Source organism: Avibacterium sp. 20-129 (assembly GCF_026226845.1).
Taxonomy (GTDB): Bacteria; Pseudomonadota; Gammaproteobacteria; order Enterobacterales; family Pasteurellaceae; genus Avibacterium.
The window spans coordinates 461,374-922,746 of the sequence record NZ_JAKKOE010000001.1; the positions used below are offsets into that span (position 1 = coordinate 461,374).

Here is a 461,373-nt window from a genome sequence, read left to right on the forward strand (position 1 = left end):
AAATTTCTGAGGCAAATAAAGAGCAAGCGAAAATCGCTGCACGCCAAAATATGAAATGGTATGAACAATTTATCTCACATTTTGCGGAGATCTTTATTCCTCTTTTACCTGCCTTAATTAGCGGAGGGTTGATTTTAGGTTTCCGCAATGTAATTGGGGATATTCCAATGTTTGACGGCAAAACCTTGGTGCAAACACACCCAATGTGGGCAACTATCCATTCTTTCCTATGGTTAATTGGTGAGGCGATTTTCTTCTATTTACCAGTGGGAATTTGTTGGTCCACCGTAAAAAAAATGGGAGGCTCACCCATTTTGGGGATCGTGCTTGGGGTAACCTTGGTTTCACCACAATTAATGAATTCTTACGAACTTGGCTCAAAAATTCCTGAAATGTGGGATTTCGGTTGGTTCGCTATTGATAAAGTGGGTTACCAAGCGCAAGTTATTCCATCAATTATGGCGGGGTTAGCCTTAGGCTGGATCGAAACGCGCTTACGTCGCATTGTGCCAGCTTCATTGAATTTAGTGATTGTGCCTGTTACCTCGTTAATTATCACCGTATTCCTTGCGCATTCTATTATCGGCCCTATTGGTCGTGAAATCGGTAATGGCGTGGCTTATGTCGTCCGCGCAGGATTAACAGGCAGTTTCGCGCCAATCGGTGCAACGTTATTTGGCTTTCTTTATGCTCCATTAGTTATCACGGGGGTTCATCAAACTACCCTCGCCATTGATATGCAAATGATTCAAAATATTGGAGGCACGCCCGTATGGCCAATGATTGCCCTTTCAAATATCGCACAAGCGTCTGCGGTGTTAGCCATTGTAATTGTAAGCAAAAAAGCCAATGAACGTGAAATTTCTGTGCCAGCAACCATTTCTGCTTACCTAGGTGTTACCGAGCCTGCAATGTATGGGATCAACTTGAAATACCGTTTCCCTATGCTTTGTGCAATGATCGGCTCAGCTTGTGCAGGTCTAATTTGTGGCTTAAATGGCGTGCTGGCAAACAGTATTGGTGTGGGTGGTTTACCCGGCATTCTTTCCATTCAATTACCATTCTGGGGTGTGTTTGCCTTTGCGATGGTGGTTGCCGTGGTTGTGCCACTCATTTTAACAATGATCGTGTATAAACGTCGTGCTGCCAATGGCACACTTCCACAATAACAGCGAGGCAAAAATGATAGAAAAAAATACCGCACTTTCTCACCCTCAATGGTGGAAAAACGGCGTAATTTATCAAATTTATCCAAAAAGTTTCCAAGATACCACCGGCAATGGCATTGGTGATTTACAAGGCATTATTCAGCGCTTAGATTATTTACAAAAACTGGGCATAGATGCCATTTGGATCACGCCAATTTATGTGTCGCCTCAAGTAGATAATGGCTATGATGTGGCAGATTATTGTGCCATCGATCCCATTTACGGCACAATGCAAGATTTTGAGCAACTGGTTTTTCAAGCGCATCAACGTCATATCCGTATTATTATGGATATGGTGTTTAATCACACTTCAACGGAACATCAATGGTTCAAAGCGGCACAAGATCCACAAAGCCCTTATCACCAATTTTATATTTGGCGAGGGGATGATGCCACTACCCCACCAAATAACTGGCGTTCTAAATTTGGTGGCAACGCATGGAAATGGAATGAACGCGTGGGCAAACATTATTTACACCTTTTCGCCACAGAGCAAGCAGATCTGAATTGGGAAAATCCACAAGTGCGGTCAGAATTACAAAAAATTTGTCATTTTTGGGCAGACAAAGGCGTAGATGGGTTACGTTTAGATGTCATTAATCTGGTTTCCAAGCAACAAGATTTTCCTGATGATAATCAAGGTGATGGACGTCGTTTCTATACCGATGGCCCACGCATCCACGAATTTATGCAAGAATTAAGTCGCGAAGTGTTCCAACCTCGTAACTTAATGACAGTGGGTGAAATGTCCTCCACCCGCCTTGAGCATTGTCAGCAATATGCCAATCAGCAAGGTTCAGAATTATCAATGACCTTTAATTTCCATCATTTGAAAGTGGATTATCCAAATGGTGAAAAATGGACACTCGCCAAACCTGATTTTGTGGAATTAAAACAAATTTTTAATTATTGGCAACAAGGAATGCACGGCAAAGCGTGGAATGCACTATTTTGGTGTAACCACGATCAACCACGCATTGTTTCGCGTTTTGGTGATGAAGGCAAATGGCATCAACAATCAGCCAAAATGCTAGCAATGGTATTACACGGAATGGAAGGCACGCCTTATATTTATCAAGGTGAAGAAATTGGAATGATTAATCCAAACTTCTCGAAAATTGAGCAATATTGTGATGTAGAAAGCCTGAATATGTTCGCTGAACTGCGTGAACAAGGAATGGATGAAAACCTATTAATAAAAATTCTGGCACAAAAATCTCGCGATAATAGCCGCACACCAATGCAATGGAATAATGGCACTTACTGCGGGTTCAGCCAAGTTGAACCTTGGATTGGTGTTGGACAAACAGAGATTAACGTAGAACAGGCTTTGGCTGATGAACAATCGGTATTTTATACTTATCAACGCTTAATCGCCTTACGCAAACAATATCCAATTTTCATTGAAGGAAACTACCAAGATCTCAATCCAACTTCACCAAACCTATGGACTTATTTGCGTGAAAGTGCGGATGAAAAATTGTTAGTTTTAGCCAATTTAAGTAACGAGCCACAACACATTAAACTGCCGGAAAACTTGGCAAACCAGCAATGGATATTACTTGAAAATAGCCATATTCAGGTAACTGAACCTCAAGTAACAAGCCAGTTCACACTTGAACCGTTCCAAGGACTGTATTTCTATCAAAAATAAAAATTTGTAGAAAAACTACCGCTCTTTGCTCTGTGCTTGATACCTCAAGTGCAGAGCATTTTTAGAACATTTATTTTGTATTTAAATCCACTTTCTCGCATTGTCGTTTCTTCGTCACTTACTTCATTTTTTGCTACTTAACTGAGATATTCATTACAAATGGTATGCACAGATATTCAAACTTTCTTCGTTATCACTCAGTTATAAGTCTAATTTCCTAAAAAGTCCTCATTCATCCAATGAAGACAAACATAACGAGAAAGAGAAAGGAGAAAAGAAGTGTTGACGTTCAGCACAGATTTAAGTGCAAAGAATAAATAAAAAGGTAAAGAGAGTAGCAAACCCATTTTAAAACCGTTTTAAATCGCTTTAATTTGTTTTAAAAATTTTGGAATGATAAATTGTACCCATAAAAGAAAAAATCGCACAATGTGCGATTTAGGGGCTAAATAGCATTATTTTATCAAACGCTGAAAATAGGCTTGTACGTCCTCTAAAATATCCGCTTCATCTTGTGGGGTTAAAACCAGAAATGGACGAGCTGGGATATTGCTCCCCGGGTGATTAACGGATTTTCGCACAATGCCCCCAAAGCTCAAGGCTTTTTTGGTTACTGCCTTAATCTTATGGGGCTTGGTTTTTCCGCCAAATTGATGAATAGCGGCATAAGCAAAATTCGTGCCAACAATAGCTTCATCATTATCCCAACTGGCGCGAATACTATTACGTAACGCCCCACTATCAATCAAAGGCGAACCATTCGGGCGAGATTTTACCCCCAACCATTTGGGGCGCCCACCTGCCTGAAAGTTTTGATCTACCGCCGATTGCATTGTCCCCGCAATGACACGCATTAAAGGGGCGTTATAACGCACACCTTGGCTTAAGCGTTCCAATAGCTCAAACACTTCTTTTTCGTTGTTGATTTTTATTTCGATCATAATACCCCGTGTGTATTTCGTTTATATCGCCTTATTCTGTTTTTAACGGATAGTCTTCAATAATGCGTAAGCATCTTAAGTATTCACATAGCGCAGTAAAACTGTCAGGGGTTTGCGCTATGTTTTTCAGCAATGCGGCTTTAATCTCATCTTTTTCCTGTAGGCTCAAAGCTAAGGGTAAGTAAGCCTGCCAATTTTTGTCGTTAAGTAATGTTTCCATTGCATCTCCTATTGTCATTAAAAATAAAAAGGGGTATAGTCATCATAGCCACTAGAAAAGCGATGAATCTCCCGATCGCAGCCTGTTTGAATAGCCTCAAAGCTACTTAAATGTGCGAGAGCGTGTGTAGGTGTAGGGAGCCCTACCTAGTGGCTAATTTATAATTTTCCTCGTCTAAATGACTGCACAAAGATTTCCTTTTCTAGCACTTTAATTACGGCTATATAGCTTTTACCATCAATGGTTTTATATAATTCAAAATGCTTCTTCTGTTTTCCTTCCTTAATAAGATCTGGCTGATAGATTAATTCAGGCAATACGGCATATTCTTCCGCCTCAAAGTTTTGCCCCTCTCGACTACTAAACTGCTTAATCAAAGTATCATCAGACAGCCACACGGTTGCCGTTTGGCTAGCGAGTTTGGCTTTATCTTCTGCATTTAGCACCCCAGCAGTAAATTTATATTCACGGCATAGCTGGTTACGGATGGCAGTCAGTTGCGTGCTATTCGGTTTATCACCTAATTTTAATGCCTGTTTAGCGGTATTAAACTCTTTTTCAAATTGCTTAAAATCCCATTTAAAGCCAGTACCACTCATTTCCCGTTTAGTAAATTGGTGAGCGAGTTTTTCGGGGTACAGGTCTAAATTGGGTTTATAACTTGTGCGCCCTACATTGTAATCAAAGCCACGGTCAGTAATCACCCAACGATCTTCATTGACCTTAAACGCCGTGGTTTTCTCGGTTTCTCGTTGGTTAATTTTACGCTCATATTCCACCAATCGCCCTTCACTTTGGCTCACGGTTAAATTACGCCGCTTAATATCCCGCTCGGCAAGGGCAATCACCGTACAACGGCAATTAAAGCCATTAGGCGGGTAAAAGGTGTGCCAGAATGGAGCATCATAGGCATATACTAAACCATTCATTGCGCTATAACTTGGGCGGGTGCGATCATCATTGACGGCACTATATTGCCAATAAGGGCGGTTATCTACATTATCGCGCATTTGTTGATACCACTGAGCAAAATATTCATCCTCAAAAGAGCAATGATTTTGGCGAGTAAATAATTAACAAAAAAGCACCGCACTTAAAATAGCACTCAAATATGACTTATTTGAGTGAATTTTGGGTATTACGCGTAAAAAAGACAGCCCGCTATAAAGGAGAGCAAAAACCAGAGCAAGTAGCCGCTTATCAACATACATTGGAACAATACGATGAATATCAAGCCATTTTATTGATGAAACAGAATTGGATACCTTTTATTACCGCTCTTTTATGCCTAATAAGTGCTAAACGATACCTGCGCACATCATCTGTTGCAGCTCAAATCAAAGAGCAAAATAGCTTAATTACATTCACGATTTATTCAGCTACGATGGATAGGCGTTTATTTGAAGCAGGGTTTGAATGAGTATTGCGACTAATCCGTCAATTACATGATCGACAAATTTGCCACACCAACCTCAACACCCATACTATTTTAGTACAACATTTCGCCACGCCAGAACAAAAATATTGGCTCTTAGAAATGCACAGAAAAATCAGGTAATAGTTGGAAAGCCCAAAATCTAACTAAATTACACCGCTCTTTTAATAAAAAGGGAAATAAACTGGCAATTCAATTTACTCAGCCAGATTGGAATGAAATTTTAGTTGGATATCCTAAATAATTTAGCAGCTATATAAATCCTTTTCTCTTATTTTGAATAAAAATAGAAATTTTTATTTGACCTTGCAAAAAGTGAATTTCAAAAATTTAATAGCCTACTTAGATTTCAAGCCTCTTTTATCTTTTGAGCCATAGAGTGAAAATATCCCTCCTCCCTCCCAAAATAGAAAAACGCCACTGAGTTCCCTCAATGGCGTTCTTCTCTTATTCAAAACCTGGCGGTGCCCTACTCTCACATGGGAAGCTCCCACACTACCATCGGCGTTACAGCGTTTCACTTCTAAGTTCGGCATGGATTTAGGTGGACCCACTGCACTAACGCCGCCAAGATAATTCTTTCGCTTATCTAAAGCTTATCTCTCTTATCTACAGACTTCAAAGCCTTACGCTCTAAAATCCCTACTCTCTCAATCAAAAACAAGCCAAAACCCTTGAGTGTTGTATAGTTAAGCCTCTCGGGCAATTAGTACTGGTTAGCTCAACGGCTCACACCGCTTACACACCCAGCCTATCTACGTCGTAGTCTCCAACAACCCTTACAGCCTTATAGACTGGGAGAACTCATCTTAAGGCAAGTTTCGTGCTTAGATGCTTTCAGCACTTATCTCTTCCGCATTTAGCTACCCAGCAGTGCCTCTGGCGAGACAACTGGTACACCAGTGATGCGTCCACTCCGGTCCTCTCGTACTAGGAGCAGCCCCTCTCAATTCTCCAACGCCCACGGCAGATAGGGACCGAACTGTCTCACGACGTTCTAAACCCAGCTCGCGTACCACTTTAAATGGCGAACAGCCATACCCTTGGGACCTACTTCAGCCCCAGGATGTGATGAGCCGACATCGAGGTGCCAAACACCGCCGTCGATATGAACTCTTGGGCGGTATCAGCCTGTTATCCCCGGAGTACCTTTTATCCGTTGAGCGATGGCCCTTCCATTCAGAACCACCGGATCACTATGACCTGCTTTCGCACCTGCTCGACTTGTCTGTCTCGCAGTTAAGCTTGCTTATACCATTGCACTAACCTGACGATGTCCGACCGTCATTAGCAAACCTTCGTGCTCCTCCGTTACGCTTTGGGAGGAGACCGCCCCAGTCAAACTACCCACCAGACACTGTCCGAACACCCGTTTCAGGCGCTTCGTTAGAACATCAAACGTTAAAGGGTGGTATTTCAACAACGACTCCACGATAACTGGCGTTACCGCTTCATAGTCTCCCACCTATCCTACACATCAAAATTCAAGGTTCAGTGTCAAGCTATAGTAAAGGTTCACGGGGTCTTTCCGTCTAGCCGCGGGTACACCGCATCTTCACGGCGATTTCAATTTCACTGAGTCTCGGGTGGAGACAGCCTGGCCATCATTATGCCATTCGTGCAGGTCGGAACTTACCCGACAAGGAATTTCGCTACCTTAGGACCGTTATAGTTACGGCCGCCGTTTACTGGGGCTTCGATCAGGAGCTTCTCTTTCGATTACACCATCAATTAACCTTCCAGCACCGGGCAGGCATCACACCCTATACGTCCACTTTCGTGTTTGCAGAGTGCTGTGTTTTTAATAAACAGTTGCAGCCAGCTGGTATCTTCGACTGGTTCATGCTCCATTCGCAAAGAACTTCACACTACGCCAGCGCACCTTCTCCCGAAGTTACGGTGCTATTTTGCCTAGTTCCTTCACCCGAGTTCTCTCAAGCGCCTGAGTATTCTCTACCTGACCACCTGTGTCGGTTTTCAGTACGGTTTAGTAAAGCCTGAAGCTTAGTGGCTTTTCCTGGAAGTGTGGTATCAGTTACTTCAGCTCCTTAGAGCCTCGTCATCATCTCTCTGTGTTGACAGTAGACCGGATTTGCCTAGTCTACCCACCTACCAACTTAAACGTACATCTCCAACAGTACGCTAACCTAACCTTCTCCGTCCCCACATCGCAGCTTTACCAAGTACGGGAATATTAACCCGTTTCCCATCGACTACGCTTTTCAGCCTCGCCTTAGGGGCCGACTCACCCTGCCCCGATTAACGTTGGACAGGAACCCTTGGTCTTCCGGCGAACGGGTTTTTCACCCGTTTTATCGTTACTTATGTCAGCATTCGCACTTGTGATACGTCCAGCAAACCTCTCGATTCACCTTCTTCCGCTTACACAACGCTCCCCTACCCAACAATCTTTCGATTGATGCCGCAGCTTCGGTACTATATTTTAGCCCCGTTACATCTTCCGCGCAGGCCGACTCGACTAGTGAGCTATTACGCTTTCTTTAAATGGTGGCTGCTTCTAAGCCAACATCCTAGCTGTCTAAGCCTTCCCACTTCGTTTCCCACTTAATATAGATTTTGGGACCTTAGCTGGCGGTCTGGGTTGTTTCCCTCTCCACGACGGACGTTAGCACCCGCCGTGTGTCTCCTGTGCAGTACTCTTTGGTATTCGGAGTTTGCATCGGTTTGGTAACCCGGGATGGGCCCCTAGCCGAAACAGTGCTCTACCCCCAAAGGTATTCACACAAGGCTCTACCTAAATAGATTTCGGGGAGAACCAGCTATCTCCCGGTTTGATTGGCCTTTCACCCCCAGCCACAGGTCATCCGCTAATTTTTCAACATTAGTCGGTTCGGTCCTCCAGTTAGTGTTACCCAACCTTCAACCTGCCCATGGCTAGATCACCGGGTTTCGGGTCTATACCTTGCAACTAGCCGCCCAGTTAAGACTCGGTTTCCCTTCGGCTCCCTTATTCAGTTAACCTCGCTACAAAATATAAGTCGCTGACCCATTATACAAAAGGTACGCAGTCACCCCAAAGGGCTCCCACTGCTTGTACGTACAGGGTTTCAGGTTCTATTTCACTCCCCTCACCGGGGTTCTTTTCGCCTTTCCTTCACAGTACTGGTTCACTATCGGTCAATCAGGAGTATTTAGCCTTGGAGGATGGTCCCCCCATCTTCAAACAGGATTCCTCGTGTCCCGCCCTACTTCTCGTAAGCTTAGTACCACACGCGATTTTTCAGATACGGGGCTATCACCCTGTTTCGCTTGACTTCCCAGTCAATTCTCCTAAATCACTCGCTATCACTTACTGGCTCCTCCGCTTTCGCTCGCCGCTACTCACAGAATCTCGGTTGATTTCTTTTCCTCGGGGTACTTAGATGTTTCAGTTCTCCCGGTTCGCCTTGTTTACCTAGTTTATTCAGTAAACAATGATAGGTTCTTCACCTATCGGGTTTCCCCATTCGGACATCGTGGGTTAAACGCTTCTTATCAACTCACCCACGCTTTTCGCAGATTAGCACGTCCTTCTTCGCCTCTGATTGCCAAGGCATCCGCCCTGTACGCTTTCTCACTTAACTATACAACCTCAAGGATTTTTTTCCTTAAAGCTATCATCGTCATTCGTTGAGAATCGCTTACTTGCTTTTGTTCAAGTAAGTCTTCTTCTACTCAGACTTCTTCAATTCAGTGATAAACTTTATTATCACCGGCTTGAAAGTCTCTTCAGTTTTCAGCTTGTTTTTACATTGTTAAAGAGCAAATACAATAATACTGATTTTGTGTACTATCATTACTAAATTCTCTGACTAAAATCTATCTTAAGTACACTTACTTAAGACAATCTAAAAGAACTTACTAATGATTTACATCTCATTAAATGATTTGGTGGAGATAAGCGGGATCGAACCGCTGACCTCCTGCGTGCAAGGCAGGCGCTCTCCCAGCTGAGCTATATCCCCAATCATTTCTTCTTCATCACTTGAGTGGTGGGTCTGAGTGGACTTGAACCACCGACCTCACCCTTATCAGGGGTGCGCTCTAACCACCTGAGCTACAGACCCTCAAGGATTCGGGTATTCCTTTGCTTCTCATTGTCTAACATCAATCAACCAATCTGTGTGAACATTCGTCTTCTCTTCGGTAAGGAGGTGATCCAACCGCAGGTTCCCCTACGGTTACCTTGTTACGACTTCACCCCAGTCATGAATCATACCGTGGTAAACGCCCTCCTCTCGGTTAAGCTATCTACTTCTGGTACAACCCACTCCCATGGTGTGACGGGCGGTGTGTACAAGGCCCGGGAACGTATTCACCGCGACATTCTGATTCGCGATTACTAGCGATTCCGACTTCATGGAGTCGAGTTGCAGACTCCAATCCGGACTTAGATGCACTTTCTGAGATTCGCTCACCCTCGCAGGCTCGCTTCCCTCTGTATGCACCATTGTAGCACGTGTGTAGCCCTACTCGTAAGGGCCATGATGACTTGACGTCATCCCCACCTTCCTCCAGTTTATCACTGGCAGTCTCCTTTGAGTTCCCATCTCTACATGCTGGCAACAAAGGATAAGGGTTGCGCTCGTTGCGGGACTTAACCCAACATTTCACAACACGAGCTGACGACAGCCATGCAGCACCTGTCTCAAAGCTCCCGAAGGCACAGTCTTATCTCTAAGACCTTCTTTGGATGTCAAGAGTAGGTAAGGTTCTTCGCGTTGCATCGAATTAAACCACATGCTCCACCGCTTGTGCGGGCCCCCGTCAATTCATTTGAGTTTTAACCTTGCGGCCGTACTCCCCAGGCGGTCGATTTATCACGTTAGCTACGGGCGCCAAGCTCAAAGCCCAACCCCCAAATCGACAGCGTTTACAGCGTGGACTACCAGGGTATCTAATCCTGTTTGCTCCCCACGCTTTCGCACATGAGCGTCAGTATCTCCCCAAGGGGCTGCCTTCGCCTTCGGTATTCCTCCACATCTCTACGCATTTCACCGCTACACGTGGAATTCTACCCCTCCCTAGAGTACTCTAGTAAACCAGTCTGAAATGCAATTCCCAAGTTAAGCTCGGGGATTTCACATCTCACTTAATTTACCGCCTGCGTGCCCTTTACGCCCAGTTATTCCGATTAACGCTCGCACCCTCCGTATTACCGCGGCTGCTGGCACGGAGTTAGCCGGTGCTTCTTCTGTGACTAACGTCAAATCAACGTGCTATTAACACGTCCACCTTCCTCATCACCGAAAGAACTTTACAACCCGAAGGCCTTCTTCATTCACGCGGCATGGCTGCGTCAGGGTTCCCCCCATTGCGCAATATTCCCCACTGCTGCCTCCCGTAGGAGTCTGGGCCGTGTCTCAGTCCCAGTGTGGCTGGTCATCCTCTCAGACCAGCTAGAGATCGCAGGCTTGGTAGGCCTTTACCCCACCAACTACCTAATCCCACTTGGGCTCACCTTATGGCTAGTGGCCTTGCGGTCCCACTACTTTAATCCTCAGATATTACGCGGTGTTAGCCATCGTTTCCAATGGTTATCCCCCTCCATAAAACAGATTCCCAAGCATTACTCACCCGTCCGCCACTCGTCAGCATCGAAAGCAAGCTTTCAACCCGTTACCGTTCGACTTGCATGTGTTAAGCCTGCCGCCAGCGTTCAATCTGAGCCATGATCAAACTCTTCAGTTTAATCTCGCTCAATGAATACATAACGTTATATTCTTTTCGAATTTCAAGTTAAGCATCATTGATTTCTAAATTTTAAATCTTTTTGAAAATCAACGAATGCCCACACAGATTGTCTGATTGATTGTTAAAGAGCAAAAAAGAACGACGCGATTTGTATCATCTTCAGTTCTACAACGTCGCGTCGTTGTGTGCGGCGTATTATAGACATCTCGAAAATCTTTGCAAGTGTTTTTTTGTAAAAATAGTAAAAAAATACAAATTTTTACTAGAATGCCTTAACTAGAACAACTTAAGTAAATAAAAAACTTATCAAAAATGCGGCTTTTACCACTTATCTAACGCCTGCTGATCACTCTCTCGATGTTCAATCCAGCGTTCGCCCTTATCTGTCTGCTCTTTTTTCCAAAAAGGCGCTTTGCTTTTCAGAAAATCCATAATAAATTCATTTGCTTGGTAGGCTTCACCACGGTGAGGGGAACTGACTGCAACAAGCACGATTTCATCACCCGTATGCAATAAACCAACACGATGAATGACAGCCACGCGCAATAACTGCCAACGGGAACAGGCTTCTTCCACGATTTCACGTAACGCTTTTTCGGTCATTGCAGGATAATGCTCTAGAAACAAACTGGATACATTATCTCCTAAATTCATTTCTCGCACTTTTCCTACGAAAATCACGGCAGCCCCAACATTATTCGGCGCAGACACCCAACGATAAACTGCATTTTGATCAAAATGTGCAGTTTGTACAGCTATTTGGATTTCTGCCATCTTATCCTCCTGTAACTGGTGGGAAAAAGGCAATTTCATCACCATTTTGTACTGCACTTTCAAGATTAGACAATGTTTGGTTAATCGCAACTAAAAGTTTTTCTTTATCTAATGCTAATGCCCATTTATCCCCTTTGGCACTTAAATGTTGGCGTAATGCTTCTGCATTGGCAAATTTTCCTGTTACTTCGATCTCATCAACACCAATTAACTCTCGTGTTTGGGCGAAAAATAATACTTTAATCATTCTGTTTTTCCTGCTAAAAAATGGCCAGATTTTCCACCGCACTTTTCTAAAAGGCGAATATGTTCAATCACGATATCTTTTTGCACCGCTTTACACATATCATAAATGGTTAAGGCTGCCACGCTTGCTGCGGTAAGTGCTTCCATTTCCACGCCTGTTTTGCCCGTTAATTTGCATAGGCTTTCAATACGCACTTGGTTGCACTCAGGTAAGGCAGTTAAAGAGACTTCCACTTTTGAAAGTAATAAAGGATGACATAATGGAATTAAATCCCAAGTCCGTTTTGCCGCTTGTATCCCAGCAATACGCGCAGTGGCAAAAACATCACCTTTGTGGTGTTGGCCTGACAAAATCATTTGCAAAGTAGAGGGTGACATTGTCACTAAAGCTTCTGCTCTTGCTTCACGAACCGTTTCTTGTTTGCCCGAAACGTCCACCATATTGGCTTCGCCATTGTTATTAATATGAGTAAATGTGGTCATCGTTATTCCTTTATTAACCGCCAATGCTGGCAAGATGATTACGCACTCCGCTATCACCATTATGTAAAAAATGATGTTCCCGTTTTCCTTGTAAGGCTGAAAATATACGTGCTTCTAATTGTGGCTGTTGCTCGTCATACTGCAATAAATCACGTAATTCAATGCCTTCCTCACCAAATAAACATAAATGCAATTTACCTTTTGCGGACACTCGTAATCGGTTGCAACTTGTACAGAAATTCTTTTCATAAGGCATAATTAAACCGATTTCCCCTTGATAGTCGGGGTGTTTGAACACTTTAGCAGGGCCATCTAAATAACCACGCGGTTGTAATTGCCAACCGGACTCAAGTAATTGATCAGCTAAAATTTGCCCAGATAGATGATAGCGTTGAAAAAATTGATCCATTTCTCCCGTCTGCATTAATTCAATAAATCGCATTTGAATGGGGCGATCTTTAATCCAATTGAGAAACGCCCCAAATTCTTGGGTATTCAGATTTTTCATTAATACAGCATTTACCTTTACCTTACGGTATCCCACCTCAAAAGCACGATCAATGCCTTGCATAATTTCAGCAAATTTATCTACCCCGGTAATACGTTGAAACATTTTAGCATCAAGGCTATCGACACTCACATTTATGGACGTAATTCCTGCTTGTTTCCAAGCTGATACCTCTTTTGCCATACGATAACCATTTGTTGTGAGCGCAATTTGCTTAATATGTTCAACTTGCTGAATGTGTTCTACAATTGAGAGGAAATCTCTGCGTAAGGTCGGCTCACCGCCCGTGATACGAATTTTTTCCGTACCAAGATGAGCAAAAGCACGCACCAAGCGAACAATTTCACTTTGAGTAAGAAAGCTCGGTTTATTTGGCTCTGGCTGATAACCATTGGGTAAACAATAGTTACAACGAAAATTGCACATATCTGTAATAGATAAGCGCAGATAATAATATTGGCGAGCAAACCCATCTATAAGACGCGTTTCTCCCACCTGCTTTATGGGAATTGTTTGCATTAGACACCTTTCTAAAATGAGAGAGGATAAGCCGTTTCCAACGTATCCCTGAGTAATACAACATTGTATTACTGGCATTGCTACCTTATTTCATCGTTAAATAAAACGTAGGCAAACAAGCTCGGAGTTATGCGAAAATTTTCTTTATTCTAAAGGTTTAAGCGAATTTAAGCTATACCTAGAATGAGATCTATATCAAAAAAGGGGATATTTTTTTACTTATAAATCAATTATATAATATTTTATATAACGAAAATTTATAAAATTTACACCGCACTTTTGTTTAAATTTGTTTATACTTAACATCCGTCTCACCCTCACCTATTTAAGGAAAAATAATGAGTGATTTAACACCACATAGCCGTCATGAAAACTTAGATAAAATAAATAAAATTGTGGCTATTGGCGGAGGACACGGACTTGGACGCGTAATGTCGGCCTTGAGTTTTATGAAAGAACGCCTTACTGGTATCGTTACCACCACAGATAATGGCAGTTCGACAGGAAGAATTCGGCGGCAGCAAGGCGGGATTGCTTGGGGTGATCTGCGTAATTGTTTAAATCAAATTATCACAGAACCTAGCACTGCTTCTGCATTATTTGAATATCGCTTTTCAGGAAGTGGGGAATTAGCAGGTCATAATCTCGGCAATTTAATGCTTAAAGCGTTAGAAAATATGCATATTCGCCCAACTGAAGGGGTGAATTTAATCCGCGATCTCTTACATGTAAAATCATTCATTATCCCTATGTCTGAAACCCCTGTACACCTCGCTGCGTCACTTCCCTCTGGCTCAAGCGTGGTTGGTGAAGTCGAAATTGATGATTTAACTGAAATCCCCAATTCTATTTTTCTTGTTCCCCTTGTCAGTGCAACGCCCGAAGCGATACAAGCCATTCAACAGGCTGAAATTATTTTATTTGGACCGGGGAGTTTTCTCACTAGCATAATGCCACCGATTTTATTACCTGAAATCATCGATGCATTGAGAGACAGTCAAGCTAAGAAAATTTTCATTGATAATCTTGGAGTTGAGCATAGTCCTTCTGCGGCATTGTCGTTACAAGATCGGATAAATTGGATTAACGAAACGGTAGGAAAAAATATTATTGATGGTGCAATTGTTCAAAATGGCTTAGAACCAGCACAGAAAAATGAAGGTTTAACCCTTATTGCAAGACGATTACGTGCAGACGATGTCACCTACCGCCACGATCGCACATTATTATGCAAAGCGATTGATGATTTGATTGAAGAATTAATAAGATAAGTCATTGTACTTAAAAATAGGACGAAATCCTTTCGCCCTATTTTTTCCCTAAAATTATTTATTAATTAAACTCAAAAACTCTTTCCTTGTTTCTCGATCATCAAGGAATACGCCACCAAATGCAGAGGTAACAGTATAACTATTGGTATCTTTAATACCTCGACATTTCACGCAAAAGTGGGTTGCTTTAACATACACTGCCACATCTTCTGTTTCTAAAATGGTTTGGAAAGCCAGTAAGATTTGTTCAGTTAAACGTTCTTGTACTTGTGGGCGTTGGGCAAAAAATGCCACAACACGATTAATTTTTGATAACCCAATTACCCATTTTTTCGGATAGTACGCAACGGACACCATTCCATCAATGGTGACAAAATGATGTTCACAAGTGCTAGTTAGCGTAACGTCATTCACCAACACCATTTCGCTCACTTTCATTCGATTTTCAATATTAGTGATTTTTGGGAAATTGGCGTAATCCAAGCCACTAAAAATTTCATCAATGAACATTTTGGCTAAACGAACGGGGGTTTCCTCAAGGCTATCATCACGCAAATCCAGACCGATCAATTTCATTACCTCACGCATATGTTGCTCAATGCCTTCTCGACGTTGAGATTTTGTAAGTTGTGTGGTAATCATCGGGGTTTCTATCCCTTTGCTCACTAATGCCTGACGAACTTTTTCTGCCTCAGGTGAAATTTTATTCATTGACTACTCTCCAAATTTTAAATTAGGCTATTCTATCAAAGTCTAAAACAATAATAAAATGAGAATAATAGTTAATTTATATGAAAAAAATGAGTAGAATGAGAAAATATTTAAGCAGACAAAAGGACAATTTATGCTTAGCCTTGAACAAGCGCTAACACAGATGTTAGATCAACTTCCTTTACCACAACAATGTGAAACGCTCCCCTTATCGCAAGCGAGCCAACGTATTTGTGCGGACGATATTATCTCTCCAATTAACGTGCCTTCTTTTGATAACTCTGCAATGGACGGTTATGCGGTGCGTCTTGCGGATCTTGCACAATCACATACGTTAAACGTTGCGGGCAAAGCCTTTGCGGGTAACCCTTTTAATGGTGAGTGGTTGCCACAAAGTGCAATACGAATTATGACAGGCGCAATGATCCCAGCGGGTACCGATGCCGTGGTCATGCAAGAAAATGTGCAACTTAATGAAGACGGCACGGTAACCTTCAATGAAATCCCCAAATTAGGGCAAAATATTCGCCGTGCTGGTGAAGATGTGAAAAAAGGCGATGTGGTACTAAAAACAGGCGAAAAACTCACCGCACTTTCCTTACCCTTACTTGCATCTTTAGGTATTGCTGAAGTGACTGTATTTGCGCGTTTAAAAGTCGCTATTCTTTCTACGGGTGATGAATTAGTGCCAGTAGGCGAACCATTAGATGAAGGTAAAATTTACGATACTAATCGCTTTACGGTGAAATTATTGCTCGAAAAATTGCCTTGTGAAATTTTAGATTTCGGCATTTTGCCTGATGATGAAGCGTTATTTGAAAAAGCCTTTTTACAAGCACAAGAGCAAGCAGATTTAGTCATTACCAGCGGTGGGGTTTCTGTCGGTGAAGCAGATTTCACAAAAAATATTTTAGAAAAACTTGGCAAGGTTAATTTCTGGAAAATCGCAATGAAACCCGGCAAACCTTTTGCATTCGGTAAACTCGAAAAAGCGTGGTTTTGTGGCTTACCGGGAAATCCCGTTTCGGCATTCGTTACGTTTTATCAGTTAGTACAGCCTGCTATCGCAAAACTCAGTGGATATAGCCAATGGCAAGCGCCACAACAACTCAAGGCGATAGCCAGTGAAAATCTGAAAAAGGGCATCGGTCGCAAAGATTTTCAACGCGGTTTTTATTGGCTCAATGAACAAGGACAACTTGAAGTCAAAGCCGTTGGTTTTCAAGGTTCTCATCTCTTTAGTGCGTTTATTGAAAGCAACTGTTTTATTGTATTAGAAGCAGAACGAGGCAATGTTCAAGCCGGTGAAATGGTTACCATTGAACCCTTTAATGAATTGTTGGGCTAATTATGATCGAACTCACTGCGGAAGAAGAACTGCGTTACAATCGCCAAATTGTACTGAAATCCATTGATTTTGATGGCCAAGAAACATTGAAAGATAGCACAATGCTTGTTATGGGCTTGGGAGGCTTGGGCTGTGCTGCAAGCCAATATTTAACTGTAGCGGGCGTTGGCAAATTAATTTTAGTGGATTTTGATCGCGTCTCTTTGTCTAACTTACAACGCCAAGTGCTACACGATGATAGCCGTCTTGCAATGCCCAAAGTGGAATCCGCTAAGCTCAGTTTACAACGCTTAAATCCACACGTGCATCTTGACGCAATCAATCAACAATTAACGGATGACGCGCTCCTTGCGTTATTACAAAATGTCGATGTGGTGCTAGATTGTACCGATAACGTAGAAACACGGAATCAGCTAGATCGTTGTTGTGAGCAAAGCAAAACGCCACTTATTTCGGGGGCAGCAATCCGTATGGAAGGACAAATTTCCGTTTTCACCTATGAAGAAAACACGCCGACTTATCGCCAACTCAGCCAACTTTTTGGCAATGCGCCGCTAAGTTGTGTGGAAACCGGCGTGCTTGCTCCGATGGTGGGGATTATTGGCTCAATGCAAGCTCTTGAAGCAATCAAAGTGCGGTTGAAAATTGGCGAGAATTTATGTGGACGATTATTGCTGATTGATGGCTTTACGATGAAAGTGAGGGAAATTAAGCTTCCCGTTTCGCATAAATAAGTGAAATATCGCGGCATTCATTGCCGTGTATTTTTTCTCTCTTTTTTCTCCCCGTTTTCTCTCTACTTTTCTTTCTCCACTTAACTTATTTGCTTGCCATTTTTTACCTATTCCTCAAGATGAACGTGCTAAAATTAATACACGTGTGAAAAGCTGTTTAAACAAACGAGGAATGGATTCCACACCACGTTGCTTAATCTCATCAGATAACGCCACGGCAAGATCGGGCTTTGATGTGCGTTGTATGGCACGTTGAATGATACGATGAACCAAATATTTCTGTGAACTTTCCTGCCAATGCGCTAATCGAATAAACACTCGCTCAAACCCGGCATAATAGAAAAAATGTTCAATATCTTTTTTCGGTAAATAGGTGAGTCGCATTGCGGGTGATTCATTCTCATTCAAGAGACTTTTCGTAGTTGCTGAATATTTTTTACCTGCCTCATCGCCATCGGTTAGCACATACCATTCAATTCCCATCGCTTTGGCATAATGAATTAAAGCACGCAATCCACACTGCGCAAATTCTACGATCCTGATGCCTTCCATCGCAAGATCAATACCAAGTAGATCAGCCAATTCTGTTAAAATCCAAACTTCCGTTTCTCCCTCCACCAACAGCCACATTCGCGAAAATAATGCAAGACTACGGTTATGACGAATATGGAAGCTTAAACGGCGTAATTCCTCTTTATTTAATTGATGTGAAAGCTGAAAAGCTTGTGTGCGTTCACTGCCCCTCACTAAACGGCAAATCGCCTGCAAAGGGATTTGTGAGAGCAATTCCACAGAATTTGTAGTGGTAATACGTTGAATGGGTAAATAACTGACTAATTCCCATATAATCGCCACCATTCTAGGATGCAAACGGGCGTCTGGATCTTCAAATAAAATAATCGGCCGTAAGCGATGAAGATCACGTAATTCATTGGCAGAAACAAATAATTGGCTTAATTGTTGAAATAAAATATGGCGTAATGAATGATGCTGTTTTTCGCGCAATTTCAGGCAAAGCGATTTCACATCATTCCAAAGTGCGGTGGTATCTTGCATTAATTCTGCTGACATAATGCGATTGAGAAAATAATGTTGCAGTAAGCACAACGTGGATTGAATTTCGCGATTAAGCTTAGGGTCACCCAACCAAGGTGATGCCGAGAGAGGTTGAGCATCAGAGGGGGAATTACGTCTTGCATCACGAAAACGATAAACAGGATGTTGTGCAATTAATGCCATTGCCATTTGTTCTGGGTCTTCTACGCTAAGTATTTTCCCTTCCCCATCTAAAAAATGGTAGGTGGTGATAATCTCGGAGCCTCGCATTTCCCCCATAATCTGAAAATAAATTTTAGCATAAGGTTCATCATCAAAAACGGCAAGTTGAGGATAAGGAAAATGCGCTAAGGATTTTGCTTCACGGTGAAGGCTAAAGGTAAATAATAGGGTAATTTCTTTCACCGTAGAGGCATTTTTTTCGTCTTGATAAAAATCCGTTGATTGGAATTGATAAAGGCGTTGCTCGTTATTAAAAATGACACTTAACGCTGCCAATAAACTGGATTTCCCCCAAGCATTTTCACCAATCAACACCATATTCGGTTGTAAAGTAAGCGAAAGGCGGTTTATGCCACGAAATCCCACCAAATCTAATTGACGCAAATACATTATCGCTCCTTTGTATTTTTATCTCACTTGCGTAAAATAGCATAATAATTTCATCATTTTAAGGAAAAAACTGTGTTTGAAGGATTACTTATCGTCCTCGCACCCATGTGTTTAGGCTATTTTTTTAAGACAAAAAACACCGCACTTTTACAGCGTATAAACCAAATAGTAATGCTTCTGCTTTATGTCATTTTGTTCATTATGGGCGTATCTTTAGGGCATTTAGACGATCTTGCCAACACGTTACCGTTAATTGGCATTTCTGCCTTTAGCTTTGCTTTAATCATTCAAAGTTGCAATATTATTGGCTTAATGCTCTATGACAAACTTTACCCATTGCCACTTAAACGTTTGGGCAAAGATTTACCTTCCCGTGGGCGATTATTATTGGATAGTGCCAAACTTTGCTCAATGGTATTGATTGGTTTTATGGTGGGGATTTTGACCAAAGAATGGCTCGCCTTTCCTTTTAGTACAAGTACTTATGCTTTGGTTCTGTTGATCTTTTTTGTCGGCATTCAACTGCGTAATAATGGTATTGCGTTACGTGAGGTGATCTTCAATAAGCGTGGCATTTATACGGGGATTGTTTTTATTATTACTTCCTTGCTAGGCGGTATCATTTCCGCTTATGTCCTTGATTTACCAATGACGCAAGGTTTAGCCATTGCATCTGGGTTTGGCTGGTATTCCCTTTCTAGCGTTGTGATCAATGATGCTTGGGGGCCGGTATTTGGCAGTATCGCATTTTTTAATGATCTCTCACGGGAAATTCTGAGTTTATTTATTATTCCCTTCTTTATGTTTAAGTATCGCTCTACCGCAGTCGGAATGGCTGGTGCAACCGCATTAGATTGCACCTTGCCCATTATTCAACGTTCTGGCGGCATTGAAGTTGTCCCACTGGCGATTAGCTTCGGCTTTGTAACGAATATAGTACCGCCAATTTTGTTAGTATTTTTTTCCAGCATTCCACTTGCTTAATTATTCACTTTCAGCCTGTATCTTCTATATAGGCTGAAAAATCCATTCAATTTCTACCGCACTTTTCTTTTTAATATTTAGCAATAAGAATGATTCTCTCAAATAGAATAATTATTATTAAAATTTCCTTTTAAAATTAATAACTTATAAATATTTTTAGTTGCAAAAAAGAAAAAACTGGTTAAACTATGCCCAGTCTAGTTAATCATTAAGGAAAGGAGTGGCTATGTTACAAGACGCGATTATTAAGAAATTAAACGAACAAATTAATTTGGAATTTTATTCTTCCAATGTGTATTTACAAATGAGCGCTTGGTGCTCAGCAAATGGCTATGAAGGCGCAGCAGCCTTTTTGCTACGCCACGCAGATGAAGAAATGATGCATATGCAAAAATTATTCACCTATGTAAATGAAACAACCGGTATGCCATTATTAGGCAAAATTGAAGCACCAAAAAATGATTACAAATCGTTAAAAGAAGTCTTTGAGATCACGCTTGAACACGAAAAATTTGTTACCGCAAAAATCAATGAACTGGTGGAAGTTACCTTTGAGCATAAAGACTACTCTACTTTCAATTTCTTGCAATGGTACGTGGCAGAACAACACGAAGAAGAAAAATTATTCAGTAGCATTATTGATAAATTTAATTTGGTTGGTGAAGACGGACGCTCGCTTTACTACATCGACCGCGATTTAGCTACATTAGAATAATCAGAATAAAAGGAGAAAAAAATGTTATCAAACAACGTGATTAAATTATTAAACGATCAAATGAATTTGGAATTTTATTCCTCAAACTTATATTTACAAATGAGCGCTTGGTGCGAACAACAAGGTTTTGACGGTGCAGCACAATTTTTGTCTGCTCACGCAGCGGAAGAAATGCAACATATGCGTAAGTTATTCACTTATTTAACTGAAACAGGGGCATTGCCAATCATCAGTGAAATTGATGCACCACCGCACGAATTTAGTTCATTAAAACAAGTGATTGAAACCACTTACCAACATGAAAAATTAATTACCAGTAAAATCAATGAATTAGTTGGAAAAACCTTTGAAGAAAAAGACTTCTCTGCATTCAATTTCTTACAATGGTATGTGGCAGAACAACACGAAGAAGAAAAATTATTCAGTGGTATTTTAGATAAACTGAATCTTCTCGGCGATGACGGCAAAGGCCTGTTCCTTGTGGATAAAGACCTTGCCAAACTTGCAGTTAATCACGCTTAGTTATCAGTATAAAGCCAGTTATTCGCTGGCTTTTTCTTTGTCCAAAATTTGCTGATTTTCCACCGCACTTTGGATTTGTTGATAATGACAAGTGCGGTAGAAAAAGGCGGAAAGAAGTATGCAAAGCATTAAAATAATTTGAATTAAACGTTTTTTTGTTAGCTTTTCAGTGGCCATTAGGATTTCCTTAACAATTATTTAACTATTTAAAACTTCTTAATTTTACCATTTAGTGGTATTATTTCTTGCGTTAGATCAATTTTATATGATTTTTTCTGCTTTACCGAGTTATTTGAGGATTAAATGAAAATTTTAGCTAATGACAGTAAAATTGGGCGTCGTGTTCAATCCGGCGGCTGTGCCATTCACTGCCAAGATTGTAGTATCAGCCAACTCTGTATTCCTTTCACATTAAATGAACACGAACTAGACCAGCTTGATAACATTATCGAACGCAAAAAACCGATCCAAAAATCTCAAGTCTTATTTAAAGCAGGCGACTCCCTTCATTCTCTCTATGCAATTCGTTCTGGCACGATTAAATCTTATACGATTAGTGAAACAGGTGAGGAACAAATTACCTCTTTCCATTTGCCCGGTGATCTCGTCGGCTTTGACGCAATTATGAATATGCAACATCCAAGTTTTGCACAGGCTTTAGAAACCGCAATGGTCTGCGAGATCCCTTTTGATATTTTAGATGACTTATCAGGCAAAATGCCCAAATTACGCCAACAAATTATGCGTTTAATGAGTAATGAAATTAAAAGTGATCAAGAAATGATTCTCTTACTGTCTAAAATGAATGCCGAAGAACGCTTGGCGGCGTTTATTCATAACCTTTCTCGTCGTTACTCGGCTCGTGGTTTCTCTGCACGAGAGTTCCGTTTAACGATGACGCGTGGCGATATTGGCAATTATTTAGGTTTAACCGTTGAAACCATTAGCCGTTTGCTAGGACGTTTCCAAAAGTCAGGAATGCTCTCGGTTCAAGGAAAATATATAACCATAAATAATATGGCAGAGTTATCCCAATTAGCAGGAGTAACCAAAACGCGTATTCAAATGGTCAGCTAATTGGCTTTCACGCAACTAGTGCAACAATATGTTGCACTAGATCACGTTTTTTTCCACACTAACTTGTTATTCTTGCCAATCTTTTCTATGCTATAAGCCAATTAGCCAACATTTGGAGGTTGTTATGAAATTTAAAAATATCTTGGTTGTGTTAAATCCTGAAAATGAAAAGCAATATGCCCTTGCTCGTGCGGTGCGTTTAGTCAAAGAACAAAAAAGTGAAAATAAAGTAAACATTACCACGTTTATGACGGTTTATGATTTATCTTACGAAATGTCCGCGCTGCTTTCTTCAGAAGAACGTGAAAATATGCACCAAGGTGTTATTGAACAACGCCAAAAAGTCATTAAGCCTTATTTAGAAAAATACGCCGATCCAAATATTGAATTTTATTCAAAGGTTGTTTGGCATAGTAATGAAGCGGAAGCCATCGCGGAAGAAGTGGAAAAAAATCACTACGATCTTGTCGTGAAATATACACAGGAAGAAGAAAGCATTACATCACTTATTTTTACCCCGATGGATTGGCAATTATTACGTAAATGCCCCGCTCCAATAATGATCGTAAAGGACGGAGATTGGAAACATCAACGCCGTATTTTAGTTGCGGTCAATGTGTCTGATGACGAAGAGCATCATAGCTTACTGAATAATGAATTAGTGACACTAGGTATTGATTTAGCCGATAGCTTAGAACGCGGAAATGTACACCTTGTTACCGCTTATCCACCAACACCAATCAATATGGCAATCGACTTACCTGAATTTAGCGCGGCTGATTACAGTAATAGTATTCGCGGACAATACTTGCTCAATATGAAAGCCCTACGCCAACATTTCAATATTGATGAAGATCACACCCACGTTAGAGAAGGTTTCCCAGAAGATATTATCCCTGAAGTGGCGAAAGAATTAGGGGCGGAAATGGTGGTGCTAGGCACAATCGGTAGAACCGGTCTTTCTGCAGCTTTTCTTGGAAACACCGCAGAACACGTTATCAGCAAATTAAATTGTAATTTATTGGCAATTAAACCGAATGACAAATAGCCCCAAATGAGCATATAAAAAAGCTGACCTCAATATTGAGCTCAGCTTTTTTCATTTCAACAGCTAAAACAGTAGATTATTTTGCATAAAGCGGTGCTGGACCAATAGGCCCACCCTGCGTTGAATTTTCTTGCTGTTTTACTAATTTTCCTGACGAAGAAATTTCTACACGACGATTTTCTCGTAAGCAGTCTTTTAATGCTTGACCCGTTACGTTATCACAAGATTTAACTTGATATTCCTTACCATAACCGATAGCTTCAATATTAGCCTGAACGCCTTGTTCAATTAAACGTGCCTTAACACGCTCTGCACGACGTTTAGAAAGCTGCAAATTATATTCTGCCGAGCCTAAACGATCGGTATGTCCTGAAACTTTGACTTCTTTTGCTCCAGCGGATTTAAGCTGTGCAGCCACATTATCAATCACTTCTAATCCTTTTGATGAAAGCTGATCTTTATCAAAATTAAATAGGACATCACCTTTTAAACTGAAAGATAAACTGCCATTACAACCATTCGGATACCAGAAGAAACTTTGTGCATTCATATCTTTGTCAAATAAAATTTTGTATTGACAGATTTTATGCTCGCCATTTTCACGGTAATTAAACACATAATCCCACTCACGAACACCAAATAACCCTTCTGCAAAATGTGGACGATCGATTAAATTATAAATTTGATCTTTATTCATACCACGCTCAATCATTCTCACATTATCCCAATTTGGCCAAGAACCATACTGGCTACCATTATGATTAAATGTAGAATCCTCAATTTTTGGCCACACAAGGTTATCTGATGTACCGTCATCATTAACTTTACTTAAGTTTCCACAAGCCGCTAAGGTTGTCGCAGCAATTGCAGAAAACAAAATATGTGATAGTTTCATTTTATGTACCTTAATATCTGATTTTATTGATTAATTTCTATAAAACTAAACGCTTAGAATATATCTGAAAGATTTCCTATATCTAACATCCAATATACTAATGGCAATCTGCCGTAAAGTAAATTAATAAAGTCTATAAACGGCAGTGATGTTCTAAAATTTTTGTCATCTTTTGTAAAGAACATTCAAGTTCTTAAAATAATGTTCGCTCATTACGTTTTAACCACCCCAATAGCACATTATCTGCACTTTCTTCCGCTTGTTTCCCTAATTTCTGTACAAGGGATTTTTTCATTGCGTATTTCACCGAAACGACAAATTTATCTTTAATCGCTCGTAGGATCACATCATCGCTGGTGGCAATTTCATCAACTAAGTTTAATCCTAACGCGTGCTGCCCAAACCAATGCTCTCCAGTGGCTACCTGCTCAATATCAACCTGTGGACGATGCTGTGCAACAAATTGTTTAAATAATTGATGGGTTTCTTCTAATTCTTGCTGGAATTTTTCTTTCCCTTTTTCCGTATTTTCACCAAGTAAAGTGACTGTACGTTTATATTCTCCCGCGGTCATCACGTCCACATCCACATCGTGTTTTTTCAGTAAACGATGAATATTCGGCACTTGTGCCACCACCCCTACTGAACCAATAATAGCGAAAGGTGCGGCAATAATGTTATCCGCCACGCACGCCATCATATAGCCTCCACTGGCTGCTACTTTATCCACTGCCACGGTTAATTTAATCTGATGCTGTTTTAAGCGTGCTAACTGGGAAGCCGCAAGCCCATAACCGTGAACCACACCACCGGGGCTTTCTAAACGCAGCAGCACTTCATCTTCTGGTTTGGCTACGGCGATAATAGCACTCACTTCCTCGCGAAGTGCGGTGGTTTCTGAAGCAGAAATATCCCCTTTAAAGTTCAACACAAATAAATGGGGCTTGCGTTCATTTTCTGGACTTTCACCTTTTTTACGTTTTTCTTTTTCTGCTTTTGCTTTTTGTTTATCCTCTTTTTTGCGTGCTTTTTCTACTTGTTTTAACGCTTCTTCAGAAAGATGAAACTCCGCCAAACGCTTGGCATTTTCTTCATATTCTTGCGATAAATCGGTGATGACCAACTCCCCTGCTTGATGAGATTTTTTCTGTTTAAACGCCATAATCATCGCGACAATGCCAGTAATAACCAATAACACTGTAAGAATTTCTAAAATAAATAAGCCATAGCCCATTGCTAATTCTGACCACATAATCTGTCCTTGTTGTTAAATAAAAATCAAAATGCGATCATAAAGCATTTCTGACAAAGTGCAATTTCTCGCTGATTATTTACGATTAAGAAAAAATCTTTTTCCTTTTATTCCATTGTTCTAGAAAAAATTCCCTCTATAATGACCGCACTTTATAATAAGCACAATTTAAGGATTTCTTATGTCGAAAGTTCTTGTTTTAAAATCAAGTATTCTTGGCGATTACTCACAAACAAATCAGCTTGCTGACTACCTTGTATCAAAATTACCTACTGGCACCGAAGTGGTTGAGCGTGATTTAGGCGCGAACCCATTGCCACATTTTGATGGTATTGCTGCCAATGCCTTGCGTGGCGAACCAAAAACCGAACAAGATAAAGCATTACTGGCACTTTCAGATGAATTGGTCGCAGAATTAAAAAATGCTGATACCCTTATTATCAATGCACCAATGTACAACTTTAATATTCCAACCCAATTAAAAAGCTACATTGATTTCATTGCTCGCCCACGTGTCACTTTCCAATATACCGAAAATGGCCCTGAAGGCTTAGTAAAAGGGAAAAAAGCCATTGTATTAGCCTCTTTCGGCGGCGTACACCAAGGGCAAGTCACGGATGTTATCACCCCCTATTTGAAAACATTCCTTGGTTTTATCGGCATTAATGATGTGGAATTTGTTTATGTAGAAGGCGTAGGATCGGGGGCAGAAGTCGCCGCTAAATCGCAAGAACAAGCAAAAGCAAAAGTGGATACATTAATTTAATGTCTTTTAAAGAAAAAAGAGCAGGCTTTCCTAGCTCTTTTTCTTTTAGCACCAATCCAATCAAGGCTAATATTGATTGAATACATTAATAACAAGCGATAACTGCATTATGCATTCTCGGATTACCTCTCTCATCTAATAGCTCGTATTATTAATCAGCTGTGATACAGAAATCACCAAAAATTTACACCGCACTTTATCTTTTATAAAAAGATAAAAAAATAGTATAAATGAGGGCTAAGTTAAAAATATCTACTCATTTACCTCTTTTTTTGTAATTTCTCAAAAATCATACAATTTTTACGAACAATTTTTTATTTTCTTTGTCTTAAGCAACACAATAAACATACTTTCAGCAATGAAAGAAAATAGCGTGAACTCCTTTAAAAATGGAGATCTGTTCTTATTTTAAAATGACACTTAGTAACGAAATGGAGAAATAAAGTGAAAAGAAAACATTTTTTATTAACCAGTATCGCTCTTGGCTTAACCGTGCTTGGTACCTCTGTAAACTCAATGGCAACATTGCCCCCTCCAAGCACGCTTTCTAGCACCCCTACTTTAGCCCCAATGCTAGAGCAAGTGCTACCTAGCGTCGTTTCCATTGCAGTGGAAGGAAAACAAAAAACCCGTTTCCAAAATGACGATATTCCTGAAGAGTTCAAGTTTTTCTTCGGGCCAGAAATTTTTAATAATAACTCACCGCGCAGTTTCAAAGGTCTTGGTTCTGGTGTGATTATCAATGCCGAAAAAGGTTATGTACTCACGAACAATCACGTGATTGATCAAGCAGATAAAATCACGGTGAAATTACAAGACGGACGTGAATTTAACGCAAAATTAGTGGGGGCTGATGAGCTTTCAGATATTGCTTTAATTCAACTAGAAGATCCGAAAAACCTTACTGAGATCAAAATGGCTGACTCTGATAAACTACGTGTTGGCGATTACACTGTGGCTGTTGGAAATCCCTTTGGTCTAGGACAGACGGTGACTTCAGGCATTGTCTCTGCTCTTGGGCGTTCAACAGGTTCAGAAAAAGGTAGCTATGAAAATTACATTCAAACTGATGCTGCAGTAAACCAAGGCAATTCAGGAGGGCCATTACTCAATCTTAATGGTGAATTAATTGGTATCAATACAGCAATTATCTCACCAAGTGGAGGAAATGCCGGAATCGCTTTCGCCATTCCAAGTAATATGGCAAACAGCCTTGTGAAACAAATCCTTGAATTTGGTGAAGTTCGCCGTGGATTATTAGGTATAAAAGGCGCTGAACTCAATGCTGAGCTAGCTAAAGCACTCAAAATAAATGCACAACAAGGGGCATTTATAAGTGAAGTGTTACCTGATTCTGCTGCTGAAAAAGCAGGCTTACAAGCTGGCGACGTAATCACCGCCATTAACGGGCAAAAACTGTCTAGCTTCGCCGAATTGCGTGCAAAAATCGCCACGACAGGGGCAGGTAAAAGCGTTGAATTAACCTATTTACGCGATGGCAAATCCCATACAACTTCCGTCACACTACAACCAGATGAAGAAGTAAAAGCCAGTGCAACAAACCTTCTTCCTGCATTAGAAGGTGCCGAGTTAAGTAACTACAATGCAAAAGGACAAAAAGGCGTTGAAATTAGCAAAATTAAAGATAAATCACTTGCTCAACGCTTAGGCTTAAAAGACGGAGATGTGATTATTGGTATAAACCGCACACCAGTTGAAAACTTGGATCAACTACGTAAATCACTTAAAGATAAACCTTCTACTATCGCATTAAATATTTTGCGTGGTAAAACAAATTTCTACTTGCTAGTGCAATAAAGAAAACTTTTTTCCTCTTTGCCAAGGTTGATGGGTAATGGAAAGTAAAATTCAACCTGAAGTCGTTCCGTTACCTGCTGATGTTTTGCAAATTCCTTCCCTCTATCGGGGGAAATGCTTTCTAAAGGTTAGATTGTGCAAGGCTTCAGCCATTACCTTGGCAACACTTTCTGCCCGCTTTGCGGGCAATTTTCTGACGATGGGAAAACGGCTTTTTCTATCCGTCAAGGTCAATAAATAGGCTTTGCCTGCTACGCCCAACACCATATCAGCTTCCCAATCGCCTAAACGGCTTCGCTTGGTCGTTCGATTAAATGATGACTAATAGGGATTTTTCCGCGTTTTTCTACATAGTCATTGGTATGCCGCCTTTTTCCACGATGACGGAATTTCCGAATTGCCCCTCTTGCCCCGTGCAATAACCCTTTCTCATCAAACCACCCAGCATAAATCCCTCGGTAAATACTGATAAAGCTAATAGAAAGCACGCTTTGTTCGTATTTCAAACGAGAGGCAATCTGCTCTGGCGACCAATTCTCTTCTAAGAACTTTTGCTTGACGAAATCAAACAATCTCGGGTCGGCTAACTTTCGCTTGGTTTTACATTCTACCCGTTGTTGATAGTGTTCTTGAGCTGATAATGCCGCATATTCGCCCTGACAGCGCTTCAATTCTCGTGAAATGGTCGATTTATGTCGCTGTAATCGCTGAGCAATCTGGGTTATTGTTTTGCCTAATGCGTGAAAAACCATTATCTTTTCGCGTTCATAAAGGGTAAGATGTTTGTAGGTATTCATAAGTTCTCATCAGTGATTTTGTTTTGTGCTAAACAAATTATCGTCGATTTCCTTATGCACACTTTTTTATTTGTTGCAGTTAGATTGTAAATTCAAGCCATAAAAAAAACCTTGCTATAAGAGAAAGGTTTTTCTTCTTAAAATAGATATATTATTGATTACGCAATATTTTAACGGTGTTAATTATTGCGCCCAAACAAAATCCACCCAACAAGCCTACAATTAAAACGCCCACCAAGGAATGCTAATATCAAAATAAACCATTCCTACGATAAATAAACCTATTGGTATTAAAAAAAGCAGAGGCAAGATAATCAACGACCAAAAAAAGCCTAGTAATCCTCGAATGAAAAACATTAAATCTGACATATCCCCTCTTAAATGTTATTTTCCAATCTACCAAATCCCCACGGGCAGTCAAGTTATTTCATTCATCACCATTACAACCGCACTTAAACTAAAGTGCGGTCAGTTTTTATTGAATTTTTAACGTAAGTAATTTACCGTTTTTGTGGATCTTTGCTCTGTTCTTGGGCTGTTAAAAATCAAGTTTTCGATTTCTTCTCGTATGCTTGCATTTTTTAGAAATAGCGTGTGCTTGGCGAAGAGGGTTACTGAAAGATTTTCTCAATACGCCAACGCCAATGTGTCAATTTCATATGGTAGCGATGGTGATGAGAAAGTTAAGGAAAAATCATCAATCCGAGGCAGGAAAGGCATTAAAAGTGATAGTGAAAACCTTAAAGAGTAGTCACAAAGCGGAATTTTATCGGCAATTACATTATTGGTATTTAGCACGTCAAGCATTTTTAAATGAGCGTTCAGAAAAGGCAAATGAACGAGTTTATTTTCCTTATAAACATCAACATATTCGAGGAGCTTATGCGAGTTTAAAACGTTATGAAAAGTATTTATTTCCTTATGAGAAATATCTGGAATTAAATATAGAAAAAACAACAAATAGGATAGAAGGATTATTTAGTGAACTGAAGCGGAAATTAAATAATCACAACAGATTAACGAAAAAAAACGTAGCATTATATTTATACAGGTTCTTTTTAAATAAAAAGATTAGAAAATAATTATTAGCAACCATTTCATCTACTACGCCGTGTTTTATTATCCGCCCTCTCGGCATAGAGTAATATGTGCGTTCAATTTGTTATGAGAAATAGGAGAAACATAAATTTTACGCATAAAAAAACTGCTATGCTGTCGGGTGCGGATTACCGCCTTTGGTTGTAGGTTTCGACGCCTATGGAGTAAATATAAAAGAAAACCCGTTGAGGTCAACAGGGTTTATATTCAGATTAGTTTTTAATATTGCCTCTTTGCCCAGCAAAGGCTTCATAAATATCGTATTCTTCTGAACCAACAGCTCCTACAACCTCTTCTGCATTCGGTCCCATAAATGCACCAGTATAAATGCCGTTTACTCCTTTATATGTTGCTACGCCACCAAATACTGTAACATCTTTTTTATCAATGTTTTCAGCATCTTGAATTATAACTCCTTTAGTCAGGATAATATCTGGTAAATTCTGACCATTATCAAATTTACGCTCGTATAATTTACCATCAACAGTTTTATTTCCAAAATCAACATTTAATTGCAATTTACCTGATGTGATTGCACCTAGTGAATATCCATTATACTGAGCTACTCCGCTAACTGGAATTTGATCTTTCGTCGTAGGTAAACCAAATATATCAAAATCCTCTTCATCTACTCGAGGATCAATTACGACACCTTCTTTATCCACTTTAACATTATCTGGCAACCACGCTCCAACAACAGAATAAGGTAAGTTGATCCCTTTAACTTTTCCATCAGCTACATCTTTTTGAACCACACCAACCGGATAATCAATAAGCTCTAATTCTGTTCCATCTGCTAACTGAATTCGTTTCGCTTCTTTAACTTGCTCTTTATATTGTTCAGCGACTAGATCAATAGATTTTGTATCAGTTTTAACCGACACATCCGTAGTAGGATTCCCATTTACACTGCTATTATTGCCCGCAGGTACACTGCTATCACCACTTCCACCACCAGAACCACAAGCTGCTAATAGTCCAATACTAAGTGTTAATAAGCCAAGTTTAAATAATTTCATTAGATTACCTCTTTACTTTAAATAAAAACAGACGTTAATCATACCAAAATCAGGCGAGTTTTAAAGTGATCTGGATCACATCGCAATGTACCAGCACTTAAGATTTAGCGAGCAATAAAAAGCCCAACATTTGTTGTTGGGCTAATATTAATCGTCTTGATTTTCTTTCTGCTGTCGCTCCAATACGACAGCTTTACCTCGTCCAAATCCAGCAAAGTAACCCGTCAATAACACCCCGCCTATCTTAAGAATTTCCAAGGCAAAGCCTGTATTATTAGAATACATTGCATAAATAACAATAATCAATACAAACGAGGCAATCAATGCAGTAAGCCATAATTTCCCTTTTTGCAAAAGGGTAAAAATATCACCGTGTTTTAAATCGGTTTGTTGTTTTGCTTCAATGGAGGCTTTGCGAATCTTTCATTCGCTTGAATTTCTTCTCTACGAACACTAAGTTCTTCTTTCTTCAGAATGAGTTCCTGCTGTTGAAGCTTAATAATGTCCCACTTCGCCTTGGTAAGAACAATATTTTTTCCGCTTAGTTTTTCCTTTCAGCCCCAAGCGTTGCATTATCGCTTGTACGCTTTTGTGGTTGATAATTAAATAGGATCTGCCCTAGATAACTAGGCTAGATCCCCTTTAACTAATTGTTTTAAAAATAGAAATTTGAGATTTTAAGTTACTGTTATTAAAACGCCATTCGCATTCCTTCAAATAAAGCTCAAAATGCGCTTTAGGAATACCGTTAAATTTGCGTAAATGGCGTTTCGCTTGATTCCAGAAATTCTCAATTCCGTTAATGTGATTTTGTTTTTCTGCAAAGTGTGTACTGTGATTGATGCGAAAACGGTTAGATTCATTCACGTCAAGTACATCATAACTTCGGTAGAAATCAGTGTAAACAAGACTATCAGGCTTTACTTGCTCACGAATGATTGGCAACAATGTCGCAGATTGAGTATTTGGCACCGCGACGGTGTAAACCTTACCATTGCGCTTTAAAAGCCCAAATACAGCCGTTTTACCTGCTGCGCCTCACCCCCGCTTGCCTTTGCGAATGCCACAGAAATCGCTTTCATCAGCTTCAATTTCACCATCGAACATTTCCAAATGGGGGCTGTTTTGATAAATAAGTAATCGTAAGCGATGAAAGTAATACGCTGCCGTCGTTTTGTTTACATTTACTCGCTCAGCTGCTGTTCTTGCAGTAACGCCTGCGACAAACAGCTCAATGAGTTTATTTTGTTTATGCTGACTTAAGCGACTTTTTCTCATTTGGTCATTTTAACCTAAATAGAGTTTTTAGTCGTTACCTGGGACAGCCCCTAATTTAAATTCAACAGAATAACAGCGTTTTTACCTAACAGGGCTAATCCATTGATTCCATTATGATTAAATGTTGCAATCCGGCGTGCTAACGTCCTTTGGGTAGGTTGAAAATACTGGCGGGTAAGCGAACGATTTTTTCCATTTTGAAGATAAAAGTCGAGCAATTGTTGTTTGAAATCTTGAGTATATTTCATCATAAAAAATCTGCACCTTAATCAGTTGGTTGTTTAGTCCAACTTTTGGGGGGCAGATCAACTCAAGTTAGCCTTTTTGATAAGCGAGAAAAAAGTTCTAAAAAAGTACCGCACTTCTCTTTTTATAAAATTAAGCTTTACGCAAAATTCTGCTTGAAACCACGCCTGCAGTCATTGCCCCGTTTACGTTTAACGCTGTGCGCCCCATATCAATGAGAGGTTCAATGGAAATGAGTAAACCAACTAATGCTAAGGGTAAGCCCATCGTAGAAAGCACGATAATTGCTGCAAACGTTGCGCCTCCACCAACGCCAGCAATGCCGAATGAAGAAAGGGTTACCACTAATACAAGGGTAAGCAAAAATTCTAACGACATTGGATCAATCCCCACGGTTGGCGCAACCATTACGGCGAGCATTGCTGGGTAAATGCCGGCACAGCCGTTTTGCCCGATTGTTGCACCAAAAGATGCGGCAAAATTCGCAATGGCTGACGGCACATTCAATTTTGATACTTGGGTTTCAATATTCATTGGAATTGTTGCAGCACTGGAACGGGAAGTGAAAGCAAAAAGTAACGTTGGGAAAGCCTGTTGATAGTAACGAACTGGATTTACTTTCACCAAAGCAAGTAAAATACCGTGTACCACGAACATTAAGAAAATCGCCAAATAAGATGCAACAATAAAGCCAAGCAAGTTAAGAATATCAGCAAGATTTGAGTTGGCAACCACTTTTGTCATCAAGGCCAAAACGCCATAAGGGGTAAGGCGAATCACCACACGAACAAGGCTCATCACTAATTTATTTAAACTTTCAACACCTTGTGATAATCGTGCCGCTAATTCCTCATCCTCTCGACGAATACGCAGAATCGCCACGCCTAGAAATGCGGCAAAAATCACCACACTGATAATTGAAGTTGGGTTGGCCCCAGTAAGTTCTGCAAAAGGATTTTTCGGAATAAAAGAAAGCAACATTGTCGGCACATTTAAACCTGCCACCTTTTCTGCGCGTCCTAGAACGCGATCTTGTGCAGCAAGCTCACGCTCACCTGCCACCAACCCTTCGGCTGAGAGATCAAATAAATTTGCCATAGTAATCCCTATCACTGCTGCAATTGCGGTGGTGAACAGTAATACAGAAAGAACACTGACACTAATCTTGCCTAAAGAGCTTGCTCCTTGTAAACGTGCAACCGCAGAGAGAATGGAAACAAAGACCAGTGGCATTACGATCATTTGCAATAATCGCACATAACCGCTGCCCACAATGCCAATCCAATTCAGGGTTTCTTTCATCACTGGCACATTACCGTCATAAAATAAATGCAATGCGCCGCCAAATAATCCCCCTAATACTAACCCTAAAAACACGCTACGTGATAAGGTATGATTTTGATTAAAATACCATTTTATGCCGATCAACAAGCCGATAAAAATTGCTAAATTGAGTGCAAGATAGCTCCACATTATTGTAACTCCTTAATTTATATCATCATTAGTATAATATATAAGATAATCTGTGTAGCTCAATGACGTTTTTGGCATATCTTATGCCATTTTGATCTATCAAATTAGCTTACGTAATCAGGATTATTCGTTATAGGCAGGGGCAACCTATTACACGCCGTAAGAAAAGGAATAAAAACAAAAAGTGCGGTATTTTTTACCGCACTTTTTCTCACGCAATAGGCTATCTAGGATAATTGACGCTTTCCACTTTTCCTATTGTGTCTTCACAATGGATGCCCACTTCAACAAGCGTGGCTGGGTAAAAATTGGCAGGATTTCTGCCGCACAATTCACGTACGATATCCCCTACCAAAGGTAAATGAGAAATAATCAGCAAGGTTTTCACACCGTCTTCCGACAGCACATTCAAATAATCTCGCACTAGGCCTGCATCGCCATAGGGTGTGATCCCCTCCCAGGTTTCGCACTTAGTTTGCAGCTGATTTTGATACGCCAAATTCACTTGCTCAAAGGTTTGTTGCGCACGCAGATAAGGGCTAACGAGGACTTTATCCAGCTGAATATTCATAGAATGTAACCATTGCCCTTGTTGATATGCTTGCTGTTTGCCCTTTTCTGTGAGAGGTCTTGCGCTGTCTGAAGGGGCGATGGTCTGCGCCTCGCCGTGTCGCATTACAAAAATTTTCATACTACTACTCTATTTAATTAGAAGAAAAGAAGCGAAAAACTCGCTTCTTTTACACCACACTGTTAATTGGCGCGCACCGCTTCTGCAATTTCTTCAGCACATTGTTGGGCAAGTGTGCCATCCTCACATTCAACCATTACACGAATTAACGGCTCTGTGCCTGATTTTCTTAATAAAATACGTCCCTTACCTGCTAAGCGTTTTTCCACTTCAACGGCAACGGCTTTCACTTGTTCGCTTTCTAATGGATTACTACCACCTGAGAAACGCACATTAATTAATACTTGTGGGAATAATTGCACCGCACTTGCCAATTCATTGAGTGATAAACGATGTTCTACCATGGCGGCTAATACCGCCAGTGAGGCGATTATGCCATCTCCCGTGGTATTTTTATCTGCAATAATGATATGACCTGAGTTTTCACCGCCAAGTAACCAGCCATTTTCTTGCATTTTTTCTAACACATAACGGTCGCCCACATTGGCGCGCACAAATGGGATCGCTAATTCTTTTAAGGCGAGTTCAAGGCGCATATTACTCATTAATGTTCCTACCACACCGCCTTTTAATTTGCCCGCGCGTAAGGCTTCGCGTGCAATAATAAATAGGGCTTGGTCGCCGTCCACTTTATTACCAAGATGATCCACTAAGATTAAGCGGTCGCCATCACCATCATAGGCTAAACCAATATCGGCTTTGGTTTCTAACACTTTGTCCTGCAAGGCTTTAATATCGGTCGCACCACATTTTTCATTGATGTTCATTCCATTTGGTTGCGTCCCCATTTCGATCACCTCCGCCCCCAATTCACGCATTACATTAGGCGCAATGTGGTAAGTTGCGCCATTGGCACAGTCCACCACAATTTTGTAATTTTCTAGGCTTAAATGCGCAGGAAAGGTGCTTTTACAAAATTCAATGTAACGCCCTGCTGCGTCGTTAATACGGCTTGCGCGCCCGAGTTGAGCGGATTCAACGCAATCCATTGGCTGTTCTAGCATTGCCTCAATCGCTTCTTCCACATCATCGGGTAATTTTGTGCCTTGAGTAGAGAAAAATTTGATCCCGTTATCATAATAAGGATTATGAGAAGCTGAAATCACGATGCCCGCTTCAGCTCGGAAAGTGCGCGTTAAATAAGCAATGGCAGGGGTTGGCATTGGACCGGTAAAAGCGGCGGAAAGCCCTGCTGCCGCCAAACCTGCCTCAAGGGCGGATTCCAACATATAGCCTGAAATGCGGGTGTCTTTCCCAATTAATACGGTACCGTAACCCTGCGTTGCTAGCACTTTTCCTGCTGCCCAACCAAGTTTAAGGACAAAATCAGGGGTAATCGGTGAAGTCCCAACTTTTCCACGCACGCCATCAGTACCAAAATATTTGCGTTCTGCCATTTGTATTCCTTTTTATTTTTTATGGTTAAAAATCCGTACATTCATTGTACACTATTATGATTATGCCATTTGCGTCGCTTGCCAAATTTTTAATGCCTCTGAAGTGGGTGCAACATCGTGGACACGCACAATTTTTGCCCCATTTATGACGGCAATTAAGACGGCGGCAACGCTACCCACAATACGCTCATCAACAGGTTTATCTAATACCGAGCCAATCATTGATTTACGCGAAACGCCGGCTAAGACAGGATAATCTTGGGTAAATTTCGCTAACTGTTGCAACAATTGATAATTATGTTGTACGGTTTTCCCAAACCCAAAGCCCAGATCCCAAATAATGTTTTCTTTTTTCATTCCGGCGGCTAAACAAAGTGCGGTGCGATTTTCCAGAAAATTTAATACTTCTTGCACCACATTTTCATAATACGGATTTTGTTGCATTGTTCGAGGCTGCCCTTGCATATGCATTATGCAGGTGGGTAACCCTAATTGTACGGCAGTTTGCAATGCATTGGGTTCAGTTAATGCACGAATATCATTAATTAAATCCATTCCGACTTTCGCACTTTCTGCCATTACTTGCGCCTTCGATGTATCCACAGAAATCCAACAATCAAAGCGTTTTCTCACTGCTTCCACCATAGGTACAACGCGATCTAATTCTTGCTCAAGACTCACTTCTTCTGCCATTGGGCGGGTGGATTCTCCCCCAATATCAATAATGGTCGCCCCTTCATTAAGCATTTTTTCCACTTGAAATAAGGCTTTGTCGCGGTCAAAAAACAGGCCGCTATCTGAAAAAGAATCTGGTGTGAAATTTAAAATCCCCATAATTTGGGGCTGTGATAAGGAAAGGGTTTTATTATTAGCTTGTAACTTCATAATTTTTTATATTGCATCGAAATTCGGTCAATTATAACGAAATATTTATGCAAACAAAATATAAACATTTTGTCGCGTAAAACGCATTATTCACTTATACTGACGACAAAACAATCAAGAGGAAACCCCAAATGAACAAAACCATTTTTGCGTTAAGTTTTTGTACGATTTTTTTACTCTCTGCTTGTGATGATAAACAAGTGGCTGAATTACAGCAAAAATTGCAACAAGCGGAAACAGCCCAACAAATCCAGCAGCAAGAAATCACCCAACTAAAAAATGAACTCAATGCACAAAAATCCTTATTTCCGGCATTGCAGGTAGAAATTTCACCGCTCTTCCAAAAAGAGGAAACATTCAATCTCAAAAACACTGAAAGTGAAGCAAATATCAATGTTTCAGTTACGATGCCTGAAACCCATATTGAATGGCTTGATGCTTTGCTTCGCCAACAATGGGCGCAATATATCGCAAATGAAGAAAATGAAAATTCGCCACCACTGACTACAATCGACAAAGATCAACTCCGTCAAAAATTTGCACAAATTTATCAAGAATATCGTAAAGAAATGTTAGCCGAAGGCTCAATAGGAAAAGAATTCTCTCTTTCCTCCTACTACCTAGGACAACGCCAAAATTGGCTAGGATTTAGAATAGATAGCTATACTTATGAGGGCGGTGCGCACGGGTTTGGTATGACTCATTATCTCAATTTTGATGCTCAGCAAAAAGCCTTGATCACCCTTGAAAAATTAATTTCTCCAGAAAATCAGCCCAAATTACTCGATGCGCTATGGAAAATTTACATACAGGGGCTTGAGCCGGGGGAAGTCCCTTTTACTCCTTTAGAGGGTTTCTATATTTCACCTGAATTTTATTTCGATCAAGAAGGAATTCATTTCGTTTATCCGCCTTATGCACTTAATTCTTATGCGGAAGGGGAAAGGACGTTAGATTTATACTGGAAACAAAGTGAAATTAACTTACTCAATAGTGAATATGTGAAACCTTGGCTTAAGTAAAATAAGAAATAAAAAAAGTGCCTCATTAGAGGCACACTCGGAAAGCAAAATATGACCATTACAGGCTATTAAAATAGCACTTATTATGGTGCAAATAATATGCAAATCATTTCCAATAAGCAAAGAGTAATATTTAAATTTGTGAAGTAATTCACGGTTTTAATAATAAAAAATTGAGATAAAAAAACCGCACTTGTATAAGTGCGGTATAAATTTTATTAATTTTCTTCTTTATGACGCTCAGCCACTTCAGATAATAAGGTTTGTAATTCACCTTGTTGGTACATTTCCAGAATAATATCACAGCCCCCAATTAATTCACCCTCTACCCATAATTGTGGGAAAGTTGGCCAATTCGCATAAGCAGGAAGTTCTGCACGAATATCTTGGTTTTGTAAAATATCCACATAACCAAAAGGCACTTTGCAATTCATTAAGGCTTCTACTGCTCTTGCCGAAAATCCGCAAGATGGGAATTTTGGTGAACCTTTCATATAAATCAGAATTGGGTTCTCGCTAATTTGTTTTTTAATACGTTCTAAGGTTTCCATAATTGTCCTCGTTTTTAATTAAGTGGGCAGATTGTAGCATAAGGGGCTTGAGATACCAATAACCCGAGCAGAATAATCAAGTATTACCAACTTCCGCCAGCACCACCGCCACCAAAACCGCCACCGCCAAAGCCTCCGCCAGAACCGCCACCAAAGCCGCCTCCTGAGCCAAAACCGCCTCCAACACCACCGCTACGGCGTCTGCCAATAGGTGGTTGGCGGAAAATTTGTCCATTGTGATTATTGGTGGGGCTGATATAAGGCGTTCTACGCCAACTTAGTTCGCCAAACAGTACAAATAAGACAAAAATACTGATCATTATGATTGGAATATATTGTGTCCAATCATCCTCTTCCGTCTCAGCAGCATCATATTCCCCTTTACTTGCGGCAATGATGTAATCCAATCCACGATCAATCCCGAGCATATAATGCCCCTGTTTAAAGGCGGGAGTAATGACATTACGTATGACGCGAGAAAGGAAAGCATCAGGCAACGCTCCTTCTAGTCCTTGTCCTGTGGCAATAAAAATCTTACGATCGTTGATGGCAATCAACATTAATACGCCATTATTTAGCTGTTTACGACCAATGCCCCATTTATCGCCCAATTCAAAGCTATATTGTGCAATATCATAATTCCCCGTACTTGGAATTAACACCACTGCAATTTGTGAACTGGTTTCTTTAGAATAAGCAACTAGCTTATTTTCCAAACGTTGTTTTTCTGATGGAGTAAGGGTTTTAGTATAGTCATTGACATAATGAAAAGGATTAGGCGATGGTGGGAAATTGACCGCATTCGCGGTTAAACTCCAAAAAACAAGCAAAAAAACGACCGCACTTTTCATAAGCTTAATCATTAATAATCACCTCATTATCCAGCTCATTACGATCATTTGGCTGAATAGGAAAATGCTGTGCCAACACTTGAGCAATGTTATTAATCGCATTAACAACGCCTTGAGTATAAACCTTTTGCTTAAAATGCGTTGTCATTTCAGCACATTGTGCTTGCCAAAAGTTTTCACCTACATACTGATGAATGCCTTCATCACCAATAATGGCACATTGATGATCCTTATAAGCAATATAAATCAACACGCCATTACGCGCTTGTGTGGCTGTCATTTCTAATTTTTGAAAAACAGATAAGGCGTGTTCCATCACCGAGCTTGATGATTTTGCAATGTGGCGTTCAATATAAACACGCAACTCTGCGGAAGTTTGTTGTTCGAGGCGAACAATTGCCGCCTCAATTTGCTTTTTGTTAAAAGGGATTCTTGAAAATAGCGCCATAATAGATCGATCTTAGTTAAAACTGACAACCGGTGCGTTTTCAGATCCCACGGCAGATTTGAAGTAAGGTTTTTCTTTAAAACCAAAAATCATTGCCGCTAATTTCGTTGGGAACTGGCGAATTTTTTGGTTATATTCACGCGCTGCCTCATTAAATTTATCACGAGCAACATTAATGCGGTTTTCTGTCCCTTCTAATTGGGCTTGTAAATTCATAAAGCCTTCGTGAGCTTTAAGATCTGGATATTTCTCTACTGTGACTAATAAACGTGATAATGCCGATCCCACAGAGTTTTGTTGCTGTTGGAATTGCGCTAATTGCTCTTCTGTCATATTACTTGGATCAATTTTAGTTTGGCTCGCTTTTGCACGCGCTTCCATTACCCCCGTTAAGGTTTCTTTCTCAAAGTTAGCCTGACCTTTTACTGTATTCACGATATTGGGAATTAAATCTGCACGGCGTTGATATTGCGATTCAACATTCGCCCATACGGAATCAATTTTTTCTTCTGCTTGCACTAAACCATTGTAGCTGGTCATTAATGTAAAACCGGCGATCACAGCGACAATTAGCACAATAATCCACTTTTTCATTTTCTTTTCCTTAACGATAAAATGATGAGATAACAAAAGACCTAAACTTTCGTTTAGGCCTTTTTTATAAACGTATTAAAGTATTAACGAAAAATTATTCGTTACCTTTAACCGCGATTTCTACACGACGGTCATCAGCTAAACAAGCGATTAATGCTTTACGACCTTTAACTGAATCACATTTAGCACCAGTTACAGGGTTTGCTTCGCCGTAACCAGTTGCAGAAATAGCTTGTTGAGAAACACCTTTAGATACTAAGTAGTTTGCAACAGTTTCTGCACGACGTTGTGATAATTTTAAGTTCGCAGCTTCTGAACCGATACGGTCAGTGTAACCCGCTACTGCAACGTTTGCAGATTTTAATTGTGCGATTTCACCGTAGATGCCATCTAATGTGCTTTGTGCTTCTGGACGTAAATTAGATTTACCGAATGCAAACGTTACATCAGAGCTTAATGCGAAAGTTTTAGAAACCACTTTAGGTGCTACAACTGGCGCACCTTGACCGAAACGGTAAGATAAACCTGCGTTTACAGAACCGATGTTTGGTGTGTAATCTACACGTTTGCCATTTTGTTCTAAGCGGCCAACACCTTGTACCCATTGATATTCAACACGTAATGCTAACTCTGGTAATGATGGAAGGTTATATTCTAAACCACCAGCGAATACAGGAGATACTTTTAAGCTGTGTGCATTTTCATCAATAAGGGTTGTTGTACCTTTTTTGTTTTTATAGTCAGAACGGATTAATGCCGCACCTACACGACCATAAACATCTAAACCTTCTAATACTGGGTAGCTCGCTTTTAAGCTTAAGTGCGCACCGTGGTTAGTATGTTTAGCAACTGTTTTACCAGCTTGACGAAGTTTAGCACGACCAAAATCATCGTAACCTAACTCAACAGCGAAGTTATCAGTGATTTGATAACCACCGAATACACCGTAAGTTACAGAGTTACGTAAATAACCGTAACCAGTACCTTCAATTTGACCATAACCATCGTGGAAAGATGCCCAACCAGCTTTAGCACCAGCATAGAAAGTATTTGCTTGTGGTGCAGCTTGTGCTACTGATGCAGCAGTTAAACCAGCGATAGCTAATGCGATTGCAGTTTTTTTCATTTGGATGATCCTCTATTTAGTCATCAATAAATTTAAAATGAAAGTTTCATTTAGTATCAGTTGCCAAATGAAACCTAAACACATAATGTGTGTACGTTGATCTTAAACTTTTTTTACAAAAAAACAAACTTTTTTATAAAATAGCCCCATAGTTTATGGCTAAGTTTAATCTTATAAGTATTTAGAGAACGATAGCTTCTCTATTTCTACTTCGCTTATGCGTTCAATCTAATTAAGATCGAACCTATTCAAAGCGAATATATTATCAGCTTGAAAAAATAGAAAATCAAACGATTTTTCTCTTTTTAGCTCAAAATTCATACAACCACTTACTATTCAAGATGATTTTTTGAGCAAAAATAAGGCAGTTTTATCGCTTTACCTTTCAGAAAAAACAAAATTGATCCCTTTCTTTCGATGAAAGGATCATAACAATATGCTAAACTTCATTCATTATGTTAATCATTGTATGAGTAATAAAATGCTACCACGTTTATCTGATGTCCCACAGCTTTCCCCTTTAGTTTCTGATTATTTGGAGGAACTCAAACGCCAACATTTTACTGGCGATATTGCTTCAAACTATGCAGATCGCTTAAGCCTTGCAACGGATAACAGTGTGTATCAGCAACTGCCACAAGCCATTTTGTTTCCTAAAGATACCGCTGATGTGGTTCGCCTAACCAAATTAGCACAAAAAGAAAAATACCTTTCACTCACTTTTACGCCACGTGGTGGTGGCACTGGCACGAATGGGCAATCCCTAAATAACAATATTATTGTGGATCTTTCACGCTATATGAGCAAAATTCTTGAACTCAATGTGCAAGAACGCTGGGTAAAAGTACAAGCCGGCGTGGTAAAAGATCAACTCAATCAATTTTTGAAACCTTATGGCTTATTTTTCTCGCCAGAATTGTCCACCAGCAACCGTGCTACGTTAGGCGGAATGATCAACACTGATGCCTCAGGACAGGGGTCATTGCGTTATGGCAAGACCTCTGATCACGTTTTAGGCTTGCGTGCAGTATTAATAGACGGCGAAGTGATTGATACTCATGCACTCAACACTGCTGATTTTGAGCAATCATTACAGCAACAACCTATTTCTCAGCGTAGTCGCCATCTGCATCAAGAAATTTTTCAGCGCTGTCAGCAAAAGCGTAACGAAATCCTGCGTGATTTACCACAGCTTAATCGCTTTTTAACAGGCTATGATCTCAAGAATGTCTTCAATAATGATGAAACTGAATTTAATTTATCCCGCATTTTAACGGGGTCAGAAGGTTCACTTGCGTTTATTTGTGAAGCCACCTTAGATCTCACCCCTATTCCACAATATCGCACATTAATTAATATTAAGTATCGCTCTTTTGATGCAGCGTTACGTAATGCCCCCTTTATGCTAAAAGCCAACGCACTTTCGGTAGAAACCATAGATAGCAAAGTGCTAAACCTTGCCAAGCAAGACATTATTTGGCATTCAGTGAGCGATCTACTTATCGAAGATCAAGAAAATCCCATTCTTGGTTTGAATATCGTAGAATATGCTGGCAATAGTAAATCATTGATAGAAAAACAAGTAGCACAACTTTGCCTACAACTTGATGAAAAAATCTCGCAAAATCAAGATGATATTATCGGTTATCAAGTTTGTAATGATTTACCCTCTATTGAACGTATCTATGCAATGCGCAAAAAAGCCGTCGGTTTATTAGGCAATGCAAAAGGTCAAGCAAAACCGATTCCGTTCGTTGAAGATACCTGCGTTCCGCCAGAACATTTAGCGGATTACATTTGTGAATTTCGTGCGTTATTAGATCGCCACCAGCTTGAATATGGAATGTTCGGCCACGTTGATGCGGGCGTTTTGCACGTTCGCCCAGCTCTTGATTTATGCGATAAAGAACAAGTGAAACTGTTCAAACAAATTTCCGATCAAGTGGCAGAGCTGACACATAAATATGGTGGATTAATTTGGGGCGAACACGGCAAAGGAATGCGTTCACAATATGGTGAAACCTTCTTCACGCCTGAATTATGGCAAGAATTACGTTATATCAAAACGCTGTTTGATCCGCACAATCGGCTAAATCCGGGCAAAATTTGCACCGCACTTGATAGTACTCAAACACTCTACGCTATCCTATCGCCAATGCGTGCGGATCAAGATCGTCAAATTCCAATACAGATGAAAACGGAATTTGCTGGGGCAATGAATTGCAACGGTAACGGATTATGTTTTAATTTTGATGTACATAGTGCAATGTGTCCTTCAATGAAAGTAACTAAAAATCGCTTATTTTCGCCGAAAGGACGTGCGGCAATGGTGCGTGAATGGCTACGTTTACTGGCGAACCAAAGCGTTTCCCCTGAGCAATTAGATTTTCGCAAAAACCAAATAACACTCACCGATTTTGTAGCCAAAATTCGTCATAGCCTTGGAAAATTACGCGGTGAATATGATTTTTCTCACGAAGTGAAAGCGGCGATGGATACCTGTCTTTCGTGCAAAGCCTGTGCTAGCCAATGTCCGATAAAAATTGACGTGCCAAGTTTCCGTGCGAAATTCTTACATTTTTATCATCAACGTTACACTCGCCCAATTAAAGACTATGTGGTGTCTAATGTGGAGTTAATCGCCCCTTATATGGCAAAAGCACCGACATTTTTTAACTTTTTCACGGCAGCCAAAATCACTCAGCCACTAGCCAAAAAAGCCTTAGGAATGGTGGATTTACCCTTATTAAGCCAACCGAATTTGCAACAGCAACTGGTCGCCCTTAATTATCAAGGGTTAAGTTTAGAACAATTAGAACACTTAAGTGAAATCGAAAAGCAAAATATGTTGCTTATCGTACAAGATCCTTTCACTTCTTATTATGATGCCAAAGTTGTGGCAGATTTTGTGGCACTCACCCAAAAATTGGGCTATCGCCCCATTTTGTTGCCTTTCAAGCCTAATGGCAAAGCCCAGCATATCAAAGGTTTTCTCGCTCGCTTTGCTAAAACAGCCAAAAATCAGGCGGCATTTTTAAATCGAATGGCGCAGTTAAATCTGCCCCTCGTCGGCGTAGATCCCGCCATTGTGCTGTCTTATCGTGATGAATATCGTGAAATTTTAGGTGATGAACGTGGTGATTTCCAAGTGCTTACCGCACATCAATGGCTGAAAAATCAGTTACATTCTGAGCAATTAGCGCAAGGAATAAAAAATTCACAAAAAAACCACCGCACTTTACCTGAAGGACAACAGTGGCATTTATTCCCCCACTGTACAGAATCCACCGCCTTACCGAATAGCCCGAAAGAATGGCAAGAAATCTTTGCAGCCTTTGGGCAAGCCTTGCAAGTGGAAACGGTTGGCTGCTGCGGAATGGCGGGAACATTTGGGCACGAAACGCAACATTTTGCTATGTCTAAAGCAATTTATGCCAGTTCTTGGAAAGAAAAACTTGCTGATAAAAATCCTGATTATTGCCTTGCCACGGGCTACTCTTGCCGTAGCCAAGTTAAACGTTTTGAAAAATGGCAGCCGAAACACCCTGTACAAGCCTTATTAACCTTACTCAGTTAGAAAACACAATGAAAATTTGGAAAAAATCATTTACTTTAGCGCAACTTAATCAATTTAATGCCCATTGTGCCGTGGCACATTTAGGCATTCAATTTCATGCCCAAGGGGACGATTGGTTGGAAGCCACGATGCCTGTCGATCAACGTACCATCCAGCCAATGGGCTTTTTACACGGTGGGATTTCTGCCGCCTTAGCCGAAACCGTAGGTTCAATGGCTGGATTTTGCTGTGTCGAAACAAACCAAGCCGTTGTTGGATTAGAAATTAACGCAAGCCACCTTCGCCCAGTTCGAGAAGGCGTGGTAACCGCCAGAGCAACCCCTATCCGCTTAGGAAAAACCACCCAATTTTGGCAAATTGACATTAAAGATCAAGCCGATAAACTATGCTGCTTTGCAAAACTGACATTAAGCGTGGTCAATCAATGAAAAAACCAAAAATCGGCATTATTCTTGCCAATTTAGGCACTCCAGATGCCCCTCAACCCAAGGCTATTTCAAGTTATTTATGGCAATTTCTGACCGATCCTCGCGTCGTCGATTTGCCCCGTTGGAAATGGTATCCTTTGCTTCGTGGCATCATCTTACCAATACGTGCTAGACGAGTGGCTGAAACTTACCGTCGTGTATGGACGGAGCAAGGCTCTCCCTTATTGGTCATTGCTAAACAGCAGCAGCAAAAGTTACAGCAATATTTTACGCAACAAGGAATCAATACCATTGTTGAAATAGGAATGACTTATGGCAATCCCTCTATGCAAAGTGCGGTAGAAAATTTACTCAAAAATCAAGTTGATAAAATTATTGTACTACCGCTTTACCCACAATATAGTAGCACCACAACGGCGGCAGTCTTGGATTGTTTTGCTCACGCATTAAAGTCCATTCGAGGGCTTGTCCCATTTGAATTTATCCATTCTTATCATCTTGATGCGCATTATATTGATGCCTTAGCGCAAGCTATTAAAGCAAAAATGAAATCGGATGAATTTTTACTGTTTTCCTATCACGGTATTCCATTGCGTTATGAACAAGAGGGCGACTATTATCGTGAACACTGTAAACAAACCACCCTCGCTGTGGTCGATCGTCTAGGTTTAACAGAAAATCAATGGCAACTCTGCTTTCAGTCTCGTTTTGGACGTGAAGAATGGTTACAGCCTTATACGGATCATTTCTTACAAAATGCAACTCGCCAGCAAGGTATCGAAAAAGTTGCGGTTATTTGCCCCGGTTTTTCTGCAGATTGTTTAGAAACATTGGAAGAAATTGAAGTAGAAAATCGCGAAATTTTTCTTCAGAATGGGGGAAAATCCTTCCAATATATCCCAGCCCTTAACGCAGAACCTGCCCATATCGAAATGATGGCGAAATTAATTAAAGAGAAAATATAGAAAAAATGCCTAGATGAACGTCTAGGCATTTTACTGAATTTTTCTAAAAATTAGACCGCACTTTAGTTCTGCGACTAAACATAAATTATGCCCAGTTTTTCTTTTTAGAGGTTTTACCAATCCCCGGATTGAAGCTGTTGGTTGGATCTAATTTTTGGTAAAAGGCTTTTAATTCAGGTTTCGCTTCATATAAATGCCCGACATTATGTTCCGCTGGATATTGCGCCCCACGCTGATCAAGCAATGCCAACATTTCGTGTTCGATTTGTTCCCAATCATAGCCTTTTTTCACCAAATAATCTTGATGGAATACATAGCACATAAAATGTCCGTAATACAGTTTATGGATTAATTTATTTTCCAACTCTACTGGGAGTTTCTCGAACCAATCTTGATCATTACGACGCAAGGCAATATCCAATGCCACGATTTCTTCCACCTCTTGCTCGTGAATCGCACGATAACGAATTGCCGCTGATGCCACAGCAAAACGATGTAACATCGCTGCTTGTGTTTCTTCTGCACTGCATTCAAAATATGCCCCTTTGGACTTATCAGCAAAGCGTGTCTGCAAATATTCTCTGGCTTCTTGCACGCCATTCCCGCCCATTTTTAGGATTAAATGATGTTCATATTGATCGCGATAATCTCTCAAGCGTTGTGGCAAATGCTGTGGCAACAATTTAGAAACAAATTGCAACATTTTGTCGCTGATATGATTTGGTAAAAAAGTCAATTTTTTCATTAGGCGATCAGCTTTGGCTTTGAGCGCAAATAATTTTGGCAAACGGTGCGTGCCAAAACGTTTAATCACCCAGAACGTATCTTTTCCATACTCTGCCGCAATATCAAAAGCATCACGATGAATATATTCGCCCGATACAGGTAAGGTGCTAAATTCTGCCAAAATATGACGGCGAATATCCGTTAAAACTTGCGTGTCATTTGTGCCAATATAAAACACCGCACTTTCTTTATCTTGTGGGAACGTATCCAAACGTACAGCAAACACCCCTAATTTTCCCGCACTGCCAGAAGCTTCATAATGACGATTAGGATCGGCATTAAAACGTGCTGGTGTGTCGGCATCAATTTGGCGAACGTGATTGCAATAATCGTGATCGTGTCCTTTCCCACAGTCAAGATGAATATCTTTTCGCTGATAACTTCCTGCTTGTAAGTTGGTAAGAATTTCTTCTGGCGTCTCGCCTAAATCAATACCAAGATTATTGATCAGATGTAATTCACCATTCTCATCTAACTGTGCATACAACGCCATTTCCGTATAAGCTGGACCACGTTGAACCAATGCACCACCAGAATTATTACAAATTCCACCAATCACCGAAGCACCAATACAAGATGAACCAATAACAGAATGCGGTTCACGTTTATATTCTTTCAGCAACATCTCCAGATCATTTAAACGCGAACCTGCAAAGCACACCACTTGCTCGGCATTATTAATGGGTTGAATGCCTGTCATTCGCATAGTATTTATCAAAACAATATCACGCTCGTAATCATTTCCTGCCGGCGTTGAACCACCGGTAAGCCCCGTATTTGCTGCTTGTGAAATCACGATCACATCGGCTGCCACACAGGCTTTTAACACCTTCCAATATTCCAATAATGAACCAGGACGAACAACCGCAAGCACCTTGCCTTGCCCAAAACGATAACCCGTGCTGTACTCTTCAGCTTTTAATGGATCGGTAATCAGATATTTAGGTGTAACAATTTGCGCTAATGTATCAATTAAATGCGTTGCAGACATACAATACCTCTTTAATAGAATGTAACAAGAATTTAACATTTACTATAAAGAGGTGAAGTGAAAATTTCAACTCTCTCTAATAAAAAAATGGAAAGCCAAACACTTTCCATTTTAATTAAATTAATATGAAGTTAAAAGATTATTCTTCACTTCAATTCCATAAAGTAAATTGTTCAGCATTGATACGACAAAATTCAACGTATGTTTGCCCATATCCGTGTGTCCCTTAATATTAGGGTTATTAAATACATAAGAACACACCCTTAATTCTGGAATAAGTATCATATCCGAAACATATTGGAATTGTTCTGAATTAGGAGAAGTAACAAGATTTATATTAAATAAATCTTTTTCTCTATATTTCTCGAACAACTTAGAAAACACTTCTTGCTTAGAATATGGGAAAACATTTCTTACAAAATGGAGATCATTAAATTTATTTATATAAAATTCATCTGAAATAATCGGATCTACAACTAAGGATTTTAATCCCATCGTTATACCGTGATATAATGCCCCTGTTGCACCTTTAGAAGTACCATAAAGCACGGTAAAATCATCTATAATTGAATAGTCCAACTGAATTTTTCTAATTAAATTTTGTACTTTTTCTTCAAACTGCATATCTGCGTTGCTATTTAGATAAAAGCTACCTAAAACGCCACCAATATCTGCAATACGCAAAATATAAGTATTTTTAGGTATATATTTCGCGACAGAATCAAAATTAGTAAAAAACATTCTACGCTTTATAGAAGCATTAAATGGCAAATCTGCAATAGATGAGAAAACAACCAATAATCGATTTCCTGATATATCTTTTTCCTCAGGTTCTTCTAGGGTATAAAAGGTATCATTCCACACTTTAACATTTTTATCTTTAAAATTTGCTAAAAATGAATTCGGTTCAACAAATTTTTTAAATAAAGAAATACCATTTTTATGACCCACAAGGTAAAATCTATGGTTTGATAGTTGGCTAATTAACTTTTTTGCCTCATTATTTTTTCTTCCAACAGCTAAAAAATTATAATTCAGCTTTTCATTATCATTATTTCCAATTGTTGATTTATCAATGTAAATTTCACCTACTTCAAAATCTAATTTAAGATTTTTATATTTAGTCTTCTCAGTAAATTCAATATTTATAAAATCAATCATAAACAATTCCTTCTATATTATTTAAGTAATGAATAAAATTTATTAATTGCCTCATCTTGATATTGATAAGGATCAAAATTGTCCTTTCTACCTCCAACAGAAAGGTATTTGAGCATTCCTTCAACTAGCCCTTCTTTACTATTATTAACAAGATAGCCATACTTATCACCTAATATACTACGGTTACCTACAATATCAGTTGCAATAATAGGGGTTCCCAGTGTTAGTGCTTCAAGTAATACCATTGGTTGCCCTTCGTGATTTGATGATAAAACAAATACATCTGCTTGCTTCAAGTATGGAAAAGGATTTTTTTTCTGCCCCAATAAAAAGACATCATTTTCCAAAGATAATAATTTAATACGATTTACTAAATCTTGTTTAAGAACACCATCCCCTAAGATAAACAATCTTACGTTCTCTTTCTGCTTTTTAACTTCAGCAAAAGCATTTATTAGTTTAAGTTGATCTTTTTCATGAGACATTCTTCCTATATTAATAAATTTTATGCCTTGAAAATCAGAAAATTCTTTCTCAAAATCTAATAGTTCAGCAGAACCATTAATTATCTTAGAGATATTTATAGGGTTATTACAATATTTAAACTTATCCTCACTAATCTTAAAGAGAGCTGATAAATTACCCTTATTATTTATCATCGTTTTTTCAGATACTGATATAATATTATCATACAAATTATATGCTCTGAACACTCCTTCTAAGTAAGGATATTTTTCTTTCCACTCTTTAAATTTATCATTATGCTGATATATTATATGATTTTTGGATTTCACTTGAGATAAGAGTAAAGTCCAAAATAAAGAATATCCTTCAAAATGGATAACATTCTCAAATTGAAAATCACCAAATAAACGTTTAGCTTCCCTAGAAAATGCTCTTAATAATACGTTTTTAAATGAGTTAGAGTAAAACTTAAAATTATCTTCAAATTTATTCCTTACCCAAATCTCTTCTAATGTCATAGGCATGCGGCCAGCTCTAGAAAATACTGCTAGCTCTTTAGGCAATCTATAAAATTCATCTAAACGTTTCTGATCTTGATGAATATCGTAACCATTAATCACTATAAGAGAATTTGTATTTTCATTTATAGAATGAATTAAATTATTAAAAGAACTAGATATACCATTCGGTATAAATGGACCATTAAAGAATAGATTTGTTGGTTTTCTAGAATAAGCATAAATATACTCATCCCCTCTATCAAACATAAAATCTACAACGCGTTTCGTAGCATTTCCATCATCAAGGTAAGAATATTTTTTAATATCCTGTACTGATACATTGGTTGCCTTTTTATCTATATTTAGCAAAATGGTGCTTTTTACATCTGAAATAGAAACGCAAATGTCCCCTGACATTTCACTTTCTTTTAAGTATAGCCCTCTTTCTTGATGATATTCATCATAATCATAGATATAACTAATCGCTGGTTTATTTAGAGCTAAGAAATCATAAATAATACTAGAATAGTCAGTAATAAGAAGATCACAGAAACCTAATAATTCATTACTATCTATGTCTTTAGGTGCAACGATAACATCAAGGTTTACTTTCTCTAGCAAACTTTCTACTAAATGATGCCCTCTAAAGACTAAATAATATTTATTTGATTTTAGTTTTTTGAGATCACTTTGTAGCTTCGTTATATCAAAGTCTTTTGACTGTGATGTTCCTCTCCAAGTTGGGGCATAGAACACAACTGGTTTATCTAAATTAATACCTAATTGATTCGCAATTTGTATTTTTCTTTGTTCAGCTAAGTTAATACTTAAATCAATCCGTGGGTAACCTGTTTCTGCAATTTTCCCTGAAAATAAATCCTTAATATCATACTTATCCAAAATTATATCTGTTGTATGACGGTTTGGAGAGATAATATGGGTTGCTTGTAAGAAATTTCTGCTTACATTGGCGTGATCTTGGAATGGACTCTTTATATCTTTTCCTAACGTTTTCATTGGAGTACCGTGCCAAGTATTTAAATAAATTTGTCCTTCCTTTCTAATAAAATAATAAGGAAAACTTACATTATTAATTAAATACTTAGCCTGACATAAATAACGTAAATAGGCATCACTTCCCCGTTTAATGAAAATAATATTTTTTCTGTATTTAAGGTTATGTGGAATAACTGTTCCATCTTTAATTACGACGATATAGGTAAAATCATAGTTATGCTCTAACATATAGGACAAGATAGCATAAGGATTACAGCTAATATTTCCACCAAAAAAACTCTCTAATAAAACAAGCTTTTCATCTAGCTCTAAGGTTTCATAATATTCAGCATAATATGACAGATAATCCTCTTCTTTATTCTTAATTACATCTTTTGGATTCACTGCGTGTGGAAATTGACGACGACGGGATTGTTGAAAATAGTAAGAAGACTCCTTATATTTTCCGATTTTATCTAATGCAGTTGCCAAACGATAAAACCAATAATCTTTATAATTATCGCTTCTTTTTACTGCTTGTTCATAAAAATTCGCAGCACTCTTATATTCCCCCGCCCTTTCATAAGCTTGACCACATTTATAGCACCAACCCGCATTAATAATTTCGGATAGCTCTATTGCTTTTTCAAATGACTTCGCTGAATTTTTCCATTGATATAATCTTTCATAGGCAATACCCAACTTATAATAAAAGTGCGGGTTATTTATTTGTGTATTTTTTAGGTGTTTTAAATATGCGGAAAGAGCAGCATCCCATAATCCACGTCTTGCATGTAAAGCCCCTATTCCAAATAACATAACCTCATCATCAGGCTCGCTCATCTTAATAACTAATTCGTAACAAGCATTGGCAAGCTCTTTTTCCCCCATAAGCTCTAAATTATAGCCCATTCGGTATTTATAATTTCGATTCAATGGAGCTAATTTTGCTGCCTGTTGAAAAAATGAAATCGCCTCCTCATTATTCGAGAGTTTTTCAGCAATTTTTCCTAATTCAAAAAATGCTTTTTCAGACATAGGTTTAAGCTGAATATATTTCTCTAACTGAAATTTAGCTAGCCAATATTGTTTATCTGAAATAAGAGAAATCGCGTATTCCCATATATAATCCGGATTATTTGGATCTTCCATAAAATTTTTCTTAGCATCAAATACTCTAACTTTTACTTCATTATCCTTATGTCTTTCAGTGGTAGCTAATTGAACTTTCCAAGACGTTTTTTCAGGAGCAAGATCTACCGCTTTCTGGATATATAAGTTAGCCTCATTCCATTTTTTATCTTTATATAAAGACATTCCATACTTAAAGTTTAAATAAGCATTATTTGGCTGCCTTTCTAAGAGGTTAGCAAAAACATTTTGCGCATCTCGATATTTTTTATGTTTGTATAAATATAATGCTTTCATTAAGCTAGGTATAGCAGATAATTTAATTTTCTTTTTCATTTATGATCCCTTTGTTTAATATAAATTTGCATTTCAATTAAATTAAAAACTTCCATATTAGGAGTATCAAACGCACTGTCAAAATCTTTTTTAGGTGTTCTCCAATCACCATAATTCTCAGTTAAGTATTTATCATAATCCTTTGGAATTAAATAGTGTTCTCCTAAAAAACATACAGATTCTAATGTAAATGGAGAATTATGCCATTTAATTTTTACTCCTGCGTGCCAATAATCATTTTTCTCACGATAATGAATAAAAACATCAATCATAATTCCATTTATATGTCGGATAACTAGAAGCGTTTTTGTACGATTAGGTACAATATAAAAGAAGCCTGATCTTCCTAATATATTTGCGAGTTCATCATAAGAATGAGTATCCCAAACACCAACATCAATATCTTTATCATGACCAAGTAAATCATTTTCCCTAATACATCCAAGTAACGTGCCACTAATTAAAAAGAAAGGAATGTTATTTTTATCTAACACTCTTTTCAAATCTTTTAATGCAATTGATGCATCTTTTTTACTAAAACTGACTTTTTTAGATTTAGATTGCGTTTCGGTCGTATAGGATGAAGTGTTACTCTCATTCCAATATTCTAATGCTTCGCTATTCAAGCCAGCTCTTAATGCGGCGTTAGTTAATATTTTTCTTAATGATTTATCTTTAGATTTCTCCCATCTATTATCAACAAGCTCCAGAAGCCTATAATAATCTTGAGGGGATTCTACTAAATTTGAAAAATAAACCCATACTTTTTCTCTTTTGGTATTCACTAATAATTTTTCTAAGAATAACCAAGCTTCTCGTTTCTGTTCTAATGCAGACAATATATCAGAATATAAATATCCCACTTCAGAAAGGCTATCGTAATCAGGAATTTTCTCTATTTCACCTTTAGCTGAAAGATAATCCCCGACTAGAAAATAACTCTGTGCAGTATAAAACCTAGCAATATAAACACCCTTATTTACTAAGGCATCAGAGATTTTTCTTACTGTACTATGATCTCCTTTATAAAGATAACGAGTAATAAGGCAGCTATATAGATACACAAATAAATTATTCTTAAAATTAGTTTCCCTTAACAATCTTCTTATAGGTAAGAATTTTTTTAAAAATACATTAATTATTTTACTTTTCATGAATTTGCTTTTGAGATTTGGCTAAATCCTTTTCTGCTAACATTTTTTTTACTTTTGTAGTTGAAATATCTGGTGTTCTTGGTAAATAAACAACTTCACAATATTCTTTTAGAAAATCAAATTTACCTTCCCAATCATCTCCCATAACAAAGACATCTATATCGTATTTTTTGACATCTTCTATTTTTTGTTCCCAACTTGTTTCTGGAATAACACGATCCACATATTTAATGGCTTCTAATATATGAACTCGTTCCTCATAAGTATATGCGCATACCTTACCTTTCCCAAGATTGAATTGATCAGTTGATACTGCTATGGTTAGGTGATCACCTAATGCTTTAGCTCTCTCTAGTAAGCGAATATGTCCATGATGTAAAAGATCGAATGTTCCATATGTTAATACCTTTTTCATAAATTCTCCTATATTTAAACGTACTTATTTTTTATTAAAGAAACTTACTATTTTTTCAAATAGTGTTTTTCTTCTCTTCAAGGCATTTATTTCAGACAATGCTTTTTTTATGAAGTTCCTGATATATAATTGATGTTGTGATAGTTGATACTTTCCTGAAATTAAATTTTCTATTGAGCTTAGAAAGGCCTTATTAGAATCAATATAAAAAAATAAATCATTATATAAATAATTTGAACTATTCGATACCAAATGATGTTTTATCTGAGTAGATAGCTCGCTAGGAGAATTAACGATATACCCCAACATATCTCTCTGTGATATTTCTATGCTAAATGTATCTAATTTCTCACTATGTTTTTCAATAGAAAGTAAAAAAACGGGCTTATTACAGTAAATAGCATCAAAAATCGCCCCACTAAAATCAGATAAAACAATATCAGATACAGCTAGTAATTCTAAAATATCATCATTCTGGAAGAAAAACTTAATTTTATCATATCCCTCTATATCTTTTTCATATTCTGAGTTCAATAGCACTGTATTATGGTGTAATTTAACCAACACAGTATATTCATCTTGTAAATCTACTATACTTTTTATATAGCAGTCAAAGCTAGATAATTCTCCCCAACTAGGTGCATATAAAATAGTTTTTTTATCAGAATCTAGATATTTCTTATATTTATTTCTAGCATTTTCTCTAAAACTAGGATCATTCCAATCTATACTTCTAGGATATCCGATAATTTCTACTGGAGAGAAATACGAAATTTTGTCTGCAGCATATTTTCCATACACCAAATTCAGATCAGCTAACGCTCTCCAAGCACCATAGTTATGCGGTTCTTTTGCATAACCGTATTGTAACATTACAATTTTTGTTTTTTCTAAAAGAAAAATCTTTTCAAATACAGTCTGTATAATAAGAATATCAAAAAAATCTTCAACTTTATGATGAACATCTTGAGAATCAACATATAATATAGAATTAGATACTTCAGATAAGATTGATGAAGGAATTGGTTGGCTTTTTTTTCTTTTTTCAATAATTAATACCGCACTAGGTATTTGTTTTAAAAGTGATTTTATGTGAATAAGCTGAAAAGAGTTCCACACTAAAAACGCTATTCTTATATTCATACTTAATATTGCTACTATAAAACTCTACAATCCCCCACTTGTTATAATTATAAACTTATTCCATATCATTGTCTATTCGGTTATAATTAAAAAATGCACTTTAACGTATTACTTAAATGAGTAAATTATGAACATTAAAAAGAAATTGAAATTATTAAGTATCCCAATGCTCACTGTTATTATTGGAACCTCTTGCTCTTCCTTACCCACATCAGGACCAAGCAAAAGTAAAGTTTTAGGCATTGAGGATAATCAAAAAACACCAAAAGTTAATCTTGTTCAGCTAGATATTCAAAATGTAATGCCTCTATACCAAAATTTTATTAAGCAGAACTTTTCTGAATTTTCAAATAGTCAGCAAGGTTATAATGGTATGGTTGATATTGGTGATATCCTAGATATATCTATCTGGGAAGCTCCTCCAGCTGTACTATTTGGTAGCACATTGACGGATACATCTGATGGTAGTGCAAAACTTACAAAGCTACCTGAACAGATGGTGAATAAACGGGGGCGAATTACAATCCCATTCATTGGTTCAATTACAGTGAAAGGAAAAACCCCTGAAGTTATCCAAACAGAAATCGTTAGACGCCTTAGTTCAATGGCAAATCACCCTCAAGCGATTGTTCGAGTTGTTCAAAACAACTCTGCTAATGTATCAGTAATCCGTCAAGGTAATAGCATTCGTATGCCTCTCACCTCTCATGGAGAACGTGTTTTAGATGCAATTGCTGCAGTAGGTGGTGTGCAAGCAGACATTCAAGATGTGAGCATCCAATTAACTAGGGGTACGCAGGTCAAATCTATTTCTTTTGAATCTCTTGTTTCTGACCCTAGCCAAAATATTCCTCTACGTTCGGGTGATGTGCTTACTCTATTAAATAGCCCATTAAGTTTTACTGGGTTAGGCGCGGTCGGTACCAATCGTCAAATTAAATTTTCAACTAAAGGATTAAGTTTAGCTGAAGCCATTGGTCAAATGGGAGGGTTAATTGATACGCGCTCAGATCCTAGTGGTGTGTTTGTCTTCCGCTATACTCCTTTTAATAAACTTAGCCTAGTTGATCAGGATATTTGGCGTTCTAGAGGATATGATAATGGTATGGATGTTCCAACGGTCTATCAAATTGACTTACTTAAGCCTAAATCATTATTTGTCTTGCAACGTTTTCCGATCCAAGATAAAGATGTTATCTACGTCTCTAATGCACCACTGGCTGAATTCCAAAAATTCTTAAGAATGATTTTTTCAATTACATCGCCAGTTACAAGCACAATAAATAGCGTAAATAATCTTTAAATTTCAAGTAAAAGGGTTTAAATTGTGAGCCAAACAAAAAAGAATTTATCAAAAAAAATATGGAAAAAATTTAATCCATTATTTTGGATTACTGTTATTTTTCCAACTATATTTTCTACTGTTTATTTCGGTATCATTGCATCGGATGTATATGTTTCTGAATCAAGTTTTGTTGTTCGTTCTCCACGAAATCAAGCGTCTTTAAGCGGAGTTGGAGCATTATTACAAGGTATTGGATTTTCGCGTTCACAAGATGATACCTATACGGTATTAGAATATATTAAATCGCGTAATGCTTTAGAACAACTAGAAAAGACTTTGCCTGTTCGTCAATATTATGAAGATAAAGGCGATCTATTTAGTCGCTTTAATGTCTTAGGCTTCAATAATGAGCAAGAGGCTTTTTATCAATATTTTGAAAAACATCTAAATGTCAGCCTAGATTCAGTTTCCGGCATTGCTAGTTTGTATATTCGAACTTTTAATCCTGAAGAAGGACAAAAAATTAATATTGAGCTACTAAAACAAGGTGAATCTTTAATTAATCGCCTAAATGAGCGAGCGCGGAAGGATACTATTCGCTTTGCTGAACAAGCTGTGAAAGATGCTGAAAATCGCGTAAATCAAACCGCACTTGAACTAAGCCAATACCGAATTAACAATAATATTTTCGATTTATCAGCACAATCTGAAGTACAATTAACGTTAATATCTAAATTAAAAGCTGAGCTAATTAGTGTTCAATCCCAGCTTGCACAGTTAAAATCAATTTCACCAAATAACCCACAAGTGAAAGTCTTAATAAATCGAGAAAATAGTCTAATTAATGAAATTAATGAACAATCGAATGATTTGACCGGCGGTAATAATTCTATTGCGACTCAAACGGCAGAATATCAACGCTTAATGCTAGACAATACTCTCGCGCAGCAACAATTAACTACCGCGATATCTTCTTTACAAAATGCTAAATCAGAAGCAGATCGCCAACAGCTTTACTTAGAAGTCATTCATCAACCAAGTAAACCTGATTTAGCCTTAGAACCGTATAGAATTTATAATATTCTTGCCACATTTATTATTGGCTTTATTTTATACGGAATTTTCAGTTTACTTATTGCAAGCATCAGAGAGCATAAAAATTAAAATGCAATACGGAGATAATACAACCTTTCGTCAATCACTCGCTATACAATCGCGAGTGATTGGCGCGTTACTGTTGCGTGAAATTATCACTCGATATGGCCGCAAAAATATTGGATTCCTATGGCTATTTGTTGAACCTTTACTATTAACTCTCTGCATAACATTAATGTGGAAATACTTTAGGATTGATAAGGTTTCAACTTTAAATATTATTGCATTCATTATTACTGGCTATCCTATCGCAATGATGTGGCGCAATGTATCTAACCGTTCAATTGGATCAATATCTGCAAACTTAAGCTTACTCTATCATCGCAATGTAAGAGTATTAGATACCATATTTGCTCGAATGCTATTAGAAATTTCAGGTGCGACCATTGCTCAAATTCTATTAATGGCATTGCTTATTATGTTAGGCTGGATTGATTATCCAAATGATATTTTCTATATGCTATTAGCTTGGGTATTAATGGCACTATTTGCTATTTCATTAGGGCTAATCATCTGCTCTATTGCCTACTATTTTGATGCGTTTGGAAAAATATGGAGTACATTAAGTTTTGTAATGCTCCCCTTATCTGGTGCATTTTTCTTTGTTCATAATCTTCCCAGCCAAATACAAAATTATGCTAAATGGGTGCCTATGATTAATGGTACAGAAATGTTTAGATATGGCTATTTTGGTAATAGCGTCATAACTCACGAAAATATTGGGCTTCTTATTCTAAGCGATATTATTATGTTATTTATTGGATTATTATTAGTTAGAAATTTCAGTAAAGGAATTGAACCAAGATGATCAGTGTAAAAAATGTCAGTAAACATTATTACACACGCAGTGGTAAAAAGAATGTTCTCACAAATATCAACTTTGATCTAAAAAAAGGAGAAAAAGTTGGCATATTAGGCAGAAATGGGGCAGGAAAATCAACATTAATTCGATTAATGAGCGGCGTTGAATTCCCATCTTCTGGAATTATAGAAAGAAGAATGAGTATATCTTGGCCACTTGCATTTAGTGGTGCTTTCCAAGGTAGCTTAACCGGAATGGATAATTTACGTTTTATCTGTCGTGTTTATAACGCAGATATTGACTATGTAAAACACTTTACCGAGGAATTTTCAGAATTAGGCGAATATCTTTACGAGCCTGTAAAAAAATATTCATCGGGAATGAAAGCCCGTTTGGCTTTTGCTTTATCTTTATCTGTTGAATTTGATTGCTATCTTATTGATGAAGTTATTGCGGTTGGTGATTCTAGATTTGCTGCTAAATGTAAGCACGAATTATTTGAGAAAAGAAAGGATCGTTCAATTATTCTCGTTTCACACAGTCCCTCCGCAATAAAGGAGTATTGTGATAATGCAATGGTTTTAGAAAAAGGTTATATGCATCATTTTGAAAATATAGATGAAGCTTATAAATATTATAATCAAACGCAAAAATAATCATTTAAAAGAGAGCTTATATGCTCTCTTCTAATAAGAATCGCATAAAAAAATACCGCACTTCTATTTGTTATAGTCTTTACGTAAAATTACCTTATTATAGAAATTACCATTTAAGTGTGTTTTGTATAGATGATACTTTCTATACGTAGAAAATAATGCAGGATCTGGTTTGTAGTCAGACGTCCAGAAATCATTTAACTCCCCTTGATAAGTTAATCCCGCAAAATCATAGTTTGCCCTACCTAAAGTTTTTACTGGCATATTATGCAATAATGCAGATAAACCACTTGTACTATTTAATGTAATCATTCCTTTTCCTGCACGTAAGAAAACAGGCATAGGAACATCGTGAATATACCAAATCCTTCCTTTTAATACTGGATAATCCTTTATATATCTTTTTATTACATCACCATAGTCAATAAACCCTCTATCCATTGGATGATGTTTAATAATTAAATTTGTTTTTTGAGGTGAATATTTAGCAAATGAAACTAATACTTCCTCTAAAAAACTTTTTACACTATTATAATCACTATGAACAACAACTTGGCTATCATCATAAACTTGCAAAGGAACAATAAAAAATTCGCCAAATGTTCCTTTTTCTACCTTCTTAGCAAAAAAGTAATCATTTAAATAATAATATAATCTTTTAAAACCCGATATTACCCATAATTTAATATAATAATCCAGTGTAAAAATTCTATGATGTAAATTATCTGGATATTTCTTATATGCTAAATTAGCACTAACATAATACTTGACGGCTCTCAACGCGATTGACCAAAATCCCTTAGACACTTTCACTGGAGTTGATTTTTCAGGTAGGTCAGAAAAAGGTATAAAAAAATCAGGTCTCTTTGGTATTTTAGAAAAAGCATTAACACCATATTCTTCTAAGGTAATATAATCAGGTCTAAAATAACCTTCTTCAAATACCCAAAATTTCATATTAAGCTCTTGTGAAATTTTCTTTGCTATCTTATGGCACGGTCGATTATCCCCAAAGCAAACCATCGTATCTATGTTATTTTCTCGACAAAATTTTCTTAGGTAAGAAGATAAAAAAGTAAAATGATATGAAAAATCAAATGTATTAGGTATAGAAGACGGATAATACGCTTCATCACCACCATTAAAATTAATTTTGAATACCATTTTATTCTGAGAAGATAGCCATAAAGATAACTGGTAAAAGAAATCTCCAATAGGCCCTTGTAGCAATAAAATATTTTTTGATGTTCTAAGTAAAATATCTAAGTTATGTTCAATCATTATTGCTTTAGTACTTTATATAATTGTTGCAACTTACCAAATTGCTTAGCCCCCCAACTACGGTTTAAACCATCATTGTCTAAGCATTTGCGTTGATATTGTAATATATTGATAGCTTGCTCAACATTAATAATTCGTTGAGATTCTTGATCCCTATATTGAGGGTAATAAATTAACACTCCAGCAATTAACTCTAACAATGTTAATTTTCTCTTTCGACGCTCTAAATTAACAAAATCTTTCGTTAATCCCCAATTTGAATAGAAAGGTAAGCCATAACAATAAACTTTTTTCCCTCTTAATAATGCTTCAAATCCAGCTAAGGATGTCATTGTATGTATCTCATCAACTTGATTAATACAGTTTAGTATATTAGCTTTCTCTATAATCTCATCTGCATATTTCAAAGCATCTTTTTTTAAGATTTTCCCCTGCCTATTACCACTCTCTACATCAGGATGTGGTTTGTAAAAGATATAAGCATCAGGATTTAATTCTCTTACCTGCTTTAGCAGATCTAAATTTTTTTTCAGTACTGGAGAACCATAACGAATTGACGCATCATCCTCAACTTGTCCCGGAACTAAAATTGTTCTTTTAGACGTTTGTAATAAACTAATCTCTGAATTACCTACATTATATTTCCCTATATTCTGATTTATCAATTTTGATTGTAGCGACTTAGCTAAAATTAAATCCTCTTCAGTAAAATTTTTATTTTGCAGAATATTTTCTAATCTCGATGGCATTTCTGCATTAAAATAAATGCCGATATCATCTATCACTAGAGATAAAGGCGATACTAGATTTGATCCTAATCCAACAGAGCGAATAAAGCCATCTTCCATTCTTAATACAGGTAAACCTTTTTGATTAGCATATTCTAGAACAGCTTGCTTCCCATTCCCCCAAACGAGTAATTTAGTATTTTTATTTAACGACTGCTTTTTTAATTTATCAATTGAAGGAATAAAATGTAAATGGCACTGTGGATAATCAAAAAATGGTTTAATCACATTTCTCTTCCATAAAGACATACCAACACAATAAAGATGTCCACTTAGCATTTTATTTTTTTCTTTTTCTAACACTAAATAATTAATTACATCAAAAATGGTGCCACTTTCTCCTGTATATGGGTTAATATAGCGGCTGTATTGCAGATATGCTGCTGCAAATACTTGTAATAATGTACGATCAATGCGTCTTTTGTCTTTTTTTAACACTGGGATTTGGTTATGGCGATCATCTGTTAACCCCCAACCAGCATACCACGGCAGCCCGAATGTAACGACTGTTTTTCCTAATAATAAGGCTTCAAATCCCATTTGAGAGGTAACGCAATATACTTTATCGGCAATCTTGAGTAATGATATAGGATTAACATCATCAGAAAATAATCTAATCCGAGCATCATATTTATCGAGTGAAGTCAGATACCCTTTCTTTTTCCCACTAATGACATCAGGATGGACTTTTACCCAAATTTGACTATGCGGATTTTCATTAATTGCACAATCTAGCATTCTCTGAAAATCAATATGCTTAGCTTGACCATATTTAACCGCCATATCACCATAAGTTTGATCAATGACTAAAACTATAGGACGCGCCTTATCATATTCCTGAGCAAAATCTAACGAATGATTATATTTAGAAAGCTGATGTTCTTTAATAAGCATTAATGCACGTTCAGCTTGTTGTAATGTATCTACATTAATTTGGTTATTTAAAATAAGTTTTTCTAAACGAGAAACTTTAGTTGTATCGTAATAGATCCCTAGATCATCAAATACAATAGAATAAGGGGGATAACCATTCACTCCCAATCCTAATGAACGTAAAAAACCATCTTCCAAAGCAATATAGTCGACTCCTTTTTTATCCGCATAAGCGCGAGCTTTAATTGTTGAAGGTCGTAGCCCCCAGCCAATTACCCCTTGTACAATTGGCGGATTAAATGTAAATCTTTTATAGGGAACTAAATGATATTCGGGCAAAAAACTTTGCAAGAATGGAATAGATAAAATTCCGCGAGAAAAAACGAGTAGATTACTATTCATAATCAATTACATTGAAAAATTTTCGATAATTCTACCAAAAATAAAATCTGATTTGTGTAAAGAATTGTAAATGAGAGAAGCCTGCCCCAACACAGGCTTAAGATAGAAAAATCAATAAATTAAAAGCGATACCCCAACCCCATAAAGAACACAAACGGATTAAGTTTTACATCCACTTCGTGCGCTGCCCCTAATGCGTTGAATCTTGCCGTTGTTTTGATTCGTGTGTACCACATTGCTGTATTTAAATAAAGATTATCAGCTACTTTAATATCAATCCCTAAGTTAAAGACAGGGGCAAAAGAATGTTTTTTCACTTGTAAGTTCGTCACTGCGGTATGAGTTGATTTCGCATTAAAAAATCTGGTGTAATTCAGCCCTGCCCCTACATAAGGACGAGCCCCCGCATTTTTATCTAGGAAGTAATATTGAACATACAAACTCGGAGGAAGTTGTTTTAATTTAACCACATTGCCTAAATTGAGATTTAATGCAGGGACATTTGCTTTGATCTTATGTGAAAATGGTGTTGCACCTAATAATTCCACACCAATATTATCGGTAATCATATAAGTTGCTGTTAGCCCTAATTGTGCATTATCACTTACTTTTAAATTTACCTCTATTGGCGTTTTGGTGTGAGAATCAGAATTTGCACTCACAAATACCCCACCCGCTCTAAGCATAATCTCTCCAGCTTGATGTGCATTTGCAGAACTGGCTATAAAAAGACTCGCTAAACCCGATACAATCAGTGTTTTTTTCATAAAAAGTACCTCTATGGTTAATACCTTTAAACTAATATCCTTACAAATACTGTGTATTTAACACATCACAAACATACCACAAAATAGTTACATATTTTGTGATACAGTTCAAAGTTTTTAAAATTTTGTTAAAAAATTTAAAAATTTTATTTACCGCACTTTTCATTTTGTTTAACAATAGAGAAGATTTGATCTAACCCAAAATCAAATATGACAACGCAAAAAATCCTTATTCACAACAAGACGAGGTTTCTACTAAAGGAAAAGCAATGGTTAGCAAGTTATTGTATAATGTCGCAATGATTTTTTACTGGAAATAAAGAATGAACATTAATTTTACTCAAATTTTTCAAGATTGTTGGAATTTTATGCGTAATCAAAGGACGATTACCCAGCAATTTATCTTTTTCTTTTTTATTAACGCACTAATTTTCTATTTTCTTTTAACGACGGTCGTACCGATGCCCGAAATAAGTCAGGCAAATGGACAAAGTTTACCCTTACCGAATAATATCAGTGCTGAATTTTTACTGTTAGGCATCGCACAACAATTAGTCAGCCTATTTCTTTCTTCTTGGGGTATTCTCACTTTTCACCGCATTAGTATTCAACAACAAAATCCATTAAATCAAAGTGCGGTGCTAACTTTACAACGTTTTGTTGGTGTGGTGATGATTAGCTTAATTGGATTTATTCCGCTGATGATTGGCGTAGTAGAAAGCCTGTTCGCCATTTTACAAGGGCAATCGCCTTCAATGCTTTCTTTGGTCGCGATTTTGCTTGGCTTTTTTATTTTTGTACGCTTAAGCCTTGCTTCTACGGAATATCTCATTAACCCTGTAAGCATTATGCAAGCATTGAAAAATAGCTGGTTAAGCGGCGTAAAACGCACTGCGCCGTTATTGATTTATTGTTTGTTAATTTATGTCGTACTGCCTTTTGTACTGAGACGTATCACTGCATTAAGCGACAATCTTATTTTCGATGTCCTAATGCTCTTTTTAACTGCCGTAGTGAGCGTATTTTCTTTACTTTTCACCTACCGCTTTTACAGCTTATTTATGCGCAAGGATCAACAATAATGAAACAGATTTTAGAATTTATTCCCCTACTCGTCTTTTTTATTGTGTATAAACTAGTGGGGATTCGTGAAGCCGCAATTGCCCTAATTATTGCCACCGTCATTCAGCTTGTGGTGCTAAAAGTCAAATACGGTAAAATTGAAAAACAGCAGCTCATTATGGGAAGTGCGGTGGTTTTTTTTGGTGCATTATCCGCCTATTTCAACGAATTAGCATTTTTAAAATGGAAAGTGACGGTGATTTATGCCTTGTTCGCTTTGGCATTAATCATTAGCCAAGTGATGTTTAACAAACCGCTCATTCAGCAATTATTAGGTAAAGAAATTCAGCTACCTGATGCGGTTTGGTATAAATTAAATATGGGCTGGGCGTGCTTCTTTCTGCTTTGTATGGTGATTAATATTATCATTAGTCAATATTTCTCTGACGATATTTGGGTCGATTTCAAAACGTTTGGAATTATTGGGCTTAGCCTTATTGCAACAGTAGCAACGGGCGTTTATATTTATCGTTATCTTCCACAAACGGATAATAAAGAACAACAATAGGAAAAATTATGTCTGTTTTTATTGAAACCAAAACGGGGCGACAATCCCAAGGTAGTTTATTACTTCGTACATTAGCGATGCCTTCTGATACCAACGCCAACGGCGATATTTTCGGCGGTTGGATTATGTCGCAAATGGATATGGGTGGCGCTATTTTAGCGAAAGAAATCGCACACGGGCGTGTCGTTACCGTTGCCGTTGATAGTATGACCTTTATCCGCCCAATCTCCGTTGGCGATGTGGTATGCTGTTATGGGCAATGTGTTAAAGTCGGCCGTTCTTCTATTCAAATAAAAATTGAAGTATGGGCCAAAAAAGTGTCCAGTGAACCCATTGGTGAACGTTATTGTGTGACGGAAGCGATCTTTACCTTCGTTGCAGTAGATAATAAAGGAAAATCTCGTGCCATTCCGCGAGAAAACAACCCAGAATTAGAAAAAGCATTAGCATTAATGACACAACCTTAATCAAGGAGGACAACAAAATGTATTATGTTATTTTCGCACAAGATAAACCCAACACACTCGCTCAGCGTCTTGCTGTGCGTGAGCAACACCTCGCTCGTTTAAAACAATTACAAGCAGAAAATCGTCTATTAACCGCGGGGCCAAATCCAGCCATTGATGATGAAAACCCCGGCGAGGCAGGCTTTACCGGTTCAACGGTTATTGCTCAATTTGACAGTCTTGAAGCCGCCCAACAATGGGCAAGCCAAGATCCTTATGTGGAAGCAGGGGTTTATGGCGAAGTCATCATCAAACCATTTAAGAAAGTTTTCTAAATAAAAACACTCAAAAAAAGCACCGCACTTTTCTTTTAGTTAACTCAAGTGAGAAAAAAGAAAAGTGCTATCCCTAACGATAAAAACAATAAGAGGAAACACAATGTCAAACTTTCTACACGATTACCAAAAACATATTGATGAACGTGCCGCACAGGGTGTTGTGCCAAAACCATTAGATGCCGAACAAACCGCACAGCTTATTGAATTATTAAAACATCCCCCAGCAGAGCAAACGGAATATCTTCTTGAGCTTTTTAAAACCCGCGTACCTGCTGGAGTGGATGAAGCCGCTTATGTGAAAGCCTCTTTTCTTGCCGCCATTGTCAATGGTAGCGCCCACTCCCCCTTAATTAGTCCTGAAAGTGCGGTACAAATTTTAGGTACAATGCAAGGTGGTTATAATATTGAACCACTGCTCCAAGCCCTTGATAATGACACCCTTGCCCCTTATGCCGTCCCCGCCCTTTCTTCCACGTTATTAATGTTCGATAATTTCTACGATGTAGAACAACGAGCCAAACAAGGCAATGCTTACGCACAACAAATTCTCCAATCTTGGGCAAAGGCAGAATGGTTTTTATCACGTCCAAAATTAGACGAAAAACTCACTGTTACCGTATTTAAAGTATCGGGTGAAACCAACACAGATGATCTTTCTCCTGCTCAAGATGCGTGGTCACGTCCAGATATTCCTTTGCACGCTCTAGCAATGCTAAAAAATGAACGAGAAGGCATTCAACCAGATGAAGCCGGCAATATTGGGCCAATTCAACAAATTAATGCCTTAAAAGAAAAAGGCTATCCACTGGCTTATGTGGGCGACGTTGTAGGCACAGGTTCATCTCGCAAATCTGCGACAAATTCGGTGCTATGGTTTATGGGCGAGGATATTCCTTATATTCCGAATAAACGCGCAGGTGGCGTGGTATTAGGCGGAAAAATTGCCCCTATTTTCTTTAATACGTTAGAAGATGCGGGAGCATTGCCGATTGAGGTCGATGTAAGCAAACTCAATATGGGTGATGTGATTGATATTTACCCTTATCAAGGCAAAATTTGCCAGCATAATAGCGATCAAGTATTAGCCGAATTTCAGTTAAAAACCAATGTACTATTAGATGAAGTACGCGCTGGCGGACGTATTCCATTAATTATCGGACGAGGCTTAACACATAAAGCACGCCAAAGTTTAGGTTTAGCTGAAAATGATATTTTTGCCAAACCACAAGCAATAGCAGATAACCATAAAGGGTTTACCCTCGCACAAAAAATGGTCGGGCGCGCCTGCGGTGTAGAAGGTATTCGTCCGGGACAATATTGCGAACCAAGAATGACCTCTGTCGGCTCACAAGATACCACCGGCCCAATGACCCGTGATGAACTAAAAGATCTCGCCTGTTTAGGGTTTTCCTCAGATCTTGTGATGCAATCTTTCTGCCATACCGCCGCCTACCCTAAACCGGTAGATGTGGTCACCCATCACACGTTGCCTGATTTTATTATGAACCGAGGCGGTATATCGCTTCGTCCCGGAGATGGCGTTATCCACTCTTGGCTAAATCGTATGTTATTGCCTGATACCGTAGGAACAGGCGGAGATTCACACACTCGCTTCCCGATTGGCATTTCTTTCCCTGCTGGTTCAGGCTTGGTGGCGTTTGCTGCTGCCACAGGTGTAATGCCACTGGATATGCCGGAAAGTGTGCTTGTTCGCTTCAAAGGTGAAATGCAGCCGGGCATCACCTTGCGTGATTTAGTCCACGCCATTCCTTATTATGCCATTCAACAAGGCCTGCTCACGGTAGAAAAACAAGGCAAGAAAAATATTTTCTCTGGTCGCATTTTAGAAATTGAAGGATTAGAGCATCTTAAAGTGGAGCAAGCCTTTGAGCTTTCCGATGCCTCAGCAGAACGCTCTGCCGCCGCTTGTACCATAAAATTAGACAAAGCACCAATCATTGAATACCTGAATTCCAACATTGTATTACTCAAATGGATGATTGCAGAAGGTTATGGCGACGCTCGTACGCTAGAACGCCGTATCAACGCAATGGAAAAATGGTTAGAAAATCCTCAATTACTCAGCGCAGATCCTGATGCAGAATATGCTGCCGTGATTGAAATCGATCTCAATGAAATCAAAGAACCGATTTTATGTGCGCCAAATGATCCTGATGACGCTCGCCTTCTTTCTAAGGTGCAAGGGGATAAAATTGACGAAGTGTTTATCGGCTCTTGTATGACGAATATTGGCCATTTCCGTGCTGCTGGAAAATTATTAGCCAAGTTTAAAGAGGTCATTCCAACTCGCTTATGGCTCGCTCCACCAACTAAAATGGATGCCAGCCTACTGACAGAAGAAGGCTATTACAGCATTTATGGTAAAAGTGGCGCACGGATTGAAATCCCCGGTTGTTCACTTTGTATGGGCAATCAAGCGCGTGTCGCCAATAATGCCACGGTGGTTTCCACTTCAACCCGCAATTTCCCAAACCGCTTAGGGCAAGGGGCAAATGTGTATTTGGCATCAGCAGAACTCGCCGCTGTGGCTGCATTGCTCGGCAAACTGCCAACGCCAGAAGAATATCAAGTCTATGTGGCGGATTTACAGCAAGACAAGGAAGACACCTATCGCTATATGAATTTTGATCAACTTAATCAATATACGCAAAAAGCACAGGAAGTGATCTTCCAAGCCCCTGCTTAGTAAAACCTCAATCACAAAAGTGCGGTGAAAAAATCAGGAAAATTTCACTGCACTTTTCTTTCTATGAAAACCCAAACGCCTTTATTTTGTTATTTCTTTGCGGATAAGAAGTGCGGTTATTTTTTTGCTTATTTTTATTTCCTTTTTTCATCATTAATTATAGCCATTTAACCTTTTCTATTTGACAGCAATATCCTGCCCTTTCTATACTAAACGGGAATTAGTCGGGGTGCTTTTTAAGCTGAGATGATACCCGTGAACCTGATTCAGTTAATGCTGACGTAGGAAACTAATTAGATCATATTCTTGTAAATAGCTATGTTGCAGAATATTCTTTTTTACCTTTCTAATTTCTTCCTTGCTCGTCAATATGACTTTTTAATCATTTAATTAATAAGGAAATGACAATGCAATTTAAACCTTTTTTCTCATCATTTTTATCAAAATGTGGCTTAATTTTTATTGTGCTAGGTGGATTCTTTTTATTTAGCTACAATGCTAACGCGGAAGGGCGACTCAATATTTATTGCAGCGTGCAACATTCTGTGTGCGAAAAAATGGCTCAAATTTTTGCTAAAAAATATCACGTGGACACCAAATTTGTGCGTAATAGCACAGGAGCAACCTTAGCTAAAATCAAAGCAGAACAAGCCTTGCCACAAGCGGATATTTGGTATGGCGGTACCATTGAGCCTCATTTTCAAGCTGCGCAATTAGGATTACTCGAACCTTATCGTTCGCCCCTACAAGCGGAAACAATGCCACAATTTAAAGCATTGCTCGACAAGCACGGTGATGTAACCGCAATTGGCTATATTATTGTGTTAGGCATTGGTGTAAACACGGAAAAGTTCAAACAATTAGGCATTAAGGATTACCCAAAATGTTGGAAAGATTTAACCGATCCCAAATTTAAAGATCAAATTCAAATGCCTGATCCGCGCAATACAGGTACCGGCTACACCTTTATCGCAACACTCGTGCAATTATTCGGTGAGGAAGAAGCCTTTCGTTATCTTAAAGCTTTAGATAAAAACATTTCCCAATATGCAAAAAGTGGCACAGAGAAATCCAATCTCTCGCGTGGGGATGCAGCGGTAACCATCGGTTTTATTAATGGTTATCAAACAGAAAAAGAAAATGGCGCGCCAGTAGAGGCAATTTTACCTTGTGAGGGGGATAGCTATTCGCTTGGTGGTATCAGTATTTTGAAAGGGGCGAGAAATTTAGACAATGCAAAATTATTTATGGATTGGGCATTAACCCCAGAAGCACAAGAAATTGCGTGGCGTGAAGAAAAAATGTATCAAATTCCAACCAATATTCACGCCAAAGCCTCGCCAAATTCAACCGATCCAAAAACCTTAAAACTCATTGACTTTGATTTTGATCGCTTTGGCTCAGACGAAGAAGGGAAACGATTAATAAAACGTTGGATAGAAGAAGTGAAACTAAAGTAAGTTTACATTGACAAAGGATAAAGTGCGGTTAAAAATAACCGCACTTTATGATTTTTTACGTTAGGAAAGCTGTTCATAATGCGATACCAGATTATTTTCGCAATTTGTATTATTTTCTTACAATGTTTTATTTATATTTTTAACCGCACCCTTTCTTGGCTTTATTTGCAAAATGCCAGTCCTGTTTGTCGTAAAATTTTCACCCTGAGTACTTATCTCGCTGCAAACAGTATTATTTTGCTCACTGTCTCGCGTATTTACCCGATGTTTCGCACTAGTGCTTTTATTTTGGCATTTTTGCTTTTTGCCAGCTTTGTCAGCTTAGCCTGTGTAGCTATTTACTTTATCTTTAGAAAACAAAAATTTAAGCCAAAATTGCACCGCACCTTAGCTTGGCTTTATCCTGTTGGTTTAATCAGTTTGATTGGATTGAGCGTCTATAATGCTTACACGCCACAAGTCATTCATTATCAAATTACCTTGGATAAACCTTTCAAACCCTTGCGTATTGGAATGGCGAGTGATTTTCACCTTGGACGATTATTTGGTGGCAAACAATTGGATAAGCTGGCTGAAATAATGAACGAGCAAAAAGTCGATATTATTTTACTCCCGGGCGATATTATGGATGATAATATTCGCGCTTATGTCGCAGAAAAAATGCGACCGCATCTTGCTCAATTACACGCCCCGCTTGGCGTTTATGCCACCTTAGGTAACCACGATTTCTTTGGACAACAGCAGGCGATTGCCAACGAAATTCGTCAAGCTGGTATTACGGTTCTGATGGATCAAGCAGTGCAAGTAGATAATCGTTTTGTGCTGATTGGGCGTAATGATGATTTATTTAAAGCGCGTCCAAAAACCAAAGATATAATTAATCGCTTAAATACCCATTTACCTATTTTTCTATTGGATCACCGTCCAACAGAAATTATGGCACATTCAACCTTACCTATTGATATTCAGGTTTCAGGCCACGCACATAAAGGACAAATCTTTCCAGCAAATTTAATCACAAAGGTGTTATATCGTTTAGATTACGGTTATGAGAAAATTGGCAACGGGCATTTTTTCGTTACTTCAGGTTATGGATTTTGGGGAATTCCAATGCGATTGGGATCGCAATCGGAAGTGTTTATTATTGATGTAAAAGGAAAAGAATAGGGCGTGAGAATGAACTTTCTAAATAAAAATTTAAGTAAAATTTACACCGCACTTTGTTTAGGCTCGGCAACGCTGTTTTCCAATGCCGTTCAGGCCGAAGGCAAGCTCACCGTCTATTGTAGTGTGCAAAGTACGACTTGTGAGAAAATCACGCAGGCTTTTAGTAAGAAGTATCATGTGCAAACTCAATTTGTACGTAATAGTACAGGGGCGACCTTATCCAAGTTAAAAGCAGAACAACACAATCCGCAAGCGGATGTTTGGTACGGCGGTACGATTGAATTACATTATCAAGCTGGCGATCTGGGTTTACTCAGCCCTTATCGTTCACCAATGCAAGCTGAAACAATGCCACAATTTAAAGCATTGTTAGATAAAAAAGGCGATCTGACGTCTATTTTATATATGCTCGTACTTGGTTTTGGTGTAAATACTGAAAAATTTGCTGAGCTAGGCATTAAAGACTATCCAAAATGTTGGAAAGATTTGCTTGATCCCCGCTTAAAAGGACGAATTCAAGTACCAGATCCTCAACTTTCCGGCACGACTTATACAGCGATTGTTACGCTGATTGAATTACTCGGTGAAGAAAAAGCCTTTGCCTATCTAAAACAGTTAGATAAAAATGTTTCTCAATATATGAAGAGCAATCAAGTTACCAGTAATTTAGCACGCGGTGAAAGTGCGGTCAGTGTTGGGTTCGTGCATAGTTATGCCACCGAGAAAGAAAATGGCGCACCAGTGGAAGCCATTTTGCCTTGTGAGGGTGATAGTTATTCCCTTGGTGGATTAAGCATTATTAAAGGCGCAAGAAACTTGGATAACGCAAAATTATTTGTAGATTGGGCATTATCTAAAGAGGCACAAGAAATTCCTTGGCGTGAGGCTGGGGTTTATCAAATTCCAACTAATGTGAATGCGCAAGCTTCACCCAAATCAGTTGATCCTAAAACCTTGAAGCTGATCAATATTGATTTTGACCGTTTTGGTTCGGCAGAAGAAGGCAAACGCTTAGTCAATAAATGGGTGCAAGAAATTAAATTGAAAAAAGAAAATTAACTTTTCGCAAAAAAATGACCCCACTTTTAATGTGGGGTCAGGCATTTTAACCTTTCAAACGTTCAAAGCCCGCTTTCAAATCAGCGATTAAATCTTCAACTTCTTCAAAACCAATATGCACACGGATTAATGTGCCAGTCAGTTTTCTATCAATATTAGGGCGAATTTTAGCAATCTCTTCTGGTTGATTATATAAAATTAATGACTCAAATCCTCCCCAAGAATACGCCATTGAAAACAGTTCAAAATGATCCATAAAGCGTTCTAATTGTTCTTGTGTTAATTTCTCTTTTAGTTCAAAAGAAAATAACCCGCTGGCACCCGTGAAATCACGCTTAAAGTTTTCGTGTCCCGGACAGCTTGCTAAAGCTGGGTGATAGACCGCTTTTACTTCAGGCTGTTGAGCTAACCATTGCGCAACTTTTATGCTGTTTTCTTGATGTTGTTTTAGGCGAACCGCTAAGGTACGAATACCCCGTGCGGTAACATAGGCGGTATCTGCATCCACCATTTGCCCCATTAAATAAGAATGTTCACGCAATTTATCCCAACAACGGGCGTTAGATACCGCAGTGCCGATCATTGCATCAGAATGCCCTACTAAATATTTCGTCCCCGCTTGGATAGAAATATCAATATCGTGTTCCAGCGCCTTAAATAACACGCCCGCCGCCCAAGTATTATCAATCATAATCACGACATCAGGATTAACCGCACGCACAGCTTTTACAATCGCAGGAATATCAGGCACTTCCATTGTCAGTGAGCTTGGCGATTCTAAGAACACCACTTTAGTATTTGGCTGCATTAAGTTGGCAATTTCAGCCCCCATCAGCGGATCATAATAGGTGGTACTTACCCCCATTTTTTGCAAAATTACGTTGCAGAACACTTGAGTTGGCTCATAAGCCGCACCTGTCATCAAAATATGATCACCAGTTGCCACAAAAGAAAGAATGGTATTGGTTACCGCAGCAGCCCCACAAGGGTAAAGATAACAGCCTGCCCCACCTTCTAATTCACACATTAAATCTTGCAAGGCAAAATGAGTGAGCGTACCGCGACGTCCATAATATAATGCGCCTTTAGTGAGGTTTTTGCCGGCTTCTTTTTTATCCGCTAAGCAATCAAAAACTAAAGAAGAGGCACGCTGAATCACAGGATTCACACTGCCTTGCGTCATTCTCTTTTTGCGTCCAGCGTGGACAAAGGTGGTGTTCGATGTAGTATTTGCTTTCATACATTTTCCTTACTTTTATTAAATTTAGGTAAAAATAATCAATTTAATAGATAAAAACAGTTATTCAAGTGCGGTGCTTTTCTTTAGAATATTTCCTGATTTACGCTTATTGTTGTTTAAGCATATCTATCATTAATTTTTATAGGAGATTTTTACTATGGTATTAGTAACTCGTCAAGCACCAGATTTTACTGCATCCGCTGTATTAGGCAACGGTGAAATTGTTGATAATTTTAACTTAAAAAAACACATCGAAGGTAAACCAGCAGTTATCTTCTTCTGGCCTTTAGATTTCACTTTTGTATGTCCATCTGAAATCATCGCATTCGATCACCGTTATCAAGAATTCAAAAACCGTGGTGTTGAAGTGGTTGGTGTTTCTATTGACTCTCAATTCACTCACAATGCGTGGCGTAAAACCTCTGTTGATGCAGGCGGTATCGGTGAAGTTCAATTTGCAATGGTTGCTGACGTTAAACACGAGATTGCTCAAGCATACGGTATTGAACACCCTGAAGCAGGCGTTGCACTTCGTGCTTCATTCTTAATTGACAAAGATGGCGTTGTTCGTCACCAAGTTGTAAACGATCTTCCACTTGGTCGTAACATTGACGAAATGATCCGTATGGTTGATGCGTTACAATTCCACGAAGAACACGGTGAAGTTTGCCCAGCACAATGGGAAAAAGGCAAAGAAGGAATGACCGGCAGCCCTGAAGGCGTTGCAAAATACTTAAAACAAAACGCAGATAAACTTTAATCTATTACTTGTTTAGCTTTATTTTCAATTTAATTTAGGAACTGGAAACTCACTAAGGTGAGTTCTCTTTACCTAAGGAACTTTTATAAAAACAATGCGTTATAAAAAAAGCTAAGTTTTCTAAACTTAGCTTTTTCTTTTAAATCAACTCATTAAAAAATTGATGAGGCAAGCGTTAGGATCACGCCTAAAGATAGCACAACCATCATCATTGCATAACCAAATGTACCCATAATTTACTCCTAAAAGTTGATAAAACTTGTCGGGATTATAGCAAAATTGTGAAAAAAAGAAACTTTCTTAAGTAAACAGGAAAAAGCTGTGATGAAGTGCAAATTTTTTCGCAATAACCCTTAACAATTCGATTTCGCCCTTTATAATAGCCAAAATTTTTTCGGAGGAATTATGGCAACAATTAAAGATGTGGCAAAAATGGCGGGCGTGTCCACCACGACGGTATCCCACGTAATTAATAAAACGCGCTTTGTTGCACCTGAAACAGAAAAGCAAGTACGTGAGGCGATTCAAGCACTCAATTATTCACCCAGTGCGGTAGCGAGAAGTTTGAAAGTCAATACCACAAAATCAATTGGTATGATCGTAACCACCAGTGAAGCCCCTTATTTTGCTGAAATTATTCACGCCGTTGAAGAGCATTGCTATCGCCAAGGCTATTCATTATTTTTATGCAATACCCAAAATGAGCCAGAAAAAATTAAAAATCACCTTGAAATGCTTGCTAAAAAACGCGTAGATGGGGTGTTAGTGATGTGTGCAGAATACACGCAAGATTCCCTCGATCTGCTGGCAAATTTCACCGATATTCCAATGGTAGTAATGGATTGGGGACCAAATAATCAAAATACAGATATTATTCAAGACAACAGCTTTGAAGGTGGCTATATGGCAACCAAATATCTGATTGATAATGGGCATAAAGCCATTGGTATCATTGCAGGTGAATTAATTAAAACCACGGCTAAAACACGTTATGAAGGTTTTGTTAAAGCAATGACAGAGGCTAATTTGCCAATTAATCCCGATTGGGTAATGGAAGGTTTTTTTGAGCCAGAAGATGGCTATGAATGTATGAATAAAATCTTAAAGCAAGCACACTTACCTAGCGCGGTATTCTGTTGCAATGATGTAATGGCATTAGGTGCAATCTCCGCCATTGGAGAAAAAGGACTGAAAGTGCCTGATGATATTTCTATTATTGGCTATGACAATATTCACGCCTCGCGTTTTTATTCACCGCCACTTACCACAATACACCAGTCTAAATCTCGTTTAGGCGCACAAGCGGTGAATTTATTATTCCAACGCATTAGTGATAAATCCGGTCAGCACCAAATTATCGAAATGCACCCTGAATTAGTCGTTCGCAGTTCAGTTAAACAATTATAATTCATCTCCTGCCCGTTACTATAACGGGCAATTTTTTAGACTAAATTTTAACAAATTACTAACATTATTAAATTTTATATAAAAAAAGATAAAAAATTCATAAAAAAACCACCGCACTTTTGATTTATATTATTTTTTATCTTTTAAATAATTGACCTTTCTCCCTATTTTTGATTATATCTATCACAGAAAACGAATTTATTTTTTTGTGAGGTGCTTATGATCCAACAATACACAACACTGCGTAACAACATCAATATGCTTGGGCATTTCTTGGGCGAAACCATTAGTGATGCACAAGGTAGTGATATTCTTGACTTAATTGAAAATATTCGTGTGTTATCACGCAATTCCCGTGCGGGTGATGAAAAAGCACGCCAGCAGCTACTTGATACCCTTGCGACAATTTCTGATGAAAACATTATTCCTGTCGCGAGAGCCTTCAGCCATTTTTTGAACTTAACCAATATTGCTGAACAATACCAAACAATTTCTCGTCAGCATATTGACCAAGAATCTTCCGATCGCACGTTAGAAGCCTTATTTCAACGTTTAAAAGCACAAAATGTTCCCGTTGAGAAAGTACTTGATGCGGTACAAAAACTGATTATTGAATTGGTGCTTACCGCTCACCCAACCGAGGTAACACGCCGTTCACTCGGGCATAAACACGTCGAAATCAACCGCTGCTTAAGCCGTTTAGAACACGATGATTTAACTGAAGCCGAAACCACCAAACTTAAACGCCGTTTAATGCAGCTGATTGCCCTCGCTTGGCATACGAATGAAATTCGTACCCAACGCCCAACCCCTGTTGATGAAGCCAAAGCAGGAATGGCGGTGATTGAAAATAGCCTATGGAAAGCGGTGCCAGAATTTTGTCGCCTATTTAATTTTCATTTAGAAAAAAACTTTACGGTGCAATTGCCGGTGGATCTTGCTCCAGTGCGTTTTTCTTCTTGGATGGGGGGAGATCGTGATGGTAACCCATTTGTGACTGCCCAAACGACTCGCCAAGTGTTACTAATGAATCGCTGGAAAGCAGCTGAGTTATTTTTAGAAGATATCAAAGCCTTAGCCGATGAACTTTCTGTAATTCAATGTACGCCTGAATTTCGCGCTAAATATGGCGATCACTTAGAGCCTTATCGATTTGTCATCAAACAATTGCGTAGCAAATTGATCAAAACGGTGGCCTATTATGGCGATCAACTAGAAGGCAAAATCCCTGCTGTTGCGTCAGAAGAATGTTTAACTGATGATGAACAGCTTTGGGAACCACTTTATGACTGCTATCAATCTCTCCACCAATGCGGTATGCGAATTATTGCAAATGGGGCATTACTTGATTGCTTACGCCGTATTCGTTGCTTTGGCTTATCGCTTTCTCGCCTTGATATTCGCCAAGAAAGCACAAGACATAGCGATGCCATTGCGGAAATCACCCGTTATATTGGTTTAGGTGATTATTCACAATGGACAGAAGATGACAAACAAGCTTTCTTAATTCGTGAACTCAGTTCACGCCGTCCACTCTTACCGCGCGATTGGAAACCTTCTGCAGAAACGCAAGAAGTGCTAGATACCTGTAAAGTGATTGCAGAACAATCCGAAGGCGTGATTTCTTGCTATATTATTTCAATGGCGCGTACTGCTTCCGATGTACTTGCCGTGCATTTATTGCTAAAAGAAGCTGGTGTACCTTACCACTTACCTGTTGTACCGTTATTTGAAACATTAGATGATTTAGACGCCTCCGAAGAGGTGATGCGTCAATTATTCAATATCGGCTGGTATCGTGGGGTCATCAATAATAAACAAATGGTGATGATTGGCTATTCCGACAGTGCAAAAGATGCGGGAATGATGGCCGCTTCTTGGGCGCAATATCGTGCGCAAGAACAACTCGTCAATTTATGTGAAGAATTAGGCATCGAACTTACCCTATTCCACGGGCGTGGCGGTACCATTGGACGAGGGGGCGCACCTGCACACGCGGCGCTTCTTTCTCAACCGCCGCGTTCCTTAAAAAATGGTTTACGTGTAACCGAACAAGGAGAAATGATCCGCTTTAAACTTGGTCTCTCTGCGGTGGCAGTAGGCAGTTTAGATCTTTACGCAAGTGCTATCTTAGAAGCCAATTTATTACCCCCACCAGAACCTAAAAGAGCTTGGCGTGAAGTAATGGATGAGCTTTCTCGCACATCTTGCGATATTTATCGTCGCGTGGTGCGTGGCGATAAAGATTTTGTGCCATATTTCCGCTCTGCGACACCAGAACAAGAACTATCAAAATTACCATTGGGTTCACGCCCGGCGAAACGCAATCCTAATGGTGGCGTAGAAAGTCTGCGTGCGATTCCTTGGATTTTCGCTTGGATGCAAAACCGCTTAATGCTACCAGCTTGGCTTGGTGCAGGGGCTTCAGTGCGGCTTGCTATTGAGCAAGGTAAAGGCAATATTATTGAAGAAATGTGTAAACAATGGCCATTTTTCTCAACACGGATTGGTATGTTAGAAATGGTGTTCAGTAAAACCGATACTTGGCTTTCTGAACACTATGATCAACACCTTGTGAAACCTGAATTATGGTATTTAGGGCAATCTTTACGCGAACAATTAAAGGCTGATATTCAAACAATTCTCTCTTTATCGCACGAAGATCAATTAATGTCGGATCTCCCTTGGATTGCAGAATCTATCGCTTTGCGTAATATTTACACTGATCCACTCAACTTATTACAAGTGGAATTATTACGCCGTTTGCGTGAAAACCCTGAAAACCCAAATCCTGATGTTGAGCAAGCCTTGATGATCACCATTACAGGTATTGCCGCTGGAATGCGTAATACTGGTTAAACGCGAGTATCGCCCAAAAGATAAAAGGCAAAGTGCGGTAAAAAATTACCGCACTTTTTCTTTCCTGATTATTCTTATGCTATGATACGCACTCTTTTCAAACAAATAAAAAAACCAATGACAGAACAAATAAAAAAACTCGATCCTGATACGGCTATTGATATTGCCTATGACATCTTCCTTGAAATGGCCGGAGAGAACCTTGATCCTGCGGATATTGTTCTCTTCAATTTACAATTTGAAGAACGCGGTGCGGTTGAATTTGTCGAAACGGCAGAAAATTGGGAAGAAGAAATCGGCGTATTGATTGATCCTGATGAATATGCTGAAGTTTGGATCGGCTTAGTTAATGCACAAGATGAAATGGATGATATTTTTGCCAAGTTCCTCATTTCCCACCAAGAAGAAGATCGTCAATATCATATTATTTGGAAAAAATAATCCCGATAAAAAGTGCGGTGAAAAATCACCGCACTTTTACTATTTAACCACACTCTGATCTGTACTCGAAAACTGGATACCTAATTTGAGGTGCAGATCAGCCATTATTGCCCCATATATTCAAAGACAATAATTGAACCAGGATTTGCCATTTTTGAGGTTGGTGTGTCATCTAATTGACGGCCATTTCCCATATTATCTGTTACCACATAAATTTTACGGGTATCTGGGCTAACTAAAGCATTGCGATAACGGTTTGCACTGGTGAAATATTTTGCCGTATCCCCTTGCACATTACTCGCATCTTCATTCATTTTTACTTGATAGATTGCCCCACTCTTATAGGTTGCTAATAATAATGAATTACGGAACTCTGGAATAACGCCATCTTTCGGATAATATACCGCATTACCCGGTGCAATTGTTGGCCAGCAAATATAAGCCAGTTTTCCACAAGTGGCGTTAGTGTAATTGTAGTCATTATTCACCGTGAAGAACGTTTTGACAGGATCAATCACAGGTTCTTTGTAATCCGTTTCTTTTTGTGTTGGCACGCCTTCAGGAATCACATTGGGATCATATTTCACGCTCGGGCAATTTACCGCGGCAGAATAATTCGCATAAACATAAGCTAAATCATCTTTAAATCCCGCAATGTGTGGCCAGCCATAATTTCCACCCGCTTCAAGTTTGTTCAATTCATCATCGCTTGAAGGGCCTTGCTCTGTGCTATAAAGGTGATTTCCTACCCATACTAAACCTTGTGGATTACGGTGTCCGTAGGTATAAACGTGGCTTTTCACCCCTTTAATGATAGGATTATCATCAGGAATTGAGCCGTCTTTGTTAAGGCGCAAGGTTTTTCCGTTATAAGCTTGGTAGTCGTGGTTTTTTACCTGTTCTGCTGTCGGCAATTTTTGTGAAGTAATTTCATCGCAAACGTGTTTACCTTGGTTATAGCCTAAATCACCTGTGGTGTAATAAAGTTTGCCATCTGGACCAAATTTAATACGTCCAGCATTGTGATCGACACCTGCAATAATATGGTCAATAACAATTTTCTCATCACCTAATTTGTTGGCTTTCTCATCATAGGTTAAACGGACAATACGGGCGAATTTTTTCTCACCATCAACATAAGTATAGACCGCATAAGCATAAGGTTCACCTGCATCAAAATTTGGATCTAAGGCTAACCCTAACACGCCTTGATGTGGGAATTTCTCATAGGCATTGGCAAAATGGTACAACACGCTTTTCTCGCCCGTTTTGGGATCAATGCTCACGATATTTCTGCCTGCACGTTCTGTTAGCCAAAGTTGCTCTTTCGGCCCCCAGATCATCTCCCAACCGCCATCAACCTTATCGGTTAATACTGTTGCTTCAAAATGTGAACCAAAATCCACCTTCCCATCTTTACTCACCACATCAATGGCATTTGCGCTAGTTGTCGCAAATACAAATAATGCACCAGCAAATGCTAGTTTTTTCATTCTATTCTCCTATTGTTCTTCTTGATGTTAAAAAGCGAGCGGATTATATAAAACGAGGAAAAATAGCGATACCTATTATTAGAAAAGGTGTTTTTACTTTTGAGAAAGATTTTGTTGAAATAAAAAAGTGCGGTGAAAAATTACCGCACTTTTATTTACCCTTTAGGAAAAAGTTAACGCCACGCTTTATATTGGTTGATTAAACCATTGGTTGAGCTGTCGTGGCTGGTGATTTCGTTGTTGTTTTCAAGCTCTGGTAAAATGCGGTTAGCGAGCTGTTTGCCAAGTTCTACCCCCCATTGGTCAAAGCTGAAAATGTTGAAGATCACGCCTTGAGTGAAGATTTTGTGTTCATACATTGCAATTAATGCCCCCAAGCTAAATGGCGTGATTTTTTGCAATAAAATTGAGTTGGTTGGTTTGTTACCAGTAAACACTTTAAATGGCACAATCTCTTTCACTTCATCAAGGGATTTACCCGCTTTCACAAATTCTGCTTCGACCTCTTCTTTTGTTTTACCAAACGCCAGTGCTTCCGTTTGTGCAAAGAAATTAGACAATAATTTCAGATGATGATCTGAAAGTGGATTATGAGTTTGTGCAGGGGCAATAAAATCACAAGGAATTAAAATTTTACCTTGGTGAATTAATTGATAGAACGCGTGTTGTCCGTTTGTACCCGGTTCACCCCAGATAATTGGACCTGTTTGGTAATCGACCACTTTACCATCACGCCCTACATATTTTCCGTTTGATTCCATATTACCTTGTTGGAAATAGGCGGCAAAGCGGTGTAAATATTGGTCATAAGGCAAAATAGCTTCTGTTTGCGCGCCAAGGAAATTGGTGTTCCATAAGCCCACTAAGGCTAATGTTGCAGGAATATTTTCTGCAAGTGGCGCATTGCGGAAATGTTTATCCATTTCGTGCGCCCCCGATAACAAGGCTTCAAAGTTTTCAAAGCCGATAGAAAGGGCGATAGATAAGCCAATCGCTGACCATAAGGAATAGCGTCCGCCAACCCAATCCCAAAATTCAAACATATTTGCCGTATCAATGCCGAACTTTTCTACTTCTTTTGCGTTAGTTGAAAGTGCGGCGAAATGTTTTGCAATATGCGCTTCATCTTTCGCACTGGCTAAGAACCAATCACGCGCAGAATTTGCGTTGGTCATTGTTTCTTGCGTAGTGAAGGTTTTTGATGCGACTAGCACCAGCGTGGTTTCTGGATTCACTTTTTTCAATGTTTCAGCGATATGTGTGCCATCTACATTGGAGACAAAGTGCATTGTCAGGTGATTTTTGTAAGGGCGTAAGGCTTCGGTAACCATATAAGGTCCTAAATCTGAACCGCCGATACCAATATTAATCACATCAGTAATGGCTTTGCCTGTATAGCCTTTCCATTCCCCTGAAATAACACGATCGCAGAACGATTTCATTTTAGCAAGTACCGCATTCACTTCTGGCATCACATCTTTACCATCCACCAAAACAGGGGTATTTGAGCGATTACGCAATGCGGTGTGTAGCACAGCACGGTTTTCAGTGCGGTTAATTTTTTCCCCGCTGAACATCGCTTCCGTTGCGGCTTGCAAGCCACATTCCTCCGCTAATTGACGCAATAGCCCTAAGGTTTCTTGAGTAAGATTATTTTTTGAATAATCCACTAAAATATCCTGATTAAAGGTTAAAGAATAATCTTTAAAACGGTTAGGCTCTTGCGCAAATAATTGTTGAATAGTGGTTTCGCCCAGATTGTTTTTATGTTGTTCTAAGGCTTTCCACGCTTGCGTGCTAGTTGGGTTGATGTTTTTCATTTGAGTTTCCTTTTATTAAGTTTAATTAAAAAATTAATCAATATATTCCGTCAAAACTCGTGGGGTGAGTTTTGTTATTAATTCATAACTTAAAATGCCACTTATTGCTGCGATTTCTTCAATAGGTAATTCCTTACCCCATAAGATTACTTCGTCCCCCACTTGATCTTGGCTGTCTTGACCAAGATCCACAGTGAGCATATCCATTGATACTCTGCCCACAATTGGCACACGACGTCCATTAAGATAAACCGGAGTCCCTTGTGGCATATCTCTTGGATAGCCATCTCCATAGCCAATGGCAACAACACCAATTTTGGTATCTTGTTCGCTCACCCATTTTCCACCATATCCTACGGGTTCGCCTTTTTTATGATTACGCACGGCAATCAGTGATGAAGTGAGTGTCATCACGGGCATTAAGCCGTATTTTTGACTTGGTACGTTATTCGGTGAAATGCCATATAAAATAATGCCGGGGCGAATCCAATCCAAATGCGCTTCAGGCCAAAATAAAATGCCCCCAGAAGCGGCAATACTACGCTCCCCTACTCTATTTTTCGTCGCTTTAAGAAATGCGTTAAGTTGCTTTTGGGTGTAATCTGATTTTACTTCATCGGCACGGCTAAAATGACTCACAAAACCAAAGTGCGGTTCAATATTTGGACATTTTTCAAGCGCTTGGCAAAATGTCTCTACTTCATCTAAAGCGACACCAAGGCGGTGCATTCCCGTGTCTATTTTGAGCCAAACGTTAATTGGGTTGGGTAAATTGGCTTGCTGTAAGGCATTTAACTGCTCTTCGTTATGCACGATAGTTTGGATATTATTGACGGCAATAATCGGTAGATCTTTCGCGCGGAAAAAGCCTTCTAATAATAAAATGGGCTTTGTAATCCCATTTGAACGTAATGTGAGTGCTTCTTCTAAGCGCGCAACGCCAAAACAATCGACAAATTCTTCCAACACAGAGGCGACAAACGCCACACCGTGTCCATAGGCATTAGCTTTTACGACGGCAATCACTTTGCTATGTGGTGCTTTTTGTTTGATCACCCCAATATTATGTTTTAATGCCTGTGAGCTAATTTTTGCCGTAGCGGGTTTTACATCAATCATAATGCCTACTCGTAAGAATAATCAGGTTGATCTTTAAGGTTGTCAAAACGAGAAAATTGTCCGTTAAATTTTAACCGCACTTTACCAATCGGGCCATTACGTTGCTTACCGATAATAATTTCTGCAATGCCTTTTTCTTCCGAATTATCGTTATACACTTCATCGCGGTAAATAAACATAATCAAATCCGCATCCTGCTCAATAGATCCTGACTCACGCAAATCTGAGTTTACAGGGCGTTTATCCGCACGGTTTTCCAAGGTACGGTTAAGCTGCGAAAGGGCAATAACGGGGACTTCCAACTCTTTTGCTAAGGCTTTCAAAGAACGCGAAATTTCTGCAATTTCCAAGGTACGGTTATCGGAAAACGCGGGCGCACGCATTAACTGCAAATAATCCACCATAATCAGGCTCAGCCCGCCGTGTTCGCGATACACGCGTCTCGCACGCGAACGCAATTCAGTTGGCGTTAGCCCTGAAGAATCATCAATATACAAATTGGGGTTTTTCCTAAATATCCCTAAGGTGCTGGCAATTTTCGCCCAATCCCCTTCATCTAGACCTTGTCCAGTCCGAATTTTCGTTTGATCCACCCGGGAAAGAGAAGCCAAAGAACGCATCATAATTTGCTCTGAAGGCATCTCTAAACTAAAGACCAACACAGGTTTATCACTGGCTAATGCAGCATTTTCACATAAATTCATCGCAAAGGTGGTTTTCCCCATAGAAGGGCGTGCGGCAACAATAATTAAATCCGAAGGCTGTAAGCCTGCGGTTTTGCGGTCTAAATCAATAAAGCCCGTCGTTACCCCTGTTACCCCATTATGGGTTTCGCTCATACTTAGCACTTCAATTTTATCAATGGTTTTATCCAAAATATCAATGATATTTTGCGGCCCTTCACTCGCCGTGGTACGCTTTTCTGCAATGCTGAACACTTCACGTTCGGCATCATCAAGAATTTCTTTTACATCTCGCCCTTTGGTTTGATAGCTCATTTCAGCAATTTTATTACTGGACGCGATAAGTTCACGCAAAATCGCTTTTTCTCGTACAATCTCGGCATAAGTCAGCACGTTCGCGGCACTTGGTGTATTTTTTGACAGTTCTGCTAAATAGGCAAAACCGCCCACTTCTTCGCTCACCCCTGCCGCTTTTAATGTTTCATCTAAGGTAAGAAGATCCACGGGTTTATTATTGCGGATCAAATTCATAATATGTTGAAAAATCAAACGATGCTCAAAGGTATAAAAATCCTCAGCAATAATGCGTTCAGAAACCGCATCCCAATGGGCATCTGTCAGCAACATACTGCCGATCACGGCTTGTTCTGCTTCAATGGAATGAGGGGGGATATTAATCTGCTCAACTTTTTTATCTTTTGAGTTTGAAGGGTATTGTTTCGCCATAAATCCGTTTTTGATTATGATAAAAATTTATGCCTATCATATACCAAATTGAGGTGAGAATTAAGAAAAAGAACAGTGAAATAGCGAAAATCCCCCAATAAAAATAAAAGGGAGAAATACATACGCTTAGGCGCAATAACAAAAAAGTGCGGTAAAAATTACCGCACTTTTTATGACAATCAAATTAGATGACCGACACATTAAGCTTTGAATCACCTACGATTTGAACTTTTGCTCCCGGAACAAATTTTTCATTGTATTTTTGTACAACCACAATTTGTTTACCATCATTTTTTCTGATCACCAATTCTTGCGCATTCACTTGGCTTGCTTTTTCTTCTACTTTGCTACCAATCACGGCACCCGCAATTGCGCCAACTGCCGTTGCAATCGCTTGACCTGTACCGCCACCAATGCCAGAACCCGCAATACCGCCAAGTACACCGCCACCAACAGTACCGATTACACCTTCATTTTCTGCTTGAATTTTCACCGCTCTTACAGAAACAATCGTACCATAGCTGATTGAGCGCGCTTCTTTTGCTTGTCCACCAGAATACACATCACCGCTGTAAATATCCTGATTTGCACAACCTACTAAGCCAATGCTCATTAAAATTGCTAATGCTAAACTCATTTTTTTCATAAGAAATACACCTTTATTTAACTTGTTATCTTTATTCCCTTATCAAGACGCCACAATCGTCTTAATATGATAAGGATGCACCTTAATGCAAGTGGAATGATCACAACTCACTGCAATTGAAGGGTTGGGGAGCCTTTCACCCTCTACCTTAGGTTCACTCACTTTGACGCTCACATCTGTCATTTTGTTCCATAAAAAATGCGAATTTATACGCTCAACCCACGCATTTGTCGTTTCTTTAGGCAAAAAAGGAATGACCGCTTCAATATGTTCCCACCCTTCTTGTGGATAATGTTTATTTTTCGGGAAAGGTAATTCAATGATCTGTACTTGCTGATTAGCAAAGGTTAATGGCGTATCTAATTGAATAAGATAGATTTTTCGCCCATTGACGATATTATCACTTAAAATTTCACCGCACGTTAATAACGCACTGAGCCAACGTTGTGCTGATTGCTCGCTGTTCACGCGCACCGCAAGGTGATCAATCACATAATCTTGCAACGGCAATGCCATTTTTTCCGCCAATCGTAAAATCTGCTGCTCAAATTTGGCAAATTCATCGTAGGAAAAGAAAGGGTTGTCAAAAAATGAAAAATTTTGTTCGCGACTTATCATTTTTTCCTGCTTTATCTTTGTCTTAATCCAGAAAGAACGGTATCATAGCGGATTATTTTATTTTCACAATTTAAAATTAAGGATAAACCGTGAATATTCAATCCATTTTATCTGACAAAATTAAGCACGCAATGATCCAAGCTGGGGCAGATGAACAATGCGAAGCCCTTGTGCGCCAATCCAACAAACCACAATTTGGCGATTATCAAGCAAACGGCATTATGGCTGCCGCAAAAAAATTGGGGCAAAATCCCCGTGAATTTGCACAAAACGTGCTAGAACATCTTAACCTCGAGCCTATTGCAAACAACATTGAAATTGCAGGCCCCGGCTTTATTAACATTTTTCTTTCCCCAACTTGGCTTGCGGATAATGTGCAAGTTGCCTTGAAAGACGATCATCTAGGCATTCACACCGATAAGAAAGAAACGATTGTTGCCGACTATTCTTCACCAAATGTAGCAAAAGAAATGCACGTCGGGCATTTGCGTTCGACCATTATTGGCGATTCGGTAGTGCGCACCCTTGAATTTTTAGGGCATAAGGTGATTCGTGCTAATCACGTTGGCGACTGGGGAACGCAGTTCGGTATGCTTATCGCCTATTTAGAAAAAATGGAAAATGAACACGCCAGCGAAATGGAATTGAGCGATTTAGAGGCCTTTTACCGTGCGGCGAAAGAACATTACGACAACGATGAAGCCTTTGCTGAAAAAGCGCGTAATTATGTAGTGAAATTACAAAGTGGCGATGAATACTGCCGCACAATGTGGAAAAAGTTGGTTGATATTACCATGCAACAAAACCAACGCAATTACGATCGCCTAAACGTTACCCTCACAGAAAAAGATGTGATGGGCGAAAGCCTATATAACCCAATGCTACCTGCTATTGTAGAAGATCTGAAAGCACAAGGACTTGCGGTGGAAGATGACGGCGCATTAGTAGTTTATCTTGATGAATTTAAAAACAAAGATGGCGATCCAATGGGTGTGATCGTGCAGAAAAAAGATGGCGGATTTTTATACACTACCACAGACATTGCCGCCGCCAAATATCGCTATGAAACCTTAAAAGCGGATCGTGCACTTGTATTTTCAGATACACGCCAAAGCCAACATATGCAACAAGCGTGGCTGATTACACGCAAGGCAGGTTATGTACCAGATAGCTTCCAATTAGAACATAAAAATTTCGGTATGATGCTAGGTAAAGATGGCAAGCCATTTAAAACACGTACTGGCGGAACCGTAAAATTAGCTGACCTCCTAGATGAAGCCATTGAGCGTGCCGATAAATTAATTAGCGAAAAAAGCACCGCACTTTCTGCAGAAGAAAAAGCGGCCGTGGTTGAAGCGGTGGGAATTGGTTCAGTGAAATATGCCGATCTGTCCAAAAACCGCACAACAGATTACGTATTTGATTGGGATAATATGCTCAGCTTTGAAGGCAACACCGCCCCTTATATGCAATATGCTTACACACGTATCCGTTCTATTTTCAATAAAGCAGGCATTAGCAGCGAACAACTTGCCGATGCGCCAATTAACATCATTGATGAAAAAGAACGTACCTTAGCCCTCAAATTACTTCAATTTGAAGAAGCAATCCAACAAGTGGCAAAAGAAGGTTCACCACATATTCTTTGTGCCTATCTTTATGAATTAGCCGGTGTCTTCTCAAGTTTCTACGAACATTGCCCAATTCTTAATAATGAAGATGAAGGAATAAAACTCAGCCGTTTGAAACTGGCATTACTCACAGAGAAAACCTTAAAGCAAGGATTAGATTTGCTGGGAATTAAAACTGTTGAGAAGATGTGATTTTACACGTCAAAAAATAAGCAGTCTTTATTGACTGCTTTTTTTGTTTCTACAAGAAAAAATATAAGTGCGGTATTTTTTCTCAAATTTTACTCAAATAATGTCTAATTAGCACCTCTATTCCCCCCTCATCGCCTCAAAGATTTTCTCTGCTAAGGATTTTGAGATCCCCGGTACGGAGGCGATTTCGTCAAGGGTGGCTTTTTTCACCCCTTGCATTCCTCCAAGGTATTTAAGCAAGGCTTGGCGGCGTTTTGCCCCAACCCCTTCAATGGTTTCTAAGCCACTTTGAGTAAAGGCTTTTTGACGTTTTTTTCTGTGTCCGCTAATCGCGTGATTATGGCTTTCATCACGAATATGTTGAATTAAATGTAAGGCAAGGCTATCTGGGGGTAAATTGATTTCGCGATCTTGCTTGCTGATGATGAGGGTTTCCAAGCCAGCACGGCGATCCACACCTTTTGCCACGCCAATCAAGTGCGGTCGTTTTTTATCCCATTTTACCTTGAGTTGTGCAAACACTTGCAAGGCACGGTTCAGCTGCCCTTTTCCGCCATCAATAAAGATCACATCAGGAATTTTTTCACTTTCCAGATCTTTATCGTAACGTTTTAATAAGGCTTGTTCCATCGCGGCATAATCATCACCGCCAGTAATGCCCGTGATATTAAAACGGCGGTAATCGGATTTCAGCGGTCCATCTTGATTAAACACCACACAAGACGCAATGGTTTGTTCTCCCATCGTATGACTAATATCAAAACATTCCATTCGCTGAATTTTTTCTATGCCAAGTAAATCTTGTAAGGCTTGGTAGCGTTCTTGAATAAGCGTGGATTGCTTCAGTTGCGTAACCAATGCAGCTTTCGCATTCATTTGTGCAAGCTGTAAATATTTACTTTTATCCCCTTTGGCACTGTCTTGAATTTGCACTTTACGCCCAGCTTGTTCAGCGAGCAAGGTTTCTAATTGAGCTTTTTCTACCAATTTATGATCCACAATAATGGTGTTTGGCACGGTTCGTCCTTGGTGTGCTTGCAAATAGAATTGCCCTACGAAAGTGGCGGTGAGTTCGGATAAATCCGTATTGGCTGGCACTTTCGGGAAATAACTGCGGTTGCCCAAAATTTTGCCTTGTCGAATAAACAACACTTGTACGCAAGCAATACCAAGTTGGTAAGCAATGGCGATAATATCAATATCATCAAGGCGATCATTACTGACAAATTGTTTTTCAATGACGGCACGCACAGCTTGAATTTGATCTCGTATGCGTGCTGCATCTTCAAAATTTAGGGCTTGGCTTGCCTGCTCCATTTTGCCGACAAGGTGATCTAGCACTTGTTGATCTTTGCCTTGTAAGAAAAGACGAGCAAAATCCACTTGTTGGTTATAATCTTCATCAGAAATATAGCCTGCAACACAGGGCGCAGAACAACGCCCAATTTGATATTGCAAGCAAGGACGTGAGCGGTTGCGATAAACCGAATTTTCACATTGCCGCACAGGAAACAACTTTTGCAATAAGGAAAGGGTTTCACGCACGGCGCCCGCATTAGGATAAGGCCCAAAATATTCACCTTGAATTTTTTTACTCCCCCGATACGCCGTGATCCTTGGGTGGCGTTCTTTGGTAAGCAAAATATAAGGATAAGATTTGTCATCACGCAATAGCACGTTATAGCGTGGCTGATAGGTTTTAATATAATTATGTTCTAACAGCAACGCTTCTGTTTCGCTTGAAGTGATGGTCGTTTCAATACGATGAATGGCTGCAACGAGGGCTTCCGTCTTTTTACTCGATAAATTGGTACGAAAATAACTAGATAAGCGTTTTTTTAAATCTTTGGCTTTGCCCACATAAATCACCTGATCTTTATCGTCATACATACGATAAACACCGGGATCGTGGGTTACGTTAGCGAGAAACTTTTTGGCATCAAAGGTCATTTTGGTTATGAATGATTAAGCAGGGCGGAATGAATCCGCCCTAAAAATTATTTAAAGAAATTATTTAGGATCGCATTGATGTCTTTCGCTAACTCATCATTTGAGCTTTCTTCTTGTGTTTGGCTTGTTTGTGTTGGTGTGTTTAAAATTTGCTTAAACAAATCACCTAAAACTGAGCCATTTGTTTCACCTTGGGTTGATGAACCACCAAAAATGCCACCTAGCACAGAACCTAGCACATCTTGCGGATTATCGTTGTGAGCCTGCATTGATTGAGTTAAATTATCTGCCGACACTCCGCCTTGACGCCCATTCGGTGTTAGCATATCAATTAAACTCGGTAGTACCTGAGAAATAATATCTTCTGTTTGATTAGTGCTAATACCTGTTTGTTGAGCAATATCTTCAATAGTATTCTGCCCGAAAGTTTGGCTGACTTCATTTCTTGTCATCGTTTGGTTTGAACCCGTGCCGATCCAGCTATCTAGCAATCCACCTAAGCCATCTTGTTGTAACTTAGCAAAAATACCTTGTACACCACCTTGTGAACGTAATAACTGTTGCAACACGTCACTCACCACATTACCTTGCCCTTGTGGCGCTGAATTGTTCCCTAATACCGAACCTAAAACTGAACCTAACATTTTGTCTAACATCTTTTTTCCTTAGTTTGAATAAATAGTGAAAGAGGAATTAATAATGTCCTAAAATCGCCCGCACTTTTTCTAAATCTTCCGGCGTATCTACACCGACAGCAGGGGCTTCTTTCGCAAGATCAATATGAATTTTTTCACCATACCACAACACCCGTAACTGCTCTAAAGATTCAATACCTTCTAACGCAGAAGGTTGCCATTGCACATATTGCTTAATAAATCCTGCACGATAAGCATAAATACCAATGTGGCGTAAATACGGGGTTTGTAGCACAAGCTGTGTTTTTTGTTCATCGGATAACCCAGCAAATTGATCGCGATTCCAAGGAATTGGCGCACGGGAAAAATACAAGACATTGCCTGATTTATCTGCTACAGCTTTCACCACATTTGGGTTAAATAATTCTTCAGCATCATTCAATGGGACAGCAAGGGTTGCCATATTCACGGCATTATTGGCTAAGTTATCCGCGACTTGTTGCACGATCACCGGGGGAATTAACGGCTCATCACCTTGAATATTGACCACAATTTCATCATCTGCTAGGGCTAATTTTTCCACCACTTCCGCCAAGCGTTCCGTGCCTGAATTATGATTCGTTGAGGTCATACACACTTCGCCACCAAAGGCTTGCACCGCAGTTGCAACATCTTGATTATCCGTTGCCACCACGACTCGGCTTGCACCTGATTGTTGTGCTTGCTGCCAAACGTGAGCAATCATTGGTTTACCAGCAATATCCGCTAAGGGCTTGCCGGGTAAGCGACTTGAGGCAAAACGTGCAGGAATAATTACGGTAAATGTTGTCATTATTCTTCCCCTTGTTGTTGGGCTTTTTCTTGTTGTTGGGCTTTTTCTTGTTGTTGAGCTTTTTCTTGTTGTAACGGTATTGCTCGTTCCGCAAGTAACACGGGAATACCCTGTTCTATCGGGTATGCCAATTGCTCAAAAGGGCAAATGAGCTGTTCGCTTTCTTTTTGATATTTCAAGCGCCCTTGACAAAGGGGGCAAGCGAGAATGTCGAGTAGTTTTTCGTTCATTAAAATTTCTCCACTGCTTTTCAGAAGGTTATGTTTAACCCTGTCATCAAACGCAGGTAAATAAAGCTAAAGTGCGGTCTTTTTTTCTCTTGTTTTTATCTCTTGAATTAATTCGCTTATAAATTGCTTACTTTGTGGTGAAGTAATCTCCGCTTCAACAGGCACATACCACCAATTTGGCTGCGCAAAATTTTGACATTTGACCGCATCTTTTTCTGTCATAAAGAGCGGTTGGTTTTGATCAAATTTTTCAAATAAGGCTAAATGATAAGCTTGATGATCTTGAAAGGCTTGGCTTGTTACCACGTTCATCGACAGGGTTTGCAACATTGTGAAAAAACGCTGAGGGTTACCAATGCCTGCAATGGCGGTAATAGGTTGTTCTGCAAAATCGCGCAATGGACGCTTTTCCCCCGTTTGCAAATGAATCGCAAAGTGCGGTATTAAAGTCATTACAGTTTGACTAAAAGGCGTTGGCGCCCCGTTATTGATAATCCAATCAACGTTTTTTAAACGACTGATTGGCTCTCGTAACGCACCTGCTGGCAAAACAAAACTATTACCAAATTGACGCTGAGCATCTAGCACCACGATTTCTTTATCTCGTTGTAATTTATAATGCTGTAAGCCGTCATCGCTAATAATCACTTGGCAAGGAAAATGCGCAAGTAAATGCGCTATCGCCTGCTGACGATTTGGTGAAATACACACAGGGGCATTAGTGCGTTTCGCAATCAATAATGGCTCATCACCTGTTTCCACAGGATCATCTTGACTGGTTACTAAACGGGGATAACCTTTTGCTTTACTCCCATAACCGCGTGAAATCACCCCCACTTGAATGCCTTGTTGCTGTAATTGTTGCACGAGCCAAATCACCACAGGGGTTTTGCCATTCCCTCCAACAGATAAATTCCCCACAATCACTACGGGAACGGGGGCTTTGTAAGAAGACAAAATCCCACGCTGGTATAACCAAGATCGTAATCTGATAATGAGCAAAAATAACAAGGCGAAAGGTGATAATAACCACTTTAGTGCTTTTGCGAAAAGATCCGATTGATACCAAAAATTCATTATCACCTCATTAAAATGGGGAAATTGATGTACGCTGAAAATTCGTCCATCAATACAAAATTAATGATTAAACTGCATTTGATGTAACTGCTTATAAGCCCCATTCAACGCAAGCAACGCTTGATGCGTGCCTCGTTCTTTAATTTCACCGTGTTCAATCACCAAAATTTCATCAGCTTTTTCAATGGTTGATAAACGGTGCGCAATAACTAAAACGGTACGCTCTTTTTGTAATTCTTCAAGGGCTGCTTGAATCGCTCGTTCAGATTCCGTATCAAGGGCTGATGTTGCTTCATCTAAAATTAACACGGGAGAATTGCGCAACAAGGCACGAGCAATCGCCAAACGCTGACGTTGCCCGCCCGATAAACTAGCCCCATTTTCGCCAATGACGGTATCTAAACCATTTTCTAACTTTTCAATAAATTCCATCGCGTGTGCTGCTTTGGCGGCTTTAATAATATCTTCACGACTGTATTTATCTGCTGCGGCATAAGCAATGTTATTGGCAATAGTGTCATTAAATAAATGTACTTGTTGTGAGACCACCGCACAATTTTCACGCAAATTACTCAGGGTGTAATCTTGAATATTAACGCCATCAAGGGTGATTTCCCCTTGTTCAATCTCATAAAAACGGGTAACTAAATTAGCAATTGTAGATTTCCCGGAGCCTGAACGCCCAACTAATGCCACGGTTTTACCTTGTGGAATGTCAAAAGAAATATGATTTAATGCGGGATGCTCTTTGCCTGAATAGCTAAACGTAACATCTTTAAATGCAATATTTCCTTTCGCTTTTTCTACTTGGTAAGTACCGTTATCTTTCTCAGTTGCCATATCCAAAATAGCGAACAAGGTTTGACAAGCCGCCATACCACGTTGGAACTGGGCGTTTACGTTAGTTAAAGATTTCAACGGTCGCATCATTGCAAGCATTGAAGAAAACACCACCGTAAAAGACCCCGCCGTGAGGTTTTGGCTCATAATTTCTGGTACGGTTGCCAAATAAAGCACCGCTGACAAGGCAAAAGAGGCGATAATTTGTACCACAGGATCAGAAATGGCATCTGCCACCATCACTTTCATTCCCTTACGGCGCATATCATTACTTACTTTATTAAAGCGTTCTTCTTCAATTTTTTGTCCACCGAAAGAAAGTACTACTCGATGTCCTTTTAGCATTTGTTCTGCCGAAGAAGTCAGCTCTCCCATTGAGTTTTGCATATTTTTACCTAACTCGCGGAATTTTTTCGATACCATACGAATTAGCACCGCAATAATCGGTCCTATCACAAAAAGCACTAAGGAAAGCTGCCAACTGGTATAAATCATTACGCAAAGCAAAGAGATAATATACGCTCCTTCACGCACAATAGTTACTAAAGAACCTGATGATGAATTGGCGACTTGTTCGCTATCGTAAGTAATACGAGAAAGTAATTTTCCTGCTGAATTTTGATCAAAAAAGGGAACGGGCATATACATTAAATGCTTAAATAAACGGCGGCGAATTGTCATCACCACTTTCCCTGAAACCCAAGCTAAACAATAAGTAGAAATAAAACTTGTTACCCCCCTTACGATGATCACTAAAACGACGACCACTGCCATTAAACGCAAAAAGCCAACATCCGCTTTACCGAATCCATCATCTAATAAAGGTTTAAGCATTTGAATTAAAGTTGCATCAGCCAATGCGTTAAATACGAGTGTTATTGCAGCGGCAATTAACCCTGCTTTAAAAGGCGCAATAATTGGCCATAAGCGTTTGAACGTTTGCAGCGTAGTTAAGTCTTTATCTTGCATAATTTATTCATTTCCGTTAAAAAACTTCGCCATTTTACCTTTATTTTGCCAACAAGCCAATTAATCCCCGATACCAAGGGGAAAATTCCGATCTTGCGGTATGAATTTTTATCTGCTCAGGGAAGAACAATAGACTAATCTGACCAAAATCAGCGGTATTATACACCGCACTTTGTTGTGCCTTTAAACGTGCTAAAACCACTGAGTGAGGAAAATGCCACGGATTGCCACGGCTACTAGAAATCAACGCAATTTTCGGTTGTACTGTTTTGATAAAATATTCACTGCTAGAGGTTTTGCTGCCGTGATGTCCCACTTGCAATATCTCTATTTTTCCAGCTAAATCAGCAAATTGGCTCTCTGTTTGACTGTCCGCATCCCCTGTTAAAAGCACCTTATATTGCCCATCATCAATCAACAGTACGCAAGAGTCTGGATTTTCTGCACGATCTCGGATCTGTTGCGGTGAAAGCGCAGTAATAGTTAATCCTTGCCATTGCCATTGTTTTCCTTGAAGACAAAAAGTGCGGTGTTTTTTTGACGCATTTTTTCGAGAAGACGCCATCAATTCAACCTCTGGAAATGCCTGTAAAATCGCTTCTGCCCCCCCTGAATGATCATTATCATCGTGGCTCAAAATCAATTTGTCTAGCACAATGCCTTGTCGTTGCAAATAAGGCAAAATTTCTAACTCAGCCATACTGCCATTACGCCAAGCCGCTCCAGTGTCATATAAAATGCCACGCTGATTTTTCACCAATAAGGTAGCCAAGCCCTGCCCGACATCAAGGGTTTCTAACCGCCATTTAGGTGTATTTATCCCTTGCCACCCTAAATTTATCAGCATTATGCTAAGCAAGCCTATAAAAATAAACTTCATTTTTTGCAGAAATCGCGGATTAGGCAATTTTTCTGCATTAAGTGAAATGCTCTTTTTTACCGCTAAGATCGGTTTTTTCATTACTTTTAGCTGTGAATTTTGCTGAAAATACTGCAAAAAGTGAACATAAAGTAATCCTAAACCAAGTAATAGAATCACAATCCATTGCCCTTGCTTATGAGATATATTCAACCAATATCCTTGCCATTGTGCCAGATACTCGGTGAGGTATTCTGCAAGCCAATTTGCCCCTTGCCACGAACCCAATGCCCCTTGGCTCAATGCGGCAAACAGCACCATTGGGACAAGACAGAAACTGAACAACGGCACAGCGAAAAGATTTGCTATCATTCCCGATAAAGCCATTCCGTGAAAAAAATAAAGCTGAATAGGGGTAAATAAACATAGCAACCCCAATTGCAGATGAAATAAGGAAAAAATCCAGCGCACTAGTTTCTTCACCCACGTATTTTTAATCGGATAAATTTGCCACTTAATACAATCTAAAGGAACAAGCTGATACCATAAAATCAAGCTCGCTACCGCGCCCGCAGAAAGCCAAAAGCTGACGGAAAGTAACATCATTGGATCCCATAGCATAAGCAATGCCACCACCCATTGAAAATACTGCCAAGCGGTATAATAACAGCGTAGCATTCGGATCACACAAACCAAGCATAAGGCAAGCAATGCTCTTAAGGTGGGAATAGAGAATCCAGCTAGCTGAGCATAAATTAACGCAATGAAAATCCCACATAATAATGGCCAAATCACCCCTATTCGGTGAGTGGGTAAAAAGAACTGCATTACTCTTGCGAGAGCAAAACCGAGTAACATTGCCAAGCCAATATGCAAACCAGAAATTGCGATGAGATGTGCCGTATTTGTTTTCTGATAAATTTGCCAATGTTCAGGGTTAAGCCACGCTCGTTCGCCAAAACCCAATGCCAGTAACAGTCCTTGCATAGATAAACCTTGGGTCTGCTGAAAACTGACTTGCAATAATCGCTCGCGCCAAGAAAAATTCTCCGCAATTTTTACCGCACTTTTTACTCTGCCATAGGCGCTAATGCCTTGTGAAAAATACCATTTTTGCCGTTCAAAACCGCCTTGATTTAAACGGCTTGCTAAAGGTTTAAGCAATAATTCTGCCTGCCAAATTTGCCCTACTTTAACCGCTTCAATTTTCCTATCTGAAACGGTGTTATTCTTGCTTTGCCATTGTAAATAAATACGCTGTTCGGGCAACTTTTCTGCTAATTTCGCTGTGGCAATAATCGTTTGATAATCTTGCTGATGTAAAATTTTCTCGATCTTGATTGGCGTGCTGATGTGGTTATTTACACGGGCAAGCTGTTCTGCTTGGCTCAAAAGCTGATTCGCTTGGAAATGAAAATACCCTAAACTCAACACAAAAATCACCCCATAAATGAGGCATTTTGCCGTGTTGTAATAAGTAAAAGCATAGGCAATCAAGACTGCCAATGCTCCACTTCCCACAAGCCAAAACATTAAATGTAAGTTCATTAATAGGCCTTTCGGAACATAAAGTAAACTCAAGCCAGCACCAATAATCAGCCATAAAATCACATCTAATTTGAGCGCAAATTTCATTCCAACATAAGGTTCACATTTACGATGACAAATAAAAATACTATGAAAAAAGCACCGCCCTTTCGCAATGCCCTTAAATCATTTTTGCGATCTCGCTCGCAAAATTAAAAATATTTCTTAAAGAACAAAAAAATTATGACGATTAATATTGTCTTTCTCCTCATTTCTTTGTAGAGTGAAAAGCATTAATAGTCGGGGTGCTACGTTAAGTAGCTGAGATGATACCCGTTGAACCTGATCCAGTTAGCACTGACGTAGGAAACTTATTATGAAAACTTGTCTAATTTTATACCGCACCCTATTTCTGTTTTATTCCCTAATTTCTTACTTTTTATTTCCTATCAATGAATAAAAATCTACTTTTATCATTGGTATTTTATTTTTTACTCCCTTCTTATGCATAATAGGAGAATATGATGCAATTCAATTTGTTAGAACAAATCCGTCAAAAAAACCCGTTAATTCATAGCATTACGAATATTGTGGTAGCAAATTATGTGGCTAATGGGCTACTCGCTTTAGGTGCATCGCCGATTATGGCGGATGCGGAAGAAGAAATGGCCGATCTTGCTCAATTCAGTGCTGCCTTGTCTATTAATATTGGTACACTCGATCCCTTTAAAGTGAAAGCGATGTTGGCGGCAGGACAAGCTGCAAATCAAGCTGGTATTCCCGTTGTGCTTGATCCTGTCGGGGTCGGCGCAACGCAATATCGCAAGGACGTAATCGCTGAATTACTTAAAAAGGTAAAATTCACTGCTATTCGTGGCAATGCTGGCGAAATTGCTCAATTAGCTGGCGTAAATTGGTCGGCGAAAGGCGTAGATGCGGGACAAGGTGATGGCAATATTGGCGAAATTGCAATGCTTGCTGCGCAACGTTATCAATGTATTGTCGCAGTAAGTGGTGAGGTGGATTATATTAGTGATGGAACGCAATTAACCACCATTCATAATGGAACGGCAATGTTTCCTAAAATCACAGGATCGGGCTGTTTACTCGGCGCAGTGTTAGGCGCATTTTTGGCGGTTAAACCGCATTCTCCTTTTGAGGCCGTCGTACAAGCTTGTACAGCTTATGCCGTAGCAGGAGAATTAGCGGCACAACATCTTGCGCCAACAAAATATGGGCAATTTTACACCGCACTTTTAGATTCACTTGGCGAATTGAATGACCAGCAAGTGGCAAAATTTGCACGAGTTAGCATAGAGAAATCAGCATAAATAAGGAGAAAAAATGGCTCATATTGCACAAGCCCTTACAATTGCCGGCTCAGATAGTGGCGGTGGTGCGGGTATTCAAGCAGATCTAAAAACCTTTCAAATGCAGAATGTATTTGGTATGAGTGTGATTACTGCGGTTACCGCACAAAATACCTTAGGGGTAACCGATATTCATTTAATTCCGCCTAAAACTATTGAAGCGCAACTGAATGCGATTATCGCAGACTTCACGCCCAATGCGGTGAAACTCGGTATGTTAGGCACTGCGGAAATTATTCACACCGTAGCCACATTTTTAAAGGTACACCCGATTCCTAATATTGTGATAGATCCTGTTATGATCGCTAAAGGAGGCGCTAGTTTATTGGAACAATCGGCAATCAATGCAATGCGTGAGCAATTATTGCCCTTAGCCGATGTGCTAACCCCCAACCTACCCGAAGCAGAAGCATTAACTGGATTGAAAGCAGAAGATCAGCACAGTATCCAGAAAATTGCTGAACATTTACAACAAATGGGCGCAAAAACAGTGATCATAAAAGGTGGTCATCAACAAGATTCAAAAAGCACAGTATGCCAAGATTTTATTTTCACGCCAACGCAATCTTTTATTTTGGAAAGTCCGCGTTTTAATACGCCACACACGCACGGCACAGGCTGCACGTTTTCCGCTTGTTTAACCGCTGAACTCGCAAAAGGACAATCTTTAGAGCAAGCCTGCAAAACGGCCAAAGCGTTTATCACAAGTGCCATAACGCACCCTTTAAATATCGGACACGGACACGGTCCAACGAATCACTGGGCTTATTCACAGGAGCAAAAAAATTATGAATAAACACATTTTACGCTGTTATTTGGTGGCTGGCACACAAGATTGCCGTCATCTACCACAATATGCCAACAATCCACAACAAACCTTGTTAGATCGTTTAGAACAGGCGTTAAAAGCTGGTATTACTTGTTATCAATTTCGTGAAAAAGGGCAATTTTCATTGCAAGATCCAACGGAAATTGAACAGCTTGCTCGCCAATGTCAGGCATTATGTCAACAATATAATGTGCCTTTTATTATGAATAATGATGTTGCACTCGCAGAAAAATTGAAGGCTGACGGCATTCACGTTGGGCAAAAAGATTTTGCGGTAGATAAGCTTGCTCAACAAATTCAAGGCAAAATGCTGATCGGTTTATCGGTCAATACCTTGCAACAAGCACAACAACATAATGATTTCAATGGCGTTGATTATTATGGGTGCGGTCCTATTTTTCCAACTTTTTCAAAATCTGACGCGGCTCCAGATGTCGGCATTAATTTTGTTCAATATTTGCGTGAGCAAGGAATTACTAAGCCATTAGTCGCCATTGGTGGCATAAAAACCCCTCACGTGAAACCACTTCTACAAAACGGTGCAGATGGCGTTGCCGTGATCTCCACCATTATGCAAGCGGAAGATGTCGCATTAACAGTAAAAGCAATTCTAGGTGAATAAATGACAATAAACCTTTCTCTATTACGTAATTTAGGTCCGGGTGTGATTATGGCTTGCTCCTGTGTTGGTGGCTCTCATATTATAGCCTCTACACAGGCTGGCGCATATTATGGCTATCAATTAGCTGGATTAATTATTTTAGTAAATTTACTTAAATACCCCTTTTTCCGCTTTGCATTTGATTATAGTGCAACGCAAAATAAAAGCGTATTGCAAGGCTATGCAGAAAAAGGTAAAGGGTACTTATGGTTATTTCTATTATTCAATCTCTTTGCAACAGTGGTGAATATTGCAGGTGGAACCTTACTTTCTGCCGTACTATTGGCTATGTTGCTTCCTTTTTCTATTGATCTCAATAGTCTTAACATTATTGTATTAGTGAGTTTTTTAGTGATCTTATTTTATCGCCAATATCAGCGATTAGATAAAGTATCAAAAAGCATTATGCTACTTCTCTCCGTAATCACCCTCATTGCGTTGGTGCTTGCTTTTACTAAACAAACATCGCCACCAGTGGCTGATTTTGTTCCACCTGATGCGTGGAGTCTCGCTGCCGTACCGTTCTTAATTGCATTAATGGGCTGGATGCCTGCCCCAATGGAACTCAGTATTGCCAGTTCATTATGGGTGGTACAAAAAAGACGATTAACGCCAAATTATCAAAAACATCATCAATTAGATTTTAATATCGGCTATCTCACAACCATTGTGTTAGCTTTAATGTTTATGGCACTTGGCGCATTAATTCAATATGGTAATACCATTCCCCCCCTTAGCGGTGGCAAATTTATTCATTTATTTGTAGAAATGTATGCACTAAGCATTGGGGAATGGAGCCGTTGGTTTATTGCGCTCATCGCATTTGTGTGTATTTATGGCACCACAATTGTTGCTGTTGATGGCTATTCTCGTTGCAATCAACAAACAATTCAGCTACTCAAATTTGGCGCACAAACAGATGTTAATAATGAAAAAGGATTACGTTATTTTATGTTAGCGGCTTGTTTTGCGAGTTTCATTATTATTCAATTTTTTAGTGGCGCTATCGGTAAAATGATCCCTTTTGCAATGACGGCTTCTTTCCTATCAGCCCCTATTTTTGCGTGGCTAAACCTCAGCCTAGCAAAACAGCTCTCACCTAATCCAATACTAATAAGGTTAGCTTGGTTGGGATTGAGCTATTTAGTCATTATGATTATTATCTATTTCGTTCAACTATAAAGATTAGGCTAAAAATAATAATGCCCCAAAAGGGGCATTGTTTAATCTATCTAGAATTTATAAGTCACCTTCAAATCAACTAATCTATTATTTGCCGCCTCTTGGCTTTTTTCATAGGTAAATGTCATTCCCATTGAGAATACCCCAACACCGAAATCAAGCCCTGTCTGATATTGCCAACCACGATTAAATTGTTGCACCAACTGATTGTTGTTCACCATTATTGCGTGATCGAATGTTTTACGGCTCGCATCAAAATAATATAGTGCCAATTTTGGCGTAATCGAAATACTTTCCCAAGACCAAGTTTTTGACAATTCCGCTCCAGCATAATAGTTCACTAAATCTAATGATGGCGAATCAATGCTTGCATCCTCTAATGTGTAATGTGCTTTTGTAAAATGGTGATACCTTAAGCCTAACAAGGTATTAAGATCCATATATCCTAAATCCCATTTTTTGCCTAAACTCATCCCCGCAGCAAATATATTACGCTTAAATTTAATTGAATGGCTGTCTAGCGTAATCTTGTTATTAGAACGTCCATACCCCAAATCAATAGCGGCGAATAAGCCTTTACTATTTTGAATTTTGCCATAGAGCGTTGCTTGAGAGTATCTAAGCTTACCGCTTGCTTGATCATAATTCATATTAGCTCGTGTATGGGATACCATAGCGCCGACACTTATACCTTGTTCATTCAACGGACTTTCTGCACCTAATTCAGTATAGGAACTATATTGTTCGTAATGACGATAATTATCGGACTGATAATCACCTCTTTGAACACCAACATTTGTCCATAGTTGAGCTTGCTGGCTGCCAGCTTGGAAAAGGCGCTGATTTAAATGCTGATCTTTTTCAAGCACCACATTCACTTGAGCCGAAAGCTCTGATAATCCAGTATTTGATACACGGCTCACTAACTCAGCTTGCTTTAACCGTTTTGCTTCGGTTTCACGGCGAGCTTGCTCTTCCGCTGCGGCTTTACGTTCTTCCTCTAAACGTTTTGCTTCTGCTTCACGACGAGCTTGCTCTTCCGCTGCAGCTTTACGTTCTTCTTCTAAACGTTTTGCTTCTGCTTCACGGCGAGCTTGTTCTTCCGCTGCGGCTTTACGTTCTTCTTCTAAACGTTTGGCTTCTGCTTCACGGAGAGCCTGTTCTTCTGCCGCGGCTTTACGTTCTTCTTCTAAACGTTTTGCTTCTGCTTCACGACGCGCTTGCTCTTCCGCTGCGGCTTTACGTTCTTCTTCTAAACGTTTGGCTTCTGCTTCACGGCGAGCTTGCTCTTCCGCTTCGGCTTTACGTTCTTCTTCCAAACGTTTTGCTTCGGCTTCACGGCGGGCTTGCTCTTCCGCTTCGGCTTTACGTTCTTCTTCCAAACGTTTTGCTTCGGCTTCACGACGCGCTTGCTCTTCCGCTTCAGCTTTACGTTCTTCCTCTAAACGTTTTGCTTCTGCTTCACGACGCGCTTGCTCTTCCGCTTCAGCTTTACGTTCTTCCTCTAAACGTTTTACTTCTGCTTCACGGCGAGCTTGCTCTTCCGCTTCAGCTTTACGTTCTTCCTCTAAACGTTTTGCTTCTGCTTCACGACGCGCTTGCTCTTCCGCTACGGCTTTACGTGCTTCTTCTAAACGTTTGGCTTCTGCTTCACGACGTGCCTGTTCTTCTGCTGCTTTACGCTCTTCTTCTAAACGTTTTGCTTCTGCTTCACGACGCGCTTGTTCTTCCGCTTCGGCTTTACGTTCTTCCTCTAAACGTTTGGCTTCTGCTTCACGACGCGCTTGCTCTTCCGCTTCAGCTTTACGTTCTTCTTCTAAACGTTTGGCTTCTGCTTCACGGCGAGCTTGCTCTTCCGCAGCTTTACTTTCTTCTTCTAAACGTTTTGCTTCTGCTTCACGGCGAGCCTGTTCTTCTGCGGCGGCTTTACGTGCTTCCTCTAAACGTTTTGCTTCTGCTTCACGACGCGCTTGCTCTTCCGCAGCTTGGCGTTCTTCTTGCTCAATTTGTTTTTCTACAATTGGGTTATATAGGCGGAAAGCATTGCCTTCTTTAATTAGGTTATAACGATAAGTACCTATATCAGCATAGTTATTTTGCAAGGTGACAGATAAATTATCTGATAAACCATTCGCTGTCAGCAATGTAAGGCGGGCTTTGCTACGTTCTGGTTCACTGCCCGTATCATTGACAACTAAGGTATGCTCTCCCGATGCTTCTCCATTAACAACAACCTGATCGCTTTCTCGCGTTGAAAACTTAGTGCGGTAATAAAATTTCCCTTTTCCACTTAAATCACCATTAATCGTTAAGGTATTAAATGGTTTATTTTCTTGGCTCAATGTAATTTGAGCGCCTTCATCTAACGTTAAGTTTCCTAGCGTGCTATTTTTTGTCAATTTCCAATGAGCCTCTTTTGATAATACTGTTTGGCTTGTATTTTCGCTTTGAATCGCCCCAATGAAATCTGTTTTTCCTAAATTTAAGGCACTTTGCTCAGACAGCGTAACATTACCGGTAAATTGAGTTCTTGGAATGGTATGTAATACGTTCTCATTATAGGTTGGCGTATCACAGCTTACCTCTCCTGTATAATCAGAACGCAGACACACTTTTTGCGTTGGCTGGTAGCCTAGATTTAATACAGCATTATTTGTTGCGTTAATATCAGCTGAAAGAGAAGAAACATTACGTCCTACCGTTAATGTTGCTCGATCAACATTAATATGATTAGCTTGATAGCGACGATCAATCCAATCATCATCCAAAATAACTTCACGATTATTTAAAACATCACGCGCGTGTGGCGTAGGCATACCAGATAAAATGACCTCCCCTTTTTGAATAGAAAGATCGCCATTTAAATTCATTCCACCAGACAATAATAAAACGGCTTTCTCACTTACTGGTTGATAACTTACGTTTAATCCACCATTCGTTTTGTCTGATGCTTTCTCCCCTAAATAACCGGTAAATGCAGTAAATAGAAACTGCGCATTTTTACGATCTATGATCTTTTTGACTGCCTCATTCCGATCGCTACTCAAATACTCCCAATCCGTTGAACTAGTTTGATTAGTCGGATAATAACTATAAGGACTGTTTTTTAACGCAAAATAATCTGTACGCCCATTTGCATGCTGATTAATATATTCATAAATATCATAACCTGCTTTCATCCAACTTCCCCAAGTTAAATCTTGTTCAGAAAAGGTAACACCTGTCAGGTTAAGGCTAGCTGATTTATCGGTACGATGATTCACTATCATCGCGCCTTCATCTGAATGCTGAATACGTTGGAAAGTCAGAGCATTTCCATTTAAATCTAAACGCCCACCACGAAATCCAAAATACAATTTATCAGGGTTAATTTGATCTGAACTCTGCAAAACGACAGTCGGACGACCACTGGTAATCCCCACTTGGTTAAACGCCTGTTTTTTGTCTTTATCGTCCGCCTCCTGAGCTAAAATAACCGTACCATCTCCTACACTGATATCGCCTAAATTTTCACCTCTACCATTAACAAATAAAGTTCCTTCACCAATTTTAGATAGGCGATCTCCCTGTGGGTTTGCAACTTGCCAAGTCACAGTTTTATCTTTAGCAACAGAAACGCCTGCACCAAGCCAAGTTTGATTTGTTTCAGATTTAACGGTGAAATTGCTATTGAAAAAAAGCGCTCCTGCCCCTTGATCTATATTATTTTCTAAAAGTAAAGTACCACCATCAACACCAGAAAAATTTACCGTTTTTCCCGCATTATTGGCAGATTGAACATTCGTATCATTTTGATTTCTTAAAGGAACAGACAAGGAATTTGTCGCATCACTTATTGTACTATTATTAGTATCATTTTCCTTACGCCAGTGCCAAATCTCCCCCGCACGTTGATTTACAATATTTCCTGCAATATCTTCATTTTCTTTTTCTTTAATAAAAGGCAAGCGAGGCAATGTCCAAATGTTTTTATTATTATCATCGGTAGAATCAAAGTTAAGCACCCCAACCAGTACCCATTTATTTTTCGACGTATCAAAGGCATATAAGCCTGAACCACTATCTCCAGCTCTTCCATAAGTCGCCATTGGTCCATACTTATCATTAAAAATACTAGCAAAACTAACTGTATCGGTATTCCCACCTTTTACGTCATTGATTGGCATAGATGCCCCACCAGTTAAATAGGAATAAGCGCCAGAAATTCTTTCCAAATCACCTTTTTCATCAGAATGTCGGAGATACTGCGTTCCAGAACCCACACGAACATAAACAGGAAAACGGGACATATCCGTATTAACCGCTTTTGTTTGCTCCGCATCACTGACTTCAGCAGGTGCCACCTCAGTCACTAACTTACTTAAACGCGGAACATGATAATCTTTATGGAGAGCCTCACCAGAGGGATAATTATTTCTATCAACAAGACTATAAGTATAATGATGAGAATCTGGATTAACATCTTCTCCACCAAATTGAACACTTTGGTAGCCCCCATTATGCGCAACACTTGTTATATATTGCGGCGCAATTAATGTCGCAACACCCAAATTTCTAGTTGCAGTACGCAAATCAGGCATTGGGATATCTTTCATCATTACCCCAATTTCCTGCCCTTCTTTATTGAAAATCGCAATATTACTCGCACCCACAATAAATTTGCCTTTATTTTCAGCAAAATCACGAAAATATTGGTAATCAATATCGCTACGGACAACAGACGCTTGTGCAAAAGGTGTTGCACAAGAAGCAATTAAAAGTGCAATTCGGGAATAACGGAAAGGGATAGGAAAACAGAAAGTAGGAGTTAATTTCATCATAATAGTTTATTCAACAATAACAGGTTTTATAAATAGCTAAAATCAGGGTGGCGAAGTATAGCAAGATTATTTATTAAACAACATCATTATTAGCCATTTAATCTGTAAAAAATGCCCTCAATCGCCTCTTCCCACTGATTTCATCGTCATTCAATCAAAGTCATCTAGAATCGCCAAGGCGTCACTCAGTTTTTTTACGGTAAAAACTTGCATATTTTTCACCGCACTTTTAGGTTTATTAGCAAAGGGAACGATAGCGCGGCTAAATCCGTGCTTAGCTGCCTCAGAAATCCGTTCTTGCCCACTTGGTACAGGGCGAATTTCTCCTGCTAATCCCACTTCACCGAAAACCACTAAATCGCGTGGTAATGGCTGATTGCGGAAGCTGGAAATAAGCGCAAGAAGTAAGGCTAAATCGACGCTGGTTTCCGTTACTTTTACCCCACCAACCACATTAACAAAAACATCTTGATCAGACATTTGCAAACCGCCGTGGCGATGCAATACAGCCAGTAATAATGCCAAGCGATTTTGTTCTAACCCCACGGCAACACGGCGAGGATTGGCGAGCATTGAATGATCCACCAAGGCTTGAATTTCAACCAATAAAGGGCGAGTTCCTTCCCATAGCACCATCACTGAACTGCCTGCGGTTTGTTCTTCGCCACGACTTAAGAAAATGGCTGAGGGGTTTTTCACCTCACGCAAGCCTTGTTCTGTCATTGCAAAAACCCCGAGTTCATTCACCGCGCCAAAACGATTTTTATGGCTACGTAAGGTACGAAAACGACTATCTGCCTCCCCCTCTAATAAAAGTGAACAGTCAATGGCGTGTTCCAAGACTTTTGGTCCTGCAAGCGTGCCGTCTTTCGTAACGTGTCCCACCATAATAATGGCAACTTGGCGAGTTTTGGCATAACGCGTAAGAAAAGCGGCACATTCTCGTACTTGAGAAACACTTCCCGGTGAGGATTGAATATCCGCTAGATGCATCACTTGAATAGAATCCACCACAATGATTTGCGGTTTAAGTTGATCGGCAAGATGACAAATTTGTTCTACCGAGGTTTCGGATAACATCTTTAAGCGATCTGTCGGTAGCCCAAGACGATTGGCTCGCATTGCAACTTGTTGTAAAGATTCTTCCCCTGTCACATAAAGTGCGGTCATATTTTGTGCTAAACCACACATCACTTGTAATAAGAGTGTACTTTTCCCCGCCCCTGGGTGTCCGCCAATTAAGATCGCACTTCCCGGCACAATTCCTCCGCCTAATACACGATCAAGCTCATAAAAACCACTATGAAAACGAGGGACTTCTTGTAAACTGATTTCCGATAAAGTTTGAATTTTGGCTTGTGTTTCTCCCGCATAACCGCTAAAGCGATCGGCTCTGCTCGATTTTGCAGGCGCAAGGCGTATTTCTGTAATGGTATTCCAAGATTTGCACGCATTACATTGTCCTTGCCAACGTGCATATTCCGCACCGCAATCATTACATACAAAAGCCGTTTTAGCTTTAGCCATTCTTTTCCTCCAAATTTTCCGCAAAATGCGTTTCAAGATAAGTCAGCGAAATAAGATTTAACATTCGTTGTAAATAAAATGCTGATTGTAAGAAATCAAATAATTGTGCGATGACTTCAGCATTATTTTTCCTTTCACTATGCTGTGTAATAAGCTGTTTGCATTCTGCTAAACATTGCTGACTGCTTTCCACCAACGCTAGCCAGTCAGTTTTAAGGGTGTCGTTTAACCCTTGTTGATTAAAGGCATTTTCCAATAACTTACCATTTTCTGTATAAAAATGATAAAGGTTAAAAAATGCACCAATTCGTTCCACCGTACGCAAGAAATCTTCTGAAAAATAAGCTTGCCCTAAGGCAAAAGTTTCTTCAATTAAATTTTGTTCAAGTTGAAAAAGTGCGGTTAATTTTTGTGAAAAATTGCCCGCACCTTGGGAGAAGTTTAAAAAATCACGCCACTTATCTAGCCAATTTTGTGCTTTAGGCTGATAATTTTCCGCCAATGCATAACCCCGTTGTGCTTTGCTAATGGCACTTAATCGCATACCGTTTTCTAATCCTAAGGTACGCACATAATTAAGCAAATCCGCGATATTACCTTGCTTTAACTCAAACTCCACTTCGCAAATTTCTGCCTGCTTATCACCTGCAATAATTTTGCCTTGATCGATTGCCACTTCAATTTCTATGACAATGCCTGCAGAAAGTGCGGTGCGAATTAAAAAAGTTTCTCGCTCAAAATCTGTCGCAAAAATCGGCTGTAATGCAAGGTTTTTCCAACCTGGTTCAAGATCATAATCTTCCACTAATTGAGCGAAGTTTGGGCTTTCATTTTGCTGTGGCAAATTATATTCAGGGCGAATATGTAAACCACCAATAGTATTACCTTTTGTTTTCAAGGTTAAGGTAACCTGTTGATTTTCTTTGCGAACACGCAAGCCCATTTGGTGTTGAGCAAAAAATTTATCTGCGGTGTCGTAATAGGTATTCCCTAAAAAAGCGTGCTGATGAGCGCACGGTTCACTTTTCATCAAATTCTGCTTAAATGAATTTAACCGAAACGGCGGAATTAGTAGTTTTAATTCAATTTCTGTACTCATTTTGTCTATTCCTTCCAATCTTAATCAAGTTTTTTCATATTATCTAATAAATTCCTTGTTTTTTCGATGAAATATAGTGTATTTTACGCGCGCATAGGCTTAAACAAGAGAGCAATGCATAAAAATTTTTCAACCTAACCCCTAGAAGGAGTTATCTTATGGCTGTAAATAATATTTTAGGATTATTTGCCCATTCCCCATTAAAGCCCTTAGCGCGTCATTCTGCTAAGGTAACTGATTGTTGTAAATATCTCATTCCCTTTTTTGACTACACTTTCCAAGGTGATTGGGAAAATGCAGAGAAATTGCGCCAAAAAATTTCGGAGACAGAACGCCAAGCTGATAGTTTGAAACGCGAAATTCGCTTAAAGCTGCCACGCGGTTTGTTTATGCCAATTGAACGCACTGATTTATTAGAACTGGTTACACAACAAGATAAATTAGCTAATTATGCCAAAGATATTGCCGGCAGAATGGTAGGGCGTCAATGCGCTTTTCCACCTGAAATGCAAGAAGATTTTATGAAATATGTGGCACGCAGTATTGATGCGGCGGAGCAAGCTCATCTGGTTATTGATGAAATGGACGGCTTGCTTGAAACGGGTTTCAAAGGGCGTGAAGTGCAATTTGTTAATAAAATGATCCAAACTCTTGATGAGATTGAAGATGATACGGATCAAATGCAAATTAAATTACGCTTAATTTTGCGTGCGATGGAAGATCAATTCAACCCAATTGACGCAATGTTTTTATACAAAATCCTGGAATGGATTGGCGTGCTTGCTGATCAAGCCCAGCGCGTAGGTTCACGAATTGAGTTAATGTTAGCTCGTTCATAATTGTTTAAGCAACATAGGAATAATACTATGGAAGTTATTCAACATTATGGCACTTTATTAGTGATCATCACCGCTGCTTTCGGCTTTTTCATGGCATTTGGTGTGGGGGCAAATGATGTTTCTAATGCAATGGGAACATCCGTAGGTTCAGGCACCATTACCGCCAAGCAAGCCATTATTATTGCAATGATTTTTGAATGTGCTGGTGCCTATTTAGCAGGTGGCGAAGTGACTGAAACCATTAAAAGTGGGGTACTCAATGCAATGGAATATACCGCAACGCCAGAAATTTTAGCGTTAGGTATGATGGCCGCCCTCTTTTCTTCAGGAATATGGCTGCTTATTGCCTCACGAATGGGCTGGCCGGTTTCCACCACGCACACCATTATCGGTGCGATTATCGGTTTCGGTTTAATTACTGTTGGCCCAAATTCTATTGACTGGTCAGCTATCCGCAATATTGTTGGCAGTTGGTTTATCACCCCTGTGATTGCTGGTGTGGTGGCGTATGGTATTTTCTTCAGCACTCAAAAACTGATTTTCGATACAGAAAAACCGTTACGCAATGCACAAAAATATGGTCCATATTATATGGGGCTAACTATCTTTATCTTGTCCGTCGTCACAATGATAAAAGGCTTAAAGCACGTTGGTTTACATTTAACAGGTGGCGAAACCTTCTTTATTTCATTAGCTATTAGTGCGATTTCTGTGGTGGCAAGCTATTTCTATTTCCGCAGCAAAAAATTCCATCAAACCGTAAAATCTGGCACCTTTGGTGCAGTAGAAAAAGTGTTCAGCATTTTAATGCTACTCACCGCCTGTGCAATGGCGTTCGCGCACGGTTCAAACGATGTGGCAAATGCCATTGGACCTTTGTCTGCCGTGGTGTCGATTGTAGATAATGGCGGTCAAATTATGGCGAAAAGTCCGCTTGCTTGGTGGATTCTTCCCTTAGGAGCTGCGGGGATCGCACTAGGTTTAATCATTATGGGCTACAAAGTAATGGCAACCATTGGAACAGGGATCACCGATCTCACACCAAGCCGCGGTTTCTCTGCCCAATTTGCCACGGCAACCACGGTAGTGCTTGCCTCAGGAACAGGGTTACCCATTTCTACCACGCAAACCCTTGTTGGTGCAATTCTTGGTATCGGTTTTGCACGAGGTATCGCTGCGTTGAATTTAACGGTAATTCGCAATATTATCGCCTCTTGGGTGATCACCTTGCCAGCGGGGGCATTCTTTGCCATTTTGATTTACTATGTGTTACACGCCATTTTTATCTAACTGACGTAAAGTCGCGTAAACCCACATAAAATAAGACAAAGATTTTGTGAATGAAAGCAAAGTGCGGTACAATTTCCCGCACTTTTTTATTGTCTTGTTTTTAAGGTGCTGTAATGCGAAAAATGACTAAAATCTTATTTTTATTCTTTCTTTCTGTGCCATTTGCACAGGCAGAAACACGTTATGTAACGGAAAACCTTTCGACTTTTTTACGCAAAGGGGCTGGCGATCAATTTAAAATTGCCGGAGCAATCCGCTCTGGCGAGCCAGTCACCGTGCTAAACCAAAAAGATCGCTACACGCTCATTCGTGATAGTAAAAATCGTGAAGCGTGGATCTTAACATCTGAGCTTTCTAGCACACCAAGTAGCAAAGATGAAAACCCCAAATTAAAAGCCAAAATTGAAGAATTAACCTTAAAACTCAATCAATTAGATGGAGACTGGCAACAACGCACGAGTGAAATGCAACGCCGAACCAAACAAGCTGAGCAACAAAGTAACCAACTCTTGGAACAAAACTCCCAGCTCAACCGTGAACTTGAAATCACCAAAAATAAAAACCGTGATTTAGAAGCAATGCTTGATGCAGGTAAGCGAGAAATTGCCATTCAATGGTTTATCTACGGCGGTTCAGTGCTAGGCGTAGGTTTGCTACTTGGCTTAATTCTTCCTTTCATTATGCCGAAACGTCGCCGCCGCGATGGCTGGTCATAACCTTATTCCTCAGCAAAATGGAAATTTATTTAGTCGGCGGTGCTGTACGCGATCAACTGCTCAATCTCCCTGTTAAAGACAAAGATTGGGTAGTGATTGGTGCAACCCCCGAAGAGCTACTGCAACAAGGCTATATTCAAGTCGGGAAAGATTTCCCCGTCTTCCTTGATCCGAAAAAGAAAGAAGAATATGCGCTAGCACGCACAGAAAAAAAAACAGGTGTAGGATACACGGGATTTATTTGCGATTTCAGCCCAGAAATAACTCTCGAGCAAGATTTAATCCGCCGAGATCTGACGATTAATGCCATTGCCCAAGACAGCCAAGGCAATTTGCACGATCCTTATGGTGGTGTCAATGATTTGAATCATCGCCTACTCCGTCATATTTCCCCAGCGTTTGCAGAAGACCCTTTACGGGTGTTAAGAGTAGCGCGTTTTGCCGCACGTTACCATTATTTAGGCTTTCAAATTGCGCCTGAAACCATTCAATTAATGAAAGAAATCACGCTCTCAGGTGAACTTTCTCATCTCACCACAGAGCGCGTATGGCTAGAAACAGAAAAAGCCTTACAAACCCCAAATCCTGAAATTTATTTTGAGATTTTGAGAAAAATCAATGCATTAGTGGTGCTTTTCCCTGAGCTAAATGCCCTTTACGGTGTGCCAAACCCAGTGCAACATCACCCCGAAGTGGATAGTTTTATCCATACAATGATGGTATTACACCAAGCAAGCTTACTGACGACAAAGAGCAACAAGCAACAAAAAAGTGCGGTACGTTTTGCCGCAATTTGCCACGATCTAGGCAAAGCCCTCACCCCCAAAGATATGCTTCCCCGTCATATTGGACACGAACACAACGGAATAATACCAACCCGAAACCTATGTAATCGCTTAAAAGTCCCCAGCTACATCAAAGAACTAGCTTGTCTTGTGTGCGAAACCCATACCAATATTCACCGTGCGTTTGACTTACGCCCAGCCACTATTCTTGGATTATTCAATAAGTTAGACGTATGGCGTAAAGCAGAACGTTTTGAACACCTGTTACTTGTTTGTAAAGCAGATGCAAAAGGTCGCAAGGGCTTTGAACAGGTGGATTACCCACAAGCGGATTTCCTACTTAAACTGTATCAAGCCGCACTTCAGGTTGATGTACAACAGGTGATTAGAGATGGATTTGAAAAAGAAAAAATCCGTGAAGAATTAAACAAACGCCGCCAAAAAGCCATTGAGCAAGCCAAAAAAGGTTATCATTCCAGCCTTTAAACAATCATACTTTTCTTTCTTACTACTTTTTCCGTTGTAGTGAAAAAATCCTTATTGCCGCTCTATAACTCTCTTATTTTCTTTATAAAATTTTTTCTAAAATTTTCACGCAATCGCTTGCATTTTTTTTTTTTTTTTTAGAATACGGAAGATTTATTCAAAATTTACTGAAAACTCACCATCATTGCTATTGCGATAAAGCATTATTCTAGGATGTTTTTTAGCTTACTTTTGAATAAAGCATAGCTCACCTCTATGAGGTTGATTTTTTACTTTATGTATATTTCCTATTTCACGCGTAAGCGTCTATTCATTCTTATAGTAGTGAGTTTGGCTGTACGAGGCTCGTACAGGTTTAATTTATAACAATTAAGGATCAGTTATGAGAAAATCAATCAAATTTTCTTTCATTGCATTATGTATCAGTAATGCCATTGCAGTAAATGGTGCTTTTGCTACCGAAAGCAATACCGCGACCGCCCCCCTTTCTAAACAGCAATTTCTCACGGAAATCAATAAATTAAATAACGAAATTGTAGCTAAAGAAAAAGCAACGGAGGGGTTAAGCCAACAAATCAACACATTGCAAAGTCAAATCACGCAAGCGAAACAAGATTTAGCGAGACAACGCAGTGAGCGTGATACATTAAATAATAGTTTGCAAGCAAGCAATAGCGAAAAAGCAAAACTAGAAGCAAAAATTCAGTCATTGAATACACAACTTGCGGATTTAAAAAAGAATACCGATCCGAATATCGCGAATTTAATTAAACAAAAAGACAGTGCTGAAGCGCGGTTACAACAGGTCAAGGCGGAAGTACAAAATAAAACAGCACAATTAAATAAGCTGAATGAACAAATTAAGCAATCGACCGCAACCGTAGCGCAATTCAAAACGAAAATCAAACCATTAGAAACGCAATTAAGCGGTCTTAACACCCAACTTCAGCAACAACAAAATAAACTGAATCAAATTACCGCAGAACGTAAAACCGTTGCGGATAAAATTGCCCAATATAATAAAGACAGAGAATGGGTGAAAAAATATGAACTAGATAGCGACGGGGTTAGATGGCGTGATATTCATTTTGAATACTCTACTCCAGTTTCTACTGCGGGAAAACATAGTGCAAGAACATCAGGTAATAGTATGCATAGACACTTAGAATCAGCATCAGATGGACTAGGTAATCCTCAAGTAATCTCTAGACCAGTACCAACTTTACCACTATCACAATATAAACCTGATCCAACCAAAATTAATGAAGTTCTAATTAGTTCTGAAATTCCTGAAAATAAAGGTAAAGCCGTAGGTAAAGTTTTCTTTGTGAATCAACATTATTCCTCTTATGTTGCTTGGCAACCAATAAATGCTATTGTAGACGATTACATTGGTTCTGATGATATGCATGAAGTTCTTTCTCTTTTAGAATATGATAGTGATAAGTTTACTACCGCTATTGTGCGTACAGATTATCAGAAAGAAACGAGTATTCGAGAGCAAGCTCAGCAGCGTTATGATGCGGTAAAAGCAAAAACCCCTGTGATTACCTATCGTGGACAAATGATTAATGTAGGTGGAAAATCTGGTGATATTACCCTCACGGCTGATTTAAATAACAATGCCATCAATGGCAAAATCACGAATCGCACGGTTAATCCTGTGCAAGATTCCCGAGATTTATTCTTAAAAAATGGTGTCATTTCCATAGATAGAAATGGAATCAGTTTTTCTGGTAAATCAGGAAGATCAATAGTTCCCGCCACGAATAACCCTAACAATTTACCACTTTCTGGCGCAAATTTTTATGGGACCTTTGCAGGTAAAAATATGGAAGAAGTTGTAGGTAGAATAGAAGGCTTACCAAATGAATCTGATTCTGTATTTGGTGGAACACAGGTAACAAAATAATTAAGGAATTCATATATGAAACAAAAACGATTTTTTCAATTAAGCAGCATTGCATTAGCTTGTGCTACGTTAATGGCTTGTGGCTCTTCTCATTCTGATGATACTTCAAGTAATACAGGCACATCTCATAATGATTCAGACAATACCATTCAATTGCAACAACAATTAGCCAATGCTAAAGCTAAATTACAACAAGCACAAAGCGAGCTTGCGAATAAACAACAATCTCTAGCGAGCTATCAACAATCCTTGCAAAAAACCACGAATGAATTAAACAGTGCAAAACAGCAATTAGCTACGGTAAACACAACGCTTACCACCGCTATCACACAAGTGAATAAACAAAAAGCAGAGGTAAGCCGTTTAACCTCTCAAGTGAATGAACTCACGCAATTGCAAAAATTAGGCAACAGCGCGGAAGTGCAACAAAAGCTTGCTCAAGCTAAACAAAATTTAGCAAACGCCAATGCCACATTACAAACCACACAAAGCCAATATACACTTGCCCAAAAACAGGCTGAGAGTTTAACTAAAAATGTGTCTGCCTTAGAAAAAGCCCAACAGGCGTTAACCACTCAAGTTAAACAAAAACAAACTGAGTTAGAACAGCTAAGAGCTAGCATAAGTAGTAGTGAAATTGCTCTTAAAAAAGAAAAAGCACAGCTAGATAACCTGAGTAAAGATGAGACCAAAATAGTTGAAGCCAAACGGGAAGAAAACTATATGGGAGATAACTACAAATGGAGAAGTATTATACTGAGCGGTTCCCCCTCCTCCTTAAAAAGAACGTCAATATCTAATAATCTGAGATATTATGGTTCGAATACATTTGAAATTCTGGTGCCACATCCAGATGGTGCAGGAGTCAAAGAAAGTCGGTTCGCAGAAGACAATGCAAGAAAGATTGATTTTTCAAAATATGAAATTAACCCACAAAAAATTCAATCAGAATTGCTAACGGCACAAACTTGTGCTTCAGCAGAGGCATGTAACCCAACGGTTGAACGAACTGTGGGTCAAGCTCGTTTTGTCAATCAATCCTATTCTACTTATTTTAGTATATCTACAAAGAGCTATAATAGTAGTACTGATAAATATGATCTACAGTCTCTTCCGTTAGCAGGGTATGTTTATAAGGAACTGCCGCAAGACAACCGCGTATGGCAACGTCCATCTGGGCAAGAGGAAGTAACCTACCGTGGCAAAGTACTAGGCTATTGGCGAGAAAATCTAGTGTCTGAATATAAAGCTCATCTAGCACAAGGGGATCTCACTTTAACCGCGAACTTTGCGGATAAAACGGTTTCAGGGAAAGTGACGAACCGGACTAATTATAAAAATAATCAAGATATTGTGCTAATTAAAACACCTATCATCAGTACTAATGATACTCAGGTAGGCTTTTCAGGAAAAATCCAATATGGCCATTATGATATGAATCGTCAATCTGATGGTGAGTATGAAGGGATCTTTGTTGGCCCTAATGCCGAAGAAGTGGTTGGTGAAATTATCGGTTCTGCTGATACTAATGTACAAATTTTTGGTGGCACATCCAAATAGCCTTTTTCCCCTGCTAAGTTCGCCTTAGCAGGGCTTTCTTTTAGCTTTATTGAGAAGACATTATGCCTAATCGATTAAAAATACTTACTCAATTTCCCCTTTCTTCTTTATGTTTAGGGCTATTTTCTTTTAGCATTGCACAAAATAGCCTGGCAGCCCCAGCAGCAATTCCAACAAATACGGCACTGGAAATAAAAAATGAACCGAAAGAGACGCTTAATGTAGCACAACCTGATTTTAATACAGTGCCAAAAGCGCCTCAATCAGCGTCTGAAACAACGCCAGATAACAGCACTGAACTTTCAGATGAAGACTTACAACAACATCCTGAATTGGCTCGTAAATTATTAAACTATGTGATCGATACTCATCGCTGGGATTTATTGCCTGATTTGCTCACGATTTATAAAAAAACGGTCGATCCCGATCCTATTCTCATTGATTATGCTCAAGCAATGCTGTACCGAATAGAAGGCAATTTAACTGATGCTATTCGTTTATACCGTCATATTATTGCGGAAAATCCTAGCTTCTCCCCCGTTCGTTTTGCACTCGCTCAAACATTATTTGAGGATTACCAAAGCGAAGCGGCTGAAGATCAATTTAACAAATTGCGTGCAAGTCCTGATCTCCCACCTGAAATAATGCTTATTTCTGATCAGTATTTAGCGGCAATTAAACGCCAATCAGCTTGGTCATTTAGTGCTTCGTTATCTTATTTACAAGATAACAACGTTAATAATGCAGCGAAAGACAAAGTCGTCTATATCGGTAATACCCCTTTCCAAAAAAGTGAAGATTCATTGCCTCAATCCGCTCACGGATTACAATATGGGGTAAATTTCAGTAAAAAAATGAATTTAATTGGTCGCCATTCACTTTATTTAGAAAATAATCTATATGGTAAAAGCTATTGGGATAATCACGACTATGATGATATTTTGAATCGCACAACCGTGGGGTATCAATATCAAGATATCAATAATCGATTTGCTATTTTACCTTTCTACACTTATCGTTGGTTCGGTGGTAAAAAATATAGCCGTAATTATGGGCTGCGTTTTGAGTATGAGCGTTGGTTATCGCCAAAATGGCAAACAAGTTCTGCAATAGAACTGAGCAAAACAAGGTATAAAACCAATGATGGTGCTAACAGTAATAATCAACTTTATTCCACTACTTTGTTGCATTTATTTAATGCCAAAACCTATTTCTATGGTGGTTTAGATTATCAACGTGAAAAAGCACAAAATAAAATGTTCTCCTCTGATCGCTTAGGTTTTCGTTTAGGCTGGGGGCAAGAATGGAAATGGGGCATTTCAACCCGTTTGCAATTTGGGATAGAACAACGTACTTTCAAAGAAAAGAATTTATTCTTTAATAAAATTCGTAAAGATAAAGAATACAATGGTGTCATTACTTTATGGAATCGTGAATGGCATCTATGGGGTATTACACCAAAACTTAATTTTAGTTGGACAAAAGTGAATAGTAATCTCCCCGCACTTTATAGTTACCATAAAAACCGTGTATTCTTAAATTTTGAAAAAACATTCTAAAAGGTCTTTTTCCCTTTGTTTCGATGATGGCATACCTGCCATCATCTTTTCTCCACAAATATTCGTTGCCAAGATCCTATTTCATTTATTGTTTAAAATAGAATGAGGTAATGTAACGTGATATGATTTCAATCATAGAACATAATATCTCAATCGATTTTTATTTTATGCGATTCTCTTTACTCAAAAACAAATACAATGCCCTGTTACGCAAACTGTTCATTCATCCCAAAATGCGTAATGAATTGAAAAATAAAGGAATGACGGTAATAGCCAGTAATTGTAACGGTGCATTTATTTTGCACGATTTAGCACAACCGTTTAATTCGCCTTTTGTAAATTTATATCTTGAACCCAAAGATTTTATTCGCTATTTACAGCGTATTGAACATTATCAGCAACAAACCTTGCAATTTGTAACGCAATCACCTTACCCGATTGCTTATTTAGATGATATAAAAATTCACTTTATGCATTATGCCAATACACAGCAAGCCCAAGAAAAATGGCAACAGCGCTCACAACGGATTGATCTTGAAAATCTTTTTATTATTATGACCGATCGTGATGGCTGCACAGAACAAGATCTCAACGCCTTTGATGCTCTGCCTTATCCAAACAAAGTGGTATTTACACATAAACCTTACCCAGCAATTCCTTCCGCTTTTTACATTCAAGGCTTTGAACAACAAGATTGTGTGGGTGATCTTTTTGCTTATTCAGGTTGGAGCGGTAAACGCTATTATGATCAGTTTGATTATCTCGCTTGGTTTAACCAACACAAAAACGAGAAACGTTCATCACATTAGGATAAAAATAAAGTGCGGTGAAATTTTGTTAAATTTTTTACCGCACCTTTGACTGAACTCTTACAACGCAATTTCGTCAAGGCTACGCCCAAAACTTGGGATAAACACTTGAATAAAATATGTCATTTCTTCACTGTGCCATTCCGCCATTAATGCTTCTAACCGTACTTTCGCGGAAGAGAATTCTTGATTACCTTGTTCCAATTCAAACTTCGCTTTGATGTAAGCACAAAGTAAATCGGCTTGTTTTACAATGTGTTTTTCTTCAGCAGAAAATTGTTCACTATGTAAATAAGGCGCAAAATCAGGTTGCAATTCTTCGGGGAGTAAACTCAATAAATGAAATTCTGCGGCACTTTCAATTTGTTTATAGGCTTGGGTAATGCTGTCATTAAAATATTTAATTGGCGTGGGTAAATCGCCAGTAAAAATTTCTGCACTGTCGTGATACATTGCCAATACGGCAATACGTTCAGGATTTAGCTGACCTGCATAAAATTTATTTTTGATGATAGCCAACATATGTGCCACGAACGCCACTTGTAGGCTATGTTCCGCTAAATTCTCTTTTTCAATATTACGCATTAAAGACCAACGCTGAATGAGCTTTAAGCGATCCAAACAGGCAAAGAAGTGGCTCGGTTGTAAGCGTTCAAAGGACATTTAGTTCTCCGTATATTCTTCAATGGTAACTGGCAAAGTCATCACTTTGCCAAGACGAGAAATCACCATATTCACGGTGGTGTTTGGCCTGGTATTACTAATCACATTCATCATTTGTGCCGGTGATTCTGCTTTTATATCGCCAAATTGCAGCATAATATCCCCCGCTTGTAAGCCTGCTTTGGCAGCAGGGCTGTTTTCTTTCACATTCGTGATTTCAATACCTTTACTGCTCGTTTCATCACTAAGCAAGACGTCAGTTTGAATACCAAGAAAACCGCGGATCACACGTCCATCACGGATAATTTTTTTCATTACGTCGTTGGCAAGATCAATGGGAATGGCAAAATTCAACCCTTCCGCAATTTCATTAGCATTTTTACCAATGCTTAATGTGCTAATGCCCACCAATTCACCAAGGGAATTAATCAATGCACCACCTGAATTACCACGATTAATGGATGCATCAGTTTGGATAAAATTTTGTCGCCCAATGTAATCACCTACCGCATTGCGCCCCAACGCACTGATAATGCCTTGCGATACGCTTTGCCCTAAGTTATAAGGGTTACCAATGGCAAGTACCACATCGCCTACGTGCAATTTACGCTTGGTATTAGGAATAGTGGGTAAATTATCTGCGCGGATTTTTAGTACCGCTAAATCGGTAAGATTGTCTGAGCCGATCAAACTAGCTTCAAAAATTCGCCCATTTTGCATTGCCACCACGATTTGATCGGCATTTTGAATAACGTGTTTATTGGTGAGAATATGCCCGTCTTTCACCATTATCACGCCCGAGCCAAGATTGGTAATCTGTGGCTGTCCACTCATCGAAGTAAAAGATTGACTGTACACATTCACGACCGCAGGCGAGGCAACCCTAACCGCATCTTTAAAAGAAAGGATCGCTTTTTGAAACAAAGGCTGATCTTGCTTTAGGAAAGGGCTGATTAACAAAATTGCGCCTGCGGCAAGTAAACCGATGATAATCGATTGGATAAGCTTTCTTAACATTCTTATTCTCTTCGTATTCGTTGTATGATTTGCTGGTTTCTTTACTTTCACTTAATTTTTTGGATGATAAATTAATTTTAAATCTTCACCAATCGGTGTTGCCGATTGTAATTGCCATTGTGGTGCATCAGCTAATTTTTGGAGATGCGGTAATTGACAAAGTCCTTTCCCTTTATCGCCCAATAATTTAGGTGCAAGATAAATAATCAGCTCATCCACCAATTTTGCTTCAATCAAGGCACCGGCTAATTGTGCGCCCGCTTCAACCCATAAGGTATTAATTTGTTGTTCTGCTAACTGAGTTAAAAGTGCGGTGAAAAAATCTGCCTTTTTTTCAATATGTATTGCCTGACAGAAATCGGGCATACCTTGCATATCTCTTGCCGTTGAACTGACTAACCAAACAGGCGTAGGTTGTTGAAATAACTGATATTCTGGCGTAACTCGATGCTGGCTATCTAAAATAACCCGCACGGGCTGGCGAAGTTCGCTATCAGGATATTGTTGTTGAATCGCTAAAGGAAGTTGCTCCCAACGTACATTTAACATCGGATTATCCATTAATACCGTTTGACTTGTGGAAAGAATGGCACTTGCTGCTGCCCGATATTGCTGCACATCTTGGCGTGCCAGTGCACCGGTGATCCATTTACTTTCGCCACTTGCCATTGCGGTCCGTCCATCAATGCTCATCGCCATTTTCAGTTGTACGAAAGGACGATTGCGACACATTCTTGTGAGAAAACCTTGATTGAGCAACGCTGCTTGCTCTGCCAACAATCCGACCTCCGTTTGCACGCCGGCTTGTTCAAGCATTTTCAAGCCACGTCCAGCAACTTGCGGATTGGGATCGGTCATTGCGGCAATCACTTTTATTACCCCAGCCTCAATTAATCCTTTGGCGCAAGGTGGCGTGCGACCAAAATGAGAACAAGGCTCAAGGGTAACATAAGCCGTTGTACCACGCGCATTTTCTCCAGCTTCACGCAATGCCATTACTTCGGCGTGTGGTTGCCCTGCTTTAAGGTGGAAGCCTTTACCGATCACCTTGCCTTCTTTAACCAAAACACAACCCACTGAAGGATTTGGCGTGGTAGTAAAACGTCCTTGCTTGGCGAGATCCAACGCCATTTGCATAAATTGCTGATCTTGCTGAGAAAATGGTTGCATATTAATCCTTCAGGCTTTCGATTTCTTTGGTAAATTGATCGATGTCATCAAAACTTAAATAAACGGAGGCAAAACGGATATAGGCGACTTTATCCAATTTTTTTAACTCATTCATTGCCAGCTGCCCGACAAAATGGCTTGGCACTTCTCGCTCCCCTGTGGCACGCAGTTGATGAATAATGCGATTAATGGATTTTTCCACATCATCAGAACTTACTGGACGTTTCTCTAAGGCGTGCAGAATACCACGACGAAGTTTTTCTTCATCGAAAGGTTCACGCGATTGATCACTTTTAATAATTTTTGGGATCACGAGTTCAATAATTTCAAAGGTGGTAAAACGTTCGTGACAATGCCCACATTCACGGCGGCGGCGAACCTGAAAGCCATCGGAGACCAACCGACTATCGATCACTTTCGTTTCTTCTGTTGAACAAAAAGGACAACGCATAAATTCTTTCAATCCCCTTTTTAAATGGTATTTCCCATTTTAATGGCTAAAACAGCATAAAATTTTTGTTATAAAGGCTCAAATTGTAGCAAAATTTACCTTTTTTTACGATCTTTATGTGGCAAAAAATGATCTTACGCAGGTATTTTATAACTTTTTTTGTTGTCTTATTGCCTTATATATATTAATTCCCTACTATATTACTCAACTATTTTATCTTTGGAGAAAGACAATGAAAAATGAATTAATTTGCTACAAAAAAATGCCTGTGTGGAACAAAGAAAGTCTGCCAAAAATGTTCCAAGAAAAACATAACACGAAAATTGGCACTTGGGGCAAAATTACCGTGCTACAAGGCAAACTAAAATTTTATGTTTTAACCGAACAAGGCGACGTAGTGAGTGAGCATATTTTCACTGCGCAAGATGACACGCCTTTTGTTGAACCGCAACTATGGCACCGCGTGGAAGCCGCTTCAGATGATCTGGAATGTTATTTAGCATTTTATTGTAAAAAAGAAGATTATTTCAGCAAAAAATATAATATGACCCCAACGCATTCTGAGGTAAAAAGTGCGGTGGAAATCATTCCGCCTTGCAAAGTCTTAGATCTTGGTTGCGGACAAGGACGCAACTCGCTCTTTTTAAGTCTGCTTGGCTATGATGTGACTTCTTGGGATCACAACGAAAATAGCCTTGCTTTTCTGACCAGTACGGCGGAAAAAGAAAATCTCAATATTCAGACCGCACTTTATAATATCAATGACGCCAATATTCAGGAAAATTACGATTTTATTCTGTCTACGGTGGTATTTATGTTCCTTGATCGCAATGCCATTCCTGCGATTATTGAGAATATGCAAAAGCACACAAATGCTGGCGGTTATAATCTCATTGTTGCTGCAATGAGTACTGATGATGTCCCTTGCCCAATGCCATTCTCTTTCACCTTCAAAGAAGGTGAACTGAAAAATTATTATCAAAATTGGGAATTGATTAAATATCAAGAAGAAATGGGCGAACTTCACAAAACAGATGAAAATGGCAACCGCATTAAAATGAAATTTGTCACAATGTTGGCAAAGAAAAAATAAACCAACCATAAAAAGAAAAAGCCATAACACCAGAAGTGCGGTGGAAATTTTTGAATTTTTTCACCGCACTTGTTTTCTACCTCATTTTATTTATCCCCATTCTTTTTACTCTCCTTTTATTTTTCTCTTTCTCGCCAAAGGGCAAACAATGCGCTATCTCGCAAATTTTTCCATTGATCATAGGCGATTACCTTACCTTGATCTAACAGCACCACTTGTTGAGCTAAACGTGCTAATTCTTCAAGGCTATGAGTAACATATAAAATAGGAATCGCAATTTCTTGTGCAAGTTTATCTAGATAATCCAATAACTCTAATTTACGTGGCAGATCAAGGGCGGAAAGGGGTTCGTCCATCAGCAAAATTTCAGGTTGGCAGAGCAATGCGCGCCCAATCGCAACACGCTGTTTTTCACCGCCTGATAAGGTGATCGGATAGCGTTTGAGTAAATGTTCAATGCCCAAAAGTTGCACAATACGATCAAACTCTGCGGTATTTTTCTGTTTCATTCCATAACGTAAATTGCCTGTTACCGAATAATGAGGAAATAATCTGCCTTCCTGAAAAACATACCCCACATTACGATGATTAGGTGGAAGATTAAGCTGTGTTTCTGTATTAACTAAATCTCGCCCATTCAAACGAATATAGCCTTCATCAGGTTGTAACAAACCACTCACTAAATTAATCAGTGTGGTTTTCCCTGAACCAGACAAGCCAAATAATGCGGTAACCCCTTGCGTGGGCAACTGTAAATCTACCGCAAAAGTCATTTTGCCTAATTGTTTGCGTACATTAATTTCTAACATCAGATTGTCCCAAGCGTTTTTGTGTATATTTTGCTAACCATTCCGAAATTAGTAAAGAAATCAAGGCAATTACAATAGCAATCAAACATAAGCGTGCTGCTGCACTTTCTGCACCCGGTGTTTCAATAAAAGAAAACATTGCAAGAGGAATGGTTTGGGTTACTTTTGGAATATTTGAAACAAAGGTGATGGTTGCCCCAAATTCGCCTAATGAGCGAGCAAAACCAAGCACAATCCCTGCCAATATCCCCGGCAGAGCAAGTGGTAGGGTGATCGTGAAAAATGTTTTCAAGGCTGATGATCCCAAAGTGCGTGCTGCTTGCTCAAGTTTGAAATCCACATTTTCAATAGCTAGACGAATCGAGCGTACCACTAGTGGGAAAGAGACAATGGCAGAAGCTAATGCGGCACCATACCAACTAAAGCCAAAGCTAAAATCAAACCATTGCAATAAGTATCGCCCGATAATGCCATTTCGCCCCATTGCGATTAATAATAAATAACCAACCACCACAGGAGGTAAAACTAAAGGCAAATGGATAATGCCATTGAGCAAGGATTTTCCCCAGAAATCTTTGCGCGCCAGCAACCAAGCCACAAAAATTGCGCAAGGCAATCCAGCCAACACTGACACCAATGCCACTTTGACACTTAATGCAATGGCATTCAACTCAGCTGAGGAAAAATGAAAAAAGGCCTGCCAATCCATTTGCATCGTACCCTTTTATTTGACCACGAATCCAGCTTTCAGGAAGATCTTTTTCGCCTCTTCTGATTGCAAATAGGCAAGAAAATCAACACGTTCCTGATTGCTATGCCCAACCACAATTGCCGCAGGATATTCAATCGCCGCGTGAGAATTTTCAGGGAAAACCGCCACCACTTTCACTTTTTGGCTTGCCTCTGCATCTGTGCCATATACAATCCCAAGAGGGGCTTCACCTTGTTCAACTAAGGCTAATGCAGCACGCACATTATTGGCTCTGGCAAGTTTATTTTCAACCGCCTGCCATTGATTTAAGCTTGTTAAGGCTTCTTGTGCATATTTCCCAGCAGGAACGTGCGCAGGATCCCCCACTGCCAAATAGCTACCTTTTAATTCACCTTGCCACTGAGCATTTTGCACATCAATCTGCGCTAATCGGCTGTTTTTCGGGGCAATCATAACCAAACTATTCTGCACTAAATTCACGCGACTTTTTGGTTCAATCACATTTTTTTCCGCTAAAAAATCCATCCATTTTTGGTTAGCAGAAATAAAAATATCCGCTGGCGCTCCCTGTGAAATTTGTCTCGCCAATACAGAAGAAGAGGCAAAAGAAAAATCAATTTCTTCTTTAGGGTGAGTTGCTAAATACTGCGTTTTCACCTCTTCTAATACATTTGTCATAGAAGCAGCGGCAAAAATAGTCAGCTTCGCTTGCGCAGGAATAGAGAATAATGAACAAGCCAATAAAGTTGAACAAAGAAATGTTTTAAGTTTTAGCATTGGGATACTCCTTAGTTATCAATATAAAATAAATTATATAACGATTTAAAAAATAAAAGCTACATAAAAAAGAGAACTTCTCGTAAAATAGTTTTACTTGATTTCAACGGTGTCAAAATAAACAGGGCTAGCACAAACTCTATTGGGGATTTGAGGGGAATAATGTTAAATAGTGAAGTATTGCTCAGTATAAAATTACAACAGCAGCTTTTTGTTGATCCAAAACGAATGCGTTTATTACGTAAAATTGCCGAATCTGGTTCTATCAGCCAAGCAGCAAAAAACGCCAACGTGAGTTATAAAAGTGCTTGGGATCATCTTGAAGCAATGAATAGCCTCAGCCCGATGCCTTTGCTAGAACGTAATACAGGTGGAAAAAATGGTGGCGGTACAACACTGACAAATTATGCCAAGCGATTATTAAAACTCTACGATCTATTGCAAGAAACACAACAAAAAGCCTTTCAAATTCTACAAGATGAACAAATTCCCCTTGATAGTTTACTGACTGCTACGGCGCGTTTTTCTTTGCAAAGTAGTGCCAGAAATCAGTTTTTTGGTACAGTGAAAAGCCTAACACAAGAAAACAATCATTGCGCTGTGGAAATCCAACTTCCCCATTTCGATCAGCCTATTATTGCCTTTATCACCGCACAAAGTGCAGTACGTTTACAGCTTCATTTAGGTAAAGAAGTAATGCTAATGATCAAAGCGCCTTGGGTAAAATTATTCGCTAAAAAACCGCAAAAAACCTGTAATATTTTCACCGCACTTTTATCCTATATCAACCATCAAAATCACACTAATGAAGCAATTCTCACCCTAAATGAGCAATTAGAATGCTGTGCTAGCCTTGACGAACATTCCTCTTTCCAACAAGGTGATAAACTCTTTTGCTATATTGATCCTGAACAAATCGTTTTACTCACACTCTACTAGCATTGTGTTAGCTAAATAGCCTATTTAGCAAACTGCCCTGCCTCATTTTGATTTTGCGATTTTCGGTATATTTTTTCAAATTTTGAAATAAGATGGCACGTTATAGGCTTGCTTTATTGCATTGCCTGTAACGTGCCATCTCGTTTCATTCCAAATTTAAACGGCGATAAAATAGGTTTATCAAAGAATAAGTTAAAATTTAACGCTGATACTATTTCAATTCAATCGTTAACTCATAGCTAGAAGTCCTATCTTTATAGGAGGCTGCTCTAGGCTGACCTACTCGTAATTCATATTGTCCTGTTTCTGGTAGCGTATAAGCTTCACCATAAGAATAATCATCATATCCATATAAGAAAGCATCTACATTCCCTTGGGTAACCAGTTTAACAATTAATGTTTGCCCTTTTTTTCCTTCAAAAGGATAACTTTGGAAATCATAGCCAGTAACTTTTCCTTCATAATGTTGAACAAACGCCTGAGTATTTTCAGTCTCTTGTTTAGCTTGAGCTTGTTCAACAACATCTGTTTTTGTTGCAGCGGTATCAGTCTTTGTGGCTTGTTCGCAACCTGATAAACCGATAAGACCTACAGCTAAAAATGCACAGTAAATTTTGTTTAATGTTTTCATCATTTCCTCTCTCGTTAGATAAAAATAGCACACCATAAAAATGGATGGTGTGTCTATTATGTTATCACTTATTTTGTAAAAATAATAAAGTTTCTTTATCTCCATTTACTTTTAGCCATTTTATGTTAGCATTCCCACTTATTTTTCATTAAAAAATAAGGTGTATAAATGCAATCTTTTGAATTTCATAAAATTTCATTATTTTTAATCGCAGCAGCGAGTACAATGCCATCAAATGCGGAGCAAAATGGAGAAAATAGCCAACAATTAGCGCCGATTTTAGTTGAAACCACCATTTCTCCAACCGCGGTACCCGATCATTATTTGCATACGCAACATAAAATCACCGAACAGCAATTAAAACAGAACTATTCGACAACCATTGGTTCAGTCGTAGATAAAACCTCAGGTGTACAAAGCAGTTCTTTTGGACCAAATGCAAGTCGTCCTATTATTCGAGGATTATCAGGTCAGCGTGTTACTGTTTTACAAAATAATATGCCGATCAATGACTTAGCTATAGTAAGTGGTAATCTTGCAACTTCTGTCGATCCATTAAATGCAAAAGAAATTGAAATCAACAAAGGAAGTGCCAGTATTCTATACGGTGGACGTAGCCTTGGTGGTGCAGTGAATGTATTAGATAATTCAATCCCTAATAAAATTTCGCATCAAAAAATAAGCGGACAAGTAACCCTAAATAAAGGAATTAATGCGCCAAACCAAGGGCTATTTCAGCTCAATCTGAGTAATGATGAACATTGGGCAGGGCATATCAGTGGAAGTATCAGTAAGATTTCTTCTGTAAAAATACCTCATCGAACCAAATCTTCTGTTTGCTATGATAAAAGCTATCTACAATCTCGGACAGATTTACAGCGTCAATGTCAGGTAAGTATTCCTGTATTAACAACAATTAATCCAGCCTATTTCAAATATATTAGTCAATATTATTTAGATAATTATCAAGATACGAGCTTAGGTCTTACTGAAGAAGATAAATATACGAATAACCGTGGTAATGTTTTTGTGCAAAACCCACCAAATCCTTTATATGTACCAAATAGCCCTTACTATGCAGAGAAATTTGGTGAAATGAAAGAATATCGTTCTTATCCGTACGGAAAAATACCGAATAGCCACTCGCAAACACGTACCTTTACGCTTGGTACGAGTTACATTAGTGATTTTGGTTACTCAGGCATTGCTTGGCATTATTATGATGCGGATTATGGCGTACCGGGGTTTGCTTATTTAAATACCCAAACCATAGATGGTTATGCGCCAGTCAATGTGAAAAATAAAACTCATCGCTTAGACTGGCGAACACATTGGAAAACACCATTTACTGGTATCGATGCCATTGATTTACAAGTAAATTATCAACAAGCTAAAGATAATGAATACCTTGGTGATGTACTTTCTAATGGATTTCAGTCAAAAAATTACAGTTATCGCCTCTATGCAAGCCATCAACCTTTATTTGGACGCCTGATCGGCACAATTGGTACTGATTTTTCTCATCAACACGTACAACCAAATGGAGAAGATGCTTATTTGCCTCATTTAACAAGAAAATCTTATAGTGTATATGGTATTGAAACCCTTGATCTTTCTCCATTTATGCTAGAAGCAGGACATCGTATTGAAAAAGTGCGGTATAAATTAGGTGAGAATGTTGCTGGCACGGCAAGAGGGATAGGTGGCTATTATGCGAAAGATCGTCAATTTTATTTGCAAAATAGTCATCTTGCTCTGCAATTTAATCCAACTGACAATAGCTACCTCAGAATTCAACGCACCTTTGCTGAACGCGCCTTAGAAATGAATGAATTATATGCGAATAATAACCACTATGCGTTATTAATCGAAGAAAATGGTGATGCTCGGCTTGCGAAAGAAAAGAGTAAAACGTGGGAATTTTCTCTCGGATATAGCCCTGATCCTTTCGATATTAGCCTAAACTGGTATCAAACAAAATTCGATCATTTTACTTATTTAGGTTATACCGGTGTCGCACGAAATGGTTTAATGGTAAAAGAATGGCGTCAGACCCCATTTACCTTAACTGGATGGGAATTAGATTTAACTTATACGATGGAAACTGCTCATTTCGGTACTTGGTATTGGCATACTTTTTATGATCAAGTCAAACAGAAACTCCCTCATCGTCTAACTGGGCTAGGAAACTATTTACCTAATTTACCATCATCTCGATTTGGCGCCGATCTGAATATTGAATATGATCGATGGAAAGGATTTATTTCTGCTATTCATTACAAAACACAAAAAAATGTCAGCAATGAAATTGATGAAAAACTTTCCGTTCCTTCTTTCACACTTGTTGATTTAGGCATCAGCTATACCTATCCTTGGAAACAAACAGAAATTGAGCTTTATCTCAATGTAAATAATATGACGAACAGAGAAGCGCGCTCTAATACGTCATCATTAAAATTTCTCGCTCCATTAGCGGGAAGAAATGCCAGTTTAGGTTTAAATATCAAATTTTAATACTCGCAGAAACCACGTCTAATCAGCGTGGTTTCTTTATTTAAACACCATCTGTACTAAAAACATATAAATCACTGTTCCTGCAATGATGGAAAGAAACATATTCTTTTTCCAAAAATGTAACGCTAATACAATTCCCCCTGCAATAAAATCAGGTGCGCCAAAATAGGCAGTATTCATATCAATATTTTTATAACAATATACGACAAGCATACCGAACATTGCTGGCGGTAATACTTTACCTAAATAACGAATATATTCAGGAATAGGACGCTCAGCAGGAAAGATCCAAAAAGGTAACCATCTTGTTAATTGAACGGCTAACACAGCAAGAGAAATCGTAATAATTTGTTGGATTAATGTCATTTTTCCACCTGTTCTAAGGTTACATTCAATTTTGCTCGCCATAAGGTTAAAAGTAACCAAATAATCGCTAATGTAGGAAGAAGAAAATAATTTTTACCGACAACAAGCAAGCACAACGATGCCACACCAATACCTAATAACGAACTCTTATGCGATTTTTCCTTAAGCCAATTTTCTGCAAAAATCACTAAAAATAGTGCGGTCATTGCAAACTCAATGCCTTTGAGATCAAAAGGAATAATATTGCCGAATACATTTCCTAACAGTGCGCCTAACACCCAATAAATATGAAGATAAAGGCTGACAAAAAACATATACCATCCTTTATCTAAATGCGAAGGAATAGTCGCAACATAATTCAGTGAAAAACTCTCATCAACCAGTGAACTAATCAGATACCAACGTTTTTTACCTACACCACTGCCATATTTCTCCAACATAGAAATACTATAAAAAATTTGACGTAAACTCACCATCAAGGTTAATAAAAAAACATAAACGGGCGTGAATACCCCCATCAATGCCCCAGCAACAATAAACTCCACAGAGCCTGCATAAATCAGTAATGCCATTAAAAAAGGATACCAAGCATTAAAACCTAGTCCTTTCATATAAAGCCCGTATGCAAACCCTAAAAATAAAAAACCAACCAACATAGGTAAAGAATAAGGAAATGCCGCTTTTGCGCTTTTCCAAATCTTATTTTGCGTTGCAATCATACTTATCTCGCTACTCTTCTAAAATGGATAATCCGGGCAAGGTTGAAAAACTTTGGGCTTTCACTGTCTCATAAAAATCCTCAACAAAGGCAACCTCTGTATCAGCTTCACGAAATGCTCCATAAAGATTACTATATAACCCTTGTGAAGTGATCTTTCTCGCGACAATATAGCCTCGATCTAAATAAGGTTTTGCTGCCCAAAAAGGTAATGCTGCCACCCCTCTTTTACTCGCTACAAGCTGAATAATCGCAATGGTCAATTCACTTGTTCTACGAGTAGGATTGATCCCCGCAGGCTGCAACACTTTTTTCAGTAAATCTAACATATCATCAGGAACAGGATAGGTAATTAATGTTTGATCAAGAAAATCCTCCGCCTGCCAAACCGCTTTATTGGCAAGAGAATGATCCTTCGCACATAATCCCACCATCTCATAAGAAAATAACGGTTTATAGGTAATACCGACAGTCTCTTCAACCTCCGAAACCACCGCCCAATCTGCACGATGGGTTAATAATAGCCCAACAGGATCAGTATGAAAGCCAGAAACAATATCTAACTCCACTAAAGGCCAATGTTGGCGAAAACTATCCATTGCGGGCATTAACCAGTCAAAGCAAGTATGACATTCTACCGCAATGCGCAGCTCCCCCGCTTCCCCTTGCTTCACTCGTGAAAGATCTCGCTCGGCCTCAATAATTTGTGGTAACACTTCATTTGCTAATTTAATCAAACGCTCGCCAGCCGCCGTAAAGCGTAAAGGCTGACTTTTTCGCTCAAATAGCGCAAGACCATATTGATCTTCCAATAACTTTATCTGATGAGAAAGGGCTGATTGCGTTAAATAAATACGCTTCGCCGCTAAAGAAACACTCCCCGTTTCTTTTAATGCAATCAGTGTTTTAAGATGTCGAATTTCTAAAAATGTGGGTTTCATTAAATGGATTCATAGATATAAAACAAGATAATGAAAATTATACAACAAAAAAGCACCGCACTTTAATGATTAATATAAAGTGCGGTGGTTTTTATTTAAAAATTTATTAATTCTTATCTTTCATCATTGTTGGCATAACGAAATTTGTATATGGAGGAGAAATCTTTAAATATCCTTGATCCCCAGTTAGATCATTATTATTCACATACCCTAACTTACACGAACTGATCTCCTGCTTATAGCCAAAAAGATTGAGTAATAAAGTTGAAATTTGTTGATGAAATAAGCGATCACATTGTGAAAAATCTTGATGTAATTGCTGTTGCAACACTCTGTCAGGGGTATATAACACTGTCGGCACAAGATAATTATCTTCGTCCATTGTTGCCTGAATATGACGCTCGGGGGTAACAAACTGCCCGTGATCAGAAGTATAAACAAACAGCCAATCTTGCGCTGATTGCTGTTCTAAATAATGAATAATGGCTTTCATTAGCTGATCGGTGGCATAAATAGTATTGTCATATTCATCATTTGCTGTTTTATCGCCAAATACTTTTTGCTCCGCAGTTAAAATCTTGCCATAAGGCATATGTGAACCGCGCTGATGTAAAATAATAAAATGATTACCTTCCTGTAAATTAATCTTTTTCAATAAGGGTAATAATTCCCTATCGGACATATGTTGTTTAAATCCAAAACCAAGATCTGTAGGATATTTCAGCTCATCAATCCACGTTTTACCTAATAAATTAAGCAGATCCATATCCTCTTGAGATTGTGCAGTATAAAAATAAGTTTGATAGCCTTGCTGTTTAGCTAAACGAAATAAATTCGTTGTACCTTTAGAAATTTGGGATAATCCATTTGGGTATTCAATAGCATTGAATAAAGAAGGAAGTGCAATTGCAGTAAGTAATCCTGCTGAATAGGTTTCTTTGACAATAGGTTGAGCATCAGATTGAGCAAACCGCGTTAAAAATGGCGTTGTCTCTCTCTGTCTGTCTCTCTGTCTGTCTGTCTGTCTGTCTGCAAAATTATAGCCAAAGTAACTGACGTGTTTAGCGCTTTCACTCTCACCAAGTAAGAAAATAATATTACGAACTTTAGGTTTACTTGCGACTTGTGGCTCTGCCATTTGATAATCAGGCACCACACTTAAATGCAAAAATTTATAGGGTAAAGTATGCCCTACAAATGAACTTAAACTAAGATAGTTTGTTTTAATTCGGCTATAAGAAAGTTTTGGAGAAATGATACTTCTACTTTCATCTAAAGCAACACGCGCAAGACCGAATATGATTAAGAGAAAAAATGCCCCATCTGCAATCCAAGAACGCTTACGTTGGAAACATAAAATAGAGCTTATCAAAATCACTTCTAGCAATCCCCATAATGCGGGAAATAACGTCTTTTCAATTAATGAGCTACTCGCCCCTACCACTTCATGCCATTCTTTAAAAAGCAAATATAAATTCATTGGTGTAATCCAGCCCTGGTAAGCAGCATAATGGATATTATTACCAATGAAACTCATTGCAAAGAAAGCAAGCAGTAAGTACTGCACTATTCTTGATTTAACAAAATATAATAATGCAACAAAGACTAAAATAAACGCATAATTCTCAGCTAATTTGCCAACTGGCAAGACTGGAACAGAAAATACAATACGATAGAGTAATTCACTTACAAGTAATATCACACTGTATAACACAATGAGAAATAAGGCTTTTTTCATTTTGATGATCCTAGCAGATTAAAATGAACGAAATTGTAGCACAACATAATGCGTGATATAAATAAAGCCTGCTAACCAAAGTGCGGTGTTTTTTTAAGTAAATTTTCCAACATAAACACCTACATTAATTTAATTCATACAAACTGTGAAAATTATGATATTGCATAATATAGAGCCTTTCGGCATTATTAGACGCAAGAAAGACGTTTAGACGTCTATTTGGTTAATAATAAAAACAGGAGTTCGATTATGACAACATTTCATCTTTTAGGTTTTCCTCGTGTTGGGGCAAAACGTGAGCTTAAATTTGCCCAAGAGCGTTATTGGCGTGGCGAGATTGCGGAGCAAGATTTATTGGATATCGCCAAAGCGCTACGCGAAATTAACTGGAAGCACCAAGCGGCAGCAAAGGCAGATTATGTGGCAGTGGCAGATTTCACCTTTTACGATCATATTTTGGATCTACAGGTGGCAACAGGGGCAATTCCTGCGCGTTTCGGTTTTGATAGCCAACAATTAACGCTTGATCAATATTTCCAACTAGCACGCGGTAACAAAGAGCAATTCGCCATTGAGATGACAAAATGGTTCGACACTAACTACCACTATTTAGTGCCAGAATTCCACAAAAACACCGAATTTAAAGCCAATCCAGCTCATTATGTACAACAAATTCGTGAAGCAAAAGCGCTTGGCTTAACGGTGAAACCAACCATTGTTGGTCCATTAACCTTCTTACATTTAGGTAAAGAAAAAGGCGACGCATTTGATCGCTTTACACTCTTAAATAAACTCGTGCCTATTTATGTAGAAATCCTAAATGCCTTAGCCGCAGAAGGCGTGGAATGGATTCAAATTGATGAACCTGCACTTGCGGTAGATTTACCAGCACAATGGGTAGCCGCTTATCAGGCTGTTTATGCTGAATTAAGCGAAAAAGTAAACGTAAAATTACTTTTAGCCACCTATTTTGGTTCGGTGGCTGAACACGCGAACTTATTGAAATCACTCCCTGTAGACGGTTTACATATTGATTTAGTGCGTGCGCCTGAGCAGCTTGCCGTCTTTAGCGATTATGATAAGGTACTATCCGCTGGCGTAATCGACGGACGCAATGTGTGGCGTGCTAATTTAAATCAAGTATTAGATGTGCTTGAGCCATTAAAAGCACAATTAGGCGAACGTTTATGGATTGCCCCGAGCTGCTCTTTATTGCATAGCCCTTATGATTTATCTGTGGAAGTGCAACTAAAAGAAAACAAACCTGCGCTTTATAGCTGGCTTGCTTTCACGTTACAAAAAGTACAAGAATTATCGGTCATTAAAACCGCACTTGAACAAGGTCGTGCAGCCGTTCAAGCAGAATTAGATGCCAGTCAAGCTGCTGCTGATACGCGAGCCAACAGCACAGAAATTCATCGCCCAGAAGTCGCTGAACGTTTAGCCAATTTGCCAGAAGGAGCGGATCAACGTAAATCGCCATTTGCTGAGCGTATTGCCAAACAAAATGCGTGGTTAAATTTACCTTTATTGCCAACCACTAATATCGGTTCATTCCCACAGACCAGTGAGATTCGTCAAGTCCGTGCGCAATTTAAGAAAGGCACATTAAGCCTTGAAGACTACGAAGCCGCAATGAAAAAAGAAATTGAGCTAGTCGTGCGTGAGCAAGAGCGTCTGGACTTAGATGTGTTGGTACACGGTGAAGCAGAGCGTAACGATATGGTGGAATATTTTGGTGAATTATTAGACGGCTTCGCGTTTACCAAATTTGGTTGGGTGCAAAGCTACGGTTCACGTTGCGTTAAGCCACCAATTATTTATGGTGATGTAGTTCGCCCTGTGCCAATGACGGTTCGCTGGTCGCAATATGCCCAAAGTCTCACCAACAAAGTGATGAAAGGAATGCTCACCGGCCCCGTTACCATTTTACAATGGTCTTTCGTACGTAACGATATTCCACGCGCAACAGTGTGTAAACAGATTGGTGTTGCCCTGTCTGACGAAGTGTTAGATTTAGAAAAAGCAGGCATTAAAGTGATCCAAATTGACGAGCCGGCTATCCGTGAAGGTTTACCGCTTAAACGTGCGGATTGGGACGCCTATCTTCAATGGGCAGGCGAGGCATTCCGTTTAAGCTCAATGGGCGTGCAAGATGATACGCAAATTCACACACATATGTGTTATTCCGAATTTAACGATATTTTACCGGCTATCGCCGCACTTGATGCCGACGTGATTACCATTGAAACCTCACGTTCAGATATGGAATTGCTAAACGCTTTCGCCGATTTCAAATATCCAAATGATATTGGCCCGGGTGTGTACGATATTCACAGTCCACGCGTACCAAAAGCAGAAGAAATTGAGCATCTGCTACGTAAAGCGTTGAATGTTGTACCAAAAGAGCGTTTATGGGTGAATCCAGATTGTGGTTTAAAAACCCGTGGTTGGACAGAAACCTTACAACAATTAGAAGTGATGGTTGATGTGACGAAGAAATTACGCGCTGAACTCGCTCAATAAAAAATAGATAAAAAACCACCGCACTTTAAAAGTGCGGTGGTTTTTTATTGTGGTTTTTCGCACGAAAAAGCATAACGATCTTAGCGTTGCCTTTCTCTAAACCAAATGAACTGTTGCCAATAACATTATCCACACAATTGTCAGTGCAGGCCCCAGTAAACCAATGATTACCCCGCCTAAACGAAATTCAGATTGTTTGATCAATCCCGTACTAAATGCAATGGCATTTGGCGGTGTGGAAACGGGTAAAAACAAAGCGCAAGACGCACTTAACCCGATCACTAAAGGCAAAATCGTTGGGTTCGCACCTTCACCCCCTACCATTGCAAGTAATGATACCCCCATCGGGATAAGAATCGTTGTTGCGGCGGTATTACTCATAAAATTCGACAATAACACCGTGATAAAACCAAATAAAATCAGCAATAAGACAAAACTCACTTGAATATGGCTAATTTTATCAACAAAATGTGTGGCGATTTGCTGTTCTTCAATCGCAAGCCCTAACGCCAATCCACCTGCAACGAGCATTAAGGTATCCCAAGGTAAACGGCGAATATCTTTTGCCTCTAGCACGCCTGTCATTGTTAAGCCAACGATGGGAATGCCGGAAGCTGCGGCAACAGGAATGCCTATCCATTTAGAAGTCAGCCAACAAAATAGCGTGATCGCTAAAATAATTAGTACGATCGTTTTATGTAATCTTTCTTGGTTGGTTGTGTCTTCTTCATCTTGGGTTAAAAAATCAAAACGCAAAGGTGCCTGATGTTTTAATTTGTATTTATAAATTAATACCCGCCAGAAAATAAAGAGCAATAAAAATGCTAAAGGCGCGCCGACCATCATCCACTCTAAAAAGGAAATAGGATAACCCAATTTTTCTAATGCTCCCACGGCAATAGCATTCGGTGCAGAGCCAATAATTGTCCCCATTCCCCCCACCGAAGCTGCCGCAGGAATGCCTAATAGTAACGCTTTAGATAAATGCCCCTGTTCAGATAAACGCGAGAATAATGGGCTGATTGTGGCGATCATCATTGCCGTGGTTGCGGTGTTACTCATCACCATTGACATCACCGCGGTAACGAGCATTAGCCCCCACAGCACATAAAGGGGATTTGTGCCAAATTTTGGTAGCACAGCTTTTAACAACATTACATCAAGTTTGGTTTTCTTCATTGCTTCCGCAAGGAAAAATCCACCTAAAAATAGCCAAATCACACTATCTGACCACGTCTGCAAATATTTCATTGCATCATAGGCCTCACTTTTTCCCATTATCAGTACAAGAAACCCTACAATCAAAATACTGACGGAAAAAGGCGGAATGGCCTCTGTTACCCATAAACTAATGGAAAAAAAGAGTAGAAATAGCACATAATTTTGAATTTTTGTAAAACTTGCATCAGAAGCAAGCAAGGTAAGCAATAAGGCAAAAATAATAGAAAAAAGAAAGCAAAAAAATTTTTTATTATTAAAGGTTTGCATTCCTTGCCAATATTGTTTAATTCCCATATAAAACCTCAAACTGTTTGATTTCCGCTTGTTTAATATAAAGAATTTACTTAGAATTTGCTGTGATCCCATTCAAATAAATGACTTCTTTGATTTATTTTTTCCGCTAAATTATTAATGAAAAGTTAAAATTACGACTAACTTTTTTAACTATTTTTAATTTTTTGTTATCGACAATTTAACGCACACTTCCATACAAAAAATGAAAGCCAAATTATGTACAAGGGGCAAACAGTTGGGCAAGTGTGTTAGGCAAATTTGACATCGCAGAAGATTTTTTATTCTACCTTAAATGTCTTTTTTCTTTGGGATTAATCACGAATTTCGCTCGTTGAACGACCTACTTTCTTTTGCTTGCTCAAAAGAAAGTAGGCAAAGAAAAAAGCCCCCGACTAAATTGCTTGTCCTCATTCCAATAAAATTTTCTTAACGAAAAGTAAGCCTGATGTTCGCTTCGCTCTCGCTCGGCGTGACTTTTCTAAAAATTTTCTTTCCATTCGGGCAATTTACACGGGAGATTAATTCTTTATTTCTTCTACATTTTATTTAAAATTCATACAAATATAGAAAGTAAGTTTTATTTTTCCATTTTTTAACTAAAATGCGGTGATTTTTCAATAAATTTTAAAAAATCCAAAATTTCCACCGCACTTTAAATTTAAGCCAACCACATTCCCCGTCCAAACCGCCCGAATGGCAATAAAATTTTTAGAAAAGTCACGCCGAGCGAGAGCGAAGCGAACATCAGGCTTACTTTTCGTTAAGAAAATTTTATTGGAATGAGGAAAAAGCGGTTTGAGCGGGGTTCCCTTTTCTTTGTTAACTTTCTTTTGGGTAAGCAAAAGAAAGTTAGTTGCTCAAAGAGCAAAAAGAGATAGAAAAAAGTCATTATTTCTATTCTAGCAATTTACTGTTACCCCAATGTATTAATCACACTCAAAATCCGCTTATCTGAAATAGGATATTTCGTCCCTAATTGTTGAGCAAATAAACTTACTCTTAATTCTTCTATCATATAAGGAATTTCCGCCACTTCTGCTGGGATTGGCTTCGATTTTGGCAGTTTGAGTAATAACTGCTGATACGCGTTTTGTACGTTTTCTACTCTTAGCATTGCGGCGCGATCACGATTAGGATCTTGCAGTAATTTATCCATACGTTTATCAATAGCTTGCAAATAACGCAATAAATCGGGTAAACGTTGATAGCCTGTTTTCTGTACAAAATTTGGATAAATCAGATGATTAATTTGCGCTTTAATATCTGAAAGTGCAAAAGCTAAGGTGAAATCCATTTTGCCTTTTAAACGTTTATTGATTTCAAAGACCCGTGTCAATATTTCTTCAACTTGTTTGGCAATTTCCACCGTGGTTTCATTTAAATTTGCACGAATATGCTCTTTTAAGCGCTCGAAATCCTGCTCATTCCATACAAAACCGCCAAAATCTTGCACTAATTTATCCACTGCACAAGCAATACAATCGTCAATTAATTCCAGTACCTTACCAAAGGGCGTGAAATAGAGTCCCAATTTTGATTTATTCGGCAGTTTTTCGTGTAAATATTTTATTGGTGATGGAACATTGAGTAATAATAAACGGCGTAGCCCCTGTTCCATTGCCACTGCTTGTTCAAATTCTGTTTCAAACAATTTAATTCCCACAGACTCTTTTTCATCCACAATGGCAGGATAGGCTTTGATGGTAAAGCCTTGTTTTTTCTGTTCATAATATTGCGGTAACTGATCGAAATTCCATAAATGAATACCAGTTTGTTCAATACCTTCATCTGCAACTGCTGACAACGTTTCTTGCACTTGCTCTTTTAAATGGACTTTTAATTCATCTAAATTTTTACTTTCAGTAATTTTTTTCCCTTTCTCATTGACGACACGAAACGTCATTGTTAAGTGCGGTGAAATTTGGCTTGAATTCCATTCATCAGGGGCAACATAAACGCCTGTTATTTTACGCAATTCCGCAGAAAGGGTTTCTAACAACGGTTTATCTAAATCATTCACCCGCCCAAGAAAGGCTTCCGCATAATTCGGCGCAGGCACAAAATGGCGGCGTAAGGTTTTTGGCAGGGATTTAATCAGCGCAATAATCAGCTCTTTGCGTAGCCCCGGAATTTGCCAGTCAAAACCTTGCATTTCTACTTGATTCAGCAATGGCAAGGGAATATGCACGGTTACCCCATCGGCTTCCATACCCGGCTCAAATTGGTAGCTCAGTTTTAATTTTACGTTACCCTGATGCCAGAAATTCGGAAAATCTAACTCACTGACATTCGCATTGTCATTGGTAAGAAAGGCTTTTTCAAAATTAAGCAATTCTGGATCTTGTTGGCGAGCTTTTTTCCACCAAGTATCAAAATGCTTTTGCGACACCACTTCCGTGCCAATGCGTTGATCATAAAAGTCAAATAATGTGCGTTCATCAACTAAAATATCTCGACGACGGCTTTTATGTTCCAATTCTTCCACTTCGCGGATAAGCTTTTGATTTTGTAAGAAAAAGGCGTGTTTAGTGTGCCAATTTCCTTCAACTAATGCTGATTGAATAAAGATTTCTCGGCTGACAATCGGATCTATTCGTCCATAATTGACTGGACGACTTGCCACAATTGGCACACCATAAAGGGTTACTTTTTCATTGGCAATCACTGCCCCTTTAGCTTTTGACCAACGTGGTTCAGCATAAGATTTTTTCACTAAATGTTGAGCTAAAGGCTCAATCCATTCAGGATCAATCTCTGCCACCATTCTCCCCCATAGTTTTGAGGTTTCCACTAATTCTGCGGCAATACACCATTTGGGCTGTTTTTTAAATAGCACAGAATTCGGAAAAATAGCAAAATGGGCATTTCTTGCGCCTAAATATTGTTGCTTCTCCGCTTCTTTCATACCAATATGAGAAAGTAAGCCAGCCAAAAGTGCGGTGTGAATTTGGGTATATTCTGCTGTTTGCGAATTAATCGGCAAACCTATTTCACGCACGGTTAAACGAATTTGATGATAAATATCCTGCCATTCACGTACACGGATATAGTTCAAATAATCTTTCTGACATAAACGGCGGAATTGATTTTTACTCAGTGCCTTTTGCTGTTCTTGCAAATAATTCCACAAATTTAAAAAAGCCAGAAAATCAGATTTTTTATCCGCAAAACGGCGATGTTTTTCATCTGCTGCTTGTTGTTTTTCTTGTGGGCGCTCTCTAGGATCTTGAATAGAGAGTGCGGCTACAATGATCATTACCTCGTGTAAGGCATTACTATTTACTGCACTGAGCAACATTTTTCCCAAGCGTGGATCAACAGGTAGCTGAGCAAGCTGGCGTCCAATTTGTGTAAGCTGGCGTTTTTCGCCGTGCTTGGTTTTCACGATTTGGAAAGCTTGTAATTCTTCCAATAATTTAATGCCATCTTGGATATGGCGTTTATCGGGGGCATCTACAAAAGGAAATGCGCTAATATCATCTAGCCCGAGTGCCGTCATTTGCAAAATCACCGAGGCTAAATTTGTGCGTAAAATTTCAGGATCAGTAAATTCTGGACGTTGGTTAAAATCCTCCTCTGAATAAAGGCGGATACAAATCCCTTCTGATACACGTCCACAACGTCCTTTACGTTGATTAGCCGAGGCTTGTGAAATAGGTTCTATCGGAAGACGTTGTACCTTTGTACGATAGCTATAACGAGAAATGCGTGCAGTTCCTGGATCAATCACATATTTAATACCTGGCACGGTCAGTGAAGTTTCAGCGACATTCGTTGCCAATACAATACGATTTAAGCCACTTGGGTGAAAAATTTTATTTTGTTCTTGTGCCGACAAACGTGCAAAGAGCGGTAAGATTTCAGTATGTTTTAGTTGCTGCTTTTCTAATGCTTCAGCAGTATCGCGAATTTCACGTTCACCGTTCAAGAAAATCAAAATATCGCCCCGCCCTTCTGCTTGCAGTTCATCAACCGCATTGAGAATAGCTTGAATTTGATCTTGTTCTTCCGTTTCAATCACAGGACGATAACGCACTTCAACAGGGTAAGTTCGCCCTGAAACTTCAATAATGGGGGCATTATTAAAATGGCGAGAAAAACGTTCTACATCAATGGTTGCTGAGGTGATAATAACTTTTAAATCAGGGCGTTTTGGTAATAGCTGTTTCAGATAGCCAAGAATAAAATCATTGTTCAAACTGCGTTCGTGCGCTTCATCAATAATCAAGGTATCATATTGATTTAAAAAAGGATCACTTTGGATTTCGGCTAATAAGATCCCATCAGTCATCAATTTAATTTGAGTCTCATCGCTAATTTGATCATTAAAGCGCACTTTATATCCCACCAATGAGCCTAATTCACAGTGTAATTCTTCTGCAATACGCGTTGCAACACTGCGAGCAGCAATACGACGGGGCTGGGTATGCCCAATTAGCCCTTTTTTGCCCAAACCTAAGTCAAGACACATTTTAGGTAATTGTGTGGTTTTTCCTGATCCCGTTTCCCCCGCAATAATCACCACTTGATTTTGCTTAATAGCATTTAAAATTTCATCTTTGCGCTGACTGACTGGTAAATTTTGAGGAAATTCTATTTTCCCAACCGCTTCTTGACGTTGCTGTAAACGTGCCTGTGCTTGCTGAATTTGTAGTTGGATTTCTGCCGCCACTTTTTCTTGCGTTTGGGCATTTTTGATTTGATGTAACCCTTTAATTCGCCCTTTCAAACGGCGATAATCCACGTTCATTATCGCGCTTAATTGAGTGAATAAGGCTTTTTGTACTGGGTTAAATGGTTGTTTGTGTTTTGTATTTTTCATTAGTTTTATATCTGAGATCACGCTAGCTTTTATCAAGCGTAAAATAATCAATAGCGTGAATGATTTTCAAGGTTTTCTTGTTATGTATTTGTGGGCAAGTTTACTAAAAACAATCAAAAAATAAATAAAATTTGCACCGCACTTTGGTCTTGGCTTAAGGCATCGTAGAACGCCTGTTCCGCCGTGTTAAGGCCTAATTCTTGCTCTTTGCTGAGCTGATCTTGCAATTCTTTTGTAAGCTTCAATAATTCTTTAAGCGCCTCGATCATCGTTAAATTATGCGCATTATATTAATTCAGTGCTTATTTGTATTTTATCTGAAGCTCTTCTCGTCGTCATCAAGTATTGTTTGCGCTTCTTCCACCACTTGCCCAAAGTTATCACTTTCATTTAAGCGGATTTCACACAGTTCATAGAAAATCGGTACAGTCGCCCTATCATCCAGTACACATTGAATGTCATAAATAGAAATATATTTGCCGAACACATCTTACGTATCGCGATCTTCCACTTGAATTGGCGTTTGACAGGAGTATTATTAAATAAATAATTAGTTCTATTTAAAATTAAAGTATCTGATACATACAGGAGCTACTATATGTCTAGTAATGAAATGAGAATATATACGCCAAACTTTAATAACGATAATATTGATTTTTTAATTCGCTATGTAAAATCAAAGAACTGTTGTAAAGAGACTATTCAAATAAATTTGGATAACTGTACCATTCAACGCATGGAGCGTTTAACCGAGCAATCCACATTAGATGATGTAAAAGATGTTGGTTTATATCCGTTGTACAGATTGCTTAATGAATGCCCCAAGATAACTATGGCTGCATTAGGTGTACAGGAAATGCCTACCTGTTATGTATCTAATGCTCAAAAAGCATATAATTTATTTTGTGAAAAATTTTGGAGAGGATATCAAGATGATCCATTAGCAACAGATAAGAGTATTATTGAAAATGAAGGAAAATTTATCTTTTCGAATCTTAGCTTAAATGAAAAGAAAGCATTAGGATCTTTTTATCTACCTTATTTACTTATCCAGCAAATTTACAAATCAGATTTTGTTATGCCCGGGATTAAAAAATTTGAGAAATATTTATGGGGTATTTCTTACTATTTAGATATGATTTCTGGGTTTGAAATGGAAGTTGCTAAATATGCCTTTTGGGATATAGAAGAAAAAGAAATTCATCAATTACCAGAAGAAATACGTAATCGCAGAAAACTAATTAAGAATAATTTTTGCAAAGAAAAAAATACTTTGGAATCGATACAAGCATCAGCTATGAATGCAGCAATGGATACATATTGGATTCGATGTATAGGTTTTGGTACGGTTCAAAAAGAAAAATTACCTGATGGATATACTATTTCAGAGCATTGGTTAGCAACAAATGATAACAAGCTTTATGCTATTGCAAATGACATAAAGCCTATGAAAACATCACAAGGTTTTGGTCATTCTCTTGAAACAGTTAGGGAACCAGAGCTATTAAAATTCGACTATTGGAATGAAGTCGATAAGTTCGCTAACAATTTATTAGAAACGAGAAAATTTCAACAAAATCAATTTAACTCGAAAATAGAAAATATTGAAAAATATGTTTCGGAAATAGAAGCTGAAATAAAAAAACATCTTAGTAATTAAAATTAAATTGATGCCGTCTAAAAAATTTTTTCGACGGCATTTTTTTAGTCTGATTTATAACTCAGATTCAGCAACGTTAAGAATTTCGTATTGTGTTTGTCCACCTTATTATCAAAAATTGCTATGTTATAGTTTTCCTTAGAAAAAATGTAGTGATATAGCATTTTCTCATTTAAAAAAGGAAAAACTCAAAAGAATTGAAAAAAACAAAACTATCTATTACTATCAAATACTAATGTTCGATACTAACGAATACTTTGCTTTTCTCTCTATTTTTAGCATAAAATAGTTTCCATTGATATCAAATACTTTTGTTTGTTAGTAACAAACAGATTGATAAGGAGTTAGTTTATGTTGTTAAAATCAGAAATTACCCAAGCGATTACAAGCCAGCAACAGCAGTTATTATCGCAGCAGAGCTATCCACGCAAGATACTGGAAAAAATCAAAATTCTGCCTAATTTTGCTTTGGTCGTGTCGGGTATCCGTCGTAGTGGAAAAAGCACATTGCTCACTCAACTTATTAAGAAACAAGCAGAAAATAATTATCTTTTTCTCAACTTCGATACCCCACAACTTTTTAATTTTGAGTTTAGCGATTTTGCCTTACTCGATGAAATCATTGCAGAAAACCCACAGATTCAAACACTCTATTTTGATGAAATCCAAGTGATTGGCGGCTGGGAAGTGTATGTGCGTGGCAAGCTCGATCAGGGCTATCAAGTGATAGTAACGGGATCTAATGCCTCTTTGCTTAGCCGTGAGCTAGGCACAAAACTGACAGGGAGGCACATCAGCAAAGAGCTTTTTCCTTTCTCTTTTGTGGAATTTTGCGAATTTTTCGGCAAGGCAAAAAATGCCGAGGTGGTCTCAGAGTATTTGACTCTCGGCGGTTTTCCGCAATATCTACAATTCAATGAAGATGAGATTTTAAACGCCTTGATTAACGATATTTTATACCGTGATATTATCGTCCGTTTCGGCATTCGCGATGAACGTGCGATGAAGCGTCTGTTGCTTTTTTTAGCCGGTAACGTGGGCAATTTAATCAGTGCAAACAAACTCAAACAAAGCCTTGAAGTAAAAAGCACTTCCACCGTACAGGAATATCTTTCGCATTTAGAGCAAGCCTATGTGATCCATTTGTTGCCAAAATTTGCCTATTCCTACAAAACCCAGCTCGCTAACCCACGAAAAGTCTATTTTATCGACAATGGCTTACAGCGTGTAATTAGCCCATCTTTCAGCCAAGATCGTGGCAGAAAACTGGAAAATGCCGTATTTTGGGAACTTAGACGACAATATTCAGAGCTGTATTACTACAATGAAAACAACAAAGAATGCGATTTTGTGATCTGCCAAAACAGCACCCCAACACAGCTTATCCAAGTCTGCTGGCAGCTAAACGCCGAAAATATCGCCCGAGAACGGGACGGCTTAGTTGATGCGATGAATTTCTTTAAATTGGAGCAAGGCGTTATCGTTACCTTTGATCAGGAAGATAAAATGATTGCTGATGGCAAAGTGATTGAGATTGTGCCGTTTTGGAAGGTATTTGGGGAACAAAATTATGGCTAAAATACATTTATTGAATGAATACAATATCTTGCAAAAGCTAGCCGTAAAAGGATGGAGAACCTGAAATAAAAAATGTGCGGAAAAACCACCGCACTTTTAATATTTACAATAACAATCCGCACGTGAAACGTGCGGTTTTGAGGCTATCCTATAAGGGCCTTTACTTCACACATCCCTCAAGGGATGTGTGAAAAGACCGACAACTGTGTTTAGAGATTACTTTGGTTACCCCTTAAAGAGGTCCACATATTCTTTTGTACTTAAATTATCTTGTACCATATCTTCTTTTTCTTGATTACGTATATATTTCTCTACCACCTTGGCATTTAAGCCTACCGTACTTACATACTAGCCTTTTACCCAAAAGTGTCTATTGCCATATTTATATTTTAGATTTGTATACTTTTCAAAAATCATCAATGATGATTTTCCTTTCAAATATCCCATAAAACTTGAAACTGTTAATTTCGGTAGTATTTTTACAGGTATATGGATATGATCTTTCATTGCCTGAGCTTCTACAATTTCTACGCCTCTATAATCACATAAACGCCTTAAAGTAAGCCCTACGGTCTGCCCTTTAGCAAGATAAAAATAGCTGAAATTTCACCGTACTTTAATCGGATAAAAAATCTTGATAAATCATTCTTATGCTTATTTTGGCAAAATGAGCTTATAGAAAAAGGACGCTATATAGCGTCCCTTAACAATCAGTCTTTAAAAATTAAAGCGCAGATTTTGCTTTTTCAACTAATGCTGCAAATGCAACTTTGTCGAATACTGCAATATCAGCAAGGATCTTACGATCGATTTCAACAGAAGCTTTTTTCAAGCCGTTGATAAATTTGCTGTAAGATAAGCCATTTTGACGAGCCGCAGCATTAATACGTGCAATCCATAATTGACGGAATTGACGTTTACGCTGGCGACGGTCGCGATAAGCATATTGACCTGCTTTAATTACAGCTTGGAACGCAACGCGATAAACACGTGAACGCGCACCATAATAACCTTTAGCTGCCTTAAGAATTTTCTTATGGCGAGCTCTTGCAATAACACCACGTTTTACACGAGCCATTATTTAATCTCCTATACAATATTATTAACTAAAATTCACTTGACGTACGCTTTACTTGTTTACACTTATGCGTATGGCAAGCAGGCTACAACTAAAACTTGGTCTGCTTTCGCAACCATTGATTTATGACGTAGATGACGTTTACGTTTAGTGGTTTTCTTAGTCAAAATATGACGTAAGTGAGATTGTTTACGTTTGAAACCGCCAGAAGCTGTTTTTTTGAAACGCTTCGCAGCACCACGTACTGTTTTAATTTTAGGCATTGTTTAAATAACTCCGCATTGTTTAAGTTAAATTTAATGATCAGGCGAATAAAAATTTTATTACTTGTAAAGCACTGATCATTTCGATTTAGTTAGCCGAGGGCTATCCTACATAAGGAAATCAGGTTGCGTAGTTTACCTGATTATCACTTTGTTTTTCCGCAAAGAAAAACGGATGAATTCTATAAGATCCATCCGTTTTAGGCAAGAAATAAAATTATTTTTTCTTCGGTGCAATTACCATTACAGCTTGGCGACCTTCTAGTTTCCCCGGGGCTGACTCAATCATTGCAATTTCTGAGGTATCTTGCTTAACACGCTCTAGCACATTTAATCCAATATCTTGGTGAGCCATTTCACGACCGCGGAAACGAACTGTAATTTTTACTTTATCACCATCTTCTAAGAAACGTAAGATACTGCGTAATTTAACTTGGTAATCCCCTTCATCAGTACCCGGACGGAATTTAATTTCCTTCACTTGTACAACTTTTTGCTTTTTCTTCTGCTCTTTCGCTGCTTTACCTTTTTCATAAAGGAATTTACCGTAATTCATAATACGGCAAACGGGTGGCTCAGCATTTGGGCTGATTTCCACGAGATCGAGATTTACTTCTTCCGCTTTATTTAAAGCCTCTTGCAGACTGACAATTCCTGCTTGCTCACCATCTTGGTCAATCAAGCGAACTTCCTTCGCCCGAATTTCTTCATTAATGCGATTAGGGCGATTTGTTGTTGGTGCTTTTTTTACGGTTTTAATAATCTTATTCCTCTATATAATTAAAACAATTTTCTGCAATGCAGAAGAACGAAATTTCACTTGCTTTATCTAAAGCAAAAACGGGCAAATTCTATAGTATTTACAGTTATTATGCAATAGTTCATTTCAAACACAATCGTGATCGTTATCACAAAAAATACAAAAAAACGACCGCACTTGATAAAATGCGATCGTTTTTAATTTAAAGGCTGGTTTAGTTCAAATAATCCTGTTTTAATTCACTATCTCAGCGAATTTAACAAGCTATTTACCTAAATTATCAAAGAATTTTTTTACACCATCTAAGAAACTAGATGATTTTGGGCGGTGTTTTTTTCCACCTTCCAGACTTGCTTCTAATTTTCTTAATAGTTCTTTTTGTTCTTCATTCAATTTAACGGGGGTTTCTACAATAACTTTGCAAATTAAATCGCCCGTATAACCATTGCGTGGCGAAGCAATTCCCTTACCACGTAAGCGTAATAATTTGCCTGTTTGTGTCTCAGCAGGAATTTTTACTTTTAAGCGTCCATCTAATGTTGGTACGTCAATTTCTCCACCTAAGGCCGCCATTGTAAAACTGATTGGTACTTCACAGTATAAATTATTACCATCACGTTCAAAAATATGATGCGGTTTAACGTGGATAACAACATATAAATCCCCCGCAGGTGCGCCAAATTCGCCTGCAGCGCCTTCACCGGCTAAACGTAATTGATTTCCTGTATCTACGCCTGCTGGAATATTCACTGACAGGTTCTTCTGTTTCTGAACACGTCCTTCACCGTGGCATTTTTTACAAGGTTTTTCAATTTTCTTCCCTGTACCATGACAGGTTGGGCATACTTGTTCCGTTACGAAAAATCCTTGTTGGCGTCTTACGCGTCCAGCACCGTGGCAAGTTGGACAGGTTTCCACTTTAGAATCTTTTTCTGCCCCTGTACCGTGACAGTGATCACATTCTGCAAGTGTGTTGATACGAATATCTTTTTTCGTTCCTTTTACTGCTTCTTCTAGGCTAATTTCAATGTCATAGCGTAAATCTTCACCACGTACAACACGCTGCTGACGACCACGTCCGCCACCGAAAATATCGCCGAACATATCGCCAAAAATATCACTGAAATCAGCACCGCTAAAGCCTCCGAAACCACCGCCAGCACCGCCAAATCCACCTTGTTCAAAGGCTTGATGTCCGTATTGATCATAAGCGGCACGTTTTTCTTGATCACCTAAAATTTCATAGGCTTCTTGCACTTCTTTAAATTTTTCTGCAGCGTCTTTATCCCCTTGATTACGATCAGGGTGTAATTTCATTGCAAGGCGTTTGTAGGCTTTTTTAATCGCTTTTTCATCAGCACCACGCTCAACGCCAAGTACTTCATAATAATCTCGTTTTGCCATTTTTATCCTATTTTTTATACGCTAAAAGGGCATATCGCTATGCCCTTTGGATTATTGTTGAATGTGAATTATTTATTATCTTTCACTTCTTCAAATTCAGCATCTACCACATCATCATTGCTGTTTTGCTGTGGCTGTTCACCAGCTTGTGCTTGTTGTGCTGTCGCTTGCATTAATTTTTGTGAAGCTTGTACAAGTGCTTGAATTTTCGCTTCAATGTCAGCTTTGTCTTCACCTTTCGCTGCCATTTCAAGTTCGTTCACGGCGTTTTCAATTTGGGCTTTGTCATCGGCAGATAATTGATCGCCAACTTCGCCTAATTGTTTGCGTGTGCTATGAACTAGGTGATCAGCTTGGTTACGGGCTTGCACTAACTCTTCAAATTTACGGTCAGCATCTGCATTTGCTTCGGCATCACGAACCATTTGTTGAATTTCATCTTCACTTAAACCAGATGAAGCCTTAATGGTAATTTGCTGTTCTTTACCTGTACCTTTATCTTTTGCTGAAACGTGGATAATACCATCCGCATCAATATCAAAGGTTACTTCAATTTGTGGCATACCACGTGGTGCTGGGTTAATGCCTTCAAGGTTAAATTGACCTAATGATTTGTTTGCAGAAGCTTGTTTACGTTCACCTTGTAACACGTGAATGGTTACTGCACTTTGGTTATCTTCTGCGGTTGAGAACACTTGGGATTTCTTCGTTGGAATCGTTGTGTTTTTCTCAATTAGGGTCGTCATTACCCCCCCCATTGTTTCGATACCGAGTGAAAGAGGGGTTACGTCTAATAACAAGACGTCTTTCACATCACCGGCTAATACACCACCTTGCACAGCCGCACCAATAGCTACTGCTTCATCAGGATTGACATCTTTACGAGGTTCTTTGCCAAAGAACTCTGCCACTTTTTGTTGTACTAATGGCATACGTGTTTGACCACCTACTAAGATGACATCATCAACCTCTGATACGCTTAATCCCGCATCTTTAAGCGCCACTTTTACTGGTTCTAACGAACGCGCCACTAAATCTTCAACTAATGCTTCTAATTTTGCACGCGTCAATTTAATGTTTAAATGTTTAGGACCAGTTGCATCTGCTGTGATGTAAGGTAAGTTCACATCAGTTTGTTGTGCAGAAGAAAGCTCAATTTTTGCTTTTTCAGCCGCTTCTTTCAAACGTTGCATTGCAAGTGGGTCGTTGCGTAAATCAACACCTTGCTCTTTCTTAAATTCATCCACTAAGTAATTAATGACACGATTATCGAAGTCTTCACCACCTAAGTGAGTATCACCATTGGTTGCTAATACTTCAAAGGTTTTTTCTCCATCGACTTCATCAATTTCGATAATAGATAAGTCGAATGTACCGCCCCCTAAGTCATACACTGCAATCGTGTGGTTACCTTTACCTTTGTCTAAACCGTAAGCTAATGCGGCTGCTGTTGGTTCATTAATAATACGTTTTACATCTAAACCTGCAATACGACCCGCATCTTTGGTTGCTTGGCGTTGTGCATCGTTAAAGTAAGCAGGTACAGTAATTACCGCTTCTGTTACTGGCTCACCTAAGAAATCCTCTGCGGTTTTCTTCATTTTTTTCAATACTTCGGCAGAAATTTGCGGTGGTGCCATTTTTTCATCTTTTACTTCCACCCACGCATCACCATTATCCGCTTTCACAATGCTAAATGGCATAATGCTTACATCACGTTGTACTTCTTGATCTTCAAAACGACGACCAATTAAACGTTTAATTGCAAATAATGTATTTTTTGGATTTGTTACTGCTTGACGTTTTGCTGGTTGACCTACTAATGTTTCACCATCATTTGTATACGCAATAATTGACGGGGTTGTGCGATCACCTTCTGCATTTTCAATGACACGAGGTTTATCCCCTTCCATTACTGCCACACAAGAGTTTGTCGTACCTAAGTCAATACCAATAATTTTTCCCATAATATGTTTTCTCCTAATAAAATTCGATTAAATTCGTTTACGCTTGATTAAATTGGGCTTACTTTGATGATTTCAAGTGGCACATTTTAATTTTTTTGCATTTTTCTCTTCACAACCAAATTAAAGTGCGGTGAAAATTTTTGATCTTTTCAGTCCAATGTTCTGATGGCTAATAAATTTTGGCAAGAAAATAAATTTCAAGGGGGGGAGGTGGAAATTTTTTTGCTCTATTGACCTGTTAGCTTTGCAAGGAACAAATAAACGTGATTTTGACCACACTTCCGTTTTAGCAATACAAAAGTGCGGTCTGTTTTTTAACCATTTTCTCTCTTAAATAAAGAAAGCAAGAATAAAAAAGTGGCACTAATGACCACTGAAGGACCAGCGGCGGTGTTGTAGAAAGCGGAGAGCATTAAGCCCAAAGATACAGCGAGAATGCTAATAAGCACGCCGATAGCCACCATCGCTTCTGGGGTGCGAGCAAAACGGCGTGCGGTAGCGGCTGGAATAATCAAAAGTGAAGTAATAATTAAAGCACCAACAAATTTCATACTTAACGCAATAGTTAAGGCGGTGAGAATCATCAAGACAAAACGCATTTTACGAATGTTAATACCTTCGACTTGGGCAAGTTCTGGGCTAACAGTGGTGGAAAGTAACGGTTTCCAGTAATAGCATAAACAGCCAACGACCACGAGTACCCCAATGGCGATAAGGTAAAGATCTTCATAGCTAATGGCGAGGAGATCTCCGAATAGGTAATTCATTAAATCCACTCTAACATTTTGTAGCAGCCCCACTGTGACGACGCCTAGAGAAAGGCAACTATGCGCAATGATCCCAAGCAAGGTATCGACCGAGAATTGAGTTCGGCTTTCTAACCATACCATTCCGATGGCTAAAATTAACGTGATAATTAAAATGGCTAAATAAGGGTCAAGATGTAAAAAGATACCAATTGCCACACCAAGCAAGGCAGAATGAGAAAGCGTATCGCCAAAATAAGCCATTCTGCGCCATACAACAAATGCCCCTAATGGTGCGGTAATAAAAGATAACAAAATACCTGTTAGCCAAGCTGGAAGTAAAATTTCAAGCATTGATGTTCCTTAATTCTGCGTTTTATGCGTGCATTGCGCTAACTGAAAATTTTTACCACAACACACCTCACCGTGTAGGTTATGTTTATGGTTATGGTGGTGTGTATAAAGCGCAATATTTTGTGAAAATTGGTTGCCAAAATAATGCCTAAATGTTGGATCGTTTGAAACAATTTCAGGTGTTCCTGCACAGCAAATATGCTGATTAATACACAACACTTCATTGGTATCTGCCATCACAATATGCAGATCGTGCGATACCATTAAAATCGCACAATTTAATTTTTGCCGCATTTTATGGATTAATTGATACAATTCGGCTTGACCTGAAATGTCCACACCTTGCGTTGGTTCATCAAGCACTAAGAGATTAGGCTTAGTCAGAATAGCCCTTGCCAACAAAACACGTTGCATTTCGCCACCAGATAATTTCTGCATCGCGTTCTGTCGTAAATGAGAAATAGAAAGTAAATCAAGCGTTTCTTGAATACTTTGCTTGGTTGTTCCCTGTTTAAGAGAAAGAAATTTTTCTACTGTTATGGGCAAACTATGATCAAGATGAATTTTCTGAGGCACATAACCGATACGCACATTGTTGTGATAAATCACTTTTCCTGAACTTGGCTTAATTAATTTAAGCAACACTTTCAGCAAGGTGGATTTACCTCCCCCGTTCGGACCTACAATAGTAAGAACAGAATCAGCATAAAGAGATAAGTTAATGTTTTGTAAAACATTTCGTTGTTCAAATTGCACATTAATGTGTTTTAACTCAATTAATGGCTGTTTAATGGCGTGAATCTGCATTTTATCTCTATACATTATGAAAAATTTGCTTAAAATAGCCCATTTTATTCGATTTAACAAGTTTCTCGTTGAGATGCTTAGAATTTATTCAGTTAAATCCTTTTCAACACGTGCTAAGGAATTTTTTGGCACTTTATGGGTCATACTAGAATGCAAGTTTTAATCAACATATGAAAGGAAATAGATAGTGCAACACGTTAAACTAGCAAGGGATAGACGAAAAAGAAAGTCGCGAATTAAAGCGGCAGTCTTCCTTTTGGCGATATTATCTATTTTCATTGGCATTGTATTAAGCGTCAAAGACAATGCAAAAACCGATCCCCTTGCAGTATCTTCTGATGAAGTACAATACAAGCCGCTCAATGAAACTCAAGATACTCAAATGAATAGCGAATTCAAGGATATTCAAGCTAATGAAAATCTCACCGAAAATTCGCAAAGTGCTGAACCAGATACTGCAAACACAGAAAAATCAAATAGCGATGAAGCCACCTCTTATGACGATGATCTGCAAGGTAAAGATGACGAAGTAGAACAAGTCAATCTTGATGAAAAAGATGAATTTGCCGATTTACCGGAAGATGCTAAAAATGCGGTCAATGATTTGCTTGATATTGCTGATCAAGCTATTCGTATCAAAGATCAATTTAGCTATACCGTCGTAAAAGGTGATACCTTGAAAGATGTATTAGAACAATCAGGGTTAGAAGATGAAACGAGCAAAACTCTTATTACGGCTTATCCAGAGCTAAAAAATCTTAAAGCAGGGCAACAATTCTATTGGATTTTAGATAAAGACGGTGAATTAGAATACCTCAACTGGCTGGTTTCAGAAAAAGAAGAACGTATTTATGAACGTACTGCTGAAGGCAAATTTAAACGCCAAATCTTGCAGAAAAAAAGTGTATGGAAAAAAGAGGTACTAAAAGGTCAAATTAAAGGCTCATTTTCTAGCAGCTTAAAAGCTCAAGGACTGAATTCAAAACAAATTGCTCAATTAGGTAGCGCGTTGCAATGGCAAATTAGTATGAAAAAACTCAAACAAGGGGATAAATTTGCCGTATTGGTTTCCCGTGAATATTTGGATAACAAACTCACTGGGCAAGGCAATGTGGAAGCAATCCATATCAGCTCTGGCGGAAAAAGCTATTATGCCATTCAGTCTAGCAATGGACGTTATTATAACCGTCAAGGGGAAACGCTGGGTAAAGGGTTTGCGCGTTATCCAATGCAACGCCAAGCACGCGTCTCCTCGCCATTTAATCCAGCTAGACGTCACCCTGTTACAGGACGAATTCGTCCACATAACGGTGTGGATTTCTCAATGGCTATCGGTACCCCGGTTATCGCACCTGCTGACGGCGTTGTGGAAAAAGTCGCCTACCAAGCCAATGGTGCGGGTCGGTATATTATGATTCGCCACGGACGTGAATACCAAACCGTTTATATGCACCTAAGCCGTCCATTAGTCAGAGCGGGACAAAGTGTGAAACGGGGTGAGCGTATTGCATTATCGGGCAATACAGGGCGTTCTACTGGGCCTCATTTACATTATGAATTTCACATTAATGGTCGCCCCGTTAATCCCCTCACCGTGAAACTACCTGGCACAAGTAGCCAAATGTCCACGGCGGAACGCAAGCAATTCTTGATAAAAGCCAAAGAAGCAGAGCGGAAATTAAAAATCTAACAAAGAAAAATAAGTGCGGTGCTTTTTGACAAAATTTTTCAAAAAAGCACCGCACTTTTGTTTTATTAAAAATTAATAAGCCTTAATCAATCACTAATCGAAAATACCTAGGCTTTGCCAAATTTCGTCCACTCGCTTGACCACTTCAGGATCTTTTTTAATTGGTACTCCCCACTCGCGATCCGTTTCACCTGCCCATTTATTTGTGGCATCAATCCCCATTTTAGAGCCTAGTCCGGCAATCGGCGAAGCAAAATCTAAATAATCGATTGGGGTATTTTCCACAATGGTGCAATCTCGTGCTGGATCGCTGCGAGTGGTAATCGCCCAGATCACATCTTTCCAATCTCTTGCATTAATATCATCATCACACACGATGACAAACTTGGTGTACATAAATTGACGTAAGAAAGACCAAACCCCCATCATTACGCGCTTGGCGTGTCCTGCGTATTGCTTTTTCATTGTCACCACGGCAAGACGGTAGGAGCAGCCTTCGGGAGGTAAATAAAAATCCACAATTTCAGGAAATTGCTTTTGCAAAATAGGGATAAACACTTCATTTAATGCCTCGCCTAAAATCGCTGGTTCATCAGGTGGTCGTCCTGTATAAGTGGAGTGATAAATCGGGTTTTGCCGCATTGTAATGTGAGTAACAGTAAACACAGGGAAATATTCTTGCTCGTTATAGTATCCCGTGTGATCGCCGTATGGCCCCTCTAACGCGGTTTCATTCGGTTCGATATAACCTTCCAAGACAATTTCCGCACTGGCTGGCACATCAAGATCATTACTCACTGATTTCACCACTTCGGTTTTATTACCACGCAATAATCCTGCAAAGGCATATTCAGACAGGCTATCTGGAACAGGGGTTACCGCGGCTAAAATTGTCGCAGGATCAGCCCCCAATGCCACAGACACTGGAAAAGGCTTATCAGGATGTTGTTCTTTCCATTCTTGGAAATCTAATGCGCCACCACGATGCGAAAGCCAGCGCATAATCAATTTATTCTTGCCGATAAGCTGTTGGCGGTAAATTCCCAAATTCTGTCGTTTTTTGTTGGGACCTTTGGTGATAGTCAATCCCCAAGTGATAAGAGGGGCAACGTCTTCCTTCCAACATTGCATAATTGGTAAACGATATAAATCGACTTCATCACCACGGAGGACAATATCCTGACAAGGGGCTTTATTTAGCACTTTTGCGGGCATATTTAGCACTTGTTTGTATTGTGGCAACGTTGCCCATAAATCTTTAAACCCTTTCGGCGGTTCTGGTTCTTTAAGGAAAGCAAGTAATTTGCCCACCTCACGCAACGCTGACACATCATTCTGCCCCATTCCAAGCGCCACACGCTTTGCCGTACCGAATAAGTTACACAATACGGGCATCGCAAACCCTTTTGGATTTTCAAATAATAAGGCAGGCCCTCCTGCACGCAAAGTGCGGTCGGAAATTTCGGTCATTTCCAAATAAGGATCGATTTCTTGCGAAATGCGTTTTAATTCACCTTGTTCTTCTAACAGCTGCAAAAAATCGCGTAAATTCTTATATTTCATCAATGCTTACTCAATGCAAAAATTGTGGCATCATTGTTATAAAGATTGCTTTGCAACGCAAGTGCTTTTGCGATTTTTCCCTAGATTGGGTAGAATGGGCGACAATTTTATCAGAATAAATGTATAAAAATGACAAAGAAAAAAACAAAACAAACATCAAATACCATTGCCCTAAATAAACGTGCAAGACACGAGTATTTTATTGAAGATGAAATCGAAGCGGGGCTTTCCTTGCAAGGCTGGGAAGTGAAATCAATGCGTGCAGGCAAAGCCAATATTAGCGATAGCTATATTATTTTCAAAGACGGTGAAGCCTATCTATTCGGGGCAACGATTCAGCCCTTAAGTGTGGCATCAACGCATATTGTGTGCGATCCAACGCGTACTCGTAAATTATTGCTAAAAGAACGAGAATTAGCGTCATTATTCGGCAAAGCAAATCGTGATGGGTTTACCATTGTTGCCCTTTCTCTTTATTGGAAAGGCCCTTGGGCGAAAATTAAAATCGGCGTGGCGAAAGGGAAAAAACAGGTGGATAAACGTAACGATATTAAAGATCGCGAATGGCAAGTGGCGAAAGATCGTATTATGAAAAATGCGATGCGAAATTAATGTCACTTCGATAATATAAGTGCGGTGAGAAATTAGCGAATTTTTGAATTAGCCCTTGTCAAAACAGGGGCTAATTTTTTTATTTAAGAAGTTATCTTCACCCCGTTTTCCCTAAAAGCAACGACAAAATCCCCGCTGCGATCAATGGCCCCACTGGAATACCGCCAACAAAGGCAACCCCTAAAATCGTGCCAACTAATAAGCCTGTGAGCAAGGTGGGTTGTGCGCCCATTAGATTTACCCCTCGACCACCAAACCACGCAACCAGCACCCCCACCGCAATGGCTAAAAACATTTTCCAGTTCAACAGTTCAGTAAAACTTGGTAAGGGAATTTTGCCTGAAATAATTGGGCTAAGCACGCCAATAGTAAGAATAATAATGCCGATATTTAGACCATATTTTTCCATAAAGGGGATATATTTGGCTAAAAAGGTTTGCTGCATTAATAGCAAAATCGTTGCCGAAATGGTGATTGAGCTGTTGTTACCTAACACACCAAGTAAAATCAAAATCACCAATAGCAAGGCGATTGCGTTAAATTGTAATGTCATCATTGCCTCAAAAATTCAAAAAAAGCACCGCACTTTTAGTGTGCCTAAGATGGCAGAATTATACGCTTTTTCTTTGTCTAATTCACAAAAATAAAGTTCATTATGTGCCGTTTTTATTCTACCTTAAAGGTAAGTAAACGGTTGGCATTACTCACCACAGTAATAGAAGATAACGCCATAGCAAGCCCACCGATCATTGGGTTAAGCAGAATACCAAACAAGGGATACAACAAACCAGCCGCAATGGGTATGCCTAAGAGGTTGTAAATAAATGCACCAAACAGATTTTGCTTCATATTGCGTAAAATGCCTTTAGAAAGACAAAGTGCATCTGCCACCGCAGAAATATGATGTCGCATTAAGGTTAATTCTGCGGTTTCAATGGCAATATCTGAGCCGCTTCCCATTGCAATACTCACATCTGCCTGTGCAAGGGCGGGGGCATCATTAATGCCGTCCCCGACCATTACAACCTTACGCCCTTCTTGTTGTAATGCTTTGATGATATGGGCTTTTTGAGCAGGCAAAACGCCAGCGATTACCTTATCAATCGCTGTACCTTGTGCCAAAGAACGGGCTGTTTTCTCTTGATCCCCCGTAAGCATCACCAAATAATAACCTTGTTTATGCAAACGTTGTAACGCTTGAACTGAATCTTCTCTTAGCGGATCGCTTATTACAAACACCCCAGCTAATTGCTGATTTATCGCGAAAAACACCACCGTTGCTCCGCTTGCTATTTGCTGTTGCCATATCGCCATTGCAGGTTGAATATCCACCCCTTGCTGTATCATTAAGGCTTGATTACCAAGTAATAATTCAAATGTTTCCACTTTCCCACGCACACCTAAACCTTGCAACGTAGTAAAGGCGTTGAGTGGTTTGATCTCACCTTGTTTTTCTTCATTAAACTGCACAATGCCTTTTGCTAACGGGTGATTTGATCCTTGCTCTAAACTTGCTGCAAGGTGGCTAACTTGTTTTTCTGAATAATCATTAAAACAATAAAGTGCGGTGATTTTTGGCGAACCTTTTGTCAGCGTGCCTGTTTTATCAAACACAATCGTATCGGCGCAGGCGGCTTTTTGTAAGGCATCGGCATCACGCACTAAAATCCCTAATTCTGCCGCACGCCCAATCCCTGAAATAACCGACATTGGCGTAGCTAACCCTAAAGCACAAGGGCAAGCAATGATAAGTACAGTAGTAAAGATCACCAAACTATAAGAAAATTGTGGGGCAGGTCCGAAAACATACCAAATCAAGCCTGCCAGTAACGCAATGCCCATCACAATCGGGACAAAAATACCGGCAATCTTATCGGCAAGTTGCCCTATTTTCGGTTTGCTACTCTGTGCTTGACGCACTAATTTGATGATATTTGCCAGCGTCGTTTGCTCACCAATTTGTTCTGCGCGATAAATCACCGTGCCATCTGAAATCAGCGTGCCAGCACTAATTTTATCCCCAACGTGCTTTTGCACTGAGAGAGGTTCGCCGGTCAGCATACTTTCATCAAACCAGCCTTCCCCTTCGGTAACTGTTCCATCCACGGCAACACGTTCGCCTGTTTGCAAGCGTAATAACATTCCTTCTTTCACCGCCGCAAGGGGAATGTCTTGCGTGCCTTGTGATGTCATCAAATGCACCGTTTTAGGCGTCAGATCAAGCAAGCGTGCCAATGCCTGCGAAGAATGTTGTTTCGCTTTTGCTTCAAACATTTTACCTAAATTGATAAAACCGATAATCATCGCCGCCGCTTCAAAATATAAATGGCGTGCATTCTCCGGGAAAAAATCGGGCTTAACACAAACAACCATTGAATAAAGCCAAGCCGTCCCCGTTCCCAATGCTACAAGGGTATCCATTGTAGCGGTACGATGAAAGAGATTTTGCCAAGCCTTTTGATAGAAATGTTTGCCTGTAACAATCATTATCAGCAAAACCAGCACTCCCACAACCAACCAATAGGCACGATTGTTTTGGCTAACGCTCATTGTGCCGCCAAGTAACCCCCAAAGCATTAATATCGCCCCTAAGCCAAGGGCGATAATGCCTTGCCATTTACGCCGGTTCACTTCTTGCGTAGTTTTACATTGCTGTTTTTCCGCTCGCACCGCATCATCATTCACCACTTCCGCGCCATAACCTGCTTGTTGTACGGCAGTAACGAGAGACTGTGGCGTGGCATTACCACTGACTAAGGCGGTTTGTTCCGCTAAATTGACTTGCACTTGCACAACCTGTGGCACAGCTTGTAAGGCGTTTTGTACTTTCATCACACAAGCGGCACAACTTAAGCCATCAAGTAAAAGCGTAACCTGATCCTGATGCTCGCCCACTACCACAGGATCAGGGGGGGAAATGTCTGTGGAAGATTCGGGTAGTGAACTTACTTTGCTGGCGTATCGGCAAGGCGTGCTTGATAACCTGCTTCAACAATGGCATCAATCAACACTTGTGGATCAACCTCACCCTCTACAACGGCGCTATCCAAACTCACCTCTGCACGTTGCACACCTGCAATATTATCTAACGTTTTTTGTACAGATTTCACGCAATGCTGGCAGGATAAATCACTTAATGCTAAAACAGTTTTTTTCATCATTTTGTCCTTCTGGTAAAAATTTGGTTGTAGCATAAACCTTAACATAGGGTTAGAGTCAAGGCTCTGTCATTCCCTTTAAAAGTCAATTCTCTGCAAAATCCACCCGCTCTTTACCAGTGTAAACGGTCGCCCTGCCCTCTCGGGCAAAACCAATTAAAGTCAGGTGGCTTTGTTGAGCTTGTTGTACAGCAAGTGCTGTTGCGGCTGAGATAGCAACTAAGCATTCAATGCCTGCACTCACAACTTTCTGCACCATTTCATAGCTAGCTCGGCTAGAAATTAAGACAAAACCTTGTTGCTTTGGCTGTTTCGAGTGCCAACCTAGCAATTTGTCTAAAGCCACGTGACGACCAACATCTTCCCGAATAGCAAGCAAGTTACCTTGTAAATCAAAAAAAGCAGCCGCGTGCGTTGAGCCTGTTTGTTGCCCAAGCTGTTGGGCTGAATGTAATTTTTTCAGACAATCATCAAGGCGATAAATATCCAAAACATAAGTGCGGTGTAAAATAGGGAAATTTTTATGAATTTGATCAAGCTGTTCTGTGCCACAAATGCCACAGCCCGTTCTCCCGGCTAAGGTGCGGCGACGCGCTTTGAGTGCGACAAAACAACGTGTGGCAATTTCTATCTGTACTTCAATGCCATTGCAGGTTTCTTCAACATCAATTCCATAAATATCCGCGGGCTTTTCGATAATGCCTTCGGTTAAGGAAAACCCAAGGGCAAAATCCACTAAATCTTGCGGGGAACACATCATTACTGTGTGGCTAATGCCGTTATAAACCAAGGCGACAGGGGTTTCTATTGCAAGTATTTCTTCTTTTTCTTGCCAAATTGGTATGTGTTGAGAATGTTTATTATTTGTTAATTTTTTGAAAAAATTAACTGTTAATTTTGTGATCCAGCTCAAGAATTTTTCCTTTCTAATCAAGATTACTTATAGATTTTAGGTGTGAAAAGGCGTATCCTAGCCACAGTATTATGTTGTGCTAATTGTAATACAATTTGACAACAAACTATACTGTAACTGAATTATTTCATCGGTGAAAATGTGCGACTTACCGTTGTTTATTTGGTAAATAAAAAATGTGAACAATTCAGTTAGCCCAAACGAATATCTATAAAAACAAATCTACTACACAATAACACAACAATTTTGTTGGTTAAGGAGCATCTCTATGCAGGTCACAAGAAGAAAGTTCTTTAAGATCTGTGCAGGTGGTATGGCAGGGACGTCTGCGGCGATGTTGGGCTTTGCCCCAGCAACCGCTTTAGCAGCACCTCGCGAATACAAGTTATTACGCGGTAAAGAAACCCGTAATACCTGCACCTATTGTGCCGTAGGCTGTGGTATGTTGTTATACAGCTTAGGTGATGGCGCAAAAAATAGCGTGGGTAAACTTTATCATATTGAAGGTGACCCCGATCATCCAGTGAGCCGTGGCGCGCTTTGTCCTAAAGGGGCTGGCGCATTAGATTATGTAAACAGCCCTCGTCGTGTGAAATACCCTGAAGTGCGTGAAGCAGGCTCAACGGAGTGGAAACGTATATCTTGGGAAGAAGCCATTGAACGTATCGCTAAACATATGAAAGCAGACCGCGATGCTAACTTTGTGTTAAACAATGAAAATGGTACCCCTGTTAATCGTTGGATGACCGCGGGTTTCTTAGCCGGATCGGCTTGTAGCAATGAAACAGGTATCTTAACGCAAAAATTTGTTCGTTCACTCGGGATGATTTATACCGACAACCAAGCGAGTATCTGACACGGACCAACGGTAGCAAGTCTTGCTCCATCATTTGGTCGCGGTGCGATGACCAACCACTGGGTTGATATTAAAAATTCCGATTTAGTCATTGTAATGGGCGGTAACGCAGCGGAAGCTCACCCTGTTGGGTTCCGTTGGGCGATTGAAGCAAAAAAACAAAATGGTGCGAAGTTAATGGTGGTTGATCCACGCTTTAACCGTACAGCTTCAGTTGCCGATATTTATATGCCACTCCGTTCTGGTACAGATATTGCATTTTTATCTGGCGTTATTCGTTATTTATTAGAAAAAGATCAAATTCAGCACGAATACGTTAGACATTATACGAATGCAGCCTTCCTTGTTGATGAAAACTTCACCTTTGAAGACGGTTTATTCTCAGGTTATGATCCTGAAACGCGTAAATATGATCGTTCAACTTGGCGTTATCAATTTGATGCGGAAGGTCAGCCAATTCGTGATCTCACCTTACAACACCCGCGTTGCGTAATTAATCTGTTAAAAGATCACGTTTCTCGCTATACGCCTGAGATGGTAGAACGCATCACCGGCACACCACAAAAAAGTTTCTTACAATTCTGTGAAGAAATTGCGAAAACCTCTGCGCCTGACAAAGCGGCAACCTTTATGTACGCATTAGGTTGGACACAACATACGGTGGGTTCACAAAATATTCGTACTATGGCGATGATCCAGCTATTACTCGGTAACATCGGCGTTTCAGGTGGAGGCGTGAATGCATTGCGTGGTCACTCAAATGTACAAGGCATCACCGATTTAGGTTTATTCCCACATATGTTGCCCGGCTATATTCCATTGCCAACCGAAGCGGATACCAGTTTAGAAAGTTTCCTAAACCGTATTACGCCGAAAACAATGATGAAAGATCAGGTCAATTACTGGCAAAATACGCCGAAATTTATGGTAAGTATGCTCAAAACCTTCTTTGGTGAAAAAGCAACCAAAGAAAATGAATTTGGCTATCATTATTTACCAAAATTACCGAAAGGCGGTATGGATCAGTTCCGTTACATTGAAGAAATGTATCAAGGGCGCGTAAATGGTTATTTCTGCCAAGGGATGAACCCTGTTGCCTCTTATCCAAATTCAGGCAAAATCATTAAAGCCTTAAGTAAGTTAAAATACTTAGTGATTATGGATCCGTTAATCACGGATACCTCTGAATTCTGGAAAAACTACGGTGAATTTAATGACGTGAAAACAGAAGAAATTCAAACCGAAGTATTCCGCTTACCAACAACTTGTTTCGTGGAAGAACACGGTTCAATCGCTAACTCTGGGCGTTGGTTACAGTGGCACTGGAAAGCTGTTGAACCACCATTTGAAGCAAAAAGTGATGGCGAGATTCTTTCTGAATTAAGAGCGGCATTAATCGAGCTTTACCACAAAGAAGGTGGCGTATCCCTTGATAGCCTTGAGGCAATGAGCTGGCAGTATGACAACCCACTTGAGCCAAAAGCAGAAGAAGTGGCAAAAGAAATGAACGGCTACGCCTTACAAGATCTGCTTGATGCCAACGGTAATGTCATCTTGAAAAAAGGCGATCTACTATCAAGTTTCGCGCAAATGCGTGATGACGGTAGCACCTCTGGTGCGTGCTGGATTTATACGGGTCAATGGACACAAAAAGGGAACCAAATGGCGAATCGCGATAACGCAGATCCATCTAACTTAGGTAATACCCTAGGTTGGGGCTTTGCGTGGCCGATGAACCGTCGAATTATCTATAACCGTGCAAGTGCGGATTTATCCGGTAAACCTTGGAATCCAAAACGCCAGCTAATTAAATGGAATGGCAAAAACTGGAACTATGTGGACGTGGCTGACTTTGGCACAGCTCCACCGAACAGTCCTACCCTACCATTTATTATGCAACCAGAAGGGGTGAGTGGTTTATTCGTCCGTGAACGTATGGCTGATGGCCCGTTCCCAGAGCATTATGAACCGATTGAAACACCAATTGGCACAAACCCATTGCATCCAAATGTGGTCTCCAACCCTGTGGCGCGCATCTTAGAAAGTGATAAAGCAGACATTGGTACTTCTGCGGAATTCCCTTATGTCGGCACCACTTATCGCCTCACCGAGCATTTCCACTTCTGGACAAAAAATGTGCTACTTAATGTGATTGCACAGCCAGAGCAATTTGTTGAAATTGGTGAAGCACTCGCAAAAGAGAAAGGCATTAATAACGGGGATTACGTTAAAGTTAGCTCAAAACGTGGCTATATTAAAGCTGTCGCCGTAGTTACAAAACGTATCCGTCCATTAATGGCCGATGGAAAACCGGTGCATACCGTAGGTATTCCAATTCACTGGGGATTCTCAGGGGTAAGCAAAAAAGGCTTCTTTGCCAACAACCTAACGATTCGTGCAGGTGATGCAAATACACAAACCCCAGAATCAAAATGTATGTTGGTAAATATTGAGAAAGTGGGGGCATAATATGGGAAATGTTCAATCACAAGATATTATTAAAGCCTCTGCAACATCGGGATTAACACCACCACCTCACGCACGCGATCATCAGCTTGAAGTGGCAAAACTGATTGATGTTACCACTTGTATTGGCTGTAAAGCCTGTCAAGTGGCCTGTTCCGAATGGAATGATCTTCGTGCTGAGCCAGAAAAATGTATCGGCTCATACGATAACCCAATCGATCTCAATGCCAAAGCGTGGACGGTGATGAAATTCAACGAAGTTGAAGAAAATGATCGTTTAGAATGGCTAATTCGTAAAGATGGCTGTATGCACTGTAGTGAACCGGGCTGTTTAAAATCCTGCCCTTCACCGGGTGCAATAATTCAATACGCAAACGGAATTGTAGATTTCCAATCAGATAAATGTATCGGTTGTGGCTACTGTATCGCTGGCTGTCCATTCAATATTCCAAGAATGAACCCTGAAGATAACCGCGTGTACAAATGTACACTTTGCGTAGATCGCGTAACCGTGGGTCAAGAACCGGCTTGTGTTAAAACCTGCCCAACAGGGGCAATTCATTTCGGTACAAAAGAAGAAATGAAACACTATGCAGAAACCCGTATTGCCGATCTCAAATCCCGTGGTTACGAAAATGCTGGGCTTTATGATCCTGAAGGTGTTGGTGGCACACACGTGATGTATGTTTTACATCACGCCGATAAGCCAGAACTTTACTCAGGTTTACCAAAAGATCCACACATTGACGTTAGCGTGAAATTATGGAAAGACGTCTTGAAACCAGTTGCAGCGGTAGCAATGGGCGGCTTAGTGCTTTCTGAAATTGCGCACTACCTTGCAGTAGGGCCAAATACGGAAGAGCTTGAAGAACACGACGAAGTCAGACCAGAAGACAATCAAACCCAGAAAGGAGGCGAAAATGAGTAAATTTAAGATCAGCAACGATCAACGAGTTGTTCGCCATAAATTTCCTGCGCGTTTAAGCCATTGGCTACTTGTAATTTGTTTCTTCACCACTGGCTTATCAGGGCTTGCCTTTTTCTTCCCTGATTTTGCTTGGCTAACGGAAATTTTAGGTAATCCAAGAATTGCCCGTTTTATCCACCCATTCACAGGCTTAGTGATGTTTGTGGCGTTTATTAATCTTTGCTTGATTTATTGGCGTCATAACATTCCGGAGAAAAATGACTGGGTATGGCTCAAAAATATTAAAGAAGTCTTAAAAGGCAACGAACACGCCGTTTCAGACAACGGAAAATATAATTTAGGGCAAAAAATGCTGTTTTGGACGCTTATTCTAGCAATGTTCACATTACTGGCAACAGGGATTATTATGTGGCGACAATATTTCTCCCATAATTTCCCAATTCCGGTAATTCGCATTGCAATTTTACTCCACTCTGCCAGTGCCTTTATGCTCTTTACCGGCATTATGGTGCATATGTATATGGCATTTTGGGTGAAAGGTTCTATTCGAGGAATGGTTGAAGGTTGGGTAACGGTACGCTGGGCGAAAAAACATCACCCACGCTGGTTCCGTGAAGACATTCTGCCTGAACTTGAAAAAGAAGCCGCAGAAAAAGCGAAAGAAAAGCACACTAACTAATTAACGATGGCAAAGTGCGGTGATTTTTTGCAAAATTTTGCAAATTTACACCGCACTTTCTTTATTGACAAAAGCTGATGAAAAATTATGAGTATCAAAATCCTACCAAAAGATGAAATTGTACAAGCTGCTAGCTCTTTTCATCACCCTGTTCTCTTATTTTCCAACCCCAAAAATCTTTACCAACGCCGAGCTGAACGCTTACGTTCTCTGGCGAAAAATCACCCAATGGCGGATTACCTTAACTTCGCGGCAAATATTGTAGATTGCCAACTCGCTCTACTAAACGAACAGCCTGTTACGCAAAAAATTGAAATTAATGCGGAAACAAGCGTTCCACTTAATCTCACCCAATGGCAGCGCGCTCCACAATGGCGAACCTTATTTCACGCATTGCTCAATAAAATGAAAAATAATGGAACCGAAAACGTTCAAGCTACCATTGAGAATTTAGAAAAAACCTCCGACAACGAGCTTGAACAGCTTGCTGACAAATTACTCGCGCAACAATTTTCAGAAGTCAGTAGCGACAAAGCCCTCTTTATTTGGGCGGCACTTTCCCTTTATTGGATTCAGCTTGCTCAGCAGTTGCCACAAAATAGCAAAATGGAAAGCGGTGAACACCTTCATCTTTGCCCAGTATGTAATGCCTCACCGACCGCCAGCGTGGTGCATTTTGGCTCAGAGCAAGGTTTACGTTATGTACATTGCTCCCTATGTGAAAGTGAATGGAATGTCGTGCGTAGCAAATGCACCAATTGTAATCACACGGGAAAACTAGATTATTGGTCAATTGACAGCGAATCAGCCCCCGTTAAAGCCGAAAGCTGCGGCGATTGCCATAGCTATCTGAAAATGATGTATCAAGAGAAAGACCCTTATGTCGAAGCCATCGCTGATGATTTGGCAAGTATCTATCTTGATATTGAAATGGAAGAAAAAGGTCTTTCGCGTAGTGGATTAAATCCTTTTATGTTTCCAAATGAAGCAGGGTAAAAACCACCATTGGCTCGCTAGTAAACTATCAACGCGATAGCAATAGAAAACCTTTCTTATTTATAAAGTGCGGTAGAAAATTTTACTATTTTTTACCGCACTTCACTTTTTTAAGGGGGAAAGTAAATACAATCGCCCATTTTAAAAACAAAAAAAAGTGGTTAAGTCGCCTTAACCACAAAGATGAATAAAATATTTCGTTTAGCTTTATCTCAATAAAATCAAGATAAATCCTCCCTATTGTAAAAAAAAAAACGAAATGCAACTAAAATCGTGAAAAATTTTAAAATTTTTATTTTTTTCCCTAAAGTGAGGGAAATTCTTTTATGTTTGCAAATAAAGCAAGATAACAATACACCATTGGCTCGCCAGTAAGGCATCAAGGCGATAGCGATAGAAAACCTTCCTTATTTATAAAGTGCGGTAGAGAATTTTACTATTTTTTACCGCACTTCACTTTTTTAAGGGGGAAAGTAAATGCAGTCGCCCATTTTAAAAACAAAAAAAGTGGTTAAGTCGCCTTAACCACAAAGATGAATAAAATATTTCGTTTAGCTTTATCTCAATAAAATCAAGATAAATCCTCCCTATTGTAAAAAAAAAAAACGAAATGCAACTAAAATCGTGAAAAATCTTAAAATTTTTATTTTTTTCATCTATCTTAAAAAAAAGAAGGCGTTTTCTTCAAAAAGAAAAATTATTGTTATCTTTTTTAGATATCAGGAATTATCTCTGTTTAAAGTTGGAATAAGGCAATACGGTTCAACATAACTCGTACAAAAATAAGGCGAACCAACGCTATCTTATTTTCAAAATTAAGTGACTATTTTTCTATTTGTTCAACACGGCTATAAATTATGCCATTCATTAACTGTGTTTTCACACGCTCACCCACTTTCACTTGGCGACTTTGGGTAATTGCAATGCCTTGTTCGTTTTCAGAGATGGAATAACCACGGGAAAGAATTTTCAATGGGCTTAATCCGTCTAATTGTTGGCACAACGTCGCAAAATGCCCTTGTTTGTTTGCCAGTTGTTTTTCCGTGGAAAAAGCTAACCGCACATTTAATTGTTGCAAATGTTGAGCCTGCTTTTGCAAGCGATAAGGTAATGGATTATTGTGCAACCGTTCATTAAGTGCGGTGAAATTTTGTTGTTTTTTCGTGAAATAACCTTGTATTGCAAGTTTTAAGCCATAACCTAGCTGTTGAATGTGTGCTTTTCGCTGATTGAGCTGTGTTTGTGGATGACAATGTTGCAAACGTTGGCGAAGTTCTTGTGAATATTCTTTTTTTGTAGCAAGGTTTCGCGCTATGGCTAAATGCAAACGTTGATGTTGCACGGCAATCTGTTGTTGCGATTTTTCCACTTCACGTTGCATTGCAAACTGTAAACGGTAAGCAAGCTGTTCTAGCTGTGCCTTTTGTTGATTAAACTGAATTTGCGGATGGCGATTTTGCAAACGCCACACGAGCTGATTTAATGCTTGGCGTTTTTCATTAAAACATCGATCTAACGCCATTTCTAAATGCTGGCGTTTATAGCCAAGCTGTTGCAATAATTCTTGCTGATCACGGCTTACCAATTCTGCCGCCGCCGATGGGGTAGGCGCACGCACATCTGCAACAAAATCAGCAATGGTTATGTCGGTTTCGTGTCCTACCGCACTGATCACAGGAATGACGGAATTAAAAATTGCTCGCACTACGGCTTCTTCATTAAAACACCATAAATCTTCTAATGAACCACCGCCACGCCCAACAATCAATACATCCACTTCTTGGCGACGGTTGGCAAGCTCGATCATTTGCACAATTTCAGCCGTGGCTTCTTTACCTTGAACGGCAGTAGGATAAATCACCACCGCTAGACTAGGATCTCTACGTTGTAAAATATGCAAAATATCTTGTAATGCTGCCCCTGTCGGCGAAGTAACCACGCCCACTTTGCGACTAAAGTGCGGTAGGTTTTTTTTCAGATTTTGGGCAAACAATCCTTCCGCCGCCAATTTCATTTTTAAGGCTTCAAATTGCTGTTGCAGTAATCCCTCACCTGCTGGCTGCATTGTGTCAATAATAAGCTGATAATCCCCTCGTGGCTCATATAGGCTGACACTTGCCCTAACGAGGACTTGCATACCATTTTGTGGGCGAAATGAGACACGCAGATTTTTCATTCGGAACATTGCACAACGCACTTGAGCATTTTCATCTTTCAGAGTGAGATACCAATGCCCCGAAACCGGTTGAGTGAAATTAGAAATTTCGCCTGTGAGCCACACAAGACCAAGCTGCCCTTCCAATAATTGGCGAGCCTGCTGATTGAGTTGCGAAACAGAATAAATTGCACTATTTTCCATAGTTAATCCAATAACACCCAACCATCATCAAGCCAGTTGCATAGGCTGTCTAACAAGAGTTCCATTACACTTTCTTTGTCTTGCATATCACGCATTAACTCGCATAAATCCGCTAAATTCAGGCTTTCTCCATCAGATAACCGTTTTAAAATTTGGGCTTCTAACGGGTTGAGTTCATCTAGCCATTCACCGTTGGCATAAAGACGCAATGGCTGTTCGGTATAAAGCAATTTGCAATTATTATCTTGTGAAAGCAAGCCCCCTTCTTCCAAAAGCGATCGCACTTCTTCAGGATCGTACTCCCCTTCCGTTGGTAATAATTCGTAGCGTCTGCTACTCACTGTACTTGCTAAGGCTTGTTTGAATAATGCATCAAATTGTGGGCTTTGTGCAAGGCTAGCAAGGAACTGTTGCTTTATTGTGGTGATATTTTGCTGTGCCAATAACCCTGTTGGTTGCTGATCAGGGTGAAGACGGAGAGGAATTAAAAATTCACTGAGATCTAATTCTAAGCTAGGTTGATTAAAGGCTTTTGCCACATTTTCAAAAATATCCGCTAAATTAGGATAACGTAAGCCGAAAGAAAACGTCAGGCAATCATCTTGCGCCACACCATAATGGGATAAACGGGAAGGCACATAAAGCACATCACCGGGGGCAAGCACTTCATCAAGTAACAATTCGCCCATATCATCAAAAATACGGATCGGCTGGTTAGGCTTAAATTCTGTGCTAGGATCGCACCATTTACCGAGTTGCCAACGACGATGCCCATACCCTTGCACAAGGAACACGTCATATTCATCATAATGTCGCCCTACCGAACCACCTTGTGGTGCATAAGACACCATAATATCATCTCGTTGCCACTGTGGAATAAAACCAAACGCATTCCATAATTGTCCCAATTCAGGCGACCACTGCTCCATATTTTGTACGAGTACCGTCCATTGTGCGGGTACATCAGCAAAATCTTGCTCAGATAAAGGGCTGGTTTTCAGCGCCCAATTTTCATCGCTATGTTGCTTGATTAGGCGCGCGGTAACCTCTTCGCCTTGCGAAAGTTCAATAATATCTTGTGGCTCAAACTGTCCCACAATTTGTGGAAGACCGTTGCGAATTAATAACGGTTTCTTTTGCCAATATTCTTGTAAAAATTGTTCTGGGCTAATGTGTTCAGGTAAACAAAATTTAATCATCGCCTTGTTCCTCTTGCTCGTTTGCAGATCGTTGATCTTGGGCTAACTGTTTTGCACGTTTTTTTGCTTCTTTTTCTGCTTGCTTTTGTGCTTGCTGCTCTTGTAACTGTTGTGCCGCTCGCTTACGGCGGATTTCTTTGGGATCTGCAAGTAAAGGGCGGTAAATTTCGATGCGATCCCCGTCTTCTACAAGATCAGTTAATTTTGCTGGACGGCTGAAAATTCCAATTTTATTTTCACGCAAATCAATTTCGCTAAACTGATGTAAAATACCTGATTGCAAAATTGCGGTTTGCACGGTTGTGCCTTGTTCCATATGCAAGGTTTTCAAAAAATAACGATCAGGCAAAGCATAAGCAATTTCAATTTTTAATTTAGACATTAGGCGTAAACCTCCTTGGCACGCTGCTTAAACGCATCGATCATTTTGCTGGTTAAATGAGTAAAAATCTGCCCAAACGCCATTGCAATAATCGGATTGGAAAATTCAAATTCCAGTGTTAAGGCAATTTTGCAACACTGCTCATCAATTTCCACAAACTGCCATTCCCCTTGCAAAAATTTAAACGGGCCTTCCACCAACTGCATTTGAATATGCTGATTTTCCAGCATTGTATTTTGTGTGGTAAAACGCTGACGAATGCCCGCTTTGCTGATGACTAATTCTGCGGTAAGCTGATTTTGCTCACGACTTAACGTTCGGCTTTCCACACAGCCCGGCACAAATTCCGGATAACGTTCATAATTATTCACCAAATCATACATTTGTTTGGCACTGTAAGGCACTAAGGCACTTTGATTAACTCTTGGCATTTTTATTTCTATTTTTCTCTAAAAAAACTTTGCTATTATAGCGAATATCAAACAAAAGTGCGGTGATAAACGCACGAAAAAATAAGGAAAAACGATGAATTGGGTCATTTTCGCCATTGGATCAGCATTTTTCGCCGGACTCACCGCCATTTTGGGCAAACTTGGCGTGGAGGGGATAAATAGCAATCTTGCTACGTTCATTCGCACCCTTGTGGTATTGGTTGTGGCTGGTGGTATTATTACGCTGCGTAACGAATGGCAACTCCCCCAACATATCGCCGCAAAGCCCTTTATTTTCCTACTTTTATCAGGCGTTGCTACGGGGCTTTCTTGGCTTTGCTATTATCGTGCATTACAGCTTGCTCCCGCCTCTTGGGTCGCCCCCATTGATAAACTTAGCGTGGTTATCGCCATTGTGTTAGGGGTGGTAATATTAGGCGAAGCCATCAGCTTAAAACTCATTATCGGTTCAATTTTAATTTTAGCGGGTGTATTGGTCTTGGCGTTATAACTGTTTTTCGCTACAATAACCCACTATTTTTGTCCAGTTAAAGAAAGTATGTCAGAAATTAAACTCATTGTTGGGCTGGCTAACCCGGGGGATAAATATGCCGAAACTCGCCATAATGCGGGGGAATGGTTAATTAACCGCCTTGCCCGTCAATTTAATTTTCAACTGAAAGAAGAAAGTAAATTTTTCGGTAAAACCGCAAGAGCGGTGATTTTTGGCGAAGAAATTCGTTTTCTCGTCCCCACTACTTTTATGAACTTAAGCGGTAAAGCGGTGAGTGCATTAGCCAATTTTTACCGCATTAAACCAGAAGAAATGCTGATTATTCACGATGAGCTTGATCTTCCTCCCGGTGTTGCCAAAATTAAGCAAGGGGGCGGACACGGTGGACATAACGGTTTGCGTGATAGCATTGCTCAGCTAGGTAATAATAAAAATTTCTATCGTCTGCGTGTGGGGATTGGACACCCGGGTGATAAAAATCTGGTTTCCGCCTATGTGCTAGGTAAACCCTCACCAACAGATTGGCAACTGATTGATAAAGCCTTAGATGAAGCCACTGTGTGCGTGGAAATTCTCATCAAAGAAGGCATTAACAAAGCAACAAATCGACTCAATAGCTTTAAAGCATCAAATTAAACATTAAGGAAATATTATGGGATTTAAATGTGGTATTGTAGGTTTACCAAACGTGGGCAAATCCACCCTTTTTAACGCATTAACAAAAGCAGGTATTGAAGCGGCAAATTACCCGTTCTGTACCATTGAACCAAACACTGGCGTTGTGCCAATGCCAGATCCACGTCTAGACGCGTTAGCGGAAATCGTTAAACCTGAACGCGTCTTACCAACTACAATGGAATTTGTGGATATCGCCGGTCTTGTTGCTGGCGCAAGCAAAGGGGAAGGATTAGGTAACAAATTCCTTGCTAATATTCGTGAAACCGATGCGATTGGCCACGTTGTACGTTGTTTTGAAAATGATGACATTGTTCACGTTGCCGGAAAAATTGATCCCGCTGAAGACATCGACACCATTAACACAGAACTTGCCCTCGCTGATTTAGACAGTTGTGAGCGCGCCATTCAACGTTTAACTAAACGTGCCAAAGGTGGCGATAAAGAGGCAAAATTTGAATTATCCATTATGGAAAAAATCCTCCCTGTGTTAGAAAATGCCGGAATGATTCGTTCTGTCGGATTAGATAAAGACGAATTACACGCCATTAAGAGCTATAACTTCCTTACATTAAAACCAACAATGTATATTGCCAATGTGAATGAAGATGGCTTTGAAAATAATCCTTATTTAGATCGTGTACGTGAAATTGCGGAAAAAGAAGGGGCGGTGGTTGTGCCTGTTTGTGCGGCAATTGAATCTGAAATTGCGGAACTGGATGATGAAGAAAAAGTGGAATTTCTGCAAGATCTAGGCATTGATGAACCGGGTTTAAACCGTGTTATTCGTGCAGGTTATGCCCTATTAAATTTACAAACTTATTTCACTGCTGGCGTTAAAGAAGTTCGTGCGTGGACAGTTTCCGTCGGCGCCACAGCACCAAAAGCCGCTGCGGTCATCCACACTGATTTTGAAAAAGGTTTTATTCGCGCCGAAGTCATTTCTTATACTGATTTCATTCAGTACAAAGGCGAAAACGGAGCAAAAGAAGCAGGAAAATGGCGTTTAGAAGGGAAAGATTATATTGTTCAAGATGGCGATGTAATGCATTTCCGTTTTAATGTCTAATTCATTCTAGCTTATGCTATTTTGATCTAAAAAATAGATAAAAATATTACCGCACTTTAGAAAAAGTGCGGTATTTTTTTAATTACTGTTGTTCCAGCTTAAAATAATACAGCGTTACTACCTCTTTATGATAGAAAGGTCAGTTCACTGTTTTATTTTTAATGTAAACGGACGTGTTCTTTTCATTAAATGAGTGTAGATTAAAATACCCTCATCAAATGACAGATTAATATCATCTTATTTTTTACTTTATAGGAAGCAAAAATGACAATCACAATTCTTGACGGTGGAATGAGCCGTGAATTAATGCGTTTAAACGCACCATTTCGCCAACCAGAATGGTCGGCACTTTCACTTTATGAAAAACCGCAAGCTATTGAACAGGTTCATCAGAACTTTATTACCCATGGTGCAGAAGTGATTACCACGAATAGTTATGCGGTTGTGCCTTTTCACATTGGTGAACAACGTTTTGTTGCTGATGGCAAAATGCTTGCCGATCTCGCTGGTCGTCTGGCTAAAAATGCGGTGAAAAATAGCGGAAAAGCCATTAAAATTGCGGGTTCTCTGCCTCCCTTATTTGGCTCTTATCGACCTGATTTATTTCAAGCTGAGCGTGTTAAAGAGATTGCTCTGCCACTCATCAATGGGCTTGCCCCTTACGTTGATCTTTGGTTATGCGAAACCCAAAGCGCCATTATTGAGCCTGTCTCAATCAAACCTTTATTACCCGATGATCGTCCTCTGTGGGTTTCCTTTACCTTGCAAGATGAAAACCCGCATCTTCCAGCGAGCCTACGTTCAGGGGAATCAGTACAAAGTGCGGTAGAAAAAATGATTGAATTAGGCGTGAGTGCCATTTTATTTAACTGCTGTCAGCCAGAAGTGATTGAACAAGCCTTACAAGTAACCCAACAGGTACTACAAAAACATCAGGCTGAACACATTGCCACAGGGGCTTATGCCAACGCCTTTGCACCACAAACCAAAGAAGCCACCGCCAATGAAGGATTAGACGAAGTACGTAAAGATCTTGATCCCCAAGCCTATTTAGTTTGGGCGAAAAAATGGCAACGTGCTGGCGCAAGCATTATTGGCGGTTGCTGTGGTATTGGCTTAGAGCATATTCAAGCACTTTCAGATTATTTCAAAAAATAGGGAAATACAGGATGTCAAATAAAAAAATTGGTTTAATTTCTCTTACCGCCCTCGTGCTGAGTTCGATGATTGGCTCAGGAATTTTCAGCTTACCGCAAAATATGGCTGCTGTTGCGGGATCAGAAGCCCTACTGATTGGCTGGCTGATTACTGGCATTGGGATTATTTTTCTTGGATTATCTTTCTTTTTTATTTCACGCCTTAAACCTGAATTAGACGGTGGGATTTATACTTACGCACGCGAAGGTTTTGGTGAATTAATGGGATTTTTATCCGCTTGGGGTTACTGGCTCTGTGCAACCATCGGGATTGTGGGCTACTTAGTTGTCGCTTTTGAAGGTATTGGTACCTTTACAGATAGCGAAAATGTCGTTATTTTTGGGCAAGGCAATACCCTCGCCTCTTTTATCGGTTCTTCACTGGTGGTGTGGCTTGTTCATCTTTTGATTGCAAGAGGGGTCAAAGAAGCCGCTTCTGTTAATTTAATCGCCACCCTCGTTAAAGTCTTTCCGCTTATTTTATTTATTGCGCTCGCCTTTTGCTTTTTCTCTCCAGAAACCTTTAATAGCGATATAAAAGGAATCGCATTAAATAATACAGTGAGTGATCAGGTGAAAAATACAATGCTCATCACTTTGTGGGTTTTTACTGGGGTTGAAGGGGCAGCCGTACTCTCCGCTCATTCCAAAAAACGCAGCGATGTGGGCATTGCAACCGTATTAGGCATCATTATTGCGTTATTACTCTATATTGCAATTACGGTGCTTTCTTTAGGTCTTTTACCAAGAGAAACTATTGCCCAAATGGCAAATCCTTCTATGGCTGGACTATTAGAATTAATGATCGGCAAAAGTGGCAAAGTTCTCATTACCGTCTGCTTAATTATTTCTGTACTCGCTTCTTACATTAGCTGGACGATGTATTCGGCAGAAGTCCCTTATCGAGGTGCTAAAAATGGGGCATTTCCACAAATTCTGAATAAACTCAATGACAATGATGTGCCGATTAACTCCTTATGGTTTACCGGCTTTGTGGTACAGCTATGCCTTATTTTGGTTTTACTCACAGGCAAGACCTATGAAGCATTACTACTGATTTCAACTTCAATGATCTTAGTGCCTTACTTACTGATTGGCGCTTACTTGCTAAAATTAGCCTTTCAGCAACATTGTGCTTGGTATATTAAACTCACGGGATTTATTGCCACACTTTATGGGCTATGGATTTTATATGCCGCAGGACTTGATTATCTGCTGATTTCTGTGGCGTTATATGTACCCGGTATTGCGCTATTCCTATATTCTCGCCACCAATCGCAAGGCAAATTCAATTTAAACCACGCTGAAAAAGCCCTGATTGTCCTTTTTGCATTACTCTTTATTTGGGCAATTAACGTACTGATAAATTTTGAATTCTAAGTTATCTAAAAAGCAGATCATATCGATCTGCTTTTTTTCATCACAATAAAAAATAGGACAAAATAAAGTTGCGGTGTCATTTTACAATGTTTTCACCGCCAAAAAGCAAACGATTGCTTAAAATAAAATATACAGTATAATTCGCCCTATTTTTTATCGACTAGGAAAGCCTTATGAACAACAATCTACTCTATTCCGTTGAAGACAAACCACCTTTTGGGTTAAGTCTATTATTAGCCGCTCAACATTTACTTGCCGCATTAGGTGGTATTATCGCTGTGCCATTGGTGATTGGTAATGTACTCAAGCTACCTACCGCGGATACCATCACCTTAGTCAATGCCGCTTTACTTATCTCCGGTGTGGTTACCATTATCCAATGCCGTGGCTTAGGCCCAATTGGCATTCGTTTACCAAGCGTAATGGGAACAAGTTTCACCTTTGTTGCTGCCGCACTTGCCATTGGCTTTAGTGAAGATGGCGTTGCAGGGATTTTAGGCGCTTCCCTCGTGGGATCGCTGGTGATGATCATCGGCAGTTTCTTTATGCCCTATATCCGTAAATTATTTCCACCAGTGGTAACCGGAACGGTAGTGATGATGATTGGTCTTAGCCTGATTCCTGTTGCCGTAGATTGGTTTGCCGGTGGACAACGCACTGATCCCAACTATGCCACACCAGAAAATCTGCTGATGGCGAGCTTTGTGTTGGTCATTGTGGTCATTTTAGTTCAATGGGGCAAAGGCATTTTTTCCGCTGCCGCCATTGTTATTGGAATGATGACAGGCTATATAGTGGCGCTTGCTCTAGGTTGGGTGAATTTTGATGGGGTTAAACACGCACAAATTTTTGCCGTACCGCAACCGTTACATTTTGGTTTAGCCTTCCCACTCTCCGGCATTATTGGGATGTCTATCGCCTATTTGGTAACCATTGTGGAATCAAGTGGTAACTTCTTAGCTTTAGGTAACGCCACTAAAACGGAAATCACGGGTAAACATTTACGCGGTGGCGTGTTATGTGATGGCTTAGGTTCAGCCCTTGCTGCGATAATGTCCACCACGCCGTTTTCCTCTTTCTCACAAAATATTGGGGTGATTTCTCTCACGGGCGTAGCGAGCCGTTATGTGGTCGCCATAACAGGAGCATTATTAGTGCTAGCAGGATTATTCCCTGTATTCGGTGCATTAATTGTTTCCATTCCACTTCCAGTGCTTGGTGGCGCGGGTTTGATGATGTTTGCAATGATTATTGCAGCGGGAATTCAAATGTTAGATCGCATTGAACGCAGCAAACGCAACGGATTAATCATCGCGATTTCCATTGGTTGCGGCTTAGCCGTTACTACTCGTCCAGAATTGCTCGAAAAACTCCCACACTTTTTTAAAGAAGTCCTTGGCTCTGGCATTACCGTGGGATCATTATTAGCTTTGATTTTAAACTTGGTGCTACCACAAGATAAAAATTCAAAAGAAAATGGCTAAGCAGCGATTCTATTAGCGGATCGCTATTGGGATAATGTGGTTAAAACTAGACCACCTTGTCCACAAAATAAGGCAAATTGTGGGAGAATGGAGAGAATTTTTTCAAGCCATTTCACTGAGTTTTGCTAGATTTTGGGATTTTCAGACCATTAAGCCATTGGCAATAATCAACATTGCCCTCGCACATTAATGCTTAGGGCAATGTTTTTATCAATGATTAAGCTTTTTTACTTGGCAAGAGTAGCGCTTTTAAATGCGCTAATACGTCTTTTTGAATATGTTTTAAACGTGGACGTTCCTCCTGTTTAAAAGCAAGCGGGCGACAAAATTCCATCGCTTTAATACCAAGCCTTGCGGTAAGCAGCCCAACCCCAACACCTTGTGCGATACGGGCGGAAAATTTTGCCGTCACATCTTGCGAAAGCCAGTCCATTCCAATTTCTTTGACCACTTCCGTTGCCCCCGCAAAAGCCATATTCAACAAGACCATTCGCAATAAACGCAAACGGCTAAAATACCCCAGTTCAATATGATAAAGTTTAGCTAATTGGTTGATTAAACGAATATTTCGCCACGCAACAAAAAACATATCCACCACCGCTAAAGGACTCACTGCAACAACTACCGCCGCTTCAATGGCATTTTTACTAATCAGTTTTTGTGCTTGTTTATCAATCGGTTTTAATACGGTTTGACTGAACAGATCGGCACGTTCGCTAGCAGAATGTCCTTCATTAGATTGCTTTTGCCATTGGATAACTTCTGGTGATTGCGGTGAAATATCCATCGCTTTGATAATGTCTTGACAGAGCTGCTGCACTTTTTCGCTTTCTTGTACAGAAAAATCTTGCTGAAAATCCCCCGCACTTTTGTTTAATAAAAATTGGCTTTTCTCTTGCAATGCCATTCGTTTTTTTAAGTGTACGAGCTTACGCCATTCGTTCACCATTGCACCAATTCCCAACACCACAAAAAAGCAACTTGCCAGCGCAAAAGAAAAATAAATCCATTGGTGATGTTGCCACGTATCAATCAACCACTGTATCGACTGTGCAATCAGCGCGCCAGTAAAAAAGATCGCTGAACTTGCCAGCCATTTTTTCCACCAACGGGGTTTAGGTTGGAGTGCTTGCTCAAATTGTGGTGCGAGATCGCCCGATTCATCTTCTACATCCGTTTCTATGATTAAATTCTCTTGTGAAAAGGTTTGTTTCGGTGCAAAAGCTTGTTGTTCTCGATCTTCAAGTGCGGTGTGAAAAATTTGTTTTTCCATTGTTATCTTTCTCTCTTGCGATCAATCCAGTTTATCCGCTAACAAAAATTGCAATACAGCGTCCATTCTTAAATGAGGAATTGCACTGCCCGGTTCAAGGGGCTGCGGTTCAAATTGATCAAATTCAAATCCTTGTGTTTGCCAAAATTGTGCGTTTGGCAAACGGCTTGGCACATCCCCGGGATAAAGGGTGATTTTTTGCTGATCTTTTTGCCGAATGCCTTGTATCGCGGCGTAAAATTTTCCATTTTGATTCACCTTAACTTGTTGTGTCGCACGAATCGCAGCAATCGCATCGTATGTGGTTTTAATGCCTTCATACGCCACATAACGCCCCCCTTCTTGTACTAACTGGCGTAGTAAGCTAATTAAATTATGGTGTTGCTCTCTGGTGATGTGATCCGCTTTGGTCGCAAGAAACATCAATTTGTCAATTTTTGGTGAAAACAAGCGGTTGAGAAAGGTGCGTTTGCCATAATGAAAACTTTTAAACAGGGCTTGTAAACCTTCTTGCATATCTAAAAAAGCGCGTTGGCTATGATTAAGGGGGGTAAGGCAATCCGCCAAGATCACTTGACGATCAAAGGTAGAAAAATAATCACGATAAAAACCTTTGACGATATGTTGGCAATAATAATCGTAACGATCTGTCAAAACAGCAAAATAGCTGTCGTTATCCGCTTTTTTTAGGGCTTGCCATTGCGCCTTATTAATATGAACCAAAGGGAAAAATTGCATCGCAGGCGCACCTTCCAATTCCCCCGCTAAGACAAAACGCCCCGGCTGAATAAAATGCAAGCCCTGTGCTTTACAAGCTAATAAGTATTCTGTGTAATCCTTTGCCAGTTGCACCAAAACAGCGGCATCGGCTTTGGCGAATAAATCGATTTTCGCTACGTTTTCTTGCCATTTTTGCGCTAATTCAAGGCGTTTCCCTTGCATAAGTTCGCGCTGTTGCTCGCTCCATTGTTGGAAATCTAATTCAAGCAACGGCAAATCTAATAGCCATTCCCCCGGATAATCAAAAATATCAAGATAAAGTGTGCCGGTTTCTTTTAAATGACGCCACAAGCCACGCTGTTGATAACGAATTGCCAAGCGTGTTTCGCTCACTCCGCGGGTAGAATCAGGCCAGCGTGCGGGGGTGTCTGTCAAACATTCCAAGTTCTTTTCATATTCAAAACGAGGAATGTGCATCGTGCGTTGTTCAATGGGTTTTACCGCTAAAATCCGTTTCTCTCGCGCCGCATAAAATAAGGATAAATGGGGGTTATCCAGCGTATTAATATGTAAAAGTTGGTTCACAAGACTGGTAATAAATGCCGTTTTTCCGCTACGGCTTAGTCCAGTTACGGCTAAACGCAAAGTGCGGTCAAATCCACGGTCAATGAGGTTATCCAGCTCTTTTTGAATATAATCAAACATTTTATTTCTAAATTTCGCTAATATACTTTAAAATTTCGCCATAATTTATCACAAATATGCCTGTTATGTTTATAAGAAAAATCGTTGTTTCTGCTATTTTGCTGAGTGCCAGCCTAATCAGCTTGCCGAGTTACGCAGCGCCTAAAGTGCCAAAAAGCCTTACGCAAAATGGACTTATTTATTGCACCCAAGCAAACGGTTTATCCTTTAATCCGCAAACCAGTGATGCGGGAACCAGTATGAACGTGGTTACCGAGCAAATTTATAATAAATTATTTGAAATCAAAAATAACAGTGCCACGGTTGAACCAGTACTGGCACAAAGTTATAGCCTGTCTGCTGACGGCAAAACCATTACCATTAATTTACGCAAAGGGATTAAATTTCATCAAACGGATTGGTTTACTCCAACACGCAATTTCAATGCAGAAGATGTGGTGTTTTCACTTAATCGTGTGCTAGGGCATAATACGGATTTACCTACCTTAGAAATCTTAGTGGATTACAAAAATCCGCAATATCGAATTTTTCACGAACAAGCACGCAAAGTACGTTTTCCCTATTTTGAAAGCATTAAATTACGCGAAAAAATTGAGTCTGTGGTCGCCACCTCGCCTTATCAAGTGCAAATCCAACTCTTTCAGCCTGATGCGTCGATTCTTTCCCATCTTGCCAGTCAATATGCCATTATTTTCTCGCAAGAATACGCCTTACAACTCAACGCTGACGATAACCTTTCTCAGCTAGACACCTTGCCTGTCGGAACTGGCCCTTATAAAGTGCAAAATTTCGTGCGTAATCAATATGTTCGTTTAGTGAGAAATGAAGATTATTGGCGTAAAAAAGGGGAAATTGAACATATTATTATCGACCTTTCAACAGACAAAACGGGGCGTTTGATTAAATTCTTAAATGGCGAATGTCAGATTACCTCTAGCCCTGACGTGAGCCAACTGGGAATTTTGAAACAATTTAATGAGCGATATTATTTAAAATCCACCGAAGGAATGAATTTGTCGTATTTGGCATTTAATTTTCTTAAACCGGCAATGAAAGATTTAGATCTACGCCGTGCAATCTCGCAAGGCATTGATCGAGAACGTATTATTCATCGTATATATCATAATACAGCAAGTGTCGCGAATAATATTATTCCAAATATTTCTTGGGCAGCAACGGTAAATACCCCTGACTTTGCCTATGATTACAACCCCAACGCGGCGAAAGCCTTTTTACAAGATAAGCAGCTCAAATTAACAATGTGGGTGCTAAATGAAGAACAAGTTTATAACCCTTCACCAATCAAAATGGCTGAATTAATAAAATGGGATTTAGCACAGGTAGGGGTGGAATTAGTGATTCGCCCTGTTACGCGAACTTATTTAATTGAGCAGCTCCGAAATGGCTCAGAAGATTATGATTTAATTCTCACTGGCTGGCTCGCGGGAAATTTAGATCCTGATAGCTTTATGCGCCCTATTTTAAGTTGTGGTACAGTCAATGACATTACCAATTTATCCAACTGGTGCTATGCCCCTTTTGAAGATGCGATGAACCGTGCTTTAAACACCACGCAGTTACGTTCACGTGCTAATTATTATAATATCGCGCAAGAAATTATTTTATCCGAGTTACCCATTATTCCTGTGGCTAATGTCAAACGAATGTTAATTGCAAATTCCCGCGTGAAAGGCTTGGAGTTAGCCCCCTTTGGTAGCATTAACTTCACAACGCTATCCTATCAGCAAGGAGAAGGAAAATGATCCTATCTTTTTTTCGGCATCTGATCCTATTGGTGATCACCTTAGTCATTCTGTCTATAATTAGCTATGCCGTGTTAATGCGTGATCCCCTAAATGAAGTCTTGGCAACACCACATTTTTATTCAGGCTATTTTTTCTATGTGCAAAATTTGCTCAATGGGGATTTGGGGATTAGCTACAATGGCGGTGATTCCTTAAGTGATTTAGTTCTCACGGTACTCCCCCCAACCCTTGAACTTTGCTTTACCGCCATTTTACTGGCGTTGCTCTTTGGTATTCCTTTAGGACTTATCGGAGCGGTTTACCGTAAAAAATTATTAGGAAAAATCATCCGCACTTTATCTGTGATAGGACTTTCTTTACCCGTATTTTGGCTTGCGCCCCTATTGCTTTATGCCGCCGCCATTTATGGTTGGGAAATTGCGGCAATTGGGCAATATAATTTACTCTATGAAATTCAGCCAATCACGGGCTTTCCTATTATTGATGTATGGTTTATTGACGCCCCTTATCGCATTAAGGTGATCCAAAATGTGCTACAACACCTGATTTTGCCTACATTGGTGCTAATGATTTGGCCTACAATGGAGATTATCCGCATCGTGCAAGAACGAGCAGCCTATTTGTTTGAACAACCTTATATCAAAATTTCAATGACAAGAGGCTGGTCTATGTACAAAATTTTATATACCCATATTTTACGCAACACCTTGCCTCTTCTTGTGCCACAAATGACACGCTTATTCACGCTCGTTATCGCACAATGTATGTTAGTTGAAGGCACATTTGGTTGGTCTGGCATTGGGCGTTGGTTGATTAATGCCGTTGCCCAACAAGATTACAACAGTATTTCCGCAGGCATTATCGTGATTGGGTTATGCATTATCGTAGTAAATTTATTGGTAGAAACACTCACCTTCGTGTTAGATCCGTTAAATAAGAAAGGTTGGTATGCAAGATAAAGATCTGGCGGAATTTCGCCATACAGAAACATTAACCACCATTTGGAAATTATTCCGCCAAGATAAAGTGGCACTTGCCAGTTTTTATCTGTTTTTGCTGTTTATTTTGACCGCACTTTTTAGCACGTTCATTGCCCCTTATCCCGCTGAAACGCAGTTTATCGGTTTTGAACTAATGCCCCCCTCTTGGGTAAATGGCGGAAAAATTGCCTATTTTTTTGGTACAGATGATATTGGGCGCGATGTTCTAAGTCGCTTAATCACAGGAACAACTTACACCCTAGGTTCAGCCTTAATTGTGGTGGTTTTTACCGCAATATTAGGTGGAATTCTCGGCGTTTGGGCGGGAATGTCGCAAGGGATCAAATCTCGTGTACTCGGGCATTTTCTGGATGCCTTCCTTTCCACCCCAATTTTGCTGATTGCCATTATTATAGCGACCTTAATGCAGCCTAGCCTGATTAACGCAATGCTTGCCATTACATTGGCATTATTACCACACTTTATTCACGAAATTTACCAAGCTATTCAAAAAGAACTGAAAAAGGAATACATTTTAATGCTTCGTCTTGAAGGCGCATCAAATTGGCTTTTACTCAAAGAAGCCATTTTCCCTAATATTTCGGTGAAATATATCCAAGAAATTACTCGCGCGTTTACCATCGCAATTTTGGATATTAGTGCATTAAGTTTTATTTCCCTTGGGGCGCAAAGCCCAATGCCTGAGTGGGGTGTAATGATTAAAGATTCTCTAGAGCTAATTTATCTCGCGCCTTGGACTGTCATCTTACCGGGACTTGCAATTATGGCGGTCATTCTCGTTGCCTTATTACTCGGCAATGGCATTAACAAAGCGATTGAAAAATATTATGAATAAGGATTCCAATGGCACTACTTGATATTCGTAATCTTTGCATAGAAATAAAAACGCCAAATGGTCGAGTAAAAATTGTCGATAACGTCAATCTCACCTTAAATGAAGGGGAAATTTGCGGTTTAGTCGGGGAATCGGGTTCAGGCAAAAGCCTCATTGCAAAAGTCATTTGTAACACCATTAAAGATTCGTGGATTGTTAGCGCTGACCGCTTTCGTTTTAATGAGGTAGAGTTACTTAAACTTAGCCCACATAAAAGACGGAAATTAGTCGGCAAAGAAATCTCAATGATCTTCCAAGAACCGCTTACAAATTTAGATCCTAGCACCAAAATTGGCAAACAGCTTATTCAAAATATCCCTTCGTGGACATTCAAAGGACGCTGGTGGCAATGGTTTGGCTGGAAAAAACGCCGTGCCATTGAACTATTACACCGTGTAGGCATTAAAGATCATAAAGATATAATGAACAGCTATCCCGACGAAATCACCGAAGGGGAAGGACAAAAAGTGATGATTGCTGCCGCGGTTGCCAATCAACCCCGCTTATTAATTGCCGATGAACCGACGAATTCCTTGGAATCTATCACTAAGGTGCAAATTTTCCGCCTGTTATTGAGTATGAACCAAAACCAAGGTACCTCTATCTTACTGGCAAGCAATGATATAAATAGCATCAGTGAATGGTGTGATAGTTTCAGCGTACTTTATTGCGGACAAAATGCAGAATCAGGGCCAAAAGAAAGCGTGCTGAACACGCCACATCACCCTTACACCAATGCCTTACTGCATTCCATTCCTGATTTTAAACAGCCTTTGCCATTCAAAAGCCGTCTAGGCACATTGCGTGGTACCGTTCCACTGTTGGATCAACTGCCTATTGGCTGTCGTCTGGGACCACGTTGCCCGTTTGCCCAAAAGAAATGTATCAATAAGCCACCGACAAGACGAATTAAACATCACGAATTTGCTTGCCATTTTCCACTTAATTTACGCGAAAATCAGCGAAAAGAAAAAGAAGAAATGGCAACCCCACTTATCATTAATACGGATGAAAATAACACAGAATAGGAAAATCGAATGAGTGCCTTATTAAAAATTGAACATTTATCCAAATCCTTTGATGATAATGTCGGTATTTTCTCATCTAGCCAATTCGTTGCTGTGGAAAATGTCAGTTTCCAATTAGAACGCAAAAAAACCTTAGCGATTATTGGTAAAAATGGCTCAGGCAAATCAACCTTGGTAAAAATGATCGTAGGAATTCTCGCGCCAAGTTCGGGGGAAATTTTATTTAATAATACGCCACTTCAATTTGGCGATTATCACTCTCGTTCGCAACATATTCGAATGGTTTTCCAAGATCCCAATAGCGCCTTCAACCCCAAACTCAACGTTGGGCAGATTTTAGATACCCCACTGCGTCTTGCTACACATTTAAGTGAAACCGAACGTGATGAAAAAATCTTTTCGACGCTCAAACTGGTAGGGCTTTACCCTGATCACGCCAACATTAAAATCAACACAATGTCAATGAGCCAGAAACAGCGTGTCGCTCTTGCCCGTGCCTTGATCCTTGAACCTGAAATCATCATCACCGATGATGCCCTTGGCTCACTTGACGCCACCGTAAAAACACAACTGATGAATTTAATGCTTGAAATCCAAGAAAAACTCGGTATTGCTTATATTTACGTGGGACAACACTTAGGAATTATTAAACATATTTCTGATGATGTATTGGTGATGGATGAAGGCAAAATGATTGAATATGGCACCACTCACGATGTCTTCACCGCCCCACAAAATGAGATTACCAAACGCCTTGTAGAAAGCCATTTTGGACAATTGCTGACCGATGAATCTTGGGCATTCAGATAACTGTCATAAAATAAAGTGCGGTGTTTTTTTACAAAATTTTTGTAATAAAGCCCCTTGCACTCACCTAATTTTATAGCATTTATGAGCATAAAAAACAGGCTGGATAGCATATCCAGCCTGCTTAATGTAATACTAAAACATTACGCAGGATAAACCGGCAAACGCTTACAAATAGCTAGCACTTTTTCTTTTGTTGCAGCAATCACTTCTGCTTCGCTTTCTTTACCCACAGCATCAAGCACATCGCACATCCAACCAGCTAACTCTTTCACTTCCGCTTCTTTGAAACCACGACGAGTCACAGAAGGGGTTCCTACACGGATACCCGAGGTGATAAATGGTTTTTGTGGATCATTTGGCACAGCATTTTTATTTACTGTAATATTCGCCTTGCCTAATGCCGCATCGGCCGCTTTCCCTGTTAAACCGTGGCTAACTAAATCAACTAAGAATAAATGGTTTTCCGTGCCATTAGAAACCACGTTATAACCACGTTGTTTAAACACGTCCACCATTGCTTTCGCGTTTTTCACCACTTGTTGCTGATAAGCTTTAAACTCAGGCTCAAGCGCTTCTTTAAAACATACCGCTTTCGCTGCAATCACGTGAACCAATGGACCACCTTGACCTGCGGGGAATACGGCACTGTTTAATTTTTTATAAAGCTCTTCATCGCCACCTTTTGCTAAAATCAAGCCACCACGTGGACCACCTAAAGTTTTGTGTGTTGTGGTTGTCACAACGTGAGCGTGCGGTAATGGATTTGGGTAAACCCCAGCGGCAATCAAGCCGGCAACGTGTGCCATATCTACGAATAAATAGGCACCAACTTCATCAGCAATTTCACGCATTTTCGCCCAATCGACCACTTGAGAATAGGCAGAAAAACCACCCACGATCATTTTTGGCTTAACGCGTAACGCTTGTTCACGCAATGCGTTATAATCAATTACGCCTTCATCGGTGATGCCATATTGTTCTGCGTGATAAATTTTGCCTGAAAAGCTCACTGATGCACCGTGAGTTAAATGGCCACCGTGTGCCAAGCTCATACCTAAAATGGTATCACCCGGGTTTAGCAGTGCCATATAAACCGCTGCATTAGCTTGCGAACCAGAATGTGGTTGCACATTCGCATAATCTGCACCAAATAATTCTTTCGCACGGTCAATGGCAAGTTGCTCAACAATATCGGCATACTCACAACCACCATAATAGCGTTTACCTGGGTAACCTTCTGCATATTTATTGGTGAATTGAGAACCCTGTGCTTCCATCACACGTGGGCTAGCATAGTTTTCTGATGCAATTAATTCAATATGTTCTTCTTGACGACGATTTTCATCTTGAATCGCCTGCCATAATACGGGATCGTAATCAGCGATGTTCATACTTCTTTTTAACATTGTGTTTGTCCTCTTATAAATATGATTATTTAAGATTTAACTAGTTTAGCTTTTTTTTCACTATCTTGTAATGAAAAATTAGGTTCAAAATTTTCATTGCGATTATGAATATTATTCATATCCTATGGTTATCGCAATCCCTTTTTACAATTATTAATATAAAGCGAGATATCCTCTTCTTGGTAACCAAGCAATTTACCAATTTCTCGTTCTACCATAGAATCAAAGTGTCCTATACTTTTCTTCAATAGTTGCTCTAGCTGTTCTGCATATTTTTGATGAACAGGTCTAAATAGAATAAAGGCTCCCAACTCTATTGGAGTCTGCTTATTTTGAGGAACTAAAACAAGATAATTACAACGAAAAACACCCCGTTCTATATAAGGTAAAAACGCACCTGGAACGCCCATATCATTAAAGAAAAGTGCTAACATTTTCTTTTCCGATAACATTAACTCAAGCTCTATTCCTTCGTGAGGGCCAATTTTTCCTTTGCATATCATAAACTATGGCACCGCTAAAATACGGCAGTTACATAAATCATCGCTTTCAAATTCGGTCATTTCTCCTGCAGATTTATTTGGAATTGGGAATAATCTGACGGTAAGGGGTTTATTTAAACGAAATGCCATTGTGCCAGTATCACTCATTAATCCTGCGATTTGTTCAATGGTTGCCTCACCTGAAATTGGCACAGTATCTAAACCAATGCCACATACAGCACTATAAGTGAGTAAAGCACGAATATCAAATTGAGATGTTTTGGTGCCTTCCGCTAAACCCAAATCTTCAGTTACTGCTAACATCAAACCAGAAAAACCGACTAAATCGACATTTTTCACTGATTTGAACACACGAGTGAGTAATTCGGAAACTTCTACTGTACCCGCTGCACCGAAATAAGGTACACCGAGTAATTCATAAACCTTTGTCATTGAATGGCAGTTTTTAGATGGGGCTGCTGAGCTATCAAAACCAGCTAATCTGAAATTACCTGATAATGCAGATTTTATCGCGTTTTGTATTTCATCAATGTGATATTGCAATGCTTGGGACATTGCCACACTGGCTTGATGAAAGAACCGCTGGCGATTTTCATTAATAGGCAAATTTTCTAGCACATCAACCAATAAATCTGGCGTTTCTAAACCGATTACCACCGCATTATCTAGCTCACTGCGATGATAACCTGCTGGGAAATAAGGAATAAACGGTTTACAGTTAAAATTCACGGTGAAATTAAAATTACCTTCACCACGAGGAGTTAATTCTGCAATTTTTTGCACCGCACTTGCACAATTTAACAACAACGCATAATCTAGAAAACCATTTTCATCACGTTCCACATTTACGCAAGCATTACATAAATCCCCATAGTCTGCGATTAATTCAGGCAATAACGCGATCTCTTGTGTCGTTTTTGCTTCCCCAATTGCAAAACGAATACGCAACCCGCTCTCATTCAATTTACTCAGCAAGGTTTTAAGCAAGGCTAAATCACGTTTTGCCGTGTCAATGCTACTCAAATCCAAATATTCACCAAAAGGATTAGTGATAATACGGATAGACTGAATTTCATACCCTTTTTGCTGAATAGCGGGAATAAGCAAATCAAATTCCGCTTTCGCCATTTGTAGCTGCTGTTGCCATTGTGTTTTATCTTTAGTTAGAGATAAAAATAGGCTTATGGCTCTCACGCGACAACGTGATTTATCTTGATACATATTGCTCCTTTTTATGATTAATCCTCTATTATGATTTCTCGCGCGCAATAGCTCTCCAGCCAATATCACGGCGGAAGAAACGACCGTTCCACTGAATTTGTTCTGCGAGTTTTAATGCTTTCTGTTGAGCATCAAGCACGCTGTCGCCCAATGCGGTGGCACAGAGAACGCGACCACCATTGGTGACTAACTTGCCATTTTCTTCGTTCACACCAGCAAGGAAAACTTTTTCATCACGTTGCTCAGATGTTGGTAAGCCTTGGATTTCATCACCTTTACGATAATCCGCAGGATAGCCTTCTGCGGCAAGCACAATGCCTAGCGCGGCTTGTTTTTTCCATTGCGATTGAACTTGATCCAATTTCCCTTCACAGGCTTTTAGGCAAAGTGCTACCAGATCAGAATCCATCCGCATCATAATCGGTTGTGTTTCAGGATCGCCAAAACGGCAGTTAAATTCAATGACTTTTGGCTGACCATTTTTATCGATCATCAGACCAGCATATAAAAAACCTTTATAAACATTCCCTTCAGCCGCCATTCCTTGCACAGTTGGATAAATAATTTGCTGCATCACACGTTGGTGAATTTCAGGGGTAACAACTGGCGCTGGCGAATAAGCGCCCATTCCGCCCGTATTTAAGCCTTTATCCCCTTCCCCCACGCGTTTGTGATCTTGGCTAGTTGCCATTGGTTCGACATTTTTACCGTCCACCATCACGATGAAACTGGCTTCTTCACCTTCTAAAAACTCTTCAATCACGACGCGAGAACCTGCATCACCAAAAGCATTGCCTGAAAGCATATCCTTAATGGCATCTTCCGCTTCCGCTAATGTCATTGCCACAATCACGCCTTTTCCAGCCGCCAAGCCATCGGCTTTAATCACTATCGGCGCACCTTTTTGTCGAACATAAGCAAGGGCTTGCTCAATATCGGTAAAGTTTTGATATTCTGCCGTTGGAATTTGATGACGAGCTAAGAAATCTTTAGTGAATGCTTTTGATCCCTCCAACTGTGCTGCCGATTGGCTTGGGCCGAAAATCGTTAAATCTGCTTGTTCAAAAGCATCGACTACCCCTACCACCAAAGGAGCTTCCGGGCCAACAATGGTTAAGCCAACTTGATTTTCTTGTGCGAATTTGACTAATGCTGGAATATCCGTCGCAGAAATTGCCACATTTTCCACCGCACTTCTGCCCACGCCACTTTCCCGTGCAGTGCCAGCATTTCCCGGTGCAACAAACACTTTACTGGCTAAAGGGGATTGTGCAGCTTTCCACGCAAGGGCGTGTTCACGCCCACCGTTTCCGATAATTAAAATATTCATTTTTTTCTACCCCACTTTGAATTAATGACGGAAATGACGCATTCCTGTTAGCACCATCACCATATTATGTTCATCTGCGGCATCAATCACTTCTTGATCACGCATAGAACCACCGGGGTGAATCACGCACTCAATGCCAACTTTAGCGGCGGCATCAATGCCATCACGGAATGGGAAGAAGGCATCAGATGCCATTACGCAACCTTTTACTTCTAACCCCTCGTCCTGTGCTTTAATACCAGCGATCTTAGCAGAATAAACACGGCTCATTTGTCCTGCACCAATGCCGATAGTTTGATTATTTTTCGCATAGACAATGGCGTTAGATTTAACAAATTTCGCCACTTTCCAGCAAAATAGCAAATCTTGTAGTTCTTTTTCCGTTGGCTTACGTTTGCTCACGACTTGCAAATCGGCAAGATCTACCATACCTAAATCGCTGTCTTGTACTAATAAACCGCCATTAACACGTTTGAAATCCAAGCGTTGCGGTGCTTCGCTATGCCATTCGCCACATTCTAACACACGCACATTTTTCTTGACTTTTAGCACCACTTTCGCCTCTTCTTGAACCACTGGTGCGATAATCACTTCGACAAATTGACGATCAATAATCGCCTGTGCGGTTGCCGCATCTAATGGACGGTTGAAAGCAATAATGCCACCGAAAGCCGAGGTTGGATCCGTTTGATAGGCTCGGTTATAGGCGTCTAAAATATCAGCGCCTAACGCTACGCCACAAGGATTTGCGTGTTTCACAATCACGCAAGCGGGTTCATTAAAACTTTTCACGCATTCCAAGGCAGCATCAGTATCCGCAATATTGTTATAAGAGAGGGCTTTACCTTGTAGTTGTTTTGCCGTGGACACACTTGCGTCTTTTTGTTCTTTTTCCACATAAAATGCGGCATTTTGATGACCATTTTCACCATAACGCATCGTTTGTTTGCGGATAAAATTCAAATTTAAGGTGCGTGGGAATTGTCCGCACAAGGCATTCTGTTCTTCTTCCTCAGCGGCAAAGTAAGGTTTCACCAATTTACCAAAATAATTGGCAATCATCGCATCATATTGTGCGGTATGCTCAAAAGCTTTAATCGCTAAATCAAAACGTGTTTCTAAAGTTAAACTATTTTGATTTTGATCCATTTCAGCCAAAACAGCAGAAAAATCTTGATTATTTACCACAATTGCAACATCTTTATGATTTTTCGCTGCAGAGCGCACCATTGTTGGCCCACCAATATCAATATTTTCTACGGCATCTTCAAGGGTACAATCCGCTTTTGCCACAGTTTGCGCAAAAGGATAAAGGTTCACCACCACCATATCAATCGGCTCAATGTGGTGCTTAACCATCACTTCATCATCCACGCCGCGGCGTCCTAAAATACCGCCGTGCACTTTTGGGTGTAAGGTTTTCACTCGTCCGTCCATCATTTCTGGAAAACCGGTGTAATCAGAGACTTCGATAACGGGTAATCCCTTTTCCATTAACAATTTCGCAGTACCACCTGTGGAAAGCAATTTCACTCCGCGTTGCACTAAGCCTTGAGCAAATTCCACAATACCTGCTTTGTCTGAAACACTGAGTAAAGCCTGACGAATAGGGCGATTTGGTTGCATTAAGATTTCCTTTAATTTAATGAAATGAAAAAACCTCCGCATTATAACGCAATCGTTTGCTTTTATATAGCACGAAATCAAATTTCTTAACAAAAAACCAACAATGCATAATACCTAGATCCTAAAGTGCGGTGCGTTTTTTAATTATTTTTCTGAAACAATAAAAAAACCCGCTTAATGCGGGTTTAATTCAATAACGCTGAAAGAAAAAGACAAATTAACTTTTCTTACTGGCTCTGTTGTCTAATGCAAAAGCGCCTGCACCTAAGAAAACAAAGTTTAAGAAAACTAAAGAATATAATGCTGCAAGCTCACCTTTATTGACGATCGGCAATAACACGTTATCTAAAGAAGCGTGAATTTGAAAATACGCGACTGCCATCATACCAGAAAGAATGAATGCTACGGGACGGGTAAACAGCCCTAAAATTAATAATGCGCCACCCACGATTTCTAATACACCGCCAATGCCCATCATTGAAAAAAGTTCCACTGCACCATTTCCACCCGTCATTGAAACTGGGTATTCAAAGAATTTTGATGTGCCGTGTAATAAAAACATATAGCCTGCAATAATGCGTAATAATCCGAGTGCATAAGGGCTAATTTTATTTAATGAATTCATAATGTTTCCTTTAAAAAATAATCTTACTCCAACAGGAGTGAAAGAGCGCGTATCATAACGGAATTGCATTGCCTACACAATTCATAATAATGAAAATCACTTTTTCTTATTCGTTAAAAATAACACAATGATTTGCTGATAATCCAATCAACGCATTCTTTAAACCAGCCCCGCCATTTCAAAAAACTGACGATATGCAGCAACCTTTTTCTCAAAGGCAAGTGGATAAGCCCTTGAAGTTGAAGGCAGGCGATATAAATTGAGTGCAAAATCAGGATAGGGATAAGGAATAAAACTGTTAGTTTTTGGGGCATTGACTTTTTCTGGCAATAAGGAAAGCAGAATCTCTGTGGCTTTGCCTCCAGTTGTAAAAATCCAGTGGCATTGGGGGACTTGAGGCAATACTTCAGCCAGATTGACTGTTTCTACCACCCTCAGAAATTTATCCGATGCGTTATCTTGTTCACGAATGGCTTTACGCACAGTTGGGCATAATGCAATGCCTTTATCCCATAAAAAATGTTTAATTCGTTCAGCATCAAAGCGTTTTTCATTCGGTACTTGGAAATAATCGGCTTGGCCAAAAAATACTGCGCCATACACTCGCCACATATCATTTTGGAAATTGGGATAATGAAATTCCATACAACGCTTTTCCGCTTTGGGTGGAAAACTTCCCATCATCATAACGGTGGCGTGTGGTGGCAATATCGCAGCAAATGGGTGTGTTTCAATCTGTTGGCTCATTGTTCGCCCTTATTTTGCAACCTTTAATTGTTGATATAAGTAATTTTGATAACCACGAAGCAATGCCTGATCTTGGCAATCTTGCAATTTACCCTGACTTAATTTACGCATTGCAATATTCGCTTGCATAAATTCATCGGCTGGCAATCCTGCTATTTCTAAAATCAAACCGCCCGCCTGTGCCAAATCAAGGAAATTCTGTTGTTGTTTAAACGTATTTTGCATATTACTCCGCACAACAAACTGAGTAATATAGTTGGGGTGCGGGTAATCAAAGTGATAAGCAGGTTGCGCCCCACTAATGGAAATTTGATGATCGCCAAAATAAGCTAATACATAAGGCTTCTGACGATTTTGCATATAGCGGTTGAAATCTTCGATGACATCATTGAGCTTTACAATTCTCTGAATATAATCATTCAATTCGCCCGTGCCTTTCGGAGTGAACCCTTGATTTTGCAATTCAAACAGATTCCCCACATCGTGATAAGGACCGTGTTCACGCATTGTAAGCACATAAACAAATAAAGGTTGGCTGACTTTTTCAAGCGCAGGAATACCTTGTTTTTGCAAAATTTTCTGCACATACTGGCTCATTTCATCACTACCAATCGTCCATAAATTCTTACTTAACGGCGCAGGATAACCAAGTTCTTGCGGTTGTAACATCAGATCAAAACCAAAGTGATCATAAGCGGGTTTGGCATTGTAATTCCCTTTGGTGAAAGGCGATAATGCAACGCAATAATATCCTTGCGCTTTTAAATTCTGCACAAAACTGTATTGTAAATGAGGTACAACAGAATAAAACACGGCATTCGCCATCGCGCCGAAATCCGTTGAGGGCAAACCAGATAGGAAAGCAAACTCCGATTTCCACGTTGCTCCGCCTAAAGTATGCACACGCAAATGACTGTTAAATTTGGTATCCGCTTGATTTTCATACATTGTTATTGGCGGAATATTCGCTTTCTCAAACACAAAACTGTGAGGATTTAGGGTAGATTCCTGAAGCCATACAACAATATCTGGCTTTTCTGCTTCGACCGTTAGCGGATAATCTTCAACCTGTTGTTTTTGTTTAAGAAAATAATCTGCATCGCCATCAAAAACAGGTGGTTTGAAAAAGACACCTCGGCAAGACATCGGTAAATTTAAAAACACATCTCGTCCGTCATCAGGTAAGGAATCAAGCCACTGTTTGATAGCTGATTTATTTTTACTGTAATGACAGATAGCAAAAATGGTGAAAAAAAGCACCGCACTTGCAAAAATTCGCCATTCAACACTTGCCACTGTGGCTGAAGACCAGCCCATTACGGCATAAACCATTAACCCGATCAAGCCACCAATCGCAAAGATTGCTGAGCGATAATGCAACAAGGTTTCCCAATTTCGCCAATCGAAAACTAAAAAGAAATCAGATACTAACAAAGGCTGTTTATAAAAATGAATCTTTAAGCGATGAAAAAGCATTAACACCACGAACAACACGGCAGCAAAATTCAGCCCACGCTGCCATTGCCCTGTAATACTAAACATCAAGCTAAAAAATAACACAAACTGTGCAATGGCAAAGAAATAGGTCCAACGGTAATGAGAATTGACAATAAAAATTACCGAAGCAAGGGTGAAAAGAGAGAGTAAGAGGTATTCCATCATAAGTACGCCAAAAAATGCATTTAAAAGTTAAAGTGCGGTTGATTTTTTATCTATTTTATAAAGAAAGAGGATTATAACAAAGATCTTCTATATTCAATAATATTGATTGTTAGGCTAATTGCTTAGAGGTGGTATCAGCGATCAGGATATTGTCTTTCTTTTCCTCATATGACTTAACGCTTACCAATTGATTCTCGTACGACTAATTTAGGCTCAAGTAACAACGATTGATAAGGTTTTTCTGGGGTTTTTATCCGTTTTAATAAGGTTTCTACCGCAAGCTTACCTAATTCAGCCTTAGGTTGATGAATCGTGCTTAATGGCGGTGAGAGATATTGCGCCAACATAATATCATCATAGCCAATTACCGAAAGATCTTGTGGTATATTTAACCCTTGCTGCCACGCAACTTGATAAACACCGACAGCAATGGTATCACTACAAGCAAACACGGCGCTCGGACGTTTTTTTGCTTGTAGCAACTTTTTCATTCCAATTACGCCCCCCTCAAAATCAAAATGGCTTTCAATAATCCATTCAGGATTAAGGGGCAATTGTGCTTCTTGTAATGCTTTTTTATACCCTTGCAAACGATTTTGGGCTAATGATTTTTGCAAATTTCCGGTAATAATGGCAATCTCTCGATGCCCCTGTTGAATGAGATATTGCGTGGCAAGATAAGCACCAAGTTCTGAATTTTCATAAATTTTATCGGCATTAAGTGCGGTTGGCCACCAGTCCATTACAACCACGGGTAATGAAATATTCAACTGTTTCAGATCCGCATATTGGCTATCCGAATACATTAATAACAACCCATCTACTTGTTTCTGAATAAGTGTTTGAATATTTTGTTCTAAACGATTTTCAGCGCCATCAATGCTAGAAATAATGAGATTGTACTGATGTTGATTACAATACTGCTCAACCCCACTCACAACTTCAGCAAAAAAGGGGTTATTCGTCGCACTGACTAACATACCTAAGGTATTCGTTTGTTTAACCTTTAAACTTCTTGCTAGGGCTGAAGGACGATAATTGAGTGATTCCACGACATTCATTACTCTTGCTCGCATCGCCTCACTCACATATCCCGTATTATTAATCACGTGGGAAACCGTTGAGGTTGATACCTGCGCAATCCGTGCAATATCTTTCATCGTTGCCATAAATTATTCTCACTTCAGTCAATCACTACCCGCCATTCTATTTCCTTTCGGCTAAAAAATCATCTGTCTCTTGTCGCGTAGGAATTGAGGTTTGCGCGCCTAAACGGGTTACACTAATCGCCGCCGCTGCTTGGGCAAAATGAATAGCCTCATTGAGTGTTTTCCCCTCTAATAACGCAGTGATTAATGCCCCATTGAACGTGTCGCCTGCTGCCGTCGTATCTTTTGCTTGAACGCTAAAACCTTGAATTATTTCCTGTTGCTGTTGATGACTGACAAAAACGCCCCTTGCCCCTAAGGTAATCAATACAATTTCAACCCCTTTTTGATGAAAAATTTGCGCCGCTTTGACCGCACTTTGATAATCCACCACTTTAATCCCCGTCAAAATTTCCGCCTCTGTCTCATTTGGGGTAATCATCGTGAGCTGAGAGAGTAACTCATCAGAAAGAGGTTGTGCTGGCGCGGGATTAAGAATAACTTGTTTTCCTTGTGTTTTGGCTAATTTGGCCGCATAACATATCCCCTCTAAGGGCGTTTCTAATTGCATAAGCAATGCATCGCTTTGTTGAATAATATGCGTAAAGGATTCCACACGTTGTGCGGTTAAGTGTGCATTCGCACCAGCAGAAATGACAATGCTATTTTCACCACTTTCTGCTACTTGGATCATTGCAATGCCTGTTGATTCACCATCAATGCTCGAAATGGCTTCGGTATTCATTCCTTGCTGAATAAAAGCCTGCTTTATTTGCTGACCAACATCATCATTCCCGATACAAGCAATAAAATTCACCTTAGCCCCAAGCCTTGTGGCGGCTACCGCTTGATTTGCCCCCTTTCCGCCATAAACCAGCTGATAATGATGCCCTAATAAGGTTTCCCCCGGTTGTGGGAAATGCGCAACTTGGATCAAATGATCCACATTCACACTACCAAGCACCGTTAATGTTTTATTATGCATAACCATTCCTCAATCAAAATCAATAAAAAAAAACCACCGCACTTTGCTTTTATCGTCGTTTAGTTTAAACAGAATACAACGTCGTATCACCGACAGTATGGTTTATTACGGTATTTGCTCATTGCCTATTTTAAACATAAACGACGATTAATAAGATTAAATTTAGCGAAAAGAAATTATCAAGGCAGTATGTTCTGTCTTGGATTTTCTTTATTACTGACTGATTACTTTTAATGGAACGGGAATCTGTATTTCAACCGTTTCTCCTTTAATCACTTTATCCGCTGTCTGTACACCTAATGCCCCGATTAAGTCAGGCTGTTGTGCGATAGTTGCGGCTAATTTGCCACTTTTTACTGCTTTAATGCCATCATCTGTGCCATCAAATCCAACAATGACTAGAGGCTTATTCGCGGCTTGAGTTGCACGAATTGCCCCTAACGCCATTTCATCATTTTGGGCAAAGACAGCTTGGACATTGGGTTGAGCGGTTAATAAATTTTCCATCACATTCAAGCCTTTAGTGCGATCAAAATCTGCGGGTTGGCTTGCTAATAAAGCAAAGTGATGTGCCTCAACGGCTTGCTTAAATCCTTCCCCACGTTCGCGTGCTGCCGAAGTGCCGGCAATACCTTCTAATTGGATAACCTTCGCATTATCACCTAATTTTTGGGCAATAAAATCACCTGCCATTTTTCCGCCTGCAATATTATCAGAGGCAATATGACTTACCACTTTCCCTTGTGCTGCTCCACGGTCTAAAGTAATGACAGGAATATTTTTTTGATTTGCCATACGTACCGCACTCGCAACAGCAGTGGAATCAGTTGGGTTAATCAGTAATACTTTTGCACCACGAACTGTAACGTCTTCAACATTCGCTAATTCTTTGGCTGGATCATTTTGTGAATCAAGTACAACCAAATTATAGCCTAGTTTATCCGCCTCTTTTTGCGCGCCCTCTTTTAAGGTAACAAAGAACGGATTATCCAGCGTAGAAATGGCTAATGCGATCGTTTCTTTTGCCATAGCACTTTGACTCACCACTGAGCCAAGAAGCATTGCGGAAGCGAGTAAAGTCAATTTTTTCATATACATCTCCTTAAGTTAGATGGATTAAGATTACCCATTTTTTCGACTGAAAAAATGATCGGTGAGTACAGCTGCAAGAATAACAATAGATTTCGCAATCATTTGGTAATACGAGGATATATCAAGTAGATTCAACGCATTATTTAAAAAACCAATAATCAATGCCCCAATTAATGTGCCTAAAATACGCCCTTTTCCTCCCATTAAACTTGTTCCGCCCACCACGACTGCAGCGATTGCATCAAGTTCATAAGAAACACCCGCGGTTGGTTGTGCCGAAGAAAGCCTTGAGGTAACAATTAATCCTGCCACGGTTGCAAGAAAACCACTTACCGCATAAACAAAAATTTTGACTTTATCCACGTTTATACCCGATAAGCGGGTTGCAGCTTCATTACCACCAAGCGCATAAATATATCGCCCCATAGGGGTATGTTTTAAGATATACCACGCCACAAGAAAAATAGTTGCCATTAACCAAATAGGGAAAGGGATACCAAATAAATAGCCTGTGCCAAGAAAAGAAAAATGATCGGCGACATCAGAAAAACCTAAACTAATCGGCCTCCCATCGGTATAAACCATTGTAACGCCACGTAATAATGTCATTGTTACAAGGGTAGCAATAAAAGCTTGCACTTTGCCTTTTGCAATAATCACGCCACTGATTCCCCCAAGTACCGTACCGCATAATAAAACCAGCGGAATAACAATAAACATAGATAAATCTAGATTGACTAAAGAAGCCGCAATTGCACCTGTTAATGCAAGTACTGAGCCAACAGAAAGATCGATCCCAGCGGTTAAAATCACAAACGTCATTCCTACCGCAATAATCGCATTGACTGAAGTTTGGCGTAAAATATTGAGTAAATTATCCATTGTAAAAAAATGAGGATTAATACTAGAAACAATGGCAATTAAGACAAGTAAAGCTAAAATCGAACGTTGTTCAATAAGAAAATTTTTTAATTTTGTTGCTGTCATAATTTGTCCTTCTAATGCTGTTGAGTAATTGCGGCAGTTAATAATTTTTCTTGGCTAACATCTCGGCGTAAAAACTCACCGCGAATTTCACCATTATTCATTACCAATATACGATCACTCATTCCGATAATTTCTGGCATATCTGATGAGACTAAAATAATGCTCATACCTTCTTCTTTAAACTTATTAATGAGCTGATAAATTTCTTTTTTCGCCCCCACATCAATGCCTCTAGTAGGTTCATCAAGAATCAAAATATCAGGACGTGTCATTAAGCCTTTTGCAATGGCAACCTTTTGTTGATTCCCTCCAGAAAGCAAGCCTATTGTTTGATCCATTGAAGGGGTTTTTACATTAAACATCAGGATAAAATCATTTACCGTCATTTTTTCTGCTTGGTGATCAATCGCACCTTTTGGTGAAAGTTGATCCAGTGCAGTTAAGGTCATATTCTCCTTAATCGACATACTGAGGACTAACCCATCACCTTTGCGATCTTCAGAAATATAAACGATACCGTTTTTCAACCCATCTTGCGGTGTTTCAATAGATACAGGTCGATTTCGTACGAAAATTTCACCGCTCTCTTTAACTAATGCGCCATAAATGAGTTTCATTAATTCGGTTCGTCCTGCGCCCATTAATCCTGAAACACCAAGAATTTCCCCACGATTGAGATGAAAAGAAACCTTATTTACGCCCTGACCGGTTAAATTTTCAACCTTTAATACAGGTTCTCCAATAGGAACATCAATATGTGGGTACTGTTCTTCTAATTTTCTTCCCACCATTAATTCAATGAGCTGTGCTTCATCTATCTCAGAAATTGTACTTTCCGCAATAAATTCACCATCACGTAAAATCGTCACATCATCACAAATCGTAAAAATATCTTGCATTCGGTGGGAAATAAATACGATCCCGCAACCTTCTGTTTTCAGCTCTCTAATTACGTCAAACAAGGCTTTCGTTTCGGCGTCAGTCAAGGCATCGGTAGGCTCATCCATAATAATCACTTTCGCTTTAAAACTCAGTGCCTTCGCGATCTCAATCATTTGCAATTCACCAAGCGATAATTGTTCAACAGGGGTCGAAGGATGGTGTTTAATTTTTAAACGTTGCAATAATTTTTTCGATTCTTCAATCATTTTCGTCCAGTCAATCCCACCCAATTTATGGGTAAACTCTCGCCCTAAGAAAATATTTTCTGCAATCGTTAAATTAGGGATAATATTAAGTTCTTGATGAATAATACTGATACCAGCTAACTGAGAAAATTTGGGATTTTTATACCGCACTTTTTCGCCATTAAAATAAATATCCCCACTATCTTGCTGATAAATTCCGGTAAGAATTTTCATCAGCGTCGATTTCCCTGCGCCATTTTCCCCCATTAATGCCATGACTCGTCCAGCGTAAACAGATAAATTTGCATTATGTAACGCACGCACACCCGGAAAAGACTTACAAATGTTGTTTAATTTTAAAATGGGTTCCATGGTTTCCCCCTAAAACGGTACACCTGATACAAGGATAATATTGGCATAAGGCGAACATTCCCCTGAACGGACAATGGCTTTACTTTCTTGGCTCAATGCCTTAAATTCCTCGTGACAGACGTAATCTACAACGATGTCATTATGTTGTTGCTGAGCTAACTGCGCGATGCGTTGTAATAAGGTTTGATGAAGTTGTGCATTATGCAGCTCAATCTCTTGCGCTAAAATCACTCTCTCCACAAAGCACTCTGTTGTTACAGCCTCAAAAACAGATAAAAAACTTGGCACGCCCTCTGATAAAGCTAAATCGACACAATCTATCGATGAAGGAATAGGCAATCCTGCATCACAAATTGTCAAAAAATCTGTATGCCCAAGACGGGCAATTTGATATGAAAGTGGCGCATTAAGAATACCTGTTTTTTTCATATTTCCCTCTCAAAAAAATATCGAAACGTTTCGATAAGACTAAACAATTCTTATAAGTTTTAAAATGACTATTTTTAAAATTTGTGAAGTTGATCAAAAAATAAAAGAATTTTCGTTTTAATCTCTATAAAAAAGGGTAATGTAAGAAAGAAAAGGAGATAATTATGCGTAAAAAAATTATTTTAGACTGTGATCCCGGCCATGATGATGCCATTGCCATATTACTCGCCCATGGTAATCCCAATATCGAATTGCTCGCCATTACGACCGTTGTTGGCAACCAAACCCTTGAAAAAGTCTCGCATAATGCGTTAGCTGTTGCTGAAATTGCGAAAATTAAAAATATTCCCATTGCCAAAGGGGCTGAACGCCCGTTGGTTAGAGAAATTGAAACGGCCCCCGCTATCCACGGTGATTCAGGGTTAGATGGCCCCATTTTACCAACACCAACGCAAACCTTTCATCCTTCACACGCTGTTCAGTTAATCATTGACTTAATTATGTCTTACCCACCTAATACGATCACCTTAGTACCAACGGGTGGGCTAACCAATATTGCCCTTGCCGCAAGATTAGAACCTAAAATTATCAATCGAGTAAAAGAAGTCGTATTGATGGGAGGCGGTTATCACACGGGGAATTGGAGTGCGGTGGCTGAATTTAATATAAAAATAGATCCTGAAGCTGCCCATATTGTATTTAGTGCCGGTTGGAAAGTAACAATGGTAGGTTTAGATCTGACTCACCAAGCCTTAGCCACGCCGGACGTGATACAGCGTATTGCGGAAATAGGAACAAAACCAGCTCAATTTGTCGTCGAATTGCTGGAATTCTTTGGCAAAATGTATAAAAAATCTCAAGGTTTTGATGCGCCACCAGTGCACGATCCTTGTGCTGTTGCTTATGTCATCGATCCCTCTTTAATAAAAACGCAACAAGTTCCTATTCATATTGAATTAACGGGAACCCATACGTTAGGAATGACCGTTGCAGATTTTCGTTATCCTCCAAAACCTTGCAACACCCAAGTTGCAACAACCCTTAACAGAGAAAAATTTTGGCATTTAGTCATTGAGGCAATTAAAAGTTTAGGAGATGATCAATAAGGTGAAATAAAATAACGTGGGTTGTTCTATTTTAAAATTAAGGAATGAGATCAGGTAGCCTATTCCTAGACGGTTTGTAGAGCGCATTCTCTACTTCAAACTTAAACATTTCTATAACTGTAAAAAAAACCGCACTTTCTTTCAAAAGTGCGGTGCTTTTTTTCAGCAAAATTTATCTTATAATGCTTTTAATATGTCATCCACGCGCTCTTTTGCATCACCGAAGAGCATTTGTGTGTTTTCTTTGAAGAATAATGGGTTTTGTACGCCGGCGTAGCCTACTGCCATTGAGCGTTTGAATACCACCACATTAGCGGCTTTCCACACTTCTAGCACAGGCATTCCTGCGATTGGGCTGTTTGGATCATCCATTGCCGCAGGGTTTACGGTGTCATTTGCGCCAATAACTAAGACGACATCGGTATCAGCAAAATCATCGTTGATTTCGTCCATTTCTAATACCACGTCATAAGGCACTTTGGCTTCAGCGAGTAACACGTTCATATGACCCGGTAAACGCCCTGCTACTGGGTGAATACCAAAACGTACATTCACACCACGATCACGTAATTTTTGTGTAATTTCAGCCACGGGATACTGAGCTTGTGCCACCGCCATTCCATAGCCCGGTGTAATGATCACAGAGCTTGCATTTTTCAGCATTTCCGCCACTTCTTCCGCGCTTGTTTCACGGTGTTCGCCTTGTTCTTGATCACCACTTGCAACCACATCATTACCAAAACCGCCAGCGATAACGCTGATAAATGAACGGTTCATTGCTTTACACATAATGTAAGAAAGAATCGCCCCTGAAGAGCCTACTAATGCCCCAGTTACGATCAAGAGATCATTATTAAGCATAAAGCCTGCTGCTGCCGCTGCCCAACCTGAATAAGAGTTCAGCATTGATACCACCACAGGCATATCTGCACCACCAATTGATGCCACTAAATGCCAACCAAAGGCAAGAGCAATGATAGTCATTAATAGCACTGGGAAGATATTTTCTGGCGAGCTTAAAAATGCGATCATTAATAACGCCGAAACCACTAACGCCGCTAAATTTAATTTATGGCGATGCGGTAACATTAAGGCTTTAGAATTAATAATACCGCGTAGTTTACCGAATGCGACCACAGACCCTGTGAAAGTTACTGCCCCGATGAAGATGCCTAAGAACACTTCAACATTATGGATAGTTGCTAAAGTCGCTTGTTCCGCATTAAATGCTGCTTTCGCATTTTCTAATGCCGCTTCACTGATAAATGCTGTACCTTCTGGTGCAACAAATTCAGGGGTAACGTGTAAGCCAAAGCTGTTAAAGCCGACCAACACAGCAGCAAGACCAACAAAGCTATGTAAAATAGCTACAAGCTCTGGCATTTCGGTCATTTCCACTTTCAATGCACGTTGGATACCTATCACCGCGCCAATTGCCATTGCAATTAAAATCCAAATTTGTCCTGACGTTTGTGGCCCGAAAATGGTTGCGATAAGGGCAATAGTCATCCCCACGATACCATACCAACAACCTGCTTTAGCAGTTTCGTGTTTAGAAAGCCCTGCTAAGCTCATAATGAAAAGTAATGCCGCTACAATATATGCAGCCTGTACTAAACCTTCTGACATTGCTTTTTCTCCTTAACCTTTTCTAAACATTGCAAGCATACGTTGGGTCACTTTAAAGCCACCAAAGATATTGATACTTGCGACTAAAATTGCAATAAATGCGAGTAGGCTGATAAAGAAACTGCCTTGGGCAATTTGCAATAACGCACCCACAATGATAATGCCTGAAATGGCATTAGTTACTGCCATTAATGGGGTATGTAAGGCGTGGCTCACATTCCAAACCACATAGTATCCCACCACACAAGCAAGTACGAACACGGTGAAATGTGATAAGAATGCCGCAGGCATTACTGAACCTAGCCATAAGAACAGCACGCCAATTGCTCCCATAATACCGTATTTGATACGCGGATCTTGTGGTTTTTGTTCTTTCTTCTCAACCACAACCTCAGTTTTTTGTTGTGGTTGGGCAGAAACTTGAATTGGTGGTGCAGGCCAAGTGATTTCACCATCACGAATGACTGTTACACCACGTAACACAACATCATCAAAATCAATATTGATCGTACCGTCTTTCTCTTTACATAATAACTTCAGCAAATTCACTAAGTTTGTGCCATAAAGCTGAGAAGATTGCGTTGGCAAACGTGCTGGGAAATCCGTATAACCAATGATTTTCACTTGATTATCTGTCACGAAAATTTCACCCGGTTTGGTGTATTCACAGTTTCCTCCCGTTAATGCGGCTAAATCCACAATAACAGAACCCGGTTTCATTGAATCCACCATTTCTTTGGTAATTAAACGTGGTGCAGGTTTACCCGGAATAGCAGCGGTCGTGATGATAATATCCACTTCTTTGGCTTGTGCGGCATAAAGTTCCATCGCTCGGCGATTAAACTCTTCCGACATCACTTTTGCATAACCATCACCTGAGCCACCTTCTTCTTCAAAATCAATTTCTAAGAAGTCTGCACCCATTGATTGCACTTGCTCTTTTACTTCAGGGCGAGAATCAAAAGCACGCACTATCGCACCAAGGCTATTTGCTGTACCAATCGCAGCCAAACCGGCCACACCTGCCCCAATCACTAACACTTTCGCTGGCGGTACTTTACCTGCCGCAGTGATTTGCCCAGTGAAAAAACTACCGAATGCATTTGCCGCTTCCACCACAGCACGATAACCAGAAATATTTGCCATTGATGAAAGTGCGTCTAAAGACTGCGCACGTGAAATACGTGGCACAGCATCCATCGCTAAGACATTAATTTTTTTCGCAGATAATTTTTCCATTAATGCTTCATTTTGCGCAGGCCAAATAAAGCTAATTAAGGTTGCCCCTTCTTTAATTAAGGCAATTTCCTCATCATTAGGAGGGTTTACTTTCATAATTACATCAGCATTCCACACTTCTTGTGTTGTGCCAATTTTTGCGCCAGCTTGCACAAATGCTTGATCTTCAAAACTTGCTTTAAATCCTGCATCGTGTTCAACAATCACCTCAAAACCCAGCTTTAAAATTTGCTGTATTGTTTTTGGCGTTGCTGCTACACGTGTTTCATTATCAAGCCGTTCTCTAGGTACACCAATTAACATAATGTTTCCTTCAAATTGGTTGATGATACAATCTGGAAATCACTTCCCAGCCCATAAATGACAAAAGTCGAATCGTCCTAACTGTATCATTTATTACAAAAGAGGTACAAAAAGATTTTACAAATTTCATTGAAAAAATTTACCTATGAATAAATAGATTAAAAATTATCTAAAAATTTAGCTGATGAAATAATGATAAAAAAATCAATAAAAAGCACCGCACTTTTCTTTTTACCCACAACACAAAATGATACACTGCCGTTTTTAGTTATATAGGAATAAATAATGCAGTTACCCGCTCTTCAATCTGCCACCCTACTCCGCCGTTATAAACGCTTTCTTGCTGATGTCGAACTTGCCAATGGTGAAATACTCACGATTCACTGCGCAAATACGGGGGCGATGACAGGTTGTGGTGAAAAAGGGGATACCATTTGGTATTCAACCTCTGACAGTAAAACCCGAAAATACCCTCATTCTTGGGAACTTACCCAACTTCAAAATGGGCAAATGGTATGTATTAACACACACCGTTCCAATCAACTCACCTTTGAAGCACTGCAAAATAAGCAAATCAAAGAATTAGCGGCATACAGCGAAATTCTGCCTGAAATGAAATATGGTGAAGAAAATAGCCGAATTGATTTCCTGCTTAAAGAGAAAGGCTTACCGGATTGCTATGTGGAAGTAAAATCCGTTACCTTAGTAAAAGGCAATCTGGGAATGTTTCCTGATGCGGTAACCACCAGAGGACAAAAACATTTGCGAGAGCTAATGGCGATGAAAAAACTTGGCCATAGAGCGGTCATTTTTTTCGCTGGATTACACAACGGTTTTGATTGTTTCAAAGTCGCGGAATATATTGATCCTGAATACGCGAAACTACTTCGTCAAGCTATAAAAGAAGGGGTTGAGGTGTATGCCTATGCGGGAGAATTCGAATTTTCTCATCACATTCCTACCGCACTTTCACTTACACATTTAGTGCCTTATATTGAATAAACAATTTATTGAGAATTATTTGCATTTATGTATTGACTTTACATTTGAGAACAATTATCATTTAATCCATTCAAACAATAATAGATAATCACTCCAACATTTTAGTGCCTCTCCCCCCACAGAAAGAGGCACTTTTTTTATCCCACGCCTTAGTCGTAAATCTCCCCCCTATCTTAGCAATCATTTAATGAACGTAATTGCTTTCCTTCATCATCAAAATTATCCGCTGCAAGCCAACGTTCAAATTTCGGTTTCATTCTCTGCCATTCTTCTTTTAGCATTGAAAACCACGCGGTATCACGATTACGCTCTTTATAAACTGCAGCACGTCTAAAAATCCCTTCAAACTGAAAACCAAGGCGTTTTGCCGCATTAAACGAGGCTTGATTTAAACTATCACATTTCCATTCATAACGACGATATTTGAGTTTATCAAACACATATTGCATTGCGAGATATTGTGCTTCCGTTGCCATGCGAGAATGTTTTAACAAGTTAGAATAAATCACCCAGCCCATTTCGATAGTGCGATTTTGTGGGTCAATGCGCATTAAAGAAAATATTCCCACTACCTTTTGGCTCGCCTTATCAATAATCGCTAAATAATAAGGATCAGCACTGTTCGCCCATTCTTGCAGAAGCTGTTGTGCGGCTTGCTCATTAGGTTGTGCGGAAATAGGCAGATAAGTCCATTGGCTTTCTGGGCTATCTGGCCCAATAAACTTATAAATATCCTTAAAATGACGATCGACACAAAGGCGTTGCAAACAACAATATTGCCCTTCTATTAGCTGAATATTTGGCAATTCCCCCCGCGTAAAATCGACAATAGGCTCTCCAATAGGCTGATTGAGATGATTAAGCGGCATTATTTTCTCCCTATAAAATTGCATATATCTTGCATAAAAAATAACATAAAATACAAGTGCGGTCAGATTTTTCACCATTTTTACAAGGACATTTAATGATAACGCCAAGCCAGATTATCCAATACATTGCCAAACATTATCAGGTTAATCCCGCCTATTTGTGGGCAAAATTTCCTGAGTATGCGGTTTTTCGCCACCTAAATAGCGGTAAATGGTTTGCCATTTTAATGAATATCCCCGGCAATAAAATTGGCTTGTCTCATACAGAAACCATTTGGATTATAAATGTTAAAGCCCAGCCTGAAATGATTGGTGCGTTACGTATGATAAAAGGGGTTTATCCCGCCTATCATATGAATAAAGAACATTGGATGAGTCTCCATTTAGCGGAAATTTCCCCTTCATTATTATGGGAATGTATTCAAGACAGTTTTTCTTTAACTCAACAGAAAAAACGATAAACCAGCGCGTTATTCCGTTGAAAAAAACATCATAAAAAATGACCGCACTTTAAATATCGCGAAAATTTGCCATCGTATTCTTTTTTCTTCAAAATTTCTCACCAATATTGCCTTTTCATTTGGCTAATATTATCTATAATAACCCACACATTACAGGATTATTTATTATAGGATACATCAATGACAGATCTCACAACTCAACTGGCTGAGCTGAAACGCGGCACGGATCAAATTTTTTCAGAACAAGATTTAATTGAAAAACTTAAAGAAAATCGTCCTTTACGCGTAAAATTGGGGGCAGATCCTACTGCACCAGATATTCACTTGGGGCATACCGTGGTGCTAAATAAATTACGCCAATTCCAGAACTTTGGCCATCACGTGATGTTTTTAATCGGCGATTTCACCGCCACAGTGGGCGATCCATCAGGTAAAAACGCAACGCGTCCACCGCTTTCTCGTGAAGATGTACTACGCAATGCGGAAACCTATAAAGAACAAATTTTCAAAATTTTAGATCCAGAAAAAACTGAAATTGTGTTCAATTCTGATTGGTTAGGTGAATTAGGTACGGTTGGAATGATCCGTTTAGCCTCAAATTATACGGTAGCTCGAATGTTAGAACGTGATGATTTCAAAAAACGTTTTAGTAATAACCAACCTATTGCCATTCACGAATTTATCTACCCATTATTGCAAGGTTATGACTCGGTCCATTTGAAAGCCGATGTGGAATTAGGCGGGACAGACCAAACCTTTAACTTGCTAATTGGGCGTGAATTGCAAAAATCAGATGGGCAAAAACCACAAGTGGCGATCACACTTCCGTTACTCGTGGGCTTAGACGGTGAGAAAAAAATGTCAAAATCACTCGGCAACTACATTGGAGTAAACGAAGCACCAAATGAAATGTTCGGTAAAGTGATGTCTATTTCCGATGAATTAATGTGGGATTGGTATGATTTGCTTTCTTTCCGCCCATTAAGCGAAATTGCACAATTTAAGCAAGATGTGGCTGACGGACGTAATCCACGTGATATTAAAGTATTACTGGCAAAAGAAATTACCGCGCGTTTCCATTCTGAAGCCGACGCCGACCTCGCAGAACAAGCATTTATTAACCGTTTCCAAAAGGGGGCAATACCTGATGAAATGCCTGAATTTACCTTTGAGGGCGAAATTGGTTTAGCCAATTTATTAAAAGAGGCAGGGCTTGTAAGTTCCACCTCTGAAGCGATGCGTATGGTGCAACAAGGTGGGGTAAAAATTGATGGTGAAAAGGTAGAAAATGCTAAAGCCATTATTTATGCCTCCAGCGCTGTATATCAAGTGGGTAAACGCAAATTTGCACGCATTACGGTAAAATAATAATAGGGCAAGATGTTAGGCGTATGAAAATACGCCTTCTTTTTTATCAATCCGCTAAATGGATTTTGCTATCAGTAAATAGCGATCTTTCATTTTAAAATTGAACACCGACAAATAACATTTCGCCTCATAGCAAAACATTATGCTAGTAATATGTGCTACATATTGGGCAAGGTTATTTATGGATGAAATTAACAAGATTTTATAAGACAAGAAAGGTGAAAAAATGTCAGAAAAAGTTTGGGTATTAGGTGATGCCGTTGTGGATTTAATCCCTGATGGCGAACAACATTATTTACGTTGTGCTGGTGGTGCGCCAGCCAATGTTGCTGTCGGTATCGCCCGTTTAGGCGGTGAAAGTGGTTTTATTGGTAAGGTAGGAAAAGATCCCCTTGGTGAATTTATGCAACAGACCTTGCAACAAGAAAAGGTGGACACCACGTTTATGAACTTAGATCCCACACAACGCACTTCAACAGTTGTGGTTGGTTTAGATCAAGGTGAACGTAGTTTTACCTTTATGGTAAACCCAAGTGCGGATCAATTTTTGCACGTTTCTGAACTTCCCACTTTCACTCAAGGACAATGGCTACACTGCTGTTCCATTGCGTTAATTAACGATCCTTCCCGCACGGCGACCTTCACCGCAATGAAAAATATTCATCAGGCGAAAGGCTATGTCTCTTTCGATCCCAATTTGCGTGAAAGCCTATGGCAAAGCCTTGATGAAATGCGTGAAGTGGTAATGCAAGCAGTCGCTTTAGCTGATGTGCTGAAATTTTCGGAAGAAGAACTCACCTTTCTAACAGAAACAGACAGCCTTGAAAAAGCCTTTGAAAAAATCACCGCACTTTATCCACAAAAGCTGATTATTGTTACGCTAGGCAAAGAAGGCGCACTTTATCATTTCAATGGCAAAAAAGAAATTATTGCAGGTAAAGCCTTACAGCCTGTTGATACTACGGGGGCAGGCGATGCCTTTGTTGGCGGATTACTGGCTGGGCTTTCGCAAAAACCAAATTGGGACACAGATAATGCAACATTAGTAGAAATTTTACGTCAAGCCAATGCTTGTGGTGCTTTAGCAACCACCGCAAAAGGCGCAATGTCTGCCCTTCCAAATCAAGTGCAATTAATCCATTTTTTAAATCAATAAGGAGAATGCTGATGATAATTTTCAACGAAGGAAAATACAAAAGCCTCTATGCTGCCGAACAAGGTGAGTTAGCAAAAATTGCTCAAACGGTCGCACAAGATAAGGATTTTCGCCCAGTTTATCATCTTGCTCCGCCAACAGGATTACTTAATGATCCAAATGGCTTGATTTTTGACGGAGAAAAATATCATCTTTTTTATCAATGGTATCCTTTTGATGCCCTTCACGGAATGAAGCATTGGCAACATTTTACCACACAAGATTTTCAACAATTCACCCAATCCGATCTCCTTATACCTTGTGAATTGTATGAAAGCCACGGCTGTTATTCTGGTGGTGCGCTATTAATTGACGGCAACATTGCCGTGTTCTACACGGGCAATACCAGACGCCCAAATGATAATCAGCGTGTGCCTTACCAAAATCTTGCAATTTTCAGCAAAGCAGGAAAATTGTTGAGTAAACGCCCCCTAATTGACCACGCACCAAAAGGTTATACCGAACACGTACGCGATCCAAAACCATTCCTAACCAAAGAGGGCAAAATCCGCTTTATTTGTGGCGCTCAACGGGAAAATCTGACGGGTACTGCACTGGTATTTGAAATGGATAATTTAGCCGATACCCCACGTTTATTAGGTGAACTTGCCCTGCCTGACTTTGATAATCAAGGCGTATTTATGTGGGAATGCCCTGACTTATCGCAAATTGGCGATCAATCCCTGTTTATCTGGTCGCCCCAAGGCAAAGCCCGTGAAAGCGAGCAATATCAAAATAATTATCACGCCGTCTATGCACTGGGCAATATTAACGATCGCCAATTCCACGCCGAACACATTGCTGAATTGGATCAAGGCTTTGATTTCTATGCACCACAAACCTTTTCTGGCACGCAAACGATGCTGTTCGGCTGGGTTGGATTACCTGATTTAAGCTACCCTACGGATTGCTACAAATGGCATTCAATGCTTTCATTGCCACGCCAATTACGTTTACAAAACGGTAAAATCTATCAGCAACCCATTGAAAATATTTATAAAAATATTACCGCACTTCAATCTACTCACGTTCAAAAAGAGACTGTTATTGCAAATTTAGATCGTGCTTATATCAAATTTGATGCTGAAGCTCAGCCATTCACATTAAACTTTTTTACTAATGCACAAAATCAGCATTTAACCCTAAGTTATGATGGCAAAGTGCTATGTCTAGATCGTCGCCAAACTGAACAAACCGATTCGATGAAATCCTTTGGCGACACGCGTTATTGCCGTATAGAAGGCTTGCATCAAGTGGAAATATTCTTTGATCGCTCGGTGATTGAAATTTTTCTTAATCAAGGTGAAAAAACAATGACTTCACGCTTCTTTATTTGTGCTAGAGAAAACCTAATCCGTACAAATAGACCGCTTGCACTACAAGTGGGCTATCCAAAGAAAATTGACGTAAATTATACAAAATAGAAAATAGATCTGTTTTTTTAGATTTATGTAACTATAATTAGTACCAAAAGAGCAAAACAATGGGAAAATCGAAAAAGCTATTAGAAAAATTAACTAATGCTAAAAATACCTTTATTTGGAGCGACTTGCTTACCTTGTTAGCGCAATTAGGCTATGAAAAACGTGAAATGGCAGGCTCTCGTGTCAGATTTTACCACGCAGAGCTTAATCACTTAATCTTGTTACATAAACCTCACCCAGAAAATTATATCAAAGGTGGGGCGTTAAAATCAGTGAAAGACGGATTAAAAGGAGTAGGATTACTATGACATTACTCAAATATAAAGGCTATGTAGGTACGATAGAAGCAGATTTAGAAAATAATGTGCTATTTGGAAAATTAGCATATATTCGAGATGTGGTTACCTACGAGGCAGAAACATTACCGCAGTTAGAGAAAGAATTTCAAACATCTGTAGATCTATATTTGCAAGACTGCCAAGAACTTGGGCGAACACCAGATAAACCGTTCAAAGGGGTATTTAATGTGAGAGTTAGTGAGGAACTGCATCGCAATGCTGTGCTCGCAGCAGGAGCTCTCAGCCTTAATGCGTTTGTTGCCGAAGCCATTAAAGAAAAAATCGAACGCACTGGGATAACAAATTAATACTATCTCGCATCATTCCCCTACAAAACAAAACAAAAGTGCGGTACAATTCCGCACTTATTTTTATCTAAAATTAACCAATCGCCGAGAAAATAATGGAAGCATTTAATCAATATATTCCTGATGAAATCACGATGTGTCGTTTTGGGGCAAAATTAATGCAAATTGCAAGCAATATCCCGACAGATAACGGCATTATTATTTATTTAAACGGCGATCTTGGGGCAGGCAAAACCACGTTAAGCCGTGGGATGATTCAAGGACTAGGTTATTCAGGCAAGGTAAAAAGCCCCACTTATACGTTAGTTGAGGAATATCATTTAACGGAAAAATCAATTTATCATTTTGATTTATATCGTTTAAGTGATCCCGAAGAATTGGAGTTTATGGGCATTCGTGATTATTTTAATGCGCAAAGTATTTGCTTGATCGAATGGTCGGAAAAAGGGCGAGGTCTATTACCGCCAGCCGATCTCATTATCAATATTGACTATGTTGATGATGCACGTAATGTTGCACTCCTTCCCAACTCCAGAGAAGGTAAACAAATTTTACAATTAATGAAACAAACTATTTCGTCACCCAGTTAAATAAAAATGATGAAAAAATATTATTTATTTCTTACCGCACTTTGTTCCTGTGTATTGCTCACTACACCGGCATTTGCTGCTGCGTGGACTATTGCTATCGATCCCGGCCACGGTGGAAAAGATCCGGGAGCAATCAGCCGTACACAGAAAATCTATGAGAAAAATGTTACGCTTTCTATTGCCAGAGAGCTAAAAGCCTTATTGGATAAAGATCCCAATTTCCGTGCGGTTCTCACTCGCAAAGGCGACTATTATATTTCTGTTCCTGAACGTTCTGAAATTGCACGTAAATACAAAGCAAACTATTTGGTTTCTATTCACGCAGATTCCTCCGTTTCACCAGATTTACGCGGTGCTTCCGTGTGGGTGCTGTCTAATCGTCGTGCAAACAGTGAAATGGGGCAATGGTTGGAAGATCACGAAAAGCGTTCCGAGCTATTAGGTGGCGCAGGCTCAGTGCTTGCTTCACATAAAGAGAAATATTTAGATCAAACGGTGCTTGATTTACAATTTGGTCATAGCCAACGTGTGGGCTATGAATTGGGTTCGATTGTGTTACGCCGTTTTGCTCAAATCACGACGTTAAGCCGTAGCACGCCACAACACGCGAGCCTTGGGGTATTGCGTTCGCCAGATATTCCTTCGATCTTAGTGGAAACGGGGTTTTTGTCTAACCCTGATGAAGAAAAAAAGCTTAATTCTCTTGCATATCGCAAAAAATTAGCCCGTGTTATTTATGATAGTCTGGTTGATTTTCGTCGCCGTAATGTCAAAACCGAAATCAATGTGGCTAAAACACCTAGTACAGAAAGTGCGGTCAAAAATACGCGTGAAACCACTAGCGACTTACCAAAAGATAGCGGTATTCGCCATAAAGTGAAAAATGGTGAAAGTCTTGGGGGATTAGCAAACAAATATAATGTCAAAATGAATGACATTATTGCATTAAATCAGCTTAAACGCCGTGAGCTTTGGATTGGTGAAACCATTAAAATCCCTGATAATGGTAAAAATAGCAAAACAGAAAACAGCAAGTCGAACAGTACAAATACAGATAGCAGAAAAACAGATAAAACGGCGAATAAAAATACAAAAACTGAGAATAAAGGAAAAGATAAAACAACACCGAAATTCCATACAGTGAAAAAAGACCAAACCCTGTATGCGATTTCTCGTGAGTATAATATTCCTGTGCCTACCTTATTGAAATTGAACCCAAAACTCAAAGATGGGAAAGTAAAAACAGGACAAAAAATTCAGCTAAGGAATTAGGAAAAACAATGCCAATAAAAATTCTGCCACCTCAGCTTGCTAATCAAATCGCCGCTGGTGAAGTTGTTGAACGTCCCGCCTCAGTCGTCAAAGAACTGGTAGAAAACAGCCTTGATGCTGGCGCAACGAAAATTCAGGTAGATATTGAAAATGGCGGTGCCAATTTAATTCGTATTCGAGACGATGGTATCGGTATCGCAAAAGATGAACTCGCCTTAGCCCTTGCTCGTCACGCCACGAGCAAAATCGCCAGTCTTGAGGATTTAGAGGCCATTTTAAGTTTAGGCTTCCGCGGTGAGGCGTTAGCAAGTATTAGTTCCGTTTCTCGCCTGACCCTGACTTCTCGTACCGAACAACAAAAAGAAGCGTGGCAGGTTTATGCGCAAGGGCGAGATATGGAAACCACCATCAAACCAGCTTCACACCCAGTGGGAACAACGGTTGAAGTGGCTAATTTATTTTTTAATACGCCAGCAAGACGCAAATTTTTACGCACTGATAAAACTGAATTTGCTCATATTGATGAAGTGATCCGTCGTATCGCCTTAGCAAAACCACATATTGCCTTTACGCTTACCCATAATGGGAAAACAGTGCGTCAATACAAAAGTGCGGGGGATTTTTCGCAAAAATTAAAACGAATTGCAGCGATTTGTGGGGAAGAATTTGTTCAACACGCCTTACATATTGATTGGAAACACGATGATCTCCATCTTTCAGGCTGGGTTGCCGATCCTTTCTTTAAGCATACCCAAAATGATTTAAACTATTGTTATGTAAATGGCAGAATGGTACGCGATAAAGTGATCACTCACGCCATACGCCAAGCCTATGCTGAACATTTAGAGAGCAATGAATATCCTGCTTATATTCTTTTTATTGATATTAATCCCAATGATGTAGATGTTAATGTTCACCCAACAAAGCACGAAGTACGCTTCCAGCAAGCTCGCCTTGTTCACGATTTTATCTACCAAGGCATACAAAATGCCCTGCTTACAAGCCTAGAACTCGGCGGAAAAATGCTTAATGCTGAACATAAACTAACGCAACAACCGCTCTCGTCTGAACTCAGCGAACAAGCCACATCACAAGTGCAAGAACCTGACGGGGTATGGCAGCCTAATGTTGGAAAACTTAATCGTAGTGCAGCAGGAAGAAATATTTTTCAACCAACGGACTATTCTGTTTCCCCCTCGCTAAATAAAGAAAAAGCGACAAATCATCCCGCTATTCCACCAGCAGGTTATAGCAAGCCAAAAAGCGAAATCACTAAAACAGAAAGTCAGGCTTATGGCGAATTACTTCGCCCAGCCTCACCGACACAGGGAGAAAACCCAGTTTTAATCGTTCAAGCGACGCAAGAAAGTTCACTGCCAACTAGCCGAATGTTACGCGCATTAGCCTTAGTACAAAATCAAGCGCTACTTTTACAGCAAGAGCAGGAATTTTATTTATTACCAATCAAAAAATTACAACAAATGCAAACGATGTTGTCTTTGCAGGAAAAAGATATTGCCCAGCAAGCATTATTAATTCCTATACTCTTCCGTTTAGATGAAAAACAGCAATCGGCTTGGGAAAAACAACACACCTTTTTCGCTCAAATCGGTTTTCACTTTAATGAAAATCTTACTCAACATCGAATTAGCCTGATTAAGGTGCCTGCCTGCTTACGCCAGCATAATTTACAGCAATGTGTAGGGAACTTACTCAATCAACAAAACGAAAATATGCACCAATTTTTGACCGCACTTTGTCAACAGCTTGATTATAAAACGATAGACGTATTTGGAGATGCGGTAAATTTACTCAATGAAACCGAACAATTATTACATCGACAGCCAAATCAATCGCTTTCTCAGCTATTTATTCCTATTGATTGGCAAATCTATTTAGGGAAGGAAAATAGCTAATGCACACAAAGCCACGAGCCATTTTCTTAATGGGACCAACTGCTTCAGGAAAAACAGACTTAGCGATCAAATTACGCCAACATTTCCCAGTTGAAGTCATCAGCGTCGATTCTGCCTTAATTTATCGGGGAATGGATATTGGCACTGCAAAACCGAATGCGGCTGAACTTGCTCTTGCTCCGCATCGTTTAATTGATATAAAAGATCCCAGTGAAAGCTATTCGGCGGCAAATTTTCGCCACGATGCCTTACTGGAAATGGAAAACATCAGTAAACAGGGTAAAATCCCCTTGTTAGTCGGTGGCACAATGCTCTATTACAAAGCCTTGCTGGAAGGGCTTTCACCATTACCTTCGGCAGATGAACGTTTACGCCAAGAAATTGAGCAAAAAGCAGTGCAAATCGGTTGGAATGGCTTACATCAAGAGTTAGCAAAAATCGATCCTATTTCTGCGCAACGTATTAACCCGAATGACAGCCAACGGATCAACCGTGCGTTAGAAGTGTTTTATCTCACGGGAAAATCGCTCACTGAACTGACTGAGCAAAAAGGTGAGGCACTGCCTTATGACATCACACAATTTGCCATCGCCCCACAAGAACGCCAAGTATTACACCAACGTATTGAACTGCGTTTTCATAAAATGATTGAACAAGGTTTTCAACAAGAAGTCGAAAAACTTTATCAACGTGGTGATTTACACACTGATTTACCTTCTATTCGCTGTGTTGGCTACCGCCAAATGTGGGATTATTTGCAGGGTGATTATGATCATCAAGAAATGGTATTTCGTGGAATCTGTGCAACTCGCCAGCTGGCTAAGCGCCAGCTTACTTGGTTACGTGGCTGGAAATCACCGATAACTTGGTTAGACAGTCTCAGCCCTGACAAATCCTTTATGCAAATCGCGCAAACGTTAAAATAATTAAGGCATAGTGATGACATCTGTCAAGATTATTGCTATATTGGCTCACGGAGACGATTTTTGTTCCCCATAAAAAACCCTATAACTAATATAAGAAGGAAAATAACAATGGCAAAAGGACAATCATTACAAGATCCTTACTTAAACGCATTACGTCGCGAACGTATTCCTGTATCCATTTATTTAGTCAATGGCATTAAATTACAAGGACAAATTGAGTCTTTCGATCAATTCGTCATTTTATTAAAAAACACTGTAAATCAAATGGTTTACAAACACGCAATTTCAACTGTTGTGCCTGCTCGTGCAGTTTCTCATCATAATAATCAAGCTCACCAGCAACAACATAACGCAACGCAAGAAATGGCGACAGAAACCTCAGCAGAATCACAGACTGAATAATTTTGGATCATTTAGCTTTTCCAAGTGCGGTGAAAAATTCAGATGAAATTTCTACCGCACTTTTTTCATCATCACAAAACCACTCGCAACAGGCTATTTCGCAAGATCGAGGCATTATTGTACAAGCCTTTTTTTCTGCCGATAAAAATCTTGATGACTTAACTGAATTCCAGTTGCTTGCTGAATCTGCGCAAGTAGATATTGCCACCATTATCACCACAAGCCGTGCCACGCCACAAGCAAAGTATTTCATTGGACAAGGCAAAGCAGAAGAAATTGCCCAAGCAGTAAAAGATCACAACGCCAATGTGATTTTAATCAATCATTGTTTGACACCCGCACAAACGCGTAATTTAGAAAGCCTATGTGAATGTCGTGTCGTAGATCGCACAGGGTTAATTTTAGATATTTTCGCCCAGCGCGCACGCTCTCACGAAGGGAAATTACAAGTCGAATTAGCCCAATTAAAACATCTTGCCACTCGTTTAATTCGGCGCAAAACAGGCTTGGATCAACAAAAAGGCGCGGTAGGCTTACGAGGGCCGGGAGAAACCCAATTAGAAAGCGATCGACGATTGATTAAAGTTCGTATTGCACAATTGCAACATCGCTTAAATAAAGTGGAAAAGCAACGTCATCAAAATCGTCAGACAAGAAAGAAAGCAGATATTGCCACGATTTCATTGGTTGGCTATACCAATGCGGGTAAATCCACCTTGTTTAATTTGCTCACCAAGGCAGAGGTTTATGCGGCGGATCAACTTTTTGCTACCCTTGATCCAACCCTACGCCGTTTAAACATTCCAGATATTGGCAGCACAATTTTAGCAGACACGGTAGGCTTTATTCGTGATCTGCCACACGATTTGGTTTCCGCGTTCAAATCCACCTTACAAGAAACCAGCGAGGCAAGCCTGTTATTACACGTTGTGGATTGCGCTGATGTACGAAAACGAGAAAATATCAATGCGGTGAATGAGGTTTTGCAACAAATCCAAGCCAATCAAGTCCCGACATTACTGGTTTATAACAAAATTGATCAAGTGGAAAACCTTGTTCCACATATTGAATATGATGATCAAAATCGTCCAGTGGGCGTGTATATTTCTGCCCATTTACAACAAGGTATTCCCTTATTATTTGGAGCCATTCGACAAAAATTAAGCAAAAGGATTGTGCAATTACAACTTTGTTTGCCACCACAAGCAGGCAAAATCCGTCATTGGCTATATGAAATGGATTGTATTCGTGAAGAAAAAATCAGTGAACAAGGGGAATTTTTACTCAAAGTAAATATTGAGCAAAGCGAATGGCAAAAATTATTAAAAAAACAACCGCACTTAGCAAACTACCAAGATGAATAAAAGTTGCTTTTGCGGTATTTCCCCCTTATTTTCCTATGCCATATTGTTTTAATTTATTGGCGATGGCAGTATGCGAAACGCCTAATCTTGAAGCCAGTTTTCTGGTGCTAGGATATTCCTCATAAAATTTCTGCAACACCATTGCCTCAAAATTATTCATAATTTCATCAAGGGTTTGATTAGCAAATTGCTCAATACTTGGTAATGCAATTTCCTGTTCCACTAAGTGCAAATCCGCAATAGCAAGCTGATTATTCTCAGCCAAAGAACAAGCTCGATATAACGCATTGTGCAATTCTCGTACATTCCCCGCCCAAGTATAATGGGCAAGATAATTTAAAAATGCGCCATCAAAATGGGGGACGGAAATCCCTAGCTGTTGGCTAATTTGTTGGACAAATAATGTGGTAAGTTGTGGAATATCTTCTTTGCGTTCACGTAGCGCTGGAATATTAAGACTTAATACATTTAGGCGATGAAATAAATCTTCACGCATTTTGCCTTTTTCTACATAATGACTGAGGGGAACTTGTGAGGTACAAATCACACGAACATTAGCATAATGCTCTTTTTCCTCGCCCACACGGCGAAAAGTACCATCATTTAAAAAACGTAATAATTTTGCTTGTAAACTAAGTGGCAACTCTGCCACGCTATCTAATAATACACTACCCCCATTCGCATATTCAAAAAAGCCTTGATTTACCGTTTCCCCATAAGCTCGCCCGAACATTTCACTTTCTGCATCTTCACTCGGTAAACCGGCACAATTGACCGCAATAAACTTATTTTCTCTTCTTTGACTAGAAAAATGGCAAGCTTTAGCGATGAGATCTTTCCCCGTACCGGTTTCACCTTGAATAAGCAAAGGCGCATCAAGCAGAGCAAATTTTTTGGCTTTTTCCACCACCTCTTGCATTTTGCGACTTTGTGTAACCACTTGTGAAAAAAGATTTTTTTCTGCTGACATTACTGGCTTTCCATCCCATTTTTCTGATAAAACTGGCAAACATTGTAAACTTTTCCGTAAAAATGGAAAGAAAAATTTACAATCTTAATCGTCTTTTAAGGTAGCTGTTTATTTTTAAGAATAGACCTATTGAAATGATAACGGTTATCAATTAAAATCTCTCCCCTTTATTTATTCGCTCATAGGAAATATCGTGTTTGAATTAAACGCAGTGTCGTTCGCCTTGCCTGAAAAAGTGTTGTTGCACCCTATATCACTGCAATTTAACACGGGAAAAATCTATGGCATTATTGGACCAAACGGATCGGGAAAATCAACCTTAATCAAACTTCTCGCTCGCCAACAAATGCCGACAAGTGGGCAGCTCAAATTTAATCAACGTGTCATTCAGCAATGGAAACATAGAGCCTTTGCGCGCGAAGTTGCCTATCTGCCACAATATTTGCCACAGGCAAATAACCTAACCACCAGAGGGCTGCTACAAATGGGGCGTTATGCGTGGAATGGACTATTAGGGCGTAACCTCAAACAAGACGAACAAGCCATTCAAAATGCGCTTGAATGGACAAATATGCAAAACTACGCCGATCAATTTGTCGATACCCTTTCAGGGGGAGAACGTTCTCGTGTATGGCTTGCAATGTTACTGGCTCAACAAAGCCGTTTTTTATTATTAGATGAACCGTTAGCAGCATTGGATATTGCACATCAAGTGGAAGTGATGCAACTCATTCAAAAACTGGTGAAAAACTTAAATCTAGGGGTGATTATTGTGATCCACGACATTAATCTTGCCGCACGTTTTTGTGATGAGCTAATCGCCTTGCAGTCGGGCAAATTATTAATGCAAGGCTCCCCACAAAACATAATGACACCACAAGCCTTAGCACAGATTTATCATATTCATTTACAAGTGCAAGCTCATCCCATTGATCACATTCCTGTTGCATTTTTTTAAGGGGAAATAGTGAAAATACTGGCTTATTTCTTACACATTTTTCTACTTATTTTTACAACACCTGTGCTTGCTAGTGCGAAAGTAGCAACCTTAGACTGGACCATTGCCGAAACCCTATTAGGACTAGGTGTTTCCCCGACTGCGGTTGGTGATAAACAAAGTTACCAAAATTGGGTGAATGAACCCAGCTTGCCTGCTACAACGATTGATTTAGGAACAAGATTGCAACCGAATAAAGAATTGCTTGCACAACTTGATATTAATGCCTTTCCTAATAGCGATATGTATCTTGCGACGGCACAGGCTAATTTACCTTATTTACGCAATATCAATAACATCCCCTTAGTCAATTTCTATAAAACAGGAGATTTTTGGCAAAACCAACTACAAGCAACACGCCAACTTGCACAAGTAATCAATGTTGATCCCACCGCCCTGATTACGCAAACATTAACTACGTTTGCAAGCCAGAAAGCCGCACTTCAAGAAGTGCGAGATCGTCCTTTATTAATCGTACAATTTATTGATGGTCGTCATCTGCGGGTGTATGGCAAACAAAGCCTACCGGGTGTCGTTCTAACACAACTCGGTCTCCAAAATGCGTGGCAAGGGCAGGTAAACTTATGGGGATTTAGCCTAATTAGCCTCAATCAACTGGCTCAATTTGCGCAAGCTAAACTGGTGATCATCAAGCCTTATCCCCAAAATGTTCCGAAAGAGTTAGCGAATAATAGCCTATGGCAAACGCTTCCTTTAGCGAAAGATCCACTCATTCTTCCTGCCATTTGGACATTCGGTGCATTACCATCTGCACAGCGTTTAGCCATTGCATTAAGCCAAGGGTTACGCCAACCACAAGGGGAACAAGCAAAATGGTAACACGCCGTTTAATGCCAAGCCTTGCTGTCATCGTAGTGATTTTATTTATTCTCGTGCTTTTTCAACAACTCGGGCAAAGCGACACAAGTCAGCTACTCGTCTTTAATTTTACCTTGCCAAGAGTGTTAATGGCGGTTTTATCTGGAGTGAGTTTAGGGATTGCTTCGTTGCTCTTACAACAAATAATGAATAATTCACTTGCTTCAGACAGCACACTTGCCGTCAGTGCGGGGGCGCAATTTAGCCTTTTTGTGGTAACACTATTTTTCCCTAGTCTATTACAATGGGGTTCAACCCCCATTGCCTTTATCGGCGCATTATTTGCACTCAGCTTAGTCTTACTCCTCGCTTGGCGAAAAATGGTTTCCCCTTTGTTGATTGTCCTTGCTGGACTTGTCGTGAACTTTTATCTCGGCGCATTTTCCTCTTTACTCATTCTTTTTTATCCTGAGGAAAGTCGTGGTTTACTCCTGTGGGGAAGTGGCTCATTAGTTCAAGAAAGCTGGTATGATAGCCTCACTCTATTGCCATTACTGGCGCCAGCTATTTTGGCTGTCATCTTACTTAGCCCCGCTTTACAAGCATTACAACTCGAAGAAAGCAATGCACAAAGTTTAGGCGTGAATGTAAAAAAAATTCGCATTATTGGCATTTTACTCGCGGCTTATTTGGTCGCCATCGTGGTCAGCCGTGTTGGTATGCTTGCCTTTATTGGCTTAGCCGCAACTACGCTTGCTCGCCAATTCCCAGATTACCGCATTAAAACCTTATTATGGCGAAGTGCCTATTTTGCCAGCAGTTTATTACTTATCGCCGATCTCAGCCTGCAATTACTCGAAAAATGGCAAACGATGACCTTACCAACAGGATCAATTACCGCCCTGCTCGGCACACCGTTATTATTATGGCTCGTCTTTAAACATCGCCAACAATATGGACGCGTACAAGAAAATGCCATAACGTGGAAAAATACGCCGCAAAAAAGCACCGCACTTTATTTACCTTTACTTTTACTGGCTGCACTATCCTGTTCCTTATGGCTAGCGCAAGGAATAGATGGCTGGCAAATCTATTTGGACAATAACCTGTTTACCTTGCGTTTTCCTCGCATTGCCTATGCATTTTGTACGGGAATAATGCTTGCCGTAGCTGGAACCCTATTACAACGACTAAGCCACAACCCAATGGCAAGCCCTGAATTGCTTGGCATTACCTCTGGGGTAAGCTTTGGTGTATTGCTTGCCATTTTTATCACCGGCACCACCTTACTCAGCCAATATGCACTATGGGGAGGATTGGGAGCGTGTTTTATTGTCTGGCTGATTTGGATAATCAATCGCCGTAATGGTTTACAGCCCGATCAAGTATTACTCACAGGAATAAGCATTTCAGCCTTATTTGAAGCGGTACAACGAATACTGGTTGCAAGCGGCGATCCACGAGCTTGGCAATTATTAAATTGGGGATCGGGTTCAACCTATTACGCAACAAATGATGTGGCGATCCCAATGCTGTTTATCGCGATTATCCTCTTTTTATTCAGCTTTATTTTCGTCCGTTGGCTAGATTTATTTGCACTAAATAGCGTCATTGCCCAATCTCTTGGGGTAAATATACTCAAGGCGCGCGGTATTTTATTTGCTTTTGCGATTTTACTCACGCTATTTGCTACCTTGCTCATTGGTGCATTAAGTTTTATCGGCTTGCTTGCGCCCCATTTAGCCTATCACCTAGGCTTTCGTCATAGTAAAAACCAACTCCTCGCCGCAGGATTATTAGGCGGAACCATTATGGTTATTGCCGATTGGCTAGGACGCCAGCTGCTATTTCCCTATGAAATTCCAGCAGGCTTGATTGCTACCTTACTCGGTGGCAGCTATTTTTTATGGCTAATGAGAAAAATATAACGAATTTTACGGAAAATTCATAAGATGTTGTTACGGAGTTTTCCTCCCTTAAGTAAGTACATTACTTAAGTAATCCCTCGCCAAGTGCGAATTTGGAGGAATTTTATACCGCACTAAAAATAAGCCGTTATAAAGTGCGGTCAAAAAATTCCAATTTTTTGATAATAAAGATAGGAGAAATCCAATGAAAAAACTCACACAACTTACCTTAATTTGCGGACTTGCTTTGCCTTTTGCCAGCCAAGCACACGATTTATGGGCTTATGCCCAACAAGCCGAAGCGGGCAAAGATTTGCTTGCAGTGCTTGGCTATGGCGATCACTTTCCTGAAGGAGAAAAAATTGCCGAGGGACGTTTAAATATCTTAAATCCGTTGGTGTTACACCGTGCGGACGGCACAAGCACAACCCTAACCCAAAAGGGCGAAAATTACCATTATGTTACCACCAGCCCATTGGCGAAAGCAGAATACAAAATTTCAGGTAGCTACAAACCAACCTTCTGGTCAAAAAATGACAATGGTTGGAAACGTGAAAACCTCAGTCAAATGAAAGATGCCAATTACTGTGAAGAATCCAGTATGTTTTCATCTACCTATGTGAATACAGGGGTTGAAGTTAGCGACTTTGCCATCAAACCTGTTGGGTTAGATTTAGAAATTGTTCCCTTAGTTGATCCAACCACCTTAAGTCCGATGGAAGTTTTCCCTGTACAGGTGCTATATAAAGGGCAACCAGCCAAAGGCATTACGGTGATTGGAACGACAAACGAATTTACCAAACTTGATGAAAAAGCGGTTTATGATCACCGTGAACCACAAGCATTTTCAGGTAAAACGGATTCACAAGGAAAAGTGAATTTTATTCCAGCCCTAAAAGGCACTTGGAAAATCAAGGCAATTTATGAAATGGATTACCCAGATCAAAAAATCTGCCAAAAACGTAAATTGTATAGCACTTATACATTTAGTATTAAATAATAAACGATCAGGCTAGCTCATCTTGCTAGCCTTTTACTCGGAGCTTTTATGACAAAAAAATTTTTTAAATTATCACTAATTTCCACCGCACTTTTCGCTACAAGTCAAATGGCTTTCGCGGACGACGTGGAACAGTTGGAAGAAATTCAAGTTAATGGCGGTTCAATGTACCGTATGGGTGAAGTGCCTATTTATCAAGCAAAATCGGCAGTGGCACTGAATGCGGAACAACTAGCTCAACAAAATATTACCAAAGCTGATGAAATTGGTCGCTACCAAGCGGGGTTTTCTACCCAAGTTTTTGGTGAAGATACAAATACAAACTGGTTTCGAGTAAGAGGTGCTGAAGTCACTCAAGCGCTGAATGGTTTACCATTGACGTCTTACGGATTTTTTACCCCTTATGTCAATACATTTGCATTAGAAGCCGTGGAAATCACCAAAGGCGCTGATGCAATGACATTTGGTGCCGCCAATTCAGGTGGTTTACTCAACTATGTCACAAAACGTCCACATAAAGATCAAATTGGCAAAGGTGAATTTAAGCTTAACGCGGGAAATCATCATCAATATGGTATTGGAATTGATTATACTGATCGCATTGGAAATAATGATGATCTCCGTTACCGTTTAGTCAGCGCATTTTCTTCTAAAAATGGGCAATGGGATGCCACAAAAAATAAAACCGTTTATTTCGCCCCTACTTTAGAATGGGATATTTCTGACCGTACTCGTTTAACCCTTTTAACCAGCTATCAATTTGATAAAGGTGTACCAAGTTCTAATTTCTTGCCACAAGAAGGTTCACTTGTACCTTTCCCTGATGGCAGTTATATTAGCCGTTCCACCAACCTTGGCGATCCAGTCAATGATCGGGAATACAACCGTCAATACAATATTGGCTATGAATTTAGCCATCAATTTGATGATAATTTAAGTTTTGATAGTAGCTATCGTTATACCTATGCCAATAATTATCACCGAGGTTCTTATGCCTACCCTTCTGCTTATAATGCAGATTGGTCACCTAAAGCACCAAGTGCGGCAAATTATGACCTAGCTCGTGGCGTCGTATTTAATGATGGGACATCCATTTCTCATACGCTTGATAATCATTTCAGTTGGAAATATGGCAATGATTGGTTGAAAAATACCTTAGTGCTAGGAACAGATTATCGCCACCAAAAAGTGAAAGCCTACTATACCTTATTTGGTAGCACTTCTACGGTGAATTTAAGACAGCTTCGTTCAGGCTATAATCAAGCACAAAAGATTAATGCACCTTATACCTATATCACCGCACGCCAACTTGGGCTTTATTTACAAAATCAAAGCCGTTTTATGGATAGTCTTGTACTAAACCTTGGTGTACGACACGATCGTGCGAAACAAGATGAATACACTTCTTCACAAAAAATCAGCAATACGTCCTATTCAGCCTCATTAATGTATGAAGCCCCGTTCGGTTTAAATCCATACATTAGTTACAGCGAATCCTTTAACTTACCAGTGGGATTAAGTGGCGATCAAAAACTTTATGATCCAAATATCACTCATCAATATGAAGTGGGGATCAAATATTTGCCCGATTGGTTAAATGGGTCAATCACTGTTGCGGCTTTCAAAGCCAAAGATAAAGGGGCATTAGTGTCAAATGGATTGGGCAAAACAGTAAGTAATGCCGATCCTATTTATCGTAAAGGTGTCGAAGTACAAGCTGATGTCAATATTATAAATAACTGGAATATGGGCTTAGCTTACACTTACTTAAAATCTATTACTCGTACAGATAATGGCGATGTGCGTAACCCGTTAATTGCAAAACATACTTTCGCTATGAAAACCGATTACACCTTTGCTAACGGTGCATTAAATGGGTTAACGCTGGGCGCGGGTATTCGCTATATTGGTAAAAGTGTTACCTCTCAAGGTTCACTTTATTCAGGCAAGGAAGTTCCATCTGCTACCGTGGTAGATTTAATGGCACGTTACACGTTTGACTCCAACTGGATCGCGCAATTAAATGTTGAGAATGTAGGCAACCGCCGTTATATCGCAGGCTGTGATTACTACTGCTACTATGGCGCAGAGCGTAATATCAATGCATCGGTGTCTTATAAGTTCTAACTAGTTATCTCCAAGAGGGGGGGAATTCTCCCCCTATTTTATAAAACACTTATTAAATGAAATTTAATCTTGTCGTATCCAATATACTGATATAAGATAAATGAAGCAAAATACTTGCTATTCTAACTTTTGTTTATCCAACTAATTGAAGGATCACAATTATGAACCAGACAGTAAAAATTACATTGGCAACATTAATGTTATCTGCATTAACAGCTTGTAGCAGTGGCGGTAGCGGTTCTTCTGATGAGCCTGCGGCTAATAATACGTCACCTAATACAACGCCTTCTACATCTCAACCAAATACATCAACTAATAATAACGCGACATCCCAACCAGATACTTCTACTAACAATAATACAGCTCCGCAACCAGAGACTTCTACCAGCAATAATACAGCTCCCCAACCTGAGACTTCTACTAGTAATAATACAACTCCGCAACCAGAAACTTCTACCAGCAATAATACAACGTCTAAATTTTCTGGTTATGCTTTCTCTTCCAATTCTAAACTTGGAGAACCTGCGAATCCTAGTAGCACAACAATAATTAATTCAGATTCTATTGATACTCTTGTGGTTAATGGGAAATCATATTCCCTTATTCCTAACTTAACAGGGATTTCTGGCAACACAGTAAATATTAAATACTTATGGGTAAATGATGGAAAAAGTTACGTTTGTTGTGGCGCTCTAGGAAATGTTAAAGATGTAAAAATAGGAGCGGTATTAGATCAGAAAACGCTATATACCTTTATACAAGGAAAACCGACACCTGAAGATCAAATTCCTACAAATGGTCAAGTTGTATATAAAGGAGAGGATACTGCAATATTTCAACCTCTAGGTGACATAAATAATAAAGGACTAACAAATGAATTAAGCGTTCATATTAATGCTGATTTTGATAATAAAGCCGTATCAGGAACTTTATATAATCAAGATGGTAATGTTTTTGATATTCAAAATGGGAAAATTGTTGGAAATACCATCATAAATGGTGAAGTCAGTGTTTCCCGCCAAGATGAACACAATAAACAAGTACTTAACATTGATAACAATGCCCAATTCTCAGCACCATTAAATGCAAAATTCTATGGAGAAAATGCTAAAGAGGTAGCAGGTACCGCGCATAATGAAAAATGGGGTGTTATTTTTGCGGCAAGCAAATAAAATAATATGGTAGATTTTCTTACTAAAGGCCATTCGCTTGAATGGCTTTTTTCATAATGAGGTTTTATGTTGAAGCATTATCTAACTCTTCCTTTTACAATATTAACATTAACGCTAGCAATCTCGGCAAATGGAAATCAGCAAGTTTTACCGATAAATGATCGATTAGATCAACGTGAACAACAAAATACCCCCGAGGTAAAAATTGATCCCGTTAAACCATTAATTGCACATTCCAAGGATTTACAGCAAAAGAATACGTTATCTATTTCAAAGGAAGAATTATCTAAACACCCTGATTTAATTATACGCGCGCTCATCCCTGCCGTTAGTCAAAATAATAGTGATGCGGTTGCGTTACTTTTTCCTCTTTATCAACAGCAAACTAATACTGATCCCACACTAATTTTATGGTCTAAAGCAATTCTTGCTGCAAAAGAAGAAAACTATCGTCAATCTATTGATTTTTACCGTGAAATCATCAGTCATTATCCACAAATTACTCCTGTCAGATTTCAATTAGCACAAATATTGTATTTAAACTATGATAATGAAGCCGCACTCGATCAGTTTACTAAATTACGTTCCGAACCGTTATCTTCCAAAAGCTATCAAGTAGTGGATAACTATATTACTGCCCTGAAAAAAAGACAAAGCTGGCGTTTCTATGGTGGCATTAGCTACGTTAAAGATAACAATATTAATAATGCTCCTAAATCAGATACTTACATAGGCAACTGGAAAGCTTGGGATTCCGAAAGTGCGGAAGGATTTTCCTATAATTTAGGCGCATCTAAGCTATGGGAAATAAAAAATGGCTATTTTACCCAGCTTGATTTAGATCTCATCGGTCGCTATTACTGGGATAATAAAAAGTATAATGAAGTAGAATTTCGCACAGGTCTTGGTATCGGCTATCATAGTGCTTATTTTGAAACCCTTTTAATGCCATTTACAAGTAAACGTTGGTACGGTGGTGGCGCCTCAGGTAGCGATAGCTTAAAACAATTTTCACAAAATAGTGGTGTAAGATTGAACTCAAGTTATTGGCTAAATAATCAGTGGAAATTAAGCAACACTTTAGAATATTCCGAGATACGTTATAAAACTCGCAAACATCTAAATGGTAACCGCTATTTTACTGATATAAGTTTATTATATATTCCTAAAAGCACTCAATTTTGGTTTGTTGGTACCAATTATTATCGTAGCAATGCTCGCGATAAAGATGACGCATTTAATCGCATTGGCATTCGTATAGGTTGGGTACAAGAATGGAATTTTGGGCTATCTACTCGTCTCGTGCTTAGCTATGCTCAAAGAAGATATTTAGCTTCTGGAAGAATGTTAGCGAAAAAACAAGTTGATCACGAATATTCTCCACAGCTAACACTTTGGCATCGAAATCTCAACTTTTTTGGTATTACACCACAAATTACGTGGGAATATAACAAGGTGAACAGTAATAATCCTTTTTATAGCTATAATAAACACAATATTTATTTTAATTTTAGTAAAAGCTTCTAATCAATATAGGGCTAATAGAAATTCGCTTTTAAATATATAAGGTTATCAATGCTAGGCTATTTTAAAGAAAAAATTTTCACTTTCATTTTGTGGTTAAAAAAACCAAGTAATGGGCTATGGATCACACCAGTCTTAGGCGCGCTTTTTGCGACATTCCTCACGCTCATTTCAACATTAATTAAAAATAAATCATTGCCATTGGCAATGATGCCTACAATCAGCGAAGAATTACTCAATGACATTCTCAGCATTATGGCATCGAGTATGTTAGCGGTGAGTACCTTTTCCCTTTCTATTATGGTTTCGGCTTTTTCTTCTGCTTCTAACGGGGCAACGCCAAGAGCGACCGAATTAGTAATGGGAGATAACACCACGCGTCTTGCAATTTCCAGTTTTATTTCAGCCTTTGTTTATGCGGTGATTGCCAAAATAACCTTAGGAATGGGTTATTACAACGAGGCGGGGCGATTTGTGCTATTTATTGGGACGATTTGTGTACTCATTTATTTACCACCTTGATTACGTGGGTGAGTGCGTTATCACAGCTTGGGTTATTAAATAATACCTTAGAAAAGATTGAAACTGCCTCACAGCAAGCCTTAAACAATTATTGGCAACAGCCAAATATGGGGGCAAAATCCCTTGAGAAAATTCAATTTTCCTACTCAATTCACGCGCATAAAACTGGCTATTTGAGCCATATAAATATGCAAAATTTGCAAGATTTTGCTGATAATAATGACTGCGAAATTGAAATTGCCATTCAACCCGGAAAATTGGTTTATACGAATATGCCAATCGCCTATGTCAATAAGCCCATTGAACACATCGCTCAACTGCAAGAAAATTTTATCATCGAAAACAACCGCTCTTATGCGCAAGATCCTAAATTTGGTCTGATTGTATTAAGCGAAGTGGCGCAACGTGCCTTATCGCAAGCGGTGAACGATCCCGGCACGGCAATTAAAGTGATTAGCGTTTTATTACGCTTACTACTTGATAGCAAAGCAGAAAAGCAAGCAGTGAAATATGATCGTCTGGCAATGTTAAATCTCAACGAACAAGAACTTGTTTTACAATCCTTCACTCCTATTTGTCGTGATGGAAGTGCAATGTTAGAAATTCACATCAAAGTACAAAAAGCACTCGCCATACTGTGGAGGCAATCAGATAATCAAACCATTTGTAACGCTGCATTCAAACAAGCAAAAATAGATTTAGATTATGCCCTAAACGGACTTTCACTGGAAAGCGAAAAGGCACAAATCGACGCCTTACATCAAGCGCTTTTCCATTAAAAAAGTGCCGATTATTCGGCACTTCCCTTATCACTCGGTTGGAATATTTCGCATTCTGTTATTCAGACGATACGTTTTATAGCAAATCCTTAACTAAGGCTAAAATTTCATTGATTTGTGCAGAAGAAAGTTTCCCTTCGTGAACAAACTTCACTTTTGCCTCTTTATCCAACACCACAATCAGACTTTCTTTCTCTTTTAATTTCCACGCATTTTTCACCGCACTTTGATTATCCAGCACAATCTGGCTGTGGGCATTTTCTTTTTTCGCCTTTTCCGCACTACTGCGCACAAAAGCCCCCGTGCCAAAAATCGCATCATCTGCATTAATAATATTTGTGGTTTGATATTGTGCGCCATTAAAATGCTGTGCTTTGATAGCTTCCATTAAAGGATAATTTTTCTCCTTTACCGAGCTACGTCCTGCAATATGCTGCAATACACGAACCTTACCTTTAAGCTGGGTAGATTGCCAAGGCTTTGCACTAATCTCTTGATTTTTAACGATAAGCTCACCTTTATCTGCGACGGTTACCACTGGTAGGGTTGCATTAAGTTGCAAGTTATGGGCTTGGCTGTAAGCACTGCTTAGTAATGCACTAACCCCAAGTAATAAAACTGTTTTTTTCATCTTGTTTCCCTCTAAAAGCCGCTAGTTTAGCGGAAATTCTCTTTTATGGCATCTTTAAAAATCATTACAGTGAAAGAGATTTGTTTGCTATACTTCGCTCGCATTACTACTATTCAATCAAAAAAATGTAACTGATTGTTTATATTGAAATTTAGATAAGAGGAAAAAATGGAACAAACAACTTGTCCAAAATGCCAAGGTGAATATGTTTATCACGATGGTTTAAATTTTGTTTGCCCTGACTGCGCTTATGAATGGTCTGGCGATGAAGAAAATGAGACCGAACAAAAAGTGGTGAAAGACAGCAACGGCAATCCACTACAAGATGGCGATAGTGTCATTTTAATTAAAGATTTGAAAGTGAAAGGCTCATCTATTGTATTGAAAAAAGGCACAAAAGCGAAAAACATTCGCTTAGTTGATGGCGATCACGATGTAGATTGCAAAATTGACGGCCAAAGTTTCTCATTAAAATCAGCGTTTTTGAAAAAAGCTTAACCCACAATGGGCTGCCAATACGTAGCCTATTGTTTTCCCTCCAAAATAAAGTGCGGTCAGATTTTTTAATTTTTATAAAAATGTGATCTATCTCACAAAAATCTTCAAAACAGCGTAAAACTAAGAAATTTTCCTAACTCATCTAAGCGCTCATCTCAAGGCAGAAAAGCAAAATCTTATTAAAATTTAACCGCACTTTTTTACTTTATATTGAGGAAATTATGTTCAAATTTTTACAACAGGTACGAAAACCTGTACTCGCTCTTCCCGTGGAAGAACGCCGCAAAATGTGGTTTAAACCCTTTATGCAATCTTATTTGGTTGTCTTTATTGGCTATATGGCAATGTATTTGATTCGTAAGAATTTTAACGTTGCACAAAATGATATGATCGAAACCTACGGACTAACTAAAACTGAACTCGGTATGATTGGGTTAGGTTTTTCTGTGGCATACGGGATTGGGAAAACCCTTGTTTCTTATTATGCGGACGGCAAAAATACAAAACAATTTGTTCCTTTTATGCTCATTCTTTCTGCGCTTTGTATGATCGGCTTTAGTGCGAGTATGGGCGGGGGTAGTGTCGCATTATTTTTAATGGTTGCATTTTATGCACTCAGTGGCTTCTTCCAAAGTACAGGCGGCTCTTCAAGTTATTCCACCATTACCAAATGGACTCCGCGTAAAAAACGTGGCTCTTTCCTTGGTTTTTGGAATTTATCGCACAACGTAGGGGGCGCTGCTGCCGCTGGGGTGGCATTATTTGGGGCGAACGTGTTATTTGATGGACACGTTATCGGAATGTTTATTTTCCCTTCTATGATTGCGTTGATCGTCGGATTTGTAGGGTTACGCTATGGTTCAGATTCTCCTGAAGCTTATGGACTAGGTACAGCAGAAGAATTATTTGGCGAAGAAATCAGTGAAGAAGATCGTGATGCCGAAGCGCAACAGCTCACTAAATGGCAAATTTTCGTGCGCTATATCTTAAAAAATAAGGTGATTTGGTTACTTTGCTTTGCCAATATTTTCCTTTATATCGTACGCATTGGTATCGATCAATGGTCGCCTGTTTATGCCTACCAAGAATTAGGGTTCTCAAAAGATGCCGCCATTTCTGGTTTTGCCCTATTTGAAGTGGGGGCATTAGTCGGCACATTTTTATGGGGATATTTATCTGATTTAGCTAATGGAAGACGTGGATTAACTGCTTGTATTGCGTTGATTTTAATTGTCTTTACCCTTGAGTTTTATCAATTTGCAAGCAACGAATATATGTACTTAATCTCATTATTCGTACTTGGTTTCTTGGTATTTGGACCGCAATTATTGATCGGCGTTGCAGCGGTCGGCTTTGTGCCGAAAAAAGCGATTGCGGTTGCGGATGGAGTTAAAGGTACCTTTGCTTATCTGATTGGCGATAGCTTTGCAAAACTTGGTTTGGGCATGATCGCAGATGGTACCCCTATCTTTGGTTTAACCGGTTGGGCAGGAACCTTTGCCGCGTTAAATACCTCTGCGATTGTATGTATGGTATTGCTTGCTTTTGTGGCAATTGCAGAAGAGAAGAAAATTCGTCGCTTAAAAAAATAGCATAATTTTTCACCGCACTTTCTCTTTTCACAACAATATTAATTATGCAGTGTAATTTTCACTGCATAATTTTTTTATTGGAGTACAATGCTCTCCCGCTTTGCTTAATACCTTATGGCTAGGATACAAAATGATTAATATCGTGTTAGTTGATGATCATCTCGTGGTGCGTTCAGGCTTCTCGCAACTGCTTTCTTTAGAACCAGATATGCGTATTGTCGGTGAATTTGGTTCAGCAAAAGAAACCCGTCAAAATTTACCACGCCTCAAACCTGATGTGTGCATTATGGATATTTCGATGCCTGATGAAGGCGGGTTAGAATTATTAGCTGATATTCCACAAGGCATTCACTGCATTATGCTCAGCGTCAATGATTCAGAATTGATTGTTAAAAAAGCCCTTGAATTAGGTGCAAAAGGCTATTTAAGCAAGCGTTGTAGCCCAGACGAATTAATCCAAGCGGTACGCACCGTTTATGCTGGAGGGGTATATTTAATGCCAGAATTAACCTTGAAACTGGTCTCCACGCCAACTCAGCATCCTCTGGCACACTTGACCAAACGGGAACAACAAGTCTGTGAATTACTTGCCGAGGGGCGTAATGTAAAAGATATTGCGATCTATTTATCCCTGAGTATAAAAACAGTTCACGTTCATCGTGCCAATGCGATGAGTAAATTAAATGTTAAAAATAATGTTGAATTAGCCAATTTATTCCGTAGTAAAGGATAAAATGAATACCCTTTTCTCTTTTATATATAGCTGGTTTTTTGTTGCCCCAGCCTATTTTTGCTTATGGATTATTTCTAATTATTTATTAGATGATCCACTGCTGTCTTTTTTATTTTTTCCTTTTGCGTTACGCATTGGTATTCTCATTCACATACAACTAAAATATTGGATTGCTATTTATCTTGCTGAATATAGCATTTTACTCTTACTCTCTATTGCTTTTCCTGCCAATAATTATATTTCTATTGTCTTACTAGGGTTATTGAATATACCTATCTTGTTCATATTTAAGAAATACTATTTTGGAAGTCAATTACGCTGTTTATTATTACAAGGTTTATTAATTACCTTACTCAGCCTAATCAACGCACTCTACTTTATAAGTACAGCGCATTTTTATTTCACCTTTCTTGTCAGTTTCTCAAGTGCGGTGCTAATTATTCCAATTTGTTATTTAATTTATTATTTTCTTTTTGAAATAAAATGGTTACCTTTAACCTCAAGCCTTATCCGAAAACCCATCAGTTTAAGATCGAAACCTATTATTATTTATTTGTTATTATTCCTCTTAAATATTTATATCCAGACTGATTTACCTGAATCTTTTAATCGTTTTTCACTCTTTTTCTTAGCCATACCCATTATTTTGCTGGCTTTTCGTTACGGCTGGCAAGGCGCTTTGCTAGGGATCTTATTAAATAGTTTGGCGCTGATTAGTACAACTCACCATTTTTCTAATGTAGAATTAACGGATTTATTGCTCACCCTTTCTGCCCAAACCATTACAGGCATTTTCCTTGGCTTAGGTATTCAACATCAACGAGATTTAAATCAGCATTTAAGCCAAGAATTGCTGAGAAACCAATATTTAACCCAGCAATTAATTCATCGTGAAGAAGAAATTAGGAAGGAAATCTCACGAGAATTACACGATGAAATTGGACAAAATATCACGGCTATTAGAACACAAGCCAGTATTTTAAAACGGATAGGAAAAACACCAGAATACGAAAAACTCTCACAGATTATTGAGCAATTATCCTTAAATATTTACGATAGTATTAAAGGGCTTATTAATAAAATCCGTCCACGTATTTTAGATGACCTCAACTTACAAGAAGCCTTACAAAATCTTTTTATTGAATTAGATTTTGCAAGCCAAAATACACATATTTATTTGCATTGTCATAATCCGAAAAATCGCGTGCTTTCTCATTTACTTGAAATTACGTTATATCGTTTATGCCAAGAAGCATTAAATAATATAAAAAAATATGCGGGTGCAACAAAAATCACTATTAATGTGAACATTGATGAAAAAATCACATTACATATTCAAGACAACGGCATTGGTTTTGATTTATCTAAAATCAACCACAGTGGATTAGGTATAAAAGGAATGAAAGAACGTGTTGCAATGTTAGGCGGAAAATTTGAGATTCATTCTGTAAAATGGACAAAACACCAGCAAAGTGGCACAGGTATTTTTGTAGAATTACCTTGGATTAACTAATGAATAAAGAAACACCGCAACAAATCAATCAACGTTACCAATATTGGCGCATTCATTTAATGTTTGTGATGTATATTGGCTATGCCGGTTTTTATTTTACTCGAAAAAGTTTTAACTATGCTGTTCCCGCATTAATTTCTGATTTAGGCATTGATAAAAATGATATTGGAATGATGACCACCGCCTTTTATATTACTTATGGCATTTCTAAATTTTTATCTGGTATGTTTTCTGATCGCACTAATCCACGCTATTTTATGGCAATCGGTCTCTTTTTTAGTGGCGTTATAAATATCTTTTTTGGATTATCAAGTTCACTCTTCGTTTTTATGAGCTTATGGATTCTCAATGCATGGTTTCAAGGCTGGGGGTGGCCTGCTTGTTCTAAATTGCTCACCACTTGGTATTCTCGTACAGAACGGGGCGCTTGGTGGTCGGTATGGAACACTGCACACAATGTGGGTGGCGCATTAATCCCTTTAATTATTGGCTATGTTACTTTGCATTATAGTTGGCGTTATGGATTCATTATTGCTGGGATCATCACGCTTTTTATTGCCCTATTCCTTGCCCTGCGGTTACGAGGTAGCCCTGAATCTCTTGGATTACCTAGCATTGGGCAATGGCGAAAGGATCAATTAGAATTAATTCAAGAACAAGAAGGAAAAGATCTTTGCTGGCAACAAATATTATATCGCTACGTTTTGTTAAATAAATATATTTGGCTTTTGGCACTCAGTTATACCCTCGTCTATATTGTCAGAACAGCCATTAACGACTGGGGAAATATTTATTTAACTGAAAAATATCATTATGATTTGGTGTCTGCCAACAGTGTTATTTCGCTATTTGAAATTGGCGGTATTTTGGGTTCGTTAGTTGCTGGTTGGGGATCTGATAAATTATTTTCTAGCAATCGTGGCCCTATGGCACTGTTATTTGCGATTGGTATTTTCTTTTCTATTTTAGCATTGTGGTTAATGGTGCAAGAAAAGTTTATTTTGCAAAGTGCGGTGTTTTTTTCTATCGGATTTTTTGTATTTGGTCCACAAATGCTGATTGGAATGGCAGCAGCGGAATGCTCCCATAAGAAACTGGCTGGCACCGCTACGGGATTTATCGGTTTATTTGCTTATTTAGGGGCGGCATTATCAGGCTATCCTTTAGCCATTATTATGCAACATTTTCATTGGAACGGTTTTTTTGTGGTGATTTCCTGCTGCGCCTTTCTTATTGCCTTATTACTCTTGCCATTTTTAAAAGCACAGAATTAAAAAAGCCTTAACATATAAAAATACTAAGGCTTCTTACTGTCGTCTTTCTGTTATGGCTTAAATGATGACAACTCATCAATCATCGCCACAACCATTGCGGAAGATTGCTTAGCGGCGAGGGGAAGGAATTCTTCAAAGGACATACTCGCTTCCCCATCGCCACTATCAGAAATTGCACGAACCACCACAAAAGGCACGTTGAAAGCGTGACACACTTGGGCAATGGCGGCGGCTTCCATTTCTACCGCTGTTACATCAGCAAAATGTTGTTTAATTTGTGCGAGAGGCTCTCCGCCGTGGATAAAACTATCACCTGAACAAATTAAGCCTTTATGCACTTTTTGCCCTTGCGCAAGTGCCACTTTTTCCGCAAGTGCGGTGAGATTTTCGTCAGAATTAAAACGTGCGGGGCAATTAGGTAGCTGACCTTTGACATAGCCAAATGCGGTAACGTCCGCATCGTGATGAGCTGTTTGGGTAGAAATCACTACATCGCCTACCTTTAATCCCGCTGCAACCCCACCTGCCGAGCCTGTGTTGATAATCACATCGGGGTTAGCAAGTTGCAACAGCGCAGTGGTTCCCATTGCAGCTGCCACTTTTCCTATACCTGATTGCAATAAGGCAATGTTTTTGCCATTAATTGTACCTTGATAAATGGTTGCGCCACCAATTTGCGTTGTCGTTTGGTTTTCCATTAGGGCAGATAAATACGCCACTTCTTGTGCCATTGCACCGACAATTCCAATTTTCATCATTGTTTCTCTTGTAATAATTTGTTAATTAAAAAATCTAACACGGCAAAGCTATAATCATCGTTATAAAGGGTGCTTGCGGTCAGCACATAACGGCCATTAATGATGGCATAAGGATAAGTAAATACCCCATATTCTTCCGTCAGTTGAATGGCATCTTTTACTTGTAAACGGACATTAACCGAATGATACAATTTAGTAAATTCTTCTGTATCAATATGTTGTTGTGCAAGCCATTTTAAGAAAGTAGGAAAATGAGCTAATTCGGTATAACGTTTTTTTTCAGAACTTTCAAACAACAATAAATCAGAAACATTCTCTGCGTTCATTTGCTGTAAGGTGTAAAAAATATTTGCCGTTAAGTTCGCTTTTGTTGTGGCAACGGGAATCTCCGTGAGTACAATATGATCACGATTGATTTGGCTATATAAATTAAGAATATCCTGCGCCACAGAACAAACACGGCAATCATAATCAAAGAAAAATTGAATTAAAATCTTATGATCAGCACGAGCAGGAATCACTAATGGCTCCTGATAAGAAAAATAATCACGCCCTTCTTCAAATTGGCTGATATGTAACTTAGGCTGTTCAAGGGGTTCAGCCCAACTTATTTGGCTCACACCAAGCATCATAAAGAAAAAAAGTAGCCGCCACATTTTATACACCATCAATCTGCCAATGGCTCAATATAATCCACCAAGAGCTGAATATTACGCTGCCCACGGTATTCATTAACATCTAATTTATAGGCGAGTTTCACTTTTTTTAATGAAAGATCAGGGTAATAACGAGTATCTACGTTAAATGCAATGGCATCAAATAAAGCTCCACCATTGATTGGCTCAACCATCATTTTTAAATGCTTTTCGCCCACTAAACGCTGTTGTAAGAGTTTAAATTCACCATCAAAGACAGGCTCAGGGAAAGCTTGCCCCCAAGGCCCTGATTGCTTGAGTAGCTCTGCCGTATCTAAATTCATAAATTGTGGCTCAAGTTCGCCGTCCGTCCACACGACACCTTGCAGATCTTTCTCATCTAAACATTCCGTTACGACTTCATTAAATAGTCGTTGGAAATCACTAAATTTTTCTTCTTGAATGCTCAGCCCTGCGGCCATTGCGTGTCCGCCAAATTTGATAATCATATCTGGATGGCGAGAATGTAAGCGCTCCAATAAATCGCGAATATGTAATCCTTCAATAGAACGCGCTGAGCCTTTAAGAATGCCTTCCTGATCTTGAGCAAAAGCAATCACGGGGCGATGAAACTGATCTTTTAGTCTTGACGCTAAAATGCCCAGCACACCTTGATGCCAATCCGCTTGATAAAGCACGATACCTGTTGGCAATGGCGGAGTAAGTGCGGTCAATTTTCGGCAAATTTCTAGCGCCTCTAATTTCATTCCTTGTTCAATTTCTTTACGTGTTTGGTTAAGCCCGTCTAACTCTAATGCCAATGCCCGTGCAGAAGGCATATCTTGTGCTAAAAGTAATTCTACCCCGACTGACATATTATCTAACCGACCCGCTGCATTTAAACGAGGCGCGATAGCAAAGCCTAAATCTGACGCACTAAATCGGCTCATATCACGATTAGCCACTTCTGCTAAGGCTTGGATACCGTAGCGACAACGTCCTGCACGAATACGTTGCAAGCCTTGATAAGCGAGAATACGATTATTTTGATCTAATGGCACCACATCGGCAATGGTGCCAAGTGCCACCAAATCAAGCAACTCAGTAAAATTGGGTTGGCTTTTGTTATCAAATATGCCTTGTTCACGTAACTTGGCGCGCAACGCCAACATCACATAAAAAGCAACTCCAACGCCTGCTAAAGATTTAGACGGAAAATCACATTGTGATAAATTGGGATTTACAATGGCATCAGCTTCCGGCAAGGTTTCGCTAGGTAAATGGTGATCGGTTACCACCACTTGTACGCCCTGTGCTTTTAAAAAGGCAACGCCTTCAAAGGAAGAAATGCCATTATCTACGGTGATAAGCACCTCTACCTGTTTTTCCAAAGCTAATTTCGCCACCTCAACACTTAAGCCATAACCTTGTTCAAAACGGTTCGGCACAAGATAATCCACTTGCTGAAAGCCAAGCTGACGTAACGCCACAACGGTTAATGCTGTACTGGTTGCACCATCCGCATCAAAATCCCCAACGATGACCACCTTTTTTTGCGCTTCACGTGCCTGTGCCAACACATTTACCGCATGTTGCATACCAAATAACCTATGAGGAGAAAGCATTGAATTTAAAGTGCGGTCTAATTGTTGCGAATTTTTTATTTGACGCGCACGATAAAGGCGATCAAGCAAAGGATGATCGCTAATAGGCTGTTCTGAGCTAATAGGACGGCGTTGGATTGTTTTGTTCATATCAAATTAATGGATTTCACTCTCGCTATTTTGGGGGAATACATAGCCCCCAACAAAAAATTTTACCGCGCTTATTCTTGTTGCAACGCGTTTAATAATTCTTTTGGTGGTAAATAGCCCCCAATCAGCTCGCCTGTCGGCGTAACAATGCTAGGCGTACCGCGCACACCAAATTGTACACCAAGCTCATAGTGTTTTTTTACTCTATCGGCATTCTTCAAGGTTTTCGGCAAATTGCCTTTTTCTGCTTCATTTAAGGCATACACAGGATCTTTTGCCTGCCAAATGGCTTCCATTTGTTTTGCCGTGTTATTATTCAATCCACCACGAGGAAACGCGAGGTAACGCACGGTAATGCCTAAATCATTATATTGCTGAATTTGCTGATGCAATAAATGACAATAATGGCAAGTGATATCCATAAATACGGTTACCGCATATTTTTCATTTTTTGCTGGATAAACAATCATTTCATCTTTATAACTGTTTAATTTATCAAGTAAAAATTTTCCTGTTAAATCTACTGGACCTTTATCAGTGAGTTGGTATAGTTGCCCTTGTAGCACATATTTGCCATCTTCAGAGGTATAAAAAATGCCTTCATTACTGATGACTGTTTTAATTCCTGCAAGCGGAGAAGATTTGATCTCCATTTGCGAAATCCCCAATTTTTTTAATTGGCTTTCAATTTGAGCATCGTTAGCCAGCGCATAAGCAGACAAAGTCGCTAACGAAAGTGCGGTAATTATTTTCTTCATTTTTTATTTCCTGATATTCATTCCTTGCGAACGGCAGATTTTATCACAAGCCCTATTAACAAGCTAATAGGAAAAGGCTTTCAACATAATTGACCTACCAAATTGGGCTAAAATAGCATATAATTCGGCTCTTATATTAAAAATCATATAGAACTGAATTTATGTTTGAAATTAACCCAATCAAAAATAAAATTGCCGATCTTGCTGAACGTACGGCAACCCTTAGGGGGTATCTTTGACGTTGATAGCAAAATCGAACGTTTAGAAGAAGTCAATGCGGAGCTAGAACAGCCCGATGTATGGAATGAGCCAGAAAAAGCCCAAGCGCTAGGCAAAGAACGTGCGAGCTTAGAGGCGGTGGTTGATACCATTAAACATTTAACACAAGGCTTGGAAGATGTAGAGGGCTTGTTAGAACTTGCTATTGAAGCTGAAGATGAAGACACCTTCAATGAGGCGGTGGCAGAACTCGATGAATTAGAACAAAAATTAGCCGCACTTGAGTTTCGCCGTATGTTTAGTGGCGCAAATGATGCGGCAGATTGCTATGTCGATCTTCAAGCAGGCTCTGGCGGAACAGAAGCACAAGACTGGACAGAAATGTTATTGCGTATGTATTTACGTTGGGCTGAAAGTAAAGGCTTTAAAACCGAATTGATGGAGGTTTCTGACGGTGATGTCGCGGGGATAAAATCTGCAACGATCCGTGTTTCTGGCGAATATGCTTTCGGCTGGCTTAGAACAGAAACGGGCATTCATCGTCTCGTACGTAAAAGTCCATTTGATTCGAATAATCGTCGTCACACTTCTTTTAGTGCCGCTTTTGTTTATCCTGAAATTGATGACAACATTGATATTGATATCAATCCTGCGGATTTACGCATTGATGTCTATCGCGCCTCTGGTGCTGGCGGACAACACGTGAACAAAACAGAAAGTGCGGTGCGAATTACCCATATTCCAAGTGGTATTGTGGTGCAATGTCAAAATGATCGTTCACAACATAAGAATAAAGATCAAGCAATGAAACAGCTTAAAGCCAAATTGTACGAACTTGAATTGCAAAAACAAAATGCCGAAAAACAGGCTATGGAGGATAATAAATCCGACATTGGTTGGGGCAGCCAAATTCGTTCTTATGTGCTTGATGATGCACGAATTAAAGATTTACGTACAGGGGTTGAAAACCGCAACACGCAAGCCGTGTTAGATGGTGATTTAGATAAATTTATTGAGGCAAGCTTAAAAGCTGGTTTGTAATCGTTAGATAAAAAATCAAGATCTTTTCTGACATCACTAATGCTCAGGTTTTTCTTATAAAAAAGAAAGAAACATCTGATTATTCGCAAACCATAGATTGACTAAACGATTTTAACCTTGCCTCATAAACGGTTGTGTAGATAACAATAAAATTTAAAGGTAAAACAAAATGACAGAACAAACTCAAGAATTAGATTTAAATGGTGAAATGCGAGTTCGCCGTGAAAAATTAGCCACATTGCGTAAAAAAGGCAATGCGTTTCCCAATACCTTCCGCCGTGATGCGCTTGCACAGGATTTGCATCAACAATATGATGAAGTAGAAGGCGAAGCACTGAAAGCCCAAAATGTGGAAGTGAAAGTGGCAGGGCGCATTATGACACGTCGCATTATGGGTAAAGCGACCTTTGTTACCTTGCAAGATATGAGCGGACGCATTCAACTTTATATCGCTCGTGATAATTTGCCAGAAGGCGTCTATGCTGATGATGTCGGTAACTGGGATTTAGGCGATATTGTTGGGGTTAAAGGCACATTATTTAAAACCAAAACCAATGAACTGACCGTTCGCGCCTCAGAAGTGCAACTTTTAACCAAAGCACTACGCCCATTACCCGATAAATTCCACGGTTTAGCCGATCAAGAAATGCGTTATCGCCAACGCTACTTAGATCTCATTTCTAATGAAGAATCACGCCGCACTTTCATTATTCGCTCAAAAGTGATTGCTGGAATGCGTGAGTATTTCATCAGCAAAGGGTTTATTGAAGTAGAAACGCCTATGCTACAAGTGATCCCTGGTGGTGCTGCTGCCCGTCCATTTGTTACCCATCACAATGCATTAGATATTGATATGTATCTACGTATTGCCCCAGAACTTTATTTAAAACGCCTTGTTGTAGGTGGGTTTGAACGTGTATTTGAATTAAATCGTAACTTCCGTAATGAAGGGGTTTCTGTACGTCATAATCCAGAATTTACGATGATCGAATATTATCAAGCCTATGCGGATTACCACGATTTAATGGATAACACCGAAGAATTATTACGCAAACTCGCCCTAGACATTCTCGGCACCACAATTGTGCCTTATGGCGACTATGAATTTGATTTCGGTAAGCCATTCGAGCGTATCACTATGCACGAAGCAATTTTAAAATACGGTGCGGATAAAGGCATTGAGAAAGAAGATCTTTATGATTTCGATCGTGCTAAGGCATTGGCAACTAAACTTGGCATTGAAGTACAAAAATCTTGGGGCTTAGGTTCTATCGTAAACGCAATTTTTGAAGAAGTGGCAGAACATCACTTAATTCAACCGACTTTCTTAATGGCTCATCCAGCGGAAATTTCACCATTAGCACGTCGTAATGATGAAAACCCAGAGGTTACCGATCGTTTTGAATTATTTATTGGCGGACGTGAAATTGGTAACGGTTTCTCAGAATTAAATGATGCCGAAGATCAAGCTGAACGCTTTGATGCACAGGTTGCCGCAAAAGAAGCTGGTGATGACGAAGCGATGTTTAAAGATGACGATTTCGTTACCGCACTTGAACACGGCTTGCCACCAACGGCTGGAGAGGGTCTTGGCATTGACCGTTTAGCAATGCTCTTCGCCAATGCGCCATCAATCCGTGATGTAATTCTCTTCCCCGCAATGAAACATAAAGGGTAAAGATAAATTAATAAAGGAAAGATAGCTTAAGGCTGTCTTTTCTTTTTCATAGTGAATAATAAATAATGAACAATTTAACATTAGAACAATTAATCAATCAAAAACTAGATTCTACTAGCATCACCGACTATGCACCGAATGGTTTACAAATACAAGGTAAAGATGAAGTTAAAAAGATCATCACTGGCGTAACAGCAAGCCAAGCGTTAATTGATTATGCGATTAAACAAAATGCCGATGCCATTTTGGTTCATCACGGCTATTTTTGGAAAAGCGAAAATCCTTGTATTCGAGGAATGAAAGGTAAGCGAATTAAGGCATTATTGCAAAATGATATTAATCTTTATGCCTATCATTTACCCCTTGATGTTCACCCTGAGCTTGGCAATAACGCACAACTTGCCGCCTTGCTTGGTATTGAGGATCTCCAACCATTGGAACAAGGGAGATTCAGCATTCCCGTTTACGGGACGTTAAAAACACCAATCAGTGGTGAAGAATTGGCACAACGTATTGAACAGCAATTACAACGCAAACCACTTTTTTGTTTGGAAAATGCACCGCACTTCATTCACACGGTGGGCATTTGTACGGGGGGCGGTCAAGGCTATATTGATCTTGCCGCTCAACAAGGCATTGATGCGTTTATTACGGGTGAAGTTTCGGAGCAAACAATCCATTCAGCGCGAGAACAAGGGATTAATTTCTTCGCCGCTGGGCATCATTGTACTGAGCGTTATGGTGTCAAAGCCTTAGGAGAATGGCTGGCGAAAAACTACGATGTTGATGTGGCGTTCAAAGATATTTACAATCCAGCGTAGTTAATCTCAAGGGAATAGTATTCAGTAAGGCAACATTAACGCTAAATCAACGCCAGTAAAAAAGCAAAGTGCGGTGTAAATTTTGCCAAAATTCAGGTCAGCTTTGTATAAGCGCAACTTTTCCCTTATACTAAGCACAATTTTTCACAATACCTAATTCATTAGGTTCATAAAAAGGAATAAAAAATGGGTTTCTTAACAGGTAAACGTATTTTAATTACAGGTTTGGCGAGCAATCGTTCTATCGCTTATGGTATTGCTGCAGCAATGAAACGTGAAGGTGCAGAGCTTGCATTCACGTATTTGAATGACAAATTAAAACCTCGCGTGGAAGAATTTGCCAAAGAATTTGGTTCAGACATTATTCTTCCTCTTGATGTTGCCAGCGATGAAAATATCACCAACTGTTTTACGGAATTAAGTAAACACTGGGAAAAATTTGATGGTTTTGTCCACGCAATCGCGTTCGCACCGGGCGATCAATTAGATGGTGATTATGTTAATGCGGCGACACGTGAAGGCTTTCGCATTGCACACGATATCAGCGCATACAGCTTTGTCGCAATGGCACAAGCAGCACGCCCTATGCTTAATCCAAATTCAGGCTTGGTTACCCTCACCTACTTAGGCGCTGAGCGCGCTATTCCAAACTATAATGTGATGTGTTTAGCAAAAGCCTCTCTTGAAGCAAGTACCCGAGTTATGGCAGCCGATCTAGGTAAAGACGGCATCCGTGTCAATGCGATTTCCGCCGGTCCAATTCGCACATTAGCAGCATCCGGCATTAAAAACTTCAAGAAAATGTTGGCAACCTTTGAAAACACTGCGCCATTACGTCGTACAGTAACCATCGAAGATGTAGGTAATTCCGCCGCTTTCTTATGCTCTGATTTAGCTTCTGGAGTAACTGGCGAAGTATTGCACGTTGATGCAGGCTTTAGCATTACTGCAATGAGCGAATTAGGTGCAGAATAAATTTAACCTCGAACAAAATAAGGCAGACCTATAACGTCTGCCTTTTGTCGTTTATTAAGAAGAAATGATATGTTTCAAAATAATCCCCTATTATCTCAATTAAAACAACAAATTCGTGATAGCAAACCTGTCGTTGAAGGTGTGGTACGCGGTTCAGACAAAGCATTTGGCTTTTTAGAAACGGATAAAAAAAGCTACTTCATTCCTCCTGCGGCAATGAAAAAAGTGATGCACGGCGATAAAATCAAAGCACGCATTGAAACGATCGGCGATAAAGAACAAGCCGAGCCAGAAGAACTGATCGAGCCAATGCTCACTCGTTTTATCGCTAAAGTGCGGTTCAATAAAGACAAAAAATTGCAAGTCTTGGTGGATCATCCACAAATCAATCAACCTATTGGTGCGAATAAAATTAAAGCGGTTACCGAAGACTTACAAGAAGGCGATTGGGTGGTGGCTGAATTGAAAACCCACCCATTACGCGATGACCGTTTTTTATTTGCTCAAATCACTCAATTTATTTGCTCACAACGTGATGAATTTGCCCCTTGGTGGGTAACCTTAGCGCGCCATCAACAGTCTCGCTACCCTGTTCAGGGACAAGATCATTATGAAATGCTTGATAAACAACTACGTGAGGATTTGACCGCACTTCATTTTGTTACGATTGATAGCGAAAGCACCCAAGATATGGATGATGCGCTTTATATTGAACAGCTTGATGAAAACGGACAACAAGTCGGCTGGAAATTAGTGGTTGCCATTGCCGATCCTACTGCTTATATTGATGAAAATTCAATCATTGAACAAGAAGCCAAGCAACGCTGTTTCACCAATTACCTTCCGGGTTTTAACATTCCAATGTTGCCGAGAGAGCTTTCAGATGAACTCTGTTCACTGATGGAAAATGAAGTGCGTCCTGCATTAGTTTGTCATATTGAAATTGATTTACAAGGCAATCTCCGTAGCAAACCTCTTTTCCAATTCGCTCAGATCCAGTCAAAAGCGAAATTAGCCTATAATAATGTGTCGGATTACTTAGAACAGCAAAACAATGCTTGGCAACCAAATGACGAAGCCACCAAAAATCAAATCGATCTGCTTCATCAATTTACCTTAGCACGAATCCAATGGCGTAAAACCAATGCTTTGCTATTTAAAGAAAAGCCTGATTACAGCTTTAAATTGGCTGAAAATGGAAAAGTTGAGGCAATCGTTGCCGAATATCGCCGTATTGCCAATCAAATTGTCGAAGAAGCAATGATCCTCGCGAATATCTGTGCGGCGCATTATCTTAATGAAACAGCACAATGTGGTATTTTTAATACCCATTCAGGCTTTGATAACAAAAACCTGACTTCCGCACAACAGTTTCTCCTTTCTCAGTTAGCAAATGAAGAGAGTGAAGCCGAACTAAAAACACGTTATTCCACTGAAAACCTCGCAACACTTGAGGGGTATTGTCGTATGCGACACGATATTGAACCGATTGAGGGAGATTATCTAGAGCTACGCTTACGCCGCTACCTCACCTTTGCGGAATTTAAAGCAGAATTAGCACCGCACTTTGGTTTAGGGCTAGAAGGCTATGCGACTTGGACATCTCCAATTCGTAAATACTGTGATATGGTGAATCACCGCCTCATCAAAGCAAGCCTAACAACGCAGCAATATCAAAAACCGACTGATGCAGTACTACAACGCTTACAAGAGGCACGCCGGCAAAATCGTTTGATCGAGCGTGATATTGCGGATTGGCTATACTGCCGTTATTTAGCCGACAAAGTAGAAAGCAAACCGCAATTTGACGCTGAAATTCAAGATGTAATGCGTAGCGGATTGCGTGTATTATTGTTAGAAAATGGCGCGTCAATGTTTATCCCCGCTTCCACCATTCACAATAATAAGGAAGAAATACAAGTTAACCCTGACGAAATCGCCCTTTATATCAAAGGTGAAAAAGCTTATAAAATTGGCGACAAAATACAAGTGATACTCACCGAAGTGAAAGAAGAAACTCGGAGTATTATTGGGCAGGTCGTGAATTAAGCTTTTGCCGAAAACAAATAGGCCACCTAAATTTAGACAATACACTAATTTAAGGGTGGCCCATTATTTATCGTAGGAATTTAAATCAAACTATTAATATTAGAATAAGAAACGCGCACCCAATGCTACACGATGGTTTGCTTTTCCTTTTGTGTTCAACACTTTACCATCTTGTGTAACTTTACCTTTACCACCCTCAAGATACACAACAAGGTTTTTATTAAAGCGATGATCTACACCTAACATCCAACCGCGCATTTTTAACGCTTTCGCTGCTGGATCTGCTTTTTTACCTGTTGCAAAATAGTATTCTCCATAAACAGCATTTTGCGGCGTTGCCATTACTTTTAAGCCCACTAAGAAACGGTTATTTTTATGCAACCTTGCTTTATAACCTGCGACTTTTTGGAAACCAATATTACTACTTTCAACACCTGTTTTAGACACTTTACCAAATGCCCAGTCAAAGCCTAGTGTAACAAGTTTGTTATAGGTAAGATCAAAACCAACACCACCACGTTTAAGTTTGAATTCTTTGGCTTTGGTATTGTCTTCAGATTGAGTTACCGCAGAATAACCCGAACCAAAACGAACATCAAAATCACCAAAGCTATTATCATAGAATACACCTACACCATAACCTTGACCTTCATCCCAGCCAGTTGTACCGCTTGAAGTTTGGTTCGCTTTATTCGCTTGTCCAAAGTAATAATCTGCGGCAAAACGGAAACCAGCAAATTTGTTAGACATAAATGTTGCGGCTTTTTTATGCCCATCGAAGAAAATATTACCGCCACCATCATAAGTATAATTTGCTTTAGGGATGTTATCACCTAAGTTTAATTGACGACCAAAGGTTAAAGTACCCACATCATTTTGTTTCACACCAACAAATAAACGATGTGTTCTTAAATTATTTCCAATGGCATCCGCTGCCCCACTACCGCTAGAAAAACGAAGCTCTGCGCCACCAAATACTTGAAAACCCGCCCCGACATCTTGATATGCTCTTACACGCACACGTGAACCAATATCACGTAAATCATTGCGTCGCTCTGAATCATTACGCAATTCAAAGTGCATACGACCATCTAAATCAATTTTTGTTCCTTCTTTTTCATAGATTACAGTGGCATTTGCGGTGGCTGAAACCATTGCTGTTACAGCTAATGCGATAAGTGTCTTTTTCATAATGAACTTCCTTTGTTTAAGGTCTTTTATACCCGACAGAATAAAACCCCAATTTCTATCAATCCGATATTAATTAACCAAAAATAATTTCGGTTGGAAATAATATAGGTAGGTTATTTTTTTCTGTCAAAAACAGGGAACTTTTAAACAAATGAAAAATATGAAATAAAAACATATAGTTAAAACAAATAAGAAAAATATACCAAATGAAAAAATGTGATCTCCGCCTCACTTTTATTAACCGAAATCCGTTTTCTTCTCTGCATATATAAACCTAACATATTGATAAACAAGCAATTAAAGCCACTCCAATTATATTTATAAAACAACATTTCATAAAAAATAAAATAAATAGGTGTTTTATTTAATAATGTGCAACAGATCACAATTTATCATCTAATTCAGAAACACAATGCACTATGTTTTGCGACATTCTTCGCCACTCCCCAAAGTACTGAGTTGCTTTCTTTTTACTTTGAAAAACTTCAATAAAAATGACCGCACTTTGATCTTCAAACCAAAGTGCGGTCATTTTTTATGATTTTTCTTAATTAAGCATTTTCTATACTAAATGCAACCACTTCACTGATATTTTTTGCACCAAGTGCAATCATAATTAAACGATCTATGCCTAAGGCTACGCCAGCACAATTTGGCACACCAGCTTGGAGTGCAGCGAGAAAACGCTCATCAAGTTGGCGGATTGGTAAACCTAATTGTTCACGTTGGCGGTTATCTTGTTCAAAGCGATGGCGTTGTTCGTTTGCATCAGTAAGTTCATTAAAGCCGTTAGCCAATTCAATGCCTTTATAGTAGAACTCGAAACGCTCTGCCACACGGTGATCTTCTGAGCTAATTTGTGCTAATGCTGCTTGTGTTGCGGGGAAATGATAAATGGCAACGGGGCGTTCTTGTCCAATATTTGGTTCAACCACAGCGCTGAATAAAAATTGTAGTAAGGTATCTCTCTCTTCATTTTCTGCTTGTTCCAGATGATATTCTTTCGCTTTGGCAATTAATTCTTCACGAGAGGCAGAAAGCGGATCTAGCCCGACATATTCTTGAAAGGCAAATTGATATGTCATACTTTCTGCGGGAGCGCAATCTAAAATTTGCTGTAATAAATCATCCACTTCATTGATAAGACGGTACATATCAAAATGCGGACGATACCATTCCAACATCGTGAACTCCGGGTTATGTTTTGTGCCAGTTTCTTCATTGCGGAACACTTTACAAAGCTGAAAAATCGCCCCACTTCCCGCAGCCAGTAGGCGTTTCATTGGGTATTCTGGGCTAGTTGAGAGCCATAAGGTTTTTGATTGATGTTTAAACGGTGAGGTGAATTCTGTGCTAAAGGTGGCAAGATGCACATCCGTTACACCGAATTCACTTAAAATTGGTGTTTCGACTTCTAGCAATCCTCTGTCAGTAAAAAAGCGACGAATTTCAGCCATAATTTTGGCGCGAGCTAATAAGTTTTGAATACTGGCTGTTGGTCGCCATTGTTCATTTTCAGTCATAAAGTGCCTCAGTCAATTCCTTTGTGAGAAAAGTGCGGTTATTTTACCTGAAATTTTTCAACAAGATGAGTTATTTTTACGCAATGTATTCATTCTAAAAGAGAAAAATTCTCATTAAGCTAGAGAATTCTCTCTAACTTTTTTGAGTTAGATCACACTTTGAAGCTTTGCTCACATTTTTTGATAAAAAAGTCTGATTTATTTTATAAAAGCGTGGCAAAATAAACTCACCCTAATAAATTTCATCTACTTTATATTGGAGGAAATCGTGCAAACTGTTAATGTCGATATTGCAATTGTTGGCGCTGGTGGCGGTGGTTTACGAGCAGCAATTGCAGCAGCACAGGCAAATCCAAATCTTAAAATTGCCTTAGTTTCAAAAGTTTACCCTATGCGTAGCCATACTGTCGCTGCCGAAGGAGGCGCGGCTGCCGTGATCAAGGAAGAAGATTCTTATGAAAAACATTTCCACGATACCGTAGCCGGGGGCGATTGGTTATGTGAACAAGATGTGGTGGAATACTTTGTAGAACATTCCCCTGTTGAGATGACGCAGTTAGAACGCTGGGGCTGCCCTTGGAGTCGTAAACAAGACGGTGATGTGAATGTGCGCCGTTTCGGTGGAATGAAAATTGAACGTACTTGGTTTGCTGCCGACAAAACAGGCTTCCACTTGTTACATACCCTCTTCCAAACTTCAATGCAATTCCCACAAATTCAACGCTTTGACGAACATTTTGTGTTAGATATTCTGGTTGATGACGGCCATGCTCGTGGTATGGTGGCAATGAATATGATGGAAGGCACATTGGTACAAATCAATGCAAATGCTGTGATTATCGCCACTGGTGGTGGTTGCCGTGCGTTCCGCTTTAATACAAATGGCGGTATTGTAACGGGTGATGGATTATCAATGGCATATCGTCACGGTGTGCCATTGCGTGATATGGAGTTTGTGCAATATCACCCAACAGGTTTACCAAATACGGGGATTTTGATGACTGAAGGATGCCGTGGTGAAGGGGGCATTTTAGTCAATAAAGATGGCTATCGCTATTTGCAAGATTATGGTTTAGGCCCTGAAACGCCAATTGGTAAACCTGAAAATAAATATATGGAATTAGGTCCGCGTGATAAAGTGTCGCAAGCATTCTGGCAAGAATGGCGTAAAGGCAATACCTTAAAAACGGAAAAAGGGGTGGATGTAGTTCACCTTGATTTACGCCATTTAGGTGAAAAATATTTGCACGAACGTTTACCATTTATTTGTGAACTCGCGAATGCTTATGAAGGCGTTGATCCTGCTAAAGCCCCTATTCCCGTGCGTCCTGTTGTGCATTATACAATGGGGGGGATTGAAGTGGATTTCAACAGTGAAACTCGCATTAAAGGTTTATTTGCTGTGGGTGAATGTGCTTCTTCAGGCTTGCATGGGGCGAACCGTTTAGGTTCAAATTCATTAGCGGAACTTGTTGTGCTAGGACGTGTTGCTGGGGAATATGCTGCTCAACGCGCAAGTGAAGCAAGCCCTGCAAACCAAAATACAGTCAATGCACAAGCACAAGATGTGGTACAACGTTTAGAAGATCTTTATAACCAAGAAGGCACAGAATCTTGGTCACAAATTCGTGATGAGATGGGCGATTCAATGGAAGAAGGTTGCGGTATTTATCGTACTCAAGAAAGTATGCAACAAACGGTTGATAAAATTGCAGAGCTAAAAGAACGTTATAAACGGATTCGTATTGCCGATCGTTCAAGTGTCTTCAACACCAATGTGCTTTATACTGTTGAACTTGGCTATATTTTAGATGTTGCACAATCTATCGCTAATTCGGCGATTGAACGTAAAGAATCTCGTGGTGCTCACCAACGTTTAGACTATACAGAACGTGATGATGTGAATTATTTAAAACACACCTTAGCTTTCTATAATGCAGAAGGTGCGCCTCGCATTGAATATAGCCCAGTAAAAATCACAAAATCTCAACCTGCAAAACGTGTTTATGGTGCGGAAGCAGAAGCTCAAGAAGCAGCTGCAAAAGCTAAGGAGCAAGCAAATGGCTAATCAAGCGATTATGAATGTTGAAGTTCTGCGTTATAACCCAGAGCAAGATAAAGAACCTTATTTAAGAACCTATCAAGTGCCTTATGATAGCCAAACTTCATTGCTTGATGCGCTTGGCTATATTAAAGACAAACTTGAGCCTGAACTGTCTTATCGTTGGTCTTGCCGTATGGCAATTTGTGGTTCTTGCGGAATGATGGTCAATAATAAACCTAAACTTGCTTGTAAAACATTTTTACGCGATTACAGTGGACATATGCGTATTGAACCATTGGCTAATTTCCCAATTGAGCGGGATCTTGTTGTTGATCTAAGCCACTTTATTGAAAGTCTAGAAAGTATTAAACCTTATATTATTGGTAATGAAGCGCCACCACTAGATGGTAATCCACATCCATCTGCTGAATTGGCAAAAAGTCGAACTAAACAAACACCCGCACAATTAGAGAAATATCGCCAGTTCTCAATGTGTATTAATTGCGGGCTATGTTATGCAGCTTGCCCACAATTTGGCTTAAATCCTGAATTTGTAGGTCCAGCTGCGATTACACTTGCTCATCGTTATAACCTTGATAACCGTGATCACGGCAAAGCAGAACGGATGAAAATTCTGAATGGGGATAATGGGGTATGGAGCTGTACATTCGTGGGTTACTGCTCAGAAGTTTGTCCAAAACACGTTAATCCAGCCTCCGCTGTTAACCAAGGCAAAATCGAAAGTGCAAAAGATTATGTTTTGGCAATGTTAAAACCACAAAACTAAGGAGGAGTAAAATGACAGCAACCGCAAGCAAACGCAAAAAATATGTGCGTGAAATCACACCAACTTGGTGGAAAAAGTTAGATTTTTACAAATTTTATGTATTACGCGAAAGCACTGCAGTTCCTACTCTTTGGTTTTGTTTAGAACTATTCTATGGGTTAATCTCCTTAGGAAATGGAACCTTTGCTACAAACTTTATTCATTTTTTACAAAATCCCGTTGTTGTGATATTGAACATCATCACGCTTGGTGCCGTGTTATTAAATAGCTTTACATTTTTTAATATGGCTCCTCAGATGGTAAATATCATTGTAAAAAATGAGCGTATCAATGCGACATTACTTTCTCGCATTTTCTGGGCGATCACTGCATTGGTGAGTATTATTGTCTTAATCTTAGTATAGGAATGAGCATATGAACAAACAAAATCCAAAACGTTCGAATGAACCTGCTGTATGGCTATTATTTGGTGCAGGTGGCGCAATCAGTGCTGTATTCTTTCCCGTTCTTGTACTGATTTTCGGCTTTTTACTCCCTTTTGGGTTAGTTTCGCCAGAAAATATTATTGCATTTGCTGGAACTTGGATCGGAAAATTAATTATTCTTGCCTTATTAATTTTCCCAGCGTGGTGTGGTATTCATCGTGTCCATCTAGGCTTACACGATTTTAAAGTACATATTCCTGCAGCTGGATTTATTTTTTATGGGCTTGCTGGATTATTTTCATTACTGACGCTTTTCGCTGTATGGCATATTTAAATTCATTGTGATAGAGAAACAAAAGACCTTTTCGATTGAAAAGGTCTTTTATTATTGCTTGATTTTTTGCTATGTAAGTTTGAAATAAAGCAAGGCAAGTCCATACAGTACTACGCCAATATTCAATAACTTTATTTTGTCAATGTAACTAACCAACAATTGTGAATGTGTTTATTGCGTTCAAAATCCAGTGGTAAAGTTTTGGCAGAAATTTCTACCGCACTTAATCCGAGTGCAGCCATACCGTCAAAATCCATCTTGAATTTTTGCTTATTGTTAGAAAATACAATTGTGCCATTGGAACGTAAAATCCGTTTTAAATGGGTGAATAATTGAAGATGATCGCGTTGCACGTCCCAGCTGTTTTCCATTCGTTTAGAATTGGAAAAAGTGGGTGGATCAACAAAGATCAGATCAAATTGACGATCGCATTTTTCTAACCATTGTAAACAATCACTTTGAATTAATTTATGCTGTTTACCTTCAATATCATTAAGCATTAAATTTTGTTCTGCCCAGTTCAGATAAGTGTTAGACATATCTACGGTAGTGGTGGATTTCGCCCCCGCTAAGGCAGCGTGAACCGTCGCGGAGCCTGTGTAAGCAAACAAATTTAGAAAGTCTTTGCCCTTTGCCATTTCACCTACCATTTTGCGTGTTAAGCGGTGATCTAAAAACAGTCCCGTATCTAAATAATCCGTTAAATTGACCCACAATTTTGCGCCGTATTCTTCAACATAGAAGTAATCCCCTTTGTTCGCCAATTTCTCATATTGATTTGTCCCTTTTTGTTTTTGGCGAACTTTTAACACGAGTTTATTGGTTTCCACACCTGTTACAGCAAGGGTGGCGGTTACGGCATCAAGCAAACGCTGACGCGCTTTATTCTCATCAATATTTTTCGGTGCTGCGTATTCTTGCACCACAATATGATCGACATAACGATCTACGGCAATATTATATTCTGGCAGATCCGCATCATATAAGCGATAAGCGTTAATGCCTTGCTGTTTTGCCCATTTTTCAATTTTCTTGATATTTTTTTGTAAGCGATTGGCGAAGTCTTGTGCAACGCCTTGATGTTGAGGGCAAAATTCTTGCAGATTTTGTACCGCACTTTCTTGTTGGGCAGTTTCAGCAATTTGATAATTTTTCTGTACGCAATCTAATGGGCCATTTTTTGCTTTAAACTGACGGTGAGAACGTAAGCGTAGGCAATCAAGTAATGCGGGTTCACCACTAAAAACGGAGGCATTCCAACCGCCAAATTGCTGTTTTAAACGTTGCCCAAACACGGAGTAAAGCGCAATTAATGCTGGTGTTGTCCCTAAACGCTCACCATAAGGTGGGTTGCAAATAAGCGTGCCTTTTTCTTCCGTTGGATTTTTTAGTGTGGCAATATCCCCTTGTTTCCATTGAATTAAATGAGCAACACCTGCATTTTGGGCATTGCGTTGTGCTTTTTGTAATACACGGTGATCTAAATCAAAACCATAGAAATGGGGCTGAGCTTGTTGTGAACCTTGTTGGGCAAGGGTGATGGCTTCCTCTTTCACTTTTTCCCAAGCTTGCGGATTATGCCCTTTCCAGAAATCAAACCCCCAATGTAAGCGGTGTAACTGCGGTGCAATTTTGGCTTCCATTTGGGCGGCTTCAATGAGCAATGTACCTGAACCACACATTGGATCAATCAAAGGCGTGCCTTGTTGCCAACCTGAACGTAATACAATGGCGGCGGCTAAGGTTTCACGTAGTGGCGCAGCCCCTGTATCTTCACGATAGCCACGCAAATGTAAGGCATTGCCACTGAGATCAAGAGAAAGAATAAAATCGTCACGATTTAAATAGGCGTGAATGCGAATATCAGGGTTGTCTTTATCCACACTTGGGCGCGCTCTGCCTTGTCGTTCAAAATAATCGACAATGCCATCTTTCACGCGCATTGCACCAAATTGCGTATGACGAATTTCACGGTTAGTGCCATTAAAATCCACAACAAATTGGCAACGCTCATCAAAAATATCTAACCAATTTTGCCCAATTACCGTAGAGTAAAGATCTAAATCGCTATAAATTTTACTTTGTACCAAAGGCAGTAAAATACGTGAGCTGAGCCTTGACCATAAGAGCGTGCGGTAAAGGGTTTCCTCGTCAGCTAAATAATGCACGCCTCCCTGTGCGATTTGACATTCTTGTGCGCCAAGTTCGAGGAGTTCGGTTTTTAATAATTCTTCAAAGCCACGCGCAGTGGTGGCAAATAATTTTTTCATCATAAATTCATTGATACTTTCAAAGCGTAATGGGGCAGATTATAGCAAAGCCAGTAAGTGCGGTCGATTTTAATTCTGTTTTTTATCTAAAAGAAAGAGCGAACAAGACGTTCGCTCTGAGTAGGAAGGTAATTTATTTCAAACAGCGATAATAACTATCAGCGGTATATTGTAAGAAATTCGCATAAGAATCTTTACCTAATGATACCGCATCGCCCATCGGATCTAAACGCCCCACATTAACGCCCGTCGATTTATGTAATGTTTCAATCACTTTTGGCGTAAATTGTGGCTCTGCAAATAAGCAACCGACTTTATGTTCTTCAATTTCTTCTTTGATATGAGCCAATTTTTTCGCCCCCGGAGCAACTAATGGATTAATCGTAAATGCCCCCACCTGATTTAACCCGTAAGCCTTATTAAAATAGGTGTAAGCATCATGGAAAACATAAAATCCTTTTTTCTGTACGGGGGCAAGTTGTTGTTTAATTTTTTCATTTTGCGCCGTTAAAGTGCGGTCGAATTGTGCAAGATTTTGCTCAATAAGTGCTTTTTTATCAGGATATTGTTGAATTAATTTTGCCGCAAAATCTTTTGCCACAACTTGGCTAATTTGTGGCGAATACCAAATATGCCAGTTTGTTTCTAAATGGGCATTTTCATCGTTATCATGATGATGTTCATGTTCATGTTCATGCACATCGTTATGTTTGTGATGATCACTGTCGGCGGTATGTTCGTGATCGTGTTCATGCTCATGTTCGTGTTCGTGTTCTTCGCCGTCATGATGGTGGTGATGGTGATGATGTTCACCTTTTTCTAGCATATCCGCCGTAATTTCAGGTAATGTTGCGATAGTAACCACTTTCTCTGGATCAATATATTTTTTCAAGGAAGAAGCTAGAAAGGCATCCGCATCTTCGCCAACCCATAAAACAAGATTAGCCGCTTTTAATTTCTGCACATCTGATGGCTTCAAATTATAGTCGTGGGGAGAGGCCCCTGCTGGAACTAATACTTGCGTATCTGTTACCCCCTCGGCAATAGAAGAGGCAATAAATCCTAATGGTTTAATGGAAGTAACCACACTTGCAGAAGCTAGTGTAGAGAAAGAAAGCAATGCGGCTGCAATGGCAGTTTGTTTAAAAAACGGGTTTAACTTCGTCATATATACTCCTATTATCAAGAATGATTATCATAATTCGATGACTTAGCTTAGATCGTTTTGTTAAAAATAGCTATCTTTTTTTTTATTAAAAAATAAGATGGCTATTTTATAGATGCCAATAATTTTTCAATCACACGGGATACCGCAAAAAAGCCAAAGGTGGCAGTAATCATTGTTGCCGCGCCAAAGCCATTGGCGCAGTTCATTGTGGCAGAAACCGCACAATTTCCATCTTGTTGTGGGAAAATCAATGGTTGCGTGGAAAACACGCAATCTACGCCAAATTTCCGTTTAGGATTTTGACTAAAATGAAAATCTTTACGTAAAATTGACCGCACTTTTGCTGCGAGAGGATCTTGAATTGTTCGACTTAAATCGGCAATTTGAATCTGGCTTGGATCGGTCTGTCCGCCCGCACCACCAACAGTGATAATTTTAATTTTCTGCCGTTTACAATAAGCAATAAGTGCAGCCTTGGTTTTGACGCTATCAATGGCATCAATCACATAATCGTAATCCGCGGTGATATAATCCGCTAAATTCTCGCTAGAAAGAAAGTCATCAATAATATGTACTTGGCAATCTGGGTTAATTAAAGCAACACGTTCTGCCATCACTTCTGTTTTTAGCTTGCCGATATTGCCTGAAATAGCGTGAATTTGGCGATTAATATTGGTAACACAAATATCGTCCATATCAATCATTGTAATCTTGCCAATGCCGGAGCGAGCAAGCGCCTCAACAGCCCAAGAACCGACCCCGCCAATGCCGATCACGCAAATATGTGCTTGGCGTAAACGTTGTAAGGCAGCTGGGCGATAAAGTCGCCCAATGCCACCGAAACGCTGTTCATAATTATCTATGCGTTCACTCATTATTGTAATAACCACACACGTCCGTAATGTTTGGATAAGCCTGCGATATGCCCAGCGTCATCACCGATGCCACGATATAAATCGAAATGTTGCCCTTTTACCGCTCCTCCGACATCTAACGCAATCATCAAATGCAGTTTATGCTCTCCCGTCCATCTACCTTGTTTATCTATTTGTGGGACTTCGACTAAAACGATAGAACCAGAAGGAATAACAGAGCGATCAGAGGCAATCGACGCCATTGGCACAAGTGGCACGCCCGCCGAGCCCTTTACTTTGCCAGTTGGATCATTTTTAAAATACACGTAAGAAGGATTACGTTCTAGCAAGGCTTGTAAGCGAGAAGGATTGGATTTCGCCCAGTCCTTAATAGCTTGAATAGACATTTTTTCTTTGGCGATTTCACCGTCTTCTACCAACAAACGGCCAACTGCCACATAATCTAAGCCATTTTGCCCAGCATAAGCGAAATAATTTAACTCACCGTGGCCAAAATCCACATAACCACTACCTTGAACACCAAGTAGGAAGTTGTCGATCATCGAATCGCTATAAGCTAATTCTAAGCCTTTCCCCTTTAGTGCGCCTGCATAAATTTGCGCACGGCTTACACGTTTTTGTGAAGGGCTTGGCATTGCATAAATTGGTTGATTATATTTGCCTTGCGGTGTGCGACGCGCGTGGATTACTGGGGAATAATATCCTGTCATTAAGACATTTTGATAACCATCTTGCCCCTTCATTATCATTGGGTGAATACCAAAATTTGCTAATTCATTCACATTAGCGCCAGATAACACCCAATTCGTTACTTTACCGTAACTCACCGCAAATTTATTGGTTAAGCGAGAAGAATATTGACGTACATTAGAAAGTTGAGTTAAAAAATCCCCTTGATTTATTACCGCACTTTGATTTTCTACTGCGGAAACAGGCATTAAGAATTGTTGCTGATAAGTGCGTCCATCATATTTCGCCCCAAAGATTTTCGGATCTGCCAAGTGATTACTTGAATTTGCCATTTTGTTGGAATGATTAGAACTTGAACAAGCCGAAAGCACCGTAATAGCTAAAAGTGCGGTGCATTTTTTGAAAATTTTTGCTGACATTCGCAATGGATTCCTTAATAAAATAATTCGCAATGAAACGGCGTAAAATAACAAAAAATCACTTAAAGTGATAGCAATTTTTATATTCTTTCTTCTTTTGATAAAAAACGTGCGGCAGAAATTTTGTACATTTTGCGTTGAAAGACAGCAAATTGCCGATTTTTATATCAGTTAACACATTTTTTTAGGATTAAGGCTTGCATTACAAATAAAATCGCGTATAGTACGCTCCCACAGACGCGGGGTGGAGCAGCTTGGTAGCTCGTCGGGCTCATAACCCGAAGGTCGTTGGTTCAAATCCAGCCCCCGCAACCAAATGCTTAACCGTCGATTTTATCGGCGGTTTTTTTATTTCGCTTTTCCTTAATTTTTTTCAACCAGATGATTTAGAAATAATTTTCATAAAAAAACACCGCACTTTTTGTTGCGGTGTTTCTGTTAAAAAGCATTACGCAATGATACTGACGTTTTCGGCTTTTTTTCCTCTTTTATCATCAACAATATCAAACGCGACGGCTTGACCTTCTTTTAAGGTGCGAAATCCATTTGATTGAATTGCTGAGAAATGCACAAACACTTCTTCGCCACCTTCTGATTGTAAAAAACCAAACCCTTTTGCTTCATTGAACCATTTTACGGTTCCGTTATTTCTAGACATTTTAAATCCTAAGTTAAATCTAATCTTAGATAACGTAATAATATTATGATGATAAAATAAAAAACTTTAAATATAGCCACAGATTATTAATTGTTATCTCTACTGCTTAAAAAAGCAGTTGCCATACTAACAGCATCGCGATGAAATAGCACCTTTTATTTGCAATAAATCCAATTTATTTTTTAATTGGCTAATTTATCGAGTAATTTTTGATGAATGCCTCCAAAGCTGCCATTTGACATTACTAAAATATGATCGCTTGGTTTTGCCTCTGCCACAATCATATCAACCAATTTGTCTAAATTGCCAGTCCAGCTAGCTGGTTGGACGCATTGGTTTGCGATTTCTACCACATCCCATGGAATGTTATCTGGCTGCAATAAAAAAATATGATCGGCACGAACCAGTGCTGGCGCGAGTTCATCTTTATGTACGCCCATTTTCATTGTATTAGAGCGCGGTTCTAATACCGCCAAAATCCGCACTCCACCGCCAACTTTATCGCGAAGTGCGGTTAGCGTAGCAAGAATTTCTGCGGGGTGATGGGCGAAATCGTCATAAACACTAATGCCATTAACTTCCCCTTTTAGTTCTAAGCGGCGTTTTGCATTAATGAAACTTGCTAAAGCGTTACAAGCATTTTCAATAGATACGCCTGCGTGATAAGCAGCGGCAATCGCCATTAATGCATTATGCATATTATGCTGACCAACAATATTCCATTTCACTTCTGCGACTTTTTCACCAAAATGATACACCGAAAATTCGGTGCAATCATTGGTAATACGTTCCGCATACCATTCTTGGTTTTCTCCTAAAAATTGTTGTTCAGACCAACAGCCCATTTCCAGTGTTTCTTTTACGCTTTGTTCGTTGGCAAAAGAGAGAATACGACCGCTTGCCGGAATGGTGCGAATCATATGATGAAATTGGCGCTGGATCGCTTTTAGATCATCAAAAATATCGGCGTGGTCAAAGCCGATATTATTAATAATTAATGTTTTTGGTGCGTAATGAATAAATTTAGAACGTTTATCAAAAAATGCCGTATCATATTCATCGGCTTCAATCACAAAATAAGGGCTTTGTCCTAGACGCGCTGAAGTGCCAAAATTGCCCGCAATACCACCGATTAAAAAGCCTGGGTTTAACCCGTTTTTCTCTAAAATCCAAGTGAGCATACCAGTTGTTGTCGTTTTGCCGTGCGTACCTGAAACAGCAAGCACCCAGCGATCACGTAATAAATTATCATGTAACCATTGTGGGCCTGAGGTATAAGGCAAACCATTCTCAAGCACATATTCTACGCAAGGATTGCCCCGTTTCATTGCATTTCCAATTAAAACTAAATCTGGCGCTGGCTCAAGCTGAGCGGGATCGTAATTGGGAATAATGTCAATCTGATTTTCCTGCAAAAAGGTACTCATTGGTGGATACACATTAACATCCGATCCCGTTACTTTATATCCCATTTGTTTGGCAATAATTGCCACGCCGCCCATAAAAGTACCGCAAATTCCAAGAATATGAATATGTTTTTGTGTCATTTTTTTTATCTCTTATATACAAAAAACGAAAATAAAATGTGCCTGAGATCACAAACTCAATAAGAGATTATTTCTCTTGCTCAAAGGGTAGTTATAATAAATCAACTTTTTTAGACTGTACAACTTATTCATTAAAAAATAGGAATAAATTATGAAAACGTTAGGGCAATTTATTGTTGAGAAACAAGCGGAATATCCTAATGCGAAAGGAGAGCTTTCAGGTATTCTTTCTTCAATTCGTTTGGTTGCGAAGGTTATTCATCGCGACATTAATAAAGCAGGATTAACCAATAATATTATTGGTAATTCAGGAGTTGAAAATGTGCAAGGTGAAGTGCAAATGAAATTAGATTTATTTGCCCATAACACAATGAAACAAGCTCTCATTGCACGAGAAGAAGTAGCGGGCTTTGCTTCTGAGGAAGAAGAAAATTTTGTTGCTTTTGATACGGAACGAGGGCGGAATGCAAAATATGTTATTTTAACCGATCCTTTAGATGGCTCATCAAATATTGATGTGAATGTTGCCGTTGGGACGATTTTTTCTATCTATAAGCGCGTCTCTCCCATTGGCTCACCGGTTACCTTAGCAGATTTTTTACAGCCCGGACATCGCCAAGTGGCGGCAGGCTATATTGTTTATGGTTCATCAACAATGCTAGTTTATACCACTGGTAATGGCGTTAATGGCTTTACTTACGATCCTTCATTAGGGGTATTTTGCCTTTCACATGAGAATATTCAAATGCCACCAACAGGAAAAATTTATTCAATCAATGAAGGGCAATACCTTAAATTTCCATTAGGTGTGAAAAAGTATATTAAATACTGCCAAGAAGAAGATAAAGCCACTCAACGTCCTTATGCTTCACGTTATATTGGTTCTTTAGTTTCTGATTTCCACCGTAATTTATTAAAAGGCGGTATTTATATTTATCCAAGTGCCACAAATTATCCAAATGGTAAACTTCGTTTACTTTATGAAGGCAATCCAATGGCATTTTTAGCGGAACAAGCAGGCGGTTTGGCAACGAATGGAGAAAGTCGGATTTTAGATATTCAGCCAACTGAATTACACCAACGCTCACCACTTTTTATTGGCTCAAAAGAGATGGTAGAAAAAGCACAAGATTTTATGGGCGAATTTAATTAGCTCTTTCATATCTAATAAGGGCAAGACTTATCTAGAAAGTGATTGCCCTTTTATAAGCGAAAAATAACAAAAAATAATACCGCACTTAAGATTTTTATCTTTTATATTTATAAATAAATGATCTTTTTTCTATAACTTCCGCTAAAATATGTTAGCTAATGAATCAACAATGGAGAATGACAATGAAATTAGCCTCATTATTTAAATGTTCTGCTTTAACCTCCCTATTTACGCTATCTTCTTTTGCTTATGCTTATCAGCCTAATCAAACTTACCATTTTACTGTATTGCATACGAACGACTTACATGGTCATTATTGGCAAAATAAGAATGGTGAATATGGTCTCGCAGCACAGAAAACGTTGATTGATCGTATTCGTGCAGAAGTAGAGAAAAAAGGTGGCTCAGTAATTTTATTGAATGCTGGAGATTTTAATACAGGCGTACCTGAATCCGATTTGCAAAATGCAAAACCCGATATTGAAGCATTAAATTTAATGGGCTATGAGGCATTAACGTTGGGTAATCACGAATTTGATAACCCGTTGCAATTACTTGAGATGCAAGAAAAATGGGCAAAATTTCCATTTTTAGCTGCAAATGTCTTTTATCAAAAAACGGGAGATCCGCTTGTTCATCCTTACACGATGTTAGACAAACAAGGCTTAAAAGTAGCGGTTGTTGGTTTAACGACTGAAGATACTGCGAAATTAGGAAATCCAGAGTTTATTTCAGCCGTGAAATTTGAACGCCCTGCTGAAAGTGCTAAAAAAGTGTTAGCACAATTAGACAAAAATGAACAACCCGATCTTAAAATTGCGCTGACTCATATGGGATTTTATCCTAATGCGAAATATGGTTCTAATGCCCCGGGCGATGTTTCAATGGTGCGTGAATTACCTGCTGGCGCATTTGATATTGTTATTGGCGGACATACCCACGACACTCTTTGTATGAATGAAGATGGCTCATTTAATGATAAATTTAAACCGGGCGATAGCTGTAAACCTTTACTTGAGAAAAATACTTGGATTATGCAAGCAGGTGAATGGGGCAAATATTTAGGGCGAGCGGATTTTACCTTTAAAGATGGCAAACTCACTTTAGAAAACTATCAATTAATACCAATTAACTTGAAAAAGAAAGTGAAAAAAGAAGACGGTACTAGTGAATATGTGTTATATCAAGAAGAAATTCCAGCCGATCCTGCCTTGCTGGCACATCTTAAAACTTACCAAGATCAAGGTGATAAATTGCTTGGTCAAGTGGTGGGAAAAGTAGATGATCGCTTAGTGGGAGATCGCGATATTGTACGCTTCCATCAAACAAATTTAGGGCAACTTATTGCTCGCTCGCAAGCGGAACGTGTAAAAGCGGATGTTGGTATTATGAATTCTGGTGGAATTCGTGCCTCTATTGATAGTGGTGATGTAACTTATAAAGATATTCTGACTGTACAGCCTTTTGGTAATATCATCAGTTATTTTGAAATGAAAGGCACAGATTTGCTCAATTACCTTGATGTCGTGGCATTGAAAGAAGTTGATTCTGGTGCTTACCCTCAGTTTTACGGTATTACAATGACGGTAGATCGCCAAGCCAAAAAAGTCTCCGATGTAAAAATTCAAGGAAAACCAATCGATCTCAATAAAGTGTATCGTGTTTCTTTACCAAGTTATTGTGCTGCTGGAGGAGATGGCTATCCTGTCGTTACTGATAATCCAACCTATGTTAATACAGGATTTGTTGATGCAGATAGCTTAAAAGAATACTTCCAAGAACATTCACCAATTAAAGCCGCTGATTTTGAGGCAAATAAAGGAATTATTTATAAAGAATAGTTTTTATCGAGGAAAAAAATAGCCAACGCATTGTTGGCTATTTTATTAATTTGATAATGGAAAGAAGTCATCCTTACAGGATATTTACTTCTTTTTTATTCTGAAATATCCTTTTCTGTAAAACGCTCAATTTTTGCGCCTAACCCACGTAATTTCTCTTCAATATGCTCGTAACCGCGATCGATATGATAAATACGATCTACAATGGTCTCGCCACTGGCAATACAGCCGGCAAGCACTAAACTGATTGAAGCGCGTAAATCCGTTGCCATTACTTCCGCACCTGAAAGGCTTTCTACACCGTGGCAAATAGCCGTATGGCCTTCAATCTCAGCCTTGCCGCCCATACGGATAAGCTCTGGAATGTGCATAAAACGGTTTTCAAAAATAGTTTCCGTAATTTTACTTGTCCCTTCTGCCACCATATTTAAGAGAGTGAATTGCGCTTGCATATCCGTTGGGAAACCGGGATGTGGCATCGTGCGAATATTAACCGCTTTTGGGCGTTTACCTTTCATATCTAACGTGATGGTATCTTCAGTAATTTCAATTTCTGCACCTGCTTCACGTAATTTATCGATCACCGCATCTAAAGTATCTGCTTTCGTGTTATGGCATACAATACGCCCACCCGAAATAGCTCCAGCAACAAGGAAAGTACCTGTTTCAATGCGATCGGCAACCACGGCGTGTTCACATCCTGTAAGACGTTCAACTCCTTCAATGGTAATCGTATCCGAGCCTGCCCCACTAATTTTTGCCCCCATTTTATTTAAAAATACGGCAGTATCTACAATCTCAGGTTCACGAGCGGCATTTTCAATAATTGTTGTCCCAGTTGCCAATGTTGCCGCGGTCATAATAGAAAGGGTTGCCCCTACGCTAACCTTTTCCATCACAATGCGTGTTCCACTCAAACGCCCATTAGTATGTGCTTTTACATAACCGTCTTCCAGTTTAATCTCTGCCCCTAAGCGTTCTAAACCGCTGATATGTAAATCCACCGGGCGAGCGCCAATGGCACAACCACCGGGAAGTGAAACCTGTCCTTGATGGAAACGTGCAACAAGCGGTGCTAATGCCCAAATAGAGGCACGCATTGTTTTCACCAATTCATAAGGTGCAATAAAATGATTAATTTTTGAACCGTCTAAATGTACTACACCACCGTCTTTTTGTTCTACTTGCATACCAAGCTGACGCAAGATCTTTAGTGTGGTTTCAATATCTTTTAATTCAGGTACATTGGTTAAGGTAACGGGTTCTTCCGCTAAAATAGCGGCAAATAAAATAGGTAATGCGGCATTTTTTGCCCCTGAGATTTTGACATCTCCGTTTAAACGAGATTGCCCATAAACACGAAATTTTTGCATAACAACGTCCTAAAAATTAATTAATGGGATTAAGTAAACGCTCACGCTTCCACTTTTCTTGGGTAAAGGTTTTGATAGTTAATGCGTGAATTTCACCTGAGGAAAAGTATTGCATTAGCGGCGCATAAATGGTTTGTTGCTGCTTCAATCTTGATAATCCTGCAATTTCATCATCAATCACAATCACCCCAAAATGGGCATTCTCGCCTTGTACATAAATTTCTTCAAGCCCTAAAGCCTCTTTTAAAATTTGTTCAATTTCTTGCGTTTCCATTAATTTTTTCCATTCTGTTGTAAAAACGGGTCAATCCATTTTGATAACCCCAAAAGATCAGCCAACGTGAGAAATTGCTCAGGTGCATTTTGAATGATTTGCATCTGTGCTTGCGTTTGGCAATGATGAAGAAAATCACATAATAATGCAAAACCTGCGCTGTCAATTCGCGTTAAATCGGCAAGTTCCCAAATAACTTGCTGGCGCGCGATTTTATCTGCTGGTAAAAAAGAATAACGTTGTTCCCATAACGGCAACAACGTTTTTCTGGATAACGCCCCAGTCAAGCGGAGCGTTATCTTATCATCATTTTGTTCAAATGCCCAAGTTAAACTTGAGGTTAAACCTGATGTGTTGTGCATTGATTATTTACCCAATGTAACAGGCACATTCGCCGCTTTTTGCACTTGTTGGGTTAGTGCTTCGATCCCATCTTTGCGTAAAGTCGCACTCCATTCTTGTTTTTTAGTATTAACCATACTCACGCCTTCAGCTGCCATATCATAGACTTGCCATTGACCTGTTTTGCTATTTTTACGCCAAAAGAAGTTTAAATTAATCGGCTGCGCATTACCATTTTGTACCACTTTCACCCGAATGCTCATTTGGTTATCAGAAACATTTTTCGGTTTTTCAATGTCAATTTTTTGGTTTTTATACAGCGTTAAAACTTGTGCATAAGATTGCTCAATAAATTGATCAAACGCAGCGAAAAATTTTGTACGCTGTTCTGGTGTAGTCGTTTTAAAATACTGCCCTAACACCAATGAACCTGCATAATTCACGTGTACATAAGGCATTAAATCTTGACGCACAATAGTTCTTAAATAATTTGGATTTTGCTTAATCTGACTTTGGCTGTTAGCAATATCGCTAAACAATTTGTCCGATGCTTTTTGCATTAAGTCATATGGGGTATCATCCGCCATTGCGTGCAGTGCAAAAAGTGCGGTGAAAATAACTAATGTTTTTCTTAACCAGTTTGTCATTGTTTGTTTTAACATCGATTCCTCCGTAAAACGAAAAAAGAAATTATTGTTGCGTTTCAGGTTTGCTGTCATCAGATTTATTCTTGTCTCCATATAGGAATTGTCCGACTAAATCTTCTAACACCATTGCCGATTTGGTATCCACAATTTTGCTCCCTTCTTTGAGCATTTTTGTTGTTTCCCCATCGTCAAATCCAATACTTAACGCAATATACTGTTCGCCTAATAAACCTGAGGTTTTAATTGATAATGAACTATTATCAGGAATTTCATTATATTCTTGATTAATTGCTATCTTTACCACAGGCAAATAAGTTTGTGGATCAAGCTCAATATCGGTCACTCGCCCAATTACCACGCCGCCCACTTTTAATGGCGCACGCACTTTTAGTCCACCGATATTGTCAAAAGTTGCACTAACTTGATAAGATTTTGTTTGGCTAAATCCTTGCACATTCGCTACCTTTAAACCTAAAAAGACCAAGGCACCAATGGCAAGCAATAAAAATAACCCTACCCAAAATTCATACTTTGCTGTTTGTCGCATAAAAACTACCTTAATTTTACACCGCACTTTAATATTGTACGGATTTTCTGAATGAAACGAAATCGTTCGGTGAGTCAAATAATTAACTTCCACCGAACATCATTGCAGTTAAAATAAAATCTAACCCTAGCACAACCAAAGACGCATTCACCACGGTTTTGGTAGTCGCTTTGCTAATACCTTCAGACGTTGGCAAACTGTCATAACCATTAAATAAAGCAATCCACACCACGGCAATAGCGAAACAAATACTCTTAATTAAACCATTGAGAATATCCGTTTTCCAAGTTACGGCGTTTTGCATTACCGACCAAAAACTCCCCGCATCAACGCCTTTCCAATCCACACCAACCAATGAACCGCCCCAAATACCAACAGCGATAAAAATGATTGATAAAATTGGCATTGCAATCACTCCCGCCCAAAAACGTGGTGAAATCACACGGCGAAGAGGATCAACTGCCATCATTTCAAGGCTTGAAAGTTGCTCCGTTGCTTTCATCAACCCTATTTCAGCCGTTAGCGCTGAGCCAGCTCGTCCCGCAAACAATAATGCAGTAACCACAGGCCCTAATTCACGCAATAAGGAAAGCGCTACCAATTGCCCAAGGCTCGTTTCAGCAGAAAAATCCACTAACACCACATAGCCTTGTAGTCCAAGCACCATACCAATAAACAAGCCTGAAAGCATAATAATAAGTAAAGACTGTACACCTAAAACATATAGCTGTTTGATAAGTAACGGAAAATGTTTTCTCAATTGCGGTGTACCAATCAGCGCGCCCCACAGCATAAACCCTGAACGCCCAGTCCCTTTACAGAAATTAATTGCACTACGACCGAGTGCGCGAATCATCTCACTTATCATTAAATAACTCCTGAATATAATCTCCAGCAGGATAATGAAAACGTACTGGACCGTCCGCCTCTCCGCGGATAAATTGCTGTACCTGTGGATCTTGACTTGCTAATAAGGCTTCAGGTTTTCCTTCTGCAATCACCCGTTTATCCGCAATAATATAAGCATAATCAGCAATACTTAATACTTCTTGTACATCGTGAGAAACCACAATAGAAGTAAGTTGTAACGCTTCATTTAATCGTTTAATTAAGCTGACAATTACCCCCATACTTATAGGATCTTGCCCAGTAAAAGGTTCATCATACATAATTAATTCAGGATCAAGGGCAATGGTTCTCGCTAACGCGGCACGTCTTGCCATACCGCCAGATAACTCAGAGGGCATTAACTCTGCCGCCCCTCGCAATCCAACTGCTTCAAGTTTCATTAATACCATTTCTCGAATTAATTGCTCTGGCAGAGTTGTATGTTCACGAATCGGAAAAGCGACATTATCAAAAGTAGACATATCGGTAAATAATGCCCCAGACTGAAATAACATACCAATACGCTGACGTAATTTATACAGCTCTGCACGGGACATTCGACAAATATCTTTGCCATCAACGAGAATTTCACCGCTATCAGGCGAAAGCTGTCCACCAATAAGGCGCAATAATGTCGTCTTGCCAATCCCTGATGGCCCCATTATGGCGGTAATTTTCCCTTGTTCAACGCGTAAATTTAGGCGTTCATAAATGATACGCTCACCGCGTTTAAAAGTGAGATTTTTTACTTCTACAAAAGAACGAGCCATAGCACGTTTATTCACCTGTATTATTCAAAATGTGGCAATGATATGCGATGCAAGCAGAATGTCAAAGTCTGTTTTCCTATTTTCTTTATTCATTTTGCGGTGAATTAAGCTTAAAATACAATAAAAGTATGCAAACTTAGTCCTTTTTAGCTGAATTTCGCTGAAAATAAACTTTGTAAAAAATTGTAAAAATTTATACCGCACTTTGATTTACGCGGAATTATTCTTGCTTTTGGCAAAATTATGCTATCATTTCGCACTTACATTAATCTTGAAGAAATGAGCCATTCAAACTATGAATATTCGCTTGAATATTGTTTTGTCGGTGATTGCCCTTGCATTACTTGCTTGGTTTTATAACCTTCAACAGACGGATACAGAAAAACTTGCCGGCTTGATTAAATCGCAAGATAGCCCTGAGTATATCGGTGAGAAAATGCAAACTACGGTTTATTCTCCGACCGGAGAAAAGCAATATGTTGCGCTCGCTGACAAAGTGGAACACTATGCCTCTAATGGAAACACCGATTTTCAGAATCCTGTGGTTTATCTCTATAATGTACAAGATGAAACCTTAGGCTCACAAAGTTGGAAGATCAGTGCTAAAAATGCCAAATTAACCAAAGATAATCTTTTATATTTAGACGGTGATGTATTGGTACAAAGTCTATTGCGCGATTCCCGTTTACAGCGTGTTAGCACAGAACGCGCGACAATAAACCTAAAGACGCAAGATATTCACTCTGATACAATGGCAACCATTACTGGCTTAAATTTTACTTCCAGTGGTTCGCAACTCACTGGGAATTTACAGCAACAAATTGCAACCTTAAAGGAACAGGTGAAAACTCACTATGAAATTAACAAGTAAATCGCTTTTATTTTTTGCCACACTGATGACGTCAATGTCAGCTTTTGCTTTAAAAGATGATACAAATCAACCGATTAATATTGAATCAAACAACCAAGCACTCGATATGGAAAATAAAACCGTTACCTTTACAGATAACGTTGTGATCACCCAAGGGTCAATTTTAATTAAAGCCGATAAAGTCGTCATTACTCGTCCAGATGAGAATAGTAACAAAAAAGAAACCGTCGATGCTTATGGACGCCCAGTAACGTTCCATCAACAATTAGACGATGGTAAGCCAGTAGATGGCAAAGCGAATAAAGTCCATTACGATCTTGGTACTGAATTTTTAACCCTCACAGGAAATGCAGAATTAAAACAACTAGACAGTAAAATTACGGGACAACGCATTACTTACGATGTAAAAAAACAACAACTAAAAGCCACCGGTTCCAGTAAGTCTCGCGTGAAAACCGTATTAATTCCGGCACAATTAAATAATAAAAACAAATAGGATCCCCTTATGCCAACGCTTTATGCAGAACATTTAGCCAAAAGCTACAAAAGCCGAAACGTGGTTTCTGATGTGAGTTTAAACGTGAAATCCAACGAAATTGTGGGATTACTTGGGCCTAATGGTGCAGGCAAAACCACGACATTCTATATGGTTGTCGGCTTGGTGCAACAAGATGAAGGCAACATTCGTATTGATGATGAAGACATTAGCTTATTACCAATGCACGATCGAGCAAGAAAAGGCGTGGGCTATTTACCCCAAGAGGCGTCGATTTTCCGTCGCCTAAGTGTATATGATAACTTAATGGCTGTGCTTGAAATTCGTAAAGACTTAAATAAACAGCAACGGCAACAACGTGCGGAAGAATTGATTGAAGAATTTAACATTGGTCATATCCGCGATAATCTAGGTCAATCGCTTTCGGGTGGGGAACGTCGCCGTGTGGAAATTGCTCGTGCTTTAGCCGCCAATCCCAAGTTCATTTTACTTGATGAACCCTTTGCAGGGGTTGATCCCATTTCCGTCATTGATATTAAAAAAATTATTATGGATTTACGTGATCGCGGATTAGGTGTATTAATAACCGATCATAACGTACGTGAGACCCTTGATGTGTGCGAGCGTGCTTACATTGTAAGCGCAGGAAAAATGATCGCCACTGGTACACCTGAAGAAGTGATGAATAACGAACAGGTGAAACGGGTTTATCTGGGTGAAGAATTTAAACTATAACTTATGACTAAATTTACACAATTACTGAGTCTTGAAAATATTCGCCAAGGACTGGTTTGTTCTAGCAAGAAACGTGTGTTTGAAACAATCAGCCGTATTGTGGCAGATCAAATTCAAGGCGATGAAGATCCCGAGCATAGCAGTTTTGATTGCTTATTTAACCGAGAAAAATTAGGTAACTCTGGTTTGGGAAATGGTGTTGCAATGCCAAAAGGGCGTTTACATACAGGCGATAAACCTATCGCCGTATTTTTGCAGCTCGCCACACCTATTGATTATGAGGCGGCAGATCACCGTGATGTGGACTTAATTTTTGCCTTGCTTATTCCTTCCGAGGTGTGTGGCGAATTTTCCCAATCTGTTCTACCTGAATTAGCCGAAAAATTGTTGGATAAATCGCTTTGTAAGCAATTAAGAGCAGCACAAAGTGCGGAAGAAATTTGGCAAATTTTTGAATATATCGATAACCATTCTGATGACGAACAAGAAAATCAGAATAATGAACAAGCGATAGAAACAAAAACTGAACAGTAATCATCATTCAGGGGAGAAATCAGATGGAAATCATCATTATTAGCGGACGCTCTGGTGCAGGTAAATCTGTTGCATTACGGGCTTTAGAAGATATTGGTTACTATTGCGTTGATAATCTCCCTGTTACACTTCTTCCTGAACTGGCTACTATTTTGGCAAAGCAACAATCTTCTGTTGCCATTAGTATTGATATTCGCAATCTTCCTTCCTCACAAACAGAGCTAGAACAAAGCCTTGAGCAACTGCAACAGACCTATCAAGTAAAAATTATTTTCCTTGATAGTGAACGAAACGCCTTGATTAAGCGTTATAGTGATTCACGTCGTTTGCACCCACTTTCATCTGATTCACTTTCTCTTGAAGCCGCGATTGATGCAGAACAACACTATCTTACCCCACTCATTGATGCCGCCAATTTAATTATTGATACCACCCATCTTTCCACCCACGAACTGGCAGAACGCCTCCGTGAGTTTTTACTCGGGCATAAACAAAAAGAATTAAAAATTATTGTAGAATCCTTTGGCTTTAAATACGGCATACCACTTGATGCCGATTACGTTTTTGATGTGCGCTTTCTCCCTAATCCCCATTGGAATCCAGAGCTTCGACCAATGACAGGATTAGACCAGCCAGTAATAGATTTTCTCAATAAACACAATGAGGTAAATCATTTCATCTATCTTACCCGAAACTATATTGAAACCTGGCTTCCAATGCTTGAACAAAATAACCGTAGCTACCTCACCATTGCGATCGGCTGTACAGGTGGGAAACATCGTTCAGTCTATATAGCACAACAACTTGGCGAATATTTTCAAGCAAAAGGGAAAAATGTTAGCATCCAACATAAATCTCTTGAGCAACATAAATAGAAAACTGCTTACGATAATATCCTAAGCAGTTTCAGCTATTTTAGCTCGCAATCTTCCCAAACTCCTCAAAAAAAGTGGGGAATGTTTTTGCTGTACATTTCGGATCAAGGATAGTAACTGGTGTATTTGAAAGAGCGATAAGTGCAAAGCACATTGCCATTCGGTGATCATTATAAGTTTCAATTTCTGCGTGCTTAAAATCTGTTAAAGAGAGCGGTTGGATACGGATATAATCCTCGCCTTCTTCAACTTCAGCGCCAACTTTACGCAGTTCGGTTGCCATTGCACTTAAGCGATCTGTTTCTTTGACGCGCCAATTATAAATATTGCGGATAACCGTTTCACCTTCGGCAAATAATGCTGTCGTTGCAATAGTCATTGCGGCATCAGGGATATGATTCATATCCATATCAGTGCCTTTTAATTGCCCTTTTTCGGCTTGAATAAAATCCTCTCCCCAGGTAATTTTTGCGCCCATTTTTTCTAACACATCGGCAAATAAACGATCGCCTTGAATGGAGTGTTTACCAATGCCTGTTACTTTCACCTTGCCTTTAATTGCGCCTGCAGCAAGAAAATAAGAAGCCGAAGAGGCATCGCCCTCCACCAAATAGCGTTTAGGTGAGATATAGCACTGGTTACCTTGCACAAAAAAGGTATGGTAGTTATCGTTGCGTACAGTTACCCCAAAATCTTTCATCATTGCTAGCGTGATGTCAATATAAGGTTTGGAAACCAGCTCTCCGATAATCTCTATCTCCATATCCCCTTCTGCCAATGGGGCAGCCATTAAAAGTGCGGTCAAAAATTGCGATGAAATTGAACCATCAATTCGTACTTTTCCGCCTTTTAACCCTGTATTTTGAATGGCAACAGGGGGATAGCCTTCATTTTCTAAATAGCGAATATTCGCCCCGACTTGGCGTAATGCGTCCACCAAATGTTTGATTGGACGCTCTTTCATTCGAGGCTCGCCAGTAAGAACCACTTCGGCAGGCTGTTCGCCTTTTAAACATAATGCTGCAGCCAAAGGGCGCATTGCTGTACCTGCGTTGCCTAAATAAAGAGATAAGCCACTTTGCCATTGAAACGCACCGCCAATGCCTTCAATTTCGCACACGGATTTATCTTCAGAAAGCTGAAATTTCACCCCAAGGGTTTGCAAGGCATTGAGCATATGGCGAATGTCATCACTATCAAGTAAGTTGGTTACTTTTGTTGTGCCTTTCGCAAGCGCCGCAAGTAACAAAGCACGATTTGATAAACTTTTTGACCCCGGGAGGTTAATTTCTCCCTCTACCAAAGAAATAGGTTGTAGTGTTAATTTTTCCATCTTCTCTTTAGCCCTTATTTAATACATTTAAAAGTGCGGTGAAAAATTTATCATTTTCTTCCGGTAAACCAATACTCACACGCAAGTGATTAGGCATTCCGTAACCTGCGATAGGGCGAACGATCACCCCCTCACGCAATAATTCTTCATAAATAGGCTGAGCAGGACGTTTAAAATCAATGGTAATGAAATTGCCTTTAGACGGAATATATTCCAATTGATGTTGCTGGCAAAATTGCTCATAGCGTTGCATTTCAGTGCGATTATTTGCTGCCACTTTTTCTACGAAAGCATCGTCTTTCAACACAGCACTCGCGGCAGAAAGTGCCAGTACATTACAGTTAAACGGCTGGCGCACGCGGTTTAATAAATCGGCAATTTCAGGGTGAGACACCGCATAGCCAATACGTAATCCTGCTAATCCATAGGCTTTAGAAAGAGAGCGAGAAATAATTAAATTTGGATATTTTTTTGCTAATGCAAAAGAATCAATACGTTCTTCTGGACGGGTAAATTCGGTATAAGCTTCATCTAGCACAACAATAATATGGGCTGGTACTTGAGCCAAAAATTGCTCAAGCTCTTGCTGTGTAAGAAAATTTCCTGTTGGATTATTTGGGTTAGCAATAAAGATAAGTTTTGTTTTGTCATTAATGGCTTGCAAAAAGCCGTCTAAATCGTGTCCCCAATTTTTTGCCGGAATTTCTCTTGCCACTGCATTAATGGCTTTGGTAACTAAAGGATAAACAATAAAAGCATATTGCGAATAAATAATTTCATCTTTTTCGCTGGCAAATGTGTGGGCGAATAATTCCAATAAATCGTTTGATCCATTACCAAGGGTAATTTGTTCTGCTTTAACGCCAAATTTTTCAGCAATGACGGTTTTTAATTCAAAACCGTTGGCATCGGGGTAACGAGTGAGATGTGGCAACTGTGCTTGAATGGCATCAATGGCACTTTGTGGAAAGCCAAAAGGATTTTCATTAGAGGCTAATTTCACAATATTTTGCACGCCAAGTTCACGTTCTAATTCTTCAATTGGTTTACCTGCTTGATAAGGGGAAAGGGATTTCACCCCTTCATTCGCAACATCAATAAATTGCATTTTTGTTCCTTGTGTTTAATGTTGATACAGCGAAGGCTTGCCCATATCAATTAGCAAGCCTTTGATAATTAATAAAATTAACGATTTTCAGTAGCAAATTTTTCCATAAACGCAATTAAGGCTTTTACCCCTTCAATCGGCATTGCGTTATAAATGGACGCCCGCATTCCACCAATCACTTTATGCCCTTTTAATGCTTGTAAGCCAACTTCTGTGGCTTCAGTAACAAACTTCATATTGAGTTCATCATTGCCTGTGCTGAAAGTAACATTCATTAAAGAGCGGTTGTTTTTTGCCACAGAATTGTGATAGAAATCGCTTTGATCTAAATAATCATAAAGCAACTGGGCTTTTTCTTGATTGCGTTTTTCAGCCGCTTTCACGCCCCCTTTTGCTAATAAATACTTAAAGACTAAAGAACAGAGATACCAAGCAAACGTAGGTGGCGTGTTAATCATTGAATCACTGTTGGCTTGCACGGCATAATTCCAAATAGATGGTGTGGCTTCGCGTGCCTTACCAATTAAATCTTCACGCACAATGACAATAGTAATGCCCGCAGGCCCTAGGTTTTTCTGCGCTCCTGCATAAATAATCCCAAATTGGTTAATATCCACTTCACGAGAAAGAATATTTGAAGACATATCCGCCACTAATACCGCCTTCCCCACTTTTGGCACATCAAAAATTTCTACCCCACTAATGGTTTCATTCGGGCAATAATGTACATAATCATACTGTTCCGCAATATCACTGAAATCAAGCTGTTCTACGCTTAATTCATTACCTTGCGATAAAATATTAACTTCATCCACTTCACAAAACAAACGTGCCTCTTTTGCGGCAGTCGAAGACCAATGCCCACTGGTTAAATATAAAGCTTTGCCTTTTTCACCAATTAAATTCATCGGTATGGCGGCAAATTGCCCACGGGCACCTCCTTGCAAAAAGAGGATTTTATAATTATCAGGAATGTGATACAGCTCACGGAAATCTTTTTCAGCTTGAGTGATTAATTCCATAAATAATTTACCGCGATGGCTTACTTCCATAACAGAAGTATGCTGACCTTGCCAATTTAATAATTCTGCTTGTGCTTGCTCTAACACCTCACGAGGCATCATTGCTGGCCCCGCACTAAAATTAAATACCTGTGTCATTTTCCATTCCTAATGATGATTGTTGTGTAAAAATAATCTGCTAGTTTTATCACCTCAAAGAAAGCGAATCAATGACTTTTATTTAATTCAGAAAAATTTTTGATCTTATCCACAAAAAAGCACGGAAGTCTTTGACGAAAAAAGTAAAAAAGACTACATTAATTAACGCAATGCAATCGATAAATCTTATTGAATTTATTATTAATCTATTAGAGAGTTGAAACTTATGGAAACAGTCAATAAACAGTCTTTCCAAGATGTCTTGGAGTATGTGCGTATGTATCGTTTAAAAAACAAACTATTGCGTGATATTGATGACAATAACCGCAAAATCCGTGACAACCAAAAACGTGTTCTATTATTAGACAATCTTAATCAATATATCCGTGATGATATGAGTGTGGAAGATATTCGTGTGATTATCGAAAATATGCGTGAAGACTATGATGGTCGTGTTGATGACTACCGCATTCGTAATGCAGAACTTGCTACACAACGCCGTGAAATTAGCGCAAAAATGAAAGAACAGAAAAAAGCACACGCTGAGCGTGTAAAAAAATAATGAGATTAAACAAAAAGGGAATGGCTCAGCATTCCCTTTTTACTTGTACTGTTAATTAATCATTAGTGTAATACAACTTACCAATTTCGATCTTCTGCCTTCCGTTTGCTTCACGCCATTTATTGGTATCACGTAAGGAATACACGCATCCACAATATTCTTGTTGGTAGAAGCGTTCACGTTTGCTGATTTCAATCATTCGTTGTGATCCGCCCCCTTTACGCCAGTTGTAGTCCCAATATTCCACATCATCATATTTCGTTGCGGCACGGTGTCCGCAGCCGTTAATTTGGTTCATATCTTTCCAACGAGAAATACCTAAACAGCTAGTAAATACCGGAAAACCGTTTTCGTGCGCATATTGTGCTGCTTTTTCAAAACGCATATCAAAACACATTGTGCAACGAATACCTCGCTCTGGCTCATTTTCCATACCTTTAGCTCGGTCGAACCAGTTTTGTCGATCATAATCGGCATCAATAAATGGAATTCCCCATTTTTCTGCAAAACGGATATTTTCTTCTTTGCGGATTAAATATTCTTTCAATGGGTGAATATTCGGGTTGTAGAAATAAATGGTAAATTCAATGCCTGAGGCGTGAATAGCTTCCATCACCTCGCCTGAACAAGGGGCGCAACAAGAATGTAATAAAAGTTTGTTATGCCCATTTGGTAAACTCAATTTTTCACGCACAAAAGGGGCATTAGGATCTTTTTTGGCTTTACGTGAAGAGCGGTTAGATTTTTGCGAAAATTGCACCGCACTTTGGTCTGTTTCGTGATTAGTTTGTTGTTCCATAATAAATAATAGCAAAAAATAAAATTAGGTTGTTCTATCAACAGATAAATAAGCAAGGGAAATTAACGCTTGTTTATAATCACTTTGTGGCAAAATGGCAATCGCATCCACCGCTTTTTGTGCCTCTTGACGGGCGCGTTCAATGGTGTATTCAATAGAACCATATTGTGCCATTATCGCTAAGACGTCATTTAAAATTTCACGTTGCCCACCTTGTTCAATGGCATTGCGAATTAATTGACGTTGCGTTTCATCACCGCTGTGCATCGCGTGTAATAATGGTAAGGTTGGCTTGCCTTCCGCCAGATCATCACCAATATTTTTGCCAAGCGTTTGCGCATCGGCTTGATAATCTAACACATCATCTATTAATTGAAATGCGGTGCCAAGATAACGCCCGTATTGTTGTAAGGCAAGCTCTTGCGCTTGATTAGCACCAGCAATAATCGCAGCACATTGGGTTGCGGCTTCAAATAAACGGGCTGTTTTGCTGTAAATCACCTGCATATAACTTTCTTCGCTGGTATCGGGATCGTTCATATTCATTAATTGTTGAACTTCCCCTTCGGCAATCACATTGGTGGCATCTGACATTATTTTAAGAATTTGTAGCGAATCGGTTTGTGTCATTAATTGGAAAGAACGTGTGTAAATATAATCCCCAACCAATACGCTCGCCGCATTGCCAAATTCACTATTTGCCGTTGGCTTACCGCGACGCATAGCAGATTCATCAACAACATCATCATGTAATAATGTTGCTGTGTGAGTAAACTCAATAAAGGTTGCACAGTTAATATGCCCCTCTCCTTGATACCCCAAAGCATTCGCGGCCAATACAGCAAGCATTGGGCGAATGCGCTTGCCACCACTTTGAATTAAGTAATAACCAAGCTGATTAATCAATGAAACCTCAGAATTAAGCTGTGCCAAAATTTTGGCATTCACTTTCTGCATATCTTCATTAATTAACATTTGGATTGCATTTATATCCATAAGATTGCGTTTATCTGTCATCGTGAATATCTACCATTGCCTAAAGTGCGGTTGATTTTACCTGATTTTCTTGGCTTTCTGAAATCAAACCAGCAAAAATCTAACTTTTTTTATTTTATTGTAAATAAGTTCTTGCTATCAGATTTGTTTTTCCGTAGAATTTGCGACCTATTTATATGAATTTTAATGTGCGAAATGAAATTAACATTAAAGCACAATATATAGCGGAGTATTTATGTACGCAGTTTTCCAAAGTGGCGGTAAACAACACCGAGTAAGCGAAGGTCAAGTTGTTCGTTTAGAAAAACTTGAAGTTTCAACTGGCGAAAGCGTTGAATTCGACTCAGTGTTAATGGTCGTTAATGGTGAAGATGTTAAAATCGGTGCACCAGTTATTGCTGGCGCAAAAGTAGTGGCTGAAGTTGTAACTCACGGTCGTGGCGATAAAGTAAAAATCGTTAAATTCCGTCGTCGTAAACACAGTCGTAAACAACAAGGTCATCGTCAGTGGTTCACAGAAGTGAAAATCACTGGGATTCAAGCATAATTTCAGAGGAGATCAAGTAGATGGCAACTAAAAAAGCTGGTGGTTCAACTCGTAACGGTCGTGATTCTGAAGCTAAACGCCTTGGTGTGAAACGCTTCGGTGGCGAATCTGTATTAGCAGGTAGCATTATCGTTCGTCAACGTGGTACTAAATTCCACGCTGGTGCTAATGTAGGAATGGGTAGAGATCACACTTTATTCGCAACTGCTGATGGTAAAGTAAAATTTGAAGTTAAAGGCGAGAAAAATCGTAAATACGTGAGTATCGTAGCTGAATAATCTTACAAATAAACAGAATAAAATGCCTCACAGTTTTGTGGGGCTTTTTTATTATTTATAAATAAAACATTCCACCTCAAAACATTACCGAGTAAGATAGCTATGACAAACATAGCTTCACATAGCAATTTCAAGCGTTAAGGCTGATTTCGATTAAGGAGGCAGCGTAATGAAACAACAACAACCCCTATTAGGCTTTATCTTCGCCCTAATTACAGCAATGGCTTGGGGATCATTACCCATTGCATTAAAGCAAGTATTAAATGTGATGAACCCACAAACTATTGTTTGGTATCGTTTTGTTACCGCCAGTGTTGTCCTCTTGTTATTATTAGGTATCAGTAAAAAGCTACCCAAATTAGCAAACTTTAATCGCTATTATATTGGGCTATTTATTTTTGGGGTGATTGGGCTTTCTGGCAATTTTTCTTTACTTAATACATCATTAAAGTTTGTTGAACCCTCAGTGGCACAGATTTTTATCCACCTTTCATCATTTGCAATGCTGATTTGCGGTGTCATTATTTTCAAAGAGCGGTTAGGTTTGCACCAAAAAATTGGGCTAGCGGTATTAATTATCGGGCTAGGTTTATTCTTTAATAACAAATTGGGCGAGTTAGCACAATTAAATAGCTATTTTATTGGTGTATCATTAAGTATTTGTGCCGCATTAGTGTGGGTTGCTTATGGGCTTGCTCAGAAATTACTCCTCCGTCAATTTACTGCCCAGCAAGTTTTATTAATGTTTTATTTTGGTTGTGCGATGGTATTTACCCCTTTTGCACAGGTTTCACAAGTGCAAGGATTAAGTGGTTTAACCCTCGCTTGTTTCCTTTACTGCTGTTTAAATACCTTGATTGGCTATGGCGCTTATGCCGAAGCCTTAAATCGCTGGGAAGTGGCCAAAGTAAGCGTTGTGGTTACCCTTGTTCCTTTGTTTACTATTGTATTTTCCCATCTTTTACATCACCTTAGCCCCACTCACTTTGCTGAGCCAGAGTTAAATCAGCTTAGTTATATTGGTGCATTTGTAGTGGTGATTGGTGCAATGTTCTCAGCGATTGGACACAAGTTTATAAAGAATAAGAAATAGGAGAAAAAATGAAATTTATTGATGAAGCCTTGATTCGTGTCGAGGCAGGTGATGGCGGAAATGGTTGCGTGAGCTTTCGCCGTGAAAAATTTATCCCGAAAGGTGGCCCTGATGGCGGTGATGGTGGCGATGGTGGCGATGTTTATTTAATTGCCGATGAAAACCTTAACACCCTGATTGACTACCGTTTTGAAAAACGTTTTGCGGCACAACGGGGCGAAAATGGTCGTAGCTCAGATTGTACAGGTCGTCGTGGTAAAGATATTACCTTAAGAGTGCCGGTAGGAACACGAGCCATAGACAATGATACCAAAGAGATTCTGGGCGATTTAACCCAACACGGGGCAAAAATGCTCATTGCCAAAGGGGGCTATCACGGCTTAGGTAACACCCGTTTTAAATCTTCAGTAAACCGTGCGCCACGCCAAAAAACGAATGGCACACCGGGGGAAAAACGGGATCTTTTATTAGAGCTAATGTTACTTGCCGATGTGGGAATGCTCGGCTTACCCAATGCGGGCAAATCCACCTTTATCCGAGCCGTTTCTGCGGCAAAACCGAAAGTGGCGGACTACCCTTTCACCACACTTGTACCAAGTTTAGGGGTAGCACGTATTGATGCGCATCGTAGCTTCGTGGTGGCTGATATTCCGGGCTTAATTGAAGGGGCTTCAGAGGGGGCGGGCTTAGGGATCCGTTTCTTAAAACATTTGGAGCGTTGTCGCGTGCTGATTCACCTCGTAGATATCAATCCAATTGACGGTAGCGATCCTGCGGATAACATTGCGATTATTGAAAGTGAGCTTTTCCAATATAGCGAAAAACTAGCAGAAAAAACACGCTGGTTAGTGTTTAACAAAATCGACACAATGTCTGATGAAGAAGCGCACGAGCGTGCTAAAGAGATTCTGCAACGCTTAGATTGGGACGGTGATTATTATCTAATTTCCGCCGCCACTGGTAAAAATGTTGAGCCACTTTGTCGTGATATTATGGATTATCTCGATGCCCATCCAAGGGAAGAAGAGAAAGAACCTGAAAATCCAGAAGAAGTAAAATTCAAATGGGACGATTATCACCAAGAACAACTGTCTGAACATCAAGTTGATGATGAAGATGAGGATTGGGACGATTGGTCAGAAGAAGATGATGAAGGCGTAGAAATCATCTATAAACCATAAATAATTAGGGCAGAACATTCTGCCCTATTTTTCTATCCTGCAATCAAACTAAAATTCGCCCAAATAGGCAAACTCAAGGCGATAAAAAAGAGCAACAACAGCGTTTGATAACTGAACTTGGTTTTCGTCAAAATCGGCAATGCAATCATTGCTACTAAAACCAAATGCAAGAAAAAATAAAGCGCTAAGGCAAATTTATTCGGAAAAATCACCGCACTTTGATGTGCAAAGTAGATCAATAACGTGGACAACACACCATTTAATAATAAGAAAATCATCATCGCAAGTGGCAATAAGGCAATAAAACTTTGTAAGCGATTTTTAGCAATCACTAAAAAAAGATTTGCCAGAATGATCCCAATAAAGCATTGCCCAAAGAAATTGTAAGGCAACAAAGCAAGCCAAGGTAGTTGCAAAAAGATCAAGCCATAAACCACCACACCAAGCACGCCAAACAAGCTAGCAAACACTAAAATAGCTTTGCGTAATTGCATATCCGCCGGTTGAAACCAGATTGCCAGTGAAAGACCAATACCGCATAAACTCACCATATCAGTCAGCACATAATGATGATTTGAGCATACACTCAGCAGTAGCCAATATCCCCAATAAACGAACAAATAGCCATTCACTGCAACTAATCGACTTCGTTGCCCATTACAAATTTGCCCTTTATAAAACACCAGTAAACAGACTAATTGTGCCGTAAGCACCGCTAAGCTCAAATGAGAAATGGCTTTCGGCTGTCCCTGTAAATATAAGGCAAAGTTATCCAGTAAAAGTAACAAACAAAGTGGGATTGCACTCAGTATAAAGGTCAAAGATTGAGAGCGACTTTCTGACATAATTTTTCCTTTCTATCGTAATAAGTGGCACATTATGCAGAAATTTAAAAGTGCGGTCAAAAATCTCTGTATTTTTATCCTTGTTACACCGCCTATTCCCCTCTAAAATAACAGAAATTTTCACCGCACTTTAATGAAGGCGATTATGCTACTGAGCATTTTATATATTATCGGCATTACTGCCGAAGCAATCACAGGGGCTTTAGCCGCAGGACGCGAAAAAATGGATATTTTTGGCGTAATTATCATCGCTTCAATGACCGCCATTGGCGGTGGCTCGGTGCGAGATGTGTTGCTTGGGCATTATCCACTTGGCTGGGTGAAAAACCCTCATTATTTTTTAATTGTTGCCAGTGCGGCGGTATTAACTGTATTTATTGCCCCGTTTATTCGCCATTTTATGCGTTATTTTCGCACCATTTTCTTGGTATTAGATGCCTTAGGGCTTATCGTGTTTTCCATTATTGGCACGCAAATTGCATTAGATATGGGGCATAGCTTTACCATTGCCATTATCGCCGCCATTATTACGGGCGCATTTGGGGGCGTACTACGTGATCTGTTATGCAACCGAATCCCCCTTGTGTTCCAAAAAGAGCTCTACGCCAGCGTTGCATTATTTGCCGCAAGTATTTATATTGGTTTAAGCCAATTAATGCTTAATCATAGCCTTGTTGTAATTGTTACCCTCATCAGTGGCTTTACAATTCGGCTATTGGCAATTCGTTTTGAATGGCATTTACCCGTCTTTGATTATCAAGAACAAGAAATCGCAGAAAAGCATAGCAATGACAAATTACCGAAAAAAATAAAATAATGAAGGATAATACAATGAATTTAGAACAAATGGGAAAACAAGCCAAACAAGCGGCTTTTGCACTGGCACAATGTAGCGAAAAAGAAAAAAATCACGCCTTACAGTGCATTGCGGATCAGTTAGAACAGCAAGCCGATCGCATTCTGGCTGAAAATGCTAAAGACATTCAAATTGCCAAGCAAAATGGCTTATCTGACGCATTAATCGACCGCCTATTGCTCACCCCAGAACGCTTGCACGCTATTGCACAAGATGTTCGCCATATTATTTCTCTGCCCGATCCTGTTGGCAAAATTATTGATGGCGGTACGCTAGAAAGTGGGTTAAAAATTGAACGTATTCGTGTCCCACTTGGTGTTGTTGCCACCATCTATGAAGCACGCCCGAATGTTACCATTGATGTGGCAAGCCTTTGCTTAAAAACAGGTAACGCCGTGATTCTACGCGGTGGAAAAGAAACCCAACATTCTAACAACATCTTAGTGGAAGTGATACAGCAAGCCCTATTACAAGCTAATTTACCGCAGTATGCAGTACAAGCCATTCGCGATCCTAACCGTGAACTTGTAATGCAATTAATGAAATTAGATCGCTATGTGGATATGCTTATTCCAAGAGGTGGTGCAACGCTACATCAACTCTGTAAAGAAAACGCCACCATTCCAGTGATTATTGGCGGTGTTGGCGTGTGCCATACGTTTGTGGAAGAAAGTGCCGATTTACAACGTGCCTTAGCCGTGATTAATAATGCAAAAACACAACGCCCAAGCACCTGCAACACACTGGAAACACTTTTAGTACAAGAAAGCATCGCCGAACAATTTTTACCGATGCTGGCTGAATTTAACCAAGCGAAAATAACATTTCACGCAAATAGCACCGCACTTTCCTTATTAAGCAAAGCCGGGGCAGAGGTTGAGCTATTAAACACCGAAGCATTACAACAAGAATGGGGATCGCCTGATCTTAACGTAGTAATTGTAAACGATATTGATGAAGCTATCGCCTTTATTAATCAATATGGTACGCAACATTCCGATGCGATCTTAACCAGCTCACAGCGTTTAGCACAACAATTTATCAATCAAGTCGATAGTGCGGCGGTTTATGTCAATGCAAGCACACGTTTTACCGATGGTGGACAATTTGGTCTTGGCGCAGAAGTCGCGGTGAGTACGCAAAAATTACATTCTCGTGGACCAATGGGATTAGAAGCCCTCACTTCCTATAAATGGGTGGGCGTTGGCGATTACCTTTCTCGCCCTTAATTGAAAATTATTTGATTCTCAGGGGTAAAATCTTAAAATATCGAAACGTCATTTTAGAAATGGCGTTTTTTATTGGATTTCATAAAATATTATTTGACAATGTTTGGTGAAATCGTTATTTCTAAGGCTTTAAATACAACATCTTTTATTTTTATCAGAAGGAATGAATTATGTCTCATCTATCGGTAGCAAAATTTGGTGGCACCAGTGTTGCAAATCATAGCGCAATGAGTGCCTGTGCGAACATTGTCATCGCCGATCCGAATACGCGCGTGGTTGTCCTTTCAGCCTCAGCAGGGATCACTAATTTACTGGTGGCGCTTGCTAATGGTAAAGAAGCCGAAGAGCGTAAAAAATTAATCGCAGAAGTGCGTCAAATTGAAGAAAATATCCTCGCTGAACTGCAAGACGACAGCCAAGTGCGGGCAAAAATCGAAGAGATTTTAAGCCATATCGAAACCTTAGCCGATGCCGCCAGTGTTGCCACTTCCCCAGCATTAACAGACGAACTGATCTGCCAAGGTGAAATGATGTCCACCCTACTCTTTGTTCAAGTATTAAAAGAGCTTGGCGCGAAAGCCACTTGGGTTGATGTGCGTACCATCGTTGCCACAAACAGCCACTTTGGTAAGGCAGCACCCGATGATGCGCAAACACAAAAAAATAGCGACACCTTATTAAAACCTTTATTAGCGCAAGATAATGACACAATGATCATTACACAAGGCTTCATCGGACGTGATCCACAAGGCAAAACCACCACCTTAGGACGTGGCGGTAGTGATTATTCAGCCGCCCTCTTAGCTGAAGTCCTAAATGCAAAAGATGTCTTAATTTGGACCGATGTTGCAGGGATCTACACCACCGATCCACGCATTGTACCGAATGCAAAACGCATTGATACGATGAGCTTTGCTGAAGCCGCAGAAATGGCAACGTTCGGCGCGAAAGTGTTACACCCTGCTACCCTACTTCCAGCGGTGCGTAGTAACATTCCGGTGTTTGTTGGCTCAAGCAAAGCCCCACAAGATGGTGGTACTTGGGTAACCAAAGATCCACAACCACGCCCAACATTCCGTGCCATTGCATTACGCCGTGATCAAACATTGGTTACCCTCTCAAGCCTCAGTATGCTACACGCACAAGGCTTCCTTGCGAATATTTTTAATATCCTCGCTAAACACAAAATTTCCGTGGATACCATCACCACATCAGAAGTGAGTGTCGCTCTCACCTTAGACAAAACCGGCTCTGCCTCATCAGGTGCGGAAATGCTTTCCCCTGAATTACTGGCTGAACTCCGAGAAGTGTCAAGTGTGAAAGTGGATACAGGGCTTTCTTTAGTGGCATTAGTCGGTAATAACTTACATATTACCAGTGGTATCGCAAAACAAATTTTTGATACCTTAGAAGCCTATAATGTAAGAATGATAAGCTACGGTGCAAGCACGAATAATATCTGTATGCTAGTACAAAGCGAACAAGCAGATGATGTGGTAAGAGCATTACATCAAAATCTATTTGAATAACCCCTCATCACCGCCGCGATTCACCTCGCGGCGGTTTTTATTTCCCTCTATATTTACACAAAAAAGTCGCATTTATTGCACCGCACTTTTCGTGCAACAGCTCAATTAAACCGAATGATTATCATCTTAATGCCAAAGCGAAAACAACACTCAAGTGAGCATTTATAGGCTAAAAAGGATTAAAGGAAATTCACCTTTTCATTCAAAAGTGGAATGATATAATGCTACAAAAATCACTATTAGTAGGAGAACTCACGTTTTATGAATAACAGCACAGCACAGCACAGCACAGCACAGCACAGCACAGCACAGCACAGCACAGCACAGCACAGCACAGCACAGCACAGCACAGCACAGCACAGCACAGCACAGCACAGCACAGCACAGCACAGCACAGCAAGATTGTAGTGCCAGCCTGGCACAACAGCAAGCCTTTTTAAATGATTTAGATGCCCGTCTATGGCAAGCAGCAGATAAACTGCGTAGCCAACTTTCCGCCTCTGATTATAAACATATTGTTCTAGGCTTAATTTTCTTAAAATACGTTTCTGATAGCTTCACCACATTTCGCAAAAAACTTCACACCAAGCTACAAGATCCACAAGACCCCCTTTATCTTAATCCAAATGGTTATTCTACTGAAGAATATCAAAACCTCCTCAACAGTGAAATGGAGCTACAAGACAACTACACCGCAGAAAATATCTTCTGGGTACCACAACAAGCTCGTTGGGAAACCATTCGCAACATCGCAACGCTCAATCAAGGTAGCCAATTACCTTGGGGTGGCGCATTCCGTGGCGTGGCAAATCTTATTGATAACGCATTTTCTGCCATTGAAAATGAAAATCCAAAACTTAAGGGGATTATCCAACGTATTTCAGGTTACGACATCAATGATAAAACGCTGATCGGCTTGCTTAACACCTTTTCTGATACCGATTTCAGCCAACCTACTTATAACGGCGCACCGATTTCAATGGCGGCAAAAGATATTCTTGGCCACGTATATGAATATTTCCTTGGTGAATTTGCCGCGAAAGAAGGACAAAAAGGGGGGGAATATTTTACCCCAAAATCCATCGTCAGCCTGATTGTTGAAATGCTTGAACCTTACCACGGGCGTATTTATGACCCAGCAATGGGATCGGGTGGTTTCTTTGTGCAAACAGAAAAATTTATCGCGGCGCACCAAGGCAATATCAACCAAGTCTCTATCTACGGACAAGAATACAACCCGACCACTTGGAAGCTAGCTGCAATGAATATGGCAATCCGCGGCATTGAATTTAACTTTGGTAGCCGCGGCGACAGCTTCACTAATCCACAACATATTGATATGAAAATGGATTTTGTAATGGCTAATCCGCCATTTAACGTGAAAGACTGGTGGGACGAATCCCTACAAGGCGATCCACGCTGGGCATACGGTGTGCCACCAAAAGGCAACGCCAACTTTGCGTGGATTTCGCATATGCTCTACCACCTTGTGCCACAAGGGCGAATGGGCATTGTGCTGGCAAACGGCTCAATGAGCAGCCAAACAGGGGGCGAGGGTGAGATCCGCCGCCGCTTAATTGAAGCGGATTTAGTGGAGGCGATGGTCGCCCTGCCTAGCCAGCTTTTTACCAATGTTCAGATTCCCGCTTGTATTTGGTTTTTCAACAAAGCCAAAGCCCGTAAAGGCGAAGTACTGTTTATTGATGCACGGCAAGTGGGCTATATGAAAGACCGCACCTTGCGTGATTTCACCGCCGCCGACATCGCCCGCATTGCCGATACCTACCACGCATGGCAAAAGGGCAGCGACTATGAGAACCAAGAAGGCTTCTGCTATGCCGCAAGCCTTGAAGAAATCGCCAATAATGATTTCATTCTCACCCCCGGGCGTTATGTCGGCACACCTGAAGAGGAAGATGACGGCATCCCTTTTGAAGAAAAAATGGCAGAACTAACGGCAAAACTGGCGGAACAGTTTGCACAGGGACGAGAGCTGGAAGAAGCGATTAAGAAGAGTTTGGGGATTTCTTGGTGAGGATTTTATGAATATGAAGAACACGGACACACTATCTAATGTGATTGAAATTATCGGAGGGGGAACACCTAAACGTAGCGAGCCTAGCTATTGGAAGGGCAATATTCCTTGGCTATCTGTTGCTGATTTTAATAATGACTTAAGATTTGTATCAGATACAGCTGAAAAAATTACAGAATTAGGACTCAAAAATAGTAGTACAAAATTATTAAAAAAGGGACAAATAATTATATCTGCTAGAGGAACTGTGGGGTGTCTTGCACAATTATCCAAAGATATGGCATTTAACCAATCTTGTTATGGTCTAAACGGAATATCTGGAATTATAGATAATGATTTTTTATATTATTTTTTAAAAAATAATATAAATGAGTTAAAACAAAAGACCCATGGCTCTGTATTCGATACAATTACAAGAGCTACATTTGATCAAATTGATATTTCATATCCAAGTATATTGGAACAGAAAAAAATTTCAGCTATCTTAGGTAATCTTGATAAAAAAATCGCTCTCAACACCCAAACCAATCAAACCCTAGAAGCGATTGCCCAAGCAATTTTTAAACATTGGTTTATTGATTTTGCCCCCGTACACGCCAAGGTGGAAGTGTTGGCAGCAGGCGGCAGTGCCGAAGATGCCGAGCTTGCCGCCATGGCTTGTTTAAGCGGAAAAACTGAGGAAAAAATCACCGCACTTAAAACCCAAGATCCCACCACCTACCACCAACTGCAACAAATCACCGCAGCTTTCCCAAGCGAGTTTGTGGAAACGGAAATGAGGGAAGTGCCGAGGGGGTGGGAATGTTTAAAAATAGAGCAAATAATAAAGAAAATTCCTGTTGGCAAGAAGTATAGTCAAAAAAATACGTTTCCAGAAGGTCATATTCCTGTCTTAGATCAAGGAAAATCAGGCATTATTGGTTTTCATAATAATGCCGCAGGCATTAAAGCGAGTATTCAAGATCCCGTCATTGTATTTGCCAACCATACTTGCTATATGCGATTAATACACTTTGACTTTAGTGCAATACAAAATGTATTCGCCTTTAAAGGTCAAGATGTTAATATTTACTGGCTATATTTAGCAACTTTAGGAAAACAAAGATTTGTTGAATATAAAGGTCATTTCCCTGATTTTTTAATCAAACAAATTGTTGTTCCACCTAAAGAATTAACGGAAATTTTTGGCAATATAGTGAAAAATAGCTTTTCAAAAATTGCTTTAAATTTGAATACTAACGAAAAATTAGCAAACGCAAGAGATTTGTTGTTGCCTGGGCTTTTGAGTGGAGAAATTAAATTATGACTAAAATTATTCAAGATGAAATGATAAACAATATATATAAAACCTGGAATTTCATCTACAACAATTATTTAAAAGAAGCGTTTCCTTATATAAAACATAGTGGAATAATTAGTGACCATAAAATTAATGAAATAATAGAGCTATCTAAATATCTAGATATTTATTTTAGCAAAAGGGCTCTTTCTATATTAGAAGACAATGTTCTAAAAAACATTTATAACATATTGCAAACACTAATGGAGGAATTAAAAGACAAAAACAACAATGAATTTACCAAGGAAGAACAAGATAGAGTTTTATCTATTCTTTCAGAAATAGAAAATTTATTTGTTAGACAGTCTAGTTTATGGAAAATAGATTCTATTAAAACTTATATGATAAATAAAGTAGAACAAGAAATATCAAAAGAAAAACAATTACTAGATAAAGAAATGAAATTACTACAAGTAGAGCTTAACAATGGAGTAATCAGTAGTATTTTTAAAATCTCCCAAAAGAACTTCTCAAAGCAAATAAAAAAACAAACCTGTTCTTTTTATGTAATTTTATTCATTATTTTTTGCATAGCTTTAATTTGCATCCCTAAAACTATTCCTGGAATATTAGTAAGATTATCTCTCATTTTACCATTAGCTTGGGCTGCATTATTCTTGTCCAAAAGAATTAATGAAGACAAAAAACTAGAACAAGCCTATTTGCATAAGCAAACGGTAGCGCAATCATTCGTTACTTATTTAAACTTTATAAAAGAAAATAATCTTCAAGATACAGATCTTGAAACATTAAAAACATTAAATAGAGTAATGATTGAAAGCTTAGGCTTAAACCCTGCTCTTTTATTAGATAAATCCACATCAGAGAAAATTCCAATGGAAGAATTACTTTCTAGAATATTAGATAAAACAATATTAGATAAAAAATCTTAAGTATCTTCTTTACAAAGAGTAAATTTTACTAAACAGAATAAAAGTGCTGTAAAAAAATCACAGATTTATTCACACATATTACCCCGTAGGGGCGGACCTATGTGTCCGACCGAAACAACATTCCCCATATAATAAACGGGAAAATATAAAAACGGACGAACACATCGGTTCATCCCTACAAGGATGCAGAACAATATTTTTAAATAACAAATAGAAACAAAAATAAGGGAAAGTTTCCCCAAAAAAACTATAAAAGTGCGATAAAAAATCACAGATTTTTTCACCATATATTACCCGTAGAGGCGGACCAATGTGTCCGCCCGAAACTAAATTCCCCATACAATAAACGGGGAAAATATAAAAACGGACGAACACATAGGTTCGTCCCTACAAGGATACAAAACGATATTTTTAAATAACAAATAGAAACAAAAATAAGGGAAAGTTTCCCCCAAAAGACTAACTATAAAAGTGCGGTAAAAAAATCATAGATTTTTTCACACATATTACCCCGTAGGGGCGGACCGATGTGTCCGCCCGAAACTAAATTCCCCATACAATAAACGGGAAAATATAAAAACGGACGAACACATAGGTTCATCCCTACAAAGATACAGAACGATATTTTTAAATATAAATAGAAACAAAAATAAGGGAAAGTTTCCCCCAAAAGACTAACTATAAAAGTGCGGTAAAAAAATCACACATTTTTTCACCACATATTACCCTGTAGGGGCGGACCTATGTGTCCGCCCGAAACAACATTCCCCATACAATAAACGGGAAAATATAAAAACGGACGAACACATCGGTTCGTCCCTTAAATAACAGTTATAAAACAAAGGATCTCCAATGCTCATCAACGAATCCACCATTGAAAATCTTGCCATTGAACAATTGCAATCTCTCGGTTGGCAATATGCCTATGGCAAGGAGGTATTGGCTGAACAGGCTTGCCCTTGGCGAGAAAGTCTAACGGAAGTGGTAATAATACCTCACTTATTACAAAGTTTACGCCAGATTAATCCTCACTTGCCTCAATCTGTCTTGCAAAATGTTGTACAGCAAATTACACAGCCTGATATTCTCTCAGTAGAAGAAAGCAACAAGCAGTTTTACCATCAGTTAAAGCAAGGGATAAAAGTACATTATCAGGAAGATGGGCAAGAAAAGCACGATGTGGCGTTATTGGTCGATTTTAAATGTCCTGAAAATAATCTCTTTTATGTGGTTAATCAATTGGAAATTGAAGGGGATAAAGGCAAGCGTATCCCTGATATTCTCTGTTTTATTAATGGCTTACCATTGGTTATCTTTGAGCTTAAAAATCCCCTTGATGTGAGTGCGGATTTGGATAAAGCATTTAACCAACTGCAAACCTATAAACGAGAAATGCCGGATCTCTTTGTGTTTAATCAATTAATGGTGATTTCAGACGGTACAATCGCACGCGTAGGATCGCTCACGGCTGATTTTCAGCGTTTTATGCCTTGGCGTGTGGTGGATGAAAGCCAAGGCAGCCTGCGTATAAACTTTGAAAATGAGCTTTCAGGCTTATTACAAGGGCTGTTTTCGCCTCAGGTATTGCTTGATTATCTGCAATCTTTCGTTGTGTTTGAGGCGGATAATAAAGGAACAACGGTGAAAAAAATTGCCGCTTATCATCAATTTTATGGGGTGAATGCGGCTGTCGAAGCCACCATTGCTGCGCAGTTAAGTGATAGCCGTAAAATAGGTGTGGTGTGGCATACGCAAGGTTCTGGGAAATCGCTTTCAATGTTGTTTTATGCGGGTAAGCTGATTACTCAGCCTGAATTAAAAAACCCAACTATTGTGGTGGTAACAGATCGTAATGATTTAGATGGACAGCTTTTTGCTACCTTTAGCCAAGATCAGGAAATAACACGACAAACGCCCATTCAAGCAGATGATCGAGAAGCATTGCGGGCAGAATTGGCCAAACGAGAAAGCGGCGGCATTATTTTTACCACCATTCAAAAATTTGCTTTACGTGAAGGTGAGCTGCAACACCCTGTATTAAATGAACGCCATAATATTATTGTGATTAGCGATGAGGCCCATCGTTCGCAGTATGGATTTAGTCAGAAAATTAATCAACAGGGGGCTTATCGTGAGGGCTATGCAAAATATTTGCGTACGGCATTGCCCAATGCAAGTTTTATCGGCTTTACTGGTACGCCTGTGAGCTTAGAAGACCGTGATACACAAGAAGTGTTCGGTAGATATATTTCTATTTATGATATTCAAGATGCTGTGCAAGATGGGGCCACAGTACCGATTATTTATGAAGCACGACAAATTCCATTACAAGAAAGTCAAGCCTTTCGACACGCTGTGCAAGAAGCGCAACGTTTACTTGATGATGACGAAGAAAGCTATTCTTTCCGTTTGCGTGAACAGTTAATGGGAACAGATGAAAGAATCGCAAAATTAGCTGAAGATTTGGTGCGGCATTTTGAAAGGCGGACTGAACTCGAAGAAGGTAAAGCCATGGCAGTGGTAATGAGCCGTAAAATTTGCGTAAAACTGTATGATGAGATAATTAAATTACGCCCTCATTGGCATAGTGATGATATCAATCAAGGGGCGATTAAAATTATGATGACGGGTAATGCCAGCGATCCCGAAACAATGCAAAAGCATATTTATACTTCGCAAGATCGTAAAACCTTAGAAAAACGTTTTAAAGATCCTGATGATCCACTAAAAATAGTCATTGTGCGAGATATGTGGCTAACGGGGTTTGATGCCCCAGTATGTAATACGATGTATATTGATAAACCAATGCAAGGGCATAATTTAATGCAGGCGATTGCGAGGGTGAATCGTGTATTCCGCAATAAAAGCCGTGATAATGGCGGTTTAATTGTGGATTATGTGGGTTTAGCCGAAGAATTAAAACAAGCAACCAAGCAATATACAAATGCCGGGGGTAAAGATCAGGTTAAAACCGATATTGAACAAGTCTTTCAAAAAATGCTTGAATATATTGATATTATTCGTGGGCAATTTGCAACACCTGTTAATGGTAACCCTTTTGATTTAGCTAAGGTATTAACATTAGATGATCCGACTGCGTTACTCAATGCCATTCGCTTTGGTGCAAACCATATTTTAGCCTTAGATTATCAAAAAAATCATTCACAAAGTGCGGTGGAATTTTCCCAAGATTTTTCTCACCATACCGATACACCACGTAAAAAAGCCTTTTTGCAAGCGGTGCGTTTAGCCAAAAAAGGCTTTATGCTTTGTAGTTCAATGCCAAATATTCAGCCTTATCGCCAACAGCTCGCCTTTTTTGATGCCGTACGTGCCACCATTATGAAAGCAGAAAATCAAGGCAATCACACAAGTTCCACAAAGGAAAAGCAAATTAAATTAATCAGTTTACTTAATCAAGCTGTTCATTCTGATGGCGTGGTTGATTTATTTGAGCTAATGGGGGAAGAACGCCCTGATCTTTCAATTCTTTCTGAAGATTTTATTGGAATGGTAAAACATAGCAACACGCCTACCCTATGGGCTTGTGCAATGGAAGGCTATTTAAAAAGCGAAATTCGCAATAAGGCAAGTAACAATATTGCTATGCAAAAAACCTTTGAGGAAAAACTCAAAGAGATGATGAACCAATATAACAATCATAATTTGACTGTCATGGAAATCATCCGTGAATTAGTTGAGCTTGCTAAAGAAATTGAATATCAACTCGCTAAAGGGGAGAAATTAGGGCTAACTCATACTGAACTTGCTTTTTACGATGCGTTGATTCGTAACCAAAGTGCGGTGGAAAAAATGGAAGATTCCGCCTTGATTCTTCTTGCTAAAGAAATCACCGATCAACTACGCCGTTCCGTTACGATAGATTGGCAGCGAAAAGAGGCCGTTCGCGCTAAAATGCGAGTATTAATTAGACGCACATTATTAAAATATAAATATCCGCCCGATCTTGCCACTGAAGCCATTGAATTTGTACTTAAACAAGCAGAAGCGGTGGCGGAGGAATTGGTTATTAATTCAAAGGTTTCAGAGTGAGAAACTGAATGAATAAAATAAATGGAATTGTTCCAGTTTGGTATAAGCTAATATAGCTCAATAATATAGCTCAATTTAGTGTGTACAGACAGATAGTATGAAAAGACGAGCCACTACGATCATTTTGCGCTCTTCTTCGATTGCTTTTTTACTCTTTTCAGCTTGTTATCTTCTTTTAAACTTAAATAATCACAAAAATCTCTCCCTAATTAACAAAGGCGAATATTAATTCGCCTCTGATATTTGATTTCTCCTAGCTCTTGCAAGAATTGCCTTTTTTCATCACTTTACCAAAATCATTTTTGCTATCAGGTTTATTTTGTTGATGAGATGCGCCCTTTTGTATTGGGTATTGACTATCCATTTGCCACGCATTCCAGCCACCATCATAAATCATCGTATTTGGCCAGCCTGCTAATTGGGTAATAAACCAAGATACGCCTGCCCGCCAACCTGTTCCACAATAAAAGGCTAATTTATCTCCTTTGTGAATACCTTGTGTTTTCCATAATGTAAAGATTTCATTTGGGTTGCGTAAGGTATTATCGGGATCGTAATAATCTGCTAGGTTAGAAGAATCTGTGCCAGCAAAGCCCCAAATTGCTCCCTCTGGTTCCCCTTTTCCGGGAATGTAATCATAACCGCTAATCTTGCCTGTGTATTCGTCCCAAGCACGGTTACTAATTAGCTTTAATCCCTGTTTTTGTGCATTAATAACTTCCTGTGGCATAGCTATATCAATTTGTGGGTTAGCTGGGATTTTTGTGCCAAATTGGCTTTCTGGTTGAGGGATATTGACTTTGGTTTCTGTTGAAAAACCTGCATCCATCCACGTTTCGAGATTGCCGTTTAGCACACGTACATCTTCCACACCTGCCCATTTTAATGCCCAAAAAATGCGGTAAGCAGCGAGCTGGTTATCAGAATATAGAATCACTGTTTTATCTTTTGTTATGCCATTTTTCAGTAAATTCTTCTCGATTATATCAGGTGCGGATAAATTCCAGACAGGATCATTTTCCACCCAATCGGTATTAAAATGATAAGCACCTGAAATATGTTGGGTATAAGATTTAGCATTTTCTAAACTTCCCCAAGAGACTTCAAAAAGCATCACCTTTTCATTCTCTAAGGTTTCTGGCTTTTCTCCGTTAATTGCAGCATTCACCCATTGTGGGGAAACGCTATATTTAAAATTTTCAAAAGATTCAAGCGGATAATTTGCATTGGCGTAATTGATAAAATCATTAAAGCGATAGACATCATAACCTTTAGCTGCAAATTCTGCGGTAATACAATCTAAACTCTCTGGGTCACTATCATAAAATACTAGTTTTTTCTCTTTGGTTATGCCTTTTCCTGTGGCAAAAGAGACAAATTTTTCGGGTTGAATATTTTCAATCCATTCACAGCGAAATTGCACTGCCCCTTTAATATGCCCACCTCGTATGGCATTTTTATCTTTAAATCCGTTATATAAACTATCTTGCCTTGTATCGATAATCACAAAATTTGGATTATCAAGTTGATTGAGTAATGCTGATGTTTCGATCACTTTGATATCACGATCATCACAAGCAGATAATGCCAAGCTCACAGCGACCGCCAATAAGATTGGTTTCATTTTCATAAGATTTCCTTTTTATTGTAGGTTAAATTAAATCCCACATTGTGTAGGTTTTGTGAATAATGAGGCAAGCCAGCTACCCAATAAAATCATTAAAGTTGCAAGCCACCCCTGCCACGAGAAATAAGCCGTAGAAACAAAGGCATTAGTGATCGTACAACCACCAGCAAGGGCGGCGCCTATTCCCATCGCTACACCACCTAAAACACGTTGCATAACACCTTTTGGTTCAGGCATTTGCCATTTAAAATCCCCAGCTAGCCAAGCACTCAGATAACTGCCAATAGGAATACCAAGTACAAATAACATTCCCCAATTAAGATAACGCTGTTGCCCAGTTACAATATACTGCACCACATTAGCAGAAGGCACAGCAATACCAAAACCAAAGTTACGCCCACTCTTAGAACTAAAATACCATGCAATAATACCTAATAAGCCTATTGCTCCCGCGGTAAAAAAGGGAGACCAATAATGTGCAAAAATATTGGGCAAAATCTTTGCTGGTGTCGGAGGTTTCGGAAAATGATAGCGAGGATTTTTATACTGGTAGTAATACAAAAGTGCGGTGATAAAAATCAATAAACTGACCAAACTCCAAGGAGAAAGGTTCAATGTAAGATAGATGTTATCCCATGCGGTAGGATCGGCGGTAAAATGATTAATGATATGCTTTAAAAAACCAGACTGTGTTGCTGCCATTGTTAAAGTAAAACTAATTAAAGCAAGATAACTCCCGACTGCCCCCTCTGCACTACGAAACCATGCCCCACTTGCACAGCAATTTGCCAGTGTCATTCCAACACCAAAACATAGCCCACCTAGTATCGTAGCTAAGACAGGAAGCTGGCTTGTTGGAATATGAATTAAATTAAATTCAGCGAGGGTAAAAATCCCGATCGATTGAATGGATATGGCGATTAAAAGTGCGGTACAAAAACGCAAATTTTTTTGTTGATAGAGAGAGCGAAAACCTGAGACAAAGCAAAATTGCCCACGTTGTAATAGAAAGCCTAATATTAGCCCAATAATGAAACCTGAATACATCGATTAAACCTTAATACGACTTATCAAAAGAGAGTTAAATTAAAGCATAAATAATCACCCATTTCAATTTTCATTGATAAGGCAGGATTTTTCTAATCGCCAAAATGAATAAATTTTAAACCGCACTTTGGATAAAAAATCTATCACAAATCGTTATTTTACGTTGAGATTATGGGCATAAAATAGTAAAGTAGCTCACTGTTTTTCATTCATTACAACTCAGCTAAGGCGGATTTTATGGGAAAAAGTGTCGTTATCTTAGGCGCTCAATGGGGCGATGAAGGTAAGGGTAAAATCGTTGATCTATTAACAGATCGCGTAAAATATGTTGTTCGTTATCAAGGCGGACATAATGCAGGGCATACCCTTATTATCAATGGCGAAAAAACAGTATTGCGTCTTATTCCATCAGGTATTTTACGTGATAATGTAACTTGTTTAATTGGTAATGGTGTGGTGCTTGCTCCTAATGCATTAATGCAAGAAATGGGGGAACTTGAAGGACGTGGCATTAATGTTCGTGAACGTTTACTTATTTCTGAAGCTTGCCCATTAATCCTACCTTATCACGTAGCAATGGATAAAGCACGTGAAGCCGCATTAGGTAAAAAAGCGATCGGCACAACAGGACGTGGTATTGGTCCTGCCTATGAAGATAAAGTCGCTCGCCGTGGTTTACGTGTGGGTGATTTATTTGACCTAGAAAATTTTGCTGAAAAACTTAAAGCAATCTTAGATTATTATAATTTCCAATTAGTGCATTATTACAAAGCAGAGCCTGTTGATTATCAAAAAACATTAGATGATGTGATTGCTGTTGCACCGATTATTACAGGTATGGTGGCTGATGTTACGGCCATTCTTGATGTGGCGCGCAAAAATGGTGATAACATTCTTTTTGAAGGTGCGCAAGGTACAATGCTTGATATTGACCAAGGTACCTATCCTTATGTAACCAGTTCAAATACCACCGCTGGCGGTGTTTCCACAGGTTCGGGCTTTGGGCCTCGCCATATTGACTATGTTTTAGGCATTATTAAAGCCTACTGTACGCGTGTTGGAGGTGGGCCATTTGCAACAGAATTATTTGATGAAGTTGGCGCTGAAATTGCACGTAAAGGTAATGAATTTGGTGCGGTAACAGGTCGTCCACGTCGTTGTGGTTGGTTTGATGCAGTAGCAATGCGTCGAGCGATCCAAGTAAACTCTATTTCCGGTTTCTGTATGACAAAACTGGATGTATTAGATGGCTTTGATGAAATCAAAATCTGTGTCGGTTACAAAATGCCAAATGGGGAAATTGCTGAATTTGCGCCACTGGCGGCAAAAGATTGGGAAGGCGTTGAACCTATTTATGAAACATTACCCGGCTGGAAAGAAAGCACCTTTGGCGTGACAGACGTGAATAAACTGCCTGAAAATACACGTAACTACATCAAACGTATTGAAGAAGTCACTGGTGTGCCTGTAGATATTCTTTCAACTGGGCCAGATCGTGTCGAAACAATGATTCTTCGTGACCCATTTGCTGAATAAAATCAAATGCACAATAAAAACGCCGTTTTCCAACGGCGTTTTTTTATAAATATCTATTATTTTTTAGGTTCTAACACAAATTCACCAAAAGAAGAATTAATGTGGAAATTTGGTTTCTCTGTTTTTGGATCAACCCAAGTAATCCAATTTGCTTGTTCTTTGCCTTTCCCTTTAATAATAGAAAATTCTGCACGATAAGCACCTGCGCGAATTTTATTACCTTGAATTAAATGATGTTCTTTTAATTCACTTAACGCAATTTTACCTTCTAGGGTATAACCTTTTTCAGTACGAACCCCAACGGTTTGTAAGGTTTTAGGATCCCATTCTGCATTAATGTTTTTTTCGACATCACGCAGCATAGATAAGCTACGACCTTTGTAGTCCATTTCTAATGCGACATATTTTGGATATTTACCGTCAGCTTGGGGTTTATCAATTTCACCGGGGGCCATAAATAATTCTACGCGATCTTCACGGGCAACCATCCATTCGTGATCAGTGCTGTCATAAACCACCACATTTGGATCTTCAACATCAAATGAAAAATAGAAATTTTCATCATCGTGAAACGCTTTGAACTCCGTTTTTGGCATTTCCGCTTGTTCCCAAGGATTCACAAAATCAGTAACGCCTTTTACTTTACCCCATACCGCATCATCCAATTTCCCATCTAACACGGGAGCTTGCGATTCAAATGCGACATTATAGGTTTTGGCTGGGCCTTCTGCTGCAACATTCATTGAAAATGCCGCGGTACAAAGGGTCGCAAGTAATAATTTTTTCATAACAATTTCCTCCTATAGTAAATAAAACATTTATCTCTGTTTTTGTCGCATTAAGCGAAAAATAGTAATTGTATTCACCACTATTACTGTACTTTCCAGCAAAATCCCTCCTAAAGATCCCACTAAAAGATTATTAATCAACCAACAAGAAGAACCTATTAGCATAAATAATCGCATTGGAATCCCTTGTAATAAAAACAAAGCAATTGTTCCAGCTGTCGAGGCGATGATAGGAAAAATTTGCCAAATAGAATCGGCAATAATGTAGCCAAATACAATACCAACAATAACAAAAAGGAAAGCAACATATTTTGACTTAACATAAATAGATGCGGCAGTTCTTAATGTTGAAAGTAACGAACTCAATGCTGCAACATTAGCACCCATCAGAATAAAATGACTCATATAGGTGATATTTTGAATTAACATCACAATCTTAAGCTTTCTATCATTTTTCTGATAAAAGCAAATCACACCGAGTATAAAAGCTAAGATGCCAAGTAATTGGGGAATATTCGTTATTTCTTTAAACATACTCACCTATTTATTTTACTAATCCCATTAACTCAGGTAATCCCATGGAAATAGATGGAATATATGTTACTAGCATTAATGTTAAAAAAATGGCTAGGAAAAATGGCAATAACCATTTTATAACCTGTTCAATTTCAATCTCTCCTACTTTACACCCTGTAAATAAAATTGGTCCAACAGGTGGGGTGATTGTTCCTAATGAAAGATTAAAGACCAATAAAATACCAAATTGGATTGGACTCATTCCTAGTGAAATACAAATTGGTAGAAAAATCGGGGTAAAAATTAACACTGCCGGCGTTGGATCCATAAAAGTGCCGACCAATAACAAAATTAAATTAATAATCAGTAAAATAAGGATCGGATTATCAGTAACCGAAAGCAATCCTGATGCAATCATATTTGGAATATGTGTAAAAGCCATTACCCAAGACATAATAGATGATGTTGCCAGCATAAAAATAACGATTGCGGACATTTTTGCTGTTTGTAAGAAAATTTGCGGTAAGGCTTTAAAGGAAAATGTTCGATAAAATACGCTTAAAATCATCGCATAAACTACTGCAATAGCTGATGCTTCTGTAGCCGTAAAAATTCCTGCTAAAATCCCACCAATAACAATCAAGACTAAAGATAAACTAGGGATAGCTGCCAATATCACTTTTAAACCTTCTTCAGTACTTATTTTTTCCGTTGTGATATATCCTTTTTTCTTAGCAAGAACACCAGCAATAAGCATTACGCTTAATCCCCATAAAATTCCTGGTATGTAGCCTGCCATAAATAAAGCTGAAACAGAAACACTTCCTGCAACTGTCGCATACACAATGATGGTGTTACTTGGCGGAATTAACATCCCTGTTGGCGCTGAAGCAATATTTACTGCGGCACTATAACGGGGATCATATCCTTCTTTTTTCTCAATGGGGGTCATAATCCCTCCTACCGCTGCAGCAGAGGCAACCCCTGAACCACTAATAGAACCGAATAACATATTCGAAATAATATTCGTCTGGGCAAGCGAACCAGGTAAGGCTCTACTAAATAATTTTGCAAAATTAATCAAACGAATAGCAATACCCCCACTATTCATAATATTTCCTGCAAGAATAAAAAAAGGAATAGCTAATAATGCAAAAGAATCTAGACCGACAAAAATACGTTGTGCTGAAGTTACTACTCCACCTTGAAATGGAAGAATGACTAGCATTGCTGCAACAGAAGAGATCCCAACACTAATACTAATTGGTGTACCAATAATAAGAAAAAAAACTGTGCCAATAAACATAACTAATGCGGCAGTTGTTGCAAGTTCCACAATATTACTCCTTTTATCTTACTCTTTACCCGACTGATAAAAACTTAAAATATTACACAGTGAATAAAAAACAATAATAGCGCCACTAATAGGAATTGCTGAATAAATAAATCCCATCGGAATCTGTAATGCCGAATCAAGCTGGAACATTTGTCTAACGCTAGCACTATAACCACCGATAATCATTACACCAATAGCAAAACAAGAAAGAGCAATCTCTGCAATCACATTAGCTAAACGCTTTAATGAAGAAGGTAATTTATTCTTAAGAAAATTAATTTCCATATGCTCCCGTTTTCCAAAAACATAAGCACTGGCGAATAAAATCAGCCAAACAAAGAAATAACGAGAAAGAATTTCACTAACTGCACTAGGACTGTTAAATATATAACGAGAAATAACTTGATAAGTAATTAGAATGGTCATTGCTCCAACAATAAAAATACATACCCATTCGATCAATTTGTCTAAAAATCGCTTAACAACAAATAAACAATGCAACATTTTTAGCTCCTAATAAAACAGGATAGGTATTACCTACCTATCCTGATATCATTATTTTAACGCCACAATTTTCTCAAAAATAACTTTTTGTTCTGGGGTTTGCACTAATTCATCTTGTAAAGGTTTACAACTTTGTTGATATGCTGTGGTATCAACTTCGACAAACGTTGCACCATTTTCTTTAGCAATTGCTTCAGCAGATTTAATTTTTTCATTCCAAAGCTTAAATTCAACTTTAGTGCTTTCTTTCGCTAACTTTTTCAATACAGCTTGATCTTCTGACGACATAGATGACAAGAAAAATTCACTCACAACAAGTAAATCAGCTACACGTAGATGCTGAGTACGGGCAAAAAATGGTGCAACTTCATATTGTTTAAGATCGGCATACGTAATCTCGTTATTTTCTGCCCCATCTAAGACACCTTGCTGAATCGCCGTATAAACTTCCCCCTGATTCATAGGAACGCCTGTTCCTCCCATACATGCAAGCATTTTTATCATTGTATCTGATTGTAATACACGGATTTTCTTACCTTTTAAACCTGCTTGATCTGTAATAGCAGCACCTTTGGTATACAGACTTCTTGCGCCTGCTGTATATGCTGTTAATACTTCAAAACCAAATTTTTTAGTTGATGCGAAAAGGTCATCCAAAATGCCCGAAGTAAAAACTTTCTCTTGGTGATCTGTATTTGCATAAACATAAGGAATCCCCAAAACAGCAAATGTTTTGTCATAATTTTCAACCAGTGGGTTAGCTACTACCGCCATCTGAATTGCCCCATTTTGAACCAACTCTAAAGATGCCCTCTGATCACCTAATAATTCATTTGGAAAAATAGTTACTTTATAACGCCCATCAGTGGCTTTAGATAGCTCCTCACCAAATAGCTGCAATGCTTGATATTGCGGATGTTTTTCTGACTGATTAAATGCCACCTTTACTTCTGTTGCAGCAACACTATTAGTCGAAAATACAGCACTAATCGTGCTTGCTAACAACAACATTTTTTTTGATAATTTCATGAATGTTCTCCTATTTTTTATATAAAAAGTCGATCATCGTAGATCATCCATTGCGACAAAATCCATATCATCAAAAGTTTGGTTTTCTCCTGCCATTCCCCATACAAAATTATAATTTCGTGTACCGCAACCAGAATGAATTGACCAACTAGGTGAAATAACTAATTGTTTATCACGCACAACAAGATGACGAGTTTCTGTTGGCTCACCTAAAAAATGGAATACCACTTCATTAGGAGCAATATTGAAATATAAATAAGCTTCCATACGGCGTTCGTGGGTATGTGCAGGCATTGTATTCCATACACTACCTACTTCTAATTCAGTCATTCCCATACATAGCTGACAGGTATCTAAAACATCAGGGTGTAAATATTGATTGATTACCCGAGCATTACTGTTTTCTAAGCTGCCTAGTTTCACTTTTCTAGCATCGGCATAAGGAATTAATTTGTTGGGGAAAATATGATGGGCTGGTACACTTAATCCATATAGAACAGCAGGATTTTTCTCATCAAGAGAAGTAAATTGAATATTTTCAGTTTCCTTACCTAAATACAGCGCATCAAAATGTTCTAGGGTATAACTATCTCGTTGAGTTTCGATTAGGGCGGTGCCACCTAGGTTAATAATCCCTAACTCACGGCGTTGCAAAAAGAAATCAGTTCCAAAAGATTTTTTATCAATCACTTGATCTAAAAATAATTTCTCTACACCATTTGGCATTATCCCTAAAGCAACTAAACGATCGATGTGACTATATACCACATTAATCTTATTGGATTGGAATAAATTTTCGCAGAGAAAAGTATTTCTCAATCTTTCAGAATCATAATGTTTAGCATCTTCTGGATGCATATTATGCAAAACTTTCATTCTATTTCTCCTGTTTAAACAGAATTCGAATCAAATCTAAACTAGAATGACGTTTCAGTCTATGAGCAAGTTTTGATTTTGTGATCTTGATCTAAAATTTTCAAAACAACGTTTTAAATAAAAAGCGGTCTAAAATAGACCGCTTTTCTGTTCATTACACGATAAGATTAAATGTCTAACGGCTGAGCTGTTTCTTTTAATACGCTATTCAATGCTTCAATATTGGCTTTACCTTCAGTAAGTAGCCATTGTTTTGCTGCTTCTGCACCTTGGGCTTTAAAAATTTCAGCAGCCCCTGCCCAAGTGGCACGTCCGCATAATACGCCATTGAAATCACAGCCAGCCGCTTTAGCAAAACGTAAGGTATCTAGGAATAGCTGTGCGCTCACGCCTGCACTGAGGAAAATAAATGGAAGAGAAGTTGCCTCACTTTGTTCTTTGAAGTAGGCTTTTGCTTGCTCTTGGCTATATACAGCTTCTTGTTCTGCAAAACCTTCAACAAATTTCATATCCACTGGCACTTCCACTTTTAACACATCAACGCCAAAACGGGGTTCGGAAAAGCGTTTCATTGCTTCGATCACTTTGCGTGGTTTAACTTTCGCATATTCTTTTGGATCAGAAATAGTTGCGTCATAGCTTACAAGTTCAAGGAAAAATGGCATTTCTTCTGCTTTACATTCTGAGGCAACGCGTTCAACAAAGGCTTCTTTGCGGTCATTAACCTCTTTTCCTTCATCAATATCAATGTAAAGTAATAATTTAATACCATCTGCGCCTTGTGCTTTTAAGCGTTGCACGGATACATCATCAATTAAATCAGGATAACGACCCGGTTGTGTTTTGTCATAACCTGTTTTTTCGTATGCCATTAATAATCCGGCATTTTCTGCGCGTTTTTGTGCGGCATTCCAACCCACCTCAGGATCTAATAAAATAGATGACGCATAAGGGGTTAAATACTCTGAAACCAAAACTTTAAATTCTGCTAATTGGGCATTTGTGGCATCTTCACCAAGCATACGGCGTAATGCGCCACGTTGGTCAATTGCCAATGCGGCAATTAAATTGTCTTGGCTACATAATTTTTTTAAACGTTCAGTTCTTAAATTTGACATTATTTTCTCTCCATCTTTGTAACTATAAAAAATATTAAATTTTTTCACCGCACTGATATACTGGCTTACCTTGAATATAAGTGGCTTGCACTTGTAATGCTTTGTTTAATAAGGTGAAATTGGCTTCTTTACCTACTGCGATATCGCCAATGCGATCTGCTACGCCTAAATAAGTGGCGGGAATGGTGGTAACCATTTGAATGGCTTCCCATACTGGTACATTGGCTTTAAACACCATATTGCGCAACGCTTGATCTAAGCTGCAAGTGCTACCTGCAAGCGAGCCATCAAAGGTTCTTGCTTGCCCATTTTGTACACGTACCGTTTGTACGCCTAAGGTATATTCACCATCAGGTAAACCGCCTGCACGCATACAGTCTGTAATCAACACCATTCGGCGATAAGTTTTTAATTTATACGCTAAACTCAATACCGCTGGGTGAACGTGAATGCCGTCTGCAATAATTTCTGCCAGCATATCATGATATAACACGGCGCCCGTACACCCCGGTTCACGGTGATGTAACGCACTCATTCCGTTGAATAAATGTACGCCACAATCCGCGCCTAAATAATAGGCTTTGGTAACCTGTTCAAAGGTGGCGTTAGTGTGTGCCACAGATACTTTTACGCCATTTTCCACTAGCCATTTAATTGCTGGCTCGGCATTTTCTATTTCAGGTGCGATGGCTACGCGTAATAAAGTGCGGTCGGAAATTTGCAATAATTCTTCAAGTTGAGGAATGGTTGGGGGCATTAAATATTCTGTTGGGTGTGAACCACGATGACGTTCCGTGAAATAAGGGCCTTCCATAAAACTGCCCAACAATTCTGCACCAGATTGATGACCTTGTTGAATGTAATCTTTCATTCGTTGCATTGATGAAAGAATAGTTTGCCAAGGGGCTGAAACTGTCGTCCCTACCCACGCGGTAACGCCTGTTTGTGGTAAAGCTTGGGCAATCGTTTGAAGTGCGGTGTTATTTTCATCCATCACATCTGCCCCTGCGCGTCCGTGAATATGCACATCAATAAATCCCGCTGAAAGATAGCTGTCTGGATAATAATGCACATCGCAATCTGTGGGCTTGTCTTCTTGGATACGTTCAATTTTACCTTGATTTATCACCACATAGTTATTCAGTAATTCGCCTGATGCGGTCATTACTTTTTCGGCTTTAATCGCATAACGCATTCGTTTTTCCTCTTAATCGACAATAATCACTTCAATATTGTTTTCTTGAAGTGCGGTTAAATATTCAGAAGAAATTCCAGAATCCGTAATTAACACATCAATATCCGCAAATTTTCGGATAATGTGGCAACTTTTTTTATCAAATTTACTGGAATCGGTAACGGCAATGACTTGGCTGGAAATATCACACATAATACGATTTAAATTCGCTTCTTGTTCATTATGTGTGGTGATGCCCGCTTGAATATCAAACCCATCCACACCAAGAAAGACCTTGCTAAAACAATAATTTGCTAAACTTGCATCGGCTTGTGGCCCTGAAAAAGACATTGCATTTTTACGCAATTTTCCACCAGTCATTAAAATTTCAACATTTTCAGCATCTGCTAATTCAGAAGCAATATCTAGCCCGTTTGTCATTACAAGCACATTTTTGATCGCTGATTTTTTCAATGCGGTGGCAATTTCTCGGGTTGTGGTGCCTGAATCTAAAATAATAATGTCATTGTCATTAATAAACTTTAATGCCGCCTCTGCAATCTTATTTTTCGCGCCTAAATTTCGATGCCTTTTTTCCGAATTACTCAGCTCGGAAATCATTCCTTTATTCGGTATCGCGCCCCCATGAGAACGAACAATGTAGCCATTTTTTTCTAAAAAATTGAGATCTTGGCGAATAGTAACGGTAGAAACAGAAAAGGTTTCAGCCAAATCTTCTACACGGGCAGAAGAATTTTTATTGACTATTGCAACGATCTCCATACGTCTTTCTATTGCACTTTTCATCTGTTTATCTTCGTTCATTGAAATATCTGGTGTAAAAATTATAGAGTAAAATAAAGATAAATGAAACAAAACGAAATAAAAATTTAGGGTAAAAGATTAATTTTAATCCGTAAAATATTTATTTACACTTTCGATTTCTTCCTTTTATCTTCATTTTATTGTTCACGCATTTTGCCCCAACACTTCAATTTGAGTTAAGGCAGTAAATGGCGAAGGATCAACGCCTTTTACAAAATTTGTCAAAATGAGGTGATCACAATAACGTTTATCAAAATGAAATACCTGCGGTTGTCCTGTTCTGGCTAATGTCAATATTTCCTCTGAGCCATCAGAAAATCGAACACTTATATTCTGCCACCACGCATCATGGGGGAAATCTGCGCGGAGTATTAAAATCAGGCAATCCACTTCCACGTTTCGACCAAATTCAATGTTTAATTCTGCATTAGGATCTTGTGCATTACTCCAAGAAGTAAAAGGATACGAGCCGTGGGCATTGCTATCAAAAATGCCGTCAATCACGTTATAAGGGGCAAAACGAATATTACTTGGTTTGATATTACTACTAATGCGTGGGTACATTCCGCTCTGGTGCGGTTGGAAATACGGATTAAAGGCAAGGTTTGTATATTGTTGTATCTCATACTCTCTTGCAACGCGTATCCATAAAAAGTGAATGCCTCCTTGAAAGGCTTTGTCACTATTAAATAACCGTCTGTTATCACCAAAAGGAATGTGATACTCAATCCGTGGTTCAGTTAAATAGATAAGGCTACTTTCTAAACTGTCCTCCAAGCGACACTTTAAATAGCAAGGTGTGGTATCTGTTTCAATGCAGATACGATCGCCTTCTTGATATTCTCCCTTATAAGTAAACATTAAAAAATCAAAAGCACTTTTACAAAATTTAATGTTATTCTCTTTATCGATAATACTTAGTGTGAGTTTTACCATTATTCCTCCTAAAAAAATCAGCCACGCTCGCGGTGGCTGATAAATAACATTATTTTACTTCTGCTGATGCTTCAATCGCTTGAAACTCTTCAGGATTCCATACCATTGGTTTAGGTTGTTTGCTAATCCAATGATGAAATGCTGTTTGTAGCTCTTTTACTTTTTCTGGATACTGGCTCGCTACATCCTTGCTTTCAGCAGGATCCACCTTGTCGTGATACAAATGTAATTGATTGCTACCATCATTATAGAAATACAAGGCCCAATCTTTATCACGGATAGCCCACGAACTTTTTGATAATTTTTCTAAGTGTGGATTCTTCGGTGCTTGGTTGGTGTTGTAGGTAATATATTTCCAATAGTCTGCCCAGAATTGCTGATTCTCTTCACTATAATGTTTGGCTCCGGGGCCTGCCCAATAGAGATATTGATGAGGTGAGACCGTTTCTTTACCTGATAAGATCGGTAAAATATCTTTCCCATCTAATTTTAACGAATCAGGCAACGAAATTTTTGCCGCTTTAAGTGCGGTTGGTAAAATATCTATTGCCGAAATAAGCTGATCATTTTGGCTATTGGCTGGAATATGATTCGGCCACGATACGATGAATGGAACACGTAATCCGCCATTATAGAGCTGCCCTTTGAATCCTCTATCCATACCATTTAAAGGCATTGGCGCTTCGTGTACGGAACCGTTATCAGAAAGGAAGAAGATCAAGGTATTCTCTAATTTTCCTTCTGCTTTTAATTTATCTATAATTTTGCCAATCCCTTCATCTGCTGCATTAATGGCAGCAAAATATTTATCTGCTTCAACATTCCCTGTATTAAAACGATCCATATATTTTGCTGGTGAAGCTTCTTCTAAAGGAATATGTGGCACACTATAAGCTAAATTTAAAAAGAAAGGTTTATCCCCGACTTTATCAATAAATTGTAGCGCTTCGTTGGTTAAGTTGTGTGTTAAATATCCCGGCGAGGCAACAGGCTTGTCATTACGCCATAATGCAGGAGAATGCCACAACGCCGCCCCTGAAACGAAATAACTATAAGAGTAATCAAAGCCACGATCTGTTGGGAAATAGCCTTTTTCTGGGACTGAGGAAAAATTATCGTGATAATCCCGTGTTTTGAGATCTTCTGGCTGTGTGATTCTGCCAATTTTACGATCTCGGTTTATTTTTGCATTATGGTATTTACCAATATTCGCTGTGGCATAACCATTTTCTTGGAATAATGCGGGTAATAATTTCACATCAAGTGGAATGCCATTAAAGGAATCATCATTGCTGTAAATACCAAAAGAGGCAGGGTAACGTCCAGTAAAAATGCCTGCTCGAGAAGGCCCACATACAGGATGTGCCACAAACGCATTTGTCATTTTTACACCTGATTCGGCTAATTTAGACACGTTTGGCATCGCTTTTTGTGCCGCCTCAATCATTTTATTAATATCGCCTTGATAGCGTGCTGCCACTGGACGCTGATTTAATGACTCTGCGTCTAAACTATCTATCGCAAAATCTAACTGCCCTGAACCTAAGTCATCCATAACGATAACTAAAACATTTGGCCTGGTTGGTTCAGCCGCTTGTGCCTCAAAAGAAAATTGACTGACACCTGCCACCATAGCAGATAACAAACAAGTACTAAGCAATGAACGTTTCATTACGCCCTCCTCAAAAAATGCTAGTTGATCATTTTCATAATCTCTGCCGCTAACCCACCTTGTTGAATAATATCACGCATTCGGTGCATTAAAGGTGCCGTTTGACGGAAGAAAAGTTGATAAGATGGACACAAATAGTTGTGCTTAAATTTCTCACCTTTTAAATTGACAATACGATGTTTCGGGCAACCGCCATGACAAATCATTCGTACATCACATTTCTCGCATGCTTTGGTTAAGGTTTCTTTTTTCGCCTGCCCGAACTTTTGTTGCTTTGGCGAACGTGCAATCTCTGATAATGGCTGATGGTGGATATTACCAATCCTATAATCAGGATAGACATAGTGATCGCACGAATAAACATCGCCATTTGCTTCCAGAACTAATGCGGAACCGCAAGTTTCAGTTTGGATACAACTCGTTGAAGGATAACCTAGCCACTGTCCTAATAAATTATCAAATTCACGGACAAAAATTTGCCCAACATCTTCTCTTACCCACACAGAAAACACATCAAGCAAAAAGCGTCCATAACCATCAGGCGGAACGGAAAATCCTGTCATTCTATAATTTTTACCCGGATTATAATCGCTACGTTGTAAAGAATAATTGGCGACTTCAACAATAGGAATAAACTGCATAAAGGTTGAACCGAGCGCTTTTAATGCTTGGTATGTTTCACGTCCTTTATGCCAATTTTTATCGTTGATAACCGTTAAGGTATTAAATTCCACTTCATACTCTTTCAAGAGATCAATGGCTTTTTTTACTCGCTCAAAGGTCGGTTGTCCATTTACGGAAATACGATAGCGATCGTGAACATCACTTAATCCATCTACAGAGATACCAATCAAAAAATTGTTTTGTTTAAAGAATTCTGCCCATTGTCGATTTAATGCAATCCCATTTGTCTGAAAACTATTTGTAATGGTTTTCCCATTGGCAAATTCTTGCTGAAAATCCACCGCTCTTTTAAAAAAATCCAAACCTAATAAAGTGGGTTCACCACCTTGCCAAGCAAAATCAACCTGATCGCCCGCGTGGGATTGAATATAATTTCGGGTGTAATCTCTCAATGTATCTTCTGACATCAAGCGGACATTATGCGTTAGAACCTGCTCTTTCTCTAAATAAAAGCAATATTCACATTTGATATTACAATGAAAGCTACTCGGCTTTGCCATCATATGAAAATAAGCGGGTGGGGACTGACGCATAAACACCTCCTAATGCGAAATTATCGTCATTTAATTTTAAAATAATCGCAGTTACACCTCTCTATATCAATCTATATTACTGATATGATCTTTGGCTCGTTACTTTGTATTATTTTAAATATTAATGGCTATAGTCAGAACAACGAAATTCGTTAAATAAAAAAATTAATAGAGGGGGAATTCCTTTCCCCCTTTTTTATCGGATTAGCTATTTAAAACTTCCGTAACATAAGCACGAATTTCATCATCTTGGCAGTTATCAAAGAAACATTGTTGGAAACGTTCTCCGCTTACTGCTGTTTTGACTAATTCAGGATCAATGGCTCGTAAAGTATCTAAGTAATTCTCTTTTGCCACAGCCGCTTTGACTTGATTTAAAATCCCTGCATTACGCACTTGTGGTTCGCGGCGCTCCACAGGGTAACCTTGACCGCGTTCACCTTCAAATGCTTTTTCAAACATATAGCGAACATTGAGTTCAGCGCCCCAACCAAATCCTTTAGCAAAAGCTAATGAAAGTGCATTCCCATTATTAATTTGTGAGAATAAGAACGCATCTGCTGGTTCAAGGCAGTAACCACATACTACCCCCGGATGAAGGTTTAATGACATTAATGCACCTTGACCCGTACCACAACCTGCAACAACAAAATCCACTGCTTTAGAATTTAATAAAATACTCGCCATAATACCCAAGTGGATATAAGTAAGATGATGATCTTGTTCACTATTCATCCCTACGTTATAAACACTGTGTCCTTTTGGCTCAACCACATTTTTAAGTTCATTTAAGATAATTGGGTTTTTTGCCGCTTGGCTATTTTCCATCATTAATGCAATTTTCATTTTTCTTTCCTTTATATTAAAAAAATTTATGCTTATTTCGCTTGTAATTGATACATTTCGGCTCCGGCTAATAAAAATGCGCCTACGCCATAATCAATATTATCTTCCGCTTTCACTTCACGAGGGTTAAAGGCCGGTAATTGAATCCACCCTAATTTCCCGTCATTATCGACCACGCTGACTAAACCAGCCCACGCTTTTTCTACCACTGGAAGATAAGTCGCACGATCTAATACGCCTGAATTAATTCCCCAAGCCAGTGCATAGCAGAAAAGTGCCGTTGCACTACTTTCTTTCGCTGGGAATGTTTGTGGATCAAGTAAACTTGCTCGCCAGAAACCATCTTCGTGTTGGAATGGCAATACAATTTCCGCTAATTGACGATAAAGATCAAGATAGCGTTCACGCTCAGGGAAATCTTCTGGCATATCACGGAGTAATCGAGGAATAGCAGCTATCACCCAGCCTACACCTCTTCCCCAAAAGACTTTCTCACCATTTTCTTCACGTAATTCACCCCCTTTTCCATCTGGAATATAGCGATAATCACGATAGAACAATCCTGTTTCTTTATCTTGTAGATGATCAACCGAATCCCACCAAGCTTGGTTAGCATAATCACGATATTTGCTTTCCCCTGTTAAGGTAGAAAGGGTAAAAAACACTTGTGGAGCCATAAAGAGTGAATCACACCACCACCAATCTTCACGTCCCGGTTTTGGATTCGCCAACATATCTTCCACAAAGTTAATGGTAGGTTCTAAGGCTTCAGGTTGGTTAAATAATGGATACACATCAAGGTAAGGTTGTGCGCATACTAAATCATCTGCAAAACGTGCATGTGGTCCAGTACGGAAACCGGTATGCAAAGTGTAATTTAGCACACCATCTAAGAAAACTTGTTCGCCCGTTACTTTCCACGCATTAGACACACTCGCCCAAAATACAGCTCTATCCCAATCTGTATCTTTAATAAAACGGATACGTCCTGTACGGCGTACCACGGTACGGGTTTGATTTGCCGCTTGCCATTGATACACTTTCTTCATTACCGCAAGGGTTTGTTGTTGAGCGGTCATATTATTTCCCCTTATATTTTCTTTTTTACGCTATTGTTTTCTAAATTGAATTTATTTAGCGCTAATTTATAGCCCATCTTCTTCGCTATCATTATCTTGCGAAAGATTATTGATATCTTCACGTAAATCTTTTATTTGGCTAAATTCGCCTCTTGCCAAACATTCGGTTAATTCTTTCAGTGAAAACTCTTCACGTTCTAATGCAGCATTCACAATCATTGATAAATTTGTTCCTGCAATCACTTCGACATTTTGATCATTTAATAAGATATTGATCGCGCGATTACAAGGTGAGCCACCATAAAGATCAACAAGGAACAATACGCCATCACCAGAATCCACGCGCGCTTTTGCAGATAAAAGTTGAGCCTCTAAATCATCTGTTGTCATTGACTCCAAAAAATCGACAAATTCTAATTGCGGTTGTTGCCCAACTATCGCCTCTACGGCAGAACGCATACCTGAGGCAAAATTGATATGACCTGATACTACGATACCTAACATAAACTGTCCTTACTTCTTGTCTTTTATCATCATCTGGTTTTGCAACATTTCAAAACCTAAACGACTATATTATTCTAGAAAGAAAATGAGGTTTCCCTCATTTTCCTTAATTTATCATTAATGGATTAAATAATGCCTATTAAATGTCCGATTACCCCGAAGGCAAGTGTACTGAAAATCAATACGGGTGGTTTTGCCCAGAAGCCTGTTCCTTTCACTAATTTGAACATTAGGAAGACCAGTGCAAGCGGTAATAGATTTGGCATAATTTTATCGAAAAGTGCGGTCTGTAATTCCACCACTTTTCCCCCCATCTCAATACTTGCGGTGGTTTTAAATCGTATAAAGGTGGCACACAATGCCCCGATAACGAAAATCCCCATAATATTTGCCGCTTTAGCTAAACGTTCCGTAGAATCGCTCATACTCACCATTGCGGCTGTACCCGCTTTATATCCCATAAACATTAAGCTGAAATATACAAAGAAGTGCATAATTTGATATAGGATAAAGAAGACAAATGGACCTGCAATTGAACCTTCCATTGCAATAGATGAACCTAGTGCAAGGGTTAATGGCATAATCGTCATATGGTCAATACCATCACCAATCCCACCTGTTGGTCCCATACCTGCTACTTTCATTACGTTAATCGTAGAAGGTTTTTCTTTATTTTCTTCCATTGCAATCGCTGTACCGAGCAAGAAAGTGAATAACTTAGGACTTGCATTGAAAAATTGAAGATGGTTTTTCAATGATTTAGCTAAATCGTATTTGTTATTGCCGTGGATTTTTTTCAATGCTGGAATGATTGAATACGCCCAACCACCTGCTTGCATACGTTCAAAGTTGAAGTTTCCTTCCATGAACAAACCACGAATTGCACATTTCCACAGATCACCTTTTGTGATCACTTTACGAACAGTCGTATCTTGATACGCATCAATATCATCAACAAGGCTTTCTGCTACTTGGTTGTTTACATTTTTAGATTCCATCTTCGAACTCCTGTGCTTGAGATTGGTTATTGTTATTGCCATTACCTGAGAAGTAGAAATAAAGTACTGCGATTGATCCACCGATAATTGCCACCGCCATAATTGGTAGTTTTAAGTAAGTTGTGGCAACGAAACCGATGAAAAATACGCCTGCCACTTGTTTTGACCACATAATTTTCAATAACATAGCAAAACCGATAGCGGGTACTAAACGTGCGCCTAAACCTAATCCTTCCAAAATTTCTTTTGGTGAATTATTGTTGATCCAATCTGCTGCGTGTTCACCGAAGTAAACGGTAATAAATGCAACAATTGCATAGAGTAAAGAACGTAATGAAATTGTTGAAATTAGTAAGAAATCAATCCCTTTTGTATTTGCTTGCTCTGCATATTCATCAGCTTTACCCATAGTAAATGAAGTGACTGCAAAGAAACCAATCACTAACATTTGCATAAGCACGGCAATTGGCATACCCACCCCCATTGCCACTTCGGCACTTTGTCCTGTCATTACCGCAAAGGCAACCGCCGCAATCGTCCCCATTGTTACATCAGGTGGCTGCGCACCTGCATTAGGCACTAAACCTAACCAAGCTAACTCTAATGTTGCCCCTGTAATAAGACCTAGTTGCAAATCTCCCATAATCAAGCCAACAACAGGGCCTGTAATTAATGGACGGTGAATATTAAGTGCGACATCGTATTTATCAATACCGCAAAAGAACGCCCAAACGGCGACTAATAATGCTTCAGTTAACATAAATGCTCCTTACAAATATTAAAGATACTGTTTAATATCAATTTCTTGAGCATCTGGCGTATTTTGGATGGTGCAAGTTACTCCTGCATTCACCATACGACGGAAAGCATCAAGATCTTTTTCATCAACAGAAACGGTTTTAGTAATTTGGTTTTTGCCTTCGTGATAGTGCATATTCCCAATATTACAGTGTTTGATTGGCACCCCACCTTCCACTAAACGAGCAACATCTGTTGGGTTGTTGCATAAAATGAAAATTTTCTGTTGCGGTGAGGCTTTATGAATCACATCAATGGTTTTTTGAATTGTGAAAAAACGTACTGCATATTCACCACCTGCTGAAGCTTTCATTCCTGCTTGCATAAAAGGGGCATTTGGACCTTCTGCGGCTTCATCATTCGCGACTAAAATTAAATTTGCTTCAGAATGCTTACCCCACGTAATCTTAATTTGACCGTGTAATAAACGTTCATCAATTCGCGTCCATACAATATTCGGTGTTGACATAAAACTCTCCTTAATAATTATGAATGAAATGGGTGAATGATAACGCCTTGAACCACACGGTTTACTTCACCTGTTGGGCAAGGATTATCTGTGGTAATACCACGGCTAAACGAACTATAAAATGAATTAATTTGTGCAAAGACAATGTACGGGAACAATAGTGCATAATCTGGTGCATCAGCAAAGCCTGCGATATTCACCACATCACGTCCTTCTACGCCCGATTGTGCGGTTAAACACACAATACGTGTTGCAATACCATCTCTGCATAATTCATTATATAAATCAATATCATACAAACGTGTATAAGGTTGATTTGAAAGGAATTGAACCACTGTTGTTTTATTATTAACAATAGATTTTGGTCCGTGACGGAACCCAAGGGAAGAATCATAAGTGGCAACAATACGTCCCGCAGTTAATTCTAAAATTTTTAGTGCTGATTCTTGTGCTAATCCTTGTAATCCACCACTACCGAGGTAAATAATGCGATCAATATCCACTGTGGCTAACTGACGAGCAACTTCAACATACTGTGGAATTAATTTTGCTGTTGCATCTGTAATGAAACCTAATTGATCCGTAACTGAGCCTTTTGGTAATAAAAACACGGATAAGGCAGAAAGCATCATTGAGCTAAAACTAGATGTCATTGCAAATCCACCATCATTGGTTTGAGGTGGCATTAACAATGCTAAAGTGCGGTCATTTTTTTGCGCATTTTGATATAACGCCCCTTGCTCGTTACAAGTAATAAATAAATGATAGCAATTCGTTAAACATTGATTTGCCAACTCCACTGCTGCCACACTTTCAGGACTATTTCCAGAACGAGCAAATGAAATAAGTAATGTTGGCACATCTTGAGCGAAATATTGGTAAGGGTTAGAAACAATATCCGTTGTCGCAATGGATTCAACACGTTTATCCGTCATTGTAAGTACAAAAGGTTGCAAAGAATGCCCGACAAAAGCCGATGTTCCAGCGCCGGTAAAAATAATGCGTCCATTTGCTGCATTTATTACGGGGGCAATAAAATCGAGAATTTCTTGACGGCGCTGATCCAACATTTGCAAACTTTCTTTCCACGCTTGCGGCTGCTGTTCGATCTCTTTTGCTGTCATAATGGCTTTCCCTGCCACTAAATCATTCTCCAAGATACCTAAATAAGTTGTCATATTTCTATCCTTTCCTTAATGATTAAAAAAACTGGCTTTGGCATATTGTCTAACCACAGCACGCACTTTATCTAGCACAAGATCTTTTGCTTTAGGCAATATTTTTCCTTCACGTACAGCCAAATATTGTTCTGGTAAGTACTGGCTAAGTAATGGAAGTGGAATATCCATTTGAGCAAAATTGGTAAATAATTTATCCACTGCCTTAGCAATATCAGGATTCGTCCAGTAATAACGAATACGATCACTAAAGCTAAAACTTCTTGCAAAACACTGTTCTAATTCGCTGCCGTGATAATATTTTTTCCAGTTTTCAGGGTGCGCGAGCATTTGTGCTTCTAATACAGTACGTAAATTTGAACATTGTGCGGCTGGGAATAAGTATTCTTCCATTGCACACAGTGCATATAAACCTTCACGTAAAGCAAAGGTGAGCGCTGGCCCTACTTTCAAAATGGCAAAATGATTTTTAACTAACGCCTTATAAGCTTCTTCTGTTTGATAATCGGTGGAGTGCGCTTCAAACACAAGATTTTCATAATCATTCACCACTTGGCTTAATGCTTGTGCTTTCTCAGGAACAAAATCAATCACTTTAGTATGGTCAAATTCCACCCCCGGTTGTACCACTAAGCCAACAACACGTGGCCAAATATGATCTAAGCCAACGCGAGAAAAGGCTTCTTGATGTGTATTAATGGTCGCTTTTGCAGCTTGTGGCGAAGTCACCTCTAATTCTGCAATTTCTTCTGCTTCCCCACCCGGTACAGGAACTTCTGTTCCAACAATATAAACGATACGATTTGCTAATCCTTGTTTCTCTGCGGTTTGTTCTGCTATTACAGCTAAACGCGCAGCACGCTCTGCGACAATGTCATCTGAAAGAGGAATAGGATCACCTTGACAAGACATACTGCAATCTAAGTGGATTTTTTCAAACCCCGCAGCAACATAAGCTTCAATTAATTTTTCTGCATTTGCCATAGCCTCCTCTGCCGGCAATCCTTGCCAGCGGTTAGGTCCTAAATGATCGCCACCTAAAATTAATTGCACTCTTGGAAAACCCACTTGATCTGCCAATTGTTCAACGAAATGACGAAAATCTGCTGGTGTCATTCCTGTATAACCACCAAATTGATCCACTTGGTTGGATGTTGCCTCTATCAACAAAGGGGTATTATCTTCTTTGGCTTGTAATAAAGCGGCTTCTAAAACAAGCGGGTGAGCAGAGCAAACAGAATAAATTCCGACAACTTCACCTGCTTTATGTCTTTTAATAAGGTTGAGCAATATACTCATTTTTGTTTACTTCCTTTTAGGTGGGTCAAATTTCGTTTAATAAAGATGAAAGAAATCACGCTTTCGTATTACTTTAACTGAATTATAATGAAAGCAATCAAAACATAAAAACACCAAAATCGAAATCTGTGATCTAATTCACAAAATAAAATAATTTTTCTAAAACGACGTTTTAAAATATGGAGATTACCATTTTTTTATGAAAAAATAACCGCACTTTGTTTCATTAAGACGTAGCGCAAAGTGCAACTTAATCAAAGATAAGGAGTAATCAGATGAGTATTTCACGTCGTAATTTTATTAAAGGTGTTGCGACAACGGGTGCGGTAGCTGCGCTGTCAAGCACTGCGGTGAATGCAGTCGCCAATAATAATGCTAAAGAGTCGGCAAAAAAATCTAACAATCCCCCACTTAACCTATTAATCGTGTTTCCTGATGAAATGCGTGCAATGGCACAAGGATTCAAAAAGCAAGATCCTGCAATCACACCACATTTAGATGCCTTTGCTCAAACAGCAAAAGTGATGGATCAAATGGTTTCTAACTATCCATTATGCTCTCCATTCCGTGGTATGTTTATGACCGGTAAATACCCACAACATAGTGGCGTAACAGGGAATACGCACGACTATGGTGGTAAAGTCGGTATTGAGTTATCACCTTATGCAAAATGTTGGTCTGATGTATTAAAAGAGGAAGGCTATTCATTAGGTTACATCGGTAAATGGCATTTAGATGTGCCACAAGAGCCGTACATTAAAAGCTACAACAACCCAATGGAAGGGCGCTACTGGAACGACTGGACACCACCAGATCGCCGCCACGGTTTTGATTTCTGGTATTCTTATGGTACTTATGATCTCCATTTAAAACCAATGTACTGGGGAAATGACACACCACGTGAATATCCTCAATATGTAGATCAATGGGGGCCAGAACACGAAGCGGATATGGCGATTAAATACCTTCGTAATGAAGAAAATAAATATCGTGATCCAAACAAACCATTTGCATTAGTGGTTTCAATGAACCCGCCACATTCTCCTTATGATCAAGTCCCACAAAAATATTTGGATATGTACCCACAAAGCTCTAAAGAACTCAACAGCCGTCCAAATGTCGATTGGGATAAAAAATATCAAGAAGGCTATGGCCCTCAATATTTCAAAGAATATCTTGCAATGGTTTCAGGCGTCGATGAACAATTCGGCCGTATCCTTGCTGAATTAGACAAACAAGGTTTAGCGGATAATACATTAGTGGTCTTCTTCTCTGATCACGGTTGCTGTATGGGATCTCACGGTAAACCAACCAAAAATAATATCTATGAAGAATCTATGCGTGTGCCAATGATGTTCCGCTTACCGGGTAAAATCCCTGCGGGTGTCAATGAGAGCTTAATGTCTGCGCCAGATATTTATCCAACGATCTTAGATTTACTTGGTTTGAAAGGCAGTATCCCTGATAGTGTAGAAGGCGTTAGCCTTGCTGAACAGGTATTACACGATAAAGGGGAAAGCCCGACTTCTCAACTTTATCTCTTTGTCCCTTATGGTCAGCCATCATTTGGTCGTCGTGGCGTGCGGACCAAAACGCACACCTTAGAAATTGACCGTCAAGATGGTGAACCACTTAAATACACACTCTTTGACAATGTGTCTGATCCATACCAAATGAAGAATATTGCGGAAAGCAATCCTGAATTGGTACAAAAATTAATCAAAGAAGAATTAATCCCGTGGTTAGAAAAAACGGGCGATTCTTGGCGTCCCGTTGAGTTTATTACTGGCCCAACGAAAAAAATGAAAAAGCAACTTGAAAGCTGTGCTACACCAAAAGCTTAATCGTTGCTAATTGCTCTCACTGAAGCTATTTGTGTCTTCAGTGAGAGTATATAGGAGCAAATAAATGACAACAGATCCCAAAATTCGCTTTACTGAACGACCTTATTTAGCTCACGAACATCCCCAATTTCAGGATTATTGGCGAGCCTTTAAGGAAAGATTGCAGCGTTCAATAAAACGAAAAGCCTGCTTTAGCAAAACCGATCCTCTTATTGATAAACAGCTAAAACAGGCATTTACGCAAGATTCCACTTTTTCACAAGAAAAGTGTGAATTACTGGTTGAATATTTTATTCGCTCCTTTTTTCATTATGCCAATGATGACTATGCCCGTGCCGATTATCACGGTTATCCATCAGAACAAGGAATGGTGTCTGATTCTATTGAAGGGGCGGCACGCAATTATCCTCTGTTAGCCGCCTATTTACATTATCAGTCAGATCCCTCTCATCCCCTTTTTCAGCAAGTTCAACAGGCTTTATCAACGGGTTTTCTCAATGCAACCAATCCCAATCATTCAGGTTACTGGGGAAAGTTAAAAAGTTTTCAGCAAACGATCTGCGAAAGTGCTGATTTCGCCCTTGCCCTTTGGCTGAGTAAAGCCCATATTTGGCAACACTACAACGCTTCACAACAGCAACAGATTATTGATTGGCTACGTCAAATCAATCACGTGCAAACGGTGGACAATAACTGGCATTTGTTTATCTTATTAGTGCAATTGGTCGTCAAAGATCTTGCTGGCATTGATGAAATCAATCAAGAACGTTATCAACGCATTAAAGAATTTTATGTTGGCAATGGCTGGTTTAGAGATGGCGAGAAAGGTAATTTCGATTACTACAATTCTTGGGGCTTTCACTATGGGTTATTTTGGCTCGATCAAATCGCTCCAGATTTTGACCGCGCTTTTATTCAACAAAGTGCGGTGCAATTTTGTCAAGATTTTCATTATTTATTCGCGCCACAAGGCTTTGCTTTTTTTGGGCGTAGCCTGCCTTACCGTTTTGCTGCACCGACGGCGTTAATCAGCACAATGATTCAGCAAGAAAAAACGAATGGACAAGGAAAACGCATCCTATCCCAACTCACCCATTTTTTGATTCAACAGCGCGCTATTCAACAAGGCAATGTTACCCAAGGACTCTTTGAAACAGATAGGCGACTGGTTGATCCTTACAGCGGTGCGGCAAGTGGGTTGTGGTCGTTACGTCCTTTTATTTTATTACTTTATGCTGGTCAAAAGATTCATTTCTGGCAAACTGCCGAACAGCCACTTGCCATTGAAAAACAGGATTATGATATTCAAATCCCAGCGATTAATTTACGTATTATTGGTACACAAGCAACCCAAGAAATTATCGCCCAATTTCAGCATCAACAATATCCCAATTTGCCGTTCCAACAAGCCTGTTTACAACAGCAAAATGGACGAATGAAGATCATAGAATGGCTTTGTGGGCGTTCCACTCGAGGCAAAAATAATTTACTACGAAAAGGGGTAACGACATTTTCATCAAAACTCTCCCTTTATCTTTCCAATAAAGAGAAAAAATAACAAAAAAACCACCGCACTTTTCTATGCAACAGTTTTATGCGAAGGATAAATTAGCAAAAAATAAGGCGGAATAATCCGCCTTAACCAATTTTGCAATGCTATTCCGCGACAGGATAATGCTGATACCCTAACTGTTTAGACACATTTCTGCCTGCTTGATGAAGCATCTCCACCAGCTGGGCAAGGTTTTCTTTTTCAAAACGAACTAGCGGTAAAGAGAGAGAAATCGCGGCAACAATATGCCCTAGACGATCATAAATAGGTGCGGCAACACAATGTAAGCCAACTTCCTGCTCCTCTTTATCTTCTGCATAGTGCTGTTCGCGTACTAACGCCAGTTCTTGTTTAAGCGCTTCAACATTCGGTAACGTGTTTGCGGTATGTTGAACAAACTCAACATTTTCCAGCAAGGTTTCCACTTCCTCGTCCGTCAGCGCCGAAAGCAATACTTTTCCAATCGCCGTACTATAAGTGGGATTTCTACGCCCCACACGAGAATACATTCTTAGGCTATAAGTAGAATCAATTTTATGCAAATAAACAATTTCATTGCCATCTAATGCACCTAAATGCAAGGTTTCGCCTGTTTGCTTTGAAATCACTTCCATTTCTTTATTGGCAAGCTCAATCAGATCCACATATTCTAACGCCCTTGCACTAATTTCAAACAATTTCAGAGTGAGGCGATATTTATCTGTATCCCCTTCCTGTGCCACAATACCAAGGGATTTCATCGTTTGTAGAAAGCGGTAAATGGTGCTTTTGGACATCATCAAACGCTGAGCCAACTCTGTTACACCAATTTCTTTTTTCTCGCTGAGTGCATCCACAATGCCAAATACTTTTAGCACGGAGGAAACCACATCGGGTTGAGTATCTTTTTCCATATTTCTGTAACATCTCAAAATTTAGTCAATTGTCCTCAATATATTAACACAAGCTATAATTTTGAAAAGTCACAAAACAAAATGAAACTATATTTCAATTTTATTGAAAGAAAAAATAAATCCTCGTATAATTTATTTATTTTCACTTGCCTGATCACAAAAGGAGGAAAAACAGTGAAAAAAATTGCAATTATCGGCGAATGTATGATCGAACTCAACGGTGAACCCTTCGGGAATATGTGGCAAACCTATGGAGGTGATACCTTAAACACCGCCACTTATCTCTCTCGCATTAGTTCCCCTCACGACATCGAAGTTCACTATATTTCCGCAATGGGTAATGACAAACTCAGCCAACAAATGATCCAACATTGGCAACAAGATCACATTCATACGGAAAATGTGCTGATTGATCCCTCACGCCAAGCGGGGCTTTATTTAATCCAGTTAGATAAATTTGGCGAACGCACTTTCCTTTACTGGCGTTCTGAATCTGCCGCACGTTATTTACTCCAACACCCTGATTATCCTCAAGTACAAAACAGCCTTGCTGAAATGGATATGATTTATTTGAGCGGAATCTCTCTTGCAATTTTACCTGATGCGGATCGTAATACCCTCATTAGCCAGCTTCAACAACTGGCTAAACAAGGGGTAAAAATTGCTTTTGACAGTAACTACCGCCCAAAACTTTGGGAATCCGTACAAAAAACACAAGAAATTTACACCGCACTTTATCCGTGCATTCATCTTGCATTAGTTACCTTTGATGATGAACAAGCACTCTGGGGAGATGAACAACCTGCACAATCAATACAACGTTTAAAACAACTTGGGGTAAAAAATATTGTCCTGAAGCAAGGTAAAGAAGGTGCATTATTCTGCGATGAACAAGGTAACGAACAGAATGTAAGTACCACGCCTGTTACCAATGTGGTTGATACCACTTCGGCAGGTGATGCGTTCAATGCCGGCTTTTTAAATGGCTACCTGCGTAATAAGCCTGCACAACAATGCTGCCAACAAGGTAATCAAGTGGCGGGTATCGTCATTCAGCATAAGGGAGCGATTATTGATAAAACCGCCACCGAACATCTCATTCATCAATTTAACTAAGGAAGATAAAATGAATACTACGCAAATCGTTGAAAAACTTCGTCAATTAAAAGTCATTCCTGTCATTGCCTTAGACAACGCACAGGATATTATCCCACTTGCGGAAACCCTCGCCAATAATGGGTTACCCGTTGTGGAAATCACTTTCCGCTCAGCAGCTGCCGAAGAAGCCATTCGTTTAATTCGCCAACATAACCCGAATATTCTGATTGCGGCAGGTACGGTACTGACCAGTGAACAAGTTGTTCAAGCCAAAAATGCAGGTGCCGATTGCATTGTTACACCGGGCTTCAATCCAAAAATTGTCAAACTTTGCCAAGAATTGAATATCCCCGTTATGCCGGGGGTGAACAACCCGATGTCGATTGAAGCGGCATTAGAACTAGGCGTAACCGCAGTGAAATTCTTCCCAGCCGAAGCCTCTGGTGGAGTGAAAATGATCAAAGCCTTACTTGGCCCTTATGCGCAATTACAAATTATGCCAACCGGCGGAATTAGCGTAAACAATATTAAAGACTATCTCGCCATTCCAAATGTCGTAGCGTGCGGTGGCTCGTGGTTCGTAGAAAAATCCCTTATCAACAGCCATAACTGGGAAGAAATCGGCCGTTTAGTACGTGAAGCCGTAGCAATTACCAACGCTTAACTACAAAACAAAGTCCTAAAATAAAAGTGCGGTGGAAAATTTTGAAAAATTCCACCGCACTTTTAATTTGGAACAGATCAAACTCTATAATATGTGCATTGTTCTTTTTGTAAAAAACACTTGCCTGTCAAACGTTCAAAAGGTAGTAAAATAACTACAATTTTAATAAGGAGGACAATATGGCGATTACTGTTACCTCAAAAGAATTTAATCAACGTGCTAGCTATGTATTGAAACTCTCTGAAACCCAGCCTGTTTTTATTACCAAATGGGGAAAGATTGTCAGTGTGTTGTCGAACTATCAGGATTATCGCAAAGCACGATCAGAACCCAGTTTTGAAGAGCTATTTGGACAACCTGCAACAAGTGTTAGCGATAAAAACATTGAAGATTTCGATCAAATTCTTGCAGACATTCGTAAAGATACTCATATGTGTGATGTGGAATTTGATTAGAAAAATATCTAACTCACAGATTATTTAACTATTTCTTGATTTTAACAATTCAATAATTTCTTTTAGAGCAATAATTTCTGCATCTTTTTGAGATAATAATTCATCCTTTTGAGCCAATAAAGTATCTTTCATTTCCAGCAAACTGTTTAACTTTTCATTTTCAATAGTTAACGCTTCATTTGTGCCAAAATAGCTATTTGTTAAGTTATTAGAATTATCACCACCCACTGCAAAAAAAATTGATCTATCCTTACTCGTAATTAACTCCCCCATATCAATATTAAAAACATTCGCGATTTGCTGTAATTTATCTAAATTAATACTGCTTTGTCCACGTTCAATTTTGGCATAGCCATTCGGCGACATAGAAAGTTTCTCTGCCATTTCTTCCTGCGACCATTGATTGATTTCTCTCATAACGCGAATTTTTTCGTGGACTTCCATTTTACTTCCTTAAAGTGCAGTTTTAAACAGTATCAGATGAGTTTTTGATACTGGTGGTTTGTGGTAGAAATTTGAGGTGCAGTATAACATTTGCACCGAGTTTATCCAAAACTTTATGGGATTATTGGTGATTAATAATGAATTTTTAATCTATGCAGCTAGTATTTTAGCTGATACAAATGAAGGATTGAGTGGTTCAGAAATTTGCAAGTTTTGTGTTCAATATGCTGTTAGATACGAAAAATCAATTACATATACACAGCAACCTTTTAAAAAAGGCACATCAAGCATCAACAAAGCACAAGCACTGGAAACTAATCTAGCTTGTTTTGAACCGAAGGAACAATTTGTCATTATTCAGGATTTATGCGATTTAGAGAAATTTATCAATAATTCAAAAGTACAAGAGCTAAAGCTGGCTTTAGTGAAAAGTTATTCTCATTTAGCTCCACAGAAGATCGCAGAGCAAATTTTAGAAAATGTTAATCAAGTTAGACATTGGTTAGATGATTACCCTGAGACAAAGAAGCATTATGAAAGTGCATTTGAAAAAAAGAATAACAAAATCTATGAGAGAAACTTACTTGATGACTTGCGTTATTCTTTTGAATCTTTGATTAATAGCATTCTTAGAACAAAAAAATCATTAGAAAATTTGAAATCTGAATTAGGTGATTTCTTAGATAAATATAAGATTAATGTAGAAGTTAAAAATCTTTATATTTCAACTATCTTTGATTTTTTCACGAAATATCAAAATGAAAATGTCAAGCATAATGCTTGTTTTGAAAGCATTGAGATTGATTTTATCTTTAATCAAACTACCGTTTTAATGGAATTTTTGATCACTTTACATAAACAACAATATTAACTAGCAATAAGAGGCTTATTATGAAATTAACACTCTCAAAAGCATTATTAACAACAACTGTAATGGTAGGATTAACTGCTTGTGGTTCAGGTGGTGGCGGTGGTTCAAATGAATCAACAACTTCAAACCAGAATAGTACTACTTCAATTACTGTGCCAAATGTTGATACGAATAATTCTAACACAGAAAATAACTCAGCTAACCCAACTCAGCCTAATACAACAGTTACGGTTCCTTCAATCACTCCATCAACATTTAAAGTCGGGGCTGATGGCTATGCAACAGGTAAAGCGACTTATGCATCTGCCAATAGCACAATTAGATTAGATGCAGATTTTGATAAAAGAACTATTTCAGGTAGTGCCGTAGGGAAAATTGATGATAAGAATGTGAATGTTTCGTTAAATAATACAACACTGTATAAAGGAACTATTAGATATATCAACGGTCATTACTCTAGCTATAATGAAATGTATGAATTTAAAGGAAATGCTTCTGCCACACATAATCAAGAAAAATTCTCAGGTCAATATGCTGGTATCATTTATGGAAGCTCTAGTCCATTCTCTGAAATGAGTACAGGATATAAAGTAACATCAGAAAAAGATTCAAATCGTATAATAAAAGAAGGTGCTTTAGATTATAGTGACGGATTTGTTGGTGGATATAACTCCGCAGGAACTGATTTAAATAGACAGTAATTATATTCCCACAATTTTTTGATTGTGGGATTTCTTAAATATGAAATATAATTTTTTTTTCTTATCTTATTTATTTAGTAGCATTGTTATTGCAAGTGAAACAACCTACTCTATTTCACAATTAAAACACGATCAAGCTCTGACCGAAAAACTACTTTCAGATATGTTAAATATTGAGCGAATGGATTTGGTGGAACGCCTATTGCCTATCTATCAAAATTTTTCTGAGCATAGTCCAAGATTAGTGAATTACGCAAAAATTAAACAAGCAAGAGTGCTATTTTTAGATTATCAAAATGACAATGCAAGGAAAGCCTTTGAAACATTACAAGAGCAAAACAATTTAACTGATGAAGAACAGTTGCTTATTCAAGATTATTTACAAGCAATTAAAAATCGCGAAAGCTGGCAATTTTCTTTAGGTGCAAATTATCTACAAACCAAGAATGTCAATAATACGTCTAACGAACGACATATTGAAAATACAGGTTTTGTAAAAAATGATGATATGTTGCCACAGTCGGCTCACGGTTTTACTTATTATTTTGATGCACAAAAAAATTGGAATATCATAGGATCTCACTATCTCTATTTTACCAATAATCTTTATGGGAAAAATTATTGGGATAATCACGATTATGATGAAATCGCCAACCGCACTTATTTCGGCTATAAATATCAAAATGCTAAATATCAATTTGACCTAAAACCCTTTTATGAACGCCAATGGTTTGGTGGACATCGTTATAACTGGGCGAATGGGTTAAGAGTTGAGTATGGTTTGAACTTTTCAAAACATTGGCAAATTTCGACCGCATTAGAGTTTAGCCAACCACGTTATTTCACACAGACTGAACGAAGCGGTACGATTAAACTGGCCTCTGCCACACTCATTTGGCAACCTACTGGAAAAGGCTATTATTATTTAGGAACGGATTTTATTCGTGAAAATACGCAACTTAAACAATATAGCAATGATATGAAAGCGTTACGATTAGGTTGGCGACAAAATTGGGGGTATGCAATAGCAAGCCAAATAAATGGATCAATAGCATTGAGACAATATAAAGATTTTGCTTCGCTAGGTAATATTTTGCCGTTAGATAAAATCCGCCGTGATAAGATCTATTCACTAAATCTGACATTATGGAAACAAGATTGGCAGTATTTGGGTTTTGTGCCAAAAGTACAATTCCGCTGGAAAAAGCAGAATAGCAATATTCCCTCAATGTTTTCCTATTCAGAAAAATATGTGCAGATGTTAATAGAAAAAGACTTTTAAACTCAAATTAATCTGACAGGTGCCAGTTTTAAATGGAAGGCTGTCAGATTAAATTTGATGCAAATAATTCTCCACTCAATCATCAATAAGGCGTTTTGCCTGCTTTTTCGATTAATGATTTGAGATAGGGAATATCATCGTGGCTTAGCATATCGATCAGGCCTTCGCTTAGCCATTGAATGATTTCACTTTCAGTATCGTAACCATATTTTTGATTGTACATTTCTAACACAGGGATTTCTTTGGATTCGTGTAAATACATTCTCACTGACAGCCCTGCTTTTTTGTAAGCAATTAAATCTTCTTTGCCTACATAGTGATATTCCACACAAACACTGCTGGCATTTGATCCCAATACTGCACTAAGTTGATCGTTATAGCGCGCAAGGGTAACCACTTGCAACCGCAAGGCTGGCAATAAAGCTTTCACTTTATTAATTAAAACGTGATCAAAGCCTAATAATAAAATTTGATCCACTGTATTGGTACGTTGCAAAATCTCAGCTAAGACTTCCGCAAAACGCTGATGATTGCGACGTTGTTTAGCTTCTACAATTAACCCTACATTATTTTCTTGCGCCCATTTTAAAACGGTTTCTAACTCTACAATGTGCGTGCCTTTGAAAGCGGGGGAAAATTTCTCACCGAAATCATACTGCTGTAATTCAGCAAGTGTCATTTGTTCCACATATCCTTCACCATTAGAAACACGCTCAATAGAAAAATCGTGAATAACCACAATTTTTTCATCTTTTGTCATTGCAATATCCAGTTCAATGCTATGTGTCCCCGCTTCTAATGCGCCAATAAAGGCAGGCATTGTATTTTCTGGATACTTGGCACTATAACCACGGTGGCTATTTGCGAGAATGATTCCTTTCTCTGTTACATTAAATTCAAATGCCATTTTTAACCTCTCTCTTACATTCAATTTAAAAACTAAACTCATTTTAGAGACAATAGAAATATCACGCAAACACTATTGCAACCAAAGGGAGAAAATATCTAATTTTCGTGATCAAACTCACAAAAACAAACTTAAATGAGTTTATTTTTTAAATTGTAATTGATCGCGCTTTATCTTCTAGTTTAGAGTATTCACGAAATTATCATCGAGGAGAAATCGATTATGGCAAAACTAGAATTACGCAATATCACTAAAAAATTTGGTGATTTCTATGCAGCAAATAACATCTCTTTTACTGCTGAAGAAGGGGAATTCGTTACGCTACTCGGTCCTAGTGGCTGCGGAAAAACCTCTTTGCTTAAATTAATTGCAGGCTTTCACCGTGCCGATGAGGGGGAAATTGTCATTGGCGATCGTCAAGTCAATGACATTCCACCAGAAAAACGGAATACCGCAATGTGTTTTCAATCCTATGCGCTTTTTCCTCACTTAAATGTTTCTCACAATATTTGTTATGGCTTGAAACAAAAGAAAATTCCTATTGATGAACAAATCGCACGCTTAAATGTGGCATTAAAACAAATGGATTTAGAAACCCAGAAACTAAAATTACCTTCTGAGCTTTCAGGTGGTCAGCAACAGCGTGTTGCCCTTGCCCGTGCAATGGTTACCCGCCCTGATGTGATTTTATTCGATGAACCGCTCTCTAATCTTGATGCCAAACTGCGTGAAAGCGTACGCTTTGAAATTAAGCAACTTTCTCATCAATATAATCTGACCAGTATTTATGTTACCCACGATCAGGCGGAAGCCTTGTCAATGTCAGATAAAATTATCGTGCTAAATAAGGGATCAATTGAGCAAGTGGGAACACCACAAGAAATTTATTATCAACCGAACAACCGCTTTATTGCTGATTTCATTGGTGTCGCAAATATCACCAAAGCAAACGTAAAACACTGGCAAGAGGATCTCTATCAGGTGGATTCCTTATGGGGCAAATTCGTTGTGCAATCGGCACATAAACCCGTGGCTGAGAATATTTATATTTGTTTCCGTCCTGAAGATGCGATCCCTTGTGAAGCTGATAGCAATGTAGAAAATAAATTTAGTGTCAAGATTCTACAAACCGCCTTTATGGGGAATATGACTGAGGTGCAAGGCTTGGTTACCTCTGGCTTGCCAAATGAGAAAGTGCGGTTGCAATTAACCAAGTTTTCACCGTTATTAAATCAGTCAGAACAATTACATTTCACCCTTGCTCGTGATGCCATTCGTTTCTTGGAGGCGGTATGAAATCCTTAAAACAAGATCTCAAAGCCTGGCTACTGCTTGGAACAGGGCTTGGCACCATTTTATTATTAATGGGTTCGACCTTTTATTTAGTGGTTGCACAAAGCTTTGGCTTACAGAATATGTATGGTGAACCGTCCCACTTCACGTTTGATTATTGGCAAGAAGTGTTAAGCAACCCTATCTTTCATAAATCATTTTGGTATTCGGTGCGAGTTTCTTTTCTGGGTGCGGTATTTTCCATTTTAGTGGCTTACCCCATTGCATTATGGTTACGCAATCCAATTAAGGGCAAAGAATTTATCGTTACCTTTTTCCGTATGCCAATGCTTGTGCCGGGATTAGTGGCGGCATTCTTATTTATGAATATGATTTCCTACCACGGTATTCTGAACGAAACCTTAGTTTGGTTAGGCATTTGGGAACAACCAAAATCCTTGCAAAATGACAGCTTTGGTTGGGGAATTGTAATTTTGCAAATGTGGAAAAATATTCCATTCGCCTTAATTCTTGTTGGCGGTGCAGTCAATTCGTTAAAAAGCGATCTCTTTGATGCCGCTTCAAACCTAGGTTCAAACAGTTGGCAACGTTTTATTTATGTGATTTTCCCACTCACTCTCAGTGCGGTACAAGTTTCGTTTATTTTGATTTTTATCGGTGCATTAGGTGATTTCGCCTTTTATAGCATTGCAGGCCCACGTGATACCTATTCTTTAGCTCGCTTTATGCAAATGAGTGCTTATGAATTTGAAGAATGGAATCAAAGTGCGGTACTCGCAATGGTGATAATGCTCACTTCTGCACTTGCTTCAATTTTAATTACGCTGATTATTCGTCCATTATCTGTTAAACGAGGAGCGGTAAAATGAACAAAATACAAAGCAAAAACACACGTTTAATTAACCGCATTGTGCTGATCTTTTTTGTGGTGGTGAATTTTGTTTGGCTTGTTTTGCCTTTCTTAATGGCGGGCTTATGGTCGCTTGTTGATCCACAACACCCTTGGAGCTACCCTGATATTTTTCCACCCGTGCTTTCTTTTGAACGCTGGAGTTATGTATGGGAAAACACCGCACTTAAAGAAGCGATGTTTAATAGCTACACCATCGCGCCGATTGTTTCTTTAATCGCCATCACTCTCGCCTTGCCAACCGCTTATGCTTTTGGTCGAATGGAATTCCGCGGTAAAAAAATTGCCGAACTGATTACCCTTATTCCCTTAGTAATTCCGGGAATGATCATTGCCTTATTCTTTAGTGCGGTGTTAATTCAGTTAAATATTAACAATCCAATGATCGGTATTATTATCGGACATACGGTAATGACGTTACCCTACGCTATTCGTATTTTGTCTTCAGGATTTTCAGCCGTTCCGCAAGATCTGATTGATGCAAGTCGCGATCTTGGCGCATCAAAATTTACGACCTTTAAAGATGTGTACTTGCCAATGCTAAAACCCGCATTTTTGGCGTCCATTATTTTCTGTTTAGTCAAAAGTATTGAAGAATTTAGTATTTCCTTTGTTATCGGTTCGCCAGATTTTATCACCGTGCCAACCATACTTTATTCTTTCTTGGGCTATTCTTTCATTCGCCCAAATGCCGCCGTGGTCTCAATCATCTTATTAATTCCAAACGTGATCTTATTGTTAATTATTGAACGTTTATTAAAAGGTAACTATTTATCTCAATCCACAGGTAAAGCCTAATTTTGTAAACCATAGCCTTGTAAATCATAGGAGAACACAATGATGAAAACTCGTCTTATCAAAACCGCATTAATCAGTTTAGGGCTAACCACCGCCTTATCCGTATCGGCTTCCCAAGACCTCAGCCAAAAAAGCTGGGAAGATATTGTGGCACAAGCCAAACAAGAAGGCGCAGTCACCTTTAGCGTATGGTATTTACAACCACAATTCCGTCTTTTTGTGAAAGAATTTGAAAAAACCTATGGCATCAAAGTGAAAATCCCAGAAGGAACGCTAGATGGCAATATGAACAAACTCATTGCTGAAAAATCACTAAGCAAAGGCAAAATGGATGTGATCGCCATTGCGGCGGATAACTACCCGATTGTGCAGAAAAATGAGGTATTAAGAAATCTCGATAAATTGCCAAATTTCGCCCAAGCTAACCACGCCTTACAAGGGGTAAAATTTGCCAATCAAGCAATGGGATTTTGGGGCAATCAAACAGGCTTTGCTTATGATCCATTACGCGTTTCAGAAGATCAATTACCACAAAGTTGGCAAGAAACCGTTACCTACATTCAAACTCACCCGAAAAAATTCGGTTATGCCGATCCAAATGGAGGGGCTTCAGGTAAAGCGTTTATTTTCCAAGCCTTACTTAATGTAAGCGGTCAATATGATTATCAAAACACGCCATTTGATGCTTCTCAAACGAAAAACTGGCAAAGCACGTGGGATTGGTTTAACCAAAACAAACAAAATATGGTTCGTACCGCCTCTAACGCAGATAGCTTAACACGCTTAAATGATGGGGAATTAGATATTGTTTCTGCGTGGCAAGATCATTTATTTAGCTTACAAAAACAAGGTGCGGTTACCCCAAGATTGAAATTCTATGTGCCAAAATTTGGTATGCCGGGCGGTGGGAATGTCGTCGTTGTCGCACAAAATGCGCTACACCCAGCAGCAAGTTTGGTGTTCGCCAACTGGCTAGTCTCCCCAGAAACCCAACAAAAATTAGCCGCTCATTTTGGTATTCGCCCATTAAATGCGGAAGTCGGCGAAGCGGATATTCCATTCTTCCCATTAGATTGGAGCAAAGCCGCGATTGCAGATTTCACCAAAGAAGTGATCGCCAAATAACATTGTTAATGAGTTAAGGTTCTACCTTAACTCATTTTTTTCTCTCTTTTTTTGATTATTGTTCCAACAAAATCAAGTTAATGGCAAAGTTGCCTTTGAAAAATGGGTCGCGCCAAGTGGCGAAGCCTTTATGAAAGTAGAATACGTTTATCAAACCATTGACCAATTACGTAATGGCACGAAACTCACTTTGACTAATCCACCAAATCGTATTACCTTACAGCTAGAAGATTGCCCAACCAATGCGCAAGGTTTATGTAAAATGGCTGATTTTTATCAAGCCGTTGAAAATGCATTAAAATAATACCGCACTTTTATCTGTGTAAATTAAGGTAAAATTGACTGAGAAGCCTCTCTGATCGCCAAAGTGAGGCTTTTATTTCATAAAGACAGAAAAATGAAAAAAGATAATTCCGTATTCAATTTAAAATCTAGCGAAAAATTGTTATTACGCCTTATTCGCCAATATGCCCCTTCACGCAAGGAACTCAGTACATTATCAGGCTTAACCGCAGGGGCAGTAACACAATATTGTCGCAAACTCTTGTTTCTTGGCTTAATCAAAGAAACGGAAAAAATGGTAAAAAAACGGGGAACGCCTTCTTTTCATTTAACCTTAAATCCCAATGCCTGCTGCTCTATTGGGGTTACCTTTTCTGATCACGCATTTCAGCTGGCGATTGTGGATTTTGTTGGTAATAAAATTGCGAATGAACGCTATGCATATGACAATATCGTACAATTTGATGAATTATGCCAAAAAATTCATAGTGCTGTTACGCAATTGCTTGAAAAGAAATTTTTGTCTGAAGCCAAAATCCTTGGTATTGGTTTCTCCCTTTCTGGCTATCTCTTGGAAGACAAATCAATTTCCTCCCCTTGGTTTCCTTTATTACAAAATATTCCTAATTTAGCCGCAGTATTGAGCGAAAAATTGGGCTACCCTTGTTATATTGAAAACAACATCAACACCGTAGCCTTAGGTGAATATTATTCAGGTTTATGGAATGATATTGACGATATGGTGGTTATCAGCCTTGATTTTGGTATTGGTGCAGGCATTATTTCACAAGGTAAACTGATCCGTGGTGGGTTTGGTAACGCGGGAGAAATCGGCTTATTATTCCCCTATAACTCGCCTAGACCAAGTTGGAAAGATCTCACCGAAAAACTTGGCGAAGATAATCATCAAACAAACTTATTAGACAACACAGCGGTAAAAACTTGGCTAGCACATAGCCAGCCCCAAGTGCTGTCTCTCATTCTCTCCGCCATTGCGTGGCTTGACCCCAAAGTCATCGCCCTAACCGGAATGTTGCCTCAAACCTTAATCAACCAACTGATTGATTACGTTAAAAATGCAGAACAACTACAAAATATCAACCGTACCTCAGCACAACTGAGCGCATCAAAGATAAAATTTGAAGATATTTCCATTGGTGCCGCTATTGTACCAATTTATCATTTCTTGCAAGATGATGAATAAATACGAAAGTGCGGTGCAAAAATCAGAAAAATTTGCACCGCACTTTAAGTTATCTAAAAACCTTTCTCGAAAAAAATATTAATATTTTTTTCAGAATAACTATAAAGAGTGGGTAAATTACTTTGCTGTTTTACCCAAGAAAATTGAATTTTGGGAATAAATCCGAGTAATTTCAAATCTCTTTTCCATAGCAAAAGATTTAAACTGTAGATATGATCTTTTCTTATTTTATTTAGTGGTAATATTCTTGCAAAAATCATTTTATCTTTATAGCGCCGATAAGAATAAGAAAAATTTATTTGGGAAGAAATAGATTTTTTCCAGTTTTCTAACCAATCAAATCTAATTGCTTTTGTATCATTGTCATAATAACGAAGCTGTGTTTTCTCTTTTCTAAAACTTAAACCTAATGAAAGTAATCGAGTCTTTTGGGGTAACCAAGAGAAAGAAATCGCCAAGAATTTATTATGTCCATCTAAATAATTAGCATCTTGCACATAATCATTCTTGCTATACTCTAATTCAGTTCTGATTTGAGCTGTATTTGTCAGCCAATTCTCCCAGCTTATATTTGCTCCAATGGTTCTTTGATATCTTTTATTACCAACCCAACGCAATTCATAAAAAGGAAATACCTGCCATTGCGCTACCATTTCTTTATACTTATACCCTAAAGAAAGTCGATTAATTGCATCATTGTATTCTTTTCTATCCCAGTAATACTTATAAAAAAATTGATCTTTAAATGCCAAATAATGATGCTTAACGATATTCTTATCTTGACTTAAATACCCATTCATCCCTATTCCGTGTGCAGATTGTGGTAACATTTTCTCTTTCTTGATTAATCTCGTATTTTCAATATTACTAGCTGAAGAAACCTTATTTATATTCTTAGTTCTTAAATAATAAAAATTAAAATCGCTATGCAGGCTTTCTTTCTCTGTAATATTAGTAAGATAACTATCAATAATCTTAGTAAGCGTAGAGTTAGCTCCGTGCTTTAACAATTTAAATTGTTGTTTTGCAAGATTTAATTGCTGATCCCAAAACAATAAAATAGCTAACTCTAATCGAATCGATATGGAATTAGGATATTTTTCTAAAAGCGCATATAAAATATTAATTGCTTCACTATTATTTTTCCGCTCTTTTGCTAAGATAAATTGTGAAAATTGAACAATAGCGGGATCTTTTTCTTTAAATTGTTGATAAATAGGTAAAAACTGCTGAATTAACGCACTATTTCTTTGTCGAATAGCAAGCTGCAATGCTTGACGAGTCAGCAATTCACTTTGTTTAAATTTATCAAAATAATTTTCTTGATTATTCCATTCTTGCTTTAAATTCAATGCAGGAGTATTTTCTGCTTGTACTATACTGCAATAAAAGACAAAAGGAATTAATATTAGTTTTTTCATTTTGGGGAAGGTTATAAAAAATACTCGCTTATTAATAAAGCGAGCATTTTTTCTTATTTATTACTGTTTTTTACCAACAAAAGCACCTTGTAATTCTTGACCGTTACTCAGCTCACCAGCAACTGCACCAACAACCTCCTCTTGATGCGGTCCAGCAACAAAGCCGTAGAACCCACCATCTTGTACATCATTTCCTTTTACCGATCCTGTAACACTACCAAAAAGACTAAAGTTACGAGAATCCTCTGGATTTAAACGACCATTCATATAACCATATATACCAGCTAGAGATAATGCCCCATTATTATCATCTAATCTAATTGAGCCAGTAACCGCTTCATTTTCAATATCCAAGCTCAATGTTCCAGGTAAAAATTGATTTTGTTGTGTTGGATCTTCAATAGTTGCTTTACCTGTATAACTCGCATGCAATGTATCTGGTAATGTTTCTGGCATTTCTCTGGCTGAGAAAACAACACGCATATCTTTTTCCGAATCAGATCCCATATTATGATAGCCATATACCGTATAATTTTGTTTCTCAGAATTATTAGCCGTCATCAAAATGTCATACACTTTTTTATAAGTTTTTTGGCTATCATCTGTTGCTTGTACAATTTTATGGCGAGCATCGTCGAAATGCCCCTCACCATCAGCGCTCTTACGAACATCTCCGATTGCATAATAAGAATTGCTAGCATTAGCACTGTCACCACTTCCGCCACCACTACTACAAGCTGTTATTGCTAAAGCACTTAAAATAGATAAAGTTATCAATTTAATATTCATTGAATTTCTCCTATAAATTAAAGCCCGATTCAGTTTCTTTGTTTTTACTAATCATCAATAAAAACTTCCCTATTCTAAAAAAAAAAAACGATTTGCAAGGAAAATCTTTAAAAATATCAAAATTTTTTACTCATTGATTTACTGATAAAAACAAAGAAAATATTTGACTGTTTTTCAATTAAAAAAATGAGAACCGCAAAATAGGAAAAAACATTTAGCTAAAATAACAATATATCGCTATAAAAAAATCCGCACTGAAAAGCACGGATTTTTATGTTTGATTTACGTCTGAAAAATTATTTCACACGCGAAACATATTCGCCTGAACGGGTATCTACTTTGATGACTTCGCCTGTTTGTACGAATAATGGAACACGCACTACTGCACCGGTGCTTAATGTCGCTGGTTTACCGCCTGTACCTGCTGTATCACCTTTTAAGCCCGGATCTGTTTCTACAATTTCTAATTCAACGAAGTTTGGTGGGGTAACAGAAATTGGCGCACCGTTCCATAAAGTAACGATACAATCTGCTTGATCTAATAACCATTTTTCTGCATCGCCGACTGCTTTTGCATCGGCAGAATATTGTTCAAATGTTTCTGGGTGCATAAAATACCAGAACGCATCATCTTTGTAAGAATAGGTTAAGTTAAGATCCATCACATCTGCGGCTTCTACGGAAGTACCCGATTTAAAGTTGACATCTAACACTTTACCTGAAATTAATTTACGAATACGAGTGCGAGTAAATGCCTGACCTTTACCCGGTTTTACAAATTCATTTTCAACAATAACGCAAGGTTCACCATCTTGCATAAATTTTAGACCTGGTTTGAAGTCAGTGGTAGTATATGTAGCCATATTATCCTCAAATAAAAAGAGATTGTTTTTAAAAGTGCGTATTTTAACCCGAAATATCCCCATTAGAGAAGTAGAAAATTGGGCTGATCATCTCGCCAATGCCATTTCAGATCCAAAAATCTTGTTGGAACAATTAAACCTTCCTCTTTCTCTTTTTGAAAAAGATTTTGCCGCACGCAAGCTGTTTCCTTTGCGTGTTCCTTTGCCTTTTGTAGCGCGAATGGAAAAAGGTAACCCAAACGATCCGCTCTTTTTACAGGCGATGACTTCCCATTTAGAATTTGTGCAGGCAGAAGGATTTAGCAAAGATCCATTAGATGAACAGCATACACCCGCGCCCAATATTTTGCATAAATACCATAATCGTTTGTTATTTATGGTAAAAAATAGCTGTGCAATTAATTGTCGCTATTGTTTTCGCCGCCACTTTCCTTATGCTGAAAACAAGGGAGATAAAAAAAATTGGCAAAAAGCCCTAGATTATATTGCGCAACATTCAGAAATTGATGAGGTGATTTTTTCAGGTGGCGATCCACTTATGGCGAAAGATCACGAGCTAGAGTGGCTCATAAAACAATTAGAAAAAATTCCACACTTACAACGTTTACGTATTCACAGTCGCTTGCCGGTGGTTATTCCACAGCGGATTACCACCACACTTTGTGCGTTGCTGGCACAATCTCGCTTACAAACGGTGCTGGTTACCCACATCAATCACCCCAATGAAATTGATGAAAATTTAGCACAAGCAATGGCGAAGCTGAAAAAATCCGGTATCACTTTGCTTAACCAAGCGGTCATACTGAAAAAGATTAATGACAACGCCCACACTCTTAAAACCTTAGGTGAGCAACTTTTTCGCATTGGTATTTTGCCTTATTACTTACATTTGTTTGATAAAGTGGAAGGGGCAAGCCATTTTTATCTTGATGATGAAAGTGCGGTAAAAATTTACAAAGAATTACAAACACTCACGTCAGGCTATTTAGTGCCTAAATTAGCACGCGAAATTGCCAATGAACCAAATAAAACATTATATTCCGCGTAATTCGGCATAGAACAATGACAAAATATCCTTTAAAATAAGCGAAATTTACACCGCACTTACGCTAAGTGCTTTTAATTAATATTAAGGAATCACTGTGACTGAACAACATAAACCTCAAAATACCACAGATAACACGGCTCAAAATGAATTAAATTTAGAATTTAATCAAATGGAGCCTATCACGCCGAAAAAACACATTACTCACGAACCCTCTTTACTTGATAAAGCCAAAGCGCTGATGGAAGGGTTAGGAAAAAAAGAACAAGCAACTGAACAGGCTGAACCCGTGATTGCAGAAACAACCACGGGCAACGAGCAGAATAATGTTGAAGAAAGCCTTGCAGAAGAAAACACCCAAACACAAAATGAACCAGCTCCTATTAGCAAAATAAACAAACCCGAACGTTGGGCAATTTTAGGCTTTATTCCAGCAAAATACCGCCGTATTTTTATTGTTTTATTACTTGCGGTGATCATTTTATTGATTATCTCTTGGCTAAAACCAAGTGCGGATACCGTAAATGCTTTTGAACAGCCATCAAACAGCATTCCAACCCAGTTCCAATCACTTAATCAAGAACAACCTTTGGAAAATAATGTGTTGGATAACTTAAACCAAGGGCAACAACCGGCACAGCAAGCAGATACACAAAACACACAAAACAACAATGAGAATGCCCAAACAGCAACAACCGCAAGTGCAGAAAATAATGTAGATAATGCGCAAAGCAATCCAGCTACAAGCCCTGAACCTGTTGCGCAACCAAGCGCTCAAACAGAGCAACCTGTGCCAGCGGTGAAACCACAACCAACCTCCGTTGAGCCAAAACCAGTGGTAGATACAGCAAAAACCGTAAGCAAACCTGCTGCACAAACCACACCAAAAGCACAGCCTAAACCGGTGGCAAAAGCAACAACACAAACAACCAATACCAGTAAGCCAAAAGCGGAAAACAAAGCACAAACCGTGAAAAAAGTGGAAGCGAAAGTGGAGAAAAAAGTGCCTGTGGTTGAAGCAAAACCAGCGACAAGCAAAACAACTGGTACGAGCAAAACCCTGACCATTCCACAAGGTGTATCACTTATGCAGGTATTCCGTGATAACAACCTGAATATTTCAGATGTGAATGCGATGACAAAAGCAAATGGCGCTGGCAATGCCTTAAGCAGCTTTAAACCTGGTGATAAAGTACAGATTTCAGTCAATTCACAAGGGCGTGTGGAACAACTTCGCTTAGCAAATGGCAGCACCTTTATTCGTCAGGCTAATGGCACTTATCAGTATAAAAAATAAACCGTAAAAAAATAAACTGTTGAAAGAAACAAAAATGGCGGAATTTAATTTCCCGCCATTTTTTATTTCTGACAAAAACGACAAAAATTACAACCGCACTTTCTCTCCGCCGAAATCGTCCAATAAATTGGATGTTAATTTAGCAAGAATCCCTGTCATCAACACAAAATCAGCATCAAAGCGTTGCGCCACATCTTCTTTCAAAATATCGTCATTTTTTTCCCGCACTTCATCGGCAAACTTCAAGCGTTTTAAGGTGCCGTCTTCATTTAATACAAAGGTGAGATGCGCTTCCCATTCCAAAGCCAATTTAGTGATGGTTTTGCCAGATTGCAATAGCGACAGAATTTCTTCAGCATCTAAGGCTTGCTGTTTGCAACGGATCACGGCGTTATCTTCACTGCCGCGTAATTCGGCATCTTCCAATGCAATCAACCAATCTGGCGTGGCATCATTGCTCACCCAATGGCTCATTACTAAACTTGGATCATTGACAAAAGCCAGCGGCACAACAGGCAGAGAGCCTAAGGATTTACGCAATAGCGCAAGGGCGTCCTCAGCACGCTTACTTGAAGCTGCATCAACATAAACGAGTTGATTTTCACTATCCACCCAAATTGCCGTTTGCTGATATTTACTAAAGGCACGCGGTAGCAACATTGCCACCACATCGTCTTTCAGCGCTTGCTTTTCCACTTTCTTCAATTTGCGATTTTCTTTTTGCTCTAAATCAGCAATCCGCTGATCTAATTCGCGTTTTACAACGTGAGCAGGCAGGATCTTTTCTTCTTTGCGAGCCATTAATAAAATCTGTTTGCCCACCGAAAAGTGTAACAATTCACTGGTTTTCAACGGTGAAACCCAACCAAATTTCTGCATATCCCCTTGACCACAAGGGTGAAACTCACATTGCGCAAGCTGTGCTTGCAACTGCTCAGCTGACCAATCTAATTCTTTAGTTAAACGATAGGTCATAACGTTCTTAAACCACATAGGCATTCCTTCTTTATTCGGGTAAAATGTGCCAACGAAAAACCTATTGTAACTGATCTTAAACAAAACTATGCAACAGAAATTAATTACTTTCATCGGTGGCGGAAATATGGCGCAAGCCATTGTGTTTGGTTTATTGAAACAGGGGTATCCTGCGCAAAAAATTACCGTTAGCGATCCGAATGCGGATAAATTGGCGTTGTTTGCTGAGCGTCAAGTGAATATTTCGCAAGATAATGTGCAAGCGGTACAAAATGCTGAAGTGGTGGTGTTAGCTGTGAAACCACAAGCTCTTGTAGAAGTATGCCAACCTTTAAGTGCGGTGGATTTTTCTGAAAAATTAGTGATCTCCATTGCTGCGGCAATTTCTGTGCAAAAACTGACCGCACTTTTGCCTAGCGCGCGCCATATTATCCGCGTAATGCCGAATACGCCAGCCTTGGTATCGGAAGGAATGGCAGGTTTATTTGCGGAACACAATGTGCCAGCCGATCTCAAAGCCTTCGCACAAGATTTAATGAGTGCCGTAGGGCAAGTTTGCTGGGTTGATCAAGAAGATGAAATGCACTTGATTACCGCAGGTTCTGGCAGCAGCCCTGCGTATTTTTTCTTATTTATGGAAGCGATGGAAAACGCACTGAAAGCGCTCAATTTAGATGCACAAACCGCACGAATTCTGGTGCAACAATCCGCCCTAGGGGCAGCCAAAATGGTGCAACAACAGCCTGATGTGGCCATTTCTACCTTGCGTGAAAATGTAACATCGAAAGGCGGCACAACGGCGGCAGCGCTAAATGTTTTTCAGCAACAACAATTATCCCAAACTGTACAGCAAGCCATTGAAGCCTGCGTGCAACGTTCACAAGAAATGGAAAAATTATTTTGATGAAAATCAGCCCTTTTAATTGGTTAGCCTTGAGCTTTTTCGGCTATTACTGCGCCTATGGCGTGTTTGTGCCATTTTTTCCTGCGTGGTTGAAATCGCAATCTTACAACGAAGAAATTATCGGCTTTATTATCGCCAGTTCTTATGTTTTCCGCTTTTTAGGTGGAATCGGCTTTTCCGCAATGATCAAAAAAGCAGGGCATTTACTCAATGCCTTGCGCTATCTCGCTTGGGCAAGTTGTGGCGTAATGCTCTATATGAGCTTTGTGGCGGAAAGCTTCCCCTTGCTTTGCCTTGGCATCGCCTTATTTGCCATGATTAATGCGGCGGGAATGCCGTTAAGCGACACCCTTGCGACCACTTGGCAACAGCAAATTAATTTGGATTATGGCAAAGCGCGATTGATTGGTTCCGCCGCGTTTGTGGTGGGCGTTACCCTGTTTGGCAATGTTATTGGCTTTATTGGTGAAAATTATACGGTGTGGATTTTAACCGCATTGTTAGCCCTTTATGCCATAATGCAAATGACCACGCCAAAGATTTTGCCACAAGATACGCAGACAAGTGCGGTGGAAAATTCCGTTGGATTTTTGCAGTTATTAAAAAATAAATGTACGTTACGTTTAATTATTGCCATTTCTCTTATTCAAGGGTCGCACGCCGCTTATTATGCTTATAGCGTGCTGTATTGGCAAAGCATCGGCATTTCTGTGCAGACAACCAGTTTACTGTGGGGATTAAGCGTGGTGGCGGAAATTTTGCTCTTTTTCTTTTCCACCAAATTATTCCGTTGCTGGAAAGTGAGCAGTTTATTTTATGTGGCTGCGATAGCCTGTGTGGTGCGTTGGGGTGTGTTAGGCAGTGCGACAAGCCTTTGGTTAATTGCCTTAGTGCAATTATTGCATAGCTTAACTTATGCCCTTGGTCATTACGCAATGGTGCGTTACATCACCACGCAACCACAAAATACGATGGCTAAATTACAAGGGCTTTATAATGGTATTTCAGGTTCGGCGGTGATTGCCTTGCTCACCGCGTTGGCTGGCGTGTTATACCCGATTTCGCCACAAATGGCCTTTACTTCAATGATGATTTTTGCCTTACTTGCCCTACCCATTATTCCACGTAAAGTGGAAGCCTTTTTAGTGCGAAGAGTAGAATAGGATTCGTAATGAAAGACAGTGCATTAATCGATCTTTTTCTTAACGAACAATGGCTAGAGAAAGGACTTTCAGAGAATACCATTCAATCCTACCGCTTAGATCTCAGTGCGGTAGCAAATTGGCTGGAAAAACAAAATCTCACCTTTGAAAGCTTAGACGCCATTGATTTACAAGGTTTTCTTGGAGAGCGATTGGAGGCGGGTTACAAAGCCACAAGCACCGCAAGATTATTGAGTGCATTGCGAAAATTCTTTCAATATTTATATCGAGAAAAATACCGTGCGGACGATCCAAGTGTCCTCTTAACTTCACCAAAATTACCGAGCCGATTACCCAAATACTTAACGGAACAACAGGTTACGGATTTACTTAACACCCCTTGTGTGGAAGTCCCCTTAGAATTACGCGATAAAGCGATGTTAGAATTGCTTTATGCCACAGGCTTACGGGTTACCGAGCTGGTTTCACTGACCCTTGATAACATCAGCGTACAACAAGGCGTTGTGCGTGTTATTGGTAAAGGTAACAAGGAACGCATTGTCCCCATCGGCGAAGAAGCAACCTATTGGGTAAAACAATTTATCCTTTATGGCAGAATGGCATTACTTGATGGATTACGCTCAGATGTGTTATTCCCCAGCCGCCGTGGTACACAAATGACAAGGCAAACGTTCTGGCATCGCATTAAACATTATGCGATTTTAGCGAATATCGACAGCGAAGCCCTCTCCCCACACGTCTTACGCCACGCTTTCGCCACCCACTTAGTGAATCACGGTGCCGATCTGCGTGTCGTACAAATACTATTAGGCCACAGCGATCTCTCCACAACACAAATCTACACCCACGTTGCCAAAGAACGTTTAAAACACTTACACGAAAGATATCACCCAAGGGGATAAAATTTGTAAAAAACCACCGCACTTTCTAAAGTGCGGTGGTTTTTTCTTAGATTTTATTCAATCCCAATCAGCTTATGTGTTTGAAGACTTAATTGCCATTTTGGTTTATTCGGGCGTTGGTTTAGTAAGCCTAATTGGGTAATCGTGTGGAGCAAATTCATTTCGCCATTGGTTTCGCAAGGTGAAAGGTAATAATGCTCTGCCTCAATTTGCTTTTCAATTAATGCACAAAATTCCTGTACATCTGCATCTGCCACAATGCGAACTTCATTGGCTTGAGCAATACAGCGTTGGCGGTATTTCTCAACATAAGCACGCTTAGGGCTGGTGGCGATATAATCAATTTGTGCGGGAACCGGTTTTAATCCATTGGTTTCAATGGCAAGAAAATAACCGTCCGCCTTAAGCTGTTCAAGCAGTAAGCTAAGTTGCGGTTGAATCGTCGGCTCTCCTCCTGTGATAATAATATTTTTCGCAGAAAACGACCGCACTTTCGCTAAGATTTGCTGTAACGACCACGGCTCAAAATCATTGTAGGGCGTATCGCACCAAGGACAAGCTAAATTACACTTTCCAAAGCGGATAAAAATACAAGGCATTCCTGTATTCGCCCCTTCTCCTTGCAAACTCTGGAAAATTTCTACAATGGGATAGCTTGGATTAGAGATCAATTCCACCATTACTCTTCCCGATATTCACAAAATGAAGTGGGCGTTTCCCACAAACGAATGGCACTAATCGGCAAGTGTTCGCTCAAGCGTTGAAAAATAAAGCGAGCCATTTCTTCTGCGGTGGTTCGGGTTGGCATAGCAAAGGTTTTGGAATTAAGATCTTGTAACAATCGTGCAATTTTGCTTTCTCGTTCGCTCGTTTCATCATAAATAAAGGCGTGATCCATTGGGCTAAGAATCTGTTCTTTTACGATCTGTTTTAGATCAGAAAAATCCATCACCATTCCTTTTTTTGCGCCGCTGGCGTGTAGCTCCCCCTGCACCTCTACTTGCAATTTATAAGTATGCCCGTGCAGATTTTGACATTTGCCATCGTGTCCATCTAACAAATGTGCCATATCAAAACTGAATTCTTTAGAAACTTTAAACATTTTGCCCCGCACTTTTTTGTTGTAAATATTCGCTTAAGCCTTTATTGCGCAATACACAGCTCGGGCATTCGCCACAACCACCTTCCACGCCCATATAACAGGTGTGAGTATGGTTGCGAATATAATCCAATGCACCTAGGCTATCTGCCAATGCCCAAGTTTGTGCTTTGGTAAGATACATCAACGGTGTGCGAAGATTAAAATGGTAATCCATCGCTAAGTTAAGCGTTACATTCATCGACTTGATAAATACATCACGGCAATCAGGATAACCACTGAAATCGGTTTCACACACGCCCGTGATAATGTCAGAAATGCCTTGTCCTTTTGCATAAATGGCGGTGTAAAGCAGAAATAATGCGTTGCGTCCATCTACAAAGGTGTTGGGCAGTTGATCTTTTTCTTGCTTGATTTCTGCGTCTTTGTTCATTAATGCATTTGTTGTGATCGCTTTAATCACGGAGGTATCAATGAAGGTTTGTTTTACACCAAGATCTTGTGCGATCCATTTCGCCTTTTCTAACTCTATGGCGTGGCGTTGTCCGTAGTGGAAAGTGACGGTTTCCACATTTTCAACACCATAATCCGCAATAGCTTGAATTAAACAGGTGGTGGAATCTTGCCCACCAGAAAAGATAACAACCGCTTTACGGTTGTGATTTTTGAATGTTGTCATAAAATTTCCTAGTTTTTTTGCGTGGGAGGGTTGCGAACCACGGGTACAGCTAGATTTTATCTAGCCACGAAATAAGGGCGATATTGTACAACAAAGGGGAAATGAGGCAAAGAAAAAGCCCGCAAAAGTGCGGGCTAAAATAGAAAAGTTTTTAATTAAACGAATCTTTTAAACGTTCCTCTGCACGGCGAGATTCATTTTTATGTTGTAATTTATTCAGCTGACGTTCAAGTTTCTCTTCCACTTCATTAATCGCCTTATACATATCATCAGCTTCACTACTTGCAAATAAATCACCAAATGGTGTGCCGATAGAGGCTTCCACCGCAAAGCCTTTTGGTACTTTATTCAAAATAAAATGAGGATTAATCAGTTGAGTTTGCCATTTTCCTAATTTAGCAAGTCTTTCTTCAATATGAGCGCGGATTGCTGGGGTGATGTCCATTTGTTTACTTGTGATATTTAGAGTCATAGCATTTACCTCTCTTTTGATTGTAAGTATTTCTACTTGTGTGAAATCTCATACCTACAACATAGTCCCGTTAGAGGAACTTTTCAAGGGCTTTATTTAAGAATAAAAAAGAAAAATGTAAATTTATGATCTAAGTAGAAGATTTCAAAAAAGAGACTTTCATTTTATGGAAAAGTTGTTATTATTCCTAGGTTCATATTCATAAATAGCTTCTCTTTTAAGTGCCAATTCGCTAAATAAACGTTGAACAATGTGTTCAATCAATTTCCGGTTCTCTCTTTCAAAATAGCAAAAAGCACAGTAAAAGGCGATTTTCTACTGTGCTTCAATGAATGACCAATGTTTATTTAACGTTTTCTAATCGTCTGCATCTTGATGTGCAATGCTTAAACGTTCAAAATAGCTTCTTGTTTCGTCAAGTACGACTTTGCGTAAACCAATTAACGCAATAAGATTTGGGAATGCCATTAGTCCGTTTACAATATCTGCCAAAATCCAAATGGTTTCAAGATGAATAAACGCCCCACAAGCCACCATAATAATAAAGATAAAACGGTACGCTTTTACCCCTTTAACACCGGCAAGATACACAAAACAACGTTCACCATAATAACACCAGCCTAAAATCGTGGTGAATGCAAAGAATAATAATCCAAGGGTTACAATCGTACCACCTGCTGCTGTTCCCAGACCTTCCGAAAAGGCAAGATTGGTTACTGCTGCACCGGCTTCTGGTGATTGCCAAGCACCTGTTAGCACAATGACAATGCCCGTCATCGTACAAACGATAAGGGTATCTAAGAATGTTCCCGTCATTGAAATCAAACCTTGACGTGCAGGTTCTTTGGTTTGTGCAGCAGCGGCTGCAATTGGCGCACTTCCTAAGCCTGATTCATTTGAGAAAATGCCTCGTGCCACACCCGATTGAATCGCTTTCATTACGGTATAGCCTAATGCTCCCCCTAAGGCAGATTGTGGATTGAACGCACTTTCAATAATTAATCCTACTGCGGCAGGGACTTGCTGCCAGTTCAAGGTGATAATGACGATAGAAATCGCGACATAAAGCACGGCCATAAAAGGTACAATGATGGCCGCCACAGAAGAAATGCGTTTAATGCCACCTAAAATGATCGCGGCAACCAACAAGGTGATAATTGGTGCCATTATTTCCACAGGAATATGAAAGCTATTCTGCATTGCGTGCGTAATGGCTTGCACCTGCGGAAACGTCCCAATACCGAAAAAGGCCACCAAAATACCACAAATTGCAAATATTTTTGCAAGCCATTTTATACCTAGCCCACGTTCAATGTAGTACATCGGGCCACCAGCAACAAAACCACGTTTATCAATAATGCGATATTTCACCGCCAGCAAACATTCTGCGTATTTCGTTGCCATACCAAACAATGCCACTAACCACATCCAAAAAATTGCCCCGGGACCACCAGCCTGCACGGCAGTTGCTACCCCAACAATATTTCCCGTTCCAATGGTAGCCGCTAATGCCGTACTTAAAGCTGCGAAGGCGGAAACATCACCTTTTCCTTTTTGCGCCCCTTTTTCACGTTTAAATAAATAACTTAACGCTCTCGGCAATTGAAAAACTTGAATAAACCCTAAACGAAAGGTGAAATAAAGCCCTACGCCAGACAATAAAATTAATAAGGGCGGTCCCCAAATAAAGGCGTTAATTGATGATAATAATTGTGTCATTGACATTGAATGTTCCTCGTAAAAAAATTGCGGTTTACAAGGAGGCGAAAAGAGTTTGGCGAATAGAAAAAAGACAACGCAAAGCCTTGCGTTATATCACCTGAAATAATCTCTTGCCCCTGTCCTTTTGCCTGAGCGTTTGAAAAACGATGAAAATTTACACCGCTCTTTTGCGCCTTCGGCGTCCATTTGCCTATGCAATGGATCTCTCCAAGGGTTCGTCCAGTAACAGTCCTCGCTAACTTAATAGCACCTGAAAGATTTTTCCTCGTCGGTGCAGGGTTAATTCCCTACTCTCCAGCTACCTTCGTCCGAACATACTTTTATAAAAAAGTGCGGTGGATTTTAGCAAGATAATTTTCATTTCTCAATCCTTTTGCGAGAATTGACAGCAATGTATAGAAAATGGTAGTAATGCTGTTTTAATAACACACCATTACTACGCAAAATAGATGAATTTCCAGTGAAAATTTGGAGGGGGTAAGAGATTAACGGGTTTCACGCAGCCATTTTCTTTCGATATAGCTACAACTTGGTACTAAATTTAATTGATGTTCTCGCACAAATTGCACCAACGCTTGATAAAGTTTATCTGCCACCCCTTGCCCACGTAAACGCTCCGATACATACGTGTGATTGGCATTAATGCTATGGGTGTCAATAAAGTAATAAGTGAGTTTTGCCACTTTCTGCCCTTGATCATCAAGCACAAAAAACTCACCATCTTGTTGATTTTGTTGATGTTGAATATTCATTTTTTTCCTTATTTGCTATATTTTTTAACTAGCCACGCCAATCTTCATCGAAATTCGCATTGGTGGCAAAATCCGCTGTTTCACAAGGAATGGCTTTTTCTTCATTTGCCCATTCACCTAAATCAATAAGCTGGCAACGCTTGCTACAAAAAGGACGATACTGACTTTCTGGCGTCCAAGGTACGGCTTTTTGACACACTGGACAAGGTACTTCAAAAATTTCTTCACGCATTATTTCTTGTTTTTTCCTTCGCAAATTGTAAATATTGATGGTGCAATTCTAACACTTTTTGCCTCAAATAAGGCAGATTTTGGCTTAATTCTGGCTCGTTATTCACCACATCATCTGCAACAGATAAGCGTTTTTCTCGGCTTACTTGTGATGCCATAATCTTTTTAATCAAGACCATTTTATTTTGATCTCGCTTCGCAGCACGCAACAACTGGGTTTCTGGCAACACATCAATAACTAGCACGCGATCACAAAATGCAGTGAGATCATTTTCGATCAACAACGGCACAACCCACAACACATAAAGAGATTGACTTTGAGCGAGCTGATGCAACATTTCACGACGAATTGCTGGGTGAAGTAAATTGTTCAGCCAAACTTTTTCCTGTGGACACTCAAAGACAATTTGGCGTAAGGCTTGGCGGTTTAATTCCCCCGAATCCAATAAAATTCCCGCGCCAAAATGCTCAGCAATTTTCTCCAGTAACGGAGAGCCTTTCGCCACAACCTCTCGTGCTACAATATCTGCATCAATAATTTCTACCCCTAACTCGGCAAATAAATCCACAATGGTACTTTTACCACTGCCAATGCCACCCGTTACGCCAACAATATAGCTCATTCTTTTCTACCCTTGTCTTATTTTGCTTAAATCATACGCGCTCTTATTTACTGAAGCAATAAGAGGCTAAATGCCGAAAGATTTAAAAAAGGTGCAAAAGGAATTTGTTGATAATCACGCTTACGTAATTTTTGTATGCTACAAAAAAGAAGCCCATAAAAAGAAGCAAGAAAAACAAAGTGGGGCAATTGTGGTAAGGCTATTCCCGCTCCAAGCGCAAAGGCAAGCCAAGCATCGCCTTCGCCTAACATTGTTTTATGCAACATTATTTGACTTATGCTACAAATTCCATAAAAAATAAGCAAAATTATCACCGCACTTGTTAAACCTTGCGCTAACGATACAGATACAATTTGCCAATGTACGCCTAGCAAGGTCCATAAGAACAGCCAAATACATAACAACGGAGAAATTAATCGGTAAAGCCAATCAATAATACTGATTAAAATAACAAAACTGAGCCAAATTGCCCACCATAATGCGATATAAGGATCAGCATTTAGCTTGCGACACAATACAAATAGCCCCGCAAAGGCAAAAATATAATACAAAAAACCACCGCACTTTTTATTTTGCCACAAGGAATGTGGCATAGGTGTTTCTTTTTGCTGTGGTTGAAAAAGTGTACAATAATCGTGCCACACGCTTTGCTTTAATCGTTGAGCAAATGTAGCAACAAATATAAAAATCAGTAGCCCCACTAATCCACCAAACAAAAATGTCGCAACATCTATCATTGAATCATTGATCCCATATTGAAAATTGGTAAATACATTCCGAATAAAACAGCCCCGATCAGGCCACCAATAATCAGCATCAAAAGTGGTTCAAGCAATTGAGAGAGGAGATCCACTTGATGATTGAGATCTTGCTGATATTTATCAGCAATATGTTGTAGCATTTGGGCGACCTGTCCGCTTTCTTCACCAATTTTTAGCATTTGTTGCGCAGTCATTGGAAAAAAATCACTGGCTACGCTGTCAGAAAGTTTATAGCCCTGATTAAGCCAATATAACGCCGTTTCTACGGCTTGATTTAACACCTGATCTGCCACATCATTTTTTTCTACTTGCCAACTTTGCCGTTTTGGCAAAAAAGATTGTAGTGCCACATTTAACGGCACACCGGAACGCAACATTAACGCAAGCGCTTGACTAAATCGAATCAAGCGCGCTAATTGCGTGATCTTGCCTAAAATTGGCATTTTACTGAGACATTGATTTTTCCATTTGATTAACCTTGATGAGCGTTTTAAACGAAAACGAATAAAGACCAAAGTAAGTATAAACAAACAACCTAGTTGCCAAAAATGTTGTTGTAGTCCTTCTGAAAGATGCAATAAAAACGTGGTAAATACAGGCAAATTGGCACCATTATTCGCGTACATCTCGGCAAATTGTGGCACGATAAAAATTAGCAGTAACAACGTTAAAAGCAGGGAAATACCTAGCACCAGCATTGGGTAAAGTAAAATTTTTTGGATTTTCCGTTGCAAAATTAAAGATCGCTGACGATGTTGGGCGATTTGCTCACACACCTGTGCGAGCTTGCCTGTCATTTCGCCAACTTGAATGAGTTGCTGTTCTTGCTGTGAAAAATATTTTCCTTGTTTTTCAATCCCTTGTGAAAAACTTAATCCACTTTCAAGATCATTAATCAATTGCCCAAGCCAAAGATTTAAGGAAATGACCGTACAATTCTGTGCTAATAACTGCAAACTTTGCTTCATCGGCACCGCAGATTTTAGCAATAATGCGAGCTGGTTAATCAATTCGTATAACTCATTTGCTTTTGGCTTGCGCGGCAATTGCCAGTTGCGCTGCAGTTTGATATTTTGCAACTGTCGCTGAAACAAAGCTTGTCGTGCCATTTCAACATTCTCAGCCACGATCATTCCTTGTTGTTTTTGTTGTAAAAAATTATAGGCTTGCCAATTAAACAGTTTCATTATTCCTTCATTCATTTATCCGCAGTCGCTATGTTTAGCCTATCCCAAAAAATCCACAAAAAAACCACCGCACTTTATTTTTACGATCAAGATCGCAAAAATAAATAGTCATCTTGCAGATTAAAAATATTCTGCTACTTTATTAAGCATTTTTTGTTGAGAAAATTCAATAAGATAAGAATTTATAAAATTTCACTCCAAAAAGTCTTGAAATAATTCATCAAAAAAAGTGTGTTTTTTAACCACATAATAAAAAAGATGAGATGAATCACAATTTTTATTTAATACAGTGCAAAATCCGTGATCTTCATCACATTATTTTGGAGCATTTTAGTTTAGAATGCGTGCCTGATTTTATAGTACTTAAACCATAACCACTTGTATAAGGAGTCCTTATGGCTATTGCGATCATCATCGCAACACACGGCGTGGCGGCAGAACAACTGCTCAAAACGACCGAAATGTTGATTGGTGAACAAGAAAATGTTGCCACGATCGATTTTGTTCCCGGCGAAAATGCTGAAACGATTATGGCAAAATATCAGGAAAAACTCAGCACAACCCTTGCGCATTGTGATGAAGTGTTATTCCTTGTCGATACTTGGGGTGGTAGTCCGTTTAATGCGGCAAACCGAGTATCAGAAGGAAAAGACAATATGGATATTGTTACTGGGGTAAACGTGCCAATGTTGGTAGAAACCTTTATGGCTCGCGATGATGGCCCTAGTTTGCAAGAATTGGTGGCAATTGCCTTAGAAACAGGACGAACAGGTGTCCGTGCCTTAAGATATGTGGAAGAAGAGCCAGAGCAAGCACCACAAGCCGTTGCTCAAGCCGCACCAGCACCAAGCCAACCAGAAGTCGTAACGCCAAATAAAGAGGGACATCTCGTTATTGGGCTTGCGCGTATTGATGACCGATTAATTCACGGTCAAGTTGCCACTCGCTGGACAAAAGAAAGCAAGGTTTCTCGCATTGTTGTCGTCAATGACGATGTAGCAAAAGATAGCGTTCGTTCCACAATGCTGAAAAGCGTTGCCCCTCCCGGGGTAACAGCACACGTTGTAGGCGTAGAAAAAATGATCCGCGTTTATAATAACCCAGAATATGCTGGCGAGCGTATGATGCTGTTATTTACTAATCCAACCGATGTGCTAAAACTGCTTGAAGCAGGATTTGATATGAAATCGATCAATATTGGTGGTATGGCATACAAAGATGGTAAAAAAATGATTACCAGTGCCGTATCCGTTGATGATAAAGATATTGACGCATTCAAAGCCATTGACGCAATGGGTGTGGAACTTGATGTGCGCAAAGTATCAAATGATAGCCGTCAATATATGATGGATTTATTAAAGAAAAACAATCTTGTATAAGGGATGACTATAATGGAAATTTCAACACTACAAATTATTCTTGTCTTTATTGTTGCCTGTATTTCAGGTATGGGATCAATCCTTGATGAATTCCAAACTCACCGCCCATTAATTGCTTGTACGCTTGTTGGTTTAGTCCTCGGTGATATTAAAACAGGGATTATCGTTGGTGGTTCGTTAGAATTACTCGCTCTGGGTTGGATGAATATTGGTGCAGCACTTGCGCCAGATGCCGCCCTTGCTTCTGTCGTTTCTACGATCCTTGTGATTGTTGGCGGTCAAGAAATTACCACCGCAATCGCCTTGGCGATCCCACTTGCTGCCGCAGGTCAAGTACTAACTTATGTTGTGCGCGCCATCACTGTTGGTTTCCAACACGCTGCCGATAAATCCATTGAAGACGGTAATTTAAACCGCTTAGACTGGATTCATTGCAGTGCCTTAATTTTACAAGCAATGCGTATCGCTATTCCAGCCTTGATTGTTGCCTTAACCGCAGGAACAGACGCTGTACAATCAATGCTAAATGCGATTCCGCCAGTAGTTACAACAGGTCTAAAAATTGCCGGTGGAATTATCGCCGTGGTAGGTTATGCAATGGTGATTAATATGATGCGTGCGGGGCATTTAATGCCATTTTTCTACGCAGGTTTTGTGGTTGCCGCCTTTACGAATTTCAACCTTGTTGCCTTAGGTGTGCTAGGTGCAATTATGGCAGCACTTTATATCCAACTTCACCCAAAATACAACCAAAGTAAACAAGTGGTGCAAGTGGTTTCTAATGGTAACAATGATCTTGATAACAGATTAGATTAATGGGGTAAGAAAAATGACAACAGAAATGAAAAAAGTAACCCAAAGTGATTTAAATAAAGTCGTAATGCGTTCTAACCTTTTTCAAGGCTCTTGGAACTTTGAACGTATGCAAGCGCTCGGTTTTGCTTATTCAATGGTTCCCGTGATTAAACGCTTATACCCTGATGCGAATTCACAAGAACGTAAAGATGCAATCAAACGCCATTTAGAGTTTTTCAATACTCAACCCTTTGTTGCAGCACCTGTTCTTGGTGTAACCATTGCGATGGAAGAAGAGCGAGCCAATGGGAAAGAAATTGATGATGCAGCAATCAACGGGATTAAAGTAGGGCTAATGGGGCCTCTAGCTGGTGTGGGTGATCCGATTTTCTGGGGAACAGCACGCCCTGTATTTGCTGCACTCGGCGCAGGTTTAGCACTAAGTGGAAGCATTCTTGGTCCATTATTATTCTTCTTTTTATTCAACCTTGTACGTTTAGCAACCCGCTATTACGGTGTGGTTTATGGCTATAAGAAAGGGCTTGATGTTGTACAAGATATGAGTGGCGGATTATTGCAAAAACTGACCGAAGGTGCATCTATTCTCGGTCTCTTTATAATGGGGGCGCTGGTACAAAAATGGACAAGCATTAATGTACCTCTGGTGGTTTCTACCATTGAAAAACAAGATGGTACAATTGAGGTTACCACCGTGCAATCTATCCTTGATAGCTTGATGCCGGGTTTACTGCCATTGCTATTTACCTTTGCTTGTATGTGGCTATTACGCAATCGTGTCAATGCGTTATGGATTATCGTGGGTATTTTTGTCATCGGTATCATCGGTGCTGCAACAGGTATTCTCGCTTAATCGTTACTTAAAGACAGAATAATGATAAAATTAAACTCTCCTCGAACTTTCGTGGAGAGTTTATTTTTTACATAATCAGAATACGGACGTTGTTATGATCAATACCGCTTTATTAGTCTTTATCATTCTTTATTTTTTATATGCTTTCTACGATCAATTCCTTATGGAAAAACGCTTTGGTGAAACGGTCTTAAATGTGCGTTTACGTCGTAAATCAAAAATTGAAGGCATTATTATGCTTGCGCTAGTTGGTATCGCGATTTATCAAGCCTTACCACAAGGCATTGAACCCTACACAATGTTTTTATTGGTAATGTTTGGCATTTTAATGATTTATCATTTCTTTATCCGCTACCCTGTCTTTATTTTGAAAAAAGAAGGCTTTTTCTTAAATAATCTTTATTTGCAATATGCTTACATTAATACCATTAATATTGGTGAAAATGGTTTCTTGCAGTTAGTGCTAAAAAATGGAAAAGCCGTGCCTTTAGCCGCACAAAATCCTAAAGATGTGGAAAAAATTTTGCAATATCTCACTGATAGCGGACGCATTTCACAAGCTCAAAATGCTGTAGAGCAAGCAAAACAAAAATCTACCGCACATCACAGCGAAAAACAAAATAAAAAAGGAAAATAACTATGCTTTACCCATTAAACGGCAAGCTTCAGCATTATGTTTGGGGCGGACAGCAATTTTTACCGGAATTTCTGGGCATTCCAGTGCAACAAAATCAATATTACGCCGAATGGTGGTTAGGCGATCACAATTCTGCGCCATCGATCATTGAAGAAAATGGTACATCACAACCATTAAACGCATTTTTAGCCAAAAATCCCACCGCACTTGGCGCAGCAAGCCAAGCTCAATTTGGTCGCAGCTTACCTTATTTACTCAAAATTTTAGATGTAAAACAGCCCCTCTCAATTCAGCTTCACCCAACAAAAGCACAAGCAGAAGCGGGGTTTGCTAAAGAAAATGCCCTCGGTATTGCACTTAACGATCCAACGCGAACTTATAAAGATAATAATCATAAGCCGGAAATGATGATCGCACTGTCCGATTTCTGGCTCTTACACGGCTTCAAAACCAAGCAAGCAATTATCGAAACACTACAAGCTCGCCCGTCTCTTGTACCGCTTGCTGAAAAACTTGCACAACAATCTTTAGCGGATTTTTATGCTGATCTGATGCAAGCAGAGCAACAAGCACTCGCTATGTGGCTTAATCCGATTATTCAAGCTAATCAAACGGCTTATTCACAACAGCAACTTAGCCTTGATAATCCTGATTATTGGGTACTTTACACGATGGAAGCGATGCAAATTCCACCTGAAAAACTTGATGTAGGACTGATTTGCTTCTACTTATTTAATATTGTCGAAGTAAAAAAAGGTGAAGGTATTTTCCAAGATGCGGGGATTCCACACGCCTATTTACGCGGTCAAAATATTGAATTAATGGCTTGCTCCGACAATGTTATTCGTGGTGGTTTAACCCCAAAACACGTTGATATTGCTGAATTGTTGAAAGTTATTGACTACCGAGAAGTCATACCGCAAATTATCCCTATTGCACCAAAAAATGAGCCAGTTTTTACTTACCAAACACCCGCAAAAGACTTTGCCCTCACTCAAGTGAGCTATCAACAAGGTGAACAACATCGTTTACATTCACAAAGTGCAGAAATTTTATTAGTAATGCGTGGCGAATTAAAAATTAGCGAAAATTCCACCGCACTTCACTTAAAACAAGGTCAATCCACCTTTATCAGCGCAGACTCTGAATATTCAATAACAGGAATTGAAGAAGGCTACGCTGTGATTGCGAGGTTACCAACACAATTATAATGCTCCTTACATCAAGAAAAAGCGGTGAACTTTCCTTCACCGCTTTATATTTTTAAGATTCATAGCCCACATCTTCCAACGTTGGATTTTCTGCACCTTGTTTTGCAAGTTGATCACAAATTTCATTTTCTCGATGTCCACTATGTCCTTTCACCCACTGCCAATGAATTTGGTGTCGTTGTGTTTCATTATCGAGCAATAGCCATAAATCTTGATTTTTCACAGGTTTACCCGTGCTAGATTTCCAATTATTTTTTTTCCAATTAAAAATCCACTTAGTCATACCATTTTTCATATATTGACTATCGCTATGTAGCGTTACCTGACAAGGTTCTTTTAAGCTCGCTAAAGCCGCTATGACGGCTCGCAGTTCCATTCGGTTATTTGTTGTTTTGAAATAACCTTGTGAAATTTGTTTTTCGTGCTGTTTGTAGCGCAATAGAATACCAATGCCCCCCCTGCCGGGATTGCCTAAACACGAACCATCAGTGAAAACGTCAATATGCTTTAACATAAATTCAAATAAATTTAGCTATAATTTTTTTTCAAATGGGGCGATAATACCGCAAAATTGAGTAAAGAGATAGGAAAACTATGACAACGCCACTTCTTCCTGAACGTCAAATTGTACTGGATACCGAAACTACGGGGATGAACCAATTTGGTGCGCACTATGAAGGACATTGCATTATTGAGATTGGTGCGGTTGAATTAATCAATCGCAAATACACAGGGCGAAAACTGCATTTATACATCAAACCAGATCGCCCCGTTGATCCCGAGGCAATTAAAGTTCACGGGATTACCGATGAAATGTTGGCTGATAAACCAAATTTTTCTGAAATTGCGCAGGAATTTATTGATTTTATCCAAGGGGCTGAATTGCTTATTCATAACGCGCCCTTCGATGTCGGGTTTATGGATTATGAATTTCAAAAGCATAAATGCAATGTGAAAACCAGCGATATTTGTACCGTTACCGATACCTTACAAATGGCTCGCCAACAATATCCCGGCAAACGCAATAGCTTAGATGCCCTTTGTGATCGCCTTCACATTGATAATAGCAAACGTACCTTACACGGGGCGTTGCTTGATGCGGAGATCCTGGGTGATGTCTATTTAGCCATGACCGGTGGGCAAACGAGTTTATTTGACGAAGCAGAAACCGAAGAGCCAATACAACAAATTGAGGAAGAGGTACAAATTGAAAGTGCGGTGCTTTTTTCGCAAGATTTCACGGTGATTACCCCTGACGATGCAGAAGAGCAAGCACATTTAGATTATTTAAAATTGATTAACAAAAAAAGCAAAGATAATTGCCTATGGATGAAGCGAACTGAGGACGAAACCTTACATTAACGCTCATTCATTAATCAGTTAAACAGTGAGGCATAAAAATTGCTTGACGAACTTTTCGTTCACTATTATTATGCCTCTCGCTAATGCGGAGTGGTAGTTCAGCTGGTTAGAATACCTGCCTGTCACGCAGGGGGTCGCGGGTTCGAGTCCCGTCCATTCCGCCAATTTAGCATCCTAGATTCGGAGCGGTAGTTCAGCTGGTTAGAATACCTGCCTGTCACGCAGGGGGTCGCGGGTTCGAGTCCCGTCCGTTCCGCCAATCTTTTTACCATTTCAATAAATATTTCTCAATTTTCAAGTTATATTCCCTTATATCAAGACCTAGTAAGTAGGTTAAATATAGCTATAAATAATAGCTACGAGGTTTTATCTATACATAAATAAAATGAATAAAAAATAACTGACCAAAAATCAATCATAAAAAAATTGCTAAGAAAATAAAAATAAACTAAATTTAACAAAACTCTCCGCCAGCTCACATATTGCCTTATTTACATTTTTATCGCTTATTTTTAGCCAGCCTAAGTAATAAAAAGCACTACTACACTGATCTGACCCAAAGCACTTGTTGTTTGAAACTTTAAGTATATTTCGTCATAAAAAATCTGCACCTTAATCAGTTAGTTGTTTAGTCCAACTTTTGGGGTGCAGATCACACATCATTGCAATAGCGCTTTTTCAGACTATCTTAATTTATGCCTGCAGCAACTCTCAATTCTTCAGCACGATCCGTTTTTTCCCAAGGGAATTGCTCACGTCCAAAATGCCCATAAGCTGCGGTTTGGCGGTAGATTGGTTGAATGAGATCAAGCATTTTAATTAATCCATAAGGGCGTAAATCAAAAAACTCACGCACTAAATTTACCAATAATGCATTGCTCACTTTGCCCGTGCCAAAGGTTTCCACCATAATGGAAGTCGGCTCAGCCACACCGATGGCATAAGAAAGCTGAATTTCACAACGATCAGCTAAACCGGCGGCAACAATATTTTTTGCTACATAACGTGCGGCATAAGCGGCAGAGCGATCCACTTTTGAAGGATCTTTGCCCGAAAATGCCCCCCCACCGTGACGAGCAGCGCCACCATAGGTATCAACAATGATCTTACGTCCAGTTAGCCCACAATCTCCCATTGGACCACCAATTACAAAACGCCCTGTTGGGTTAATGAAATACTTGGTATCTTTGCCAAACCATTCAGTTGGTAAGACTGGTTTAATAATTTCTTCCATTACACCGTCATAGATGTCTTGTTGGCTCACGCTATCTGCGTGTTGAGTAGAAAGCACCACTGCATCAATGCCAACAATTTTATCATTTTCATATTTTAGGGTAACTTGGCTTTTCGCATCTGGACGTAACCAAGGCAAGGTGCCGTCTTTACGTACTTGTGCTTGGCGTTCCATTAAGCGATGTGCATAAGTAATCGCTGCCGGCATTAATACATCAGTTTCATTGGTGGCATAGCCAAACATAATACCTTGGTCGCCTGCACCTTGATCTAATGGGCTTTCACGATCCACCCCTTGATTAATGTCGGAAGATTGTTTTCCAATAGCATTTAACACCGCACAAGAATGGCCATCAAACCCCATATCAGAATGTTTGTAACCAATATCACAAATTACTTGGCGTGTTAGATTTTCAATATCCACCCAAGCAGAGGTGGTGATTTCCCCCCCTACAAGTGCCATACCTGTTTTCACATAGGTCTCACACGCCACACGAGCTTTGGGATCTTGTTTGAGAATTTCGTCTAATACCGCATCAGAAATTTGGTCAGCAATTTTATCTGGATGCCCTTCTGACACTGATTCGGAAGTAAATAAATAAGATGACATAGCTTTCCTTAAAAGATTAAAATTAAATTTTAGATGTTTTTGCGTCTAGACGGCTATAATACGCTTTTTCGTTTAGAAAGCAAGCATTAATTCACTTGCTCACTTTCTTTTACCAAAGGAAAAAATCCGTTAAATTTACACCGCTGTTCGTTTTAGTATTCGCCATAATAATAGGTTCACGCCACGCAATAGCATTAGTAAAAAGCATAAGAAATACAAAGGCATATCACCTAATTGAGCATAAGGCGTTTTACCTACTGTTGGTGCAATACGTTGTGTTAAAGTGGTTTCCACAAACTGTGGAGCTTGAGCGATCACCTCACCTTTCGCATTAATAAAGGCGGTGATTCCAGTATTGGTGGCGCGAATTTCAGGTTTCCCAAATTCTAAAGCACGCATTCTTGCCATTTGTAAATGTTGCCAAGGACCGATGCTGTTGCCAAACCACGCGTCATTGGAAATGGTCAGCAAGAAATCGGTTTCCACGTTCAGATTTTTCTGCACTTGTGAACCAAAAATAATTTCATAGCAAATTGCTGGGGTAAATTTCCGTTGTTTAGCTAAAAATGGCTTTTGTACTTCTTCCCCTGATTGGAATGCCGACATCGGTAAATTAAACACCGAACCCAGCGGACGCAAGAGGTTTTCCAATGGCACATATTCACCAAATGGGACAAGATGATGTTTATTATAGCGGTTGTGAGTTTGCTCGCTATAAGGTAAATCAGGATCACCTAAGTTTATGATAGAATTAAATAATTTTCCTTTTTGCCAATCTTGATAAATGGTTCCAATCATCACTTGCGTCCCTGTATCTTTGGTTGCTTGCTGTAAGGAAAGTAAAAATCGCTGAATATCATTTTCTAAAGTTGGTAATGCGGCCTCAGGCAAAATGATAAGATCTGTTTTACCTAAATACTGAGCAATAAGACGCCCATAAATTCCTAAGGTTTGGCTAAGATAATGTGGTTCCCACTTCAAGTTTTGCTCAATATTCCCTTGCACAAGGGTGATGGTTAAGGCTTTCTCTGGCTTTTCCTGCACATAATTCGCGGAAGATGGCCACATTGCTAAACCGCTAATAATCAGACATAACACCGATTGTGAAGCAATCATTAACCATTTTTTATCTTTCTGTAATAAGTGAGAAATCAGTGAAAAAAGCACCGCACTTACCCACATAACAAAGAAAGTTAGCCCCTGTACACCAAAAATTGGCGCAAGTCCTGAAAATGGACTGTCAATTTGTGTGTAACCCAATTGTAGCCACGGAAAACCGGTAAATAACCAACCGCGTAAAAACTCTGTGAATGTCCAAAGCACAGGATACAGTGCGAGATTATTCACCTTAAAGCGTTGAATAAAATAGGCAAACAGTGTTGGAAATAAGGCAAGATACGCCGCCAGCAATACCACTAACACATAGCTGAGCCACAACGGTGAGCCTCCAAATTGGTGAATGCTCACGTGTAGCCAATTCACGCCAAAGCTAAAAAAGCTCAGGCCCCATAAAAATGCACCACAAAGTGCGGTGCTTTTTTTCGCTGTTTTTGCCACCCATAATAACCCTAATAGGGAAAGATAGGCGAGGCCCCAAAAATCAAAAGGAGAAAAAGCAAAAACACCTAATCCCCCAGATAATAAAGCAATAAGATAAATTAATTGTGATTTCATTGCGCGCTATTGTAATTTTCTTCGTGAGTTGCTATTTCTTCCAAACATTCATCAGGCACGGTAACACGCAACTGAATAATGCGACGACTGTCTGCGGAAGTCACTTTAAAGTGTAAGTTTTCAAGGGTAATCTCTTCCCCCCGTTTTGGTAAATGACCGAAGGCTTGCATTACCACACCACCCACCGTATCCACTTCTTCATCCGTAAAATGCGTGTGGAATTGCTGGTTGAAATCTTCAATATCCGTTAATGCACGCACAGCGTAAGTATGACGAGAAAGCTGACGAATATCTGCCACATCTTCTTCATCAAATTCATCTTCAATATCACCAACAATTTGCTCTAAAATATCTTCAATAGTTACTAATCCTGACACCGCGCCAAATTCATCAACCACAATCGCCATATGAAAGCGCTCAGAACGGAAATCTTTTAACATTCTATCTACACGCTTACTTTCCGGCACGATGACCACTGGGCGAAGCAGAGAAAGTAAATCAAATTCTTCCGCATTAGAACGCAAAAATTTTAGCAAGTCTTTCGCGTGTAAAATCCCAGCGATATTGTCTTTTTCATCGGTAATCACTGGAAAACGTGAATGCGCACTTTCAATAATGGTTTCCAAGCAAGCATCCAGATCCTGATCGGCTTCAATAAACACAATTTGCGAACGCGGGATCATAATATCACGCACACGTAATTCAGCGATTTCCATTACCCCTTCAATCATTTCACGGGTATCTTGATCAATTAATTCATTTTGTTCGGAATCACGGATCACTTCCACTAATTCCTCACGGTTTTTCAACTCACCTTGGAAAAATCGCCCAAATAGGGATTGCAAAAAATTCTTTTTATTTGTGGTTTCTAAGCCAGTATTTTGGCTATCATCGGTCATTTTGTTCTCTCTTATCGTTAATTGAGGGAGGTTTAATCAAAATATGTCCGCACTATCATATCAAAACTTAACTACGGGGCAAGCGATTATGAAGATTTTCCTTACCCTCAAAAAAATGAAATACGACAAAAAAGTACCGCACTTTGTTTATTGCTCTTTTACAGGAGATTCTGGGCGATACAGCTTTTGTTTATAGGCATAACTACCCCATAATGCATAAGCTAAGGCTTCTTTTTTGATTAATTCAGGAATCTCTGTAGGGGTTAATTTACCAGCTTGCGTATCATAATGAAAACCTTGAATGGGTTGATTTTGCTGTAAAATTGCAACATCGTTACCTTTGCGATACGCCATTGTACGGTCAAATTGCATTAACGCACGATTAGGATCTTGCGGTTGGGTTAAATCATAACCTAACATTGGATAATTACCACTTGCACCAATTAAAGAAAGCAAGGTAGTAGGCATATCAATTTGGCTCACTAAACGGTTATCACGGCGCGGTGTAATCCCCTCTCCTAAAATTAGAGCTGGAATATGGAAATGCTTGATTGGCACTAAGGCACTCCCATTTACCCTCGAATCGTGATCTGCAATCACTAAAAACACGGTATCTTGCCAATAATTAGATTTTTTCGCTAATTGGAAAAAATAACCCAACGCATAATCAGCATATTTCGCCGCATTGTTACGGGTTTGTTTTGGTTGCTCATAAAGTTCAATTTTGCCATCTGGAAATTCAAAAGGATCGTGATTGCTGGAACTAAACACAAGGCTGAAAAATGGCTTTCCGCTTTCTTGCCATCGGGTAAATTGTTCATTGGCTTCGGCAAAAAGATCTTCATCGCTTACCCCCCAAGTCGCAGTAAAGTGGGGGTGTTTATAATCTTTTTCATCAATAATGGTTTCAAAACCATTACCATAGAAAAAGCTCGCCATATTGTCGAAATGTTTTTCTCCACCATAGATGAAAGAGGTGTGATAGCCTTGTTTCTTAAGAAAATCCGCAATGGTAAAGAAATTAGTTTGTGAACCTGATAATTTCACCACCGAGCGCGCGGGTGTTGGCGTAAAACCTGCCGTTATTGCTTCAATACCACGCACAGAACGTGTCCCTGTGGCATAAAGATTTTCAAATAGCCAGCCTTCTTTCGCCAATGCATCAAAATAAGGGGAAAGTGGTTTCCCCCCTAAGGTTTGGACAAATTGCGCCCCAAAACTTTCTTCCAAAATAATGACTAAATTTTTTGCTTTACCTTGATAACTCGCCACATTGTGTGTCATTGTTGGCAAAATATCAGAAATATAGTCACTTGCTGGTCGTCCTCTCGCCTGTTTAAGGATTGCCACAACTTCATCTAACGGCATTTTGCCGTAAATTTCTGAAGAATGATCTTCATCTTTCATTTGTTGAACGGCAAATAGCACGGAATAACTGGAATTCAATACCAAAGAATTCACCAAAGGATCGGAAGAAAATGCTACCATTGCTGGGTTAATACCGCGGTGCTGAAAGCTCGATCTTGCTCCGATAAAGGTCATTGCCCCAATAAGCAAGAAAACGACAGGACGCCAATACCATTTAGGATAAGATAAATTTTTCCATAAATTCACAGACAAACGCCAAAAGCTATAAGCAAAAAGTGCGGTCAAAATTAGCGTTAAAATTAACACCACAAAATGCCCGTTTGCCAGCATTGTAAACACTTCTTTCGGATGAACTAAATATTCCACAAACAAACGATTTGGACGAAAATCATAGGTTTCAATAAAAGCTGGCGTAACAATTTCCATAAAAATAATAAACACACTACTTAGCACAAGCCATAAACGCACAAATCCGTTTACTACTCGCCCAATCAAACAGTTGCCAGCAAAAAAACAAGTAAGCAAAATAGGAAAAGAAAATAACCAGCATAGACTTGCAACATCAATCCTAACGCCTTGTAAGAATAACGAAAACCAGCCATTAACGGCAGAAATTCGATCGGCTTGCCATATCCCAAGGGCGACTCGGCTAATAGATAAGATAATGAGATTAATACAGAAAAAAATAAAAATGGGAAAAAATGCACTAAGCCGTTTTTTAAGACTGTTCATAATAGCCCTTAAAAAGAAAAAGTATGTGCTTGTTAGAATAGCAATAACCCAGAAAGTTCTTGTAATTTCTTGATTTTTTTTATTTAAAACAAAAAAATAAATTTCATTAAACAATAACATTGGTGCTTTCTTTAACAACTCTTCTAAACGCACAAATACTTTCCCTTTTATATAGCGTAAAAACCGATATTCAGGTACAATCGACCAGTTAAATTTTGTCAAATTTTAGAGTTTAGTTTATTTAGAATAATATGAAAAACATTCGTAACTTTTCAATCATTGCGCATATTGACCACGGGAAATCAACCCTTTCAGATCGTTTAATTCAGACCTGTGGGGGGCTGTCTGACCGTGAAATGGCAGAGCAAGTGTTAGATTCAATGGATTTAGAGCGTGAGCGTGGGATCACCATTAAAGCGCAAAGCGTCACGCTCAATTATAAAGCGAAAGATGGCGAAACCTATCAGCTGAATTTTATTGATACGCCGGGACACGTGGATTTTTCTTACGAGGTATCGCGTTCTCTTGCGGCTTGTGAAGGGGCATTGTTAGTGGTTGATGCGGGACAAGGCGTGGAAGCCCAAACCTTGGCAAACTGTTATACCGCCATTGAAATGGATTTGGAAGTCGTACCAATTCTCAATAAGATTGACTTGCCTGCGGCTGAGCCAGAGCGTGTTGCGGAAGAGATTGAAGATATTGTTGGTATTGATGCGCTGGATGCGGTACGTTGTTCTGCCAAAACCGGGCAAGGCATTGAAGATGTACTAGAAGAAATCGTAAAAAAAATCCCCGCACCTGAAGGCGACCCTAATGCCCCACTACAAGCCTTAATTATTGATTCTTGGTTCGATAATTACCTTGGCGTGGTTTCTCTTGTACGTATTAAAAACGGTACTTTACGCAAAGGCGATAAGATTAAAGTGATGTCCACAGGACAATCTTACAATGTAGATCGCTTAGGCATTTTCACCCCGAAACAAGTGGATACTCAAGTATTAAATTGTGGTGAAGTTGGTTGGGTTGTGTGTGCGATTAAAGATATTTTAGGCGCGCCAGTAGGGGATACCTTAACCCTACATAATAATCCAGCAAGCACCGCGTTACCGGGCTTTAAAAAAGTCAAACCGCAGGTTTATGCGGGCTTATTCCCAATTAGTTCAGATGATTATGAAGCATTCCGTGATGCCTTAGGCAAATTGAGCCTAAATGATGCCTCTCTATTCTATGAGCCAGAAAATTCTACCGCTCTGGGCTTTGGTTTCCGTTGCGGATTCTTAGGCTTATTGCATATGGAAATTATTCAAGAGCGTTTAGAACGTGAATATAATCTTGATTTAATTACCACTGCCCCAACAGTAGTGTATGAAGTGTTGCAAACCAATGGTGAAGTGATTTATGTGGACAGTCCATCAAAATTGCCACCACTTAATAATATTAGTGAAATTCGTGAGCCGATTGCAGAATGTAATATGCTCTTGCCACAAACTTATTTAGGTAATGTCATCACGCTCTGTGTTGAAAAACGAGGTGTGCAGACCAATATGGTCTATCACGGCAACCAAGTAGCGCTGACTTATGAAATCCCAATGGGAGAAGTGGTGCTTGATTTCTTTGATCGTCTTAAATCTACGTCTCGTGGCTATGCATCATTAGATTATGGTTTCAAACGTTTCCAAGCCTCAGAAATGGTACGTGTGGATATTATGATCAATGGTGAGCGTGTTGATGCCCTTGCGTTAATTGTACACAAAGATAACGCCCCTTATCGTGGTCGTGAATTGGTTGAAAAAATGCGTGAACTCATTCCACGTCAGCAATTTGATATTGCCATTCAAGCGGCTATTGGTAACCACATTATCGCACGTTCAACGGTGAAACAATTACGTAAAAACGTCCTAGCTAAATGTTACGGTGGCGATGTCAGTCGTAAGAAAAAATTGTTGCAGAAACAAAAAGAAGGTAAAAAACGAATGAAGTCTTTAGGTAACGTTGAAGTGCCACAAGAAGCATTTTTAGCTATCTTACACGTTGGTAAAGACTAATAAGGAAGCATTATGTCAAAATCAAATTTATTTTTTGTGCTACTTGTCGCAGTCGGTTATGGTATTTGGCGATATTTAGAACATTTAGCCTTACCGAATACGTTCACCATTGTACTTATTTTATTCACTGCAGTTTGCGGGATCTTATGGTGCTATTACCGTTTTGCTGTTTTGCCAAAACGTCTCCGCCAAATTACCCGTGCAGAGCAACGTAGTGGAAAACCTTTAACTGAGGAAGAAAAAGCCAGCATTGAACCGATTTCAGAAGGCGGTGAATTTTTAGCTTCACTTTTTCCAGTACTCGCATTTGTCTTAATTTTACGCTCTTTCTTATTTGAGCCATTCCAAATTCCATCGGGTTCTATGGAGCCGACTTTACGAGTTGGCGATTTTCTACTGGTAGAAAAATATGCTTACGGTATTAAAGATCCTGTTTTTCAAAACACCTTGATTGAAACAGGCAAACCGCAACGTGGTGATATTATCGTGTTTAAAGCCCCGCCAGAGCCGAGCGTAGATTACATTAAACGCATTGTTGGCATTCCTGGGGATCGCATTAAATATAATGAAGTCGATCGCCACATCACAATTACTTATGGCAAAGATGGCAAAGAATGTACAGAAAATTGCGTAACAAAAGAATTTACCTATAACGAACCGCAGCCCGATACAGATTTCAACATTATTATTGGGCAAGACCGTCAAGGTAAACCGATATATAGCGATATGCACCCATTGAAAGTAACCGAAACAGGCGATGTTACACATCAAATTCATTGGGATCCACAGCCACCGAATGCGACTTATTTATATCAAGGCTATGACAAGCAACAAAATTACATTACAGAATGGGTTGTGCCACAAGGCGAATATTTTGTAATGGGAGATAACCGTAATCACAGTGCAGACAGCCGTTTTTGGGGTTTTGTGCCAGAAAAAAATATTGTAGGCAAAGCAAAATATATTTGGTTAAGCCTTGATAAAAAACAAGGCGAATGGCCAACGGGTCTGCGTTTTGACAGAATGTTTAGCACAATTAAATAAAAAATTGAATAATCAACACAATGACAAAAAACTTAGATCGCTTACAGCGTAACATCGGCTATCAATTCCAAGATATCAATTGGCTCAAACAAGCACTGACTCACCGAAGTGCCGCAAAAAACCATAATGAACGCTTGGAATTTTTAGGTGATGCAATTTTGAACTACACTATCGCCAATGCTTTATATCAACAATTTCCTCAATGCAATGAAGGCGAACTCACACGTATGCGTGCAACCCTTGTGCGCGAACCAACGTTGGCTCAACTCGCCAAAGAATTTGAATTAGGCGAGTATATGCTATTAGGCTCTGGCGAGTTAAAAAGCGGCGGTTTTCGTCGAGCCTCTATCCTTGCTGATTGTATGGAAGCGATTATTGGCGCAATTTCACTCGATCGCGATCTTGCCACAAGTACCGAAGTAACACGCTTATGGTATCAACGGTTATTACGCGAGATTAAGCCGGGGGAAAATCAGAAAGATCCGAAAACTCGTTTACAAGAATATTTGCAAGCAGATCATCTGCCACTTCCTAGCTACAATGTCGTCAATATCAGAGGTGAAGCACATAATCAAACTTTCACCGTTGAATGCCGTGTGGAAAACGTAAAAAAAATTGACCGCACTTTTATTGGCGTTGGTTCTAGCCGTCGCAAAGCCGAACAAGCCGCCGCGCAACAAATCTTAAAAATATTGGATATAAAATGACACAAATAACAGAACATCAGTACGAACATCCCACTTATTGTGGATTTATTGCTATCGTAGGGCGCCCAAATGTTGGAAAATCAACCTTATTAAATAAAATCTTAGGGCAAAAGATTTCCATTACTTCAAGAAAAGCACAAACAACACGTCATCGTATTGTGGGAATTCACACTGAAGGCGCTTATCAAGCTATCTATGTTGATACCCCCGGATTACATATTGAAGAAAAACGTGCAATTAACCGCTTAATGAACCGAGCAGCAAGCAGTGCAATTGGCGATGTGGATTTAATTATCTTTGTGGTAGATGGCACGCACTGGAACGACGATGATGAAATGGTATTGAATAAACTTCGCCGAGCCAAAGCACCCGTGGTGTTAGCGATAAACAAAATTGACAACATCAAAGATAAAGAAGCCTTATTGCCTTTCATCACAGAAATCAGCCAAAAATTTGACTTTAAAGCCATTATTCCTATTTCTGCACAACGTGGCAATAACGTACAAGAACTAGAGAAAATTGTACGCCAATCATTACGTCAAGGGGTTCATCACTTCCCTGAAGATTACGTTACCGACCGCTCGCAACGCTTTATGGCATCAGAAATCATTCGTGAAAAATTAATGCGTTTTATGGGCGAAGAACTCCCTTATTCGGTTACGGTAGAAATTGAACAATTCAAAACAAATGAACGCGGCACTTATGAAATCAATGGACTCATCCTCGTTGAGCGAGAAGGTCAGAAAAAAATGGTGATTGGAAATAAGGGACAAAAAATCAAAGTCATTGGCACAGAAGCGCGTGCTGATATGGAACGTTTATTTGACAACAAAGTGCATCTAGAACTTTGGGTAAAAGTAAAATCCGGCTGGGCTGATGATGAAAGAGCATTGCGTAGTCTAGGATATATGGAAGAGTAAGTTAAAATATAAAGTTTGCCCTTTATATACGACTTTTCTTTTTCCTCTGCACCAAGACCATAATCCACATCTAACTGATGTGGATTTTCAGCTTTCCCACAATCCTATGAACATTAAGTATCACTAAAGAACGCTAAATACTGCTCATCCACTAATAATGGCTTATTTATCACTTTAGCCATCAGACTACTCATTCATTATAGTCGTTTAAAATGAAAATAACACAAGGCAACAATAACCTCGGTGTACAAGTAATACATAAGGAGCTGGCAAGAGCGTATTATTTCTATTTGAAATGGCTATATATAGGGAATATTTTTCTTTTTTGCATCGTTCTATTGTGTTGATTCCATACACATTACATACACTTTTAATATTTGGCAAAAGTTAGCTATAAGAAAAAGGCTTGCACTTGGCAAGCCTTGAAAAAATTAGAGATTATTTAACCGCACTTGGATTAAATCTGTTTCCACTGGGCTGGCGTTTTTTAGCCCTTGTTCAAAACTGGCTTTGGCGTTTTGTTTATCGCCTTTAGCGAGTTGAATATCCCCTTTTAATAAGAAAGCTGCGCTGTTCCACGCCTCTCCTTTAATGAGATCAAGCGAGGCCAACGCATTATCGAATTGCTGTTGTTGGAATTGTACTGCCGCTAAACGTAATGCACTCACAGAACGCAAAATGTCATCATTGGCATTAGTTACCGCTTGTTTTAATAAATTTTCTGCTTGAGCATAATCCTGTTTTTGCACAGAAACATTTGCTGCATCCAATAAAGCAAACACGGCATAAGCTGTTTTATCATTACTTTGTGCAAATTGTTCTACGCTATCCACGTTTACTTTATCTGCTTGGAATTGACTGGCAAGTTGTTCATATTGCACTGAACGTTGTTGATTTTGCGCAATTTGATGAGATTGCCAATAACGCCAGCCAAAAACTCCAGCGAGCGTTAGTACAAAAATAGCCACAACCAATTTGCCATTTTCTTTCCACCAATTTTTTATTTCATTCAGTTCTTGTTCTTCTTCAATGGTATAAGCCATAATGTTTCCTTATTAAAATGCTTTTTGTAAATAATCTACGACATTATCTAATGATAAGACTTGCTGAGTTCCCGCAAGCAGATCTTTCACCACAACTTGCTGAGCTGCTGCCTCAGTTTCACCAATCACAAGGGCAAAGTTTGCACCGACTTTATCAGCACGCTTAAATTGCTTTTTAAAATTCCCCCCACTGCAATGGGTCATAATACGTAAGTGCGGTAAATTTTCACGCAATTTTTCAGCTAATTGAAACGCGGGTAAGGTTGTGCCTTCCCCAGAGTAAACCATATAAATATCCACCGCTCTTGGTAATGCAATTTGATGATTCACCTCCTGCACTAATAGCACTAAGCGTTCTAAGCCCATTGCAAAACCAACCCCCGTTGTTGCGTGTCCGCCAAGCTGTTCAACTAAACCATCATAACGACCACCACCACATACTGTGCCTTGCGCTCCCAGTGCGTTCGTTACCCATTCAAACACGGTTTTGTTGTAATAATCCAAACCTCGTACTAATTTTGGATTAACCTCATAAGCAATGTCCATTTGATCTAGCAAAGTACAAAGCTGAGCAAAATGTACACGGCTTTCTTCATCTAAATAATCGAGTAATTTTGGTGCGCCATTAAGCACCTCTTGCAGCGCTTGATTTTTGCTGTCCAAAATCCGCAATGGATTTTTTTCTAGCCGCTCTTTTTCTTCATCACTTAATAAATCAATATGTTGTTGCAAAAATTCAACCAAAGCAGAACGATAATTTTTGCGCGCTTCTAACGAGCCAATGGAATTAAGCTGTAAGCTGACGTGCTGTTCGATACCTAATTCTTTCCATAAACGCGCAGTGAGTAAAATTAATTCGGCATCAATTTCAGGGTTAGCAATACCAAATATTTCTACCCCAGCTTGGTGAAACTGACGATAACGCCCTTTTTGTGGACGTTCGTGGCGGAACATTGGCCCCATATACCACAAACGTTGTTCGTTATTATAAATCCAGCCGTGTTCTATGGCTGCACGTACACAACCAGCCGTTCCTTCAGGACGAAGCGTAAGCTGTTCATCATTATCCCAAAAAGTGTACATTTCTTTTGAAACAACATCGGTTACTTCGCCAATTGCACGCGCGAAAAGTGGCGTACTTTCCACAATCGGCATACGTACTTCAGAATATCCATAACTTTGTAGAACGTTGCGTACTTTACTTTCCACCCATTGCCACAAAGGGCTTTCCGTTGGGGAGCAATCATTCATTCCGCGAATTGCTTGAATTGTTTTTGCCACAATATTTTCCTTAAATAATTCGATTTTTGGGATCTTGCTGTGCAACTTTGGCACGGATCTTTGCTTCTAATTGGTTAATTAAATCTTCGTTATCAAAACGTTCTTTTTGGCGTTCACCATCAACATAATAACCGCTTTTCTTATTACCACCAGTTACGCCCAAATCAGACACAAGTGCCTCTCCCGGTCCATTAACCACACAGCCAATAATAGACACATCCATTGGCGTAATAATATCTTCAAGGCGTTGTTCAAGGGCATTTACTGTGCCAATAACGTCAAATTCTTGACGGGAACAGGTTGGGCAAGCAATAAAATTAATACCACGTGAACGAATACGTAGGGACTTCAAAATATCAAATCCCACTTTAATTTCCTCTACTGGATCAGCGGCTAAAGAAACGCGCAACGTATCACCAATGCCTTCCGCCAAGAGCATTCCCAATCCTACTGCTGATTTTACTGCGCCAGCTCTGGCGCCCCCCGCTTCAGTGATCCCTAAATGTAATGGTTGCTTGATGGCTTTTGCTAATAAGCGATAGCTTTCCACGGCAAGGAAGACATCTGACGCCTTAACACTTACTTTAAACTGATCAAAATTCAGACGATCTAGAATCTCAACGTGACGTAACGCACTTTCAAGCAAGGCTTCAGGCGTAGGCTCGCCAAATTTCTCTTGAATATCACGTTCTAATGAGCCTGCGTTCACCCCGATACGAATTGGAATATTTTTATCTTTCGCACAATCCACTACCGCACGAATACGATCTTCGCGTCCAATATTACCCGGGTTAATACGCAAACAATCCACGCCATATTCTGCTACTTTTAAGGCGATACGATAATCAAAGTGAATATCCGCCACTAATGGCACATTCACTTGTTGCTTAATCAATTTGAAGGCTTCGGCTGCATCCATTGTTGGCACAGAAACACGCACGATATCTGCGCCTACACGTTCAAGCGCTTTGATTTGTGCTACCGTAGCCTCTACATCTGTGGTGCGCGTATTAGTCATAGACTGCACAGCAATCGGCGCATCGCCCCCTACTGGCACATTACCCACATAAATTTTTGTCGATTGACGACGTTTAATATTCGGTTTAAATGACGACATTGTAATCTCTTTGCTTATTGCAATTTGAATTTAGCGACACGACCATCCACTTTAAGCGGATAAACCGCGCCTTTATAAGTAATTTTTACGTTGCTTGGTGCGCCAATTGTCAGATCATAAGCGGTATTTTGATCAAAATTCAACACTTCACCTTGTTTGTAAAGTTTTTCAGCTAGCACCTTGCGATTGGCATCACGTACCCGAACCCAACAGCTCGCACCCGTAATTTCAATACGCAGTACAGCATCACTAGTTGGTATAGAAACAGCGGGATTTTCCACCGCACTTTCCATTGTACTGCGATTTTCACCCGCATTAATTTTATTCATTTCTGATTGTAATAGCTGCGCTGAAGTTTCAGATTGCACTTGGCGATAAGTATTTTCTGCACTCACAGATTGAACTGCTGCCACCTGTGGCTGCGCATTTTCTACGCTCGCTTTTGCATTTGTGTTATTTTCTTCCACTGGCGCAATTTGCTCTACCGTAACAGGTTGAGAAAGTGCGGTAGAATTTTGCGCTGTTTTTTCAGCATCAATCGCTTTAGGTGTAAGCGCAATCACGTTTTCTTGTGAAGTTGCACTATTTTGCGTACTGTTTTCTTGCTGTGTTTCCACATAGTTTTGCACTAAATCATCACGTTCTGCATTCGATTTTTGATAGTTTTCCCACCACCAAAGTGCCGTTACAGCTAATAAAGCGATAACCACAACCGCTGATACCCATCCGATCCAACGATTATGTGAAGAATATTCATTCACTGCTTGAGTCGCACGCACACCACGAGTTAAATCATTTTTTGTTGTTTCCTCAAGGGAATTTACCACGGATGACCAAAGACTTTCAGGTAAACGTAAATATTTTGCATAATTGCGGATATAGCCTTTGATGTAAGTTGCTGAAATAGAGCTATGTGTAAACTCATTATTTTCCAAACGTTGTAAAATTGAAGGGCGTAAATTGAGTTGTTTAGAGACATCATCTAACGATAAATTTAATGCTTCTCGCGCTTGGCGAAAATGTTCACCTAAACTTTGTTGAATGGTTTCTTGGTTCTCATTTGAGGTTGCCATAAGGAATTCTCTTAAAATTTAATTGTAGGATTTCACTCAGCGCGACACTTTAGCAAAATGCGAAAATCAAGGCACTCAGCGTTAAAATTCAAAAGCTAAAGTTTAAAGTTGTCATCTCGGTTTTGCAACCATTAATCAATGAATTTCTGACGAATTAACAAAGAAAATCAGCCTATTCAACTCATCAAGGGAAAATGCCTTCAATTTTCACAATTTGAAAAGAAAACGTTAGTGTTGGATTACGTTTGCGGGCAGTGAATTGGCACGTGTTGGTGCAACTTTTTCTAATAAGTCCCGATACTGCTGATAAAGTGCGCTGTTTTTTTCAGCCAAAGCACAAAGGGCAAGATTTTCGTAGGTATCCGCTTGTTGATAATAATTAGGTGAATTTAAGGCTTGTTGGAATTGTTGATAGGCTTGCGCAAAACGCCCTTGCTCACATAGAAAGACCGCATAATTATTCAACACATCGCCTTGTTTAGCCTCTAATTTTAAGGCGTTTAAATAGGCATTTTCCGCACGCTCAGTATCGCCTTGTAATTGATAAAAATAGGCTAATGCAGAATGGACTAAATAATCGTTGGGTGCATAAGCCAAAGCCTTATCTAGATTTTGTTTGGCTAAGCGGAGTTCTCGCTGTTCTAAATAGCCAATCGCAAGCTCTACCCTCGCTTTCGCGGCTTGTTGCTTATCGAAATCCTCTTGGTTTGTCTGCGAGGAAACGCAAGCACACAGCAAGAGAGAAAAAAGCGTAACCAGACAATAACGTATTTTCATTTTTTCTCTCCTTTTTGCTGATACGATTGATTATTTTTGTTTATTGTACTTGCACCGCGTTGATTTGTTCACCAAAACGCTTTTTCTGTGCCGTACGTTTAGTACGGTCAATCACGTCCCCCGCTAACTGTCCACAGGCGGCATCAATATCATCACCACGGGTCTTGCGAACAATCACCGTAAAGCCATATTCCATCAAGGTTTTTTGGAAGCGATCAATACGTGTGTTAGAACTTTTCGCATAAGGTGCTTCAGGGAACGGATTCCAAGGGATCAAATTGATCTTACAAGGCGTATTTTTTAATACTTCCGCTAACTGATGAGCGTGTTCTACACTGTCATTAACGTGATCCAGCATCACATACTCAATGGTAACCTTACCGTGATTGGCATTAGAAACCGATAAGTAACGATTCACTGAATCAATTAGCGTTTTGATATTATATTTTTTGTTTAATGGCACAATTTCATCACGTAATTCATCATTTGGCGCGTGCAAAGAAATCGCTAATGCCACATCAATCATTTCACTTAATTTATCCAATGCAGGCACAACCCCAGAAGTAGATAGGGTTACACGGCGTTTTGATAAGCCATAAGCAAAATCATCGAGCATAATTTCCATTGCTGGTACCACATTTGCCACATTGAGCAAAGGCTCGCCCATTCCCATCATCACCACATTCGTGATAGGGCGTACACCCGTTACCCCAAAATTGCCAATAATTTTTGAGGCACGCCACACTTGTCCGATAATTTCAGACACGGTTAAATTGCGGTTAAACCCTTGTTGTGCAGTGGAACAAAAAGTACAAGCCAACGCACAGCCCACTTGGGAAGACACACAAAGGGTCGCACGATCAGCTTCGGGAATATACACGGTTTCAACCTGCTGATCACCCACTTGCATCGCCCATTTGATCGTGCCGTCTGCCGAACGTTGCTCTACCGCTACTTCTGGTGCTTTAATTTCTGCTACTGCTTTTAGTTTTTCGCGTAACTTCTTGTTAATATTCGTCATATTGTCAAAATTATCTTCACCAAAATGGTAAATCCATTTGACTAATTGATCCGCACGAAACGGTTTTTCCCCTAATTCTTGAAAAAATTCACGCATTTGTTGGCGTGTTAAATTCATTAAATTAATTTTCTTCTTAGGTTCTGCTGAAAGCTGGTTGCCTTCTTGTTGAATTGTATTCTGTTCTAACATAAAGCCTCGTTGTTACACATTACGGCATTGATATAGCTAAACTTTTTTCTTTTTCAGCATAAGTTTGCAAGCTATAAATTAAGAAAATTTCTACCGCTTAAAAAATGAGTTGCGATTGTACAGAGTTATGTTTGATTAATCTAGCAATTTCAGCCTAACCTGAACGCTATTTTAGCCAACAGAAAAATAAAAGAAAAAACCACCGCACTTTTTTGCGATCAAGATCGCAAAAATTTTAGAGAATACAGAAAATCCAAAAAACAAAGTGCTGTGGGATTTTTGGGAATTTTTCACTGTTTACTTTTGTCTGAATGGGTTTTCTGAAAGGACAACTTTGCTATGATCGCCTAATTTTCTAATGAAAAAATGTTCTTTATCTCTAGCACCAATAGAAAGATAAACTTTTTCCACGGCATCTCTAACGCTAATAGGATATTCTATATACATAGAATTAAACTGTTCATCAACGTTTATTCTCGGATCTTTTGTTAAAGAACGTATGTTTACCATTCTACACTCTTGTTCTTCTTCAAAAGCATAATGCTTAACTAAATACTGTAGAGGCATTAATATATCATGTAATAAGCCTTTAACTATATCATCACTAGCATCAATTTCTTTCACAGTTTCCTTAATTGATTCAAATTCTTCCCTTACCTTATCTTCTATATTTTTTAAAGCAATTTTATATTTTTTCCATTCATTTCGCCCATCCTTATACTGCCTAAAGAAAGTAATCTTACTTCTTTTAGCAATAGATAGATAATTACTTTTAGGATCAATATAAATACAACGATAAAGAAGTAACTTATTTTCTTCAGGAATATCATTTCTAGCTTCTAAATTCTTATTCAATGTTAAAAAAGATGAAAATCTATCTAAATATTCAGAGCTAAAAAATTTATTCACATTAAAAACCAAACTAACGCCTGATGCTTCTCTATTATTTTCTTTACCATAAAGCCTAAACTGATTAAGGCTATCATGATTAAAAGTAAAACAGCTAATAAAAGAAATAAACTCTCGCTGCCCACTAAGATTATCTAAATTTAAATATTCATATAGTACCATTCCTTCTTTTGGATCATTTACTCCTCTAATTGAATTTAATCGAAAATAACTAACTTTTTCCTTATCTCTTTCCAATAAAAGAAGTGCTGTCGAAGCACGAGTATAATGAGCAACTTCTGAACAATCTGCTAACCCACTATTTGGATATACAAACAAATTTTGAAGTATCGAATCTATTTTTTCAAATAAGTCTTTAAGTTCCTCTTGATTATTACTAGAACTTATTTCTAGAACTCTTAAAAGTATATTAGCTTGATAAATAAACGCACTATTCCCAAGTTTAATTACATTTTTATAACATTCTTTTGCTTCTTTATCTTCCTTATTTTCTTGATACAGTTTCCCAAGAAAAAACTGACTTTTGGTATAAATTCGATTATCATCGTCAAGATTTATACTTGACCAAGTCGCTATCGCTTTTTTATCCTCATTATTATTTTTATATAAATTACCTAAATTAAAACGGCTCTTCGCATAAGCTTCCTTATCATCTTCACGAGTGATACTTGACCAAGCCTTTATTGCTTCATCTTTTTTATTAGTTTCTTCATATAAATCACCTAAATTAAAACGACTCATTGCATAAACTTTCTTATCATCTTCACGAGTGATACTTGACCAAGCCTTTATTGCTTCATCTTTTTTATTAGTTTCTTTATATAAAGAACCTAAATTAAAACGACTCACTGCATAAACTTTCTTATCATCTTCACGAGTGATACTTGACCAAGCCTTTATTGCAGCTTCTAAATTTTTATTTTTATAAAAATTTAATCCTTCATCAAAAACTTTCTTAGCATCATTCATATTGATAACCTATAAAATATTTAGTTGAATTACTTCGTTTCCCCAAGTAACGCAGCATACTTCACCGTATCTGGGCTGGCTTCGAGGGCGATTTTTAGTACCATTGTGAGGGGAACAGAAAGGAACATTCCCACTGAGCCCAGCAACCAGCCCCAGAATAAAAGGGAGAGAAACACGACAAGGGTAGAAAGCCCGAGAGTTTTCCCCATCATTCTTGGTTCAAGCACATTGCCGATGATCATATTTAGGCTGATAACCCCAATGGTAACGCCAATTCCCGCGAAAAAGCCATTGAGTAATAACGCTTGTACAATAATGGGAATGGCTGCAATAATTGAGCCAATATTTGGCACATAATTAAGTAGAAAGCTGAGTGTTGCCCATAAAATGGCATATTGCACGCCAAAAATTTTCAGCAAAATAAATACGCTTAAGCCCGTTAAAAAGCTGGTAAAGGTTTTCACACCAAGATAATCCATTACGCCTTGCAAAATGCGATCAATATAACCTTCGTATTGTGCCACTTGGTTAGGTTTGCTAAATGCCACTGCAAATTTATGTTTAGCCGTGGGGGCTTCTAACAACATAAACAGTACCACTAAAAATAGCACAAATACGTTGGTTACTACGCCTGAGAAACTCAGCAAAAATCCGCTGGCAAAGTTCATTATCATTGCGGGATCAAAATGATCCATAATTTGTTGCTGTAAATCTCTCACAGGTAAATGTAAACCTTGCGTGATTGTCGCAAGATCGTTGAGTCGTTGTGAAAGTAATACGCGGTATTGTGGGATCGATTGAGTGAATTCTCTCGCTGTACTATTAATTAAGCTAACAAGAAAGAAAAACACTGTCAAAATCATTAAAAACAGTAAACTTAGCGCCAACCAATGTGGTAGTTTACGTTTGGTCATAAACTTCACCACAGGTGAGCAAATAATGGCGATAAATAAGGAAAGTAAAAATGGGACAACAATTTCCCCTGCCAATTTCACCCCAGCCAGAATGACTACCAAGGCAGACAATGCCATTAATAATTGGCTGATCGGCAAACGCTTATCCATTATACGGCTTCCTCGTTTTCCTCACCCGTGCGAATTCGGATTACGCGCTCTACGTCATAGACAAAAATTTTACCATCACCAATTTTGCCTGTTTGTGCGGTTTCCATAATCGCCTGAATACACTGCTCCACTACGTCATCAGAAATGACCATTTCCATTTTTACTTTTGGCAGAAAATCCACCATATATTCCGCACCTCGATAAAGCTCGGTATGCCCTTTTTGTCGTCCAAAACCACGTACTTCTGTTACTGTCATTCCTGTAATGCCAATATCTGATAAGGCTTCACGGACATCATCGAGTTTGAATGGTTTGATAATTGCTTCAATTTTTTTCATAAGTTACCTCACTTAATTATTTTTCGCGTCGTGCGGATTTAGGTCTAAAACTGGTAATAATTTCAGGTTTTGTCTCAATATAAATACCATCAATTAATTGTAAACAATATGGCACTGCGGAAAAAATGCCTTTCACTAATACATTACCTTGCTCATCTTTCACTCCCTCAAGGGTTTCTTTGATGGCTTTCGGTTGTCCCGGTAAGTTTAAAATTAAACTATTTTTACGAATTACGCCAACTTGTCGCGATAAAATCGCGGTCGGGACAAAATGCAAGCTCACTTGGCGCATTTGTTCACCGAATCCCGGCATTTCACGATCGGCTATTGCCAGTGTGGCATCAGGGGTAACATCACGTTTAGCAGGACCGGTTCCCCCTGTGGTTAATACAAGATGACAATGATGCTTATCCACTAATTCACATAATGTCTGTTCAATAATTGGCTGTTCATCAGGAATTAAACGAGTTTCTACCCCAAAAGGCTCAACCAATGCTTGCTCTAGCCATTTCTTTAATTCAGGAATACCTTGATCCGTATAAACCCCTTGCGATGCTCGATCAGAGACGGAGACTAAACCAATTTTTAAAAGTGCGGTCATTTTTTCCTCTTTTTTCTTTTATTAAATCCAATAATATCTCACAATATGGAAAAAGACAGGGGCTGCAAAACAAAGGCTATCCATACGATCCAACATTCCGCCGTGTCCACTAATCATATTTCCCCAGTCCTTCACGCCCATACTGCGTTTCATTGCCGACATCACTAATCCACCTAAAAATCCCATTAGACAAATAATGAAACTAATCAATACCGCTTGTACTACGGTAAATGGGGTGAGCCAAGCCAGTAAGCCACCTAAAATTGAGGCACTAAATACACCACCCACAAAGCCTTCAACTGTTTTAGAAGGTGATAACGTGGGGGCGATTTTATGTTTACCACATAATTTTCCCCATATATATTGTAATACATCGCTGGCTTGCACAATAAGAATTAAGAAAATCATTAACAATAAACTTTTTCCTTCAAAACCTTCAATATTCAAGGTTAATATGGCTGGTATGTGAGAAATACAGAATATAGCAATCATAACGGCCCATTGCACTTTACTTGAGCGGTCTAGAAATTTTGATGGATCACCTAATAAAGCAGATAAAATCGGTAAAAATAGAAATCCATACACGGGAATAAAAATAGTAAACATACTAAACCAGTCTATGGCAATGAAATAATATTGCAATGGTAAAATCAGATAAAAACAAGCAACTAACGCAAAATGATCACCACGCCGAATATCAATAAGGGATAAAAATTCACGTAATGCAGTAAATGAGATAAGGAAGAAGAGCAGTAAAACGGCGTAAAATCCTAAATAAGCGGCAGCAAAAATAATTAAAATCATTACCCACCAGGCATTAATACGATGATTAAGGTTATCAATGACTGTATGGGGGGTAGAAAAACCCACTTTCCACTTCAAACTATAACCAATTGCAGAAGCAAGAAGCAAGGTGCCTATAAGTCCCCAGAATAAATGCCACATTTCCATTTTATTCTCCTTGATATTTTGGGTTTAAATTAACTAATGCTTGCTCAGCACGGGATAAAAAGTGTGTTTTATCTTCTTCTGGCTGAATATGGATAGGATCACCTAAATAAAGATCGCACAATAATGGTACTGGAACAATAAACCCTTTAGGTAATAAATTATGTGTATTACTTATCCAAACAGGGATGAAATCTACATCAGGGTTATCTTTAGCCAAATAATATAGCCCGCTTTTAAAAGGCTGAATAAGCATATCATCATCTGTTTTTCTCGTTCCCTCAGGAAAGATAATCAGCGAATCCTTTTTTAATGCTTGGCTTATTTGCTCTGTTACTGCCTTAGGATCATTGCCATTGCGTTCGATCAAGAGCATATTGAATACTTTTTTCGCCAGAAAAGAACGAATGCTCCCTTTTTGCCAATAATCAGCTCCCGCAACTGGACGGGTGTTTTTTCTGACTTCATAAGGCAAAGAAACCCAAAATAAAATCGCCGTGGCTATTATGGTTTGCATAATACAATCGAGGTTTACCCACAGATTGCAGAGCAATATTCTTTGCCGGACGTACTCCGGTAAGAAATGAGGTTAAACGGCATAACAGAAAATCAATCAATTTAGCTAACATTATTGTTCTCCTGTGTTTCTACTTCGTTATTTTCTATCGGAAATTGCACCGCTCTTTCCTTTTCATCATCTTGTGTTGATTTTGCTCCCTCATTAAGCCCCGCTTTTACACGTTTCACACAGGTTAAAATTAATCCGATAACGACAAGCCAAGCAATACCATAAAACCAACTTGGTAATGTTGGCATAAAAGTGTAAATCAAACCTAATCCACCAAATAAGAATGCACGATCACTTTTGCCTAGAGGTCCATCATAACGGCGTGTTTTACCATGTATCTGCCCCAATACTCCACAAAATTCCGTGAGTGCAGCAAGCCAAATAATGATTCCAATCACAAAAGGATCAAAAGGAGAAATAAAAGCAAAGGGTAAATATAATGCGGCATCGGAAATCACATCCGTAATTTCATTCAAATACCCACCCAAACGAGATTTTTGCTGAAATTCTCTGGCTAACATTCCATCAATTGCATTAAATGCCATACGAATAAAAAGCCAAATCGGAAGCAAAATGAATAACCAATTTACGGTTGAAAGTGCGGTCAAAAATAGACCTAAAATTATTGAAATAGCACAAGCCAATAGGGTAATTTGATTTGCTGTGACGCCTTTTTGTTCCAATTTAATCACACTTGGTCGCAATAAATTTTGAAATCGAGGCTTTAAATCATAAATACTCATCATTTCTCCTTCTTAAAATGGAAATAACAATGGAATTAAAAATACACTTGTCAGCATAATCAACAACGTAAAGGGTACACCAATTTTTACGAAATCACCAAACTTATACTTCGCTGCCCCTAATACCATCGTATTGACAGGTGAAGAAATAGGGGTCATAAACGCAGCAGAAGAAGCAATCGCCACCGTCATTGCAAAAGGTAATGGTGAAAGCTGTAAATGCTGTGCCATAGTAATCGCAATAGGCGCCATAAGAATGGCTGTCGCCGTATTGGAAATAAATAGACCAATCACGGCGGTAAGCGTAAACAAGCTGATTAAAATCCAATGTTTCCCCATTCCGCCTACGGTATTAATCATAAACTCCACGATTAAATTTATCCCACCTGTTTTTTGCAGTGCGGTAGAAAATGGCATCATTCCAACAATTAAAATTAAGCTCGACCAATGAATAGAAGCATAAGCACTTTTCGCATCAACGCAACGGAACTTCGCTAACATTAAACAAGCAATTAATGCCGCGACCACATTCGGTACAAGCCCTGTTACCATTAATGCTACCATTGTTACAATAGATAAAATGGCATAGGGTGCTTGGCTTTGTGCGGGCGCTGCACGCTCAATTTCTGCGGGGTAATCCAATACAAAAAAACTTTTCGTTTTATTACGCATCGCGTGGATCAATTTCCACGATCCTACCACCAACAGCAAATCTCCGATCTTTAATGGCTGTTCGATCAAACTTCCCGTCAAAATCTCATTATTCCGTTTAATGCCAACCACATTTAAACCAAAACGGGAACGAAAACCCACATCGGCGACTGTTTTGCCTAGATAATCACCATCTGGAATAGGGGTAATTTCCACCATTCCCATAAATTTTGCTTGTTGTTCAAAATAGTAAGGGCGAAGTTCTGTGGCTTCTAACTGATGTTGTTGGCAGAATTCATTGATATCTAACTCAGGATCGGCGCAATCAATCAGTAAAATATCTTTTTCACGAATTTCAATTTTACCTAATGAATCTGCAAGAAATCTTGGGCGAAAACGTTTCCAACGCTCAATAGCTAGCACATTTAATGCATAATTAGAACGTAAGTGTAAAGATTCCAACGGTTGCCCAATAAAATCCGAGCCTGTTTTCACGACAAAACGTTTTGTGCGGTTATGCAGTTGGTAATCATTAATTAAATCTTGAATAGAATGACGACTTCCTCCTTCCTCTTCATCCTGTTCAGAGGTTCCTAACCAATGACGTGCAACAAGCATATAGACAATGCCTAATAATAAAATCACAATACCAATCGGTGTAAAAGAGAAAAAATTAAAGCGTTGGTGGGTTAAGTTTATTAATTCGGCATTAATCACCAAGTTAGGGGCAGTGGCGATTAAGGTCATCATTCCACTAATTAGCCCCGCCATACTGAGAGGCATCATAAGACGTTTTGGGGAAATATTCATTTGCTGACAAATCACCAACACCACAGGAATAAAAATCGCCACAATACCAACGGAACTCATAAAAGATCCTAACCCGGTTACCGCTAACATTACTAAGATCAACACACGAGTTTCACTATTTTTGGCCGCTTTCATCAACCACTCGCTGACTTGATACGCCACGCCCGTTCTAACTAATGCTTCACCAACAATAAAAAGTAATGCAATCAAAATAATATTTGGATCGCTAAACCCTGCAAATACTTCTTGCACCGTTAAAATACCACTTAAGCAAAAAGCGAGCATCACTAATAGGGCAATGACGTCCATACGGATTTTATTGTGGATAAACAAGAGTACAGCAATTGCGAGAAAGATCACAACGCTAGCAAGTGGCATATTAGTAATTGTGGGCATCAAGATCTCCGTGGTTAAGGTTTTTTATAAATGTTTTTTTGATTATATTTAGTTATTTAGCTGATTGTGTTTTTCTTTGTTGATATAACGTGTTTCGCGCGTTGAGCGATTTACTTTCTCTTCCTTCCGCAGAAGAAAGTAAGCAAAGAAAAGCGTCCCAGCTAAATTGCTTTTCCTCATTCCAATAAAATTTTCTTAACAAAAAGTAAGCCCATACTTGCTATGCCGTGTTCAGGCGTTACTTTTCTAAAAATTTTATTTCCATTCGGACAATTTACAAGGGGATTGTCCGATGGTTCATAATCTATTTTGTATTAAATGGAATTTAAAGTGCGGTAGTATTTTTTTATTTTTTGAAAACTACCGAACTTTTTATTCTAAAATAAGTTTTCTTACTGGTGCAAAACTTCGGCGGTGTTCGGGTAAAACGCCGTGTTCTGCGAGTTTTTCTAAGTGTAATTTTGTTGGATAGCCTTTATGTTGTGCAAAGGCATATTGAGGATAACGTTTATCCAGTTCCTCCATTTCTAAATCACGGGCAACTTTGGCAAGAATGGAAGCCGCACTGATTTCTGCCACGAGACTATCACCTTTTACCACCGCTTGGGCGGGCATTGGTAATGAGGGAATACGGTTGCCGTCCACTAATACAAAGTGCGGTGTAATATTAAGCTGATTTACCGCACGTTGCATTGCCAACATCGTGGCGTGCAAAATATTAAGTTCATCAATTTCTTCTGGTTCTGCCCGCCCTAGCGCCCACGCTTTGGCTTTTTGTTTAATTTCTTCCGCTAAGGCAAGACGTTTTTTATGAGAGAGTTTCTTGCTGTCGGTTAAGCCTTCAATGGGATTATTAGGATCTAAAATCACCGCAGCCGTTACCACTGCGCCAACTAAAGGTCCACGCCCCACTTCATCGACACCTGCGATAAGTTCGTAATCAGGATAGACAAATTCGCTCATTATTTATTCTCCTGCAATAATTCAATCACCGCGTCAGCAGCTTGTTTGTCCGCATCGCATTGGATTATTTTATGTAGATCAATAAAATGTTGCACTAAACTGTGGCGATTTTGTACCGCACTTTCTTCTGTAGAAAAATAAGGGATTAGCTTTTCCACCAGCTTTTCCGCCGTGCAATCTTGCTGGATCATTTCTGGTACAAACATTTCATTGGCTAACAAGTTAGGTAAAGAAATATAAGGGGTTTTCACTAAACGTTTTGCTAGCATATACGTCATCGGCTTCATTTTGTAGCCCACGACCATAGGTGATTTACATAGCATACACTCCAATGCTGCCGTTCCTGACGCTAATAAGGTAGCTTGTGCCGCGATCATTGCTTGACGGGCTTGTCCATCAAGTAATCTCATTTCTAAATCAGGGGCGACTTTCGCCTTAATTTGTTCAAATTGTTGGCGACGTTTTTCATTCACTAAAGGAACAAGAAATTGTACATCTGGATACTGTTCTTTCAGCAATAATGCCGTTTGTAAGAACGGTTCGGCAAGAAATTCCACTTCCGCGCCACGACTGCCAACAAGGATCGCCAGATAACGTTGCTGTGGATCAATATTAAGCATTTGACAAGCCACAAGACGATCAGGTTTTAAGGCGATGGCATCTGCCATTGTGTGTCCAATAAAACGGCAAGGTACATTGAAGCGGTCATAAAAGGCTTTTTCAAAAGGCAAGAAGGCGAGAACAAGGTTGGTCGCTTGTGCAATTTTGTGAATGCGGTTTTGTCGCCACGCCCATACTGATGGGCTAACATAATGAATGGTTTTGATACCTTGTTCTTTGAGTTTGAGTTCAATGTCAAGATTGAAGTCAGGGGCATCAATGCCGATAAATACATCGGGTTTTTCTTGCAACATTTTGTTGATAACCTGACGGCGAATTTTCAGCAAGCGTGGTAAATGTTTCACTACTTCGGCTAAGCCCATTACAGCAATTTCTTCCATATCCACCAAGGTTTCACAACCTTCTGCCAACATTTGTTTGCCAGCAATGCCGATAAAACGTGCGTTAGGATAACGGATTTTCAGGCTGCGTATTAACCCTGCCCCCAAAATATCACCAGAGACTTCGCCTGCTACAATGCCAATGGTAGGAAATGCTTTTGCTTGTTCCATTAATACTTTTCTCATAAAAAACAACCGCACTTTATATTGCAAACCTTAGGCAATAAGTAAAGTGCGGTAAAAAATTTTAACCTTTTTATAGGTGGTATCGTTCGTTTAATTAGCGAATAATGCCACGGGTTGAACGCTTGAAGAAATCAAGGAAAAAGCTAATCGCACTTTCCGTTTTGGCGTAATGCTCAATTTCTGGCATCACTTCTTCTAAGGTTTTTCCACTGCGATAAATCAATTTATACACATTACGAATGGCGTGTAATGTCGGCTTATCAAAGCCACGGCGTTTCAAGCCTTCAATATTCACACCAAAGGGCTGTGCGTGGTTGCCTTGTGCCATCACATAAGGGGGAACATCTTGGCTCACCATTGAACCACCGCCAAGCATAACGTGTGCGCCAATGATGACAAATTGGTGAATGGCTGACATTCCACCGACAATCACGAAATCATCTAGTTCCACGTGTCCTGCAAGGGTGGCATTATTAGCAAGAATACAACGATTTTTGATTTTACAATCGTGTGCAATATGGGCGTTGATCATAAATAAGTTATCATCACCAACACGGGTTACGCCCCCACCTTGTACTGTGCCACGATGAATAGTAACACTTTCACGGATGCGGTTACGATGACCAATAATGGTTTTGGTTGGCTCATTTTGATATTTTAGATCTTGGTTTTTCTCACCAATGCTCGCAAACTGGAAAATTTCATTCTCTTCACCAATCTGAGTGACGCCATTCACAACAATATGTGAATGTAGTACTGTGCCTCTGCCAATTTCAACGTCAGAACCAATAATACAAAATGGGCCAATGACGACGTTTTCGCCAATTTTAGCGCCTTCCTCAATAATGGCTGAAGGGTGAATTTTTGCACTTGGATGGATCATATTGACCTCTTAATTTCTTGATTTTGTTATCTGCGAGCGCACATTAATTTTGCTTCACAAGCCACTTCACCATTTACTGTTGCGATACCAGTAAATGCCGTAATACCACGGCGTTCTTTGATCACTTCAACATAAAGTTCCATTTGATCACCCGGTAAAACTGGACGTTTAAAACGTGCATCATCAATACCTGCGAAATAGAACAATTCTCCACCTTGTAATTCGTGAGTTTTAAACGCTAAAATGCCCATTGACTGTGCCAATGCTTCTAAAATTAACACGCCGGGTAAAATTGGTTCTCCCGGGAAATGCCCTGTAAAACAAGGTTCATTAACGCTGATGTTTTTAATCGCTTTTAACCATTTCCCTTCTTCAAAATCGGTCACACGATCCACTAATAAAAAGGGATAGCGGTGTGGAAGTAAGGTCATAATTTCTTTTGCTTCAATGACTTTTGCGGTTTGTTCTGTTGTCACAATCGTACCTTTTTAATTTAAAAATAATAGAAAATAAAATTGGCGCAGATTATACGATATTTCACCGTTTAATACAAAACGCACCACATAAAGTGGCACGTTTGAAAGATGAGTTAAGCATTATTCAGCTTTTTTTCTAGCGCTTTTAAACGCTTATTCATTTTATCAATGTCTAAGGTTAATGCAGCGGTTTTTCGCCATTCTTTATTTGGCTGTAACGGAATGCCGGAAGAATAAACACCAGGTTCGGTAATTGGGCGCATTACCATTCCCATTCCTGTAACGGTCACTTTGTCTGCAATTTCCATATGACCATTGATTACACTTGCGCCACCAATGAGACAATAGCGTCCCACTTTCAGGCTGCCCGCCATAATCACACCGCCTGCTACCGCTGTGCCAGTGCCGATATGTACGTTATGGGCAATTTGACAAAGGTTATCAATAATCACATTATCTTCAATTACCGTGGCATCTAATGCGCCGCGGTCAATACAGGTACAAGCACCAATTTCAACGTGGTTACCAATAATCACTGTGCCAGTTTGTGGGATCTTGATCCAGCGGCCTTTATCATTTGCATAGCCAAAACCATCACTGCCAATAACTGCACCAGATTGAATTAAGCAATGTTCACCAATTTGTACTTGGTGATAGATGTTTACATTCGCCCAAAGTTGGGTGTTTGCACCAATTTTTGCGCCCTTGCCAATAAAGCAACCTGCACCGATAACCACGTTATCACCTAATTCAACTTCATCTTCAATCACCGCATTAGCGCCAATGGAAACATTTTCACCTAATTTTGCCGAGGATGAAATCACCGCACTTTCAGCAATACCTGTGGCGGCTTTAGGGGTAGAATCCATATATTGCGCTAACACAGCATAAGCAACATAAGGATCATTGACAATAAGCAGATTGCTTTCAGGCGAACAAAACTCCACATCATTTTGACTCACGACTAAAACCCCTGCGTGGGATTGGGCAAGCAAATCACGGAATTTAATATTTGAAATAAAGGTGAGTTGGTTTGACTGTGCTTTGTCAAGAGGAGCAATACTATCAATAAGCACATTGGCGTTACCACGAATGGTAGCGCCAATTTGTTGTGCTAATTCTTTAAGAGAATAAGACTTTTGCATTATTTAGCCTGTGCTGGAGCTGGAATTGCTTTTAATACTTCTTCGGTGATATTTTTGCCATCAGCTGCATACACTGCCACTTTTTCATCAAGCACGGCGCTGTAGTTTTTTGCTTTTGCCACCGTTGTCGTCGCAGTTTGAATGTCAGTTAATAATTTACGTTCAACTTCCATTTCTGCTTTTTGTGTTTCCTGACGGAATTTAGCAATATTTTCTTGGTGCTGTTGTACTAATTTTTTAAACTCTTCATCACGTTTTTGCGCTAATTTTGCAATTTCATCCTGACGCTTTTTAATATCAGCTTGACGTAATTTTGGTGCATCTTTATCTAATGCTTTCACTTTACCATCAATTTCTTTTTCAAATGCTGCTTTTTTATCTTGCAGTGCTTTATCTTCAACTTGTAATTTTTCAGATGGTGCTTTGAATTGCTCATCTAATTTTTTAAATTCAACTTGACGTGCTGGATGATGTGCAAATAAATAATCGACATTTACAAAGGCAATATTATCTTCCGCCATTGCAATGGATGAACCTAATGCTAACGCTAAAGAAAGTGCGGTTAATTTTACAGCTTTTTTCATTTTTGAGTTTCCTTAAAATAAATTAATTTTTAAATTCAATACCAATGGGAGCAAGCTCCCATTAGCTTTCCAAGCTTTCACTTAGACTAATAAGAATGAAAGAAGTTCCAATTAGAATGTACCACCGATACTAAATTGGAATTGTTCAATTTCATCACCTTTATATTTTTTGATTGGTTTGGCATAAGAGAACACCAAAGGTCCAATCGGTGATTGCCATTGGAAAGCGACACCCGCTGAGGAGCGAACACGGCTCGGATCGCCGTAATCCGGTAAATTGGTGAAACGTGCTTTTCCGTCTGTTTTCCATTTTGTATTCCATACACTTGCTGCATCAACAAAAACTGAGGTTCTTACTGAACGTTGATTTTTGTCCGCCACAAAAGGTGTTGGTACAATTAATTCCGCACTTGCGGTGACCATTGCATTACCACCGACAATGTCGCCATTTACCCCTTTCTTACAATATTTATCCGGTGTCGTTGCACAATTTTTTTCATCTCGATAAATAGCTTGTGGGCCTACTGCACCATAAGCAAAACCACGCAAACTTCCCATACCACCTGCACTGTAAGTTTGATAGAACGGTAAACGTTTACCACCAAAACCATTCGCGTAAGCTGCGGAAGCTTTTGCTGAAATGACCCAGCTATGATCACGATCTAACGGATAGAAGCCTTGGACATCTGCGGACAATTTGTAATATTTATTATCTGAACCTGGAATAGTCACTTTTCCGCCGATCGAGGCGCGCATTCCTGACGTTGGGAAATAGCCGCGGTTCAGATTGTTATAGTTCCAACCCATAGAGAATTCAAAATCGTGAGATTTGAATGTCCAATCACTCACATTCATTGATTCACGATAGAGGTTACGGTTATATTCAGGGCGTACATCTTTTAATTTGTTGTAAACATAGCCTAACCCAACATAGTATGAGTTATTCTCATTGACGGGGAAACCAAGCGTACCGTTCACCCCGTAAGTTGTACGGCTATAAGAGGCTGACGTGTCGTTTTTTGAGTTATCGTATTTTTCAAAGAATACATTCCCACCAAGACTTACGCCGTCTTTTGTGAAATAAGGTTCTGTATAGCCTAAATTCACACTGGTACTGTAATCATTACGCGAACCACCTAAACTGATTGAAGATCCCATTCCCAAAAAGTTATCTTGTTTAATACTTGCCTGATAGCTTAAGCCACTTTCTGTACCATAACCAATACCAAAGTTAATGCTACCCGTATTACGTTCTTTCACTTTATAGATCACATCAAGTTCATCGTCCGTGTTTGGCACATTCTCAGTACGCGATTCTACAGTCTCAAAAAATCCTGTACGTTCTAACCGCACTTTACCTAGTTCAACTAATTGAGAAGATAACCAAGTTCCTTCTTGCTGACGCATTTCTTGGCGTAATGTGCTATCTGCACTGACGTTATTGCCTTCAAAACGAATTTGACGCACGGAATAACGACGACCTGCATCAACCACATAAGTTAATGCAATAGTGTGATGTTGATCGTCAAACGCTGGGCTAACATTCACTTGAGGGTTTGCGTATCCCTGCTCACCTAAGGTCGTTTTAATGGCATTTTCTACCGCAACCACATCACTACGACGGAAGGTTTCCCCCACCCGAATTTGTTTTAATAATCCGGAAAGCTCATCGCCCATTCCCGCAACATTACCCACAATACGCGCGCTCTTAACGGTATATTTCTCACCTTCATTAACATCAATAGAAACTTTTGCCTCAGTCTGTGCATCATTTAACTGCACATCTGTTTTAGTGATTTGCATTTTGGCATAGCCGTGATCAAGGTAAAACTCGCGTAATGTATCTAGATCTTTACCAAACTGTACGGAATCGAATTTATTGCCAAAAAGCTTCCACCACGCATCAGGTTGTAATTCCATTTGTTCTTGCAACTTGCTTGAACTAAACGCGTGATTTCCTTCAAAGGTAACCCCTTTCAACAGTGCGATATCATTTTCTTTAATTTGGATTTTGACTTCCGCACGATTATTTGGCAATGGCGTAACGATGGTTTCCACTTTTGCGTTATAACGCCCTACGCTACGGTAATGATCTAATAAACTTTGGCGAAAAGCCTCTAATTTATCAAGGTTCAACGCATCGCCAACCGCAAAGCCATTAGCGTCTAGATTATCTTTCAAGGCTTCACTTGGAATTGAGCTATTCCCGTCAAGAATAACATCGGCAATAATTGGGCGTTGCTGTACAGAAATCACTAGGGTATTGCCTTCTCGAGCCGCTTTAACCCCCTCATATCCCTGTAAGAACAAGGTTCTTACTACATTAGCAATATCTTTATCTGTCGCCCGTTGCCCAACTCTAACGGGTAAATTCGCAAGAATTTTGCCTTCCGTGCCAGCCTGAACGCCATCAACACGAATATCTTGCACAATAAAAGGTGCAGCCATCACCGTGGTTGAACCCAATAATAAACTTGCGATTAAAAGTTTTTTCATTGTTACTTTTATCCTTGTAAAAGAAAGAGTTATAAACGTAAGAAATCGTTAAACAAAGCAAATGCTGTTAAAGCTAATAAGCATATTGCGCCAATTTTATAAGCCGCATCTTGCACTTTTTGTGAAAGTGGTTTGCCTTTTATCGCCTCGGCGGCAAGAAAAACTAAATGTCCCCCATCTAATACTGGTAATGGGAACAAATTCATAATACCTAAATTCACACTAATTAATGCCATAAAACTTAAATAATAAACGAAGCCAATTTCAGAAGAAACACCCGCCCCCTTTGCAATAGAAATAGGCCCGCTTAAATTATTTAAAGAAAGATCGCCAGTAATTAATTTACCGATCACTTTTACAGTCAGTAGCATTAAATCTTTCGTTTTTTCTATGCCTTTTTGTAACGCGTCAAAAAGACCATATTTTAATTCCGTGCGATATTTTTCATCTAATGGTTTAATGGTTGGCGAGACGCCAACAAACCATTTCCCTTTTTCGTTTAGTATCGGCGTTAAGGTTTTATATAGCGTTTCCCCCGCCCGCTCAATGCGCAACGTGAAAGGCAGCCCCTTTTGCACATCGTGAATAAAATCTTGCCAATTCATTGGTTCACCGGTATTGGTATAAAGTTTATCACCAACAAGCAAACCTGTTTTTTGTGCAGGGGAATCTGCTGCCACTTTAGACAAGGTCATTTCCACTTTAGTTCGCACAGGAATCATACCTAATGCGCCAAAAGCACTTTCTTTTTCGGGATCAAAACGCCAATTTGTTAAGTCTAAGGTACGCTGTTGCTTCACGTTAGAGGTAAAAGGAGAAAGCGTGATTTCTACATTTGGATTGCCCATTTTGGTGGCAAGTACCATATTAATGGTTTCCCAATCTGGCGTTGCTGTGCCATCAATGGCGATAATTTGTGAATCTGGTTGGATCTGTGCTTGTGCCGCAATAGATTGAGGTCGAACCTCTGCGATAACAGGTTTCACACTAGGAATACCAATGGAATACACCAACCAATACGCCAATATAGCAAAAATAAAATTCGCAATAGGCCCTGCTGCAATGACAAAGGCACGTTGTGCAACAGATTTATTATTAAAGGCTTGTGATTTTAATTCTTCTGGTACCGCTTCGTTACGCTCATCAAGCATTTTCACATAGCCACCTAAAGGAATCAGTGAAATAGAAAAGGCTGTCCCTTTTTTATCAAGAAATGACCACAATACTTTACCGAAACCAATAGAAAAACGCTCAACTTTTATACCGCACTTTCTCGCAGCCCAAAAGTGTCCGTATTCGTGTACAAAAACCAGTACACAAATGGCAACCAAAAATGAACCTAGCGACCACAAAAAAGACATATCTGTTTCCTATAAGACATAAAAATAGAAATAGGCAAAGAATGGAACAGCAGCAGTTAAGCTATCAATACGATCTAAAATCCCACCGTGTCCGGGAATTAACTGACTGCTGTCTTTAATACCGCTTTCACGCTTAAACATACTTTCCGTCAAATCACCGAGTACAGAAATCGCCACTGTCGCAACGGATAACAGGATGAAAGGCGCTGTTGGCACATTGAATAGATCTTGCGGAGCAACTTGCATAAAAATGGCTGCTAACACGCCAGCCGTGAGTAAACCACCAAATACCCCTTGCCAAGTTTTACCCGGGGAAACTTTTGCTGCAAGTTTATGCTTTCCAAATTGGCGGCCGGCAAAATACGCCCCTGAATCAGCTGCCCATACAAGAATAAAGACATAAAAGAGCAACATTAAGCCGTGATAGGGATTAGCAACGTAACTATCTAAACGCAGTTTTAACACACCAACAATAAAAGGCACTAAAGTTACAATGGCGAAAACTCCTTGCAACACCACGGATTTTGCCCAAAATTTCGCTGAATTGGGATAATTCACTACCAGACCAAGGGCGATAATCCACCAAATCACGGCACTTAATAAAATCGGTTCGGCATAATGTTCAAACACACGCCCAGCATTGAGATAATTGGCTTCGCTTAAAATCCATAAAAAAAGCACCGCACTTGCTAATCCAGCCACGACAACACGCCAAAATTTATTTTTAACCTGGGCAAATTGTGTCCATTCCCAAATGCCTAAGCCCACCACGGCACCTAACGCTAAGGCAAAATAAAAAGGAGAAAATAAAAATAACGCAGCACAGACAATAGCAATTAAAATTATTGCGGAAATGACACGTTGTTTAAGCACAGTTTAGTCCTCTTGTTCTGCTCCACCAAAACGGCGATTTCGTTGTTGATAAGCTAAAATAGCTTGATTAAATTCTTGTTCGTTAAAATCTGGCCATAACACATCGGAAAAATAAAATTCTGCATAAGCAATCTGCCATAGCAAAAAATTACTCACACGTTGCTCCCCACTTGTCCGAATGAGCAAATCAACCATTGGCTGATTTTGGGTAACCAAATATTGCTGAAAACGTTCTGCGGTGATCTCATCAACGGTCATCTGCTGATTTTTCACTAAGCTGGCAAGCTGTTTTGTAGCCTGCACAATATCCCAATAGCCCCCGTAATTTGCCGCAATATTTAAGGTAAGTGCGGTGTTATTTTCGGTTAATTTTTCTGCGTTTTCGATTTTTTGCTGTAATTTTGCATTAAAACGCGATTTATCGCCGATAATTTTTAACCGAATATTATTTTTATGCAATTTTTTCACTTCTAAATCAAGTGCTTGCATAAATAATGTCATTAATGCACTCACTTCACTTTCGGGACGAGACCAATTTTCACTGCTAAAGGCATAAAGTGTGAGAACATTCACACCAATTTTTAGTGCATAGGAAACCGCTTGGCGCACTGCCGCGACACCATTTTTATGCCCGAAAATACGCATTTTTCCTTGCTGTTTTGCCCAACGACCATTGCCATCCATAATAATCGCAACGTGTTGAGGAATATTATTTGAATCAATCTCTGTCATTCATCAAGGATTTTCTAGTTACAAAATTAATGGCTGAATATATCATAATATGATCTTACTTACTATGAAAACGCACAGAATTATATGTAAAAAATCAAAGCGAACTTTCGCCCGCTCTGAGTTATTTATAATAAAAACAAAATGTTATTTTGATTGAATGATTTTCCACGCCAACCCACGTGCTTTTTTATCCACCTCTAACACATCATCAATGGATTGAATCTGTTGCGGCGTGATGTTTTCTACAACCTGCTGATTCACAAAGGCAATGTCGGTAAATTTAATTTGACGGTTTAAAAACGCCTCGACAGAAATTTCGTTCGCCGCGTTCATCGCTGTTGTTGCATACTGCCCTGCTGCGAAAGCATCTATGGCGAGTTTTAAACAAGGGTAACGCTGATAATCTGGTTGTAAGAAAGTCAGCCCATTAAGCTGATAAAAATCCAATGGCGCAACCCCCGCAAAGGTACGCTGTGGATAAGCCATTGTTTCAGCAATTGGCGTACGCATATCAGGGTTACCCATCTGCGCAATGACCGAGCCATCAATATAACGCACCATAGAATGAATAATGGATTGAGGGTGAATAATCACTTCCATTTCATCAGCTGTCGCATTAAATAACCAACGAGCCTCAATATATTCTAAGCCTTTGTTCATCATTGTAGCTGAATCGACCGAAATCTTTTTGCCCATTGACCAATTGGGGTGTGCCACAGCTTGTTCTGGTGTGATGTGTTCAAATTCAGTAAGATCCGTATAGCGGAAAGGCCCGCCCGATCCCGTTAAGACAATTTTACTAATGCCTAATTCTTGTAGCGGACAAAAACCGATTTTTTCTTGTGCTTGAGGCGGTAAAGATTGGAAAATCGCATTGTGTTCACTGTCCACTGGCAGAAGCTGTGCGTGGCTTTTCTTCACTTCATCAATAAAGAGTTGCCCACAAGTCACCAAGCTTTCCTTGTTGGCTAGCAACACCCGTTTACCCGCTTGCACCGCTGCAAGGGTTGGTAGCAAGCCGGCTGCACCAACAATGGCAGCCATCACTTGATCAGCCTCAGGGTGTGCTGCTAATTCACAAATAGCTTGTTGTCCGCTTAACACTTGCGTTTTCATACCAAGTGCGGTCAATTTTTCTTTCAAATTTTTCGCCGCACTTTCATCATCTAATGCGGCAAAAGTCGGGTGAAATTTAACGCATTGCTCAAGCATTAACTGCACATTACGCCCCCCTACTAAAGCGAACGCTTGATATTTTTCTGGATTATGTGCTATTACAGAAAGGGTGCTAGTGCCGATTGAGCCGGTTGAACCAAGAATGACGAGTTTTTGTTGTTTTTGCATAAATTTTTGACCGCACTATAAAAAGAAGTAAGTTTGCTAAAATTGTGGTGAATATACTCAAAAGCCAGCCGTTCAGCAAGAAAAAAGAGGGCGAACCTTTGGCTCGCCCTTTATTGCTTCATTATTTCAAATGATTAGAAATCTAATAATTCTTTCTCTTTGTCCGCTAACACTTCATCCACTTTTTTCACATAAAGATCGGTGATTTTTTGGATTTCATCTTGTGCTTTGCGTTCTTCATCTTCGCTGATTTCTTTTTCCTTCAACAACGCTTTGATTTGATCGTTAGCATCACGGCGTACATTACGTACAGCAACTTTGCCTTGCTCGGCCTCCGCTTTTACGATTTTGATTAAATCACGACGGCGTTCTTCCGTTAATGGTGGAAGTGGAACGCGAATGGTTGTGCCTGCTGATGATGGGTTTAAACCTAAATCAGAGGTTAAGATGGCTTTTTCTACTGCCCCGATTAAACTACGATCAAACACAGTTACTGCAAGTGTGCGTGCATCTTCAGCGACAACATTAGCTAACTGACGTAATGGCGTTAATGCGCCATAGTATTCCACTTGAATACCATCAAGTAAGCTAGGCTGTGCGCGTCCTGTTCTGACTTTCGCAATATGATGTTTGAATGTTTCAAGGCTTTTTTCCATACGCGTTTGCGTATCTTGTTTAATTTCGTTAATCACAAATATTCCTTTTATTTAAGTTTAATCAATTAGTTACAAATAAGCGTCCCTTCACGCTCACCTAAAATAACATTGCGTAATGCCCCCGGCTTGCTCATATTAAACACGCGAATTGGCATTCCGTGATCTCGTGCTAACGTAAAGGCGGCTAAGTCCATCACTTGCAATTCTTTGTCAATCACATCAGCATAAGTGAGTTTTTCATACATCACTGCTTCTGGATTTTTGGCAGGATCGCAATCATACACGCCATCCACTTTTGTGGCTTTGAGTACAACATCGGCTTCAATTTCAATACCGCGCAAGCAAGCGGCTGAATCGGTAGTAAAAAATGGGCTACCTGTTCCTGCCGAGAAAATGACCACGCGTCCTTCACGTAGCATTTTAATTGCTTCAGACCAGTTATAAGTATCACAAATACCATTGAGTTGGAAGGCGGACATCAATTTTGCATTGACATCAGCACGGTGTAAGGCATCACGCATTGCTAAGCCGTTCATTACGGTGGCAAGCATTCCCATATGATCGCCAACCACACGGTTCATTCCTGCTTTCGCCAGTTTCGCACCACGGAATAAATTTCCGCCCCCTAACACAACCCCGACTTCTACGCCCATTTCTAGTAATTCTTTAATTTCGAGCGCCATTCTGTCTAAAATTGAAGGATCAATTCCAAAACCTTCCTCACCTTGTAAAGCTTCACCGCTTAATTTAAGCAGGATTCTTTTATATACGGGTTTGCTCATTTTTTCCTCACAAAAGTTGGGTACAAAATTCTGCATATTATAGAGCAACATCTTTACCCTGAAAATAGCTTAGAAAAAAAATCGCATAGAACCCTCGAAAAAAATTAAGTAAAATGAGAGGAAGTCAAAAATAAGGAATAATGTTGTGACAGAAAAGAACAAAAAAGGAACATTTCATCTTTCATCCTTACTCGCAAGTGCGGTATGTTTTGCGCTACTTTATGTAATCAGCCTGTTGGCATTACAAGGCTCGGGTTATTTTCCACAGCCAAACTGGCAACAAATTGCCCTTTTTATGTCTTTCATTATTATTTTTTCTAGCTCCCAAAAATACTTTTATTTTATTGCGCTCCCTATTTTATTCATTTATGCCTGCTATGCGCCTATTGGGGTGAATTTTGGCGCGCCTTCTTATCAGTATATTGCCTCTGTTTTTGCCACCGACTTACAAGAAGGCAAAGAATTTTTCGCCCAAATTCCTCTACGTCACTATGGTTATCCCCTTGTTATTCTTGGCGGAGCCTTGCTTTATCGCAAGTTAAGTCAAAAATTCCACGTGGCTTTTTATAAAAATAAAGGGCTATTGGCACTCATTTTTATCAATGCATTTTGGGGACAAATTCCTTTCCAACCTCTGCAAGAAAGCTATTTAGCCGGGAAAAAAGTGATCGAAGAACTGCGTTTGCTTAATCGCTTTAATGTGCCAAGTGAATGGGGAGAAAGCCAACTGGATAGCCGTTCCCATTATGATGACTACATTTTAGTTATCGGCGAAAGTGCAAGAAAAGATTATCACCACGCTTATGGTTATCCTATTGCTAATACGCCTTTTCTTTCCAACGCCAAAGGCACATTAATTAATGGCTTAACTGCAGGGGGAACCAATACTATCGCTTCGTTAAAACTAATGTTTACAAAACCTAACAAAAAAACGTGGGAAGGTAATTATCGCTTAAATTTCATTGACTTAATTAAGTCAGCAGGTCTCAAAACCTACTGGCTTTCTAATCAAGGCTATTTGGGGCAATACGACACGCCCATTTCTGCGATTGCCAATAAAAGTGATGAAAAACTCTTTTTAAAATCAGGTGATTCTCTTAGCAGTGATGTGAGTGATTTTAAATTAATCGCAAAATTTGACCAGCTACTGCAAAAACCTAGCGAGAACAAACGTTTTATCGTTGTCCATCTATATGGCTCACATCCTTTAGCTTGCGAACGCGTGGCTGATTATAAAAAGATTTTTGACGACACAAAAATTGATAAAAAATATCAAGAAGTAAACTGCTATATTAGTTCGATCAAAAAAACCGATGAAATACTCAGCAAAATTTATCAGCTTCTGGTAGAAAATCAGCAAAAAAACCACCGCACTTTTTCGATGATTTACTTTGCTGATCACGGTTTAGCTCATCAAATCAGCGACAACTATATTGCCATTCATAATAGCAATGGTAAAAGCAAACGCCATTACGATATTCCATTGTTTAAAATTTCCAGTGATGATCAGCAACGTCACGAGAAAAACGTGGCAAAGTCTGGCTTGAACTTTACGGAAGGATTAGCCAATTGGATAGGCATTCGCAATGCGAATATTGACGCCAATATGGATCTTTTTGATGAGACACCACAGCCAGATTATGGCTTAAAAGAAAAAATTGAAAATATCTCTGCGCCAGATGATCCTGCGGTGATCATTCCTGCTCAACGCTAACCTGTTGATTTAACGAATGGTTAATAAATGTCATTGTTTTCGCTGACACCGCTAACACCGACGACGTTGCCCCCCAATCACCGAGAACAATGCGTTCAAAGTGCGGTGGAATTTTGTGCCAATTTTGCCGATGGGTATGCCCGTGAATAAGCTGTGGCACATTAAATTGTTGCATTGTTTGCAACACAAAATCGGCATTTACGTCCATAATTTGAGAGGATTTATGCTGCTTATCCTGTTTGCTTTTGGCACGAATTTTCTCAGCAATTTTTAACCGCACTTTTAAAGGAAGATGTAAAAAAAGCCATTGACGCCATTTTTGATGCACTTTTTTACGATAGCGTTGGTAAGCCATATCATCAATACAGAGTGTATCGCCGTGGCAAAGCAATGTGGGAGTGCCATACAAATCAATCACCTGATAGGTGGGTAACAGGGTTAAGCCGCAAGATTGGGCAAATTTTTCGCCGATGAGGAAATCGCGATTGCCGTGCATAAAATAGCATTTCACGCCTTTTTCCGTTAAGGTGCGAATTTGCAGTGTCACTAAATCGATCAACGGAGAATGTTCATCGTCACCAATCCAAAAATCAAAAAGATCGCCTAAAATATACAAACTTTCAGCATCTTGGGCTTGATTTTGCATAAAATCCACAAAAAGGGCGGTTAAATCTGGACGATTTTCGCTTAAATGTAAATCAGCAATAAAATAGGTCGTTGCCATTTTGAATGTCTTTTTAAAGAATGAAATTGTTTGATAGCCTAGCATTTTTTTAGCGGATTGATACAAATATTTACGGATTTTCGCTATACTTGTGCAAATTTTTTTCAGGGTATGTCGTTATGCTAAAACTTCTTCGCATTATTGTGATTGTGTTCTGCTGTATTTTGATTTGTTTACTTGGCACAATCTATTCTCTTATTCGTTTCAGAAATCCAAGCAATGTAGGAGATATCGCTCGCTGGTTTGGGCGTTTATATCCGCTTTTCGGTTTGCAAGTGGAACATCGTTTCCCTGCAAAGGCAAAAAATATTGGGCCTTGCATTTATATTGGCAATCACCAAAATAACTACGATATGGTCACCATTTCTTATATGGTGATGCCACGCACCGTGAGCGTAGGGAAAAAAAGCCTGATTTGGATCCCTTTTTTCGGCATTTTATATTGGGCATCGGGCAACATTTTTTTAGATCGCGATAATCGTTCCAAAGCGCACAATACAATGACTCAACTGGCTGAACGCATTAACCGCGATAATCTTTCTATTTGGATGTTCCCTGAAGGTACACGCAGCCGTGGGCGTGGTTTACTGCCGTTTAAAACAGGGGCATTTCACGCTGCGATTGCCGCTGGCGTGCCGATTGTCCCTGTGGTTTGTTCTACCACACAAAATAAAATCAATCTTAATCGCTGGCATAATGGCAAGGTGATCTGCGAAATGCTACCCCCTGTGGATACCTCCGCTTATAGCAAAGATAATGTGCGTGAATTGGCGAGCTATTGCCATTCACTAATGCAACAACGAATCAATGAACTTGATGCAGAAATTGCTGCTCAACCAAGCCCAACAAAATAAGATGAATCATTTTTCGCGCCGTCAATTTTTCAAAACAGCCCTCACAGCGGGGGCATTTTCTGCTATTCCTGCGCCATTATGGGCTGCCGAACGCCAACCTTTGCGCGTTCCACCACTAATGGAAACACGTCGTGGTAAACCTGTTTTTTTAGAAATGAACAGCGCACAAGCGCAATTAGAACGGGGAAAAACCAGCGAAGTTTGGGGATTTAACGGTAATTATTTAGGTCCAACACTCAAAATGCGCCAAGGGGATTTCGCCAAGCTGAATTATCGCAATAACTTAACACAAATGGTTGCCTTAGCCATTCAAGGGCTACAAGTAAGCGCTGAATCACTCGGTGGTGTTGCGCATCCTTTTACGCAAGGACAAAGCTGGTCGCCAATTCTTCCCATCACCCAAGCTGCCTGCACCTGCTGGTATAGTGCTTGTACCCTCGGGCATTCGGCTTATCAAACTTATCGTGGGCTGCTCGGACTGTGCATTATTGAAGATAACGAAAGTCGTAAATCCAGCTTGCCACAAAAATATGGCGTAAACGATATTCCTTTAATTTTGCAAGATATGCAATTAAATGATGAAGGTGTGCAATTATTCCAACAAAATCGACCGCACTTTTTCGGTAATCGTTTATTGGTAAATGGGCAAGAAGCCCCCTATTTAGCCGTACCGCGTGGTGTTGTGCGGTTACGTTTACTTAACGCCTCCCTTTCGCGTCGCTATGAATTACGCTTTGATGATGAACGCGATTTCCAACTTATCGCCCTCGATCAAGGCTTTTTACCACAAGCGAAAACAACTAAGGTGCTGTTTCTTGCACCGAGTGAACGCGCAGAAATACTTGTCAATCTAAACGAAGGCGAAAATGCCACCTTAATCGCAGGAAAAAAACGGAATTTTTTCAGCAAACTAATGGGCTTTTTCGGCAGTAATGAAGAATTGCTTGATAACACCGTTGTTGAGCTACGCCCACAAGGTTTAAGCAGTGCGTTTGCACAAAATCATACAATGCAGTTTAATACTGATGCACTACAAGCATTAAAGGCGAAAATTCGTCGTGAGCGCCATTTCCAGCTTGATGCCAATAATGGACTGCTCAATCAACAACGTTTTGATCCAAGACGGATTGATGTAAATGCTGAATTAAACAGCACTGAGCGCTGGATTCTCACCGCCAACGAACCTACTGGGTTTAAAATTCAAGGGGCAAAATTTATCCTTGAACGTATCAATGATAAGCCCGTTGCAGAAAGCGATCTCGCTTGGAAAGATAGCCTGTGGATTGAAGGTCAAATGCAGATTTTAGTTCGCTTTCAACACCCTTCTTCTAACAGTCATCCTTTCACCTTTGGTGCAACGGATTTGCTCGCAGCGGATAAAGGTTGCTTAGGCTTAATGGTGGTGCAATAAAGAAATAACGCTAAGTTATGTGATATGCGCCTTTGATCTAAAAGTGCGGTTGAATTTTTGTTCGTTTTTTTGTTAAATCAAATTTATAAGATAAAAAGTCGTTTAAGGTTTAGTTATGTGTCAGCTATTAGGAATGAATTGCAATACCCCAACGGATATTGTGTTTTCTTTTGAAGGGTTTCGCCGTCGCGCAGGGCTTACCGATAGCCATTCAGATGGTTTTGGTATTGCCTTTTTTGAAGGCAAGGGCGTTCGCATTTTCCGCGATAACCAAGCAGGGCATAGTTCCCCCATTGCAGATTGTGTAAAACAATACCACATCAAATCGTTCAACGTCATTGCACACATCCGTAAAGCCACGCAAGGGGCGGTAACGATTGAAAATACACACCCATTTATTCGTGAAATTTGGGGCGAAAACTGGGTATTTGCACACAACGGTAATCTGACCCAATTACCTGATATGTCAGAAAATTTCTGCCAACCTATTGGCTCAACAGATTCAGAAGCCGCCTTCTGTTATATGGCTGAACAGTTAAAAAATCGCTTTCGCAAAAAGCCCACCGAAGAACAGATTTTCCAAGTAATTCAAGAAATTAGTAAAGAATTGGCACAAGGCGGCACATTTAATTTCATTCTTTCAAACGGCGAATGGATGATTGCTCACTGCTCTACCAATTTGCATTACCTCACCCGTAAAGCGCCTTTTGGTACAGCACAACGTATTGATGATGACGGGGTGATCGACTTTCGCCAACATACCACAGAAAAAGATAAAGTTACCATCATTACTACCTTTCCGCTGACTAAAAATGAGACCTGGACAAAAATGGAACACGGTGGTTTTGTGTTTTTCAAAGATGGCGATAAAGTTTACGAAGTCCTTGGCACCCCAAGGGAAGCTATTGATGATGGCACATTAGGCAATGCGAAAGCCGCCTGATCACACTCTCGTTAGAAGCACTTTTATTGTGCCATTAAAAGTGCTTTTTGATTTAACTATGTCCAACCTTTTTCTGTTATTGTTCGGATTATTCCATAAAACGAAACTGCTTTAATTTTTGGTAACCCATTATCAATAAAGATAAAATACTCAATTTTGTTTTTTGTCGAAATAAAACAGTGCGAAATCGAAAGTATAAAAAGATAAAATGTTAAAAAGACGTAAACATTTCTCTATTTTCTAACCAATTATTCAAGAAAAAATCGATCATTATCACAAATCACACCTTTTATCCTGTTTCATATCCGCAATCGCTATATCATCTGCGCTGGTTAGATTAGGTATTCATCATACGCTAATCCAAGTTTATATAACGGAGTTCGGCAATGCTAAAAACAACTATAACAAATAAATTCGATTTACTTTGGACATTAAATTTATTCGGTACGGCAGTGGGAGCTGGCGTACTGTTTTTGCCCATTAATGCAGGAATGGGCGGATTTTGGCCGTTAATTGCGATTATGCTATTAGTTGGGCCGATGACTTATTTTTCACACCGTGCGTTATCTCGTTTTGTGTTGTCATCTTCCAAACCGGGGAGCGATATTACCGAAGTGGTGGAAGAGCATTTTGGGCAGGGGGCAGGAAAAATCATCACATTACTTTACTTTTTCGCGATTTTCCCTATTTTATTGATTTATGGCAATGGCATTACCAATACAGTGGAATCCTTTATAATCAATCAGTTAGGATTAAACGCGCCAAACCGAATCCTACTTTCTTTCGTGTTGATTGCCAGCCTGATTTCAGTGATGCTGATGAGCGAAAAAATAATGTTAAAAATGACCGAGTTGTTGGTGTATCCCCTTGTATTTATTTTATTTTCTCTTTCCATTTATTTAATTCCTCAATGGAATACCGCAATGCTGCACCAAATGCCCGATGCAGCCAGCTTCATTGGCACGCTTTGGATCACCATTCCTGTATTAGTGTTTTCTTTTAATCATTCCCCGGCCATTTCTTGCTTTTCTCAATCGCAACAACGGGAATACCAATCACCAGAGCTGACCGAACGCCACGCAAGCCGAGCATTAAAAAACACCTCAACCTTACTGTTATTTTTTGTTATGTTTTTCGTCTTTAGCTGTGTGCTAACCCTGACTCCTGAAGATTTAGTCCAAGCGAAAGCACAAAATATCAGTATTCTTTCCTTTTTAGCCAATAAGTTTGATAACCCTTATATCTCTTACTTTGGGCCTTTAGTGGCATTCCTTGCCATTACCAGCTCTTTCTTTGGTCATTATTTAGGTGCGAGAGAAGGCATTCAGGGGCTGTATCTGAAATTTTCAGGCAAACAAGGCATTACAAATCGAAAAAAATTGAATTTTTTCACCGCACTTTTCTTTTTATTGACGCTATGGGCGGTGGCAATTATCAATCCAAGCATTCTTGGCTTAATTGAATCTATTGGCGGACCAATTATCGCCGCTATTCTCTTTTTAATGCCAATGTATGCGGTTCGTAAAGTGCCTGCGATGGCACGTTATCAAGGCTATGCTAGCAATGTTTTCGTTACCGTGATGGGAATGATTGCAATCTCAGCAGTGGTGTATGGATTATTTTATTAATTAAGATAGAATACGCACCTTTTATAATAATAACCTTAAGCAGGGCGAAATGCCCTGCCAGACTTCGAGAAAACGATGATTAGTGTTTTTGATATGTTTAAAATCGGCATTGGACCTTCTAGCTCTCATACCGTTGGGCCAATGAAAGCGGGTAAGCAATTTGTCGATGATTTAGTGGTGAAAAATTTACTCACCAAGGTAACCCAAGTTAAAGTCGATGTTTATGGCTCACTTTCAATGACAGGGCGTGGGCATAATACCGATATTGCCATTATTATGGGCTTAGCAGGCTATTTACCGCACGATGTGGATATTGATTTAATTCCTAAATTTATTTCTGATGTAAAAAGCACCGCACTTTTGCCATTAGCGCAAGGGCAGCAAGTGGCGAAGTTTGATTATGAAAGCGATATGGTCTTTCATCAAACCTTTCTGCCTTTACACGAAAACGGAATGACGCTGTCCGCCTATGAAAATGACAACTTGCTTTATCAGCAAACCTATTATTCTATTGGCGGCGGATTTATTGTTGATGAAGCCCATTTCAATCAGCAGGAAGAAGCCGACATCAGCGTGCCTTTCCCTTATCAAAGTGCGGCAGATATTTTGCATCATTGCAAAGAAAATGGTTTAGCCTTATCGAGCGTGATGTTACAAAATGAAATTGCCTTACACGGAAAAGAAGCCACGCAAACGCACCTAAAACGCATTTGGCAAACGATGAAAGAATGTATCGAACACGGCTTGGCTACGGAAGGGTTATTACCCGGCCCGCTTAAAGTGGTTCGCCGTGCGGCGACTTTACATCGTTTACTGCAATCCAACAATGGGCTTTCCAACGATCCAATGAAAGTGATCGATTGGGTCAATATGTATGCGCTTGCGGTTAATGAAGAAAATGCCGCAGGCGGACGTGTGGTTACTGCGCCAACCAACGGTGCTTGCGGTATTGTGCCTGCGGTGCTGTCTTATTATGAAAAATTCATTTCGCCAATTACCGATGAAATTGTGGAACGCTATTTGCTTGCTTGCGGAATGATCGGCTCACTTTACAAAATGAATGCGTCCATTTCAGGGGCAGAAGTGGGCTGTCAAGGCGAAGTGGGGGTGGCTTGCTCAATGGCAGCGGCTGGCTTAACAGAAATTTTGGGCGGTAGCCCTGAACAAGTTTGTATGGCCGCTGAAATTGCGATGGAACATAATCTGGGGCTGACTTGCGATCCTGTGGGCGGTCAAGTGCAAGTGCCTTGCATTGAACGCAACGCCATAGCCTCCGTCAAAGCCATTAACGCTAGCCGAATGGCATTGCAACGCACCTCTAACCCACGCGTGAGCTTGGATAAAGTGATCGAAACAATGTACGAAACTGGCAAAGATATGAACGCCAAATACCGCGAAACCTCGCAAGGTGGTTTGGCAATCAAAGTGGTTTGCACCTAAAATTTGCAGCAAAAAAATAAGGCGGTTTGTTCCGCCTTATTTTATTTTTATATTTCAATTATTTAAACTCAATTTCCACCGCACTTTCCCCGAGCATTTCCACTAGCGTATTAATCAATTCATCACTTGGATTCACTGACCACTGCACGCCAAGTTTCACTAACGCGCGTCCTTGTGGGCTTTGGTAATAAATATTAATGGGTAACGCACCGCCACTATATGGGCTAAGGGTATCTTTAAATTGCTTAATAAAATGTGGCGAAAGCTGTTCTTGCGTTAAGCAAATTGCCAGACTTTTGGCGTAACGACTGCGTGCTTCTTCAAGGGTCATTAATTCTCGCACGGACATTTTTAAGCCTTGCGAAAAATCATCAAAACTCACTTGCCCTGAAGCAATTACAATGGTGTCTTTCTGCAATTTTTCACCAAAACGATCGAGGCTTTCACCGAATAACGTGAGATCTAAACGCCCCGAGCGGTCATCTAAGGTGGCAATGCCTAAGCGGTTGCCTTTTTTTGTTATCGCTACCCGAGAACTCACGACCAAGCCACAAGTGGTGCTGATTTGTCCTCGATAATTTGGTACAAGATCTTTTAATCTTGTCGAGCTGTAATGGGCAATTTCCTTTAAATAAGGACTAATCGGGTGACTACTTAAATACAGTCCAAGGGTTTCTCGTTCACCATCTAAAATTTGTTTTTCGCTCCAACGTGGTGTTTTCGCATAAGCCTGCTCTACTTCTTCTGGCGTTTCTGTTAGTACGCCAAACATATCCGCCTGTCCTATCGCCTCATTTTTGGCATATTGATCTGAGGCTTTTAAGGCATCTTCTAAATTTTTTGCTAGCGCTGCACGATGTGGACCTAATTTATCGAATGCCCCTGACATTATGAGGCTTTCAAAGGTGCGACGGTTGATTTTCTTTAAATCCACTCTAGCACAAAGATCAAATAAATCTTTGAAAATACCACCTTGTTCACGGGCAGCAATTAAGGCTTCAATCGGCCCTTCTCCCACACCTTTGATTGCCCCAATACCATAGACGATTTCCCCATTATCATTCACGCTGAAATGATGTTTTCCTGTATTAATATCTGGTGGGGTAACCTTTAAGCCCATACGCAAACATTCATCGTATAGCCCAACGATTTTTTCGGTGTTATCCATTTCAGACGTCATTACGGCTGCCATAAATTCTGCGGGATAATGCGCTTTTAGCCATAATGTTTGGTAAGAAACCAAGGCATAAGCTGCGGAGTGCGATTTATTAAATCCGTAACCTGCAAATTTTTCTACTAAATCGAAAATTTTCATTGCAAGGTTACCGTCAATCCCGTTTTTAATTGCCCCTTCTTCAAATACAGAGCGTTGTTTTGCCATTTCTTCGGGTTTCTTTTTCCCCATTGCCCGACGTAATAAATCTGCCCCACCAAGGGTGTAACCTGCCAGCACCTGCGCAATTTGCATCACTTGTTCTTGATATAAAATGATACCGTAGGTTGGCTCTAAAATCGGTTTGAGTGAAATGTGCTGATATTCTGCATCAGGGTAAGAAATTTCCTCTTCGCCGTGTTTACGGCGAATAAAATTATCCACCATTCCTGATTGCAACGGCCCCGGACGGAACAATGCAACCAACGCAATAATATCTTCAAAACAGTCTGGTTTCAGGCGCTTAATCAAATCCTTCATTCCACGCGATTCTAGCTGGAATACCGCGGTAGTTTCTGCATTGAGTAACACTTGGAAAGATTGCGCATCATCAAGTGGGATACGATTAATATCCACTAACGGCTTGCCTTCTTTAGCCAGACGCGTATTAATCATATCCAATGCCCATTTAATAATGGTCAGCGTACGCAATCCTAAGAAGTCAAACTTCACCAGCCCGGCATATTCCACATCATTTTTATCAAAATGGGTAACTGGGTGTTTGCCTTCGCTATCACAATATAAGGGCGAAAAATCAGTAATCAGCCCCGGCGAAATCACCACGCCCCCTGCGTGTTTCCCTGCGTTACGCGTTACCCCCTCGAGCTTGCGCGCCATATCAATTAATGCTTTAACTTCTTCATCGCTTTCATAAATTTCAGGCAAACGAGGTTCTGCTTCAAAGGCTTTGGCTAAGGTCATTCCCGGATCAGGCGGCACTAATTTAGAAATGCGATCCACAAAGCTGTAAGGATGCCCCAGCACCCGTCCTACATCACGGATAACCGCTTTGGCCGCCATTGTACCAAAGGTGATAATCTGCGACACCGCACCGCGTCCATAGGTTTCCGCCACGTGTTCAATCACGCGATCTCGCCCGTCCATACAGAAATCCACGTCAAAATCGGGCATTGATACCCGTTCTGGATTTAAAAAACGCTCAAACAGCAAATCAAATTCAAGGGGATCAAGATCAGTAATTTTCAACGCATAAGCCACCAATGATCCTGCCCCAGAGCCACGCCCTGGGCCAACAGGAATATCGTTATCTTTCGACCACTGGATAAACTCCATCACGATTAAGAAGTAACCTGGGAAACCCATTTGGTTAATCACGTCTAGTTCAACTTGCAAGCGTTCGTCATATTCTTTACGTTTTTCTGCCCGTTCGTTTTCATCGGGGAATAAAAAGGCGAGACGCTCCTCCAAGCCTTCACGGGATTTTTGTACCAAATAATCTTCTGTACTAAGATCCCCGGTGGGAAATTTAGGTAAAAAATATTCCCCCAAACGAATGGTTACATTACAACGCTTAGCAATTTGTACGGTATTTGCCAGAGCGCTGGGAATATCTGCAAATAATTCACACATTTCCTGCTCAGTGCGGAAATATTGCTGATCGCTATATAATTTCGGACGTTTAGGGTCATCTAAGGTGTAGCTATCGTGAATTGCCACGCGGATCTCGTGTGCCTCAAAATCTTGCGAAGACAAAAAACATACATCATTGGTTGCCACAAGAGGGATATGATGTTTTTCAGCCAATTTTAAGGCGGCTTGGATATAACGCTCTTCTTCAGGGCGACCTGTACGGCAAAGGCTTAAATAAAAATGATTGGGAAAAAATTCTTGATAAAAATGCACCGCACTTTCTATATCAGCCGGGTTATTCTTCAACAATTTTTTTCCAATATCACCATTGCGTCCGCCAGAAAGAATAATTAAGCCTTCGCGGTGTTCCACTAGCCATTGTTGATCGATATAAGGTAAATCCGTGTAACCTCGTTCATAAGCTTTGGATAATAATAAGGTAATATTATGATAGCCCGTATTATTTTTGGCGAGTAACGTCAGCTCAAAGTGTTCATCTCCAAGCAAATCACTTTTCACTAATACATCAGCACCCACAATAGGTTTTATACCTGAAGATAATGCTTCTCCATAAAAACGGACTAAACCACAAAAATTGGTGAAATCTGTCAATGCCATTGCCACCATTTCGTTTTCCACGCAGGCTTTGACTAATGGTTTGACTTTAGCAATACCGTTAATCATTGAAAAATCGCTATGCACACGCAAATGTACGAAACGCGGTTCTGACATAAAAAATCCTTGTTATTGTTGCCGTTGATTAGATGAAAAGGGAAATTAGCCTGCCATTTTAACGAGATTTTCACTCGGATCAAATCTCTTTTTGCAGGCAATCAAAATGGGAAATGGGCTTATAAACGAGCAATATGGCTGGCACAAGCGTAAGCTGAACTCCACGCCCATTGAAAGTTATAGCCACCAAGCCAGCCTGTTACATCTAGCACTTCGCCGATAAAATACAATCCTTTGACTTTCGTACTTTCCATTGTTTTTGATGAAATTTCGTGCGTATCTACCCCACCCATTGTAACCTCTGCCGTGCGATAACCTTCTGTACCATTAGGGAAAATTTGCCAGTGATGAATAACATTATCTAACTGTTCCAACTGCCCTTTGGTTAAATTCGCCAATGTTTCTATTGGAATGCTCTCTCTGGTTTGCCAAAGCTCTACCAATTTATTTGGCAAAATACGTGATAATGCGGTTTTTAACTGCAACTTCGGCGAAGTTTGGCGTAATTCAAGTAAATAATCACCAATAGATTGGTTGGGTAATAGATCAACTTCTACCCATTCATTGGGCTGCCAATAGTTAGAAATTTGTAAAATCGCCGGCCCCGAAATACCACGATGAGTAAATAACAATTGGTTGATAAAAGATTGCCCATTTTCTGCACTGACTCGAACAGGCAAAGAAACGCCGGCAAGTGCGGTGTAAAATTGTTCTGTTTCTCGCCAACGAAACGGTACAAGGGAAGCTCGCGGTGAGATCACTGCCAATCCAAACTGTTCAGCAATTTGATAACCTAATGGCGATGCACCTAAAGCTGGCATTGAAAGCCCTCCCGTTGCCACGACCAGCTGATTACAATACCAAGTTTGCCCATTGGCTTGCACAGTAAAACCGCCTTTTTCTGACTTAGAAACTTGCTCAATGTGCTGGCGTAGCTGAATATTAACCTGATATTTCTTACATTCTGCGAGTAACAAATCCACAATCTGTTGTGAACTTTCATCACAAAACAATTGCCCGAGTTCTTTTTCGTGATAAGCAATGCCGTATTCTGCGACTAAAGCGATAAAATCCCATTGAGTAAAACGAGCCAATGCAGATTTAACAAAATGTGGATTGTGCGAAAGATAATGCTGTGGCGTAACCTCTAAATTAGTGAAATTACAAAATCCACCGCCTGACATTAAAATTTTCCGCCCCGCTTTTTTACCGCTATCAAGAACTGTTACCTGTTTACCTTGTTTACCAAGTTGTCCAGCACAAAATAGCCCTGCTGCACCTGCGCCAAGAATTAGCGTATCAGAAACCCATTGTGTCATTCTTTACTTTGCTCCATTTTTGGCGTTTTGTAGCATTTCTGCCATTTGCATACGTTGAATGATCGTGCGACGATCGATTCCCGATTTATCCGAATCCAACAGACGTTGCCAAAGTGCAATCGCATTGGAATAATCCGTTTTCATAAAGGATTCTCCCGCTAATAACGATAAACTTGATGCCTCTTTCGGATCTTGCTGTAAGGCTTGATCAAGCATTGCCTGCACTTGTGGGGTGATTTTTTGCCCTGCCTGTTGATACAACGCATTCGCGGCTAGACCTAAAATAGCCGGTTTACCGCCCGTTAAACGATCGGCATAAGAATAAGCCAGCAGTGCATTATCAAATTCATTATTTTGCATATAAGCCTGCCCTAATTCGATCCAAGCCTCACTGTTATTAGAGTTTTGCCGCAAGCGCTGCTGAATTTTTTCCACATAGGATTCATTTTTTTGTCCCGTAGGTTGTTCCGTAAAAGGGGCGGTTAAGGGATCTACAAACGGTTGTTTAGCCTGCACTTGCTGTTGATATTGCAGTTCAGTAGAAAAGCGATCAAGGGAAAAATAATAGCCTATCGGCAAGCCAATCAATAATAAATTTAATCCCACAAAATAAGGGCGTGCTTTTGTCTTGGAAGAAATAACAAAGTGCGGTTGTTTTTCTCGCTGTTTTTCATCATCAAGTAGCCGTTGGGCAAATTCTTGTAACAATTCTGGATCAAGCTTACCTTTTGTTTGTTGCTGATAAAGGGCAATATTTTGCTGTTGGCGATAATTTTTCTGCCAATTTATTCTTTGTCCTAAAGGTAACCAAAGCCCAAGACTAATCAATAATAAAAGGGTAACACCGATAAAAAAAGTCATTCTGATTTATCCGTTTTTGCTAATAAATGCTTTAGTGCGTCCTGTTGCTCTGTACTGAATGCTACACTTTGCTGTGATTGTTTCACACGCAACATTCGCCACATAGCTACTGCGCCAAACAGTAACAATAAGAATGGTAACCCCCATAGTAAAGCGGTAGTGGATTTTACGGGGGGATTATAACGAACAAAATCACCAAAGCGATTTGTCATCGTTTCAATAATTTGCTCATTACTCTTACCTGCTTCCACCATTTTATAAACTTCAATACGCAAATCATAGGCAATAGGGGAATTGGATTCCACCAAGTTTTGATTTTGACATTGTGGGCAACGCAAGGATTTCGCCAGTGCGACAGCTCTTGTGCGTTCCTCGGGGTGAGAGAATTCAAAGGTATCTACCATTTCTGCCTGAGCCAGCGGAAGGATTGTAACCAGTGTGATAATTGCAAACCACCATTTCTTCATTCTTTACCTTCCTTTTGACTCATCGCTTGTAAAGATAAGTGCGGTGCATTTTGTACGAATTTTTGCCATAAAGGCTGAAATTCTTTCTGCCAAATTTGCTTATTCAATGGCCCTGAATAGCGATAACGAATAATACCGTTCGCATCGACGAAATACGTTTCTGGCGCGCCATCTACGCCTAATTTCATTGCTAGCAAGCCTTTGCTATCATCAATAATAAGATGAAAAGGATTGCCCATTTCTCGTAACATTAATAACGCATTTTGCCGTTTATCACGATAATTTAATCCCACAATCGGCACACCTTGCTTTTGCAAATCCATCAAAAAAGCGTGTTCTTGCTTACAATAAGTACACCAACTCCCCCACACATTAATCAAATAAACCTCACTCGGCAAGGAATGATTATTCACGTTGGTTGCAGAATCGAATAAGTCAGGTTGATAAAATTCAGGCACGGGTTTGCCAATTAAAGCAGAAGCAATTTTTTTCGGATCATTTTGCAGTCCTAATAATAGCAAGCCACATAGTGCAATAATCAATAATAAGGGCAGAAAAACAAGTGCTTTTCTATTCATCTTTTGCTCTCCTTGTTCTCAAACCAAAGGCGGCTAATAATGCGCCAAAAGCCATTAATGTTGCCCCAATCCATAACCAGCGAACAAAGGGCTTATAATGCAAACGGAAAGAAAATTCACCTGCGCCCAGTTTATCGCCCATCACGATATAAATATCGCCGAGCAAACTCCAATATAATCCTACTTCGGACATATTCATTGTCCGCACATCATAATAACGACGTTCGGGATAAAGTGCGGTGATTTTTTTGCCTGCTTTTTTAATCTCAAATTGTGCCACTTCACTGGTATAATTCGCCCCTAATTCATTACGGAAACCAAGGTACGTAAATTCATAGCCATTGAGCATTTGGCTTTGTTGCGGTGCTAGGCGTACCCCAATTTCGCTGGCAAAATAGCTCGACATTGTTGCACCAATCACGCTGAGTGCTAACCCACAATGCGCAATCACCATTGCCCAATGGGTTAAAGACAAAGCTCGCCCCCCGCTCCAAAGGGTAACACTTAGCAACCAAAGCGCTAAACTGATTAATGCAAAAGGTAAAAATTGAAAATGTAACGTTTCATCATTTTGAATGGTGAATGCGATCATAATATAAGCAAGACCACAAGCGGGGATCAGCAGTAAAACATTACGAGACAACAGTCTGCGGTGAATTTTTTTCCAAAATGCGCTCATTACAATAATCATCGCCAGCAAAGCCAGCACAATCAGGGGCAAGAAAATCGTATTAAAATAAGGTGCGCCAACAGAGATCGATCCCCACCCCATTGTGCTAAACAGCATAGGGTAAAACGTGCCTAAAAATACGCTTGCCGTTGCCACTGCCAGTAAAATATTCGCAATAAGCATTAGGCTTTCTTTAGAAAAAAGAGAAAAACGCACCGCACTATTTTCACTTGGACGCACATTAACTTTAAGCGCAAATAAGGTCAGTGAACAGGTTGTCAGTAAGAAAAACAGCATTAACAGTGCCATTCCTCGTTCACTATCCATCGCAAAGGCGTGTACAGAGGTGAGTACACCAGAACGCACAATAAAGGTGCCTAATAAGCTAAATGCAAAAGCAAAAAGCGAGAATAAAATCGTCCAATAATGGAAAATGCCACGCTGTTCGCTCACCGATAAACTATGCAATAGCCCTAGCCCGAGTAACCACGGCATTAATGAGGCATTTTCTACGGGATCCCAGAACCACCAACCGCCCCAGCCAAGTTCATAATATGCCCACCACGCCCCTAACATTATCCCTAAAGTCAAAAAGAACCAAGAAAGTAACACCCAAGGGCGTGTCCAGCGAGCAATTGCGGCATCAAAATGCCCACTTAATAAGGTGGCAAGGGTAAGAGCAAAATTCACCGCAAAACCTACATAGCCAAAATAAAGCAATGGAGGATGAAAAATCAGCCCCACATCTTGCAACATTGGATTAAGATCACGCCCTTCCAATGGGCTAGGCAACAGGCGCTCAAAGGGATTTGAGAAAAAAACAATAAAGAGTGCGAAACCAAAACAAAGTAAACCAAGAATAGACAGGGTTCGGCTCGCAATAATGGGATCAATGTTGCGACTAAAAAAGGCAAACGCCATTGTCCATAAGCCTAAAGAAAAAAGCCAAAACAGCATTGAGCCTTCGTGTCCACCCCAAGTGGCGGCAATTTTGAAAAATAACGGCAATGCGGAATTAGAATGGGCTGCAACATATTGTAGTGAGAAATCATCAACCGTAAAACAATAAGCAAGCCCGAGCAAAGAAAGGATAGTAAAAATCCCAAAGAGATAACTCAGATTCCACGCAGAGGTGATAAGGCGCGGATTCCCCTGTTTAATCCCAATATGCGGCACGATCGCCAACAGTAATGCGGAAACAAGAGCAAAAAGTAAAGCAAGAAAAGCAAGTTCAGGGATCATCGTCATATTAGCTGATTAATTTATCCTGTATTTTAGAGAAAATATGCCGTAATGTCATTGCGTGATGTGGTGAAATCATCTAAATACTTTCTATATCCTACCGGTGGTAAAAAAGTGTAAAAAATGCGCCGCACTTTAATTTTTCCCTCATTTTTCCTTTTCATTTTTCGGATAAGGGATTACCGTAAAATCCACATCACATTAAAACAAAGGCGAACACCTTGGTTCGCCTGATAATGATTAATTGGCTTTTTATGCTAAGGTCATTTGTCCTGCGTATAAAATAAAGTAACGCAAGCAAAGCACCCCGATTAAGCCAAGCCCCGCGACAATCAACATAAAGCCCTTTTGGTGCTTAAGTTTTTCACCTGCAACGGCGTTTAATAGAAGCGGTAATACAATCCCGATGCCGACCACGCCGATCCAGAAGACGTTCGCCCAGAAGCCCCCTGAAAGTGCGGTGTGAAATGCCACCGTTTTTTGCCCACCACCTAAATATAATCCAAAGAAGAAGGCGAAAAGTAAAAAGGCTTCAATGAGTACCACGGGCTGCTCAAATTTGTGTAAGAATGCCAAGCCTTTAGAATGAGGGTTTTCTTTGGTGCATAAAATGGTAAAGAAAATCAATGCAGCAATCCCTGATGAAGTCCCTGATGCAAGGAATAGCACTGGTAATACAGGATTATTTAGCATTGGATAACTCACTAATGCAGAAAGTAAGAACCCTGTATATGCCCCTAATGCTACGCTAAGCAACAAGGTAATAATCTCGATCCCATTGGTGAATTTTGCTGCAAGATCGATGATTTTCTCCGTAAGATTAGTGAGTTTCGGCACAAAGCGTTTCACTAAGCTAAGCACTAAGGACTTAAAGATAATCGCTAACCATAAGACCAAGAACAACATATAGACTTGGAACAACATCACCCCAGCAGACATAATTGATGTGTGGTGATAATTGAACATTAAGTACCAAAATGTCCAAGGTTTGGTTAAGTGGAAAATCAATAATAATAAGCCAATGGTAATGCTTATTGGTGCAAGTAACGCATTTACCTTCAAGATATGACTTTCTTCAGGATGTTCCCCAGCCAATCCTGCACGTTTTAGCAATACGGCAAGCATTGTCGCCCCTGCGGAAATCCCTAATAAAAAGAGATAAATCGCAATCGGCCCGTCCCATACTAAAGATGGGAAATGAAATGGACTGTTCATCGTCTGATCTCCCCTGCTCTAGCTGGAACGTGGTAAAGATTTGGATCTGTACCTAATTCAACTTTTGTACGATAGGTTTGTTTTTCTTTCAGTTTCAAAGAAATTTCACTTTGCGGATCGTTGGTATCCCCAAAGGTTAGGGCTTTGGTTGGGCAAGCCTCTACACAAGCAGGCTGTTTGCCTTTGGCTAAATTCGTATCACGGCAGAAATTACATTTATCTGCTGATTTATACACAGGGTGAATAAAACGAACACGATACGGACATACCGCGATACAGTATTGGCAGCCAACGCAGAGATCTTTATTGACATCAACAATACCTGTGGACGCATCAATATAAGACGCCCCTGTTGGGCATACTGCAACACAAGGTGCATTGCTACAATGCTGGCAAGAATGACGGAAAAATTCATATTTCACGTCAGGGAATTCACCATAAGGTTCGCTACGAATAATTTCTAAACGTGAAACGCCTTCTGGCACTTGGTTAGTTTCACGACACGCATCCATACAAGCGGTACAACCAATGCAAGCCGTTTCATCGTGTAACATTGCATAACGAATTGGCTTTTCTTCTGCCTTATCTTGTGCGACTGACTTAATTGTTGTTCCTGTCATTAGGATCAAAGCTCCCATACCAGAAACAAAATTACGGCGTGAGCAAGTTGTCATTTGTTATCCTTTTGTTTGCTAGTCGGGTCAAGATCTTTTAGGGCTTTGCGTTTTTGTTGTTCTCCGTGACAATCCACGCAAAGTTTAACACGTTGTTTTTTCTCAATACCTTTCATTGCATCTTTTTCTGGGTGCAAGGTATGGCAGGCGGCACAAGGCAATTTCATTGCGTGAACATCGTGCGCCCAAAGTTTTTCGCGTAATTTTTCAGGGCGATGGCAAGAGAAACACACTTGATTTTGTTCTTGCACTGAGTACATCGGTTGTTTGTCAGAGAAAATATCGCTTTCAAAACGCATCACGTCTTTCACACCACGACGGTGATTTTCAGAAATATTACCGTGGCAGCTCACACAAGTAATCGGTTTCCCTGTGCTTGGATTGGTTTTAGATAAGTGTGTGCCGTGAAATTTACCAAAATGTAAATCACCACCAGATTGTTCATCATTAGCATCTAGTTTATGACATTTTGCACAATACTCATTGGGATTACGCTGATTCTCTAACGTAGGTTGATAACTTAATTCAGCGTTTTTAGTATTAGCTTGAGTGGGTAAAGCAAAGATCGTTATCGCAAGCAAGGCACTGAGCTTAACCACTTTCTTTAATACAGCATTCATTTCCTATTACCTCAAATTTTGGTTCAAAATAGACCGCACTTTGATCTCGCGTAAAGTGCGGTTGCTTTTTCGCTTATTTTGCTGGAGGTGCTTTTTCCATTAAGCCTTTATCCAGTGCTTCTTTATTCCATTGAGGAATCACTTCTTTGAGGAATTTATCTTTTGCCGCACGCTCTTTTTCAATATCAATACCCATTGCTTTCCACGCATTCTCTGCATTTGAAATATCAGGATAATTGATCGGTTGTTTCACTCCGTGCTTGGTTAAAATGACGGCAAGTTTAGTTCTTGCATCAGCAATTTGATCTAACCCTGTTGCGATGGTTTTTAAAATAACATCTGGGGCGTGAATATGCCCACCGTGTCCTGCTGCTGAGTAATCCCAACGCCATTGTGCGTGACGAATATCTTGCAATGCAGGTTTCATTTCTTCTTCTGTCGCACCAGCTTCCCAAGCGGCTTTTGCTTCAAAGTGCGCTTTCACAATTTGGTCTTCAAGTTTAATCATTACATCTTTGATATCTTTTTTATGACCTGCCACCACTTTTGTTAAGGTTTCTTTACTTTGATCGTGGCAGTTTGCACAGGTGTTTTCAAAAGAATCAAGCGGATTGCCAATTTTGTGGTCAGTGTAAACTTTACCATCAGCTCCTTGGACTTTTGGCATATGGCAATCCACACAGGTTACGCCATTTTTACCGTGTGTACCTTGTAACCAAGTTTCATAATCTGGGTGCTGTGCTTTTAGCATAGGCGCTTTAGAAATAGAATGGATCCAATCATAGAATTCAATGCTATCGTAGTATTTTTCCATACTATCTACATCCACCCCTTTCATCCAAGGGAACACCACATTATTCACCACTTTTTTATCAAAATAATATTCAACGTGGCAATTTGCACAAATTGCCCCACGTTTATCCGTTTTATCTAAATGAGCGAAATCTTTACCTATGGTATCTAAAGCACGTAAAACGTGTGGGCGAGCAATACGCAATGCTGGTTTCCCTTCCGCAAACTCTTTTGAAGTCGTATCGTGGCAATCCGCACACCCAATTGGATTCACAATCTCATTTCCTGCTTTCGCCCATTTTCCATTGAAATAACCTTCTTCTCCCCATTCAGCAATTAAACGTGGCACATCTGGCCCTTTACAAGTCCAGCACGCCATTGGCTGTGGCCCACTATTTGCATCAAAAGGTGCGCCTGTACGTAAAATATTACGCACATCTGTAACGGTATAAAAATGCCCACGAGGTTTGTTATATTCTTTAGAAAAAGCATAACCGCCCCACATAACAATCATTCTAGGGTCAACCTCAATGGCAGGAACAATTTCCGTAGATTCAGCCGTATTAGCCCAACCTTGGTATTGTTTCGGATATTTTTCTGCAAATTTTTCACTGATTGTCTCAATCTTCAAATCAGGGTTGGGTTTTGCTAATTCCTCACGTGTTGCGGCACGCTTTTCTGCAGCACTGTTATCTGTTGCGATTGCAGACTGCGCAACCACTAAAGTCAATCCAGCCATTGCCAGAGAAGCTAACGTTTTTCTGAAAATGTTCACGATAATTACTCCATTACATTGATCAATGCGGTGTTATGAAAATTGACATAACAAAATGATAATTTTTCTCATTAAAACAATATGATAATGAATTAAGAGAAAGCTTTTCACGCTTAAAAATAACAAATTCATTCTCATTTTTCAGCGCTATTTTGCCATTCTTTGCGTTTGATCAATGTTTTTCCCAAGAATAACTATTTGGAGTTATTTTTGCTACATAAAAATAACTCCAAATAGTTATCAAACTCTATATAATTCGCTTTCTATAAGCATAAAGAGGTAATTTAATCTTGCTACAAAATCAGATAAAAAATGCTAAAAAACAGCCAGCAAATGCTACATTTTTAATCAGGATAAGATTTGTTTTTCTTTTATTTAAACCGCCGCGCCAAACAAGCATCTTGGGAATTTTTCCCCTTCGTGCTATGCTTACAACAATTTTTTATCACTTAAGATAACTTATGCAAAATAATCATTTAACTCAGCAACGTTTTGCTGATCTTCCCTTAAACCCAACGGTACGTCATTGTTTAGAAAAAAATGGGTTTGAATACTGTACACCAATCCAAGCGCTTTCTTTACCCATCACCCTTGCAGGGCGTGATGTTGCGGGACAAGCACAAACAGGAACGGGTAAAACAATGGCGTTTCTAACCGCCACTTTTCATCATTTATTAAGCGTGAATTCCCAGCATAACGCCACACAACCACGCGCATTAATTTTAGCCCCTACCCGTGAGCTTGCTGTGCAAATTAGCAATGATGGTGCGGCACTTTCACAAGCCACAGGGCTAAAAATGGGGCTGGCTTATGGTGGCGATGGCTATGACAAGCAACTAAAAGCCATTGAGCAAGGGATTGATATTTTAATCGGGACAACAGGGCGTGTGATTGATTATGTCAAACAAGGAATCATTCGTTTAAATGACATTGAAGTGGTGGTACTTGATGAAGCGGATCGAATGTTTGACCTTGGTTTTATCAAGGATATTCGCTACTTATTACGTAAATGCCCACCGCCAGCTGAACGTTTAACGATGCTCTTTTCTGCCACGCTTTCTTATAAAGTGCGTGAGTTAGCATTTGAAGATATGAATGATCCTGAATATGTTGAAGTTGAACCTTTACAAAAAACGGGACACCGTATTAAAGAAGAACTCTTTTACCCTTCTAATCAAGACAAGATGGCATTATTGATGACCTTATTGGAGGAAGAGTGGCCTGAGCGTTGCATTATTTTTGCCAATACAAAACATCGTTGTGAAGAAATTTGGGGCTATTTAGCCGCAGATGGGCACCGTGTTGGTTTGCTTACGGGCGATGTTGCTCAGAAAAAACGTCTTGCCTTATTGCAACAATTTACCGAAGGGAAATTAGACATTTTAGTGGCGACTGATGTTGCTGCTCGTGGCTTGCATATTCCTGATGTGACGCACGTGTTCAACTATGATTTACCGGATGATCGTGAAGATTACGTGCATCGTATTGGACGTACGGGACGGGCTGGTGAAAGCGGGGTTTCCATCAGTTTTGCCTGTGAGGAATATGCGATGAATTTACCTGCCATCGAAGAATATATTGGTCATTCTATTCCTGTGAGCCAATATGATCCACAAGCACTACTCAGCGATTTACCCAAACCTTATCGTAAACGGACTGGGCAAAACCATTATCAAAATAATAAACGCAGTTTTAAAAAGCGTTATTAATCTCAGAAAAATCGTCAAAATACCACCGCACTTTGATAAACAGTATATAAACAAAAATAAAGTGCGGTGATTTTTTCTATTATTTCTGCCTTATCTCGTGATAGAATTTGCCGATTTTTAACAAACAAATTTAGTCAATATAAATTGCGTATGACAACATTAGTAGATTTTTTAATTAACAAATTAGATGATTTAAAAGCCGTGGATATTTTGCATTTAGATGTACAAGGCAAATCAAGTGTAACGGATAATATGATTATTTGCACGGGAACCTCAAGTCGCCATATTAGTGCTTTGGCGCAAAAACTCATTGATGAGAGTAAACAAGCGGGTTTTGAATCTTTTGGTGAAGAGGGCAAGGCTACTGCCGATTGGGTGGTGGTCGATTTTGGACAAGCGATGGTTCATATTATGCAAGCAGACAGCCGTGAGCTGTATCAATTAGAGAAACTTTGGGGATAAATGAAAATCCAATTAATTGCGGTAGGCACAAAAATGCCGGCTTGGGTAACCACAGGGTTTGAGGAATATCAACGCCGTTTTCCGAAAGATATGCCTTTTGAGCTAATTGAGATCCCAGCAGGAAAACGGGGTAAAAATGCGGATATTAAACGCATTTTAGAGCAAGAAGGTAAAGCGATGCTCGCCGCTTGTGGACGCAATAAAATTGTCACTTTAGACATTCCCGGCAAGCCTTGGACAACCGAACAACTGGCGCAACAACTAGAAGGCTGGAAAAACGATGGACGAGATTTATGCCTATTGATCGGCGGGCCAGAAGGGTTATCGCCAGAATGTAAAGCTGCCGCAGAGCAAAGCTGGTCGCTTTCCCCTTTAACTTTACCTCACCCCTTAGTGCGTGTGGTGGTCGCTGAAAGTTTGTATCGCGCTTGGTCAATTACGACCAATCACCCTTATCATCGAGAGTAATCAATGGATTTAAAGAAATTGCTTTCTCAGCCCACAATGGAGCCGATCCGCGATAAAAAAGCGGAACGTAATCTCTTTATCCGTCGTGCTTTGGTCTCTTTTTTAGGCGTGCTTGGGCTGTCTGCAATTTTGCTCACCAATTTATATCATCTGCAAGTTATCAATTATGATACCTATCAGACCCGTTCTAATGGCAACCGTATCAAATTATTACCGTTGCCGCCAACACGGGGATTAATTTACGATCGTTATGGCAAATTGTTAGCCGAAAACCTGACTTTTTTTGGCTTATATATCGTGCCAGAAAAAGTAGAAAATTTAGACCGCACTTTTGAACAGCTCAAGCCAATAGTTGGCTTGAATGAAGATGATATTGCTGATTTTAAAAAAGAGCGTCGTCGTTCTTCTCGCTATACATCCATTCTGCTCAAACCTGATCTCACTGAAGAACAGATCGCACGTTTTGCAGTAAACCAGCATCAATTCCCAAGTTTATCTGTAAAACCTTACTTTAAGCGTCATTATTTATATGGCGAACCCCTCACGCATATTTTGGGTTATGTGGCAAAAATTAATGATAAAGATGTAGAACGCCTAAAAAAAGAAGAGAAATACGCCAATTATGCTGGCTCTCACAATATCGGCAAACTTGGTATCGAACGCTATTATGAAGAACAATTACACGGCGAAGTAGGCTTTGAAGAAGTGGAAATCAATAACCGTGGTAAAGTGATTCGTAAATTGCGTGAGCAACCTGCAGTGGCGGGGAAAAGCATTCATCTCACCATTGATTTGGAATTACAACGTTATATCACGGATCTGCTGTCTGGATATAAGGGCGCTGTTGTTGTGTTAGATCCAAAAGATAGCAGCATTTTAGCGATGGTTTCTACGCCAAGCTATGATAATAATTTATTTGTCGATGGCATTTCGGGCAAGGATTATAAACGCCTGCTTGAAGATCCAACACGCCCACTTTATAGTCGTGTTACACAAGGGGCTTATCCGCCGGCTTCCACCGTAAAACCTTTTATTGCTGTCGCGGGTTTGCAAGAAAATGTCATTACACCAAGTACCACGGTATTTGATCCGGGCTATTGGATGTTGCCTAATAGCACCAAACGCTTCCGCGATTGGAAAAAATCCGGTCACGGCTACACCGATCTCAACAAGGCAATTACTGAATCTTCTGATACCTATTTTTATCAGCTCGCTTACAATATGGGCATTGATAAACTTTCCGGTTGGATGAAAGCCTTTGGCTTTGGGATGCCAACAGGGATTGATATTCGTGAAGAAACCTCGGCGATTATGCCCTCTCGTGAATGGAAACAAAAACGTTATAAAAAGCCTTGGCTGCAAGGCGATACCATTTCCGTCGGCATTGGGCAAGGTTATTGGACAGCAACACCATTGCAAGTGGCAAAAGCACTCGCCATCTTAATTAATAATGGTAAGGTAAATACACCGCACTTAATGAAAGGGGTAGAAGGCTCTTTTTTTGAGCCTTATAAAGATCCCTTGTTATATCCTGATATTGACGCAAATGAGAGTTATTGGGCGCAAGCAAAACGCGGTATGTATAACGTGATTAATGCAAGCAATGGGACGGGGCGTAAGGCATTTGTAGGGACGAACTATCACGTTGCTGGGAAATCAGGCACCGCACAGGTTTTTAGCTTAAAAGAAAATCAAACCTATAATGCGAAATCCCTTAGTAAAGAATTACACGATCACGCGTGGTTCATCGGTTATGCGCCTTATGAAAAACCTCAAATGGTTGTGGCTGTTATTTTAGAAAATGCTGGGGGGGGCGGTAGCAACGCTGGTCCTGTGGTAAGAAAGATTATGGATTATTATCTTAATCAACGTCTTCCGCAAGTCAGTCAAATGGAAAATAAACAGAACGCCCCCCAACCCCAGCAAGAGGAAACAAAATAATGAGTGAAAAGAAAATCTGGCTCAACTTGTGGCAACGTTTGCACATTGATTTCTGGCTATTTATCGGTCTGGTTATTATTTCAGCCTATGGGCTATTAGTGCTATACAGTGCTTCTGGCGGCAATGAAATAATGTTCCGTAACCGCATCATTCAAGTTGTCTTGGGCTTTGTGGTAATGTTTGTGATGGCACAATTTTCTCCACGCTTTTATCAAGGGATTGCCCCTTATTTATTTGGTATTGGTATTGTGTTACTGATTTTGGTAGATTTGGTAGGAACAACCAGTAAAGGCGCACAACGTTGGTTAGATCTCGGCTTGTTCCGTTTTCAACCCTCCGAAATTGTTAAACTTGCTGTGCCATTAATGGTGGCGGTCTATTTGGGACAACGCCCACTTCCACCAACATTAAAACACACATTTATCGCCTTATTTATTATTATTGTGCCTACTCTATTAGTGGCTATTCAGCCCGATTTAGGCACCTCTATTTTGGTCAGTGCCTCTGGTATTTTTGTTGTATTTCTTGCTGGAATGAGTTGGTGGCTGATTTTAATTGCGGCCATTGGGCTGGCTGGTTTTATTCCCATAATGTGGTTTTATCTTATGCACGATTATCAACGGACAAGGGTACTAACCTTGCTTGATCCTGAAAAAGATCCCCTTGGTGCGGGTTATCATATTTTGCAGTCGAAAATAGCCATTGGATCAGGTGGAATTTGGGGAAAAGGTTGGATGCAAGGGACACAGTCGCAGTTAGAATTTCTTCCTGAACCTCATACGGATTTTATCTTTGCAGTATTGAGTGAAGAACACGGAATGATTGGTTTTGCTATTTTGATGTGCCTATATTTATTTATTGTAGCAAGAGGCTTAGTGATTGGCGTAGAAGCGCAAAATGCTTTCGGGCGTACTCTTGTTGGGGCATTAACGCTGATCTTTTTTGTTTATGTTTTTGTCAATATCGGTATGGTCAGTGGCATTTTACCTGTCGTCGGTGTGCCGCTACCATTAATAAGCTATGGTGGAACGTCTTTTGTCACCTTAATGGCAGGGTTCGGTTTAATTATGTCCATTCATAGCCATAAAGAACATTTTTTTAGGGGAACTAAATAAGAATTTGTTGTTCTTAACCTGTATTCCATCAAAATTTCGATTAAAGTGAATAACCAAAATGAAATTAATACCAGTAATTAGACTCAGTATGGCGTTTTTACTCCTATTAGCGAATGTAAATGGCTATGCTGAAACGCAAAAATTGTATGGGGTAAAAGGCCCTAACCTGATCCACCAAAAAATGGCGGATAAAACCTATACCTATGTGGTAAATGGCGTCAGTCATACCACCAAACATCCTAGTACAGCAAAACATTATTCCAAAACAGGGGGCGCAAGTTACTACCACCAAAAATTTTCAGGGCGTAAAACCTCTAATGGGGAATATTATGATCCTAATCGTTATACCGCAGCACATAAGACCTTACCGCTAAACTCTTACGCGTTAGTAACCAATTTACGTAATGGCAGAAAAGTGATCGTAAAAATTAACGATCGAGGCCCTTTTGTAAAAGGAAGAATTATCGATCTTTCCCGTGTTGCGGCAAAAGAACTCGGGATTATTCATCGCGGTGTCGGACAGGTTCGTGTTGAAGCGTTACACGTTAGCGCGAAAGGAAAAATTCTTGGTGCGGGAACCCATACCCTTGCTAAAATGGCGAAAACACCCGAGGCTAAAAAACGTTTAGACCTATCGCCGAAACAAAGTGCGGTGCTTTCTGAGACAAATTTTTCAGGTTATCACGTAAAAATGCTAAACTTAACCTATAAACAAGCGATACAAATGGTGAAACAAGCAAAACGCTTAAAAGTCAAAACCAAAATTAGTTCAAATAAACAATCGCACAGTATTTTATTTGGACCATTCAAAACTAAAAGCGAAGCGCAACAATTAAAAGCTAAACTACATAAATTGAATGGAACAAAACCACTGATTATTTATCACCAAAAATAAATTTAACTCTATTTAGGACGTAATGAATGATGTTTAAATCTATGCTAAAAAAAACAAAAGTAGCACTTATCACCGCCACATTATGCGCGAGCCAAAATCTCTTCGCCGAAGAGATTCAATATGGCATTGCAGCGCCACAGCTCAATGCGCAAACCTATATTTTGATGGATTATAATTCTGGTGCGGTGTTAGCGGCATTGAATCCAGATCAACGTCAATATCCTGCTTCCCTCACAAAAATGATGACAAGCTATGTGGTTGGCGATGCCTTAAAACAAGGAAAAATTCATAATAACGATATTGTGACTATCGGTGAAAGTGCGTGGGGGAAAAATTTCCCCGGCTCATCAAAAATGTTCTTAAATTTAAATCAACAGGTTTCTGTGGCTGACTTAAATAAAGGCATTATTGTGGTCTCAGGTAATGATGCTTGTGTGGCAATGGCGGAACACGTTTCAGGATCTACACAGAATTTTATTAATGCGATGAATAACTATGTGGAACAGTTTGGCTTGAAAAACACCCATTTCACCACCGTACACGGTTTAGATGATGAAAATCAATATTCTTCAGCGCGTGATATGGCATTAATTGGCGCGCATATCATTCGTGATTTACCTGAAGAATACAAAATCTATGCGGAAAAAGAATTTACCTTCAATAAAATCCGCCAGCCAAATCGCAATGGCTTATTGTGGGATAAAACATTACACGTGGATGGTATGAAAACAGGGCATACCGACAAAGCAGGCTATAACCTTGTGGCTTCGGCATTAGGCAACGGCAATATGCGTTTAATTTCTGTTGTAATGGGCGTACCAACTTACAAAGGCCGTGAAATTGAAAGCAAAAAATTATTACAGTGGGGATTTGCTAACTTTGAAACCTTTAAAACATTAGAGGCCAACCAAGCTGTTTCCGAGCAAAGCGTTTATTATGGCGATAATAGCAAAGTGCAACTTGGCGTCTTGCAAGATCAATTTATCACCTTGCCAAAAGGTCGCCAAGCGGAAGTGAAAGCCCGTTATGATTTAGATAAAAAATACCTTGAAGCCCCATTAGCAAAAGGGCAAGTTGTGGGAAAAATCACCTATCAGCTTGATGGTAAAGATATTGCCAAAGTGGATTTACAAGTAATGAATAACGTAGAAGAAGGCGGTTTCTTTGGCAAAATCTGGGATTGGTTAGTGCTAACCGTGAAAAGTTTATTTAGCTAAACTTGAAATTCACAAAATCTTCCCAATCTAAAAGCTCAAATGACCGCACTAAACAAAGTGCGGTCTAAATTTTTAACAAATTTGAGGATAAAAAATGGCAGAACAAGAAAAAATCGTAAAACTTGAAGATATTCCACAAAAGCAACTTAAAGATCTTCTTGAGTTCCCTTGTCATTTCACCTTTAAAGTCGTGGGTGCAAATCGCTCCGATTTAGCAGATGATGTGATTTCGGTGGTACAAAAATACGCGAAAGGGGATTATAATCCACGTGAAAACCTCAGTGGAAAAGGCACATATAAATCCATTTCTGTGGATATTGTGGCTGAAAATATTGAGCAAGTGGAAACGCTTTATAGCGAGCTTGCAAAAATTGACGGCGTAAGAATGGTGCTTTAATCTCCATAAACAATAAGGCAAAGGCGATGACCCAATCCATTATTATCCGTCAACTTGGCGTACAAGATTATCAAGAAATTTGGCATAAAATGCAGAAATTCACTGATGAGCGTGATGAAAATACCCAAGATGAGATCTGGCTAGTCCAGCACCCAGCAGTGTTTACCCAAGGCTCCGCAGGAAAACCAGAACATTTATTACAGCAAAGTACGATCCCTGTGGTGCAATCAGATCGTGGTGGGCAAATTACTTACCACGGATTGGGTCAGCAAATTATGTATGTCTTGATCGATATTAAACGCCTGAAAGCACAAGGTAAAGATCTCAATGTACGCCAATTAGTTACCGCACTTGAGCAATCCGTCGTGCAAACGCTAGCAGATTATGGCATTGAAGGCTACCCTAAAGCCGATGCGCCCGGGGTGTATGTTGCAGAGAAAAAAATCTGCTCTTTGGGATTACGTATTCGCAAAGGCTGCTCTTTCCATGGTCTCGCGCTAAATATTAATATGGATCTCACGCCTTTCTTATACATCAATCCTTGTGGTTATGCGGGGCTTGAAATGTGTCAAATGGCAGATTTTATCCCTCACAGCGAGGCTAAGCCAGACAAGGTTTCGCCCAAATTAGTTACACACTTCACCCAATTATTAGGGTATAATTCCGTAACAAATTCTTAACAAAAATAGGATCATTAATGGCAACTCCTTTTAAAATGGAACGTGGCGTAAAATATCGTGATGCTGCAAAAACGTCCATTATCCCAGTAAAAAATATTGATCCCAACCAGCCTTTATTAAAAAAGCCTGAGTGGATGAAAATCAAACTTCCAGCCAATTCAGCGAAAATTGACAGTATCAAAAATGGAATGCGTCGCCACGGTTTGCATTCTGTATGTGAAGAGGCATCTTGCCCTAACTTGCACGAATGTTTTAACCACGGTACGGCAACCTTTATGATTTTAGGCGCAATTTGTACCCGCCGCTGCCCATTTTGTGATGTGGCACACGGTAAACCTTTGCCACCCGATCCAGAAGAACCGCGTAAACTCGCAGAGACAATTCAGGATATGAAATTGCGTTATGTGGTAATTACCTCAGTGGATCGTGATGATCTACCAGATCGCGGTGCAGGTCATTTTGCAGAATGCGTGAAAGAAATCCGCCAGCTCAATCCCGGAATCAAAATTGAAATCCTTGTACCTGATTTCCGCGGACGTATTGAACAGGCGCTTGAAAAATTAAAAGATAATCCGCCTGATGTGTTCAACCACAACTTGGAAAATGTACCACGCTTATATCGTGATATCCGCCCGGGGGCAGATTATGAATGGTCGCTTAAATTATTGCGTGAATTTAAAGCAATGTTCCCTGATATTCCAACCAAATCAGGCTTAATGGTCGGCTTAGGCGAAACCAACGAAGAAATTTTGCAAGTGATGCAAGATTTACGCACTAACGGTGTAACAATGCTAACCTTGGGACAATATTTGCAGCCAAGCCGCCATCATTTACCTGTGGCACGCTATGTTCCTCCTGAGGAATTTGATGCGTTTCGTGATAAAGCCAACGCAATGGGCTTTGAACACGCTGCCTGTGGGCCTTTCGTGCGTTCTTCTTACCACGCAGACTTACAAGCAAAAGGGGAATTAGTAAAATAATTTCACAGACACTTTTGCATTTTCTGCATATATTAAGTGCGGTAGAAAATTTCAATATTTTTCACCGCACTTAACTAGAATTAATATCACTAAATGATTTTCACACAATTTTTTATTATTTATCCCTTTATTATCTAGACATCACCGTCATTTAATGGTAATTTTACACCCATTCAATATTCAAACATCTTCATAAAAATTCATTTTCCAATCTAACCAACATTTCAAATTATTATGCATTTAACAGAACTAAAAAATACGCCCGTTTCTGATCTTGTGAAACTCGGTGAAGAACAAATGGGTTTAGAAAATCTAGCTCGTTTACGTAAACAAGATATTGTTTTCGCTATCCTAAAACAACACGCTAAAAGCGGTGAAGATATTTTCGGTGGCGGAGTGTTAGAAATCCTTCCAGATGGTTTTGGTTTCTTACGTTCCGCCGATAGCTCCTACCTCGCAGGTCCTGACGATATCTATGTTTCTCCAAGCCAAATTCGCCGTTTCAACTTACAAACTGGGGATAAAATTGAAGGGAAAATTCGCCCACCAAAAGAAGGCGAACGTTATTTTGCCTTGCTAAAAGTCGATCAAGTAAATGATGACAAACCTGAAGTTTCACGTAGCAAAATTTTATTTGAAAATTTAACTCCACTTCACGCCAATTCTCGTTTAAGAATGGAACGTGGTAATGGTTCAACCGAAGATCTCACCGCACGTATTTTAGATTTAGCCTCCCCGATTGGAAAAGGACAACGTGGCTTAATCGTTGCTCCACCAAAAGCGGGTAAAACAATGTTGCTACAAAACATTGCACAAAGCATCACTCACAACTATCCAGAGTGTGAGCTTATCGTTTTATTAATTGACGAACGTCCAGAAGAAGTAACTGAAATGCAACGTTCAGTAAAAGGCGAAGTGATTGCATCAACCTTCGATGAACCCGCTTCTCGCCACGTTCAGGTAGCTGAAATGGTTATCGAAAAAGCAAAACGCTTAGTCGAACACAAAAAAGACGTGGTGATTTTATTAGATAGTATCACTCGCCTTGCCCGAGCTTATAACACCGTAACGCCAGCTTCAGGTAAAATTCTTTCTGGTGGTGTAGATGCCAACGCATTACATCGCCCAAAACGTTTCTTCGGTGCGGCCCGTAATGTAGAAGAAGGGGGAAGTTTAACCATTATCGCGACCGCACTTGTGGATACAGGGTCAAAAATGGACGAAGTGATCTTTGAAGAATTTAAAGGAACGGGGAATATGGAGTTACATCTTTCACGTAAAATTGCTGAAAAACGCGTCTTCCCAGCCATTGACTTTAACCGCTCAGGTACACGTAAAGAAGATTTACTCACTACCCCTGATGAACTACAAAAAATGTGGATTCTACGCAAAATCCTTAACCCAATGGGTGAAGTGGAAGCAATGGAATTCCTTATTGATAAGCTCGCCGTTGCCAAAACTAACGAAGAGTTTTTTGAAATTATGAAACGTTCGTAAATCGATTAAAAAACCTCGTTTAATACGAGGTTTTTCTTTGCTATTTAATCTATTATAAAAATTTGCCTAAGGTTTTTTCTAAGCGTACAAACCCTTCTTGTAATGCTTCTTCATCAATATTCAAGGCTGGTGCAAAACGCAAAACATCGGGACCGGCGACTAAAATCATTAGTCCATTTTCAGCCGCACTTTTCACAAATTCACTGGCTTTACCACGATATTTCGCATTCAGCTCTGCCCCAATCAATAAACCTGCACCGCGAATCTCACTAAATAGATTGAGATCTTGATTTATCTCATTTAACTTCTGCATAAAGCGCTCAGAAGTGCGGTGAATTTTTGCTAAGAATTTCTCATCAGAAAGCACATCCACCACCTTTGATGCTACGGCACAAGCAAGAGGATTACCGCCAAAAGTGGTGCCGTGTACGCCAACAGAAAAGCTTTTCGCAATCTTATCCGTCGTCAGCATCGCACCAATCGGAAAGCCATTACCCAACGCTTTAGCAGAGGTCAGAATATCAGGCACCACACCATATTTCATATAGGCATAAAAATAACCTGTACGCGATAAGCCTGTTTGCACTTCATCAAAAATCAGCAAGGCATTATTCTCATCACAAAGCTGGCGTAAGCCTTGTAAGAATGCAGGATCAGCAGGTTTCACCCCGCCTTCGCCTTGAATCGGCTCAACTATTACTGCGCAAGTATGATCATCAATGATGGCTTTCACTGCTGCAAGATCATTAAAGGGGACGTGAATGATATCAGCCGGTTTCGGCCCAAAGCCGTCAGAATATTTTGCTTGCCCACCAACGCTTACCGTGAATAATGTGCGACCATGAAAGCTTTGCTTAAACGCAATAATTTTACTTTTCTGCGCCCCAAAATGATCTACCGCATAACGGCGAGCCAATTTCAGTGCAGCCTCATTAGCTTCCGCCCCAGAATTAACAAACATTACGCGTTCAGCAAAGGTTTTCTGTACCAATTTTGTTGCTAATGCCAACGTTGGCTCACTGGTGAACCAGTTGCTAGAATGCCACAGTGTTTCACCTTGCTCTTTTAATACTGCCACAATCTCATCAGGGCAATGCCCCAACGCATTCACCGCAATACCACTTGTAAAATCAATATATTCTCGCCCTTGTTGATCCCAAACTCTGCTTCCCTTTCCCTTTACTGGAATAAACTCTGCGGGAACATAATTCTGTATCATCACCTCATCAAAAATTTGTCTATTATAAGTGTTCATTTGCGATCCTTAAATTCACTGCCAGAGATGTAGGTTAGCATAAGCCAAAGTAAATATTTAATCAAATAATTTGAATAAAAAATCACATAAAATAAAAATCTTATCTTGTTAAGATCGCCACTAAAACATCAAACAAGGAGCGTAAAATAAAGAAGATAGGGAGGATAAAGCAAAGTGAGGGGTGGTATTATTTTAAGCTGAAAATGGGATATTCGATTTTTTTATTCAAAGATCAAATGATTGATGTATAAACATCAAGTAGAATTTTTATCATAAGATCTAGTGAATGATAATGAAAAAGCAGATCCAACAAAGATCTGCTTTTTCTGTTCTCAGCAATAATTATTTAGTCATTGCTGCAACTTCTGCGGCGAAGTCAGTTTCTACTTTTTCGATACCTTCACCGACTTCAAAGCGTAAGAATGAAACAACTTCTGCGCCTTTTTCTTTTAATAGATCGCCAACGGATTTAGATGGATCCATTACGAACGGTTGGCCTGTTAAAGAAACTTCACCTGTGAATTTCTTCATACGGCCTTCAACCATTTTCTCAGCGATTTCACGTGGTTTACCTGATTGCATTGCGATATCCACTTGGATTTGACGCTCGTGTTCTACTACGTCTGCAGGTACATCACTTGGGTTAACATATTCTGGACGACTTGCTGCAACGTGCATTGCAACGTGTTTTACTAATTCTTCATCAGCGTTTGCAGCACCCACTAATACGCCAATTTTCGCACCATGTAAGTATGAACCTACTACAGGCGCTTGCACTGAACCAACACGGCGGATTGTCATATTCTCACCGATTTTTGCAACTAATGCTGCACGTTTTTCTTCAAATTCAGCTTGTAACGCTTCGATTGTAACGCCTTTGTTGTTTAATGCGTAATCTGCAACTTCATTCGCTAAACCTAAGAAACCTGCATCTTTAGCTACGAAGTCAGTTTCACAGTTCATTTCAATCATTACACCATAGTCACCAGCAACACGGGCGATAATAACCCCTTCAGCTGCAACACGGCCTGCTTTTTTCGCCGCTTTTGCTTGACCTGATTTACGCATATTATCAATTGCTAATTCGATATCGCCATTTGCTTCTACTAACGCTTTTTTACATTCCATCATACCAGCGCCAGTACGATCACGAAGTTCTTTTACTAAAGATGCTGTAATTTCAGCCATTTTAAAATCCTCTATCCACAAAATTTGGTGCGATTTTTGACCGCACTTATGTAAAAAAGCAGGGAACATAAGCCCCCTGCTAACCAATTAATCGTTGTGATTAATAAGGGCTTTCGCCGCATTCACCTGAATTATTCAGCCGCTTCTGCTTCAGCAAATTTTTCTTCGGTTACCACTTCTTGTTGGCGACCTTCTTTTACTGCTGCCGCTGCTGCTGCAAGATATAGTTGAATTGCACGCGCTGCATCATCGTTACCTGGGATAACAAAATCAACACCATCAGGTGTAGAGTTTGTATCGACTACAGCAAATACAGGAATTCCTAAATTATTTGCTTCTTTGATTGCGATGTGTTCGTGATCTGCACCGATAACAAATAATGCATCAGGAAGCCCCGCCATATCTTTGATACCACCAAGACTTAATTCAAGTTTTTCCATCTCACGGCTACGCATTAATGCTTCTTTCTTAGTTAATTTATCGAAAGTGCCATCTTGAGATTGGGTTTCTAAATCTTTTAAGCGTTTGATTGATTGACGCACTGTTTTCCAGTTAGTCAACATACCACCTAACCAACGGTGGTTTACATAATATTGCTGACAGTCTAATGCTGCTGCTTTCACTGCTTCACTTGCTGCACGTTTTGTACCAACAAATAAGATTTTACCGTTGTTGCCCGCAATGCGAGTTAATTCTGCTAGTGCAGCATTAAACATTGGAACGGTTTTTTCAAGGTTGATGATATGAACACCGTTGCGTGGTCCGAAAATGAATGGTTTCATTTTTGGGTTCCAGTAACGAGTTTGGTGACCGAAGTGAACGCCAGCTTGTAGCATTTCGCGCATTGAAACTTGTGCCATAATAATTTTCCTTTTGTTTTGGGGTTTAGCCTCCACATACCAAATAAATCGACCGTTTGGCACCCCGATTTATCCCTGTGATATGTGTGTGATTTATTATTAAAAAATTAAGTTTGAACTTATTTTGCCTAAAATAAAAATGACTTTCTTAGTCTAGCCAAAATAACGCCGCACTTTATACCATAAAGTGCGGTAAAAAACTAGCAAATTTTTAGAAACCAACACAAAAGCGGCAATTTGTCATCACAAATTGCCGCAGTAAATTTTCTATTCAACATTATTCTTGCTGAGTTAAAAATTCTTGATTAATTTCAATTTTCGCTTTTGTGCGTAACGCCTGCAATAGTGCTTGCTGTAATTCTGTTTGTTGTGCTTGGTTTAGCTGTGCATCAAACTGTTTAAGCTGTTCAGGGGTTAATTCCCCGTCTTTAATGTTCGTTAGTTCAATCACTATAACGCTGTTATCGCCGTTTTTCGCAGCGGCATAAACAGGTTTATCCGTTGCTTTTTTCATTGCAAAAATCACATCACGCAGCTGTGGATTTTTATTTTCAGCATAAACCCATTGCGTTTTCTCACCAAATTGAATGCCATTTGGCAGAGCCGCATTGTTATTTGCATTAAGTGCCTGTGCCACTTTTTCAGCTTGAGCTAGCACAATTTTTTCCGCTTTTTGCTGTTTTAGGTATTGTGCAATGTCATTTTTTGCCTCATCAAGCGTTTTCACTCCTTCTGGTTTATGTTCTACTACACGAACAATCAAAGAATGTTGTTCCCCCACATTAATTGCTTCTGAGTTTGTTCCGCCTTGGGTTAATTCAGAATCAAATAACGCTGAGACCACATTGCCATAATTGAGTGCGGCTGGAATATCATTGCGTGAGAAATAACCTGTTTCTTGCACATTTACGCCTGCTGCTTGCGCGGCTGCCTGTAAGGAATCAGATTGTTCAAAGGCTTTCTCATTGGCTTGTTTTTCCATTGCGTAAAACGCTTTCGTGCTTAATTCATTGCGAAGTTTCGCCGCAATATCGTTTTTCACTTGCGCTAATGGCAGGAATTTTTCTTCTTCTACTTTGATAATATGGTAAGCATTATCCACTTTGACTGGTTGGCTATATTCCCCCACTTTCAACTCACGGGCTGCGGCTTCAAATTGTGGAGGCATCATACCTGCGACAACCCAATCCAAATCACCGCCATTTGCGCCAGAAATTTTATCGCTAGAATAAAGTTTTGCTAAAGCAGCAAAGCTTTCGCCTTTTTGTAAATCCGCATAAACTGCCTGTGCTTCTTTTTCTGTTGGAAGCTGAATATGGGCTAAATGCTGAGTCATATATTGTGCTTTGTTATCTTGATAATATTGTGCAATTTCTACATCCGTCACCTTCACATTTTTTTCCGCTGCTTGGTGAGTTAAATCCAAATATTGCACTTTCACTAATTCAGGTACGGCAAATGCCCCTTTATTGGCATTGTAGTAAGCACTAATTTCATCTTCGCTGACTTGTTGTTGTGCGATTGTCGCGGCAAGTGGAAACTCCGCTAAACGCACATCCCGTTGTTGGAAAAAGAGTTGTGCTAAACGTGCATTTTGGCTAGGTACGGTAAATGCGGAACGCGCAATTCCGTCATTAAGTTGCTGCAAGGTTAAACCTTGACGTAAATACTGAGCATATTGATTACCGCTTAACCCGTTGGCTGATAGCATTTGTTGATAAAGTGCGTTATCAAATTTGCCATCCTTTTGAAAAATTGGGCTGGTCACAATGGCTTGTTGAATTTGGCTATCACTCACATCAAGTTTTAATTCTGTTGCATATTGACGCAATAATTCTTGATCGATTAAACGATCTAAAACCGATCTACGTAAGCCATTAACAAATTCAGGGGAATCCGCGACTGCGGTAAATTGCGCCCCCAGTTGTTCACTAAAGCGTTGATATTCTTGATTATATTGTTCTAAGAAAGTTTGTTGTGAAATTTCTTCCCCATTCACTTTCGCCGCCGAGGTATCAACGCGTGTAAACATATAGCCTGCTACACCACTTAAGACAAATGACACCACAATTAGGGCGAAAATGATCTTCCACAAGATGCTGTTTGACGCATCACTGAGTTTTTCCATTAACATTGACGTTATCCTTAAAGGTAAGATTAAGACAAATTTTAAGAATTATAATCGAAAGCGCTTTGATTACCAGTATAAAAATAAAAAAGTCGGCAAAGATTGCACTTTACCGACTTTATCATTAAAAAATAGGCAATTAATTCACCGCACTTTCTGCACGTTTACTTTTACGGCGTGGCGTTGTTTTTTCTTCTTTTGCAATTAAGTGAGCAAAATCAACCCCTTCAGGTGGATTTTCTAAAGCAATGCTTAATACTTCATCAATGGTTTCCACGGCTCGAATATCCAAGCTATTTTTCGCATTATCTGGAATTTCTTCCAAATCTTTCACATTGTCTTTTGGAATAATCACGGTTTTAATCCCGCCACGATGTGCAGCAAGTAATTTTTCCTTCAAACCACCAATAGGTAACACTTTACCACGCAAGCTGATTTCTCCCGTCATTGCCACTTCAGACTTCACAGGATTCCCCGTTAAGCAAGAAACTAATGCGGTACACATTGCGATCCCGGCACTTGGTCCATCTTTTGGCGTTGCACCATCTGGAACGTGAATATGAATATCACGTTTTTCGTGGAAATCAGAGGCAATCCCTAATTTTTCGGCACGAGAACGCACAACAGTCATCGCCGCTTGGATTGATTCTTTCATCACATCGCCAAGTGATCCCGTATAAGTTAGTTTGCCTTTCCCAATAACCGAAGTGGCTTCAATGGTAAGCAAATCACCACCTACTTGCGTCCACGCCAAGCCGGTAACTTCTCCCACACGGTTTTGTGTATCGGCACGACCAAACTCAAAGCGTTTTACACCTAAATATTCATCAAGATTATCGCTGTTTACGGTGATCGATTTTAATTTTGGATTCAGCAATAAATTTTTCACCGCTTTACGGCAGATTTTAGAAATCTCACGTTCAAGTCCACGCACGCCCGCTTCACGAGTGTAATAGCGGATAATATCTAAAATGGCACTTTCTTCGATCTTTAATTCACTTTTCTTCAAGCCGTTACGCTCAATTTGTTTGTTAAGCAAATGGCGTGTCGCAATATTGAGTTTTTCGTCTTCTGTATAACCCGATAAACGAATCACTTCCATACGATCAAGCAATGGTCCCGGAATATTCATTGAATTTGATGTTGCCACAAACATAACATCAGACAGATCATAATCAACTTCTAAATAATGATCGTTAAAGTTCGCGTTCTGCTCCGGATCAAGCACTTCTAGCAGTGCGGAAGCCGGATCGCCGCGCATATCTGATGCCATTTTATCAATCTCATCAAGTAAAAAGAGCGGATTTTTCACCCCTACTTTTGCCATTTTTTGGATCAATTTACCCGGCAATGAACCGATGTAGGTTTTACGATGCCCACGGATTTCGGCTTCGTCGCGCACGCCACCGAGTGCCATACGAACATACTTCCGCCCAGTCGCATTTGCAATAGATTGCCCTAGAGAGGTTTTTCCTACCCCCGGTGGTCCAACTAAACAAAGAATAGGGCCTTTAAGTTGATTTAAACGACTTTGAACCGCTAAATATTCCAAAATGCGATCTTTCACACGCTCTAAGCCGTAGTGATCCGCATCAAGGATTTCTTGTGCTTTGACAATATCTTTTTTTACTTTGCTACGTTTATGCCACGGCACTTGTAGCATCCAGTCAATGTAGCTACGCACCACCGTCGCTTCGGCTGACATTGGCGACATCATTTTCAGCTTCTGCAACTCGGCTTCCACTTTTTCTTTTGCCTCTTTCGGCATTTTGGCGTCTTCTACTTTTTGGCGCAGTTGTTCGACTTCATCCAGCGTGCTATCTGTTTCGCCGAGTTCTTTTTGAATGGCTTTGATCTGTTCGTTAAGATAGTAATCACGCTGGCTTTTTTCCATTTGTTTTTTCACGCGCCCACGAATACGCTTTTCGACTTCTAAAATGCCCGCTTCGTTAATCATTAAACCGAGCAAATATTCAAAACGCTCTGTGACATTTGCAATGCTCAATACATCCTGCTTACGCGCTACAGGAACAGGCATATGGGCTGCCATTGTGTCGCTTAAACGTTCTGGATCAGCAATACTTTTTAAGGCTGAAAGCACATCTGGCTGGACTTTTTTGTTGAGTTCAATGTATTTTTCAAACTCTTCTAACGTGATATTCTGTATCACTTCCAATTCTGTTTCATCGCCAAATTGGGTATCCATTAAGGCAATTTTTGCCTCGAAAAAACGCCCATTATCTTCTAAATGGGAAATCTTAGCCCGTTGCTGACCTTCCACCAGCACTTTTACCGTGCCGTCTGGCAAATTCAATAATTGAATAATATTTGCCACCGTTCCTACATCATACACATCATCCACAGTAGGCTGTTCTAACTCGGCTGCTTTTTGTGAAACTAATAATAATTGTTTGCCGTTTTCCATTGCCTCTTCAAGACTTGCGATGGATTTTTCGCGTCCCACAAACAATGGCATCACCATATAAGGAAAAACCACCACATCTCGTAATGGTAAAACAGGTATGGTTTTTTGTTTTGTTCGTCTGGCGTTCATATTTTCTCTCTTTCCTATAAAACTCGAAATTACTCTTCCATATTGGGGCAATTTAGCAAAGTTCAAGTTCGTCACATCAACTATGCTAATCAGATTTCTTTCAGTGTACTCCATTCAAATTAAAAGTGCGGTCATTTTTTCACACAAATTTTATTTTTTCGCTTTTCTGACAAGAAAAAGAATAAAAAACATTCAATTTATGCTTGAAGAAATAAAAAATCCAACCGCGAAAGGTTGGATTAACTAAAAATGATGAAAATTTATACCGCACTGAAGATTAACGCATCGTTACAAATTCTTCTGAACCCGTTGGGTGAATAGCAACAGTATTATCAAAATCCGCTTTGGTTGCTCCCATTTTAATTGCAACGGCAAAGCCTTGGATCATTTCATCTACCCCAAAACCAATGCCGTGTAAGCCGACAATTTTTTCATCTTTGCCGACGCAAACTAATTTCATTCGGCAAGGCTGGCGATGCTGAGTTACCGCGCTGTACATTGGTGTAAATGAGGATTTATACACTTTCACATTTTCTGCGCCATATTGCTCAATGGCTTGTGGTTCAGTTAATCCCACAGTACCGATTGGTGGGTGGCTGAATACCACGGTTGGCACGAGATTATAATCTAAATGTTCGTTTGGTTTATTGTTAAACAAACGCTCAGACAAACGGCGACCTGCGGCAACCGCAACAGGCGTAAGTTCAATGCCACCTTCGATAATATCGCCTACGGCATAAATCCCTTTCACATTGGTATTTTGATATTTATCGACTTTGATAAAACCTTTGTCATTGGTTTCCACGCCTGCCGCAACAAGGTTGATATTCGCCGTATTTGGCTTGCGGCCAATCGCCCAAATCACTTTTTCAACCGTTTGCTCACGTCCATCTTCTAATTTTAAGGTGAAAGAACCGTCAGCATTTTTCACCACTTCTTTTGGAATAGCGTGAGTGTGTAAGTGAATGCCATCTTGCGCCATCACTTCCACAAGGGTTTCGACGATTAGCGGGTCAAAACTACGCAATGGGCTTTGTTTACGCACGAATAAGTGGGTGTCCACGCCAAGGCTGTTTAACACGCCCGCTAATTCTACCGCGATATAGCCCGCGCCTACCACGGCGACGGATTTTGGTAGGGCGTTTAATTCAAATACCCCGTCAGAATCAATCCCGTATTCTGCGCCATTAATGTCAGGACGCGCAGGGTAAGCTCCTGTTGCGATTAAAATATGATCAGCACTGATTTTTTCGCCATTCACTTCGACAGTATGCGCATCAACAAATTTGGCGAAGCCTTTGATCACATCCACATTATTTTTAGCTAAGACATTATTGTAAGAGGTGTGAATGCGTCCAATATAAGCCTGACGATTTTCCACTAACTTACTGAAATCAAAATGATTTACCGCAACATCAAAGCCATAATCAGGGGCATATAGATTGATGGCTTCTGCCACTTGCGCGCCATACCACATCACTTTTTTTGGCACACAGCCCACGTTTACACAGGTTCCGCCAAGTTCTTTTGCTTCAATAATGGCACATTTTTTTCCATAGCTTGCTGCACGGTTAATGGAGGCGATACCGCCACTTCCGCCACCAATGGCGATATAATCATAATGTTTTGTCATTTTATTAACTCCCTAAATTGCTAAATTGGGCTGTGAAAGATAAAAAAGCCCATCATAAATCTGCGCGTATTTTGCCGAAAAATCGGGCTCAAAGCGACTAATTAATCCAATCGGTAAATTCTTACTCTGGTGTGATCCATTTCACCGACCAACTTCCCGTGCCTTCTGGAACAAGTGTTTTAGTAAGGTAAGGCAGGATTTTTTTCATTTGGGCTTCTAATTGCCAAGGGGGATTTATCACAATCATTCCGCTTGCGGTCATTCCACGTTGGTCTGAATCAGGGCGTACAGCCATTTCAATTTGCAGAATTTTACGAATGCCCGTGTTTTCCAAGCCTTTGATCATACGTTTTGTTTGCTGGCGTAACACCACGGGATACCAAATCGCATAGATGCCTGTGGCAAAACGTTTTACCCCTTCTTCAATGGCATTGACCACCAAATCATAATCCTCTTTTAATTCATAAGGGGGATCAATCAAAATAAACCCACGTCTTTCTTTTGGTGGCAGTGTGGCTTTAATTTGCTGAAAACCGTTATCACGCTTAGTGGTCACATTGTCGAATTGTTTGAAATTATTGCGTAATAATGGGAAATCCGCGGGGTGAAGCTCGGTTAATAATGCACGATCTTGTGAACGCAATAAATGTGCGGCAATCAGCGGTGATCCCGCGTAATAACGTAGCGATTTGCCGCCATAATTCAGCTTTTTGATAAGGGCAACATAACGTGCCACTTCTTCTGGCATTTCTGCTTGCTCCCACAAACGCCCGATCCCCTCTTTATATTCCCCAGTTTTTTCAGCTTCATTACCGAATAAACGATAATGCCCGACACCAGCGTGGGTGTCTAAATAATAAAAGCCTTTGTCTTTTTGTTGCAGACTTTCAATAATCAGTATTTGCACGATATGTTTTAGCACATCGGCAAAGTTGCCTGCGTGGAAGCTATGACGATAACTCAGCATCAGTTTGCCCTTAAAAATTTGATAAAAAAAGACCGCACTTTATTTTTGCGGATTAAGAGATTAAAACGAAGGGCGAACATACTGGCTCGCCCTGTCTCATCAAATACATTTTTGATGAGACTTTATTTCGCGAAAATGGCTTGCAAAGCTTGGTAAATAGACTGTGCTTGATGACCTGAAAGGGCATTGCCGTCTTCATCTGTAATCACCACCGCACTTTGTCTGCCTAAATCAGCAAGTTGCATAGCATACTCGCCTTTTTCTAATTCAGGTGCAGCCACACCAAATCTCGCCCATTCTGTTTTTTCTAACGGACGATATTTTAATTCACGATAGCCACGCCCCGGATTTTCTGACGAAGTTTCAAATCCTACTTGATTTAACGCGCCACGCAAACGTTGCCACGCTTGCTTAAAAGGGGCATTTAATGCTAATGCGGTACGCCCATTTATATCGGTGGTTAATTGCGTTTGGATTGGCGTGATCGCCGTGCTATTTAATTCATTTTGCTGCTTGCGATAAGCGCGGTTTAACTCGCCAATCAATTGGTTTAAACGATCAGAGGTGTAACGTTGCTTTTGTGCCATTGTTGGGGTGAAAATAATATTATCCCGCTTCATTTGCAAAATAGACACAACTAAAGCACTTGTGCCTTGATATTGCACTTGTTCGATCAGATAACGAATTTGTGTATCACCAATGTCATCAGCACGCCCCGTTGCCGCCCAATTAGTTTCAATACGATTGTCTTGATATTGGTAATGAATGCCTTGTTCTTTTAATAAACGCGCTACTTGGTTTAAGCTATAAACCGCCTCTTTTGAAGAGGGATACGCAATCAAAGCACGTTCACCATCAAACTGCGCAATAGAATTATTAATCATTGCAATCGGCGTGCTTGGTGGACGAATATCTACTTTTTGATGTGCTTGTTGATTAAGCTGTGGCAACGCATAAGTGTTATCTTGTACTGGTAAATTTACGCCACCGCTTGCTAACGGCGCAAAACTCACTTGTTGCTGCGCATATTTTTCAAAGTTATCATTCGCTTGCTGTTTACTTTCATTGCTTGCAGAACAAGCCACGAGTGTCATTAGAATTGGTGTGCTTAACAACCACTTTTTCATCAATGTATCCTCAAGATTAAACAAATTTCATTGTCTGTTTTGACAACCAGAATGCAGAAAAGTTTAAGGGGCATTGACTGCTCAACGCCCCTCTTTTATTCACAAAAAGAATTAAACTAAGCCTGCAATTTTCAAGGCTTCAAGCACTTTGGGTTGTGCCGTTTCACTTAATGTCGTCAGTGGTAAACGTAGCACTAACTCAGGAATTAAGCCTAATTTATACGCTGCCCATTTCACGGGAATAGGATTCGATTCAATGAAAAGATCTTTATGTAACGCCATTAAACGTTGATTGATCACTTCCGCCTCATCAAATTTTCCTGCCAAAGCAAGCTCACACATTTTCGCCATCTCTGCAGCTGCAACGTTGTTGGTTACCGAGATCACCCCTTCACCACCCGCTTTCATACTTTCCAAGCCCGTGGCATCATCACCACTTAACACAATGAAATCCTCACCGGCAAGTTGTTTAATTTTCGCCACACGGCTCACATCACCCGTAGCTTCTTTAATTGCCACAATATTGTCAATTTGTGCTAAACGTCCCACGGTTTCAGGTTGCAAATCACTGCCTGTGCGTCCCGGTACGTTATATAAAATTTGCGGTAAATCGGTGCATTCTGCAATGGCTTTAAAATGTTGATACATTCCTTCTTGCGTTGGTTTGTTGTAATAAGGCACAACAGACAAACACCCTGCAACGCCGCTGCCGTTTAATAATTTTGTCATTGTGATTGCTTCACTCGTGGCATTTGCCCCAGTCCCTGCAATTACTGGAATACGTCCCTTGGCAAATTCAACGGTCTTTAAAATGGTTTTAACGTTTTCCTCTATGCTTAATGTCGCTGATTCCCCAGTTGTTCCCACTGACACAATCCCGTGTGTTCCCGCTGCAATATGGTATTCAACCAATTTTTCTAATGCCTCAAAATCCACTTCACCGTGTAAGTCCATTGGGGTAATTAAAGCGGTAATACTCCCGTAAAATAAAGGATTCGTTGCTGACATAAAGACCTCCGAATTATTTTTGTTATCTCTATTGAGTTTGCTTGAAAAAGTTTGTTTAAGATCGCTAAAATAGCCCAACTTTGCAAGTGATTTTTTGCATTTTTTCTCAATCACATCACATTTTTAAGGATATTTACGATGCAAACATTAAAAGCGGGCGATTTTGCACCACACTTTTCTTTACTTGATCAAAATGAACAACCTGTTTCACTTAGCGATTTTAAAGGCAAAAAAGTGCTGGTTTATTTTTATCCGAAAGCCCTTACCCCCGGTTGTACGACCCAAGCTTGTGGCTTACGCGATAGTAAAACAGCGCTTGAAAAACAAAATGTCGTCATTCTTGGCATCAGCCCTGATAGCCCGAAAAAGCTTGCCAATTTCGTGGAAAAAAAAGCCTTAAATTTCGCCCTACTCTCTGATGAAGATCACCAAGTAGCTGAGCAATTTGGCGTATGGGGGGAGAAAAAATTTATGGGCAGAACCTATGATGGCATTCATCGCATTAGCTTCTTAATTGATGAACAAGGCAAAATCGAAAAGGTCTTTGAGAAGTTTAAAACAGGGGAACATCATCAAGTCGTGTTGGATTATTTGAGCCAAAAATAATCGCTGATTAGCACAAATTAAAGTGCGGTGTAAATTTTCTCAATTTTTCCACCGCACTTTATTTTTGAGTGTTTTTATTCGTGTGCTTTTTTACAACTCGCCAAAATGTCTAATTCCTTTTGATACACGTTTGTTTTCAAATCCATATCCATCATGCCAATCACGGTGCTAAATAGATTATCGTGAGAATAGGATTTTGTCTTTGCATTGTGACGTAGACAGTCTAAATCGACGCCTTCATTTTTCTTCCATTTATCTGAAAACCAGAAAATCATTGGGACGCGCGTTTGGTAGATTGGCGCAATGGCATAAGGTGTGCCGTGTAGATAAATACCGTCTTCGCCAAGTGATTCACCGTGATCGGACACATAATATACCGCACTTTCTAAATCATCTCGTTTGGATACCTTGTCTATTAACGTATCAAGAAAATGATCAATAAATAAAATACTATTATCATAAGTATTCACTAATTCTTGATTGCTACAATTTTGAATTTGGTTCGTATCACAGGTTGGGGTAAAACGTCGATATTCTGGGGTATAACGTTCATAATAGGTAGGACCGTGATTACCAATAGTATGTAAAATTAATACGGTGTCTTTACCGTCTTTACCTGCTTGCTCAAGAATCTTATCTATATCAGAAAACATAACGGTATCTAAGCATTCGCCCTCCGTACAGTAATTTTTTAATGTCGGCTGATTAGCTTGAATGGTTTCATTAGGTACGCGTAAACAGACTCCTTTACAATCACTATTATTTTCTAACCAGAAAATATTCACACCAGCACGTTGTAATACATCAAGCAAATTATCCATTTTTTGTGCTTTTGCACCATCGTAGTCGGCTTTGGTTAAATAAGAGAACATACAAGGCACAGAAACCGCCGTTGATGTACCACAACTAGACACAGAATTAAAATTGATAATCTCTTGTCCGCGTGCGGCGAGTTTTGGTGTGGTTTGCCGTGCGTAACCATTTAATCCCCAATTTTGCGCCCGCGTTGTTTCCCCCACAACAATGACAGTAAGATGCTGAAATTCGTCAGGTTTATCTTGTTTTGCATCTAACCCAATTTGAACATAAGGGCGATTAGCTTCACGCACACGCTTAATTTCATTGACACCTGCACTAATAAAGTTTGAAGGCACAAGTAAACTTACTACTGGTTTATTATTACGCACAAAGGACGCGTAATCTTGATAAAAGCCTTTTGCGATCGCCAAAATCACTATCCCTGAAAAAGCAATTAATCCTAATCTTACCGCAAATTCTTTCCACCAAGTGCGGTAGTCAATTTTTGTCATTATATATAATATGGCAGGTAACACACCAAAAATGACAATCCAAGTGAGATATTGCCAAGTGAGCATACGAACACTTTCTGCAGGCGTAGTTTGTAGGACGTTTTCAAGCATATCGGTAGAAAAATGCACGTCATAAAATAACGCTTGATAGCCAATGGCAGCACTAATAATTAATAAAAGTGGAATAATCACTTTGTGTAAAATAGGTAAGGCAATGAGTTGAAATACCGCATTGAGGATGAAAAAAACAAAAAAAGGCACAGTGAGAAGAAAATAGTCTTCAGGCTGTCCTACAAATGGGTGCAATGCCCACACTTTTTTATAAAATGCAACATTAAGTACACAAGTAAAATAAAGAGCAACGAGCGCAATAAGCGTTGAACTTTTTAATTTAAACCGTGAAAATAGCATAAAAATAATATCCTTGTTTTGAAAATCATTGATAAATCATCAGGGGATTAGTCAAATAAAACGTAGAAAAGTTCTTTACAAAAACTTACAAACAAAATGAGATAAAAAATGAACATCAGCCAAGCCGCCGAGAAAACAGGATTGTCCGCCAAGCAAATTCGGGATTATGAAAAAGCAGGGTTATTGCCAGAGGCACAACGTACCTTATCAGGTTATCGCTTTTATTCTGAGCAAGATTTAAACCAACTTCGCTTTATCAGTAATGCCCGTAAAGTCGGCTTTTCACTGCAACAAATTCGCGAATTATTAAGGCTCAATCGCGATCCTAATCGTACAAGTCGCGAAGTGAAAGCGATTACTGAGCAACATATTATCGAGCTAAAAGAGAAAATTGCGAGCTTGCAAGAAATGTTGGATTTATTACAACGTTGGCATTGTTCTTGCCAAGGAAATGATAGCCCTGATTGTTCGATTTTGTCAGGGCTAACAGAAAAGACGGTATTATAGGCGTTTATAAGTGAGAAAATAATAACAGCTTACGGCGAAAAATGAGCAACCCACCATTGTTAAAAGCATTGGGGCGGCACTGTCAATTTTCATCAATGCAACAAGTGAACCCACACAAGCCCCCGTGCCAAAACGGACGCTCCCCACCATTGAGTTCGCTGTTCCTGCCATTGCAGGGAATTTTTCTAAAATAGACGCCATTGCATTGGAACTAATTAAAGAGTTCTGTCCAACAAATAATGCCACACCAATTGCCATTGACCAAAAACCAAGATCGAAAAACACCACCAATAATAACCAGATTGCCGCAATAAATTGAATGATTAAGCCTGTTTGTAACATTTTTTCTGTGCCAACTTTGGTAACCAAACGTCCATTTAAGAACGAACCGAAGGTCATCACGCTAATGTTCAACATAAAGAAATAACCAAAGTTTTGTTCTGGAATGCCATAAATACCGATATACACAATCGATCCTGCGGTTAAGAACGCAAATAACCCGCCAAAACCAAAGGCACTCATAAACATATAACCTAGCACTTCTTTTTTTCGCCATAAATTAACAAAATTACGCACCACAATGTTTAGGCGTAATGGAATACGATTTTCTTTCTTATGGGTTTCAGGAATAATAAAGAAGACTAGCAATGTACTAAATAATCCCATCGCCGCAATAACATAAAAAATGGAATGCCAATGAAAATAAGTAACAAGATAACCACCAATAATGGGGGCGACTAAAGGGGCGAGCATAAATACCAGCGTAATCGTTGACATTGTACGAGAAAGTTGATCTTTACTAAATAAATCGCGTAATAATGCCCCGACTAAAACCACCGGTGCAGCGCCAAAAAAGCCTTGCATAAAGCGCAACAGCGTGAAGCTACCAATTTGATTAATGGTAGTAAGAATAAGAGCCGCAATGGCACTCACGATCACACCAAGTAAAATAACGGGTTTACGCCCATAGCTATCCCCCACAGGCCCCCAGAAAAGCTGCCCTGATGCCATACCATAAGCAAAGAAGGTGAGGGTGTGTTGAATTTTTTCAGGGCTGACATGCAAATCTTGCGACATACGCAAAAAAGCAGGCAAATACATATCCACCCCAAGTGGTGGCAGCATTGAAAGCAGCCCAAGAGTCAAAATAAAAATAAAGCTGGGTTTATGTATCGTTTTTTCACTCACAATTTTATCCTTATTTTAAGGTCGCTAATTCTTCATCAGTTAAAGGGCGGTATTCCCCCTCTTCTAATTGTTCATCTAGCACCACATCGCCAATTTTCCAGCGGTGCAACGCAACCACTTTATTACCTAAGGCGGCAAACATTCGCTTCACTTGATGATAACGTCCCTCGCTTAAGGTTAAATTGACATTGTAATCATCAATAATTTCAAGTTTTGCGGGTTTAGTTGGGGATTTCTCACCACGTAATAAAATGCCTTCTGCACAAGCCTGCTGGTAATGATTTTCAACAGGATCGGCAAGGGTAACAAGGTAAGTTTTCTCGCAATGATGTTTAGGCGAAGTAATACGATGCGACCACTGCCCATCATCGGTGAGCAACACCAGCCCCGTAGTATCCACATCTAGCCGTCCTGCACTATGCAATTTAGTTGCAAGGGGATAATCAAAGAATTGGTAAATGGTCGGATAATCACCGTCATCATTAGAACAGACATAGCCTTGCGGTTTATTCAACATAATGTAATGCCCCGCCTCAAACCAAGTAAGGCGTTCGCCCTCAAAATAAATTTCATCTTCCGCCCTGACTTTGGTTGCGCCACTTTTCTCAATTTTTCCGTTAATTTGCACCGCACTTTGACGCAGGGCTTTATTGGCTTGAGAGCGTGTTAGCCCGGTTTGCTCGGCTAAAAATTTATCTAATCTCATTGCGTGATTTTCTCATTAATAAAAACGGCATATTGTACAACATCTCGGCATAAAACCCTAGTTGAACCGAAAACAAAAGTGCGGTTGATTTTGTGAATGAATTGTAAATAATGTGTTGTAAATCACAGATTTTCTGATTTTTTCGCCTATAATAGCGTTAAATTTTTCTCACAAACTTTCAACTTGTTATAAGGACGGTTTTATGGACGCACAACTACGTCAAGCAGCACTTGATTTCCACGAATTCCCAAAACCGGGAAAAATTGAAGTTACGCCAACGAAATCTCTTGCAACCCAACGAGATCTTGCCTTAGCTTATTCCCCCGGTGTGGCTGAACCTTGTTTAGAAATTGAAAAAGATCCTGCAGCAGCTTATAAATACACCGCACGCGGTAACCTTGTGGCAGTTATTTCTAATGGTTCTGCGGTACTTGGCTTAGGTAACATTGGCGCGTTAGCGGGTAAACCTGTAATGGAAGGGAAAGGCGTGCTATTTAAAAAGTTTGCCGGCGTAGATGTGTTTGATATTGAAATTGATGAAAAAGATCCCGATAAATTAGTCGAAATTATTGCCGCACTTGAACCGACTTTTGGTGGTATTAATCTTGAAGACATCAAAGCCCCAGAATGTTTTTATATTGAACAAAAATTGCGTGAACGAATGAATATTCCCGTTTTCCACGATGATCAGCACGGTACAGCGATTATTTCAGCTGCTGCAGTGATCAACGGTTTACGCATTGTGAATAAAAAAATTGAAGAGGTAAAATTAGTGGCTTCAGGTGCGGGGGCAGCGTCTATTGCCTGCTTGAACTTACTTGTTTCCCTTGGAATGAAACCTGAAAATATCACTGTGTGTGATTCCAAAGGCGTGATTTTCAAAGGACGTGATGAGCGAATGGATGAAACCAAAAAACGTTATGCCATTGATGACAACGGCACGCGAACATTGGCAGACGCAATGCCAAATTGCGATATTTTCCTTGGCTGTTCCGCCGCAGGTGCCTTAACCCAAGAAATGGTAAAAATGATGGCACCAAATCCGCTTATTCTTGCCTTGGCGAATCCTGAACCTGAAATTTTACCCCCTCTAGCGAAACAAGTTCGCCCAGATGCGATCGTCTGTACGGGACGTTCTGACTATCCAAACCAAGTAAATAACGTACTTTGCTTCCCATTCATTTTCCGTGGGGCATTAGATGTAAGTGCAACCACCATTAATGAAGAAATGAAATTGGCTGCGGTTTATGCCATTGCGGATCTTGCGCTTGCCGAACAAAGCGAAGTGGTTACCTCCGCATATGGGGGGACAGAAGTGTCTTTTGGTCCAGATTATCTGATCCCAAAACCGTTCGATCCACGTCTTATCGTAAAAATCGCCCCAGCGGTCGCAAAAGCGGCAATGGAAAGTGGGGTGGCAACCCGTCCTATTGAGGATTTTGATGCTTATTTAGAAAAGCTCACGCAGTTTGTGTATAAAACAAATTTATTTATGAAACCTGTATTTGCCCAAGCAAAACAAGATAAAAAACGGGTCTTGCTGACAGATGGTGAAGAAACTCGCGTACTACACGCAGTGCAAGAAATTGCTACATTAGGCATTGCACAACCTGTGCTATTAGGGCGTACACACATTATTGAAGAAAAAATCAAGCAACTCGGTTTGCACCTTGAAATTGGGCGTGATTTTGAGGTCATCGACATTGAAAATAACCCTTATTATGAAGAATGTTGGCAACATTATCACGACAAACTGAAACGCCAAGGAATGACCCCCGCTGGTGCGAAACGAAAAATGTTACATAATCCGACCGCACTTGGATCTGTACTATTAGAAATCGGCAAAGCTGATGCAATGCTGTGTGGGTTAGTCGGGCCTTATGCTTCTCACTTAGCCGCTATCAAAGATGTTACCGGTGTGAAAGCTGGCGCAATTCCTGCCACCGTAAATGGCTTGGTATTGCCAACAGGCAATCTGTTTATCGCTGATACGTTCGTTAATCCAAATCCAACCGCAGAAGAATTAGCCGAAATTACCTTAATGTCTGCAGCAGAAGTTCGCCGTTTTGGTATTGAACCGCAAGTTGCGTTAGTTTCTCATTCCAATTATGGTAGCGCAAATGATGAAAATGCGCTAAAAATGCGTAATGTCTTGCAATTAGTGCGTAACAAAGCGCCTGAATTAGTGATTGATGGGGAAATGCATTGTGATGTTGCACTTTCTGAAAGTTTACGTAATGAAATTATGCCAGATAGCCCGTTAAAAGGGGCGGCAAACTTGCTAATTATGCCAACAATGGAAGCTGCACGAATCAGTCTGAACTTGCTACAAGGCACTGCAACGCCAATTACCATTGGCCCGATCTTAATGGGGATCAATAAAACAGTCCATATTTTAACTTCGGCATCTTCTGTTCGCCGTATTATCAATATGGTGGCAGTTGCGGCAGTAAAAGCACAGCAAGAAATTTGATCAGGAAAAGTCATTTAGGGCAGAAACACTGCCCTATTTATTTTTCGCTAGAAATTTAAACTTTTAATGATCTTAATCAAGTTTCTTGCTAGAATACCCCTGAATTTAGTACCTAATGATTATTTGAAGAAGGAAAATTTTATGGCTTACACACTACCAGAATTAGGCTATGCCTACGATGCTTTAGAACCACATTTTGACGCACAAACAATGGAAATTCACTACAGCAAACATCATCAAGCTTATGTGAATAATGCCAATGCGATTTTGGAAACCTTACCGCAATTTGCAGATCTTTGCCCGGGTGAGTTAATCACTAAATTAGCGGAAGTGCCTGCAGATAAACGTACGGGTTTACGTAACAATGCGGGTGGCCACGTGAATCATAGCTTATTCTGGAAAAGCTTGAAAAAAGGCACAACATTACAAGGTGCGTTAAAAGATGCGATTATCCGTGATTTTGGCTCGGTAGAAGCGTTCCAAGCTGAGTTTGAAAAAGCAGCCGCAACACGCTTTGGTTCAGGCTGGGCGTGGTTAGTGTTAAATAACGGTAAATTAGAAGTGGTTTCAACCGCAAACCAAGACAGCCCATTAATGGGGAAAGAAATCGCGGGTTGCGAAGGCTATCCAATTTTTGGTTTAGATGTTTGGGAACACGCGTATTACTTAAAATTCCAAAACCGCCGTCCAGATTACATTAAAGAATTCTGGAATGTCGTGAACTGGGACTACGCCGCAGAACGTTTTGAGAAAAAAGTTAATATCTAATTCATTATTCAATAATAAATTTCATCTTATCCCCTCTTTAATGAGGGGATTTTTTTACTTTTTTGATAGAAAAATAGGCAAGTTATTCACTCACCTATTTGCCCAGTTTAGTTATACTCAATCAAGTTTAAAATAAAGCCACATCGGCTTGTCTTGCTCTCTGGCGTTAAGCTCACTTAGCTTATTCCAACTGAAACGAGCATAATTTAAAAAGATTAAATGAGATTAAAAATGCGTTGCTTAGCGAGAAACCGCGAAACAAGGCTGAATGTGGGTTAAAATTTCTTTCACCAAACGTGCCGGTGCAGCAACCACGTTACCTGAGGTCAAATAGCTGTGTCCGCCTTCAAAATCAGTTACTAAACAACCTGCTTCACGGGCGATAAGATCACCTGCAGCAATATCCCACGCTTTGACACCCATTTCAAAGTAAGCATCCACTCGATTAGCCGCAACATAGCACATATCTAATGCAGCTGAGCCTGTACGGCGGAAATCGGCTACTTTGCCTTCATTAACAAGATTGCTCATTATTGCAAATTGGATCGGCATTGCAGAGAGTTTTTTGAATGGAAAACCAGTGGCTAAAATTGTGCCTTGTAATTCACGTTTGATATTTTCTGCACGCAGACGGAGTTCATTGATTTTTGCACCTTGTCCACGTACGGCAGTGAAAAGCTCATTACGGATAGGATCATACACCACCCCCACTTCTGTTCTGCCTTTCACACGCACAGCAATAGATACAGAAAAGTGCGGTAATCCTTTGATGAAATTTGTCGTCCCATCTAGTGGATCAATCACCCATTGCACATCGCTATCTTGACCTTCTAATGCACCACTTTCTTCTGTGATAATCGTGTGATCAGGATACGCTTTTCTAATCACATCAATAATCGCCGCTTCAGAAGCTTTATCAATATTAGTAACAAAGTCATTTGCACTTTTAGCTACCGTTTGAATATCATCGCGGCGTTCATACCCTTTAGCAATAATATTGCCCGCTTTTCGTGCCGCACGAATAGCGATATTTAACATTGGATTCATATTTCCACCAGATTTTAAAGAACAAAATTGAATGCGAGATTATAGTGATATTTTTGATAAAAAGCGAGAAAAACCCGATTAGCAAGAAAATTTTCATATTTCCGACCGCACTTTGTGGGTATTGTGCTAGAATACCCACAATTTGTAGTCAGATAAAGCAGAATAGAAAATGCTAGATAACATTCGCATTGTGTTAATTGAAACCTCTCACAGTGGAAATATTGGCTCAGCAGCACGGGCGATGAAGACGATGGGATTAAGCCAGCTTTATCTCGTTGCCCCCAAGCAAGGTATTGATGAGCAAGCGATCGCCTTAGCCGCAGGGGCTGATGATGTGGTAAAAAACGCCGTTGTGGTGCAAACCTTTGATCAAGCTGTGGCTGATTGTGAGCTAGTAATTGGAACAAGTGCGCGCTTACGTCATTTGCAAAGCACCTTACTTGAACCCCGTGCTTGTGGCGAAAAAGCCATAGCTTTTGCGAAACAGCATAAGGTGGCGATCGTGTTTGGACGGGAACGTATTGGACTAACCAATGAAGAATTGCTGAAATGCCGTTATCATTTAACCATTCCCGCTAACCCTGATTATTCCTCATTAAATTTAGCGATGGCAGTGCAATTAGTCTGTTATGAATTGCGAATGGCTTGGTTAGAAAATGGTAAAAAAGACGTGGATTTATCACTTTCATCAATAGAAAACATCTATCCAACCACACAGGAATTGGAATACTTTTTTGACCACACCGAACGTCTTTATAAACAACTTGGATTTATTCAAAATCAAGGGGTTATGCAAAAATTACGGCGTTTATACCAACGTGCGCAAGTAGAAAAAAACGAACTCAATATTCTACGCGGAATGTTAAGTGCGGTAGAAAAAAAGGTAAAATCGCAAAAGTATAATAGTTGACTAATTTAGAAGGTTATGTAAGATAGCCACCTAATTACTTAGAAGGAAGTGTATAATGAAATTAACGTCAAAAGGTCGTTATGCTGTTACTGCGATTTTAGATATTGCATTAAATACTGAAAATGGCCCCGTCAGTTTGGCGGATATTTCAGAAAGACAGCATATTTCCCTTTCTTATTTAGAACAATTATTCGCAAAATTACGCCGCCACGGCTTAGTGGAAAGTGTGCGCGGCCCCGGTGGTGGGTATAAATTAGGGCAGCCAAGCAATAAGATTTCTATTGCGATGATTATCGCCGCAGTAAATGAAAATATTGCGGTAACGCGTTGCTTAGGTGGCGCAAATTGCCAAGGTGGAAAAGAATGTCTGACTCATGCTTTATGGGACGAGCTAAGCCAACGAATTGAGGATTTTCTTAACCAAATTACTTTGGCGGAATTAGTTGATAAACATCATCATCGCCATAAAACCCATAATCAACATCAAGATTTTTCTAATTTAGTCATCATTGATGACAACGCTTAACGTTAAGATTAAAAGAGCGGTAAAAAATAACGATTTTTTTAGGAGTGTAGAATGAAATTACCTATTTATTTGGATTATGCAGCAACTTGTCCTGTGGATGAGCGTGTGGCAAAAAAAATGATGGAATTTTTAACCATCGAAGGCACATTTGGCAACCCTGCGTCCCGTTCGCATAAATTTGGTTGGCAAGCGGAAGAGGCTGTGGATGTGGCGCGTAACCACATTGCAGATCTAATTGGCGCGGATAGCCGTGAAATCGTGTTTACTTCGGGCGCAACGGAAGCTGATAACCTTGCAATTAAAGGGGCGGCACATTTTTATCAAACAAAAGGCAAGCATATTATTACCTGCAAAACAGAGCATAAAGCGGTGTTGGATACTTGCCGTCAATTAGAGCGTGAAGGTTTTGAGGTAACTTATTTATCACCAAAATCAGATGGTTTAATTGACTTAGAAGAATTAAAAAATGCAATGCGTGATGACACCATTTTAGTCTCAATTATGCACGTGAATAACGAAATTGGTGTGATCCAAGATATTAAAGCAATTGGTGATCTTTGCCGTGAAAGAAAAATTATTTTCCATACCGACGCAACCCAAAGTGTGGGTAAATTACCAATTAACCTTGCAGAATTAAATGTGGATTTACTCTCAATGTCTAGCCATAAACTTTATGGACCAAAAGGAATCGGGGCATTATATGTACGCCGTAAACCGCGTGTGCGTTTAGAGGCAATTATTCACGGTGGTGGCCACGAACGTGGTATGCGTTCAGGCACATTACCTGTTCACCAAATTGTAGGAATGGGCGAAGCTTATCGTATCTGTAAAGAAGAAATGGCAACCGAAATGCCTCGCTTAAAAGCCCTTCGTGATCGTCTATACAATGGATTAAAAGATATTGAAGAAACCTATGTGAATGGGTCAATGGAACACCGTGTAGACAACAACCTCAACATCAGTTTCAACTATGTGGAAGGAGAAAGCTTAATGATGGCATTACGTGATATTGCGGTTTCATCAGGATCTGCTTGTACTTCTGCAAGCCTTGAGCCGTCGTATGTATTGCGTGCGTTAGGGTTAAATGATGAGCTTGCACATAGCTCAATTCGCTTTACTGTTGGACGTTATACCACAGAAGAAGAAATTGATTACACCATTAATTTAGTCAAAGGTGCGGTAGAAAAATTACGTGAATTATCCCCATTATGGGATATGTTTAAAGAAGGCATTGATCTTAACTCAATTGAGTGGACTCACCATTAATTTAGCAAAAGGAACAGAAAAATGGCATATAGCGACAAAGTTATCGATCATTATGAGAACCCACGTAACGTAGGTTCATTCGACAAAAAAGATCCAACCGTGGGAAGCGGAATGGTGGGCGCGCCTGCTTGTGGCGATGTAATGCAATTACAAATTAAAGTGAATGATGAAGGCATTATTGAAGATGCAAAATTCAAAACTTACGGCTGTGGTTCGGCGATTGCGTCAAGCTCACTTATTACCGAATGGGTAAAAGGCAAATCCCTTGACGAAGCACAAGCCATCAAAAATAGCCAAATTGCAGAAGAATTAGAATTACCCCCAGTAAAAGTGCATTGCTCAATTTTGGCAGAAGATGCCATTAAAGCAGCCATTGCCGATTACAAAGCAAAACGTGGCGAATAATTTAAGCAAATAAAAGTGCGGTGGAATTTAACCGCACTTTTCATCATTTTGTGGAGAACCTTATGAGCGTAACATTAACCGAAAGTGCAGCAAATCGCGTCAAAACCTTCCTTGCTAATCGTGGCAAAGGCATTGGGTTACGCTTAGGCATAAAAACCTCAGGCTGTTCAGGTTTAGCTTATGTGCTTGAATTTGTAGATAGCTTAAATGAAGATGATCAAGTGTTTGAAGATCACGGTGTGAAAGTCATCGTAGATACCAAAAGCTTGGTCTATCTCAACGGCACCCAACTTGATTTTGTCAAAGAAGGCTTAAACGAAGGGTTCAAATTCACTAATCCTAACGTGAAAGATGAATGTGGCTGCGGTGAGAGTTTTAACGTTTAATAGGAACATCAATGAGCAATCCTTTTGCACTATTTGACTTGCCAGTGGCATTTTCTCTTGATCTCGATCGCTTGAATAACCGTTATTTGGCATTGCAAAAATCTCTTCATCCCGATAATTTTGCACATCGTTCAACGCAAGAACAGCGTTTAGCTATGCAAAAATCAGCGGAAATTAATGATGCCTTGCAAATTCTAAAAGATCCCATTTCCCGTGCGGATAGCATTATTGCTTTGCATTTAGGTTGTCAAAATGTGGAAGAAAAAACCAATCACGATATGGCATTTTTAATGCAACAAATGCAATGGCGAGAGCAACTTGAAGAGATTGAACAGCAGAAAGACGGCGATGAGCTAATGCAATTTTCAGATCAAATTAGCACACAGCGACAGGCAATTTTAACCCAATTAAACACCGCACTTTCGACTCAAGATTGGGCAACCGCACAAATGCTAACGGATCGATTACGCTTTATCAAAAAATTACTGCTTGAAGTGGAACGCATTGAAGATAACTTACTGGATTTTTAAAGAGAGAAACAATGGCTTTATTACAAATTGCTGAACCCGGACAAACTAGCGCACCGCATCAACATAAATTAGCGGTAGGCATTGATCTTGGTACAACAAATTCCCTTGTCGCCACGGTACGCAGTGGAATGGCAGAGATTTTATTGGATGAAAAAGAGCGTGCTTTAACGCCTTCCATTGTCAATTTTTCAGCTAATCAGCCAGTGCTTGTTGGCTATGAAGCCGGGGAATTAGCCAGTCTTGATCCACAAAATACCATTATCTCGGTGAAACGTTTAATCGGACGTTCTCTTGCAGATGTACAACATCGCTATGCAAATTTGCCTTACCGTTTTCAACAAAGCGAAAATGGCTTGCCTTTATTTGAAACCGCACAAGGCGTGCGTAGCCCGATTGAAGTCTCAAGCGAAATTCTGAAAAAACTGACCGCACTTGCGGAAAAACGTTTAGGCGGTGAGTTACAAGGTGCGGTAATTACCGTTCCCGCCTATTTTGATGATGCACAACGCCAAAGCACAAAAGATGCGGCAAAACTGGCGGGATTGAATGTGCTACGGTTACTCAATGAACCTACCGCAGCGGCGATTGCCTATGGCTTAGATAGCGAACAAGAGGGCGTAATAGCGGTTTATGATTTAGGCGGAGGCACCTTTGATATTTCTATTTTGCGTTTATCTAAAGGCGTCTTTGAAGTGCTTGCTACGGGCGGTGATACCGCGTTAGGTGGAGATGATTTCGATCATCTCATCGCAGATTGGATTGTCCAACAATCGGCAATTGCCCCACAAAATGATCAACAAACGCGTGAGCTTTGGCATTTAGCGAAACAAGTCAAAACCCATCTGTCTGAGGCACACAACGCCCCTATTGAATATTACGATTGGCAAGGTGAACTTCAGCGTGAAACCTTTAATCAATTGATTGAACCTTTAGTAAAACGCTCATTAATGGCGTGTCGCCGAGCATTAAAAGATGCTGGTATTAGCCCGCAAGAAGTGCGGGAAGTGGTTATGGTAGGCGGTTCAACCCGTGTCCCCTTTGTGCGTGAAAAAGTCGGTGAGTTTTTCCAACGTGAACCATTAACCGCTATCGATCCCGATAAAGTTGTCGCACTTGGCGCGGCAATTCAAGCGGATATTTTGGTAGGCAATAAACCCGATAATGAAATGTTATTACTTGATGTAATCCCGTTATCTTTAGGTATTGAAACAATGGGGGGATTAGTGGAAAAAATTATTCCACGTAATACCACTATCCCTGTGGCGAGAGCGCAGGAGTTTACCACCTTTAAAGATGGGCAAACCGCAATGAGTGTACATATCGTACAAGGTGAACGTGAAATGGTGGCGGATTGTCGCTCACTTGCTCGCTTTACCTTAAGGGGAATTCCACCAATGGCAGCAGGGGCGGCACATATTCGTGTAACCTATCAAGTGGATGCTGATGGCTTGCTTAGCGTAACCGCAATGGAAAAATCCACTGGAGTGCAATCTTCTATTCAAGTTAAGCCTTCTTATGGGCTAACGGATGATGAAATTGCAGCAATGCTTAAAGCCTCAATGGAAAATGCCAAAGAAGATATCCAAGCACGCTTATTAGCAGAGCAACGAGTGGAAGCCACACGCGTGATCGAAAGTGTGCATTCCGCGTTACAGCAAGATGAAAATTTACTTAATGATGAAGAATTAAGTGCGGTGAAAAATGCGTTAGTTTCACTGCAAGAATTAGTACAACAACAAGATAGCCTTGCAATTAAGCAAGGGATTAAAGCCTTAGATCGTGCGACGCAAGAATTTGCCGCACGTCGTATGGATAAATCAATTAGAACGGCGCTATCAGGCCATTCGATTGATGAAATTGAGAATTTTAAGGAATAGTATTATGGCTAAAGTCATTTTTTTACCTCACGAAACCCTTTGCCCAGAAGGAATGGTGGTGGATGCTGCCGAAGGCGATAATTTATTAGATGTGGCATTAGAGGCTGGCATTGAAATTGAACACGCTTGCGATAAATCTTGTGCTTGCACAACCTGCCACGTTGTGATCCGTGAAGGATTTGACAGTTTAAATGAAAGTACCGAAGCAGAAGATGATATGCTGGATAAGGCTTGGGGCTTAGAAGTGGATAGCCGTTTAAGTTGCCAATGTCAAATTGGTAATGAAGATCTTGTGGTGGAAATTCCAAAATATAGCTTAAATCACGCAAGGGAAGAGCATTAAGCCGCTTTATTGCAGGCAAAACTTTATCAAGGCGGAGTTACCTCCGCCTCACTATTTTATATAGCAAAATCATCTAATTCATAAAGATTTAGTTTTTGCCTTTTTCCCCCTTAGCTTAGATAATAGTCAGCATTGTCCTGACCTGAATAGAAGGAAACATATGAAAATCCAACAAACCATTAAACAAAACCATCTCGGGCTATTATTCCAACAAGGCTCATTTGGGATTGAAAAAGAAAGCCAGCGTGTTCACGCTGATGGTTCTATCGTCATAACTGCACACCCTGAGGTTTTTGGTAATCGATCGTATCACCCTTATATTCAAACCGATTTTGCTGAAAGCCAAATGGAACTTATCACGCCTCCACAGAAAACATTAGAAGATAGTATTCGTTGGCTTTCTGCAATTCATCAAGTTGTGCTACGTTCTTTACCTGAAACCGAATATCTGTTTCCTTTGAGTATGCCAGCTGGCTTACCTGATGAAGAACAAATTAAAGTTGCACAATTAGACAATGCGGAAGATGTGGCTTACCGTGAGCATCTTGTGACCTCTTATGGTAAAAATAAGCAAATGGTGAGTGGTATTCATTACAACTTCCAGCTTGATCCTGAATTGGTACAAACGCTCTTCAACGCACAATCAACATATCAAAGTGCGGTGCAATTTCAGAATGATTTATACCTGAAAATGGCGAAGAATTTTCTTCGTTATCAATGGGTCTTGCTGTATTTACTTGCAGCCACGCCAACCGTGCAAGATAATTATTTTAAACAAGGTAACCCACTAAAGACAGGGCAATATGTTCGTAGCCTGCGTTCCAGCCAATATGGCTATGTTAATGCCCCTGAAATCAAAGTATCCTTTGATAGCATTGAGCAGTATGTTGAAAGCCTTGAACATTGGGTAACATCAGGCAAACTGATTGCAGAAAAGGAATTTTATTCTAATGTTCGTTTACGAGGCGCAAAAAAAGCGCGCGAATTGCTTAATAACGGTATTCAATATTTAGAATTTAGATTGTTTGATCTGAATCCTTTTGAGCAATATGGTCTTTCACTTTCTGATGCAAAATTTATTCATTATTTTGTTTTATTAATGATTTGGCTTGATGAAACCGCCGATCAAAATGACGTAGAACTAGGCAAAGCAAGACTTGCCGAAGTGGCATTAGAAGACCCACTTTCAGCAACGCAATATGCCGCAGAAGGTGAGCAATTATTACACCAATTATTAGCGATGTTACACACCATCGACGCGCCACAAGAAATCAGTGAAATTGTACAACAAAAATTGCAACAATTTGCTGACCCCGCATTAACCATTGCTGGACGCTTAGTTCAAGCTATTGAAAAAGCAGGAGATTATCAGCGTTTAGGGGCGGAATTAGCACAGCAATATAAAGCCAACGCATTTGAACGTTTTTATGCACTCACTGCCTTTGATAATATGGAATTATCTACTCAAGCCCTATTATTTGATTTAATTCAAAAAGGCATTAAAACAGAAATTTTGGACGAACAAGATCAATTCCTTTGCTTGCAAGTGGGCGATCATATTGAATATGTAAAAAATGGCAATATGACCTCAAAAGATAGTTATATTTCCCCGTTAATTATGGAAAATAAAGTCGTAACCAAAAAAGTGCTACATAAAGCCGGTTTTAACGTGCCACAAAGTTTGGAATTTACTTCTGCTACACAAGCCATCGCGAATTACGGCTTATTTGAAGGGCGAGCAGTGGTGATTAAACCAAAATCGACGAATTACGGCTTAGGGATTACCATTTTCCAACAAGGGGTAAGTAACCGCGAAGATTTTGCGAAAGCCATTGAAATCGCCTTTCGTGAAGATAAAGAAGTGATGGTGGAAGACTATCTAAGTGGCACAGAATACCGTTTCTTCGTGCTAGGTGATGAAACCCTTGCGGTATTATTGCGTGTTCCAGCCAATGTGGTGGGCGATGGCAAACATAGCGTTGCGGAATTGGTTGCCGCTAAAAATGATCATCCATTGCGTGGTGATGGTAGCCGTACGCCATTGAAAAAAATTGCGCTTGGGGATATTGAAAAACTGCAGCTCAAAGAACAAGGCCTCACCATAGATAGCGTGCCAGAGGCAGGACGCCTCGTACAACTTCGTGCCAACTCTAACATTAGCACAGGCGGTGATAGCATTGATATGACCGATGAAATGCACCCAAGCTATAAAGCACTTGCTGTTGGTATAACCAAAGCAATGGGCGCAGCAGTCTGTGGGGTGGATCTCATCATTCCTGATCTACACAAACCCGCGGAACCAAGTTTGCAATCTTGGGGCGTGATCGAAGCGAACTTTAACCCAATGATGATGATGCACATTTTCCCTTATTCCGGAAAATCTCGTCGCCTCACCTTGGACGTGATTAAAATGCTATTTCCAGAATTACCAAACTAAAGTGCGGTGCTTTTTTTCTAAATTTTAATAAAAAAATAGGCTTAAATTTTTAAGCCTATTTTTTCCTTTCATAATATTATTTTTACTTTGCCAAGGTTGACGTGGCATATTGTTGCAATGCCTGTAATTCTCTTTTTCCCTTTTCTGATAACACTTTATTATCTTGTAAAATTTGGCTCGAACGGGCAACAATAAATTCTAAATAGGCTTTATTGCCAAGTTTTTCAAATTGTTCTTTAGCAAAATACATATCAGCAAAATCTTTATTAATTTGTGAAAGCAACAATTTTTGCCCAACCAATATCATTAATGCGATAACAAGCGCAATCACTGTACCGTAGCCTTTGGTTGGATAATAAGTGATACCACCGATAATAAAAAGTGCGGTGATTAATTTTGAACTATTTTTAAGGTAACTTTCATTGTCTGGGGGATTAATAAGATCTTTCAACTTCATCAGGAATTCCTTATTTATTCTTATTTTTAGCTTATTCACTATAATAAAAAAGCGGCTTTTTAACACCGCTCTTTAGTGACGTTTGATTAGGCTAAAATACCAAAATAATATCCCACAATACCTACACCGAATAAAGCAAAAATAATGTACATTGCATTAATTTTTTTCTGTAATAAGTACATACATAAGAATGTTAAACCTAACGCTGCAAGCCCAGGAAGCAGTTCATTTAATACGCTTTGTACTGTGGTAACAACCTCTTGCCCTTGCGAATTTACATAACGCGATAATTCAAGTGGAATATTGATGGTTGTCCATTTGGATACCAATGCCCCCATTACAAATAAACCGAGAATAGATGCTCCTTGCGTTAATTTTTGTAAGCGGCCGCCGCCCATATCTTGCACGATTTCCGTTCCTTTGGCATACCCATAATGAAAACCATACCAACGGGTTAAAGCACGGAAAATATTAATGCCGATGAAGAATAATAATGGTCCTAACAGGCTGCCACTAATAGCTAGCCCAGCACCTAATGCGGCAAGGACAGGGCGTAATGTCCCCCAGAAGATCGGATCACCAACGCCTGCGAGTGGTCCCATAAGCCCAACTTTCACCCCACTAATCGCCGCATCATCAATATCTGTCGCACCGTTAGCACGTTCTTGCTCCATTGCTGCAGTAACCCCAATGATTGATGAGGCGACCCAAGGTTGAGTATTAAAAAATTCAAGGTGGCGTTTTAATGCATCGGCCTGATCTTCTTTTTTGCTGTATAAACGTTTGATTGCGGGGATCATTGATACACAAAATCCCATTGCCTGCATACGCTCAAAGTTAAATGAGCCTAATAAAAATGTAGAACGCCAGTAAGTGCTACGAATATCTGCTTTAGTTAATTGTTTTTTCTCTGACATAATCAATTCCTTCTCTTATAGACCTTCAAGTTCATCATCAGCAAGTTCTTTTTTCACCTTTCCAGCTGACAAGGTTGCCTGATTAAAACGCGGATTTAATTGGATATAAATTAATGCTAAACAAGCTCCTAATAACCCTAAGCCCACAAGGTTATAATTAGAGAAAGAGGCAATCACAAATCCTACAAAGAAAAATGGCATTAATGCTCCAGCACGCATCATATTAATCACCATTGCATATCCCACAACAACGATAAAGCCCCCTGCAATTTGTAAGCCACGCGTTACCACTTCAGGAATTGCGTCT

409 protein-coding genes, 5 tRNA genes, 3 rRNA genes, 8 pseudogenes and 5 riboswitches (2 of these 430 cut by a window edge) are annotated in these 461,373 nt (G+C 39.6%); of the genes and pseudogenes, 191 read left to right on the top strand and 234 right to left on the bottom strand.

Going from position 1 to position 461,373, the window contains the following annotated elements; translation table 11 throughout:
* Positions 1-1,169, top strand: partial view of a PTS trehalose transporter subunit IIBC gene (gene treB / locus L5B90_RS02180; protein WP_250364469.1) — the 3' portion only. 250 nt of this gene lie to the left of the window's left edge; the window shows 1,169 of its 1,419 coding nt (coding positions 251-1,419); its start codon lies off the left edge, out of view; it ends in the stop codon at positions 1,167-1,169.
* A gap of 13 nt (positions 1,170-1,182) precedes the next feature.
* Positions 1,183-2,862 carry an alpha,alpha-phosphotrehalase gene (treC, locus tag L5B90_RS02185; protein WP_250364468.1) on the top strand — a complete coding sequence of 560 codons (1,680 nt, stop codon included), beginning with the start codon at positions 1,183-1,185 and terminating at the stop codon, positions 2,860-2,862.
* Between the two features lie 455 nt (positions 2,863-3,317).
* Here treC and L5B90_RS02190 read toward each other — a convergent pair whose 3' ends face one another.
* From L5B90_RS02190 to L5B90_RS02200, 3 genes are all read right to left on the bottom strand, one after another.
* A complete protein-coding gene (locus L5B90_RS02190; protein WP_250364467.1) occupies positions 3,318-3,803 on the bottom strand; it encodes a phage virion morphogenesis protein in 486 nt (161 codons plus the stop codon).
* 31 nt (positions 3,804-3,834) lie between these two features.
* Complete coding sequence (locus tag L5B90_RS02195; RefSeq protein WP_250364466.1) at positions 3,835-4,023, bottom strand: hypothetical protein; 189 nt, start codon at positions 4,021-4,023, stop codon at positions 3,835-3,837.
* A 158-nt stretch (positions 4,024-4,181) separates the two neighbouring features.
* Positions 4,182-5,033 carry a phage minor head protein gene (locus L5B90_RS02200; protein WP_265762028.1) on the bottom strand — a complete coding sequence of 284 codons (852 nt, stop codon included), beginning with the start codon at positions 5,031-5,033 and terminating at the stop codon, positions 4,182-4,184.
* 101 nt (positions 5,034-5,134) lie between these two features.
* Between L5B90_RS02200 and L5B90_RS02205 the strand changes: the two genes are divergently transcribed.
* Positions 5,135-5,443, top strand: a complete 309-nt coding sequence (locus L5B90_RS02205; protein WP_265762029.1) for a hypothetical protein — start codon at positions 5,135-5,137, stop codon at positions 5,441-5,443.
* Between the two features lie 3 nt (positions 5,444-5,446).
* Positions 5,447-5,702: pseudogene (locus L5B90_RS11620) on the top strand (lipopolysaccharide kinase InaA family protein).
* A gap of 212 nt (positions 5,703-5,914) precedes the next feature.
* Here L5B90_RS11620 and rrf read toward each other — a convergent pair.
* The 9 genes from rrf to moaA all read right to left on the bottom strand — a co-directional run bounded on the left by rrf (position 5,915) and on the right by moaA (position 13,682).
* Positions 5,915-6,030 (bottom strand): 5S ribosomal RNA (gene rrf / locus L5B90_RS02210).
* A 113-nt stretch (positions 6,031-6,143) separates the two neighbouring features.
* A 23S ribosomal RNA gene (locus tag L5B90_RS02215) occupies positions 6,144-9,042 on the bottom strand.
* A gap of 305 nt (positions 9,043-9,347) precedes the next feature.
* Positions 9,348-9,423, bottom strand: a tRNA-Ala gene (locus tag L5B90_RS02220).
* Between the two features lie 25 nt (positions 9,424-9,448).
* A tRNA-Ile gene (locus L5B90_RS02225) sits at positions 9,449-9,525 on the bottom strand.
* 80 nt (positions 9,526-9,605) lie between these two features.
* Positions 9,606-11,149 (bottom strand): 16S ribosomal RNA (locus L5B90_RS02230).
* Together the 16S, 23S and 5S rRNA genes with 2 tRNA genes alongside form the textbook arrangement of a ribosomal RNA operon.
* A gap of 324 nt (positions 11,150-11,473) precedes the next feature.
* On the bottom strand, positions 11,474-11,926 hold the full coding sequence (moaE, locus tag L5B90_RS02235) for a molybdopterin synthase catalytic subunit MoaE (RefSeq protein ID WP_250350422.1): 453 nt from the start codon (positions 11,924-11,926) through the stop codon (positions 11,474-11,476).
* Position 11,927: 1 nt separating this feature from the next.
* On the bottom strand, positions 11,928-12,173 hold the full coding sequence (moaD, locus tag L5B90_RS02240) for a molybdopterin synthase sulfur carrier subunit (protein WP_250364463.1): 246 nt from the start codon (positions 12,171-12,173) through the stop codon (positions 11,928-11,930).
* On the bottom strand, positions 12,170-12,655 hold the full coding sequence (gene moaC, locus L5B90_RS02245) for a cyclic pyranopterin monophosphate synthase MoaC (RefSeq protein ID WP_250364462.1): 486 nt from the start codon (positions 12,653-12,655) through the stop codon (positions 12,170-12,172). The genes moaD and moaC overlap by 4 nt, the downstream gene beginning before the upstream one ends.
* A gap of 13 nt (positions 12,656-12,668) precedes the next feature.
* Complete coding sequence (gene moaA / locus L5B90_RS02250; RefSeq protein WP_250364461.1) at positions 12,669-13,682, bottom strand: GTP 3',8-cyclase MoaA; 1,014 nt, start codon at positions 13,680-13,682, stop codon at positions 12,669-12,671.
* Positions 13,671-13,821: riboswitch (molybdenum cofactor riboswitch) on the bottom strand. It overlaps the preceding gene by 12 nt.
* A gap of 199 nt (positions 13,822-14,020) precedes the next feature.
* On the opposite strand from moaA, the gene L5B90_RS02255 reads away from it, so the two are divergent.
* A complete protein-coding gene (locus L5B90_RS02255; protein ID WP_265762030.1) occupies positions 14,021-14,953 on the top strand; it encodes a gluconeogenesis factor YvcK family protein in 933 nt (310 codons plus the stop codon).
* A 54-nt stretch (positions 14,954-15,007) separates the two neighbouring features.
* Here the strand turns inward: L5B90_RS02255 and folE are convergent, their stop codons facing one another.
* Positions 15,008-15,664 (bottom strand): GTP cyclohydrolase I FolE, encoded by a 657-nt coding sequence (gene folE / locus L5B90_RS02260; protein ID WP_250364459.1) that lies wholly within the window; start codon positions 15,662-15,664, stop codon positions 15,008-15,010.
* A 133-nt stretch (positions 15,665-15,797) separates the two neighbouring features.
* On the opposite strand from folE, the gene moeA reads away from it, so the two are divergent.
* Complete coding sequence (gene moeA, locus L5B90_RS02265; protein ID WP_265762031.1) at positions 15,798-17,012, top strand: molybdopterin molybdotransferase MoeA; 1,215 nt, start codon at positions 15,798-15,800, stop codon at positions 17,010-17,012.
* Between the two features lie 2 nt (positions 17,013-17,014).
* Positions 17,015-17,746 carry a molybdopterin-synthase adenylyltransferase MoeB gene (moeB, locus tag L5B90_RS02270; RefSeq protein WP_265762032.1) on the top strand — a complete coding sequence of 244 codons (732 nt, stop codon included), beginning with the start codon at positions 17,015-17,017 and terminating at the stop codon, positions 17,744-17,746.
* A 114-nt stretch (positions 17,747-17,860) separates the two neighbouring features.
* Here moeB and L5B90_RS02275 read toward each other — a convergent pair whose 3' ends face one another.
* A complete protein-coding gene (locus L5B90_RS02275; RefSeq protein ID WP_250364456.1) occupies positions 17,861-19,414 on the bottom strand; it encodes a DUF2813 domain-containing protein in 1,554 nt (517 codons plus the stop codon).
* 72 nt (positions 19,415-19,486) lie between these two features.
* Between L5B90_RS02275 and L5B90_RS02280 the strand changes: the two genes are divergently transcribed.
* The 3 genes from L5B90_RS02280 (at position 19,487) to ftnA (L5B90_RS02290) (ending at position 21,635) form a co-directional block, all read left to right on the top strand.
* Complete coding sequence (locus L5B90_RS02280) at positions 19,487-20,398, top strand: lysine exporter LysO family protein (protein ID WP_250350430.1); 912 nt, start codon at positions 19,487-19,489, stop codon at positions 20,396-20,398.
* A gap of 226 nt (positions 20,399-20,624) precedes the next feature.
* Positions 20,625-21,113 (top strand): non-heme ferritin, encoded by a 489-nt coding sequence (gene ftnA / locus L5B90_RS02285; protein ID WP_115249686.1) that lies wholly within the window; start codon positions 20,625-20,627, stop codon positions 21,111-21,113.
* A gap of 21 nt (positions 21,114-21,134) precedes the next feature.
* Positions 21,135-21,635 carry a non-heme ferritin gene (ftnA, locus tag L5B90_RS02290; RefSeq protein WP_250350432.1) on the top strand — a complete coding sequence of 167 codons (501 nt, stop codon included), beginning with the start codon at positions 21,135-21,137 and terminating at the stop codon, positions 21,633-21,635.
* Between the two features lie 18 nt (positions 21,636-21,653).
* On the opposite strand, the gene L5B90_RS02295 is transcribed toward ftnA (L5B90_RS02290), so the two are convergent.
* Positions 21,654-21,812, bottom strand: a complete 159-nt coding sequence (locus tag L5B90_RS02295; protein ID WP_250350433.1) for a hypothetical protein — start codon at positions 21,810-21,812, stop codon at positions 21,654-21,656.
* A 126-nt stretch (positions 21,813-21,938) separates the two neighbouring features.
* Between L5B90_RS02295 and L5B90_RS02300 the strand changes: the two genes are divergently transcribed.
* A complete protein-coding gene (locus tag L5B90_RS02300; RefSeq protein WP_250364455.1) occupies positions 21,939-22,712 on the top strand; it encodes an FNR family transcription factor in 774 nt (257 codons plus the stop codon).
* 124 nt (positions 22,713-22,836) lie between these two features.
* A complete protein-coding gene (gene uspE, locus L5B90_RS02305) occupies positions 22,837-23,760 on the top strand; it encodes a universal stress protein UspE (RefSeq protein ID WP_250364454.1) in 924 nt (307 codons plus the stop codon).
* 76 nt (positions 23,761-23,836) lie between these two features.
* On the opposite strand, the gene L5B90_RS02310 is transcribed toward uspE, so the two are convergent.
* Together L5B90_RS02310 and sohB are read right to left on the bottom strand one after the other, a co-directional pair.
* Entirely contained in the window at positions 23,837-24,655 is an 819-nt protein-coding gene (locus L5B90_RS02310; RefSeq protein ID WP_265762033.1) for an OmpA family protein, read from the bottom strand.
* Positions 24,656-24,848: 193 nt separating this feature from the next.
* A complete protein-coding gene (gene sohB / locus L5B90_RS02315; RefSeq protein WP_265762034.1) occupies positions 24,849-25,907 on the bottom strand; it encodes a protease SohB in 1,059 nt (352 codons plus the stop codon).
* Positions 25,908-26,088: 181 nt separating this feature from the next.
* Between sohB and L5B90_RS02320 the strand changes: the two genes are divergently transcribed.
* Positions 26,089-26,673, top strand: a complete 585-nt coding sequence (locus L5B90_RS02320) for an FMN-dependent NADH-azoreductase (protein ID WP_265762035.1) — start codon at positions 26,089-26,091, stop codon at positions 26,671-26,673.
* A gap of 444 nt (positions 26,674-27,117) precedes the next feature.
* Positions 27,118-28,491, top strand: a complete 1,374-nt coding sequence (locus L5B90_RS02325) for a Do family serine endopeptidase (RefSeq protein ID WP_265762036.1) — start codon at positions 27,118-27,120, stop codon at positions 28,489-28,491.
* 12 nt (positions 28,492-28,503) lie between these two features.
* Here the strand turns inward: L5B90_RS02325 and L5B90_RS02330 are convergent.
* Positions 28,504-29,288: pseudogene (locus tag L5B90_RS02330) on the bottom strand (IS30 family transposase); the annotation flags it as partial.
* A gap of 659 nt (positions 29,289-29,947) precedes the next feature.
* Here L5B90_RS02330 and L5B90_RS02335 point away from each other — a divergent pair.
* Complete coding sequence (locus tag L5B90_RS02335) at positions 29,948-30,370, top strand: hypothetical protein (protein WP_265762037.1); 423 nt, start codon at positions 29,948-29,950, stop codon at positions 30,368-30,370.
* A 228-nt stretch (positions 30,371-30,598) separates the two neighbouring features.
* On the opposite strand, the gene L5B90_RS02340 is transcribed toward L5B90_RS02335, so the two are convergent.
* The 8 genes and pseudogenes from L5B90_RS02340 to folP form a co-directional block, all read right to left on the bottom strand.
* Positions 30,599-31,405, bottom strand: a complete 807-nt coding sequence (locus L5B90_RS02340; RefSeq protein WP_265762038.1) for a factor H binding protein domain-containing protein — start codon at positions 31,403-31,405, stop codon at positions 30,599-30,601.
* 147 nt (positions 31,406-31,552) lie between these two features.
* Positions 31,553-31,759, bottom strand: coding sequence for a hypothetical protein (locus L5B90_RS02345; RefSeq protein WP_265762039.1), 207 nt, complete (start codon positions 31,757-31,759; stop codon positions 31,553-31,555).
* Positions 31,760-32,031: 272 nt separating this feature from the next.
* Positions 32,032-32,683 (bottom strand): annotated as a pseudogene (locus L5B90_RS02350) (IS1595 family transposase).
* 42 nt (positions 32,684-32,725) lie between these two features.
* Positions 32,726-32,934 (bottom strand): annotated as a pseudogene (locus tag L5B90_RS02355) (IS3 family transposase); the annotation flags it as partial.
* Between the two features lie 127 nt (positions 32,935-33,061).
* Positions 33,062-34,402, bottom strand: a complete 1,341-nt coding sequence (locus tag L5B90_RS02360; RefSeq protein ID WP_250350112.1) for an L-cystine transporter — start codon at positions 34,400-34,402, stop codon at positions 33,062-33,064.
* A gap of 223 nt (positions 34,403-34,625) precedes the next feature.
* The gene (gene sixA, locus L5B90_RS02365; RefSeq protein ID WP_265762040.1) at positions 34,626-35,093 is read right to left on the bottom strand and encodes a phosphohistidine phosphatase SixA; all 468 of its coding nucleotides are present in this window, start codon (positions 35,091-35,093) and stop codon (positions 34,626-34,628) included.
* A gap of 62 nt (positions 35,094-35,155) precedes the next feature.
* The gene (glmM, locus tag L5B90_RS02370; protein ID WP_265762041.1) at positions 35,156-36,490 is read right to left on the bottom strand and encodes a phosphoglucosamine mutase; all 1,335 of its coding nucleotides are present in this window, start codon (positions 36,488-36,490) and stop codon (positions 35,156-35,158) included.
* Between the two features lie 60 nt (positions 36,491-36,550).
* Positions 36,551-37,375, bottom strand: coding sequence for a dihydropteroate synthase (gene folP / locus L5B90_RS02375; RefSeq protein WP_265762042.1), 825 nt, complete (start codon positions 37,373-37,375; stop codon positions 36,551-36,553).
* Positions 37,376-37,506: 131 nt separating this feature from the next.
* On the opposite strand from folP, the gene L5B90_RS02380 reads away from it, so the two are divergent.
* On the top strand, positions 37,507-38,397 hold the full coding sequence (locus L5B90_RS02380) for a DUF3298 and DUF4163 domain-containing protein (RefSeq protein WP_265762043.1): 891 nt from the start codon (positions 37,507-37,509) through the stop codon (positions 38,395-38,397).
* A 218-nt stretch (positions 38,398-38,615) separates the two neighbouring features.
* On the opposite strand, the gene grxD is transcribed toward L5B90_RS02380, so the two are convergent.
* The 5 genes from grxD to ompA all read right to left on the bottom strand — a co-directional run bounded on the left by grxD (position 38,616) and on the right by ompA (position 41,967).
* Complete coding sequence (gene grxD, locus L5B90_RS02385) at positions 38,616-38,948, bottom strand: Grx4 family monothiol glutaredoxin (RefSeq protein WP_265762044.1); 333 nt, start codon at positions 38,946-38,948, stop codon at positions 38,616-38,618.
* Positions 38,949-39,031: 83 nt separating this feature from the next.
* Positions 39,032-39,811 carry a TPM domain-containing protein gene (locus L5B90_RS02390; RefSeq protein WP_265762045.1) on the bottom strand — a complete coding sequence of 260 codons (780 nt, stop codon included), beginning with the start codon at positions 39,809-39,811 and terminating at the stop codon, positions 39,032-39,034.
* Positions 39,804-40,247 carry a TPM domain-containing protein gene (locus tag L5B90_RS02395; RefSeq protein ID WP_250350105.1) on the bottom strand — a complete coding sequence of 148 codons (444 nt, stop codon included), beginning with the start codon at positions 40,245-40,247 and terminating at the stop codon, positions 39,804-39,806. The genes L5B90_RS02390 and L5B90_RS02395 overlap by 8 nt, the downstream gene beginning before the upstream one ends.
* A 12-nt stretch (positions 40,248-40,259) precedes the next feature.
* Positions 40,260-40,841 (bottom strand): LemA family protein, encoded by a 582-nt coding sequence (locus tag L5B90_RS02400; RefSeq protein ID WP_103853020.1) that lies wholly within the window; start codon positions 40,839-40,841, stop codon positions 40,260-40,262.
* A gap of 94 nt (positions 40,842-40,935) precedes the next feature.
* The gene (gene ompA / locus L5B90_RS02405) at positions 40,936-41,967 is read right to left on the bottom strand and encodes a porin OmpA (protein ID WP_250364440.1); all 1,032 of its coding nucleotides are present in this window, start codon (positions 41,965-41,967) and stop codon (positions 40,936-40,938) included.
* Between the two features lie 481 nt (positions 41,968-42,448).
* On the opposite strand from ompA, the gene ydiJ reads away from it, so the two are divergent.
* The 3 genes from ydiJ to hemH are packed head-to-tail and all read left to right on the top strand — an operon-like array spanning position 42,449 to position 46,937.
* Complete coding sequence (ydiJ, locus tag L5B90_RS02410; protein WP_250364555.1) at positions 42,449-45,544, top strand: D-2-hydroxyglutarate dehydrogenase YdiJ; 3,096 nt, start codon at positions 42,449-42,451, stop codon at positions 45,542-45,544.
* Positions 45,545-45,552: 8 nt separating this feature from the next.
* Positions 45,553-45,972, top strand: a complete 420-nt coding sequence (locus L5B90_RS02415; RefSeq protein ID WP_265762046.1) for a hotdog fold thioesterase — start codon at positions 45,553-45,555, stop codon at positions 45,970-45,972.
* A complete protein-coding gene (gene hemH, locus L5B90_RS02420; protein ID WP_265762047.1) occupies positions 45,969-46,937 on the top strand; it encodes a ferrochelatase in 969 nt (322 codons plus the stop codon). Before L5B90_RS02415 ends, hemH begins: the two co-directional genes overlap by 4 nt.
* Before the next feature lie 85 nt (positions 46,938-47,022).
* Here hemH and dld read toward each other — a convergent pair whose 3' ends face one another.
* The 6 genes from dld to L5B90_RS02450 all read right to left on the bottom strand — a co-directional run bounded on the left by dld (position 47,023) and on the right by L5B90_RS02450 (position 56,015).
* Positions 47,023-48,714, bottom strand: coding sequence for a D-lactate dehydrogenase (gene dld / locus L5B90_RS02425; protein ID WP_265762048.1), 1,692 nt, complete (start codon positions 48,712-48,714; stop codon positions 47,023-47,025).
* A 120-nt stretch (positions 48,715-48,834) separates the two neighbouring features.
* Complete coding sequence (locus L5B90_RS02430) at positions 48,835-49,875, bottom strand: XcbB/CpsF family capsular polysaccharide biosynthesis protein (protein WP_250364436.1); 1,041 nt, start codon at positions 49,873-49,875, stop codon at positions 48,835-48,837.
* Positions 49,876-49,892: 17 nt separating this feature from the next.
* The gene (locus L5B90_RS02435) at positions 49,893-53,303 is read right to left on the bottom strand and encodes a CDP-glycerol glycerophosphotransferase family protein (RefSeq protein WP_265762049.1); all 3,411 of its coding nucleotides are present in this window, start codon (positions 53,301-53,303) and stop codon (positions 49,893-49,895) included.
* Positions 53,300-54,457, bottom strand: coding sequence for a hypothetical protein (locus L5B90_RS02440; RefSeq protein WP_265762050.1), 1,158 nt, complete (start codon positions 54,455-54,457; stop codon positions 53,300-53,302). Before L5B90_RS02440 ends, L5B90_RS02435 begins: the two co-directional genes overlap by 4 nt.
* Positions 54,447-54,872, bottom strand: a complete 426-nt coding sequence (gene tagD / locus L5B90_RS02445) for a glycerol-3-phosphate cytidylyltransferase (RefSeq protein ID WP_250364433.1) — start codon at positions 54,870-54,872, stop codon at positions 54,447-54,449. The genes L5B90_RS02440 and tagD overlap by 11 nt, the downstream gene beginning before the upstream one ends.
* A 24-nt stretch (positions 54,873-54,896) precedes the next feature.
* Entirely contained in the window at positions 54,897-56,015 is a 1,119-nt protein-coding gene (locus L5B90_RS02450; protein ID WP_265762051.1) for a CDP-glycerol glycerophosphotransferase family protein, read from the bottom strand.
* Positions 56,016-56,142: 127 nt separating this feature from the next.
* Here L5B90_RS02450 and L5B90_RS02455 point away from each other — a divergent pair, with 127 nt between their 5' ends.
* From L5B90_RS02455 to L5B90_RS02470, 4 genes are read left to right on the top strand one after another with little or no spacing between them, the layout of a single operon-like run.
* On the top strand, positions 56,143-57,318 hold the full coding sequence (locus tag L5B90_RS02455) for a polysaccharide biosynthesis/export family protein (protein WP_265762052.1): 1,176 nt from the start codon (positions 56,143-56,145) through the stop codon (positions 57,316-57,318).
* 21 nt (positions 57,319-57,339) lie between these two features.
* A complete protein-coding gene (locus L5B90_RS02460) occupies positions 57,340-58,464 on the top strand; it encodes a capsule biosynthesis protein (RefSeq protein WP_250364554.1) in 1,125 nt (374 codons plus the stop codon).
* Position 58,465: 1 nt separating this feature from the next.
* Positions 58,466-59,263 carry an ABC transporter permease gene (locus L5B90_RS02465; RefSeq protein ID WP_250364430.1) on the top strand — a complete coding sequence of 266 codons (798 nt, stop codon included), beginning with the start codon at positions 58,466-58,468 and terminating at the stop codon, positions 59,261-59,263.
* Complete coding sequence (locus tag L5B90_RS02470; protein WP_250364429.1) at positions 59,260-59,913, top strand: ABC transporter ATP-binding protein; 654 nt, start codon at positions 59,260-59,262, stop codon at positions 59,911-59,913. The genes L5B90_RS02465 and L5B90_RS02470 overlap by 4 nt, the downstream gene beginning before the upstream one ends.
* 63 nt (positions 59,914-59,976) lie before the next feature.
* On the opposite strand, the gene L5B90_RS02475 is transcribed toward L5B90_RS02470, so the two are convergent.
* From L5B90_RS02475 to L5B90_RS02485, 3 genes are all read right to left on the bottom strand, one after another.
* Entirely contained in the window at positions 59,977-61,194 is a 1,218-nt protein-coding gene (locus L5B90_RS02475) for a capsule biosynthesis protein (protein ID WP_250364428.1), read from the bottom strand.
* Positions 61,194-63,257: a capsular polysaccharide biosynthesis protein gene (locus L5B90_RS02480; RefSeq protein WP_250364427.1), complete on the bottom strand. Its 2,064-nt coding sequence runs from the start codon at positions 63,255-63,257 to the stop codon at positions 61,194-61,196. Before L5B90_RS02480 ends, L5B90_RS02475 begins: the two co-directional genes overlap by 1 nt.
* 119 nt (positions 63,258-63,376) lie before the next feature.
* Positions 63,377-64,024 carry an OmpW/AlkL family protein gene (locus L5B90_RS02485; RefSeq protein WP_250364426.1) on the bottom strand — a complete coding sequence of 216 codons (648 nt, stop codon included), beginning with the start codon at positions 64,022-64,024 and terminating at the stop codon, positions 63,377-63,379.
* A gap of 323 nt (positions 64,025-64,347) precedes the next feature.
* Here L5B90_RS02485 and L5B90_RS02490 point away from each other — a divergent pair, with 323 nt between their 5' ends.
* From L5B90_RS02490 to L5B90_RS02525, 8 genes are all read left to right on the top strand, one after another.
* The gene (locus L5B90_RS02490; protein ID WP_265762053.1) at positions 64,348-65,106 is read left to right on the top strand and encodes a hypothetical protein; all 759 of its coding nucleotides are present in this window, start codon (positions 64,348-64,350) and stop codon (positions 65,104-65,106) included.
* A complete protein-coding gene (locus tag L5B90_RS02495; RefSeq protein ID WP_250350085.1) occupies positions 65,106-65,654 on the top strand; it encodes a septation protein A in 549 nt (182 codons plus the stop codon). Before L5B90_RS02490 ends, L5B90_RS02495 begins: the two co-directional genes overlap by 1 nt.
* An 8-nt stretch (positions 65,655-65,662) precedes the next feature.
* A complete protein-coding gene (gene yciA / locus L5B90_RS02500; protein WP_265762054.1) occupies positions 65,663-66,121 on the top strand; it encodes an acyl-CoA thioester hydrolase YciA in 459 nt (152 codons plus the stop codon).
* A 17-nt stretch (positions 66,122-66,138) separates the two neighbouring features.
* Positions 66,139-66,435: a YciI family protein gene (locus tag L5B90_RS02505; protein WP_103853029.1), complete on the top strand. Its 297-nt coding sequence runs from the start codon at positions 66,139-66,141 to the stop codon at positions 66,433-66,435.
* Positions 66,436-66,538: 103 nt separating this feature from the next.
* Positions 66,539-69,145 carry a bifunctional aconitate hydratase 2/2-methylisocitrate dehydratase gene (gene acnB / locus L5B90_RS02510; protein ID WP_265762055.1) on the top strand — a complete coding sequence of 869 codons (2,607 nt, stop codon included), beginning with the start codon at positions 66,539-66,541 and terminating at the stop codon, positions 69,143-69,145.
* A 215-nt stretch (positions 69,146-69,360) separates the two neighbouring features.
* Positions 69,361-69,450, top strand: a riboswitch (TPP riboswitch).
* 102 nt (positions 69,451-69,552) lie between these two features.
* Positions 69,553-70,605 carry an ABC transporter substrate-binding protein gene (locus tag L5B90_RS02515; protein WP_250364423.1) on the top strand — a complete coding sequence of 351 codons (1,053 nt, stop codon included), beginning with the start codon at positions 69,553-69,555 and terminating at the stop codon, positions 70,603-70,605.
* A gap of 78 nt (positions 70,606-70,683) precedes the next feature.
* The gene (locus tag L5B90_RS02520) at positions 70,684-71,772 is read left to right on the top strand and encodes a metallophosphoesterase (protein ID WP_250364422.1); all 1,089 of its coding nucleotides are present in this window, start codon (positions 70,684-70,686) and stop codon (positions 71,770-71,772) included.
* 9 nt (positions 71,773-71,781) lie between these two features.
* Entirely contained in the window at positions 71,782-72,831 is a 1,050-nt protein-coding gene (locus L5B90_RS02525) for an ABC transporter substrate-binding protein (protein WP_250350079.1), read from the top strand.
* 46 nt (positions 72,832-72,877) lie between these two features.
* On the opposite strand, the gene metC is transcribed toward L5B90_RS02525, so the two are convergent.
* A complete protein-coding gene (metC, locus tag L5B90_RS02530; protein WP_250350078.1) occupies positions 72,878-74,071 on the bottom strand; it encodes a cystathionine beta-lyase in 1,194 nt (397 codons plus the stop codon).
* A 157-nt stretch (positions 74,072-74,228) separates the two neighbouring features.
* Between metC and L5B90_RS02535 the strand changes: the two genes are divergently transcribed.
* The 4 genes from L5B90_RS02535 (at position 74,229) to L5B90_RS02550 (ending at position 79,538) form a co-directional block, all read left to right on the top strand.
* Positions 74,229-74,831 (top strand): peroxiredoxin C, encoded by a 603-nt coding sequence (locus tag L5B90_RS02535; RefSeq protein WP_250350077.1) that lies wholly within the window; start codon positions 74,229-74,231, stop codon positions 74,829-74,831.
* Between the two features lie 405 nt (positions 74,832-75,236).
* Positions 75,237-76,238: an HTH-type transcriptional repressor PurR gene (purR, locus tag L5B90_RS02540; RefSeq protein WP_250350076.1), complete on the top strand. Its 1,002-nt coding sequence runs from the start codon at positions 75,237-75,239 to the stop codon at positions 76,236-76,238.
* 219 nt (positions 76,239-76,457) lie between these two features.
* Positions 76,458-79,097, top strand: a complete 2,640-nt coding sequence (gene ppc / locus L5B90_RS02545; RefSeq protein ID WP_265762056.1) for a phosphoenolpyruvate carboxylase — start codon at positions 76,458-76,460, stop codon at positions 79,095-79,097.
* 117 nt (positions 79,098-79,214) lie between these two features.
* Positions 79,215-79,538 (top strand): HI1450 family dsDNA-mimic protein, encoded by a 324-nt coding sequence (locus L5B90_RS02550; protein ID WP_265762057.1) that lies wholly within the window; start codon positions 79,215-79,217, stop codon positions 79,536-79,538.
* Positions 79,539-79,642: 104 nt separating this feature from the next.
* Here L5B90_RS02550 and L5B90_RS02555 read toward each other — a convergent pair whose 3' ends face one another.
* The 6 genes from L5B90_RS02555 to L5B90_RS02580 all read right to left on the bottom strand — a co-directional run bounded on the left by L5B90_RS02555 (position 79,643) and on the right by L5B90_RS02580 (position 86,643).
* Positions 79,643-81,031 (bottom strand): glucose/sorbosone family PQQ-dependent dehydrogenase, encoded by a 1,389-nt coding sequence (locus tag L5B90_RS02555; protein WP_265762058.1) that lies wholly within the window; start codon positions 81,029-81,031, stop codon positions 79,643-79,645.
* A gap of 173 nt (positions 81,032-81,204) precedes the next feature.
* On the bottom strand, positions 81,205-82,851 hold the full coding sequence (gene pgi / locus L5B90_RS02560; RefSeq protein ID WP_265762059.1) for a glucose-6-phosphate isomerase: 1,647 nt from the start codon (positions 82,849-82,851) through the stop codon (positions 81,205-81,207).
* A 33-nt stretch (positions 82,852-82,884) separates the two neighbouring features.
* Complete coding sequence (gene alr / locus L5B90_RS02565) at positions 82,885-83,970, bottom strand: alanine racemase (protein WP_265762060.1); 1,086 nt, start codon at positions 83,968-83,970, stop codon at positions 82,885-82,887.
* Positions 83,971-83,975: 5 nt separating this feature from the next.
* The gene (locus tag L5B90_RS02570) at positions 83,976-85,379 is read right to left on the bottom strand and encodes a replicative DNA helicase (RefSeq protein ID WP_265762061.1); all 1,404 of its coding nucleotides are present in this window, start codon (positions 85,377-85,379) and stop codon (positions 83,976-83,978) included.
* A gap of 184 nt (positions 85,380-85,563) precedes the next feature.
* Positions 85,564-86,025 carry a glycine zipper 2TM domain-containing protein gene (locus L5B90_RS02575; protein WP_250364416.1) on the bottom strand — a complete coding sequence of 154 codons (462 nt, stop codon included), beginning with the start codon at positions 86,023-86,025 and terminating at the stop codon, positions 85,564-85,566.
* A gap of 42 nt (positions 86,026-86,067) precedes the next feature.
* A complete protein-coding gene (locus L5B90_RS02580) occupies positions 86,068-86,643 on the bottom strand; it encodes a VOC family protein (RefSeq protein ID WP_250364415.1) in 576 nt (191 codons plus the stop codon).
* Positions 86,644-86,732: 89 nt separating this feature from the next.
* Here L5B90_RS02580 and argS point away from each other — a divergent pair, with 89 nt between their 5' ends.
* Complete coding sequence (argS, locus tag L5B90_RS02585; protein ID WP_250364414.1) at positions 86,733-88,466, top strand: arginine--tRNA ligase; 1,734 nt, start codon at positions 86,733-86,735, stop codon at positions 88,464-88,466.
* 117 nt (positions 88,467-88,583) lie between these two features.
* On the opposite strand, the gene uvrC is transcribed toward argS, so the two are convergent.
* The 7 genes from uvrC to L5B90_RS02620 all read right to left on the bottom strand — a co-directional run bounded on the left by uvrC (position 88,584) and on the right by L5B90_RS02620 (position 97,493).
* The gene (uvrC, locus tag L5B90_RS02590; protein ID WP_265762062.1) at positions 88,584-90,416 is read right to left on the bottom strand and encodes an excinuclease ABC subunit UvrC; all 1,833 of its coding nucleotides are present in this window, start codon (positions 90,414-90,416) and stop codon (positions 88,584-88,586) included.
* Between the two features lie 47 nt (positions 90,417-90,463).
* Positions 90,464-91,072 carry a YidB family protein gene (locus tag L5B90_RS02595; protein WP_265762063.1) on the bottom strand — a complete coding sequence of 203 codons (609 nt, stop codon included), beginning with the start codon at positions 91,070-91,072 and terminating at the stop codon, positions 90,464-90,466.
* A gap of 37 nt (positions 91,073-91,109) precedes the next feature.
* On the bottom strand, positions 91,110-91,883 hold the full coding sequence (kdsB, locus tag L5B90_RS02600) for a 3-deoxy-manno-octulosonate cytidylyltransferase (protein ID WP_250364411.1): 774 nt from the start codon (positions 91,881-91,883) through the stop codon (positions 91,110-91,112).
* Entirely contained in the window at positions 91,883-92,113 is a 231-nt protein-coding gene (locus L5B90_RS02605) for a Trm112 family protein (protein WP_265762064.1), read from the bottom strand. The genes kdsB and L5B90_RS02605 overlap by 1 nt, the downstream gene beginning before the upstream one ends.
* A 66-nt stretch (positions 92,114-92,179) precedes the next feature.
* Positions 92,180-93,190, bottom strand: a complete 1,011-nt coding sequence (lpxK, locus tag L5B90_RS02610; protein WP_265762065.1) for a tetraacyldisaccharide 4'-kinase — start codon at positions 93,188-93,190, stop codon at positions 92,180-92,182.
* A gap of 60 nt (positions 93,191-93,250) precedes the next feature.
* A complete protein-coding gene (msbA, locus tag L5B90_RS02615; RefSeq protein WP_250364408.1) occupies positions 93,251-94,999 on the bottom strand; it encodes a lipid A ABC transporter ATP-binding protein/permease MsbA in 1,749 nt (582 codons plus the stop codon).
* Positions 95,000-95,039: 40 nt separating this feature from the next.
* Entirely contained in the window at positions 95,040-97,493 is a 2,454-nt protein-coding gene (locus L5B90_RS02620; RefSeq protein ID WP_265762066.1) for a DNA internalization-related competence protein ComEC/Rec2, read from the bottom strand.
* A 183-nt stretch (positions 97,494-97,676) separates the two neighbouring features.
* Positions 97,677-97,771: riboswitch (TPP riboswitch) on the top strand.
* Between the two features lie 135 nt (positions 97,772-97,906).
* On the opposite strand from L5B90_RS02620, the gene thiM reads away from it, so the two are divergent.
* The 4 genes from thiM to L5B90_RS02640 are packed head-to-tail and all read left to right on the top strand — an operon-like array spanning position 97,907 to position 101,427.
* Entirely contained in the window at positions 97,907-98,716 is an 810-nt protein-coding gene (gene thiM, locus L5B90_RS02625; RefSeq protein WP_442778757.1) for a hydroxyethylthiazole kinase, read from the top strand.
* Positions 98,717-98,729: 13 nt separating this feature from the next.
* The gene (gene thiD, locus L5B90_RS02630) at positions 98,730-99,551 is read left to right on the top strand and encodes a bifunctional hydroxymethylpyrimidine kinase/phosphomethylpyrimidine kinase (RefSeq protein ID WP_250350449.1); all 822 of its coding nucleotides are present in this window, start codon (positions 98,730-98,732) and stop codon (positions 99,549-99,551) included.
* Entirely contained in the window at positions 99,544-100,206 is a 663-nt protein-coding gene (thiE, locus tag L5B90_RS02635; protein ID WP_250350450.1) for a thiamine phosphate synthase, read from the top strand. Before thiD ends, thiE begins: the two co-directional genes overlap by 8 nt.
* Entirely contained in the window at positions 100,207-101,427 is a 1,221-nt protein-coding gene (locus L5B90_RS02640) for an NRAMP family divalent metal transporter (protein ID WP_265762067.1), read from the top strand.
* A 50-nt stretch (positions 101,428-101,477) separates the two neighbouring features.
* Here L5B90_RS02640 and L5B90_RS02645 read toward each other — a convergent pair whose 3' ends face one another.
* The 3 genes from L5B90_RS02645 to L5B90_RS02655 form a co-directional block, all read right to left on the bottom strand.
* Positions 101,478-106,247, bottom strand: a complete 4,770-nt coding sequence (locus L5B90_RS02645; protein WP_265762068.1) for a S6 family peptidase — start codon at positions 106,245-106,247, stop codon at positions 101,478-101,480.
* A gap of 150 nt (positions 106,248-106,397) precedes the next feature.
* A complete protein-coding gene (gene radA, locus L5B90_RS02650) occupies positions 106,398-107,774 on the bottom strand; it encodes a DNA repair protein RadA (RefSeq protein ID WP_250364402.1) in 1,377 nt (458 codons plus the stop codon).
* Positions 107,767-108,873, bottom strand: a complete 1,107-nt coding sequence (locus L5B90_RS02655; protein ID WP_265762069.1) for a CYTH domain-containing protein — start codon at positions 108,871-108,873, stop codon at positions 107,767-107,769. Before L5B90_RS02655 ends, radA begins: the two co-directional genes overlap by 8 nt.
* 158 nt (positions 108,874-109,031) lie before the next feature.
* Between L5B90_RS02655 and L5B90_RS02660 the strand changes: the two genes are divergently transcribed.
* The 8 genes from L5B90_RS02660 to L5B90_RS02695 all read left to right on the top strand — a co-directional run bounded on the left by L5B90_RS02660 (position 109,032) and on the right by L5B90_RS02695 (position 118,829).
* On the top strand, positions 109,032-109,712 hold the full coding sequence (locus tag L5B90_RS02660; protein WP_250350455.1) for a TIGR00153 family protein: 681 nt from the start codon (positions 109,032-109,034) through the stop codon (positions 109,710-109,712).
* Positions 109,713-109,739: 27 nt separating this feature from the next.
* Complete coding sequence (locus L5B90_RS02665) at positions 109,740-111,002, top strand: inorganic phosphate transporter (RefSeq protein ID WP_250350456.1); 1,263 nt, start codon at positions 109,740-109,742, stop codon at positions 111,000-111,002.
* Between the two features lie 113 nt (positions 111,003-111,115).
* Complete coding sequence (locus tag L5B90_RS02670) at positions 111,116-111,718, top strand: TIGR04211 family SH3 domain-containing protein (protein WP_250364399.1); 603 nt, start codon at positions 111,116-111,118, stop codon at positions 111,716-111,718.
* 17 nt (positions 111,719-111,735) lie between these two features.
* Entirely contained in the window at positions 111,736-112,989 is a 1,254-nt protein-coding gene (locus L5B90_RS02675; protein ID WP_265762070.1) for a multifunctional CCA addition/repair protein, read from the top strand.
* A 382-nt stretch (positions 112,990-113,371) separates the two neighbouring features.
* A complete protein-coding gene (locus L5B90_RS02680) occupies positions 113,372-114,901 on the top strand; it encodes a hypothetical protein (protein ID WP_265762071.1) in 1,530 nt (509 codons plus the stop codon).
* A gap of 15 nt (positions 114,902-114,916) precedes the next feature.
* Complete coding sequence (locus tag L5B90_RS02685; RefSeq protein ID WP_265762072.1) at positions 114,917-116,461, top strand: factor H binding protein domain-containing protein; 1,545 nt, start codon at positions 114,917-114,919, stop codon at positions 116,459-116,461.
* A 62-nt stretch (positions 116,462-116,523) separates the two neighbouring features.
* A complete protein-coding gene (locus L5B90_RS02690; RefSeq protein ID WP_265762073.1) occupies positions 116,524-118,020 on the top strand; it encodes a surface lipoprotein assembly modifier in 1,497 nt (498 codons plus the stop codon).
* 167 nt (positions 118,021-118,187) lie between these two features.
* Positions 118,188-118,829: a DUF1919 domain-containing protein gene (locus tag L5B90_RS02695; protein WP_265762539.1), complete on the top strand. Its 642-nt coding sequence runs from the start codon at positions 118,188-118,190 to the stop codon at positions 118,827-118,829.
* Positions 118,830-118,889: 60 nt separating this feature from the next.
* Here L5B90_RS02695 and yfbR read toward each other — a convergent pair whose 3' ends face one another.
* Genes yfbR through nrdR form a run of 4 tightly spaced genes read right to left on the bottom strand, consistent with a single transcriptional unit; the run spans position 118,890 to position 122,130 of the window.
* Positions 118,890-119,492 (bottom strand): 5'-deoxynucleotidase, encoded by a 603-nt coding sequence (gene yfbR / locus L5B90_RS02700; protein ID WP_250350460.1) that lies wholly within the window; start codon positions 119,490-119,492, stop codon positions 118,890-118,892.
* Positions 119,493-120,509, bottom strand: coding sequence for an outer membrane-stress sensor serine endopeptidase DegS (gene degS, locus L5B90_RS02705; protein WP_250350461.1), 1,017 nt, complete (start codon positions 120,507-120,509; stop codon positions 119,493-119,495).
* Positions 120,510-120,560: 51 nt separating this feature from the next.
* Positions 120,561-121,679, bottom strand: a complete 1,119-nt coding sequence (ribD, locus tag L5B90_RS02710) for a bifunctional diaminohydroxyphosphoribosylaminopyrimidine deaminase/5-amino-6-(5-phosphoribosylamino)uracil reductase RibD (protein WP_265762074.1) — start codon at positions 121,677-121,679, stop codon at positions 120,561-120,563.
* A gap of 1 nt (position 121,680) precedes the next feature.
* Positions 121,681-122,130, bottom strand: a complete 450-nt coding sequence (nrdR, locus tag L5B90_RS02715) for a transcriptional regulator NrdR (protein WP_250364392.1) — start codon at positions 122,128-122,130, stop codon at positions 121,681-121,683.
* Between the two features lie 232 nt (positions 122,131-122,362).
* Here nrdR and tehB point away from each other — a divergent pair, with 232 nt between their 5' ends.
* A complete protein-coding gene (gene tehB, locus L5B90_RS02720; protein ID WP_250350464.1) occupies positions 122,363-123,223 on the top strand; it encodes an SAM-dependent methyltransferase TehB in 861 nt (286 codons plus the stop codon).
* 131 nt (positions 123,224-123,354) lie between these two features.
* Here tehB and modC read toward each other — a convergent pair.
* From modC to modA, 3 genes and pseudogenes are all read right to left on the bottom strand, one after another.
* Positions 123,355-124,032: pseudogene (modC, locus tag L5B90_RS02725) on the bottom strand (molybdenum ABC transporter ATP-binding protein); the annotation flags it as partial.
* Entirely contained in the window at positions 124,019-124,741 is a 723-nt protein-coding gene (gene modB, locus L5B90_RS02730; protein WP_442778768.1) for a molybdate ABC transporter permease subunit, read from the bottom strand. The pseudogene modC and the gene modB, both read right to left, overlap by 14 nt.
* 15 nt (positions 124,742-124,756) lie before the next feature.
* On the bottom strand, positions 124,757-125,521 hold the full coding sequence (gene modA / locus L5B90_RS02735) for a molybdate ABC transporter substrate-binding protein (RefSeq protein WP_265762076.1): 765 nt from the start codon (positions 125,519-125,521) through the stop codon (positions 124,757-124,759).
* Between the two features lie 162 nt (positions 125,522-125,683).
* Here modA and L5B90_RS02740 point away from each other — a divergent pair, with 162 nt between their 5' ends.
* The gene (locus tag L5B90_RS02740) at positions 125,684-126,460 is read left to right on the top strand and encodes a TOBE domain-containing protein (RefSeq protein ID WP_265762077.1); all 777 of its coding nucleotides are present in this window, start codon (positions 125,684-125,686) and stop codon (positions 126,458-126,460) included.
* A gap of 211 nt (positions 126,461-126,671) precedes the next feature.
* Here the strand turns inward: L5B90_RS02740 and L5B90_RS02745 are convergent, their stop codons facing one another.
* On the bottom strand, positions 126,672-127,094 hold the full coding sequence (locus L5B90_RS02745; protein WP_265762078.1) for a PPC domain-containing protein: 423 nt from the start codon (positions 127,092-127,094) through the stop codon (positions 126,672-126,674).
* A gap of 165 nt (positions 127,095-127,259) precedes the next feature.
* Here L5B90_RS02745 and L5B90_RS02750 point away from each other — a divergent pair, with 165 nt between their 5' ends.
* Positions 127,260-129,605 carry a TonB-dependent receptor gene (locus L5B90_RS02750; RefSeq protein WP_265762079.1) on the top strand — a complete coding sequence of 782 codons (2,346 nt, stop codon included), beginning with the start codon at positions 127,260-127,262 and terminating at the stop codon, positions 129,603-129,605.
* Between the two features lie 36 nt (positions 129,606-129,641).
* Here L5B90_RS02750 and L5B90_RS02755 read toward each other — a convergent pair whose 3' ends face one another.
* From L5B90_RS02755 to L5B90_RS02770, 4 genes are all read right to left on the bottom strand, one after another.
* Positions 129,642-129,971 carry a branched-chain amino acid transporter permease gene (locus tag L5B90_RS02755; protein ID WP_265762080.1) on the bottom strand — a complete coding sequence of 110 codons (330 nt, stop codon included), beginning with the start codon at positions 129,969-129,971 and terminating at the stop codon, positions 129,642-129,644.
* Positions 129,968-130,690 (bottom strand): AzlC family ABC transporter permease, encoded by a 723-nt coding sequence (locus L5B90_RS02760; RefSeq protein ID WP_265762081.1) that lies wholly within the window; start codon positions 130,688-130,690, stop codon positions 129,968-129,970. The genes L5B90_RS02755 and L5B90_RS02760 overlap by 4 nt, the downstream gene beginning before the upstream one ends.
* 10 nt (positions 130,691-130,700) lie before the next feature.
* The gene (locus tag L5B90_RS02765) at positions 130,701-131,630 is read right to left on the bottom strand and encodes a LysR family transcriptional regulator (protein ID WP_250350472.1); all 930 of its coding nucleotides are present in this window, start codon (positions 131,628-131,630) and stop codon (positions 130,701-130,703) included.
* A gap of 106 nt (positions 131,631-131,736) precedes the next feature.
* Positions 131,737-133,368, bottom strand: a complete 1,632-nt coding sequence (locus L5B90_RS02770; protein WP_265762082.1) for a phosphoethanolamine transferase — start codon at positions 133,366-133,368, stop codon at positions 131,737-131,739.
* A gap of 249 nt (positions 133,369-133,617) precedes the next feature.
* On the opposite strand from L5B90_RS02770, the gene metE reads away from it, so the two are divergent.
* Positions 133,618-135,894, top strand: a complete 2,277-nt coding sequence (gene metE / locus L5B90_RS02775; protein ID WP_265762083.1) for a 5-methyltetrahydropteroyltriglutamate--homocysteine S-methyltransferase — start codon at positions 133,618-133,620, stop codon at positions 135,892-135,894.
* Between the two features lie 96 nt (positions 135,895-135,990).
* Here metE and L5B90_RS02780 read toward each other — a convergent pair whose 3' ends face one another.
* The 4 genes and pseudogenes from L5B90_RS02780 to L5B90_RS11625 all read right to left on the bottom strand — a co-directional run bounded on the left by L5B90_RS02780 (position 135,991) and on the right by L5B90_RS11625 (position 142,718).
* Entirely contained in the window at positions 135,991-137,409 is a 1,419-nt protein-coding gene (locus tag L5B90_RS02780) for an SLC13 family permease (RefSeq protein WP_265762084.1), read from the bottom strand.
* Positions 137,410-138,322: 913 nt separating this feature from the next.
* Complete coding sequence (gene hrpA / locus L5B90_RS02785) at positions 138,323-142,231, bottom strand: ATP-dependent RNA helicase HrpA (protein ID WP_265762085.1); 3,909 nt, start codon at positions 142,229-142,231, stop codon at positions 138,323-138,325.
* A gap of 113 nt (positions 142,232-142,344) precedes the next feature.
* Positions 142,345-142,509 (bottom strand): annotated as a pseudogene (locus L5B90_RS02790) (type I restriction enzyme endonuclease domain-containing protein); the annotation flags it as partial.
* 35 nt (positions 142,510-142,544) lie between these two features.
* Positions 142,545-142,718 carry a hypothetical protein gene (locus tag L5B90_RS11625; RefSeq protein WP_442778758.1) on the bottom strand — a complete coding sequence of 58 codons (174 nt, stop codon included), beginning with the start codon at positions 142,716-142,718 and terminating at the stop codon, positions 142,545-142,547.
* Between the two features lie 111 nt (positions 142,719-142,829).
* Between L5B90_RS11625 and L5B90_RS02795 the strand changes: the two genes are divergently transcribed.
* Both L5B90_RS02795 and L5B90_RS02800 read left to right on the top strand, forming a co-directional pair.
* Positions 142,830-143,891 (top strand): hypothetical protein, encoded by a 1,062-nt coding sequence (locus L5B90_RS02795; RefSeq protein ID WP_250364379.1) that lies wholly within the window; start codon positions 142,830-142,832, stop codon positions 143,889-143,891.
* Between the two features lie 351 nt (positions 143,892-144,242).
* Positions 144,243-145,469, top strand: a complete 1,227-nt coding sequence (locus L5B90_RS02800) for an ATP-binding protein (protein ID WP_265762086.1) — start codon at positions 144,243-144,245, stop codon at positions 145,467-145,469.
* Positions 145,470-145,694: 225 nt separating this feature from the next.
* On the opposite strand, the pseudogene tnpA reads toward L5B90_RS02800, so the two are convergent.
* From tnpA to znuC, 8 genes and pseudogenes are all read right to left on the bottom strand, one after another.
* Positions 145,695-146,039, bottom strand: a pseudogene (gene tnpA, locus L5B90_RS02805) (IS200/IS605 family transposase); the annotation flags it as partial.
* 154 nt (positions 146,040-146,193) lie between these two features.
* On the bottom strand, positions 146,194-146,547 hold the full coding sequence (gene rplT, locus L5B90_RS02810; protein ID WP_005546410.1) for a 50S ribosomal protein L20: 354 nt from the start codon (positions 146,545-146,547) through the stop codon (positions 146,194-146,196).
* 65 nt (positions 146,548-146,612) lie between these two features.
* Positions 146,613-146,810: a 50S ribosomal protein L35 gene (gene rpmI, locus L5B90_RS02815; RefSeq protein ID WP_005596065.1), complete on the bottom strand. Its 198-nt coding sequence runs from the start codon at positions 146,808-146,810 to the stop codon at positions 146,613-146,615.
* Positions 146,811-147,027: 217 nt separating this feature from the next.
* Positions 147,028-147,573 (bottom strand): translation initiation factor IF-3, encoded by a 546-nt coding sequence (gene infC / locus L5B90_RS02820; protein ID WP_440582635.1) that lies wholly within the window; start codon positions 147,571-147,573, stop codon positions 147,028-147,030.
* A 261-nt stretch (positions 147,574-147,834) separates the two neighbouring features.
* On the bottom strand, positions 147,835-148,974 hold the full coding sequence (gene dnaJ, locus L5B90_RS02825) for a molecular chaperone DnaJ (RefSeq protein ID WP_103853100.1): 1,140 nt from the start codon (positions 148,972-148,974) through the stop codon (positions 147,835-147,837).
* 68 nt (positions 148,975-149,042) lie between these two features.
* A complete protein-coding gene (gene dnaK / locus L5B90_RS02830; RefSeq protein ID WP_265762087.1) occupies positions 149,043-150,941 on the bottom strand; it encodes a molecular chaperone DnaK in 1,899 nt (632 codons plus the stop codon).
* Between the two features lie 314 nt (positions 150,942-151,255).
* A complete protein-coding gene (gene znuB, locus L5B90_RS02835) occupies positions 151,256-152,041 on the bottom strand; it encodes a zinc ABC transporter permease subunit ZnuB (protein WP_265762088.1) in 786 nt (261 codons plus the stop codon).
* Between the two features lie 9 nt (positions 152,042-152,050).
* Positions 152,051-152,848: a zinc ABC transporter ATP-binding protein ZnuC gene (znuC, locus tag L5B90_RS02840; protein WP_250364551.1), complete on the bottom strand. Its 798-nt coding sequence runs from the start codon at positions 152,846-152,848 to the stop codon at positions 152,051-152,053.
* 187 nt (positions 152,849-153,035) lie between these two features.
* Here znuC and mepM point away from each other — a divergent pair, with 187 nt between their 5' ends.
* On the top strand, positions 153,036-154,538 hold the full coding sequence (gene mepM, locus L5B90_RS02845) for a murein DD-endopeptidase MepM (RefSeq protein ID WP_265762089.1): 1,503 nt from the start codon (positions 153,036-153,038) through the stop codon (positions 154,536-154,538).
* Positions 154,539-154,631: 93 nt separating this feature from the next.
* On the opposite strand, the gene ubiD is transcribed toward mepM, so the two are convergent.
* A complete protein-coding gene (ubiD, locus tag L5B90_RS02850; protein ID WP_265762090.1) occupies positions 154,632-156,101 on the bottom strand; it encodes a 4-hydroxy-3-polyprenylbenzoate decarboxylase in 1,470 nt (489 codons plus the stop codon).
* 129 nt (positions 156,102-156,230) lie between these two features.
* On the opposite strand from ubiD, the gene smpB reads away from it, so the two are divergent.
* Positions 156,231-156,713 carry an SsrA-binding protein SmpB gene (gene smpB / locus L5B90_RS02855; protein ID WP_250350539.1) on the top strand — a complete coding sequence of 161 codons (483 nt, stop codon included), beginning with the start codon at positions 156,231-156,233 and terminating at the stop codon, positions 156,711-156,713.
* A gap of 97 nt (positions 156,714-156,810) precedes the next feature.
* Here the strand turns inward: smpB and L5B90_RS02860 are convergent, their stop codons facing one another.
* From L5B90_RS02860 to fdhD, 4 genes are all read right to left on the bottom strand, one after another.
* Positions 156,811-157,266: a DUF441 domain-containing protein gene (locus L5B90_RS02860; protein ID WP_265762540.1), complete on the bottom strand. Its 456-nt coding sequence runs from the start codon at positions 157,264-157,266 to the stop codon at positions 156,811-156,813.
* Between the two features lie 113 nt (positions 157,267-157,379).
* Positions 157,380-159,545, bottom strand: coding sequence for a copper-translocating P-type ATPase (locus tag L5B90_RS02865; protein WP_265762541.1), 2,166 nt, complete (start codon positions 159,543-159,545; stop codon positions 157,380-157,382).
* 113 nt (positions 159,546-159,658) lie between these two features.
* Positions 159,659-159,874 (bottom strand): cation transporter, encoded by a 216-nt coding sequence (locus L5B90_RS02870; protein WP_265762091.1) that lies wholly within the window; start codon positions 159,872-159,874, stop codon positions 159,659-159,661.
* Positions 159,875-159,956: 82 nt separating this feature from the next.
* Positions 159,957-160,784 (bottom strand): formate dehydrogenase accessory sulfurtransferase FdhD, encoded by an 828-nt coding sequence (gene fdhD / locus L5B90_RS02875; protein ID WP_265762092.1) that lies wholly within the window; start codon positions 160,782-160,784, stop codon positions 159,957-159,959.
* Positions 160,785-161,052: 268 nt separating this feature from the next.
* Here fdhD and fdnG point away from each other — a divergent pair, with 268 nt between their 5' ends.
* From fdnG to fdhE, 4 genes are all read left to right on the top strand, one after another.
* Positions 161,053-164,109: a formate dehydrogenase-N subunit alpha gene (fdnG, locus tag L5B90_RS02880; protein WP_250350542.1), complete on the top strand. Its 3,057-nt coding sequence runs from the start codon at positions 161,053-161,055 to the stop codon at positions 164,107-164,109.
* 1 nt (position 164,110) lies between these two features.
* The gene (gene fdxH, locus L5B90_RS02885) at positions 164,111-165,034 is read left to right on the top strand and encodes a formate dehydrogenase subunit beta (protein ID WP_265762094.1); all 924 of its coding nucleotides are present in this window, start codon (positions 164,111-164,113) and stop codon (positions 165,032-165,034) included.
* The gene (locus L5B90_RS02890; protein ID WP_250350544.1) at positions 165,027-165,713 is read left to right on the top strand and encodes a formate dehydrogenase subunit gamma; all 687 of its coding nucleotides are present in this window, start codon (positions 165,027-165,029) and stop codon (positions 165,711-165,713) included. Before fdxH ends, L5B90_RS02890 begins: the two co-directional genes overlap by 8 nt.
* Positions 165,714-165,800: 87 nt before the next feature.
* Positions 165,801-166,709 (top strand): formate dehydrogenase accessory protein FdhE, encoded by a 909-nt coding sequence (gene fdhE, locus L5B90_RS02895; RefSeq protein ID WP_265762095.1) that lies wholly within the window; start codon positions 165,801-165,803, stop codon positions 166,707-166,709.
* Between the two features lie 823 nt (positions 166,710-167,532).
* Here the strand turns inward: fdhE and xseA are convergent.
* Genes xseA through L5B90_RS02915 form a run of 4 tightly spaced genes read right to left on the bottom strand, consistent with a single transcriptional unit; the run spans position 167,533 to position 171,080 of the window.
* Positions 167,533-169,068: an exodeoxyribonuclease VII large subunit gene (gene xseA / locus L5B90_RS02900; protein WP_265762096.1), complete on the bottom strand. Its 1,536-nt coding sequence runs from the start codon at positions 169,066-169,068 to the stop codon at positions 167,533-167,535.
* A gap of 2 nt (positions 169,069-169,070) precedes the next feature.
* A complete protein-coding gene (locus L5B90_RS02905) occupies positions 169,071-170,267 on the bottom strand; it encodes a ribosomal protein uL16 3-hydroxylase (RefSeq protein WP_265762097.1) in 1,197 nt (398 codons plus the stop codon).
* A complete protein-coding gene (locus L5B90_RS02910) occupies positions 170,260-170,649 on the bottom strand; it encodes an RnfH family protein (protein ID WP_250350548.1) in 390 nt (129 codons plus the stop codon). The genes L5B90_RS02905 and L5B90_RS02910 overlap by 8 nt, the downstream gene beginning before the upstream one ends.
* A complete protein-coding gene (locus L5B90_RS02915; RefSeq protein ID WP_265762098.1) occupies positions 170,649-171,080 on the bottom strand; it encodes a type II toxin-antitoxin system RatA family toxin in 432 nt (143 codons plus the stop codon). The genes L5B90_RS02910 and L5B90_RS02915 overlap by 1 nt, the downstream gene beginning before the upstream one ends.
* A gap of 94 nt (positions 171,081-171,174) precedes the next feature.
* On the opposite strand from L5B90_RS02915, the gene L5B90_RS02920 reads away from it, so the two are divergent.
* The 6 genes from L5B90_RS02920 to L5B90_RS02945 all read left to right on the top strand — a co-directional run bounded on the left by L5B90_RS02920 (position 171,175) and on the right by L5B90_RS02945 (position 177,398).
* Complete coding sequence (locus tag L5B90_RS02920; protein WP_250350550.1) at positions 171,175-171,591, top strand: EamA family transporter; 417 nt, start codon at positions 171,175-171,177, stop codon at positions 171,589-171,591.
* A 48-nt stretch (positions 171,592-171,639) separates the two neighbouring features.
* Positions 171,640-172,230, top strand: coding sequence for an aminoacyl-tRNA hydrolase (gene pth, locus L5B90_RS02925; RefSeq protein ID WP_250350551.1), 591 nt, complete (start codon positions 171,640-171,642; stop codon positions 172,228-172,230).
* 16 nt (positions 172,231-172,246) lie between these two features.
* Positions 172,247-173,338: a redox-regulated ATPase YchF gene (gene ychF, locus L5B90_RS02930; RefSeq protein WP_265762099.1), complete on the top strand. Its 1,092-nt coding sequence runs from the start codon at positions 172,247-172,249 to the stop codon at positions 173,336-173,338.
* Positions 173,339-173,602: 264 nt separating this feature from the next.
* Positions 173,603-174,496, top strand: coding sequence for a homocysteine S-methyltransferase family protein (locus tag L5B90_RS02935; protein WP_265762100.1), 894 nt, complete (start codon positions 173,603-173,605; stop codon positions 174,494-174,496).
* A gap of 11 nt (positions 174,497-174,507) precedes the next feature.
* Complete coding sequence (locus L5B90_RS02940) at positions 174,508-175,914, top strand: basic amino acid/polyamine antiporter (protein ID WP_265762101.1); 1,407 nt, start codon at positions 174,508-174,510, stop codon at positions 175,912-175,914.
* Between the two features lie 173 nt (positions 175,915-176,087).
* Complete coding sequence (locus L5B90_RS02945; RefSeq protein WP_250350555.1) at positions 176,088-177,398, top strand: nucleobase:cation symporter-2 family protein; 1,311 nt, start codon at positions 176,088-176,090, stop codon at positions 177,396-177,398.
* Between the two features lie 217 nt (positions 177,399-177,615).
* Here L5B90_RS02945 and L5B90_RS02950 read toward each other — a convergent pair whose 3' ends face one another.
* Positions 177,616-178,671 carry a TIGR01620 family protein gene (locus L5B90_RS02950; protein WP_250350556.1) on the bottom strand — a complete coding sequence of 352 codons (1,056 nt, stop codon included), beginning with the start codon at positions 178,669-178,671 and terminating at the stop codon, positions 177,616-177,618.
* 21 nt (positions 178,672-178,692) lie between these two features.
* Entirely contained in the window at positions 178,693-180,096 is a 1,404-nt protein-coding gene (locus L5B90_RS02955; protein WP_250364361.1) for a YcjX family protein, read from the bottom strand.
* Positions 180,097-180,161: 65 nt separating this feature from the next.
* Between L5B90_RS02955 and L5B90_RS02960 the strand changes: the two genes are divergently transcribed.
* The 5 genes from L5B90_RS02960 to L5B90_RS02980 are packed head-to-tail and all read left to right on the top strand — an operon-like array spanning position 180,162 to position 185,575.
* Positions 180,162-181,859: an ABC transporter substrate-binding protein gene (locus L5B90_RS02960; RefSeq protein WP_250364360.1), complete on the top strand. Its 1,698-nt coding sequence runs from the start codon at positions 180,162-180,164 to the stop codon at positions 181,857-181,859.
* Entirely contained in the window at positions 181,856-182,821 is a 966-nt protein-coding gene (locus tag L5B90_RS02965; protein ID WP_250364359.1) for an ABC transporter permease, read from the top strand. The genes L5B90_RS02960 and L5B90_RS02965 overlap by 4 nt, the downstream gene beginning before the upstream one ends.
* A complete protein-coding gene (locus L5B90_RS02970; protein WP_250350560.1) occupies positions 182,811-183,698 on the top strand; it encodes an ABC transporter permease subunit in 888 nt (295 codons plus the stop codon). The genes L5B90_RS02965 and L5B90_RS02970 overlap by 11 nt, the downstream gene beginning before the upstream one ends.
* Before the next feature lie 8 nt (positions 183,699-183,706).
* Entirely contained in the window at positions 183,707-184,765 is a 1,059-nt protein-coding gene (locus L5B90_RS02975; RefSeq protein WP_250350561.1) for a peptide ABC transporter ATP-binding protein, read from the top strand.
* A 9-nt stretch (positions 184,766-184,774) separates the two neighbouring features.
* Positions 184,775-185,575 (top strand): peptide ABC transporter ATP-binding protein, encoded by an 801-nt coding sequence (locus L5B90_RS02980; RefSeq protein WP_265762102.1) that lies wholly within the window; start codon positions 184,775-184,777, stop codon positions 185,573-185,575.
* A 140-nt stretch (positions 185,576-185,715) separates the two neighbouring features.
* On the opposite strand, the gene glyA is transcribed toward L5B90_RS02980, so the two are convergent.
* From glyA to rbsD, 14 genes are all read right to left on the bottom strand, one after another.
* On the bottom strand, positions 185,716-186,981 hold the full coding sequence (glyA, locus tag L5B90_RS02985; protein ID WP_265762103.1) for a serine hydroxymethyltransferase: 1,266 nt from the start codon (positions 186,979-186,981) through the stop codon (positions 185,716-185,718).
* Positions 186,982-187,109: 128 nt separating this feature from the next.
* Positions 187,110-187,415 carry a hemocin immunity protein gene (locus L5B90_RS02990; protein ID WP_250364357.1) on the bottom strand — a complete coding sequence of 102 codons (306 nt, stop codon included), beginning with the start codon at positions 187,413-187,415 and terminating at the stop codon, positions 187,110-187,112.
* 72 nt (positions 187,416-187,487) lie between these two features.
* Positions 187,488-188,705 (bottom strand): DUF711 family protein, encoded by a 1,218-nt coding sequence (locus L5B90_RS02995; RefSeq protein ID WP_265762105.1) that lies wholly within the window; start codon positions 188,703-188,705, stop codon positions 187,488-187,490.
* 28 nt (positions 188,706-188,733) lie between these two features.
* Positions 188,734-190,035: a phosphoribosylamine--glycine ligase gene (purD, locus tag L5B90_RS03000; RefSeq protein ID WP_265762106.1), complete on the bottom strand. Its 1,302-nt coding sequence runs from the start codon at positions 190,033-190,035 to the stop codon at positions 188,734-188,736.
* A 21-nt stretch (positions 190,036-190,056) separates the two neighbouring features.
* Positions 190,057-191,661 (bottom strand): bifunctional phosphoribosylaminoimidazolecarboxamide formyltransferase/IMP cyclohydrolase, encoded by a 1,605-nt coding sequence (purH, locus tag L5B90_RS03005; protein WP_265762107.1) that lies wholly within the window; start codon positions 191,659-191,661, stop codon positions 190,057-190,059.
* Positions 191,662-191,878: 217 nt separating this feature from the next.
* The gene (locus L5B90_RS03010; protein ID WP_265762109.1) at positions 191,879-192,286 is read right to left on the bottom strand and encodes a DoxX family protein; all 408 of its coding nucleotides are present in this window, start codon (positions 192,284-192,286) and stop codon (positions 191,879-191,881) included.
* 159 nt (positions 192,287-192,445) lie between these two features.
* Complete coding sequence (locus L5B90_RS03015) at positions 192,446-193,033, bottom strand: DNA glycosylase (protein WP_250364352.1); 588 nt, start codon at positions 193,031-193,033, stop codon at positions 192,446-192,448.
* Positions 193,034-193,042: 9 nt separating this feature from the next.
* Positions 193,043-194,695, bottom strand: a complete 1,653-nt coding sequence (locus tag L5B90_RS03020) for an LTA synthase family protein (protein WP_250364351.1) — start codon at positions 194,693-194,695, stop codon at positions 193,043-193,045.
* A 173-nt stretch (positions 194,696-194,868) separates the two neighbouring features.
* Complete coding sequence (locus tag L5B90_RS03025; protein WP_250364350.1) at positions 194,869-195,864, bottom strand: substrate-binding domain-containing protein; 996 nt, start codon at positions 195,862-195,864, stop codon at positions 194,869-194,871.
* Between the two features lie 37 nt (positions 195,865-195,901).
* Positions 195,902-196,828: a ribokinase gene (rbsK, locus tag L5B90_RS03030; RefSeq protein WP_250364349.1), complete on the bottom strand. Its 927-nt coding sequence runs from the start codon at positions 196,826-196,828 to the stop codon at positions 195,902-195,904.
* Between the two features lie 213 nt (positions 196,829-197,041).
* Positions 197,042-197,920 carry a ribose ABC transporter substrate-binding protein RbsB gene (gene rbsB, locus L5B90_RS03035; RefSeq protein WP_265762110.1) on the bottom strand — a complete coding sequence of 293 codons (879 nt, stop codon included), beginning with the start codon at positions 197,918-197,920 and terminating at the stop codon, positions 197,042-197,044.
* Positions 197,921-197,950: 30 nt separating this feature from the next.
* A complete protein-coding gene (gene rbsC, locus L5B90_RS03040) occupies positions 197,951-198,907 on the bottom strand; it encodes a ribose ABC transporter permease (protein WP_250364347.1) in 957 nt (318 codons plus the stop codon).
* An 11-nt stretch (positions 198,908-198,918) separates the two neighbouring features.
* Entirely contained in the window at positions 198,919-200,406 is a 1,488-nt protein-coding gene (gene rbsA, locus L5B90_RS03045) for a ribose ABC transporter ATP-binding protein RbsA (protein WP_265762111.1), read from the bottom strand.
* 9 nt (positions 200,407-200,415) lie between these two features.
* Positions 200,416-200,835 (bottom strand): D-ribose pyranase, encoded by a 420-nt coding sequence (gene rbsD, locus L5B90_RS03050; RefSeq protein WP_265762112.1) that lies wholly within the window; start codon positions 200,833-200,835, stop codon positions 200,416-200,418.
* 164 nt (positions 200,836-200,999) lie between these two features.
* Between rbsD and uriH the strand changes: the two genes are divergently transcribed.
* Positions 201,000-201,941, top strand: a complete 942-nt coding sequence (gene uriH / locus L5B90_RS03055) for a uridine-preferring nucleoside hydrolase UriH (RefSeq protein WP_265762113.1) — start codon at positions 201,000-201,002, stop codon at positions 201,939-201,941.
* A 177-nt stretch (positions 201,942-202,118) separates the two neighbouring features.
* On the opposite strand, the gene pntB is transcribed toward uriH, so the two are convergent.
* Both pntB and pntA read right to left on the bottom strand, forming a co-directional pair.
* Complete coding sequence (gene pntB, locus L5B90_RS03060) at positions 202,119-203,570, bottom strand: Re/Si-specific NAD(P)(+) transhydrogenase subunit beta (RefSeq protein ID WP_250364343.1); 1,452 nt, start codon at positions 203,568-203,570, stop codon at positions 202,119-202,121.
* Between the two features lie 12 nt (positions 203,571-203,582).
* A complete protein-coding gene (gene pntA, locus L5B90_RS03065; RefSeq protein ID WP_250364342.1) occupies positions 203,583-205,112 on the bottom strand; it encodes a Re/Si-specific NAD(P)(+) transhydrogenase subunit alpha in 1,530 nt (509 codons plus the stop codon).
* A gap of 285 nt (positions 205,113-205,397) precedes the next feature.
* Between pntA and sfsA the strand changes: the two genes are divergently transcribed.
* Positions 205,398-206,114 carry a DNA/RNA nuclease SfsA gene (gene sfsA / locus L5B90_RS03070; RefSeq protein ID WP_250364341.1) on the top strand — a complete coding sequence of 239 codons (717 nt, stop codon included), beginning with the start codon at positions 205,398-205,400 and terminating at the stop codon, positions 206,112-206,114.
* A gap of 173 nt (positions 206,115-206,287) precedes the next feature.
* Here sfsA and L5B90_RS03075 read toward each other — a convergent pair whose 3' ends face one another.
* A complete protein-coding gene (locus tag L5B90_RS03075) occupies positions 206,288-206,983 on the bottom strand; it encodes a GNAT family N-acetyltransferase (protein WP_265762114.1) in 696 nt (231 codons plus the stop codon).
* Between the two features lie 95 nt (positions 206,984-207,078).
* Between L5B90_RS03075 and L5B90_RS03080 the strand changes: the two genes are divergently transcribed.
* From L5B90_RS03080 to hflX, 12 genes are all read left to right on the top strand, one after another.
* Entirely contained in the window at positions 207,079-207,444 is a 366-nt protein-coding gene (locus L5B90_RS03080; RefSeq protein ID WP_265762115.1) for an MmcQ/YjbR family DNA-binding protein, read from the top strand.
* Positions 207,445-207,624: 180 nt separating this feature from the next.
* The gene (gene tyrS, locus L5B90_RS03085) at positions 207,625-208,812 is read left to right on the top strand and encodes a tyrosine--tRNA ligase (protein WP_265762116.1); all 1,188 of its coding nucleotides are present in this window, start codon (positions 207,625-207,627) and stop codon (positions 208,810-208,812) included.
* 226 nt (positions 208,813-209,038) lie between these two features.
* Positions 209,039-209,968 (top strand): aminoimidazole riboside kinase, encoded by a 930-nt coding sequence (locus tag L5B90_RS03090; RefSeq protein ID WP_265762117.1) that lies wholly within the window; start codon positions 209,039-209,041, stop codon positions 209,966-209,968.
* Between the two features lie 11 nt (positions 209,969-209,979).
* A complete protein-coding gene (locus L5B90_RS03095) occupies positions 209,980-211,431 on the top strand; it encodes a glycoside hydrolase family 32 protein (RefSeq protein WP_250364336.1) in 1,452 nt (483 codons plus the stop codon).
* A 59-nt stretch (positions 211,432-211,490) separates the two neighbouring features.
* Positions 211,491-211,739 carry a type II toxin-antitoxin system HicA family toxin gene (locus tag L5B90_RS03100; protein ID WP_250364335.1) on the top strand — a complete coding sequence of 83 codons (249 nt, stop codon included), beginning with the start codon at positions 211,491-211,493 and terminating at the stop codon, positions 211,737-211,739.
* Positions 211,736-212,077 (top strand): type II toxin-antitoxin system HicB family antitoxin, encoded by a 342-nt coding sequence (locus L5B90_RS03105; protein WP_250364334.1) that lies wholly within the window; start codon positions 211,736-211,738, stop codon positions 212,075-212,077. The genes L5B90_RS03100 and L5B90_RS03105 overlap by 4 nt, the downstream gene beginning before the upstream one ends.
* 95 nt (positions 212,078-212,172) lie before the next feature.
* On the top strand, positions 212,173-212,667 hold the full coding sequence (tsaE, locus tag L5B90_RS03110; protein ID WP_250350594.1) for a tRNA (adenosine(37)-N6)-threonylcarbamoyltransferase complex ATPase subunit type 1 TsaE: 495 nt from the start codon (positions 212,173-212,175) through the stop codon (positions 212,665-212,667).
* Positions 212,668-212,676: 9 nt separating this feature from the next.
* Positions 212,677-213,939 (top strand): N-acetylmuramoyl-L-alanine amidase, encoded by a 1,263-nt coding sequence (locus L5B90_RS03115; protein WP_250364549.1) that lies wholly within the window; start codon positions 212,677-212,679, stop codon positions 213,937-213,939.
* An 8-nt stretch (positions 213,940-213,947) separates the two neighbouring features.
* Positions 213,948-215,855, top strand: a complete 1,908-nt coding sequence (mutL, locus tag L5B90_RS03120) for a DNA mismatch repair endonuclease MutL (protein ID WP_250364333.1) — start codon at positions 213,948-213,950, stop codon at positions 215,853-215,855.
* On the top strand, positions 215,855-216,781 hold the full coding sequence (miaA, locus tag L5B90_RS03125) for a tRNA (adenosine(37)-N6)-dimethylallyltransferase MiaA (protein ID WP_250364332.1): 927 nt from the start codon (positions 215,855-215,857) through the stop codon (positions 216,779-216,781). The genes mutL and miaA overlap by 1 nt, the downstream gene beginning before the upstream one ends.
* 108 nt (positions 216,782-216,889) lie before the next feature.
* Entirely contained in the window at positions 216,890-217,183 is a 294-nt protein-coding gene (hfq, locus tag L5B90_RS03130) for an RNA chaperone Hfq (RefSeq protein ID WP_250350597.1), read from the top strand.
* A 2-nt stretch (positions 217,184-217,185) separates the two neighbouring features.
* The gene (gene hflX / locus L5B90_RS03135) at positions 217,186-218,547 is read left to right on the top strand and encodes a ribosome rescue GTPase HflX (RefSeq protein ID WP_265762118.1); all 1,362 of its coding nucleotides are present in this window, start codon (positions 217,186-217,188) and stop codon (positions 218,545-218,547) included.
* Between the two features lie 25 nt (positions 218,548-218,572).
* Here hflX and L5B90_RS03140 read toward each other — a convergent pair whose 3' ends face one another.
* Positions 218,573-219,517 carry a sigma 54-interacting transcriptional regulator gene (locus L5B90_RS03140; protein ID WP_265762119.1) on the bottom strand — a complete coding sequence of 315 codons (945 nt, stop codon included), beginning with the start codon at positions 219,515-219,517 and terminating at the stop codon, positions 218,573-218,575.
* Positions 219,518-219,710: 193 nt separating this feature from the next.
* Between L5B90_RS03140 and L5B90_RS03145 the strand changes: the two genes are divergently transcribed.
* The 9 genes from L5B90_RS03145 to L5B90_RS03185 all read left to right on the top strand — a co-directional run bounded on the left by L5B90_RS03145 (position 219,711) and on the right by L5B90_RS03185 (position 230,364).
* Positions 219,711-220,475: an ABC transporter ATP-binding protein gene (locus L5B90_RS03145; protein ID WP_265762120.1), complete on the top strand. Its 765-nt coding sequence runs from the start codon at positions 219,711-219,713 to the stop codon at positions 220,473-220,475.
* Positions 220,476-220,484: 9 nt separating this feature from the next.
* Positions 220,485-221,354 carry an ABC transporter substrate-binding protein gene (locus tag L5B90_RS03150; RefSeq protein WP_326938235.1) on the top strand — a complete coding sequence of 290 codons (870 nt, stop codon included), beginning with the start codon at positions 220,485-220,487 and terminating at the stop codon, positions 221,352-221,354.
* Positions 221,348-223,261: a Fe(3+)-hydroxamate ABC transporter permease FhuB gene (fhuB, locus tag L5B90_RS03155; RefSeq protein ID WP_265762121.1), complete on the top strand. Its 1,914-nt coding sequence runs from the start codon at positions 221,348-221,350 to the stop codon at positions 223,259-223,261. The genes L5B90_RS03150 and fhuB overlap by 7 nt, the downstream gene beginning before the upstream one ends.
* 184 nt (positions 223,262-223,445) lie before the next feature.
* Positions 223,446-224,240 (top strand): DUF4198 domain-containing protein, encoded by a 795-nt coding sequence (locus L5B90_RS03160; RefSeq protein WP_250350602.1) that lies wholly within the window; start codon positions 223,446-223,448, stop codon positions 224,238-224,240.
* A gap of 48 nt (positions 224,241-224,288) precedes the next feature.
* Entirely contained in the window at positions 224,289-226,367 is a 2,079-nt protein-coding gene (locus L5B90_RS03165; RefSeq protein ID WP_442778761.1) for a TonB-dependent siderophore receptor, read from the top strand.
* Positions 226,368-226,528: 161 nt separating this feature from the next.
* Positions 226,529-227,539 (top strand): transferrin-binding protein-like solute binding protein, encoded by a 1,011-nt coding sequence (locus tag L5B90_RS03170; RefSeq protein WP_265762122.1) that lies wholly within the window; start codon positions 226,529-226,531, stop codon positions 227,537-227,539.
* Between the two features lie 66 nt (positions 227,540-227,605).
* On the top strand, positions 227,606-229,066 hold the full coding sequence (locus L5B90_RS03175) for a surface lipoprotein assembly modifier (RefSeq protein ID WP_265762123.1): 1,461 nt from the start codon (positions 227,606-227,608) through the stop codon (positions 229,064-229,066).
* Positions 229,067-229,114: 48 nt separating this feature from the next.
* Positions 229,115-229,585 (top strand): DUF2254 family protein, encoded by a 471-nt coding sequence (locus L5B90_RS03180; protein WP_265762124.1) that lies wholly within the window; start codon positions 229,115-229,117, stop codon positions 229,583-229,585.
* Positions 229,558-230,364 carry a DUF2254 family protein gene (locus L5B90_RS03185; RefSeq protein WP_265762125.1) on the top strand — a complete coding sequence of 269 codons (807 nt, stop codon included), beginning with the start codon at positions 229,558-229,560 and terminating at the stop codon, positions 230,362-230,364. The genes L5B90_RS03180 and L5B90_RS03185 overlap by 28 nt, the downstream gene beginning before the upstream one ends.
* 76 nt (positions 230,365-230,440) lie before the next feature.
* Here L5B90_RS03185 and L5B90_RS03190 read toward each other — a convergent pair whose 3' ends face one another.
* On the bottom strand, positions 230,441-230,995 hold the full coding sequence (locus L5B90_RS03190) for a YtfJ family protein (protein ID WP_265762126.1): 555 nt from the start codon (positions 230,993-230,995) through the stop codon (positions 230,441-230,443).
* A gap of 168 nt (positions 230,996-231,163) precedes the next feature.
* On the opposite strand from L5B90_RS03190, the gene L5B90_RS03195 reads away from it, so the two are divergent.
* From L5B90_RS03195 to uhpC, 5 genes are all read left to right on the top strand, one after another.
* Positions 231,164-231,493 (top strand): zinc ribbon domain-containing protein YjdM, encoded by a 330-nt coding sequence (locus L5B90_RS03195; RefSeq protein ID WP_250364326.1) that lies wholly within the window; start codon positions 231,164-231,166, stop codon positions 231,491-231,493.
* A gap of 221 nt (positions 231,494-231,714) precedes the next feature.
* The gene (uhpT, locus tag L5B90_RS03200; RefSeq protein ID WP_265762127.1) at positions 231,715-233,085 is read left to right on the top strand and encodes a hexose-6-phosphate:phosphate antiporter; all 1,371 of its coding nucleotides are present in this window, start codon (positions 231,715-231,717) and stop codon (positions 233,083-233,085) included.
* A 130-nt stretch (positions 233,086-233,215) separates the two neighbouring features.
* Entirely contained in the window at positions 233,216-233,818 is a 603-nt protein-coding gene (locus L5B90_RS03205; protein WP_265762128.1) for a response regulator, read from the top strand.
* A gap of 1 nt (position 233,819) precedes the next feature.
* Entirely contained in the window at positions 233,820-235,331 is a 1,512-nt protein-coding gene (uhpB, locus tag L5B90_RS03210) for a signal transduction histidine-protein kinase/phosphatase UhpB (RefSeq protein ID WP_265762129.1), read from the top strand.
* Positions 235,331-236,605: an MFS transporter family glucose-6-phosphate receptor UhpC gene (uhpC, locus tag L5B90_RS03215; RefSeq protein ID WP_250350628.1), complete on the top strand. Its 1,275-nt coding sequence runs from the start codon at positions 235,331-235,333 to the stop codon at positions 236,603-236,605. Before uhpB ends, uhpC begins: the two co-directional genes overlap by 1 nt.
* 50 nt (positions 236,606-236,655) lie before the next feature.
* Here uhpC and L5B90_RS03220 read toward each other — a convergent pair whose 3' ends face one another.
* The 4 genes from L5B90_RS03220 to dsbC all read right to left on the bottom strand — a co-directional run bounded on the left by L5B90_RS03220 (position 236,656) and on the right by dsbC (position 240,510).
* Positions 236,656-237,360 (bottom strand): 5'-methylthioadenosine/adenosylhomocysteine nucleosidase, encoded by a 705-nt coding sequence (locus L5B90_RS03220; RefSeq protein ID WP_265762544.1) that lies wholly within the window; start codon positions 237,358-237,360, stop codon positions 236,656-236,658.
* Entirely contained in the window at positions 237,360-238,019 is a 660-nt protein-coding gene (locus tag L5B90_RS03225) for a thiol:disulfide interchange protein DsbA/DsbL (RefSeq protein ID WP_250364316.1), read from the bottom strand. The genes L5B90_RS03220 and L5B90_RS03225 overlap by 1 nt, the downstream gene beginning before the upstream one ends.
* Before the next feature lie 11 nt (positions 238,020-238,030).
* A complete protein-coding gene (gene recJ / locus L5B90_RS03230; RefSeq protein WP_265762130.1) occupies positions 238,031-239,752 on the bottom strand; it encodes a single-stranded-DNA-specific exonuclease RecJ in 1,722 nt (573 codons plus the stop codon).
* A 71-nt stretch (positions 239,753-239,823) separates the two neighbouring features.
* The gene (dsbC, locus tag L5B90_RS03235; protein WP_265762132.1) at positions 239,824-240,510 is read right to left on the bottom strand and encodes a bifunctional protein-disulfide isomerase/oxidoreductase DsbC; all 687 of its coding nucleotides are present in this window, start codon (positions 240,508-240,510) and stop codon (positions 239,824-239,826) included.
* Positions 240,511-240,671: 161 nt separating this feature from the next.
* On the opposite strand from dsbC, the gene prfB reads away from it, so the two are divergent.
* The 5 genes from prfB (at position 240,672) to rnb (ending at position 247,293) form a co-directional block, all read left to right on the top strand.
* A protein-coding gene (gene prfB / locus L5B90_RS03240; RefSeq protein ID WP_265762133.1) for a peptide chain release factor 2 occupies positions 240,672-241,770 on the top strand; the annotation gives its coding sequence in 2 pieces (ribosomal slippage) (positions 240,672-240,746 and positions 240,748-241,770; 1,098 coding nt in all).
* A gap of 169 nt (positions 241,771-241,939) precedes the next feature.
* Positions 241,940-243,448 (top strand): lysine--tRNA ligase, encoded by a 1,509-nt coding sequence (lysS, locus tag L5B90_RS03245; protein WP_265762134.1) that lies wholly within the window; start codon positions 241,940-241,942, stop codon positions 243,446-243,448.
* Positions 243,449-243,513: 65 nt separating this feature from the next.
* Positions 243,514-244,269 (top strand): Nif3-like dinuclear metal center hexameric protein, encoded by a 756-nt coding sequence (locus L5B90_RS03250; RefSeq protein WP_250350634.1) that lies wholly within the window; start codon positions 243,514-243,516, stop codon positions 244,267-244,269.
* A 186-nt stretch (positions 244,270-244,455) separates the two neighbouring features.
* Positions 244,456-245,244, top strand: a complete 789-nt coding sequence (locus L5B90_RS03255; RefSeq protein WP_250364310.1) for an SDR family oxidoreductase — start codon at positions 244,456-244,458, stop codon at positions 245,242-245,244.
* Positions 245,245-245,313: 69 nt separating this feature from the next.
* Positions 245,314-247,293 (top strand): exoribonuclease II, encoded by a 1,980-nt coding sequence (gene rnb / locus L5B90_RS03260; RefSeq protein ID WP_265762135.1) that lies wholly within the window; start codon positions 245,314-245,316, stop codon positions 247,291-247,293.
* A gap of 99 nt (positions 247,294-247,392) precedes the next feature.
* On the opposite strand, the gene L5B90_RS03265 is transcribed toward rnb, so the two are convergent.
* Both L5B90_RS03265 and epmA read right to left on the bottom strand, forming a co-directional pair.
* Complete coding sequence (locus tag L5B90_RS03265) at positions 247,393-248,484, bottom strand: porin (protein ID WP_265762136.1); 1,092 nt, start codon at positions 248,482-248,484, stop codon at positions 247,393-247,395.
* Between the two features lie 551 nt (positions 248,485-249,035).
* Entirely contained in the window at positions 249,036-250,007 is a 972-nt protein-coding gene (gene epmA, locus L5B90_RS03270) for an elongation factor P--(R)-beta-lysine ligase (protein ID WP_265762137.1), read from the bottom strand.
* A 268-nt stretch (positions 250,008-250,275) separates the two neighbouring features.
* On the opposite strand from epmA, the gene frdA reads away from it, so the two are divergent.
* From frdA to frdD, 4 genes are read left to right on the top strand one after another with little or no spacing between them, the layout of a single operon-like run.
* On the top strand, positions 250,276-252,075 hold the full coding sequence (frdA, locus tag L5B90_RS03275; protein WP_265762138.1) for a fumarate reductase (quinol) flavoprotein subunit: 1,800 nt from the start codon (positions 250,276-250,278) through the stop codon (positions 252,073-252,075).
* Positions 252,068-252,838, top strand: a complete 771-nt coding sequence (locus L5B90_RS03280; protein ID WP_250350640.1) for a succinate dehydrogenase/fumarate reductase iron-sulfur subunit — start codon at positions 252,068-252,070, stop codon at positions 252,836-252,838. The genes frdA and L5B90_RS03280 overlap by 8 nt, the downstream gene beginning before the upstream one ends.
* A gap of 11 nt (positions 252,839-252,849) precedes the next feature.
* A complete protein-coding gene (frdC, locus tag L5B90_RS03285) occupies positions 252,850-253,242 on the top strand; it encodes a fumarate reductase subunit FrdC (RefSeq protein WP_250350641.1) in 393 nt (130 codons plus the stop codon).
* A gap of 10 nt (positions 253,243-253,252) precedes the next feature.
* Positions 253,253-253,597, top strand: coding sequence for a fumarate reductase subunit FrdD (gene frdD, locus L5B90_RS03290; RefSeq protein WP_250350642.1), 345 nt, complete (start codon positions 253,253-253,255; stop codon positions 253,595-253,597).
* A 131-nt stretch (positions 253,598-253,728) separates the two neighbouring features.
* Here the strand turns inward: frdD and rlmKL are convergent, their stop codons facing one another.
* The 4 genes from rlmKL to mltA form a co-directional block, all read right to left on the bottom strand.
* Positions 253,729-255,867, bottom strand: a complete 2,139-nt coding sequence (rlmKL, locus tag L5B90_RS03295) for a bifunctional 23S rRNA (guanine(2069)-N(7))-methyltransferase RlmK/23S rRNA (guanine(2445)-N(2))-methyltransferase RlmL (RefSeq protein ID WP_265762545.1) — start codon at positions 255,865-255,867, stop codon at positions 253,729-253,731.
* 133 nt (positions 255,868-256,000) lie between these two features.
* A complete protein-coding gene (gene znuA / locus L5B90_RS03300; protein ID WP_265762139.1) occupies positions 256,001-257,035 on the bottom strand; it encodes a zinc ABC transporter substrate-binding protein ZnuA in 1,035 nt (344 codons plus the stop codon).
* 101 nt (positions 257,036-257,136) lie between these two features.
* Complete coding sequence (gene tcdA / locus L5B90_RS03305; protein ID WP_250364305.1) at positions 257,137-257,910, bottom strand: tRNA cyclic N6-threonylcarbamoyladenosine(37) synthase TcdA; 774 nt, start codon at positions 257,908-257,910, stop codon at positions 257,137-257,139.
* On the bottom strand, positions 257,910-259,019 hold the full coding sequence (gene mltA, locus L5B90_RS03310) for a murein transglycosylase A (protein WP_265762140.1): 1,110 nt from the start codon (positions 259,017-259,019) through the stop codon (positions 257,910-257,912). The genes tcdA and mltA overlap by 1 nt, the downstream gene beginning before the upstream one ends.
* A gap of 238 nt (positions 259,020-259,257) precedes the next feature.
* Between mltA and L5B90_RS03315 the strand changes: the two genes are divergently transcribed.
* Positions 259,258-259,334, top strand: a tRNA-Met gene (locus L5B90_RS03315).
* 133 nt (positions 259,335-259,467) lie between these two features.
* Here L5B90_RS03315 and L5B90_RS03320 read toward each other — a convergent pair.
* Both L5B90_RS03320 and mpl read right to left on the bottom strand, forming a co-directional pair.
* Entirely contained in the window at positions 259,468-259,677 is a 210-nt protein-coding gene (locus tag L5B90_RS03320) for a cold-shock protein (protein WP_250350646.1), read from the bottom strand.
* 182 nt (positions 259,678-259,859) lie between these two features.
* Positions 259,860-261,224: a UDP-N-acetylmuramate:L-alanyl-gamma-D-glutamyl-meso-diaminopimelate ligase gene (gene mpl, locus L5B90_RS03325; RefSeq protein WP_265762141.1), complete on the bottom strand. Its 1,365-nt coding sequence runs from the start codon at positions 261,222-261,224 to the stop codon at positions 259,860-259,862.
* A gap of 151 nt (positions 261,225-261,375) precedes the next feature.
* Between mpl and fbp the strand changes: the two genes are divergently transcribed.
* Entirely contained in the window at positions 261,376-262,377 is a 1,002-nt protein-coding gene (gene fbp / locus L5B90_RS03330; RefSeq protein WP_265762142.1) for a class 1 fructose-bisphosphatase, read from the top strand.
* A gap of 182 nt (positions 262,378-262,559) precedes the next feature.
* Positions 262,560-264,218: a bifunctional UDP-sugar hydrolase/5'-nucleotidase UshA gene (gene ushA / locus L5B90_RS03335; RefSeq protein WP_265762143.1), complete on the top strand. Its 1,659-nt coding sequence runs from the start codon at positions 262,560-262,562 to the stop codon at positions 264,216-264,218.
* A 95-nt stretch (positions 264,219-264,313) separates the two neighbouring features.
* Here ushA and murA read toward each other — a convergent pair whose 3' ends face one another.
* The 7 genes from murA to mlaF form a co-directional block, all read right to left on the bottom strand.
* Positions 264,314-265,591: a UDP-N-acetylglucosamine 1-carboxyvinyltransferase gene (gene murA / locus L5B90_RS03340; RefSeq protein WP_265762145.1), complete on the bottom strand. Its 1,278-nt coding sequence runs from the start codon at positions 265,589-265,591 to the stop codon at positions 264,314-264,316.
* A 16-nt stretch (positions 265,592-265,607) separates the two neighbouring features.
* Positions 265,608-265,865 carry a BolA family protein gene (locus tag L5B90_RS03345; protein ID WP_250350651.1) on the bottom strand — a complete coding sequence of 86 codons (258 nt, stop codon included), beginning with the start codon at positions 265,863-265,865 and terminating at the stop codon, positions 265,608-265,610.
* Positions 265,865-266,227 (bottom strand): STAS domain-containing protein, encoded by a 363-nt coding sequence (locus L5B90_RS03350; protein WP_265762146.1) that lies wholly within the window; start codon positions 266,225-266,227, stop codon positions 265,865-265,867. The genes L5B90_RS03345 and L5B90_RS03350 overlap by 1 nt, the downstream gene beginning before the upstream one ends.
* A gap of 3 nt (positions 266,228-266,230) precedes the next feature.
* Positions 266,231-266,869 (bottom strand): phospholipid-binding protein MlaC, encoded by a 639-nt coding sequence (gene mlaC / locus L5B90_RS03355; RefSeq protein ID WP_250364298.1) that lies wholly within the window; start codon positions 266,867-266,869, stop codon positions 266,231-266,233.
* 28 nt (positions 266,870-266,897) lie between these two features.
* On the bottom strand, positions 266,898-267,401 hold the full coding sequence (gene mlaD, locus L5B90_RS03360) for an outer membrane lipid asymmetry maintenance protein MlaD (RefSeq protein ID WP_250364297.1): 504 nt from the start codon (positions 267,399-267,401) through the stop codon (positions 266,898-266,900).
* An 82-nt stretch (positions 267,402-267,483) separates the two neighbouring features.
* On the bottom strand, positions 267,484-268,269 hold the full coding sequence (gene mlaE / locus L5B90_RS03365) for a lipid asymmetry maintenance ABC transporter permease subunit MlaE (protein WP_250364296.1): 786 nt from the start codon (positions 268,267-268,269) through the stop codon (positions 267,484-267,486).
* On the bottom strand, positions 268,259-269,059 hold the full coding sequence (gene mlaF / locus L5B90_RS03370; protein WP_250350656.1) for a phospholipid ABC transporter ATP-binding protein MlaF: 801 nt from the start codon (positions 269,057-269,059) through the stop codon (positions 268,259-268,261). The genes mlaE and mlaF overlap by 11 nt, the downstream gene beginning before the upstream one ends.
* Before the next feature lie 295 nt (positions 269,060-269,354).
* Between mlaF and lptC the strand changes: the two genes are divergently transcribed.
* The 5 genes from lptC to rapZ are packed head-to-tail and all read left to right on the top strand — an operon-like array spanning position 269,355 to position 272,570.
* Positions 269,355-269,930, top strand: a complete 576-nt coding sequence (lptC, locus tag L5B90_RS03375; protein WP_250364295.1) for an LPS export ABC transporter periplasmic protein LptC — start codon at positions 269,355-269,357, stop codon at positions 269,928-269,930.
* Entirely contained in the window at positions 269,914-270,426 is a 513-nt protein-coding gene (gene lptA, locus L5B90_RS03380; protein WP_250350658.1) for a lipopolysaccharide transport periplasmic protein LptA, read from the top strand. Before lptC ends, lptA begins: the two co-directional genes overlap by 17 nt.
* Positions 270,427-270,435: 9 nt before the next feature.
* Positions 270,436-271,161, top strand: a complete 726-nt coding sequence (gene lptB / locus L5B90_RS03385; RefSeq protein WP_250350659.1) for an LPS export ABC transporter ATP-binding protein — start codon at positions 270,436-270,438, stop codon at positions 271,159-271,161.
* Positions 271,162-271,164: 3 nt separating this feature from the next.
* Positions 271,165-271,695, top strand: coding sequence for a PTS IIA-like nitrogen regulatory protein PtsN (gene ptsN, locus L5B90_RS03390; protein ID WP_265762148.1), 531 nt, complete (start codon positions 271,165-271,167; stop codon positions 271,693-271,695).
* Between the two features lie 23 nt (positions 271,696-271,718).
* Positions 271,719-272,570 carry an RNase adapter RapZ gene (gene rapZ / locus L5B90_RS03395; protein WP_265762149.1) on the top strand — a complete coding sequence of 284 codons (852 nt, stop codon included), beginning with the start codon at positions 271,719-271,721 and terminating at the stop codon, positions 272,568-272,570.
* Positions 272,571-272,610: 40 nt separating this feature from the next.
* Here rapZ and aroA read toward each other — a convergent pair whose 3' ends face one another.
* The 3 genes from aroA to serC form a co-directional block, all read right to left on the bottom strand.
* The gene (gene aroA / locus L5B90_RS03400; RefSeq protein WP_265762150.1) at positions 272,611-273,903 is read right to left on the bottom strand and encodes a 3-phosphoshikimate 1-carboxyvinyltransferase; all 1,293 of its coding nucleotides are present in this window, start codon (positions 273,901-273,903) and stop codon (positions 272,611-272,613) included.
* 7 nt (positions 273,904-273,910) lie between these two features.
* Positions 273,911-275,011, bottom strand: coding sequence for a histidinol-phosphate transaminase (hisC, locus tag L5B90_RS03405; protein ID WP_265762151.1), 1,101 nt, complete (start codon positions 275,009-275,011; stop codon positions 273,911-273,913).
* Between the two features lie 77 nt (positions 275,012-275,088).
* Positions 275,089-276,171: a 3-phosphoserine/phosphohydroxythreonine transaminase gene (serC, locus tag L5B90_RS03410; protein WP_265762152.1), complete on the bottom strand. Its 1,083-nt coding sequence runs from the start codon at positions 276,169-276,171 to the stop codon at positions 275,089-275,091.
* 226 nt (positions 276,172-276,397) lie between these two features.
* On the opposite strand from serC, the gene L5B90_RS03415 reads away from it, so the two are divergent.
* A complete protein-coding gene (locus L5B90_RS03415) occupies positions 276,398-276,733 on the top strand; it encodes a DUF496 family protein (protein ID WP_250350674.1) in 336 nt (111 codons plus the stop codon).
* Between the two features lie 55 nt (positions 276,734-276,788).
* Here L5B90_RS03415 and L5B90_RS03420 read toward each other — a convergent pair whose 3' ends face one another.
* A complete protein-coding gene (locus L5B90_RS03420) occupies positions 276,789-277,532 on the bottom strand; it encodes an epoxyqueuosine reductase QueH (RefSeq protein WP_265762153.1) in 744 nt (247 codons plus the stop codon).
* 24 nt (positions 277,533-277,556) lie between these two features.
* Positions 277,557-278,528 (bottom strand): octaprenyl diphosphate synthase, encoded by a 972-nt coding sequence (gene ispB / locus L5B90_RS03425; RefSeq protein WP_265762546.1) that lies wholly within the window; start codon positions 278,526-278,528, stop codon positions 277,557-277,559.
* A gap of 235 nt (positions 278,529-278,763) precedes the next feature.
* Between ispB and rplU the strand changes: the two genes are divergently transcribed.
* From rplU to cgtA, 4 genes are all read left to right on the top strand, one after another.
* Positions 278,764-279,075, top strand: coding sequence for a 50S ribosomal protein L21 (rplU, locus tag L5B90_RS03430; protein ID WP_265754234.1), 312 nt, complete (start codon positions 278,764-278,766; stop codon positions 279,073-279,075).
* Positions 279,076-279,095: 20 nt separating this feature from the next.
* Entirely contained in the window at positions 279,096-279,353 is a 258-nt protein-coding gene (gene rpmA, locus L5B90_RS03435; protein ID WP_103853279.1) for a 50S ribosomal protein L27, read from the top strand.
* 169 nt (positions 279,354-279,522) lie between these two features.
* On the top strand, positions 279,523-280,446 hold the full coding sequence (locus L5B90_RS03440) for a DMT family transporter (RefSeq protein WP_265762154.1): 924 nt from the start codon (positions 279,523-279,525) through the stop codon (positions 280,444-280,446).
* An 8-nt stretch (positions 280,447-280,454) separates the two neighbouring features.
* Positions 280,455-281,627 carry an Obg family GTPase CgtA gene (cgtA, locus tag L5B90_RS03445; protein WP_265762156.1) on the top strand — a complete coding sequence of 391 codons (1,173 nt, stop codon included), beginning with the start codon at positions 280,455-280,457 and terminating at the stop codon, positions 281,625-281,627.
* A 32-nt stretch (positions 281,628-281,659) separates the two neighbouring features.
* Here the strand turns inward: cgtA and L5B90_RS03450 are convergent, their stop codons facing one another.
* Positions 281,660-282,472 carry a hypothetical protein gene (locus L5B90_RS03450; RefSeq protein WP_265762157.1) on the bottom strand — a complete coding sequence of 271 codons (813 nt, stop codon included), beginning with the start codon at positions 282,470-282,472 and terminating at the stop codon, positions 281,660-281,662.
* Positions 282,473-282,617: 145 nt separating this feature from the next.
* Here L5B90_RS03450 and L5B90_RS03455 point away from each other — a divergent pair, with 145 nt between their 5' ends.
* From L5B90_RS03455 to L5B90_RS03490, 8 genes are all read left to right on the top strand, one after another.
* On the top strand, positions 282,618-283,289 hold the full coding sequence (locus tag L5B90_RS03455) for a trimeric intracellular cation channel family protein (protein ID WP_265762158.1): 672 nt from the start codon (positions 282,618-282,620) through the stop codon (positions 283,287-283,289).
* Positions 283,290-283,303: 14 nt separating this feature from the next.
* A complete protein-coding gene (gene proA / locus L5B90_RS03460) occupies positions 283,304-284,557 on the top strand; it encodes a glutamate-5-semialdehyde dehydrogenase (protein ID WP_265762159.1) in 1,254 nt (417 codons plus the stop codon).
* A 170-nt stretch (positions 284,558-284,727) separates the two neighbouring features.
* A complete protein-coding gene (gene lysC, locus L5B90_RS03465; protein WP_250364283.1) occupies positions 284,728-286,086 on the top strand; it encodes a lysine-sensitive aspartokinase 3 in 1,359 nt (452 codons plus the stop codon).
* Between the two features lie 261 nt (positions 286,087-286,347).
* Positions 286,348-286,494: a hypothetical protein gene (locus L5B90_RS03470; protein ID WP_265762160.1), complete on the top strand. Its 147-nt coding sequence runs from the start codon at positions 286,348-286,350 to the stop codon at positions 286,492-286,494.
* A gap of 7 nt (positions 286,495-286,501) precedes the next feature.
* Positions 286,502-288,121, top strand: a complete 1,620-nt coding sequence (locus L5B90_RS03475) for a class I SAM-dependent DNA methyltransferase (protein WP_265762547.1) — start codon at positions 286,502-286,504, stop codon at positions 288,119-288,121.
* Between the two features lie 7 nt (positions 288,122-288,128).
* A complete protein-coding gene (locus L5B90_RS03480) occupies positions 288,129-289,427 on the top strand; it encodes a restriction endonuclease subunit S (RefSeq protein WP_265762161.1) in 1,299 nt (432 codons plus the stop codon).
* A complete protein-coding gene (locus L5B90_RS03485) occupies positions 289,424-290,353 on the top strand; it encodes a hypothetical protein (RefSeq protein ID WP_265762162.1) in 930 nt (309 codons plus the stop codon). Before L5B90_RS03480 ends, L5B90_RS03485 begins: the two co-directional genes overlap by 4 nt.
* 852 nt (positions 290,354-291,205) lie before the next feature.
* Positions 291,206-294,406 (top strand): type I restriction endonuclease subunit R, encoded by a 3,201-nt coding sequence (locus L5B90_RS03490; protein WP_265762163.1) that lies wholly within the window; start codon positions 291,206-291,208, stop codon positions 294,404-294,406.
* A gap of 253 nt (positions 294,407-294,659) precedes the next feature.
* On the opposite strand, the gene L5B90_RS03495 is transcribed toward L5B90_RS03490, so the two are convergent.
* Positions 294,660-296,036 (bottom strand): rhodanese-like domain-containing protein, encoded by a 1,377-nt coding sequence (locus L5B90_RS03495; protein WP_265762164.1) that lies wholly within the window; start codon positions 296,034-296,036, stop codon positions 294,660-294,662.
* A gap of 27 nt (positions 296,037-296,063) precedes the next feature.
* Entirely contained in the window at positions 296,064-297,080 is a 1,017-nt protein-coding gene (locus L5B90_RS03500; protein WP_265762165.1) for a YeeE/YedE family protein, read from the bottom strand.
* A gap of 237 nt (positions 297,081-297,317) precedes the next feature.
* On the opposite strand from L5B90_RS03500, the gene purA reads away from it, so the two are divergent.
* A complete protein-coding gene (gene purA / locus L5B90_RS03505; protein WP_265762166.1) occupies positions 297,318-298,616 on the top strand; it encodes an adenylosuccinate synthase in 1,299 nt (432 codons plus the stop codon).
* 56 nt (positions 298,617-298,672) lie between these two features.
* On the opposite strand, the gene L5B90_RS03510 is transcribed toward purA, so the two are convergent.
* From L5B90_RS03510 to kbaZ, 20 genes are all read right to left on the bottom strand, one after another.
* Positions 298,673-299,404, bottom strand: a complete 732-nt coding sequence (locus L5B90_RS03510) for a carbohydrate-binding family 9-like protein (RefSeq protein WP_265762167.1) — start codon at positions 299,402-299,404, stop codon at positions 298,673-298,675.
* A gap of 30 nt (positions 299,405-299,434) precedes the next feature.
* Positions 299,435-299,938 (bottom strand): YgjV family protein, encoded by a 504-nt coding sequence (locus L5B90_RS03515; RefSeq protein ID WP_265762168.1) that lies wholly within the window; start codon positions 299,936-299,938, stop codon positions 299,435-299,437.
* Positions 299,939-299,948: 10 nt separating this feature from the next.
* Complete coding sequence (locus L5B90_RS03520; protein WP_268738973.1) at positions 299,949-301,226, bottom strand: TRAP transporter large permease; 1,278 nt, start codon at positions 301,224-301,226, stop codon at positions 299,949-299,951.
* A gap of 48 nt (positions 301,227-301,274) precedes the next feature.
* A complete protein-coding gene (locus L5B90_RS03525; protein WP_265762169.1) occupies positions 301,275-301,760 on the bottom strand; it encodes a TRAP transporter small permease in 486 nt (161 codons plus the stop codon).
* Positions 301,761-301,811: 51 nt separating this feature from the next.
* Positions 301,812-302,789 (bottom strand): TRAP transporter substrate-binding protein, encoded by a 978-nt coding sequence (locus L5B90_RS03530; RefSeq protein ID WP_265762170.1) that lies wholly within the window; start codon positions 302,787-302,789, stop codon positions 301,812-301,814.
* 33 nt (positions 302,790-302,822) lie between these two features.
* Positions 302,823-303,665, bottom strand: a complete 843-nt coding sequence (kduI, locus tag L5B90_RS03535; protein WP_250364271.1) for a 5-dehydro-4-deoxy-D-glucuronate isomerase — start codon at positions 303,663-303,665, stop codon at positions 302,823-302,825.
* 167 nt (positions 303,666-303,832) lie between these two features.
* Entirely contained in the window at positions 303,833-304,783 is a 951-nt protein-coding gene (locus L5B90_RS03540; RefSeq protein WP_265762171.1) for a tagatose 1,6-diphosphate aldolase, read from the bottom strand.
* A 34-nt stretch (positions 304,784-304,817) separates the two neighbouring features.
* A complete protein-coding gene (gene nagA, locus L5B90_RS03545) occupies positions 304,818-305,978 on the bottom strand; it encodes an N-acetylglucosamine-6-phosphate deacetylase (RefSeq protein WP_250350692.1) in 1,161 nt (386 codons plus the stop codon).
* 12 nt (positions 305,979-305,990) lie between these two features.
* Complete coding sequence (gene agaR, locus L5B90_RS03550) at positions 305,991-306,782, bottom strand: transcriptional repressor AgaR (protein ID WP_250350693.1); 792 nt, start codon at positions 306,780-306,782, stop codon at positions 305,991-305,993.
* Between the two features lie 144 nt (positions 306,783-306,926).
* The gene (locus tag L5B90_RS03555; RefSeq protein WP_250364269.1) at positions 306,927-307,718 is read right to left on the bottom strand and encodes a hypothetical protein; all 792 of its coding nucleotides are present in this window, start codon (positions 307,716-307,718) and stop codon (positions 306,927-306,929) included.
* 49 nt (positions 307,719-307,767) lie between these two features.
* Positions 307,768-309,390, bottom strand: a complete 1,623-nt coding sequence (locus L5B90_RS03560) for a sulfatase family protein (protein WP_265762172.1) — start codon at positions 309,388-309,390, stop codon at positions 307,768-307,770.
* Between the two features lie 20 nt (positions 309,391-309,410).
* Complete coding sequence (locus L5B90_RS03565; protein ID WP_250350696.1) at positions 309,411-310,607, bottom strand: anaerobic sulfatase maturase; 1,197 nt, start codon at positions 310,605-310,607, stop codon at positions 309,411-309,413.
* Positions 310,608-310,811: 204 nt separating this feature from the next.
* Positions 310,812-311,453, bottom strand: a complete 642-nt coding sequence (locus L5B90_RS03570; RefSeq protein ID WP_250364266.1) for an RpiB/LacA/LacB family sugar-phosphate isomerase — start codon at positions 311,451-311,453, stop codon at positions 310,812-310,814.
* A gap of 32 nt (positions 311,454-311,485) precedes the next feature.
* Positions 311,486-312,532 carry a glycoside hydrolase family 88/105 protein gene (locus L5B90_RS03575; protein ID WP_250364265.1) on the bottom strand — a complete coding sequence of 349 codons (1,047 nt, stop codon included), beginning with the start codon at positions 312,530-312,532 and terminating at the stop codon, positions 311,486-311,488.
* A gap of 66 nt (positions 312,533-312,598) precedes the next feature.
* Complete coding sequence (gene agaF, locus L5B90_RS03580) at positions 312,599-313,036, bottom strand: PTS galactosamine/N-acetylgalactosamine transporter subunit IIA (protein WP_250350699.1); 438 nt, start codon at positions 313,034-313,036, stop codon at positions 312,599-312,601.
* 125 nt (positions 313,037-313,161) lie between these two features.
* Entirely contained in the window at positions 313,162-314,034 is an 873-nt protein-coding gene (locus tag L5B90_RS03585) for a PTS system mannose/fructose/sorbose family transporter subunit IID (protein WP_250350700.1), read from the bottom strand.
* Positions 314,024-314,794, bottom strand: a complete 771-nt coding sequence (gene agaW, locus L5B90_RS03590; protein WP_250364264.1) for a PTS N-acetylgalactosamine transporter subunit IIC — start codon at positions 314,792-314,794, stop codon at positions 314,024-314,026. The genes L5B90_RS03585 and agaW overlap by 11 nt, the downstream gene beginning before the upstream one ends.
* 18 nt (positions 314,795-314,812) lie before the next feature.
* Positions 314,813-315,301, bottom strand: coding sequence for a PTS N-acetylgalactosamine transporter subunit IIB (agaV, locus tag L5B90_RS03595; protein ID WP_250350702.1), 489 nt, complete (start codon positions 315,299-315,301; stop codon positions 314,813-314,815).
* A gap of 17 nt (positions 315,302-315,318) precedes the next feature.
* Positions 315,319-316,479 carry an SIS domain-containing protein gene (locus tag L5B90_RS03600; protein WP_250364263.1) on the bottom strand — a complete coding sequence of 387 codons (1,161 nt, stop codon included), beginning with the start codon at positions 316,477-316,479 and terminating at the stop codon, positions 315,319-315,321.
* Between the two features lie 15 nt (positions 316,480-316,494).
* Complete coding sequence (kbaZ, locus tag L5B90_RS03605; RefSeq protein ID WP_265762173.1) at positions 316,495-317,778, bottom strand: tagatose-bisphosphate aldolase subunit KbaZ; 1,284 nt, start codon at positions 317,776-317,778, stop codon at positions 316,495-316,497.
* Positions 317,779-318,053: 275 nt separating this feature from the next.
* On the opposite strand from kbaZ, the gene L5B90_RS03610 reads away from it, so the two are divergent.
* Together L5B90_RS03610 and L5B90_RS03615 are read left to right on the top strand one after the other, a co-directional pair.
* Positions 318,054-319,622: a sulfatase-like hydrolase/transferase gene (locus L5B90_RS03610; RefSeq protein ID WP_265762174.1), complete on the top strand. Its 1,569-nt coding sequence runs from the start codon at positions 318,054-318,056 to the stop codon at positions 319,620-319,622.
* 64 nt (positions 319,623-319,686) lie between these two features.
* On the top strand, positions 319,687-321,180 hold the full coding sequence (locus L5B90_RS03615) for a DUF2264 domain-containing protein (RefSeq protein ID WP_265762175.1): 1,494 nt from the start codon (positions 319,687-319,689) through the stop codon (positions 321,178-321,180).
* A 98-nt stretch (positions 321,181-321,278) separates the two neighbouring features.
* Here the strand turns inward: L5B90_RS03615 and kdgR are convergent, their stop codons facing one another.
* Positions 321,279-322,067, bottom strand: coding sequence for a DNA-binding transcriptional regulator KdgR (kdgR, locus tag L5B90_RS03620; protein WP_250364259.1), 789 nt, complete (start codon positions 322,065-322,067; stop codon positions 321,279-321,281).
* Positions 322,068-322,241: 174 nt separating this feature from the next.
* Between kdgR and L5B90_RS03625 the strand changes: the two genes are divergently transcribed.
* The 3 genes from L5B90_RS03625 to L5B90_RS03635 all read left to right on the top strand — a co-directional run bounded on the left by L5B90_RS03625 (position 322,242) and on the right by L5B90_RS03635 (position 324,284).
* Positions 322,242-323,183: a sugar kinase gene (locus L5B90_RS03625; protein WP_265762176.1), complete on the top strand. Its 942-nt coding sequence runs from the start codon at positions 322,242-322,244 to the stop codon at positions 323,181-323,183.
* Between the two features lie 10 nt (positions 323,184-323,193).
* Complete coding sequence (locus L5B90_RS03630) at positions 323,194-323,829, top strand: bifunctional 4-hydroxy-2-oxoglutarate aldolase/2-dehydro-3-deoxy-phosphogluconate aldolase (RefSeq protein WP_265762177.1); 636 nt, start codon at positions 323,194-323,196, stop codon at positions 323,827-323,829.
* Positions 323,830-324,008: 179 nt separating this feature from the next.
* Positions 324,009-324,284, top strand: a complete 276-nt coding sequence (locus tag L5B90_RS03635) for a type II toxin-antitoxin system Phd/YefM family antitoxin (protein ID WP_250350710.1) — start codon at positions 324,009-324,011, stop codon at positions 324,282-324,284.
* A 24-nt stretch (positions 324,285-324,308) separates the two neighbouring features.
* Here the strand turns inward: L5B90_RS03635 and L5B90_RS03640 are convergent, their stop codons facing one another.
* Entirely contained in the window at positions 324,309-324,728 is a 420-nt protein-coding gene (locus L5B90_RS03640; RefSeq protein WP_250350711.1) for a helix-turn-helix domain-containing protein, read from the bottom strand.
* A 127-nt stretch (positions 324,729-324,855) separates the two neighbouring features.
* Here L5B90_RS03640 and L5B90_RS03645 point away from each other — a divergent pair, with 127 nt between their 5' ends.
* From L5B90_RS03645 to L5B90_RS03655, 3 genes are read left to right on the top strand one after another with little or no spacing between them, the layout of a single operon-like run.
* Positions 324,856-325,599: a hypothetical protein gene (locus L5B90_RS03645; protein ID WP_250350712.1), complete on the top strand. Its 744-nt coding sequence runs from the start codon at positions 324,856-324,858 to the stop codon at positions 325,597-325,599.
* 20 nt (positions 325,600-325,619) lie between these two features.
* Entirely contained in the window at positions 325,620-326,300 is a 681-nt protein-coding gene (locus tag L5B90_RS03650) for a hypothetical protein (RefSeq protein ID WP_250350713.1), read from the top strand.
* A 40-nt stretch (positions 326,301-326,340) separates the two neighbouring features.
* The gene (locus L5B90_RS03655) at positions 326,341-327,582 is read left to right on the top strand and encodes a surface lipoprotein assembly modifier (RefSeq protein WP_250364253.1); all 1,242 of its coding nucleotides are present in this window, start codon (positions 326,341-326,343) and stop codon (positions 327,580-327,582) included.
* 82 nt (positions 327,583-327,664) lie between these two features.
* Here L5B90_RS03655 and L5B90_RS03660 read toward each other — a convergent pair whose 3' ends face one another.
* Complete coding sequence (locus tag L5B90_RS03660) at positions 327,665-328,489, bottom strand: glycerophosphodiester phosphodiesterase (RefSeq protein WP_250364252.1); 825 nt, start codon at positions 328,487-328,489, stop codon at positions 327,665-327,667.
* Positions 328,490-328,711: 222 nt separating this feature from the next.
* On the opposite strand from L5B90_RS03660, the gene L5B90_RS03665 reads away from it, so the two are divergent.
* The 6 genes from L5B90_RS03665 (at position 328,712) to L5B90_RS03690 (ending at position 334,101) form a co-directional block, all read left to right on the top strand.
* Positions 328,712-329,785: an ABC transporter ATP-binding protein gene (locus L5B90_RS03665; RefSeq protein ID WP_265762178.1), complete on the top strand. Its 1,074-nt coding sequence runs from the start codon at positions 328,712-328,714 to the stop codon at positions 329,783-329,785.
* Positions 329,782-330,651, top strand: coding sequence for an ABC transporter permease (locus L5B90_RS03670; RefSeq protein WP_250350717.1), 870 nt, complete (start codon positions 329,782-329,784; stop codon positions 330,649-330,651). The genes L5B90_RS03665 and L5B90_RS03670 overlap by 4 nt, the downstream gene beginning before the upstream one ends.
* Positions 330,648-331,490 carry an ABC transporter permease gene (locus L5B90_RS03675; RefSeq protein ID WP_265762179.1) on the top strand — a complete coding sequence of 281 codons (843 nt, stop codon included), beginning with the start codon at positions 330,648-330,650 and terminating at the stop codon, positions 331,488-331,490. The genes L5B90_RS03670 and L5B90_RS03675 overlap by 4 nt, the downstream gene beginning before the upstream one ends.
* A 42-nt stretch (positions 331,491-331,532) precedes the next feature.
* The gene (locus tag L5B90_RS03680; protein ID WP_265762548.1) at positions 331,533-332,615 is read left to right on the top strand and encodes an extracellular solute-binding protein; all 1,083 of its coding nucleotides are present in this window, start codon (positions 331,533-331,535) and stop codon (positions 332,613-332,615) included.
* A gap of 58 nt (positions 332,616-332,673) precedes the next feature.
* A complete protein-coding gene (locus L5B90_RS03685) occupies positions 332,674-332,919 on the top strand; it encodes a hypothetical protein (protein WP_250364251.1) in 246 nt (81 codons plus the stop codon).
* Between the two features lie 93 nt (positions 332,920-333,012).
* Complete coding sequence (locus L5B90_RS03690) at positions 333,013-334,101, top strand: ROK family protein (RefSeq protein ID WP_265762180.1); 1,089 nt, start codon at positions 333,013-333,015, stop codon at positions 334,099-334,101.
* 53 nt (positions 334,102-334,154) lie between these two features.
* Here L5B90_RS03690 and L5B90_RS03695 read toward each other — a convergent pair whose 3' ends face one another.
* The 3 genes from L5B90_RS03695 to efp form a co-directional block, all read right to left on the bottom strand.
* Positions 334,155-335,522: a surface lipoprotein assembly modifier gene (locus tag L5B90_RS03695; RefSeq protein WP_265762181.1), complete on the bottom strand. Its 1,368-nt coding sequence runs from the start codon at positions 335,520-335,522 to the stop codon at positions 334,155-334,157.
* 60 nt (positions 335,523-335,582) lie between these two features.
* On the bottom strand, positions 335,583-336,311 hold the full coding sequence (locus L5B90_RS03700; RefSeq protein WP_265762182.1) for a hypothetical protein: 729 nt from the start codon (positions 336,309-336,311) through the stop codon (positions 335,583-335,585).
* 296 nt (positions 336,312-336,607) lie between these two features.
* Complete coding sequence (efp, locus tag L5B90_RS03705) at positions 336,608-337,174, bottom strand: elongation factor P (protein WP_103854617.1); 567 nt, start codon at positions 337,172-337,174, stop codon at positions 336,608-336,610.
* A gap of 34 nt (positions 337,175-337,208) precedes the next feature.
* Here efp and epmB point away from each other — a divergent pair, with 34 nt between their 5' ends.
* Together epmB and L5B90_RS03715 are read left to right on the top strand one after the other, a co-directional pair.
* Positions 337,209-338,222, top strand: a complete 1,014-nt coding sequence (epmB, locus tag L5B90_RS03710; protein WP_250364247.1) for an EF-P beta-lysylation protein EpmB — start codon at positions 337,209-337,211, stop codon at positions 338,220-338,222.
* Between the two features lie 94 nt (positions 338,223-338,316).
* Positions 338,317-339,516, top strand: a complete 1,200-nt coding sequence (locus tag L5B90_RS03715) for a LysM-like peptidoglycan-binding domain-containing protein (RefSeq protein WP_265762183.1) — start codon at positions 338,317-338,319, stop codon at positions 339,514-339,516.
* A gap of 87 nt (positions 339,517-339,603) precedes the next feature.
* On the opposite strand, the gene rdgC is transcribed toward L5B90_RS03715, so the two are convergent.
* Complete coding sequence (gene rdgC / locus L5B90_RS03720; RefSeq protein WP_265762184.1) at positions 339,604-340,509, bottom strand: recombination-associated protein RdgC; 906 nt, start codon at positions 340,507-340,509, stop codon at positions 339,604-339,606.
* 70 nt (positions 340,510-340,579) lie between these two features.
* Here rdgC and proC point away from each other — a divergent pair, with 70 nt between their 5' ends.
* The 3 genes from proC to xerD are packed head-to-tail and all read left to right on the top strand — an operon-like array spanning position 340,580 to position 343,460.
* Positions 340,580-341,395 (top strand): pyrroline-5-carboxylate reductase, encoded by an 816-nt coding sequence (gene proC / locus L5B90_RS03725; protein WP_265762185.1) that lies wholly within the window; start codon positions 340,580-340,582, stop codon positions 341,393-341,395.
* Positions 341,395-342,558 (top strand): 3-phenylpropionate MFS transporter, encoded by a 1,164-nt coding sequence (locus L5B90_RS03730; protein WP_265762186.1) that lies wholly within the window; start codon positions 341,395-341,397, stop codon positions 342,556-342,558. Before proC ends, L5B90_RS03730 begins: the two co-directional genes overlap by 1 nt.
* A gap of 8 nt (positions 342,559-342,566) precedes the next feature.
* On the top strand, positions 342,567-343,460 hold the full coding sequence (gene xerD / locus L5B90_RS03735) for a site-specific tyrosine recombinase XerD (RefSeq protein WP_250364243.1): 894 nt from the start codon (positions 342,567-342,569) through the stop codon (positions 343,458-343,460).
* A 53-nt stretch (positions 343,461-343,513) separates the two neighbouring features.
* On the opposite strand, the gene L5B90_RS03740 is transcribed toward xerD, so the two are convergent.
* The 10 genes from L5B90_RS03740 to L5B90_RS03785 form a co-directional block, all read right to left on the bottom strand.
* The gene (locus L5B90_RS03740; RefSeq protein WP_265762187.1) at positions 343,514-344,140 is read right to left on the bottom strand and encodes a 7-carboxy-7-deazaguanine synthase QueE; all 627 of its coding nucleotides are present in this window, start codon (positions 344,138-344,140) and stop codon (positions 343,514-343,516) included.
* Entirely contained in the window at positions 344,140-344,562 is a 423-nt protein-coding gene (gene queD / locus L5B90_RS03745) for a 6-carboxytetrahydropterin synthase QueD (protein WP_250364241.1), read from the bottom strand. The genes L5B90_RS03740 and queD overlap by 1 nt, the downstream gene beginning before the upstream one ends.
* Positions 344,555-345,238: a 7-cyano-7-deazaguanine synthase QueC gene (queC, locus tag L5B90_RS03750; protein WP_250364240.1), complete on the bottom strand. Its 684-nt coding sequence runs from the start codon at positions 345,236-345,238 to the stop codon at positions 344,555-344,557. Before queC ends, queD begins: the two co-directional genes overlap by 8 nt.
* A 2-nt stretch (positions 345,239-345,240) precedes the next feature.
* A riboswitch (PreQ1 riboswitch) is annotated at positions 345,241-345,285 on the bottom strand.
* A 104-nt stretch (positions 345,286-345,389) separates the two neighbouring features.
* Positions 345,390-345,710 carry a ribosome hibernation-promoting factor, HPF/YfiA family gene (gene hpf, locus L5B90_RS03755; RefSeq protein ID WP_250350742.1) on the bottom strand — a complete coding sequence of 107 codons (321 nt, stop codon included), beginning with the start codon at positions 345,708-345,710 and terminating at the stop codon, positions 345,390-345,392.
* 357 nt (positions 345,711-346,067) lie between these two features.
* Positions 346,068-347,435: an alanine/glycine:cation symporter family protein gene (locus L5B90_RS03760; RefSeq protein WP_250364239.1), complete on the bottom strand. Its 1,368-nt coding sequence runs from the start codon at positions 347,433-347,435 to the stop codon at positions 346,068-346,070.
* A gap of 103 nt (positions 347,436-347,538) precedes the next feature.
* Positions 347,539-347,653: riboswitch (glycine riboswitch) on the bottom strand.
* 264 nt (positions 347,654-347,917) lie between these two features.
* Positions 347,918-348,184: a GNAT family N-acetyltransferase gene (locus L5B90_RS03765; RefSeq protein WP_250364238.1), complete on the bottom strand. Its 267-nt coding sequence runs from the start codon at positions 348,182-348,184 to the stop codon at positions 347,918-347,920.
* Positions 348,185-348,212: 28 nt separating this feature from the next.
* A complete protein-coding gene (yacG, locus tag L5B90_RS03770) occupies positions 348,213-348,416 on the bottom strand; it encodes a DNA gyrase inhibitor YacG (RefSeq protein WP_250350745.1) in 204 nt (67 codons plus the stop codon).
* On the bottom strand, positions 348,409-349,038 hold the full coding sequence (gene coaE, locus L5B90_RS03775; RefSeq protein WP_250364237.1) for a dephospho-CoA kinase: 630 nt from the start codon (positions 349,036-349,038) through the stop codon (positions 348,409-348,411). Before coaE ends, yacG begins: the two co-directional genes overlap by 8 nt.
* Positions 349,039-349,085: 47 nt before the next feature.
* Complete coding sequence (locus L5B90_RS03780) at positions 349,086-349,775, bottom strand: prepilin peptidase (protein ID WP_250364236.1); 690 nt, start codon at positions 349,773-349,775, stop codon at positions 349,086-349,088.
* Entirely contained in the window at positions 349,772-350,986 is a 1,215-nt protein-coding gene (locus L5B90_RS03785) for a type II secretion system F family protein (RefSeq protein WP_442778762.1), read from the bottom strand. Before L5B90_RS03785 ends, L5B90_RS03780 begins: the two co-directional genes overlap by 4 nt.
* A 395-nt stretch (positions 350,987-351,381) precedes the next feature.
* Here L5B90_RS03785 and manX point away from each other — a divergent pair, with 395 nt between their 5' ends.
* The 5 genes from manX (at position 351,382) to manA (ending at position 355,879) form a co-directional block, all read left to right on the top strand.
* On the top strand, positions 351,382-352,365 hold the full coding sequence (gene manX / locus L5B90_RS03790; protein ID WP_250364234.1) for a PTS mannose transporter subunit IIAB: 984 nt from the start codon (positions 351,382-351,384) through the stop codon (positions 352,363-352,365).
* 12 nt (positions 352,366-352,377) lie between these two features.
* A complete protein-coding gene (locus tag L5B90_RS03795) occupies positions 352,378-353,181 on the top strand; it encodes a PTS mannose/fructose/sorbose transporter subunit IIC (protein WP_250364233.1) in 804 nt (267 codons plus the stop codon).
* 13 nt (positions 353,182-353,194) lie between these two features.
* Positions 353,195-354,031, top strand: a complete 837-nt coding sequence (locus L5B90_RS03800) for a PTS mannose transporter subunit IID (RefSeq protein ID WP_250364232.1) — start codon at positions 353,195-353,197, stop codon at positions 354,029-354,031.
* A gap of 94 nt (positions 354,032-354,125) precedes the next feature.
* The gene (locus tag L5B90_RS03805; protein WP_250364231.1) at positions 354,126-354,668 is read left to right on the top strand and encodes a YobD family protein; all 543 of its coding nucleotides are present in this window, start codon (positions 354,126-354,128) and stop codon (positions 354,666-354,668) included.
* Positions 354,669-354,670: 2 nt separating this feature from the next.
* Positions 354,671-355,879, top strand: a complete 1,209-nt coding sequence (manA, locus tag L5B90_RS03810) for a mannose-6-phosphate isomerase, class I (protein ID WP_265762190.1) — start codon at positions 354,671-354,673, stop codon at positions 355,877-355,879.
* Between the two features lie 52 nt (positions 355,880-355,931).
* Here the strand turns inward: manA and rnhA are convergent, their stop codons facing one another.
* Entirely contained in the window at positions 355,932-356,393 is a 462-nt protein-coding gene (rnhA, locus tag L5B90_RS03815; RefSeq protein WP_250350754.1) for a ribonuclease HI, read from the bottom strand.
* Positions 356,394-356,473: 80 nt separating this feature from the next.
* Here rnhA and dnaQ point away from each other — a divergent pair, with 80 nt between their 5' ends.
* The 3 genes from dnaQ to L5B90_RS03830 all read left to right on the top strand — a co-directional run bounded on the left by dnaQ (position 356,474) and on the right by L5B90_RS03830 (position 357,500).
* Positions 356,474-357,241, top strand: a complete 768-nt coding sequence (dnaQ, locus tag L5B90_RS03820; protein ID WP_250350755.1) for a DNA polymerase III subunit epsilon — start codon at positions 356,474-356,476, stop codon at positions 357,239-357,241.
* Between the two features lie 87 nt (positions 357,242-357,328).
* Positions 357,329-357,405 (top strand) — tRNA-Asp (locus L5B90_RS03825).
* Positions 357,406-357,423: 18 nt separating this feature from the next.
* A tRNA-Asp gene (locus L5B90_RS03830) sits at positions 357,424-357,500 on the top strand.
* A gap of 429 nt (positions 357,501-357,929) precedes the next feature.
* On the opposite strand, the gene metK is transcribed toward L5B90_RS03830, so the two are convergent.
* From metK to L5B90_RS03850, 4 genes are all read right to left on the bottom strand, one after another.
* Positions 357,930-359,084, bottom strand: a complete 1,155-nt coding sequence (gene metK / locus L5B90_RS03835; RefSeq protein WP_250350756.1) for a methionine adenosyltransferase — start codon at positions 359,082-359,084, stop codon at positions 357,930-357,932.
* A 135-nt stretch (positions 359,085-359,219) separates the two neighbouring features.
* Entirely contained in the window at positions 359,220-360,758 is a 1,539-nt protein-coding gene (gene lnt / locus L5B90_RS03840) for an apolipoprotein N-acyltransferase (RefSeq protein WP_265762191.1), read from the bottom strand.
* Positions 360,755-361,657, bottom strand: coding sequence for a CNNM family magnesium/cobalt transport protein CorC (gene corC / locus L5B90_RS03845; protein ID WP_250350758.1), 903 nt, complete (start codon positions 361,655-361,657; stop codon positions 360,755-360,757). The genes lnt and corC overlap by 4 nt, the downstream gene beginning before the upstream one ends.
* A 147-nt stretch (positions 361,658-361,804) precedes the next feature.
* Positions 361,805-363,757, bottom strand: coding sequence for an LTA synthase family protein (locus L5B90_RS03850; protein WP_265762192.1), 1,953 nt, complete (start codon positions 363,755-363,757; stop codon positions 361,805-361,807).
* A gap of 251 nt (positions 363,758-364,008) precedes the next feature.
* Between L5B90_RS03850 and lepA the strand changes: the two genes are divergently transcribed.
* From lepA to era, 4 genes are read left to right on the top strand one after another with little or no spacing between them, the layout of a single operon-like run.
* Entirely contained in the window at positions 364,009-365,802 is a 1,794-nt protein-coding gene (gene lepA, locus L5B90_RS03855; protein ID WP_250350760.1) for a translation elongation factor 4, read from the top strand.
* Positions 365,803-365,814: 12 nt separating this feature from the next.
* The gene (gene lepB / locus L5B90_RS03860; protein ID WP_250364224.1) at positions 365,815-366,846 is read left to right on the top strand and encodes a signal peptidase I; all 1,032 of its coding nucleotides are present in this window, start codon (positions 365,815-365,817) and stop codon (positions 366,844-366,846) included.
* A 20-nt stretch (positions 366,847-366,866) separates the two neighbouring features.
* Positions 366,867-367,553: a ribonuclease III gene (gene rnc / locus L5B90_RS03865; RefSeq protein WP_250364223.1), complete on the top strand. Its 687-nt coding sequence runs from the start codon at positions 366,867-366,869 to the stop codon at positions 367,551-367,553.
* Positions 367,550-368,473, top strand: a complete 924-nt coding sequence (gene era, locus L5B90_RS03870) for a GTPase Era (RefSeq protein ID WP_265762193.1) — start codon at positions 367,550-367,552, stop codon at positions 368,471-368,473. Before rnc ends, era begins: the two co-directional genes overlap by 4 nt.
* A gap of 431 nt (positions 368,474-368,904) precedes the next feature.
* On the opposite strand, the gene L5B90_RS03875 is transcribed toward era, so the two are convergent.
* The 27 genes and pseudogenes from L5B90_RS03875 to pyrH form a co-directional block, all read right to left on the bottom strand.
* Positions 368,905-369,516, bottom strand: a complete 612-nt coding sequence (locus tag L5B90_RS03875) for a YfgM family protein (protein ID WP_250364222.1) — start codon at positions 369,514-369,516, stop codon at positions 368,905-368,907.
* A 12-nt stretch (positions 369,517-369,528) separates the two neighbouring features.
* Entirely contained in the window at positions 369,529-370,797 is a 1,269-nt protein-coding gene (gene hisS, locus L5B90_RS03880; protein ID WP_250364221.1) for a histidine--tRNA ligase, read from the bottom strand.
* A 10-nt stretch (positions 370,798-370,807) separates the two neighbouring features.
* Positions 370,808-371,914 carry a flavodoxin-dependent (E)-4-hydroxy-3-methylbut-2-enyl-diphosphate synthase gene (ispG, locus tag L5B90_RS03885; RefSeq protein ID WP_250350766.1) on the bottom strand — a complete coding sequence of 369 codons (1,107 nt, stop codon included), beginning with the start codon at positions 371,912-371,914 and terminating at the stop codon, positions 370,808-370,810.
* Between the two features lie 14 nt (positions 371,915-371,928).
* On the bottom strand, positions 371,929-372,987 hold the full coding sequence (locus L5B90_RS03890; protein ID WP_250350767.1) for a RodZ domain-containing protein: 1,059 nt from the start codon (positions 372,985-372,987) through the stop codon (positions 371,929-371,931).
* Between the two features lie 228 nt (positions 372,988-373,215).
* Positions 373,216-373,764: a type IV pilus biogenesis/stability protein PilW gene (pilW, locus tag L5B90_RS03895; protein WP_250364220.1), complete on the bottom strand. Its 549-nt coding sequence runs from the start codon at positions 373,762-373,764 to the stop codon at positions 373,216-373,218.
* 40 nt (positions 373,765-373,804) lie between these two features.
* A complete protein-coding gene (locus L5B90_RS03900; RefSeq protein ID WP_250364219.1) occupies positions 373,805-374,974 on the bottom strand; it encodes a bifunctional tRNA (adenosine(37)-C2)-methyltransferase TrmG/ribosomal RNA large subunit methyltransferase RlmN in 1,170 nt (389 codons plus the stop codon).
* Positions 374,975-375,271: 297 nt separating this feature from the next.
* The gene (locus L5B90_RS03905) at positions 375,272-376,852 is read right to left on the bottom strand and encodes a tetratricopeptide repeat protein (RefSeq protein ID WP_250364218.1); all 1,581 of its coding nucleotides are present in this window, start codon (positions 376,850-376,852) and stop codon (positions 375,272-375,274) included.
* Between the two features lie 29 nt (positions 376,853-376,881).
* On the bottom strand, positions 376,882-377,916 hold the full coding sequence (locus L5B90_RS03910; RefSeq protein WP_265762194.1) for an AI-2E family transporter: 1,035 nt from the start codon (positions 377,914-377,916) through the stop codon (positions 376,882-376,884).
* Positions 377,916-378,254: a nitrogen regulatory protein P-II gene (gene glnB / locus L5B90_RS03915; RefSeq protein WP_250350772.1), complete on the bottom strand. Its 339-nt coding sequence runs from the start codon at positions 378,252-378,254 to the stop codon at positions 377,916-377,918. Before glnB ends, L5B90_RS03910 begins: the two co-directional genes overlap by 1 nt.
* A 16-nt stretch (positions 378,255-378,270) precedes the next feature.
* Positions 378,271-378,855, bottom strand: a complete 585-nt coding sequence (gene mog, locus L5B90_RS03920) for a molybdopterin adenylyltransferase (protein ID WP_265762195.1) — start codon at positions 378,853-378,855, stop codon at positions 378,271-378,273.
* Between the two features lie 21 nt (positions 378,856-378,876).
* Positions 378,877-379,806: a phosphatidate cytidylyltransferase gene (locus L5B90_RS03925; RefSeq protein WP_265762196.1), complete on the bottom strand. Its 930-nt coding sequence runs from the start codon at positions 379,804-379,806 to the stop codon at positions 378,877-378,879.
* Position 379,807: 1 nt separating this feature from the next.
* A pseudogene (locus L5B90_RS03930) lies at positions 379,808-380,432 on the bottom strand (lysophospholipid acyltransferase family protein).
* Entirely contained in the window at positions 380,422-381,114 is a 693-nt protein-coding gene (locus tag L5B90_RS03935; protein WP_265762549.1) for a CDP-alcohol phosphatidyltransferase family protein, read from the bottom strand. Before L5B90_RS03935 ends, L5B90_RS03930 begins: the two are co-directional and overlap by 11 nt.
* A 12-nt stretch (positions 381,115-381,126) precedes the next feature.
* On the bottom strand, positions 381,127-382,971 hold the full coding sequence (locus L5B90_RS03940) for an SLC13 family permease (RefSeq protein WP_265762197.1): 1,845 nt from the start codon (positions 382,969-382,971) through the stop codon (positions 381,127-381,129).
* A 372-nt stretch (positions 382,972-383,343) separates the two neighbouring features.
* On the bottom strand, positions 383,344-383,934 hold the full coding sequence (gene rnhB / locus L5B90_RS03945; protein WP_268738959.1) for a ribonuclease HII: 591 nt from the start codon (positions 383,932-383,934) through the stop codon (positions 383,344-383,346).
* Positions 383,934-385,121 carry a lipid-A-disaccharide synthase gene (gene lpxB / locus L5B90_RS03950; RefSeq protein WP_265762198.1) on the bottom strand — a complete coding sequence of 396 codons (1,188 nt, stop codon included), beginning with the start codon at positions 385,119-385,121 and terminating at the stop codon, positions 383,934-383,936. The genes rnhB and lpxB overlap by 1 nt, the downstream gene beginning before the upstream one ends.
* Before the next feature lie 94 nt (positions 385,122-385,215).
* Positions 385,216-386,004 carry an acyl-ACP--UDP-N-acetylglucosamine O-acyltransferase gene (gene lpxA / locus L5B90_RS03955; RefSeq protein WP_265762199.1) on the bottom strand — a complete coding sequence of 263 codons (789 nt, stop codon included), beginning with the start codon at positions 386,002-386,004 and terminating at the stop codon, positions 385,216-385,218.
* 26 nt (positions 386,005-386,030) lie between these two features.
* A complete protein-coding gene (fabZ, locus tag L5B90_RS03960) occupies positions 386,031-386,480 on the bottom strand; it encodes a 3-hydroxyacyl-ACP dehydratase FabZ (protein ID WP_017807062.1) in 450 nt (149 codons plus the stop codon).
* Between the two features lie 113 nt (positions 386,481-386,593).
* Positions 386,594-387,625, bottom strand: a complete 1,032-nt coding sequence (lpxD, locus tag L5B90_RS03965; protein ID WP_265762200.1) for a UDP-3-O-(3-hydroxymyristoyl)glucosamine N-acyltransferase — start codon at positions 387,623-387,625, stop codon at positions 386,594-386,596.
* Positions 387,625-388,209 carry an OmpH family outer membrane protein gene (locus tag L5B90_RS03970; RefSeq protein WP_250364210.1) on the bottom strand — a complete coding sequence of 195 codons (585 nt, stop codon included), beginning with the start codon at positions 388,207-388,209 and terminating at the stop codon, positions 387,625-387,627. Before L5B90_RS03970 ends, lpxD begins: the two co-directional genes overlap by 1 nt.
* 111 nt (positions 388,210-388,320) lie before the next feature.
* Positions 388,321-390,705: an outer membrane protein assembly factor BamA gene (bamA, locus tag L5B90_RS03975; protein WP_265762201.1), complete on the bottom strand. Its 2,385-nt coding sequence runs from the start codon at positions 390,703-390,705 to the stop codon at positions 388,321-388,323.
* A gap of 29 nt (positions 390,706-390,734) precedes the next feature.
* Positions 390,735-392,066 carry a sigma E protease regulator RseP gene (gene rseP / locus L5B90_RS03980; RefSeq protein ID WP_265762202.1) on the bottom strand — a complete coding sequence of 444 codons (1,332 nt, stop codon included), beginning with the start codon at positions 392,064-392,066 and terminating at the stop codon, positions 390,735-390,737.
* A gap of 9 nt (positions 392,067-392,075) precedes the next feature.
* Entirely contained in the window at positions 392,076-392,939 is an 864-nt protein-coding gene (locus L5B90_RS03985) for a phosphatidate cytidylyltransferase (protein WP_265762204.1), read from the bottom strand.
* Positions 392,940-392,942: 3 nt separating this feature from the next.
* Complete coding sequence (gene uppS, locus L5B90_RS03990; protein ID WP_250350784.1) at positions 392,943-393,671, bottom strand: polyprenyl diphosphate synthase; 729 nt, start codon at positions 393,669-393,671, stop codon at positions 392,943-392,945.
* 144 nt (positions 393,672-393,815) lie between these two features.
* Positions 393,816-395,015, bottom strand: coding sequence for a 1-deoxy-D-xylulose-5-phosphate reductoisomerase (gene ispC / locus L5B90_RS03995; RefSeq protein WP_265762205.1), 1,200 nt, complete (start codon positions 395,013-395,015; stop codon positions 393,816-393,818).
* Between the two features lie 134 nt (positions 395,016-395,149).
* Positions 395,150-395,707: a ribosome recycling factor gene (gene frr / locus L5B90_RS04000; RefSeq protein WP_250350786.1), complete on the bottom strand. Its 558-nt coding sequence runs from the start codon at positions 395,705-395,707 to the stop codon at positions 395,150-395,152.
* A gap of 29 nt (positions 395,708-395,736) precedes the next feature.
* Positions 395,737-396,453, bottom strand: a complete 717-nt coding sequence (pyrH, locus tag L5B90_RS04005; protein WP_250350787.1) for a UMP kinase — start codon at positions 396,451-396,453, stop codon at positions 395,737-395,739.
* Between the two features lie 145 nt (positions 396,454-396,598).
* On the opposite strand from pyrH, the gene L5B90_RS04010 reads away from it, so the two are divergent.
* Positions 396,599-398,167 carry a phosphoethanolamine transferase gene (locus tag L5B90_RS04010; protein ID WP_265762206.1) on the top strand — a complete coding sequence of 523 codons (1,569 nt, stop codon included), beginning with the start codon at positions 396,599-396,601 and terminating at the stop codon, positions 398,165-398,167.
* On the opposite strand, the gene lpxH is transcribed toward L5B90_RS04010, so the two are convergent.
* On the bottom strand, positions 398,148-398,891 hold the full coding sequence (gene lpxH, locus L5B90_RS04015) for a UDP-2,3-diacylglucosamine diphosphatase (RefSeq protein ID WP_250364204.1): 744 nt from the start codon (positions 398,889-398,891) through the stop codon (positions 398,148-398,150). The two genes, L5B90_RS04010 and lpxH, sit on opposite strands and share 20 nt — an antisense overlap.
* Positions 398,892-399,010: 119 nt before the next feature.
* Here lpxH and L5B90_RS04020 point away from each other — a divergent pair, with 119 nt between their 5' ends.
* The 5 genes from L5B90_RS04020 (at position 399,011) to L5B90_RS04040 (ending at position 405,167) form a co-directional block, all read left to right on the top strand.
* Positions 399,011-399,745 (top strand): 1-acylglycerol-3-phosphate O-acyltransferase, encoded by a 735-nt coding sequence (locus L5B90_RS04020; RefSeq protein ID WP_250364203.1) that lies wholly within the window; start codon positions 399,011-399,013, stop codon positions 399,743-399,745.
* Between the two features lies 1 nt (position 399,746).
* Positions 399,747-401,156 carry a multicopper oxidase domain-containing protein gene (locus tag L5B90_RS04025; protein ID WP_265762550.1) on the top strand — a complete coding sequence of 470 codons (1,410 nt, stop codon included), beginning with the start codon at positions 399,747-399,749 and terminating at the stop codon, positions 401,154-401,156.
* A 115-nt stretch (positions 401,157-401,271) separates the two neighbouring features.
* Entirely contained in the window at positions 401,272-402,099 is an 828-nt protein-coding gene (locus L5B90_RS04030) for a class II glutamine amidotransferase (RefSeq protein WP_250350791.1), read from the top strand.
* A 386-nt stretch (positions 402,100-402,485) separates the two neighbouring features.
* Positions 402,486-403,727, top strand: a complete 1,242-nt coding sequence (locus L5B90_RS04035; RefSeq protein ID WP_265762207.1) for a serine/threonine transporter — start codon at positions 402,486-402,488, stop codon at positions 403,725-403,727.
* Between the two features lie 75 nt (positions 403,728-403,802).
* Entirely contained in the window at positions 403,803-405,167 is a 1,365-nt protein-coding gene (locus L5B90_RS04040; protein ID WP_265762208.1) for an L-serine ammonia-lyase, read from the top strand.
* A 58-nt stretch (positions 405,168-405,225) separates the two neighbouring features.
* Here L5B90_RS04040 and dnaE read toward each other — a convergent pair whose 3' ends face one another.
* The 10 genes from dnaE to nrfA all read right to left on the bottom strand — a co-directional run bounded on the left by dnaE (position 405,226) and on the right by nrfA (position 417,879).
* On the bottom strand, positions 405,226-408,702 hold the full coding sequence (dnaE, locus tag L5B90_RS04045) for a DNA polymerase III subunit alpha (protein ID WP_265762209.1): 3,477 nt from the start codon (positions 408,700-408,702) through the stop codon (positions 405,226-405,228).
* Positions 408,703-408,821: 119 nt separating this feature from the next.
* Positions 408,822-410,021: an NAD(P)/FAD-dependent oxidoreductase gene (locus L5B90_RS04050; RefSeq protein WP_265762210.1), complete on the bottom strand. Its 1,200-nt coding sequence runs from the start codon at positions 410,019-410,021 to the stop codon at positions 408,822-408,824.
* 3 nt (positions 410,022-410,024) lie between these two features.
* Positions 410,025-410,882, bottom strand: a complete 858-nt coding sequence (locus tag L5B90_RS04055; protein WP_265762211.1) for a tetratricopeptide repeat protein — start codon at positions 410,880-410,882, stop codon at positions 410,025-410,027.
* Positions 410,879-411,349, bottom strand: a complete 471-nt coding sequence (gene nrfF / locus L5B90_RS04060; protein ID WP_265762213.1) for a heme lyase NrfEFG subunit NrfF — start codon at positions 411,347-411,349, stop codon at positions 410,879-410,881. Before nrfF ends, L5B90_RS04055 begins: the two co-directional genes overlap by 4 nt.
* On the bottom strand, positions 411,346-411,927 hold the full coding sequence (locus L5B90_RS04065; protein ID WP_265762214.1) for a DsbE family thiol:disulfide interchange protein: 582 nt from the start codon (positions 411,925-411,927) through the stop codon (positions 411,346-411,348). Before L5B90_RS04065 ends, nrfF begins: the two co-directional genes overlap by 4 nt.
* On the bottom strand, positions 411,920-413,839 hold the full coding sequence (gene nrfE, locus L5B90_RS04070) for a heme lyase NrfEFG subunit NrfE (RefSeq protein WP_250364539.1): 1,920 nt from the start codon (positions 413,837-413,839) through the stop codon (positions 411,920-411,922). Before nrfE ends, L5B90_RS04065 begins: the two co-directional genes overlap by 8 nt.
* A gap of 252 nt (positions 413,840-414,091) precedes the next feature.
* Positions 414,092-415,054, bottom strand: a complete 963-nt coding sequence (gene nrfD, locus L5B90_RS04075) for a cytochrome c nitrite reductase subunit NrfD (protein WP_250364195.1) — start codon at positions 415,052-415,054, stop codon at positions 414,092-414,094.
* A complete protein-coding gene (gene nrfC / locus L5B90_RS04080) occupies positions 415,051-415,728 on the bottom strand; it encodes a cytochrome c nitrite reductase Fe-S protein (protein WP_265762215.1) in 678 nt (225 codons plus the stop codon). The genes nrfD and nrfC overlap by 4 nt, the downstream gene beginning before the upstream one ends.
* Positions 415,725-416,348, bottom strand: coding sequence for a cytochrome c nitrite reductase pentaheme subunit (gene nrfB, locus L5B90_RS04085; RefSeq protein ID WP_250350801.1), 624 nt, complete (start codon positions 416,346-416,348; stop codon positions 415,725-415,727). Before nrfB ends, nrfC begins: the two co-directional genes overlap by 4 nt.
* Before the next feature lie 73 nt (positions 416,349-416,421).
* Positions 416,422-417,879 (bottom strand): ammonia-forming nitrite reductase cytochrome c552 subunit, encoded by a 1,458-nt coding sequence (gene nrfA, locus L5B90_RS04090; protein ID WP_250351596.1) that lies wholly within the window; start codon positions 417,877-417,879, stop codon positions 416,422-416,424.
* A 497-nt stretch (positions 417,880-418,376) separates the two neighbouring features.
* On the opposite strand from nrfA, the gene rhlB reads away from it, so the two are divergent.
* The 11 genes from rhlB (at position 418,377) to rho (ending at position 429,276) form a co-directional block, all read left to right on the top strand.
* Positions 418,377-419,624 carry an ATP-dependent RNA helicase RhlB gene (gene rhlB, locus L5B90_RS04095; protein WP_250364193.1) on the top strand — a complete coding sequence of 416 codons (1,248 nt, stop codon included), beginning with the start codon at positions 418,377-418,379 and terminating at the stop codon, positions 419,622-419,624.
* A gap of 150 nt (positions 419,625-419,774) precedes the next feature.
* A complete protein-coding gene (rsfS, locus tag L5B90_RS04100) occupies positions 419,775-420,086 on the top strand; it encodes a ribosome silencing factor (RefSeq protein WP_250350803.1) in 312 nt (103 codons plus the stop codon).
* Positions 420,087-420,554: a 23S rRNA (pseudouridine(1915)-N(3))-methyltransferase RlmH gene (rlmH, locus tag L5B90_RS04105; protein ID WP_017805627.1), complete on the top strand. Its 468-nt coding sequence runs from the start codon at positions 420,087-420,089 to the stop codon at positions 420,552-420,554.
* 3 nt (positions 420,555-420,557) lie between these two features.
* Positions 420,558-422,495, top strand: a complete 1,938-nt coding sequence (gene mrdA, locus L5B90_RS04110) for a penicillin-binding protein 2 (RefSeq protein ID WP_250364192.1) — start codon at positions 420,558-420,560, stop codon at positions 422,493-422,495.
* On the top strand, positions 422,495-423,610 hold the full coding sequence (rodA, locus tag L5B90_RS04115) for a rod shape-determining protein RodA (RefSeq protein WP_265762216.1): 1,116 nt from the start codon (positions 422,495-422,497) through the stop codon (positions 423,608-423,610). The genes mrdA and rodA overlap by 1 nt, the downstream gene beginning before the upstream one ends.
* Before the next feature lie 58 nt (positions 423,611-423,668).
* Positions 423,669-424,505, top strand: coding sequence for a septal ring lytic transglycosylase RlpA family protein (locus L5B90_RS04120; RefSeq protein ID WP_265762217.1), 837 nt, complete (start codon positions 423,669-423,671; stop codon positions 424,503-424,505).
* A gap of 29 nt (positions 424,506-424,534) precedes the next feature.
* Positions 424,535-425,722 carry a serine hydrolase gene (locus tag L5B90_RS04125; RefSeq protein ID WP_250351597.1) on the top strand — a complete coding sequence of 396 codons (1,188 nt, stop codon included), beginning with the start codon at positions 424,535-424,537 and terminating at the stop codon, positions 425,720-425,722.
* A gap of 94 nt (positions 425,723-425,816) precedes the next feature.
* Positions 425,817-426,119, top strand: a complete 303-nt coding sequence (gene ybeD / locus L5B90_RS04130; protein ID WP_250364189.1) for a DUF493 family protein YbeD — start codon at positions 425,817-425,819, stop codon at positions 426,117-426,119.
* 26 nt (positions 426,120-426,145) lie between these two features.
* On the top strand, positions 426,146-426,799 hold the full coding sequence (gene lipB / locus L5B90_RS04135; protein WP_250350808.1) for a lipoyl(octanoyl) transferase LipB: 654 nt from the start codon (positions 426,146-426,148) through the stop codon (positions 426,797-426,799).
* Positions 426,800-426,816: 17 nt separating this feature from the next.
* Positions 426,817-427,779, top strand: a complete 963-nt coding sequence (lipA, locus tag L5B90_RS04140) for a lipoyl synthase (protein ID WP_250350809.1) — start codon at positions 426,817-426,819, stop codon at positions 427,777-427,779.
* A 234-nt stretch (positions 427,780-428,013) separates the two neighbouring features.
* Positions 428,014-429,276, top strand: a complete 1,263-nt coding sequence (gene rho / locus L5B90_RS04145) for a transcription termination factor Rho (RefSeq protein ID WP_250350810.1) — start codon at positions 428,014-428,016, stop codon at positions 429,274-429,276.
* Positions 429,277-429,328: 52 nt separating this feature from the next.
* On the opposite strand, the gene L5B90_RS04150 is transcribed toward rho, so the two are convergent.
* The 9 genes from L5B90_RS04150 to dapA all read right to left on the bottom strand — a co-directional run bounded on the left by L5B90_RS04150 (position 429,329) and on the right by dapA (position 441,996).
* The gene (locus tag L5B90_RS04150) at positions 429,329-430,531 is read right to left on the bottom strand and encodes an aspartate aminotransferase family protein (protein WP_250350811.1); all 1,203 of its coding nucleotides are present in this window, start codon (positions 430,529-430,531) and stop codon (positions 429,329-429,331) included.
* A 342-nt stretch (positions 430,532-430,873) separates the two neighbouring features.
* Entirely contained in the window at positions 430,874-431,719 is an 846-nt protein-coding gene (tsf, locus tag L5B90_RS04155) for a translation elongation factor Ts (RefSeq protein WP_250364187.1), read from the bottom strand.
* A gap of 131 nt (positions 431,720-431,850) precedes the next feature.
* On the bottom strand, positions 431,851-432,579 hold the full coding sequence (gene rpsB / locus L5B90_RS04160; RefSeq protein WP_250350813.1) for a 30S ribosomal protein S2: 729 nt from the start codon (positions 432,577-432,579) through the stop codon (positions 431,851-431,853).
* Positions 432,580-432,856: 277 nt separating this feature from the next.
* A complete protein-coding gene (gene ppiD, locus L5B90_RS04165; RefSeq protein WP_265762218.1) occupies positions 432,857-434,713 on the bottom strand; it encodes a peptidylprolyl isomerase in 1,857 nt (618 codons plus the stop codon).
* A gap of 133 nt (positions 434,714-434,846) precedes the next feature.
* Positions 434,847-437,261 carry an endopeptidase La gene (gene lon / locus L5B90_RS04170; protein WP_250350815.1) on the bottom strand — a complete coding sequence of 805 codons (2,415 nt, stop codon included), beginning with the start codon at positions 437,259-437,261 and terminating at the stop codon, positions 434,847-434,849.
* A 277-nt stretch (positions 437,262-437,538) separates the two neighbouring features.
* Positions 437,539-438,894: a glutathione-disulfide reductase gene (gene gorA / locus L5B90_RS04175; RefSeq protein WP_250364184.1), complete on the bottom strand. Its 1,356-nt coding sequence runs from the start codon at positions 438,892-438,894 to the stop codon at positions 437,539-437,541.
* Positions 438,895-439,015: 121 nt separating this feature from the next.
* The gene (locus L5B90_RS04180; protein WP_265762219.1) at positions 439,016-439,861 is read right to left on the bottom strand and encodes a 23S rRNA (adenine(2030)-N(6))-methyltransferase RlmJ; all 846 of its coding nucleotides are present in this window, start codon (positions 439,859-439,861) and stop codon (positions 439,016-439,018) included.
* A gap of 122 nt (positions 439,862-439,983) precedes the next feature.
* On the bottom strand, positions 439,984-440,988 hold the full coding sequence (gene bamC, locus L5B90_RS04185) for an outer membrane protein assembly factor BamC (protein WP_265762220.1): 1,005 nt from the start codon (positions 440,986-440,988) through the stop codon (positions 439,984-439,986).
* A 111-nt stretch (positions 440,989-441,099) separates the two neighbouring features.
* Positions 441,100-441,996, bottom strand: a complete 897-nt coding sequence (dapA, locus tag L5B90_RS04190; protein ID WP_250364181.1) for a 4-hydroxy-tetrahydrodipicolinate synthase — start codon at positions 441,994-441,996, stop codon at positions 441,100-441,102.
* 138 nt (positions 441,997-442,134) lie between these two features.
* Between dapA and bcp the strand changes: the two genes are divergently transcribed.
* Complete coding sequence (gene bcp / locus L5B90_RS04195) at positions 442,135-442,602, top strand: thioredoxin-dependent thiol peroxidase (protein WP_265762221.1); 468 nt, start codon at positions 442,135-442,137, stop codon at positions 442,600-442,602.
* A gap of 74 nt (positions 442,603-442,676) precedes the next feature.
* On the opposite strand, the gene L5B90_RS04200 is transcribed toward bcp, so the two are convergent.
* Complete coding sequence (locus L5B90_RS04200) at positions 442,677-444,323, bottom strand: phosphoethanolamine transferase (RefSeq protein WP_265762222.1); 1,647 nt, start codon at positions 444,321-444,323, stop codon at positions 442,677-442,679.
* 108 nt (positions 444,324-444,431) lie between these two features.
* Here L5B90_RS04200 and cueR point away from each other — a divergent pair, with 108 nt between their 5' ends.
* Positions 444,432-444,830 (top strand): Cu(I)-responsive transcriptional regulator, encoded by a 399-nt coding sequence (gene cueR / locus L5B90_RS04205; RefSeq protein ID WP_250350822.1) that lies wholly within the window; start codon positions 444,432-444,434, stop codon positions 444,828-444,830.
* Here the strand turns inward: cueR and L5B90_RS04210 are convergent.
* Together L5B90_RS04210 and rsuA are read right to left on the bottom strand one after the other, a co-directional pair.
* Complete coding sequence (locus tag L5B90_RS04210) at positions 444,825-446,021, bottom strand: Bcr/CflA family multidrug efflux MFS transporter (RefSeq protein WP_250351598.1); 1,197 nt, start codon at positions 446,019-446,021, stop codon at positions 444,825-444,827. The two genes, cueR and L5B90_RS04210, sit on opposite strands and share 6 nt — an antisense overlap.
* Before the next feature lie 7 nt (positions 446,022-446,028).
* Positions 446,029-446,724 (bottom strand): 16S rRNA pseudouridine(516) synthase RsuA, encoded by a 696-nt coding sequence (rsuA, locus tag L5B90_RS04215; protein ID WP_265762223.1) that lies wholly within the window; start codon positions 446,722-446,724, stop codon positions 446,029-446,031.
* A 202-nt stretch (positions 446,725-446,926) separates the two neighbouring features.
* Between rsuA and L5B90_RS04220 the strand changes: the two genes are divergently transcribed.
* Together L5B90_RS04220 and sodA are read left to right on the top strand one after the other, a co-directional pair.
* A complete protein-coding gene (locus L5B90_RS04220; protein WP_250364178.1) occupies positions 446,927-449,197 on the top strand; it encodes an NADP-dependent malic enzyme in 2,271 nt (756 codons plus the stop codon).
* A gap of 141 nt (positions 449,198-449,338) precedes the next feature.
* Positions 449,339-449,965 (top strand): superoxide dismutase [Mn], encoded by a 627-nt coding sequence (gene sodA, locus L5B90_RS04225; RefSeq protein ID WP_250350825.1) that lies wholly within the window; start codon positions 449,339-449,341, stop codon positions 449,963-449,965.
* Between the two features lie 240 nt (positions 449,966-450,205).
* Here sodA and suhB read toward each other — a convergent pair whose 3' ends face one another.
* Complete coding sequence (gene suhB, locus L5B90_RS04230) at positions 450,206-451,012, bottom strand: inositol-1-monophosphatase (RefSeq protein ID WP_265762225.1); 807 nt, start codon at positions 451,010-451,012, stop codon at positions 450,206-450,208.
* 169 nt (positions 451,013-451,181) lie between these two features.
* Here suhB and trmJ point away from each other — a divergent pair, with 169 nt between their 5' ends.
* The 9 genes from trmJ to gshAB all read left to right on the top strand — a co-directional run bounded on the left by trmJ (position 451,182) and on the right by gshAB (position 459,692).
* Complete coding sequence (trmJ, locus tag L5B90_RS04235) at positions 451,182-451,922, top strand: tRNA (cytosine(32)/uridine(32)-2'-O)-methyltransferase TrmJ (RefSeq protein WP_265762226.1); 741 nt, start codon at positions 451,182-451,184, stop codon at positions 451,920-451,922.
* A gap of 55 nt (positions 451,923-451,977) precedes the next feature.
* Positions 451,978-452,448, top strand: a complete 471-nt coding sequence (gene iscR, locus L5B90_RS04240) for a Fe-S cluster assembly transcriptional regulator IscR (protein ID WP_265762227.1) — start codon at positions 451,978-451,980, stop codon at positions 452,446-452,448.
* Between the two features lie 51 nt (positions 452,449-452,499).
* Positions 452,500-453,714 (top strand): IscS subfamily cysteine desulfurase, encoded by a 1,215-nt coding sequence (locus L5B90_RS04245; protein WP_250350829.1) that lies wholly within the window; start codon positions 452,500-452,502, stop codon positions 453,712-453,714.
* A gap of 21 nt (positions 453,715-453,735) precedes the next feature.
* Positions 453,736-454,119, top strand: coding sequence for a Fe-S cluster assembly scaffold IscU (gene iscU, locus L5B90_RS04250; RefSeq protein ID WP_265762228.1), 384 nt, complete (start codon positions 453,736-453,738; stop codon positions 454,117-454,119).
* 62 nt (positions 454,120-454,181) lie between these two features.
* Positions 454,182-454,505, top strand: coding sequence for an iron-sulfur cluster assembly protein IscA (gene iscA / locus L5B90_RS04255; protein WP_250350831.1), 324 nt, complete (start codon positions 454,182-454,184; stop codon positions 454,503-454,505).
* An 11-nt stretch (positions 454,506-454,516) separates the two neighbouring features.
* Positions 454,517-455,035 carry a Fe-S protein assembly co-chaperone HscB gene (hscB, locus tag L5B90_RS04260; protein WP_250350832.1) on the top strand — a complete coding sequence of 173 codons (519 nt, stop codon included), beginning with the start codon at positions 454,517-454,519 and terminating at the stop codon, positions 455,033-455,035.
* Between the two features lie 11 nt (positions 455,036-455,046).
* Positions 455,047-456,912, top strand: a complete 1,866-nt coding sequence (hscA, locus tag L5B90_RS04265) for a Fe-S protein assembly chaperone HscA (RefSeq protein ID WP_265762229.1) — start codon at positions 455,047-455,049, stop codon at positions 456,910-456,912.
* 4 nt (positions 456,913-456,916) lie between these two features.
* Positions 456,917-457,255: an ISC system 2Fe-2S type ferredoxin gene (fdx, locus tag L5B90_RS04270; protein ID WP_250364167.1), complete on the top strand. Its 339-nt coding sequence runs from the start codon at positions 456,917-456,919 to the stop codon at positions 457,253-457,255.
* A 160-nt stretch (positions 457,256-457,415) separates the two neighbouring features.
* On the top strand, positions 457,416-459,692 hold the full coding sequence (gene gshAB / locus L5B90_RS04275) for a bifunctional glutamate--cysteine ligase GshA/glutathione synthetase GshB (RefSeq protein WP_265762230.1): 2,277 nt from the start codon (positions 457,416-457,418) through the stop codon (positions 459,690-459,692).
* A gap of 82 nt (positions 459,693-459,774) precedes the next feature.
* Here the strand turns inward: gshAB and L5B90_RS04280 are convergent, their stop codons facing one another.
* From L5B90_RS04280 to L5B90_RS04290, 3 genes are all read right to left on the bottom strand, one after another.
* Positions 459,775-460,149 (bottom strand): hypothetical protein, encoded by a 375-nt coding sequence (locus L5B90_RS04280; RefSeq protein ID WP_265762231.1) that lies wholly within the window; start codon positions 460,147-460,149, stop codon positions 459,775-459,777.
* Between the two features lie 86 nt (positions 460,150-460,235).
* A complete protein-coding gene (gene manZ / locus L5B90_RS04285) occupies positions 460,236-461,066 on the bottom strand; it encodes a PTS mannose transporter subunit IID (protein ID WP_103855754.1) in 831 nt (276 codons plus the stop codon).
* Positions 461,067-461,081: 15 nt separating this feature from the next.
* A protein-coding gene (locus tag L5B90_RS04290; RefSeq protein ID WP_265762233.1) for a PTS mannose/fructose/sorbose transporter subunit IIC crosses the window boundary here: on the bottom strand, positions 461,082-461,373 show its 3' portion. 506 nt of this gene lie beyond the right edge of the window; the window shows 292 of its 798 coding nt (coding positions 507-798); its start codon lies off the right edge, out of view; its stop codon occupies positions 461,082-461,084.

What these genes read in the sequence shown, in the direction of transcription:
- L5B90_RS02515 (WP_250364423.1), top strand. Translation starts at nt 69,553, where the DNA reads ATGCAATTTAAACCTTTTTTCTCATCATTTTTATCAAAATGTGGCTTA.
- uhpC (WP_250350628.1), top strand. Translation starts at nt 235,331, where the DNA reads ATGAATAAAGAAACACCGCAACAAATCAATCAACGTTACCAATATTGG.
- pyrH (WP_250350787.1), bottom strand. Translation starts at nt 396,453, where the DNA reads ATGAGCAAACCCGTATATAAAAGAATCCTGCTTAAATTAAGCGGTGAA.
- alr (WP_265762060.1), bottom strand. Translation starts at nt 83,970, where the DNA reads ATGATTGATGTAAAACCCGCTACGGCAAAAATTAGCTCACAGGCATTA.
- rapZ (WP_265762149.1), top strand. Translation starts at nt 271,719, where the DNA reads ATGGAAATCATCATTATTAGCGGACGCTCTGGTGCAGGTAAATCTGTT.
- bamC (WP_265762220.1), bottom strand. Translation starts at nt 440,988, where the DNA reads ATGAAAAAGTGGTTGTTAAGCACACCAATTCTAATGACACTCGTGGCT.
- L5B90_RS03875 (WP_250364222.1), bottom strand. Translation starts at nt 369,516, where the DNA reads ATGGCTTATACCATTGAAGAAGAACAAGAACTGAATGAAATAAAAAAT.
- L5B90_RS04065 (WP_265762214.1), bottom strand. Translation starts at nt 411,927, where the DNA reads ATGAATAGAAAAGCACTTGTTTTTCTGCCCTTATTATTGATTATTGCA.
- cgtA (WP_265762156.1), top strand. Translation starts at nt 280,455, where the DNA reads ATGAAATTTATTGATGAAGCCTTGATTCGTGTCGAGGCAGGTGATGGC.
- L5B90_RS03850 (WP_265762192.1), bottom strand. Translation starts at nt 363,757, where the DNA reads ATGAACAGTCTTAAAAAACGGCTTAGTGCATTTTTTCCCATTTTTATT.
- L5B90_RS03485 (WP_265762162.1), top strand. Translation starts at nt 289,424, where the DNA reads ATGACTAAAATTATTCAAGATGAAATGATAAACAATATATATAAAACC.
- rsuA (WP_265762223.1), bottom strand. Translation starts at nt 446,724, where the DNA reads ATGAGATTAGATAAATTTTTAGCCGAGCAAACCGGGCTAACACGCTCT.
- ptsN (WP_265762148.1), top strand. Translation starts at nt 271,165, where the DNA reads ATGACTAAATTTACACAATTACTGAGTCTTGAAAATATTCGCCAAGGA.
- L5B90_RS03075 (WP_265762114.1), bottom strand. Translation starts at nt 206,983, where the DNA reads ATGCCGCTTAATCATCTCAATCAGCCTATTGGAGAGCCTATTGTCGAT.
- L5B90_RS02485 (WP_250364426.1), bottom strand. Translation starts at nt 64,024, where the DNA reads ATGAAAAAAACACTGATTGTATCGGGTTTAGCGAGTCTTTTTATAGCC.
- L5B90_RS03675 (WP_265762179.1), top strand. Translation starts at nt 330,648, where the DNA reads ATGAACAAAATACAAAGCAAAAACACACGTTTAATTAACCGCATTGTG.
- L5B90_RS03760 (WP_250364239.1), bottom strand. Translation starts at nt 347,435, where the DNA reads ATGTCAATGACACAATTATTATCATCAATTAACGCCTTTATTTGGGGA.
- L5B90_RS02465 (WP_250364430.1), top strand. Translation starts at nt 58,466, where the DNA reads ATGCAATACGGAGATAATACAACCTTTCGTCAATCACTCGCTATACAA.
- iscR (WP_265762227.1), top strand. Translation starts at nt 451,978, where the DNA reads ATGAAATTAACGTCAAAAGGTCGTTATGCTGTTACTGCGATTTTAGAT.
- manZ (WP_103855754.1), bottom strand. Translation starts at nt 461,066, where the DNA reads ATGTCAGAGAAAAAACAATTAACTAAAGCAGATATTCGTAGCACTTAC.
- L5B90_RS03180 (WP_265762124.1), top strand. Translation starts at nt 229,115, where the DNA reads ATGCTAGGCTATTTTAAAGAAAAAATTTTCACTTTCATTTTGTGGTTA.
- L5B90_RS03205 (WP_265762128.1), top strand. Translation starts at nt 233,216, where the DNA reads ATGATTAATATCGTGTTAGTTGATGATCATCTCGTGGTGCGTTCAGGC.
- L5B90_RS03700 (WP_265762182.1), bottom strand. Translation starts at nt 336,311, where the DNA reads ATGAATATTAAATTGATAACTTTATCTATTTTAAGTGCTTTAGCAATA.
- L5B90_RS03585 (WP_250350700.1), bottom strand. Translation starts at nt 314,034, where the DNA reads ATGGAATCTAAAAATGTAAACAACCAAGTAGCAGAAAGCCTTGTTGAT.
- mlaF (WP_250350656.1), bottom strand. Translation starts at nt 269,059, where the DNA reads ATGGCTCGTTCTTTTGTAGAAGTAAAAAATCTCACTTTTAAACGCGGT.
- nrdR (WP_250364392.1), bottom strand. Translation starts at nt 122,130, where the DNA reads ATGCGTTGTCCTTTTTGTTCAACAGAAGAAACGAAAGTGATCGATAGT.
- moeA (WP_265762031.1), top strand. Translation starts at nt 15,798, where the DNA reads ATGCTTAGCCTTGAACAAGCGCTAACACAGATGTTAGATCAACTTCCT.
- hpf (WP_250350742.1), bottom strand. Translation starts at nt 345,710, where the DNA reads ATGACTCTAAATATCACAAGTAAACAAATGGACATCACCCCAGCAATC.
- L5B90_RS03470 (WP_265762160.1), top strand. Translation starts at nt 286,348, where the DNA reads ATGAATAACAGCACAGCACAGCACAGCACAGCACAGCACAGCACAGCA.
- L5B90_RS02295 (WP_250350433.1), bottom strand. Translation starts at nt 21,812, where the DNA reads ATGGCCACTGAAAAGCTAACAAAAAAACGTTTAATTCAAATTATTTTA.
- L5B90_RS03220 (WP_265762544.1), bottom strand. Translation starts at nt 237,360, where the DNA reads ATGAAAATTGGAATTGTCGGTGCAATGGCACAAGAAGTGGCGTATTTA.
- gorA (WP_250364184.1), bottom strand. Translation starts at nt 438,894, where the DNA reads ATGACAAAACATTATGATTATATCGCCATTGGTGGCGGAAGTGGCGGT.
- rlmH (WP_017805627.1), top strand. Translation starts at nt 420,087, where the DNA reads ATGAAAATCCAATTAATTGCGGTAGGCACAAAAATGCCGGCTTGGGTA.
- znuA (WP_265762139.1), bottom strand. Translation starts at nt 257,035, where the DNA reads ATGACGAAGTTAAACCCGTTTTTTAAACAAACTGCCATTGCAGCCGCA.
- L5B90_RS03635 (WP_250350710.1), top strand. Translation starts at nt 324,009, where the DNA reads ATGGCGATTACTGTTACCTCAAAAGAATTTAATCAACGTGCTAGCTAT.
- L5B90_RS02395 (WP_250350105.1), bottom strand. Translation starts at nt 40,247, where the DNA reads ATGGCGCTATTTTCAAGAATCCCTTTTAACAAAAAGCAAATTGAGGCG.
- rplU (WP_265754234.1), top strand. Translation starts at nt 278,764, where the DNA reads ATGTACGCAGTTTTCCAAAGTGGCGGTAAACAACACCGAGTAAGCGAA.
- L5B90_RS03785 (WP_442778762.1), bottom strand. Translation starts at nt 350,986, where the DNA reads ATGAAACTGTTTAATTGGCAAGCCTATAATTTTTTACAACAAAAACAA.
- L5B90_RS02335 (WP_265762037.1), top strand. Translation starts at nt 29,948, where the DNA reads ATGGTAGCGATGGTGATGAGAAAGTTAAGGAAAAATCATCAATCCGAG.
- L5B90_RS02990 (WP_250364357.1), bottom strand. Translation starts at nt 187,415, where the DNA reads ATGTTAGCACTTTTCTTTAATGATATGGGCGTTCCAGGTGCGTTTTTA.
- L5B90_RS02620 (WP_265762066.1), bottom strand. Translation starts at nt 97,493, where the DNA reads ATGAAATTTGCGCTCAAATTAGATGTGATTTTATGGCTGATTATTGGT.
- agaW (WP_250364264.1), bottom strand. Translation starts at nt 314,794, where the DNA reads ATGTTAACTGAAGCATTATTAGTCGCCGTTTGGGCGTTCTTTTGCGGT.
- L5B90_RS02435 (WP_265762049.1), bottom strand. Translation starts at nt 53,303, where the DNA reads ATGAAAAAGAAAATTAAATTATCTGCTATACCTAGCTTAATGAAAGCA.
- L5B90_RS02770 (WP_265762082.1), bottom strand. Translation starts at nt 133,368, where the DNA reads ATGAAAAAAGCCTTATTTCTCATTGTGTTATACAGTGTGATATTACTT.
- L5B90_RS02740 (WP_265762077.1), top strand. Translation starts at nt 125,684, where the DNA reads ATGTTAAATAGTGAAGTATTGCTCAGTATAAAATTACAACAGCAGCTT.
- L5B90_RS03935 (WP_265762549.1), bottom strand. Translation starts at nt 381,114, where the DNA reads ATGAGTATTTATGATTTAAAGCCTCGATTTCAAAATTTATTGCGACCA.
- moaD (WP_250364463.1), bottom strand. Translation starts at nt 12,173, where the DNA reads ATGATTAAAGTATTATTTTTCGCCCAAACACGAGAGTTAATTGGTGTT.
- L5B90_RS02430 (WP_250364436.1), bottom strand. Translation starts at nt 49,875, where the DNA reads ATGATTGATTTTATAAATATTGAATTTACTGAGAAGACTAAATATAAA.
- L5B90_RS03655 (WP_250364253.1), top strand. Translation starts at nt 326,341, where the DNA reads ATGAAATATAATTTTTTTTTCTTATCTTATTTATTTAGTAGCATTGTT.
- kdgR (WP_250364259.1), bottom strand. Translation starts at nt 322,067, where the DNA reads ATGGAAAAAGATACTCAACCCGATGTGGTTTCCTCCGTGCTAAAAGTA.
- purH (WP_265762107.1), bottom strand. Translation starts at nt 191,661, where the DNA reads ATGCAACCAAATCGCCCTATTCGTCAGGCTTTACTCAGTGTTTCAGAC.
- xseA (WP_265762096.1), bottom strand. Translation starts at nt 169,068, where the DNA reads ATGGAAAATAGTGCAATTTATTCTGTTTCGCAACTCAATCAGCAGGCT.
- dld (WP_265762048.1), bottom strand. Translation starts at nt 48,714, where the DNA reads ATGTCTGCAACGCATTTAATTGATACATTAGCGCAAATTGTTACACCT.
- L5B90_RS02535 (WP_250350077.1), top strand. Translation starts at nt 74,229, where the DNA reads ATGGTATTAGTAACTCGTCAAGCACCAGATTTTACTGCATCCGCTGTA.
- proC (WP_265762185.1), top strand. Translation starts at nt 340,580, where the DNA reads ATGCAACAGAAATTAATTACTTTCATCGGTGGCGGAAATATGGCGCAA.
- L5B90_RS02945 (WP_250350555.1), top strand. Translation starts at nt 176,088, where the DNA reads ATGAACAACAATCTACTCTATTCCGTTGAAGACAAACCACCTTTTGGG.
- L5B90_RS04180 (WP_265762219.1), bottom strand. Translation starts at nt 439,861, where the DNA reads ATGCTGAGTTATCGTCATAGCTTCCACGCAGGCAACTTTGCCGATGTG.
- tsf (WP_250364187.1), bottom strand. Translation starts at nt 431,719, where the DNA reads ATGGCTGAAATTACAGCATCTTTAGTAAAAGAACTTCGTGATCGTACT.
- hscB (WP_250350832.1), top strand. Translation starts at nt 454,517, where the DNA reads ATGAGCAATCCTTTTGCACTATTTGACTTGCCAGTGGCATTTTCTCTT.
- epmA (WP_265762137.1), bottom strand. Translation starts at nt 250,007, where the DNA reads ATGACTGAAAATGAACAATGGCGACCAACAGCCAGTATTCAAAACTTA.
- treC (WP_250364468.1), top strand. Translation starts at nt 1,183, where the DNA reads ATGATAGAAAAAAATACCGCACTTTCTCACCCTCAATGGTGGAAAAAC.
- lysC (WP_250364283.1), top strand. Translation starts at nt 284,728, where the DNA reads ATGTCTCATCTATCGGTAGCAAAATTTGGTGGCACCAGTGTTGCAAAT.
- L5B90_RS03500 (WP_265762165.1), bottom strand. Translation starts at nt 297,080, where the DNA reads ATGTATTCAGGTTTCATTATTGGGCTAATATTAGGCTTTCTATTACAA.
- L5B90_RS03195 (WP_250364326.1), top strand. Translation starts at nt 231,164, where the DNA reads ATGGAACAAACAACTTGTCCAAAATGCCAAGGTGAATATGTTTATCAC.
- L5B90_RS02860 (WP_265762540.1), bottom strand. Translation starts at nt 157,266, where the DNA reads ATGACATTACAATTTAACGCAATCGCCTTGCTATTGGTGATTTTGATT.
- mltA (WP_265762140.1), bottom strand. Translation starts at nt 259,019, where the DNA reads ATGTCAGCAAAAATTTTCAAAAAATGCACCGCACTTTTAGCTATTACG.
- L5B90_RS03255 (WP_250364310.1), top strand. Translation starts at nt 244,456, where the DNA reads ATGGGTTTCTTAACAGGTAAACGTATTTTAATTACAGGTTTGGCGAGC.
- L5B90_RS03690 (WP_265762180.1), top strand. Translation starts at nt 333,013, where the DNA reads ATGAAAAAAGATAATTCCGTATTCAATTTAAAATCTAGCGAAAAATTG.
- L5B90_RS02680 (WP_265762071.1), top strand. Translation starts at nt 113,372, where the DNA reads ATGAGAAAATCAATCAAATTTTCTTTCATTGCATTATGTATCAGTAAT.
- efp (WP_103854617.1), bottom strand. Translation starts at nt 337,174, where the DNA reads ATGGCTACATATACTACCACTGACTTCAAACCAGGTCTAAAATTTATG.
- L5B90_RS03900 (WP_250364219.1), bottom strand. Translation starts at nt 374,974, where the DNA reads ATGTTAGAACAGAATACAATTCAACAAGAAGGCAACCAGCTTTCAGCA.
- L5B90_RS03170 (WP_265762122.1), top strand. Translation starts at nt 226,529, where the DNA reads ATGAACCAGACAGTAAAAATTACATTGGCAACATTAATGTTATCTGCA.
- ubiD (WP_265762090.1), bottom strand. Translation starts at nt 156,101, where the DNA reads ATGAAATATAAGAATTTACGCGATTTTTTGCAGCTGTTAGAAGAACAA.
- L5B90_RS03925 (WP_265762196.1), bottom strand. Translation starts at nt 379,806, where the DNA reads ATGGAAATGTGGCATTTATTCTGGGGACTTATAGGCACCTTGCTTCTT.
- L5B90_RS02495 (WP_250350085.1), top strand. Translation starts at nt 65,106, where the DNA reads ATGAAACAGATTTTAGAATTTATTCCCCTACTCGTCTTTTTTATTGTG.
- bcp (WP_265762221.1), top strand. Translation starts at nt 442,135, where the DNA reads ATGCAAACATTAAAAGCGGGCGATTTTGCACCACACTTTTCTTTACTT.
- ybeD (WP_250364189.1), top strand. Translation starts at nt 425,817, where the DNA reads ATGGCAGAACAAGAAAAAATCGTAAAACTTGAAGATATTCCACAAAAG.
- L5B90_RS02340 (WP_265762038.1), bottom strand. Translation starts at nt 31,405, where the DNA reads ATGAAATTATTTAAACTTGGCTTATTAACACTTAGTATTGGACTATTA.
- rnb (WP_265762135.1), top strand. Translation starts at nt 245,314, where the DNA reads ATGTTTCAAAATAATCCCCTATTATCTCAATTAAAACAACAAATTCGT.
- L5B90_RS03080 (WP_265762115.1), top strand. Translation starts at nt 207,079, where the DNA reads ATGATAACGCCAAGCCAGATTATCCAATACATTGCCAAACATTATCAG.
- L5B90_RS03680 (WP_265762548.1), top strand. Translation starts at nt 331,533, where the DNA reads ATGAAAACTCGTCTTATCAAAACCGCATTAATCAGTTTAGGGCTAACC.
- L5B90_RS02310 (WP_265762033.1), bottom strand. Translation starts at nt 24,655, where the DNA reads ATGAAACTATCACATATTTTGTTTTCTGCAATTGCTGCGACAACCTTA.
- degS (WP_250350461.1), bottom strand. Translation starts at nt 120,509, where the DNA reads ATGTTAAGAAAGCTTATCCAATCGATTATCATCGGTTTACTTGCCGCA.
- L5B90_RS03495 (WP_265762164.1), bottom strand. Translation starts at nt 296,036, where the DNA reads ATGAAAATGAAACCAATCTTATTGGCGGTCGCTGTGAGCTTGGCATTA.
- L5B90_RS02440 (WP_265762050.1), bottom strand. Translation starts at nt 54,457, where the DNA reads ATGAAAAGTAAAATAATTAATGTATTTTTAAAAAAATTCTTACCTATA.
- L5B90_RS02520 (WP_250364422.1), top strand. Translation starts at nt 70,684, where the DNA reads ATGCGATACCAGATTATTTTCGCAATTTGTATTATTTTCTTACAATGT.
- rhlB (WP_250364193.1), top strand. Translation starts at nt 418,377, where the DNA reads ATGCAAAATAATCATTTAACTCAGCAACGTTTTGCTGATCTTCCCTTA.
- era (WP_265762193.1), top strand. Translation starts at nt 367,550, where the DNA reads ATGACACAAATAACAGAACATCAGTACGAACATCCCACTTATTGTGGA.
- L5B90_RS02570 (WP_265762061.1), bottom strand. Translation starts at nt 85,379, where the DNA reads ATGGCGAAACAATACCCTTCAAACTCAAAAGATAAAAAAGTTGAGCAG.
- znuB (WP_265762088.1), bottom strand. Translation starts at nt 152,041, where the DNA reads ATGCTTGAAATTTTACTTCCAGCTTGGCTAACAGGTATTTTGTTATCT.
- L5B90_RS04245 (WP_250350829.1), top strand. Translation starts at nt 452,500, where the DNA reads ATGAAATTACCTATTTATTTGGATTATGCAGCAACTTGTCCTGTGGAT.
- rnhB (WP_268738959.1), bottom strand. Translation starts at nt 383,934, where the DNA reads ATGAGCGAATTTGTCTATCCTGATTACGAACTTATCGCAGGTGTCGAT.
- L5B90_RS02450 (WP_265762051.1), bottom strand. Translation starts at nt 56,015, where the DNA reads ATGAATATAAGAATAGCGTTTTTAGTGTGGAACTCTTTTCAGCTTATT.
- nrfA (WP_250351596.1), bottom strand. Translation starts at nt 417,879, where the DNA reads ATGGCTGGATTGACTTTAGTGGTTGCGCAGTCTGCAATCGCAACAGAT.
- aroA (WP_265762150.1), bottom strand. Translation starts at nt 273,903, where the DNA reads ATGGAAAAATTAACACTACAACCTATTTCTTTGGTAGAGGGAGAAATT.
- nrfE (WP_250364539.1), bottom strand. Translation starts at nt 413,839, where the DNA reads ATGATCCCTGAACTTGCTTTTCTTGCTTTACTTTTTGCTCTTGTTTCC.
- rbsD (WP_265762112.1), bottom strand. Translation starts at nt 200,835, where the DNA reads ATGAAAAAAACAGGTATTCTTAATGCGCCACTTTCATATCAAATTGCC.
- lipB (WP_250350808.1), top strand. Translation starts at nt 426,146, where the DNA reads ATGACCCAATCCATTATTATCCGTCAACTTGGCGTACAAGATTATCAA.
- L5B90_RS02655 (WP_265762069.1), bottom strand. Translation starts at nt 108,873, where the DNA reads ATGAGTACAGAAATTGAATTAAAACTACTAATTCCGCCGTTTCGGTTA.
- L5B90_RS02255 (WP_265762030.1), top strand. Translation starts at nt 14,021, where the DNA reads ATGAGTGATTTAACACCACATAGCCGTCATGAAAACTTAGATAAAATA.
- L5B90_RS03190 (WP_265762126.1), bottom strand. Translation starts at nt 230,995, where the DNA reads ATGAAAAAAACAGTTTTATTACTTGGGGTTAGTGCATTACTAAGCAGT.
- L5B90_RS03105 (WP_250364334.1), top strand. Translation starts at nt 211,736, where the DNA reads ATGACATTACTCAAATATAAAGGCTATGTAGGTACGATAGAAGCAGAT.
- L5B90_RS03415 (WP_250350674.1), top strand. Translation starts at nt 276,398, where the DNA reads ATGGAAACAGTCAATAAACAGTCTTTCCAAGATGTCTTGGAGTATGTG.
- purD (WP_265762106.1), bottom strand. Translation starts at nt 190,035, where the DNA reads ATGAATATTTTAATTATCGGAAACGGTGGGCGTGAACACGCCCTTGCG.
- lptC (WP_250364295.1), top strand. Translation starts at nt 269,355, where the DNA reads ATGAATATTCGCTTGAATATTGTTTTGTCGGTGATTGCCCTTGCATTA.
- proA (WP_265762159.1), top strand. Translation starts at nt 283,304, where the DNA reads ATGAATTTAGAACAAATGGGAAAACAAGCCAAACAAGCGGCTTTTGCA.
- L5B90_RS04055 (WP_265762211.1), bottom strand. Translation starts at nt 410,882, where the DNA reads ATGACTTTTTTTATCGGTGTTACCCTTTTATTATTGATTAGTCTTGGG.
- ompA (WP_250364440.1), bottom strand. Translation starts at nt 41,967, where the DNA reads ATGAAAAAAACTGCAATCGCATTAGCTATCGCTGGTTTAACTGCTGCA.
- L5B90_RS02870 (WP_265762091.1), bottom strand. Translation starts at nt 159,874, where the DNA reads ATGATGAAAAAAACTGTTTTAGCATTAAGTGATTTATCCTGCCAGCAT.
- L5B90_RS02390 (WP_265762045.1), bottom strand. Translation starts at nt 39,811, where the DNA reads ATGATTAAGCTTATGAAAAGTGCGGTCGTTTTTTTGCTTGTTTTTTGG.
- L5B90_RS03610 (WP_265762174.1), top strand. Translation starts at nt 318,054, where the DNA reads ATGAGTATTTCACGTCGTAATTTTATTAAAGGTGTTGCGACAACGGGT.
- pntA (WP_250364342.1), bottom strand. Translation starts at nt 205,112, where the DNA reads ATGTTAATTGGTGTACCTAGAGAACGGCTTGATAATGAAACACGTGTA.
- L5B90_RS03280 (WP_250350640.1), top strand. Translation starts at nt 252,068, where the DNA reads ATGGCTAATCAAGCGATTATGAATGTTGAAGTTCTGCGTTATAACCCA.
- purA (WP_265762166.1), top strand. Translation starts at nt 297,318, where the DNA reads ATGGGAAAAAGTGTCGTTATCTTAGGCGCTCAATGGGGCGATGAAGGT.
- L5B90_RS03090 (WP_265762117.1), top strand. Translation starts at nt 209,039, where the DNA reads ATGTCAGAAAAAGTTTGGGTATTAGGTGATGCCGTTGTGGATTTAATC.
- hfq (WP_250350597.1), top strand. Translation starts at nt 216,890, where the DNA reads ATGGCAAAAGGACAATCATTACAAGATCCTTACTTAAACGCATTACGT.
- agaF (WP_250350699.1), bottom strand. Translation starts at nt 313,036, where the DNA reads ATGTTAGGTATCGTAGTATCAGGTCATATCAATTTTGCCTCAGGTATG.
- L5B90_RS02955 (WP_250364361.1), bottom strand. Translation starts at nt 180,096, where the DNA reads ATGTTTGATTATATTCAAAAAGAGCTGGATAACCTCATTGACCGTGGA.
- modA (WP_265762076.1), bottom strand. Translation starts at nt 125,521, where the DNA reads ATGCTAAAACTTAAAACATTTCTTTGTTCAACTTTATTGGCTTGTTCA.
- L5B90_RS02685 (WP_265762072.1), top strand. Translation starts at nt 114,917, where the DNA reads ATGAAACAAAAACGATTTTTTCAATTAAGCAGCATTGCATTAGCTTGT.
- pgi (WP_265762059.1), bottom strand. Translation starts at nt 82,851, where the DNA reads ATGAAAAACATCAACCCAACTAGCACGCAAGCGTGGAAAGCCTTAGAA.
- L5B90_RS03565 (WP_250350696.1), bottom strand. Translation starts at nt 310,607, where the DNA reads ATGCGTCAGTCCCCACCCGCTTATTTTCATATGATGGCAAAGCCGAGT.
- L5B90_RS02645 (WP_265762068.1), bottom strand. Translation starts at nt 106,247, where the DNA reads ATGATGAAATTAACTCCTACTTTCTGTTTTCCTATCCCTTTCCGTTAT.
- L5B90_RS02595 (WP_265762063.1), bottom strand. Translation starts at nt 91,072, where the DNA reads ATGTTAGACAAAATGTTAGGTTCAGTTTTAGGTTCGGTATTAGGGAAC.
- fbp (WP_265762142.1), top strand. Translation starts at nt 261,376, where the DNA reads ATGAAAACGTTAGGGCAATTTATTGTTGAGAAACAAGCGGAATATCCT.
- L5B90_RS03740 (WP_265762187.1), bottom strand. Translation starts at nt 344,140, where the DNA reads ATGGTGGAATTGATCTCTAATCCAAGCTATCCCATTGTAGAAATTTTC.
- L5B90_RS03665 (WP_265762178.1), top strand. Translation starts at nt 328,712, where the DNA reads ATGGCAAAACTAGAATTACGCAATATCACTAAAAAATTTGGTGATTTC.
- L5B90_RS03910 (WP_265762194.1), bottom strand. Translation starts at nt 377,916, where the DNA reads ATGGATAAGCGTTTGCCGATCAGCCAATTATTAATGGCATTGTCTGCC.
- L5B90_RS02865 (WP_265762541.1), bottom strand. Translation starts at nt 159,545, where the DNA reads ATGAAAGTACAAAACGCCTTACAAGCTGTGCCACAGGTTGTGCAAGTG.
- L5B90_RS03175 (WP_265762123.1), top strand. Translation starts at nt 227,606, where the DNA reads ATGTTGAAGCATTATCTAACTCTTCCTTTTACAATATTAACATTAACG.
- L5B90_RS03615 (WP_265762175.1), top strand. Translation starts at nt 319,687, where the DNA reads ATGACAACAGATCCCAAAATTCGCTTTACTGAACGACCTTATTTAGCT.
- L5B90_RS02275 (WP_250364456.1), bottom strand. Translation starts at nt 19,414, where the DNA reads ATGTATTTGCGTCAATTAGATTTGGTGGGATTTCGTGGCATAAACCGC.
- modB (WP_442778768.1), bottom strand. Translation starts at nt 124,741, where the DNA reads ATGGATTGGCAGGCCTTTTTTCATTTTTCCTCAGCTGAGTTGAATGCC.
- dsbC (WP_265762132.1), bottom strand. Translation starts at nt 240,510, where the DNA reads ATGAAGAAAATAATTACCGCACTTTCGTTAGCGACTTTGTCTGCTTAT.
- smpB (WP_250350539.1), top strand. Translation starts at nt 156,231, where the DNA reads ATGACAAAGAAAAAAACAAAACAAACATCAAATACCATTGCCCTAAAT.
- L5B90_RS03800 (WP_250364232.1), top strand. Translation starts at nt 353,195, where the DNA reads ATGACAACAGAAATGAAAAAAGTAACCCAAAGTGATTTAAATAAAGTC.
- kdsB (WP_250364411.1), bottom strand. Translation starts at nt 91,883, where the DNA reads ATGACAACATTTACCGTAATTATTCCTGCACGTTTTGCCTCAAGTCGC.
- lpxD (WP_265762200.1), bottom strand. Translation starts at nt 387,625, where the DNA reads ATGCAAAAGTCTTATTCTCTTAAAGAATTAGCACAACAAATTGGCGCT.
- L5B90_RS02960 (WP_250364360.1), top strand. Translation starts at nt 180,162, where the DNA reads ATGTTTATAAGAAAAATCGTTGTTTCTGCTATTTTGCTGAGTGCCAGC.
- L5B90_RS03095 (WP_250364336.1), top strand. Translation starts at nt 209,980, where the DNA reads ATGATAATTTTCAACGAAGGAAAATACAAAAGCCTCTATGCTGCCGAA.
- L5B90_RS03970 (WP_250364210.1), bottom strand. Translation starts at nt 388,209, where the DNA reads ATGAAAAAAGCTGTAAAATTAACCGCACTTTCTTTAGCGTTAGCATTA.
- tsaE (WP_250350594.1), top strand. Translation starts at nt 212,173, where the DNA reads ATGGAAGCATTTAATCAATATATTCCTGATGAAATCACGATGTGTCGT.
- mrdA (WP_250364192.1), top strand. Translation starts at nt 420,558, where the DNA reads ATGGATTTAAAGAAATTGCTTTCTCAGCCCACAATGGAGCCGATCCGC.
- queC (WP_250364240.1), bottom strand. Translation starts at nt 345,238, where the DNA reads ATGACAACATTCAAAAATCACAACCGTAAAGCGGTTGTTATCTTTTCT.
- iscA (WP_250350831.1), top strand. Translation starts at nt 454,182, where the DNA reads ATGAGCGTAACATTAACCGAAAGTGCAGCAAATCGCGTCAAAACCTTC.
- agaV (WP_250350702.1), bottom strand. Translation starts at nt 315,301, where the DNA reads ATGTCAACACCGAATATTGTATGGACGCGAATTGATGAACGTTTATTA.
- L5B90_RS02905 (WP_265762097.1), bottom strand. Translation starts at nt 170,267, where the DNA reads ATGATTAAATTTTGTTTACCTGAACACATTAGCCCAGAACAATTTTTA.
- hisC (WP_265762151.1), bottom strand. Translation starts at nt 275,011, where the DNA reads ATGCAATTTATTGATGTTGCGAATGAAGGGGTGAAATCCCTTTCCCCT.
- iscU (WP_265762228.1), top strand. Translation starts at nt 453,736, where the DNA reads ATGGCATATAGCGACAAAGTTATCGATCATTATGAGAACCCACGTAAC.
- nrfC (WP_265762215.1), bottom strand. Translation starts at nt 415,728, where the DNA reads ATGACAACTTGCTCACGCCGTAATTTTGTTTCTGGTATGGGAGCTTTG.
- L5B90_RS02505 (WP_103853029.1), top strand. Translation starts at nt 66,139, where the DNA reads ATGTATTATGTTATTTTCGCACAAGATAAACCCAACACACTCGCTCAG.
- fdx (WP_250364167.1), top strand. Translation starts at nt 456,917, where the DNA reads ATGGCTAAAGTCATTTTTTTACCTCACGAAACCCTTTGCCCAGAAGGA.
- L5B90_RS03490 (WP_265762163.1), top strand. Translation starts at nt 291,206, where the DNA reads ATGCTCATCAACGAATCCACCATTGAAAATCTTGCCATTGAACAATTG.
- L5B90_RS02455 (WP_265762052.1), top strand. Translation starts at nt 56,143, where the DNA reads ATGAACATTAAAAAGAAATTGAAATTATTAAGTATCCCAATGCTCACT.
- L5B90_RS02525 (WP_250350079.1), top strand. Translation starts at nt 71,782, where the DNA reads ATGAACTTTCTAAATAAAAATTTAAGTAAAATTTACACCGCACTTTGT.
- moaC (WP_250364462.1), bottom strand. Translation starts at nt 12,655, where the DNA reads ATGACCACATTTACTCATATTAATAACAATGGCGAAGCCAATATGGTG.
- L5B90_RS02475 (WP_250364428.1), bottom strand. Translation starts at nt 61,194, where the DNA reads ATGATTGAACATAACTTAGATATTTTACTTAGAACATCAAAAAATATT.
- pilW (WP_250364220.1), bottom strand. Translation starts at nt 373,764, where the DNA reads ATGAAAATACGTTATTGTCTGGTTACGCTTTTTTCTCTCTTGCTGTGT.
- L5B90_RS03010 (WP_265762109.1), bottom strand. Translation starts at nt 192,286, where the DNA reads ATGAATTCATTAAATAAAATTAGCCCTTATGCACTCGGATTATTACGC.
- yfbR (WP_250350460.1), bottom strand. Translation starts at nt 119,492, where the DNA reads ATGTCCTTTGAACGCTTACAACCGAGCCACTTCTTTGCCTGTTTGGAT.
- glyA (WP_265762103.1), bottom strand. Translation starts at nt 186,981, where the DNA reads ATGTTAAAAAGAAGTATGAACATCGCTGATTACGATCCCGTATTATGG.
- tehB (WP_250350464.1), top strand. Translation starts at nt 122,363, where the DNA reads ATGAAAAATGAATTAATTTGCTACAAAAAAATGCCTGTGTGGAACAAA.
- L5B90_RS03660 (WP_250364252.1), bottom strand. Translation starts at nt 328,489, where the DNA reads ATGGCATTTGAATTTAATGTAACAGAGAAAGGAATCATTCTCGCAAAT.
- L5B90_RS03765 (WP_250364238.1), bottom strand. Translation starts at nt 348,184, where the DNA reads ATGAATATTCAACATCAACAAAATCAACAAGATGGTGAGTTTTTTGTG.
- L5B90_RS02490 (WP_265762053.1), top strand. Translation starts at nt 64,348, where the DNA reads ATGAACATTAATTTTACTCAAATTTTTCAAGATTGTTGGAATTTTATG.
- L5B90_RS02300 (WP_250364455.1), top strand. Translation starts at nt 21,939, where the DNA reads ATGAAAATTTTAGCTAATGACAGTAAAATTGGGCGTCGTGTTCAATCC.
- rho (WP_250350810.1), top strand. Translation starts at nt 428,014, where the DNA reads ATGCATTTAACAGAACTAAAAAATACGCCCGTTTCTGATCTTGTGAAA.
- L5B90_RS02360 (WP_250350112.1), bottom strand. Translation starts at nt 34,402, where the DNA reads ATGTGGAGCTATCTTGCACTCAATTTAGCAATTTTTATCGGCTTGTTG.
- L5B90_RS03510 (WP_265762167.1), bottom strand. Translation starts at nt 299,404, where the DNA reads ATGAAAAAATTATTACTTGCGACCCTTTGTACCGCGGCATTTTCAATG.
- dnaQ (WP_250350755.1), top strand. Translation starts at nt 356,474, where the DNA reads ATGACAACGCCACTTCTTCCTGAACGTCAAATTGTACTGGATACCGAA.
- L5B90_RS02940 (WP_265762101.1), top strand. Translation starts at nt 174,508, where the DNA reads ATGTCAAATAAAAAAATTGGTTTAATTTCTCTTACCGCCCTCGTGCTG.
- tyrS (WP_265762116.1), top strand. Translation starts at nt 207,625, where the DNA reads ATGACAGATCTCACAACTCAACTGGCTGAGCTGAAACGCGGCACGGAT.
- L5B90_RS02795 (WP_250364379.1), top strand. Translation starts at nt 142,830, where the DNA reads ATGTCTAGTAATGAAATGAGAATATATACGCCAAACTTTAATAACGAT.
- L5B90_RS04125 (WP_250351597.1), top strand. Translation starts at nt 424,535, where the DNA reads ATGTTTAAATCTATGCTAAAAAAAACAAAAGTAGCACTTATCACCGCC.
- L5B90_RS02605 (WP_265762064.1), bottom strand. Translation starts at nt 92,113, where the DNA reads ATGAACGAAAAACTACTCGACATTCTCGCTTGCCCCCTTTGTCAAGGG.
- L5B90_RS04280 (WP_265762231.1), bottom strand. Translation starts at nt 460,149, where the DNA reads ATGAAGTTGAAAGATCTTATTAATCCCCCAGACAATGAAAGTTACCTT.
- lnt (WP_265762191.1), bottom strand. Translation starts at nt 360,758, where the DNA reads ATGAAATCACAATTAATTTATCTTATTGCTTTATTATCTGGGGGATTA.
- L5B90_RS03520 (WP_268738973.1), bottom strand. Translation starts at nt 301,226, where the DNA reads ATGTTTATTGGCACAGTTTTTTTTCTTATTATTGGTACACCAATTAGT.
- L5B90_RS02200 (WP_265762028.1), bottom strand. Translation starts at nt 5,033, where the DNA reads ATGCGCGATAATGTAGATAACCGCCCTTATTGGCAATATAGTGCCGTC.
- L5B90_RS02665 (WP_250350456.1), top strand. Translation starts at nt 109,740, where the DNA reads ATGGAAGTTATTCAACATTATGGCACTTTATTAGTGATCATCACCGCT.
- xerD (WP_250364243.1), top strand. Translation starts at nt 342,567, where the DNA reads ATGAAAGACAGTGCATTAATCGATCTTTTTCTTAACGAACAATGGCTA.
- lepB (WP_250364224.1), top strand. Translation starts at nt 365,815, where the DNA reads ATGTCAAAATCAAATTTATTTTTTGTGCTACTTGTCGCAGTCGGTTAT.
- L5B90_RS02935 (WP_265762100.1), top strand. Translation starts at nt 173,603, where the DNA reads ATGACAATCACAATTCTTGACGGTGGAATGAGCCGTGAATTAATGCGT.
- folE (WP_250364459.1), bottom strand. Translation starts at nt 15,664, where the DNA reads ATGAATAAAATTTCACCTGAGGCAGAAAAAGTTCGTCAGGCATTAGTG.
- L5B90_RS02400 (WP_103853020.1), bottom strand. Translation starts at nt 40,841, where the DNA reads ATGAAAAAGTGGATTATTGTGCTAATTGTCGCTGTGATCGCCGGTTTT.
- L5B90_RS03780 (WP_250364236.1), bottom strand. Translation starts at nt 349,775, where the DNA reads ATGATAGATGTTGCGACATTTTTGTTTGGTGGATTAGTGGGGCTACTG.
- coaE (WP_250364237.1), bottom strand. Translation starts at nt 349,038, where the DNA reads ATGAGCTATATTGTTGGCGTAACGGGTGGCATTGGCAGTGGTAAAAGT.
- L5B90_RS02965 (WP_250364359.1), top strand. Translation starts at nt 181,856, where the DNA reads ATGATCCTATCTTTTTTTCGGCATCTGATCCTATTGGTGATCACCTTA.
- L5B90_RS03695 (WP_265762181.1), bottom strand. Translation starts at nt 335,522, where the DNA reads ATGAAAAAACTAATATTAATTCCTTTTGTCTTTTATTGCAGTATAGTA.
- znuC (WP_250364551.1), bottom strand. Translation starts at nt 152,848, where the DNA reads ATGCAGATTCACGCCATTAAACAGCCATTAATTGAGTTAAAACACATT.
- moeB (WP_265762032.1), top strand. Translation starts at nt 17,015, where the DNA reads ATGATCGAACTCACTGCGGAAGAAGAACTGCGTTACAATCGCCAAATT.
- folP (WP_265762042.1), bottom strand. Translation starts at nt 37,375, where the DNA reads ATGAAGTTACAAGCTAATAATAAAACCCTTTCCTTATCACAGCCCCAA.
- ispB (WP_265762546.1), bottom strand. Translation starts at nt 278,528, where the DNA reads ATGGATATAAATGCAATCCAAATGTTAATTAATGAAGATATGCAGAAA.
- L5B90_RS04025 (WP_265762550.1), top strand. Translation starts at nt 399,747, where the DNA reads ATGAATCATTTTTCGCGCCGTCAATTTTTCAAAACAGCCCTCACAGCG.
- L5B90_RS03905 (WP_250364218.1), bottom strand. Translation starts at nt 376,852, where the DNA reads ATGAATGATGCTAAGAAAGTTTTTGATGAAGGATTAAATTTTTATAAA.
- msbA (WP_250364408.1), bottom strand. Translation starts at nt 94,999, where the DNA reads ATGCAAGATAAAGACTTAACTACGCTGCAAACGTTCAAACGCTTATGG.
- L5B90_RS04020 (WP_250364203.1), top strand. Translation starts at nt 399,011, where the DNA reads ATGCTAAAACTTCTTCGCATTATTGTGATTGTGTTCTGCTGTATTTTG.
- bamA (WP_265762201.1), bottom strand. Translation starts at nt 390,705, where the DNA reads ATGAAAAAACTTTTAATCGCAAGTTTATTATTGGGTTCAACCACGGTG.
- L5B90_RS03480 (WP_265762161.1), top strand. Translation starts at nt 288,129, where the DNA reads ATGAATATGAAGAACACGGACACACTATCTAATGTGATTGAAATTATC.
- recJ (WP_265762130.1), bottom strand. Translation starts at nt 239,752, where the DNA reads ATGAACAAAACAATCCAACGCCGTCCTATTAGCTCAGAACAGCCTATT.
- nrfF (WP_265762213.1), bottom strand. Translation starts at nt 411,349, where the DNA reads ATGAAGAAATGGTGGTTTGCAATTATCACACTGGTTACAATCCTTCCG.
- L5B90_RS03730 (WP_265762186.1), top strand. Translation starts at nt 341,395, where the DNA reads ATGAAAATCAGCCCTTTTAATTGGTTAGCCTTGAGCTTTTTCGGCTAT.
- L5B90_RS02480 (WP_250364427.1), bottom strand. Translation starts at nt 63,257, where the DNA reads ATGAATAGTAATCTACTCGTTTTTTCTCGCGGAATTTTATCTATTCCA.
- L5B90_RS03265 (WP_265762136.1), bottom strand. Translation starts at nt 248,484, where the DNA reads ATGAAAAAGACACTTATCGCATTAGCTGTAACAGCAATGGTTTCAGCC.
- grxD (WP_265762044.1), bottom strand. Translation starts at nt 38,948, where the DNA reads ATGGAAACCTTAGAACGTATTAAAAAACAAATTAGCGAGAACCCAATT.
- rnhA (WP_250350754.1), bottom strand. Translation starts at nt 356,393, where the DNA reads ATGTTAAAGCATATTGACGTTTTCACTGATGGTTCGTGTTTAGGCAAT.
- L5B90_RS03600 (WP_250364263.1), bottom strand. Translation starts at nt 316,479, where the DNA reads ATGACAACTTATTTAGGTATCTTGGAGAATGATTTAGTGGCAGGGAAA.
- ftnA (WP_250350432.1), top strand. Translation starts at nt 21,135, where the DNA reads ATGTTATCAAACAACGTGATTAAATTATTAAACGATCAAATGAATTTG.
- L5B90_RS02580 (WP_250364415.1), bottom strand. Translation starts at nt 86,643, where the DNA reads ATGATAAGTCGCGAACAAAATTTTTCATTTTTTGACAACCCTTTCTTT.
- L5B90_RS03515 (WP_265762168.1), bottom strand. Translation starts at nt 299,938, where the DNA reads ATGTTTAAAGAAATAACGAATATTCCCCAATTACTTGGCATCTTAGCT.
- L5B90_RS03115 (WP_250364549.1), top strand. Translation starts at nt 212,677, where the DNA reads ATGAAAAAATATTATTTATTTCTTACCGCACTTTGTTCCTGTGTATTG.
- nrfD (WP_250364195.1), bottom strand. Translation starts at nt 415,054, where the DNA reads ATGAACAGTCCATTTCATTTCCCATCTTTAGTATGGGACGGGCCGATT.
- serC (WP_265762152.1), bottom strand. Translation starts at nt 276,171, where the DNA reads ATGACACAGGTATTTAATTTTAGTGCGGGGCCAGCAATGATGCCTCGT.
- hscA (WP_265762229.1), top strand. Translation starts at nt 455,047, where the DNA reads ATGGCTTTATTACAAATTGCTGAACCCGGACAAACTAGCGCACCGCAT.
- dnaE (WP_265762209.1), bottom strand. Translation starts at nt 408,702, where the DNA reads ATGTCAGAACCGCGTTTCGTACATTTGCGTGTGCATAGCGATTTTTCA.
- glmM (WP_265762041.1), bottom strand. Translation starts at nt 36,490, where the DNA reads ATGGCAGAACGCAAATATTTTGGTACTGATGGCGTGCGTGGAAAAGTT.
- L5B90_RS04150 (WP_250350811.1), bottom strand. Translation starts at nt 430,531, where the DNA reads ATGAACACTTATAATAGACAAATTTTTGATGAGGTGATGATACAGAAT.
- L5B90_RS02970 (WP_250350560.1), top strand. Translation starts at nt 182,811, where the DNA reads ATGCAAGATAAAGATCTGGCGGAATTTCGCCATACAGAAACATTAACC.
- glnB (WP_250350772.1), bottom strand. Translation starts at nt 378,254, where the DNA reads ATGAAAAAAATTGAAGCAATTATCAAACCATTCAAACTCGATGATGTC.
- L5B90_RS03555 (WP_250364269.1), bottom strand. Translation starts at nt 307,718, where the DNA reads ATGGTAAAACTCACACTAAGTATTATCGATAAAGAGAATAACATTAAA.
- L5B90_RS02640 (WP_265762067.1), top strand. Translation starts at nt 100,207, where the DNA reads ATGACAATAAACCTTTCTCTATTACGTAATTTAGGTCCGGGTGTGATT.
- L5B90_RS03455 (WP_265762158.1), top strand. Translation starts at nt 282,618, where the DNA reads ATGCTACTGAGCATTTTATATATTATCGGCATTACTGCCGAAGCAATC.
- L5B90_RS03015 (WP_250364352.1), bottom strand. Translation starts at nt 193,033, where the DNA reads ATGAGCCAACAGATTGAAACACACCCATTTGCTGCGATATTGCCACCA.
- L5B90_RS02205 (WP_265762029.1), top strand. Translation starts at nt 5,135, where the DNA reads ATGACTTATTTGAGTGAATTTTGGGTATTACGCGTAAAAAAGACAGCC.
- uhpB (WP_265762129.1), top strand. Translation starts at nt 233,820, where the DNA reads ATGAATACCCTTTTCTCTTTTATATATAGCTGGTTTTTTGTTGCCCCA.
- L5B90_RS02195 (WP_250364466.1), bottom strand. Translation starts at nt 4,023, where the DNA reads ATGGAAACATTACTTAACGACAAAAATTGGCAGGCTTACTTACCCTTA.
- rbsA (WP_265762111.1), bottom strand. Translation starts at nt 200,406, where the DNA reads ATGGAACCCATTTTAAAATTAAACAACATTTGTAAGTCTTTTCCGGGT.
- nagA (WP_250350692.1), bottom strand. Translation starts at nt 305,978, where the DNA reads ATGCGTTATGCGATTAAAGCCGAAAAAGTAATGACCGCATCAGGCGAA.
- L5B90_RS02690 (WP_265762073.1), top strand. Translation starts at nt 116,524, where the DNA reads ATGCCTAATCGATTAAAAATACTTACTCAATTTCCCCTTTCTTCTTTA.
- fhuB (WP_265762121.1), top strand. Translation starts at nt 221,348, where the DNA reads ATGGTAACACGCCGTTTAATGCCAAGCCTTGCTGTCATCGTAGTGATT.
- frdD (WP_250350642.1), top strand. Translation starts at nt 253,253, where the DNA reads ATGAACAAACAAAATCCAAAACGTTCGAATGAACCTGCTGTATGGCTA.
- lptA (WP_250350658.1), top strand. Translation starts at nt 269,914, where the DNA reads ATGAAATTAACAAGTAAATCGCTTTTATTTTTTGCCACACTGATGACG.
- metC (WP_250350078.1), bottom strand. Translation starts at nt 74,071, where the DNA reads ATGAAAGCAAATACTACATCGAACACCACCTTTGTCCACGCTGGACGC.
- pntB (WP_250364343.1), bottom strand. Translation starts at nt 203,570, where the DNA reads ATGTCAGAAGGTTTAGTACAGGCTGCATATATTGTAGCGGCATTACTT.
- rsfS (WP_250350803.1), top strand. Translation starts at nt 419,775, where the DNA reads ATGACAACATTAGTAGATTTTTTAATTAACAAATTAGATGATTTAAAA.
- acnB (WP_265762055.1), top strand. Translation starts at nt 66,539, where the DNA reads ATGTCAAACTTTCTACACGATTACCAAAAACATATTGATGAACGTGCC.
- trmJ (WP_265762226.1), top strand. Translation starts at nt 451,182, where the DNA reads ATGCTAGATAACATTCGCATTGTGTTAATTGAAACCTCTCACAGTGGA.
- L5B90_RS02415 (WP_265762046.1), top strand. Translation starts at nt 45,553, where the DNA reads ATGAAAATTTGGAAAAAATCATTTACTTTAGCGCAACTTAATCAATTT.
- metE (WP_265762083.1), top strand. Translation starts at nt 133,618, where the DNA reads ATGACAACATTTCATCTTTTAGGTTTTCCTCGTGTTGGGGCAAAACGT.
- L5B90_RS02780 (WP_265762084.1), bottom strand. Translation starts at nt 137,409, where the DNA reads ATGGGAATTAAACAATATTGGCAAGGAATGCAAACCTTTAATAATAAA.
- rlmKL (WP_265762545.1), bottom strand. Translation starts at nt 255,867, where the DNA reads ATGAAAAAATTATTTGCCACCACTGCGCGTGGCTTTGAAGAATTATTA.
- L5B90_RS03160 (WP_250350602.1), top strand. Translation starts at nt 223,446, where the DNA reads ATGAAAAAACTCACACAACTTACCTTAATTTGCGGACTTGCTTTGCCT.
- lipA (WP_250350809.1), top strand. Translation starts at nt 426,817, where the DNA reads ATGGCAACTCCTTTTAAAATGGAACGTGGCGTAAAATATCGTGATGCT.
- L5B90_RS02320 (WP_265762035.1), top strand. Translation starts at nt 26,089, where the DNA reads ATGTCGAAAGTTCTTGTTTTAAAATCAAGTATTCTTGGCGATTACTCA.
- fdxH (WP_265762094.1), top strand. Translation starts at nt 164,111, where the DNA reads ATGGGAAATGTTCAATCACAAGATATTATTAAAGCCTCTGCAACATCG.
- radA (WP_250364402.1), bottom strand. Translation starts at nt 107,774, where the DNA reads ATGGCTAAAGCTAAAACGGCTTTTGTATGTAATGATTGCGGTGCGGAA.
- L5B90_RS03670 (WP_250350717.1), top strand. Translation starts at nt 329,782, where the DNA reads ATGAAATCCTTAAAACAAGATCTCAAAGCCTGGCTACTGCTTGGAACA.
- L5B90_RS02660 (WP_250350455.1), top strand. Translation starts at nt 109,032, where the DNA reads ATGGCTGTAAATAATATTTTAGGATTATTTGCCCATTCCCCATTAAAG.
- suhB (WP_265762225.1), bottom strand. Translation starts at nt 451,012, where the DNA reads ATGAATCCAATGTTAAATATCGCTATTCGTGCGGCACGAAAAGCGGGC.
- L5B90_RS02915 (WP_265762098.1), bottom strand. Translation starts at nt 171,080, where the DNA reads ATGCCAAGAGTTAATCAAAGTGCCTTAGTGCCTTACAGTGCCAAACAA.
- ispG (WP_250350766.1), bottom strand. Translation starts at nt 371,914, where the DNA reads ATGTCGTCATTTAAACCGAATATTAAACGTCGTCAATCGACAAAAATT.
- rdgC (WP_265762184.1), bottom strand. Translation starts at nt 340,509, where the DNA reads ATGTGGTTTAAGAACGTTATGACCTATCGTTTAACTAAAGAATTAGAT.
- L5B90_RS03795 (WP_250364233.1), top strand. Translation starts at nt 352,378, where the DNA reads ATGGAAATTTCAACACTACAAATTATTCTTGTCTTTATTGTTGCCTGT.
- metK (WP_250350756.1), bottom strand. Translation starts at nt 359,084, where the DNA reads ATGTCATCTTATTTATTTACTTCCGAATCAGTGTCAGAAGGGCATCCA.
- L5B90_RS03570 (WP_250364266.1), bottom strand. Translation starts at nt 311,453, where the DNA reads ATGAAAATTGCATTAATGATGGAAAATAGCCAAGCGGCAAAAAACCCA.
- ribD (WP_265762074.1), bottom strand. Translation starts at nt 121,679, where the DNA reads ATGCAACCATTTTCTCAGCAAGATCAGCAATTTATGCAAATGGCGTTG.
- hemH (WP_265762047.1), top strand. Translation starts at nt 45,969, where the DNA reads ATGAAAAAACCAAAAATCGGCATTATTCTTGCCAATTTAGGCACTCCA.
- L5B90_RS02750 (WP_265762079.1), top strand. Translation starts at nt 127,260, where the DNA reads ATGCAATCTTTTGAATTTCATAAAATTTCATTATTTTTAATCGCAGCA.
- L5B90_RS03630 (WP_265762177.1), top strand. Translation starts at nt 323,194, where the DNA reads ATGAATACTACGCAAATCGTTGAAAAACTTCGTCAATTAAAAGTCATT.
- L5B90_RS02550 (WP_265762057.1), top strand. Translation starts at nt 79,215, where the DNA reads ATGACAGAACAAATAAAAAAACTCGATCCTGATACGGCTATTGATATT.
- corC (WP_250350758.1), bottom strand. Translation starts at nt 361,657, where the DNA reads ATGACCGATGATAGCCAAAATACTGGCTTAGAAACCACAAATAAAAAG.
- thiE (WP_250350450.1), top strand. Translation starts at nt 99,544, where the DNA reads ATGAATAAACACATTTTACGCTGTTATTTGGTGGCTGGCACACAAGAT.
- sixA (WP_265762040.1), bottom strand. Translation starts at nt 35,093, where the DNA reads ATGAAAATTTTTGTAATGCGACACGGCGAGGCGCAGACCATCGCCCCT.
- L5B90_RS02555 (WP_265762058.1), bottom strand. Translation starts at nt 81,031, where the DNA reads ATGAAAAAACTAGCATTTGCTGGTGCATTATTTGTATTTGCGACAACT.
- ydiJ (WP_250364555.1), top strand. Translation starts at nt 42,449, where the DNA reads ATGCTACCACGTTTATCTGATGTCCCACAGCTTTCCCCTTTAGTTTCT.
- L5B90_RS03450 (WP_265762157.1), bottom strand. Translation starts at nt 282,472, where the DNA reads ATGTCAGAAAGTCGCTCTCAATCTTTGACCTTTATACTGAGTGCAATC.
- dnaK (WP_265762087.1), bottom strand. Translation starts at nt 150,941, where the DNA reads ATGGGAAAAATTATTGGTATTGACTTAGGTACGACAAACTCTTGTGTG.
- L5B90_RS03940 (WP_265762197.1), bottom strand. Translation starts at nt 382,971, where the DNA reads ATGCCCACAATTACTAATATGCCACTTGCTAGCGTTGTGATCTTTCTC.
- L5B90_RS02920 (WP_250350550.1), top strand. Translation starts at nt 171,175, where the DNA reads ATGAATTGGGTCATTTTCGCCATTGGATCAGCATTTTTCGCCGGACTC.
- cueR (WP_250350822.1), top strand. Translation starts at nt 444,432, where the DNA reads ATGAACATCAGCCAAGCCGCCGAGAAAACAGGATTGTCCGCCAAGCAA.
- L5B90_RS03575 (WP_250364265.1), bottom strand. Translation starts at nt 312,532, where the DNA reads ATGACCGCTCAACAACAAACCCTTGCGGTAATGAAGAAAGTGTATCAA.
- L5B90_RS02975 (WP_250350561.1), top strand. Translation starts at nt 183,707, where the DNA reads ATGGCACTACTTGATATTCGTAATCTTTGCATAGAAATAAAAACGCCA.
- lysS (WP_265762134.1), top strand. Translation starts at nt 241,940, where the DNA reads ATGACAGAACAAACTCAAGAATTAGATTTAAATGGTGAAATGCGAGTT.
- yacG (WP_250350745.1), bottom strand. Translation starts at nt 348,416, where the DNA reads ATGCGTGAAGAAATTTTTGAAGTACCTTGTCCAGTGTGTCAAAAAGCC.
- lpxA (WP_265762199.1), bottom strand. Translation starts at nt 386,004, where the DNA reads ATGATCCATCCAAGTGCAAAAATTCACCCTTCAGCCATTATTGAGGAA.
- L5B90_RS02380 (WP_265762043.1), top strand. Translation starts at nt 37,507, where the DNA reads ATGAACAAAACCATTTTTGCGTTAAGTTTTTGTACGATTTTTTTACTC.
- mlaE (WP_250364296.1), bottom strand. Translation starts at nt 268,269, where the DNA reads ATGATAAGTGAGATGATTCGCGCACTCGGTCGTAGTGCAATTAATTTC.
- rnc (WP_250364223.1), top strand. Translation starts at nt 366,867, where the DNA reads ATGACAAAAAACTTAGATCGCTTACAGCGTAACATCGGCTATCAATTC.
- tcdA (WP_250364305.1), bottom strand. Translation starts at nt 257,910, where the DNA reads ATGAGTGAACGCATAGATAATTATGAACAGCGTTTCGGTGGCATTGGG.
- hrpA (WP_265762085.1), bottom strand. Translation starts at nt 142,231, where the DNA reads ATGAAAAATACAAAACACAAACAACCATTTAACCCAGTACAAAAAGCC.
- L5B90_RS02695 (WP_265762539.1), top strand. Translation starts at nt 118,188, where the DNA reads ATGCGATTCTCTTTACTCAAAAACAAATACAATGCCCTGTTACGCAAA.
- moaA (WP_250364461.1), bottom strand. Translation starts at nt 13,682, where the DNA reads ATGCAAACAATTCCCATAAAGCAGGTGGGAGAAACGCGTCTTATAGAT.
- L5B90_RS03890 (WP_250350767.1), bottom strand. Translation starts at nt 372,987, where the DNA reads ATGGCAACCTCAAATGAGAACCAAGAAACCATTCAACAAAGTTTAGGT.
- L5B90_RS02745 (WP_265762078.1), bottom strand. Translation starts at nt 127,094, where the DNA reads ATGATGAAAACATTAAACAAAATTTACTGTGCATTTTTAGCTGTAGGT.
- yciA (WP_265762054.1), top strand. Translation starts at nt 65,663, where the DNA reads ATGTCTGTTTTTATTGAAACCAAAACGGGGCGACAATCCCAAGGTAGT.
- dapA (WP_250364181.1), bottom strand. Translation starts at nt 441,996, where the DNA reads ATGTCAGCAACGAATCCTTTATTTTACGGGAGTATTACCGCTTTAATT.
- L5B90_RS04120 (WP_265762217.1), top strand. Translation starts at nt 423,669, where the DNA reads ATGAAATTAATACCAGTAATTAGACTCAGTATGGCGTTTTTACTCCTA.
- L5B90_RS04200 (WP_265762222.1), bottom strand. Translation starts at nt 444,323, where the DNA reads ATGCTATTTTCACGGTTTAAATTAAAAAGTTCAACGCTTATTGCGCTC.
- mog (WP_265762195.1), bottom strand. Translation starts at nt 378,855, where the DNA reads ATGACCGCACTTTTAAAAATTGGTTTAGTCTCCGTCTCTGATCGAGCA.
- mutL (WP_250364333.1), top strand. Translation starts at nt 213,948, where the DNA reads ATGCCAATAAAAATTCTGCCACCTCAGCTTGCTAATCAAATCGCCGCT.
- L5B90_RS02575 (WP_250364416.1), bottom strand. Translation starts at nt 86,025, where the DNA reads ATGAAAAAAATGAGTTTAGCATTAGCAATTTTAATGAGCATTGGCTTA.
- L5B90_RS02755 (WP_265762080.1), bottom strand. Translation starts at nt 129,971, where the DNA reads ATGACATTAATCCAACAAATTATTACGATTTCTCTTGCTGTGTTAGCC.
- L5B90_RS03350 (WP_265762146.1), bottom strand. Translation starts at nt 266,227, where the DNA reads ATGCACAACACATCAGGTTTAACCTCAAGTTTAACTTGGGCATTTGAA.
- rplT (WP_005546410.1), bottom strand. Translation starts at nt 146,547, where the DNA reads ATGGCTCGTGTAAAACGTGGTGTTATTGCAAGAGCTCGCCATAAGAAA.
- L5B90_RS04050 (WP_265762210.1), bottom strand. Translation starts at nt 410,021, where the DNA reads ATGACACAATGGGTTTCTGATACGCTAATTCTTGGCGCAGGTGCAGCA.
- L5B90_RS03165 (WP_442778761.1), top strand. Translation starts at nt 224,289, where the DNA reads ATGACAAAAAAATTTTTTAAATTATCACTAATTTCCACCGCACTTTTC.
- L5B90_RS04035 (WP_265762207.1), top strand. Translation starts at nt 402,486, where the DNA reads ATGCTAAAAACAACTATAACAAATAAATTCGATTTACTTTGGACATTA.
- kbaZ (WP_265762173.1), bottom strand. Translation starts at nt 317,778, where the DNA reads ATGAGTATATTGCTCAACCTTATTAAAAGACATAAAGCAGGTGAAGTT.
- L5B90_RS03320 (WP_250350646.1), bottom strand. Translation starts at nt 259,677, where the DNA reads ATGTCTAGAAATAACGGAACCGTAAAATGGTTCAATGAAGCAAAAGGG.
- L5B90_RS02950 (WP_250350556.1), bottom strand. Translation starts at nt 178,671, where the DNA reads ATGGAAAAACAAATTTTTCACACCGCACTTGAAGATCGAGAACAACAA.
- frdC (WP_250350641.1), top strand. Translation starts at nt 252,850, where the DNA reads ATGACAGCAACCGCAAGCAAACGCAAAAAATATGTGCGTGAAATCACA.
- L5B90_RS03140 (WP_265762119.1), bottom strand. Translation starts at nt 219,517, where the DNA reads ATGTCAGCAGAAAAAAATCTTTTTTCACAAGTGGTTACACAAAGTCGC.
- ychF (WP_265762099.1), top strand. Translation starts at nt 172,247, where the DNA reads ATGGGATTTAAATGTGGTATTGTAGGTTTACCAAACGTGGGCAAATCC.
- L5B90_RS02675 (WP_265762070.1), top strand. Translation starts at nt 111,736, where the DNA reads ATGGAAATTTATTTAGTCGGCGGTGCTGTACGCGATCAACTGCTCAAT.
- rpsB (WP_250350813.1), bottom strand. Translation starts at nt 432,579, where the DNA reads ATGGCACAAGTTTCAATGCGCGAAATGCTACAAGCTGGCGTTCACTTC.
- ispC (WP_265762205.1), bottom strand. Translation starts at nt 395,015, where the DNA reads ATGCAAAAACAACAAAAACTCGTCATTCTTGGTTCAACCGGCTCAATC.
- L5B90_RS04040 (WP_265762208.1), top strand. Translation starts at nt 403,803, where the DNA reads ATGATTAGTGTTTTTGATATGTTTAAAATCGGCATTGGACCTTCTAGC.
- miaA (WP_250364332.1), top strand. Translation starts at nt 215,855, where the DNA reads ATGCACACAAAGCCACGAGCCATTTTCTTAATGGGACCAACTGCTTCA.
- L5B90_RS02190 (WP_250364467.1), bottom strand. Translation starts at nt 3,803, where the DNA reads ATGATCGAAATAAAAATCAACAACGAAAAAGAAGTGTTTGAGCTATTG.
- uhpT (WP_265762127.1), top strand. Translation starts at nt 231,715, where the DNA reads ATGTTCAAATTTTTACAACAGGTACGAAAACCTGTACTCGCTCTTCCC.
- kduI (WP_250364271.1), bottom strand. Translation starts at nt 303,665, where the DNA reads ATGAAAGTTTTGCATAATATGCATCCAGAAGATGCTAAACATTATGAT.
- L5B90_RS02910 (WP_250350548.1), bottom strand. Translation starts at nt 170,649, where the DNA reads ATGTCTAAATTAAAAATTGAAATTGCTTATGCTTTGCCTGATCGTTAT.
- L5B90_RS04030 (WP_250350791.1), top strand. Translation starts at nt 401,272, where the DNA reads ATGTGTCAGCTATTAGGAATGAATTGCAATACCCCAACGGATATTGTG.
- thiM (WP_442778757.1), top strand. Translation starts at nt 97,907, where the DNA reads ATGATGCAATTCAATTTGTTAGAACAAATCCGTCAAAAAAACCCGTTA.
- L5B90_RS02760 (WP_265762081.1), bottom strand. Translation starts at nt 130,690, where the DNA reads ATGATTGCAACGCAAAATAAGATTTGGAAAAGCGCAAAAGCGGCATTT.
- rseP (WP_265762202.1), bottom strand. Translation starts at nt 392,066, where the DNA reads ATGTCTTTTTTGTGGTCGCTAGGTTCATTTTTGGTTGCCATTTGTGTA.
- ushA (WP_265762143.1), top strand. Translation starts at nt 262,560, where the DNA reads ATGAAATTAGCCTCATTATTTAAATGTTCTGCTTTAACCTCCCTATTT.
- uspE (WP_250364454.1), top strand. Translation starts at nt 22,837, where the DNA reads ATGAAATTTAAAAATATCTTGGTTGTGTTAAATCCTGAAAATGAAAAG.
- L5B90_RS03025 (WP_250364350.1), bottom strand. Translation starts at nt 195,864, where the DNA reads ATGGCAACGATGAAAGATATTGCACGGATTGCGCAGGTATCAACCTCA.
- tagD (WP_250364433.1), bottom strand. Translation starts at nt 54,872, where the DNA reads ATGAAAAAGGTATTAACATATGGAACATTCGATCTTTTACATCATGGA.
- L5B90_RS03020 (WP_250364351.1), bottom strand. Translation starts at nt 194,695, where the DNA reads ATGATGGAATACCTCTTACTCTCTCTTTTCACCCTTGCTTCGGTAATT.
- fdhE (WP_265762095.1), top strand. Translation starts at nt 165,801, where the DNA reads ATGAGTATCAAAATCCTACCAAAAGATGAAATTGTACAAGCTGCTAGC.
- lon (WP_250350815.1), bottom strand. Translation starts at nt 437,261, where the DNA reads ATGAACGCCAGACGAACAAAACAAAAAACCATACCTGTTTTACCATTA.
- lpxK (WP_265762065.1), bottom strand. Translation starts at nt 93,190, where the DNA reads ATGAATTTTTGGTATCAATCGGATCTTTTCGCAAAAGCACTAAAGTGG.
- lpxH (WP_250364204.1), bottom strand. Translation starts at nt 398,891, where the DNA reads ATGGCAACGACCTATTTTATTGCTGATTTACATTTAAGCGAAAATCGT.
- ppc (WP_265762056.1), top strand. Translation starts at nt 76,458, where the DNA reads ATGATCCAACAATACACAACACTGCGTAACAACATCAATATGCTTGGG.
- agaR (WP_250350693.1), bottom strand. Translation starts at nt 306,782, where the DNA reads ATGAACGAAGATAAACAGATGAAAAGTGCAATAGAAAGACGTATGGAG.
- pth (WP_250350551.1), top strand. Translation starts at nt 171,640, where the DNA reads ATGTCAGAAATTAAACTCATTGTTGGGCTGGCTAACCCGGGGGATAAA.
- sohB (WP_265762034.1), bottom strand. Translation starts at nt 25,907, where the DNA reads ATGTGGTCAGAATTAGCAATGGGCTATGGCTTATTTATTTTAGAAATT.
- rbsK (WP_250364349.1), bottom strand. Translation starts at nt 196,828, where the DNA reads ATGCATAATAAAACATTAACGGTGCTTGGTAGTGTGAATGTGGATCAT.
- lepA (WP_250350760.1), top strand. Translation starts at nt 364,009, where the DNA reads ATGAAAAACATTCGTAACTTTTCAATCATTGCGCATATTGACCACGGG.
- ppiD (WP_265762218.1), bottom strand. Translation starts at nt 434,713, where the DNA reads ATGTTAATGGAAAAACTCAGTGATGCGTCAAACAGCATCTTGTGGAAG.
- L5B90_RS04220 (WP_250364178.1), top strand. Translation starts at nt 446,927, where the DNA reads ATGGACGCACAACTACGTCAAGCAGCACTTGATTTCCACGAATTCCCA.
- manX (WP_250364234.1), top strand. Translation starts at nt 351,382, where the DNA reads ATGGCTATTGCGATCATCATCGCAACACACGGCGTGGCGGCAGAACAA.
- uriH (WP_265762113.1), top strand. Translation starts at nt 201,000, where the DNA reads ATGCGTAAAAAAATTATTTTAGACTGTGATCCCGGCCATGATGATGCC.
- L5B90_RS02890 (WP_250350544.1), top strand. Translation starts at nt 165,027, where the DNA reads ATGAGTAAATTTAAGATCAGCAACGATCAACGAGTTGTTCGCCATAAA.
- L5B90_RS03640 (WP_250350711.1), bottom strand. Translation starts at nt 324,728, where the DNA reads ATGGAAGTCCACGAAAAAATTCGCGTTATGAGAGAAATCAATCAATGG.
- murA (WP_265762145.1), bottom strand. Translation starts at nt 265,591, where the DNA reads ATGCAAAAATTTCGTGTTTATGGGCAATCTCGTTTAAACGGAGATGTC.
- gshAB (WP_265762230.1), top strand. Translation starts at nt 457,416, where the DNA reads ATGAAAATCCAACAAACCATTAAACAAAACCATCTCGGGCTATTATTC.
- L5B90_RS03250 (WP_250350634.1), top strand. Translation starts at nt 243,514, where the DNA reads ATGAACAATTTAACATTAGAACAATTAATCAATCAAAAACTAGATTCT.
- sfsA (WP_250364341.1), top strand. Translation starts at nt 205,398, where the DNA reads ATGCAGTTACCCGCTCTTCAATCTGCCACCCTACTCCGCCGTTATAAA.
- L5B90_RS02800 (WP_265762086.1), top strand. Translation starts at nt 144,243, where the DNA reads ATGTTGTTAAAATCAGAAATTACCCAAGCGATTACAAGCCAGCAACAG.
- L5B90_RS02980 (WP_265762102.1), top strand. Translation starts at nt 184,775, where the DNA reads ATGAGTGCCTTATTAAAAATTGAACATTTATCCAAATCCTTTGATGAT.
- L5B90_RS02995 (WP_265762105.1), bottom strand. Translation starts at nt 188,705, where the DNA reads ATGTATCAAGATAAATCACGTTGTCGCGTGAGAGCCATAAGCCTATTT.
- L5B90_RS03225 (WP_250364316.1), bottom strand. Translation starts at nt 238,019, where the DNA reads ATGTGGCGGCTACTTTTTTTCTTTATGATGCTTGGTGTGAGCCAAATA.
- rpmA (WP_103853279.1), top strand. Translation starts at nt 279,096, where the DNA reads ATGGCAACTAAAAAAGCTGGTGGTTCAACTCGTAACGGTCGTGATTCT.
- L5B90_RS03100 (WP_250364335.1), top strand. Translation starts at nt 211,491, where the DNA reads ATGGGAAAATCGAAAAAGCTATTAGAAAAATTAACTAATGCTAAAAAT.
- L5B90_RS02470 (WP_250364429.1), top strand. Translation starts at nt 59,260, where the DNA reads ATGATCAGTGTAAAAAATGTCAGTAAACATTATTACACACGCAGTGGT.
- L5B90_RS03560 (WP_265762172.1), bottom strand. Translation starts at nt 309,390, where the DNA reads ATGAAACGTTCATTGCTTAGTACTTGTTTGTTATCTGCTATGGTGGCA.
- mlaD (WP_250364297.1), bottom strand. Translation starts at nt 267,401, where the DNA reads ATGCGACAAACAGCAAAGTATGAATTTTGGGTAGGGTTATTTTTATTG.
- dnaJ (WP_103853100.1), bottom strand. Translation starts at nt 148,974, where the DNA reads ATGGCAAAACGAGATTATTATGAAGTACTTGGCGTTGAGCGTGGTGCT.
- L5B90_RS03345 (WP_250350651.1), bottom strand. Translation starts at nt 265,865, where the DNA reads ATGGAAACGCAAGAAATTGAACAAATTTTAAAAGAGGCTTTAGGGCTT.
- uvrC (WP_265762062.1), bottom strand. Translation starts at nt 90,416, where the DNA reads ATGACCTTTGATGCCAAAAAGTTTCTCGCTAACGTAACCCACGATCCC.
- mpl (WP_265762141.1), bottom strand. Translation starts at nt 261,224, where the DNA reads ATGACACAAAAACATATTCATATTCTTGGAATTTGCGGTACTTTTATG.
- lptB (WP_250350659.1), top strand. Translation starts at nt 270,436, where the DNA reads ATGCCAACGCTTTATGCAGAACATTTAGCCAAAAGCTACAAAAGCCGA.
- L5B90_RS03420 (WP_265762153.1), bottom strand. Translation starts at nt 277,532, where the DNA reads ATGGAACAACAAACTAATCACGAAACAGACCAAAGTGCGGTGCAATTT.
- L5B90_RS03650 (WP_250350713.1), top strand. Translation starts at nt 325,620, where the DNA reads ATGAAATTAACACTCTCAAAAGCATTATTAACAACAACTGTAATGGTA.
- mlaC (WP_250364298.1), bottom strand. Translation starts at nt 266,869, where the DNA reads ATGTTAAAACAAACAATGACAAACTGGTTAAGAAAAACATTAGTTATT.
- L5B90_RS03530 (WP_265762170.1), bottom strand. Translation starts at nt 302,789, where the DNA reads ATGAAATTATCAAAAAAAATGTTGTTGTTAGCAAGCACGATTAGTGCT.
- lpxB (WP_265762198.1), bottom strand. Translation starts at nt 385,121, where the DNA reads ATGAGAAAAGTATTAATGGAACAAGCAAAAGCATTTCCTACCATTGGC.
- L5B90_RS03805 (WP_250364231.1), top strand. Translation starts at nt 354,126, where the DNA reads ATGATCAATACCGCTTTATTAGTCTTTATCATTCTTTATTTTTTATAT.
- thiD (WP_250350449.1), top strand. Translation starts at nt 98,730, where the DNA reads ATGGCTCATATTGCACAAGCCCTTACAATTGCCGGCTCAGATAGTGGC.
- rbsC (WP_250364347.1), bottom strand. Translation starts at nt 198,907, where the DNA reads ATGACAGCAACAAAATTAAAAAATTTTCTTATTGAACAACGTTCGATT.
- L5B90_RS02670 (WP_250364399.1), top strand. Translation starts at nt 111,116, where the DNA reads ATGCGAAAAATGACTAAAATCTTATTTTTATTCTTTCTTTCTGTGCCA.
- ftnA (WP_115249686.1), top strand. Translation starts at nt 20,625, where the DNA reads ATGTTACAAGACGCGATTATTAAGAAATTAAACGAACAAATTAATTTG.
- nrfB (WP_250350801.1), bottom strand. Translation starts at nt 416,348, where the DNA reads ATGAATGCTGTATTAAAGAAAGTGGTTAAGCTCAGTGCCTTGCTTGCG.
- uppS (WP_250350784.1), bottom strand. Translation starts at nt 393,671, where the DNA reads ATGACAGAGATTGATTCAAATAATATTCCTCAACACGTTGCGATTATT.
- rpmI (WP_005596065.1), bottom strand. Translation starts at nt 146,810, where the DNA reads ATGCCTAAAATTAAAACAGTACGTGGTGCTGCGAAGCGTTTCAAAAAA.
- rodA (WP_265762216.1), top strand. Translation starts at nt 422,495, where the DNA reads ATGAGTGAAAAGAAAATCTGGCTCAACTTGTGGCAACGTTTGCACATT.
- queD (WP_250364241.1), bottom strand. Translation starts at nt 344,562, where the DNA reads ATGTTTAAAGTTTCTAAAGAATTCAGTTTTGATATGGCACATTTGTTA.
- moaE (WP_250350422.1), bottom strand. Translation starts at nt 11,926, where the DNA reads ATGGCAGAAATCCAAATAGCTGTACAAACTGCACATTTTGATCAAAAT.
- sodA (WP_250350825.1), top strand. Translation starts at nt 449,339, where the DNA reads ATGGCTTACACACTACCAGAATTAGGCTATGCCTACGATGCTTTAGAA.
- manA (WP_265762190.1), top strand. Translation starts at nt 354,671, where the DNA reads ATGCTTTACCCATTAAACGGCAAGCTTCAGCATTATGTTTGGGGCGGA.
- purR (WP_250350076.1), top strand. Translation starts at nt 75,237, where the DNA reads ATGGCAACAATTAAAGATGTGGCAAAAATGGCGGGCGTGTCCACCACG.
- L5B90_RS03440 (WP_265762154.1), top strand. Translation starts at nt 279,523, where the DNA reads ATGAAACAACAACAACCCCTATTAGGCTTTATCTTCGCCCTAATTACA.
- L5B90_RS02765 (WP_250350472.1), bottom strand. Translation starts at nt 131,630, where the DNA reads ATGAAACCCACATTTTTAGAAATTCGACATCTTAAAACACTGATTGCA.
- L5B90_RS03525 (WP_265762169.1), bottom strand. Translation starts at nt 301,760, where the DNA reads ATGTTGCATTGTTTATTTGTTGTTAAGCGATTTTTAGACAAATTGATC.
- L5B90_RS03540 (WP_265762171.1), bottom strand. Translation starts at nt 304,783, where the DNA reads ATGTCAAATTTAAGAACTGAACGTTTAAAAAAATTATGTAGCCAAGAC.
- rbsB (WP_265762110.1), bottom strand. Translation starts at nt 197,920, where the DNA reads ATGAAAAAATTGACTTTACTCGCTTCCGCAATGCTTCTTGGCTCAGTG.